344 protein-coding genes, 1 tRNA gene, 1 other RNA gene, 7 pseudogenes, 1 CRISPR repeat array and 1 riboswitch (1 of these 355 only partly in view) are annotated in these 461,373 nt (G+C 69.9%); of the genes and pseudogenes, 140 read left to right on the top strand and 213 right to left on the bottom strand.

The annotated features are described in order from the left end of the window. The 7 genes from NKJ47_RS05500 to ggt all read right to left on the bottom strand — a co-directional run. A protein-coding gene (locus tag NKJ47_RS05500; RefSeq protein ID WP_254460507.1) for a TonB-dependent receptor crosses the window boundary here: on the bottom strand, positions 1-1,869 show its 5' portion. Its footprint begins 987 nt before the window's first position; only the first 1,869 of its 2,856 coding nucleotides appear in the window; it begins with the start codon at positions 1,867-1,869; the stop codon falls past the left edge of the window. Between the two features lie 49 nt (positions 1,870-1,918). After that, complete coding sequence (locus NKJ47_RS05495) at positions 1,919-2,815, bottom strand: helix-turn-helix transcriptional regulator (protein WP_254461350.1); 897 nt, start codon at positions 2,813-2,815, stop codon at positions 1,919-1,921. A gap of 120 nt (positions 2,816-2,935) precedes the next feature. Continuing rightward, entirely contained in the window at positions 2,936-5,260 is a 2,325-nt protein-coding gene (locus NKJ47_RS05490) for a winged helix-turn-helix domain-containing protein (protein ID WP_254460506.1), read from the bottom strand. A 262-nt stretch (positions 5,261-5,522) separates the two neighbouring features. Further along, a complete protein-coding gene (locus NKJ47_RS05485; protein WP_254460505.1) occupies positions 5,523-6,188 on the bottom strand; it encodes an ion channel in 666 nt (221 codons plus the stop codon). Positions 6,189-6,381: 193 nt separating this feature from the next. Then, positions 6,382-8,259 carry a phosphomethylpyrimidine synthase ThiC gene (gene thiC, locus NKJ47_RS05480; protein WP_254460504.1) on the bottom strand — a complete coding sequence of 626 codons (1,878 nt, stop codon included), beginning with the start codon at positions 8,257-8,259 and terminating at the stop codon, positions 6,382-6,384. A 112-nt stretch (positions 8,260-8,371) separates the two neighbouring features. Next, positions 8,372-8,472: riboswitch (TPP riboswitch) on the bottom strand. 216 nt (positions 8,473-8,688) lie between these two features. Further along, complete coding sequence (locus tag NKJ47_RS05475) at positions 8,689-10,545, bottom strand: methyl-accepting chemotaxis protein (protein WP_254460503.1); 1,857 nt, start codon at positions 10,543-10,545, stop codon at positions 8,689-8,691. Positions 10,546-10,774: 229 nt separating this feature from the next. Beyond that, on the bottom strand, positions 10,775-12,496 hold the full coding sequence (ggt, locus tag NKJ47_RS05470) for a gamma-glutamyltransferase (protein WP_429002494.1): 1,722 nt from the start codon (positions 12,494-12,496) through the stop codon (positions 10,775-10,777). A gap of 488 nt (positions 12,497-12,984) precedes the next feature. On the opposite strand from ggt, the gene ilvC reads away from it, so the two are divergent. The 9 genes from ilvC (at position 12,985) to leuB (ending at position 22,152) form a co-directional block, all read left to right on the top strand. After that, positions 12,985-13,992, top strand: coding sequence for a ketol-acid reductoisomerase (ilvC, locus tag NKJ47_RS05465; protein ID WP_254460502.1), 1,008 nt, complete (start codon positions 12,985-12,987; stop codon positions 13,990-13,992). 43 nt (positions 13,993-14,035) lie between these two features. Further along, the gene (gene ilvG / locus NKJ47_RS05460; RefSeq protein WP_254460501.1) at positions 14,036-15,757 is read left to right on the top strand and encodes an acetolactate synthase 2 catalytic subunit; all 1,722 of its coding nucleotides are present in this window, start codon (positions 14,036-14,038) and stop codon (positions 15,755-15,757) included. Continuing rightward, a complete protein-coding gene (locus tag NKJ47_RS05455) occupies positions 15,741-15,989 on the top strand; it encodes an ACT domain-containing protein (RefSeq protein ID WP_254460500.1) in 249 nt (82 codons plus the stop codon). Before ilvG ends, NKJ47_RS05455 begins: the two co-directional genes overlap by 17 nt. Before the next feature lie 195 nt (positions 15,990-16,184). Then, positions 16,185-17,288 (top strand): threonine dehydratase, encoded by a 1,104-nt coding sequence (locus NKJ47_RS05450; RefSeq protein ID WP_254460499.1) that lies wholly within the window; start codon positions 16,185-16,187, stop codon positions 17,286-17,288. Next, positions 17,285-18,844 carry a 2-isopropylmalate synthase gene (locus NKJ47_RS05445; protein ID WP_254460498.1) on the top strand — a complete coding sequence of 520 codons (1,560 nt, stop codon included), beginning with the start codon at positions 17,285-17,287 and terminating at the stop codon, positions 18,842-18,844. The genes NKJ47_RS05450 and NKJ47_RS05445 overlap by 4 nt, the downstream gene beginning before the upstream one ends. A gap of 84 nt (positions 18,845-18,928) precedes the next feature. Further along, on the top strand, positions 18,929-20,344 hold the full coding sequence (gene leuC / locus NKJ47_RS05440; protein WP_254460497.1) for a 3-isopropylmalate dehydratase large subunit: 1,416 nt from the start codon (positions 18,929-18,931) through the stop codon (positions 20,342-20,344). Next, a complete protein-coding gene (locus NKJ47_RS05435) occupies positions 20,344-20,523 on the top strand; it encodes a hypothetical protein (protein WP_254460496.1) in 180 nt (59 codons plus the stop codon). The genes leuC and NKJ47_RS05435 overlap by 1 nt, the downstream gene beginning before the upstream one ends. Further along, positions 20,523-21,101, top strand: a complete 579-nt coding sequence (gene leuD, locus NKJ47_RS05430; RefSeq protein ID WP_017914017.1) for a 3-isopropylmalate dehydratase small subunit — start codon at positions 20,523-20,525, stop codon at positions 21,099-21,101. Before NKJ47_RS05435 ends, leuD begins: the two co-directional genes overlap by 1 nt. Continuing rightward, positions 21,091-22,152, top strand: a complete 1,062-nt coding sequence (leuB, locus tag NKJ47_RS05425) for a 3-isopropylmalate dehydrogenase (protein WP_254460495.1) — start codon at positions 21,091-21,093, stop codon at positions 22,150-22,152. Before leuD ends, leuB begins: the two co-directional genes overlap by 11 nt. 175 nt (positions 22,153-22,327) lie before the next feature. Here leuB and NKJ47_RS05420 read toward each other — a convergent pair whose 3' ends face one another. Then, entirely contained in the window at positions 22,328-25,333 is a 3,006-nt protein-coding gene (locus NKJ47_RS05420) for a two-component regulator propeller domain-containing protein (RefSeq protein ID WP_429002493.1), read from the bottom strand. 246 nt (positions 25,334-25,579) lie between these two features. On the opposite strand from NKJ47_RS05420, the gene NKJ47_RS05415 reads away from it, so the two are divergent. From NKJ47_RS05415 to NKJ47_RS05405, 3 genes are all read left to right on the top strand, one after another. Beyond that, positions 25,580-26,242 carry a TetR/AcrR family transcriptional regulator gene (locus tag NKJ47_RS05415; RefSeq protein ID WP_254460493.1) on the top strand — a complete coding sequence of 221 codons (663 nt, stop codon included), beginning with the start codon at positions 25,580-25,582 and terminating at the stop codon, positions 26,240-26,242. Positions 26,243-26,376: 134 nt separating this feature from the next. After that, on the top strand, positions 26,377-27,036 hold the full coding sequence (locus NKJ47_RS05410) for a protein-L-isoaspartate O-methyltransferase family protein (RefSeq protein WP_254460492.1): 660 nt from the start codon (positions 26,377-26,379) through the stop codon (positions 27,034-27,036). Positions 27,037-27,054: 18 nt separating this feature from the next. Next, positions 27,055-28,422, top strand: a complete 1,368-nt coding sequence (locus NKJ47_RS05405) for a TolC family outer membrane protein (protein ID WP_254460491.1) — start codon at positions 27,055-27,057, stop codon at positions 28,420-28,422. A 516-nt stretch (positions 28,423-28,938) separates the two neighbouring features. Here NKJ47_RS05405 and waaA read toward each other — a convergent pair. Then, complete coding sequence (gene waaA / locus NKJ47_RS05400; protein WP_254460490.1) at positions 28,939-30,258, bottom strand: lipid IV(A) 3-deoxy-D-manno-octulosonic acid transferase; 1,320 nt, start codon at positions 30,256-30,258, stop codon at positions 28,939-28,941. A gap of 105 nt (positions 30,259-30,363) precedes the next feature. On the opposite strand from waaA, the gene NKJ47_RS05395 reads away from it, so the two are divergent. Then, the gene (locus NKJ47_RS05395) at positions 30,364-31,305 is read left to right on the top strand and encodes an LpxL/LpxP family Kdo(2)-lipid IV(A) lauroyl/palmitoleoyl acyltransferase (RefSeq protein ID WP_254460489.1); all 942 of its coding nucleotides are present in this window, start codon (positions 30,364-30,366) and stop codon (positions 31,303-31,305) included. 4 nt (positions 31,306-31,309) lie between these two features. On the opposite strand, the gene NKJ47_RS05390 is transcribed toward NKJ47_RS05395, so the two are convergent. Genes NKJ47_RS05390 through NKJ47_RS05380 form a run of 3 tightly spaced genes read right to left on the bottom strand, consistent with a single transcriptional unit; the run spans position 31,310 to position 33,966 of the window. Further along, positions 31,310-32,665 (bottom strand): O-antigen ligase family protein, encoded by a 1,356-nt coding sequence (locus NKJ47_RS05390; protein ID WP_254460488.1) that lies wholly within the window; start codon positions 32,663-32,665, stop codon positions 31,310-31,312. Then, complete coding sequence (locus tag NKJ47_RS05385) at positions 32,646-33,758, bottom strand: glycosyltransferase (protein ID WP_254460487.1); 1,113 nt, start codon at positions 33,756-33,758, stop codon at positions 32,646-32,648. Before NKJ47_RS05385 ends, NKJ47_RS05390 begins: the two co-directional genes overlap by 20 nt. Before the next feature lie 10 nt (positions 33,759-33,768). Then, positions 33,769-33,966 (bottom strand): zinc-finger domain-containing protein, encoded by a 198-nt coding sequence (locus NKJ47_RS05380; RefSeq protein ID WP_010344507.1) that lies wholly within the window; start codon positions 33,964-33,966, stop codon positions 33,769-33,771. Between the two features lie 192 nt (positions 33,967-34,158). Between NKJ47_RS05380 and NKJ47_RS05375 the strand changes: the two genes are divergently transcribed. Then, complete coding sequence (locus tag NKJ47_RS05375; protein ID WP_307548789.1) at positions 34,159-34,407, top strand: helix-turn-helix domain-containing protein; 249 nt, start codon at positions 34,159-34,161, stop codon at positions 34,405-34,407. 443 nt (positions 34,408-34,850) lie between these two features. On the opposite strand, the gene NKJ47_RS05370 is transcribed toward NKJ47_RS05375, so the two are convergent. Together NKJ47_RS05370 and NKJ47_RS05365 are read right to left on the bottom strand one after the other, a co-directional pair. Next, positions 34,851-37,136 carry an NADP-dependent malic enzyme gene (locus NKJ47_RS05370; protein WP_254460486.1) on the bottom strand — a complete coding sequence of 762 codons (2,286 nt, stop codon included), beginning with the start codon at positions 37,134-37,136 and terminating at the stop codon, positions 34,851-34,853. 149 nt (positions 37,137-37,285) lie between these two features. Then, the gene (locus NKJ47_RS05365; protein ID WP_254460485.1) at positions 37,286-38,620 is read right to left on the bottom strand and encodes a dicarboxylate/amino acid:cation symporter; all 1,335 of its coding nucleotides are present in this window, start codon (positions 38,618-38,620) and stop codon (positions 37,286-37,288) included. A gap of 394 nt (positions 38,621-39,014) precedes the next feature. On the opposite strand from NKJ47_RS05365, the gene NKJ47_RS05360 reads away from it, so the two are divergent. Further along, entirely contained in the window at positions 39,015-40,187 is a 1,173-nt protein-coding gene (locus NKJ47_RS05360; RefSeq protein ID WP_254460484.1) for an OprO/OprP family phosphate-selective porin, read from the top strand. Between the two features lie 293 nt (positions 40,188-40,480). Then, the gene (locus NKJ47_RS05355) at positions 40,481-43,126 is read left to right on the top strand and encodes a hybrid sensor histidine kinase/response regulator (RefSeq protein WP_254460483.1); all 2,646 of its coding nucleotides are present in this window, start codon (positions 40,481-40,483) and stop codon (positions 43,124-43,126) included. A gap of 692 nt (positions 43,127-43,818) precedes the next feature. On the opposite strand, the gene NKJ47_RS05350 is transcribed toward NKJ47_RS05355, so the two are convergent. Continuing rightward, positions 43,819-44,169, bottom strand: coding sequence for a DUF5713 family protein (locus tag NKJ47_RS05350; protein WP_254460482.1), 351 nt, complete (start codon positions 44,167-44,169; stop codon positions 43,819-43,821). A gap of 95 nt (positions 44,170-44,264) precedes the next feature. Next, positions 44,265-44,903: a LuxR C-terminal-related transcriptional regulator gene (locus NKJ47_RS05345; protein ID WP_048490880.1), complete on the bottom strand. Its 639-nt coding sequence runs from the start codon at positions 44,901-44,903 to the stop codon at positions 44,265-44,267. Positions 44,904-45,195: 292 nt separating this feature from the next. Between NKJ47_RS05345 and NKJ47_RS05340 the strand changes: the two genes are divergently transcribed. Next, positions 45,196-48,336: a ligand-binding sensor domain-containing diguanylate cyclase gene (locus NKJ47_RS05340; RefSeq protein ID WP_254460481.1), complete on the top strand. Its 3,141-nt coding sequence runs from the start codon at positions 45,196-45,198 to the stop codon at positions 48,334-48,336. Between the two features lie 16 nt (positions 48,337-48,352). Here NKJ47_RS05340 and NKJ47_RS05335 read toward each other — a convergent pair whose 3' ends face one another. The 3 genes from NKJ47_RS05335 to NKJ47_RS05325 are packed head-to-tail and all read right to left on the bottom strand — an operon-like array spanning position 48,353 to position 51,511. Beyond that, on the bottom strand, positions 48,353-49,432 hold the full coding sequence (locus tag NKJ47_RS05335) for an ABC transporter substrate-binding protein (RefSeq protein ID WP_254460480.1): 1,080 nt from the start codon (positions 49,430-49,432) through the stop codon (positions 48,353-48,355). Further along, positions 49,429-50,817, bottom strand: a complete 1,389-nt coding sequence (locus NKJ47_RS05330; RefSeq protein ID WP_254460479.1) for a sensor histidine kinase — start codon at positions 50,815-50,817, stop codon at positions 49,429-49,431. Before NKJ47_RS05330 ends, NKJ47_RS05335 begins: the two co-directional genes overlap by 4 nt. Further along, positions 50,810-51,511: a response regulator transcription factor gene (locus tag NKJ47_RS05325; protein WP_254460478.1), complete on the bottom strand. Its 702-nt coding sequence runs from the start codon at positions 51,509-51,511 to the stop codon at positions 50,810-50,812. Before NKJ47_RS05325 ends, NKJ47_RS05330 begins: the two co-directional genes overlap by 8 nt. 275 nt (positions 51,512-51,786) lie before the next feature. Between NKJ47_RS05325 and NKJ47_RS05320 the strand changes: the two genes are divergently transcribed. From NKJ47_RS05320 to NKJ47_RS05305, 4 genes are all read left to right on the top strand, one after another. Next, on the top strand, positions 51,787-52,938 hold the full coding sequence (locus NKJ47_RS05320; RefSeq protein ID WP_429002519.1) for an OprO/OprP family phosphate-selective porin: 1,152 nt from the start codon (positions 51,787-51,789) through the stop codon (positions 52,936-52,938). Positions 52,939-53,069: 131 nt separating this feature from the next. Further along, a complete protein-coding gene (locus NKJ47_RS05315) occupies positions 53,070-54,395 on the top strand; it encodes a CitMHS family transporter (RefSeq protein ID WP_254460476.1) in 1,326 nt (441 codons plus the stop codon). A gap of 92 nt (positions 54,396-54,487) precedes the next feature. Further along, positions 54,488-55,228, top strand: a complete 741-nt coding sequence (gene phbB / locus NKJ47_RS05310; protein WP_160961783.1) for an acetoacetyl-CoA reductase — start codon at positions 54,488-54,490, stop codon at positions 55,226-55,228. A gap of 276 nt (positions 55,229-55,504) precedes the next feature. Then, positions 55,505-56,536, top strand: a complete 1,032-nt coding sequence (locus NKJ47_RS05305) for a LacI family DNA-binding transcriptional regulator (protein WP_254460475.1) — start codon at positions 55,505-55,507, stop codon at positions 56,534-56,536. A gap of 159 nt (positions 56,537-56,695) precedes the next feature. On the opposite strand, the gene NKJ47_RS05300 is transcribed toward NKJ47_RS05305, so the two are convergent. After that, positions 56,696-58,030 (bottom strand): MFS transporter, encoded by a 1,335-nt coding sequence (locus tag NKJ47_RS05300; protein ID WP_254461347.1) that lies wholly within the window; start codon positions 58,028-58,030, stop codon positions 56,696-56,698. A 310-nt stretch (positions 58,031-58,340) separates the two neighbouring features. Between NKJ47_RS05300 and NKJ47_RS05295 the strand changes: the two genes are divergently transcribed. Continuing rightward, positions 58,341-60,797, top strand: coding sequence for a TonB-dependent receptor domain-containing protein (locus NKJ47_RS05295; RefSeq protein WP_254460474.1), 2,457 nt, complete (start codon positions 58,341-58,343; stop codon positions 60,795-60,797). Between the two features lie 47 nt (positions 60,798-60,844). Then, positions 60,845-62,764 (top strand): alpha-amylase family glycosyl hydrolase, encoded by a 1,920-nt coding sequence (locus NKJ47_RS05290; protein ID WP_254460473.1) that lies wholly within the window; start codon positions 60,845-60,847, stop codon positions 62,762-62,764. Positions 62,765-63,113: 349 nt separating this feature from the next. On the opposite strand, the gene NKJ47_RS05285 is transcribed toward NKJ47_RS05290, so the two are convergent. The 3 genes from NKJ47_RS05285 to rsgA form a co-directional block, all read right to left on the bottom strand. Then, entirely contained in the window at positions 63,114-63,797 is a 684-nt protein-coding gene (locus NKJ47_RS05285; protein ID WP_254460472.1) for a type 1 glutamine amidotransferase domain-containing protein, read from the bottom strand. Positions 63,798-63,899: 102 nt separating this feature from the next. After that, on the bottom strand, positions 63,900-65,144 hold the full coding sequence (locus NKJ47_RS05280; RefSeq protein ID WP_254460471.1) for a flavohemoglobin expression-modulating QEGLA motif protein: 1,245 nt from the start codon (positions 65,142-65,144) through the stop codon (positions 63,900-63,902). Between the two features lie 8 nt (positions 65,145-65,152). After that, positions 65,153-66,265 carry a ribosome small subunit-dependent GTPase A gene (gene rsgA / locus NKJ47_RS05275; protein ID WP_254460470.1) on the bottom strand — a complete coding sequence of 371 codons (1,113 nt, stop codon included), beginning with the start codon at positions 66,263-66,265 and terminating at the stop codon, positions 65,153-65,155. 324 nt (positions 66,266-66,589) lie between these two features. On the opposite strand from rsgA, the gene NKJ47_RS05270 reads away from it, so the two are divergent. From NKJ47_RS05270 to NKJ47_RS05255, 4 genes are all read left to right on the top strand, one after another. Then, the gene (locus NKJ47_RS05270; protein WP_254460469.1) at positions 66,590-67,867 is read left to right on the top strand and encodes a pyridoxal phosphate-dependent aminotransferase; all 1,278 of its coding nucleotides are present in this window, start codon (positions 66,590-66,592) and stop codon (positions 67,865-67,867) included. An 88-nt stretch (positions 67,868-67,955) separates the two neighbouring features. Beyond that, positions 67,956-68,597 carry an SGNH/GDSL hydrolase family protein gene (locus NKJ47_RS05265; RefSeq protein ID WP_254460468.1) on the top strand — a complete coding sequence of 214 codons (642 nt, stop codon included), beginning with the start codon at positions 67,956-67,958 and terminating at the stop codon, positions 68,595-68,597. 60 nt (positions 68,598-68,657) lie between these two features. Further along, positions 68,658-69,329 carry a methyltransferase domain-containing protein gene (locus NKJ47_RS05260; RefSeq protein ID WP_254461346.1) on the top strand — a complete coding sequence of 224 codons (672 nt, stop codon included), beginning with the start codon at positions 68,658-68,660 and terminating at the stop codon, positions 69,327-69,329. A gap of 67 nt (positions 69,330-69,396) precedes the next feature. After that, positions 69,397-69,735, top strand: a complete 339-nt coding sequence (locus tag NKJ47_RS05255; RefSeq protein WP_254460467.1) for a hypothetical protein — start codon at positions 69,397-69,399, stop codon at positions 69,733-69,735. Positions 69,736-69,817: 82 nt separating this feature from the next. Here NKJ47_RS05255 and NKJ47_RS05250 read toward each other — a convergent pair whose 3' ends face one another. Further along, the gene (locus NKJ47_RS05250) at positions 69,818-70,609 is read right to left on the bottom strand and encodes a polysaccharide deacetylase family protein (protein WP_254460466.1); all 792 of its coding nucleotides are present in this window, start codon (positions 70,607-70,609) and stop codon (positions 69,818-69,820) included. 43 nt (positions 70,610-70,652) lie between these two features. Between NKJ47_RS05250 and grxD the strand changes: the two genes are divergently transcribed. After that, positions 70,653-71,579, top strand: a complete 927-nt coding sequence (gene grxD, locus NKJ47_RS05245) for a Grx4 family monothiol glutaredoxin (RefSeq protein ID WP_254460465.1) — start codon at positions 70,653-70,655, stop codon at positions 71,577-71,579. A 1,058-nt stretch (positions 71,580-72,637) separates the two neighbouring features. Here grxD and NKJ47_RS05240 read toward each other — a convergent pair. Beyond that, positions 72,638-73,183 (bottom strand): DUF924 family protein, encoded by a 546-nt coding sequence (locus NKJ47_RS05240; RefSeq protein ID WP_254460464.1) that lies wholly within the window; start codon positions 73,181-73,183, stop codon positions 72,638-72,640. A 163-nt stretch (positions 73,184-73,346) separates the two neighbouring features. Here NKJ47_RS05240 and NKJ47_RS05235 point away from each other — a divergent pair, with 163 nt between their 5' ends. The 3 genes and pseudogenes from NKJ47_RS05235 (at position 73,347) to NKJ47_RS05225 (ending at position 77,827) form a co-directional block, all read left to right on the top strand. Beyond that, positions 73,347-74,747, top strand: a complete 1,401-nt coding sequence (locus NKJ47_RS05235; protein WP_254460463.1) for an amidohydrolase — start codon at positions 73,347-73,349, stop codon at positions 74,745-74,747. Then, complete coding sequence (locus NKJ47_RS05230) at positions 74,744-76,033, top strand: amidohydrolase family protein (protein WP_254460462.1); 1,290 nt, start codon at positions 74,744-74,746, stop codon at positions 76,031-76,033. Before NKJ47_RS05235 ends, NKJ47_RS05230 begins: the two co-directional genes overlap by 4 nt. A 178-nt stretch (positions 76,034-76,211) precedes the next feature. Further along, positions 76,212-77,827 (top strand): annotated as a pseudogene (locus tag NKJ47_RS05225) (rhamnogalacturonan lyase B N-terminal domain-containing protein). Between the two features lie 205 nt (positions 77,828-78,032). Here NKJ47_RS05225 and NKJ47_RS05220 read toward each other — a convergent pair. Continuing rightward, positions 78,033-78,866, bottom strand: coding sequence for a GH12 family glycosyl hydrolase domain-containing protein (locus NKJ47_RS05220; RefSeq protein ID WP_429002492.1), 834 nt, complete (start codon positions 78,864-78,866; stop codon positions 78,033-78,035). A gap of 317 nt (positions 78,867-79,183) precedes the next feature. Between NKJ47_RS05220 and NKJ47_RS05215 the strand changes: the two genes are divergently transcribed. The 3 genes from NKJ47_RS05215 to NKJ47_RS05205 all read left to right on the top strand — a co-directional run bounded on the left by NKJ47_RS05215 (position 79,184) and on the right by NKJ47_RS05205 (position 81,225). Then, a complete protein-coding gene (locus NKJ47_RS05215) occupies positions 79,184-79,813 on the top strand; it encodes a 2-hydroxychromene-2-carboxylate isomerase (protein WP_254460461.1) in 630 nt (209 codons plus the stop codon). Between the two features lie 47 nt (positions 79,814-79,860). Further along, complete coding sequence (locus NKJ47_RS05210; RefSeq protein WP_254460460.1) at positions 79,861-80,802, top strand: DegV family protein; 942 nt, start codon at positions 79,861-79,863, stop codon at positions 80,800-80,802. A gap of 84 nt (positions 80,803-80,886) precedes the next feature. Continuing rightward, a complete protein-coding gene (locus NKJ47_RS05205) occupies positions 80,887-81,225 on the top strand; it encodes a hypothetical protein (RefSeq protein WP_254460459.1) in 339 nt (112 codons plus the stop codon). A gap of 61 nt (positions 81,226-81,286) precedes the next feature. On the opposite strand, the gene NKJ47_RS05200 is transcribed toward NKJ47_RS05205, so the two are convergent. Both NKJ47_RS05200 and NKJ47_RS05195 read right to left on the bottom strand, forming a co-directional pair. Continuing rightward, a complete protein-coding gene (locus NKJ47_RS05200) occupies positions 81,287-82,198 on the bottom strand; it encodes a DMT family transporter (protein ID WP_254460458.1) in 912 nt (303 codons plus the stop codon). Beyond that, positions 82,195-82,986, bottom strand: coding sequence for a PhzF family phenazine biosynthesis protein (locus NKJ47_RS05195; protein ID WP_254460457.1), 792 nt, complete (start codon positions 82,984-82,986; stop codon positions 82,195-82,197). The genes NKJ47_RS05200 and NKJ47_RS05195 overlap by 4 nt, the downstream gene beginning before the upstream one ends. A 108-nt stretch (positions 82,987-83,094) precedes the next feature. Between NKJ47_RS05195 and NKJ47_RS05190 the strand changes: the two genes are divergently transcribed. Further along, a complete protein-coding gene (locus NKJ47_RS05190; protein WP_254460456.1) occupies positions 83,095-84,504 on the top strand; it encodes a PLP-dependent aminotransferase family protein in 1,410 nt (469 codons plus the stop codon). A 235-nt stretch (positions 84,505-84,739) separates the two neighbouring features. Here NKJ47_RS05190 and NKJ47_RS20700 read toward each other — a convergent pair whose 3' ends face one another. The 5 genes from NKJ47_RS20700 to NKJ47_RS05170 form a co-directional block, all read right to left on the bottom strand. Beyond that, a complete protein-coding gene (locus tag NKJ47_RS20700; protein WP_263392407.1) occupies positions 84,740-84,868 on the bottom strand; it encodes a hypothetical protein in 129 nt (42 codons plus the stop codon). A 316-nt stretch (positions 84,869-85,184) separates the two neighbouring features. Then, a complete protein-coding gene (fghA, locus tag NKJ47_RS05185; RefSeq protein WP_254460455.1) occupies positions 85,185-86,015 on the bottom strand; it encodes an S-formylglutathione hydrolase in 831 nt (276 codons plus the stop codon). An 88-nt stretch (positions 86,016-86,103) separates the two neighbouring features. Further along, positions 86,104-86,676, bottom strand: a complete 573-nt coding sequence (gene gfa / locus NKJ47_RS05180) for an S-(hydroxymethyl)glutathione synthase (protein ID WP_254460454.1) — start codon at positions 86,674-86,676, stop codon at positions 86,104-86,106. Positions 86,677-86,748: 72 nt separating this feature from the next. Continuing rightward, positions 86,749-87,858 carry an S-(hydroxymethyl)glutathione dehydrogenase/class III alcohol dehydrogenase gene (locus NKJ47_RS05175; protein ID WP_254460453.1) on the bottom strand — a complete coding sequence of 370 codons (1,110 nt, stop codon included), beginning with the start codon at positions 87,856-87,858 and terminating at the stop codon, positions 86,749-86,751. A 39-nt stretch (positions 87,859-87,897) separates the two neighbouring features. After that, entirely contained in the window at positions 87,898-88,173 is a 276-nt protein-coding gene (locus NKJ47_RS05170) for a metal/formaldehyde-sensitive transcriptional repressor (protein ID WP_048490915.1), read from the bottom strand. A 323-nt stretch (positions 88,174-88,496) separates the two neighbouring features. Here NKJ47_RS05170 and NKJ47_RS05165 point away from each other — a divergent pair, with 323 nt between their 5' ends. Both NKJ47_RS05165 and NKJ47_RS05160 read left to right on the top strand, forming a co-directional pair. Then, positions 88,497-89,207 (top strand): response regulator, encoded by a 711-nt coding sequence (locus tag NKJ47_RS05165; RefSeq protein WP_429002491.1) that lies wholly within the window; start codon positions 88,497-88,499, stop codon positions 89,205-89,207. Beyond that, entirely contained in the window at positions 89,204-90,715 is a 1,512-nt protein-coding gene (locus tag NKJ47_RS05160; protein ID WP_254460452.1) for an ATP-binding protein, read from the top strand. The genes NKJ47_RS05165 and NKJ47_RS05160 overlap by 4 nt, the downstream gene beginning before the upstream one ends. A 37-nt stretch (positions 90,716-90,752) precedes the next feature. Here NKJ47_RS05160 and NKJ47_RS05155 read toward each other — a convergent pair whose 3' ends face one another. From NKJ47_RS05155 to NKJ47_RS05135, 5 genes are all read right to left on the bottom strand, one after another. Then, the gene (locus tag NKJ47_RS05155; RefSeq protein ID WP_254460451.1) at positions 90,753-91,136 is read right to left on the bottom strand and encodes a YbjQ family protein; all 384 of its coding nucleotides are present in this window, start codon (positions 91,134-91,136) and stop codon (positions 90,753-90,755) included. Positions 91,137-91,210: 74 nt separating this feature from the next. Further along, positions 91,211-91,705 carry a hypothetical protein gene (locus tag NKJ47_RS05150; RefSeq protein ID WP_254460450.1) on the bottom strand — a complete coding sequence of 165 codons (495 nt, stop codon included), beginning with the start codon at positions 91,703-91,705 and terminating at the stop codon, positions 91,211-91,213. A 126-nt stretch (positions 91,706-91,831) separates the two neighbouring features. Then, positions 91,832-92,413, bottom strand: coding sequence for a hypothetical protein (locus NKJ47_RS05145; RefSeq protein ID WP_254460449.1), 582 nt, complete (start codon positions 92,411-92,413; stop codon positions 91,832-91,834). Positions 92,414-92,784: 371 nt separating this feature from the next. Next, a complete protein-coding gene (locus NKJ47_RS05140; RefSeq protein WP_254460448.1) occupies positions 92,785-93,171 on the bottom strand; it encodes a hypothetical protein in 387 nt (128 codons plus the stop codon). A gap of 34 nt (positions 93,172-93,205) precedes the next feature. Further along, positions 93,206-94,570, bottom strand: coding sequence for a glutamate--cysteine ligase (locus NKJ47_RS05135; RefSeq protein WP_254460447.1), 1,365 nt, complete (start codon positions 94,568-94,570; stop codon positions 93,206-93,208). Between the two features lie 224 nt (positions 94,571-94,794). Here NKJ47_RS05135 and NKJ47_RS05130 point away from each other — a divergent pair, with 224 nt between their 5' ends. The 5 genes from NKJ47_RS05130 to NKJ47_RS05110 all read left to right on the top strand — a co-directional run bounded on the left by NKJ47_RS05130 (position 94,795) and on the right by NKJ47_RS05110 (position 98,412). Further along, a complete protein-coding gene (locus NKJ47_RS05130; RefSeq protein WP_254460446.1) occupies positions 94,795-95,490 on the top strand; it encodes a VIT1/CCC1 transporter family protein in 696 nt (231 codons plus the stop codon). A 232-nt stretch (positions 95,491-95,722) separates the two neighbouring features. Then, positions 95,723-96,181, top strand: a complete 459-nt coding sequence (locus NKJ47_RS05125; protein ID WP_254461343.1) for a VOC family protein — start codon at positions 95,723-95,725, stop codon at positions 96,179-96,181. Between the two features lie 61 nt (positions 96,182-96,242). After that, positions 96,243-96,318: non-coding RNA, sX9 sRNA (locus NKJ47_RS05120), on the top strand. 166 nt (positions 96,319-96,484) lie between these two features. Beyond that, positions 96,485-97,315 carry a helix-turn-helix transcriptional regulator gene (locus NKJ47_RS05115; protein ID WP_254460445.1) on the top strand — a complete coding sequence of 277 codons (831 nt, stop codon included), beginning with the start codon at positions 96,485-96,487 and terminating at the stop codon, positions 97,313-97,315. A 107-nt stretch (positions 97,316-97,422) separates the two neighbouring features. Further along, on the top strand, positions 97,423-98,412 hold the full coding sequence (locus NKJ47_RS05110) for an MBL fold metallo-hydrolase (protein WP_254460444.1): 990 nt from the start codon (positions 97,423-97,425) through the stop codon (positions 98,410-98,412). A gap of 416 nt (positions 98,413-98,828) precedes the next feature. Here the strand turns inward: NKJ47_RS05110 and yihA are convergent, their stop codons facing one another. Next, entirely contained in the window at positions 98,829-99,449 is a 621-nt protein-coding gene (gene yihA, locus NKJ47_RS05105) for a ribosome biogenesis GTP-binding protein YihA/YsxC (RefSeq protein ID WP_254460443.1), read from the bottom strand. Between the two features lie 129 nt (positions 99,450-99,578). Here yihA and NKJ47_RS05100 point away from each other — a divergent pair, with 129 nt between their 5' ends. The 4 genes from NKJ47_RS05100 to NKJ47_RS05085 all read left to right on the top strand — a co-directional run bounded on the left by NKJ47_RS05100 (position 99,579) and on the right by NKJ47_RS05085 (position 102,888). Next, positions 99,579-100,400 carry a c-type cytochrome gene (locus NKJ47_RS05100; protein ID WP_254460442.1) on the top strand — a complete coding sequence of 274 codons (822 nt, stop codon included), beginning with the start codon at positions 99,579-99,581 and terminating at the stop codon, positions 100,398-100,400. 88 nt (positions 100,401-100,488) lie between these two features. Then, the gene (locus NKJ47_RS05095) at positions 100,489-101,130 is read left to right on the top strand and encodes a thiol:disulfide interchange protein DsbA/DsbL (RefSeq protein WP_254460441.1); all 642 of its coding nucleotides are present in this window, start codon (positions 100,489-100,491) and stop codon (positions 101,128-101,130) included. Between the two features lie 104 nt (positions 101,131-101,234). Then, entirely contained in the window at positions 101,235-102,095 is an 861-nt protein-coding gene (locus tag NKJ47_RS05090; RefSeq protein WP_254460440.1) for a thiol:disulfide interchange protein DsbA/DsbL, read from the top strand. A gap of 25 nt (positions 102,096-102,120) precedes the next feature. Further along, the gene (locus NKJ47_RS05085; RefSeq protein WP_254460439.1) at positions 102,121-102,888 is read left to right on the top strand and encodes an endonuclease/exonuclease/phosphatase family protein; all 768 of its coding nucleotides are present in this window, start codon (positions 102,121-102,123) and stop codon (positions 102,886-102,888) included. 330 nt (positions 102,889-103,218) lie between these two features. On the opposite strand, the gene NKJ47_RS05080 is transcribed toward NKJ47_RS05085, so the two are convergent. After that, positions 103,219-106,065: a TonB-dependent receptor gene (locus tag NKJ47_RS05080; RefSeq protein WP_254461342.1), complete on the bottom strand. Its 2,847-nt coding sequence runs from the start codon at positions 106,063-106,065 to the stop codon at positions 103,219-103,221. Positions 106,066-106,824: 759 nt separating this feature from the next. On the opposite strand from NKJ47_RS05080, the gene NKJ47_RS05075 reads away from it, so the two are divergent. Continuing rightward, entirely contained in the window at positions 106,825-108,792 is a 1,968-nt protein-coding gene (locus NKJ47_RS05075) for a transglycosylase SLT domain-containing protein (protein WP_254460438.1), read from the top strand. A 131-nt stretch (positions 108,793-108,923) separates the two neighbouring features. Beyond that, entirely contained in the window at positions 108,924-110,168 is a 1,245-nt protein-coding gene (locus NKJ47_RS05070) for a multifunctional CCA addition/repair protein (protein WP_254460437.1), read from the top strand. 354 nt (positions 110,169-110,522) lie between these two features. Here NKJ47_RS05070 and NKJ47_RS05065 read toward each other — a convergent pair whose 3' ends face one another. The 11 genes from NKJ47_RS05065 to NKJ47_RS05015 all read right to left on the bottom strand — a co-directional run bounded on the left by NKJ47_RS05065 (position 110,523) and on the right by NKJ47_RS05015 (position 128,004). Then, positions 110,523-112,631 (bottom strand): hypothetical protein, encoded by a 2,109-nt coding sequence (locus tag NKJ47_RS05065; protein ID WP_254460436.1) that lies wholly within the window; start codon positions 112,629-112,631, stop codon positions 110,523-110,525. A gap of 144 nt (positions 112,632-112,775) precedes the next feature. Beyond that, a complete protein-coding gene (locus NKJ47_RS05060; protein WP_254460435.1) occupies positions 112,776-113,198 on the bottom strand; it encodes a hypothetical protein in 423 nt (140 codons plus the stop codon). Positions 113,199-113,356: 158 nt separating this feature from the next. Further along, complete coding sequence (gene nagA, locus NKJ47_RS05055; RefSeq protein ID WP_254460434.1) at positions 113,357-114,502, bottom strand: N-acetylglucosamine-6-phosphate deacetylase; 1,146 nt, start codon at positions 114,500-114,502, stop codon at positions 113,357-113,359. Then, the gene (locus tag NKJ47_RS05050) at positions 114,502-115,530 is read right to left on the bottom strand and encodes an SIS domain-containing protein (RefSeq protein WP_254461341.1); all 1,029 of its coding nucleotides are present in this window, start codon (positions 115,528-115,530) and stop codon (positions 114,502-114,504) included. The genes nagA and NKJ47_RS05050 overlap by 1 nt, the downstream gene beginning before the upstream one ends. 8 nt (positions 115,531-115,538) lie before the next feature. Next, on the bottom strand, positions 115,539-116,618 hold the full coding sequence (locus NKJ47_RS05045; protein ID WP_254460433.1) for a LacI family DNA-binding transcriptional regulator: 1,080 nt from the start codon (positions 116,616-116,618) through the stop codon (positions 115,539-115,541). 42 nt (positions 116,619-116,660) lie between these two features. Further along, positions 116,661-117,938, bottom strand: a complete 1,278-nt coding sequence (locus NKJ47_RS05040; protein WP_254460432.1) for a sugar MFS transporter — start codon at positions 117,936-117,938, stop codon at positions 116,661-116,663. 37 nt (positions 117,939-117,975) lie between these two features. Next, positions 117,976-118,731: a GntR family transcriptional regulator gene (locus tag NKJ47_RS05035; RefSeq protein ID WP_254460431.1), complete on the bottom strand. Its 756-nt coding sequence runs from the start codon at positions 118,729-118,731 to the stop codon at positions 117,976-117,978. A 71-nt stretch (positions 118,732-118,802) separates the two neighbouring features. Then, positions 118,803-119,957: an acyltransferase family protein gene (locus NKJ47_RS05030; RefSeq protein ID WP_254460430.1), complete on the bottom strand. Its 1,155-nt coding sequence runs from the start codon at positions 119,955-119,957 to the stop codon at positions 118,803-118,805. Further along, positions 119,954-122,311, bottom strand: a complete 2,358-nt coding sequence (locus NKJ47_RS05025; RefSeq protein ID WP_254460429.1) for an alpha-N-acetylglucosaminidase — start codon at positions 122,309-122,311, stop codon at positions 119,954-119,956. The genes NKJ47_RS05030 and NKJ47_RS05025 overlap by 4 nt, the downstream gene beginning before the upstream one ends. Positions 122,312-122,315: 4 nt before the next feature. Beyond that, positions 122,316-125,219, bottom strand: a complete 2,904-nt coding sequence (gene galA, locus NKJ47_RS05020; protein WP_254460428.1) for a beta-galactosidase GalA — start codon at positions 125,217-125,219, stop codon at positions 122,316-122,318. Between the two features lie 85 nt (positions 125,220-125,304). Then, positions 125,305-128,004: a TonB-dependent receptor gene (locus tag NKJ47_RS05015; protein ID WP_254460427.1), complete on the bottom strand. Its 2,700-nt coding sequence runs from the start codon at positions 128,002-128,004 to the stop codon at positions 125,305-125,307. A gap of 1,161 nt (positions 128,005-129,165) precedes the next feature. Here NKJ47_RS05015 and NKJ47_RS05010 point away from each other — a divergent pair. After that, on the top strand, positions 129,166-131,799 hold the full coding sequence (locus tag NKJ47_RS05010; RefSeq protein WP_254460426.1) for a TonB-dependent receptor: 2,634 nt from the start codon (positions 129,166-129,168) through the stop codon (positions 131,797-131,799). A gap of 108 nt (positions 131,800-131,907) precedes the next feature. Here the strand turns inward: NKJ47_RS05010 and NKJ47_RS05005 are convergent. The 3 genes and pseudogenes from NKJ47_RS05005 to NKJ47_RS04995 form a co-directional block, all read right to left on the bottom strand. Beyond that, a pseudogene (locus NKJ47_RS05005) lies at positions 131,908-132,510 on the bottom strand (expansin EXLX1 family cellulose-binding protein); the annotation flags it as partial. A 302-nt stretch (positions 132,511-132,812) separates the two neighbouring features. After that, positions 132,813-133,220 carry a VanZ family protein gene (locus tag NKJ47_RS05000; RefSeq protein ID WP_254460424.1) on the bottom strand — a complete coding sequence of 136 codons (408 nt, stop codon included), beginning with the start codon at positions 133,218-133,220 and terminating at the stop codon, positions 132,813-132,815. After that, positions 133,220-134,404: a class I SAM-dependent methyltransferase gene (locus tag NKJ47_RS04995; protein ID WP_254460423.1), complete on the bottom strand. Its 1,185-nt coding sequence runs from the start codon at positions 134,402-134,404 to the stop codon at positions 133,220-133,222. The genes NKJ47_RS05000 and NKJ47_RS04995 overlap by 1 nt, the downstream gene beginning before the upstream one ends. Before the next feature lie 54 nt (positions 134,405-134,458). On the opposite strand from NKJ47_RS04995, the gene NKJ47_RS04990 reads away from it, so the two are divergent. After that, on the top strand, positions 134,459-135,193 hold the full coding sequence (locus NKJ47_RS04990; protein WP_254460422.1) for a pteridine reductase: 735 nt from the start codon (positions 134,459-134,461) through the stop codon (positions 135,191-135,193). A 450-nt stretch (positions 135,194-135,643) separates the two neighbouring features. On the opposite strand, the gene folK is transcribed toward NKJ47_RS04990, so the two are convergent. Then, positions 135,644-136,132 (bottom strand): 2-amino-4-hydroxy-6-hydroxymethyldihydropteridine diphosphokinase, encoded by a 489-nt coding sequence (gene folK, locus NKJ47_RS04985; protein WP_254460421.1) that lies wholly within the window; start codon positions 136,130-136,132, stop codon positions 135,644-135,646. A gap of 96 nt (positions 136,133-136,228) precedes the next feature. Here folK and NKJ47_RS04980 point away from each other — a divergent pair, with 96 nt between their 5' ends. Further along, entirely contained in the window at positions 136,229-137,068 is an 840-nt protein-coding gene (locus NKJ47_RS04980) for a 20S proteasome subunit A/B (RefSeq protein ID WP_254460420.1), read from the top strand. Between the two features lie 314 nt (positions 137,069-137,382). On the opposite strand, the gene NKJ47_RS04975 is transcribed toward NKJ47_RS04980, so the two are convergent. The 5 genes from NKJ47_RS04975 to NKJ47_RS04955 form a co-directional block, all read right to left on the bottom strand. Beyond that, complete coding sequence (locus NKJ47_RS04975; RefSeq protein ID WP_254460419.1) at positions 137,383-138,897, bottom strand: ATP-binding response regulator; 1,515 nt, start codon at positions 138,895-138,897, stop codon at positions 137,383-137,385. A 6-nt stretch (positions 138,898-138,903) separates the two neighbouring features. Continuing rightward, positions 138,904-139,344, bottom strand: a complete 441-nt coding sequence (locus NKJ47_RS04970; RefSeq protein ID WP_254460418.1) for a response regulator — start codon at positions 139,342-139,344, stop codon at positions 138,904-138,906. Next, positions 139,341-141,152 (bottom strand): sensor histidine kinase, encoded by a 1,812-nt coding sequence (locus tag NKJ47_RS04965; protein WP_254460417.1) that lies wholly within the window; start codon positions 141,150-141,152, stop codon positions 139,341-139,343. The genes NKJ47_RS04970 and NKJ47_RS04965 overlap by 4 nt, the downstream gene beginning before the upstream one ends. A gap of 199 nt (positions 141,153-141,351) precedes the next feature. Next, complete coding sequence (locus NKJ47_RS04960; protein WP_254460416.1) at positions 141,352-141,696, bottom strand: hypothetical protein; 345 nt, start codon at positions 141,694-141,696, stop codon at positions 141,352-141,354. 191 nt (positions 141,697-141,887) lie between these two features. After that, on the bottom strand, positions 141,888-142,304 hold the full coding sequence (locus NKJ47_RS04955; protein WP_254460415.1) for a BON domain-containing protein: 417 nt from the start codon (positions 142,302-142,304) through the stop codon (positions 141,888-141,890). A gap of 144 nt (positions 142,305-142,448) precedes the next feature. Between NKJ47_RS04955 and NKJ47_RS04950 the strand changes: the two genes are divergently transcribed. Beyond that, positions 142,449-143,489, top strand: a complete 1,041-nt coding sequence (locus NKJ47_RS04950; protein WP_254460414.1) for an oxidoreductase — start codon at positions 142,449-142,451, stop codon at positions 143,487-143,489. Positions 143,490-143,499: 10 nt separating this feature from the next. On the opposite strand, the gene gnd is transcribed toward NKJ47_RS04950, so the two are convergent. After that, positions 143,500-144,444 carry a phosphogluconate dehydrogenase (NAD(+)-dependent, decarboxylating) gene (gene gnd, locus NKJ47_RS04945; protein ID WP_254460413.1) on the bottom strand — a complete coding sequence of 315 codons (945 nt, stop codon included), beginning with the start codon at positions 144,442-144,444 and terminating at the stop codon, positions 143,500-143,502. Between the two features lie 69 nt (positions 144,445-144,513). Continuing rightward, entirely contained in the window at positions 144,514-145,824 is a 1,311-nt protein-coding gene (locus NKJ47_RS04940; protein ID WP_254460412.1) for a hypothetical protein, read from the bottom strand. 186 nt (positions 145,825-146,010) lie between these two features. Between NKJ47_RS04940 and NKJ47_RS04935 the strand changes: the two genes are divergently transcribed. Continuing rightward, positions 146,011-146,901: a TIGR01777 family oxidoreductase gene (locus NKJ47_RS04935; protein WP_254460411.1), complete on the top strand. Its 891-nt coding sequence runs from the start codon at positions 146,011-146,013 to the stop codon at positions 146,899-146,901. Between the two features lie 139 nt (positions 146,902-147,040). Here the strand turns inward: NKJ47_RS04935 and NKJ47_RS04930 are convergent, their stop codons facing one another. The 6 genes from NKJ47_RS04930 to NKJ47_RS04905 form a co-directional block, all read right to left on the bottom strand. Next, the gene (locus NKJ47_RS04930) at positions 147,041-147,409 is read right to left on the bottom strand and encodes a glycine zipper 2TM domain-containing protein (RefSeq protein WP_048492391.1); all 369 of its coding nucleotides are present in this window, start codon (positions 147,407-147,409) and stop codon (positions 147,041-147,043) included. 133 nt (positions 147,410-147,542) lie between these two features. Then, positions 147,543-148,283: a DUF2242 domain-containing protein gene (locus NKJ47_RS04925; protein WP_254460410.1), complete on the bottom strand. Its 741-nt coding sequence runs from the start codon at positions 148,281-148,283 to the stop codon at positions 147,543-147,545. A gap of 124 nt (positions 148,284-148,407) precedes the next feature. Further along, positions 148,408-149,454: a DNA methyltransferase gene (locus tag NKJ47_RS04920; protein ID WP_254460409.1), complete on the bottom strand. Its 1,047-nt coding sequence runs from the start codon at positions 149,452-149,454 to the stop codon at positions 148,408-148,410. Next, positions 149,447-150,553 (bottom strand): hypothetical protein, encoded by a 1,107-nt coding sequence (locus tag NKJ47_RS04915; RefSeq protein WP_254460408.1) that lies wholly within the window; start codon positions 150,551-150,553, stop codon positions 149,447-149,449. The genes NKJ47_RS04920 and NKJ47_RS04915 overlap by 8 nt, the downstream gene beginning before the upstream one ends. Before the next feature lie 10 nt (positions 150,554-150,563). Beyond that, positions 150,564-151,988 carry a nicotinate phosphoribosyltransferase gene (locus NKJ47_RS04910; RefSeq protein ID WP_254460407.1) on the bottom strand — a complete coding sequence of 475 codons (1,425 nt, stop codon included), beginning with the start codon at positions 151,986-151,988 and terminating at the stop codon, positions 150,564-150,566. Positions 151,989-152,048: 60 nt separating this feature from the next. Continuing rightward, positions 152,049-153,104, bottom strand: coding sequence for a bifunctional nicotinamide-nucleotide adenylyltransferase/Nudix hydroxylase (locus tag NKJ47_RS04905; protein ID WP_254460406.1), 1,056 nt, complete (start codon positions 153,102-153,104; stop codon positions 152,049-152,051). Positions 153,105-153,388: 284 nt separating this feature from the next. Between NKJ47_RS04905 and NKJ47_RS04900 the strand changes: the two genes are divergently transcribed. Together NKJ47_RS04900 and NKJ47_RS04895 are read left to right on the top strand one after the other, a co-directional pair. Continuing rightward, positions 153,389-154,387: a glycosyl hydrolase 53 family protein gene (locus tag NKJ47_RS04900; RefSeq protein ID WP_254460405.1), complete on the top strand. Its 999-nt coding sequence runs from the start codon at positions 153,389-153,391 to the stop codon at positions 154,385-154,387. Positions 154,388-154,473: 86 nt separating this feature from the next. Beyond that, positions 154,474-155,355 carry an endonuclease/exonuclease/phosphatase family protein gene (locus tag NKJ47_RS04895; RefSeq protein WP_254460404.1) on the top strand — a complete coding sequence of 294 codons (882 nt, stop codon included), beginning with the start codon at positions 154,474-154,476 and terminating at the stop codon, positions 155,353-155,355. 264 nt (positions 155,356-155,619) lie between these two features. On the opposite strand, the gene NKJ47_RS04890 is transcribed toward NKJ47_RS04895, so the two are convergent. Then, a complete protein-coding gene (locus NKJ47_RS04890) occupies positions 155,620-156,528 on the bottom strand; it encodes a LysR substrate-binding domain-containing protein (RefSeq protein ID WP_254460403.1) in 909 nt (302 codons plus the stop codon). Positions 156,529-156,614: 86 nt separating this feature from the next. Between NKJ47_RS04890 and NKJ47_RS04885 the strand changes: the two genes are divergently transcribed. Further along, entirely contained in the window at positions 156,615-157,358 is a 744-nt protein-coding gene (locus NKJ47_RS04885; protein WP_254460402.1) for a sulfite exporter TauE/SafE family protein, read from the top strand. Between the two features lie 405 nt (positions 157,359-157,763). Here NKJ47_RS04885 and NKJ47_RS04880 read toward each other — a convergent pair whose 3' ends face one another. The 4 genes from NKJ47_RS04880 to NKJ47_RS04865 all read right to left on the bottom strand — a co-directional run bounded on the left by NKJ47_RS04880 (position 157,764) and on the right by NKJ47_RS04865 (position 162,168). Next, positions 157,764-159,941 (bottom strand): carboxy terminal-processing peptidase, encoded by a 2,178-nt coding sequence (locus NKJ47_RS04880; RefSeq protein WP_254460401.1) that lies wholly within the window; start codon positions 159,939-159,941, stop codon positions 157,764-157,766. 220 nt (positions 159,942-160,161) lie between these two features. Next, positions 160,162-161,172 (bottom strand): lipoyl synthase, encoded by a 1,011-nt coding sequence (gene lipA / locus NKJ47_RS04875; RefSeq protein WP_254460400.1) that lies wholly within the window; start codon positions 161,170-161,172, stop codon positions 160,162-160,164. A 22-nt stretch (positions 161,173-161,194) separates the two neighbouring features. Beyond that, positions 161,195-161,902: a lipoyl(octanoyl) transferase LipB gene (gene lipB, locus NKJ47_RS04870; RefSeq protein ID WP_254460399.1), complete on the bottom strand. Its 708-nt coding sequence runs from the start codon at positions 161,900-161,902 to the stop codon at positions 161,195-161,197. Next, positions 161,890-162,168 carry a YbeD family protein gene (locus tag NKJ47_RS04865; RefSeq protein WP_254460398.1) on the bottom strand — a complete coding sequence of 93 codons (279 nt, stop codon included), beginning with the start codon at positions 162,166-162,168 and terminating at the stop codon, positions 161,890-161,892. Before NKJ47_RS04865 ends, lipB begins: the two co-directional genes overlap by 13 nt. 342 nt (positions 162,169-162,510) lie before the next feature. Between NKJ47_RS04865 and NKJ47_RS04860 the strand changes: the two genes are divergently transcribed. Next, a complete protein-coding gene (locus NKJ47_RS04860; protein WP_254460397.1) occupies positions 162,511-163,566 on the top strand; it encodes a lipid A deacylase LpxR family protein in 1,056 nt (351 codons plus the stop codon). 289 nt (positions 163,567-163,855) lie between these two features. Here the strand turns inward: NKJ47_RS04860 and NKJ47_RS04855 are convergent, their stop codons facing one another. The 14 genes from NKJ47_RS04855 to NKJ47_RS04790 all read right to left on the bottom strand — a co-directional run bounded on the left by NKJ47_RS04855 (position 163,856) and on the right by NKJ47_RS04790 (position 181,652). Beyond that, positions 163,856-165,061 (bottom strand): D-alanyl-D-alanine carboxypeptidase family protein, encoded by a 1,206-nt coding sequence (locus NKJ47_RS04855; RefSeq protein WP_254460396.1) that lies wholly within the window; start codon positions 165,059-165,061, stop codon positions 163,856-163,858. A 140-nt stretch (positions 165,062-165,201) separates the two neighbouring features. Then, a complete protein-coding gene (locus NKJ47_RS04850; protein ID WP_254460395.1) occupies positions 165,202-166,686 on the bottom strand; it encodes a septal ring lytic transglycosylase RlpA family protein in 1,485 nt (494 codons plus the stop codon). After that, positions 166,683-167,816, bottom strand: coding sequence for a lytic murein transglycosylase B (gene mltB / locus NKJ47_RS04845; RefSeq protein WP_254460394.1), 1,134 nt, complete (start codon positions 167,814-167,816; stop codon positions 166,683-166,685). Before mltB ends, NKJ47_RS04850 begins: the two co-directional genes overlap by 4 nt. A 197-nt stretch (positions 167,817-168,013) precedes the next feature. After that, positions 168,014-169,405, bottom strand: a complete 1,392-nt coding sequence (locus NKJ47_RS04840) for an NAD-dependent succinate-semialdehyde dehydrogenase (protein WP_254460393.1) — start codon at positions 169,403-169,405, stop codon at positions 168,014-168,016. A 65-nt stretch (positions 169,406-169,470) separates the two neighbouring features. Further along, complete coding sequence (locus NKJ47_RS04835) at positions 169,471-170,877, bottom strand: NAD(P)(+) transhydrogenase (Re/Si-specific) subunit beta (RefSeq protein WP_254460392.1); 1,407 nt, start codon at positions 170,875-170,877, stop codon at positions 169,471-169,473. Between the two features lie 4 nt (positions 170,878-170,881). Beyond that, entirely contained in the window at positions 170,882-171,196 is a 315-nt protein-coding gene (locus NKJ47_RS04830) for an NAD(P) transhydrogenase subunit alpha (protein ID WP_254460391.1), read from the bottom strand. Between the two features lie 3 nt (positions 171,197-171,199). Then, on the bottom strand, positions 171,200-172,339 hold the full coding sequence (locus NKJ47_RS04825; RefSeq protein ID WP_254460390.1) for an NAD(P) transhydrogenase subunit alpha: 1,140 nt from the start codon (positions 172,337-172,339) through the stop codon (positions 171,200-171,202). Positions 172,340-172,608: 269 nt separating this feature from the next. Further along, positions 172,609-174,039, bottom strand: a complete 1,431-nt coding sequence (locus tag NKJ47_RS04820) for a glycoside hydrolase family 28 protein (protein ID WP_254460389.1) — start codon at positions 174,037-174,039, stop codon at positions 172,609-172,611. Further along, the gene (locus NKJ47_RS04815; RefSeq protein WP_254460388.1) at positions 174,036-175,352 is read right to left on the bottom strand and encodes a virulence factor family protein; all 1,317 of its coding nucleotides are present in this window, start codon (positions 175,350-175,352) and stop codon (positions 174,036-174,038) included. The genes NKJ47_RS04820 and NKJ47_RS04815 overlap by 4 nt, the downstream gene beginning before the upstream one ends. Positions 175,353-175,680: 328 nt before the next feature. Then, on the bottom strand, positions 175,681-176,787 hold the full coding sequence (gene rodA / locus NKJ47_RS04810; protein WP_254460387.1) for a rod shape-determining protein RodA: 1,107 nt from the start codon (positions 176,785-176,787) through the stop codon (positions 175,681-175,683). Further along, positions 176,784-178,844: a penicillin-binding protein 2 gene (gene mrdA, locus NKJ47_RS04805; protein ID WP_254460386.1), complete on the bottom strand. Its 2,061-nt coding sequence runs from the start codon at positions 178,842-178,844 to the stop codon at positions 176,784-176,786. The genes rodA and mrdA overlap by 4 nt, the downstream gene beginning before the upstream one ends. 2 nt (positions 178,845-178,846) lie before the next feature. After that, complete coding sequence (gene mreD / locus NKJ47_RS04800) at positions 178,847-179,332, bottom strand: rod shape-determining protein MreD (protein WP_254460385.1); 486 nt, start codon at positions 179,330-179,332, stop codon at positions 178,847-178,849. Further along, on the bottom strand, positions 179,329-180,435 hold the full coding sequence (gene mreC / locus NKJ47_RS04795; protein ID WP_254460384.1) for a rod shape-determining protein MreC: 1,107 nt from the start codon (positions 180,433-180,435) through the stop codon (positions 179,329-179,331). The genes mreD and mreC overlap by 4 nt, the downstream gene beginning before the upstream one ends. A 170-nt stretch (positions 180,436-180,605) precedes the next feature. Further along, positions 180,606-181,652 (bottom strand): rod shape-determining protein, encoded by a 1,047-nt coding sequence (locus tag NKJ47_RS04790; protein WP_010343692.1) that lies wholly within the window; start codon positions 181,650-181,652, stop codon positions 180,606-180,608. 259 nt (positions 181,653-181,911) lie between these two features. On the opposite strand from NKJ47_RS04790, the gene NKJ47_RS04785 reads away from it, so the two are divergent. The 4 genes from NKJ47_RS04785 to NKJ47_RS04770 all read left to right on the top strand — a co-directional run bounded on the left by NKJ47_RS04785 (position 181,912) and on the right by NKJ47_RS04770 (position 187,953). Then, positions 181,912-182,844, top strand: a complete 933-nt coding sequence (locus NKJ47_RS04785; protein ID WP_254460383.1) for a carbohydrate kinase family protein — start codon at positions 181,912-181,914, stop codon at positions 182,842-182,844. Between the two features lie 516 nt (positions 182,845-183,360). Then, positions 183,361-183,873 carry a hypothetical protein gene (locus NKJ47_RS04780; protein WP_254461340.1) on the top strand — a complete coding sequence of 171 codons (513 nt, stop codon included), beginning with the start codon at positions 183,361-183,363 and terminating at the stop codon, positions 183,871-183,873. 43 nt (positions 183,874-183,916) lie between these two features. Continuing rightward, the gene (locus NKJ47_RS04775) at positions 183,917-185,662 is read left to right on the top strand and encodes an XVIPCD domain-containing protein (protein ID WP_254460382.1); all 1,746 of its coding nucleotides are present in this window, start codon (positions 183,917-183,919) and stop codon (positions 185,660-185,662) included. Between the two features lie 308 nt (positions 185,663-185,970). Further along, positions 185,971-187,953 carry a sigma-54-dependent Fis family transcriptional regulator gene (locus tag NKJ47_RS04770; RefSeq protein ID WP_254460381.1) on the top strand — a complete coding sequence of 661 codons (1,983 nt, stop codon included), beginning with the start codon at positions 185,971-185,973 and terminating at the stop codon, positions 187,951-187,953. A gap of 728 nt (positions 187,954-188,681) precedes the next feature. Here NKJ47_RS04770 and NKJ47_RS04765 read toward each other — a convergent pair. The 14 genes and pseudogenes from NKJ47_RS04765 to ubiE all read right to left on the bottom strand — a co-directional run bounded on the left by NKJ47_RS04765 (position 188,682) and on the right by ubiE (position 204,957). Then, a complete protein-coding gene (locus tag NKJ47_RS04765) occupies positions 188,682-191,078 on the bottom strand; it encodes a TonB-dependent receptor (protein ID WP_254460380.1) in 2,397 nt (798 codons plus the stop codon). A gap of 16 nt (positions 191,079-191,094) precedes the next feature. After that, the gene (locus tag NKJ47_RS04760; RefSeq protein WP_254460379.1) at positions 191,095-192,204 is read right to left on the bottom strand and encodes an S-(hydroxymethyl)glutathione dehydrogenase/class III alcohol dehydrogenase; all 1,110 of its coding nucleotides are present in this window, start codon (positions 192,202-192,204) and stop codon (positions 191,095-191,097) included. A 53-nt stretch (positions 192,205-192,257) separates the two neighbouring features. After that, positions 192,258-193,277 carry a beta-propeller fold lactonase family protein gene (locus tag NKJ47_RS04755; RefSeq protein ID WP_254460378.1) on the bottom strand — a complete coding sequence of 340 codons (1,020 nt, stop codon included), beginning with the start codon at positions 193,275-193,277 and terminating at the stop codon, positions 192,258-192,260. Continuing rightward, the gene (locus NKJ47_RS04750) at positions 193,274-193,867 is read right to left on the bottom strand and encodes a c-type cytochrome (RefSeq protein WP_254460377.1); all 594 of its coding nucleotides are present in this window, start codon (positions 193,865-193,867) and stop codon (positions 193,274-193,276) included. Before NKJ47_RS04750 ends, NKJ47_RS04755 begins: the two co-directional genes overlap by 4 nt. 77 nt (positions 193,868-193,944) lie before the next feature. Next, positions 193,945-195,693 (bottom strand): quinoprotein dehydrogenase-associated putative ABC transporter substrate-binding protein, encoded by a 1,749-nt coding sequence (locus NKJ47_RS04745; protein ID WP_429002490.1) that lies wholly within the window; start codon positions 195,691-195,693, stop codon positions 193,945-193,947. Then, positions 195,690-197,702 (bottom strand): methanol/ethanol family PQQ-dependent dehydrogenase, encoded by a 2,013-nt coding sequence (locus tag NKJ47_RS04740; RefSeq protein WP_254460375.1) that lies wholly within the window; start codon positions 197,700-197,702, stop codon positions 195,690-195,692. The genes NKJ47_RS04745 and NKJ47_RS04740 overlap by 4 nt, the downstream gene beginning before the upstream one ends. 410 nt (positions 197,703-198,112) lie before the next feature. Continuing rightward, positions 198,113-198,751, bottom strand: coding sequence for an HAD family hydrolase (locus NKJ47_RS04735; RefSeq protein ID WP_254460374.1), 639 nt, complete (start codon positions 198,749-198,751; stop codon positions 198,113-198,115). Between the two features lie 5 nt (positions 198,752-198,756). Further along, the gene (locus NKJ47_RS04730; protein WP_160945460.1) at positions 198,757-199,476 is read right to left on the bottom strand and encodes a hypothetical protein; all 720 of its coding nucleotides are present in this window, start codon (positions 199,474-199,476) and stop codon (positions 198,757-198,759) included. Beyond that, positions 199,473-200,441 carry an alpha/beta fold hydrolase gene (locus NKJ47_RS04725; RefSeq protein ID WP_254460373.1) on the bottom strand — a complete coding sequence of 323 codons (969 nt, stop codon included), beginning with the start codon at positions 200,439-200,441 and terminating at the stop codon, positions 199,473-199,475. The genes NKJ47_RS04730 and NKJ47_RS04725 overlap by 4 nt, the downstream gene beginning before the upstream one ends. Positions 200,442-200,495: 54 nt before the next feature. Next, positions 200,496-200,846: a cupin domain-containing protein gene (locus NKJ47_RS04720; protein ID WP_254460372.1), complete on the bottom strand. Its 351-nt coding sequence runs from the start codon at positions 200,844-200,846 to the stop codon at positions 200,496-200,498. Between the two features lie 419 nt (positions 200,847-201,265). Beyond that, entirely contained in the window at positions 201,266-203,206 is a 1,941-nt protein-coding gene (locus NKJ47_RS04715) for a M1 family metallopeptidase (protein ID WP_254460371.1), read from the bottom strand. 169 nt (positions 203,207-203,375) lie between these two features. Continuing rightward, positions 203,376-203,531: pseudogene (locus NKJ47_RS04710) on the bottom strand (class I SAM-dependent methyltransferase); the annotation flags it as partial. 128 nt (positions 203,532-203,659) lie between these two features. Beyond that, a pseudogene (locus tag NKJ47_RS04705) lies at positions 203,660-203,776 on the bottom strand (class I SAM-dependent methyltransferase); the annotation flags it as partial. 419 nt (positions 203,777-204,195) lie between these two features. Then, positions 204,196-204,957, bottom strand: a complete 762-nt coding sequence (ubiE, locus tag NKJ47_RS04700; protein WP_254460370.1) for a bifunctional demethylmenaquinone methyltransferase/2-methoxy-6-polyprenyl-1,4-benzoquinol methylase UbiE — start codon at positions 204,955-204,957, stop codon at positions 204,196-204,198. 113 nt (positions 204,958-205,070) lie between these two features. Between ubiE and NKJ47_RS04695 the strand changes: the two genes are divergently transcribed. The 3 genes from NKJ47_RS04695 to NKJ47_RS04685 all read left to right on the top strand — a co-directional run bounded on the left by NKJ47_RS04695 (position 205,071) and on the right by NKJ47_RS04685 (position 208,459). Beyond that, a complete protein-coding gene (locus NKJ47_RS04695; protein ID WP_010341927.1) occupies positions 205,071-205,526 on the top strand; it encodes a nucleoside deaminase in 456 nt (151 codons plus the stop codon). Positions 205,527-205,755: 229 nt separating this feature from the next. Beyond that, on the top strand, positions 205,756-206,955 hold the full coding sequence (locus NKJ47_RS04690) for a DUF1624 domain-containing protein (protein WP_254460369.1): 1,200 nt from the start codon (positions 205,756-205,758) through the stop codon (positions 206,953-206,955). Positions 206,956-207,094: 139 nt separating this feature from the next. Next, positions 207,095-208,459: a DUF2252 domain-containing protein gene (locus NKJ47_RS04685; protein WP_254460368.1), complete on the top strand. Its 1,365-nt coding sequence runs from the start codon at positions 207,095-207,097 to the stop codon at positions 208,457-208,459. Between the two features lie 406 nt (positions 208,460-208,865). On the opposite strand, the gene hslU is transcribed toward NKJ47_RS04685, so the two are convergent. From hslU to NKJ47_RS04640, 9 genes are all read right to left on the bottom strand, one after another. Continuing rightward, positions 208,866-210,230, bottom strand: a complete 1,365-nt coding sequence (gene hslU / locus NKJ47_RS04680; protein ID WP_254460367.1) for an ATP-dependent protease ATPase subunit HslU — start codon at positions 210,228-210,230, stop codon at positions 208,866-208,868. A 114-nt stretch (positions 210,231-210,344) separates the two neighbouring features. Continuing rightward, positions 210,345-210,896, bottom strand: coding sequence for an ATP-dependent protease subunit HslV (gene hslV / locus NKJ47_RS04675; RefSeq protein WP_010341232.1), 552 nt, complete (start codon positions 210,894-210,896; stop codon positions 210,345-210,347). Between the two features lie 73 nt (positions 210,897-210,969). Beyond that, a complete protein-coding gene (locus NKJ47_RS04670; protein ID WP_254460366.1) occupies positions 210,970-211,212 on the bottom strand; it encodes a DUF3079 domain-containing protein in 243 nt (80 codons plus the stop codon). A gap of 71 nt (positions 211,213-211,283) precedes the next feature. After that, positions 211,284-212,294: a tyrosine recombinase XerC gene (xerC, locus tag NKJ47_RS04665; RefSeq protein WP_429002489.1), complete on the bottom strand. Its 1,011-nt coding sequence runs from the start codon at positions 212,292-212,294 to the stop codon at positions 211,284-211,286. Then, on the bottom strand, positions 212,291-212,956 hold the full coding sequence (locus NKJ47_RS04660; RefSeq protein ID WP_254460364.1) for a DUF484 family protein: 666 nt from the start codon (positions 212,954-212,956) through the stop codon (positions 212,291-212,293). Before NKJ47_RS04660 ends, xerC begins: the two co-directional genes overlap by 4 nt. Further along, positions 212,953-213,810 carry a diaminopimelate epimerase gene (gene dapF, locus NKJ47_RS04655; RefSeq protein WP_254460363.1) on the bottom strand — a complete coding sequence of 286 codons (858 nt, stop codon included), beginning with the start codon at positions 213,808-213,810 and terminating at the stop codon, positions 212,953-212,955. The genes NKJ47_RS04660 and dapF overlap by 4 nt, the downstream gene beginning before the upstream one ends. Continuing rightward, the gene (lptM, locus tag NKJ47_RS04650; protein WP_254460362.1) at positions 213,803-214,051 is read right to left on the bottom strand and encodes an LPS translocon maturation chaperone LptM; all 249 of its coding nucleotides are present in this window, start codon (positions 214,049-214,051) and stop codon (positions 213,803-213,805) included. Before lptM ends, dapF begins: the two co-directional genes overlap by 8 nt. 61 nt (positions 214,052-214,112) lie before the next feature. Next, complete coding sequence (locus NKJ47_RS04645; RefSeq protein ID WP_254460361.1) at positions 214,113-214,493, bottom strand: YbaN family protein; 381 nt, start codon at positions 214,491-214,493, stop codon at positions 214,113-214,115. Positions 214,494-215,167: 674 nt separating this feature from the next. Further along, entirely contained in the window at positions 215,168-217,258 is a 2,091-nt protein-coding gene (locus NKJ47_RS04640) for a S9 family peptidase (protein ID WP_254460360.1), read from the bottom strand. Positions 217,259-217,711: 453 nt separating this feature from the next. Between NKJ47_RS04640 and NKJ47_RS04635 the strand changes: the two genes are divergently transcribed. Beyond that, a complete protein-coding gene (locus NKJ47_RS04635; protein ID WP_254460359.1) occupies positions 217,712-218,923 on the top strand; it encodes a pyridoxal phosphate-dependent aminotransferase in 1,212 nt (403 codons plus the stop codon). A 25-nt stretch (positions 218,924-218,948) separates the two neighbouring features. Further along, positions 218,949-219,443, top strand: a complete 495-nt coding sequence (locus NKJ47_RS04630) for a GNAT family N-acetyltransferase (RefSeq protein WP_254460358.1) — start codon at positions 218,949-218,951, stop codon at positions 219,441-219,443. Between the two features lie 135 nt (positions 219,444-219,578). Here the strand turns inward: NKJ47_RS04630 and NKJ47_RS04625 are convergent, their stop codons facing one another. Together NKJ47_RS04625 and NKJ47_RS04620 are read right to left on the bottom strand one after the other, a co-directional pair. Then, complete coding sequence (locus NKJ47_RS04625; RefSeq protein ID WP_254460357.1) at positions 219,579-221,684, bottom strand: prolyl oligopeptidase family serine peptidase; 2,106 nt, start codon at positions 221,682-221,684, stop codon at positions 219,579-219,581. A gap of 68 nt (positions 221,685-221,752) precedes the next feature. After that, entirely contained in the window at positions 221,753-222,052 is a 300-nt protein-coding gene (locus NKJ47_RS04620) for a hypothetical protein (protein WP_254460356.1), read from the bottom strand. Positions 222,053-222,179: 127 nt separating this feature from the next. Here NKJ47_RS04620 and NKJ47_RS04615 point away from each other — a divergent pair, with 127 nt between their 5' ends. The 3 genes from NKJ47_RS04615 to NKJ47_RS04605 all read left to right on the top strand — a co-directional run bounded on the left by NKJ47_RS04615 (position 222,180) and on the right by NKJ47_RS04605 (position 224,204). Next, a complete protein-coding gene (locus tag NKJ47_RS04615; RefSeq protein WP_429002488.1) occupies positions 222,180-222,767 on the top strand; it encodes a lipocalin family protein in 588 nt (195 codons plus the stop codon). 47 nt (positions 222,768-222,814) lie between these two features. After that, entirely contained in the window at positions 222,815-223,516 is a 702-nt protein-coding gene (locus NKJ47_RS04610; protein ID WP_254460355.1) for a hypothetical protein, read from the top strand. A 262-nt stretch (positions 223,517-223,778) separates the two neighbouring features. After that, entirely contained in the window at positions 223,779-224,204 is a 426-nt protein-coding gene (locus tag NKJ47_RS04605; RefSeq protein ID WP_254460354.1) for a winged helix-turn-helix transcriptional regulator, read from the top strand. Positions 224,205-224,521: 317 nt separating this feature from the next. On the opposite strand, the gene NKJ47_RS04600 is transcribed toward NKJ47_RS04605, so the two are convergent. Next, positions 224,522-225,493: a helix-turn-helix transcriptional regulator gene (locus NKJ47_RS04600; protein WP_010341069.1), complete on the bottom strand. Its 972-nt coding sequence runs from the start codon at positions 225,491-225,493 to the stop codon at positions 224,522-224,524. A gap of 182 nt (positions 225,494-225,675) precedes the next feature. On the opposite strand from NKJ47_RS04600, the gene NKJ47_RS04595 reads away from it, so the two are divergent. Both NKJ47_RS04595 and NKJ47_RS04590 read left to right on the top strand, forming a co-directional pair. Further along, positions 225,676-226,470, top strand: coding sequence for a DUF481 domain-containing protein (locus tag NKJ47_RS04595; protein ID WP_254460353.1), 795 nt, complete (start codon positions 225,676-225,678; stop codon positions 226,468-226,470). A gap of 388 nt (positions 226,471-226,858) precedes the next feature. Further along, entirely contained in the window at positions 226,859-227,272 is a 414-nt protein-coding gene (locus NKJ47_RS04590) for an ester cyclase (protein WP_254460352.1), read from the top strand. Between the two features lie 114 nt (positions 227,273-227,386). On the opposite strand, the gene hemC is transcribed toward NKJ47_RS04590, so the two are convergent. The 4 genes from hemC to mdoH all read right to left on the bottom strand — a co-directional run bounded on the left by hemC (position 227,387) and on the right by mdoH (position 231,857). Beyond that, positions 227,387-228,310: a hydroxymethylbilane synthase gene (gene hemC, locus NKJ47_RS04585; protein ID WP_254460351.1), complete on the bottom strand. Its 924-nt coding sequence runs from the start codon at positions 228,308-228,310 to the stop codon at positions 227,387-227,389. 58 nt (positions 228,311-228,368) lie between these two features. Next, positions 228,369-229,100: a LytR/AlgR family response regulator transcription factor gene (locus NKJ47_RS04580; protein ID WP_254460350.1), complete on the bottom strand. Its 732-nt coding sequence runs from the start codon at positions 229,098-229,100 to the stop codon at positions 228,369-228,371. A 102-nt stretch (positions 229,101-229,202) separates the two neighbouring features. Continuing rightward, on the bottom strand, positions 229,203-229,868 hold the full coding sequence (locus NKJ47_RS04575; protein WP_254460349.1) for an alpha/beta hydrolase: 666 nt from the start codon (positions 229,866-229,868) through the stop codon (positions 229,203-229,205). 39 nt (positions 229,869-229,907) lie between these two features. Then, on the bottom strand, positions 229,908-231,857 hold the full coding sequence (mdoH, locus tag NKJ47_RS04570) for a glucans biosynthesis glucosyltransferase MdoH (protein WP_307548549.1): 1,950 nt from the start codon (positions 231,855-231,857) through the stop codon (positions 229,908-229,910). Between the two features lie 298 nt (positions 231,858-232,155). On the opposite strand from mdoH, the gene NKJ47_RS04565 reads away from it, so the two are divergent. Continuing rightward, positions 232,156-232,776, top strand: a complete 621-nt coding sequence (locus NKJ47_RS04565; protein WP_254460348.1) for a cysteine hydrolase family protein — start codon at positions 232,156-232,158, stop codon at positions 232,774-232,776. A gap of 6 nt (positions 232,777-232,782) precedes the next feature. On the opposite strand, the gene NKJ47_RS04560 is transcribed toward NKJ47_RS04565, so the two are convergent. Beyond that, positions 232,783-234,090, bottom strand: a complete 1,308-nt coding sequence (locus NKJ47_RS04560) for a two-component system sensor histidine kinase NtrB (RefSeq protein WP_254460347.1) — start codon at positions 234,088-234,090, stop codon at positions 232,783-232,785. Between the two features lie 114 nt (positions 234,091-234,204). On the opposite strand from NKJ47_RS04560, the gene NKJ47_RS04555 reads away from it, so the two are divergent. After that, positions 234,205-234,579 carry a response regulator gene (locus tag NKJ47_RS04555; protein ID WP_254460346.1) on the top strand — a complete coding sequence of 125 codons (375 nt, stop codon included), beginning with the start codon at positions 234,205-234,207 and terminating at the stop codon, positions 234,577-234,579. Between the two features lie 64 nt (positions 234,580-234,643). Here the strand turns inward: NKJ47_RS04555 and NKJ47_RS04550 are convergent, their stop codons facing one another. Further along, entirely contained in the window at positions 234,644-234,889 is a 246-nt protein-coding gene (locus NKJ47_RS04550; RefSeq protein WP_254460345.1) for a hypothetical protein, read from the bottom strand. 379 nt (positions 234,890-235,268) lie between these two features. Between NKJ47_RS04550 and glgA the strand changes: the two genes are divergently transcribed. The 7 genes from glgA to glgX all read left to right on the top strand — a co-directional run bounded on the left by glgA (position 235,269) and on the right by glgX (position 248,063). Continuing rightward, positions 235,269-236,900 carry a glycogen synthase GlgA gene (glgA, locus tag NKJ47_RS04545; protein ID WP_254460344.1) on the top strand — a complete coding sequence of 544 codons (1,632 nt, stop codon included), beginning with the start codon at positions 235,269-235,271 and terminating at the stop codon, positions 236,898-236,900. Further along, positions 236,897-239,146 carry a 1,4-alpha-glucan branching protein GlgB gene (glgB, locus tag NKJ47_RS04540; protein ID WP_254460343.1) on the top strand — a complete coding sequence of 750 codons (2,250 nt, stop codon included), beginning with the start codon at positions 236,897-236,899 and terminating at the stop codon, positions 239,144-239,146. Before glgA ends, glgB (NKJ47_RS04540) begins: the two co-directional genes overlap by 4 nt. Before the next feature lie 2 nt (positions 239,147-239,148). Next, positions 239,149-240,936, top strand: a complete 1,788-nt coding sequence (gene treZ, locus NKJ47_RS04535; protein ID WP_254460342.1) for a malto-oligosyltrehalose trehalohydrolase — start codon at positions 239,149-239,151, stop codon at positions 240,934-240,936. A 151-nt stretch (positions 240,937-241,087) separates the two neighbouring features. Further along, positions 241,088-243,055 (top strand): 4-alpha-glucanotransferase, encoded by a 1,968-nt coding sequence (gene malQ / locus NKJ47_RS04530; RefSeq protein WP_254460341.1) that lies wholly within the window; start codon positions 241,088-241,090, stop codon positions 243,053-243,055. Then, positions 243,052-245,667: a malto-oligosyltrehalose synthase gene (treY, locus tag NKJ47_RS04525; RefSeq protein ID WP_254461337.1), complete on the top strand. Its 2,616-nt coding sequence runs from the start codon at positions 243,052-243,054 to the stop codon at positions 245,665-245,667. The genes malQ and treY overlap by 4 nt, the downstream gene beginning before the upstream one ends. Positions 245,668-245,681: 14 nt before the next feature. Further along, positions 245,682-245,888 carry a DUF2934 domain-containing protein gene (locus tag NKJ47_RS04520; protein WP_254460340.1) on the top strand — a complete coding sequence of 69 codons (207 nt, stop codon included), beginning with the start codon at positions 245,682-245,684 and terminating at the stop codon, positions 245,886-245,888. A gap of 9 nt (positions 245,889-245,897) precedes the next feature. Further along, positions 245,898-248,063 carry a glycogen debranching protein GlgX gene (gene glgX / locus NKJ47_RS04515; RefSeq protein ID WP_254460339.1) on the top strand — a complete coding sequence of 722 codons (2,166 nt, stop codon included), beginning with the start codon at positions 245,898-245,900 and terminating at the stop codon, positions 248,061-248,063. Positions 248,064-248,300: 237 nt separating this feature from the next. Here glgX and NKJ47_RS04510 read toward each other — a convergent pair whose 3' ends face one another. The 4 genes from NKJ47_RS04510 to NKJ47_RS04495 form a co-directional block, all read right to left on the bottom strand. After that, entirely contained in the window at positions 248,301-249,281 is a 981-nt protein-coding gene (locus NKJ47_RS04510) for a DUF6896 domain-containing protein (RefSeq protein ID WP_254460338.1), read from the bottom strand. Between the two features lie 112 nt (positions 249,282-249,393). Further along, positions 249,394-251,286, bottom strand: coding sequence for a PEP/pyruvate-binding domain-containing protein (locus tag NKJ47_RS04505; RefSeq protein ID WP_254460337.1), 1,893 nt, complete (start codon positions 251,284-251,286; stop codon positions 249,394-249,396). Between the two features lie 259 nt (positions 251,287-251,545). Continuing rightward, positions 251,546-251,983 carry a GNAT family N-acetyltransferase gene (locus NKJ47_RS04500; RefSeq protein ID WP_254460336.1) on the bottom strand — a complete coding sequence of 146 codons (438 nt, stop codon included), beginning with the start codon at positions 251,981-251,983 and terminating at the stop codon, positions 251,546-251,548. A 39-nt stretch (positions 251,984-252,022) separates the two neighbouring features. Further along, the gene (locus tag NKJ47_RS04495; protein WP_254460335.1) at positions 252,023-252,295 is read right to left on the bottom strand and encodes a DUF1778 domain-containing protein; all 273 of its coding nucleotides are present in this window, start codon (positions 252,293-252,295) and stop codon (positions 252,023-252,025) included. Positions 252,296-252,658: 363 nt separating this feature from the next. On the opposite strand from NKJ47_RS04495, the gene NKJ47_RS04490 reads away from it, so the two are divergent. Continuing rightward, positions 252,659-253,642 carry an NAD(P)-dependent oxidoreductase gene (locus tag NKJ47_RS04490; RefSeq protein WP_254460334.1) on the top strand — a complete coding sequence of 328 codons (984 nt, stop codon included), beginning with the start codon at positions 252,659-252,661 and terminating at the stop codon, positions 253,640-253,642. Positions 253,643-253,645: 3 nt separating this feature from the next. On the opposite strand, the gene NKJ47_RS04485 is transcribed toward NKJ47_RS04490, so the two are convergent. The 6 genes from NKJ47_RS04485 to poxB all read right to left on the bottom strand — a co-directional run bounded on the left by NKJ47_RS04485 (position 253,646) and on the right by poxB (position 261,592). Then, positions 253,646-254,905, bottom strand: a complete 1,260-nt coding sequence (locus NKJ47_RS04485; protein ID WP_254460333.1) for an MFS transporter — start codon at positions 254,903-254,905, stop codon at positions 253,646-253,648. Between the two features lie 149 nt (positions 254,906-255,054). Then, entirely contained in the window at positions 255,055-255,744 is a 690-nt protein-coding gene (locus tag NKJ47_RS04480) for a hypothetical protein (protein ID WP_254460332.1), read from the bottom strand. A 99-nt stretch (positions 255,745-255,843) separates the two neighbouring features. After that, positions 255,844-256,641: a hypothetical protein gene (locus tag NKJ47_RS04475; RefSeq protein ID WP_254460331.1), complete on the bottom strand. Its 798-nt coding sequence runs from the start codon at positions 256,639-256,641 to the stop codon at positions 255,844-255,846. A 285-nt stretch (positions 256,642-256,926) separates the two neighbouring features. After that, a complete protein-coding gene (locus NKJ47_RS04470) occupies positions 256,927-258,267 on the bottom strand; it encodes a sigma-54-dependent transcriptional regulator (RefSeq protein ID WP_254460330.1) in 1,341 nt (446 codons plus the stop codon). Next, positions 258,252-259,688 carry a sensor histidine kinase gene (locus NKJ47_RS04465; protein ID WP_254460329.1) on the bottom strand — a complete coding sequence of 479 codons (1,437 nt, stop codon included), beginning with the start codon at positions 259,686-259,688 and terminating at the stop codon, positions 258,252-258,254. The genes NKJ47_RS04470 and NKJ47_RS04465 overlap by 16 nt, the downstream gene beginning before the upstream one ends. Before the next feature lie 194 nt (positions 259,689-259,882). After that, positions 259,883-261,592, bottom strand: coding sequence for a ubiquinone-dependent pyruvate dehydrogenase (gene poxB / locus NKJ47_RS04460; protein ID WP_254461336.1), 1,710 nt, complete (start codon positions 261,590-261,592; stop codon positions 259,883-259,885). A 241-nt stretch (positions 261,593-261,833) separates the two neighbouring features. Between poxB and NKJ47_RS04455 the strand changes: the two genes are divergently transcribed. Continuing rightward, entirely contained in the window at positions 261,834-262,061 is a 228-nt protein-coding gene (locus NKJ47_RS04455) for a hypothetical protein (RefSeq protein ID WP_254460328.1), read from the top strand. Positions 262,062-262,137: 76 nt separating this feature from the next. Here the strand turns inward: NKJ47_RS04455 and NKJ47_RS04450 are convergent, their stop codons facing one another. The 3 genes from NKJ47_RS04450 to NKJ47_RS04440 all read right to left on the bottom strand — a co-directional run bounded on the left by NKJ47_RS04450 (position 262,138) and on the right by NKJ47_RS04440 (position 264,947). Continuing rightward, positions 262,138-262,569 carry a low affinity iron permease family protein gene (locus tag NKJ47_RS04450; protein WP_254460327.1) on the bottom strand — a complete coding sequence of 144 codons (432 nt, stop codon included), beginning with the start codon at positions 262,567-262,569 and terminating at the stop codon, positions 262,138-262,140. Between the two features lie 165 nt (positions 262,570-262,734). Beyond that, entirely contained in the window at positions 262,735-263,859 is a 1,125-nt protein-coding gene (locus NKJ47_RS04445; RefSeq protein ID WP_254460326.1) for a fatty acid desaturase family protein, read from the bottom strand. Between the two features lie 11 nt (positions 263,860-263,870). Then, the gene (locus NKJ47_RS04440) at positions 263,871-264,947 is read right to left on the bottom strand and encodes a ferredoxin reductase (RefSeq protein WP_254460325.1); all 1,077 of its coding nucleotides are present in this window, start codon (positions 264,945-264,947) and stop codon (positions 263,871-263,873) included. A gap of 93 nt (positions 264,948-265,040) precedes the next feature. Here NKJ47_RS04440 and fabR point away from each other — a divergent pair, with 93 nt between their 5' ends. From fabR to NKJ47_RS04425, 3 genes are all read left to right on the top strand, one after another. Next, positions 265,041-265,685, top strand: coding sequence for an HTH-type transcriptional repressor FabR (gene fabR / locus NKJ47_RS04435; RefSeq protein ID WP_254460324.1), 645 nt, complete (start codon positions 265,041-265,043; stop codon positions 265,683-265,685). Between the two features lie 148 nt (positions 265,686-265,833). Continuing rightward, positions 265,834-266,700, top strand: coding sequence for an SDR family oxidoreductase (locus NKJ47_RS04430; protein ID WP_254460323.1), 867 nt, complete (start codon positions 265,834-265,836; stop codon positions 266,698-266,700). Between the two features lie 483 nt (positions 266,701-267,183). Next, entirely contained in the window at positions 267,184-267,696 is a 513-nt protein-coding gene (locus NKJ47_RS04425) for a ferritin-like domain-containing protein (protein ID WP_254460322.1), read from the top strand. Between the two features lie 553 nt (positions 267,697-268,249). On the opposite strand, the gene NKJ47_RS04420 is transcribed toward NKJ47_RS04425, so the two are convergent. From NKJ47_RS04420 to NKJ47_RS04410, 3 genes are all read right to left on the bottom strand, one after another. Beyond that, positions 268,250-270,514: a methyl-accepting chemotaxis protein gene (locus tag NKJ47_RS04420; protein WP_254461335.1), complete on the bottom strand. Its 2,265-nt coding sequence runs from the start codon at positions 270,512-270,514 to the stop codon at positions 268,250-268,252. 135 nt (positions 270,515-270,649) lie between these two features. Next, positions 270,650-271,453: a YiiX/YebB-like N1pC/P60 family cysteine hydrolase gene (locus NKJ47_RS04415; protein WP_254460321.1), complete on the bottom strand. Its 804-nt coding sequence runs from the start codon at positions 271,451-271,453 to the stop codon at positions 270,650-270,652. A gap of 161 nt (positions 271,454-271,614) precedes the next feature. Further along, positions 271,615-271,992: a hypothetical protein gene (locus tag NKJ47_RS04410; protein WP_254460320.1), complete on the bottom strand. Its 378-nt coding sequence runs from the start codon at positions 271,990-271,992 to the stop codon at positions 271,615-271,617. Positions 271,993-272,359: 367 nt separating this feature from the next. Between NKJ47_RS04410 and NKJ47_RS04405 the strand changes: the two genes are divergently transcribed. From NKJ47_RS04405 to NKJ47_RS04390, 4 genes are all read left to right on the top strand, one after another. Continuing rightward, positions 272,360-273,070, top strand: coding sequence for a TetR/AcrR family transcriptional regulator (locus NKJ47_RS04405; protein ID WP_254460319.1), 711 nt, complete (start codon positions 272,360-272,362; stop codon positions 273,068-273,070). Further along, positions 273,067-276,240 (top strand): bifunctional cytochrome P450/NADPH--P450 reductase, encoded by a 3,174-nt coding sequence (locus NKJ47_RS04400; protein ID WP_254460318.1) that lies wholly within the window; start codon positions 273,067-273,069, stop codon positions 276,238-276,240. The genes NKJ47_RS04405 and NKJ47_RS04400 overlap by 4 nt, the downstream gene beginning before the upstream one ends. A 206-nt stretch (positions 276,241-276,446) precedes the next feature. Further along, positions 276,447-277,436 carry an MBL fold metallo-hydrolase gene (locus NKJ47_RS04395; protein ID WP_254460317.1) on the top strand — a complete coding sequence of 330 codons (990 nt, stop codon included), beginning with the start codon at positions 276,447-276,449 and terminating at the stop codon, positions 277,434-277,436. A 265-nt stretch (positions 277,437-277,701) separates the two neighbouring features. Beyond that, positions 277,702-277,941, top strand: coding sequence for a DUF1653 domain-containing protein (locus NKJ47_RS04390; RefSeq protein ID WP_254460316.1), 240 nt, complete (start codon positions 277,702-277,704; stop codon positions 277,939-277,941). A gap of 34 nt (positions 277,942-277,975) precedes the next feature. On the opposite strand, the gene NKJ47_RS04385 is transcribed toward NKJ47_RS04390, so the two are convergent. The 3 genes from NKJ47_RS04385 to NKJ47_RS04375 all read right to left on the bottom strand — a co-directional run bounded on the left by NKJ47_RS04385 (position 277,976) and on the right by NKJ47_RS04375 (position 280,288). After that, positions 277,976-278,131 carry a hypothetical protein gene (locus tag NKJ47_RS04385; RefSeq protein WP_254460315.1) on the bottom strand — a complete coding sequence of 52 codons (156 nt, stop codon included), beginning with the start codon at positions 278,129-278,131 and terminating at the stop codon, positions 277,976-277,978. Between the two features lie 322 nt (positions 278,132-278,453). Further along, on the bottom strand, positions 278,454-279,560 hold the full coding sequence (locus tag NKJ47_RS04380) for an ATP-binding protein (RefSeq protein WP_254460314.1): 1,107 nt from the start codon (positions 279,558-279,560) through the stop codon (positions 278,454-278,456). Continuing rightward, positions 279,557-280,288 carry a response regulator gene (locus tag NKJ47_RS04375; RefSeq protein ID WP_254460313.1) on the bottom strand — a complete coding sequence of 244 codons (732 nt, stop codon included), beginning with the start codon at positions 280,286-280,288 and terminating at the stop codon, positions 279,557-279,559. The genes NKJ47_RS04380 and NKJ47_RS04375 overlap by 4 nt, the downstream gene beginning before the upstream one ends. Positions 280,289-280,441: 153 nt before the next feature. Between NKJ47_RS04375 and NKJ47_RS04370 the strand changes: the two genes are divergently transcribed. Together NKJ47_RS04370 and NKJ47_RS04365 are read left to right on the top strand one after the other, a co-directional pair. Beyond that, positions 280,442-281,590 carry an efflux RND transporter periplasmic adaptor subunit gene (locus NKJ47_RS04370; protein ID WP_254460312.1) on the top strand — a complete coding sequence of 383 codons (1,149 nt, stop codon included), beginning with the start codon at positions 280,442-280,444 and terminating at the stop codon, positions 281,588-281,590. Between the two features lie 15 nt (positions 281,591-281,605). Beyond that, positions 281,606-284,734, top strand: coding sequence for a multidrug efflux RND transporter permease subunit (locus tag NKJ47_RS04365; RefSeq protein ID WP_254460311.1), 3,129 nt, complete (start codon positions 281,606-281,608; stop codon positions 284,732-284,734). 109 nt (positions 284,735-284,843) lie between these two features. On the opposite strand, the gene NKJ47_RS04360 is transcribed toward NKJ47_RS04365, so the two are convergent. The 6 genes from NKJ47_RS04360 to NKJ47_RS04335 all read right to left on the bottom strand — a co-directional run bounded on the left by NKJ47_RS04360 (position 284,844) and on the right by NKJ47_RS04335 (position 297,380). Continuing rightward, positions 284,844-286,148 carry a PQQ-dependent sugar dehydrogenase gene (locus NKJ47_RS04360; RefSeq protein WP_254460310.1) on the bottom strand — a complete coding sequence of 435 codons (1,305 nt, stop codon included), beginning with the start codon at positions 286,146-286,148 and terminating at the stop codon, positions 284,844-284,846. After that, positions 286,141-286,584 (bottom strand): DUF2231 domain-containing protein, encoded by a 444-nt coding sequence (locus NKJ47_RS04355; protein ID WP_254460309.1) that lies wholly within the window; start codon positions 286,582-286,584, stop codon positions 286,141-286,143. The genes NKJ47_RS04360 and NKJ47_RS04355 overlap by 8 nt, the downstream gene beginning before the upstream one ends. Positions 286,585-286,769: 185 nt before the next feature. Beyond that, positions 286,770-287,939, bottom strand: coding sequence for a LacI family DNA-binding transcriptional regulator (locus NKJ47_RS04350; protein WP_254460308.1), 1,170 nt, complete (start codon positions 287,937-287,939; stop codon positions 286,770-286,772). A gap of 75 nt (positions 287,940-288,014) precedes the next feature. Continuing rightward, a complete protein-coding gene (locus NKJ47_RS04345; RefSeq protein ID WP_254460307.1) occupies positions 288,015-290,459 on the bottom strand; it encodes a GH92 family glycosyl hydrolase in 2,445 nt (814 codons plus the stop codon). 137 nt (positions 290,460-290,596) lie between these two features. Beyond that, positions 290,597-293,758: a TonB-dependent receptor gene (locus NKJ47_RS04340; RefSeq protein WP_429002518.1), complete on the bottom strand. Its 3,162-nt coding sequence runs from the start codon at positions 293,756-293,758 to the stop codon at positions 290,597-290,599. 235 nt (positions 293,759-293,993) lie between these two features. Then, positions 293,994-297,380: a GH92 family glycosyl hydrolase gene (locus NKJ47_RS04335; protein WP_254460305.1), complete on the bottom strand. Its 3,387-nt coding sequence runs from the start codon at positions 297,378-297,380 to the stop codon at positions 293,994-293,996. A gap of 492 nt (positions 297,381-297,872) precedes the next feature. On the opposite strand from NKJ47_RS04335, the gene NKJ47_RS04330 reads away from it, so the two are divergent. Then, positions 297,873-298,280, top strand: coding sequence for a hypothetical protein (locus NKJ47_RS04330; RefSeq protein WP_254460304.1), 408 nt, complete (start codon positions 297,873-297,875; stop codon positions 298,278-298,280). Positions 298,281-298,646: 366 nt separating this feature from the next. Further along, entirely contained in the window at positions 298,647-299,063 is a 417-nt protein-coding gene (locus tag NKJ47_RS04325) for a hypothetical protein (protein ID WP_254460303.1), read from the top strand. A 1,230-nt stretch (positions 299,064-300,293) separates the two neighbouring features. On the opposite strand, the gene NKJ47_RS04320 is transcribed toward NKJ47_RS04325, so the two are convergent. From NKJ47_RS04320 to NKJ47_RS04230, 19 genes and pseudogenes are all read right to left on the bottom strand, one after another. Beyond that, entirely contained in the window at positions 300,294-301,406 is a 1,113-nt protein-coding gene (locus NKJ47_RS04320) for a hypothetical protein (RefSeq protein WP_254460302.1), read from the bottom strand. 147 nt (positions 301,407-301,553) lie between these two features. Further along, a tRNA-Ile gene (locus NKJ47_RS04315) sits at positions 301,554-301,630 on the bottom strand. A gap of 112 nt (positions 301,631-301,742) precedes the next feature. Further along, positions 301,743-302,090 carry a hypothetical protein gene (locus NKJ47_RS04310; RefSeq protein WP_254460301.1) on the bottom strand — a complete coding sequence of 116 codons (348 nt, stop codon included), beginning with the start codon at positions 302,088-302,090 and terminating at the stop codon, positions 301,743-301,745. A gap of 49 nt (positions 302,091-302,139) precedes the next feature. Next, positions 302,140-302,679, bottom strand: a pseudogene (locus NKJ47_RS04305) (DUF6792 domain-containing protein); the annotation flags it as partial. After that, positions 302,663-303,271 (bottom strand): annotated as a pseudogene (locus tag NKJ47_RS04300) (hypothetical protein). The pseudogenes NKJ47_RS04305 and NKJ47_RS04300, both read right to left, overlap by 17 nt. 56 nt (positions 303,272-303,327) lie before the next feature. Further along, positions 303,328-303,789, bottom strand: coding sequence for a hypothetical protein (locus NKJ47_RS04295; protein ID WP_254460300.1), 462 nt, complete (start codon positions 303,787-303,789; stop codon positions 303,328-303,330). A gap of 234 nt (positions 303,790-304,023) precedes the next feature. Beyond that, complete coding sequence (locus NKJ47_RS04290) at positions 304,024-304,350, bottom strand: DUF4189 domain-containing protein (RefSeq protein WP_254460299.1); 327 nt, start codon at positions 304,348-304,350, stop codon at positions 304,024-304,026. Between the two features lie 288 nt (positions 304,351-304,638). Then, positions 304,639-305,178 carry a DUF4189 domain-containing protein gene (locus NKJ47_RS04285; protein WP_254460298.1) on the bottom strand — a complete coding sequence of 180 codons (540 nt, stop codon included), beginning with the start codon at positions 305,176-305,178 and terminating at the stop codon, positions 304,639-304,641. 27 nt (positions 305,179-305,205) lie between these two features. Beyond that, complete coding sequence (locus NKJ47_RS04280) at positions 305,206-306,339, bottom strand: type IV secretion system protein (RefSeq protein WP_254460297.1); 1,134 nt, start codon at positions 306,337-306,339, stop codon at positions 305,206-305,208. Positions 306,340-306,386: 47 nt separating this feature from the next. Continuing rightward, complete coding sequence (locus NKJ47_RS04275; protein ID WP_254461334.1) at positions 306,387-307,028, bottom strand: hypothetical protein; 642 nt, start codon at positions 307,026-307,028, stop codon at positions 306,387-306,389. Positions 307,029-308,092: 1,064 nt separating this feature from the next. Further along, a complete protein-coding gene (locus tag NKJ47_RS04270) occupies positions 308,093-308,413 on the bottom strand; it encodes a hypothetical protein (protein WP_254460296.1) in 321 nt (106 codons plus the stop codon). 839 nt (positions 308,414-309,252) lie between these two features. Then, entirely contained in the window at positions 309,253-309,597 is a 345-nt protein-coding gene (locus NKJ47_RS04265) for a JAB domain-containing protein (protein ID WP_429002487.1), read from the bottom strand. Between the two features lie 45 nt (positions 309,598-309,642). Beyond that, positions 309,643-309,936: a hypothetical protein gene (locus NKJ47_RS04260; RefSeq protein ID WP_254460295.1), complete on the bottom strand. Its 294-nt coding sequence runs from the start codon at positions 309,934-309,936 to the stop codon at positions 309,643-309,645. Positions 309,937-309,949: 13 nt separating this feature from the next. Further along, positions 309,950-310,501 (bottom strand): hypothetical protein, encoded by a 552-nt coding sequence (locus NKJ47_RS04255; RefSeq protein ID WP_254460294.1) that lies wholly within the window; start codon positions 310,499-310,501, stop codon positions 309,950-309,952. 9 nt (positions 310,502-310,510) lie between these two features. Next, positions 310,511-310,747, bottom strand: a complete 237-nt coding sequence (locus NKJ47_RS04250; protein WP_254460293.1) for a hypothetical protein — start codon at positions 310,745-310,747, stop codon at positions 310,511-310,513. Positions 310,748-311,476: 729 nt separating this feature from the next. Beyond that, positions 311,477-313,660 (bottom strand): 1,4-alpha-glucan branching protein GlgB, encoded by a 2,184-nt coding sequence (gene glgB / locus NKJ47_RS04245; protein ID WP_254460292.1) that lies wholly within the window; start codon positions 313,658-313,660, stop codon positions 311,477-311,479. Then, the gene (treS, locus tag NKJ47_RS04240) at positions 313,657-317,010 is read right to left on the bottom strand and encodes a maltose alpha-D-glucosyltransferase (protein WP_254460291.1); all 3,354 of its coding nucleotides are present in this window, start codon (positions 317,008-317,010) and stop codon (positions 313,657-313,659) included. The genes glgB (NKJ47_RS04245) and treS overlap by 4 nt, the downstream gene beginning before the upstream one ends. Further along, on the bottom strand, positions 317,007-320,168 hold the full coding sequence (locus NKJ47_RS04235) for a maltotransferase domain-containing protein (RefSeq protein WP_254460290.1): 3,162 nt from the start codon (positions 320,166-320,168) through the stop codon (positions 317,007-317,009). The genes treS and NKJ47_RS04235 overlap by 4 nt, the downstream gene beginning before the upstream one ends. Before the next feature lie 1,410 nt (positions 320,169-321,578). Next, complete coding sequence (locus tag NKJ47_RS04230) at positions 321,579-323,933, bottom strand: GH92 family glycosyl hydrolase (RefSeq protein ID WP_254460289.1); 2,355 nt, start codon at positions 323,931-323,933, stop codon at positions 321,579-321,581. 131 nt (positions 323,934-324,064) lie between these two features. Between NKJ47_RS04230 and NKJ47_RS04225 the strand changes: the two genes are divergently transcribed. The 3 genes from NKJ47_RS04225 to NKJ47_RS04215 all read left to right on the top strand — a co-directional run bounded on the left by NKJ47_RS04225 (position 324,065) and on the right by NKJ47_RS04215 (position 327,795). Further along, positions 324,065-325,114, top strand: a complete 1,050-nt coding sequence (locus tag NKJ47_RS04225; RefSeq protein ID WP_254460288.1) for a LacI family DNA-binding transcriptional regulator — start codon at positions 324,065-324,067, stop codon at positions 325,112-325,114. Then, positions 325,111-326,415 carry a sugar MFS transporter gene (locus NKJ47_RS04220; RefSeq protein ID WP_254460287.1) on the top strand — a complete coding sequence of 435 codons (1,305 nt, stop codon included), beginning with the start codon at positions 325,111-325,113 and terminating at the stop codon, positions 326,413-326,415. The genes NKJ47_RS04225 and NKJ47_RS04220 overlap by 4 nt, the downstream gene beginning before the upstream one ends. Positions 326,416-326,508: 93 nt before the next feature. Further along, positions 326,509-327,795 (top strand): AGE family epimerase/isomerase, encoded by a 1,287-nt coding sequence (locus NKJ47_RS04215; RefSeq protein ID WP_254460286.1) that lies wholly within the window; start codon positions 326,509-326,511, stop codon positions 327,793-327,795. Between the two features lie 148 nt (positions 327,796-327,943). Here the strand turns inward: NKJ47_RS04215 and NKJ47_RS04210 are convergent, their stop codons facing one another. From NKJ47_RS04210 to NKJ47_RS04160, 11 genes are all read right to left on the bottom strand, one after another. Further along, a complete protein-coding gene (locus NKJ47_RS04210; protein WP_254460285.1) occupies positions 327,944-333,619 on the bottom strand; it encodes an SdrD B-like domain-containing protein in 5,676 nt (1,891 codons plus the stop codon). Positions 333,620-333,726: 107 nt separating this feature from the next. Continuing rightward, entirely contained in the window at positions 333,727-334,767 is a 1,041-nt protein-coding gene (locus NKJ47_RS04205; protein ID WP_254460284.1) for an OmpA family protein, read from the bottom strand. A gap of 56 nt (positions 334,768-334,823) precedes the next feature. Beyond that, positions 334,824-338,087: a hypothetical protein gene (locus NKJ47_RS04200; protein WP_254460283.1), complete on the bottom strand. Its 3,264-nt coding sequence runs from the start codon at positions 338,085-338,087 to the stop codon at positions 334,824-334,826. A 607-nt stretch (positions 338,088-338,694) separates the two neighbouring features. Beyond that, positions 338,695-339,396: an aquaporin Z gene (gene aqpZ, locus NKJ47_RS04195; protein WP_254460282.1), complete on the bottom strand. Its 702-nt coding sequence runs from the start codon at positions 339,394-339,396 to the stop codon at positions 338,695-338,697. Positions 339,397-339,708: 312 nt separating this feature from the next. Next, positions 339,709-339,993 carry a hypothetical protein gene (locus NKJ47_RS04190; RefSeq protein ID WP_254460281.1) on the bottom strand — a complete coding sequence of 95 codons (285 nt, stop codon included), beginning with the start codon at positions 339,991-339,993 and terminating at the stop codon, positions 339,709-339,711. A 26-nt stretch (positions 339,994-340,019) separates the two neighbouring features. Beyond that, positions 340,020-340,901 (bottom strand): LysR family transcriptional regulator, encoded by an 882-nt coding sequence (locus tag NKJ47_RS04185; protein ID WP_254460280.1) that lies wholly within the window; start codon positions 340,899-340,901, stop codon positions 340,020-340,022. Next, entirely contained in the window at positions 340,898-342,358 is a 1,461-nt protein-coding gene (locus NKJ47_RS04180; protein ID WP_254460279.1) for a sensor histidine kinase, read from the bottom strand. Before NKJ47_RS04180 ends, NKJ47_RS04185 begins: the two co-directional genes overlap by 4 nt. After that, on the bottom strand, positions 342,355-342,855 hold the full coding sequence (locus tag NKJ47_RS04175) for a Rab family GTPase (protein WP_254460278.1): 501 nt from the start codon (positions 342,853-342,855) through the stop codon (positions 342,355-342,357). Before NKJ47_RS04175 ends, NKJ47_RS04180 begins: the two co-directional genes overlap by 4 nt. 5 nt (positions 342,856-342,860) lie before the next feature. Continuing rightward, positions 342,861-344,543 (bottom strand): hypothetical protein, encoded by a 1,683-nt coding sequence (locus NKJ47_RS04170; protein WP_254460277.1) that lies wholly within the window; start codon positions 344,541-344,543, stop codon positions 342,861-342,863. A 9-nt stretch (positions 344,544-344,552) separates the two neighbouring features. Continuing rightward, positions 344,553-345,056: a hypothetical protein gene (locus tag NKJ47_RS04165; RefSeq protein WP_254460276.1), complete on the bottom strand. Its 504-nt coding sequence runs from the start codon at positions 345,054-345,056 to the stop codon at positions 344,553-344,555. Positions 345,057-345,228: 172 nt separating this feature from the next. Next, entirely contained in the window at positions 345,229-345,651 is a 423-nt protein-coding gene (locus tag NKJ47_RS04160; protein WP_254460275.1) for a transposase, read from the bottom strand. Between the two features lie 362 nt (positions 345,652-346,013). Between NKJ47_RS04160 and NKJ47_RS04155 the strand changes: the two genes are divergently transcribed. Both NKJ47_RS04155 and NKJ47_RS04150 read left to right on the top strand, forming a co-directional pair. Further along, complete coding sequence (locus tag NKJ47_RS04155; RefSeq protein WP_254460274.1) at positions 346,014-346,625, top strand: ECF-type sigma factor; 612 nt, start codon at positions 346,014-346,016, stop codon at positions 346,623-346,625. Then, entirely contained in the window at positions 346,618-349,434 is a 2,817-nt protein-coding gene (locus NKJ47_RS04150) for a serine/threonine-protein kinase (protein WP_254460273.1), read from the top strand. The genes NKJ47_RS04155 and NKJ47_RS04150 overlap by 8 nt, the downstream gene beginning before the upstream one ends. A gap of 199 nt (positions 349,435-349,633) precedes the next feature. Here NKJ47_RS04150 and rpoD read toward each other — a convergent pair whose 3' ends face one another. Further along, entirely contained in the window at positions 349,634-351,490 is a 1,857-nt protein-coding gene (gene rpoD, locus NKJ47_RS04145; RefSeq protein WP_254460272.1) for an RNA polymerase sigma factor RpoD, read from the bottom strand. 114 nt (positions 351,491-351,604) lie between these two features. Continuing rightward, a complete protein-coding gene (gene dtd / locus NKJ47_RS04140; RefSeq protein ID WP_254460271.1) occupies positions 351,605-352,045 on the bottom strand; it encodes a D-aminoacyl-tRNA deacylase in 441 nt (146 codons plus the stop codon). Positions 352,046-352,225: 180 nt separating this feature from the next. On the opposite strand from dtd, the gene NKJ47_RS04135 reads away from it, so the two are divergent. Further along, the gene (locus NKJ47_RS04135) at positions 352,226-353,140 is read left to right on the top strand and encodes a lauroyl acyltransferase (RefSeq protein WP_254460270.1); all 915 of its coding nucleotides are present in this window, start codon (positions 352,226-352,228) and stop codon (positions 353,138-353,140) included. Between the two features lie 24 nt (positions 353,141-353,164). Here the strand turns inward: NKJ47_RS04135 and NKJ47_RS04130 are convergent, their stop codons facing one another. Further along, positions 353,165-353,686, bottom strand: a complete 522-nt coding sequence (locus tag NKJ47_RS04130; protein ID WP_254460269.1) for a GNAT family N-acetyltransferase — start codon at positions 353,684-353,686, stop codon at positions 353,165-353,167. Between the two features lie 290 nt (positions 353,687-353,976). On the opposite strand from NKJ47_RS04130, the gene ribA reads away from it, so the two are divergent. The 3 genes from ribA (at position 353,977) to NKJ47_RS04115 (ending at position 357,324) form a co-directional block, all read left to right on the top strand. Next, positions 353,977-355,101, top strand: a complete 1,125-nt coding sequence (ribA, locus tag NKJ47_RS04125; protein ID WP_254460268.1) for a GTP cyclohydrolase II RibA — start codon at positions 353,977-353,979, stop codon at positions 355,099-355,101. Positions 355,102-355,258: 157 nt separating this feature from the next. Then, the gene (locus NKJ47_RS04120; RefSeq protein WP_254460267.1) at positions 355,259-355,792 is read left to right on the top strand and encodes a PH domain-containing protein; all 534 of its coding nucleotides are present in this window, start codon (positions 355,259-355,261) and stop codon (positions 355,790-355,792) included. Further along, positions 355,789-357,324 (top strand): PH domain-containing protein, encoded by a 1,536-nt coding sequence (locus tag NKJ47_RS04115; protein ID WP_254460266.1) that lies wholly within the window; start codon positions 355,789-355,791, stop codon positions 357,322-357,324. The genes NKJ47_RS04120 and NKJ47_RS04115 overlap by 4 nt, the downstream gene beginning before the upstream one ends. A 7-nt stretch (positions 357,325-357,331) precedes the next feature. Here the strand turns inward: NKJ47_RS04115 and NKJ47_RS04110 are convergent, their stop codons facing one another. The 8 genes from NKJ47_RS04110 to def form a co-directional block, all read right to left on the bottom strand. Beyond that, on the bottom strand, positions 357,332-358,369 hold the full coding sequence (locus NKJ47_RS04110) for a CDP-glycerol glycerophosphotransferase family protein (RefSeq protein ID WP_254460265.1): 1,038 nt from the start codon (positions 358,367-358,369) through the stop codon (positions 357,332-357,334). After that, positions 358,369-359,202, bottom strand: coding sequence for a glycosyltransferase family 2 protein (locus NKJ47_RS04105; RefSeq protein WP_254460264.1), 834 nt, complete (start codon positions 359,200-359,202; stop codon positions 358,369-358,371). Before NKJ47_RS04105 ends, NKJ47_RS04110 begins: the two co-directional genes overlap by 1 nt. Before the next feature lie 82 nt (positions 359,203-359,284). Beyond that, positions 359,285-360,559, bottom strand: coding sequence for an O-antigen ligase family protein (locus NKJ47_RS04100; protein ID WP_254460263.1), 1,275 nt, complete (start codon positions 360,557-360,559; stop codon positions 359,285-359,287). Between the two features lie 54 nt (positions 360,560-360,613). After that, the gene (locus NKJ47_RS04095; protein ID WP_429002517.1) at positions 360,614-361,636 is read right to left on the bottom strand and encodes a glycosyltransferase; all 1,023 of its coding nucleotides are present in this window, start codon (positions 361,634-361,636) and stop codon (positions 360,614-360,616) included. 85 nt (positions 361,637-361,721) lie between these two features. Continuing rightward, a complete protein-coding gene (locus NKJ47_RS04090) occupies positions 361,722-363,437 on the bottom strand; it encodes an ArnT family glycosyltransferase (protein ID WP_254460261.1) in 1,716 nt (571 codons plus the stop codon). A 25-nt stretch (positions 363,438-363,462) separates the two neighbouring features. Next, positions 363,463-364,782: a 16S rRNA (cytosine(967)-C(5))-methyltransferase RsmB gene (gene rsmB, locus NKJ47_RS04085; RefSeq protein ID WP_254460260.1), complete on the bottom strand. Its 1,320-nt coding sequence runs from the start codon at positions 364,780-364,782 to the stop codon at positions 363,463-363,465. Between the two features lie 175 nt (positions 364,783-364,957). Beyond that, a complete protein-coding gene (gene fmt, locus NKJ47_RS04080; RefSeq protein WP_254460259.1) occupies positions 364,958-365,881 on the bottom strand; it encodes a methionyl-tRNA formyltransferase in 924 nt (307 codons plus the stop codon). Positions 365,882-365,990: 109 nt separating this feature from the next. Next, entirely contained in the window at positions 365,991-366,503 is a 513-nt protein-coding gene (gene def / locus NKJ47_RS04075) for a peptide deformylase (RefSeq protein WP_254460258.1), read from the bottom strand. A gap of 138 nt (positions 366,504-366,641) precedes the next feature. On the opposite strand from def, the gene NKJ47_RS04070 reads away from it, so the two are divergent. The 9 genes from NKJ47_RS04070 (at position 366,642) to NKJ47_RS04030 (ending at position 376,543) form a co-directional block, all read left to right on the top strand. Continuing rightward, on the top strand, positions 366,642-367,775 hold the full coding sequence (locus NKJ47_RS04070) for a LysM peptidoglycan-binding domain-containing protein (RefSeq protein WP_254460257.1): 1,134 nt from the start codon (positions 366,642-366,644) through the stop codon (positions 367,773-367,775). Positions 367,776-367,856: 81 nt separating this feature from the next. Next, positions 367,857-369,011: a DNA-processing protein DprA gene (gene dprA / locus NKJ47_RS04065; RefSeq protein WP_254460256.1), complete on the top strand. Its 1,155-nt coding sequence runs from the start codon at positions 367,857-367,859 to the stop codon at positions 369,009-369,011. Positions 369,012-369,054: 43 nt separating this feature from the next. Next, positions 369,055-369,528 (top strand): DUF494 family protein, encoded by a 474-nt coding sequence (locus NKJ47_RS04060; RefSeq protein ID WP_010340686.1) that lies wholly within the window; start codon positions 369,055-369,057, stop codon positions 369,526-369,528. 21 nt (positions 369,529-369,549) lie between these two features. Further along, positions 369,550-370,272, top strand: coding sequence for a pilin (locus tag NKJ47_RS04055; RefSeq protein ID WP_254460255.1), 723 nt, complete (start codon positions 369,550-369,552; stop codon positions 370,270-370,272). A 38-nt stretch (positions 370,273-370,310) separates the two neighbouring features. After that, positions 370,311-371,258 carry an RDD family protein gene (locus NKJ47_RS04050; RefSeq protein ID WP_254460254.1) on the top strand — a complete coding sequence of 316 codons (948 nt, stop codon included), beginning with the start codon at positions 370,311-370,313 and terminating at the stop codon, positions 371,256-371,258. A gap of 238 nt (positions 371,259-371,496) precedes the next feature. Continuing rightward, on the top strand, positions 371,497-373,983 hold the full coding sequence (locus NKJ47_RS04045; protein WP_254460253.1) for a DNA topoisomerase I: 2,487 nt from the start codon (positions 371,497-371,499) through the stop codon (positions 373,981-373,983). Positions 373,984-374,285: 302 nt separating this feature from the next. Continuing rightward, positions 374,286-374,846 carry a Sua5/YciO/YrdC/YwlC family protein gene (locus tag NKJ47_RS04040; RefSeq protein ID WP_254460252.1) on the top strand — a complete coding sequence of 187 codons (561 nt, stop codon included), beginning with the start codon at positions 374,286-374,288 and terminating at the stop codon, positions 374,844-374,846. 294 nt (positions 374,847-375,140) lie between these two features. Continuing rightward, positions 375,141-375,896, top strand: a complete 756-nt coding sequence (locus NKJ47_RS04035) for a DUF4124 domain-containing protein (RefSeq protein WP_254460251.1) — start codon at positions 375,141-375,143, stop codon at positions 375,894-375,896. Then, the gene (locus tag NKJ47_RS04030; protein WP_254460250.1) at positions 375,896-376,543 is read left to right on the top strand and encodes a DUF4124 domain-containing protein; all 648 of its coding nucleotides are present in this window, start codon (positions 375,896-375,898) and stop codon (positions 376,541-376,543) included. Before NKJ47_RS04035 ends, NKJ47_RS04030 begins: the two co-directional genes overlap by 1 nt. Before the next feature lie 1,190 nt (positions 376,544-377,733). On the opposite strand, the gene NKJ47_RS04025 is transcribed toward NKJ47_RS04030, so the two are convergent. Next, positions 377,734-378,507: an SDR family oxidoreductase gene (locus tag NKJ47_RS04025; protein ID WP_254460249.1), complete on the bottom strand. Its 774-nt coding sequence runs from the start codon at positions 378,505-378,507 to the stop codon at positions 377,734-377,736. A gap of 66 nt (positions 378,508-378,573) precedes the next feature. On the opposite strand from NKJ47_RS04025, the gene NKJ47_RS04020 reads away from it, so the two are divergent. Next, on the top strand, positions 378,574-378,801 hold the full coding sequence (locus NKJ47_RS04020) for a hypothetical protein (RefSeq protein ID WP_429002486.1): 228 nt from the start codon (positions 378,574-378,576) through the stop codon (positions 378,799-378,801). An 82-nt stretch (positions 378,802-378,883) separates the two neighbouring features. Here NKJ47_RS04020 and sppA read toward each other — a convergent pair whose 3' ends face one another. The 3 genes from sppA to NKJ47_RS04005 form a co-directional block, all read right to left on the bottom strand. Continuing rightward, positions 378,884-380,782, bottom strand: coding sequence for a signal peptide peptidase SppA (sppA, locus tag NKJ47_RS04015; protein ID WP_254460248.1), 1,899 nt, complete (start codon positions 380,780-380,782; stop codon positions 378,884-378,886). 76 nt (positions 380,783-380,858) lie between these two features. Continuing rightward, positions 380,859-382,229, bottom strand: a complete 1,371-nt coding sequence (locus tag NKJ47_RS04010; RefSeq protein ID WP_254460247.1) for an MATE family efflux transporter — start codon at positions 382,227-382,229, stop codon at positions 380,859-380,861. Positions 382,230-382,389: 160 nt separating this feature from the next. Beyond that, positions 382,390-383,850 carry a hypothetical protein gene (locus NKJ47_RS04005; RefSeq protein WP_254460246.1) on the bottom strand — a complete coding sequence of 487 codons (1,461 nt, stop codon included), beginning with the start codon at positions 383,848-383,850 and terminating at the stop codon, positions 382,390-382,392. A gap of 430 nt (positions 383,851-384,280) precedes the next feature. Between NKJ47_RS04005 and NKJ47_RS04000 the strand changes: the two genes are divergently transcribed. Then, a complete protein-coding gene (locus NKJ47_RS04000) occupies positions 384,281-386,470 on the top strand; it encodes a primosomal protein N' (protein WP_254460245.1) in 2,190 nt (729 codons plus the stop codon). Positions 386,471-386,813: 343 nt separating this feature from the next. On the opposite strand, the gene NKJ47_RS03995 is transcribed toward NKJ47_RS04000, so the two are convergent. Beyond that, positions 386,814-388,547: a VanW family protein gene (locus NKJ47_RS03995; RefSeq protein ID WP_254460244.1), complete on the bottom strand. Its 1,734-nt coding sequence runs from the start codon at positions 388,545-388,547 to the stop codon at positions 386,814-386,816. 197 nt (positions 388,548-388,744) lie between these two features. Here NKJ47_RS03995 and NKJ47_RS03990 point away from each other — a divergent pair, with 197 nt between their 5' ends. Both NKJ47_RS03990 and NKJ47_RS03985 read left to right on the top strand, forming a co-directional pair. Further along, the gene (locus NKJ47_RS03990) at positions 388,745-390,040 is read left to right on the top strand and encodes an NAD(P)/FAD-dependent oxidoreductase (protein WP_254460243.1); all 1,296 of its coding nucleotides are present in this window, start codon (positions 388,745-388,747) and stop codon (positions 390,038-390,040) included. 3 nt (positions 390,041-390,043) lie between these two features. Beyond that, positions 390,044-390,298 (top strand): annotated as a pseudogene (locus NKJ47_RS03985) (TRIC cation channel family protein); the annotation flags it as partial. A 293-nt stretch (positions 390,299-390,591) separates the two neighbouring features. On the opposite strand, the gene rpoH reads toward NKJ47_RS03985, so the two are convergent. From rpoH to rhlB, 6 genes are all read right to left on the bottom strand, one after another. Further along, entirely contained in the window at positions 390,592-391,470 is an 879-nt protein-coding gene (gene rpoH, locus NKJ47_RS03980; protein ID WP_254460242.1) for an RNA polymerase sigma factor RpoH, read from the bottom strand. A gap of 217 nt (positions 391,471-391,687) precedes the next feature. Beyond that, positions 391,688-392,419, bottom strand: coding sequence for a uracil-DNA glycosylase (gene ung / locus NKJ47_RS03975; protein WP_254460241.1), 732 nt, complete (start codon positions 392,417-392,419; stop codon positions 391,688-391,690). Positions 392,420-392,444: 25 nt separating this feature from the next. Continuing rightward, positions 392,445-393,287: a response regulator gene (locus NKJ47_RS03970; RefSeq protein ID WP_254460240.1), complete on the bottom strand. Its 843-nt coding sequence runs from the start codon at positions 393,285-393,287 to the stop codon at positions 392,445-392,447. A gap of 7 nt (positions 393,288-393,294) precedes the next feature. Then, the gene (gene ftsX, locus NKJ47_RS03965) at positions 393,295-394,239 is read right to left on the bottom strand and encodes a permease-like cell division protein FtsX (protein ID WP_254460239.1); all 945 of its coding nucleotides are present in this window, start codon (positions 394,237-394,239) and stop codon (positions 393,295-393,297) included. Next, positions 394,236-394,922: a cell division ATP-binding protein FtsE gene (gene ftsE, locus NKJ47_RS03960; protein WP_242159999.1), complete on the bottom strand. Its 687-nt coding sequence runs from the start codon at positions 394,920-394,922 to the stop codon at positions 394,236-394,238. The genes ftsX and ftsE overlap by 4 nt, the downstream gene beginning before the upstream one ends. 73 nt (positions 394,923-394,995) lie before the next feature. Beyond that, positions 394,996-396,759 (bottom strand): ATP-dependent RNA helicase RhlB, encoded by a 1,764-nt coding sequence (rhlB, locus tag NKJ47_RS03955; RefSeq protein WP_254460238.1) that lies wholly within the window; start codon positions 396,757-396,759, stop codon positions 394,996-394,998. Between the two features lie 202 nt (positions 396,760-396,961). Here rhlB and trxA point away from each other — a divergent pair, with 202 nt between their 5' ends. The 3 genes from trxA to NKJ47_RS03940 all read left to right on the top strand — a co-directional run bounded on the left by trxA (position 396,962) and on the right by NKJ47_RS03940 (position 400,263). Next, the gene (gene trxA, locus NKJ47_RS03950; protein WP_254460237.1) at positions 396,962-397,303 is read left to right on the top strand and encodes a thioredoxin TrxA; all 342 of its coding nucleotides are present in this window, start codon (positions 396,962-396,964) and stop codon (positions 397,301-397,303) included. Positions 397,304-397,545: 242 nt separating this feature from the next. Next, positions 397,546-399,336: a transcription termination factor Rho gene (gene rho / locus NKJ47_RS03945; protein WP_254460236.1), complete on the top strand. Its 1,791-nt coding sequence runs from the start codon at positions 397,546-397,548 to the stop codon at positions 399,334-399,336. A gap of 126 nt (positions 399,337-399,462) precedes the next feature. Beyond that, positions 399,463-400,263, top strand: coding sequence for a COG4705 family protein (locus tag NKJ47_RS03940; protein WP_254460235.1), 801 nt, complete (start codon positions 399,463-399,465; stop codon positions 400,261-400,263). 49 nt (positions 400,264-400,312) lie between these two features. Here NKJ47_RS03940 and NKJ47_RS03935 read toward each other — a convergent pair whose 3' ends face one another. The 4 genes from NKJ47_RS03935 to NKJ47_RS03920 all read right to left on the bottom strand — a co-directional run bounded on the left by NKJ47_RS03935 (position 400,313) and on the right by NKJ47_RS03920 (position 406,623). Continuing rightward, on the bottom strand, positions 400,313-401,164 hold the full coding sequence (locus NKJ47_RS03935; protein ID WP_429002516.1) for an energy transducer TonB: 852 nt from the start codon (positions 401,162-401,164) through the stop codon (positions 400,313-400,315). A gap of 103 nt (positions 401,165-401,267) precedes the next feature. Beyond that, positions 401,268-403,007, bottom strand: coding sequence for a bifunctional isocitrate dehydrogenase kinase/phosphatase (gene aceK, locus NKJ47_RS03930; RefSeq protein WP_254460233.1), 1,740 nt, complete (start codon positions 403,005-403,007; stop codon positions 401,268-401,270). Between the two features lie 65 nt (positions 403,008-403,072). Further along, entirely contained in the window at positions 403,073-403,993 is a 921-nt protein-coding gene (locus NKJ47_RS03925; RefSeq protein WP_254460232.1) for a LysR substrate-binding domain-containing protein, read from the bottom strand. A 395-nt stretch (positions 403,994-404,388) separates the two neighbouring features. Next, positions 404,389-406,623, bottom strand: a complete 2,235-nt coding sequence (locus tag NKJ47_RS03920; RefSeq protein WP_254460231.1) for an NADP-dependent isocitrate dehydrogenase — start codon at positions 406,621-406,623, stop codon at positions 404,389-404,391. Positions 406,624-407,085: 462 nt separating this feature from the next. Between NKJ47_RS03920 and NKJ47_RS03915 the strand changes: the two genes are divergently transcribed. The 7 genes from NKJ47_RS03915 to cas2 all read left to right on the top strand — a co-directional run bounded on the left by NKJ47_RS03915 (position 407,086) and on the right by cas2 (position 415,121). Continuing rightward, positions 407,086-409,368 (top strand): CRISPR-associated endonuclease Cas3'', encoded by a 2,283-nt coding sequence (locus NKJ47_RS03915; protein ID WP_254460230.1) that lies wholly within the window; start codon positions 407,086-407,088, stop codon positions 409,366-409,368. Between the two features lie 381 nt (positions 409,369-409,749). Further along, positions 409,750-410,424 carry a type I-C CRISPR-associated protein Cas5c gene (gene cas5c, locus NKJ47_RS03910; protein ID WP_302329807.1) on the top strand — a complete coding sequence of 225 codons (675 nt, stop codon included), beginning with the start codon at positions 409,750-409,752 and terminating at the stop codon, positions 410,422-410,424. After that, positions 410,421-412,262: a type I-C CRISPR-associated protein Cas8c/Csd1 gene (cas8c, locus tag NKJ47_RS03905; RefSeq protein ID WP_254460229.1), complete on the top strand. Its 1,842-nt coding sequence runs from the start codon at positions 410,421-410,423 to the stop codon at positions 412,260-412,262. Before cas5c ends, cas8c begins: the two co-directional genes overlap by 4 nt. Further along, positions 412,259-413,125, top strand: a complete 867-nt coding sequence (gene cas7c / locus NKJ47_RS03900) for a type I-C CRISPR-associated protein Cas7/Csd2 (protein WP_254460228.1) — start codon at positions 412,259-412,261, stop codon at positions 413,123-413,125. The genes cas8c and cas7c overlap by 4 nt, the downstream gene beginning before the upstream one ends. A 19-nt stretch (positions 413,126-413,144) precedes the next feature. Then, positions 413,145-413,777 carry a CRISPR-associated protein Cas4 gene (cas4, locus tag NKJ47_RS03895; protein ID WP_254460227.1) on the top strand — a complete coding sequence of 211 codons (633 nt, stop codon included), beginning with the start codon at positions 413,145-413,147 and terminating at the stop codon, positions 413,775-413,777. Positions 413,778-413,779: 2 nt separating this feature from the next. Beyond that, positions 413,780-414,814 (top strand): type I-C CRISPR-associated endonuclease Cas1c, encoded by a 1,035-nt coding sequence (gene cas1c / locus NKJ47_RS03890; protein ID WP_254461331.1) that lies wholly within the window; start codon positions 413,780-413,782, stop codon positions 414,812-414,814. Positions 414,815-414,830: 16 nt separating this feature from the next. Further along, on the top strand, positions 414,831-415,121 hold the full coding sequence (gene cas2 / locus NKJ47_RS03885; RefSeq protein WP_254460226.1) for a CRISPR-associated endonuclease Cas2: 291 nt from the start codon (positions 414,831-414,833) through the stop codon (positions 415,119-415,121). A 188-nt stretch (positions 415,122-415,309) separates the two neighbouring features. Continuing rightward, a CRISPR array of direct repeats spans positions 415,310-419,558; the repeat unit is 31 nt; unit sequence GTCGCACCCTCGCGGGTGCGTGGATTGAAAC. Positions 419,559-419,741: 183 nt separating this feature from the next. Here cas2 and NKJ47_RS03880 read toward each other — a convergent pair. Both NKJ47_RS03880 and NKJ47_RS03875 read right to left on the bottom strand, forming a co-directional pair. Continuing rightward, entirely contained in the window at positions 419,742-422,717 is a 2,976-nt protein-coding gene (locus NKJ47_RS03880) for a TonB-dependent receptor domain-containing protein (protein WP_254460225.1), read from the bottom strand. 119 nt (positions 422,718-422,836) lie between these two features. Next, positions 422,837-426,199, bottom strand: a complete 3,363-nt coding sequence (locus NKJ47_RS03875; protein ID WP_254460224.1) for a TIM-barrel domain-containing protein — start codon at positions 426,197-426,199, stop codon at positions 422,837-422,839. A gap of 321 nt (positions 426,200-426,520) precedes the next feature. On the opposite strand from NKJ47_RS03875, the gene NKJ47_RS03870 reads away from it, so the two are divergent. Genes NKJ47_RS03870 through NKJ47_RS03850 form a run of 5 tightly spaced genes read left to right on the top strand, consistent with a single transcriptional unit; the run spans position 426,521 to position 431,887 of the window. Beyond that, positions 426,521-427,675 carry an SIS domain-containing protein gene (locus NKJ47_RS03870; protein WP_254460223.1) on the top strand — a complete coding sequence of 385 codons (1,155 nt, stop codon included), beginning with the start codon at positions 426,521-426,523 and terminating at the stop codon, positions 427,673-427,675. Continuing rightward, positions 427,668-428,606, top strand: a complete 939-nt coding sequence (locus NKJ47_RS03865) for an ROK family protein (protein ID WP_254460222.1) — start codon at positions 427,668-427,670, stop codon at positions 428,604-428,606. Before NKJ47_RS03870 ends, NKJ47_RS03865 begins: the two co-directional genes overlap by 8 nt. A gap of 15 nt (positions 428,607-428,621) precedes the next feature. Continuing rightward, positions 428,622-429,956, top strand: coding sequence for a D-tagatose-bisphosphate aldolase, class II, non-catalytic subunit (locus NKJ47_RS03860; RefSeq protein ID WP_254460221.1), 1,335 nt, complete (start codon positions 428,622-428,624; stop codon positions 429,954-429,956). Positions 429,957-429,989: 33 nt separating this feature from the next. Beyond that, a complete protein-coding gene (locus NKJ47_RS03855) occupies positions 429,990-430,766 on the top strand; it encodes a DeoR family transcriptional regulator (protein ID WP_254460220.1) in 777 nt (258 codons plus the stop codon). Next, positions 430,763-431,887, top strand: a complete 1,125-nt coding sequence (locus NKJ47_RS03850; protein ID WP_254460219.1) for an N-acetylglucosamine-6-phosphate deacetylase — start codon at positions 430,763-430,765, stop codon at positions 431,885-431,887. The genes NKJ47_RS03855 and NKJ47_RS03850 overlap by 4 nt, the downstream gene beginning before the upstream one ends. 437 nt (positions 431,888-432,324) lie before the next feature. On the opposite strand, the gene NKJ47_RS03845 is transcribed toward NKJ47_RS03850, so the two are convergent. From NKJ47_RS03845 to NKJ47_RS03830, 4 genes are all read right to left on the bottom strand, one after another. Further along, complete coding sequence (locus tag NKJ47_RS03845) at positions 432,325-432,840, bottom strand: hypothetical protein (RefSeq protein ID WP_254460218.1); 516 nt, start codon at positions 432,838-432,840, stop codon at positions 432,325-432,327. A gap of 51 nt (positions 432,841-432,891) precedes the next feature. Next, the gene (locus tag NKJ47_RS03840) at positions 432,892-433,185 is read right to left on the bottom strand and encodes a LysM peptidoglycan-binding domain-containing protein (protein WP_254460217.1); all 294 of its coding nucleotides are present in this window, start codon (positions 433,183-433,185) and stop codon (positions 432,892-432,894) included. A gap of 230 nt (positions 433,186-433,415) precedes the next feature. Continuing rightward, complete coding sequence (gene queF, locus NKJ47_RS03835) at positions 433,416-434,234, bottom strand: NADPH-dependent 7-cyano-7-deazaguanine reductase QueF (RefSeq protein WP_254460216.1); 819 nt, start codon at positions 434,232-434,234, stop codon at positions 433,416-433,418. A 329-nt stretch (positions 434,235-434,563) separates the two neighbouring features. Continuing rightward, complete coding sequence (locus tag NKJ47_RS03830) at positions 434,564-435,880, bottom strand: M20 family metallopeptidase (protein ID WP_254460215.1); 1,317 nt, start codon at positions 435,878-435,880, stop codon at positions 434,564-434,566. 286 nt (positions 435,881-436,166) lie between these two features. On the opposite strand from NKJ47_RS03830, the gene NKJ47_RS03825 reads away from it, so the two are divergent. The 3 genes from NKJ47_RS03825 (at position 436,167) to NKJ47_RS03815 (ending at position 444,071) form a co-directional block, all read left to right on the top strand. Next, a complete protein-coding gene (locus NKJ47_RS03825; protein ID WP_254460214.1) occupies positions 436,167-437,393 on the top strand; it encodes an efflux RND transporter periplasmic adaptor subunit in 1,227 nt (408 codons plus the stop codon). 185 nt (positions 437,394-437,578) lie between these two features. Then, positions 437,579-440,812 (top strand): efflux RND transporter permease subunit, encoded by a 3,234-nt coding sequence (locus NKJ47_RS03820; RefSeq protein WP_254460213.1) that lies wholly within the window; start codon positions 437,579-437,581, stop codon positions 440,810-440,812. 148 nt (positions 440,813-440,960) lie between these two features. Next, positions 440,961-444,071, top strand: a complete 3,111-nt coding sequence (locus NKJ47_RS03815; protein WP_254460212.1) for an efflux RND transporter permease subunit — start codon at positions 440,961-440,963, stop codon at positions 444,069-444,071. Positions 444,072-444,228: 157 nt separating this feature from the next. Here NKJ47_RS03815 and NKJ47_RS03810 read toward each other — a convergent pair whose 3' ends face one another. Beyond that, the gene (locus NKJ47_RS03810) at positions 444,229-444,909 is read right to left on the bottom strand and encodes a lectin (RefSeq protein WP_254460211.1); all 681 of its coding nucleotides are present in this window, start codon (positions 444,907-444,909) and stop codon (positions 444,229-444,231) included. Positions 444,910-445,143: 234 nt separating this feature from the next. Here NKJ47_RS03810 and NKJ47_RS03805 point away from each other — a divergent pair, with 234 nt between their 5' ends. Further along, the gene (locus tag NKJ47_RS03805) at positions 445,144-445,647 is read left to right on the top strand and encodes a hypothetical protein (protein WP_254460210.1); all 504 of its coding nucleotides are present in this window, start codon (positions 445,144-445,146) and stop codon (positions 445,645-445,647) included. 72 nt (positions 445,648-445,719) lie between these two features. Here the strand turns inward: NKJ47_RS03805 and hmgA are convergent, their stop codons facing one another. From hmgA to hppD, 3 genes are all read right to left on the bottom strand, one after another. Beyond that, complete coding sequence (hmgA, locus tag NKJ47_RS03800) at positions 445,720-447,021, bottom strand: homogentisate 1,2-dioxygenase (RefSeq protein WP_254460209.1); 1,302 nt, start codon at positions 447,019-447,021, stop codon at positions 445,720-445,722. Further along, the gene (locus tag NKJ47_RS03795) at positions 447,018-447,431 is read right to left on the bottom strand and encodes an endonuclease domain-containing protein (protein WP_254460208.1); all 414 of its coding nucleotides are present in this window, start codon (positions 447,429-447,431) and stop codon (positions 447,018-447,020) included. The genes hmgA and NKJ47_RS03795 overlap by 4 nt, the downstream gene beginning before the upstream one ends. 147 nt (positions 447,432-447,578) lie before the next feature. Beyond that, entirely contained in the window at positions 447,579-448,691 is a 1,113-nt protein-coding gene (hppD, locus tag NKJ47_RS03790; protein ID WP_429002485.1) for a 4-hydroxyphenylpyruvate dioxygenase, read from the bottom strand. A 136-nt stretch (positions 448,692-448,827) separates the two neighbouring features. Between hppD and NKJ47_RS03785 the strand changes: the two genes are divergently transcribed. Continuing rightward, positions 448,828-449,310 carry a MarR family winged helix-turn-helix transcriptional regulator gene (locus NKJ47_RS03785; RefSeq protein ID WP_254460207.1) on the top strand — a complete coding sequence of 161 codons (483 nt, stop codon included), beginning with the start codon at positions 448,828-448,830 and terminating at the stop codon, positions 449,308-449,310. Positions 449,311-449,436: 126 nt separating this feature from the next. On the opposite strand, the gene NKJ47_RS03780 is transcribed toward NKJ47_RS03785, so the two are convergent. The 3 genes from NKJ47_RS03780 to NKJ47_RS03770 all read right to left on the bottom strand — a co-directional run bounded on the left by NKJ47_RS03780 (position 449,437) and on the right by NKJ47_RS03770 (position 452,784). Further along, positions 449,437-450,036 carry a thioredoxin family protein gene (locus NKJ47_RS03780; protein ID WP_254460206.1) on the bottom strand — a complete coding sequence of 200 codons (600 nt, stop codon included), beginning with the start codon at positions 450,034-450,036 and terminating at the stop codon, positions 449,437-449,439. 15 nt (positions 450,037-450,051) lie between these two features. Further along, the gene (locus tag NKJ47_RS03775) at positions 450,052-451,575 is read right to left on the bottom strand and encodes a peptide MFS transporter (protein ID WP_254460205.1); all 1,524 of its coding nucleotides are present in this window, start codon (positions 451,573-451,575) and stop codon (positions 450,052-450,054) included. Positions 451,576-451,869: 294 nt separating this feature from the next. Further along, the gene (locus tag NKJ47_RS03770; RefSeq protein WP_254460204.1) at positions 451,870-452,784 is read right to left on the bottom strand and encodes a tryptophan 2,3-dioxygenase; all 915 of its coding nucleotides are present in this window, start codon (positions 452,782-452,784) and stop codon (positions 451,870-451,872) included. 164 nt (positions 452,785-452,948) lie between these two features. Between NKJ47_RS03770 and NKJ47_RS03765 the strand changes: the two genes are divergently transcribed. From NKJ47_RS03765 to NKJ47_RS03745, 5 genes are all read left to right on the top strand, one after another. Further along, complete coding sequence (locus NKJ47_RS03765; RefSeq protein ID WP_254460203.1) at positions 452,949-456,530, top strand: lamin tail domain-containing protein; 3,582 nt, start codon at positions 452,949-452,951, stop codon at positions 456,528-456,530. Between the two features lie 622 nt (positions 456,531-457,152). Next, on the top strand, positions 457,153-458,241 hold the full coding sequence (gene pdhA, locus NKJ47_RS03760) for a pyruvate dehydrogenase (acetyl-transferring) E1 component subunit alpha (protein WP_254460202.1): 1,089 nt from the start codon (positions 457,153-457,155) through the stop codon (positions 458,239-458,241). Then, positions 458,234-459,313, top strand: a complete 1,080-nt coding sequence (locus NKJ47_RS03755) for an alpha-ketoacid dehydrogenase subunit beta (protein ID WP_254460201.1) — start codon at positions 458,234-458,236, stop codon at positions 459,311-459,313. Before pdhA ends, NKJ47_RS03755 begins: the two co-directional genes overlap by 8 nt. 1 nt (position 459,314) lies before the next feature. Further along, positions 459,315-459,665, top strand: coding sequence for an SH3 domain-containing protein (locus NKJ47_RS03750; RefSeq protein ID WP_254460200.1), 351 nt, complete (start codon positions 459,315-459,317; stop codon positions 459,663-459,665). Then, positions 459,662-461,080, top strand: coding sequence for a dihydrolipoamide acetyltransferase family protein (locus NKJ47_RS03745; RefSeq protein ID WP_254460199.1), 1,419 nt, complete (start codon positions 459,662-459,664; stop codon positions 461,078-461,080). Before NKJ47_RS03750 ends, NKJ47_RS03745 begins: the two co-directional genes overlap by 4 nt. The last annotated feature ends 293 nt before the right edge of the window (positions 461,081-461,373 follow it).

The following is a 461,373-nucleotide window of genomic DNA, read 5'->3' as shown; positions in this document are numbered from 1 at the left end:
CGTCGGCGCGCGGAAGCCCTCGGCGTAGGTGCCGCGGACCAGCAGCTCGTCGATCGGCTTCCAGGTGAAGCCGAACTTGGAGTTCACCGTGTCGCCGAAGTTGCTGTAATCCGAGTAGCGGCTGGCCAGGTTCAGGGTCAGCTGCTTGGCGAACGGCATGTCGGCCAGGATCGGCACGTTCAACTCGAGGTAGAACTCGTCCAGATCGTAGCTGCCGGAGGTGGTCTTGGCGCCCAGGCCGGTGCTCTCACCCGACTGCGCGAAGGCGTCCGGCGAGAAGCGGCCTTCTTCCTTGCGGTGCTCGTAGCCGACCGCGATGCCGAGGTCGCCCGCCGGTAGCGTCGCCAGCGTGCCGCTCAGGTTGGCGGTGTAGCTGGTGGTCTTGGTCAGGCCGGTGTCGGTGAAGTACGGGAACAGGAAGGCCTGGGTGTCCGGATCGGCCAGCGAACCGGGGCCGGCCACGCCGTACGGCAGCAGCGGGTTCCACGGACGGCAGGTGCTCAGCGACACCGGCGCAGCGGCGGTGCCGCACTGGGCGACGCCGTTGGCGTTGATGAAGGACGAACCCAGCGCCTGGCGCGCCGCGATCAGGCTCATGTCGCCGTGACCGGTCTTGGTGCTCTCGTTACGGTTCCACAGCGCACCGACGTCCCAGTCCCAGGTCTTGTCGGCGAAGTCGAAGGAGCCGCTGATGGTCGGCGCGAAGCGCGTGGTCTTCAGCTTGCTCTCGGTGGTGCGCGGCACTTCCCACAGGCGGCGGCGGAAATCGATGTCCTGGCCGATCGGGTTGAACGCGCTGTCGCCGGCCAGCGGGGTGCCGAACGCGGCGGACTGGTACGGATAGCCGGCGATCTGCTGATCGGTGGTGCGCTCGTTGTAGAGCACGTCGGCGTTGAAGACGATCGAGTCGGTCAGGTCGTAGTTGGCGTTGGCGAACACCGACTTACGCTCGATGCCGGTCTGCACCATCATCTGCTGGTTGGCGTTGGCGCGCTCGGCCGCCGTCAGCGGGTGGTAGTCGGCCGGGTTGTTCGGGTTGCCGCCCTGGTTCAGGGTCTGCCACACCGCCACGTTCGGATCCGAGCAGTCCACGGTCAGCGGGTTGCACCAGCTGCCGTTCTGGCTGATCGGGCTCCAGCTGCCCGGGGTGGAGTTCGGGCCGCGGCTGCCGTCGCGGCTGAACCAACGGTTCTTGGCGAACACCGGATCCTGCTTGGAGTACTCGGCGGTCAGCGCCACGCCACCGCGCTCGCCCTGCGAGCCGATGGTGAAGGAGTACTGCGAGGTCTTGCCGTCGCCTTCGCCGAACTGGCCGAACTCGGCCGAGGCCTCGGCGCCGTCGAAGCGCTTGCGGGTGATGATGTTGACCACGCCGGCGATCGCGTCGGAGCCGTAGATCGACGAAGCGCCGTCCTTCAGCACTTCGATGCGCTCGATCGCCGCCATCGGGACCTGGCTCAGGTCCTGCAGGCCGGAGGTGGACGCGCCCAGGCGCTTGCCGTTCAGCAGCACCAGCGTACGTTCGGCACCGAGGTTGCGCAGGTCGACGTAGTAACCGCCGACGTTCTCGCCGGAAGCCAGCGCGTCGGCACGCGAGATCGCCGGGGAACCGGCCGAGGTCAGGTTCTGCAGCACGTCGGCGACCGAGGTGTAGCCCTGGCGCTCCAGTGCCTGGCGGTCCAGGGTCAGGATCGGCTGCTGGGTCTCGACGTCGGCGCTGCGGATGCGCGAACCGGTGATTTCGATCCGGTCCAGCGTGGTGGTGGACGAGGCGGCAGCTTCTTGCGCGCCGGCAATCGCCGGCGTCAACGCGATCGCGATGCTGGCGGGCAGCAAGCCCAGCCGCACTGCGGGAGTGCGAAGGTTCATCAATCTCTCCAGGGTAACGTTAGGGGCGTGTTAAGACGCCCTCGGCACGTTACGTTCCGGTGAGCGCGGCTGCTTTGCCGCTGTCGCCCGCAGACTTTGCCGATTCTGGCGGCACCATGGCCGCATGCCGATATTGCGAGGCGGAGACGCCGAAGCGTGCGCGGAAGGCCCGGGCGAAACTGCAGCAGTTGTCGAATCCGCTGGCGGCGGCGACCTCGCCGATCATCATCGTGGTGTCGCGCAGCAGGTCCGCCGCACGTTCCAGGCGCAGGCGCGCCGACAGTGCCTGCGGACTTTCCTCGTACAGGCTCTGGAACGTCTTGGACAGGTACCAACCGGAGAAGTTGGTCAGTTCGGCCAGTTCGCTGATCCGCACCACGCGGTCGCGATGGCCGTCCAGGTACAGCCGCGCGCGCTGCATGCGCCCGAACACCTGCCGCTTGCGCATCCGCGAGCGCCCGGGACAGCGCTGCACGCGGCGCGACAACTCGCCCTGCATGGAGGCCAGATGCAGCAGCACCGGCCGCATCGCCAACGCATCGCCGGGCCGCGCCGCCGCCTGCCGCCACAGCCGCAAGGCGGTGCGCGTCTCGCGCAGCGACAGCTCGCCGCGCCCGGTATACAAGGTCTCGTCGGCCATCCGCCCCAGGGCCTTCAGCGCCTCGCCGTCCAGGCTCAGGCCGATGCACAGGCCGTCGCGGTCGGTCTGCAGCAGCGGCCGCGAATCGCGTTCGAAGGCCAGCCACTGGCCGCGGCGCAGGGCGAAACGCCCCTCCTTGGCTTCGATCCAGGCGCTGCCGCGCAACTGCAGCCAGACCGTGAAGGCGTGTGCCGACGCCTGTACGCTGGCCAGGCGCGCCGCGCCCAGACAGGCCGGCCCCGCTGGCACGTCGTCGGCGTCCAGCACGAGTTGTTGTCCATGATCGACCAGGAAAGATTGCCGCATCCGAGCACCCGTTTGACGTAAACCGGTACGCAGTGTTTGCCGAATGTGGCGACAGGTCAGGAAGCCTTGGCGATATTTGTCCGAAATCGCCACGATGCCATTACGAACGACTTACGAAACTCATTTTTCTCGCCCGATCAACCACTTATGCGAGACCGTCGAGAACCATTCCGGCTGCTCGTGCATGCGAATGAAACCGATCTCGCTGCCGTCCTCGATCGCCAGGGCGACATAGACGTCGCCGCTGCGCGGGTCGATGCTGAAACCGTTGATGGCGCTGAAATGCTCGCGGTCCAGGCACACACTGGCATCGAGGCCGTCGTCGATCCGCGCCAGCCGGCTGGCGCACTCGCCGGTCTGGAACAGGTAATACACCGCGCCGCCGGGCCCCAGTGCCCAACTGCGGTAGCGCCACAGCGACGGCAGGCTGTCGTCCACGGCGCGCACGCTACCCAGGTCCAGGCTGGCATCGGCGCGCCACAGGCCGCTGCGCGCAAGCCGGGTGAACAGGATCTGCCCGTTGGCCGGATCGGTCCGGACCTGGGACACGTCCGGCAACGCGGCCAAGGGCCGCCAGGGCACCGCGCGCCGATCGTACAACTGCAGCCGGGTCCGCCCGTTCTCGCCCAGCAGGACCAGCAACTGGCCGGGGTCGGCGGTGTACAGCGCCTGCAGCGGCTCGCCGGCCGGCACCGGCAACGCCGCCACGCTGCCGGACTGCGGCCGGACCTCGTAGATCGCCGAGCGCCCCTGCGCATCGCGGCCGCTGACCAGCAGGGCCTGGCTGTCGGCCGACCAGAGCAGCGGCTGCCGGGTCTCCGGGCGCACGCCATCGATCAGCCGCAGCGAGGCAGGCTGGGTCACGTCGCCCCACCACAGCCCATAGCTGCCGTCGCGATCGGAGGTGAAGGCGAGCTGGCGCCCATCGGGCGCGATGCTCGGCTGTCCGTCGCGCCCGGTGGACGCGAACAGCCGCTGGCGCTCGCGCGGCGCGTCCACCGCCCGCATCGGGATGCGGTGCACGGCGAACTGCGGGCGCCGGTGCACGAAGGCCAGGCTGCCGCCGTCGTGGGCCAGGCGCGGTGCCTGCGCGTCGCTGATCCCCAGGTCGCGCAGGCGCCGGGTCTGGGTGTCCAGGCGGTACAGCCGGGTCTCGCCATCGACCCGGCGCCCGAACACGATGCCCTGCCCGTCGTGCACCCAGTCCCAGCCGCGGATCTCGGCGAATTCATGGGTCAGCGGCTCGGCGATGCCGCCTTCGGCCGGCACCCGCCACAGCCCGCCCATTTGCGGATTGCGCACGAAGGCGATCCATTTGCCGTCCGGCGAGTAGCGCGGCGCATAGTCGAAATCGCCGGCGGCGACCGGGTAATCCAATGCCCTCCAGCGTCCGCTGTCCAGATCCAGCACGCGGATGCCGCGTGCCGGCTGGCGCCCGTTCATGCTGCCGAACACCAGGCCATGTCCGTCCGGCGTCCAGTCGAAGCTGAGCAGTTCGCTGCCGTCGCAGCGCGCGACCTCGCGCGCGGGCGCGCGTCCGTCGGCCTGGACCAGCATGACCCGGCACTGCCGGTCGGCCCCGAGGCGGGCGAAGGCGATGCGCGTGCCGTCGGGCGACCAGGCCGGCAGACGGTCGGACTCGCCGCGGGCCGGGACGCCCAGCGAGCGCGGGGGCGTACTGCCGGCGGCACCGCTGGTCGGCTGCACCAGCAACTGCGTGCCGTCGCTGCCGGCGGGGCGGGCGGCATAGGCCACCTGCGTGCCGTCCGGAGACAGCGCCGGCTCGAGCTTGAACCCGGACATGGCGGTGATCAGCCGATAGGGCCGCTTGGGGCTGCCCAACACCCGCTCCTGTTCGGCGCTGTCGGCCGGCACCGCCGGATCGCGCGCGAACCACCACCAGACGGCCAGCGCCAGCACCAGCATCGCGGCTGCACCGGCCGCGGCCGCCAGCCACGGCGGCAGGCGCCGCCGCACCGCGGACACGGCGGCGGCCGGCGCACTGGCCGCGGCCGTGTCCGCGGGGGCGTGCGTGTCTACCGGGGAAGCCGACGCCGCGCCCGCCTCGGCCTCGACCTCGACATCGGGCAAGGCCTGCACCGGCGCCACCAGGCGGTAGCCGGACTTGGCCAGGGTCTCGATGTACACCGGCGCCTCGCCGCGCACGCCGGCGGCGAAGGCCTTGCGCAACTGGGTGATGGCCTGGGTCACCACATCGTTGGTCGGCTGCGTGTCCGGCCAGACCTGCGCCAGCAGGGTCTCGCGTTCCACCACCTGGCCCGGCTGCGCCAGCAACACGCGCAGCACGCCCATCACCTTGGGCGTGAGCCGTTGCGGCCGGCGCGCGCGCGGCGCGTGCACTTCCCGCAAGGACAGCAGCACCAGGCAATCGCCCACCTGCATCCGTTGCGGAAGCGTCGGTGGGGTGAACGATGAGGAAACCATGTTGGACAACGAAGAACGCCGTGAAAAAAGTGCCGCGGATGCGGCGGCGACGCGGCCACGCGTGGCAACGCTGCGGGAGCCAACGAGCAAACTCGGCAAAATGAGGCAGCGGATGCCGCCAAGCGCGGCTTGTCATCGGATTCTACTCTAGTCATCGCCGCCGCAAATCGCGACGACGCATTCAGGCTCTCTCTCCGCCGACGAAATTCACATAATCGCCTCATGACTGCGCGCCCCTGGGCGCGCTTTTTTTATCCCACGTTCACACTTTCATCTGCCGTGTGACGCTGAGTCCAATCAATCGCGACACCACCAAGGCGATATACATCACGCCGGCGAACTGTTCGATCATCACCAGCGCACGCGCGAACGGCTGCACCGGCACCACGTCGCTCAGGCCCACGCCCGAGAGCACGCTGAAGCTCAGATAAAGCAATTCCATCCAAGTCCGCGGCGAGGCCGCGTCCACTGCCGCGGTAAAACTGCCCGGCAGCCATTGCTGACAGACCGCGAAGACGAACGCGAATGCCCAGGCCAGCAGCGTGAAGGTGGCGCCGGCGGCATAGAGTTCGTCGCGGGTGACCACGTGATCCTGCAGCATGTAGGCGATCAGGCTGCCGGCGGTATAGAAGTACAGCAGGCTTTCCAGCAGTTGCGCCCAGGCGGCCATCGCCGGATTGCCCAGCAGGGCCGCGGCGATCGACAGCGCCACCGACGGCAACGCCAGGCAGCAGGCGATCCACAGCGCCGAGGGACCGCGGTTGACCACCCACAGGGCCAGCGCTAGCACCACGATGCCGAAGGCGCCGAACAGCGCGCGCCCGGCCGCGGTGTCCTCCATCCACGGATACAGCAGCACGCCGAGCAACTGCACGCCGAGCAGCAGCGCGGACGGATGGCGACGCAGCGCGAACGCATAGCGCAGCATGAGACATTCCCTGTGGCGACCAGCGCGCATCATAGACGCGTGCACGCAGGACGCGGTCGTCATGACCGCGGACGCGGGCTGCCATCGCCGTGCGCGCGTCGCACGGCAGGCGTGGCATCGTACAGGCGCGCACGGCCACCGCGACCGCCGTATCGGCGGTCGGCGCACAGCAGCGCCGACCGACCGCCGCAGGTCACTCGGCGCGGTACACCTGCGCACCGGTGGCGAGGAACTGCGCCGATTTCTCCGCCATGCCGGCCTGCAGGGCCGCCTCCGCGTCGACGCCGTGCTCGGCGGCGTAGTCGCGCACGTCCTGGGTGATCTTCATCGAACAGAAGTGTGGCCCGCACATCGAACAGAAGTGCGCCAGCTTGTGCGCGTCCTTGGGCAGGGTCTCGTCGTGGAACTCGCGCGCCTTCTCCGGGTCCAGGCCGAGATGGAACTGGTCGTCCCAGCGGAACTCGAAGCGCGCCTTGGACAAGGCGTTGTCGCGCACCTGCGCACCGGGGTGGCCCTTGGCCAGGTCCGCGGCGTGCGCGGCGATCTTGTAGGCCATGATGCCGTCGCGCACGTCGGCGCGGTTGGGCAGGCCCAGATGCTCCTTCGGCGTGACGTAGCACAGCATCGCGGTGCCGAACCAGCCGATCATCGCCGCGCCGATCGCCGAAGTGATGTGGTCGTAGCCCGGCGCGATGTCGGTGGTCAGCGGCCCCAGCGTGTAGAACGGCGCCTCGCCGCATTCGCGCAACTGCTTGTCCATGTTCTCCTTGATCAACTGCATCGGCACGTGGCCGGGGCCTTCGATCATGGTCTGCACGTCGTGCTTCCAGGCGATCCTGGTCAGCTCGCCCAGCGTCTCCAGTTCGCCGAACTGGGCGGCGTCGTTGGCGTCGGCGATGCAGCCGGGGCGCAGGCCGTCGCCGAGCGAGAAGGCCACGTCGTAGGCCTTCATGATTTCGCAGATGTCCTCGAAGTGGGTGTAGAGGAAATTCTCGCGATGATGCGCCAGGCACCACTTGGCCAGGATCGAGCCGCCGCGCGAGACGATGCCGGTGACGCGTTTTGCCGTCAGCGGCACGTAGCGCAGCAGCACCCCGGCATGGATGGTGAAGTAGTCCACGCCCTGCTCGGCCTGCTCGATCAGGGTGTCGCGGAAGATCTCCCAGGTCAGTTCCTCGGCGCGGCCGTCCACCTTCTCCAGCGCCTGGTAGATCGGCACGGTGCCGATCGGCACCGGCGAATTGCGCACGATCCATTCGCGGGTCTCGTGGATGTGCTTGCCGGTGGACAGGTCCATCACCGTGTCCCCGCCCCAGCGGATCGCCCACACCAGTTTCTCCACTTCCTCGGCGATGCCAGAACTGACCGCGCTGTTGCCGATGTTGGCGTTGATCTTGGTCAGGAAGTTGCGGCCGATGATCATCGGCTCGCTTTCCGGGTGGTTGATGTTGCACGGCAGGATGGCGCGGCCGCGGGCGATCTCGGCGCGCACGAACTCGGGCGTGATCTGCTGCGGGATGGCGGCGCCGAACGCCTCGCCGGGATGCTGCGCGCGCAGTTGCGCATCGCGCACCTCCTGCAGGCGCTGGTTCTCGCGGATCGCCACGAACTCCATCTCCGGGGTGACGATGCCGCGCCGCGCGTAGTGCATCTGGGTGACGTTGGCGCCGTCGCGGGCGCGCCGCGGCAGGCGCCGCGCGGGGAAGCGCACCGCCTGCAGGCGCGCGTCGTCCTCGCGCGCGCGGCCGAACTGCGAACTCAGCCCGGCCAGCGCCACGCTGTCGCCGCGCTCGGCGATCCAGGCCGCGCGCAGCGGCGCCAGGCCGGCGCCGAGATCGATCCGCGCCTGCGGGTCGGTATACGGCCCGGAGGTGTCGTAGACGGTGACCGGCGCGTTCTCCTCGCCGCCGAACACGGTGGGCGTGCGGGTCAGCGCGATCTCGCGCATCGGCACCTGCAGGTCGGCGCGGGAGCCCTGCACGAAGATCTTGCGCGAGCCGGGAATCGGGCGGGTCACCGCCGCGGACAAGGTGTCGGTCTGCTGTTGCAGCGGGTTGGGTACGGCGTTCATCGGCATTCGTCCTGGTTCGGGTGACCCGCGGGAAGCGCGGGACGGCTGCGAGCGGACTCGCATCTCGGACGAAGCGGCGGCGCGGGCCCGCCACGGACACGCACGCGCGCCACAGCGGACTTGCGAAGCTTCCCTACGCCGGTATTAACCGGATCAGGTTCGAAGGGACTGTCTCAACCGCGGCCTGCGCCGACGGTACCCCCGCTTCTGCGGCTATTAGACCCGTTTCCGCCGCAGGGCGCCAATCGGCGCGAGCTGAATGCCGGCACAGCCGCGGTGCGCATGTGTCAGCACCGCCACACGCCGCGCCGCCGGCGACAAACCGCGGCCACGTCGCCGGCCTAGGCTGCGCGGACAAGAATCAGGGCTCTCTCTCTCATCGCCGTCGGCCCTGCCGGCGGCATTTTTTTTGCAAGCGCGTGCGCAGGCTCATTCCAGCACGTAGGCCACGCGCACCCCGCCCCAGTGGCGCCTGCGCACATGCACCGGCACCGACAGGTCGAACAGGATCTGCCCGGTGTCGCGCCGGTACACCTGCAGCAGGTACGGCTCGGTGTGGCGGCCGACGTTGCGGCCGACCCGGTCGGCGAAGATGCGCTTGGTGCGGTTGCCGACCAGGTCGCGTGCGCGGTCGCCGCTGAGCGGCTGGCTGAAACGCAGGTTGTGGGTCGGCACGTAGCCGTCGACGTTCGCGCTGATCGCGAACACGATCCACGGATGCGCGGCCAGCAGTGGCTCCTGCAACGGCGGCAACAGCTCGTCGCACAGCGCGTCGAAGGCGGTGCGGTACTTGGGCGGGTCGATGCCGGGGATCGGGACATAGTCGGTGGAGAACAGCGCGTCCTCGCCGATGCGCCCGCGCGCGAGCGCCGTCTCGAACGCCTGGCCGATGCTGGCCGCGGCGGCCTGGGCCAGGTCGCGCACGCGCGCATGCCGCGGCTGGCGCATCGGATCGGCGGGCAGGCGGAACAGGTTCACGCAGTCGTGCAGGGTCTCGCTGCCGGCCGCCAGGTCGGCGCTGCGCTGCACCACCCGCGCGGCATGTTCCAGGTTGCTGCGGCTGAGCCCGACCGCGTGCTCGACGGCGCGGTCGATGCCGCCGATCTCCCCGCTCTGCGTGGCGATGCGACCGGCCACCGCGTCCATCGCCGCGCTGGCGCGGCCGAGCAGCTCGCCGATGCCGCCCAGCACCTGCTCGGTGCGCTGCGCCGAGGCGGCGCTGTCCTGCAGCGCGGCGCCGGTCTCGCCGATGATGCCGCGCACGTCGCGCGCCGCGGTGGCGGCACGGTCGGCCAGTTGCCGGATCTCGGTGGCCACCACCGCGAAGCCGCGTCCGGCCGGGCCGGCGTGCACCGCTTCGATGCTGGCGTTGATCGAGAGGATATTGGTCTGGAACGCGACCGCATCGATCACCTCGATCACCTGGTTGGCGCGTGCCGAACGCCGCGCCACCTCCTGCATCGCCTGGCCCAGGCTGCGCGCCGCTTCCACGCCCTGGCGCGCGCTGTCGTCGGCGCTGGCCGCCACCGCGATCACCGCGCGCAGGTCGCGGTCCATCTCGTGCAGGCCCTGCAGCAATTGCCGGGTGCTGGCGAGCACCGTCTGCAGCGCGTCCAACTGGGTCTGCGATTGCCGCGCCAGTTCGTCGTTCTCGGCGACCACGTGCGGTACGTCGGCGGCGATCTGCAGCGACAGCGCCACCGCCTGGCGGATGGCCTCGGCCAGGTTGCCGAAACCGGCCGACAGGCGCCGGCCCGGCATCGCCTCGGTTTCCTGCGCCGACAGCGGCGTCTGCAGTCCCAGGTCCAGATCGCAGCCGGTCAGCCGCTCGCCGACCCGATCCAGCAGCGCCTGCGCCGCCGCGCCCTCCTGGATCCGCTGCGCCAGCGCCTGCAGCGCGGGGCTGATCGCGCCCTGCGCCTGGCCGGCGCCGAGCAGGGCGACGTCGCGCAACAGCGCCGCGGTTTCCGGGTGCGGCAGCGACAGCAACCAGCCCTGGCCGCCATGATCGCGGTCGCGCTGGTAACGCACGCGACGCGTGGGGTCGGTACCCGGTGCCTGCCAACTGCCCTCGGCCTCGACCAGGGCGGCCAGCGGCAGGCCCCAGATCGCCTCGCTGGCGGCGCCGAGCAGGGTCTCGGCCGGCACGCCCAGCAGGTCCAGGGCGGCCCGGTTGGCGGCGCTCACGCGGCCACCGGGGTCCAACCGCAACAAGGCGATCGGGGCATCCGGCAAACCGGCCGCAGGCGCGGTATCGGCATCGGGACTGCGTGAGAACAAGGCCATCGGCGTCTCCCTCGTTGCTGCGGGCATGGTATCGGCTTGCCCCCTGCCGTCGCAGCCATCGCGCCCGCAACCGGGATCGCCGTCATGGGCCGGCCCCGACGCACCGCGCCGAGGCGACCCTGCGGTGCACGATCGGGGTCCGGATCGCGCGCACCGGCCGCATCACGTCGCTGCTGGCGCCCTGCTGTTCCGGGTCCAGGGCACCCGGCCCTGGGATCCGGCGTTTTCCTCAGTAGCCAGCCGCCTGCCCATCCTTGCGGCTTTCCGAGGCCCCGTAGTACACGCCGCTGTCCGGGTCGCGGGCGATCGCCTGGTAGCCGCCGTAGGGGCCGTCGGCGAAGATCACCCGGTGGCCCTTGCGCATCAGTTCGCGGATGGTGTCATAGGAGAAGCCGGTCTCCAGGTTCAGCTCGCCGCCGTCGCGCATCGCCGTGGCCTGCCCGGTCGGCTCGGTGGAGCCGTCGTGCTGGATCCGCGGCGCGTCGCCGGCCTCCTGCAGGTTCATGTGGAAATCGATCAGGTTCATCAGGATCTGCACGTGACCCTGCGGCTGCATCGCCCCGCCCATCACCCCGAAGCTCAGCCACGGCTTGCCGTCCTTGGTCACGAACGCGGGGATGATGGTCTGGAACGGACGCTTGCCCGGCGCGTAGCCGTTGGGATGGTCCTTCTGCAGCACGAACATCTCGCCACGGTCCTGCAGGATGAAGCCCAGCCCCGGCGGCGCCATGCCGCTGCCCATGCCGCGGTAGTTGGACTGGATCAGCGACACCATCATGCCGTCGGCGTCGGCCACGGTCAGGTAGATGGTGTCGCCCTCCTCCAGTTGCTTCGGGGTGCCCGGCTGCACTTCCTTGAGCGCGCGGTCCATCGAGATCAGCGCGCGCCGCTGCGCGGCATAGTCCTTGGAGATCAGCCGCGCCAGCGGCGCCGGCTGGAACGCCGGATCGGCGTAGAACCGCGCGCGGTCGGCGAAGGCCAGCTTCTTGGCCTCGGTGAACAGGTGCACGTGCTCGGCCGAGCCGAACGGGATCTTCGAGAAATCGTAGCCTTCCAGGATGTTGAGCATCTGCAGCGCGGCGATGCCCTGGCTGTTGGGCGGCAGTTCCCACACGTCGTAGCCGCGGTAGTTGGTGGACACCGGCTCGACCCATTCGCCGTGGTGGCTTGCCAGGTCCTCATAGCGCAGGAACCCGCCATTGGCCTTGAAGTAGGCGTCGATGGTGCGCGCGATCGGCCCCTTGTAGAACGCGTCGCGGCCGCCATCGGCGACTTGCTGCAAAGTGTTGGCGAGGTTCGGGTTCTTCCACAGCTCGCCCTTGCGCGGGGCGCGGCCGTCGATGGTGAACTGCTCCTTGAAGCCGGGGTACTGCGACAGGCGCGGCACCGAACGGTCCCAGTAGTAGGCGATGGTCTCGGCGACCGGATGGCCGTCGCGGGCGTAGCGGATCGCCGGCGCCAGGTTCTGCGCCATGCTGCGGCGGCCGAAGCGGTCGTGCAGCGCGAACCAGCCGTCGACCGCACCCGGCACCGACACCGGCAGCGGGCCGGTCGGCGGAATCTCCTTCAGCCCGCGGCGCTGGAACTCGGCCAGGGTCAGCGCCTTCGGCGAGCGCCCGGAGCCGTTGTAGCCATAGAGTTTCTGCGTCTTCGGGTCCCAGACGATGGCGAACAGGTCGCCGCCGACGCCGTTGCCGGTCGGCTCCATCAGCCCCAGCGCGGCATTGGCGGCGATCGCCGCATCCACCGCCGAGCCGCCGTCGCGCAGGGTGTCCAGCGCGATCTGCGTGGCCAGCGGCTGCGAGGTGGCGGCCATGGCGTGCGGGGCGATCACTTCCGAGCGGGTCGCGAACGGCTGGCCGGTGATGCGGTCAGCGGCCTGCGCCGGCACGGCCGCCGCCAGGGCCAGCGCGAGCGCCAGGCGCGCCATGGAAGGAAGCGAAACGGACATGCGCGGCTCTCCGGGAACGGGGACGCCCACCGTACCCGAGTACGGCCGACGGCGCCGCGCACGCGTGCACATCGCGGCATCGGCCATGACCGGATTTCCGCGCAATCGAGCGTTCACGCCGCCTGCGCCGCCTCCGTTTCATGCGTAACCATGCAGCGCTGGCGCGGCTTTCGGCACATTCGCCCACGTCGGCCCGCAACACAGTTGACAGTCGCGCAAAGCCCATGTTTATCTCGCTGCATGTTGCAGCGCCACACCCGCCCGAAGTCGACCCGCCAGCCCGCCGCCTTGCGCGCGGACGCTGCTGCGTCGCTCCTCGTACTCGTGCTTATTACCTCGCCCACAAGTGCGGGACGAACCGGCGTGTAAGCGACAGGCAGCCAGGATTCGATCAGACCCCGCACCGGCAACGGCGCGGGGTTTTTCGTTTCAGTGACCGCGAAGTCAAAAACCCCCTCACTCCAACACCGCTCAAGGACATCCGCCCCATGACCAGTTCCGCCCAGCCCACCACCAAGATCGCCATCGTCGGTTATGGCAGCCAGGGCCGCGCGCACGCGCTGAACCTGCGCGAGTCCGGCTTCGACGTCACCATCGGCCTGCGCGCCGGCGGCCCGACCGAAGCCAAGGCGCAGGCCGACGGCTTCGTGGTGAAGAGCCCCGCCGAAGCGGTCAAGGACGCCGACCTGGTCGCGGTGCTGACCCCGGACATGGTGCAGAAGAAGCTGTACGACGAAGTGCTGGCGCCGAACATGAAGCAGGGCGCCTGCCTGCTGTTCGCGCACGGCCTGAACGTGCACTTCGACATGATCAAGCCGCGCGAGGACCTGGACGTGGTGCTGGTCGCGCCGAAGGGCCCGGGCGCGCTGGTGCGCCGCGAGTACGAGATCGGCCGCGGCGTGCCGTGCATCTGGGCGGTGTACCAGGACAAGAGCGGCAAGGCCGAGCAGTTCGCGCTGGAATACGCCGCCGGCCTGGGCGGCGCGCGCGCCAACCTGATCAAGACCACCTTCAAGGAAGAGACCGAGACCGACCTGTTCGGCGAGCAGGCGGTGCTGTGCGGCGGCGCCTCGTCGCTGGTGCAGGCCGGCTTCGAAGTGCTGGTGGAAGCCGGTTACCAGCCGGAAATCGCCTACTACGAAGTGCTGCACGAACTGAAGCTGATCGTCGACCTGTTCTACGAAGGCGGCATCACCCGCATGCTCGAGTTCGTCTCCGAGACCGCGCAGTACGGCGACTACGTCAGCGGCCCGCGGGTGATCGACGCGGCGACCAAGGAGCGCATGCGCGACGTGCTGACCGACATCCAGAACGGCACCTTCACCAAGAACTGGGTGGCCGAGTACAACGCCGGCCTGCCGAACTACAAGAAGTTCAAGCAGGCCGACCTGGACCACCCCATCGAAACGGTCGGCAAGCAGCTGCGCGCCAAGATGGTGTGGCTCAACGGCGAGGCCGCTGCCGCGCCCGCCGCCGGCGGCTCCAAGGCCGCGTAACCCGCGGCTCCCCTACCCGCTTCCACCGAAAGGTCGCCACCGTATGAACTCCTCCGCTCACGGCACGCCCCGCAACGGCGCGCGCTGGCTGACGCAGGCCCTGGAAGCCGAAGGCGTGGACACGCTGTTCGGCTATCCGGGCGGCACCATCATGCCGTTCTACGACGCGCTGGTAGACAGCCAGCTCAAGCACATCCTGGTCCGCCACGAACAGGGCGCGGCGCTGGCCGCCAACGGCTACGCCCGCGCCAGCGGCCGGGTCGGGGTGTGCGTCGCCACGTCCGGCCCGGGCGCGTCCAACCTGGTCACCGGCATCGCCGATGCGATGCTCGACTCGGTGCCGATGATCTGCCTGACCGGGCAGGTCGCCACGCCGCTGCTGGGCACCGACGCATTCCAGGAACTGGACGTGTTCGGGCTGACCCTGCCGATCGTCAAGCACAGCTTCCTGGTGCGGCACGTGGACGACCTGCCGCAGGTGCTGCGCGACGCGTTCCGCATCGCCCGCGAAGGGCGGCCGGGCCCGGTGCTGATCGACCTGCCCAAGGACGTGCAACTGGCCGATGCCGCGCATCTGCCGGCGCATGTGCCGGCGGCGGTGCCGACCCCGCCGGCGCCGCAGGATGCGGTGCTGGCCGAGGCGCTGGCGGCGATCGCCGGCGCCGAGAAGCCGGTGATCTACGGCGGCGGCGGCATCGCCCTGGGCGATGCGGTGGACGCGTTCCGCCAGTTCGTCGACGCCACCCGCATCCCCACCGTGCTGACCCTGCGCGGCCTGGGCGCGCTGCCGCACGCCCACCCGCATTACCTGGGCATGCTGGGCATGCACGGCACCCGCGCCGCCAACATGGCGGTACAGGAGTCGGACCTGCTGATCGTGGTCGGCGCCCGCTTCGACGACCGCGCCACCGGCAAGCTGGCCGAGTTCGCGCCGTTCGCGCGGGTCATCCACCTGGACGCCGACGCCTGCGAGATCTCCAAGCTGCGCCAGGCCGACATCGCCGTGCCCGGCGACGTGGCGCAGGCGCTGCGCGCACTGGCCGCGGCGACCAGCACCTGCGAGGCCTGGCACGCGCGCTGCGTCGGCCACCGCGAGAAGTTCGGCGCGCGCTACGACGCGCCCGGGCAGGACATCTACGCGCCCGGCCTGCTGAAGCGGCTGAGCGAACTGGCCCCGGCCGACACGGTGATCGCCTGCGACGTCGGCCAGCACCAGATGTGGGTGGCGCAGCACTGCCGTTTCAACCATCCGCGCAACCACCTGACCAGCGGCGCGCTGGGCACCATGGGCTTCGGCCTGCCGGCGGCGATGGGCGCGCAGTTCGCCTGCCCCGACCGCACCGTGGTGCTGGTCAGCGGCGACGGCAGCTTCATGATGAACGTGCAGGAGCTGGTCACCATCGCCCGCTGCAAGCTGCCGGTGAAGATCGTGCTGCTGGACAACAGTTCGCTGGGCATGGTGCGGCAATGGCAGGAACTGTTCTTCGCCGAGCGCTACAGCGAGATCGACCTGTCCGACAACCCGGATTTCGCCGCGCTGGCGCAGGTGTTCGGCATCCCGGCCAAGCGCATCACCGCGCGCGGCCAGGTCGAGGACGCGCTGGCCGAGCTGTTGGCGCAGCCGGGCCCGGCGCTGCTGCACGTGGCCATCGACGCGCGCGCCAACGTGTGGCCGCTGGTGCCGCCCAACACCGCCAACAGCACCATGCTGGAAAGCAATCCCGCCGCCCAGCGCCAGGAGACGACACATGCGTTACCAGCTTGACCTGGTGCTGAAACCGATCGACGGCGCACTGCTGCGCGCGATCGGCATGGCCGAACGCCGCGGCTTCGCGCCGATCTCGATCAGCGGCGCGCCGGTGGCCGAGGACGCCGGCCGCTGGCACCTGCAGTTGGTGGTGGACGGCACCCGCCCGGGCGAGACCCTGCGCCTGCAGATGGAAAAGGTCTACGACTGCGAGTCGGTGCGCGTGACCGCGCTGGATGGGGTGGCGTGATGGGGCCGGGAGTCGGGAGTCGGGACTTGGGATTGGGCGCGCATCCCGACCTGTCGGCGTGCGTGGCAGCCCTGCCGCGCCAGCGCCGTGCAGCCATGCGGAGGCACCTTCTTCAACGGAGGTCGCTTCTTCGCGTTCGCGCCCCGGATTCCGGCTGCGAATCCCCCCTCCCGAATCCCGAATCCCGGCATCTCCATGTCTGATGCCGCCGCGCCTGCCCAGGAACCCGACGTACCCCACGTCGCCGTCAGCGTGGCCGACGTGCTGGCCGCGCAGGCGCGGCTGCGCCGCTATCTGTCGCCGACGCCGGTGCATTACGCCGAGCGCTTCGGCGTGTGGCTGAAGCTGGAAAACCTGCAGCGCACCGGCTCCTACAAGGTCCGCGGCGCGCTCAATGCGCTGCTGGCCGGACTGGAACGCGGCGACGAGCGCGCGGTGATCTGCGCCTCGGCCGGCAATCACGCCCAGGGCGTGGCCTGGGCCGCGCACCGCCTGGGCGTGCAGGCGATCACGGTGATGCCGCACGGCGCGCCGCAGACCAAGATCGCCGGCGTCGCGCACTGGGGCGCCACCGTGCGCCAGCACGGCAACAGCTACGACGAGGCCTTCGCCTTCGCCCGCGACCTGGCCGACCAGAACGGCTACCGCTTCCTGTCCGCCTTCGACGACCCGGACGTGATCGCCGGCCAGGGCACCGTCGGCATCGAACTGGCCGCGCACGCCCCGGACGTGGTGATCGTGCCGATCGGCGGCGGCGGCCTGGCCTCCGGCGTGGCCCTGGCGCTGCGCTCGCAGGGCGTACGCGTGGTCGGCGCCCAGGTCGAAGGCGTGGATTCGATGGCGCGGGCGATCCGCGGCGACGTCCGCGCCGTGGACCCGGTGCCCACCCTGGCCGACGGCGTCAAGGTTAAAATCCCCGGGTTCATCACCCGCCGGCTGTGCGCCAGCCTGCTCGACGACGTGGTGATCGTGCGCGAGGCGGAACTGCGCGAGACGCTGGTCCGCCTGGCGCTGGAGGAGCACGTCATCGCCGAGGGCGCCGGCGCGCTGGCCCTGGCGGCCGGGCGCCGCGTCGCCGGCAAGCGCAAGTGCGCGGTGGTGTCCGGTGGCAACATCGACGCCGGCGTGCTGGCGACGCTGCTGTCGGAGGTGCGCCCGCGCCCGCCGCGCAAGCCGCGCCGCCGCGCCGCCGAGCGACTTCGCAGCCAACGTCCCGCCCCGCCCGCTCCCGCCCGCATCGCGTCGTCCCCGCATCCCAATCCGCCAGCCACCGCCGCCGTAGAGGAACCCATCTGGTGAACACTTCTGCTTCTTCCCAGACCCCCCGCATCCGTATTTTCGACACCACCCTGCGCGACGGCGAGCAATCCCCCGGCTGCAGCATGACCCCGCCGCAGAAGCTGGTGATGGCGCGCGCCCTGGCCGAGCTGGGCGTGGACATCATCGAGACCGGCTTCCCGGCCAGCTCGCAGTCCGACCGCGAGGCGATGGCGCTGATCGGCCGCGAACTGCGCACGCCGACCCTGGCGGTGCTGTCGCGCTGCCTGGCCGCCGACATCGAGACCTCGGCACGGGCGCTGGAAGCGGCGGCCAATCCGCGCCTGCACGTGTTCCTGTCCACCAGCCCGCTGCACCGCGAGCACAAGCTGCGGATGAGCCGCGAGCAGGTGCTGGAGTCGGTACGCAAGCATGTCGCGCTGGCGCGCCAGTACGTGGACGACGTGGAGTTCTCGGCCGAGGACGCCACCCGCACCGAGGAGGATTTCCTGGCCGAGGTCGCCAGCGTGGCGATCGCCGCCGGCGCCACCACCATCAACCTGCCCGACACCGTCGGCTTCACCACCCCGGAAGAGATCCGCGGCATGTTCGCGCGGATCATCGCCAACGTCCCCGGCGCCGACCGGGTGGTGTTCAGCACCCACTGCCACAACGACCTGGGCCTGGCCGTGGCCAACTCGCTGGCCGCGGTGGAAGGCGGCGCGCGGCAGGTGGAATGCACCATCAACGGCATCGGCGAGCGCGCCGGCAACTGCGCGCTGGAAGAAATCACCATGGCGCTGAAGGTACGCAACGCCTTCTACGAACTGGACACCGCGATCCACACCCCGCGCATCGTCGCCACCTCGCAGTTGCTGCAGCGCCTGGTCGGCATGCCGGTGCAGCGCAACAAGGCGATCGTCGGCGGCAACGCCTTCGCCCACGAGTCGGGCATCCACCAGCACGGCATGCTGCGCCACCGCGGCACCTACGAGATCATGCGCCCGGAAGACGTGGGCTGGGAGTCCTCGCAGATGGTGCTGGGCCGCCACAGCGGCCGCGCCGCGGTCGAGCAGCGCCTGCGCGCGCTCGGCTACGTGCTGGACGAGGCCGAACTGAACATCGCCTTCGAGGCGTTCAAGGCGCTGTGCGAACAGCAGCGCGTGGTCAACGACGCCGACCTGCAGGCGATGATGCAGGACGCGCCGGAAAGCCAGGGCTACCGGCTGTCGTCGATGACCGTCAGCGACCGCGGCCAGCGCGCCAGCGCGCAGGTCGAGCTGTCCGACCCGGACGGCCAGCGGGTCAGCGAGCACGCCGAGGGCGACGGCCCGGTGGACGCGCTGTTCGCCGCGCTGTCGGCCGCCACCGGCGTGCAGCTGGTGCTGGACAGCTACCAGGTGCACAGCGTCGGCATCGGCGCCGACGCGCGCGGCGAGGCCAACCTCAGCGTGCGCCACGGCGAGGTCGAGTACGACGGCACCGGCACCAGCCGCGACATCATCGAGGCCAGCGCGCTGGCCTGGCTGGACGTGGCCAACCGCGTGCTGCGCCAGCGCCAGGTCGCGCCGGCCGGCGCCGCCGACGCGCTGGCCTGAGCGGCCACAGCGCGGTCATCGTCGTCGTGCACGCTCACGTTCGCTCGCCCTCCCCGCCCAGCTTTCCTGCCAGGTAGTACCGCAATGTCCGCCACTCCCCGCACCCTGTACGACAAACTGTGGGACGCGCACGTCGTCGTCCCCGAAAGCGCCGCCGCGCCGGCGGTGCTGTACATCGATCTGCACCTGATCCACGAAGTGACCTCGCCGCAGGCGTTCACCGAGCTCAAGGCGCGCGGCCTGAACCCGCGCCGGCCCGACCGCACCAAGGCGACCATGGACCACTCCACGCCGACCCTGCCGCGCGGCGCCGACGGCAAGCTGCCGTACTACACCCAAGCCTCCGAGGCGCAGGTGGACATGCTCGCGCGCAACTGCGCCGACTACGGCATCGAACTGTTCGACATGGGCTCGGACAACCGCGGCATCGTCCACGTGATCGCGCCGGAACAGGGCTTCACCCAACCCGGCATGACCATCGTCTGCGGCGACAGCCACACCTCCACGCATGGCGCGTTCGGCGCGCTGGCGTTCGGCATCGGCACCAGCGAGGTCGGCCACGTGCTGGCCACGCAGTGCCTGCTGCAGCGCAAGGCCAGGACCATGGCGATCACCGTCGACGGGCCGCTGGCGCCGGGCGTCGGCGCCAAGGACGTGATCCTGCACATCATCGGCGTGATCGGGGTCAACGGCGGCACCGGCCACGTGCTGGAGTACCGCGGTTCCACCATCGAAGCGATGGACATGGAACAGCGCATGACCCTGTGCAACATGTCGATCGAAGCCGGCGCGCGCGCCGGCATGGTCGCGCCGGACCAGGTCACCTTCGACTGGGTCGCCAAGACCCCGCGCGGCCCCAAGGGCGCCGACTTCGAGGCCGCCGTGCAGCGCTGGTCGCAGCTGCGCAGCGATCCCGGCGCGCGCTTCGACGCCGAGGTGCGGATCGACGCGCGCGACATCCGCCCGACCCTGACCTGGGGCACCCACCCCGGCACCGCGATCGCGGTGGACGTGCCGATCCCGGCCGCGCAGGATCCGGCGGCGCAGAAGGGCCTGAACTACATGCACCTGGAAGCCGGGCATGCGCTGATCGGCACACCGGTGGACGTGGTGTTCGTCGGCTCCTGCACCAATGGCCGGCTCAGCGACATGCGCGACGTGGCGCAGGTGCTGCGCGGACGCAAGGTGGCGCCGCACGTGCGCATGCTGGTGGTGCCGGGCTCGGAGATCGTCAAGCGCCAGGCCGAGGCCGAAGGCATCCACGAGGTGGTGCGCGCGGCCGGTGCGGAATGGCGCGAGTCCGGCTGCTCGATGTGCATCGCCATGAACGGCGACCTGGTGGCGCCGGGACAACTGGCGGTGAGCACCAGCAACCGCAACTTCGAAGGCCGCCAGGGCCCGGGCTCGCGCACCCTGCTGGCCTCGCCGCTGACCGCGGCCTGGGCGGCGGTGAACGGCAAGGTCAGCGATCCGCGCGCGCTGTTCGCGGAGGTCGCGTGATGGCACCGCACATCGCCGCGTTCGCGGCCACGCTGACCTTCGTCGCCGCCACCACCCGCGCCTTCGCGCACCGCCACACGCCGCTGCTGCCGCCGTACGCGCCGCCCGCGGCGCTGCCGCCGGCGGCCGATGCCGAGGCGCCCGCCCCCGACTCCGTCGCTTCCCAGGAGACCCCGTGATGGCCGGCTTCGCCACCCTCACCTCGCGCAGCGTGGTGCTGCGCCAGACCAACATCGACACCGACCAGATCATCCCGGCGCGGTTCCTGTCCACCACCGAGCGCGCCGGTCTCGGCCGCCACGCCTTCAACGACTGGCGCTGGCAGGCCGACGGCACGCCGAACCCGGAGTTCGCCTTCAACCAGGCGCACAACGCCGGCCGCCAGATCCTGCTGGCCGGGCGCAACTTCGGCTGCGGCTCCTCGCGCGAGCATGCGCCGTGGGCGCTGACCGACCTGGGCCTGCGCGCCATCGTCAGCAGCGAGATCGCCGACATCTTCCGCAACAACAGTCTCAAGAACGGCCTGCTGCCGATCGTGCTGGCCGAGGACGACGTGCAGACGCTGATGCAGCGCCCGGACGATGAACTGACCGTGGACGTGGCCGCGCGCGAACTGCGCACGCCCGACGGCCGCGTCTATGCGTTCCCGCTGGACGCGTTCTCGCAGACCTGCCTGCTCGAGGGCGTGGACGAGATGGGCTACCTGTTGCTGCGCCAACCCGACATCGAACGCTACGAGGCCACCCATGCACGCTGACATCGTCGTCCTGCCCGGCGACGGCATCGGTCCGGAAGTCGCCGCCGCCGCGGTCGCGGTGCTGCGCGCCGTGGCCGCGCGCCACGGCCACGACTTCCAGTTCCAGGAACACGACATCGGCGGCATCGCCATCGACCGCCACGGCGAGCCGCTGCCGGCGGCGACGCTGAGCGCCTGCCAGCGCGCCGACGCGGTGCTGCTGGGCGCGGTCGGCGGACCGAAGTGGTCCGACCCCAACGCCAAGGTGCGCCCCGAGCAGGGCCTGCTGGCGATCCGCCGCGGCCTGGGCCTGTTCGCCAACCTGCGCCCGGTCAAGCCGCACCCGGCGGCGCTGGACGCCTCGCCGATCAAGCCGCACCTGCTGCAGGGCGTGGACATCGTGGTGGTGCGCGAACTCACCGGCGGCATCTATTTCGGCGACAAGACCCGCAGCCCCAGCGACGCCAGCGACCTGTGCCGCTACACCGTCGCGGAGATCGAACGGGTGCTGCGCAGCGCGTTCCGCCTGGCGCAGCAGCGCCGCAACCACGTCGTCTCGGTGGACAAGGCCAACGTGCTGGAGACCTCGCGGCTATGGCGCGACGTGGCCGCGCGGATCGGCCGCGAGGAATTCCCGGACGTGCGCCTGGAGCACCAACTGGTCGATTCGATGGCCATGCACCTGCTGGCCAAGCCGCGCGAGTACGACGTGATCGTCACCGAGAACATGTTCGGCGACATCCTCACCGACGAGGCCTCGATGCTGGCCGGCTCGCTGGGGCTGCTGCCGTCGGCCTCGCTGGGCGACGGCCGCATCGGCCTGTACGAGCCCATCCACGGCTCGGCGCCGGACATCGCCGGCAAGGGCATCGCCAATCCCTACGCGACCATCCTCAGCGCGGCGTTGCTGCTGCGCCACTCGCTGGGCCTGGAAGCCGAAGCCGCGGCGATCGAGCAGGCCGTCGGTGCCGCGCTCGACGCGCAGGCGTTCACCGCCGATCTCGCCGCGCCCGGCCAGGGCATCTCCACCGAGGCCGCCACGCAGGCGGTGCTGCAGCGCCTGCACGGCTGATCCGCGGCGGCGCCGCCGGCGCCGGCCGTCTCCCGCCCGCCGCGCCACGCGGCGGTGCGGGCCACCTACCTCGCCGCGCTGCGCGTGCATGCCGCAGCCGCGGCGGCAATCATTCCGAGACCAAGCCCGTCGCGGCCGCGCGAACGCGGCGCCGCGTCCGCGCGGCCGCGGCGGCCTAGCCGACCACCCGGTCGCGACCTTCGCGCTTGGCCTGGTACAGGTGCTTGTCGGCCTTCATCAGCAGGTCGCGGCGGGTGCGCAGGGTCGGCGACACGCAGGCAAAGCCGATGCTGGCGGTGAAGCGCACCGCGCGTCCGTCGTCGTCGTACAGCACCAGGCCGGCCATGCGCAGGCGCAGCGCGTCCAGACGCGCGCGTGCCGGCTCCTGGTCCAGGCCGGGCAGCACCAGCAGGAACTCCTCGCCGCCATGGCGCGCGGCGAAGGCCTGCTCGCCGAGGATGGCGCGCAGCGCCTCGCCGACCCGGCGCAGCACCTCATCGCCGATCTCGTGGCCGTACGCGTCGTTGATCTTCTTGAAGTGGTCGATGTCCAGCAACGCCACGCACAACGGCATGCGCGTGGTCAGCGCCCGCTCCAGCGCCGTGTTGAGGTACGGATCGCCGGTGCGCCGGTTGGGCAGGCCGGTCAGCGCGTCGTGCCCGGCTTGGTAGGCGAGCTTGCGCACCAGGTCCTCGCGTTCGAGATTGGCCAGCTTCAGCGCCAGGTTCTTGGCTTTCAGCTCGTGGGTGCGCTCGGCGATGATGGTGTTGAGCCGGCGCTGGCGGCGCCGGTAGCGGCGGCTGCGGCCGCGGTACCACCACAGGATCAGGCCGGTCACGCACAGCGCCACCAGCATCACGAACGGCCAGCGCTCCCAGAACGGCGGCACCAGTTGCAGGCGCAGCGAGGCGCTGCCGATGCGTTCGCTGCGCGACCAGTCCAGCGGGCTGGTCATCGCCTGTATCTCCAGCCGGTAGCTGCCCGAGGGCAAGTTGGTGTAGACGGCTTCCTCGCTGCTGCCGGCGTCGACCCACTGCCGGTCGAATCCCTGCAGGCGGTAGCGATAGCGCACCTTGTCCGGCGAGCGGAAGCTCAGCCCGGCATAGCCGATCGCGAGCCGGGCGACGCCGCCTTGCAGGCGGTAGTCGCTGCGCAGCGGCTGCGCCACGCCATCCACCTGCACCCGCGAGATCAGCAGCGACGGCGCACGCACGTTGCGCCGGCCCGGCAGCGCCGGATCGATCAGCGCCAGCCCGGCCGAGGTCGGGATCAGCAGCACGCCGTCGCGGCTGCGCCAGCCGGCCGGCGCGCTGCTGCCGTTGCTCTGCCCGCTGGGCATGCCGTCGCTGCGGTCGACCACGTCCACCGCCAGGGTGCTGCGCTGGCCAGCGTCCAGTTCCGCCAGGCGCGCACGTGCGATGCGCAGCAGGCCGCGGTTGCTGCTCGCCCACAGGTTGCCGTTGCCGTCGTCGAGCAGCCGGAACAGCTTGTCGCGCGGCAGGCCGACGCGATGGTCGTAGATGCGCCACTGCCCGCCGCGCAGCCGCAGCAGGCCGCGGTCGCTGGCGACCCACAGCGTGCCGTCGGCGTCTTCGAGGAAGTCGAAGGCGTTCTGCGCCGGGAAGCCGCGGCCGCTCGGCCGCGGCTGCAGCGTGCCGTCGCCCGCGAGCGTGGCGATGCCCTGGTTGGTGCCGATCCACAGCGTACCGGCGCGGTCGCGGTACAGCGCCTGCACCTGCCGCCCGGGCAGGCCGTCGGCGGTGCCGTAGGCGCGCGTGCGCTCGCCCTTGCGGTACTGCAGCCCCTCGTTGCCGCCGATCCACAGGCCGCCGTCGGCATCGGCCAGCAGCGCGCGCACCATGGTCCGCGGCACGCCCGCGGCCTCGCCCAGGCGCTGCCGGATGCTGCCGTCGGCCGACAGCAGCAGCACGCCCTGGTCGTAGGTGCCGACCCACATGCCGCCGTCGCGGGCGGCGGCCAGCGCCAGCACCGACGGATCGCGGCCAGCGCGCTCGCTCAGCCGCACTGGGCGGATGCGGCCACCCTGCCAGCGGTCCAGGCCGGCGGCATGGCCGATCCAGATCGCGCCGTCGGCGTTCTGCTGGACCACGCGCACGTAGTCGCTGCCGAGTCCGTCCTGGCGAGTCAGGCCAGCGGCGTCGCCCTTGGCGACGCGGAACAGGCCGTCGGTGCTGCCGACCCATACCAGGCCCTCGCGGTCCTCGATCAGCGCCGGGCTGACCACGCCGGAGATCGACAGCACCTCCTCGCTGGCGCCGTTGGCCGCGTGCCGCAACAGTTGCCCGCTGGACAGGCTCATCCACAGCTGGCCGTCCTGGTCCTGCAGCGCGGCATCGACGCGCTGGCCACGCCGCAGCCATTGCAGGCCGCCGTCGGCGCCGAGCCAGAACACGCCCTCGTCGCTGGCCACCAGCAGGCCGCCGTGGCGGTCGAGGGTCAGGCGCCGGATCGACGCCGTGCGCATCGCCGCCGCGCCCCAGCGCTGCGCCTGCGTGCCGTGCGCGGTCATCCGGAACAGCCCCTGCGGCGTGCCCACCAGCACCGTATCGCGGTAGCGCAGCAGCGCGGCGATGCGGGTGTTGCGCAGCCCCGCGGCGGCGCCGACGTCGACCAGGCGACCATCGGCCTCGATCCGGAACAGGCCGTCCTCGCTGCCGACCCACAGCCCGCCGTCGGCGTCGCGCAGCATCGCGGTTACCCGCAGCCGCTGCGCGCGCGCATCGCCCAGATGCTCCCAGCGCCCGGCGGCATAGCGGAACACGCCGTCGTAGGCAGTGCCGACCAGCATGCCGCCGTCGGCTTCGGCGAGCAGCGCGAACACCCCCGACAACTCCATGCCCGGGGTGTTCTGGCGATCGAAGACGGTGAAGCGGCGGCCGTCGAAGCGCGCCACGCCCTCCCAGGTGCCGACCCAGATCATGCCGTCGCGGTCCTGCGCGAGCGCATGCACCAGGTTGTGCGGCAGCCCCTCTTCCATGGTCCAGTGCGCGATCACCGGACGTTCGAGCACCGCGCGTTCGCTCAGCGGCGCGGCCGCTTCGGCGCGCGCGGCGGCACTCGCGCAGCACAGCGCTAGCAATAGGCACAGACTCACGCCCAAGCGGCGACACAGCGCATGCGCGCCGTCGCGAATATCGTGACGCCGATCCCCGTGCTCCATCGCTTTCCGAACTACACCGACAACGGCGCGCGGCAACCCCCTGTGGGCAGATGGCTAATCTATCACCGCCTGTTCGCCGCCGATGTCAGGGAGTTCCTGACGCCCCAGGTGACCGCACCGCCCCTTCGCGATTTCCGGCTCGCCGCTCCTCGGACGCGAAGGAAGACGCAAGCCGAACGCAGCGTCACAATAATGAACCAACGGGTCTAGTATAAATATCGAACCGACTGGTCTAGTATTGCCACCATGGTCAGCAAATCGCCCGCCGCCTCCGCCAAATCCTCCTCGCGCCCCGCCGGGCCCGGCCGCCCCAAGGACATGGGCAAACGCGCCGCCATTCTGGAGGCGGCACGGGAGATGTTCACCGAACTCGGCTTCGGCGGGGTCAGCATGGACGGCATCGCCGCCCGCGCCGGCGTTTCCAAGCTCACCGTCTACAGCCACTACGGCGACAAGGAGACCCTGTTCGCCGAGGCCGTGCGCGCGCAATGCCAGGCGCTGCTGCCGGACGATCTGTTCGGGCACGCGCTGAAGGGGCCGCTGCGCACCCAGTTGGTGGAGATCGGCCAGGCCTTCTTCGCCATGATCAGCAGCGAGGCGGCGATGGCCACCCACCGCATGATGCTGACCCCCGGCACCGGCGACGACCACGTCCGCGAGATGTTCTGGAATGCCGGACCCAAGCGCACCCAGCAACACCTGGCGCAGTTGCTGCAGGCCCACGTCGCCGCCGGCGCGCTGGACATCGCCGACCTGGACCTGGCCGCCTCGCAGTTCTTCTGCCTGGTCAAGGGCGAGCTGTATTCGCTGATGATGTGCGGCCTGTGTCGCGACGCCGGCCAGGACCGGATCCGCGCCCACGTCGAGGCCAGCATCGACTTCTTCCTGCGTGCCTATGCGGTGCGCTAGCCCGGCCGCGGGGCCGTCCGCGCTGGCCGATGACTTCCGGCACTGCGCGCCGGACCGTCCGGCGGCGATGCTGCGGCATACGCCCGGCCTCCGTGCCGGCTAAAATGCCCGGCCCTCCGCGTTGGATGCCCGAAATGACGATCGACTACTCCCAAGCCCGCGAAAAGATGGTGGAACAGCAGGTCCGTCCCTGGGACGTGCTCGACCTGCGCGTGCTCGACGTGCTGTCGCGGCTGCCGCGCGAGACCTTCGTGCCGCCGGCCCATCGCGCCGTGGCCTACGCCGACCTGGAGATTCCGCTGGGCCACGGCCAGTACATGATGAAGCCGGTCATCGAAGGCCGCATGCTGCAGGCCCTGGACCTGCAGCCGGGCGAGGACGTGCTGGAGATCGGCACCGGCAGCGGCTTCGTCAGCGCCTGCCTGGGCGAACTCGGCCGCGAAGTGGTCAGCCTGGAGATCGAGCCGGCGCTGGCCGCCACCGCGCGCGCCAACCTGGACGCCGCCGGCCTGGGCAGCAACGTCCGCATCGAGACCGCCGACGCCTTCGCCTGGAACAGCGAGCGCCGCTTCGACGTGGTCTGCGTCACCGCCGCGGTCACCGAGATCCCGGCCCAGTTCCTGGCCTGGCTGCGCCCCGGCGGACGCCTGTTCGCGATCCGCGGCCGCGCGCCGGTCATGGAAGCGGTACTGGTGCATGCCGAGGCCGGCGCGCCGCGCACCGAATCGCTCTTCGAAACCGACCTGGCGTACTACCTGCGAGGCGCCGCGCCAGTCCCCCAGTTCACATTCTGATCCATCAAGGAAGCCGCAATGATCCGCCGATCCCTCGTCCTGGCGCTGGCCGCCGCGCTGTTTCCGCTGGCCGCCAACGCCACGGACCTGCTGCAAGTCTACGAAATGGCCCGCAACAGCGACCCGCAGTTGGCCTCCGCGGAATCGACCCGGCTGTACGACAAGGAAGGCGAGGTGCAGGCGCGCGCCGCGCTGCTGCCGCAGATCAACGGCAGCGCCTCGCTGCAGCGCAGCCATAGCGAGGTCGAGCGCGGCGGCGGCGAACTGGCCGGCACCAGCAAGAGCCGCAGCTACGCCGTGCAGGGCCAGCAGACCCTGGTCAACTTCGCGCAGTTTTCCAACCTGCGCGCGCAGAAGGCGCGCAGCCTGGCCGCCGACTACACCCTGGATTCGGCCAACGACGACCTGATCGTGCGCACCTCGGCGGCCTACTTCAACGTGCTGGTGGCGATCGAGTCGCTGGTCGCCGCCGAGACCAACGAAGCCGCCGCCAAGAAGCAGTTCGACTACGCCGACAAGCGCCTGGAAGTGGGCCTGGCGCCGATCACCGACGTGCACGAAGCCCGCGCCGAGTACGACCAGGCCCGCGCCGACACGATCACCGCGCGCAACTCGCTGCAGGACCTGTACCAGGCGCTGACCGAGATCACCGGCCAGCCGGTGCGCGACCTGCGCGGCCTGCCGGAGGATTTCCGTCCGCAGCTGCCGGCCACCGGCGGCGACATCGACAGCCTGATCGCCTCGGCGCTGGACAAGAACCCGTCGCTGCGTTCCTACCAGTACCAGGTGCAGGCGGCCGAGGCCAGCGTGTCGGCGGCACGCGCCGGACACCTGCCGACGCTGAACCTGTCGGCCAGCGCCGGCCGCGACGCGAACTGGGGCGACAGCGTCTCCGGCAGCGGCAGCACCCCGCGCGCCGACAGCAACACCATCGGCCTGACCTTGAACATCCCGATCTTCGCCGGCGGCGCCACCCAGTCGGCCGTGCGCCAGGCCCTGGCGCAGCGCGACATCGCCCAGGACACCTACGAACAGCAGAAGCGCGCGCTCGACCGCAACACCCGCAACGCCTACCAGACGGTGGTGGCCGGGATCAGCGAGATCGAGGCGCGGCGCCTGGCGGTGGTCTCGGCGCAGGCCGCGTTCGACGCCTCGCAGGTCGGCCTGGAAGTGGGTACCCGCACCGTGCTGGACGTGGTGCAGAACCAGCGCACCCTGTACCAGGCGCAGCTGGCCTATGCGCAGGCGCGCTACAACTTCCTGCAGAACCGCCTGCTGCTGAGCCAGGCGCTCGGCTCGCTGGACGTGGCCGAGGTGCAGTCGATCAACGCGCTGCTGACCCAGAGCGCCGAATCCAAGCTCAACTCCGCCAACAGCACGCAGTAAGCGCACGCACACGCGCTTGCCACCAGAACGGCGGGCCTTCGGGTCCGCCGTTGTTGTTTTGGGTCAGGCTTCGCGGAAGCCCCCTGTGGGAGGGACTTCAGTCCCGACGCGCTGCGCGATGGATGAGAGGGACGGCGCTTGCCGTGCGTCGCGACTTGGACGGCACCTCGAGGAACGACGAATGTCATTCGTAGATCGGCTTCAGCCGCGACGAAGCGCTACCGATAACGCCTCGTCGCGGCTGAAGCCGCTCCTACACGTGTGCACATCGCACACCATGTGGCGTGCGGTGTCGGACCAAACCATATGACGCAGCGAACGCCATCCTCTGCAATGGCGCAGTGATCCGGAAGCTCCCCGTGGGAGGGACTTCAGTCCCGACGCGCTGCGCGATGGAATGGACGGAATGGGTGCACGGAGAGTGTCATGCGTCGCGACTGAAGTCGCTCCCACGCGGGGGCTTCTGCACGTCGGCAGGCGTCCCTCCAGGCGCGTAACTCTCGACGCGCCGGCGCGCTACTCCTCCACGCTCGCGCCATCCGCCAATGGCGGCAGATGCGGGGCGATCAGTTGCAAGGTCCGCTGCAGCGCGCCGCGGCCGTTCGCGACCAGGGCGCAGCCGGCCTCGGCCATGCGCTTGCGCGCCGCGGCGTCGGCCAACAGGGTCTGCAGCGCCGCGCACACGGCGCCGGCATCCTCGCAGATGGCCACCGCGCCGGCCTCGCGCATGCGCCGCGAGATTTCGGAGAAGTTGTGCAGGTGCGGGCCGGTGACCGACGGCGTGCCGACCGCGGCCGGCTCCAGCAGGTTGTGGCCGCCGATCGGCTGCAGGCTGCCGCCGACGAAGGCCACCTGCGCGCAGGCGTAGAACCCCATCAGCTCGCCCAGCGTATCGATCACGAACACCGCATCGTCGCTGTCGGGCCACTCCTGCTGGCGACGCGTGGCCACGCGCCAGCCCTGGTCGCGCGCCAGCGCCTCGACCTTGGCGAAGCGTTCCGGATGCCGCGGCGCCCACAACAGCAGCAGGTCCGGCCACTGACGGCGCAGTTGCCGGTGCATCTCGATCACCGCCGCTTCCTCGCCGTCGTGGGTGCTGGCGGCGATCCAGACCGGACGCGCCGCCGGCACGCGCGCGCGGAACGCGGCGACCACCTCCGGCAGATGCGCGGGCGCGGCGATGTCGAACTTCAGGTTGCCCAGCGCGCGCACCTGGTCGGCGCGCGCGCCCAGTGCGACGAAGCGCTCGGCATCCTCCTGCGACTGCGCCGCCACGCAGGTGACGGTGCGCAGCGCGCGCCCGATCAACGGCCGCAGCACCCGGTAGCCGCGCAGCGAGCGCGCCGACAGCCGCGCATTGAGCACGTACACCGGAATGCCGCGGTCGCGGCAGCCGAACAGCATGTTCGGCCACAACTCGGTCTCCAGGATCAGCGCCAGGCTGGGGCGGAAATGCTGCAGAAAGCGGCCGACGCTGCCGGGCACGTCGTAGGGCAGATACACATGGTCCAGGGCGTCGCCCCACAGCGCGCGCACCCGCTCCGAGCCGGTCGGGGTGATGGTGGTGATCACCCAGCGGATGTCCGGGCGCTGCGCGCGCAGCGCATTGACCACCGGCGCGGCGACGTTGACCTCGCCCACCGAGACCGCGTGCAGCCACACCCGCGGGCGGCCGCGCGCCTGCGAGTACGAGGCATAGCGCTCGTCCCAGCGCTGGAAGTACTGGCGCACGCGGAAGCCGCGCCAGACCAGGTGATAGACGGTGACCGGCAGCAGCAGATAGAGCACGGCCGAGTACAGGCCGCGCAGCAGCCGCTCGATGAAATCGTTGCGCATCCGGACAGCATAGCCGGTTGCACGCGGCCGGCGGCAGACGATCGCCAGGCACGCCACGGCGTGCGCGCCGACGCGGTCGTGCGCGTGCCCGGCTAAACTTGCGGCATGTCTTCTGCCCCCACTCCGCCCGCGTCCGCCACCCAGGCCGCACCGCCGCCCCGCTCGCCCCGCCACTGGCCCACCTGGCTGTTGCTCGGCCTGGCGGTGATCGCCGCACGCCTGCCCTGGCTGTTGCAGCGCGCACTGGGCCGCGGCATCGGCTGGCTGGCGCTGCGCCTGGCGCGCACCCGCCGCCACGCCGCCGAGGTGAACCTGGCGCTGTGCTTCCCGGAGCAGAGCCCGGCATGGCGCGCGCGCCTGCTGCGCGACAGCTTCGATGCGCTGGGCGTGGGCGTGTTCGAGTTCGCCCGCGCCTGGTGGGGCGGCATCGGCGCGATTCGCCGGCGGACCCGCATCGAGGGCCTGGAACACCTGCAGGCGCTGCAGGCGCAAGGCCGCGGCGTGCTGCTGGTGTCGGGCCACTTCATGACCCTGGAGATCTGCGGCCGCCTGCTGTGCCAGCACGTGCCGCTGGCCGGCATGTACCGGCGCCACCGCAATCCGGTGTTCGAATGGGCGGTCAAGCGCGGCCGCCTGCGCTACGCCAGCGCCATGTTCGCCAACGAGGACTTGCGCGGCAGCGTGCGCCACCTCAAGCGCGGCGGGTTCCTGTGGTACGCCCCGGACCAGGACATGCGCGGCAAGGACACGGTGTTCGTGCCGTTCTTCGGCATGCCCGCGGCCACCATCACCGCCACCCACCAGTTGGCGCGGCTGACCGGCTGCGCGGTGGTGCCGTACTTCCACCGCCGCGAAGGCGCCGACTACATCCTGCGCATCGCGCCGCCGCTGGAGGACTTCCCGTCGGAGGACATGGTCGCCGACACCGCGCGGGTCAACGCCGCCATCGAGGCGATGGTGCGCGAGGCGCCGGCGCAGTATCTGTGGATCCACCGCCGCTTCAAGCGCCAGCCCGGCGGCCGCAGCGACTTCTACGAGCGCGGCTGAGCGCTCAGACCGGCGCCGCGGCGTCGGCGCGCTCGCCCGGCTCGCTGTCGTTCGCCAGCAGGGCGCCGGCATACAGGCCGAGCAGCAGCATGGTCAGTCCGCCCCAGAACGACGAATAGAACGCCAGGTGGGTGTTGAACGGGAACACCGTGATCAGCAGCGCCTGCATCGCCGGCCGCGCGCGTTCGCGCGCCTGCGCCGACGCGTAGCGCCAGGCGCGCCACGCCTGCGCCGCCCCGGCCAGCCACAGCAGCAGGCCGATCACGCCGGTTTCGGCGAGCACCTCGAGCACGATCTGGTGGGCGTGGAAGGCCGGCTCGCGGCCCCACTCCCCGGCATGGGTCGGGTCCGGGTCGCAACTGATGTAGGCCTCGCGGAAGCCGCGCACGCCGACGCCGTTGATCGGATGCTGGCGGATCATGCACCAGGCCGCGGTCCAGATCTGCGCGCGCCCGGTCAGCGCCGCGTTGAGGTCGGCCGGATGCCCGCTGAGCGCGCGCGCGGTGCGTTCGAAGCGGTCGTGCACCTGCGGCGACACCACCCCCAGCCCCGCGGCCACCAGCAGCCCCACCAGGCCCAGCCCCAGCAGCTTGCGCGCACCAAGCAGGCGCCAGCCCGACAGCACCAGCAACACCGCGTAGGTCACCCATGAGGCGCGCGATCCCGCCAGCACCAGCACCACGCCCACCGCGCCGGCCGCGAACAGCCAGCCCCAGGCGCCGCCACGGCGCGCGGCCACCCACAGCAGGAACGGCGACACGCTGGCCAGCACCTGGCCGAACTTCAGGTTGCAGGGGCCGAACACGCCGCTCAGGCGATCGGCCAGGGCGATCTCCTGCGGCGTGCACAGGCCATGGTGGCTGATCGCCCACTTCAACTGGTCCATCGACCAGAACAGCGGGCTGGTGCCGCACAGCGCCTGCGCCAGCGCGTCCGCGGTCCAGAGCGCGGCGATCGCCGCCAGGCCGTTGAAGGTGATGCGACGCCCGCGCGGCGTCGCCACCGCCATCGCCACCAGCCACAGGAACGGCAGGAAGCGCAGGTCCACCGCCGATTCGCGCAGGGCCAGCGGCACGTCCACCGCGCCCAGCGCCGACAGCGGCTGCGGCAGCCAGTAGGCCAGGAACAGCAGCGTGGTCAGCGCCCAGGCCGGGCCGCTGAGCAGGCGCGCGCCGCCGCGGAAGCGGCTGTGCAGCAAGCGCGCCAGGGTGACCAGCGCGCCCAGCGCCAGCACCCCGGCGGCCAGGCCCGGCGCCGGCCACAGCGCGACGAACAGCAGCACCCAGACCGGCGCCCAGCGCTCGCGGACCTCGGGCGGGGCAGAAGCGGACAGGGAACCGTCAGGGGTGGAGTTCGTCATAGATCGCCAGGGTGCTGCGCTGCATCGCCTGCAGCGTATAGGGAAGCGTCGCCGGCGGCGCCGGCGGTTGCGCCAGCAGCGCGCGTGCGGCCGCCAGCAGGGCCACGGCATCGAAGGGCGCCACGGCGCCGGCCGGCTGCAGTTGCGCCAGCAGTTCGCCGACCCCGCCATGCGCCCAGCCCAGGACCGGCCGGCCGACCGCCAGCGCCTCGACCACGGTGCGGCCGAACGCCTCGGGCTTGCGCGAGAGCTGCAGCACCAGATCGCTGGCGGCGTAGGCCTCGGCGATGCGCGCGGTCGGCGGGGTGAACGCCACCGCGTCGGCCACGCCAAGCGCGGCCGCCTCGGTCTCCAGTTCGCGCACGTAGGCCTCGCGCCCGGCCTCGCGCGCGCCCGGCAGCCACAGCCGCGCGTCGTGGCCCTCGCCGCGCAGCGCCGCCAACAGGCGCAGCGCGTCGGCGTGGCCCTTCAGGCGGGTGCCGCGCCCGGGCAGCAACAGCAGCGGCCCACTCCCGGCCAGCGCCGGCGCCTGGCCGGCAGCCCAGGCCCGCGCCGCCGGATCGGGCCAGGCACGGCGCGGGAACTGCGCCGGATCGATGCCGCGCGGCACCACCCGCAGGCGCGCCGGATCGGTCTGCGGATAGTGCTGCAGCACGTAGGCGCGCACCGTGTCGGACACGCAGATCACCCGCTCGCCGCGGGTCATCACCGCGCTGTAGCGGCTGGGCGAATTGAGCCCGTGCACGGTGGTCACCAGGCGCGGCCGCTGGCCAGCCGGCATGCCCTGCAGGGCGCGCCAACCCAACCAGGCCGGCAGCCGCGAGCGTGCGTGCACGATGTCGGCGCGCTCGCGCGCGAACAGGCGCCGCAGCGCCGGCACGTGGCGCAGGGTCAGCAAGGATTTGCGGCCGATGTCCAGGGCGATGTGCTCGGCACCGGTGGCGGCCAGCGCCGGCAACAGCCGGCCGCCGGCCGAGACCACCACGGCGCGATGCCCGGCGTCGACCAGGGCCTGAGCGATTTCCAGCGTGGAGCGCTCGACGCCGCCGGACTCCAGCGCCGGCAGCAGCTGCACCACGGTCAGGCGGTGCATCGAACCCGGATCAGTCGACCAGCACGAAGACCGCGCCGCAGTACGGGCACTTGGCTTCGAGGCCGGGCTCGTCCTCGATCGGCAGGTAGACCCGCGGATGCGAGTTCCACAGCGCCATCTCCGGCGTCGGGCAGCTCAGCGGCAGGTCGGCGCGGCGCACCTCGTAGCGCGTCTGGGCATTGGCGGGCGCGGTGGCGGTATGGCTCATGGCGGTGGGGACACGGCGAAGGGGACAGGCGATTCTAGCAGCCTGTCCCGGTGCCGGACGCAGTCCCGGCGGCCGCCGCGACGCGCTTCTTTCACACGGCGTTCTTATCCGCTTGATGCAGGGCGAACGCAACACTATGCTGGTGTCACGCGGTGCCAACATGCCGCTTTGAGGTGTCTCGTGGATATAGGTGTGCGTTTGATGCAGGCGCGGCGAAATGCCGGTTTCACACTGCGCGAGCTTGCCGCCTTGCTGGGCGTGGCGCATAGCACTCTCGGTCACTGGGAGAACAACCGTTCGGTTCCCAATGCCCGGCATTTGCTGAAGATCGCCGAACTTACTGGCGTCGATGCCTATGTGCTGCTGACCGGCAAGCCGTCCAAGCTGAACCAGAACGATAGCGACAGCCTGCCGTTGCCGGTGGGCAAGCGCATGGCCTGAACGCGGCGCGGCGCCGCGGGCGCCGTCCTCGTGCCTGGCCTCTCCTCGCGCGGCCTCCGTGCCGGCCGCGCGCGGCATGATGCAAGTGGCACTGCGACACATGCTGTCGCCCGCGCATGAAAGCGTTTTCAGTCACCCCTTTCGCTTTGCCTCCCTGGCCGACCGACCCGGCACGGCCCGGACGCGCGCATAGCGCCGACCATGCCTCTGGCGCCCTGCCGCCCACGCTCCGATCCCGTTGTGCGCGCCGCCGCGGGCGTTTCCGCGCAAGAAATCCCCTGTGATGTGCATGCCTGCCGGCGCTTCGTGCGTCGTCGCACGCGCCATGCTGCCGCCGCGGCGGCGGCAGCGCACATGCACATCGACGCTGGGCGCCATCTGCGCTGCTGCCGGTGCGCGCAGATGCATGCCGGCGCCGCCGTGTGCGGCGCCGACGCGGCGGCTTACTTCTCCGCTTCGCGCTGCTTGCGGATCTGCGCATCGACCGCGGCGATCGCGGTCATGTTCATCACCCGGCGCGAGGTGGCGCTGGTGGTCAGGATGTGCACCGGCTTGGAGATGCCCATCAGGATCGGGCCGATCGCCACGCCGTCGGTGAACACGCGCACCAGGTTGTAGGCGATGTTGGCCGCTTCCAGGTTCGGCAGCACGAACAGGTTGGCGCGGCCCTTCAGCGTGCTGTTGGGCATGATCTGCTTGCGCAGCGCCTCGTCCCACGCGGTGTCGCCCTGCATCTCGCCATCGATGTTGAGCTCGGGCTTGCGCTTGAGCAGCGCCTCGCGCACCTGGCGCATCTTCAGCGCATCGCGCGAATCGTGGCTGCCGAAATTGGAGTGCGACAGCAGCGCGATGTTCGGCTCGATGCCGAACAGCTTCAGGCGATAGGCGGCCTGCAGCGTGGCTTCGACGATCTGCTCCACGCTCGGATCCTCCTGCACGTGGGTGTCGACGAAGAAGAACGCGCCCTGCTGGTTGATCACGCCGGTCATCGCCGAGGTCGAACTGACCCGCGACTCCAGCGGGATCACGCTGCGCGCATAGCCGAGCTTCTTGTGGAAGCGCCCGACCACGCCGGTGAGCAGCGCATCGGCTTCACCACGCGCGACCATCACCGCCGCGATCAGCGTGGGCCGCGAGCGCATCAGCTCCTTGGCGGCGGTGACGGTGACGCCGCGGCGCTCGGTGAGCGCGTGGTAGTACTGCCAGTAGTCGTTGAAGCGCGGGTCGTCGTGGATGTTGGTGATCTCGAAATCCACGCCGGCGGTGATGCGCAGGCCCAGGCGCTGGATGCGCGCCTCGATCACGTCGGGGCGGCCGATCAGGATCGGGAACGCCAGGCCTTCGTCGATCACGCTCTGCACCGCGCGCAGCACCACCTCTTCTTCGCCCTCGGCGTAGACCACGCGCTGCTTGTCGGCGCGGGCGCGGTCGTACACCGGCTTCATCATCAGGCTGGTGCGGTAGACGAACTGGCTGAGCTTGTCGCGGTAGGCCTCCATGTCGGCGATCGGCCGCGTGGCCACGCCCGAGTCCATCGCCGCCTGCGCCACCGCCGAGGACAGTTCGACCAGCAGGCGCGGATCCAGCGGCCGCGGGATCAGGTAGTCGGGGCCGAAACTCGGCGTCTCGCCGCCGTAGGCCGCGCCCAGGTCCGAGGCTTCGCGCCGCGCCATCGCCGCGATCGCCTTGACGCAGGCGACCTTCATCTCCTCGTTGATGCCGGTGGCGCCGACGTCGATGGCGCCGCGGAACAGGTACGGGAAGCACAGCACGTTGTTGATCTGGTTCGGATAGTCCGAACGGCCGGTGCCGATGATCGCGTCCGGGCGCACCGCCTTGGCCGCCTCCGGGGTGATCTCGGGATTGGGATTGGCCAGGGCGAAGATCACCGGCTGCGGCGCCATCGTCGCCACCATCTCCGGCTTGAGGATGCCCGCGGCCGACAGGCCCAGGAAGATGTCCGCGCCCTCGACGATCTCGGCCAGGGTGCGCTTGTCGGTGTCGCGGGCGTAGCGCGCCTTGTCCGGGTCCAGATCGGTGCGGCCGGTGTGGATCACGCCGTCGCGGTCCAGGGCCAGGATGTTCTCCGGCTTCAGGCCCAGCGACACCAGCATGTTGACGCAGGAGATGCCGGCCGCGCCCATGCCGGTGGTGGCCAGCTTGACCTCTTCGATCTTCTTGCCGGTGACCACCAGCGCGTTGAGCACGGCCGCGCCGACGATGATCGCGGTGCCGTGCTGGTCGTCGTGGAACACCGGGATGTTCATGCGCTCGCGCAGCTTGCGCTCGACGATGAAGCACTCCGGCGCCTTGATGTCTTCCAGGTTGATGCCGCCGAAGGTCGGCTCCAGGCTGGCGATGATGTCGACCAGCTTGTCCGGATCGTTCTCGTTGATCTCGATGTCGAACACGTCGATGCCGGCGAACTTCTGGAACAGCACGCCCTTGCCTTCCATCACCGGCTTGGACGCCAGCGGGCCGATGTTGCCCAGGCCCAGCACCGCGGTGCCGTTGCTGATCACCGCCACCAGGTTGCCGCGCGCGGTCAGTTCGCTGGCCTGTTTCGGGTCGGCGACGATGGCCTCGCAGGCGAAGGCCACGCCCGGCGAATAGGCCAGGGAGAGGTCGCGCTGGGTCAGCATCGGCTTGGTCGCGGAGACCTTGATCTTGCCCGGCGGCTGCTGGCGGTGGTAATCGAGAGCGGCCTGTTTGAAATCGTCGTTTGACATCGAGGGCTTCTTTTGTCGAAAGGCGCGGAGGCCCGGAATTCTACCCCCAGGCGCAGGTGCGGTCCTGTCTGGCGGCTGTCGCCACGTCCTTGTACGCCGGGAAAAACGCGATGCGCCGGCACTGCCGGCGCATCGCAAGGGGTAACGGATCAGCGGATCGCGGAGGGTTCCGTGGCCACCACCGGCAGCGGGCTTTCGCCGCCATCGAGCGTCAGGCGCAGGCGATCGCGATCCAGCGCGTTCTCCCAGCGCGAGACCACCACGGTGGCCACCGCGTTGCCGATGAAGTTGGTCAACGAGCGGCATTCGCTCATGAAGCGGTCCACGCCCAGGATCAACGCCATGCCGGCCACCGGCACTTCCGGCACCACTGCCAGCGTCGCCGCCAGGGTGATGAAGCCGGCGCCGGTCACCCCGGCCGCGCCCTTGGAGCTGAGCATCGCCACCAGCAGCAGCGCGATCTGGTGGCCGAGGGTGAGTTCGGTGTTGGTGGCCTGGGCGATGAACAGCGCCGCCAGGGTCATGTAGATGTTGGTGCCGTCGAGGTTGAACGAATAACCGGTGGGCACCACCAGGCCGACCACCGACTTGCTGCAGCCGGCACGCTCCATCTTCTCCATCAGCGACGGCAGCGCCGATTCGGACGACGACGTGCCCAGCACCAGCAGCAGCTCCGCCTTGAGGTAGCGGATCAGCTTGAGGATGGAGAAACCGCACAGACGCGACACCGCGCCCAGGATCACCAGCACGAACAACAGCGAGGTCAGGTAAAACGATCCCACCAGCCAGGCCAGGTTGACCAGCGACTCCACGCCGTACTTGCCGATGGTGAAGGCGATGGCGCCGAACGCGCCTATCGGCGCGGCCTTCATCAGGATGTGCACCAGCTTGAACACCGGCGCCACCAGCGATTCCAGCAGGTTCAGCACCGGCTTGCCGCGCTCGCCGACCATCGCCAGCGACACCCCGAACAGCACCGCCACGAACAGCACCTGCAGGATGTTGTCGCCGACGAACGGGCTGAGCAGCGTCTTCGGGATGATGTCCATCAGGAAGCCGACCAGGGTCAGCTCGTGCGACTTCTCCACGTAGCTGTGCACCGCGCTCTGGTCCAGGTCGGCGGCATTGATGTTCATGCCGGCGCCGGGCTGCACCACGTGCGCGACGATCATGCCGACGACCAGCGCCAGGGTGGAGAAGAACAGGAAGTACACCATCGCCTTGACGAACACCCGGCCCACCGTCTTCAGGTGGGTCATGCCGGCGATGCCGGTGACGATGGTCAGGAAGATCACCGGTGCGATGATCATCTTCACCAGCTTGATGAAGGCGTCGCCCAGCGGCTTGAGCTTCTCGGCGAACGCCGGCTCGAAGTGGCCGAGCACCGCGCCGATGACGATGGCGACGACCACCTGGAAGTACAACTGCCGGTAGAACGGCAAGTGCCGCGGCGCGTGGCCGACCGGGGACGTTGGGATATGCATGGAGAGCTCCGGAACGGTCCGCCCACCCGACGCGGGTCGCGGAATGCTGCCTTTGTACGCGTCGCCGGCGTCTAAGCAGATAACCTATTGGTACTAGGCCCGGTGCCTGGCCGTGTCGACGCGGTTACAGTGTCGCGGTACGCTCACGGACGGGCTGTCACACAGCGCAGCGCGCGTTCTCAGGGGAGACGGCGCTGCAAGAACTGCAACATCGCCGTAAAGAAACGCCGGGCGCGTCCGCTATCGCCTGCGGGGGTATCCGTCCGGCGCCGTGTCCGCACCGCGGCGGCATCGCCGTTCGCGTGGCGGCCCGCCGCCGCACTGCCCGCACCACCGCATCACCTGCGCGGCCGGGGACCGCCGCGCCTTCTTTCCTTATCGAGACGACTCCATCATGCGCCACACCCTTCTCTTCGCTGCGCTCGGCCTGACCGCCGCCGCTCCCGCCGTCGCCGCCAACGGCTTCGACAACTGGCCGACCAAGGTCGCCTTCAACGACGGCACCGAACTGGCCGTGACCGGCAACTACGCCTACGACTGGAACAACTTCTCCAACGACGACGGCCGCCTGGAGGACGACAACGCGTTCCGGCGCAAGGAGTTCGGCGCCACGCTGAAGAAGAAGGGCGTGTACGACGCGATGGTGTACTTCGACTTCCAGTCCAAGCTGTGGCTGGACGTGTTCTTCCGCTTCGAGACCAAGGCGCTGTTCGGCGCCGACTACGGCAAGGTGCGCCTGGGCTACATCAAGGTGCCGGTGGGCCTGGAAGGCGTGACCAGCTCGCGCGCGGACAGCTTCCTGGAAGTGGCGCTGCCGGTGCAGGCGATCTACCAGGGCCGCCGCACCGGCGTGGAGTGGACCTTCGAGCGTCCGCAGTACCTGCTGCAGGCCGGCGCCTACGGCGGCAAGGACCTGCAGGGCGACAACCCCGGCACCACCCAGGCGGTGCGCGGCGTGTGGACCCCGTTCAAGGCCGACGGCGACGTGCTGCACCTGGGCCTGGCGTACTCGCAGGAGAATCCGCGCGGCTACCACAACGGCCTGGACGTCAGCTTCAGCCCGCGCGCGCGCTTCCGCGCGCGTCCGGAAGCCGGCCTGACCGACGTGCGCCTGATCGATTCGGGCACGCTGGTCGACGTCGATCAGGTGCGCCGCACCGGCCTGGAAGCGATCTGGATCAAGGGCCCGTTCTCGATGCAGGGCGAGGCGCTGCGCGCCGACGTGACCCGCGACAACGGCCGCCCCGACTACACCGCCGACGGCCAGTACGTGTTCGCCAGCTACGTGCTGACCGGCGAATCGCGGCCGTACAGCGCCGGCAACGTCGGCAACATCAAGCCGGCCAACGCCTACGGTGCGGTCGAGCTGTTGGCGCGCTACAGCCGCCTGGACCTGGACGACGGCACGGTGCTCGGCGGCCGCCAGCACGACTGGACCTTCGGCGCCAACTGGTACCTGACCAGCCACTTCAAGTTCCAGGTCAACTACGTGCGTGCCGATGCCGAGCGCGCCGGCGTGCACACCAAGCCGAACTCGCTGGACGTGCGCGCCCAGGTCCAGTTCTGAGCCAGCGCCCCCCGGCCGATCCGACACGATCGGCCGGGGGGCGTGCCGCGGCGCCTCGAACCGCGGCGACATCCGGCGACGGCGCCGACAGACAGCGCACGCCCTGACCTTGCCGCCCGCGGCGCGTCCGCGGGTCGGCACCGGCGACGCGCCGCGGCGCGATCGCCGCCCGAGTCCGCCACAGGCCGCTTCCTGCCGTGTAGCGGTCAGCGACACCGGCCAGCGACGCCGCCTGCCGCAAACGGCAGCGCACCCTCTAAGCTGATGCGGCCCCGCCCGCCGCGTTCTTCCGCATGCCCTCGCTCCTGCGCCATCGCCGTCTCGTCCTGCTGCTGACCGTCATCGTCGGCGGCATGGCGCTGGCGATGCTGTCGGCGCAGCGCATCGCCGAACAGCGCGCGCTGCGCGCCGAGAGCGTGCAGTTGCGCCAGCAACTGGAGCTGTACGCGCAGACCCTGCAGCAGCGTATCGACCGCTACCGCACCCTGCCGCAGGTGCTGGCGCTGGATCCGGAACTGCGCGACGCCCTGACCCACCCGTTGGACCCGGCCACGCAGCGGCAGCTGAACCTGAAGCTGGAACGCGCCAACGACGTCACCCGCTCCTCGACCCTGACCCTGATCGACGCCAACGGCGTGGCCCTGGCCGCCAGCAACTGGCGCCTGGCCAGCAGCAACGTCGGCGCCGACTACAGCTTCCGCCCGTACGTGAAGCAGGCCTTGGCGCAGGGCAAGGGCCGTTTCTACGGCATCGGCATGACCACCGGCGTGCCCGGCTACTTCCTTTCGCAGGCGATCCTCGACGCGCGCGGACGCGCGCTCGGGCTGGTCGTGATCAAGATCGAACTGGCCGCGCTGGAGCACGAATGGCTGCGCGTGCCCGACGTGGTGCTGGTCAGCGACCGCCATGGCGTGGTGTTCCTGTCCAGCCGCGACGTCTGGCGCTACCGGCAACTGCAGCCGCTCAGCGCGCACGAGCGCGACGAACTGCTGGCCACCCGCCAGTACGCGCAGCAGACGTTGCTGCCGGCGCAACGGCGGGTGCTGGAGACGCTGGACAACGGTAGCCAGGTGATGCGCATCGACATGCCCGCACAGCCGGCGCCGCTGCTGTGGCAGAGCATGGCGTTGCCGGAAGGCGGCTGGCGCCTGCACCTGCTGCACGATATCGGCGGCAGCCGCGCCGCCGGCCGTGGCGCCGCGCTGGCCGCGGCCGGCATCTGGCTGGCGCTGTCGTTCCTGGGCCTGCTGTTCCAGCAGCGCCAGCGCCTGGCGCGGCTGCGCCAGCGCAGCCGGCGCGAACTGGAGTCGCTGCTGCAGCAGCACGCGCAGGAATTGCGCACCGCGCAGGACGGCATCGTGCAGGCCGCGCAACAGGCCGACACCGGCCTCAGCCGCAGCCTGGAGCACCTGCCGCAGGGCGTGGTGATCATCGACGCGCAGTTGCGCCTGGTGGCGTGGAATTCGCGCTACCTGGAGATCTTCCGCTTCCCCCCGGAGTTGATTCGGGTCGGCCGCCCGATCGAGGACGTGTTCCGCTACAACGCGCGCCGCGGCCTGCTCGGCCCCGGCCCGGTGGAGGCGGCGATCCAGCGCCGCCTGGACCACCTGCGCAGCGGCCGCCCGCACATGCGCGAGAGCGAGAAGGACGACGGCACGGTGCTGGAAATCCGCGGCAATCCGCTGCCCGACGGCGGCTTCGTCACCAGCTACGCGGACATCACCAGCTACAAGAACGCCGCGCGCGAACTGCGCTCGCTGGCCGACGCGCTGGAGCATCGCGTCGCCGAACGCACCCGCGACCTGGCCGAGGCCAAGCGCGAGGCCGAGAACGCCAACCGCTACAAGACCCGCTTCGTGGCCTCGGCGGTACACGATCTGCTGCAGCCGCTCAACGCCGCGCGCATGTTCGTCTCGGCGCTGCGCGGCAAACTGCACGAGGCCGATGCGCGGCAGATCGCCGACCACGTCGACAACGCGCTGGCGGCGCAGGACGCGATCCTCAACAGCCTGCTGGACATCTCGCGGCTGGAGGCCGGCACGCTGAAGACGCAGGTGCAGGACCTGGCGCTGGACCCGCTGCTGCAGACCCTGGCGCGCGAGTTCGGCATCGTCGCCGAGGGCCGCGGCCTGCGCCTGGACTACGTGCCGACCCGCGCCACCATCCGCAGCGACGCGACCCTGCTGCGGCGCATCCTGCAGAACTTTCTGTCCAACGCGGTGCGCTACACCCCGCGCGGGCGCGTGCTGCTGGGCTGCCGGCGCGACGGCACGCAGCTGCGCATCGAGGTCCACGACCAGGGGCCGGGCATCCCCGACGCCCTGCAACAGGAGATCTTCGAGGAGTTCCGCCGGCTCGGCGACGGCGTGGCCAACGACCGCGGCGCCGGCCTTGGCCTGGCGATCGTGGAGCGCATCGGCCGCCTGCTCGGCCATCGCATCGGCCTGCGCTCGCAGCTGGGCCGCGGCAGCGTGTTCTCGGTGCGCGTGCCGCTGGGCGATGCCGCTGCCGCGCAACGCCAGGCGCCGGCGGCGATGGCCAGCGACAACGGCGACGACCCGATCCTGCATGGCTGCCGGGTCTGGTGCATCGACGACGACCCGCGGGTCTGCGAGGCCAGCCGCACCCTGCTCACGCGCTGGGCCTGCCAGGTGGAACTGGCGGCCGGCCCGGAACAGGCGCTGGCCGCGGCGCAACCGGCGCAGGCGCCGGAACTGGTGCTGCTGGACGTGCGCATGGGCGACTGCGACGGCCCGACCCTGTTCGCGCAGCTGTGCGCACGCTGGCAGGCCGAGCCGCGGGCGATTCTGATCACCGCCGAAGCCGATCCGGCGCTGCGCACGCTGGCGCAGGAACGCGGCTGGGGTTTCCTGGCCAAACCGGTACGGCCCCCGGCCCTGCGCGCGTTGATGACGCAGATGCTGCTGCGCCGCGGGTGAGGCGTGTGCTTGTGGATTGGATCTCTGGCCACCGTACCCTCATCCGCCCCTGCGGGGCACCTTCTCCCGGCGGGAGAAGGAAAAGCCGCGCCTTAGCCCCTCTCCCCCCGGGAGAGGGGTTGGGGTGAGGGTCCGGAGCGCGCAGCGCCACGCAAGACCTCATCCGCAGTTGGCGCGCCAACCCCGCCGCTGCCAAGGTCGCGAAGGATCCCTGGCCGCCGTACCCTCCTCCGCCCCTGCGGGGCACCTTCTCCCGAGGGGAGAAGGGAACAGCCGCGCCTTAGCCCCTCTCCCCCCGGGAGAGGGGTTGGGGTGAGGGTCGGGGCGCGCAGCGCCACGCAAGACCTCATCCGCGGTCGGCGCGCCAAGCCCGCCGCTGCCCAGGCCGCGAAGGATCCCTGGCCGCCCTACCCTCATCCGCCCCTGCGGGGCACCTTCTCCCGGGGGGAGAAGGGAACAGCCGCGCTCTAGCCCCTCTCCCCCCGGGAGAGGGGTTGGGGTGAGGGTCGGGGCGCGCAGCGCCACGCAAGACCTCATCCGCGGTCGGCGCGCCAAGCCAGCCGCTGCCCAGGTCGCGAAGGATCCCTGGCCGCCCTACCCTCATCCGCCCCTGCGGGGCACCTTCTCCCGGCGGGAGAAGGGAGCAGCCGCGCTTCCATAGCCCCTCTCTCGCAGGGAGAAGCGGGCCGGCGTCACCACTCGCGTGGGGCGATCAGTGCTTCGACGTCGGCGTCGGCGAAGCCGTAGGCCTTGGCGATGTGCAGGAAATCCATGCCGATGTTCTCGCGCGCGGCGGTCTCGATCTCGCTGTCGTGGGCCTCGAACTCCAGCGCCAGCTTGTTGAATTCCTCGGTGGCTGCATGGGTCAGCCGGTACAGCGCCGGCAGGTCCGCCGGTTCCTGCGCCTCGATCGCCTCGCACAACCGCAGCAGGATCTTCTGCCCCTTGCCGACCAGCGACCGGGGAAAGTAGTCGTCGTCCAGCATCTCCTGCAGGAACGGATAGTGGGCGGTCTGCTCGTTGCGGATGGTCGTGGTGGGCATGGTCCGGTGGTCTCCGCCCGCAGGGGGCGCGGGCATCGGCGCATAGCATCGCGTATCCGGGCGCCGCGGAAAACGCCCCCCGCCCGCGCGCCGGTTCAGGCCTCGCCTTCCGGCTCCAGCGCCTTCACCAGCACCGCGGCCTGGGTGCGGCTGTGGCATTCGAGCTTCTTCAGGATCGCGGTCACGTGGACCTTGACGGTGTTCTCGGCCAGGCCCAGTTCGTAGGCGATCTGCTTGTTGAGCAGGCCGTCGGCCAGGCACAGCAGCACCCGGAACTGCTGCGGGGTCAGTTGCGCCAGGCGCGCGGCCAGTTGCGCGTCGGCCTCCGAGCGCGCCGCGGTCAGCGGCGGGAACCAGGTGCCCCCGTCGAGCACCGCCGCCACCGCGATGCCGATGGTCTCGGCCGGCGAGGACTTGGGAATGAAACCGGCCGCGCCGAACTGTTGCGCGCGGCGGATCACCCGCGGGTGGTCGTTGGAGGAAATCACCACCACCGGCACGTCCGGGCGCTCGCCACGCACGTGCAGCAGGGCCGAGAAGCCGCGCGCGCCGGGCATGGCCAGGTCCAGCAGGATCAGGTCGGCATCGGCCTGCGCGGCCAGCGCGGCGTCCAGGGTGGCGGCGCTGGCCGCCTCCACCACCAGGGCGCGCGGCAAGGCCTGGCGCAAGGCGTGCAGCACGGCGGCACGGAACAGCGGGTGGTCGTCGGCGACCAGGATCGTCGGGGCATCCATGGGCGAGAAAGCGGCTGGCACGAGGCCGCGAGGCCTCGTCGGGTGGGCGCGGACAGCGCGCAGGCCCCGCAGTGTACGTGCGGGGCCGGGCGATGCCGAGCATGCGGGATGCCAGCGGGCGGCGGCGTAGCCGCCGGCTGGCCACGCTCGACGCAGCGCATGCCTGCCCGGGGACGCGCCACGTCGCAGGACGTTCCGCACCGGACGCATACTGCGCGCGCTGCGCAGCCGGCAGCAAAGCCACCGCCCGCCACACATTCAAGGCTGGACCCACCATGGCCGATAACACGGCGTGATCGTCTCGCTCTCCAACCTGCTGGGCCGCCTGCCACTGGCCGCGTCCTGCCTCACCCTGTGCGTCGCGCTGGCCCTGGCCCCGGCCGCGTCCGCGGCCGTGACGGTCGACGACGACGACCTGCCCAGCAGCCTGGAGCACTTCGGCCTGGACGAGGGCTTGTCGCAACTGTCGGTCAACGCCCTGCAGAGCGACGACCAGGGCTTCCTGTGGGTGGGCACGCAAGAAGGCCTGAACCGCTTCGACGGGCATCTGTTCCGTAGCTACCGGCGCGAGCTCGGCGGCGACAGCCCGCAGAGCCTGCTCAGCAGCAGCATCGACAGCATCGGCTTCGAGCCGCGCGGCAACCGCCTGTGGCTGGGCACCAACGACGCCGGCCTGGAAGTGATCGAGCTGGCGACCTGGCAACACCACCGCCTCGGCGCGCAGCAGGGCCTGTCGCACAACCGCATCACCCAGATCCTGATCGATCCGCAGGGCGGCGCCTGGCTGGGCACCGAACGCGGCGTGGACCGGGTCGCGGCCGACCTGCGACAGGCGCGGGCGCTGGGCGGCGATGCACCGGTGGTAGGCCTGACCTGGATGCCGGACGGCACGCAGCCGGTGGCGCTGGACCGGCAATGCCGGCTGTGGCGGCTGAGCCGCGACGCGCGCGAGGAACTGCCGGCGCCGCGCGGCATCGACGAATGCGTAGGGCTGCAGTCCGGGCCGGAAGGGCTGTGGCTGGCCTCGGCGCGCGGCGGCCTGTTCCAGCTCGATGCGCACGGCGCGGTGCTGGCGCACTGGACGCCGGCGCAGCTACTCACCGGCGGCAGCGACCTCAGCGCGCTGATCCGGCTGCACGATGGCCGCGTGCTGGTCGGCACCACCAATGCCACGGTGACGCAACTGGACAGCGCGCGCCATGTGCCGCAGCGGCTGAGCTTCGACATGCCGCCGAACAGCGCCATCATCCGCTTCTACCAGGCGCCCGACGGCACCTGGTGGATCGGCACCTACACCGCCGGGCTGTACCGGGTGCGCCCGTTGTCGGCGGTGATCCGCAACGACGAGGAGCGCGTCGGCGACACCCACGACTGGCCCAGCAGCAGCGTGCGCAGCATCTGGCGCGACGGCGAGCGCATGCTGATCGGCACCGATCAGGGCCTGTTGCTGCGCGACGGCAGCCGTGCCGCCTGGCGCCTGGTGCCCGGACTGAGCAGCCAGGCGATCCGCAGCATCGCCGCCGACCGCGATGGCTGGTGGCTGGGCACGCGCCAGGGCCTGTGGCGCCTGGACCGGAACGGCGCGCTACGGCGCCTGAGCGGGCTGGCCGACGAGCACGTCAACGATCTGCTGCTGGAAGGCGACACGCTGTGGGTGGCCACCCGCCGCGGCCTGACCCGCGTGGTCGGCGGACGCGTGCGCAACGATCCGCGCTGGGCGCCACTGAACGGACACACCCTGACCCGGGTCTACCGCGACAGCGACGACACGCTGTGGATCGGCTGCAACGACTGCGGCCTGTGGCGCATGCGCAGCGGCCGCCCCGCCGAGCCGTACCGCCCGCGCGGCCACGCCCTGTACGCCTCGGTGTGGTCGCTGTACGCACACGACGGCGTGCTGTGGGTCGGCACCTTCTCCGGCGGGCTGTACCGCATCGACCTCAAGCACGACGTGGCGCTGCGCTACAGCGACCGCGAGGGGCTCAGCAGCAACGTCATCTACACCATCCTGCCGGATCCGCAGGGGCGGCTGTGGCTGAGCACCAACAATGGCCTGAGCGTGTTCGATCCACGCACCCGCATCGTGCAGAGCCTGGGCCGCCGCGACGGCCTGCAGAACCAGGAGTACAACAGCGGCCGCGGCTACCGCGACGCGCACGGGCTGCTGTATTTCGGCGGCACCCAGGGCGTGGATGTGATCGACCCCACGCGCCTGCCGCTGCGTAGCCCGCAGGCGCGCGCGGTACTCACCGACCTGCGCATCCTCAATGCCGGCGAGGACCGCGACGGCAGCGAGAACCAGACCGAGAGCGACGTGGTCTACGCGCAGCGCATCGCCCTGGACCATCGCGACAACGTGTTCACCATCGGCATGACCGCGATCGACTTCGCCGCCCCGGGCACCGCGCGCCTGCGCTACCGCGTCGAGGGACTGCAGAAGGGCTGGGTGTACCCGCAGACCGCGCACAGCGACTTCTCGGTCAGCCACCTGCCGCCGGACCGCTACACCCTGGTGGTGGAAGCGGCCGGCCGCGACGGCCAGTTCGGCGCTGCGCGACGGCTGCAGATCGAGGTGCCGCCACCGCCCTGGCGGCATCCGCTGGCCTACGCCGGCTACGTGGTGCTGGGCCTGGCGCTGCTCGGCCTGGCGCTGCACCGGGTGCGGCGCACGGTCAACCGCGAGCGCGACATGGTGGAACTGCTGAACCTGACCGTGGCCGAGCGCACCCGCCAGCTCGAGCGCGCCAACCAGCAGTTGCTGCAGAGCAATGCGCGGCTGCAGGCGGCCACGCGCCTGGATCCGCTGACCCAGGTCGCCAACCGCCGCGAACTGCAGGACTGGCTGGCGCGCGAGTGCCCGGCCCTGCTGGCCGCGCTGGACGAGGGCCGCAGCGCCGATGCGCTGTACTTCTTCATGATCGACGTGGACAACTTCAAGCGCATCAACGACGACTACGGCCACCAGGCCGGCGACGCGGCGCTGGTGCACTGCGCCGCGCGCCTGCGCCGGCTGTGCGGCGAGCGCGACCTGCTGGTGCGCTGGGGCGGCGAGGAGTTCCTGCTGGTCACCCGCCTGCCGCACGAGGACGCCGCCAGCGCCCTGGCCGAAGGCCTGCGCGCGGCGGTGGCGACGCAGCGCTTCGCCCAGGCCGAGCGCGACCTGACGCTGACCTGCTCGATCGGTTTCGCGCCATGGCCGTTCGTGGCCGCGTGGCCGGCGCTGGGCGACTGGGAACAGAGCGTGGGTTTGGCCGACCGCTGTCTCTACGCCGCCAAGGGCGCCGGCAAGGACACCTGGGTCGGACTGGCGCCGGGCGCGGCCCCGGACCGGCCGCGCCTGCACGCGCTGCTGGCCGGCGGCGCGCCGGAGGCGCTGGGCGACAGCGTGCGCGTGCTGTGTTCGCCCGGGCGCCAGCCGCGCTTCGCGCGCTGAGCGCCGCCAGCGCGGCTCAGCGCGGCGGCGCCTGCTGCATGCTGCTGCGCCAGGCGTCGAGGAACTGGCGCCGCTTCAGCGCATCCAGGTACACCAGCAGCCCCGGCCCCAGCGCGATCGGGCGGAACGCCGCGGCGGCGGCCGGCCCACCCGGCGTCGCCCTGCCCGGCTGCGCCAGGATCGGCTGCAGCCGCGCCTCGCGCGACAGCACCTGCTGCCCGCGCGGCGACAGCAGGTAGTCCAGGAAACGCCGCGCCTCGGCCGCATGCGGGCTGTCGCGCGGGATCACCGCGGTGCGCAGCGCGACCAGGGTGTAGTCCTCCGGCTGCACGATCGCCAGCGGCGCGCCGGCATCGATGCGCGCCTGCGCGTACGAGCCCAGCACGTTGTAGGCCAACAGCAGCTCGCCGCGCGCGACCTTGTCCAGCAGCACGCCAGTACGTTCCTCCAGCACCACGTGGTTGTCGCCCATCGCCGCCAGCAGCGCCCCGGCCATGCTGCCGAGCTGGCTGTCCTGGGTCGCGAACAGGTAGCCCACGCCGCTGCGCTCCACGTCGTAGGTGCCGATGCGCCCGCGCAGCGGCAGGCCCGGCGCGCGCAGCAGTTCCAGCAGCCGGCGGCGGGTACGCGGGACATGCGCGGCCGGCAGCCGCGCGGTGTTGTAGACGATCGCCACCGGCTCATAGCTGATACCGAACAGTTCGTGGCGCCATTGCGCCCACGCCGGCAGCGCCTCGGTCTGCGGCGAGCGGTGCGCCAGCGCATGGCCGTCGTTCACCAGCTTGGTCTGCAGGTCCATGCTGGCGCTGATCAGCAGATCGGCGCAGCGCGGACCCGGGCCCGGCTGCAGATAGCGTTGGTAGATGTCCCAGGCGATCGCGTCCTGGTACACCACCTCGGTGTGCGGATGCAGGCGCTGGTAGTCGCCGATCACCGCGGCGAACACCTCGATGTCGGTCGATCCCTGGATGCACAGCTGCGCGGTGGCGGCGCCCTGGGCCGGGAAGCGGCGCACGTCGCCGGGCGCGGCCAGCGCGGTGCCGGCGAGCAGCACGGTCAGCAGCGGCAGGCGGCGCAGCAGCGCGGACAGGCTCATGGATGCAACCTCGGCAGGTGCAGGCTGGCGATCAGGCCGCCGCCCACGCGGTTGGACAGGTCGATACGCCCGCCATGCGCTTCGACCACGCGCTTGACGATCGCCAGGCCCAGACCGGCGCCGCCGGCGGCCGCGCCCTCGCCGCGCACGAAGCGCTCGAACACGCGCTCGGCCTCGGCCGCGGCGATGCCCGGGCCGTGGTCGGCCACGGTCACCACGCAGTCGCGCGCGCTGCAGGTCAGCGCCACCTGCAGCGCGCCGTCGCCGCCGTACTTGCAGGCGTTGTCGATCAGGTTCTTGATCGCTTCGCGCAACAGCAGCGCATCGCCGCGCACCAGCGCCGGTTCGCTGGCGATGGCCAGCTGCACGCGCGGCCGCGGCGCGGCCTGCGGCACGGCCTCGTGCAACGCCTGGTGCAGCACCTCGGCCAGGTCGACGCTGGCATAGCGCTGCAGGTTCGAACGATGGATCACGCTGGCGTCGCTGAGCAACTGGTTGAGCAGGCGGCTCATGTGCGTGGCATTGCGCTCGATCGCTTCCAGGCTGCGGCGCATCTCGTGCGGATCGTCCTCGTCCAGCGCCAGTTGCGCCTGCGCGCGCAGCGCCGCCAGCGGCGTGCGCATCTGGTGCGCGGCCTCGGCCATGAACGCGCGCAGGGTCTCGTTGCTGCCGGCCAGGCGCGCCATGAAGCGGTTCAGCGCCGCCACCATCTGCTGCATTTCCTGCGGCGCGGTCGCCGCCACCGGCTTAAGTTCGGACGGTTCGCGCCGCGACAGCTCGCGTTCGAGCGTGCGCAACGGCCGCAGCGCGCGCGACACGCCCAGCCACACCAGGGCCAGCGCCAGCAACGACAGCAGCCCGATCGCGACCAGCGCGTGCAGCACCACGTCCTGCGCCAACGCCTCGCGGGCGCGACGGGTCTGGCCGACCTGCACCCACACCTGATCCTGCGCCGCCGCCGAGGACACCCGCCGCGACACCACCGCAAAGCGCACCGGCTCGCCGCTGTAGACCGCGTCGAACAGGCGCGGCGGTGCGCTGGCACGCGGCAGCGACGGTGCCGCCGGCAGGTCGTCGTAGCCGGTGATGGTGCGCCCGCGCGCGTCGAACACGCGGTAGAACACCCGGTCCTCCGGCGCCATCGCCAGCAGGTCCAGCGCCGCGTACGGCAGGTCCACCTGCCATTGGCCGCCGGCCAGCGCCACCGAGTCGACGATGGACAGCGCCGAGGACACCAGCAGGTGGTCGTAGGAGCGGTTGGCGGCGCGTTGGCCGTAATCGCGCGCCACGAAGAACAGCGCCACCGCGCCGAGCAGCGACAGCGCACCCAGGTAGCGCAGCAGCGTGCGCCGGATCGACGGCGCCGGCGCAGCGGCCTCAGCCATCGCCGTCCGCTGCCGGATCCGGCGGCATCGCGGCCGCCTCCAGCTTGTAGCCGACGCCGCGCACGGTGACGATGCGCAGCGGCGCGTCGGCCAGCTTCTTGCGCAAGCGGCCGACGTACAGCTCGATCGCGTTCGGCCCGGCCTCGTCGTCGAAGCCGAACAGCCCGTTGCCGATCTCGTCCTTGCCCACCACCTGGCCGAGCCGGCCGATCAGGATCTCCAGCAGGCGGTACTCGCGGTTGGGCAAGTCGATCGGCGCGCCGTCCAGGCTGACGCTGTGCGCGGCGTTGTCGAAGGCGAAGCCGCCGAGCTGCACCACCTCGCTGGCCTGGCCGCGGTTGCGCCGCAGCAATACCCGGCAGCGCGCCTCGAACTCGCGGAAATCGAACGGCTTGCCCAGGTAATCGTCGGCGCCCACGTCCAGCGCCTGCACCCGGTCCTCGATGCCGTCGCGCGCGGTCAGCATCAGCACCGGCGTGGTGTCGCCGCGCTCGCGCAGCCCGGCCAGCACGCGCAAGCCGTCCAGCCCCGGCAGGCCGATATCCAGCACCACCAGATCGAAGCGCTGGTAGCGCAGCACCCCCGCCGCGCTCAGCCCATCGCGCTGCCAATCCACCGCGTGCCCGCTGCGACGCATGCGCCGCACGATCGCATCGGCGAGATCGGCGTTGTCTTCTACCAGGAGCAGGCGCATTGGGGGCTGGGAGTGGGGAATCGGGAATGGGGAATGGCAACAGCAACAGCAGAAGCCTAGCGCATCCGGGAACGTGCTTTTTCGATTCCCCACTCCCGATTCCCCATTCCCGATTCCCCATTCCCGCCCCCCGACAGGTCAATGACAGCTACGCCCAACTAGGCTGCGCCCATGCCGGTCCGCGGCGGGTGCTGCCGGGCCGATCCAATCGCTGCGACACGCACCTGGGAGGGGACGTGGAACTGAAGACTCTGACATTGGGCAGCGCCTGCGCGTTGCTGTGCCTGGCCGGATCGGCGCGTGCCGCCGCGGACGACGACGGCGCGGTGACCGCCGAACTCGGTGGCCGCCTGCACTGGGATTTCGCCCACTTCGACAACGACCGCCGCGGCACGCCCAATCCCGACGACACCGAGATCCGCCGTCTGTGGCTGGACGTGTCCGGCAAGGTGTTCGGCTTCGGCTACAAGGTCGAGGGCGACTTCGCCGGGCTGCAGGACGATTTCAACGGCAAGGGCATCGAGGCCAAGGACGTGTACCTGACCCGCACGTTCGGCGCCGGCATCCTGACCGTGGGCCAGTTCAAGCAGTACTTCACGCTCGACGACCGCACCGGCTCCAACTTCGGCCAGTTCCTGGAGCGCAGCGGCGCGGCCACTACGCTGGCGCCGCTGTACCGCAAGGCGGTGTCGTGGCAGGCCGCAGGCACCGACTACACCTGGGCGGCCAGCGTCTACAGCCTGCAGAGCATCGACGTCTCCAACGTCCGCGGGCATGCGTTCGGCGGTCGCGGCACCTGGGCGCCGGGCGCGCGCGATGGCGACGTGCTGCACCTGGGCCTGTCGCTGGCGCACGAGCACTACGACCATCCCGGCGCCGGCGGCGCGCCGGCGCTGAGCATCCGCCCGCGCCCGGCCGGGCACCTGTCCGACGACAGCCGCATCACCCTGGCACGCTTCGCCGACGGCCGCGACACCGACGTGAACAAGTGGTCGCTGGAATACGCGCAGGTGCGCGGACCGCTGTCGTGGCAGGGCGAGTTCAGCGGCGGTGTGTTCGACGACGGCGCGCAGCGCGCCGACGTGCTGGCGGCGTACGGCTTCGTCAGCTGGTTCGCCACCGGCGAATCGCGCCGCTACGACCGCAAGACCGGGCGCTTCACCCGCATCAAGCAGGTCAACCACCGCTACGGCGCGTTCGAACTGGCACTGCGCTACGACCGCATGTGGGGCGAACAGCACCGCGACGGACAGCCGGATCTGCTCGACGCCTCCACCGCCTCGTGGACGCTGGCCGGCAACTGGTACCTCAAGCCGAACCTGCGGCTGATGCTCGACCTGATCGACAGCCGCAACCGCGACCACCTGGCCGGCGTGACGCTGGACCACACGCGGGCGATCACCGGGCGCTTCCAATATGACTTTTGAGTGCCGGGATTCGGGAGTGGGGATTCGGGATTCGCAACGGCGGGATCGCGCGATGTGACATTTGGTCGGCCTCTTTTCTGATCCCTGATGCGGGGTCCATCTTCTTTCATGCACTGCCCTGAGGAACTTCCATGCTGACCGCGCTCGGTTTCGGAATGGTCATTACCTTCATGTACCTGATCATGAGCAAGCGGCTGTCGCCGCTGGTCGCGCTGATCATCGTGCCGATCGTGTTCGCGCTGGCCGGTGGTTTCGGTACCGGCATCAACGAGATGATGCTCGAGGGGATCAAGAAGATCGCGCCGACCGGCGTCATGCTGATGTTCGCGATCCTGTACTTCGGGGTGATGATCGACGCCGGCCTGTTCGATCCGCTGGTGCGGCGCATCCTGCGCCTGGTCAAGGGCGACCCGATGAAGATCGTGGTCGGCACCGCGGTGCTGGCGCTGCTGATCTCGCTCGACGGCGACGGCTCCACCACCTACATGATCACCGTCTCGGCGATGCTGCCGCTGTACCGCCGGCTGGGCATGAACGCGTTGAACATGACCTGCGTGACCATCCTCGCCGGCGGGGTGATGAACCTGACCCCGTGGGGCGGGCCGACCGCACGCGCCGCCACCGCGCTGCACGTGGACCCGGCCGACGTGTTCGTGCCGCTGGTGCCGGCGATGGCGCTGGCGATCGCCGGCATCCTGCTGCTGGCGTGGTACCTGGGCATGAAGGAGCGGCGCCGCCTCGGCGTGGTCGCGCTGCCCGGCGATGCCTGGCTGGACAGCAGCGTGGCCGACGACGGCGAGGCGCTGCCCACCGTGGAGGACGCCGAGGACATCAAGCGGCCGCGGCTGCTGTGGGTGAACCTGGCGCTGACCCTGGCGCTGATGGCGGCGCTGGTGATCGGCGTGCTGCCGATGCCGGTACTGTTCATGATCGGCTTCGCGCTGGCGCTGCTGATCAACTACCCGAACCTGGCCGAGCAGCGCCGCCGCCTGGTCAACCATGCCGGCAACGTGCTGTCGGTGGTGTCGCTGATCTTCGCCGCCGGCGTGTTCACCGGCATCCTCTCCAACACCGGCATGGTCGAGGCGATGTCGCGCAGCTTCCTGGCGGTGATTCCCGACGCCTGGGGGCCGTACCTGGCGGTGATCACCGCACTGGCCAGCATGCCCTTCACCTTCTTCATGTCCAACGACGCCTTCTACTTCGGCGTGCTGCCGATCCTGTCCGACGCCGCCAGCCACTACGGCATCACCCCGGTGGAGATGGCCCGCGCCTCGCTGGCCGGGCAACCGGTGCACCTGCTCAGCCCGCTGGTGCCGTCCACCTACCTGCTGGTCGGCCTGGCCAAGGTCGACTTCGCCGACCACCAGCGCTTCACGCTGAAGTGGGCGGTGTTGGTGTCGTTGGTGCTGATGGCTGGCAGCCTCCTCTTCGCGCTGTATCCGCTGGCGGCTTGAGCGCTGCCGGGAATGGGGAATCGGGAATCGCAACAGCGGCCTCGCTTCCCACCATTCCCCATTCCCGATTCCCAACTCCGAAGGAGTTCTCCATGACCCTAAGAATCGCCTACGTCACCAGCGGCATGGGCAGCATCGGCACCGCGATCTGCCAGAAGCTGGCGCGCAACGGCCATACCGTGGTCGCCGGCTGCGGTCCCGATTCGCCGCGCAAGTCGGCATGGCTGCGCGAGCAGCGCGAGCTGGGTTTCGACTTCATCGCCTCCGAGGGCAACGCCACCGACTGGGATTCCACCGTGGCCGCATTCGCCAAGGTCAAGGCCGAGGTCGGCGAGATCGACGTGCTGGTCAACAATGCCGGCGGCAGCCGCGACATGCTGTTCCGGCAGATGGGCCGCGAGGACTGGCAGGCGGTGATCGCCAGCAACCTGCACGCGCTGTTCAACATCACCAAGCAGGTGGTGGACGGCATGACCACGCGCGGTTGGGGCCGCATCGTCAACATCGGCGCGGTCAGCGCGCAGAAGGGCCAGATCGGGCAGATCAACTACGCCACCGCCAAGGCGGCGATGCAGGGCTTCAGCCGCGCGCTGGCGCAGGAAGTGGCCTCGCGCGGGGTCACCGTCAACACGGTGTCGCCCGGCTACATCGCCAGCGCGGCGATCAGCGGCTTCCCGCCCGACGTGCTCGACCGCCTGGCCAGTTCGGTACCGCTGCGCCGGCTCGGCAAGCCCGAGGAAGTGGCCGCGCTGTGCGCTTGGCTGGCCTCGGACGAGGCCGCCTACGTCACCGGCGCCGACTATGCGGTCAACGGCGGCCTGCACATGGCCTAGGGTATGCCCTCGCCTCCCGCGCTGTGCGCGCCGCGGTCGCACGTGCGCGCGGCAGGCAAGCGCCATGACATGGACGTGCGCCAGCCGCGGTGACACGCCTGCGCGCCGCACAGGCGCGACCCACCGCCCGGATCTGGCCGGCGCGGCGTAGCGGCGCCCACGCGCGGGACGCGCCGCGGCCCCACGGCGACGATGCGGCCGCGGCGTGCAAAGCGCCGCGCGGCCCGGCTGGCATACACTGCCGATTCCGCTTCGCTGGTCGCGTGTCTTCCCCACATGTCCGACAAACCCGAACCCGCTGCACCCGGCGCGCGCCTGCAGATGGCCGACATCGCGCGCATGGCCGGCGTGTCCGAATCCACGGTGTCGCGCGCCCTGGCCGACAATCCGGTGGTCGCCGAGCGCACCCGCGCCTATATCAAGCAACTCGCCCTCGAGGCCGGCTACCGGGTCGACCCGGTCGCGCGCAGCCTGCGCTCGCGCCGCTCCAACATCGTCTGCGTGGCGGTGCCGCTGATGCACGCGCACGAGCAGCCGCTGTCGGACCCGTTCATGATGACCATGCTGGCGCTGCTCGCCGACGCGCTGACCGCGCGCGGCTACAGCATGCTGCTGTCCAAGCTGGACCAGCACCAGGACCACTGGGTCGAGGACCTGGCGCGCAGCAGCCGCGCCGACGGCGTCATCATGCTCGGCCAGAGCCACGAACACGCCGCGCTCGACGCCGCCGCGCGCGGCGGCCTGCCGATGCTGGTGTGGGGCAGCCGCATCGATGGCCAGGCCTATGCGAGCGTGGGCAGCGACAACCTGCGCGGCGGCGAACTGGCCACCGCACACCTGATCGAACACGGCCGCCGGCGCATCGCCTTCCTCGGCGACGAGCAGTTGCCCGAAGTGGCGCCGCGCTTCGCCGGCTACCGGCGCATGCTCGACGCGCACGGCCTGGCGTTCGATACGCGGCTGCACGCACGCAGCCACTTCCTCAGCGAGGACGCCTACCGCCTGACCCGCGCGATGCTGAAGAAGACCGACCCGCCGGATGCGGTGTTCGCCGCCTCCGACGTGATCGCACTGGGCGCGATCCGCGCCCTGATCGAGGCCGGCCACCGCGTCCCGCAGGACATCGCCCTGGTCGGCTTCGACGACATCCCCCTGGCCGCCTACAGCCAACCGCCGCTGACCACCGTGCGCCAGGACCTGGCCCATGCCGCCACCCTGCTGGTGGACGGCGTGCTGAGCCTGATCGCCGGCACACCGGTGGAGTCGGTGGAGATGCCGGTGAGTCTGGTGGTGCGGGAGTCGGCTTGAAGGCTGGGAGTGGGGAATTGGGAATGGGGAATCGGAAAAGCGCGGCGCCGCGCGCTGAGACGCCGTGCGCTACCCGATCTCAAACTCAAAAATTTGCGCGTAATCCCTTGCGAGGGCGCGCAATTCGACTGCAGCGGCTAAAACACTGTCAGCACGCGGCTAACGCTTTTCCGATTCCCCATTCCCCGTTCCCCATTCCCGGCCCTTCACCAACAGCATCGACACCGCCGCCGCCAGCATCAACCCGCCGGCCAGGCGGATCACGTTGCGCGGGTCGCTCTGCAGCAGACTGTCGTAGTACAGCGGCAGGGTCACGATCTGGATCAGCATCGGCAGCACGATGAACAGGTTGAACAGGCCCATGTACACGCCGGTGCGTTCGGGCGGGATGCTGTTGGCCAGCATCAGGTAGGGATTGCCCATCATGCTGGCCCAGGCCAGGCCGATGCCGATCATCGGCAGCAGCAACAGCCAGCGGTCGTGGATCGACGGCAGCACGTACATGCCGATGCCGGCGGCGACCAGGCAGGCGGCATGGGTGGCCTTGGGGCCGAAGCGGCGCGCCACCGGCACCATCGCGAAGGCGGCCAGGAACGCGACGAAGTTGTAGAAACCGCCGATCTGCCCGTTGACCAGACCGGCCTCGCGGAAGCCGTGCGAGTCGGCCACGGTGGTGCCGAACAGGGTGGTCGACAGCGACAGCACGATGTACTGCCAGTAGCAGAACATCGCATACCACTGGAACAGCATCACCGGCGCCATCTGGCGCATGGTCGGCGGCATCTGCCGCACCGCGTCGACGATCTCGCGCAACGTCGCCAGCGGCCCGGCGGCGGCCCCGCGCAATCGCTGCAGCGCCTCCGGCGGCAATGCCGGCTCGCGCACGCTGCGCGCGGTGAGCAGGATCGACGCGGCGGAAAAGCCCGCACCGATCGCGAATGCGGCGATAGTGACGTAGGGAATGTGGTGGGCGTTGGCCGCGTCCTGGTTCATGCCCAGCCACACCAGCAAGGGCGGGGTGACGTAGGCCAGGGTCTGGCCGAGGCCGGTGAACGCGCTCTGGGTCAGGTAGCCCAGCGGCCGCTGCGGCGGCGCCAGCACATCGCTGACCAGCGCGCGGTACGGCTCCATCGCCACGTTGTTGGCCGCATCCAGCATCCACAGCAGCGCCACCGCCATCCACAACGCGACGCTGAAGGGCATGGTCAGCAGGCACAGGCTGCACACCAGCGCGCCCACCACCATGTACGGCATGCGCCGCCCCCAGCGGGTGACGGTGCGGTCGCTGAGCGCGCCCACCACCGGCTGCAGCACCAAGCCGGTGATCGGCCCGGCCAGCCACAGATACGGCAGGTCGGCGTGGTCGGCGCCCAGGTAGTTGTAGATCGGACTCATGTTGCTCTGCTGCAGCCCGAAGCTGTACTGCACGCCGAAGAACCCGGCGTTGAGCGCCAGCACGCGCGAGAGCGGAAGCAAGGGGCGATCGGAACGCATGAGCATCGGCATCGGCCTGGACGGGGCGGGGACGCGGAGGGCGTCCACCGCGGCGAGCGGAGTGTGGAGGCGCCTGCAATCGTTTGTAACGCTGCGCCGCACCATGCAGAATGCCCGCCGATCTCCCAGCAAAGGTAGGCGAAGACGCTGTAGGCGGGTTTGCTGCACTGCAAATTGCAATCGATTGCACACAGCCGTATCTCTAGGCCGCCGCACCGATCGTCCGCGGCGCGCCGTGCCGGCTCCGGCGCAGGCGCGCGGCGGTCACCGCACCACCTACCGCACACCATTCGCTTTGGGAGAGACAGCGATGCACCACCCTTCGATCCGCCTGCAGACTCTGGCCCTGGCCGTCGCCGCAGCGCTGTCCGCGCCTGCCGCCTTCGCGCAGCAGGCCGCGCCCGCCACCGCCGACGCAGCTGCGGCCAAGCGCGATGTGACCAGCCTGGATTCGGTGTTCGTCACCGGCACCGCCACGCCCAAGAGCAAGCTGAAGTCCAGCGTCGCGGTCAGCACCGTCGGCGCCGAGGCGATCGAACAGTCGGCACCGCGCAGCACCGCCGAGATCTTCCGCAACATCCCCGGCATCCGCTCCGAATCCAGCGGCGGCGAAGGCAACGCCAACATCGCCGTGCGCGGCCTGCCGGTCGCCTCCGGCGGCGCCAAGTTCCTGCAGTTGCAGGAAGACGGCCTGCCGGTGCTGGAGTTCGGCGACATCGCCTTCGGCAACGCCGATATCTTCGTGCGCGCGGACTACAGCCTGGAACGCATCGAGGCGATCCGCGGCGGCTCGGCCTCCACCTTCGCCAGCAATTCGCCCGGCGGCATCATCAACTTCATCAGTAAGACCGGCGACACCGCCGGCGGCAGCGTCGGCCTCACCCGCGGCCTGGGCGGCTACGACAACACCCGCCTGGACTTCGACTACGGCGCGCCGTTCGCCGAGCACTGGCAATTCAACGTCGGCGGCTTCTATCGCCGTGGCGATGGCGTGCGCGACGCCGGCTACACCACCGACAAGGGCGGCCAGCTCAAGGCCAACCTGACCCGGCTGTTCGACAACGGCTACGTACGCGTCTACGCCAAGTACCTCAACGACCGCGCCGCCGGTTACCTGCCGGTGCCGACCCGGGTCAGCGGCAGCGACGGCGCGCCGCACTTCGGCAGCATCGACGGCTTCGATCCGGGCACCGACACGCTGTACAGCCCGTACTTCCGCAGCAGTGCCACCCTCGATGGCGGCAATAAGCCCTCGCGCGTGGAACTGAGCGACGGCATGCATCCGCTGTCGCGCGCGTTCGGCGCCGAAGCGCAGTTCGAGATCGGCGGCTGGACCCTGACCGACAAGTTCCGCATCGCCGACACCTCCGGCCGCTTCGTCTCGCCGTTCCCGGCACAGGTCGCCGACGCCGCCGCGCTGGCCGCCAGCATCGGCGGCGCCGGCGCCAGCCTGCGCTACGTCGACGGCCCGAACGCCGGCCAGGCCTACACCGGGCTGGCGCTGCGCACGCATCTGTTCAACGTGCACCTCAACGACCTGGGCAACGCGGTCAACGACCTCAGCCTGGCCCGCGGCTTCGCCAACAACGACGGCGGCAACCTCAACCTCAAGGCCGGCTGGTACACCTCGCGGCAGACCATCGACGTGGACTGGACCTGGAACTCCTACGTGCAGTCGCTGGCGCACCGCCCGCGGCTGCTGGACGTGGTCGCCGCCGACGGCAGCCTGCGCTCGCAGGACGGCCTGTACGCCTACGGCGTGCCGTACTGGGGCCTGGACATCACCCGCCACTACGACGTGCGCTACGACATCAACGCGCCGTACCTGGCGCTGAGCTGGGACCAGGGTCCGCTGAGCCTGGACGGCAGCCTGCGCTACGACATGGGCCGCGCGCGCGGCACCACCGCCGGCGGCCTGCTGGCCAGCAACGTCGATGTGAACGGGGACGGCGTGATCGAGGCGCCGGAGCGCAGCGTGGCGACCATCGACTACGGCAACCCCAAGCCGGTGCGCTACGACTGGAACTACCTGTCGTACTCGTTCGGCGGCAACTACATGCTCACCGACGACCTGGCCGCGTTCGCGCGCTACAGCCGCGGCGCGCGCGCCAATGCCGACCGCCTGCTGTTCGGCGTGGTCCGCGACGACGGCTCGGTGTCCTCCAACGAGGCGGTGAACGTGGTCAAGCAACTGGAAGGCGGCCTGAAGTGGCGCAGCGGCGGCCTGAGCCTGTTCGCCACCGCCTTCGCCGCACGCACCCAGGAGCAGAACTACGAGGCCACCACCCAGCGCTTCTTCGACCGCACCTACAAGGCGCACGGCCTGGAGCTGGAAGCGGCGTACCGCGCGGGCGGCTTCAACCTCAACGGCGGGCTGACCTGGACCGACGCCACCATCGACAAGGACCAGATCACCCCGGCCAACGCCGGCAACACCCCGCGCCGCCAGGCCCGCTTCGTCTGGCAGCTGACGCCGAGCTATCGCGGCGAGCGCTACCAGGTCGGGGTCAACGCGATCGGCACCAGCTCGGCCTATACCCAGGACAGCAACCAGCTGAAGATGCCCGGCTACACCCAGGTCAACCTGTTCGGCGACTACCGCATCACCGATGCGCTGACCGTCTCGCTCAACGTCAACAACCTGTTCAACACCTTCGGCCTGACCGAAGCGGAGGAAGCGTCGATCGCCGACGCGGCCTCCGGCGTGATCCGCGCGCGCTCGATCCCGGGCCGCACCTCCAGCATCAGCCTGCGCTACGACTTCTGACGAGGACCGCACATCCGCGCCCCGCCCGGGGCGCGGCCAAGCCCCCCATGACCGCACCCGCTCCTTCCGCACTGTCCTCGCTCGCCCGCACCCTGTGGCAGGCGCATCTGCCCCGGGACACCGCCGACGCACTGCTGCCGCGCCTGCAGCGCCATGGCGAACGCCTGCTGACGCCATTGCACGCGCTGTACGGCGCGCATCCGGCGTTCGCGCAATGGCTGCCGCAGTGGCTGACGCAGCTGGCCGCCGCGGCCAACGCGCGGCCGCCGGCACTGCGCCAGCTCGATGCCGAGCGCGCGCCCGACTGGTTCGCCACGCCGACGATGCTCGGCTACAGCGCCTACGTCGACCGCTTCGCCGGCACCCTGCGCGGCGTCGGCGAACGCGTGCCGTACCTGCAGGAACTGGGCGTGCGCTACCTGCACCTGCTGCCGTTCCTGCGTGCGCGCGACGGCGACAACGACGGCGGCTTCGCGGTCAGCGACTACGGCCAGGTCGAACCGCGGCTCGGCGACACCGCCGACCTGGCGGCGCTGACCGCACGCCTGCGCGAGGCGGGGATCAGCCTGTGCGCCGACTTCGTGCTCAACCACACCGCCGACGACCACCCGTGGGCGCTGGCGGCCAAGCGTGGCGATACGCGCCACCTGGACTACTACCACCACTTCCCCGACCGCAGCGCGCCGGACGCCTACGAGCGCACCCTGGGGCAGGTGTTCCCGCACACCGCGCCCGGCAACTTCACCTGGGTGGAGGAGGCCGACGCCTGGCTGTGGACCACGTTCTATCCCTACCAGTGGGACCTGGACTGGAGCAATCCGGCGGTATTCGGCGAGATGGCGCTGGCGCTGCTGCACCTGGCCAACCTGGGCGTGGAAGTGTTCCGCCTGGATTCCACCGCCTACCTGTGGAAACGCCCGGGCACCGACTGCATGAACCAGCCGGAGGCGCACACCATCCTGCAGGCGCTGCGCGCGCTCACCGACATCCTGGCCCCGGCGGTGCTGCTGAAGGCCGAGGCGATCGTGCCGATGGCGCAATTGCCGCCCTACTTCGGCACCGGCGCCGCCCGCGGCCACGAATGCCACCTGGCCTACCACAGCACGCTGATGGCGGCCGGCTGGGTGGCGCTGGCCGAGCAGCGCGGCGACATCGTGCAGGCGGCGATCGCGCACACCCCACCGCTGCCGCCGGCCTGCGGCTGGCTCAGCTACGTGCGCTGCCACGACGACATCGGCTGGAACGTGCTGCAGCGCGAAGCCGCCGGCGGCGACGGCGTGGCCCCGTTCGCGCTGGCCCGCACCGCACAGTTCTATGCCGGCCGCACCGCCGACAGCTACGCGCGCGGCGAAGCGTTCCAGAGCAGCGGCGACGGCGTGCACGGCAGCAACGGCATGAGCGCCGCACTGACCGGCATCGCCGCGGCGCTGGCCGCCGGCGATGCCGACGCGCTGGAGCTGGGCGTGCGCCGACTGCTGCTGCTGTACGCGGTGGCGCTAGCGATGCCGGGCATCCCGCTGCTGTACATGGGCGACGAACTGGCTCTGGGCAACGACGAGGACTATCGCCACGACCCGCTGCGCCGCCACGAAGGCCGCTGGCTGCATCGCCCGGCCATGGACTGGACGCGCGCCGCGCAGCGCCACGATGGCGACAGCCTGCCCGGCCAGGTCTACGCCCGCCTGCGCGGACTGATCGCCGCGCGCTCGGCGACCGCGGCGCTGGCCGCCGACCAGCCGCTGCGCGCGGTGCCGCTGGGCAACCCCGCCCTGCTCGGCCTGGCCCGCGGCGAGGCGTTCGTGGCGGTCTACAACTTCAGCGCGCAGCCGATCGCGGTGGATGTCGCCACCACGCTGGGCGACGGCGACTGGCAGGCCATCGCCGATGGCGGCAGCGATCCGGCAGCACTGTCGAACTGGAACGGCATCCTGCCCGCGTACGGCCTGCGCTGGTGGCGGCGCGGATGAGTCGATAACAGCAGCGGCGCCTGTGCGCGCCGCTGCTGCATACCCGCGCACGCTTCTGCGTGTCTGCACTCGGGACTGAAGTCCCTCCCACAGGGCGCTGCCTGCCTGGCACGCGGCGGCGCATGTGTACATCGCAGGAGCGGCTTCAGCCGCGACCAGCGTCAATGGGAAAGCCTGTCGCGGCTGAAGCCGCTCCTACGGAAGGCAGAGCGAAATTGGGTCCAGCGGGGCGCTAAAAAAGCGGTTACCAACGGTGCGCTTCAACCGCTGCGCCAGCGCCCCGCCAGAAAACGACGCCCTCTCGTACCGAGACGACGGTCGCCTTGCCATCATCGCGATCGGGACGTGCTCATTTCCCGCGCAGCAACCCCAGCAACGCCTCGGCCGCGGCTTCGGACGAGGCCGGATTCTGCCCGGTCACCAGGCGACCATCCTCGACCACGTGCACGCCCCAGTCGGCGACCTTGCTGTACTGGCCACCCAGGCGCTTCAATTCGTCCTCGACCAGGAACGGCACCACCTCGGTCAGGCCCACCGCGGCCTCCTCGCTGTTGGTGAAGCCAGTGACGCGGCGGCCCTTGACCAGGGGCGCGCCGTCGGCCGCGGTCACCCGGCGCAGCACGCCCGGCGCATGGCAGACGAAGCCGATCGGCTTGCCGGCGCGCGCGAACGCTTCGATCAGGGCGATGGAATCGCGATCCTCGGCCAGGTCCCACAGCGGGCCATGGCCGCCCGGATAGAACAGCGCGTCGTAGTCGTCCATGCGCACCGACGCCAGCGTCCGCGTGCTCGCCAGTTGCTGCTGCGCCGCCGGATCGTCCTTGAAGCGATGGGTCGCCTCTGTCTGCGCGTCCGGCGCATCGCTCTTCGGGTCCAGCGGCGGCTGCCCGCCCTTGGGCGAGGCCAGGGTCAGCGTGGCGCCGGCGTCCTGGAACGTGTAGTACGGCGCGGCGAATTCTTCCAGCCAGAAGCCGGTCTTGTGGCCGGTGTCGCCGAGGCGGTCGTGCGACGTCAGCACCATCAGGATCTTCATGCGGAACTCCTCGTGAGGGGAAGCGGCCATGCGGGGGCATGGCCGGGCGCCGCAGTATCGGCAGCCGCGCATTCGCGACGGGTGAGCGCGGCGTGGCCCCGTTCAGTCCACCTGGTCCATGCGGATGCGGTTGGCGAACAGCGAGAACGCCAGCATCCCGGCCAGGCCGCTGGCGCGCGCCACCCACGTCGGCAGCCAGCGCGGCGGCGCCAGCACCCCGGCTTCGAACAGCGGCGCGAATGCGGTCACGTCTTCCAGCGCCATCTTGCCGGCGAACAGCCAGCGGCACAGCGGCAGGCGATCGCGCTGCAGCGCCTGGCGGAAGAAGGTGTGCACCGAGACCAGCCCGCGCAGGTACACGGTGTCCTTGGTGAAGGCGGTGCCGCCGGTGGTCGGCACGCCGCGGAACACGCGCTGCGCCGAGGAGAAACTCTCCGCCGGCGCCTGCCCGGCCGCGTCGAAATAGCGGAACACCTCGATGAAGTCGGCACCGTCGCGGGCCAGCGCGATCGCCTCGATGCGCAGGCTGATCCGCTTCATCCGCGCGATGTCGATGCTGCCGGTGATCTGCTCGGCGAAGGTCGCCAGGCCTTCCTGGGTGGCGGTGGTGCGCGGCGAGGACAGCGCCAGGCTCGGCAACTGCGCCTGTTGCCGGCCGTTGAGCGCGGTCAGCGAATGCACCAGCGCCTCGTGGTGGAACAGCTGCGCGCGGTCGTAGTCGCTGAAGTGCGCGCCGGAACGCAGGCGGATGCGCTGCGCGCCGGCGGCGGCCTTGGCCAGCAGGTCCGGATCCAGCTCCACCGTGATGACCCGCGCGCCGAAGAACTCGTCCAGGTCGCGCTGCAGCAGCAGGCGCAAGGCGGTGGCCGAGACCGGCACCTGCTCTTCGGCCGAGAACAGTTCGCGGTCCAGTTCCTGGGCGATGCGGATGAAATGGCCGGCGGCCTCGCGGGTGGTGGGACCGTGGCCGGGCATCGGATCGTCCGGCACCCCGAACAACTGCGCCGAATAGGTGCCCACCGCCGGCGTGCCGAGCGCTTCGAGCAGGGCGGCGGCCAGGTCCCAGCTGTGCACCGAGGCCTGCAGGTAGGCGCCGAGCGGATGCGCCGGGTCGGCGGCGTGTGCGATCGCCGCCAGCTCACGGCGGGTGTCGGCGAAATCCAGCTTGGGGTATTGCACCTGCGGCAGCTGCGGCTGCCCGCGCGCCACGCTCTCCAGGAACGGCGCCTGCAGCGCCACCGGCCAGCTGGCCAGCGCCAGCAGGCGGATGCCGCGCACCGCCTTGACCAGCCGCGCATCGAGCGCGGCGTGATGGCGGATCTCGGCCGACAACGCGCGCTTGGCCACGGCCGGCGTCAGCGGCGGCTGTTGCGCGGCGGCGGGCGCTTGCCGCCCGGCTTGCCGCCGCCGGGCTTGCCGCTGCGGCCGGCGGCCGCGTTCTGCGCCTGGCGCTGCGCCAGCTTGCCGGCCGCGCCGGCCACTTCCTCGCGCAACTTCAGGTAGTTGGCCAGGCGCGCGGCCTCGATCTCGCCGCGTTCGATCGCCGCCTGCACCGCACAGCCCGGTTCGGCCAGGTGCGCGCAGTCGTTGAAGCGGCACTGCGCGGCCAGCGCCTCGATGTCGGCGAAGGCGCCCTCGGCCAGGTCTTCCTCGCCGGTGGGCTTGAGTTCGCGCATGCCGGGGGTGTCGATCAGGCAGGCGCCGGACAGCAGCGGCAACAGTGCGCGGTGGGTGGTGGTGTGGCGGCCGCGCGAGTCGGTGGCGCGTACCGCCGCGGTGCGCATCTTCTGCACGCCCAGCAAGGTGTTGGTGAGGGTGGACTTGCCGGCGCCGGACGAGCCGACCAGCACCGCGGTCTGCCCCGGCCCCAGCCACGGCCGCAGCGCGGCGACGCTGTCGGCCTGCCGCGCGTTGACGGTCAGCAGCGGGATCGATTGCGCCGCCAGTTCTTCCAGCACCGCCAGCGCGTCGTCGGCGTACTCGGTGAGGTCGGCCTTGGTCAGCACCACCACCGGCGCCGCACCGCCGCCGCCCACCAGCAGCAGATAGCGCTCGATCCGGCGCGGATTGAAGTCCGCATCCAGGCCGCAGACGATGAACACCGTGTCGATGTTGGCCGCGATCACCTGCTGGTGATAGTGCTCGCCGGCGGCGCCGCGCTTGATCGCGGTGCGCCGCGGCAGCAACGCGACGATGCGCGTGTCCTCCAGCAGCACCCAGTCGCCGACCGCGGCGCGTTCGTGGCTGGGAAAGCGCGGGCGCTGCCAGTCCGGCAGCGATTCGACCTTGAACCCGGTGTCCACCGCATCGGCGACCACGTAGCCGGTGCGGTGCTGCTCCACCACCCGCGCCGGCCGCGCCTGCGGATGCGCGTCGAACAAGGCGCGCCAGGCCGGCTCCTCGGGCAATCCGGGCCAGGGCCAGCCGATGGGGCGCAACGCGTCGAAGTCGATCGGGGAAGAGGTCATGGGCGAATTCTAGAGGGTGTGCCAGGCGCCGAGGTGAGCGGGAGGCGGCCACTTGGAGATACGCACCGGCCGCGCGACGCGGCGCAGACGGGCCAGCCGCGGCGGCGACGGCGCGCCACCGGGTGGTTTCCCACGGAGTCGTCGGAAGCGGCGCCAGCCCACGCCGCCCCCATCGGCGCCGCGGCCAGCGGATGCCATCAGCGGGCCGCGCCCCGAGGCCGAGGCCCGCCGCCGTAGACGGTCGCGCCGCGGCGCCGCCCCCGGCCGGCCGCCATGTCACATTTCCGCTACCATGCAACTCCCACGCCCCCACCGGCCAATGCGATGCCCACCCTGCCGATCAAGCCGCTCGCGATCCGCGAACGCCTGTCCGAAGTCCGCTACGAGATCCGCGGCGAACTGGCACGGCGAGCCCGCGAGTTGGAGGCCCAGGGGCGCAAGCTGATCAAGCTCAACATCGGCAATCCCGGCGCGTTCGGTTTCCGTGCCCCGGAACATCTGCAGCGCGCGATCGCCGACGACATGGGCCGCACGGATCCCTACACCCACCAGCAGGGCCTGCCGGAGGCGCGCGAGGCGATCGCCGCGGCCTACGCCCGGCGCCAGCATCCGGACGCGCACCCGGACCGCATCTTCGTCGGCAACGGCGTCAGCGAGCTGATCGACCTGTCGCTGCGCGCGCTGCTCAACCCGGGCGACGAGGTGCTGGTGCCGTCGCCGGACTATCCGCTGTGGTCGGCCGCCACCATCCTCAACGACGGCCGCCCGGTGTACTACCGCTGCGCGCCGGAGAACGGCTTCCAGCCCGACCCGGTGGAGATCGAGACGCTGGTGTCCTCGCGCACCCGCGCCATCGTGCTGATCAACCCGAACAACCCCAGCGGCGCCAGCTACTCGCGCGCGCTGCTGGAGAAGATCGTGGCCATCGCGGTCAAGCACAACCTGCTGCTGATGGTCGACGAGATCTACGACCAGGTGCTGTACGACGACGCGGCATTCGTCTCCGTTGCCCCGCTGGCCGGCGCGCATCCGTGCATCAGCTTCGGCGGCCTGAGCAAGGTGCACCGCGCCTGCGGCTGGCGTGTGGGCTGGGCGCTGCTGTCCGGCGACGCCGAGCGCGTCGGCGATTTCCGCAACGCCATGGACCTGCTCGGCGCGCTGCGCCTGTGCGCCAACGTGCCCGGCCAGTTCGCGATCGATGCCGCGGTCAACGGCCCGGACACGATCTCGCCGCTGTGCGCGCCCGGCGGCCGCCTGTACGAGACCCGCCGCGCGGTGATCGAGGCCTGCGCGGCCAGCGAGCACCTGTCGCTGGTGCAGCCGGCCGGCGCGCTGTACGCGTTCCCGGCCGTGGTCGGCGCCGCCGCGCGCGGGTTCGACGACCACGCCTTCGCCCTGGAGCTGATGGAGCAGGAAGGCGTGCTGGTGGTGCCCGGCTCCAGCTTCAACGTGCCCTACCGGCATCATTTCCGCGTCACCCTGCTGCCGGAAGCGGCGACGATGCGCGAGGTGTTCGCGCGCATCGACCGGGTGCTGGCGCGCCGCGCCGAGGACGCCACCAAGGTGGTGCCGCTGAAGCCGCGGGCGGCTGTGGGGCGGTGAATCGGGAATGGGGAATCGGGAATGGGCAAAGCGTGCCGGTCGGCGCGGCTGAGCGCATGAGCGGCCACGTTTCCACGGTCGCGGCGCGATGAGCGAATCCATTTCGGCCCCCCAGCACCACGCACCCTTGCGCTACCTGGCGCTGGGCGACTCCTACAGCATCGGCGAAGGCGTGGACGCCGACGGACGCTGGCCGCTGCAACTGGCCGCGGCGCTGCGCCGCGACGGCATCGCCCTGGACGATCCGCAGATCGTCGCCACCACCGGCTGGACCACCGACGAATTGGACGCCGGCATCGACGCGGCGGCCCCGCAGGGCCCGTTCGACCTGGTGACGCTGCTGATCGGCGTCAACAACCAGTACCGCGACTATCCGCTCGCCGACTACCGCGCGCAGTTCGACGCGCTGCTGCAGCGCGCGATCGGCTTCGCCGGCGAGCGGCCGCAGCGGGTCGTGGCGGTGTCGATCCCGGACTGGGGCGTGACCGCGTTCGCGCAGCCGCCCGCACACGACCCGGCGCGCATCGCCGCGCAGATCGACGCCTTCAACGCCGCCGCGCAGGCCTGCTGCGCCGCGCGCGCGGTGCGCTTCGTCGACATCACCGGCTGCAGCCGCGACGGCGGCGGCGATCCGGCGATGCTGGCCGCCGACGGGCTGCATCCGTCGGCGGCGATGTACGCGCGCTGGACCGCGGTGCTGTTGCCGACGGTCCGCGATGCGTTAGCCTAGCTGGCATACGACGCCCGCTGCCAAGGACCGACATTGCGCGACGCCAGCACCACCCAGCCCATGACCCGCCCGCAGGCCCTGGCCATCGCCCGCGCCTTCCTGCCCACGCACCCGCTGGGCAACCGCTACGACTACTACTACACGCGCACCAAGCTGCGCACCGATCCGCTGTATCCCGGCGTGCTCGCCGCGCTGCGCGGCACCGACGCGCCGGTGCTGGACCTGGGCTGCGGGCTGGGCCTGCTGGCGCACGCGCTGCGCGCCGACGGCCAGCGCCAGCGCTACCACGGCGTGGACATCGATGCGGCCAAGATCCGCCGCGCCGCGGCGATCGCCGCGCGCAACGGACTGCAGGACACGCGCTTCGAGGTGGTCGACCTGGGCCAGTCCTGGCCCGAGCACCATGGCAGCGTCGCGATCCTGGACGTGCTGCAGTACCTGGACCGCGACATGCAGTCCAACCTGATCCGCAGCGTGGCGCGGATGCTCACCCCGGGCGCCAAGCTGGTGATCCGCAGCGGCCTGGGCGATGCCAGCGGCCGCGGCCGCACCAGCCGCATCACCGACGTGCTGGCGCACCTGGCCGGCTGGATGCAGGAACTGCCCAAGGCCTACCCCACCCGCGACAGCCTGCAGGCCCAGCTCGACGCCGCCGGCCTGCGCGCCAGCTTCGCGCCGCTGTACGGCAACACCCCGTTCAACAACTGGCTGATCGTGGCGGAGCCGCGTTGACGCGGGCGCGACACCGCGCAGGCCGCGACCGCACCGACTTGGCCGCCTCGCACCCGGGTTGCCACGCATGACTGCGCCCGTGCCACGACCGCGCTCGGGTTTGGGCATCGCGGCCCTGGCGACCAGCCTGATCGCCGCGGTCGTGCTGCTCGCGGCGCTGTTGCTCAGCACCTTCGTCGTCGTCCCCACGTTCGCCGCTGGCCCGGACACGCCGATGTCGCTGCTGCTCGGCCTGCTCGCGTTGTTCACCGCCATCGCCCAGGTCTGCGCGATCGCGCTGGGCATCGGCAACTGCCTGCAGCCTGGTCGCAGCAAGCATTACGGCATTCTCGGCCTGTTGTGCGCCCTGCTGACCCTTGGCGCAATGGCGATGCTGATCGCCCACGGCCTGGCCCAGCCGGGCTGATTGCAGCGCCCGCGCGCCTGACCCCAAGCGGCAGGGTCCAGGCCGCATGACGACGCAGGCGGCACCCCGATGGACGCCCGGCTCAGTCCGGGCGCGTCGCCTGCAGCCCACGCGCCTGCAGCGCCTGCAACACGCCCTCCACGATCGCCGGGTTGTGTCCGTGCGCCGCGCCCTCGTGCAGCAGCACGATGGCGCCGGGCCGCAGGTCGCGGGCGATGCGCGCGACGGTGACGGCCGGGTCGCAGCGCACGCCGTCGAAGCCGCGCGCGCTCCACGCCACCCGGGTCAGCCCATGCCGGCGCAGCGGCGCGGCGACGAAGGGATTGGTCATGCCCACCACCGAGCGATACCAATGCGGCGCGGTGCCGGCGATCGCGGCCAGCGTCTGCTGCGCCTGGCCGATCTCCTGGGCCATGCGCCGCGGCCCCAACGCCCAGAACCAGGCCTGCGGATGGTGCTGGCTGTGGTTGCCGATGCCGTGGCCGCGGCGCAGGATCTCGCGCACCAGCTGCGGGCGCGCGGCGGCGCGGGCGCCGACCAGGAAGAAGGTGGCCTTGGCCTGGTGGCGGTCGAGCAGGTCCAGGATCGCCGCGGTGTCGTCGGAGGGGCCGTCGTCGATGGTCAGCCACACCCGCGGCGCGGCGCCGGGCAGGCGCTCCAGCACCGGCGCGTACAGCCGCGCCCGCGGCAGGAACACCGGCAGCACCAGCGCCGCGTGCGACAGCAGCAGCGCCGGCAGCCCGACCCGCCACCCGTAGGCCCACCACAGCGCCGCCACCAGCGCCTGCGAGGCCAGCGCCCAGGGCAGCCAGCGGTAGGGGTGGCGCGGGATGCGATGCAGCGTTTCCGGAACTGTCATGCCCCATGATGCCATGCGGCGTAGAATGGCCGGTCCGACTCCGCGACGACTGCCTGCCATGTCCCTCGACCCCGCCCTGCGCTCCCGTATCGAAACGCTGCTCAGTTCCAACCGCGTCGTGCTGTTCATGAAAGGCCAGCCGGGCATGCCGCAGTGCGGCTTCTCCGCCAAGGCGGTGGGCGCGCTGAACGAGCTCGGCGTCGACTTCGCCCACGTCAACGTGCTGGCCGACCAGGACATCCGCGAGGGCATCAAGGTCTACGGCGACTGGCCGACCATCCCGCAGCTGTACGTGGACGGCGAGCTGATCGGCGGCAGCGACATCATCCTGCAGATGGCCGGCAGCGGCGAACTTAGCGAACTGCTCGGCGTGCCGGCGCCGGACCGCACGCCGCCGTCGATCACCATCACCGATGCCGCCGCCGAGATGCTGCGCGGCGCGCTGGCCGACGCCCCGGGCGCGAGTCTGGCGCTGGCGATCGACGCGCAGTTCCAGCCGAACTTCCAGCTGGCGCCGACCGATCCCAACGCCATCGCCGCCGAGTCCAATGGCCTGCGCGTGCAGTTCGACCTGGCCAGCGCGCGCCGCGCCGACGGCATCACCATCGACTGGGTGGACGACATCCGCGGCCGCGGCCTGGCGATCGACAATCCCAACGCGCCCAAGCCGGTGCAGGACCTCAGCCCGCGCGACGCCGACGACCGGGTACGCGCCGGCGGCCTGATCCTGGTGGACGTGCGCCCGCCGGAAGAGCGTGCGGTGGCGGCGGTCAACGTGCCGTTCCGCACCCTCGACGGCGAGCAGCGCGCGCAACTGGAAGCGCTGCCCAAAGACACCGCCCTGGCCTTCCTGTGCCACCGCGGCGGCCGCAGCGCGCAGGCGGCCGAGCACTTCCGTTCGCTCGGCTTCAGCAACGTGCACAACGTGGTCGGCGGCATCGACGCCTGGACCGACCAGGTCGACGGCAGCGTGCCGAAGTACTGAACCACGCAACTCGTCGTTCGCGCCCAGCGCGGACGCAGCGAAGGGGGCGATCGAAAGATCGCCCTTTTTTTGTGCCCAAGACCCGCAGCCCGCGCGCGATATCGCCCCACAACACGAACATCCCGTAGGAGCGGCTTCCCTGGTCTCCTTCGCGAGTACTGGGCGAATGCCGACGGCTGCGCCAGCCGCCCGGTGACTCCCTGTGGGAGGGACTTCAGTCCCGACTGCATGAGGTCCGATGCACCAGCAGCTTCGCTCGTCGCGACTGAAGTCGCTCCCACAAGAAGCGGATTCCCTGGTCTCCTGCGCGAGTACTGGGCGAATGCCGACGGCTACGCCAGCCGCCTGGTGACTCCCTGTGGGAGGGATTTCAGTCCCGACTGCATGAGGTCCGATGCGCCAGTGGTTTCGCTCGTCGCGACTGAAGTCGCTCCCAAAAGAAGCGGATTCCCTGGTCTCCTGCGCGACTGCTGGCCGAATGCTCACGGCTACGCCAGCCGCCCGGTGACTCCCTGTGGGAGGGACTTCAGTCCCGACTGCAATGAGGTCCGATGCACCAGCAGCTTCGCTCGTCGCGACTGAAGTCGCTCCCACAAGGAGCGGACTCCCTTGTCTCCTGCGCGACTGCGGCCGAATGCTGACGGCTGTGCCAGCCGCCCGGTGACTCCCTGTGGGAGGGACTTCAGTCCCGACTGCAATGAGGTCCGATGCACCAGCAGCTTCGCTCGTCGCGACTGAAGTCGCTCCCACAAGGAGCGGATTCCCTGGTTTCCTGCGCGACTGCTGGCCGAATGCTGACGGCTGCGCCAGCCGCCCGGTGACTCCCTGTGGGAGGGACTTCAGTCCCGACTGCATGAGGTCCGATGCGCCAGTGGTTTCGCTCGTCGCGACTGAAGTCGCTCCCACAACACGCCCGATGCCCTCCGCCGTCATGGGCGCACTCCGACGCAACGCACGCAGATCATCGGCGCCACGACACAGATCCGCCGATGTTCGACAGGAGCGCGGCGTATGCGGCGGCGAACGTGTAGGCACCGCCTCTCTCAACCAGACATCCCTCAACCAGCGAACCCACCCGCATCCAGGAACGCCTGCTCTTCCGCCGTGGTCGTGCGCCCCAGCGCCGGATTGCGGTGCGGGAAGCGGCCGAAGCGCTGGATCACGTCTTCGTGCACCACCGCCCACTGCAGCGACTCGGCGTCGCCGAGCGCGCTGAACAACTCCACCGCCTGGCGCTGCCGCGCGGCATCCTCGGCATGCGTGTAGGGCAGATAGAAGAACATCCGCAACTCCACGTCGGTGGCCTGGTCGAAGCCGGCCGCCAGCGCCTGGTCGGCGTAGCGGCGGGCCAGGCCGTCGGTGGCGAAGGCATGCGCGCTGCCGCGGAACACGTTGCGCGGCACCTGGTCGAGCAACAGCAGCAGCGCCAGCGCGCCCTCGGCATCGGCCAGCCAGTCGCCGCGTTCGCCGCGCGCGGCGGCATGGTGCGCCTCCAGCAGGTGCAGGCGGACGTTGGCGTCGAAGGAGTCGTTGGCGGCGAACCAGCGCTCGCGGCCGGCGCTGCGCCAGAAGTCCACGACGGCGTGCGCAGGGGTGTCGGTCATCGCAATGTCCATGGTCGGCAATCGGCCTGGATAGCAGATCCGGCGTCGCGGCGCGGTGCAGCCGGGCGCGCCGATGCGGCGCCCGCACTTGGCAAGCGCGCCGGCTCGGGCTAGCGTGCGGGCACGGCCGCAAGGGCCGCGTCCATCTTCCGGGGAAAATCCGATGCGTCATCTGTTGCTCGCCTGCCTGGGCGTGGCGTTGTGCGGTCCGGCCGCCGCCGCCTCGCGTTTCGTCGACGATCCCTATCCCAGCACCTACCGCGCGCTGCCGTCGGTGCCGGTGCTGATCGAACACGCCACCGTGCTCACCGGCACCGGCGAGCGCCTGGACGACGCCGACGTGCTGCTGCAGGACGGCCGCGTGCAGGCGGTCGGCCGCGCGCTGGCCGCGCCGGCCAACGCCACCCGCGTCGACGGCCACGGCAAGTGGGTCACGCCCGGCATCATCGACGTGCACTCGCACCTGGGCGTGTATCCCAGCCCGGGCGTCAGCGCGCACAGCGACGGCAACGAGGCGACCGCGCCGGTGACCCCGAACGTGTGGGCCGAGCATTCGATCTGGCCGCAGGATCCCGGCTTCGGCACCGCGCTGGCCGGCGGCGTCACCGCACTGCAGGTGCTGCCCGGCTCGGCCAACCTGGTCGGCGGGCGCGGCGTCACGTTGAAAAACGTGCCGGCCACCACCTACCAGGCGATGAAGTTCCCCGGCGCGCCGTGGGGCCTGAAGATGGCCTGCGGCGAGAACCCCAAGCGGGTGTACGGCGAGAAGGGCGGCCCGTCCACGCGCATGGGCAACGTCGCCGGCTACCGCGCCGCCTTCATCGACGCCAGCGAATACCTGCGCAAGAACGCGCCGAAGCAGAAGAGCCCGCCCAAGCGCCACTGGTGGAGCCGCGGCGGCGGCGACAACGACAGCAGCGGCGACAGCGGCGGCAAGCGCGACCTGAAGCTGGACACCCTGGCCGGCGCGATCAACGGCGACATCCGCGTGCACATCCACTGCTACCGCGCCGACGAGATGAGCACCATGCTCGACCTGGCCAAGGAGTTCGGCTTCAAGATCGCCGCCTTCCACCATGGCGTGGAGGCCTACAAGATCGCCGACCGCCTGGCCCAGGAGAACGTCTGCGGCGCGCTGTGGGCCGACTGGTGGGGCTTCAAGATGGAGGCCTTCGACGGCATCCAGGAGAACATCGCCCTGGTCGACCGCCCGGCCAACGGCTGCGCGATCGTGCACTCGGACTCGGAGGAAGGCATCCAGCGGCTCAACCAGGAAGCGGCCAAGGCGATGGCCGCCGGCCGCCGCGCCGGCATGGACATCCCGCCCGAACGGGCGATCCGCTGGCTGACCAGCAACCCGGCCAAGGCGCTGGGCATCGACAAGCAGACCGGCTCGCTGGAGCCGGGCAAGATGGCCGACGTGGTGCTGTGGAACGGCAATCCCTTCAGCTCCTACGCCCTGGCCGACAAGGTCTACATCGACGGCGCGCAGGTCTACGACCGCACCGACCGCCGCCTGCAACCCACCTCCGATTTCATGCTCGGCCAGGAGGCCGCCCGATGAGCCGCGCCATGTCCTCGCCCCTCCGCCTGGCGCAGCGCCTGGCCCTGGCCGCCTGCCTGCTGCTGGGCAGCGCGCCCGGCTCCGCCCAGGACGTGCTGATCCGCGGTGCCACCGTGCATACCGCCAGCGCCCGCGGCACCCTCGCCAATGCCGACGTGCTGGTCCAGGGCGGGGTGATCCGCGCGGTCGGCCCCGGCCTGGCCGCGCCGGCCGGCGTCGCCGTGGTCGAGGCCAAGGGCCGGCCGCTGACCCCGGCGCTGTTCGGCGGGATCACCGAGATCGGCATCGAGGAGGTCTCCGGCGAGGCCTCCACCGTCGACAGCACGCTGACCCTGCCGCACGACCAGCCGATGCGCCCGGAGTTCGACGTGACCCTGGCCTACAACCCCGAGTCGGTGCTGATCCCGGTGGCGCGGGTCGAAGGCATCGGCTTCACCGCGCTCGGCGCCAACAGCGGCGGCGCCTTCGTCGCCGGCCAGGGCGCGGTGATGCGCCTGGACGGCGGCGCCGACCCGATCGGCCCGCGTGCGCTGTACCTGCACCTGGGCAGCGATGCGCTGGAGCTGAGCGGCAAGTCGCGCGCGGCGCAGTGGATGCTGCTCGACCAGTTGGTGGCCGAAGCGCGTGGGCGCATGCCCGCCGATTCGCCGCACGCGCTGCTGACCCCGGCCGGACGCGCGGTGCTGGCACGCTATCTGGCCGGCCAGGGCCGCATCGTGGTGACGGTGAACCGGGCGGCCGACATCCGCCAGCTGCTGCGCTGGGCGCAGCGCGAGAAGGTGCGCATCGCCATCGCCGGCGGCGACGAGGCCTGGAAGCTGGCGCCGCAACTGGCAGCGGCGCAGGTGCCGGTGTTCGTCAACGCGCTGGACGACCTGCCGGCCAGCTTCGACCAGATCGGCGCCACCCTGGAGAACGCCGCGCGCCTCAACGCGGCCGGCGTGGCGGTGAGCTTCACCCAGGGCGGCGACGGGGCACACAACGCGCGCAAGCAGCGGCAGCTGGCCGGCAATGCGGTGGCCCACGGGCTGCCGTGGGACGCCGCCCTGGCCGGCCTGACCCGGGTCCCGGCCGAGGCCTTTGGGGTCGGCGATCGCCTGGGCAGCATCGCCCCGGGCAAGCTCGCCGACCTGGTGCTGTGGGAAGGCGATCCGCTGGACGTGGCGCACTACGCCGAGCAGGTCTGGCTGGGTGGCCGCGCCATCCCGATGCGCTCGCGGCAGACCGAGTTGCGCGACCGCTACATGCAGCAGGGCGGCGCACTCCCGAAGGCCTACACCCACTAGCCTCGCCGAGGCAGCGGCGACGGCGGCGGGCAGACGCTGCCGTGCCCCGGTGGCAGCGCCGTCGCCTCGCGCTGCCGCCGCGCGCCTGAGCGCCGCCCCACCGGCACGCGGAGGCGACATCCCGCGCCGCACCCGCGCGCCGTAGGCTGTGCGCCCTGTTGCCCTCGCGCGTCCTGCCATGCCCCGCCTGCCCTGCCTGCTGCTGTGCCTGTTCGCGCTGACCAGCGCGGCGCCCGCACGCGCCGACGCCGGCCACTTCGGCGTCGCCAGGATCGGCGACCGCTTCGTCGTCGACAGCGGCGCCGACCTGGTGTTCAGCGTGGACGCGCGCACCGGCGACGTGATCTCCATGCGCTATCGCGGCAGCGAACTGGAGAGCCCGGAAGCCAAGCACTCGCAGATCGCTTCAGGCCTGGGCCGCGCCAGCGTCGCCGCGCGCACCGTCGGCGACACCATCGTGGTCTCGGCCAGCGCCGGCGACCTGGTGCAGTACTACATGGCGCGCAAGGGACGCGACGCGATCTACCTGGCCACCTATGCGCCGACCCTGCTGCCGGTGGCGAACTGCGCTTCATCGCCCGGCTCGACGCGGCCAAGCTGCCCGACGCCGAACGCGCGCCGGATTCCAATGTCGGCACCGCGATCGAAGGCCAGGACGTCTTCCTGCTGCCCGACGGCCGCACCAGCTCCAAGTTTTACTCGGCGCGGCGCGCGATCGACGACACTGTGCATGGCGTCAGCGGCCCCGGCGTGGCGGTGCGGCTGTGGATGGGCGATCGCGAACACAGCGCCGGCGGGCCGTTCTTCAAGGACATCGCCACGCAGAAGACCGCGCGCACCCACGAGCTGTACAACTACATGTTCTCCCAGCACACCCAGACCGAGCCGTACCGCGGCGGCCTGCACGGGGTGTACGTGCTGCAGTTCAGCCAGGGTGGCGCGGCGGCGCAGGTACCGCCGGACCTGCGCTTCGTCGACGCGTCGCTGGGCTTGCAGGGCTTTCTGGGCGCGGCGGGGCGCGGCGCGGTGGCCGGCCAGGTCTTCGGCGTCGCCGCGGGGCAGCCGGCGGTGATCGCCCTGCGCAATGCGCAGGCGCAGTACTGGGCCAGGGCCGATGCCGACGGCCGCTTCCGCATCGCCGGCATCCGCCCCGGCGCGTACCGCATCGCGCTGTACCAGCACGAGCTGGAGGTGGCCCACGCCACCGTGCAGGTCGCGGCCGCGACCACCGCGCAGGCCGACCTGCACGCGGTGCCGCTGCCGGGCCAGGTGATCTGGCAGATCGGCGATCCGGATGGCACGCCCGCCGGCTTCCGCAATGCCGCGCTGCTGGCGAGCGCGCATCCCTCCGACCGGCGCATGGCGCCGTGGGGGCCGCTGACCTATCGCGTGGGCCGCGACGGCCTCGACGCGTTCCCGGCGGCGCAATGGCGCGGCGTCAACACGCCCACGCGCATCGCCTTCTTGCTCGGGCCTGACCAGGTCCACGCCTACCGCCTGCGGCTGTTCGTTACCCTGACCCAGGCCGGCGGCCGTCCGCAGCTGCGGGTGAACGATCGCTGGAGCGGGCCGGTGCCGCCGCGCCCGGAGCAGCCGGACAGCCGCGGCATCACCCGCGGCACCTATCGCGGCAACAACACCGTGTATCTGGTCGATATCCCCGCCAGCGCCGTGCAGGCCGGCCGCAACACGCTGGACATCGAGGTCGCGTCCGGTACGCCGGACAACGGCTTCCTCGGCCCGGGCCTCGTCTTCGACAGCGTGCAGTTGCTCGCACCGCAGGCGACGCCGTGAGGATCTGGAGGACGGCCGATCGCCTGCGCATGCCGGCACCGGTGCCGGATAGCCCACCCGCGATGCCGAGCACGTGCGCAACGTTCTGCCGCCCAGCCGCGCCGAGGCGTCCTGACGGTTGCCCGCGACGCCTCGCACAACCCGCCGCTGCGAGGCACCGCCGGTGAAGCGGGCGCGGTGGCACCGGCATGGCCATGGCCCCGTCTCAGTTGGCGCCGATGTTGGCCTGGATCCACGCCCAGCCGTTGCCGCGCACCACCTCGAAGCCGGCCTCGACCACGTGCAGGTACATCGCGTTGCTGAAGCGTCCGTCCTGCGCGCGGTGATCGTGCAGCCAGGTCAGGAACGGCTTGATGTCGATGTTGAGATTGCCGTTGCTGGGCAGGGTCGACTGGCCGGCGGTGTTGTGCGGGATGAAGGTGTAGACGTAGTAGCCGGCGGCGCTGTTCATGCCTTCCCACAGATCGAAGGTGTAGCCGCCGGCGCTGATGACGTTGCTGGCGGTGAGCGTGCCGATCGGATACGAGTTGTGGCCGCCCCAGATCATCACTTCGGCCTGCGGGATCGCGCTGGATGAAGTGTTGCTGTCCCAGCGGAAGAACAGGTCGTAGGCGAAGTCGCCGGCCAGGTTGCTGCCGCCGGACGAGTACGCGAAGCTGGCCGGCAACGCCCGCAAGGCCGAGACCTGCCGCGGAAAGGTGCGGTCGGCGGTGGGATTGAAGCCGTAGTGCGAGCCGCGCAGGATCGCCGGATAGCCGTACAGGCTGGTGTTGGGGAAATTGAAGGTCACGGTCATGCTCGGCGTGCTGCCGCTGTGGAACGTGCCCTGGATGACGTTGTTGGGATCGTTGAAGTTGTTCACCCAGGCGTACTGGTTGCCGTACACCTGGTAGGGACCGGCCAGCGCCATCGGTGCGGCGGCGAACAGGGCCGTGGCCGACAGCGCGCGCAGGGATCGCATCCAGTCGCGCGGCGGCCGGGCGAGCGTGGCGGGACGGCGCTGCGGAGCAGCGGCGGAAACGGGAGCGGAAGCGTGCATGTCGGTCTCTCCTGAGCGTGCAGCGGCAGCGAAGGTGCTGCCGCGATGGACGCTAGCAAGGCGCACACGCGGCGAGCTATGACAAGACGCGCGCGCGCCATGCGCCAGTGCAATAGCGCTACCGCGATCCAGGCCGCGGACGCGCGGCGCTTCACAGATATCGCGTGCGGGCGAGATTGTCGCGATGGCATCGTCTACGTATCGCGGTCACCGCGGGAGCGGGCGGCACCGGCCTCTCGCGCTGCACCATGCGCAGGCCGCGAGTCGCGGCGCGCGCGGCGCCGCGATAAGCTGTCGAGTCCTTGCGGAGAAGCACGATGAAGCTGCGCTGGTATTTCGATTTCATCTCGCCCTTTTCCTATCTGCACTGGCAGCAGTTGAAAACGCTTCCGGAGTTCGAGCGGATCCAGCCGCTGCCGATCGTGTTCGGCGCGGTGCTGGCGCAGCTGCAGACGCGCGGGCCGGCCGAGGTCCCGCACAAACGCGAGTTCACCTACCGCTTCGTGCAATGGCAGGCGCAGCAGCAGGGCGTACCGCTGCGCTTCCCGCCGGCGCATCCGTTCAACCCACTGACCGCGCTGCGCCTGTGCATCGCCGCCGGCACCACGCCGCAGGCCATCGATGCCATCTTCGACTGGCTATGGCGCGACGGCCATGCCGGCGACGACGCCGCGGCGTTGGCGCAGGTCGGCCAGGCGCTGGGCATCGCCGACGTGGCCGCGGCCACCGCGCAGGCGCAGGTCAAGGCGCAACTGCGCGCCAACACCGAGCAGGCGCTGGCCGCGGGCGTGTTCGGCGTACCGACCCTGCAGATCGACGACACCCTGCTGTGGGGCAACGATGCGCACCCGCTGATGCGGGCGGTGCTGGCCGACCCGCAGCTGCTGCAACGCGGCGAGATGGCGCGCCTGGGCAGCCTGCCGGCCGCCGTGCAACGCGGCGCCTGAGCGGCCTCCATGCCTCTCGACACGTCCCACTCCAGGAGAACCAGCGGATGCGCATCGGCCTCGTCATAGATTCCGCCTGCGATCTGCCGCAGGACTACATCGCACACCACGGCCTGGTGGTGTTGCCGATCAGCGTGCGCATCGGCGACACGATGCTGGCCGATCGCCGCGACGAGCAGGCCACGCTGGAGTTCCTGCACAGCCAGGTCGGCGCGCACGGCGCCGAAGCCGAAACTGTGCCCTTCAGCGTGGCGCAGATCCGCGCGCTGTTCCTGGACCGGCTGGTCATCGACTACGACCACGTGTTCTGCCTGACCATCGCCAAGACCCGCAGCCCGATCCACGACCACGCGCAGCAGGCCGGCTTCGCCATCCTCAACGACTACAAGCCGATCCGCCAGGCCGCCGGCCACGCCTCGCCGTTCGCGCTGCGGGTCATCGACACCCAGAACCTGTTCGCCGCACAGGCGGTGGTCGCCGCCGAGGCGGTGCGGTTGCGCGCCGGCGGCGCCGGCGTGCAGGCCATCCGCGAACAGCTGGAAACGCTGGCCGAGCACACCCATGGCTACATGGTCGCGCGCGACCTGTACTACCTGCGCAGCCGCGCGCGCAGCAAGGGCGACCGCAGCGTCGGCCTGCTCAGCGCCGCGCTCGGCTCGGCCCTGGACATCAAGCCGGTGCTGCACTGCCACCGCGGCGAGACCGCGCCGGTGGCCAAGCTCAAGGGCTTCGACCATGCCGTGCAGACGCTGTTCGGCCTGGCCGCCGAGCGGGTGGCCGCCGGGCTGATGACGCCCACGCTGTGCCTGAGCTATGGCGGCGCGCTGGCCGAACTGCGCGCCCTGCCCGGCTACGCGGCGCTGCGGCAGGCCTGCGACGCGCATGGCGTGGAGTTGCTGGAAAGCGTGATGAGCCTGACCGGCATGGTCAACGTCGGCAAGGGCGCGCTGGTGCTGGGCTTGGCCGGCGACCGGCTGCACTTCGGCTGATGCGCCCGCCGCGGCGGCGTCGACGGCGAGGCGCCGCCGGCTCTGCTAGGCTGCGCGGCTTCGTACCGCCCACAAGAGATGCCCATGGCCGTTACCTACTCGATCAGCCTGCCCGATCCCGCCCGTGCCCGCGGCAGCCACCCGACGCTGAGCTTCAGCGCGCACGGCGCCGACGCCTTCGCCGAACAACTGCAGGCCGCCCTGAGCGATCCGGCCTGGTTCGAACGCTGGCGCGCGCTGCAACCGGAGCCGGACGAGGTCGATCCGGCCCTGGGCGTGACCGATCCGGCGGCGCGGGTGACCGGCCGCCAGGACGATCTGCGCATCGACCTGTCCGCCACCACCAGCGTCCCCGGCGACATCCTCAAGCAGCGCATGCGCCTGCTTGCCGGCAGCGGCTGGGAACTGCGCGACGTGCGCTGAGCCGAACGCCCCGGCCACCGCGCTGCGGTGGCCGACCCGCGCACGCGGTGCCGCGCCGCACCTAGGACGCGGCCACCGCCCGGCGCGGCCAGGACCAGCGCAGGTTGACCCCCAGCGTCCCCAGCACGATCAGCGCCAGGCCCAGCCACTGCACCGGCACCAGCCGGTGGCCGTACAGCAGGTAGTCCAGCAGCAGCGTCACCAGCGGATAGACGAAGGCGACCACCGCGATCACCGCCACGTGCAGGTGCCGGTAGGCGCTGTAGAACAGCACGTACACCACGCCGCTGTGGATCACCCCCAGCCCGACCAGCCAGAACCAGTGGTCGCCGGAATGCAGCGCGGCGCTGCTGGAAAAGCCGGCCAGCATCGCCGCACCGACCCAGCACTGCACCGTCACCACCGCCAGCGGCCGCTCGCGGCTGATCCGCCGCGACATCAGCAACGACGCCCCGCACAGCAGCGCGCCCAGCAGGGTCAGCGCGATCCCGCCCAGGTAGCCGCGGTCGGCGCTGGACCACAGCCGCAGCGGGTCGGCCGAACAGGCCACGCCGACGAAGGCCAGCAGGGTCCAGCCCAGGTCGGCGCGGCGGCTGCGCTCGCCCTGCAGCAGCGCCGCCAGCAGCAGCATCACGAACGGGAACACGTGGTAGACCATCGTCGCCACGCCGATCGACGAACGCGCCATGCCGGCGAACAGCGCCACCCAGTTGAGCACCAGCAGCACGCCGCTGAACGCGGCGTCGCGCAGCAGTGCGCGCTCGCGCCACAGCCCGCGCAACTGCCCGCCGAGCAGGCCGCACACGGTCAGGAACAGCGCGCCGAACAGGCAGCGGTAGAACACCGCGGTCACCGGGTCCTGGCCGCTCTCGTGCACGAACACGCCGACCGAGCCGATCAGCACCTCGGCCAGCAGCAACTGCCACAGGGCGCGCCGCGCGGTGCCCGCCGATGTCGCGACGGCCGCGCTCACAGCGCGATGCTCCCGTGCAGGTACTGCACGGCCGCGCCGCGCACCTGCACGTGGTCCGGCAGCACCCGGCAATCGAGTTCGCCGCCGCGCGCCGAGGCCTGCAGCGCGCGCAAGTCGCGCTTGCCCAGGCGCTGCGCCCACAACGGCGCCAGCGCGGCGTGGATGGAGCCGGTCACCGGGTCCTCGGTGCCGCCATTGGCCGGCCAGAAATAGCGCGACACGAAATCATGGTCGCGGCCGGGTGCGGTGACCGCGACATCGCGCGGCGCCAGCGCCAGCATCCGCACCAGGTCCGGCACCACCGCGCGCACCTGGCCTTCGTCCGCGTACACGGCGATGTAGGCCTGGGCGTTGCGGTACGCCGCCTGCGGCGCGATCGACAGCGCCTGCGCGAGGGCCTGCGGCACCGTCGCCAACGCGGTCGGCGCCAGGTTCGGAAAGCGCAGGACGAAGCGTCCGTCGGCCTCGCGGTCCACCGCCAGTTCGCCGACGCCCGCAGCGCGGAACCGCAACGGCAGCGGCGCCAGGCCCTGGGTGACGACGACGAAGGCGCTGGCCAGGGTGGCATGGCCGCAGAACGTCACTTCGCGCAGCGGCGAGAACCAGCGGATCGCGAACGCGCCGTCGGCCTCGCGCACGAAGAACGCGGTCTCCGAGAGATTGTTCTCGCTGGCGATGGCCTGCATCAGCGCATCCGGCAACCACGCCTGCAGCGGCACCACCGCGGCCGGATTGCCGCGGAACCGCACCGTGGTGAACGCATCGACGATGAACAGCGGCACCTGCACGCGCGGCCTCGCGGGAATCGGAAAGGACGCGGCCAGTGTGCGCCGGGGTGGGCGACCAGCACAGAGTCAGATACGCTGCAAATCGACCGATACAGATGAGGCCGCCGCATGCGCCTGTACGAAGCGCTCGCCAGCCAGCTGCGCGACCAGATTGCACAGGGCACCCTGCGCGCCGGCGAGCGCCTGCCGTCGATCCGGCAACTGGCCGCCGGCCACGGCATCAGCACCGCCACCGCGGTGCAGGCCTGCCTGCAGCTGGAACGCGAAGGCCGGGTGCAGGCGCGCCCGCGCTCGGGTTACTTCGTGCGCGCCGCGGCGACGCCGCTGCCGGCCGGCGCCACCCCGTCGCGACGGCGCGCGCCGGGCGCGGTCGCCAATCCGGCGCTGCAGGGCGTGCTGGACATGCTCGCGCGCTCGGACCTGGTGCCGCTGCACACCGCCACGCCGGCGGCGGCGCTGCTGCCCGGCGCGCAGCTGGCCAGCGCGCTGGCGCGGCAGTTGCGGCGCCAGCGCAGCGCCGCGCTCGACTACGCGCCGCCGCAGGGCCATGCCGCGCTGCGCCGGCAGATCGCGCAGCGCTACGCGCACTGCGCCACCGCGGTGGACGTCGACGAGGTGGTGGTGACCGCCGGCGCGATGGAGGCGATCAGCCTGGCGCTGCGCACCCTCGCCGCGCCCGGCGACGTGGTGCTGGTCGAGACCCCGACCTACCACGGCATCCTGCAGGCGGTGGCGGCGCTGCGGCTGAAGGTGCTGGAGGTGCCCAACCGGCCCGGCCAGGGCATCGACGCCGTGCGCCTGGACGCGCTGCTGCAGCGCACGCCGGCGCGCGCCGCGGTGCTGGTGCCGAACTTCAACAATCCGCTCGGCAGCCTCACCCCCGATGCCGCCAAGCGCGCCCTGCTGGACAGTTGCGCGCGCCACGGCACGGTGGTGATCGAGGACGACATCTACGGCGAACTCGACTGGTCGGGGCAGCGCCCACGGCCGCTGCGCCATTTCGACACGCATGGCAACGTGATCACCTGCGGCGCCTTCTCCAAGGTGCTCGCGCCCGGCCTGCGCGTGGGCTGGCTGCTCGGCGGCGGCTGGACCGACACGCTGGTGCGCGCCAAGTACTTCTCCACCATCGGCGGCGCCAGCCTGCCGCAACTGGCCCTGGCCGACTACCTGGAGCGGCACGACCTGGAGCGCCACCTGCGCAAGCTGCGCCGCACCCTCGCCGACAACGGCCAGCGCCTGCGCGAGGCGGTGCTGCGGCACTGGCCGGCCGGCACCCGCATCGGCGACCCGGCCGGCGGCCTGTCGCTGTGGCTGCAACTGGCCGACACCGGCAGCGGCCAGGCCTTGTTCGAGGCCGCGCTCGCCGAGGGCATCGGCACCTCGCCCGGGCACCTGTTCTCCAGCCGCGGCGACTACGCCGACCACCTGCGGTTGAGCTGCGGCCAGCCGTGGACGCCCGCGCTGGAACAGGCCATGCGCCGGCTCGGCACGCTGGCCGCGCGGTTGCCGCGCTGACCGCGGCGTCCAGCGCTGCGCCGCGGTCCCGACCCGAGGCGCGCGCGGCCGGTGCCGGCCTCCCTGGCGACCGCCAGGCATGCTGGCCGCGCCGCCCGAGCGGCGGCGATGCATCTGGGAATCCATACAAGCACCGGCCGCTCGCGGCGGTCGCCGCCGCGGTGCGACACCGCGGCGCTGGCAGCGTCCGCCGCGAGCGCGTGGACGCGATCACCGGCACCCAGGGGCGGTGGCGCTATGGCGTCGCCGCGCCGATCGCCAGCGCCACGCAGGCGCCGAACAGAGTGCAGGCGAGCATCGCCACGGGGCTGAGCGGGCTGCGCCAGCGCTGCCAGGGGAGCTGCAGGGTGCGACGGCAAGACATGGCGCGGCTCCGATCCAGGGACGTGGCGATGGCGAACCCTGCGGAATCTAGCCAGCGCCGGTCTCAGCAGACGCGAACGCGATCGCACAACCGCATGGCGGACGGCGCCGCCCCCTGTTTGTTTACGAGACCGGCCACTTGCCGCCCGTCGCGGTCACCGGTCTGTCATGTGCGCGGCCGGCAAGGGGCGCCGCTCGCCTGAGGCCCGCATGGGCAGCACGGCCGGGGAGACCGCTGGAATGTGGCACCGCCGGCACCGCGACGTGCGGCACCTGTCCGGCGGTCCGCAGCGCGCGCGGCCGCCGGCGGAGCGCGCTCAGCCCTGCAGCGCGCGCGCGTGGAAGGCGATGTGCTCGCCGATGAAGCTGCCGATGAAGTAGTAGCTGTGGTCGTAGCCGGGCTGCACGCGCAGGGTCAGCGGGTAGCCGGCGGCCTCGGCGGCGGCCTGCAGCAACTGCGGGCGCAACTGCGTGTCCAGGAACTCGTCGCCGCCGCCCTGGTCGATCAGCAGCGGCAGGCGCTCGCTGGCGCGGCCGATCAGCACGCTGGCGTCGTATGCCTGCCATTGCGCGCGGTCCTCGCCCAGGTAGGCGGTGAAAGCCTTCTCGCCCCACGGCACCTGGCTTGGCGCGACGATCGGCGAGAACGCCGACACGCTGCGGTAGCGCCCGGGATTCTTCAGCGCCACCACCAGCGCACCGTGGCCGCCCATCGAATGGCCGCTGATCGCGCGGCGGCCGTTGTGCGGGAACTGCGCCTCGATCAGCGCCGGCAGTTCCTGCACCACGTAGTCGTACATGCGGTAGTGCTCGGCCCACGGCGCCTGGGTGGCGTTGACGTAGAAGCCGGCGCCCTTGCCCAGGTCGTAGCCCTCGGCGTCGGCGACGTGCTCGCCGCGCGGGCTGGTGTCGGGCGCGACCAGGATCACCCCATGCTCGGCCGCATAGCGCTGCGCGCCGGCCTTGGTGATGAAGTTCTGCTCGGTGCAGGTCAGGCCGCTGAGCCAGTACAGCACCGGCAGTGTGGCGTGCTCGGCCTGCGGCGGCAGGTACACGGCCACCTGCATGGGGCAGCCGAGCACGGCCGAGTCGTGGCGATAGACGTCCTGCCAGCCGCCGCAGCAGGCGTGGTGTTCGATGCGTTCCATGGACAGTTCCGAAAAGAGGGCCTGCGGCCGCGACCGGCCGCAGGCGGGATGCCGCGACGCGTCGCACAGCGACGCGCGGCGGCGGGCTTCAGTGCAGCACGCCGTTCTTGCGCGCCACGTGGGTGGAGATCGCGTCCATCAGCGGCGGCGACAGGCAATCGTACGGTTCCAGCTGCAGTTCGCGCAGGCGGTTGCGCACCCCGTCCATCGCTTCCGGCCGCGTGCCGCTCTCGATGATCGAGGACACGAACGCGGCGAAGCCCGGCGCCGACCAGCCCTGCTGCGGCGACAGTTCCGTGTGCACGAAATCCAGGCCGTAGAACGGATGCTCGGTGTTCTCGATGCGGCCGTACATGTGCACGCCGCAGCCGGTACAGGCGTGACGGCGGATCGTCGCGCTCTCGTCCACCACCTTCAGCTTCTCCGCGTGCGCGGTCACCTTGACCTTGTCGCGCGCCACCACCGCCACCACCGAGAAGGTCGCGCCCTTCGGCTTCCAGCACTTGGTACAGCCGCAGGCATGGTTGTGCGCGGTCTGCGCCGCCACTTCCACCACCACCTTGTCGCTGGCGCAGTGGCATTCCAGGGTGCCGCCCTGGAACTGCTCCGCGCCGGCACGCACGCCGGCATCCACCGACGGATGAATCGTCACAGTACTCATCTTGCCCCCTCCCGGGTTCATTGCGTCGCTGCAATGCGCGGAAACGGCCGCGCGCCGACCTGACCTGCGGGGTCAGAAGTGGATGACGGTGCGGATCGACTTGCCCTCGTGCATCAGGTGGAAGGCTTCGTTGATCTCGTCCAGCGGCAGGGTGTGGGTGATGAACGGATCGAGGTCGATCTCGCCGTGCATCGCCTGCTCCACCATGCCCGGCAGCTGGGTGCGGCCCTTGACCCCACCGAACGCGCTGCCGCGCCAGACCCGGCCGGTGACCAGCTGGAACGGGCGCGTGCTGATTTCCTGGCCGGCACCGGCCACGCCGATGATCACGCTCTCGCCCCAGCCCTTGTGGCAGCACTCCAGCGCCGAGCGCATCACGTGCACGTTGCCGATGCACTCGAAGCTGAAGTCCACGCCGCCGTCGGTCAGTTCGACGATGACCTCCTGGATCGGCTTGTCGTAGTCCTTCGGGTTGATGCAGTCGGTGGCGCCCATGCTGCGCGCCAGCTCGAACTTGCCCGGATTGGTGTCGATGGCCAGGATGCGCCCGGCCTTGGCCTGCACCGCGCCCTGGATCACCGCCAGGCCGATGCCGCCCAGGCCGAACACCGCGACGGTGTTGCCCTCCTGCACCTTCGCCGTGTTGTGCACTGCGCCGATGCCGGTGGTGACGCCGCAGCCGAGCAGGCACACCTTCTCCAGCGGGGCTTCGGGATTGACCACGGCCAGCGAGATCTCCGGCACCACCGTGTACTCGCTGAAGGTGCTGCAGCCCATGTAGTGGTAGATCGGCTGGCCGTTGTAGGAGAAGCGGGTGGTGCCGTCGGGCATCAGCCCCTTGCCCTGGGTGGCGCGCACCGCCTGGCACAGGTTGGTCTTGCCGGACAGACAGAACTTGCACTTGCGACACTCGGCCGTGTACAGCGGGATCACGTGGTCGCCGACCTTGACGCTGGTCACGCCCTCACCCACCGCCTCAACGATGCCGCCGCCCTCATGGCCAAGCACCGCCGGGAAAATGCCTTCCGGGTCGTCGCCGGACAGCGTGAACGCGTCGGTATGGCACACGCCGGTGTGGGTGATGCGCACCAGCACCTCGCCCTGGCGCGGCGGCTCGACGTCGATCTCCACGATCTGCAGCGGCTGGCCGGCTTCGAAGGCAACGGCGGCTCGGGATTTCATGTTCTTTCTCCTGGCTGAGGAAATGGGTGGGGGTGGGGATCACTTGAGATAGGAGCGGACCAGCATGCCCATCTCGCGCACGCGCGCGGCGCGCTGCGCGTCGGAGCTGGCGGGCTGGCCGAATTCTTCGCGGACGTGGGCTTCCATCACCTCCGACATCAGCCCGTTGACCGCACCGCGGATGGCGGCGATCTGCTGCAGCACCGCAGCGCACTCGGCGCCGCCTTCCAGCGCGCGCTCCAACGCTTCGGTCTGGCCGCGCAGGCGGCGGATGCGGGCCAGGACGCGCTTCTTCTCGTGGGGGGTGTGCGGCATGCGATGGGAACCCGGAAACTATACTGGGGGATAGTATACAGACGACCCCAAAAAGGAAACGCCTACGCACGCTGCGGACCCGCCAAACCTGGCCCGACCGCCCCCGCGCGCCCCGCCAGCGCAGGTGCCGGCGCATGCCAACGCATGTCGACACAGGACACAAAACGGCCATGTTCGCGCTGCCGGTGCTGCCTATGATGGCGAGGCGTTCATGCGCGGGCCCCGCTCCGGCCGACCCGACCGTGCCCGCCCCCAGTTCCAGGCAGCCGCGGCCACGTCTAGACTGGGCGACTCCCGTGTGGCCGCCCTTCAAGATCGTGGACATGAAATCCTTCATTCTGGTCGTCGACGACGATCCGGATCTGCGCCGACTCATCAGCGAGTTCCTGAGCGACCACGGCTATCAGGTGGATACCGCCGAGACCGTGGCGGAGATGCGCCTGCGGATGGCCGAGCGCCAGCCGGACCTGGTGGTTCTGGACGTGATGATGCCCGGCGAGGACGGCCTCAGCGCCGCCCGCCAGCTCGCCAGCGAGCGCGGCGCACCGGCAGTGATCATGCTCAGCGCGCTGGGCAGCGACACCGACCGCATCATCGGCCTGGAAGTCGGCGCCGACGACTACCTGGCCAAGCCGTGCAATCCGCGCGAACTGCTGGCGCGGGTGCGCGCCCTGCTGCGGCGCAGCCAGGCGACCACGCTGCCGCCGGAAGCGCGCGGCAACGTCTACGAGTTCGCCGGCTGGCGGCTGGACGTGATCCGCCGCGACCTGCGCGACCCCACCGGCATCTTCATCAACCTCTCCGACGGCGAGTTCGCGCTGCTGCGCACCTTCGTCGAGCATCCGCAGCGCGTGCTCAGCCGCGACCAGCTGCTCGACTACGCGCGCGGCCGCGACACCGAGGTCTACGACCGCGCCATCGACAGCCAGATCAGCCGCCTGCGCCGCAAGATCAACGAACGCGTGCAGACTGAACTGATCCGCACCGTGCGCAACGAAGGCTACATGCTGCTGCCGAGCGTCGCCCGCCTGTGAGCGGACCCACGCGCGCCCGCCGCGGCGTGCCGATCTTCGCCCGCGCCTTCCTGCTGCTGGTGGTGGCGTTGCTCACCGCACAGCTGATCGGCATCGCCCTGGTGCTGCGCACCCCGGTCTACGAGATGCCGGTACATCCGCCGGAGGTGATCGCGCTGCTCAGCACGCGCATGCCGGCCGGCACCCAGACCCTGAAGGTGCAGGACACCGCGCATGCGCCGCTGCCGGCACGCGACCAGGTGCGCGACCGCAACGCCGAACGGGTGATGGCGCACTGGCTGGAGGTGGAGCCGGACCAGGTGCGCTTCTACCGCAACAGCGACGGCCGCCTGGAACGCCTGCGCCTGCGCCTGGGCGAACGCCCGCCGCCGCCACCGCATGCCGTCGCCGCCGACGACGACACGCCCGCGCACGACGCGATGCTGGCCCCGCCCAGCGCGCCGCAACCGCCTCCGATGCAGCCGCCGCCCGCCCCGGGCGAGCCACCGCGTACTGGCGCCTTCGGCGCGACCATGCGCGCGGTGGACTGGCGCGAGCGCGGCTTCGCCCCGGCGGTGCCGCTGCTGGATGGCTTCACTGCCGCCCTGCGCCAGCCCGACGGGCACTGGCGCAGCGTGATGTCGCCGCCGCGCCGTTTCTCCAACGCCTTCAAGACCCAGGTGGTCATGCTGTTCCTGGTCGGCATGCTGGCCATGCTGCCGCTGGCCTGGTGGTTCTCGCGGGCGCTGTCGGCGCCGATCCGGCGCTTCGCCGAGGCCGCCGACCAGCTGGGCCGCAATCCCGATGCGCAGCCGCTGCGGCGCAGCGGCCCCAGCGAGATCGTGCAGGCGGCCGATTCGTTCAACGCCATGCAGGCGCGCCTGAACCGGCTGATCAACGAGCGCACGCACATGGTCGCGGCGATCGCCCACGACCTGCGCACGCCGCTGGCGCGGCTGGCGTTCCGCCTGGAGACCCTGCAGCCGCCGTTGCGCGAGAAGACCATGGCCGACATCGACGAGATGAAGGCGATGATCTCCGCGGCGCTGGACTTCATCCACAACGACAGCCGCCGCGGCACGCGCTCGCCGCTGGATTTCCGCCTGCTGGTGGAAAGCGTGGTCGACGACGCCAGCGACACCGGTGCCGACGTCGTCCTGCTGCTCGGCGATGCCATCACCCTCGACGGCGACCCGCTGTCGTTGCGGCGCATGGTGATGAACCTGGTGGAGAACGCGCTGAAGTACGGCAAGCGCGCGCGCCTGCAGTTGCGGCACGAGGCCGGCGAGTGCGTGCTGTGGATCGACGACGACGGCCCCGGCATCGATCCCGCGCAACGCGAAAAGCTGTTCCTGCCGTTCTTCCGCGGCGAGAACTCGCGCAACCGCGACACCGGCGGCATCGGCCTGGGCCTGTCGGTGGCGCACAGCATCGTGCTGGCGCATGGCGGCCAGATCGCGCTGGACAACCGCCCCGAAGGCGGCCTGCGGGTCAGCGTGCGGCTGCCGTGCCAGGCGCTCGGCGGCTGAGCCGGGCGCGCCACCGCACGGCCGCGCGCCGCTCGCTTCAGCGATGCTGCGGCTCGACCACCACCGCCGTGCCGTAGCACAGCACCTCGGTCAGGCCGGCCATCAGCTCGGTGGCGTCGTAGCGCACTGCGACGATGGCATTGCCGCCCATCTGCCGCGCGTGCTGCAGCATGTCCCGGTAGGTCTCCAGGCGCGCCTGCTCGCACAGCTGGGTATAGATGGTGATATTGCCGCCGAACAGCGTCTGCAGCCCGCCGAGGAAATTGCCGACGATGGAGCGCGAGCGCACGGTGATGCCGCGCACGATGCCCAGATTGCGCACGATCCGGTAGCCGGGAAGCTCCAGCGCGGTGGTCACCATCGCATCGTTCAACTGAGAGGTCGTCGCGCGCGGCGGCGAAGAATTGTATGGATCGCTCATCGATGTCCCCTGCTGGCGTGGCCCGTGCCTCCGCGGACCGCGGACCCGGCGCGCACGCACCGAGGCCGGCAGTGTTAGCACCGCAGGAAGAACCACGCAATCGCCAGGCCCAGGCTGCCACTCCACAGCAGCAGCATCGCCACGCCGCCGGCCAGAACGACCGCCACGCGCCGCCATCTGCGCAGCCCGCGCGAGCGCCGCACCACGTGCACGCACAGCCAGCCGCCCAGCAGCACGCCGCTGGCGACCACCGCCCATCCGAGCAGATCGATGCGCGGATCCTTGGGACCGAACTCGGGGGGGCATCGGCTCATCGCATGCGCGGACGTCATGCATCCGAGCAACGCAGCCAGAACGCCGGCCAATCCTCCCCGATGGCGCCGAGAACCGCTGCTGCGAGTCTCGCACACCGGCAGTGCGCCCCATGCGCCACTCCGTTCGCCCACATAGCGATCCTTCCAATGCAGGATCGGAATGATGAAGAGCCAGAGCATAAGCGGCACCGCCAGGAGCCCTCCGACAGCGACGATCACCTCATGCTCCGTGCTCGATCCAACGACGATGAGCACGCCCCCAATCCGGCGGCGCCCCCGAATCGCTTGAGCCACCGCCATTTCGACTCGAACCAATCCGCACGCGCCATGCCCCCTCCGCGCCCGAAGCAACGTTGACTGAAAAACGCGGAAAACTGCAGATCAGCGCATCGGCGGCGTGCCGCTGCCGGCCCCGGTCGGCAATGGACGCCGGAACTCGGCAGCGACAGGCGACGAAAGCAGGCGCGCGATGATCCAGCCGTGCAGTACGACGAACATAGCGGCAAAGACCATGCCCATCACCGCCATGGCCCACACCATTGGCTGCATGTCCGGCACGCCGTGCATCTGCGCAACAGCGAGCTGCTTCTGCATGAACGAGATCATCTGCACCTGCAGGACCGCACCGACCAAGTTCCACGTGATCGCCAGCAGCATGAGGCCGATGAAGCACCACCGCGCCCAGCCCCGACGTTTCAAGAGGCCGATCGAGCTCGCAAGGGCCGATGCGGAGAGCAGCAATGTCCCCAGGGATAGCCAACGAAAGTTGGAAAACAAGAACACCGCGACCGGCGGCATCTCCGGAGGAAGCGCACGGATCGTCTCGGCAAAACCGGCCTGGTCGAACACTGCGAAAAAGACCACGGCCTGCATGATGCCGACCAACGTCCCGGAGCCGGACAGTACGATGAAGATCCAGGCCAGTATCGTGACGAAGCTGGATCGCGACGGCGCTTGGCGCATGACGTCCCCCTGAAGACCACTACCGCATTGTCGCCTGCCTCATGGCCGCCGTCATCACCATTCAGGCGCATCAATGGCCAAGACGCGAGGCCGCACGCCAGGCCAGCCGGCCAATGCAACCCACGATCGACGTTGCGCCATCCGCATGCGCCGGAGCGGCAAGCCGTTTGCCCGAACGCACCGATATCAAGAAGGCGGCAAGCATTCCCAACGTGGTGAACAACACCGCGGCTGGCGCCGGTCCACGTGCGAGCGGAATGCCGCACGAAACGAACAGAGATGCGAAGCCGAAGAAATTTGCAGCAATCCGTCAGCCCGCCGCTGCCCGACCTGGGGCACGACCAGCGCGCGAATGGGCTGTGGCAAGGCACCTAGCGCGAGCGGAATATCCGTCGCCACCATGACTGCGCCTGCGGCGTTGCGGCGCCCGCGTGCCGCTGCGCCAGAGCCGCCGCATGGCGCGCCAGCAACAGCGGCATGGCGGTCCCCCGCCAGAACACCAGGCTGACGTATCCCGAGGACATGCCGCCATGGCTGAGCCGCGGCACGAACACCGATTCCACCGCGGCGTCCAGCGCCGTGCCGACCAGGCGCGCGAAGGTGTCGGCGAGCAACGCCTCGCACTGCGCCGCCGTCGCCGGCAGCGGCACGCCGGCGAAGGTCGACGCCATCTCCTGCCACAGATACGGGTCGCCGCGTCCGCCCCATGTGGGCGGCTCGTCCTGGAACAGGCCCGCCATGTCCTCGATCGCGGTCATCGTCCTGCGGGCTTACGCGCGTACGGCACTGCGCTCAGTATGCGAACTCGCGGAACACGTGGTCGATGTCGCCCTGCCAGGCGCCGTGGTACAGCGCCAGCTTGCGCTCGGCCGCGGTCTCGCCGCCATGCAGGATCTCCACCAGCGGCTCCAGGAAGCGCGATTCGTCCTGGCCGTCGCGGTTCAGGCGCGCGCGCCGGCGCAGGCCGGACAGGGAAATCTTCACCGCCTCGGCGGCCAGGTCCTGCACGGTGCCGTTGCGGAACGGCAGCTTCAGCGCCAGCTTCGGCACGCCGTCGCGCAGCGCGTGGCGTTCGACCAGGCTGAAATCCTTGACCAGGTCCCAGGCCGCATCCAGTGCGGCATCGTCGTACAGCAGGCCCACCCAGAACGCGGACAGCGCGCACAGCCGGCCCCACGGACCGGCGTCGGCGCCGCGCATTTCCAGGTACTTCTTCAGGCGTACTTCCGGGAACGCGGTGGTCATGTGGTCGGACCAGTCGCGCAGCGTCGGCAGCGCGCCCGGCAGGGCCGGCAACTTGCCCTGCATGAAATCGCGGAAGCTCTGCCCGCTGGCGTCCACGTAGGTGCCGTCGCGGTAGGAGAAGTACATCGGCACGTCGAGCAGGTAGTCGACGTAGCGCTCGTAGCCGAAGCCGTCCTCGAACACGAAGTCGAGCATACCGGTGCGGTCGGCGTCGGTGTCGGTCCAGATGTGCGAGCGATAGCTGAGGTAGCCGTTGGGCTTGCCCTCGGCGAACGGCGAATCGGCGAACAGCGCGGTGGCGATCGGCTGCAGCGCCAGCGACACGCGGAACTTGCGCACCATGTCCGCTTCGCTGGCGTAGTCCAGGTTGACCTGCACGGTGCAGGTGCGGGTCATCATATCCAGGCCCAGCGCACCGACCTTGGGCATGTACGCCTGCATGATCTTGTAGCGGCCCTTGGGCATCCACGGCATCTCGTCGCGACGCCACTTCGGCTGGAAGCCCATGCCGAGGAAGCCCAGGCCCAATTCGTCGGCGACCTGCTTGACCTCGTTGAGGTGACTGCCCACTTCCACGCAGGTGTCGTGGATGGTCGGCAGCGGCGCGCCGGACAGTTCAAGTTGCCCTGCCGGCTCCAACGTCACCGAGGCGCCGTCGCGCAGCAGGGCGATGGTGTGCCCGGCTTCCTGCACAGGCTCCCAGCCGAAGCGGGTCAGGCCCAACAGCAGGGCTTCGATGCCGCGCTCGCCCTCGAAGGTCGGCGGCCGCAGGTCGTCCAGCCGGAAGCCGAACTTCTCGTGTTCGGTGCCGATGCGCCACTGCGCCTCGGGTTTTTCTCCGGAGGCCAACACCTGGACCAGTTCGGCACGGTCGGTGATCGGCGTCTCGGCAACGTGGCTGGGGCTCGACAAGGGCAGGACTCGCACGGCGGGTGGAGCGATGTGGGGACCATTCCCCGCCACCGCAAGGCCCGCACTATAGCGTGCCGGGAGCGAGGCCCGTGTCGCTACCGGCGGTACTGCAGCATTCCACGGCCGCGCCGCCGCTGGCGTCGAGAGTGAGACGCAGCAAGCGTTCGCGGCACCGGCTCGGCTAGGCTGCGGTCTCCCCCACCCGTTTCGTCACAGGCAGTGCCATGCGCCCTCCCCACTCCGAACGCCATCGCACCGACCGCGCCGGCTGGCTGCGCGCGGCCGTGCTCGGCGCCAACGACGGCATCCTGTCCGTGGCCGGCCTGGTGGTCGGCGTCGCCAGCAGCGGCGCGGCGGCGGCGACGGTGCTGACCACCGGCATCGCCGGCCTGGTCGCCGGTGCGATGTCGATGGCCGCCGGCGAATACGTGTCGGTGCAATCCCAAGCCGACACCGAACACGCCGACCTGGCGCTGGAGCGCCGCGAACTGCACGAGGATCCGCAGAGCGAACTGGACGAACTCACCGCGATCTATCGCCAGCGTGGACTCGATCCCGGTCTTGCCCGCCAGGTCGCCGAGCAGCTGACCGCGCACGATGCGCTGGGCGCGCACGCGCGCGACGAGCTCGGCATCACCGAGAGCCTGCGCGCGCGTCCGCTGCAGGCGGCCGCCGCGTCGGCGGCGGCGTTCTGCAGCGGCGCGGCGCTGCCGATCGTGGCCGCGTGGCTGGCGCCGGACGGCCGGCAACTGTGGGTCACCGGCACAGCGACCCTGATCGGCCTGTCGCTGACCGGCGCGCTGGCCGCGCGCGCCGGCGGCGCCTCGGGCCTGCGCGGCGCGGTGCGGGTGGTGTTCTGGGGCGCGGCGGCGATGCTCGCCAGCGGCGCCATCGGCCATGCGTTCGGCGTGCATGTGTGAGTGCGCGCAGCGCCCTGCGGTAGCATCCCCATCCATGGCCGCCAGCGGCTCTCACCCCACCTTGCCGCAGGCGTGCCTGGCCGCCTGCGCTGGCGTTTGGAATCGCACTGTGTTGCCGTAATACTGCTGGTGGCTGCGATGGCGACGACAGGCACGTCCGACCCAGCCAGACGCAAAGGGCAGACGGCAAGGCCAGCGCCCCCATCCCTGGAAACAGCACAGAAGTGGAGTCCTGAAAATCAACACCGGTACCGTCGCCGTCGACCACACGGGATTTTCCGTTTCATCGCTGGATGAGGCGATCAAGTTCTGGACGCAGGCCATGGGCTTCGAACTCGTTCGCACCGGCGAAATGGGCGGCGAGTTCCTGCGAGAGGTCACGGGTGTCGACGATCCGCGTTGCCGCATGGCGCTGGTGGTCTCGCCTGCCGGGTTTCCCATCGAACTTCTGGAGTACTCGACCGCCAGCCGCTTGGGCAAGGCCCCCGAGAGTGCTGGCGCGATCGGCGCGGCGCATCTTGCGGTCACCGTGGCGGATATCGAGCTGACAGTCGCCAGGATCCAGGCGCACGGATGGCACCTGAAAGGATCTGCGCGGCCGATCCAGGCCGGTCCACGCGCCGGAACCGTGGTTGCCTACGTCAGCGGTCCCGACGGGATCACCATCGAGCTGATGCAACCTCCCAGGTAAGAGCAGCCAACAAAGCGGCTACGCCGCCGCCGGACGGGCGCGGACGGTACTCGGAATCCCCAAGTACCACTGTTGCACTGCGGCTGCTGTGCGCCGTCCACGCCCACCTGGCGACTGCTCGCGACGTTTTGTTAGCCGCTCTACGTCGCATCCGGTGTGGGGGCGGGCGCTGCGGGACGGCGCAGCGGCGCGGTGCGGCTGGTGTTCCGTGGCGCGGCGGCGATGCTCGTCAGCGGCGCCATCGACCGCGCGTTCGACGTGCCTGGCCGAGCGCGTGCAGCGCCCTGAGGTAGCATCGCGGCCATGGCCGACACCACTTCTTCCGACGCCTTGCTGCTGGCGCGCCTGGCCAGCCTGGCCGACTGCGCGCAGGCCGAGGGCTACGCCTGCATCAGCGCGCGCCGCGAACACGGCGCGCGCTCGGTGGAGATCCCGCGGCCGCAGCTGGCGATCCTGCTGCAGGGGCGCAAGCAGGTGCGCACCGCCACACAGGCCCTGGAGTTCGTGCCGGGCGACCTGTTCCTGGTGACGCGGCGCTGCCGCATCGATGTGGTCAACATCCCGGATCCGCATAGCGGCCTGTATCTGAGCGTGCTGGTGCCGCTGTGCGAGGAAGCGCTGAGCGCCGCCCGCGTGCTGTGGAACGAACCGCTGCCCGCCGCCGGCGCGGAACTGGCGCGCCTGCGCGCCGAGGAGGTCGGCAGCACCCTGCTGCAATGGCGGCAGGCACTGCAGGACGGCCGTTACACCGATGCGCGGCTGGCACTGGCGGCCCTGGTAGTGGCGCTGTGCCGGCGCGGCCACGGCGGCCTGTTGTTGCCGCCGGCGCCGAGCGTGGCCGCGCAGGTGCGCGACCTGATCGCCGCGCAGCCGCAACGCGCCTGGCGTTCGCGCGACATCGAGGAGAGTCTGGGCCTGAGCGGCGCGACCCTGCGCCGGCACCTGGCCAGTGAAGGCACCTCGTTGCGCGAACTGCTCGCCGATGCGCGCCTGGCGCATGCGATGCAGCTGCTGTACACCACGCGCTGGCCGCTGAAGACGGTCGCCGCGCACGCCGGCTATCGCTCGGTGCGCAGCTTCAGCCAACGCTTCCAGCAACGCTACGGCCTGGACCCGTCCAGCATCGGCAACTGAGCCGCGTCGGCGCTGAGCGCCGCGCGCAGCGGAATGAGCGAATCACGCAGCGACGCGAGCGCAGCATGCCGGTACCGCGGCGCCTGCCGCCCTACCGGGAAATCCCCATGTCCGTGTTTCCGTTGCGCGCGCTGTGCGCGCTGGCCCTGAGCGCCGGCGCGGCGCTGACGCTGCCGTCCCCCGCCCATGCCGCCGCGCCGGCTCCCCAAACGCAGGTGCCCGGCGTGTATCGCCAGGCGATCGGCCGGTTGCGCGTCACCGCCCTGTTCGACGGCACCGTGGCGCTGCCGCGCGCGCAACTGGCGAACATCCCCCCGCAGGCGATCGCGCGCCTGCTCGACCACCGCTACGTGCCGGAGAACGACAAGGGCCTGCAGACCGCGGTCAACGCCTATCTGATCCAGGACGGCACCCACCTGACCCTGGTCGACACCGGCACCGCCACCTGCTTCGGCCCCGGGCTCGGCCAGGTGCTGGCCAACCTGCGCGCGGCCGGCTACGCGCCCGAGCAGGTCGACGACGTGCTGCTCACCCACGCGCATCCCGACCACCTGTGCGGCTTGCTCGACACGCAGGGCCAGCCCGCCTATCCCAACGCGACGGTGTGGCTGAGCGCCGCCGACGCCGCGTACTGGCTCGATCCGGCCAGCGAGGCCGGCGCACCGCAGATGCTGCGCTTCGCCTTCCCGCTGGCGCGTGCGGCGGTGGCGCCGTACCAGGCCACGCAGCGGCTGCGCCGGTTCCGCCCCGGCGATGCGCTGCCCGGCGGCGCGGTAGCACTGGATACCCACGGGCATACGCCCGGGCACGTGTCGTACCGCTTCGATGGCGGCGCGGGGCAGCAGTTGCTGGTGTGGGGCGACCTGGTGCACTACCACGCGGTGCAGTTCGCGCAACCGCAGGCGGCGTACGAGGCCGACAGCGACCGCGACGCGGCGATCGCCGCGCGCAAGCGCATGCTGGCGCAGGCCGCGGACCACGGCTGGTGGGTGGCGGGCGCGCACCTGCCGTTCCCGGGGCTGGGCCATGTGCGCCGCGAGGGCGAGGCGTTCGCCTGGGTGCCGGCCGAATTCTCGCCGTTGCCGGTCGCGCCTTGAGGATGGTCTTCTCCCTGCGGGAGTAAGGAGTTAGGTACTGGCCCCTCTCTCGCGGGAGAGGGATTTGGGTGAGGGTCCGGCGCGAAGCGTCTCGCGGAGTTCGGGCGCACGAGGCTGCGCCCGTACCCTCATCCGCCCCTTCGGGGCACCTTCTCCCGACGGGAGAAGGGAAAGCGCTAGCCCCTCTCCCCCGGGAGAGGGGTTGGGGCGAGGGTCCGGCGCGAAGCGTCTCGCGGGGTTCGGGCGCACGGGCTGCGCCCGTACCCTCATCCGCCCCTTCGGGGCACCTTCTCCCGACGGGAGAAGGGAAAGCGCTAGCCCCTCTCCCACCGGGAGAGGGGTTGGGGGGAGGGTCCGGCGCGAAGCGTCTCGCGGAGTTCGGGCGCACGAGGCTTCGCCCAGTACCGCCGCACTGACTACGCGGCGCTCGGCTCCGTCTCCAGTCCCAGCCATCTACCGACGATGCCACGCGCCTCGTCCACGCCCTGGCGGCTCTCGCCGGAGAAGGCCTGCACGCTGACCGTGTCGCCGAACGCACTGGCCAGTTCCTTGCGCACCTGCTGCAGCGCCTGCGCCTGCTGGCCGCGGCCGAGCTTGTCGGCCTTGGTCAGCAGCGCATGCGCCGGCAGGCCGCGCTGCACCGCGTAACCGAGCATCTGCCGGTCGTAGTCCTTGAGCGGATGGCGGATGTCCATCACCACCACCAGCCCGCGCAGGGCCTCGCGGGTGCGGAAATACGTGTCGATGAACTTCTGCCAGTGCGCCTGCAACTCCAGCGGCACCTTGGCGTAGCCGTAGCCGGGCAGGTCCACCAGGTAGCGCTCGGGCTGGACCTGGAAGAACACCAGCTGCTGGGTGCGGCCGGGCGTCTTGGAGACGCGGGCCAGGGCGTTCTGCCGGGTCAGCGCGTTCAGCGCGCTGGACTTGCCGGCGTTGGAGCGGCCGGCGAACGCCACTTCCCAGCCACCGTCCTCCGGCAACTGGCGGGCATTGTGGGCGGAAAGCAGGTAGTGGGCACGTTCGAGGATCAGCGACATTCCCCTAGGATCGCACGTCCGCGGCCCCGGGCGGGCTTCGTTGACCGCCGGGGCGCGGCATGCCGATAATCGCGCGAGTGCGGTCGCCGGCCTGGCAGCCGCGGGGTCGGGTCATACGGAGCTTCAGCAATGCGCCACGCTCGCGTTCTTGCCTTTGCCGGTCTAGCCGTTTCCGTCGCCGCCGCGGTCGCGTTCGCGCAGACCTCGGTGGTGCCCATTCCCGACAACGCTCCGGTGCGCACCACGCCGCTGGAGGGCGACGTCGGCAAGGCCGCCTGGGGCGACCCCAAGGCCGGCCAGGCCAAGGCCGCGGCCTGCGCCGCGTGCCATGGCCCGGACGGCAATCCCGCCATCGCCATGTATCCGCGCATCGCCGGCCAGATGGAGCGCTACAGCGCGCGGCAGATGGCGCTGATCGCCCACGGCGAGCGCACCAGCGGCGCGGTCGCGGCGATGGTGCCGTTCGTGCAGCCGCTGAGCGCGCAGGACATGCGCGATATCGGCGCCTACTTCGCCACGCAGAAGGCCGGCGCCGGCATCGCCGACGATGCGGTGATCGCCGACGGTCCGTACGCGGGCATGAAGTTCTACGAGGTCGGCCAGCAGCTGTACCGCGGCGGCGATGCGAACCGCGGCATTCCCGCGTGCATGGCCTGCCACGGCCCGGCCGGCGCCGGCAACCCCGGCCCGGCGTATCCGCACCTGGGCGGCCAGCACGCCGATTACGTGGCGCGGCGCCTGCAGGAATACCAGGCCGGCACCACCCAGGAACGCGATCCGACCCTGTTCAAGATCATGGCGCAGGTGGCCAAGCCGCTGACCGACCAGGAGATCAAGGCGCTGGGCAGCTATCTGCAGGGCCTGCACGACCGCGCCGACGATGCGGCCGCCGCGCAGGTGGCGCCTGCGGCGGCAACGCCACAGCAGCCGGCGCCCGCGCAACAATCCTGACCGTGCGCCGCCGCGGCGGCGCCGGCCCCCGTTTCCCCTTCGCGCCGGTCCCGACGACCGGCGCGCGTTTTTTGCCATTGGAGATTGCATGAACCGACTGCCCAGCCTGCTGTTGTGCCTGCTCGCCCTGCTGCCATTGAGCGCGTGCGCGCAACCCAAGTCCGCCACCGCGGTGGAGGGCGAGAACTACACGCTGATCGCCGATCCCAAGCCGTTCGCGCCGCTGGCCGGCAAGATCGAGGTGGCGGAAGTGTTTGGCTACCCCTGCCCGCATTGCGCGCATTTCGAGCCGCTGCTGGAGGAATGGGCCGGCAAGCAGGGCAAGGACGTGCGCCTGACCCTGGTGCCGGCGGCGTTCGGCGGCTACTGGGACAGCTTCGCCGCCGCCTTCTTTGCCGCGCAGCAACTGGGCGTGCAGAGCCGCAGCCACCGCGCCATGTTCGAGGCCATCCACGACAAGCACAGCGTGCCGGTGCAGAACGTGGCGCCGGAGGAACTGGCCACCTTCTACGCCGACTTCGGGGTCAAGCCGCAGGCCTTCATCGCCGCCTACCAGAGCCCGCAGGTCGCCGCGCAGGTGAAGGCCGCGCGCGATTTCGCCGTGCGCGCCGACATCCCCGGCACCCCGGCGCTGATCGTGAACGGCAAGTACCTGGTCAAGGGCAAGAACTTCGAGGACATGCTGCGCATCACCGACGCGCTGATCGCCCGCGAGCGCGCTGGCAAGTAATCGGCGCACGGCGCTTCATCCACGCCATGGCATCATGACGGGGTAGCCGGACCGCGCTTGCGGCGCGTCCGGCATTTCCCCCCATCCTGCTGGAGATGTCGCCGATGAAGACCCGCTTCGCCCTGACCCTGATGGCCCTGCTGCCGATCCTGGTCGCATGCAAGGCCCAGGACGGCACTGCCGACACCGTCGCCCCGGCCTCCGGCACCACCGCGGCGCCGGCCGCGCCCGCCGCCGGCAACGACGCCTCCGCCACGCCCGCCGCGCCCGCCGAAACGCCGGCCGCCCCCGCGGCCACCACCGCCGATGCCGCCGCGCAGCCCGCCGCCGCCGAAGGCGACAGCACCGCCCCGGCCAAGCCGGTCGCCGCCAGGACCCCGAACGGCCCGGAGCCGGTGGCCGGTACCGACTATGTCGACATCCCGGGCGGCCAGCCGTTCCAGCCGACCAACGGCAAGATCGAGGTCGCCGAAATCTTCGGCTACGTCTGCCCGGCCTGCGCGCGCTTCCAGCCGCTGATCGGTCCGTGGAAGGCCGGCCTGCCGTCCGACGTGCGCTTCGTGTACGTACCGGCGATGTTCGGCGGCACCTGGGACGACTACGCCCGCGCGTTCTACGCCGCCGAGGCGCTGGGCGTGCAGGAAAAGACCCACGATGCGCTGTACAAGGCCATCCACGTCGACGAGACCCTGAAGGGCGAGCGCGGCCGCGACTCGGTGCAGGACATCGCCAACTTCTACGCCAAGTACGGCGTGGACCCGAAGCAGTTCGCCGATACCATGGGCAGCTTCGCGGTGGCCACCAAGACCAACCGCGCCAAGCAGTTCGCCACCCGCAGCGGCATCACCGGCACGCCGTCGCTGATCATCAACGGCAAGTACCTGGTCAAGGGCAAGAGCTACGACGACATGCTGCGCATCGCCGATCACCTGATCGCGCGCGAACGCGCGGCGATGGCCAAGTAAGCACCGTTCGCCGGGCCGCACCGCCGTGACCGCTCCCGCCACCCGCACGCTGCGCGTGCTGACCGCCAACATCCAGGCCGGTTCCAGCACGCGCCGCTACAGCGACTACGTGACCCGCAGCTGGTCGCATGCGCTGCCGGCCGGGCGCAAGCGCAGCAGCCTGGACGCGATCGCGCAGCTGGCCAGCGACCACGACATCGTCGGCCTGCAGGAGGCCGACCCCGGCAGCCTGCGCTCGGGCTTCACCAACCAGACCCACTACCTGGCCGAACGCGGCGGCTTCAACTACTGGAGCCACCAGCCGAACCGGCGCGTCGGCGGCGTGGCCTCCAGCGCCAACGGCCTGCTCAGCCGGCTGGAGCCGGTGGAAGTGCAGGACCACGCCCTGCCCGGTCGGCTCGGCGGGCGCGGCGTGCTGCTGGCCAAATTCGGCAACGGCGCCGAAGGCCTGGCGGTGGCGGTGGCGCACCTGTCGCTGGGCGCGAACTCGCGCGCATCGCAACTGGCGTTCATCGCCGAACTGCTGTCCGATCATCCCAACGTGGTGCTGATGGGCGACTTCAACTGCGTCGCCGACCGCCCGGAAATGCAGCTCCTCTACCAGCGCACCCGGCTGCAACCGCCGGGCTGCGTGGTGCCGACCTTCCCCAGCTGGCGCCCGCAGCGCGCCATCGACCACATTCTGGTCAGCGACGGCCTGCGCTGCAACGCACAGCGCGCCGTGCCCGCCGCCTTCTCCGACCACCTCGCCGTGGCCACCGAGATCGAAGTGCCGCAGCACTTGCTGCGCTGAAGCGCACCATCGCCCAGGCGTTCTCATGGGGGAGAGCGCCCCCAGGTGGGAGGGGCTTCCAGCCCCGACCCGACGCGCCCGACTTGCACGGCAGACCCCGCGCCCCGGGATGTTCGGGAGCCTTTCCCCGACAAGACGCAAGCTGCTTATGGGCACGCCGGGACGCATCCTGCAGGAGCGGCTTCAGCCGCGACGGGCTTACCGGGAATGCCTGTCGCGGCTGAAGCCGCTCCTACGGCATCCCCAGGCGTCGCCCCCCCTCCAGCGCATCCGCAGTGTCCTGCGGGAGCGCACACATGCTCCCGCAAGGCGCCATCGCGCGGGCAGCGACTAGAACTTCAGATCCGCGCGCACGTACAGGTAGCGGCCGCCGGGGATGCCGTAGGTGGAGGCGTCGTAGCCGTTGAGCGAGCACGACAGGCAGATCGGCGGGTCCTTGTCGAAGACGTTGTTGACGCCGCCGCTGAGGGTCAGGCCCTTGAGCCAGTCGAAGCGGTAGCCGACCTGCAGGTCGTGGTAGGTGATCGCATCCAGCGTGTTGGTGCCGGCGACCGGGTCGCTGCACACCGGGAACGCGACCGCGTCGCCGCACTGCTCGGTCAGCTCGGAGATGTGCCGCAGCGTCCACGACGCATTCCAGCGGCCAAGCGACCAGTCCAGGCTGAGGTTGCTGGTCCACTCGGGAATGGAACTGTCCACCACTTCCACGCCCGGGCGTTGCGGCTGCACCTGGCCGGCGGCGCCGGTGGCGACGTAGCGGGTGACGAAGGTGTTCTGCCAGGCGATCTTGAAGCGGCCGGCGGCGGTTTCCGGCGAGTTCCAGAACAGGTCCACGTCCCAGCCGTCGGTCTTGATCGAGCCGAGGTTGGTCAGGCGGTTGTTGAAGCCGTTGATGCCGCCGGTGGAGGCGCGGGTGATGCCGTCGCAGTAGGTCGGCGACAGCGTATCCACGCACAGGTCGAGCTGGGTCTGCGCATTGATCGCCTGGATCGCGCCGTCGATGTCGTGGCGGTAGAAGGTCACCTCCACGTCGAAGCGGTCCGACCACGGCACGTTGCTGGCGAACCACGGGCTCCAGACGAAGCCGGCACTGAAGCTGCGCGCCTTCTCCGGCTCCAGCGCGCGGTTGCCGCCGGTGGTCACCGAGATCTGCGAGTTGGCCTGTTGGTAGCCGGCTGGCACGCCAAGCGCGGCGCAGTTGCTGGCGCTGCCGCGCGGCGCGGTGCCGCCCAGGCCGATCGAGCACGGGTCGGACAGGGTCAGGTCGGCGCGCGCGGCCGAGCCGTACAGTTCGCCGATGCTGGGGGCGCGGAAGCCTTCGGCATAGCTCGCGCGCAGCACGAAGTCCGGCGCCACCTGCCAGCGCAGGCCGTACTTCGGGGTGAACTTGCCGCCGAAGGTGGAGTAGTCGGAGTAGCGCCCGGCCAGGCTCAGGTCCAGTTTGTCGCCCAGCGGCGAGTCGGCGAAGATCGGCACGCTCAGTTCGAGGTAGGCCTCCTTGACGTCGTAGCTGCCCTGCGTCGGCAGCGACGGCACGCCGTTGTAGTGGCCGATCACGGTCAGCGGATCGGGGCGGTAGAAGCCCTCGTACTTGCGGTACTCCACGCCGGTGGCGAAGGACACCGCGCCGGCCGGTAGCCGGAACAGGTCGCTGCTGAGGTTGGCGGTGAACTGGGTCAGTTCGTTCTGGCTGCGGTCGTGCACCACCGGCTGGATCCAGCGCAGCATGTCCGGGGTGATGCTGCCGGCGCCGCCGAAGATGTTCAGCGGCACGCAGCCGGCCACCGCCGCGCACGCCGCCGGATCGCCCAGCGCCAGGTTGATGTTGTAGATGTTGTAGCTGCCGTAGTTGGTCTGCTCGGCCTTGTTCTTGCTGTAGGCGCCGTTGACGTCCCAGAACCAGGTGCGGTCTGCGCTCTCGAAGCTGCCGATGAAGCCGGTACCGACGTACTGGGTGTCCACGCGCTGCTCGAACACGCGCGGGCCGCCTTCCACCGGGCGGCGCCCGATCATGATCAGGTTGCTGGCCGAATCCAGCGCGAAGCCGAACGGGTTGTACGGGTTGGCGGCGGAGATGACGATGTTGTCGGCCAGCGGATTGCCGGTGCCGGCGTCGGGCCCGAGGAAGATCGGCTCCGGCGCGGCCTGGTTGGTCGATTCGCGGCGGTTGCCGAGCAGCTTCAGGTACCACTGCACGTCGTCGTTGAAGAAGAAGCGGAACTGGCCGAACACACCCTTGCGCTCGGACGGCGTCAGCAGCAGGTTGGACGCGGCGAAGTTGTAGCGGTCGGCGGTGGTGAAGCAGTGGTAGTCGTCGCTGCGGGTACAGCCGCCGGCGCCGTCGTAGCGCGGCGCGCCGACGCCGCTGTTCGGCGTCAGGTTCTGCTCGGCGCCGGTGTTGGGATCGACGAAGATGAAGCGCCCGTCCGGCGTGGCCGAACTGCCGAAGGTCAGGCCGGTGCCGGGGATCGGATACAGCGACTGCGCACGGTCGCGGGCGTAGATCGGATCCTGCTTGGTGTAGCTGGCGCCGAGGAACAGGCTGGTGCGCGCGGTGCTGTGGCCCCAGGCCAGGTCCACGCCCTTGTTGGCGCCGTCGCCCTTGTCGTACTCGCCGTAGTTCAGCGTGACCTGGCCACCTTCGAAATTGCGCCGGGTGATGATGTTGACCACGCCGGCGATGGCGTCCGAGCCGTACAGCGACGAGGCGCCGTCCTCCAGCACCTCGACGCGTTCGACGATCGCCAGCGGAATGGTATTGAGGTCGGTGGCCGCGCCCACGCCCGAGGCGGAGGACTCGTTGACCCAGCGCATGCCGTCGACCAGCACCAGCACGCGCTTGGCGCCCAGATGGCGCAGATCCACCTGCGCCGAACCGGCGCCGACGCCGCTGCCGTCGGGCGGGAAACCGAAATTGCCGGAGGAATTGAACTTGGCGTTCAAGGCCGAACCGGAGGCGGTGAGTTCCTGCAGCACATCGCCGATGGAGGTCAGGCCGGTGCGTTCGATGTCGGCGCGGCTCAGGGTCTGCACCGGCACCTGGCCCTCCACTTCGGCGCGGCGGATGCGGGTGCCGGTGACCTGGACGCTGTCGAGGGTGGTGGCACTGCCGGGGGCAGCCGGGGGCGTCTGTTGCTGGGCCCCGGCGGTGGCGGAGACGCCGCCGAGCAGCGTCATGGAGACCGCGAAGACCAAAGGATGGCGGTGCAGGAAATTCATCCGTCTCTCTCTCCAGAAAGGATGTGGGTCGGCCGCTGCGACCCCCTGCACCGCGACGGCGTGGCATTCCTTGTAAACAAATTGTAAACGCCGTGCAAGCATCCGGCGGGCAAAGCGCGGGCCGTCGCGACGACTGGTCGATCTGGTAGACACGGGGTCGCGAGCCCCCGTCAAACGGCGACGCAATGCCGAAGCCCCTCTCCCCCGGGAGAGGGGTTGAGGTGAAGGTACGGCGCGAAGCGCCTCGCAATGCCTGGCTGCGTTAGCTGTCGTTGTCCACAGCGGCGCTCGTACCCTCATCCGCCCCTGCGGGGCACCTTCTCCCGGTGGGAGAAGGGAAGTGCGGTCTCGATGGCTTACGCGGCGCCCCGCACGCTCAAACCCCTCTCCCCCCGGGAGAGGGGTTGGGGTGAGGGTACGGCGCGAAGCATCCCGCAGCGCTCAAGCGCACGAAGTTGCCTCCGCGCCTCACCCGCCCGTGCCGGGGCAGCGGACGGCCCGGCGCGCGATGCCGATCTGCAAACGCTGCAGGGCATCGCACTGACACCACGTGCCGTGGCTCCGTCGGTCGCCACGATGACCTCGATGCCTCCAGCGCACTCGCCGGCCCACCTGGGCGACGCGGCCCCCCATCGTCGCAGCCGTGCTGGCGGATGCGACAGTATCGCCATCGCCAGTTGAAACGGCGATTCATCGGCGTTCGGTATAGTCCCGCGCATGATCCTGCGCACGTCTCTCCTGCTGTTCGTCGCCGCGGTGTGCGGCCCGGTTTCCGCCCTCGCCCAGTCCCTGGACGCGCAACGCCCGGCGATCCGCTCGGCGATCGACGACGCCGAGCAAGGCCGTTTCGATCCGGTCCGCGCGGCCGCGTTCAAGCAGCATCCGCTGTACGGCTGGCTGGAGTACGCCAACCTGCGCCGCAACATCGACAAGGTGTCCGATGCGCAGGCACAGGACTTCCTCAAGCGCTACGCCGGGCAGCCGGTGGCCGAAAGCTTCCGCGCGCTGTGGCTGCCGGCGCTGGCGCGGCGCGAGGACTGGCCGGCGCTGCTGGCGAACTGGAAACCCACCGAGAACCTGGGCCTGCGCTGCGCCCAGCTCAACGCGCGCCAGGCCACCGGTCGCGCCGACGCGCAATGGGTGGACGAAGCGCAGGCGCTGTGGCGCAACGCCGGCAAGTCGCTGCCCGACGCCTGCGATCCGGTGTTTGCGGTGCTGCAGGCGCGCGGCGGCATGACCGATGCGCTGCGCTGGGCGCGCGTGGAAGCCGCCGCGGACGCGCAGCAGCCGGCGGTGATGCGTGCCGCCGCGCGCGGCCTGCCCGCCGCCGAGCTGGCCCTGGCCAACGACTACGCCGCGTTCCTGGACGCGGTGCATCCGCGTGCGCTGGGCTGGCCCAAGACCGAGCGCAGCCGCAAGGTGGCGGTGGACGGGCTGGAGAAACTGGGCAAGGCCGACCCGGACGCGGCCGAGCGGCAACTGCCGCAGTTCGCCCAGGCCCTGCAGTTCAGCGAGGCGCAGCGTGGCGCGGTGCTGTACCAGATCGCGCTGTGGACGGTGGCCTCGTACGGACCCGATTCGGCGCGCCGGCTCAACGCCGTGCCCGAGTCCGCCTACGACGAGCGCCTGCACGAGTGGCGCGCGCGCGAGGCGATGGCGCGCGGCGACTGGCCGGCGGCGCTGGCCGCGATCCGCAAGATGCCGCCGGCGCAGCGCAGCGATTCGCGCTGGCAGTATTTCGAGGCGCGGCTGGCGGAAAAGACCGGCAACGCCAGCGAGGCGCAGCGGCTGTACCGCGAAGCGGCGAAATCCGCCACCTTCCACGGCTTCCTGGCCGCCGACCGGCTCAAGCAACCGTACGCGCTGTGCCCGTGGGAGCCGAACGACAGCGCGCAGGCGCAGGCGGCGGTGGCGCGCGACCCGGCGCTGATCCGCGCGCTGGAGCTGTTCAAGATCGACCGCGCCGGCTGGGCGGTGGCCGAGTGGAACGATGCGCTGAGCCGCTTCGACGACACCCAGCGGCGCCTGGCGGTGGAAGTGGCCAGCGCCAACGGCTGGTTCGACCGCGCGGTGTTCGGGCTCGGCAAGCGCCCGGAGGAGCAGCGCCTGTACACGCTGCGCTTCCCGCTGCACCACGCCGAGACCATTCGCCGCGAAGCCGGCAGGAACGCGATCGACCCGGCCTGGGTCGCCGCCGAGATCCGCGCCGAGAGCGTGTTCAATCCGAACGCACGCTCGCCGGCCAACGCGATGGGCCTGATGCAGGTGGTGCCGGCCACCGGCGCCAGCATCGCCCGCAACCTCGGCCTGGCCGGCTACGGCGGCGCCGCCAGCCTGTACGACCCGGACACCAACATCGCCATCGGCACCGCCTACCTGCGCCAGTTGCTCAACACCTACGGCCTGCCCTACCTGACCATCGCCGCCTACAACGCCGGCCCCGGACCGGCCTCGCGCTGGCAGACCCAGCGCCCGGGCCACGACCCCGACTTCTGGATCGAGACGGTCAGCTACAAGGAAACCCGCGAGTACGTCGCGCGCATCCTGGCCTTCAGCGTGATCTACGACTGGCGCCTCAACGGCGACGCCCTGCCGGTCACCGAGCGCATGCTCGGCAAGCTGGATGCGCCGCGGAAGAAGTTTGTGTGTGAGGCCGCCGGTGCGGCGGCCGGGAATCGGGAATAGGGAATGGGGAATCGCAACGACACATCGCGTGCGATCGCCCGAGCTGCTGTGCTCGCGCGCCAGCAAGGCATCGGATCTAGTCAACCTGCTTTTACCATTCCCGATTCCCGACTCCCCATTCCCGCCCCCCCATGAAAACCTACCTCGTCGGCGGCGCCGTCCGCGACGCCCTGCTCGGCCAGCCGCCCGGCGACCGCGACTGGGTGGTGGTCGGCGCCACCCCGCAGCAGATGCTGGAGCTGGGCTACAAGCAGGTCGGCCGCGATTTCCCGGTGTTCCTGCATCCGCGCAGCGGCGAGGAGTACGCGCTGGCGCGCACCGAGCGCAAGGCCGGGCGCGGCTACCACGGCTTCGTGGTGCAGGCCGATCCGTCGGTGACGCTGGAGGAAGACCTGCAGCGGCGCGATTTCACCATCAACGCCATCGCCCGCGACGAGGCCGATGGGCGCCTGGTCGATCCCTACGGCGGCGCACGCGATCTCGAGCAGCGGGTGCTGCGCCATGTCGGCCCCGCCTTCGCCGAGGATCCGTTGCGGGTGCTGCGCGCGGCGCGGTTCATGGCGCGGCTGGCGCCGCTGGGGTTCCGCGTCGCCGACGAGACCCTGGCGCTGATGCGCGCAATGGCCGCCAGCGGCGAACTGGAAACGCTGGTGCCCGAACGCGTGTGGCAGGAACTGCGGCGCAGCCTGACCTCGGCCCAGCCCTCGGCGTTCCTGCGCACGCTGCGCGAGGCCGAGGCGCTGCGCTGGGTGCTGCCGGAGCTGGATGCGCTGTACGGGGTGCCGCAACGCGCCGACTACCATCCCGAGATCGACACCGGCCGCCACCAGGAACTGGTCAGCGACATGGCCGCGCGACTGGCGCCGGGCGATGCGCTGGTCGGCTTCGCCGCGCTGACCCACGACCTGGGCAAGGCGCTGACGCCGCCCGAGGAATGGCCGCGCCACCTGATGCACGAGCAACGCGGCCTGGCCCCGCTGCGCGCGCTGTGCGAGCGCTTGAAAGTGCCGCAGGAGCAGCGGCAACTGGCCGAGATCGCCTGCCGCGAGCATCTGAACGTGCATCGCCTGGCCGAGTTGCGCGACCGCACCGTGCACGAACTGCTGCAGCGCTGCGACGGCTTCCGCAAGCCCGAGCGCATCGCGCAACTGGCGCGGGTGTGCGAGGCCGACAAGCGCGGCCGCCTCGGCAGCGAGGACGCCGACTACCCGCAGGGCCGCGACCTGCAGCGCCTGCATGCGGCCGCGCTGGCGGTGAACGCACGCGATCTGGCCGCACAGGGGCTGAGCGGCCCGCAGATCGGCGAGGCGCTGGCCAAGGCGCGGATCGCGGCGATCGCCGCGGCGCGGCGGGAGCTGCAGGCCGACACGCGCTGATCGCTGCCACGCCGCGCTTGCTCAGACACGCCGTAGGCGCGGTTCTTGGCTCCTTCTTGGGAATCAGCCGCGACAGGTTTCCCGGCGATGGCCATCGCGATGGAAGCGAACATCCACTAACGACAAAGCCCCCTGTGCAGGAGAGGCTTCAGCCGCCCCCGTGTCACGGGGAAGTCCCGTCGCGGCTGAAGCCACGCCTACGGGGCATGACGCGCCCGCTTGATCGTGGCAAGGATGGACATCACCAGCGCCGCCACCCGTCACGACGCATCCAGACGAACGATGCAGCGCCCCAACGATGCGGCGCTGGTCGCAGCGCAGCCACCGGCCGTCGCACTGCTCGCCAGGCGCGCGCTACGGCACCTGGATCGCCTCCCCGCTGGCCACGACCACCGTGGCGATCTGCGAGGCGGCATCGCGGCTGTCCACGTCGGCCAGCGTCCCCAACAGCGTGCTGTTTTCCCGCATCTCCAGGGCATCCCGATAGCGCGCGTTGGCCACATCGGCCAGCTGCAGGCCGAGTTCGCTGACGCGCAGCGCCGCCGCGTCCAACACGCCGTCGAGCAATTGCGCACCCTGCAGCGCGATGTGTGCGGCGCGCGCGTTGGCGACCTCGCCCAGGTCGACGACGCCGGCGAATCCGTCGAGCGCGCCCGCCGCGTCGATCACCTCATCCATCAACTCGCCATATACGACCGACACGCGTTGACCCGACGCCGACAGCGCACCGCCCGCGTTGGCACTGCGCCGTACGCGCAGTTCCACGCTGGCATCGCGCGCATCGACCAGGTCCAGCAACTCGTCGACCAGTTCGCCCTCGACGATGTCCAGCGTCTCGACCCGGGCGTTGCCGGCGTCGGCCATGTCCAGGCGCAGGTGCGCACGCGCGAGCGTGCCCTGCAGGTCGACCGCCTCGTCGATCAGTTCGCCATGGACGACGGCCAGCGTGCCGCCGGTGACGTTGCCGCTGTTCGCGAACCCCACGTCGAGCGTGCCGCCGTCGAAGGACGCCGCATCGATCGCCTCGTCGATCAGCTCGCCTTCCTCGATCCGCGCCGTCGCCGCATGCAGATTGCCGGCGTCCTCGAAGCGCACCGCCAAGGTCGCGTCCTGCACCGCACCGGCGTCGATCGCTTCGTCGATCAGTTCCCCGTCCACGATCCGCGCATCGGCCGCGACGGCATTGCCGCTGCGCAGCAGGGTCACCGTGATATCGGACGCAAGCAGATCGGCGGCGTCCAGCGGCTCGTCGATCAGCCCGCCATCGCGAATGCGCAGCGCACCGGCAACGCTGGCATTGCCGGTATCGGCCAGGCGCAGCTCGATCGCCGCCTCCTGCACCTGCCCGGCATCGACCAGTTCGTCGACCAGCACGGCATCCTGGATGTCCAGCGCCCGCGCATCGACATTGGCGGCATTGGCGAGCGCGATCGCGATCTGGCCGCCCAGCCACGGCCCGGCTTGCAGCGCCTCGTCCAGCAACTGGCCGGCGAACAGACGGACTTCGTCCACCACCACATTCGCCACGTCGTCCACCTGCACGGCGACGCGGCCGCCACGCAGCGGATGCGCGATCAGCGCGCCCTGCAGGCGGCCGCCGCCGATCGTCAGCGTTCCCTGGCCACCGCGCACGCGGTCGCTCCGCTCCACGACGACCTCGAGACAGGCGCCATCGGCGGCCGCGACCGCTGCATCGCGCGGCGCGATCAGCCGTTCGCTGAGGCTGCCGCCGCCCAGGTGCAGGCGGCTCTGCGCTGTCTGCAGGCTGACGTTGGCCGCATCGCGCAGATACAGGTCGACGCGCGCACCGGCGCCGATGGGGCCATCGACCAGCGTGCCGATCAGGGCCGCCTGCACCGGCCCCGTGGGTGCGTGCAGCGTGCCGTCGGCGCCGAGCGTGTCCTCGCCCAGGGTCAGGCGCCCGCCCAGGGCGACGTTGGCGCTGTCCTGGACCAGGATCGCCAGCGTGGCGTCGTTGCCGACGCGGTGAACCAGTGTCGGCAGCAACGACGCCAACGCCGGCCAGTGCGCGTCCTGCACGGCCTGGTTGGCCTGCCCGCAGATCGCGATGGCCAGGGTCTGCCCCGCCGGCACATCAAGCGGTGCGGCGAAGGCGTACGGCTGCCACGGACCGGCGTTGCGGGCGATGAAGCGCCCGACCGCGGTCGGGCCGGCGCAGGCCACCGGCAACGCTGGCCGCTGGCAAGATGCCGGCGCCGTGGCCGGCGCCGCAAACGCCGGCCATGCCGCGACCACCAGCAGCAAGGCCGCAGCAGCACGCGCTGCGCCGGCAGCTTGCGATCCGCGCATCCGGCGAAGACACCCCGCGCGTGGGCCGCCCGGCACCTCCACCGCGACACCGCTGCGACGCGCGCAACACCTCGCGATCGCGCGCGACACCGCAATGATCCAGCCTCTGCCGCCACGGCATTGCCGCGGCACGCACGTCCGTCCGATCCGCATGACGATCTCCCCCTGTGGCGATCGGGGACGAGCCTAACGCATGCGCCGATGAAGGCCTTGCGCACAGGGATGGGATCAAGCATCGGAACCGGCCGCGACGGCCGACGGCATTGACGGGGCGCCGCGCCGTCGCGCGAGCGCGCCTCACTCCTCTGCGACGAAGAATTCGAAGAAGTCGCGCTTGTCCTCGGCGAAGGCGCTGACCAGCCTGCCCTCCGGAATGCGCTTGGCGCCGATGCCGCCGACGCAGATGCCGAGGCGGCGAAACAGCGCATAGCGCGGCCCGATCGCGTGGTCGGGGTCGAGCGCCATCAGCCGCGCCAGCGCGTCCGCGGCATAGATCTCGATCCCCTCGACCACCGGGCTCACGTGCTTGTTGAGCGTCACGTAGCGCAGCGTCTTGCGTTCGTAGACCAGTTCGCAGCCCTCCCGCGTCTCGGTCACGATCTTCTGGATGTTGTCGATCACCGTAGTGAAGGGCGCGCCGTGCGTCTTGGCGAGTTGCGCCTGGCTGCAACCGAAGCGGAAACCGTTCACCGCCGTATAGGGTTCGATTTCGTAGATCACCGACGGCCCTTGTGGAGACAGGAGGGCGACGCGACGGCAGCGGCAGCGTTCCATTGCGCACGACGCAGGGACCTAAGCAGAGCAGACCTCGGCCACCGGCACAAGCGCGGCACATGCGGCATCCCGTCACCATGCCGCCGCGCGGCGCCCGCGACGGATTACTCCATCGCGCCGGCGATCCAGGTATGACGGACCTGCAACGCGTCGTCCAGCAACACCAGGTCGGCCTGGTAGCCCGGCGCAATGTGGCCGTAGCGGTGGTCCAGGCCCACGCATTGCGCGGGGTACAGCGAGGCCATGCGTGCGGCCTCCTCCAGCGGCACGCCCAGCCACTGCACGCTGTTGCGCACCGCGCTGGCCATGTCCAGCGCCGAGCCGGCCAGGGCGCCGGCGGCATTGCGCACCACGCCGTCGATGGCGGTGATGGTTTCGCCGTACAGATCGAACGCGGGGCTGTCGGCGCCGACCATCGGCATCGCGTCGGTGACCAGGAACACGGTGCCGCGCGGCTTGGCCGCCAGCGCCACGCGCAGGCTGGCCGGATGCACGTGCACGCCGTCGACGATCACTCCACACCAGGCGTTGCGGTCTTCCAGCGCCGCGCCGACCACGCCGGGATCGCGCCCCTGCAGCGGGGTCATGGCGTTGTACAGATGGGTGAAGCCGCAGATGCCGGCGTCCAGTCCGGCGCGGGTCTCTTCGTAACTGGCGGCGGTGTGGCCGGCGAACACGCGCGCGCCGGCCGCGGCCAGGGTGCGGATGCTGGCCGCCGGCACGCGTTCCGGGGCCAGGGTGATCAGGGTGACGCCGTTGTCCAGCGAGGTGACCAGGGCCAGTTCGTCGGCGTCGGGCACGCGGAACTTGTCGGCGTTGTGGGTGCCCTTGCGCGCCGGCGCCAGGTACGGCCCTTCCAGATGGATGCCGAGCACGCCCGGCACGCCCTCGGCGATGGCCTGGCGGGTCGCGGCGATCGCCGCGCGCATCACCTCCACGTCGTCGCTGATCAGCGTCGGCAGGTAACCGGTGGTGCCGTAGCGGCGATGGCCCTGGCCGATGCGGCGCAGCGCCTCCACGTCGGTGCGGTTGTTGAACAGCACGCCGCCGCCGCCGTTGACCTGCAGGTCGATGAAGCCAGGCAGCAGGCTGCCGCCGCCCAGATCGTGCTGCACCGGTGCCGCCGCCACGCGCGGATCGGCGTCGTCGAGCAGGGCGAGGATGCGCCCGCCCTCCAGCAGCACGCCGACGCCGTCGAGAAACCCGTCCTCGCCGAGCACGCGCGCATTGCGCAGCGCCACCGTGGTCATCAGACGGTCTCCGTCACTTTGTTCAGATGCGGCGGCAGGTCCGGGTTGTAGCCGCGGCGCAGCGCCAGGGCGTTGATCGCGCGGTAGAAGCTCTGGATCGCCAGCAGCGGCGCGCACGCCGGGTGCGGCGCGGCGACCAGCGGCAGGTCGCCGCCGGCACTGGCCAGCCACACCTGCGCGCCGCGGCCGCGGAATTCCTCGGCCAGGCGCCGGGTGCCCTCGCCCGCTTCGTCCGGCTGGTCGAACGCCAGCACCGGGAAGCCCGGGCCGACCAGCGCCATCGGCCCGTGCTTCACTTCCGCCGAGCTGTAGGCCTCGGCGTGCAGGCCGCAGGTTTCCTTGAACTTCAACGCCGCCTCCTGCGCCGCCGCCAGGCCCAGGCCGCGGTCGAGCACGAACAGGTTGTGCGCCTCGACCAGGCCGTCGGTCAGCGAGCGCCAGTCGGCCTGCCAGGCCGCGCGCAGCGCCTGCGGCAGTTCCTGCAGCGCGCCCAGCAGCGCCGGGTCGTTCTTCCAGTGCGCGCCGAGCTGCAGGATCGCCGCCAGCGACGCCAGGTAGCTCTTGGTCGCGGCCACGCTCTTCTCCGGGCCGGCGCCGAGCGGGATCACCGTGTCGGCCAATTGCGCCAGCGGCGAATCCTCGACGTTGACCAGGGCCACCACGCGCGCGCCGGCGTCCTTGGCCGCCTGCGCGTTGCGCAGCAGGTCCGGGCTCTTGCCCGACTGCGAGATCACCAGGTACAGCGCCCCGCGCAAGCGCAGCGGCGCTTCGTACACCGAGCCCACCGACGGCGAGGCCGAGGCGGTGACCACGCCAAGCTGGGTCTCGAACAGGTACTTGGCGTAGGTGGCGGCGTGGTCGGAGCTGCCGCGCGCGCAGGTCACCACGAACGGCGGCGGCTCGGCACGCAGCGCCGCGGCAAGCGCGCTCACCGTGGCGTGGTTGCGTTCGAACTGCGCGGCGACGACCGCGGCGGCTTCCGCGGCTTCGCGGAACATCAGGGTTTCGGTTTCGGAGGGCAGCGCCATGGGCAGGGTCATGTGGGGTCGGGAGAGGAGGAGCGGCGGGGATGCTGCGGGGAATGCGGCTGCATGGGCGCGGTGGAGCCGCGCACCACCAGCTGCGGCACGAAGCCCTGGTTGTGCACCGGCGCCGGATGGTCTTCGTAGGCATCGCTGCGCAGCTGGCTGATCAGCAGCCGCGCGGCGTGGCGGGCGATGTCCTCGGTGGCCTGCTTGGCGGTGGTCAGCGGCGGCCACGACTGGCGCGAGAACGGGCTGTCCTCGAAACCGGCGATGGACAGGTCGTAGGGCACGTTCATGCCCGCCGACTTGGCCGCGGCCAGCACGCCGGCGGCGATCTCGTCGTTGGAACCGAAGATCGCCGTCGGCGGCTCGCGCAGCGCCAGCAGCCGCCGCGCGCCGCGGAAGCCGTCGTCGAAGGTGTAGTCGCCGGGCACCACCAGGTGCTTGTCCAGGGTGATGCCGTAGTCCTTCAGCGCCGCCTCGTAGCCGGCGTAGCGCTCGCCGCTGGAGCGGTGCGAGGTGCCGCCCCACAGGAAGCCGATGCGCTGGTGGCCGAGCTGGATCAGGTGTTCGGTGATCTCGTAGGCGGCGTCGCGGTCGTCGACATAGACGCACGGGCCGTCCTGCGGATCCTCGGTGGCGGCGATGATGCGTACGGTCTTGATCCCGCGCGCGGCCAGCGCCGCGACCAGTTCGGCGCGCTCGGACATCGGCGCGGTCAGCACCAGCCCGGCCAGGCGCGAGCGCTGGGTCCACTCGGCCAGCTCCTCGGCGAGCATCGGCGCGGTGGAATCGCAGGGATGGATCTGCAGCCCGAAGCCGGTCTCGCGGCAGGCGGCGAGCACACCGTTCTGCACGCCGATGATGTGGTACGGGTTGGGGTTGTCGTAGACCAGCCCGATCACGAACGGGGTGCCGCTGCGCAGGTTGCGCGCCGACGGATCGGGCTCGTAGTCCAGCTCGGCGATGGCGTGCAGCACGCGCGAACGCGTGGCCTGCATCACCGACGGTTCGTTGTTGATGACTCGCGAGACGGTCTTCAGCGACACCCGCGCCCGTTCGGCGACGTCTTTGATGGTGGGTCTGCGCATGTGGCGGTCCTGCACGTCGGGAAAGTCACCCATGATGCGCGATCACGCGCGGGCAGCGGCCTGCCCGGCGCGGTGGCCGACCAGGGAATAGAACAGGATGTACAGGTAGCAGGGCACCATCAGCAGGAGGAACACCAACTGGAAATCGATGTGCTGCTTGAGGACGGCGAACAGCTGCGGAATGATGGCGCCGCCGGCGATGCCCATCACCAGCAGGGCCGAGCCGATTTCGGTGAAGCGGCCCAGGCCCTTGATCGCCAGCGGGAAGATCGCCGGCCACATCATCGCGTTGGCGAAGCCCAGCGCGGCGACGAAGCCCACCGACACGTAGCCATGGGTGAGGTAGGCGCCCACCGAGAACAGCACCCCGAGCACCGCCGACACGCTCAGGTAGCGGGCCTGCGAGATCACGTTGGGGATCAGCACCAGCCCGGCCACGTAGCCGACGAGCATCGCGCCGAGGGTGAAGGAGGTGAACAGCTTGGTCTGGTCCAGCGGCAGGTGGAAGCCGTTGCCGTAGGTGCCGATCGCATCGCCGGCCATCACTTCCACGCCCACGTACACGAACAGGCACAGCACGCCCAGCCACAGGTGCGGGAACTGGAAGATGCTGCGCTTCTGCTGCGCGGCGGCGCCGACCGGCGTGGCGTTGACCTCGGCCGCCTGCAGTTCCGGCAGCGGCGAGAACAGCACGCCCAGCGCCACCAGCACCAGCACGCCGGCCATCACCAGGTACGGCGCGTGGATCTTGGCGGCGAAGGCGGCGAGCAGCGCCTCCTTGGTCGCCGGGTCGGCCGCCTGCACCTGCGCAGCGAGGTCGCCGACGCCGTGCAGCACCAGCGTGCCGATCAGGAACGGCGCCAGGATGCCGGCGATCTTGTTGCAGATGCCCATCAGCGCGATGCGCCGCGCGGCGCTCTCGATCGGGCCGAGGATGCTGATGTAGGGATTGATCGCGGTCTGCAGCAGGGCCAGGCCGCTGCCGATCACGAACAGGCCAATCAGCGCGCCCGGGTAGAAGCGCTGGGTCGCGAACTGGCCGAATGCGGCGGCGCCGGCGGCCATCACCACCAGGCTCAGCGCCAGCCCCTTCTTCATGCCGGTGCGCTTGAGGATCCACGACGACGGCAGCGCCAGGAAGAAGTAGGACAGGTAGAACACCATCAGCACCAGGAACGCGTTGACCTCGTTGAGATCGAACGCCAGGCGCACGAAGGTGATCAACGGCCCGTTGATCCAGGTAAAGAAGCCGATGATGAAGAACAGCAGGCCGACGATGGCGATCGAGGCGTAGGGACTGGCGGGCCGTGCAGTGGTCATGGGCGGGCGTGCTCCGGGTGGGCGCGGGGTTCGGCGATCAGCGTCGCAGTTCGGCGACGAAGTCGTAGTAGTCGTTGTGGCAATAGGTGTCGGTCAGTTCGATCGCGCTGCCGTCGCGGGTGTAGCCGACCCGCACCACGTGCAGGATCGCCTCGCCTTCCTTCATGCCGAGATGCCCGGCCAGCCGCGCCGGCAGGTTGATGGCGCGGAAGTACTGCAGCGCGCGCACCACCGGCGTGCCGCGCTCGTCCAGGTAGCTGTAGAGCGAATCGGCGATGGCGTGCGGGTCGGGCACCACGTGCTGCGGCAGCACCGCCTTCTCGTAGGCCATCACCCGGCCGTCGGCGCTGCGCAGGCGGGTCAGCGCCGCCACCGCCGTGTCCGGCGACAGGCCCAGGCGCAGGATCTCCTCGCCGTGGGCCGGGCGCGTGCGCCGCTCCAGCCAGCGCGTGCCCGGCTCCAGCCCCTTCATGCGCAGCGTCTCGCTGAAACTGGCCAGGCCGCTGAGCTGGTGCTGGATGTGCGAGGTGACGAAGGTGCCGGCGCCCTGCCGGCGCGACACCAGGCCTTGCTCGACCAGCGCGTCCACCGCCTGGCGCAGGGTCACCCGCGACACCTGCAGGTATTCGCACAGCTGGCGCTCGGCCGGCAGCGCCTCGCCCGGCTTCCACTGCCCGCCCTTGATCGCCTCCACCAGCTTGCTCGCCAGTTGCAGGTACAGCGGGGTCGGGGCGTCCGGATCCACGGCCAGCGCGTGCAGGCGGGGATCGGCCTGCGGCTTGGGCTTGGTCATGGCGCGCTCTCCAGTCCGCATGGATTCGTTATGTCCAATATAGTACCAATTCGCGGTGCGTGCACGCCGGGCTACAGCCGCAGGTACAGCCGCCGCCGGTCCATCCACCAGCCCACCGCCCAGCACAGCAGGGTGTAGGCCAGCGCGCAGGCCAGGCTGCCCCAGGGTCCGGGCAGCAGCCGCTGGAACACCGCGATCCCCAGCCATTGGTACAGGTCCATGCCGCTGCCCCCGGCCGGGACCATCCGCAGGCTGATCACGAACAGTTCCGAGAACAGGTAGATCGCCAGCGGATTGCGCCCGAGCACGGTGAAGAAGCCGCTGCCGGCCTGCCAGCCGCGCACCTCGATCGCCCACAGCAAAGCGCCCAGCAGCCACAGGTCCAGGCCCACCGTCAGCAGTACGAACGAACCGGTCCACAGTTTCTTGGCCAGCGGGAACCACGGCTGCCAGGCCAGCGCCAGCAGGATCAGCGCGACACCGGCCAGCCACAGCCAGCGCACCGTGCGCGCCTGCTTGCCGACCCGGCGCACGTACAGCCCGGTCAGGTAGCCGGCGATGACGTTGACCGTGGCCGGCAGCGTGCCGAGCAGGCCCTCCGGATCGAACCCGCCGTCCTTGCGGTACAGCTGCGCCGGATCCAGCAGCCACAGGTCCAGGCGCGTGCCGGCATTGCCGAGCTTGCTCAGCTCCGCGCCCGGCTGGCCCCACAGGTACAGCGCGCCCCAGTAGCCAAGCAGCAGCGCCACGCACATGACCAGCAGGCCGCGCGGCGGCAGCCAGCGGCACAGCAGCGCGGCCAGCGCATAGCACAGCGCGATGCGCTGCAGCACGCCCGGCACCCGGGTCTGGTCGATCGCGGTGAAGCTCCAATGGCCGTCGGCGCCCTGGTGCACGAACGGGAACCAGTACATCAGGAAGCCGAGCAGGAAGATCAACGCGCTGCGCTTGCCGACCCGGCGCAGGAACGCGCCGAGCGGCTGGCCGCGGTCCAGCGCGAAGCTCATCGCATTGCCGACCGCGAACAGGAACGACGGGAACACCAGGTCGGCGGCGGTGAAGCCGAACCACGGCGCGTGCCGCAGCTGCACGAACGCGTCGGCCCCGGCGCCCGGCGTGTTGACCAGGATCATCAGGAAGATGGTCAGGCCGCGGAACACGTCCAGCGACAGGAAGCGCTCGCGCGCCGGCGCCACGGCGGCAGGATGCGTGGGCACGGCGCTCATGGGGCATCCACCTGTTGCAGCAGCGTGCGCACCGCGGCGACCGGATCGGCCGGTGCGTGCCGCACGTATGCGGTCTCGCGCGCCACCCAGTCGCGCTCCCAGGCGCGCAGCCGCTGCTGCAGTTGCGCTTCGTCCACGCTGCCGCCGGCGACCGCCGCCTCGCGCAGCATCTGCAGCGCCAGGGTCCAGCGCGGCAGGTAGTAGTCCGCATACATGCCCTGCCAGGCCTTGGACGCGTAGTCGCCGAGATTGCCCTCGCCGCCCCACACGCTGACCTGGGCCTTGGCGTCGCGCCGGTAGTAGGCCGCGTCCTGCGGCGTCTTCGCGTAGCCGGCGGCCGCGTCGAGCCAGCTCGACAGGGTGTCCTGCTGGCCGCCGACCAGGCTGTCGAGTTGGGTTACCTCTTCCCGTACGCGCGCCGTCGCCGCGTCGCCGGCCGCAACGTCGCCGCGCCTGTAGGCGGCCACCGCCTGCTGCAACTGCGCGTCCACGCGGCCGGTGGCGTAGTGGCGGGCGAAATCGACCAGGTCGTAGCGGTACAACGGCGCGTCGGCGTATTCCGGCGCCAGCGCCAGCAGTTGCTGCAGCGCGCGGCGCAGCCGCGGCGGATCGCCGGGCGCGCCCTCGAACTCGCCGATGTCCAGCGTCGGCCGCTTGAACAGCAGGTAGGCGCCGGCGCGACTGCGCCACCAGCGCGGCGTCCAGTAACGGGTCGACAGCACCGAGGCCTGCAGGTCGTCCCAGGCCGCGCGCAAGGCCGGCGAGGTATGCCCGTAGCGGGCGCGGGTGTAGTCGTCGAGCCAGTCCTGCAGCGGACGCTGCTGCGCGCCCCAGGCCAGCGCGTACATGTACTCGTAGACCACCGAGGTGGTGTGCAGCCCTTCCGGGAACGCGCCGAAGCCGACCAGTTTCTGCTTGCCCTTGTCGGCGAGCAGCGTGCGCAGGTCCTCGCGGTAGAACGCCAGGTCGCCGTACACCGGATTGCTGCCGCCGTAGTTGTGCACGTAGCCATAGATCCACTGCTTGCCGTCGAACGCGTCGGACAGCTTCCAGGTGCCGGGGTAGCGGTCGTTGCCGATATCCAGCACCAGCAACTTGTCGTTGGGCACCTCGCGCAGAAATGCGGCGATCGCCTGCGGCGTCCAGAAGTGGCGGTCGGCGCCGAACAGCCAGCCCTGCATCACCCACACCGCATCCGGGTTGGCGCGGTGGATCGAGGCGTACAGCGCGCGGCCGTACTCGGCCAGGCGCTTGTCGCGCTGCGCCGGCGGCACCTCCGGCGGCTTGGTCTTGGCGGTGTTGGCGGTGCTGTCGCCGTAGCTGGCCAGGCGCGCGTCGCTGCCGTCGGCGGCGATCGGCGGCAGCATCTCGTTGAACGCATCGGCCAGGTAGTAGGTGCCCTTGCCGTAGGTGCGGTCGTAGAGCTGGATGAAGCGCTGCGCGATCCGCGCGAACAGCGGATCGGCCGGGTCCAGCCAGTAGGTCTCGTGGAAGCCCTCCCAGGCGCGCATGCGGTAGATCCGCGCCTGCGGATGCGCCTGCGCGAACGCCTTCGGCACGTAGCCGGCGAAGGCCGGCAGCACCGGCTTCATGCCCAGCGCGCGCATGCGCTGCAGGATGCGCAGCTGCAGCGCATGCTTGTCCTCGATCCACTGCTGCGGCAGCGGCGCGTCGTAGCCTTCGATGTTGCCCATGCGCTGCCACGGCGCGAACGCCGGGCCGGAGAAGTACCCCGCAAGGTCCGCATCGGCGACGCCGAACTCGCGCCACAGCGCCTGCCACACGTACTCCTGGCCCTCCATCGCCAGCGGCATGTCGATGCCGTGCAGCGCCATCCAGTCGATCTCGCGTTCCCAGCGCGCCCAGTCCCACCACGGCGTGGTGTAGCCGTAGGTGCAGACGTTGAGATAGGCGCGGTGCGCGAACGGGGTGACCACGCGCGGCCCATGCACATCGGCATAGGCCGTCGGCAGCGCCACGCGGCTGCCTTCCCAGCTCACCGATGCCGCGCCGATCGACTGCAGGTAGCTGTAGGCGCCATGCGCCAGCGCCACCTCCGAGGAACCGGACACGCGCAGGCTGCCGGCATCCGCAGCGACCTGGTACCAGTCGTTGCCGCCGCCGCGCGGCTGCCGCTGCAGGCGCAGCTCGGCCGCGCGTGGCCCGAGCGTGCGCAGCAGCACCTCGCGTGCGGTGCCGCCGGACGTGTCCTGCGCGGGCGCGGCGAACGCGTCCGCTGCCAGCACCGCACAGGCCAGCAGCAACAGCAGCGCATGCGCACGCACGGGCAACGCGGGGATGCGGCGCAGCCTGGCGTGGCCATGCGAGAAAATCTGGCGAAAAGCGCGTTTCATCGGCTCAATACTCCACTGTCGCGACATCGTCGAAACCGAAAGGTGTTCCGGCCTTCACCTGCATCACCACCGCCAGCACCCGTTCGCCGGCCGCGGGCGGAAGCCGCAGGGACACCGGCTGCCCGGCGGCCACGCTGGCGACCGGTCGCCGGTCCAGATAGACCCGCACCGCACCGGTCGCGCGGCCGAGCCGCAAGCGGCCGCCGCGCTGCTGGATCCCGGCCCAGGGCGTGAACGCGGTGCGGTACAGCACGTAGCCGTCGCGCTCGGCGCGCGTCTCCAGATTGCCCGGCTGGCAGAAGCTCCAGCTGTTGTTGTCGTTGGCCGCGCGCGGCAACGCAGGATCCGGCGGCGCGGCGAACGGCAGGGTACGCCGCCAGCCGCCCACCACCATCGCCGCGGCGGCCGGCGGCCACGACAACGGCGGTGCCGCCGCCTCCAGCGCGATGCTTGCCTGCGCCGCGCGCAGGCCCGGCGCGTGCGCCACGATGCGCAGCTGACCGCTGCCGCTGCCGCTGCCGCTGCCGCTGCCGCTGCCGGCCTCGACGATGGCCTGCGCCAGGCCGTTGAACAAGCGCACCTGCGGTACGTTGTCGGGCGCGTGCCGGTTCGGGTCGCCGTTGCCGACGCCGAGCAGGCGCCCGCCTTCGACCTGCAGCGCGATCTGCGCATCGGCGAACGGCACATGGCGGCCTTCTGCGTCCACCGCTTCCAGGGTGATCGGTTGCGCGTCGCGGCCGTCGCCGCGCATGCGCGTGCGGTCCGGGGTCGCCCGCAGCGCGACCGGCGCGCCAACCGTCTGCACCCGCTGCCGCGCCACCTCGCGCCCGTCGCGGTACGCCACCGCTTCCAGCACGCCGGGCGCGTACACGACCTGCCAGGTGTTCATCGCGATCCGGTCCACCGCCTGCCGCCCCTGCGAGCGGCCGTTGAGCCACAGCTCCACCTGCTGCGCGTTGCAGAACGCCATCACCTTGATCGGCGTGCCCTCGCGGCCCGGCCAGTTCCAGTGCGGCAGCAACTGCAGTACCGGCGCCGCGTCGATCCACTGTGCCTGGCGCAGCCAGTAGGCGCCTTTCGGGAAACCGCACAGGTCCATGATGCCGAAGAACGAGGACACCGACGGCCATTCGAACGGGGTCGGCTCGCCGCGATAGTCGAAGCCGGTCCAGACGAAGGTGCCGGCCAGGTAGGGCCGCTCGCTGATCAGCTTCCAGGAGGTGCGATGGGTGTTGCCCCAGGGCGCGGCCACCGAATCGTCCTCGGCGATGACGTGCGCGTCCATGTCGGTGAACCAGGCGCCGCGGGTCTGGAAGGCGCTGGTGTCCTCGCTGGACAGCAGCGGCGTGTGCGGCATCGCCGCATGCACCCGGTCGTAGTTGAACTGGCGGTAGTTGAAGCCGACCACGTCCACCGCCTGGGCCGCATTGCGCTCGGTCAGCATGCCGTCGTTCATCGCCGCGGTGACCGGGCGGCTGTCGTCGAGTTCGCGCACCAGCGCCACCGCGCGGCGCACCATTTCGTAGCCGGCGGCGGTGCCCTGCATCGGCTCTTCGTTGAACACCGACCACAGGAACACGCAGGCGCGGTTACGGTCGCGGCGCACCAGCCAGCGCAGTTGCGCGGCGTAGTCGGGAGCGGGATTGAACACGCGGTTCTCGGCCATCACCAGCATGCCCTGGCGGTCGCACACGTCGAGCAGTTCGCCGGCCACCGCGTGGTGCAGGCGGATCGCATTGCAGCCCAGCGCCTTGAGCCGGCGGATGCGGAAATCGAGCAGGCTGTCCGGCACCCCCACGCCGACCCCGGCATGGTCCTGATGCAGGCAGGCGCCCTTGATCCTGAGCGGCCGCTCGTTGAGGAAGAAGCCGTGCTCGGCGTCGAAACGCAGCGTGCGGAAGCCGATCGCGCACTCGCGGCGATCGCGCTCGCGCCCGTCGCTGCGCAGCACCGCGGCGAGCCGGTACAGATGCGGCGCGGCCACGTCCCAGCGCTGCGGCCGCACCACCTGCAACGCGACCTGCGCCGCCTGCGCCAGCGCGCCGACCTGCAGCGGGGTGCTGCCCTGCGCCACCACCGTGCCCTGCGCGTCGTACAGCGTCGCCTCCAGCAGCGCCGCGTCGGCCTGCTCGCCGACATTGGCGACGGTGACCGTCACCGGCAGCGTCCAGCGCTCGTCGGCCCCGGCGCGCGGCACCGCATGCACGCCGTCGCCGACGATATGCAGCGCATCGCGCACCGCCAGCCAGGTGTGCCGGTAGATCCCGGCGCCTTCGTACCACCAGCCGTCCATCGCCTCGGCGTCCACGCGCACCGCGATGGTGTTGAGGTCCTGGCCATAGCGCGCGACCGCGGTCATGTCGATGGCGATGCCGTCGTAGCCGCTCCAGCTGCGCGCCATCAGCAGGCCGTTGACCCACACCGTGGCACGGCTGGAAATGCCGTCGAACCGCAGCTCCAGCGCCTTGCCGCGCTGCGCCTCGTCCAGCCGCAGGCTGCGCCGGTACCAGGCGATGCCGCGGCGGCGATAGCCCTGCGCCACGTTGGCGCTGGCCTCGATCGGCTGCTCGATGGCGAAATCGTGCGGCAGCCGCAGTTGCCGCCATTGGCTGTCGTCGAAATCGCCGGCGGCCGCGCCCCAGGCCTTGCCGGCCTTGGCATTGTCGTAGCTGGCGTCCTGCCCGCTGATCGGCGGAAACGGGATGTCGCCTGCGTGGAAACGCCAGCCCTCGTCCAGGCAGAACAGGCCCGGATCGGGGGCCAGGGTCACCTGCGGCACGGCCGCCACCGCGGCCGTGCCGGTGTCGGCAATGCCGGTGGACGCGGCGGTGCCGGCCCAGCTCCCGCGCGGCAGCGCCAGCAGCAGGCCGGCGCCGGCGCTGCCGGCCAGGAACGTTCTTCGTTGCATGCGCCTGCCCTCCTCGGATCGGCCGCCCGGCGCCACCGCGGCGCCGGGCCAGGTTCGCGCTAGCCCGCAGCCGCCTGCGCCGCCCTCACAGGATGTCCCACTGCATCGACACGTAGAAGCTGCGGCCGGTGACCCCGGTCATCTGCCAGCGGCTGCTGATGTCCTTGTACGCCTGTTCCTTCTTGTTGGTCAGGTTGAGCGCGCCGAGCTGGAAGCTGAGCGTGTCGGTGGCCTGGTAGCCGAGCACTGCATCGACCTGGGTGCGCGCCTTCATGGTGTGGCCTTCGCGGGCGAAGAAGCTGTCGCTGCTGTCCTGCTCGTACTCGCTGCGGTGGTTCAGCGACAGGCGCGCGGAGAACATCGCGTTCTCCCAGTAGCCGGTGGCGTTCCAGGTCTTCTCCGATAGGTTGCGGATCTTGAAGTCGGTGTCGCGCTGCGGGATCACCCGGGTGAAGTTGGCGGTCAGGCCGAAGCCCTGGATCGGCAGCCAGGCATCGAAGGATTGCGTCCAGCCCAGTTCGTAGCCCTTGATCTTGACCTTGCTCGGATCGTTGCGGGTGGCGGTGATCTCGTAGATGTTGCCGCTGCCGTCCACGCAGTCGCCGGCGCCATTGGTGGACAGCGCCGTGCCGTTGAACGCGGTCGGGCAGACGATGCTGTTGAAGGTGCCGTTCTTGACGTTCTTCCAGAAGCCGGCCAGGGTCAGCCCGCCGCCCTGGCCGTAGTACCACTCCAGGCTCAGGTCGGCCTGGTCGGCGGTCAGCGCCTTCAGGTCGGTCTGGCCCAGCGCCACGTCGTAGGTGGTGGTGCCGCCGGTGTTGCTGCCGGAGGAGATGGTGGTGGCGATGGCAGTGTTGCTGTCCAGGATCGGGCGCACCAGCACCTTGCCGGCGGCAAAGCGCAGCAGCAGGTCCTCGCGCATGTCCAGCACCAGGTTCAGGCTCGGCAGCCAGTTGTGGTAGTCGTACGGCGCGCGCTCGGTGCCCACCACCTCGTTGGCGTCCTCGCTGTACTGCGAGGCGGTGGTCAGGTAGGTATCGGTGGTGCGCTTGGTGTTCTCGTAGCGCACGCCGACGTTGCCGCGCAGGCGCATGCTGCCGAGGTCGGTGTCGATCCTGGCCAGCGCGTAGGCGGAGAAGATGTCGTTGCGGATGTGGTAGCTGGCCTGCGGCGCGAACAGCACCGGCACGGTGATGCCGGAGGCGGCCAGCGCGTCGGCGTAGGCGTATACGTCCGGCGCCACCCAGTCGCTCTGCGAGGCCAGGTCGCCGTCGAGGAAGTTGCGGACGTTGGAACTGGCCGCCGACAGCTCCGGGAACATGCCGTAACCGGACACCGCGCCGGAGTTGATCAGGTACAGGAAGTCGCGACGCCAGACGTTGCGGTCGAAGGTCTCGCGGCGGAACTTGGTGCCGACCTTGACCGCGTCGAGGAAGCCGTTGCCGACGTAACGCTCGGCGTCGAACTGCAGCGACCATTCCTTGTTGCGCAGCGCGTTGATCGCGCCGTTGGGATATTCGTCGCGGACCAGGTTGGCCTTGTTCCAGGCGCTGGCGTCGGTGGCGTCGGCGTCGGTAGTCAGCGAGATCGCGCCGGGGTTGGACATGTCGAACAGCGTCGCGCTCGGCTTGCGGCCGAGGATCACCGCGCGCTCGTCCTCGTCGGTCTTGCCTTCGGTGTAGTTGGCCACGCCGCTGAAGGTCCAGGCGTCGCCCCGCCAGCGGGTGTCCCAGGTCAGCAGTTGCGAGCTCAGGTCGTGGCGCTCGAGCTGGCGGTTGTTCTCCAGCCAGTAGTTGGACGCCGAAACCCGCGTCGCGGTCAGGCCTTCGGTCTGCAGCACGTTCAGGTAATTGCGATCGAACGAGTAGACCAACTGGTTCATGTCGTTGTCGGTCTTGTCCTGCGAATACAGCGCGGTCAGGTTCATCTCCAGCCGGTCGTTGGGTTTCCACTGCAGGCCGGCGGTGAGCATCTTGCGGTCGGTCTCGCGCTCGATCGAGCGGTAGCGCGGACGGCGCGGGATGTACAGGGTGCCGTCGCTGGTGGCCTGGGTGTACCAGCGGTCGATCCACAGGTAGTCGGCGCGGTCCCTCAGCTTCTGGTAGCCGGCGTTGACGAACACGCCCAGTTCGCCGCCGTCGGCCAGATGGAACTGGTCGATGTAGGTCAGTACGCCCTTGGGCGTCGGCGCGCCGCCGGCGAACTGGGAATACTGCTCCTTCGCCGAGAAGATCAGCTTGCGCTCCTTGTAGTCCAGCGGCTTGGTGGTCTCGATGTTGACCGTGCCCGACAGCCCGCCGGCATCCATGTCCGCCGACGGCGACTTGATCACCTCGATCGCCGCGGCCACCTCCGGCTGGATGATGTCGTAGCGGAAGCCGTCGGTGAAATCGGCGCTCTTGATGGTCTGGCCGTTGATGGTGGTGGCCGAGTACTGCGGGCCCAGGCCGCGGATGCTGATGGTCGAGCCGCGGCCGTTGATGGTGGAGATCTGCACGCCGGGAATGCGCTGGATCGCCTCGGCGATGTTCTCGGCCGGGAACTTGCCGATGTCCTCCGACGAGATGCCATCGGTCATGCGCGCATCCGCGCGCTTGTTGTCCAGCGCGGTGATCAGGCTCTTCTGGTAGGAACTGGTGACGGTCACCGTGTCGAGCTGGGAAACCGAAGCGGACGCGGGCGCTTCCTGCGCCTGCGCGGCGGTACCGAGCAGGCCGAACGCGATGGCGCTGGCGAGGACGGACAGGGGACAACAATGCGAGCGGGAGCGGGCGACATGTGGCATTGGGCTATCCTGGTTGATGGCGGATCGGCACGACGACGTCTGACATCCAGGGCGGCGATCGGCAGGCAGCACCCTCCATCGCGCCCGACGCGACGCGCAGGGCGATGCCGTCCGTGCGGACACGGCGTCGATGGAACGTTCTGGCTGTTTCCTGCGCCCCGTGTTGCGGGAGGCGCGTCCCCGTCCCTTCCCCGGAACGGGCGACTGCATGGTGCGACTGGTCGGATCTGGCCCGAATTGGCAAGGACCAATTCCAGGCGCTTCGATTCTTATGGTCTTAGAAAGATCGTGTCAACGCCGTGCCGCACGAAATCGGAGAATGACCCCTGGACTCGGGCGAAAATCTCATAGAAACCCTTATTTATCAGCACCCTGTATCTGAAAAATATTTCATGAGCGGCATTCTTCACGCATCGTTGTCACGATACCTATGACGCACCAATTGTGGCAACGAGACCAATCTTGTGCGTCGCCGCATAAGTGCACCACATTCTCATTTGCGCGCGGTCGCGAGCCGTTCCGGACACTAACGCAAGCCTTTGATAAAAATCAGTTTTCATTCCAGAAAAACGTCCTTTCCGGGATCCGCTGCCGGTTTTTTGCAGCAAAACCAGAACCAGACAAATTGTCTTGCCAACGCTTGACATCGTTGTCATAGCCTCGTAAGAATCGGCGCACACGGGGGTGTAGCCGCGCATGTGCGGCGCGAAAGCGGGCCAAGGGAGGCAAGTGATCGCAATGATCCGGATGCGCGCACCGCGTGTCGCACGCGACACTTCATGGCATGAGCGGACACAGCGGAGCGACCTGCCCGGCACGCAGCCGTTGGCGCATGTGCTGTCGACTCCCCTGCCGCGGCGTCCGCGGCATCCCGTTGCCGGGGTGTGGTCGGATCGGCCGCGACCGGCGGCACCTGCAGCACCTGCCCTCGATGCACATCCCATCGCTCTGCGCGCGCCAGGGCCGGCCGCGCATGCGCGTGCACGCGACACCGCCAGCATTCCCCGCCCTGCGCAGCGCAGGGCGGCTTCCGCGTTCCGCATCACCCGGCGCTGCCGCCGGCATCCGCACCACCGTCAGTAAGGCAACAGGCCACTCCGGCGCGCGGCCCAGCGTCCGCGCAATCGCGTTGATCCATTGAATGATGAGGAGAGGGACATCATGCAATATCGCCATTCCGTCTTGTCCGCGGCCATCGCCGCCAGCGTCCTTGCCTTCGCCGCGCAGGCGCAGCAGGCCGATCCCGCCGCCACCGACCTGGACGCGGTCCAGGTGGTCGGCATCCGCGCCAGCCTGGAGAAATCGCTGGACACCAAGCGCAACAACGTCACCGTGTCCGAGGCGATCACCGCCGAGGACATCGGCAAGTTCCCCAGCACCAACGTCGCCGAGGCCTTCGCGCAGATCCCCGGCGTCACCATCGACCGCCGCTTCGGCCAGGGCGAACGGGTCAGCATCGACGGCACCGATCCCAGCCTCAACCTGTCGTTCCTGGACGGCCACCCGGTGGCGCAGGCGATCTGGCTGTACGGCGAGCAGCCCAATCGCGGCTTCGACTACACCCTGCTGTCGCCGCAGATCCTTGGCCGCGCGGAAATCGTCAAATCCTCCGAGGCGCGGCTGACCGAAGGCAGCCTCGGCGGCACCGTGCTGATGCACAGCCGCCAGCCGCTGGACCTGAAGGCCAACGAGATCGCCGGCTCGGTGGGCTACAGCTACAGCCAGCAGGCCAGCGAGGGCAAGCCGAACGCGTCGCTGCTGTACAGCTGGAAGAATCCGCAGGAGACCTTCGGCGTCGCGGTGTCCGCGCAGCACTACGAGGAACGCGTGGACCGCCAGGGCCTGGAGGTGTTCGGCTACGCCAAGGCCGGCAGCTTCGCCAATGCCGCCGGCGTGCCCGCCGATGCCGACGTGCCGAACTCGATCAACGCCGCCTGGTTCCAGCAGGACCGCAAGCGCGACAGCGCGGTGCTCAACCTGCAGCTCAAGCCCAGCGACGCGCTGGAGTTCAACCTCAGCGGCCTGTACATCAAGGAAGACTTCGACAACTACAACCAGTCGATGTACAGCTTCCTGACCTGGAACCCGGGCACCGTCGCCGCGGTCGACGCGCTGGGCGACGTGCGCAACGGCGTGGTCCGCAGCGGCCATTCCAGCGCCAACGCCAACGCGGACGGCGGCACGGTGATCTACGACAACAACGTGCGCCAGTCGCAGGTGACCACCAAGGGCCTGGACCTGCGCGGCGCCTACCGCGGCGAACGCTGGACCCTGCGTGGCCAGATTGGCCAGAGCAAGTCCGACAACGACCACCTGGCGCAGTACTTCATCGAACCGTTCTACAACGGCGGCTTCCGCTGGGACCTGGACCGCGGCATCCGCTTCGACGATCCGGCGGCCGCGCGCGATCCGGCCAACTGGGGCTCGGCCGGCGGCTGGCTCGGCAACAACGGCGTGTTCTCCACCCAGAGCAAGGACCGCTACGGCCAGCTCGATCTGGACCTGCAGTTCGACGGCGTGTTCAACCAGTTGCTGGTCGGCGTGCGCCAGGGCAAGCACAACGAGGACTTCGCGCTGAACGTGTACGGTGGGGTGACCCCGGCCACGCTCGCCGATGTCGGCACCATCGGCCTGACCGACATCCGCGGCTTCTACCCCGACCAGGGCCAGCACGTGCAGGCCGGGCGCGGCAACGTGATCGACTGGATCCGCAACAGCCCGCTCGACTACGCCAATCCGGATCCCTCCAGCTACCTCAACAACACCTGGGCGCTGCAGCAGACCAACAACGCCGCCTACGTGCAGCTGAACTTCTCCAACGCCGGCCTGCGCGGCAACCTCGGCCTGCGCTACGTCGATTCCAAGACCGAAGGCAGCGGCTTCGTCTACAGCGGCACACCGACGCTGCAGGACCTGGACAGCAAGTGGCAGACCCGCACGAAGACCGAGCACTTCCTGCTGCCGTCGCTGAACCTGGCCTACGACACCGACAACGACTGGGTGTTCCGCTTCGGCGCCGGCAAGGTGATCGCCTGGGCGCCGTACAACCAGATGGTCAACAACACCTTCCTCAACGACACCACGCTCACCGGCAGCGGCGGCAATGCCGAGCTGTCGCCGTACGAATCGTGGAACTTCAACCTCTCGGCCGAGTACTACTTCGCGCCGCAGGCGGTAGTGGCCTGGTCGGTCTTCTACAAGAAGATCGACAACTACATCGACACCTCGGCCACCATCGAACGCCAGTACAACGCGATCCGCGACACCTCGCCGCAGACCTGGGCGCAGATGCTCGGCAGCAACGGCTGCACCGCCGACGGCTATTGCGACTACAGCATCCAGCGCCCGCGCAACGCCGGCGACGGCAAGGTCAAGGGCTTCACCCTGGCCTACCAGCAGCCGTTCGGCGACAGCGGCTTCGGCCTGTCCGCCAACTACACCTACGCCAGCGGCGAGAACAACAGCGGCAACCCGCTGCCCTACCAGTCGCGCAACAGCGTCGCCTTCAGCCCGTACTACGAGAAGGGGCCGTGGAACGCGCGGATCAGCCTGAACTGGCGCGACAGCTACCTGGCCGGCGGCTACGTCGCCGGCGCCGCCCCGGCCAGCGTCGACGACTACACCGACCTGGGCGCGAGCGTGGGCTACGCGTTCAATACGCAGTGGTCGCTGCAATTGGACGCGCAGAACCTGCTGGACGAGGAGTACCTGCAGTACCTGGGCGACAAGGACCACCCGGCCGGGCGTTATCACAACGGCCGCCGCTACATGGCGACGCTGCACTTCAAGTTCTGAGCGCGCGGCCGCGCCTGCGCCGCGGAGGCACCGCCACGGCGCAGGCACGCGAACCCGGGTATCGACAGCGCCGGCATACGCCAGTGCCGGCGCTGTCGCGAGCGCGCCTCAGCGCGGGAACTGCACGTGCCCGTCGGCGAAGTACACGCCCTTGTCGCCTTGGCTGGGCAGCGCGCCGAGGGTGTCGGTGACCACCTGGCCACGCACGTCGGTCAGGCGGATCTCCAGCAGTTGCGCGCCCATCTGCTCGCCGACGAAATGGTTGTACGCGGTCTTCGGCAGGCTGATCCAGTCGCCGTTCTTCTTGTACTCGAACTTCACTACCGGATAGCGGTGGTTGCGCACCTGGATCGCCGCCCAGTACTGCGAGCTGCCCTCCTTGATCCGGTACACCACGTTGCCGCTGACCGGGGCCGCCACCAGCGTCCAGCGGATCGGGATGCGCCCGGCACCGGTGTCGCCGATCGCGGCGAAAGCATTCGGCGACAGATCCAGCCCGCAGTCGGCGCCGTCCGGATACAGGTCGGTGACGTAGACGGTGACCGTGCCGCGCGGCCCCTGCACCTGCAGATAGGCGCCGGCCAGCGCCGCCTGGATTCCGCCGTAGTTGAGTTGCGTCGGATTGAGCGCGGTGATCAACGCATCGGGGGCGATCGGATCCAGCAGCAGCGCGCCGCCGGAATAGCCCGAACTGGTGTAGGTGGCGGTACCACTGCAGACATCGTTCCAGGCGGCGCGGGCCGGTGCGGCGCTGACGGCCAGGCACAGCGCGGCGCACAGGCCGGCGCCGCGCGCGGCACGGGTGGAATGACGTGCTTGCATGCGTGTTCTCCTGCACAGGCGCGCGGAGCCGCCGCGCGGCGACCGGGCAGCGTGCCCGGCGCCGGCACTCTAGGACGCGGCGCGCATGCCACGCCTTGCGCGCGGCCAGGAAATCCGGCGTTTGGCCGACGGCGTAGACCGCATGGCCACATCGCTGCGCATGCTGCACATGCGGGTCGTGCAGAAACGGCTCAGCGACGGCGGCCGCGCTCCAGCCGCCACAGCAGATCGCGCCACGGCGTGGCTGCGGTGGCCATGCCGGCCGCCACGCCCAAGGCATCGGCCAGGGCATCCAGCGGATCGGCCGAGCGCGTGGTGGTCCAGGCGCCCTGCGCGAACTCGATGCCCACGCCCAGCGCCAGCAGACCCAGCGCGGCCCAGGCCCAGGCGCGCGGCCCGGCGTAGACCTGCACCGCCGCGGCGGCCAGCAGCAGGTAGGCGAGGAAGTGCTCGGCCTTGTCGCTGTCGGGCAGGTCCGACAGCTGCGGCGGGTGCGGCATCATGCACACGTAGATCAGCACCGCGATGCCCAGCCACCACAGCCCCAGCCACAGCCAGGGCCAGCGGAAGGCGCGCACCGCCGCCATCACAGCCACCATCACAGCCGCCAGGTCAGGTCGCCGGACAGGAACGCCGGCGCCAGCGAGACGTCGCGCTCGAAGCCCATCACCTGGAAGCGCTCGCCCATCTCGCTGGGCAGAGTCAGTTGCTTCACCTGCTGGCGCAGGCGCAGCCGCGTGGTCTCGTCGCCGCGCGCCTCGGCCTCGGCCAGCAGCGCGTCCAGGCCGTTGCCGAGCAGGAAGCTGGCCTGGTTGCAGTAGCCGGCCAGGTCGAAGCCCGCGCCCGTCCCCGCCTCGGCCAGCGCGGTGAAGTCCACCGACGCGGTCAGGTCCTGCAGGCCCGGCCAGCGGTACGGATCGGCATGCGTGCGGTGCCGGTAGAACACGCGCAAGGTGCCGTCGTCGCGCTCGGGCAGATAGAACTCGCGGCGCGGATAGCCGTAGTCCACGAACAGCATCGCGCCGCTGCGCAGGCCGCCGGCCACCGCCTGGATCCAGTACGGCAACTGCGGCAGCAGTTCGGAGCGGTAGCCATCGGCGAAGGGCGCCTGCAGATAGCGCTCGAGGTGGCGCACCGCCGCCGCCAGCAGCGGATCGGCCGGCTGTTCGCCGCGGCGGAAGCGGCCCTCGCCGTCCAGGGTCACCGTCTCCTCGAACACCTCGCCGTCGCGCAGCGCGAAGCGCGGTGTCGGCAAGGCGTCGATCACCTCGTTGGCGAACAGCACGCCGTTCCAGTCGTCGTCGAACGGGCGGTCCAGCCACTCCACCAGATCGAACACCGGCGGGATCAGCGTACGCGCCAAGCGCTCGCGCTGGCGTTCGCGCAGATCGGCACTGGGCTCCAGGATCGCATAGCGCTCGGGCAGCGCATCCAGCGCCAGCAGGCGCTTGAGCATCACCTCGGCGAAGGCGCCGCTGCCGCCGCCCACTTCCAGCATGCGCGCCTGCGGCCCCAGTTGCTGCAACACCGGCGCCAGCGCATTGGACACGGTGGCCGCGAACAGCGGCCCCAGTTCCGGCGCGGTGACGAAATCGCCCTCTTCGCCGAACTTGCTGCTGCCGGCGCTGTAGTAGCCCAGGCCGGGCGCGTACAGCGCCAGCTCCATGAAACGCGAGAATGGAATGGCCCCGCCGGCGGCGGCGATCTCGGCGCGCATATGCGCGGCCAGGCGCTCGCTGTGGGCCAATGCGATGGCATCGGGCGAAGGAAGGTCGGTGGGCATGCGGTGCGCGATTGCGTGGACAATGCACAGCATAGCCGAGCATGGAACCCGTACATGACCCAGACCAAAGTCGCCCTGATCACCGGCAGCGCGCGGCGCATCGGTGCCGGCATCGCCCGGCGCCTGCACGCCGCCGGCTACGACCTCGCCCTGCATGCGCATACCTCGCAGGCCGAGTTGCAGGCGCTGGCGCAGGACCTGGAGGCGGTGCGCGCCGGCAGCACGCTGACCCTGCAGGCCGACCTGCGCGACACCGCGCGGCTGCCCGCGCTGGTGGCGCAGTGCGTGGCGCGCTTCGGCCGGCTCGATGCGCTGGTCAACAACGCCTCCAACTTCTATCCCACGCCGCTGCACGAGGCCACGCCGGCGCAATGGGACGACCTGTTCGCGGTCAACGCGCGCGCGCCGCTGTTCCTGGCGCAGGCCGCGGCCACGCAGCTGCGCCAGCATGGCGGCGCGATCGTCAACCTCACCGACCTGCACGCCGAACAGCCGCTGCGCGCGCATCCGCTGTACAGCGCGGCCAAGGCCGCCCTGGCGATGCTGACCCGCTCGCTGGCGCTGGAACTGGCGCCGCAGGTGCGGGTCAACGCCATCGCCCCCGGCGCGATCCTGTGGCCCGACGCCGGCAAGGACGCCGCCGCGCAGCAGGCCCTGCTGGCACGCACGCCGCTGGCGCGCACCGGCCAGGTCGAGGAAATCGCCGAGGCCGTGCGCTGGCTGCTCGACGACGCCGGCTTCGTCACCGGGCAGACCTTGCGGGTGGATGGCGGGCGCGGGCTGACGTGAGGAGCCGGGATTGGGGATTGGGGATTGGGGATTGGGGATTCGGGATTCGGGATTCGGGATTCGGGATTCGGGTTGCAGCATGCGTTCCGCACCGCCGCTGTCTGGCGTTTGGCCACAGCGGCGCGAACAACTCGACGCAACGCACGCCTCGGAACGCCCGCATCGCCAATGTGGGAGGGGCTTCAGCCCCGACGCGACACTGGTGCAAGCATCGGGGCCGAAGCCTCTCCCACCCCGATTCCGCCAGCCGCGCCGGCACGGCACCGCCCGCTCGCATCCCAGACATCTGCACCGCTCGCCTGAAAGACACGCACGTCTGTAGGAGCGGCTTCAGCCGCGACGGGCGCCACCGGATCCCATGTCGCGGCTGAAGCCGCTCCTACGCGAGCAAACGGCCGGCCCGACAGCGCATCCGCCACCCCATCCCCACTCCCGACTCCCCAATCCCCGCTACTCAACCAGCTCGACCGCCTCGAACGTCGTCCCATGCTCCGCATGCGCCTGCCACAGCGCGCCCAGGCGTTGGCCGCTGACCGGGTCGACGAAGTCGGCGGCGATGTCGGCCAGCGGCTTGAGCACGAAGGCGTGGCGCAACTCCGGGCGCGGGATACGCAGATGGCCGGGGCCTTCGACGATGCGGTCGCCGTAGAACACCACGTCGATGTCCAGGGTGCGGTCGCTGAAACGCGGGCCGCTGCGGTCGCGGCCATGCGCGTCCTCCAGCGCATGCAGCCAGGCATCCAGCGGCGCCAGCTCCCAGTCGGTCTGCAGCGCCACCGCGTTGTTCAGGAAGGCTGGGCCATCGAACCCGACCGCCGCGGTGCGATAGGTCGGCGACACCGCGATCGCGCCGAACTGCCGGCGCAGCGCCGCGATCGCCGCGGCCAGGTGGTGATGCGGGCGCAGATTGCTGCCCAGGCTCAGAAGCACGGTGGTCATGCGCTATTCGCGCATGCCGCGGCCGCGAGCGTCAACGGCTAGCCAAGCCCTCACCACCCCGCATAGAATCCAGTTGCACCCGGTTTCGGCATCGCCATGACTTATTGCGTCGGCATCGAAGTGGACGAAGGCCTGGTCTTCGCCGCTGACACCCGCACCAACGCCTCGCTGGACGACGTCCGCGTTCACCGCAAGCTGCACGTGTTCGAGTATCCGGGACAGGCGGTGTTCGCGCTGATGTCGGCCGGCAACCTGGCGACCACGCAGCTGACCCTCTCGCGCCTGCAGCGCGACGCCGACGATCCGGACGCGCCGCGCAGCCTGCGCACCTTCCGGCACCTGTTCGAGGTCGCCGAGTACGTCGGCGAGGTGCTGGCCTCCAGCCAGGTCAAGCTCTCCGAGCAATCCCAGCACAGCGGCATCAACGTGCAATCGACGCTGATCCTGGGCGGGCAGATCGCCGGCGAACGGCCCGGCCTGTACATGATCTATCCGCTCGGCAACGCCATCGCCACCTCGCCGGAGACGCCATACCTGCAGATCGGCGAATCCAAGTACGGCAAGCCGATCCTGGACCGCATCATCCGCTCGGAGATGCAACTGGAAGACGCCGCGCGCACCGCGCTGGTGTCGCTGGACTCGACCATCCGTTCCAACCTGTCGGTGGGCATGCCGATCGATGTGGCGCTGATCCGCCGCAACGACCTGCGGGTGACCGAGCGCATGCGCCTGGAAGCCGACACCCCGCTGTACGCCGAGATCCACGACACCTGGTCGCGCAAGCTGGAGAACGCCGTGCGCACCCTGCCGCGCTTCCCCTGGGAACCGGAACTGGCCGAAGACCCCGACGACGCCGCGCGCAATGCCTTGCCGCCGCTGCCGCCGCGCCGCGCCCCGGCCCGGCGCGACCCGGAAGACCAGTCGGCGCAGCAGTGAGAAGCCGGGAGTGGGGAATCGGGAGTGGGGAATCGTAAAAGCGGAGTGCGATGCCTCCGTTTCGATGTACGGGACGTGTCGGCGCTCGCGTCATTGCAGGATGCAATGCAGCGCTGCTGCCTTTTCGACCGTGGTTATCAGCGTCTCAGCGATGAATAGGGCATCGCAGCGCTAGTCCCGACTCCTGAAGCGTGCGCTTGAGCATGCCCACCGCCGAGGCGGCAGTCGTTTTGCTGCCGCCTTCCTATTGCCAGCCTCTCAGCGAAAGCCGATCGCTGTTGCTGTTGCCTTTCCCATTCCCCATTCCCAGCACTTCAGCCGCTTTCAAGGGCATGCGCCACAGCGCGGAACACGCGCTGCATCTCCAGCGGCTTGCGCAGGACGTGCACGGCGATGTCGGCGGGGAAGTGGTCGCGCTCCAGGGTGGTGCCGGTGTCCTCGAGCACGATCGCCGGGCCCTGGTAGCCCAGGTCCTGCAGGGCCAGCAGCAGGCGCACCGCCGACAGCAGGATGATGTCGCTGTCGACGATCACCAGGTCCGGCAGGCCGTGCTCCTCGACGTCGCGCAGCGCGGCGGCGCCGTCGGACGCCAGCTGCGGGCGGTAGCCCTGGCTGGACAGCGCATTGCCGAGCAGCGACAGGCGCGTGGCCTCGCCGTCGACCAGCAGCACGCGCTGGCCCTTGCCCATCGGCAGCGACGGCTCCGGCTCGAACGACGGCAGCGGCGCGCGCAGCGGCATCAGCAGTTCGAAACAGGTGCCCTCGCCCGGCGTGCTGTCCACGCCGATGCGGCCACCGTAGCTCTCGACGATGCGCTTGCACGAGATCAGGCCCAAACCGGTACCGTCCGGCTTGGTGGTGAAGAACGGGCTGAACAGCCGCGCCTGGGTGTCCGCGTCCATGCCCATGCCGGTGTCGCGGACCAGGATGCGCACCTGCTCGCTGCCGTTGCCGCCGATCGCCGGCGCCGCCGAGAAGCTCAGATGGCCGCCGTCGGGCATCGCCTGGATCGCGTTGAGGCCGAGGTTGAGCAGGCACTGCTGCAATTCGGTGTAGTTGGCTTCGATCGACAGCGCCGCATCGGCCACGTCGACCTGCAGCGTCACCCGCTCCGGCAGGCTGCTCTTGAGCAGCATCTGCACCGCCTGGAACAGCTCGGCGAGCCGCACCGGCTCGCTCGGCGTGCGCGAGCCGCGCACGAACGACAGCATCGACTCGGCCATCTCGTGGCCGCGCCGGCCGCATTCGGCGATGACGTCGGCCAGGTGCCGCAGTTGCGGATCGTCGCTGCGTCCGACCAGCAGTTCCGGCACGATCAGCAGCGGCTGCAGGATGTTGCGCAGGTCGTGGCTGAGGCCGGCGGCGAGCAGAGCCAGGCTCTCCAGGCGCTGCGCGCGCATCAGCTCGCGCTCGACCCGCTGCCGCTCGCGCTCGGTGCGGGCCTCGCGGATCGCGCGCGCCACCGCCGACGGCAGGCGCGTGGGGTTGTGCTTGATGATGTAGTCGTTGGCGCCGTCGCGCAGCGCCTCCACCGCGGTCTCCTCGCCGATGGTGCCGGAGACGAAGATGAAGGGCACCGCATTGCCGTCCTCGCGCACCACCCGCAAGGCCTCGTGCCCGGAGAAACCGGGCATGCTCAGGTCCGACAGCACGATATCCGGCGCGAACTCGCCCAGCGCGTCGCGCAGCGCCGGCTCGCTTTCCACGCGGCGGAACGTCGCCTCCAGGCCGGCGTCCAGCAACTGGTCGGACAGCAGCTCGGCGTCCTCCGGCGAATCCTCCACCATGAGGATCCGGATCGGGCCAAGCCTGGGGCCGGTGGTGGGCATGCGCGCTTACTCTTTGTCCGGCGCCTGGTTGATCAGCGCCCAGAAGGTCCCCAGCGTCTTCACCGCGGTGAAGAACTGGTCCACGTCCACCGGCTTGACCACGTAGGCGTTGACGCCCAGGTCCCAGCTGCGCGCCAGGTCGCTTTCCTCGCGCGAGGACGACAGGATCACCACCGGCAGGCGCTTGAGCGACTCGTCGCTGCGCACCAGCTTGAGCACTTCCAGGCCGTCCATGCGCGGCATCTTGATGTCCAGCAGCAGCACCGCCGGCAGGCCTTCCTCGCGGTCGGCGTAGGCGCCGCGGCGCAGCAGGTAGTCCATCGCCTCCACGCCGTCCTCGACGTGCACGATGGGATTGGCCAGACGCGCGTCGCGCAACGCATCCACCGCCATTTCGGCATCGGCGGAGCTGTCTTCGGCAAGCAGGATGGTGCGGATGGCGGTCATGCGATGAACTCGGTAGGGGACGCTTCGGGCGCCGGGGGCAGAACGAAATGGAAGGTGGCGCCCTGGTCGGGGGCGGATTCGGCCCAGATCTGGCCGCCATGGCGGGTCAGCACGCGGCGCACGCTGGCCAGGCCGATGCCGGTGCCGGAGTACTCGCTGGCCTTGTGCAGGCGCTGGAACACGCCGAACAGCTTGGCCGCGTAGGTCATGTCGAAACCGGCGCCGTTGTCGCGCACGCTGAAATGGTGGCTGCCGTCCGGCTGCACCTGGTAGCCGACCTCGATCTGCGCGACCTCGCGCTTGGCGCTGTACTTGACCGCGTTGCCGAGCAGGTTCAGCCACAGCTGCCGCATCATGTTCTCGTCGGCGACCAGGATCGGCAACGGCGCGATGCTCCACTCGATGCGGTGGCCGCTGCCGCCCTGGTCGGACTGGTAGTTGGCGTCCAGCACCGAGCGCGTCTCCGCCACCAGCGACTGCATGTCCACCGCCTGCAGGCGCAACGCGCTGCGGCCCAGGCGCGAGTAGACCAGCAGGTCGTCGATCAGCGAGGCCATGCGCCGCGCCGAGGTGCCGATCACCTCCAGGTAATGCCGGCTCTTCTCGTCGGCGCCGTCGCCCAGATGACGGGCCAGCTTGTCGGCGAAGCCGGCGACGTGGCGCAGCGGCGCGCGCAGGTCGTGCGAGACCGAGTAGCTGAACGCCTCCAGTTCGCGATTGACTTCCGACACCTGCTCGATCTTGCCCTCCAGTTGCCGGTTCAGCTCCTGGATGCGCTGCTGCGCGGTTTTCTGCAGGGTGATATCGCTGACCGTCATCAACACCACTTCATCCTCGCTGTCCGGCAGCGGCATGCGCCGCGCATTCAGCAACATGGTCCTTGGTACGCCATCGGCGCCGAGTTGTTCGTGCTCGAAATCCCACAATTCGCGTCCGCGTAACATCACGTCGGCCAGGCGCTGGACGATGAGCGGATCGCGCCAGACGCCATCGCCGACATCGGCCAGCATCTTCGGCGGATCGGCCAGGTCCATGCCATACAGTTCGGCGAAGGCGGTGTTGTGCATCATCATCCGCTGCGTGCCGTCGAGCAGCACGATCGGCTCGCGCACGGTCTGCAGCACCGCCGCGGCGCGGCTGTTGGCGCGCAGCATGTGGCGCTCGGCGTCCAGGCGCCGGCCGATCTGCCGCTGCAGCAGCCAGATCACCAGGCCCAGCAGCAGCAACTGCACCAGCAGCGAGGTCCAGCTCATCATCGAGGCGAGCATGCGGCGCTGATCGGCGTCGGCGGTGCGCTCGCGCAGTAGTTCGTCCTCGCGCCGCTGCAGTTCGGCGATCAGGCCGCGGACCGGGTTGTCGGCGGTCATGTCCTGGATCAGGGCGCGGACCCGCTCCGGATCGCGCGTCTGCGCGATCCGCTCGGCGATCAGCCCGCGCCGCTCCAACGTACTCTGCAGGCGCCCGACGCGGACCTGCTGATCGGGGTTGTCGCGGGTCAGTTCGGCCAGGTGGGCCATGGTCGGCGGCAACGACGCGCGCGCCTCTTTCAACCGCGCGTCCAGGATCGGCGACTGCACGCCGTGCGACATCGCCATCGCCGCCGACTCCATGTCGCGCATGTCCGCCTCCATCGCGTTCAGGGTGGCGGTCACTTCCTGGCTATGGCCGACCCAGTCGGCCGCGCGCAAGGTGCTGGCATTCATCTGCCGCAGCAGCAGCGAGGGCAGGATGACGATCAGGACGACAGCCAATGCCAGCAGCGGCAGGCGCCAGCGGTCCCAAGCATCGTGTTTGGCGATGGTCTGCATAGCGGGTGCGTAAAAAGAAGGAACGGCTGCGGCCATCGCGGGCGCGCATTGTCGCCCATCTTCCCCGGCAGCAGATGAATTATTCAGCGGAAGCGCGACACCCCGATCGCGAGAGATGCGCGGACTCTATCCCAGCCCGCACGCACGACGAAACGGGCGGCACGTGGCCGCCCCCGGGAGCGCCACGCGCGGGCCGCGCTCAGGGCCGGCGCACCGGGGCGGGGACGCAACCGGCGGTGGGGCCGACCAGGGTCCACGCCGGCATGCCTGCGCGGACCAGCAGGAAATCGGCATGGCTGCGCAGGCGCTGGCGCTCGGACTGGCTCAGGGCCTGGTCCAGCTCCTGCATCACTGCGGAGAACGCCGGCCAGAAACCGGCATCGTCGTGAAAGGTGGTCAACAGCATGCTCAACTGCGCTTCGAGCCCGCGCACCGCCGTCAGCAGCGGCGACGGCCGCGCGCCGGGGCCGGACAGCGCGGCGCCCAACGCTTCGGCGGCCGCGGCCGCGTGCCCCGCGGCCGGGTGGGGTTGGGTGTCCAACATCGCGCGTGATCCGTTGACGAACATGAAGGGATGATGTCCGAGCAGATGTCAAAACCACGCGAAATGCGATGGCCGTCGCGGATTTTCCGCGCCTCCCAATAAAAAACGCACCCCGCAGGGTGCGTCGCAGGCCGGCTGTCGCGGGTGGGGCGCCTCGTCGCATCCCCACCCGCGGCTGCGGATCGCAAAACTTACTTCTTGGCGGTGGCGCTGACCTTCAGGCCGGACGCATCCACCTTCTTGACGCCGTCGATCATCTTGGCGACCGACACCGCCTTGTCCTTCTCCGCCTTGGTCGCGACCGCGCCCGACAGCTTCACCGTGCCGTTGACGGTCTCGACCTTGATCTCGGTGCCGCTGACGTCCTTGGTCGCCAGCAGGTCGGCCTTGACCTTGGTGGTGATCCAGGTGTCGGTGACCGGCTCCTTGGAGTCGTGGCGGCTGGCGTCGTGGGCCGTGGTGTCGTGCTGCATGGTGTCCTGCTGGCCCATGCTGCCGTGGTCCTTGGCGCCGGTGGTCTGGCCGGCCGCGAACGCCTGGCCGGCGCCGAACGCGAAACCGGCCACCAGGGTGGCGCCGAGCAGGGTGCGTGCATTGATCGTCTTCATCGTGTTTTCCTCCGCTGAAAGTGTGCGCAGTCTCCACCACGCCGTCGTACAGGCGGCGTGACCGCACAATCGCCGCAGCGTGAATGCGCAACCTGCCGCCCCGGGCCGGGCGATACTGTGGTTCCGCCGCTTGCGCCCACACCCATGTCCGACGTCAATCTCGCCCTGCTCGGCTTCGGCTATGTCGGCCGCACCTTCCATGCGCCGCTGATCGCGCACACGCCAGGCCTGCGCCTGCATACCGTGGTCTCGCGCCAAGCCGAGGACGCCAGCGCGGCCTGGCCGCAGGCGCGCGTGGTCGCCGATGCCGCACAGGCCTTCGCCGACCCGCAGGTCGACGCGGTGGTGATCGCCACGCCCAACCAGACCCACGCGCCGCTGGCGCTGGCCGCCCTGGCGCAGGGCAAGCACGTGCTGGTGGACAAGCCGTTCACCCTGGACGTGGCCGAAGCGCAGCAGGTGCTCGAACAGGCGCAGCGCGTCGGCCGCATCGTCAGCGTGTTCCAGAACCGGCGCTGGGACGGCGACTTCCTGGGCGTGCGCGCCCTGCTGGAGGCGGGCACGCTGGGCGAGATCGCCGAGTTCCACTCGCACTTCGATCGCTACCGTCCGCAGGTCGGCGACCGCTGGCGCGAGCACGCGCTGCCCGGCTCCGGGCTGTGGTTCGACCTGGGGCCGCACCTGCTCGACCAGGCGCTGCAACTGTTCGGGCCCCCGCACTCGGTGCAGGCCGACCTGGCGCTGCAGCGCACCGGCGCGCAGGCGGTGGACTACGTGCATGCGGTGCTGCGCTATCCGCGGCTGCGGGTGGTGCTGCATGCCGGCTCGCTGGTCGCCGCGAACGGGCTGCGCTTCGCGGTCCACGGCACCGGCGGCAGCTACCTCAAGCACGGCCTGGACACGCAGGAAGCGCAGTTGCGCGCCGGCGTCGTCCCGGGCGCGCCGGACTGGGGCGAAGATCCCCTGCCCGGCCAGTTGCACCTGGTCGGCGCCGACGGCACCCACACCGTCCAGCCCGTGCCCGCGCATCGCGGCGATTACCGCGACTGCTACGCGGCCTTTCGCGAGGCAGTGGCCGGGCGCGCGCCGGCGCCGGTGGATGCGGCGCAGGCGCTGGCGGTGATGCGCCTGCTCGAGGCGGGCGTGCGCAGCGCCGCCACTGGCTGCAGCGTGGCGCTGGACTGAGCCGCGCGCGTCAGGCCGGACGCGTGCCGCCCGGCGCGGGCGCGTCGCCGCCCTCGTGCTTGATCGCGTGACCGCCGAACTGGTTGCGCATCGCCGCCAGCAGCTTGTCGGCGAACGAATCGTCCTCGCGCGAGCGCAGCCGCTCCAGCAGCGAGAGGGTGATCACCGGCGCCGGCACGTCCAGGTCGATCGCCTCGGCCACGGTCCAGCGGCCTTCGCCGGAGTCCTGGACGAACGGCGCGATCCCGGACAGGGTCGGATTGGCGCCCAGTGCATCCGCGCACAGGTCCAGCAGCCAGGACCGCACCACGCTGCCCTGGCGCCAGACCTCGGCCACCTGGTGCAGATCCAGCGCGAACTCCTGCTTGCGCCCCATCAGCGCGAAGCCCTCGGCATAGGCCTGCATCAACCCATACTCGATGCCGTTGTGGACCATCTTGGTGAAGTGGCCGGCGCCGCTGGGGCCGACATGTCCCCAGCCGGCATTGGCTGCCGGCGCCAGCGTCGCGAACACGTCGTGCAGGCGCTGCACCGCCGCGGTGTCGCCACCAATCATCAGGCTATAGCCCTCCTGCAGGCCCCACACGCCGCCGCTGGTGCCGCAGTCGACGTAGGCGATGCCGTGCGCGGCCAGTTCGCCGGCGCGGCGCATCGAATCCTTGTAATAGGAATTGCCGCCGTCGATCACCACATCGCCCTTGCCCAGCAGCGGCAGCAGCGCGGCCAGGGTGTCGTCGACCACCTTTCCGGCGGGCACCATCAGCCACACCGCGCGCGGCGCCGGCAGCGCCGCGACCAGCGCGGCCATGCTGTCGACCGCTTCCACCCCGCGCTGCTGCGCGGCGCTGCGCGCGGCCTCGCCCAGGTCGAAACCGACCACGCGGTGCCCGCCGCGCACCAGCCGCTCGGCCATGTTCGCGCCCATCCGGCCCAAGCCTACAAGTCCCAGTTCCATGCGTCGTTCCCGGTTCGAAAAAAGGAGGGTTAGGGTCTCACGAAGCGGCGCCGCCGACGTGACGCGCAGCTAAGGCGCCGGTGCCGCGGCGGACGCCGGCGGCGGCATCCGGGCGCAGTCGCGCAGCTGCAGGTCGCGCCAGCGCTGGTACAGCGTGGTGTGCAGATTGTGCAGGGTCAGCTCGATCGCGAACGGCGTGCGCGGGTTGCGGTCCAGCAGGCGCGCCACGTGGTAGCCGATCGGCTTGACGCCCTTGGGATGCACGTAGACCTGAAAGCCGCGGTAGAACGGATCGCCGAGCAGGGCGTCGAGCTGCGCGAGCACCGCCCGCTGCGCCGGGTCCAGGCCTGCGCGCAGCGCCGGGTCGCGCGCGTACAGCAGCCGCTCGAAGCGCTCGCGTCCCGGACCGCGCAGCGCCTGCGCCAGCTCCCAGATGCGCCGGTTCTGGCCGTCGTAGTACGCGAAGCCGCCGTGCGCGCGCAGCGCCGCCGCGGCCTCGGCGCTGACCGCGGCGACCACGAAGTTCTCCGCCTGGTTGTTGATGTCGTCCAGGTAGCGGCGCTCGAACACGTGCACGATGTAGCCGGGCGCGCCGAGGAAGGCGGCGCGGCCGCGTTGCGCGGTCCTGGCCGCCTCGCCGTCGGCGAAGAACGCGCCGGCGTGCGCGCCGAGCAGGATGCTGTCGGTGTCGTGCAGGGTCAGGAAGGTGCCGATCGCCAGTTCGTCGGCGCTGAACGCACGATCGAACGCGGCATCGCCATACAGCTCGCGCTGCGTGGCCAATTGCGCGATCTGCCGGCCCACGCCGCATTCCGAACGCACGTGGCCGCTGTAGAACGCCTCGATCGCCTGCGCATTGCCGCCGGCCGGGCGGTAGCCACGGCCGAAGCTGCGGAAGCGCTCCCAGCCCTGCGCCTGCGCGCCGCGCAGGCCGAACCCGATCCAGCCCAGTTGCAGCGCCGAGAAGCGATAGCCGGGATTGTCCTGCAGGCGCGCGACCGCGCGCGCGGTGGCCGCGCCCAGTTGCAGGAAGTAGCCGCACTGCGTCGCCGGGGTATCCAGCAAGGCGCGCAGCGCCTGCTGCCGTTGCGCGTTGTTCCAGGCCGCGGGCAAGGCCGCCTGCAGGTCGCCATGCGCCTGCGCCTCGGCCAAGGAACCGCGCTCGCACGGCGCGCCCGCCGCGATCTGCGGCTGCGCCGCGGCGGTGCTGCCGATGCGCCAGCCCAGCCGCTGCAGCAGCGCCGCCAGGCAATCCGCGCTGGCCTGGTCGGCCGGCGCCGGTGCGGCATCGGCCGCGGCGCTGGCCAGCAGCACGGCCAGCAGCAGGCCGACGCCGCGACGCAGACGTGCAACGCGAGCGAATCTCGGCAGTCGGATCATGGAGCGGGCATCGCGAGCGGCGGTTTCCGTTGGCCGCGCGGCAGGCGGGGCCTGCGCAGCCTGCCGCGCGCCGCGTGCAGACGTCGCGAAATCGCCTGCCGCGCCGACGCCCGCCGCGGCATTCACTCTTCCGCCATGCCCGGCGCCCCTACACTGCGGCTCTCTTGGCGCAAGCGATCCCCCTGCATGCACGTGCTCGTCACCGGAGGCACCGGATTCATCGGCCGCGCGCTCTGCCCCGCCCTGCTCGACGCCGGGCACCGGGTCAGCGTGCTCACCCGCGACCCCGCACGCGCGGCGCGGCTGTTGCCGGCGGTGCAGGTGCTGGACGACCTGCAGCGCGCGGCACCGGCCGATGCGGTGATCAACCTGGCCGGCGAACCGCTGGGCGAGGGCCGCTGGAACGCCACCCGCAAGCGCCGTTTCCGCACCTCGCGGATCGGCACCACCCGCGCCCTGATCGAGTGGATGCGCCAGCTCGATCCTGCGCAGCGCCCTGGCTGCCTGATCTCCGGTTCGGCGATCGGCTACTACGGCAATCGCGGCGACGAGGTGCTGGACGAAGACAGCACGCCGGGCGACGACTTCTCCGCCCAGCTGTGCCGCGACTGGGAGGCCGAGGCGCTGCACGCGCAGGCGCTGGGGGTGCGCACCAGCCTGGTCCGCACCGGCGTGGTGCTGGGCCGCGACGGCGGCGCGCTGGCGCGGATGCTGCTGCCGTTCCGGTTCGGGATGGGCGGGCGCATGGGCGACGGCCGCCAGTGGATGAGCTGGATCCACCGCGACGACCAGGTCGGCCTGCTGCTGTGGCTGCTGCAGCATGGCGGCGAAGGCGCCTACGACGCCACCGCGCCGGCGCCGGCGACCAACGCCGCGTTCGCCCAGCAGCTCGCCGCGACCCTGCACCGTCCCGCGCTGGTGCCGATGCCGGCCGCCGCGCTGCGCCTGGCCTTCGGCGAGATGGCCGACCTGTTGCTCGGCAGCCAGCGCGTGCTGCCGGCACGCGCGCAGCGCGAAGGCTATCTGTTCCGCTATCCGGAGCTGGAGACGGCGCTGCGCGCCCTGCTCGCCGACTGAGCCGGTGCGGCGGCCGAGCGCGCAGCGCCGCCGCACTCACCGAAACGCAAACGCCCCGGCGGAGGCCTCCGCCGGGGCGTGTTGCATCAGGTCGCTGCGCCGGCGCGAGACGCCGGGGGACAGCGTCCGTGCGCGCGACTCAGTAGCGCTTGCAGACGGTCTCGACCACGCGATTGCCGTTGGCCTGCTGGCGCTGGCCCTGGATGTAGCGGCCGGTCGCGCCACCGGCGACCGCGCCGCCGACCGTGGCCAGCTTGCGGCCATCGCCCTTGCCGATCTGGTTGCCGAGCAGGCCGCCGATCGCCGCACCCGCCAGGGTGCCGCCGATGCGGTCGGGGTCGGTGCTGTTCTTGCGCACCGCGACCTTCTTGCAGTGCACGCGGGTGCCGTCGCTGAAGCGGCGGCCGTTGTCCTCCGGGCCATAGTGGCGCTGCGCCTCGGCCAGCGGCGCGGCGGCCGTGGCGATGGCGAGCACGGAAAGACACAAGGCGGACTTGAGAGTGTTCATGCTGATGGCTCCTGGGTGGCGGAGCTGATGCGCACACGCATCGCGCTCTCGACGGGCGCCACCTTCGCATCGACTTCGCGAATGGTTCGTGAAGCGAAATCGCGCGGATTCAGCTTCCGCAGCCGCGCCTGAATCAGTCGGCGCCGCCGGGTTCGCCGCTCTGCGGGGCCGTCACGGCAGGCGGCTGCGCCGCAGTGGCGGGGGCAGGTGCCGGCGGCGGCGCGGGCACCGCCGCAGACATCGGCGTCGGCACGGCGGACGGCGCGGGTGCAGGTGCAGGTGCAGGCGCTGCCGGCGCAGTCACGGCCGCGGCGGCAGGCGGATGCGCCGGCGGCTCCGGCGCCGGCTTGTTCTTCGGCAGGTATTCGCTCATCAGCTGGAAGAAGCGCTTGTAGAAGTCGCTGTCCTGCACGGTGCTGCTGGCCACCCGCACCATCGAGTCGTCGCTGCTGCCGATCGGCAGCGACACCGAGCCGAGCACGCCGACGCCGACGCTGGCCGAAGTCGGGCTCTTCTTCAGCGCATACCGGTCCTGCAACGCGCTGACGAAGACCCAGGATTCGTCCTGTCCATGCCCCACGCAGGACACGCGCAGTTCCAACTGCTCGTGCAGATCGTCGTTGGGCTGGAAGTTCTTGGTGCCTTCCACCGCATCGGCGGTGGCCTTGGACACCACGTAGCCCTGGCTGAGCAGCGCGCGGCGCGCCGATTCGCAGGCCTGTGCCGGCTGCACCGGGTAGTTGCGCGAATAGGTGTTGTCGGAATTGAAGGTCTCTTTCACCAGCCCGTCCTGCTTGCGGGCGAAACAGCCGCTCAGGCCGATCGCGATCAGCGCGAGCGCGGGAATGGCGAGAACCTTGGAGGGAGCGGACATAGGCCGTTGACCGGAGAGAGGGAACCGCGGCAAAGGATAGCCGCAAGCGCGTCGGCGCGGCCTTGACGACGCCGCGGCCGCTCATCCCGCGGTTAGCGAGGCGTGCGGCCCGACCGCCGCCGCGTCAGGCGGCGGGTTCCAGCGCCAGGTCCACGCGCAGCAGGCGGCCATCGCGGTCGCGGCGTTCGCCGCGCAGGTAGTGATGGGCGTCGAGCAACTCCAGGGTCGGCGCTGCGGCCAGCGGCTCGCCCCACAGGCTCAGCAGGAAGCCACGCGCGCGCAGCCAGTCGAGCAACCGCAGCAGCCTGTCCAGGTCGCGCGGCAGCAGCAGGTCGACGTCGCCGGGCAGGCGCGGCGCCGCCGCCGGATCGTCCAGCCAGCGCGGATAGCTGCCGTACAGCGCAAAGGCGAAGCCGTCGGCGCGCAGGGCCGCCAGCAACTGCGCCGTGCCGGGCAGGTCGATCGGCTGGCGCCGGTGCTGGAACACCAGCGCGTACTCGTGGCTGCGATCGCTGCGGGTGTCGCCGGGCGCCAGCGGCTGCGCCGTCTCGCGCGGGTAGCACAGCACCCGCTCGGCGCAGGGCGCGAACAGGCTGCCGAGGATCCGCGCCAGGTCCCAGGCCTGCGGCACCGTGGTCTCGCCGAGCTGGACGTTCTCCACCATCGCGACGCAGAAGCCGTCCTCGCGCAGGTGGCGGCGCACCCCATGGAACACCGCGCGCAGACCGTGCAGATAGGCGGCGTAGTCGGCACTGGCGTAGAGCTGGCCGGGCGCCGCCGCGGCCGGCCAGGCGCAGCCGAAGTACGGCACGTTGGTCAGGCACAGGTCCACCGGCGCGGCCGGCGCGCAGTGCGGCAAGCCGCCGTCCAGCACCTCGGCCTGCAGGCCGAGTCGCTGCAGCCGTTCGCGCGCCAGCGCCGCGCGCGCCGCGTCGATCTCCAGGCCGATGCCGTGGCGACCTTCCAGGGCGGCCGCCAGCAAGGTGCTGCCGAAGCCGCAGAACGGATCCAGCACGCGTGCGCCGGGGGCGCTGAAGTGGCGGACGAACGGCCGCATCTGCCCGACCCAACCGCAGTCGCGCGCGCCCAGCGGATCGCGCCGGCGCAGGTCCTCCGGCAGCCGATGTTCCGGCGGATCCGGTAGCGGCGTCCACCAGCTGCGGCTATCCATGCGACGCCCGCCACAGCAGATCGCGGTCCGGCTGCCAGCCGGCACACAGCCGGCCGTCGGCGAAGAACACCAGCTTGTAGATGTCGCCGCTGTCGTGGCGCGCCTGCATCGCGGCGTAGTCGGACGTCTCGAACACCACCTCCATGCCGTCGGCGGTGGCCAGGCGCACATTCCAGAAGTAGTAGCCCTCGGTGATCTGCAGCGGCTGCAGGTCGCGCCACCATGGCGCCGCCATGCAGTCACCCAGCACCTGCTCCACCGCGACCCGCGCCTGCGCCAGATAGCGCGCGGTGCCGCCGTCGCGGTAGCCGTCGCCGAGCCGGGAGAACTCGCGGAAGATCACCGTGCGCGCCCCGCATTGGCGCGCCCACCGCAGGTAGGCGGCGACGCCGGCGGCGTCGGCGATGCCGCCGTGCTGCAGGATGCACACCAGGCGCAGCGGCAGCGCCGCGGCGATGCGCTGCGCGGTGGCGACGAAGACGTCCGCATCGGCGATCGCCTCGCCAGGGCGGAAACGCATGATCGCGTCGTTGCGCGCCTGCTGCGGATGGTGCCGCGACAGTTCGATCCACGACAGGCCGAAACGCTGCAGCGCCTGCAGCAGCGCCTCGCCCTGGCCGCGGGCGAAACCGGCGCCGTTGCTGTACAGCACCCGCTGTTCGACCAGCAGGCCCTCGCGCTCGGCCGCGCCCAGGGTCTGCAGCAGTTCCACGAACCAGTCTTCGTCGTCGGTCATCTCCAGCCCCGACAGCGAGTGCGACAGCGGCAGCCCGCGCAACTGCGCCAGCGCCTGGCGCAACTGCGCGAAGTAATCCGGCGGCGGCCGCAAGCTGGCCGCGGCGGTGCCGCCGCCCTGCGGCCGCAGGGTTTCCGAGCAGAAGCGGCAGCGCGCCGAACACGGTCGCACCGACGCATAGGGAGTGAAGGTCACCGGCTGCGCGACGCGGTAGTCGCGCGCACCGATGCGCTGCCGTCGCCAGCGCGACGCATCGGCGGCGGCCGGCACCCGCCATTCCAGGTGCGGGGTGCTGGCGCGCAGGGCGGCGAACAGCGGCGAGCCGCCGCTCAACGGCGGCGCACTCGGCAGGGACGCGTGCATGGCCGCCTCCTTACAGGCGCGCGGCGTTCGCGCGCGCGCGCACCTCGGCGAAGGTCCAGTCGTGCAGCAGGCGGCCGTTCTCCCACACGGTGACCATCGCATCGTCGTAGCCGGCCGGGCCGGCGACCGACTCGGCCGAGACCGCATCGGCCGCCACCGGCTCGGTGCGATAGCTGCCGTACTCGCGGTGCCGCAGCAGGCGCATGCGGCCGCGCTTGCTGAGCTTGCCCTTGTCGGTGACCGGATCCTTGTAGACGTCGATCCAGCGGCCATCGACGCGCGCGGCCGAGCACTTCAGCGCGAACTTCTGGGTGTCGCGGTCGAGCCGCTGCAGCAGTGCGCCGCCCATGCCGAAGGCCAGGTTGTCGGTGGCGTAGCCGGCGCTGGTGATGCGCTCCAGGATCGCGCGGATGCTGGTCGGGTTGACCCCGTCGCCCTGGATCACCCGCACGTGGTTGAGCACCTTGTAGCCCTTGCCGTTGACGCTGTGGCCGAAGGCCTCGTCGAGCAGTTCCAGGCACTGGTGCACCACCGCCACCGGATCGCCGGAGTCGGGGCGGATCACCACGGTGGCGCCGGAGGCGATCACCTGCTCGCGCAGGGTGCGGCCCCAGTGCTCGCGGATCGCGTGGAAGATGTCATAGCTGTCCGAGACCACCGCGACCACGCCGCCGGGCTTGCCGAACTGCGCGAGCATGTTGCGGTAGGCCTCGACCTCGCGCTCGCGGCCCCAGCTGGTGATGGTGCTGTGCTCGGCGGCGGGGATCGAATAGCCGGCCATCGGCTCGTGGTAATGCGCGCGCGCCAGCAGCAGCCCGGACACGGTGTCGGTGCCGAGGAAGTTGACCAGGTGCGACGCGCCGCCGATCGCCGCCGATTCCAGGCTGGACACGCCGCGCGCGCCGAAGTCGTGCAGCTTGAACGGCAACTGCCCGTCCGGATCGTCGCTGGTGCGCTCCAGGAACTGGCGCAGGGTCTGCTTGGCGTGCCAGCTCACCGTGGCCACCGTCACCGGGTACCAGATGCGCAGCAGCAGCGTCTCCAGGTACGACGGCACCCAGTAGGCCTGCGCGTCGGTGGATTCGATGGTCATCAGCGCGTTGTGGGTCGGCACCACGCTGCCCTCGGGCACGGCGCGGATGCGGATCGGCAACTGGCCGCCGAGGCGGTCGACGATGTCGCGCCAGCCGGCCTCGTTGAACGGCTCGCCGTGCGCGGCGAACAGGTCGCGCGCCTCGTCGATGTCGGCATGGGTGACAGGGCGGCCCAGCGCCTCCTTGAGGATCGACTGCAGGCCGAAGAAGACCGTGCGATCGTAGACGCCGCCGCGCGATTCCACGTAGAAGAACGTGGCGTCGGTGCCGGGCGGGTATTGCAGCCAGTGGCTGGCCTTGTAGCTGTCGGTGTTGAGCAGCAGGTTGTTCAGGCATTGCATGACGGAAGCTCCTTCGCGTCGGGGAAAGCCGGCGGTCTGTCCGCTGGCCGGGAGGCCGCGTCAACCGCGGCCCAGGAAGAATTCGAGCAGGTGCAGATGGTCTTCGAACAGTTTCGGGCCCATGCCCAGCACTTCGCTGACCGGCACCCAGCGCGCCTTGTCGGCGTCGTCGCCGCCACGCACCTCGGGCAGCTCGCCGAACACGAACTCGAAGTGGAAGGCATGGGTGATGGTGCGTCCGCGCAGGCTGCGCTCGGGGTGATCGAACACGTGGCGGTTCTTCAACGAGCCCTTGAGCACCGGCACCGGGATCTTCAGCCGGGTCTCCTCGCGCAGTTCGCGCAGGCAGGCATCGAGGATGCTCTCGTGCTGGCCGACGAAGCCGCCCGGCAGCGCCCACAGGCCCTTGCCCGGGGCCGCGCGGCGGCGCACCAGCAGCACGTGCCCGGAATGCACCACCACCGCGTCGGCGGTGACGAAGGTCGGCGGATACGGCGCCTCCTTCCAGGCCGCGCGGTACTGTTCGATGAACTGGTACTCGGCGAGCAGTTCGGCATACGACGGCGAGTTCTTGCGGAACGCCTCGAGCATGTCGAACACCGGCGCCGGCACATTGCCGCGCAGCATCAGCAGCGCGCCATGGAAATCGATGCTGCCGGCCTCGAACAGGTAACGGCGCAGTTCGGTCGCCGACAGCGTCTCGGTGTGCTGCACGTCGACCAGCGGCCACTGCGGGAACTCGCGCAGGTAATAGCTGCTGGCGTCCTTGTCCATGCCGATCAGGCCGATCCGCGCCTCGGCGCTGCCGCCATCGCTGCACACCGCCTCGGCCACCGTCGCCTGCACCGCGGCGATCCACTGGCTTTCGTTGTACAGGTGATCGCGCAGCGGACGCAGGATCAGCCGCTCGCCGGCGCCCTCGAGCGCGGCCTGGATCATCACGCTGCGCTCTGCAACGGTCCACGGATTGCGGATGGTGCGGGGGGTTTCGGCCGAGCCGATCAGGAAGATGAGTTTCCGGCCACGCGCCAGGGCGTGGCGGGCAACGGCGGCGTGGCCGTTGTGGAAGGGCTCGAAGCGCCCGATGAACACAAGATAGTCGAACTCCATGAGCATCCCTCACGGTTGGTGGATCGCCGCGGGTCTATCCCTTGGCGTAGGCGAAATGCTACGCCGATGCCGCATCGCGTCAAGTGACGCATCGCGCAGATTCATCGGCCATCCAGACGGCGCCTGCGGAGGCCGCGCCGGCACCGCTGCAGTGCAGCGCGCGTCGCCGCGGCGATCGCGCTAGCCTCGTGCGCGCCGCGGCCAAGGGGACAGCCCGGCACGTCCGCCCGGCCGCCGTTCGAGGCCGCGCGACGCCCCTGCTTCCCTCCTCCCATCACTGCGAGAATCGCATGAACCGATCGAGCAAGCGCGTGTCCGCCTGGCTGCTGGTGTTGTTGCTCGCCTGCCTGTGCGCGCCGGCCATGGCGCAGACCTTCGCCAAGGGCGCCGATGTCAGTTGGATCGACCAGCAGGAAAGCAGCGGCCACGTGTTCCGCAACGCCTCCGGCGCCACCACCGATTTCTTCTCGCTGCTCAAGGGCACCGGGGTCAACGCGATCCGGCTGCGCGTGTGGGTCAATCCGCAGGGCGGCTGGAACGACGGCGCCGACACACTGAACATGGCCAAGCGGGCCAAGGCGCAGGGCATGCGCATCATGATCGACTTCCACTACAGCGACAGTTGGGCCGATCCCGGCAAGCAGACCAAGCCGGCGGCCTGGAACGACCACGACTTCGCCACGCTGGTGAAGGACGTGTACTCGCACACCAGCGGCATCCTGTCCTATCTCAAGTCCAACGGCATCGACGTGAGCTGGGTGCAGGTGGGCAACGAGATCAACAGCGGCATGCTGTGGCCGGACGGCAAGACGCCCAACTTCGGCAACCTGGCGCAACTGGTCAACAGCGGCTACAACGCCAGCAAGTCGGTCTATCCCAACGCCAAGGTGATCGTGCACCTGGCCAACGGCTACGACAACGCGACCTTCCGCTGGTTCTTCGACGGCCTGAAGTCGGCCGGCGGCAAGTGGGACGTGGTCGGCATGTCGCACTACCCTTCACCCAACGCCTGGCAGAACGCCAACACGCAGATCGCCAGCAACATGCAGGACATGGTGGCGCGCTACGGCTCGGACGTGATCGTCAGCGAGGTCGGCATGGACTGGCAGCAGGCCGCCACCACCCGCGCGATGTTGGCCGATCTGCTCAACAAGACCCGCGCGCTCGGCAGCCGCGGCCTGGGCGTGTTCTATTGGGAACCCGACGCCTACCCGGGCTGGCAGGGCTACACGATGGGGGCGGTCAACAACAACGGCCAGCTGACCCAGGCGCTGTCGGCGTTCAACTGATCGCCGCTCGGCAGGCGCGCCGCGCGGTGGTCACCGACACCGCCGCCGTGCCACCATCGCGCGCTCCGCTCCTGTCGAGATCTGCCATGTCGCTGTCGCTGCCGTTCACGCGCAAGCTCGCGCTTCCTCTGCTGCTGGTGCTGGGCGTGTGCATCGCACCGGCGCAGGCGCGCACGCCGGCGCCGCCTGCCGCGCCGGCGCCGCTCAAGGTGATGAGCTTCAACGTGCGCGTGCCGGTCGACACCGACGGCGACAAGCGCTGGGAGGTGCGCCGCAGCGCGATGGCCGCGCTGATCCGCGCGCAGCATCCGGACGTGTTCGGCACCCAGGAGCTGGTCGAGCGCCAGGCCGACTACCTGGCCGCGCAACTGCCCGAGTACCGCTGGTTCGGCCGCAGCCGCGACGGCAAGGACGACGGCGAGCGCATGGGCGTGTTCTACGACAGCCGCAAGTTGAAGCTGGTTGAATCGGGCGACTTCTGGCTGTCGGACACGCCCGACGTGGTCGGCAGCATCAGTTGGGGCCATCCGCTGCCGCGCATGGTCAACTGGGGGCTGTTCGAGCGCATCGGCGATGGCCGCCGCTTCTACCTGTTCGACACCCACCTGCCCTATCGCGACGAAGACGAAGCGGCGCGCGCCAAGGGCGCGGCGCTGATCGTGAAGCGCCTGCAGGCGCTGCCGGCGGACGTGCCGGTGGTGCTGACCGGCGACTTCAACACGGTGCCGGACTCGCCGACCTATCGCACCCTCACCGCCAGCCTCGCCGACGCGCGCGCCCAGGTCGCGCAGCCGCAGGGGCCGGAAGCGACCTTCCACGACTTCACCGGCCACCCGGACCGGCGCATCGACTGGATCCTCTCGCGCGGACTGCAGGCCACCCACTACGCCACGCTCGATGCGCGGCCGCAGGGCCATTGGCCGTCGGACCATTTCCCGGTGATCGCCACGTTCGCCTGGCCGCAGTGACCGAGGTCCCCGAGCAACGACCGCAGGCGCATCGGCAGGCGCGGGAGCCTGTGCCTTTGCCGGTCTAGCCGCCGCATTGCAGCCGGACAACGTCCGGCTAAGGCCGCCTACCGTAGGAGCGGCTTCAGCCGCGACGGGCTTCACCAGCAAAGCCCGTCGTGGCTGGAGCCGTTCCCGCAAGGCACGCCGCCACCCGCCGAGCCGCGATAACGCACGTCAACGCACGTCATCGTCGGCGTCCACGCGGCGCCGGCGTATCACCGCTCACGTTGACGGCGCGACAGCGTCGGCATGCGCACACAACCAGTCCAACACCTGCTGCACCGGCGGTGACGGCACCGGTGTCGGCCGCCAGACGATCGACAATTGGCGCAGCGCCCACGGCTCCTGCAGCGGCACCGCGACCAGCTGCGCGCGTACGCTGACCCGCTGCAGCGCCGCCTGCGGCAGGATCGCCACGCCGGCGCCGCGCGCCAGCATCCGGCACAGCGGTTCGATGCCGTGCACCTGCGCGCGGATGCGCAACTGCCCGCCGGCGCGCGCCGCCTGCGTGCGCAGGTGTTGCTGCAGGGCGCTGTCCTCGGCCAGGCCGAGGAACTGCGCCTGCCACACCTCCGAGAGCCGCAACTGCGGCGCCTGTGCCAGCGGGTGCGCGGCCGCCGCCACCAGCACCAGCCGATCCTGCCGGAACGGGTGCGCCTGCAGGCCCTGCAGATCGGCATGGTCGGCGATCACCGCCAGATCGGCGCGTTGCTCGCGCAGCGCATCGGCCGCGGCGACGCTGCCCTGCTCGCGCAGCGCCAGGTCGACGCGCGGATGCGCCACCAGGAACTCGGCCAGCACCTCCGGCAACCATTCCGACAGTGCCGCAGTATTGGCCAGCAGGCGCACGCTGACCGGGTGACCGCCGGCGTAGTCGCCCAGTTCGCTGCGCATCGCCTCGGCCTGGCGCAGCAATTGCCGCGCGTGCCGCAGCAGCGCGGTGCCGGCCGCGGTGAGGCCGACGCCGCGCGGACCGCGCTCGAACAGGGCGACGCCGAGCTGCGTCTCCAGCGCGCGGATGCGGGCGCTGGCGGCGGCCAGCGACAGCGCCGCGCGCTCGGCACCGGCGGTGATGCTGCCGGCCTCGGCCACCGCCAGGAACAGCCGCAGATCGGTGAAATCCAGATGCATCGGCGCTCCCGCCTTCGTCGTTGCCGAAGTCTGCCTGAAGCATTCGCGCATTGTCCGGCCGCCGCGCCACACCGATGCTGGAGGCCATGGACACCCTCGCACCGCACCTGCTGTCGATCGCCCTGGTCTTCCTGCTCGCCGGCGGCGTCAAGGGCATGGCCGGGATGGGCCTGCCGACGGTGGCGATGGGCCTGCTCGGGCTGTGGCTGACGCCGACCGAGGCGGCGGCGCTGCTGGCGCTGCCATCCCTGCTGACCAACCTGCAACAGGCCTGGGGCGCCGGCACCGGCGCGCTGCTGCGGCGGCTGTGGCCGCTGCTGGCATGCATCGTCGCCGGCACCTGGTGCAGCGCCGGCATCCTGGCCGGCGCCGACCCGCGGCTGGCGCGCGCCGGCCTGGGCGCGTTGCTGGCGCTGTACGCCGTGCTCGGCCTGCGCCGTTGGCAGCCGCGACTGTCGCCATCGCAGGCACGCTGGGCAGGGCCGCCGGTGGGCCTGGCGACCGGCCTGCTGACCGGCGCCACCGGCGTGTTCGTGTTGCCGGTCCTGCCCTACCTGGTGGCGCTGGACCTGCCGCGGGACACGCTGCTGCGCGCCCTGGGCAGTTGCTTTGCCGCGGCCACCCTGGCGCTGGCCGCGGCACTGGTCGCGCACGGCGCCTTCCCCACCCAGGCGCTGGGTCCCTCGCTGCTGGCGCTGCTGCCCACCGCCGTCGGCATGTGGCTGGGTGCGCGGCTGCGCCGGCGCATCTCCGCCAGTGCGTTCCACCGCGTGTTCTTCGTGACCTTGCTGGGACTGGGGTTGCATCAGTTGTGGCAGGCGCTGGGCTAGGGCCTCGCCGGTCGCGACGATGCGGGGATGGACCTGATCGCGACGGGCCCCTCATCTGTAGGGGCGGCTGCAGCCGCTCCTACCAGGCAATGGTGCGTCCCGCCGGGACACGGCCAAGCGCGCAATGCGAGGTGGTCTTCCGTCGCGACAGGCGGGGTCGGTCACGCCGTCGCGACGGATAGGCACCTCGAACAACGACGGCCGTGTCGTGTAGGCGCGGCTTCACCCGGCAGGCTTTATCGGGAACGCCCGTCGCGGCTGAAGCCGCTCCTACCGGGTGATCTGAATGCGGCGTGCGTGTGGCGGAAACGAGTTGCCGGAGGTGCCTGATGTCGCTCCCACAAAAAAACGCGCCACCGCTGGGCGATGGCGCGTTCCGTTTGCGCGCGGCGGTGGAGCGCGGGCTCAGTCGGCCCAGCGCCCCGGGCCGGTGGACTGCGGCAGCACCTGCGCCGACAGCGGGCGGTCCTTCTCCAGCAGGTTCACCGCGTCGGCCAGGATCGAGGCCGATTCGCGCAGCAGCGGGTCCGGGCGCTTGTCGACCAGCTTCTCGCGCGCGGCGTCCTTGACGATGTCGCGCTCGTTGCCGGTCAGGCCGTCGTCGCTGCTGTCGTCGGCCAGCGGATCCAGCGGCAGGCCAAGCTGCTTGCGGATCTCCTGGCGCTGCTTGCGCTGCGCATCCTGCTTCTCACGCTCGGCGCGGCGCTCGGCCTCGTTGAGCACCACGTACTTCTTCGCCGCCTCGGTGCGGAACTGGCGCACGTCCTCTTCCCACCACTGGAACTCCTTGTCGTTGGCGATGCGCGTGGTGTGCAGCGCCTCCAGCTTGGGCAGCAGCGGCGCGAAATTGCCGTACTGGGTGTGCGGCACCGCGGCGATGCGGCTCCACGGCAGGGCGTTGTCGTAGGTGCTCTCGCCGAACTCGGTGGCATCGACGCTGGCCGGGAAGGCGATGTCCGGCACCACGCCCTTGTGCTGGGTGCTGCTGCCGCTGACGCGGAAGAACTGGGCGATGGTCAGCTTGACCTGGCCGAAGCGGTCGGTCTCGTTGGCCGGCCAGCGGTCCAGGTCGACGATGTTCTGCACGGTGCCCTTGCCGAAGCTGGTCTCGCCGATGACCAGGCCGCGGCCGTAGTCCTGGATGGCGCCGGCGAAGATCTCCGAGGCCGAGGCCGAGCCGCGATTGATCAGCACCGCCAGCGGGCCGTCCCAGGCCACACCCGGGTTCTGGTCGCTGTTGACGGTGACGCGGCCGCCGGATTCGCGCACCTGCACCACCGGGCCCTGTTCGATGAAAAGGCCGGTCAGCTCGATCGCCTCGTCCAGCGAACCGCCGCCGTTATTGCGCAGGTCCAGCACCACGCCGTCGACCTTGTCGGTCTTGAACCCGGCCAGCAGCTTGGCCACGTCGCGGGTCGCCGAGGCATAGTCCTTGGCGTTGCGGCGGCGGCCTTCGAAGTCCTGGTAGAACGCCGGCAGCTTGATCACGCCGATGCGCCGCGCCGGTTCGCCGTCCTTCGCCGGCAGGTCGATGGTCTCGCCCTTGGCGGCCTGTTCGGCCAGGCGCACCTTCTGCCGGGTCAGCAGCACCTGGCGGTGCTTGCCGTCCACGCCGGCCTCGGCCGGGATGTATTCCAAGCGCACCTGGGTGTCCTTGTCGCCGCGGATCTTGGCGACCACGTCGTCGATGCGCCAGCCGATCACGTCCTCGACCGGACCGCTCTTGCCCTGGCCGACGCCGACGATGCGGTCGCCCGGCTTGAGCGTGCCGTCCAACGCGGCCGGACCGCCCGGGATCACCTCGCGGATCACCACCAGGTCGTCCTGCTTCTGCAGCTGCGCGCCGATGCCTTCCAGCGACAGCGACATCTGCTGGTTGAAGTTCTCGGCGGTGCGCGGGGTGAAGTAGTCGGTGTGCGGATCGACCGTGTTGGTGTAGGCATTCATGAAGAACTGGAACACGTCCTCGCTCTTCAGCTCCTTCACCGAATCGTCGAGATTGGCGTAGCGCTTGTCCAGGGTCTTGCGGATGTCCTCCGGCTTCTTGCCGGCCAGCTTGAGCCGCAGCCAGTCGTTCATCACCGACTTGCGCCACAGCGCATCCAGTTCCTGGTCGTCCTTGGCCCACGGCGCGTTCTTGCGGTCGTACTCGAACTTCTCGTCGCCGTCGAAGTTGAAGTCCTGCTTGAGCAGCTTGCGCGCGTAGGCGATGCGCTCGTCCACCCGCTGCCGGTACACGGCGAAGATCTGGAACGCCGGTTCCAGCTGGCCGGAGGCGATGTCGGCGCCCAAGTTGTTCTGGAACCCGGCGAACTTGTCGACGTCGGCCTGGGTGAAGAACTGCTTGCTGCCGTCCAGGGTCTCCAGATACTTCTTGAAGACCTCCTTCGAAGTCGCCTCGTCGAGGGCGCGCGGCCGGTAGGCGTAGCGGCTGTCGGAGAGCAGGCCGTACACCAGCTTGGCGGTGGTGGCCTGATCGGCGGTGGCAGCGGCCGGCAACGCGGGCGCATCGGTCCGGGCGAACAGCGCCAGCGGTGCGGTCAGCGCAAACGCCAGCAGGAAGGCGGAAGCTTTGAATTTCATCTGGGGACTCTCGGCACCAAGCCGTCAGGGGGGCAGCACATCGCGTGAGACAACACGACAGTGACGCAAGTTGCAGGCCGTGTCACCTGTTCATGAAGCAGACTAGCTGCCGGCTTACGCAGAAATGTGAACGCTGCCGGTGCGGGCCGCGCGGACGGTCGTCCCGCGGCGACGAACGCGCGTCGCCGCGACGGCAGGGCGCGATGCGCGCAGCGGCGGCTCAGGCGGCGACGCCGGCGCCGGCGGCCTGGCGATCGGCGTGGTAGGAGGAACGCACCATCGGGCCGGAGGCGACATGGCTGAAGCCCAGCGCGTTGCCGTACTCCTCCAGCGCCTTGTACTCGTCCGGCGTCCAGTAGCGCATCACCGGGTGGTGATGCGCGGTGGGCTGCAGGTACTGGCCGATGGTGACCATGTCCACGTCGTGCGCGCGCAGGTCGCGCAGGGTCGCCTGCACCTGCTCCAGGGTCTCGCCCAGGCCGAGCATGATGCCGGACTTGGTGGCGATGGCCGGATGCTGCGCCTTGAACTTCTTGAGCAGGGTCAGCGACCACTGGTAGTCGGCGCCCGGACGCACGTTGGGATACAGGTCCGGCACCGTCTCGATGTTGTGGTTGAACACATCCGGCGGATTGGTCGCCAGGATCTCCAGCGCGCGATCCATGCGGCCCTTGCCGCGGAAGTCCGGGGTCAGGATCTCGATGCGGGTGGCCGGCGCGGCGACGCGGATCGCGCCGATGCAGTCGGCGAAATGCTGGGCGCCGCCGTCGCGCAGGTCGTCGCGGTCGACGCTGGTCACCACCACGTACTTCAGGCCCATGTCGGCCACGGTCTGCGCCAGGCTGGCCGGTTCGCCGGCATCCGGCGGCTTGGGCCGGCCGTGCGCGACATCGCAGAACGAGCAGCGCCGGGTGCAGACCTCGCCCAGGATCATGAAGGTGGCGGTGCCATGGCCGAAGCACTCGTGGATGTTCGGGCAGCTGGCCTCTTCGCAGACGGTGACCAGGCGGTTCTCGCGCAGCTTGGCCTTCAGATTCTGCACCGCATTGCCGGAAGGAATGCGCACGCGGATCCACGACGGCTTGCGCAACACCGGCGCATCGGCGAACTGCACCGGCGAGCGCGCGATCTTGTCGCCGCCCAACTGCTTGACGCCGGTCTGCAGCGGCGCGGGCGCGCTGTCGCCGGAAAGGACCTGCAAGGGAATGGAGCGTGCGCTGGGCTGGGTCATGGCGTGGTCGGCGGGCAGGCGGTCAGGCCGCGTGCGTGAGCGAAAGATCGGGCAGGGCGTCGAGCGGCTGCAGGGTCAGCCCGAACTGGCGCGCCAGTTGGGCCAGCAGGACCGGCGTGACCGCCTGCATGCCGGAGGGACCACCCAAGTCTAGCACCGCGGTCACCTGCAGGCCCTGGTAGCCGCAGGGATTGATCCGATGGAACGGCTCCAGGTCCATCGCCACGTTGAACGACAGGCCGTGGAAGGTGCAGCCGCGGCGCACGCGGATGCCCAACGCGGCGACCTTGGCGCCGCCGACGTAGACACCCGGCGCGCCGTCGCGGCGCTGGCCGAGGATGTTCCACTCGTCGAGGGTGTCGATGATCGCCTGCTCGATCCGGCACACGTAGTCGCGCACGCCGATGTGCAGCCGGCGCAGGTCCAGCAGCGGGTACACCACCAGCTGGCCGGGGCCGTGGTAGGTGACCTGGCCGCCGCGATCGACCTGCAGCACCGGGATGTCGCCGGGCGCCAGCACGTGTTCCGGCTTGCCGGCCTGGCCGAGGGTGAACACCGGTTCGTGTTCGACCACCCACAGCTCGTCGGGCGTGTCCGCGTCGCGCGCGTCGGTGAAACGCTGCATCGCCCGCCACACCGGCTCATAGGGCTGGCGGCCGAGCTGGCGGACCCGGCACGGCGGCAGCGCGCGCGCCGGCGCCAGCGGCGCGTCCTCGGCTACAGCGTCCACTTCACTTCCGGATGTTCGCGCAGCGCCTGGTGCGCAGCGTCGTACTGGGCGCGGTCGACGGCGCGGAAGGCGATGCGCACCGACACATATTTGCCGTTGGACGAGTGCTTCCAGCTGATGCGCTCCTCCACCACCTCCACGCCGGCGGCGACGAGCAGGCGCGGCAGCTCGGACTCCAGGCCGGTGTTGGCGGTGCCCATGGCGCTGAGTTCGAAGATGCCGGGGAACTGGAAACCGTGATCGGGGTTGTCGGAAGTGATGTCCATATCCGCATTATCGGGCCGGCGCCGGGCAAACCCAAGGCCGCGCATGCGCGGACGGGCAGCGCCTGGGGACCGTGGCACCGCGCCGGACGGAGCACCGACTTGCCAGGTGCGGGCGTCGCCGTTGCCCCGTCGGCATGACTATCTGCTCCGCCCATCGCACGGCCGCCTTCACACGGCAAGCGGGCAAATGGGACGGACAAACCCAAACGGACGAATTTGTCCGCTACAGCGCATTTGCCTATCCTTGTCGCACGGGCTGCGTTCATGGTCCCTGCTGTTCACCCCTGCCGCTGGCGGCGGGCGGGCGGCGCCGCCCCCCTCTTCCGAACAGAGACGCCATTCATGCCGTCATCGCACCCGCTTCTTCCGGTTGCTGCCGCCCTCGCCCTGGCCGCCGCGCCCGCAGCTGCCACCGAGCAATGCCCGCGCGACACACTGGAAGCGACCGCACCCACGGTCAACTTCCGCGTCGACAACGACCTGTTCGGCGGCGCCGGCCAGGACCAGGGCTATACCAATGGTTTCGGCCTGATCATCGTCTCGCCGAATCTGCGCGACTACACCGACGACCCCTGCCTGCCACGGCTGGCGCGGGCGGTGAACCGCGCTCTGACCTGGCTGCAGCCGAGCAGCGACTTCACCCAGCGCAACATGACCTTCGCGGTCGGCCAGGCGCTGTTCACCCCCACCGACAAGACCCGCCGCGACCTGATCGAGGACGACCGCCCCTACGCCGGCCTGTTGCTGATGAACATCGGCTACAACGCGCGCCAGGACGAGCGCCTGCGCACCACGCAACTCACCCTGGGCCTGATCGGCCCCTCGGCGCAGGGCAAGCAGGTGCAGGACGTGGTGCACGAGCTGCTCGGCGACGCCAAGTTCCAGGGCTGGGACAACCAGTTGCACGACGAACCGGTGTTCCGCGTGCTGCACGAACGCCTGCGTCGCTGGTCCGGCGACGGCAGCCGCGACGGCTGGGGCTGGGACGCGATCAGCCACTGGGGCGGCGCGCTGGGCACGCTCGACACTCACGCCAATGCGGGCATGGAACTGCGCCTGGGCTGGAAGCTGCCGGACGATTTCGGCAGTTCGCCGCTGCGCCCTGCCGGCGAGAACGTCGCGCCGCCGGCCAGCAGCCTCGGCAGCGGCTGGTCGGCGCACCTGTTCGTGACCAGCGACGGCCGCTGGGTGCTGCGCGACATCACCCTGGACGGCAACACCTTCCGCGACAGCCACAGCGTGAAGAAGCGCCCCTTCGTGGGCGACGCCGGCGTCGGCCTGGCGGTAATGCGCGGCAAATGGAAGTTCGCGCTCGCCCGCTACTGGCGCACGCGCGAGTTCGACCTGCAGCGGCAGACGCCGGTGTTTGGGAGTTTCACGATCAGCTATCGGCTTTGAGGCGGGGACTCGGGGCAGCGGCATGCTGTCCCGAGCGACATCGCTGCCAAACAATCCGGCGAAGAAACATAGAGGGTTCTTTGTGGGAGGGGCTTCAGCCCCGACGGGCTTTCCCGGGAAAGCCCGTCGGGGCTGAAGCCCCTCCCACAGTGCAATCGCAAAATCCCCAAACCCCGACGTTGTAGGAGCAAGGAGGCAGCACGCACGCGCTGTAGCCACCACTCCCGAATCCCCACTCCCGAATCCCCAAGAAAAAAGCCGGCGTCAGCCGGCTTTTTTCGAGAGAACCTTATTCCGATTCCCACCACATCCAGAAGCTGTCCCACAGACGCTTGAAGAACCCGGCCTCGTCGACCGCCTTCAGCGCCACCAGCGGGGCCTGCGCCACCACCTTGCCGTCCAGGGTCACCTTGACCATGCCGATCGCCTGGCCCTGCTTGATCGGCGCCTCCAGGGTCTTGGGCACTTCGATCGACGGCTTCAGTTCGTTGTAGCGGCCGCGCGGCACGCTGACCAGCAGCGGCTGCGCCACGCCCAGCAGCACCTGCTTCTCGGTGCCCTTCCACACGCGCTGCTGCGCGACCTGCTTGCCCGGCTCGTACAGGCTGTGGGTCTCGAAGAAGCGGAAACCCCAGTTCAGCAGCGCCAGGCTGTCCTCGGCGCGCTGCTTCTCGGAGCTGTCGCCCATCACCACCGCGATCAGGCGCTGGTCGCCGCGCTTGGCCGAGCTGAGCAGGCAGTAGCCGGCCTCGGAGGTGTGGCCGGTCTTGATGCCGTCCACGCTGGGGTCGCGCCACAGCAGCAGGTTGCGGTTCGGCTGGGTGATGTCGCCGACGCGGAATTCCTTGATCTTGTTGTAGGCGTAGGTTTCCGGGTAGTCGCGCACCATCGCCCGGCCCAGCAGCGCCAGATCGTAGGCGGTGGTGTAGTGGCCTTCGGCCGACAGGCCGTGGGCGTTGACGAAGTGCGAGCCGGTCATGCCGATCTTCTTCGCGTACTCGTTCATCAGCGACGCGAAGGCTTCCTCGCTGCCGGCGGTATGTTCGGCCAGCGCGATCGCCGCGTCGTTGCCGGACTGGATCGCCATGCCCTTTTCCATGTCTTCCAGGCGCGCGGTCTTGTTGACCGGGAACCCGCTGTAGCTGCCGTCGGTGCCGGCACCGCCCTCGCGCCAGGCGCGCTCGCTGAGCATGACCTGGTCGTCGCGGGTGATCTTGCCCTGCTTCAGTTCGGCCGCGATCACGTACGAGGTCATCACCTTGGTGATGCTGGCCGGGGCCACGCGTGCGTGTTCGTTCTCGCCGGCCAGCACCTGGCCGGTGGCGTAATCCATCAGCACCCAGGACTTGGACACGGCCGGCTTCGGCGCGGGCGGGATCGCCACGGCGGCCGGAGCGGCGGCAGCCGGCGGCGCGGGAACCGGACCGGGCGTCTGCGCGGAAACCAGGCCGACGGCGAAGGTGGCCACGGCAGCGACGGCGAAGCGGAATTTCATCTAAAACGACTCCTGCTGGGCCCGAAGGCCGATGGAAAACGCGACATTGTAGGCCGAGCCGGCGCCCGGGCAGGCGCACGCGCGCTGCCGCCACGCACCGGCGTTAAGCCATCGGCCATGGCGAGCCGTCGGGACGGGCCTCAGTCCTTGACGATCTGCGGCCGGCCGAAGCCGAGACCGGCGATGCGGGTGGCCAGCTCGGCGGCGCGACCATGGTCCTCGGCCGCCACCCGCAGCCGCCACAGGGTGCGGCCCCCGGAAACGATATCGCTGATGCTGGCGCCGACGATGCCGGCCGAGGCCAACTGCGACAGCGCGCGGTTGGCGTTCTCGCGGCTGGCGAAGCTGGCCACCTGCAGCAGGATGCCGAGCGGTCCGCGCGCGTTGTCGGCCTCGGCGCGCGGCGCGGTGCTGGCCACCGGTGCGGGCGCGGCGGCCGGAGTCGCCACGGCGACGGTCGGCGCGGTCGCGGCGGCCGCAGGTGCGGCGGCAGGCGCGGCGGTCGCGGTGCGGCGGGATCCGCGCAGCGGGGCGCTCGCCGCGGCCACGCTGGGCGCCGACGTGGCCGACGTGGCCGGCTTGCCGGTGGCCACGCGCACGCCGCGCGACTTCATCCAGGCGTCGAAGCGGTCGCCATCGCCGACCCGGCCCGGCGCGTCCTGCACGCGATAGCGCCAGCGCTCGCCTTCCGGCAGCGCCGCGGCCGTGGCCGTGGCCGCCGCAGCGGTGGGCGCCGCGACCGCGGCCGGGACGGCGCGCGCCGGCACGCTCGCGGCGGCGGCCACCGTACCGCCGGCCGACTTCGCCGGCAGCGTCTTCACCAGGTCGTCCATCTCCGCCGCGCGCCGCACCGCCGCGGGGTCGCGGGTGGCGGCATCGCTGCGCGCGCTGGCCAGCAGCGTCGCCGGCGCGCGGCCGGTGCGGCGCCGCGCCAGCAGGTCGCCGTTGTCGGCCGGGGTCAGTCCGCGCACTTCCACGCGGCCGGTGCCCTTGCCGGTGATGCCGAGCTTGACCGCGGCCGCGTAGCTCAGGTCGATCAACCGGTCGTCATGGAAGGGACCGCGGTCGTTGATCCGCACCACCACCGACTCGCCGTTGTCCAGGTTGGTGACCAGGGCGAAGCTGGGCAGCGGCAGGGTCTTGTGCGCGGCGGTGAACGCGTACATGTCGTAGACCTCGCGGTTGGAGGTCAGCCGGCCATGGAACTTGCTGCCGTAGTAGGAGGCGGTGCCGCGCTCGACGTAGCTGTGCGGATCGTCGATGACCACGTACTCGCGGCCCAGCACCATGTACGGCGAGCGGTTGCCGATCGCCGAGCGCGGCTCGTCGGTGACCAGCGGCTCGGGAATGCAGGCGACGTTGGGCACGTAGTCCGGCGTGCTGTCGCGCACCCCGGGCGCGTACAGCCCGCCGGCGGTGTAGTTGCCGCGCTTGGACGGGTCTTCCTTGGCCGGCGCGTAGGGCGAGGTCGACGGGCAGCCGGTGGCGACATGCGCCGGCCCCTTGCCTTCGACCCGGATGCCGGGCCCGGCGCCGCCGGCGGTCTTCTTCGGAGTGCTGCTGCAGGCGGCCAGCGCCAGCACAGCGACGACGGGAGCGATCCGGAGCAGCGCGTTCGGGTTCATGCCGGGGGTAACTCCTTGCCGGCGATGGCCTGGGACAATTGATACACGGCCATCGCGTACATCTTGGAAATGTTGTAGCGGGTGATCGCGTAGTAGTTCTGGAAGCCCAGCCAGTACTGCTTGCCGGCGCTGCCGTCGAGCGCGATCGGCGTGGCGGTGGCGCCGGCCGGCACCGGCACGTTCGGCGTGTAGCCGCGCGCGGCCAGGTCGGCCAGGGTGTAGGTCGGCGTCCAGTCGGTCGGATTGAATTCCTCGGCGCCGGGACGCAACGTGGCCGGCACCGCGACCAGGCCGCCGCGCACCCAGCCGCCCTTCTTGACGAAGTAGTTGGCGATGGACGAGAACGCGTCGTCGTAGTCGGTGAACAGGTTGCGCTTGCCGTCGCCATCGCCGTCGACCGCGAACTGCCGGTAGCTGGACGGCATGAACTGGCCCAGGCCCATCGCGCCGGCGTAGCTGCCGATCAGGGTGGTGACGTCCAGGTTTTCCTCGCGGCCCAGCGCGAACAGCTGGCCCAGCTCGTCGCGGAAGAACAGTTCGCGGCGCACCTCGCGCTCGAGCTTGGCCGGGTCGCCGCTGCGCGGATAGCGGAACGCCAGTGTGTACAGCGCGTCCAGCACGCGGTAGGAGCCGGCGTTCTTGCCGTAGCTGGTCTCCACGCCGATGATCGCCACGATGATCTCGGCCGGCACGCCGGTACGCGCCTGCACGCGCTGCAATTCGTCGCGGTGCGCGGCCAGGAAGGCGCGGCCGCCGTCGATGCGCGCCTGGCTGATGAACATCGGCCGGTACTCGCTCCACGGCTTGACCCGCTCGGCCGGCCGCGACATCGCCGCCACGATCGCATCCTTGAACTGCGCCTGCGCCAGGGTCGCCTCGATCTGCGCCGGATCCAGGCCGTACCGGGCCGCGGTGTCGCGGACGAAATTGGCGCGGGCGACCTCGAACGGGACCGGGGTCAGGTCCACCGGGGGCGCCTGCACCGCCTCGGGCGCGGCCTCCACCGGCGATGCCGGGCGCGGGGCCGGCGGCGGCGCGCTGGCCTGCGGCGGCGAAGACGGCGCCTTGGGCTGGGTCGCGCATGCGACCAGGCCAAGCGTGAGCAGGCAAATCAGCGAGCGTCGGATCATGCCGGCAGATTAACAGAGTCAAGATGAATTTCTACCAATAACGCCATGAAACAAAAGAACTTTGCTACAGGTCAAGTGCGCCTGCAGCATGAGCTGCCGGCGAGCGCCGGGCGCGTGCGGCGCCCCTGGCCGCGCCGGTGGCACAAAAAAGCCGTCGGAGTCGCCCCCGACGGCCCGGCTTTCACACGCTGGCCCGCTCAGAACGGCGCGTCGATCTCGACCACGTCGATCAACTTGTGATTGACGAATTCCTTGATGCCCAGCCCGATCAGTTCGCGCCCGTAGCCGGAACGGCGCAGCCCGCCGAACGGCAGGTCGGCCTTGACCATGGTCGGATGGTTGACGAACACCATGCCGGTGGAGATGCGCCTGGCCACCGCCACGCCGCGCGCATCGTCGCCGGTGAATACCGAACCGCCGAGGCCGAACGGCGAATCGTTGGCGATGCGCACCGCGTCGTCCTCGTCCTTGGCGCGGAACACCATGGACACCGGGCCGAAGAATTCCTGGTGGTAGGCGGGGTTGTCCGGGGCGACGGCGGTGAGGATGGTCGGCTGCACGAACGCGCCATGCACCGGCACCGGCGGGCCGACCTCGGTCGCGGTGGCGCCATGCCTGACCGCCTCGGCGATCTGCCGCTTCAGGTCGTCGGCCGCGCCCTGCGAGGACAGCGGCGCCAGCGTGGTCGCCGGATCCATCGGGTCGCCGGCACGCAAGGCCGCCACGCCGGCGCGGTAGCGCTGCAGGAACGGCTCGTACACCTCCTGCACCACGATCATGCGCTTGGACGACACGCAGACCTGGCCGCCGTTCCAGTGGCGGCCGAACACCGCCCACTTCACCGTCTTCTCCAGCGGCGCATCGTCCAGCACCACGAAAGCGTCGGCACCGCCCAGCTCCATGGTCGACTTCTTCAGCGCCTTGGCCGCCTGTGCGGCGACGATGGCACCGGCGCCTTCCGACCCGGTGAGCGCCACGCCGTGCACGCGCGGGTCGTTGAGGATGGTCTCGACCTGGCCGCGGGTGGCGTACAGATTGACGAAGGCTCCCGCCGGCAGCCCTGCCTCGGCCATCAGCGCCTCGAACTTGGCCGCGCACTGCGGCACGTTGGAGGCATGCTTGAGCAGCACGGTGTTACCGGCCGACAGTTGCGGGGCGATGATCCGCGCGATCTGGTAGTACGGAAAGTTCCACGGCTCGATCGCCAGCAGCACGCCCAGCGGTTCGTGCACCACCATCGCCCTGCCCTCGGCCGGATCGGCCACCGGCAGATGCTCCGGCGCCAGCAGGCGTTCGGCGTTGACCGCGTAGTAGGTGAAGATGTCCGCCGACAGCCGCACCTCGGCTTCGGCCTCGCCGATCAGCTTGCCCATCTCCAGCGTCAGCAATTGGGCGTACTCGCGCGTGTTGTCGCGCAGCAGCTGCGCTGCCGCATGCATCACCCTGGCGCGTTCGGCGAAGGAGGTCTGCTTCCATTGCCGGAAGGCGACGTCGGCGGCGTCGATCGCGTCCAGCACCTGCGCATCGGTGACGTCGGGAAAGCTGGCGAGCAGTTCGCCGGTATAGGGATTGCGGGTCGCATACGTCATGGTCGTGTCCTCGGGGAAGGTCGGAGAGCGCCGGGCGCCTGGCGCCGGCAAGGGAATCGGTGGGCTCAGGCGGCCAGTTCCTTGACCGCCTGCACCATGCGGTTGAGCACCGCGGCGGCGTCGCCGTAGACCATGTCGCAGTTGTCGCCGTAGAACAGCAGGTTCTCCACGCCGGCGTAGCCCTTGCCCTGGCCGCGCTTGATCACGTAGACCTGGTGCGCCTGGTCGGCGTTGAGGATCGGCATGCCGTAGATCGGCGAGGCCTTGTCGGTGCGCGCGGCCGGATTGACCACGTCGTTGGCGCCGATCACCAGCGCCACGTCGGTGCTGGCGAAGCTGTCGTTGATGTCCTCCATGTCGTAGATCAGGTCGTAGGGCACGCCGGCTTCGGCCAGCAGCACGTTCATGTGCCCGGGCATGCGCCCGGCGACCGGATGGATGGCGAACTTCACGTCGACCCCGGCGGCCTGCAGCAGCTTCACCAGTTCGTAGAGCCGCCCCTGCGCCTGCGCCACGGCCAGGCCGTAGCCGGGCACGATGATCACGCTGGAGGCATAGCGCATCGACGTCGCCGCATCGCCCGGATCGACCGCGGTCATGCGGCCCTGCACGTCGCCCTGCGCGACCGCGGCGCCGTCGCCGAAATTGCTGAACAGCACGTTGCTCAGCGAGCGGTTCATCGCCTTGGCCATCAGCACGGTCAGCAAGGTGCCGGCCGAGCCGACCACCATGCCGGCGATCATCAGTGCCGGGTTCTGCAGGGCGAAGCCTTCCAGGCCCACCGCCAGGCCGGTGAACGCGTTGTTCAGCGAGATCACCACCGGCATGTCGGCGCCGCCGATCGGCAGCGTCATCAGCACGCCGAAGCACAGCGCGGCGGCGAAGAACGTCGGCGCCACCCAGCCGCCGCCCGTGTGCGTGACCACCAGCGCGCCGAGCGCCAGGGCGGCCAGGAACACCGCGGCGTTGCACGCGCTCTGTCCCTTGAACCGCCAGGCGGTGTTGAGGCGGCCATCGAGCTTGGCCCAGGCGATCACCGAACCGGACAGCGAGATCGCGCCGATCAGCGCGCCCAGCACGGTCACCGCCAGGTGCAGGCCGCCCTGCGGCGGCTGCCGTGCGGTCAACGCGACGCCGGCCACCGCCGCCGCCGCACCGCCGCCCATGCCGTTGTACAGCGCCACCATCTGCGGCATCGCGGTCACCGCGACGCGGCGGCCGCTGCGCCAGGCCCAGGCAGCGCCCAGCGCCAGCGCCAGCAGCGCCAGCGCCAGGTTGGTCGCCGCATGCCCACGCGCAGCGGGCTGCAGGTCGGCGAGATAGCCGAAGGCGGCGGCCACCGCGATCAGCATGCCGATCCCGGCCAGGACGATGCCGCGCAGCGCGGTCACCGGCGAGGACATGCGCTTGAGGCCGAGGATGAACAGCAATGCGGCGGCGAATCCGCTCAGTTCCACCAGGAGCGCGAGCATGGCCCTACTCCTTCGCGGTTGGCGTGGCGCTGGGCTTGAACATCGCCAGCATGCGGTCGGTGACCACGTAGCCGCCGGCGGCGTTGCCGGCGCCCAGCAACACGCCGACGAAACCGATCGCCTGCCCGGCGACGGTGTCGGCGTTGAACAGCGCATGCATCGCGCCGACCACGACGATGCCGTGGACGAAGTTGGAACCGGACATCAACGGCGTGTGCAGGATCGACGGCACCTTGCCGATCACTTCGTAGCCGGTGAACGCGGCCAGCATGAACACGTACAACGCGATCAGCCAGCTCATCGACAGATCCAGGGACATGACTCAGGACTCCTTGACGGAAACGGATGCGGCGGCCTGCAGCGGCGGATGGCAGAGGCGGCCGTCGTGGGTGAGCGCGGTACCGGCGACGACCGCATCGTCGAAATCCGGCGCCAGTGCTCCGTCGCGCACCAGCAGGTCGAGCAGGCCCAGCAGGTTCTTGGCGTACAGCTCGCTGGCGTGCTGGGCCAGCGCCGAGGGCACGTTGCGCGGGGCGACGATGGTGGCGGGGCCCACTTCCACGGTCTGCCCCGGCACGCTGCCTTCGCAGTTGCCGCCGCTGTCGGCGGCCAGATCCACGATCACCGCACCGGGCTTCATGCCGGCGATCTGCTGGCGGTCGATCAGGATCGGCGCGGTGCGCCCGGGCACGTTGGCGGTGGTGACGATCAGGTCGGCCTGCTGGATGTGCTGGGTCAGCACCGCTGCGGCCTTGGCCCGCTCCTCGGCGCTGAGTTCGCGCGCATAGCCGCCCTCGCCGCGCGCGTCGATGCCGGTGTCGACGAAGCGCGCACCGACCGACTGCGCCTGCTCGCGGGTTTCCGGACGCACGTCGTAGCCTTCGGTGATCGCGCCGAGCCGGTGCGCGGTGGCCAGCGCCTGCAGGCCGGCCACGCCCAGGCCCATCACCAGCACGCGCGCGGCGCGCAGCGACCCGACCGCGGTGGTCATCATCGGCAGGATCCGCGGCAGGTGCACGGCGCCGAGCAGCGGCGCGTAATAGCCGGCCAGCGCGGCCTGGCTGGACAGCACGTCCAGCGCCTGCGCGCGACTGATGCGCGGCACGGTCTCCATCGCGAAGGCGGTGATGCGGCGTTCGCACAGCAGCTCCAGCAGCCCGGGCGCCTTGGCCGGGTACAGCATCGCGATCAGCATGCTGCCCGGGCGCAGCGCCGCCAGCGTGCGCAGCGATGGCGCCTGCACCGCCAGCAGCAGGTCCGCGCCGGCCACCACCTGCTGCGCATCCTCGAGCACGGTAGCGCCGGCATAGGCCGCATCCGGCAGCCGCGACCCGCTGCCGGCGCCGGCCTGCAGCCGCAGTTGCGCGCCCAGCTTGGCCAGCTTCGGCAGCACCGCGGGCACCAGCGCCACGCGGCGCTCATCGGCCTGTTCTTCCCTCAGCACTGCAACAGTGAACGCCATGATCGCGGCTCGCTCGGAGGACGCATGCACTGTGCGCGCCGGCGTGCGCGCGGGCATTGATCCAGATCAAGCGCGCTGCGCGCAAGCGTGCGCAGACGTAACCGAACGGCCTTGCGGCGGCTGCAGGCATGGCTGCGGACCATGCGGTGCGCGCGATCAGCGGCGGCGCCGCACGCAGGGCTTCAACGCGTGGCGGTGCATGCCGATGCCTGGCGCCGACAGCTCGGCGACGCAGACGACCGCGCCGGGAGCTTCGCCAGCGTTGCGCGTTACAGCGCCGGAAACACCGGCGCGTGGGTGCAGGCCGGGACCGACCCGGCGAGCGTGGTCGCGTAGGTGGAGGCGGCGCTGCTGTCCTGGCTCAGCTGCAGGTTGGACTGGTCCACGCCGATGCGCGCATTGCGGGCATACAAGGTGGTGACGTCGGCGGACACGTGCGCCAGCACCAGGTCCAGCGGCGTCGCCGCGCTGTAGCCCTGCACGGTGCTGCCCTTGCCGGCGGGCGTGTCCTGCGCGCGCAGGCCATCGACCACGATCCCGGCGAAGGTGGGCACGCTGCCGCTGCGGCTGTCGCCGTGGTCGTGGCCGTACAGCGGCGTGATCAGCAGCGGCCTGGCCACGCCGAACAGGCAGGTGTTGCGGTAGAGCACGTCGCGCACCGGGCCGCCCTTGGCCAGGCCGGTCTTGATGCGCAGGCCGTTGTTGTCGGTGGCGAGAGTGCCGTCGGCGTCGTGGCCGACCAGACGGTTGCCGTCCACCAGCACGTTGCCGACGCCGTACATCACCTCGCTGCCGATGGAGATGCCGTGCGTGCCGTAGAAGCGCGAGTCGCGCACGGTGATGTCGGCCGAGCGCGCGGCGCTGGTCTTGATCGCGATGCCGTCGTCGCCGGCCATCACGTCGTTGTCGGCCAGGGTCGCGTTGCGCACGCTGTCCAGATCCAGGCCGTCGGTGTTGGGGCTGTTGGCCGGCGCCCTGACCCGCACGCCCCACACGGTGACGCCGTCACCACCATGCACGAACAGGTGGAAGTACGGCGCGTCGATCAGGTTGACGTGGTAGAGCTGCAGATCGGCGACGTCCTGGGCGCGGATCAGGTCGGGCGCGTTCTGGGTCAGGCCGGCGGCCTTGGCGCTGCGCGCGAACTGCCACCAGCTGTCGTCGCCGCCGAGCATCGGCAGGTCGCCGCGGCCGTCGATGCTGCCCTGGTGGCCGGCGGCGTCGCGCACGCCCATCACCCCCAGGGCGCGCCCCTGCAGGGTGATCAGCGCGCGGCAGCCACCACTGCGGGCCGCGGCCTGGCCGCAGGCGTTGCGGCCGGGCACCTGGTAGTCGGCGGGCTGGCGCGAGGCGAACAGGGTCGCGCCACTGTCGATCACCAGCGTGGTGTTGCTGCGGATCGTCAACGGTCCGCTGAGGAAGGCATCGCCGCTGCCGGCGCGCAGCAGCACCGCGCCGTGCGCACCGGCGGCGCAGCGGTCGAGCGCGGCCTGGATGCGCGCGGTGTCCGGCGGGCGGCGCTCCTGCGCGTCGGCGAAGCGGCGCTGCGGCGCCTGCAAGGTGGCGTCCAGCGCCATGCACACCGGCGGCAGGTGCGGTTCGACGACGCGACGGGTATCGCCGGTCGCGGCGGCGCTGGCGAACGCAGCGGCGGCGAGCACGCCGCCGAGCACCAGCGCGACGCGTCCCCGCACGCTCATTGGCGGAGCGTGGCGTGCGACGGCGGCAGCGTGGCCGCGGGCGCCGCCTGCAGCTCGGCGACGGGCGGGCGCGCGTCGGCGGACAGCTGCTGCCAACGATCGTCGACGATCGTGGCCAGCCCGGCCGGGTGCTGGTCGAAATGATGACCGCCGTGCAACATCACCACCTCCGCTCCGCGCGCGCGCAATTGCGGGCAAAGCGTATCGGTTTCCTTGTCGCCATACACGCACAGCAGTTGCGCCGGGGCGATGCGCGCCAGTTCCGGCTGCACCGGCAGCGCGTCGTCGGCGTCGCCGAGATTGAACCAGCCGCGCACGCGGATCTGGAAATCGGCCTTGTGCTCCAACCCCAGCAAGGCCACCAGGCCGACCTGCTCGCGCTGCGCCGGCGGCAGCCGGTTGACCATGAACGGCAGCGTGGTGGCGCCGAAGGAATAACCGACCAGCAGGATCTTCTGCGGATGCCAGCGCTGCTGGTAGTAGGCGATGACCCGGCTCAGGTCGGCACTGGCCCGCGCCGGCGGCTTGGCCCGCCAGAAGTAGCGCAGGCTGTCCCAGCCGACCACGGCGATGCCGCGGCGCTGCAGGGCCTCGGCCATGCCCTTGTCGATGTCGCGCCAGCCGCCGTCGCCGGACAGCACGATGGCCAGCGGCGCGCCCGGGGTGTCCGACGGCAGTTCGGTCAGCGGCAGGTCGTCCAACGCGCCGCCGCGGCCGCGCGCATGCAGATGCGCGGCGACGCGTGCGGCCAGCGTGGCGTCCACGCCGCCAGCGCCCGGTGCCGCCACGGTGTCGACGAAGCCTTGCGCCGGCGTGGCGGCGGCGGTGCCGGCGCAGACCTCGGTCGGCGCCGGCGCCACGCCGATGGCGCCGCCCAGGGTGGCGGTGGGCGCGGCACCGACGATGCGCTCGGCCAGGGTCGCGGCAGTGCCGGTGCCGGCCAGCACCGGCAGGTAGTAGCTGTCGCCGTGCAACTGCCGCTGCAGCCGCCGGCTCAATTGCTCGGCGTCGTGCCAGGCCTTGTCGCAACCGTGGCCGCCACGGCGCAGATGCCTCAGATAGCGCTGGCCGTCGACCACCGCGACCAGTGCGCCGCTGGCGGCGATGCGCCGCGCCGCGTCCTGCCGCTGCGCCGGGCTGCCGCTGGCCAGCAGGATCACCAGTCCCTGCGGCGCGCCCCGCGGATGCACCAGGGTCGTACGGCCGTAGCCGCGGGCGTGCAACGCCCCCGGCGGAAAGTAGTAGCGCAGCAGTGCGTAGCCGCTCAGGCCCAGCACCACGCTCGTCAACAGCAACACACGCAGGAATTTCATCGACACGCATCCATCTCGGCCAGCGCCGAGCATCGGGACAACCACAAGGAACGGCGAGGGAGCGGCGGACGACGTGGACGGACCGGCTACAGCCCGGATCGGCGGATGCGCTGCGTGGGGAGCCTCGGCGATGTGGGCGGGGATGGATGCGTGGGGTCGCACCGGCCTGCCCGGAAAGTTCCTGCGAACGTGTGGACCGGGGGGAGCGGTGCGCGCCACGTGGCATCGGCACGCATTGTGCGCAAGCGCGACACGCGCTGCAATCATTCGGTCATCTGCCTGCAAGGGCACGGTTAAGCCAGCGTGCGCCGGCCGCGCCGCGGCGCGCTCAGTAGCCGTGCACCGGACGGTGCGCCTTCACCGCCATCACCAGACCCAGCCCGGCCAGCAGCGACACCGCCGAGGTGCCGCCGTAGCTCATCAGCGGCATCGGCACGCCGACCACCGGCAGCAACCCGGAGATCATGCCGCCGTTGACCAGCACGTAGACGAAGAACGCCAGGCCGGTGGCGCCGGCCAGCAGCCGCGAGAAGGTGTCGCGCGCCTGCGAGGCGATCCACAGACAGCGCCCGATCACCACCAGATACAGGGTCAGCACCGTGGCCACGCCGATCCAGCCGAACTCCTCGCTGAGCACGGAGAAGGCGAAGTCGGTGGTCTGCTCGGGGATGAAGTTCAGGTGCGACTGCGAACCCAGGCCCCAGCCCTTGCCGTGCAGGCCGCCGGAGCCGATCGCGATCTTGGACTGGATGATGTTCCAACCCGCGCCGAGCGCGTCGTTCTCCGGGTTGAGGAACATCATGATGCGGTCCTTTTGGTAGGGCCGCAGCAGCCACAGCCAGGCCACCGGCGCAGCCGCGGCGACGCCGCCGACGGCGATGCCCACCCACCACCACGGCAGGCCGGCCAGCAGCAGCACGAAGCCGCCGCTGGCGGCGATCAGCACGCCGGTGCCGAAGTCCGGCTGCAGCATGATCAAGGCGGTGGGAATGCCGATGATGACCGCGCTGACCAGCACCGTGGGGATGCGCGGCGGCAGCGGCATGCGGTGCAGGTACCAGGCCACCATCATCGGCATGCTGATCTTCAGCAGCTCGGCCGGCTGCAGGTAGAACACCTTCAGGTCCAGCCACTGCCGCCCGTACTTGCCGGTGCCCAGCACGAACACCGCCAGCAGCGGCAGCATCGACAGCGCGTAGATCAGCGGGGTCCAGGCGCGCAGGCGCAGCGCCGAGACCCGCGACAGGCTCCACATCGCCGCCGCGCCGATGGCGAAGCGCGCGCCCTGTGCCATCACCAGGTGCATGCCACCGGCGCTCTTGAGCACCGCCAGCCCCATCGCCATCAGCGCGCCCAGCGCCAGGCACAGCGGCCAGTCCAGGGTGCGGGTGAAGCGGCCGCCGATCTCGACCAGCCAGCGCAGGAAATCCTTCATCGCTCGTCCGGAATCTCGTCGGGGATCGGCGGCGGCGCGGCCGGCAGCGGCACCGCCGCGGCATCGACCTCGGCCTGGCCGATCAGCACCGGGCGTTCGCCGGCGGCCAGCGCCACCGCATCGGCGGCGGCGCGCGAGCCCGGGTCCTCGGCGTAGTACAGATGGCTGCCGAAGGCGGTGGCGCCGCGCAGGCTGTCCAGCGGCTCGACCCCGGGCGGCAGCCGGCCGAGCAGCCAGGCATCGAAGATCTTGCGCGCGATCGGCGCGGCGGTGCTGGCGCCGTAGCCGCCGCCTTCCACGGCGATCGCCAGGGCGATGGTCGGCCGCTCGGCCGGCGCGAAGCCCTCGAACAGCGAACGGTGGCGCAGGTGCATCGGCAAGCTACGCGGATCGACCGCGGCCAGGCCCTTGCGGCTGACCACCTGCGCGGTACCGGTCTTGCCGGCCATCTGGTACGGCGCGCCGACGGTGATGGAGTAACCGCTGCCGCCCGGGCGCATGGTGTCCATCATGCCTTCGCGCACCGCCTGCAGATTGCCGGGATTGTCGCTGATCGGCTTGCTCGTGCCCGGCTGCACCGGCGCCCACGGCTGGTCGAAGGCCTGGCGCGTGGCCATCACCAGGTGCGGCGTGCGCAGTTGCCCGTCGGCGATGCCGGCGACCCCGCGCACCAATTGCAGTGGCGTCACCTTCCAGTCGCCCTGGCCGATGGCGATGTTGACCGTGTCGCCGGGGTACCAGGCTTCCTTGCGGCTCTTGGCCTTGTAGGCCGGCGACGGCACGATGCCGCCGGTCTCGCCGACCAGGTCGATGCCGGTGGGCACGCCGAAGCCGTAGCGGGTCATGTACTGGTCGACCTTGGTGATGCCCATGTCGATGGCCAGCTTGTAGTAGTAGGTGTTCACCGACTGCGCGATCGACTTGCGCAGGTCGGTCCAGCCGTGGCCGCCGCGGTGCGAGTCGCCCCAGCCGCGGCTGACCCCGGGCAGGTAGAACATGCCGGTGGAGAGGATCTTGTCCTCCGGGCGGCGGGTGCCGCTGTCCAGGCCGGCCAGGCCCATGAACGGCTTGATGGTGGAGCCGGGCGCCACGCCGCCCAGCACCAGGCGGTTGAACTGCGGCCGCGACGGGTCGCTGTTGAGCGCCTGGAAATCGGCGTGGGAGATGCCGTTGACGAACAGATTGGGGTCGTAGGACGGCAGGCTGACCATCGCCAGGATCTCGCCGGTGCGCGGATCGATGGCGATGGCCGAGCCCTGGTAGTCGCCGAACGCGGCGACCATGGCGCGCTGCAGGTCGGCGTCGATGGACAGGCGCAGGTCGGCGCCGGACTGCGCCGGCACCCGGCCGACGGTGCGGATCGCGCGGCCCTGCACGTTGGTTTCCACCTGTTCGTAGCCGACCTTGCCGCGCAGCGCTTCCTCGTAATAGCGCTCCAGCCCGGACTTGCCGATGTGGGTCAGCGCGGCGTTGCCCTCGCCCAGCGCCTCCAGGTCCTTCTCGTCGATGCGGCCGACGTAGCCGATGACGTGCGCGAACAGGTCGCCGTAGGGGTAGTGCCGGGTCAGGTAGGGTTCCAGCTCCACGCCCGGGAAGCGCCAGCGGTCCACCGCGAAGCGCGCCCGCTCCTCCTCGCTGACGCGCAGCTTCAGGGTGATCGGGCGGAAGCTGCGGCTGGCCTTGCGCGCGGCCTGGAAGCGTTCGAGGTCCTCCGGCGACAGCGCGATGACCTTGCCCAGCTCGGCCAGCAGCGCGTCCATGTCGGCGACCTTGTCCGGGGTCACGTCGAGCCGGAACGCGGGCACGTTCTCGGCCAGCAGGCGGCCGTTGCGGTCGTAGATCATGCCGCGCCCGGGCACCACCGGCCGCGGCTTGATGCGGTTGGCGTCCGAGCGGGTGGCATAGACGTCGTGATCCAGCACCTGCAGCTTGAAGTACCAGGCGCCCAGGCCCAGCAGCGCCAGCAGCACGCACAGGAAGCCCAGCGCCGCGCGGCGCCGGAACTGCTCGGCCTCGGCGTGCGGGTTCTTCTGCGCGCGGCGCGGATGCAGGGCCATTGCTACTTGCTCCGCCGGCCCAGCCGCAGCGCGTCCAGCAACACGAACAGCGGCGGCCACAGCGCCATGCCCAACAACGGCGCCCACCAGTAGCTCCACGGCAGCGTTGGCTCGCCGACCGCCAGGTGCACCGCCGCGGCGACGATGCGGTCGTTGACCAGCAGGCCGCCGATCGCCAGCGCCTGCTGCGACATCGGGAAGAAGCGGATGCGCGCGCGGAAGCGCTGCAGGATGAAACTCAGGATCACCAGCCGCAGCGCCTGCTCGCCCAGCACCCCGCCGTACAGCAGATCGGCCAGCACCCCGACCGCGAAGGCGAAGCCCAACCCGACCTTGTCCGGGGTTTCGATCACCCAGTACGCCACCACCAGCGCCAGCCAGTACGGCCGCAACGGCTGCACCACCAGCGGCAACGGCATCAGCCCCAGCAACAGCGCCACGATCACGCTGACCGGGAGCACCCAGCCTTTGCTGCGCAGGCGGCTCATTGGCCCGTCTCCTTTGGAGCCGGGCGGGAATCGGGAATGGGGAGTCGGGAATCGGTGGTCGCGCGTGCCTGCTTGGTCGGCTGCGGGGCGGTCGCGGTGCCGGACGGGTGCACGTTTGGCGATGTCGGAGCGGCGGCTCCGCTTGCGGGGGCCTGGGTCACGCCCTGCGCTGGCTTGGCGTCACCGCTTTGTGCTGCTCCAGCCACGGGCGAGGCTCCTTCCGCTGCCGCGGACGCCGGCGTCGGCAATTCCCGATTCCCGATTCCCCATTCCCGGCTCTTCAGCAACAACACATCCCGCCCCCGGTCCAGCTTCGCCGCCGGCTTCAGTTCGCCGACCAGGAAGGCGTGGGTGTCGTCCGGGCGCAGGGCGGAGATGGTGCCGACCGGGAAGCCGGCCGGGAAGCGGCCGCCCAGGCCGGAGGTGACGATCTCGTCGCCCACCTCGACCCCGGCGCTGAGCGGGATGTCGCGCAGTTCCAGGCTGCCGCCGCGGCCGTAGACGATCAGGCGCACGCCGTTGCGCGCCACCGTCACCGGCACCGCATGGTCGGGGTCGGTCAGCAGCAGCACGGTGGAGTGCAGCGGGGTCACCGCGATCACCTGGCCCATCAGGCCGCCGGCGTCGATCACCGCCTGGCCGACGTGCACGCCGTCGCGGCTGCCGGCGTCGAGCACCAGCCGCTGCCGGGTCGGGTCCAGGTCGATGTCCAGGATCGGCGCCAACTGCACGTCCAGGCCGCGGCGCTCGGCCACGCCCAGCAGTTCGCGCAGCTGCGCGTTATCCAGCGCCGCGGTCTGCAGCCGGGTCAGGCGCGCCTTGGCGATCAGCAGTTCGTTGCGCAGCGCGCGGTTTTCCTTGACCAGCTGGGCGTGACTGGCCGCGTTCTCCTGCACCTGGCTGCCCAGCCGCCCGGGCAGGCCGGCCAACGCCCAGATCGGCTGCACCAGCACCGTGGCCTGGCTGCGCAGGCGGGCCAGCCAGTCGGCCTGCGCGTCGAGCACGATCAGCACCAGCGCCAGCGCCAGGTAGGCCAGCAGGCGCGGCGTGCTGGCGGATTCGCCGGGACGGGCGGTGACGGGAGGACCGGCGTAAGGAGGCACGGGTTAAAGCCGGGAATGGGGAATCGGGAGTGGGGAATCGGAAAGCAACGGCGCGCTCCCGGCGCGATCAGGCCGGGGCGCAAGCAGACGACTGGAGACGGAGCCGGCGCTGCGGAGGCGGTGGGGCCATTCTATTCCCCATTCCCGATTCCCCAGTCCCGGCCTCACACTCACTCCGGCGCGAAGAACTCGTTGCCGTGCATGTCCACCAGTTCCAGCGCACGGCCGCCGCCGCGGGCCACGCAGGTCAGCGGATCGTCGGCGACCTGCACGTGCAGGCCGGTTTCCTCGGAGATCAGCCGGTCCAGGTCGCGCAGCAGCGCGCCGCCGCCGGTCAGCACGATGCCGCGCTCGGCGACGTCGGCGCACAGTTCCGGCGGGGTCTGCTCCAGCGCCAGCTTGACCGCCGAGACGATGCCCGACAGCGGCTCGTGCAGCGCTTCCAGCACTTCGTTGGAGTTGATCTTGATCATCTTCGGCACGCCCTCGGCGAGGTTGCGGCCGGAGATCTCCATCTCCTGCACCACCGCCTGCGGGTAGGCGCAGCCAATCTCCAGCTTGATCCGCTCGGCGGTGGCCTCGCCGATCAGCATGCCGTGGTTGCGGCGCACGTAGTTGGTGATCGACTCGTCGAAGCGGTCGCCGCCGATGCGCACCGACTGCGAATAGACGATGCCGTTCAGCGAAATGACCGCGACCTCGGTGGTGCCGCCGCCGATGTCGATGACCATCGAGCCGCGCGCCTCGGTGACCGGCATGCCGGCGCCGATCGCCGCGGCCATCGGCTCCTCGATCAGGTACACGTCGCGGGCGCCGGCCTCCTCGGCCGATTCCTTGATCGCGCGGCGCTCCACCTGGGTGGAGCCGGCCGGCACGCACACCAGCACGCGCGGGCTGGGGCGCAGGAAGCGCGACTTGTGCACCTTCTTGATGAAATGCTTCAGCATCGCCTCGGTGTAGGTGAAGTCGGCGATGACGCCGTCCTTCATCGGGCGGATGGTGGTGATGTGGCCGGGGGTACGGCCGAGCATCTGCTTGGCCTCGGCGCCGACCGCGGCCACCGAGCGGGTACCGCCGATCGCCCGATCCTGGCGCACCGCCACCACCGACGGTTCGTTCAGCACGATGCCCTGGCCACGCACGTAGATGAGGGTGTTGGCCGTGCCCAGATCGATGGACAGGTCGTTGGAGAACATGCCGCGGAGTTTCTTGAACATCGGGGGATTGGGTCCTGGGGCGCGCGCCGTCGCCAGAATGGCGAAAAAATGGGCAGAAAACGAAGTCCGCTAGCCTAGCAATCCGCCTGGGTGCGGGCAAGGAAAATTCTCGCTAAAACCGCGCCTTGCGCGACATTGCCGGGGCCTGCGCGGATCGCGGTTCTGGCCCTGACAGGCCGCAGCCGTTACCCTTTGCGCCGCGGCAACCCCGCCCTCGCCCGCCTGAATGCGGGTTCACCCTTCCGCCAAGGCTTGCCCGATGTCTGCACTGATCTGTGGTTCTCTCGCTTACGACACCATCATGGTGTTCCCGGACCAGTTCAAGAACCACATCCTGCCAGACAAGGTGCACATCCTGAACGTGTCGTTCCTGGTGCCGCGGATGCGCCGCGAGTTCGGCGGCTGCGCCGGCAACATCGCCTACAACCTGCACCTGCTGGGCGGCGACCCGATCCCGATGGGCACCGTGGGCCAGGACTTCGGCCCGTACCGCGAGCATTTCCAGGCGCTGGGCATCGACCTGTCGCGGGTCAAGGTGATCGAGGAGCTGTTCACCCCGCAGGCGTTCATCACCACCGACCACGACAACAACCAGATCACCGCCTTCCACCCCGGGGCGATGATGCGCAGCTACGAGAACCACGTGAAGGACGTGCCGGGCGTGACCCTGGGCCTGGTCGGCCCGGACGGGCGCGAGGGCATGATCCAGAACGCCGAGGAGTTCAGCGCCGGCGGCGTGCCGTTCATCTTCGACCCCGGCCAGGCCATGCCGCTGTTCAACGGCCCGGAGCTGCGCCAGTTCATCGAACAGGCCGACTACGTGGTGGTCAACGACTACGAGTCCAACCTGCTGCAGGAGCGCACCGGCTGGGACGAGAAGGACATCGTCTCGCGCGTGCAGGCCTACATCACCACCCAGGGCCCGAAGGGCGCGCTGGTGCACACCCCCGAGAAGACCTACGACATCCCGCCGGCGCACGAGCGCCGCGTGGTCGACCCGACCGGCTGCGGCGACGCCTTCCGCGCCGGCCTGATCTTCGGCATCCAGCGCGGCTGCGACTGGCTGACCATCGGGCGGATGGGCAACCTGATGGGCGCGCTGAAGGTCGAGCACCCCGGCACGCAGAACCAGCGCTTCGACTTCGACGAATTCAACGACCAGTTCAAGCAGCAGTTCGGCTACGCGCTGTAAGGCGGGGATCGGGGCCGGCCGGACGACGGCGTTGGCATCCGCTCATCGCGCCCCTCGTCCGCTGTGCCGGTAAAGCACCGCCCCCCGCCCCCGGCGACCACTGGCATCCTGGCTTGTCGCACCGATCCGGGCAGGGCTAGACTCGGCCGCCCGCGTCGACGGAATGATCGGATGGACACCACGCCTCGCTGCATCGACAGGATCCTGTCCGCTGCAACGTCCCTGCGCGGACTCCTGCTGACCGTGTACTGCGCAGCCACCCTCTGCGCCTGCGGCAACGCCGACCAGGCATCCGCGGGTACCGCGCCTTCCACCCGGCCGCTGCCCGCTGCCAGCGGCCCGGCGGCGGCGCAGGTCGATGCGGCGCCTGCCGTGACGAACGGTGCGGCGGCCGTGCAAGTGCTCCCCGGTCACTACGCCACCCAACCCGGCTGGGGCCAGCTGACCGTTCAGTCCGATGCACGTTTCACCCTGGAAACGCAGAATGTCGATGCCGGTTGCAGCTTCAGCGGCACGCTGCACGGCCTCCAGGCCGCGGTCGACGACGGCACCTGCACGCTGCAGATCGCACCCACGGCAAATGGCGTGGCGGTGGCCGCCACGGCCGGTGCCGAGAGCGCATGCCGGGAGTACTGCGGCGGCAACGGCAGCTTCGCAGGCGACTATCTGAAACAGGATGCCGCCTGCACGTCGCAAGCAATGCAGCGCACGCGCAGGGCCTTCCAGTCATCCTACGATCGCAAGGACTACGCGGATGCCGAAGCGGCACTTGCGCCGCTCTACCGCGACTGCTTGGCGGGCCTGAGCTTCAGCGATGCAGGTGCGATCCGCAACGACTACGCGCTGACTCAGCACAAGCTCGGCGACGATGCCGGATGCCGACAGACGCTGGCGCCCTACCGGGACGACGCCAAGCGCAGCGACGAGGCCATCAGCGAAGGCATGACGCCCGCCCTCGTCGAGGATTACCTCCGCGTGATCCACGCCGCACGCACCAACCTCCAGCTCTGCGGAGACGGCAGAGGCTGACGCTAGCGCCCACAGGGACGACACACCATCAGGGAACAGCGACATGTCCGACCCGAACAACGCCCTCACTGCGGCAAGGCCGCAACTCAGCGACGCGCAACTCAGGACCTTGGGCTACTTCGCCATCGGCGTGGCCTCGGAAGGCAGCCTGGGCTCCAAGAATGTCGCCTATAGCCTGTCGTTCGCCGGATCGTTCGAAGGCAACACATTGAAGCCGGTCGCCAACAGCGGCTTCAGCATCGGCACGCTGCAGACCGACCTGGGCGCGCATCCGGACGTGGTCCCGACGCTGGTGGACGCCTACCAGACATGGGCCGCCAGGCAGACCCCAAGTCTGGCACTGTCGGAAAACCAAAGAACCCAGACGATCTCCGATCTGCAGCGCAATGGCGATGCCATCCGTGCGGACCACGGCCGCGCGCCCGATGCAACCGTCCTCAAGAACCTCAACACCTTCCTGGCCTCCGACGCAGGGGTGCAATTCGTGCACGACCGCGACCGCACGCAAATCGAACATCTGATGCGCGAAGGCGACGGCAAGAAGGATCCGGGCGGCGCGCTGCATCAGTTGCGCCAGACCGACCTGTACAAGAATGCAGGCCTGGACGACCAGGCCAAGTACGCCGCCGTGCTCATGAAGCTGGAGAACCAGGCGGGCAAGGGCCAGTATCCGAAGATCCTCAAGGGCATCAACGACGGCAGCCTCGGCAGCGTCGAGGACGTGGTGAACAAGGTGGACGCGCTGCTGCCGAACAAGACCAACAAGAAAGGCGAAGTGGTGCCGGATTACATCGAGAGCGGCGTCCACCACGCGCTCGCCGGCACCGAGGTGTTCAACAAGCTTCGGGCCGCGCAGCCAGGGAATCCGCTGCATGACGCCTTCACTGCGGTCTCGGCCGACCCGTTGCGCAGCCCGGTCGATTTGAAGCGCGACACTGCCCACGCGGATGCGCTGCATCAGTACGACGCGACCAAGACCTTGTTCCTGCAGAACAGGCAATCGCCGAAACTGATCGCCGCGCTCGATCAGGACAGTACGTTCGGCTACAACCTCATCGGCCGGAACGGCAAGACGGTCGCGCAGTCGTCGAACCTGTTCGGCGCGGACAACGATGTTGTGGTCTTCGACGGCAACGGCCATGGCACCGCTTTCGTCGGCGGCAAGTGGAGCGCGGTGCAACGCGACGAGGTCAAGCGTATCGGCAACGCCGATCAGAGCGTCGACCTGCAACTGCGCAAGGACGGCAAGAGCGAAACGCTGCTGCACGTACCGACCCCGGCGCAGTTGCGTGAACGCAGCGAACAACAGCAACCGCAAGCGCCTGTGCCGGATCGCGCTCGGGCGTCGACTCCCAGCCCGAACGACACCCACCACCCGCACCATGCGCTGCTCGAACAGATTCGCGAGGGCGTCAGAAAGATCGACCAAGATCTGGGCAAGCCCTACGATGCGGCCAGTGAACGCCTGAGCCGAGCGGCTCTGGCCGCTTGCCGGGACAATGGCGGCCCTGGCAACGCTCCGCTGGCCTCGAATGCGCTGGAGCGGGCGGACCGCGTGGCGCTCACCGAGAAGGGCCACCTGGTAGTGGTCGAGGGCGAACAGCGCGATCCGGCGCAAAAGCGCGCCAGCGTGGATGTGCAGGTGGCGCTCGCCACCCCGGTGGAACAGTCCGACCAGCGACTGCTGGCCGCCAACCAGGCGATCGACCGCGAACGGCAGCTCGCGCAACAGCAGGAATTGGCGCGCGAGCGGGACGCGCCGAGTCGCAACGGCCCGACGCTGGCGTAAGCCCAGCTTCGGCCGGGCGCAGACAGGAGCGCGCAACACGCTCCATGCCGGGCACGCTGTGCGGCAGGCCATTGATCGGCCTTCCCCGCCGCCGTTACTGCGCACCAGGGCCGGCGCAATGCCACATGGCGCTGCCGGAACGTGGTGCGCCCTGCGTGTCCGCTGACAGTCCTGGCGGTGCGAGGATCCCGATTGGACCGGCGAACCGATGGCGCCAAGGCCATGATTTTGCTGCACTGCGGGTTGAGCGCCGGTCCGGTTTGTGCGTCACTTGTGCAAGGATCCCCTGGGGGGACGAGAGCGCGCCAATGTCCGAGTCGACTGTCGCCAGCCTCGCGCAAGCCAAGGCCGTCGCACCATCCGCCGCCGACGCCGACTGCTCGCGGCTGGTACGCATGCGCCATTTCCGCCAGCTTGAGACCTTGCCGCCGGTGCTGGCGCGCTCCTGGCAGCGCTGCCTCGACGACTACGGCCTGGACCCGGACATCCATCCTTCGCCGATGGTCCACGACAACGGCGAGCTGCGCGAGCGCCAGCAGCGGCTGGAGGCGCTGCTGCGCATCGCCAAGGTGGAGATGGAAAACCTCTACGAGCAGATCGCCGGCGGCAACTACGCGGTGGTGTTCGCCGACACCGAGGCCACCGTGCTGCACAGCGTGCAGGATCCGTCGCTGCTGCGCGCGTTCCGCGAAACCGGGTTGTTCTGCGGCGCCAGCTGGGCCGAACGCTACCAGGGCACCAACGGCATCGGCACCTGCGCGATGGAGGGCAGCGCGCTGAGCGTGCACCGCGGCGAACACTACCTGGAGCGGCACCTGCCGCTGTCGTGCAGCGGCGCGCCGATCCTGGATCCGCAGGGCCACCTGCTGGCGGTGCTGGACGCGTCCACGCCCGACGCGCGCGACACCAGGCTGGTGCAATGCCATACCGGCGCCCTGGTACGCATGTCGGCGGCGCAGATCGCACGCGCGTACTTCCTGGAGCAGTACCGGCATGCGTGGATCCTGCGCTTCCACAGCCGTCCGGAGTTCGCCGGGCTGCTGCACGAGGCGCTGATCGCGGTGGGCGGCGACGGCCGCGTGCTCGCGGTCAACGAGGCGACGCTGGAACAGCTGGGCAAGCCCGACCGCACCCCGCTGATCGGGCGCGACATCGCCCAGGTGATGCAGCTGGATTTCGACACGCTGGAACAGCGCGCGCGCAACGACGCCAGCACGCTGTGGTCGATCCGCTGCGCCTGCCACGGCCGCCGCTTCTTCGCCCTGGCGCAGCCGCCGCGCGCGCGCAGCCCCGCCGGCCGTGCGCGCGCCGCTGGCGCGGACGGGCAACCCGCCCGCGCCAACGACCACGTCGGCTCCGATCCGCGCGTGCTGCACAACCTGGACAATGCGCTGAAGCTGGCCAAGCACCGCGTGTCGATCCTGCTGTGCGGCGCCACCGGCACCGGCAAGGAAGAATTCGCCAAGGCGGTGCACCGCGGCTCGCCCTGGGCCGACCGGCCGTTCGTGGCGGTGAACTGCGCGGCGATCCCGGAAGCGCTGATCGAGAGCGAGCTGTTCGGCTATGCGCGCGGCGCCTTCACCGATGCCGCGCGCGAAGGGCGCCACGGCAAGCTGCTGCAGGCCAGCGGCGGCACCCTGTTCCTGGACGAGATCGGCGACATGCCGCTACCGTTGCAGACGCGCCTGCTGCGGGTACTGGAGGAGCAGAGCGTGACCCCGCTGGGCAGCGACCGCGCGATGCCGCTGGAACTGCACGTAATCAGCGCCAGCCACCGCGACCTGGCGCAGATGGTCGGCACCGGCGGCTTCCGCGAAGACCTGTACTACCGCCTCAACGGCGTGGTGCTGCACCTGCCGCCGCTGCGCGAACGCAGCGACAAGGCCGAACTGATCCGCACCCTGTTGCGCGAGGAGAGCGGCGAACAGCCGGTGCGCATCAGCGAGGACGCCCTGCACAAGCTGCTCAGCTATGCCTGGCCCGGCAACCTGCGGCAACTGCGCAACGTGCTGCGCACCGCCGCGGTGCTGTGTGCCGACGGGGTCATCCGCATCCCCAACCTGCCGCAGGAGATCGTCGACGCCGACAGCGGGCCGTGCCTGCTCGGCGACGATGCGCACGCCGGCGACGGCGTGCCCGGCCGCGTCGCCCTGGACAGCGCCGAGCGCAGCGTGCTGCAGCAGCAGCTCGAGCGTCACCGCTGGAACGTCAGCCGCACCGCCGACGCGCTGGGCATCAGCCGCAATACCTTGTACCGCAAGCTGCGCAAGCACGGCCTGGCGACGGTGTGAGTTGAGGCGGCATCGCGCGTTGCGAATCTTGCCGGGGGTCGCGGCTGACGCCTCGCCTGTCGTGTGTTGCCAGGCGGTGGTGGCGTCAGTGCGGAGGGGAGCTCGCGTCCCAACCGCTGCAGCGGCGGGAGGCTGCCTGGCTCCGACGTCGCGGCTGAAGCCGCTCCTACGACACCCGGTGAGTCGATGAGGCAGTACAGCCTGTGCAAGCGGCTTCTCCAAGTGCTGTCGAAGCTGGAGGCTTTCCCGCTCCGATGTCGCGGCTGAAGCCGCTCCTAAGACAGCAACCGGTGAGTCGATGAGGCCGTATCACCTGTGGGAGGGACTTCAGTCCCGACTCCTGTCGAAGCTGGAGGCTTTTCCCGCTCCTACGACAGCAGTCGGTGAGTCGATGAGACCGTATAACCTGCGGGAGGGACTTCAGTTCCGACTGCTGTCGAAGCCAAAGGTTTTCCCGCTCCTACGACGACAGCCGGCAAGTTGATGAGACCGTATAACCTGTGGGAGGGACTTCAGTCCCGACTGCTGTCGAAGCCAGAGGCTTTGCGGCTGCGAAGGCGTGGCCGCAGCCGCTCCTGGCGAGGATCGCGCTTCGTCACGGGCCCAGCGCTTCCTGTAGTAGGAGCGGCTTCAGCCGCGACCGGCGCCGACGCCGGGCAGCAACCGATCCCGACGACACCGCCGCTGGCATGCGGCCAGCCAGCGCCACGGCTTCAATCGCGCCCCCGCTAGAAACGCCAGCGCAGGCCGATCTGGTACTGCCGCGGGGCGCCCGGCGCGACGAAGCGCGAGGGACCGTCTTCGACCGCGGCGTCCTGCGGACGTGCCAGGGCGCCGCCCGGGAACAGGTCCTCGGCGATCGCCGCGTAGGTCTCGTAGCGGCGGTCGAACACGTTGTTGACCCGCAGGTACAGCGACAGTCCGTCGGCGAGTTCCCAGGTGCCGTGCAGATCCAGCAAGGCGTAGCCGCCGGTGGACAGATCGTGGCGCGCAGGCGCCTCGCCGTCTTCGGGATCCTCGACCAGGCCGTCCTCGTTGCCGCTGGCCACGCGCCGCGACACCGCGCGCAGGTCCGCGCCCAGCGCCAGTTGCGCCAGCGCCTGCCATTCCACGCCCAGCTTCAGCGTGTTGCGCGGCAGCCCGGCGATGCGCGTGCCCGGACGCAGCACCACGGTGCGCTCGCCCGAGAGCAGTTCGCCGGCGCTGCGGTAGGTGGCGTCCAGGTAGCTGTAGCCGGCGAACCAGCGCAGCGCGCCATGGCTGCCGCGGTAGCTGAGGTCGGCGCCCTGGTAGCGGGTGCGGCCGACGTTGTCGAAATAGCCCTGTTGGGAATTGGGCGCGCGCAGGAACAGGATGTCGTCGCGGTTGTCGGCGCGGTACAGCGAGGCATTCATCGCCTGCGCCGGCGACGGGTTCCAGCGCAGCCCGACCTCGTAGGTGCGCGAGACGATCTGCTCCAGCCGCGGATCGGCCTGCAGCCCGGTCGGCAGCCGGCACGGCTGCGCAGGATCGGCGCAGCCGAGTTCGATCGCGGTCGGCGCGCGGCTGTTCTGCGAGGCCGACGCGAACGCGGTGACGCCGCTGCCCAGGCGCTGGGTGATGCCCAGCGACGGATTGGCCTTGGCGAACACGAAGCGCTCGCGCGGCAGCACCCCGTCGTCGCCGGTGGACAGGGTGTTGGCGACGGCGACGCGGTTCCAGCGCAGCGCGCCGCTGACATGGGTGGCCTCGCTCAGTTCCCAGGTATCGGCGACGAACAGGCCCAGGGTGCTGCTGCGGCCGTCGACGCCGGAGAAGAACGCCCGGTCCTCGTCCGGATCGGCGACCACCGAGCGGTCGTCCTGCACGAACGCGTCCTGCTCGTACTGGCGGTAGCGCACGCGGTTGCGGTCGTAGGTCGCGCCGATGCTCAGCGCGTGCGCGCCGGCCTGGCGGCTGAGGTTCAGCGCCACGCCCTCAGCGTGCTGGCGCATCTGCGTGGTGTTGAGCACGCCGCTGTGCAGCGCGTCGGCATCGGCACGCGAGACCGTGCAACCCGCATCCAGCGGCGTGCCGTCGGCGGCGTAGCCATCGGCGCAGTCGTCGACGAACTCCTCGTAGTCGTCGTTGATGTCGCCATTGACGGTGTCGCGCCGCCCCTGCCGGTAGTACGCCAGCAGGTGCAGCGCGGTGCGCTCGTCGAAGCGGTGGTCGAACTGCCCGGTCAGCAGCGTGTTGCGGTTGCGGGTCAGGTCCGGCGAGGTGTAGACCGCGGCGCGGTCGGCTTCGTACAACCCAGGTTCGGTGCCCTCGTCGGTGTAGCGATGGCTGGGCAGCAGGCCATTGCCGACCAGGCGGCTGCGCCCGTGCAGCAGCGACACGTCCCAGTCGGTGCGCTCGCCCTGCCGCCCGACCTTGCCGAACACGGTGCCCAGGCGGCCGGCGGAGGCGTCGCGCCAGCCGTTCTCGTCGAAGCCGGTGGCGGCGACGAAGGCATGCAGGCCGTCGCGGCCGGCGTAGCCGTAGGACGCGTCCAGGCGCTTGCGTGCGCCACTGCCCACCGACAGGTCGGCGCGCAGGCCCGGCGCGGTCAGCCCGGACTGGGTGGTGAAGGCCAGCGCGCCGCCCAGCGTGTTGGGGCCGAACAGCGGGTTGGAGCCCGGCATCAGCGCGACGCTGCGGATCGCCGCCTCCGGCATCATGTCCCAGCTGACGATGTCGGCGAACGGCTCGTTCATGCGCACGCCGTCCAGGTACACCGACACGCCCTGCGAGGCGCCGGGCAATGCCGAGGCGCGGAAGCCGCGGAAGGTCAGATCGGTCTGGAACGGACTGCCCTGCACCTCGTTGGTGTCCACGCCGTTCATCTCGCGCAGCAGGAAGTCGGTGAGGTTGCCGGCCTGGCTGCGCGCGATGTCGTCGGCATTGGCGGTCTGCACCGTGTACGGCAGCAGGTCGGCATCGATCAGCGTGCCGGGAATCGGCGTGGCGGTGACCTCGACCCGGTCCAGCGCGGTGATCTGCGCATCGTCGGCGTTGACCGTGGTCTGTGCGCGCGCCGGCGCGGCGAGCAGGCCGATGGCGGTGGCGACGGCCAGCGCGAGCAGGCTCGCCGGCGGGGTGCTGCATCCTGGAGTGTTGGTCATGCCGGTTCCTTGCAGCTCAGTAGAGGACGATCGATTTGATGCCACGCCCCGCGCGCATCGCCTCGAAGCCGCGGTTGATGTGATCCAGCGGCAGGGTTTCGCTGATGAGTTCGTCGATGCGGATCTCCCCGGCCAGATAGCGCTCGGCATAGGCCGGCAGTTCGCTGCGGCCCTTGACCCCGCCGAACGCGCTGCCGCGCCAGGCGCGCCCGGTGACCAGCTGCAGCGGCCGCGTGCTGATCTCCTGCGCGCTCGGCGCCACGCCGAGGATGATGCTTTCGCCCCAGCCCTTGTGGCAGCACTCCAGCGCCGCGCGCATCGCGCGCACGTCGCCGACGCAGGCGAAGCTGTGGTCGGCGCCGCCGTCGGTGAGATCGACGATGACCTGCTGCACCGGCGCGCCGAAATCCTTCGGGTCCAGGCAGTCGGTGGCGCCCAGCGCGCGCGCCAGGGGAAACTTGTCGCGGTTGATGTCGACCACGATGATGCGCTCGGCGCGCGCCATCACCGCGCCCTGCACCACCGACAGGCCGATGCCGCCGAGCCCGAACACCGCCACGTTCTCGCCCGGACGCACCCGCGCGGTGTTGAGCACCGCGCCGATGCCGGTGGTGACCGTGCAGCCGAGCAGGCAGGCCTTGTCCAGCGGCGCGGAGCGGTGGATCTTGGCCACCGCGATCTCCGGCAGCACCGTGTACTCGGCGAAGGTGCTGGTGCCCATGTAGTGCAGCAGCGGGCGCCCGTGCAGCGAGAAGCGGCTGCTGCCGTCGGGCATCAGCCCGCGGTCCTGGCTGGCGCGGATCGCCTGGCACAGGTTGGTGCGGTTGGAACGGCAGTACTTGCACACGCCGCATTCGGGCATGTACAGCGGGATCACGTGGTCGCCCGGACGCACGCTGCCGACGCCGACGCCGACCTCCTCGACCACGCCGGCGCCTTCCTGGCCCAGGATCACCGGGAACGCCGCCTCGGCATCCATGCCGGACAGGGCGATGTCGTCGCTGTGGCAGATGCCGCTGGCGACCATCCGCACCAGCACCTCGCCGGCCTTGGGCGGCTGCAGATCCACCTCCTCGATGGCCAGCGGCTGGTTCGCCGCCCAGGCCACCGCGGCTCGCGTCTTCATTCCGGCTCTCCCCGCCTCTTGTCGCGGCGCCTGGGGGCGCCGCTCGCCTCACCTCACTGCGCCACGACCACACCCCATGGCATCTCGCCGACCGCGATCTGCTTGATCTCCTTCATTGCCGCCGTGTCGATGACGCTGACGCTGTCGGAACGGCCGTTGGCCACATACAGCTTCTTTCCATCCGCGCTCAGCGCCGGATTCCACGGCCGCTGCCCGACCGGAATCTGCGCCACTGCGCGGCGCGCGACCGGGTCGATCACGCTGACCGTGCCGGCACCGTTGGACGCGTACACGCGGCTGCCGTCGCGGGCGATGGCGATGCCGGCGGTGCGCTGCCCGGCCGGGATGCTGGCCACGCGCGTGCGCGTCGCCAGGTCGATCACATCGACCACGTTGGCCGTCTCCTGCGCCACATAGACGGTCTTGCCGTCGGGCGCGAACGCCATGCCGCGCGGATGCCCGCTGGTGGCGATGACGCCGGTGGACGCGCCGGCCTTCAGGTCGATCACATCCAGGTCGTTGGAACCCTCGTTGCTGGTCAGCAGCAGCGCGCCGTCCGGGGTGTAGACGCAGTGTTCCGGCGCCTGCCCGCGGGTGGCGATGTGCGCGCCGATCGCGAAACTGGCCGGGTCGATCAGCATCACCTGGTTCTGCCCTTCCACGCACACCGCCAGCTGGCGGCCGTCCGGCGCCACGGCGACGCCTTCGGCGTTCTCGCCGATGTCGACACTGCGCAGCACCCGGTCCTGCACGGTATCCAGCTCCAGCAGGCGATGGCCCTGCGCGTCGATGACGTACAGATGCCCGGCCGGCCCCGGCGCCACCTGCTGCAGGCGCTTGCCGAGCTGGCCCTGCGCCGACAGCGTGCGCACCACGCGGTCGCTGCCGGTGTCGATCACCGAGATGGTGCCGCTGCGCTGGTTCGGCACGTAGGCCAGCGCCGCGGCACCGGCCGCGGGTGCCGGCGCAGCCGCCGCGGCGTCGGCCTTCGCCGCGGGCGCTGGCGTGCGCTGGCAGGCCGCGGCGAACAGCGACAGCGCGACGACGGCGCACAGACGCAGCGCGTTGCTCATTGCGTGGCGCCCGCCGTCTTGTTGATGGAATGGATGAAGGCCAGCAACTTCTCGGTATCGCCCGGCTTGAGCACCGGCCCGAACGGCGGCATCTGCCCGACCACCTTCTCGTGGCCGATCCGGGTCTTGCCGTGCGCGGCCATGCCGGCGGTGCCTTCGGTGATCAGCGCGCGCAAGGTGTCGTCGTCGTTGCCGTACACCCAGATGTCGTTGGTCAGCGGCGGGCACATGCCACCGCCGCCGGTGCCGCCGTGGCAGGCGGTGCAGCCGGCGGAGTTGAAGATCGCCTTGCCTTCGGCGACCAGTTCCGGGGTCACTTTGACCGGCGGTCCCTTCGGAATCGGCGTCACCGCCGCAGCGGGGGCCGGCGCGGCGGCGGCGGCGGCGGGAGCGGAAGCGGGAGCGGCGGGCGCCGCCGACGTCGGCGCGGAGGCCGGTGCAGGCGCGGGCGCGGCGGCAGGCGCTGGCGTGGCCGCCGGCGCGGGCGGCGTTTCCTGCTTGCCGCAGGCGGCCAGCAACAGGAACGAGGCGAACAGGAACACGGGCAGCAGCGCGGACACGGCGCGACGATGGACGGGAGCAGGACGCATGGGGACAGAACCTTTGCGGAGTGCACGATGGGAAGAGCAGGCCGCGCGAGCGGCATGGACGGGACGACGGGAAGCGGTCATTGCGTGCGTCGGTGCTGGGCCTCCGTCAGTAGCTGGGCGAGTTCGGCATTGCCGCGTTGCTGGGCCAGCGCCGCCGGGGTCTTGCCGTGGGCATCGCGCGCATCGGCGCTGGCGCCGGCGGCGAGCAGGCGCCGGGCGCTGTCCTCGCGCCCGGCCGCGGCGGCCAGCATCAACGGGGTGACGCCGGCGCGGTTGGCGCGGTCGGCCTCGGCGCCGTGCTTGAGCAGCAGGTCGAGGATCCGCGGATCGTTGCGCGCCACCGCGAACATCACCGGAGTGAAGCCGGCCGGGTTGGCCCGGCGCACGCTGGCGCCGGCGTCGAGCAACGCCTGCACCAGCTCGGCATCGGCGTAGGAGATCGCCAGATCCAGCGGCGTCCAGCCGTCGGCGGACACCGCCTCGACCTTGGCGCGATGCGCCAGCAACTGCGCCGCGCTGTTGCCGTCGTTGGACCAGGCCGCCTTCATCAACGGCGTCCAGCCATTGCTGTCGCGGTTGTCGACCTTGGCGCCGGCGGCCAGCAGTTCGCCGACCAGCAGCGGCGCCTGGTTGCGGATCGCCTGCTGCAACGGCGGCTCGCCGAGCAGGTTGGGGGTGTCGGCGCTGGCGCCATGGCGTAGCAGCCAGGCCACGCGCACGCCATCGCCGGCATCCAGCGCATGCGCCAGCTCCGCGTTGGGATCGGCGCCGCCGGCGATGCGCAGCTGCAATTGCGCCAGCATGTCCGAGGAGGCCTGCGCGCTCGGCGTGTCGTCCTGGTCGGCGGGCGGCGCATAGGGGCCGTGCGAGCGCAGATCGCCGGCGACGATGCAATCGGCGCAGGCCACCAGCGGCACGTGGTAGTCGCGCAGGATCGCGTCGATCTTGCCGGCGCTGCGCTGCAGTGCCGCGTCCAGCGCATCGCGCAGCGGCGCGTTCTTGCGCGACACCGCCCACGCCATCGAGTACTCCAGCACCTCGTTGTCGATGACATTCAACGGCACCACGCCGAGGCCGCCGCGCGCGGCGTAGTAGCCGGCCACCGGTCCCCAGGATTCGGCGGCATCGAGCTTGCCGGCGGCGACCTGCTCGGCGAGCTTGCCGGGATGTTCCTGCGGCGCGCTCGCCGAATCGTAGAACAGGTACTGCACCTCGCCCTGCACGCCGTGGTCGAACAGCGCCTGCCGCGCCGGCGAGCTCTGGAACACGCCGACCTTGAGTTTCTTCAAGGCCGGCTCGTCCAGCGACGCCGGGCGCAGGTCCAGGCCCTTGCGGGTGACCAGCACATAAGTGGAGCGATACAGCGGGCGCGTGACCAGGCCCATCTCGAAATCGCTGTTCATGTCCATCAGCACGTCGCAACGCCCGGCGTTGATCGTGCTGCGCGCCAGGCCGCGCTGGTAGTAGCTGCGCCATTCGTACTCCAGGCGCCGGCCCATCTCCGCGGCCACCACCTGGGCGATCTTGTTCTGGAACCCCGCGCCTGCGCGATCGGACAACGGCATGTTGCCGGGATCGGCGCAGACCCGCAGCACCGGCGCATCGGCCGGCAGCGCGGCGGCGGGCGCGGTGGAGGCCGACGCTGCCGCCGCCGGCGGAGCCGCAGGAGCGCGAGCCGTCGCGGACGACGGCTCGCGCGTGCACCCTGCGGCGACGAGTCCGAGGCTGCACCACAACACCACGGCGCGCGCGCCCGCAGGCAGGCGCCACGCGGCGGGCGCCACCCGGCACCCGCTCGCCCCCCGGACGCGGCGCCGCCGGCTCATCGCACCGTCTTGGCGGCGACTGCCGCGCTGCCGCCGCCGGTGGCCGCGGTGGCGGTCGCAGTGGGGGTGACGGTCTTGCCGGCGCCGTCGATGCGGAAGGTGTGCACCATGCCGCCCAACGGGATCTTGTCGAAGCCGTTGCTGAAGGCCAGGCCGGCGGCACCCAGCGCGCCGTACGGATCGCCCGGATCCAGGCCGGCGGCGACCGGCAGGCCGATCCAGCCGCCGATGCCCGAGAACACCGCCACGTACTGGTGGCCGTTGGCCTTGTAGGCGATCGGGTTGCCGATGATGCCGGACGGCAGCTTGGTCTCCCACAGCTTCTTGCCGGTGTCCTTGTCCACGGCGCGGAACCAGCCGTCCAGCGTGCCGTAGAACACCAGCCCGCCATCGGTGACCAGGGTGCCGCTCCACACCGGGAACTTCTCCTTGATCTCCCACTTGGACTTGCCTTCGACCACGTCGAACGCCTTGACGATGCCCAGCGCGCCGGGCTCGTTCGGCTTCATCAGCACGTTGGCGAACACGTACGGCAGGCCCATCATGGTGTTGCCGCGCTCCTGCGGATCCAGCTCCATGTGCCAGTTGTTGGTACCGCAGAAGAACACCGCGGAATTGGCCGGATCCACCGAACACGGCTGCTGGTCCTTGCCGCCCATCGCCGAGGGGAACGCCTCGACCTTGCGGCCGCGCTCCAGCGGCGAATGCGCCGCGACCTTGACCGGGCGCCCGGTCTTCATGTCGATGCGCTCGGCCCAATTGGCCGGCACGAACTTGTTGGCGCGCAGCAGGGTGCCGTCGCGGCGGTCGAGCACGTAGGCGAAGCCGTTGCGGTCGAACTGCACCACCGACGGCACCTGCTTGCCGTCGATGGTCAGGTCGACCAGGATCGGCTCGTTGATGCCGTCGTAGTCCCACTGGTCGAACGGGGTCTTCTGGTAGCCCCATACCGCTTCGCCGGTGTCGATCTTGCGCGCGAACAGGGTCATCGACCACTTGTTGTCGTACGCGCCGGTATCGCACTCCTTCTGCGTGGTCTTGCCGCAGCGGTACGACGGACTCCACAGGCCGGGATTGCCGGTGCCGTAGTAGAGCAGCTTGAGTTTCGGGTCGTAGCTGTACCACCCCCAGGCCGCGCCGCCACCGCGCTTCCAGCCGTCGTCGGGATAGGTCTTCTGGCCGAGGTCGCCGAGCTGGCCGTGCTGCGGATTGGCCTTGTTGAAGTCCGGACCGAGGCAGATGTCCTTGTCGGTGCCGGTGGCCTCGCAGGACCAGGCCTGCTTGCCGTCGGCCAGCGCGTACGCGGCGACGCGGCCGCGCACGCCGAACTCGTTGCCGCTGATGCCGGCCACGACCTTGCCGTCGGCGATGATCGGCGCCATGGTGATGGTCTCGCCCTTCTCCGGATAGGCGAGCTTCTGCTTCCACACCTCCTTGCCGGTCTTGGCGTCGAGCGCGATCACATCGCCGCTGAGGCTGCCGAACACCACCTTGCCGTCGGCATAGGACGCGCCGCGGTTGACCGTGTCGCAGCAGGCCACCGCCACCGCGCGCTCGTCCTGCTGCGGGGTGTACTTCCACAGCACCTTGCCGTTGTCTTCCTGCGACAGGTCGATCGCGAATACGTTGTTCGGATAGGCGCTGACCATGTACATGGTGCTGCCCACCACCAGCGGCTGGCCTTCGTGGCCGCGGGTGGCGTCGGTCTTCATCTCCCACGACATCTTCAGATTCTTGACGTTGTCGCGGTTGATCTCGGCCAGCGGGCTGTGCCGGGTCAGGCCGAAATCGCGGCCGATGCCGCCCCAGTTGTCGGGATTGGCGGCATTGCTGGCGAACTCGCTGTCGGTATCGGCCACCGCGGCCGGCGCGGCGGCCGGCGGTTGCTGCGCGGCGGCCGGCGCGGCCGGGGCCGCGGCCTCTTCCTGCTTCTTGCAGCCCGCCAGCGCCAACGCAGTGGCCAGCGCGAGCAAGGTACAAGCCTGGGTACGACGTGAATGACTGTGCATCGTTCTACTCCCCTCGTTGAAGAGCCGCGGCAGCTGCACCTGGTCGGCGTGTGCCACGGAACCTGAAGCGTGGGGATCCAAGAGCAACGTCCATGCCATCGCGGCGCTGCGATGCAACATCCGTTGACGCACGGATCACACGACCCGCCATGGCCTTGCGCGAGCGCGCCGCGAGGGCAGAGGACGTCTCGAGAACGTGACACTTTGTGCCACGTCGCTGCATCGCGATTGGCGCAGTGCGGGCACGCGACGCCGTGGCACACCGTGCGCCGTGTGGGGGAAGCCTGCGGCTCCTGCGTGCGCAGGGCGGGCACTCGCCGGGCGTGCGATCGGCGCGCGCGCCGATCCAGCCACGGGAGGATGGGATGGGCGCGCGGCGCCGTCAGCCGCCGCGGCGCCGCGATACAGGGTCAGTGCGGCTGCGGCGTGCCGCTGTCCTGCCACCACGCCAGCAGCGCGGCGCAGTCGGCGAAGTGCAGGTCGGCCAGGGCCGGCCAGGGATTGTCCGGATGCAGCAGCACGGTGGTGGCGCCGGCATGGCGGCCGCACTGCAGGTCGTAGGCGTGGTCGCCGACCATCGCCAGCGCCTGCGGCGCCACGCCCCAGTGCTCGGCCAACTGCAGCAGGCCGCCGGGATGCGGTTTGGGCGGAGCCTCGTCGCGGCCGAGGATGGTCACCTCCTCGAACAGGTCGTCGACCTCGATCTCTTCCAGGGTCAGCTGCGCCAGCTCGCGCGCGTTGCGGGTCAGCACCGCCAGCCGGCAATCGGCCGCGTGCAGGGTGCGCAGCAGCGCCGGCGCGCCGTTGGCCGCGGTGGCCTCCTGCGCCAGCACGCGTTCGTGCTCCAGCAGCCAGGCGTGCTTGCTGGCGCGCTGCGCCTCCGGCAGCGCCGCCAGGTGCTGCAGGATGTCGGCCTGCGGCGGGATCTGCAGTTCGCGGCGGATCAAGGCGAAATCGTGCACGGCGCAGGTCAGGGTCCCATCCATGTCGAACACCCAATGACGTACCTGGCGCAGGGCCTCGGCCGACGGCGGCGTGACCGCGTGCATCGCGCTCAATCCCAGCCCGGCATCTGCGCGCCGTCCAGGCCACCGGTCTCGAACACCGCGGTGCGGGTGCCGCCGGCCTTCACCGGGAAGGTGATCTGCAGCACCGTGGTCTTGCGCGCCAGCTTCCACAGCGCCTTGTCGTCGCTGATGAACATGGCGATGGCCTCGTCGGTCTTGGGACGCCAGGCCGCCGCCGCGCGCGGCGGCGCGTCGTCGGCCTTCAGTTCCACCTTGCAGCCGCCGGCGCAGCGGAAATCGCCGGACTGCAGCACCAGGTAGGCGCTGCGCTTCCATTCCGGATGATCGCGGAACACCAGTTGCACCGGCTTGGGCCCACTGCCGTCCACGTCGACCTTGTCGCGGCTGTACAGCATCGCCGAGCGCTGCACGCCCTTGCCGGCCGGCACCTGCGAGTACTGCCAGGCGGCCTGCATGCGCCGCAGTTCGCGCGCCGCCTCGCCCTTGGCCTTGACCTCGGCGTAGCCGGGCTGGATGCGCTCGGCCGCGTCCGACCCGGGATACTGCTGCAACAGCGCGGCGCCGTGGATCCGCGCCAGGTCCCAGTTGCCCGACTTCACCGCGGCGTCGTACTGCTTGGCCAGGTCGTCGGCCGCCTGCGCCTTGGCCTGCGCTTCGGCCGCGGCCTGCGCCTTGCGCTCGGCCTCGTGATCGCCGCAAGCGGCCAGGGCGACGGCGCACAGCGCGCCGAGCAGGATGCGTTTCATCGTGGGGTTCCTCGTTGGATCAGGGCGTCGATGGCCTGCGCGACCTCGGCCGGCTTCTCGACGATGGACATGTGGCCGCTGCCGTCCAGCAGCACCTGGATCGCCTGCGGCAGGCGTTGCGCGTACAGCGCCAGCGCGCTGGCGTCGATCACCGCGTCCTGCACGCAGTTCAGCAGCAGCGCCGGCTGGCGGATGCGTGCGGCCTCCTCGAACGGCAGGAACGCTTCCTCGCCGCGGCCGATGCGCGCCAGCACCTGCTGCTCGAACGCGGCCTCGCGACGGCGCCAGGCCACCACCGCCGGCACCGCCCAGCGCGGGATGCGCGGCTTGGCGCGCTCGAGCAGGAACACGGTGTCGATGTAGCGCTGCAACGACGCGGCATCGTGCACCGCGAACGGATTGTGCCCGTCCAGCACCGCCTGGCCGAAGGCGTTGTCGGCGAAGCGCACGCCGGCGGCGTTGAACAGGCCGACCCGGTCGAACAGCGCCGGATGCCGCGCCGCGGCCAGCGCGGCGATGCCGCCGCCCATCGAATGCCCGAGCAGCAAGCAGTCGCTGCCCGCGCGGCGCACGCATTGCGCGGCGAACGCGGCCACGCGCTCGGCCTGCGCGACGAAGCCGTAGTCCTGCCCGGCGATGCGCTGGCTCTCCGCCCAGCCGGGCAGATCCGGGATCACCAGGTGATAGCGCGTGCCCAGCGCACGCGCCAGCGGCAGCCAGTTCTCCTTGCTGCCGGTGAAGCCGTGCACCAGCAGCAGGGTCGGCGCGGCCGGATCGGCCGCGGCGCGCACCAGGTAGGTCCAGGTGTGGCCGGCGACCTGCGCCTGGCGTCGCTGCAGGCCGCTGCCGCGGCGCTGGCGCAGGCTTTCCAGGCGCACCAGCAGGAACGGATCGCGCAGCACCAGCAGCACGCCGATCAGCGCCGCCACCCCCAGCAGGGCGGCGGCCAGCAGCAGCCAGGCCATCGTCAGCACCAGCACGGGAACCCCGGGACGTGGAGGCAGGTGCGGGTCATGCGCTCACGCCACCAGGTCGGCTTCGCCGAGATGGAGCGCCAGCCACACGGTCGGCTGCTCGGGATCGGTGAACGTCACCCAATGCGGCGTGTCGGCCGGGATGAACAGATGGTCGCCAGGCGCCAGCGCGACCTCGCGCTCGCACAGCGCCACCCGCGCACTGCCGTGCAGCAGCAGCACCCATTCGTCGTGCGCCTGCAGGTAGGGCGACTGCTGCGGCGTGGTCTGCCCGTGCGAGACGATGCGCTCGACGCGGCAACCGGAGCGGCGGAGCAACTCGGTGAAGATTTCGCCGCCGCGGGCATCGGGCAGCGCGGCCAGCAAGGAGCCGGACAGGGGGTGGGCGTCGGTCATGTCAGCACGTCCTCGGCAGGCGCAGGCGAACCCGCTCGCAGCGGCGTCGGCAGTGCCCTGCCAGGGCGATGGCGCTTGCAGCGAAGATCGGGGCGGCGGTGGCGGACGATGTCATGCGCGCATGGACCGAGGACCATCGGGACTTCCGAGGATATCGCGAATGCGTGGCAGCGGGTCGGCGCGCGTCGGCGGCGGTGCGGGTGGAAGACGTCAAGGCCGCGCTGGAGATGCGCGCGTCGTGGAGGAAACGCATGCGACGCCGCGCATGGCCACCTCACGCAACACGCGCGCGACCAAGCCGCGGCAACGATCGCCTTCGTCCCCCGCGCGGCGCGATCGCCACAACCGCCGGCCGCACAAACGCACACGGCGCCGGGATCGCTCCCGGCGCCGTGTGCGCGGTCTGTGGGAAACGCGCGTCAGTGCGCGGCGCTCCCCGCCTTGGCCTTGTCCAGCATCTCCTGCACCGACACCGTGGTGATCGGGTGGTAGCCGGGCTTGGCCTTGGCGAACACCTCCTCGGCGAAGGCCAGGCCGTCCGGGGTCTTCACCAGTTCGGCGTAGATCGGCAGGATCAGCTTGCGGCGGCCGACGCGGGCGATGAACTCGCCAGCGGCCGGGCGCGCCTCCACGTAGCCGCTGCGGATCGCCAGCGGATACCAGCGCATGGCGATCTCGCCGTTGGCGGTGCCGGTGAAGTGGTAGGCGTCGTCGAGCTGCTTGAGCTGCGCCGGCGTCAGCTTCTCGCCCAGGCCGCTGAGGAAGCGCGTCCACTCCTGGGTGCTCCACGCATCGGTCACCTGCTTGCTGGGCAGCGTGCCGCTGCCGGTCCAGGCGATGCGCGCGGTATCGACCATGGCGAAGTTGCGCGAACGCGCCTTCTGCGCGAACGCCGGAATGCCCGGCTCGTCCAGCCACGCATGCAGCTCCTGCTCGGTCACCGCGTTCGGCTTCTTGGGCAGCAGGTGGGTCTTCAGGTACGCGACGAACTGGTCGGTGTTGGCGCTCTGGAAGGCGTGGTCGTCGAACCAGCCGCGCAGGAACGGATCGAAGGTGTCGCGGCCGAAGCGCTGCTCCAGGAACTGCAGGAACCACGCGCCCTTGACGTAGGCGACCTGGCTCAACGCCTCGTCCGGATCGCGCTCGGTCAGCGCCGGCAGCGCCAGCGCCTGGTCGGCCGGGCTCATGCCCTTCAGCTCGGCCAGCAGGTCGGCCTGGTCGATCTCGCGCTCCATCTCCGCCGCTTCCGGGCCGTACAGCGCCTCGGTGATGCGCGCCTGCACGTAGGTGGTGAAGCCTTCGTTGAGCCAGATGTCCTTCCAACTGGCGTTGGTCACCAGGTTGCCGGACCAGCTATGCGCCAGCTCGTGCGCGATCAGCGACACCAGCGACTTGTCGCCGACGATCACCGTCGGCGTGGCGAAGGTCAGGCGCGGATTCTCCATGCCGCCGAACGGGAACGACGGCGGCAGCACCAGCATGTCGTAGCGGCCCCAGCGGTACGGACCGTACAGGGTCTCGGCGGCCACGATCATCTTCTCGGTGTCCTCGAACTCCTTGGCGGCCTTGTCGACCATCGCCGGTTCGGCCCACACCCCCGAGCGCGCCGAGATCGGCTTGAACACCAGGTCGCCGGCGGCGATCGCCAGCAGGTAGGACGGGATCGGCTGCGGCATCTTGAAGCGGTAGTCGCCGTTGCGCACCGCCTTGGGATCGTTGTCGGCGCTCATCAGCACCATCACGTCCGGGCGCGAGACCACATGCGCGCTGTAGGTGAAGCGCACGCTCGGCGTGTCCTGCAGCGGCACCCACGAGCGCGCGTGGATCGCCTGCGACTGGCTGAACATGAAGGGCAGCTTCTTGCCCTCGGTCATCGACGGCTCCAGCCACTGCAGGCCCGAGGCGGTCGGCGCGGTGTGGTAGGCGATGCTGATCGTCTTCGGCTGGGTCGGCGCCTCGATGGTCAGCTTGCTGCCGTAGATCTTGTCGGCCGGCGCCAGCACGTACTGCAGCGGCGTCACCTGGCCCTTGCCGTCGTCGGCCTGCACCTTCTCGATGGTCAGGTCGCGCGTGTCCAGCACCAGTTGCTTGGCGCTCTTGTCCTTCCAGTCCAGCGTGTAGGTGGCGGTGCCTCCGATCTGCTTGCTGTCGAAATCCAGCTTCAGGTCCAGCGCCAGGTCCTTGATCACGACCTTGGACGGCTCGGCGTAGGAGGTCTCGTCGTGGCTGCGGTCGGCAGGCTTGGCCGCGGCGGGCGCCGGCTTGGCGGCAGCTGCGGCCGCATCGGGCGCGGGCGCTTCGCGGGAACATCCGGACGCGACCATCGCGGCCAGGGACAACAACAGGAACGGGGAGCGCATGGCGGACGGCACCGGTTCGGGGAAACGCGCAGTTTACCGGAAGGCCGGGATTCGGGATTCGGGAGTGGGGATTCGCAACAGCAGTGCGACGCGTGCTGACGAATCCCGAATCCCCAATCGAAGCGGGGATTGGGGATTGGGGATTCGCAGCAGCGAACAGCCGGCGCGCTTACGAATCCCGAATCTTCAGTCCCCAATCCCGCCTCCACTCAGATCTTGTAGCCGAGTGGATCGCCACGATGCCGCCGGTCAGGTTCTTGTAGTGGCTGCGGGCGAAGCCGGCTGCCTCCATCCTTGCCTTCGCGTCTTGCGGTGGATGCTTGCGCCGGCGCCGCCGGACCGCGCGTCGGGACTGAAGTCCCTCCCACAAGGACGGCACCGGCCCCGCGATCGGTCAGCATCCGATCACCCGCTCTTGCGATTCCCGAATCCCGATTCCCCAATCCCGGCCTCTCAGATCTTGTAGCCCGAATGGATCGCCACGATGCCGCCGGCAAGGTTCTTGTAGTGGCTGCGGGCGAAGCCGGCTGCTTCCATCCTTGCCTTCGCGTCTTGCGGTGGATGCTTGCGCCGGCACCGCCGGACCGCGCGTCGGGACTGAAGTCCCTCCCACCAGGACGGCACCGGCCCCGCGATCGGTCAGCATCCGATCACCCGCTCTTGCGATTCCCGAATCCCGACTCCCGAATCCCGGCTTTCTGTGGCGGAGGCTTGCGCCAGCGCCGCCGGACCGCGCGTCGGGACAGAAGTCCCTCCCACAAGGACGGCACAGCACCGCGATCGGTCAGCATCCGATCACCCGCTCTTGCGATTCCCGAATCCCGACTCCCGAATCCCGGCTTTCTGTGGCGGAGGCTTGCGCCGGCACCGCCGGACCGCGCGTCGGGACTGAAGTCCCTCCCACAAAGACGGCACCGGCCCTGCAATCGGTCAGCAACCGATCGCCTGCTCTTGCGATTCCCGAATCCCGATTCCCGAATCCCGGCCTCTCAGATCTTGTAGCCCGAGTGGATCGCCACGATGCCGCCGGTCAGGTTCTTGTAGTGGCTGCGGGCGAAGCCGGCGTCGTCCATCATCGCCTTCAGCGCGTCCTGCGGCGGATGCTTGCGGATGCTCTCGGCCAGGTACTGGTAGCTGTCGGCGTCCTTGGCGAACAGCTTGCCCAGGCGCGGCAGCACCTTGAACGAATGGAAGTCGTACAGCGGCTTGAACCAGTCGGCGGTGACCTCGGAGAACTCCAGCACCCGCGCCTGGCCGCCCACCTTGAGCACGCGGTACATCTCGCGCAGCGCGGCGTCCTTGTCGGTGACGTTGCGCAAGCCGAAGGCGATGGTCACCAGGTCGAAGCTCTGGTCCGGGAACGGCAGCGCCTCGGCGTTGCACTGCACGTAGTCCAGGCCCGCGACCAGGCCGCGGTTGGTGAGGCGGTCGCGCCCCACCGAGAGCATGCCGGCGTTGATGTCGCCCAGCACGATCTCGCCGTCGGCGCCCACGCGTTCCTTCAGCAACGCGGCGATGTCGCCGGTGCCGCCGGCCAGGTCGAGCACGCGGTCGCCCGGCTTGACCTGCGCGGTGGCGACGAAATAACGCTTCCAGACCCGATGGATGCCCATGCTCATCAGGTCGTTCATCAGGTCGTAGTTGCCGGCGACCGAGGTGAAGACCTCGCCGACCAGCTTCTGCTTGTCCTTGGCGGCGACGTCGCGGAAGCCGAAATGGGTGGTGCCGGTCTTGTAGGGGGATTCGCTCATGGCGGGATTATCGCACTGCCGGCCGCTCCGTGCCGGTGAAGCGCCGCGCGGGATGACAGCCGCCGGCCGCCTGCGCCAGACTGCCAGCCGACTCCCTTTCCCCCGGCCATCCCATGCTGACCACGCCCGACTACCGCGCCCTGCTCGACACCGCCATCGCCGAAGCCCGCCAGGGCCTGGCCGAGGGCGGCATCCCGATCGGCGCCGCCCTGTACCACCGCGACGGCCGCCTGCTCGGCTGCGGCCACAACCGCCGCGTGCAGGAAGGCGATCCGTCCGTGCACGGCGAGACCGACGCCTTCCGCAAGGCCGGACGCCAGCGCCGCTACAAGGACACCATCATGGTCACCACCCTGGCGCCGTGCTGGTACTGCAGCGGCCTGGTGCGGCAGTTCAACATCGGCACGGTGGTGGTGGGCGAATCGGTGACCTTCCAGGGCGGCATCGACTGGCTGCGCGAGAGCGGCGTGGAGGTCATCGACCTGCATAGCCAGGAGTGCATCGACCTGCTCGGCGGCTTTATCGCCGCGCATCCGGACGTGTGGAACGAGGACATCGGCGAGGACTGAGCCGCGCGCCGCCGCACCCAGGTCCACGTGCGGCGGATCTCGCGATCTGTGGAGGGCGGCAGCGCTGCCCGCGTCCGCCGCGGGTCGCTCCCCTCGCCCTGACTGCGCGCGCGCCGCCAGTACGACCGGCCATCGCCCTGCGATGACGGCCAGGCCGCCACGGCGCCCGCAGCCGGGTCCTGGCGACCAAGTGTTATATTGTTTCAATATTCGACACCAACCGTCACGCATGCCGTCCGCTGCTTCCGTTTCCGCTGCGCCCGCGTCCCTCGCCCTGCCCGCCACCGCCTCGGCCAGCGCGCGCCTGGCCTCGATCGACCTGCTGCGCGGTACGGTGATGCTGCTGATGCTGCTCGACCACGTGCGCGAGACCTTCTACCTGCACCAGCCGGTCGGCGACCCGATGGACGTGGAACGCACCGCGCCGGCGCTGTTCCTCGCGCGCACCCTGGCGCACCTGTGCGCGCCGGTGTTCGTGTTCCTGACCGGCCTGTCGGCGTGGCTGTACGCGGCGCGGCAAGCCGATGGCCGCGCCGCGGCCGCCAGCTTCCTGCTCAAGCGCGGCCTGTTCCTGATCGTGCTGGAACTGACCCTGGTCAACCTGGCCTGGAGCGGCGCCTTTCCGCCGCAGGCGCTGTATCTGCAGGTGATCTGGGCGATCGGCCTGAGCATGCTCGCGCTGGCCGCGCTGCTGTGGCTGCCGCGGCCGGCACTGGCGCTGCTGGGCGCGGCGCTGGTCGCCGGCCACCACCTGCTGGACGATGTACAGGTGCAGGGCGACGGTCCGCTCGCGGCCGCCTGGGCGGTGCTGCACGATCGGCGCTGGCTGGAACTGGGCGACCTGCGCCTGCGCACCTCCTACCCGGTGCTGCCGTGGATCGGGGTGATCGCGCTCGGCTACGCCGCCGGCCCCTGGTACGCCGCCGACCGCGCGCCGGCGCAGCGCCAGCAGCGCCTGCTGGCCTGGGGCCTGGGCGCGCTGGCTGGCTTCCACCTGCTGCGCTGGCACAACGGCTACGGCGATACGCCCTGGCAGGCCCAGGACGACCTCGCGCACACCGCGATGAGCTTCTTCAACGTCACCAAGTACCCGCCGTCGCTGCAGTTCCTGCTGCTGACGCTGGGCGTGGGCCTGCTGTTGCTGCGCCTGTACGAACATCCCGCGGTGGCACGCGCCCTGGCGCCGCTGGCGGCGATCGGCGCGGCGCCGATGTTCTTCTACCTGCTGCACCTGTACGTGCTCAAGCTGGCCTACCTGGCCGCGCTGGCGCTGTGCGGCGCCAACCACGGCGCCCTGTTCGGCGTGGACAGCGTCGCCGCGCTGTGGGCGATCGCCGCGGTGCTGGGGCTGGCCCTGTACTGGCCCACCGCCGCGTTCGCGCGACTGAAGGCGCGGCGCCGCGACCTGGCCTGGCTGCGCTACTTCTAGGCGCGACCCGCCTCCCCAGGCCGCCACGCCGGGCCTGGCGGAAGCGCACAGGCCGTCCAGCCGGCCGCCGGCGATTCATCCGCGTGCAATGCCGGCGTGGTCGACTGCGACTTCCTTCGTCCGCACCTGGAGACCTGCGATGTCCACCCGCCTGCTGCCGTTGCTGCTGATCGGCCTGACCCTTGCCGCCGGCACCGGATGCGCGGCGGCGGCAAGCAAGCGCGACGCCTGGGTGGTGCAGCAGATCCACGACTACAACCATCCCTACGCCGCGCAACGCGCCGAGCTGGACACCAAGATGGCGACGATGGCCGGCAGCGCCTACGCCTTCTACCGCGGCACCGACCACCTCTTCTACCAGGACATGAAGACCCTGCCGGCGTCGCTGTGGACCTCGCCGCAGACCGGCTATACCTGGCTCGGCGGCGACACCCACCTCGGCAACTTCGATGCGGCGCGCGACAGCAGCGGCAAGGCGGTGTTCAAGGTCGCCGACTTCGACGAGGGCCACCTCGGCCAGTACGTGTGGGACCTGCGCCGGCTGGCCGCGAGCATGGTCCTGGCCGGCCGCGACAACGGCCTGTCCGACAGCGATATCGGCGACGCCATCGACACCATGGTCGGCGCCTACCTGGGCAAGATCGCCGATTTCCGCGGCAGCGACGCCGAAGCGAGCTTCCAGCTGAGCAAGCGCAACACCAGCGGCGCGGTGGCCAAGGCCATCGACAGCGCCGACGGCAAGAGCCGCAGCAGCCTGCTGTCCAAGTACACCGTGGTCAGCGGCGGCAAGCGCCGGTTCCAGGACCTGGACAACCTGGTCGCGGTGGACGCCAGCACCGCCTCGGCGGTGGCCGCGGCGATGGACGGCTACATCGGCTCGATCGCCGCGGGCAAGCGCTATGCGGCCAGCTACTACACCATCAAGGACGTGCACCAGAAGCTGGGCTCGGGCACCGGCAGCCTCGGCCGCCTGCGCCTGTACGTGCTGATCGAAGGCCCGAGCGCATCGACCGGCGACGACGTGATCCTGGAATGGAAACAGGAAGCGGCCAGCGTGGTCGCCGAGGCGGCGCCGTCGCAGATGCCGGCCTCCACCTACGACAACAACGAGGGCGCACGGGTGGCGCGCACCGCCAAGGCGCAGACCATCGACGCCGACGTGCTGGTCGGCTACGCCAGCGTCGCCGGCACGCCGTTCTACGTGCACGAGAAGTCGCCGTTCCAGCAGGACCTGGACCCGACCGCACTGGACAGCGTCGGCAAGCTCGCCACCGCCGCCACCTACCTGGGCCAGGCCCTGGCCTCGGCGCACGCGCTGGCCGACCAGGACTACGACCCGAACGTGGTGCCGTACAGCATCGACAAGCAGATCGACCAGGCGGTCACCAGCAAGAGCGGGCTGAAATCGGAACTGCGCCAGTTCGCGTTCGACTACGCCGCGCAGGTGCAACTGGACTGGCAGTCGTTCGTGGCGGCGTACAAGGCGGGGACGCCGCTGTATTGAGTTCGTGCCGGGTGGGTGCAGGTGACGCATGCCATGCGCTGTTTCGAGAAAGCATGCGCGCCGAAGCGGCTTGCTGTACGACACGGCTTCCTGTGGGAATCAACTGTCATGCAGCCGTGACGCGCGAAGGGGTGTGCTTTCCGATGACGCAATGCGTCGGGACCGAAGTCCCTCCCACAGTGCACCCGGCGGGTTCGCCGCAAGCCCCTGCGGAAGCGGCTCCAGCCGCGACGAAGCGTTACCGGTGCAGCCTCGTCGCAACTGAAGGGCGCCTCTAGAAACCTCAATTCGAAGACGGCGCGCCAAGCAGATCCGTCACTTGTGAATGCTCAGGTGGAGCAGGTCGGAGCCGTGAGAGGGCCCAAGCCGCTCCCACAACAGCGATACGCCTCTCCGGCACGTTGCGTTACAGGATATACCGGCTCAGATCCGGATCCTGCACCAGCTCGCCCAGGTGCGCATCGACATAGGCCGCGTCCACGGAGACGCTCTGCCCATCGCGATCCGGCGCTTCGTAGCTCAGCGTGTCGAGCAGGCGCTCGAGCACGGTGTGCAAGCGCCGCGCGCCGATGTTCTCCTGGCGCTCGTTGACCAGGAACGCGATCTCCGCCAGCCGCGCGATGGCGTCGTCGGTGAAGCGCAGGCTCACGCCCTCGGTCAGCAACAGCGCCTCGTACTGCTTGGTCAGCGCCGCCTTCGGTTCGGTGAGGATGCGGATGAAGTCGTCCTTCGACAGCGCCGACAGTTCCACCCGGATCGGGAAGCGGCCCTGCAGCTCCGGGATCAGGTCGCTGGGCTTGGCCAGGTGGAACGCGCCGGAGGCGATGAACAGGATGTGGTCGGTCTTGACCGTGCCGTACTTGGTGCTGACGTTGGAGCCTTCCACCAGCGGCAGCAGATCGCGCTGCACGCCCTCGCGCGAGACGTCGCCGCCGGTGGCGCCGGCCTCGCTGCGCTTGGCCACCTTGTCGATCTCGTCGATGAACACGATGCCGTGCTGTTCGCAGGCCTCGATCGCGGCGGCGCGGACGTCGTCCTCGTTGACCAGCTTGCCAGCCTCTTCCTCGATCAGCAGCGGCCGCGCCGCCTTGATGGTCAGCTTGCGCGACTGCGACTTGCCGCCGCCCAGGTTGGAGAACATCTGCCGCAGCTGCTGGCCCATTTCCTCCATGCCCGGCGGGGTCATGATGTCCATGCTGACGTTGACCGCGACGTCCAGTTCGATCTCGCGCTCGTCCAGCTCGCCGGCGCGCAGCATGCGCCGGAACTTGCTGCGGGTGTCGCTGTCCTGCGCCGACGGCTCGTGCCGCGCGGCTTCCGGATCGAAGCCGATGCCGGCGCTGCGCCGCGGCAGCAGCGCATCGAGGATGCGGTCCTCGGCACGTTCCTCGGCCTGGGTGCGCACGCGGGCCTTGGCCTGCTCGCGGTACAGCTTGACCGCGGTATCGGCCAGGTCGCGCACGATCTGCTCCACGTCCTTGCCGACGTAGCCGACCTCGGTGAAGCGGGTCGCCTCGACCTTGACGAACGGCGCATTGGCCAGCGTCGCCAGGCGCCGCGCGATCTCGGTCTTGCCGACACCGGTGGGGCCGATCATCAGGATGTTCTTCGGCATCACTTCGTTGCGCAGCGCATCGGGCAGCTGCATGCGCCGCCAGCGGTTGCGCAGCGCGATCGCCACCGCGCGCTTGGCCTCGTGCTGGCCGACGATGTGGCGGTCCAGTTCCTGCACGATCTCGCGCGGGGTCATGGTGCTATGGGTATCGGTCATGGTCGGGAAATCGAAGAGGGAATCGGGAATGGAGAATCGGGAATCGAGAAAGCAGGCGTCATCGGCAACGGAAAGGAGAGCCGCTGTTGCGATTCCCCATTCCCGATTCCCGATTCACAGCTCTTCGACCACCACATTGCGATTGGTGTAGATGCAGATGTCGCCGGCGATGTTCAGCGCTTCGACGGCGATGGTGCGCGCGTCCAGCGTGGTGTGGCCGAGCAGCGCGCGCGCCGCCGACAGGGCGTAGGAGCCGCCGGAGCCGATGGCGATGATGCCGTCCTCCGGCTCGATCACATCGCCGGTGCCGCTGATGATCAGCGAGGTTTCCTTGTCGGCCACCGCCAGCAGCGCCTCGAGCTTGCCGAGGCGGCGCTCGGTGCGCCAATCCTTGGCCAGTTCCACCGCGGCGCGGGTCAACTGGCCGTGCTTTTCCAGCTTGGCCTCGAACAGTTCGAACAGGGTGAACGCGTCGGCGGCGGCGCCGGCGAAGCCGGCCAGCACCTGGCCCTCGCGGCCGAGCCGGCGCACCTTGCGCGCATTGCCCTTCATCACGGTGTGGCCCAGGGTCACCTGGCCGTCGCCGGCCACGGCGACACGGCCATCGCGGCGCACCGACAGGATCGTGGTGGCGTGGAAAACATTGGGGTTCTGACTGGGATCCATGCGGCCTCCGGAACGATGACTCAGGTGTGGGGGCTGGCGGCGCGCGGTTCAAGCGTCGCCGTGAGCGGACGGGTTATCTGCGCGGCGAGCATGCCCCAGCCGCGCCGGATCGACGGCGATGCCCCGGGCGACGTGCCCATCCTCGCCTCGGGGTTTCGATCGGATGCGGGGTGTGGCCGGTGCCGGTGCCGCAGGCCAGATCCTGTGCGGCGCCATTGCCGTCGCAGTCCCGGCACAGCCGTTCGGGGCGGCGTGGTGCCAGCGGAAAGGAGGGCCATCGGTACGCCCTCGCGAGATGGGAGGGCAGTGTCGCCACGCCTGCGCCGGCACGCCTTGATCCAGAACAAGAGCGGGTACCGCAGCGGCCGTGCGGCCGCGATTCGGCGATCAGGACTTGCGCTTGGCGCGCGGGTGCGCCGCGTCGTAGACCTTGGCCAGGTGCTGGAAGTCCAGGTGGGTGTAGATCTGCGTGGTGGCGATGTCGGCATGGCCGAGCAGTTCCTGCACGCCGCGCAGGTCGCCGGAGGATTCCAGGATGTGGCTGGCGAAACTGTGCCGCAGCATGTGCGGGTGCACGTGCTTGAACAGGCCCTGGCGTCCGGCCAGTTGCTTGATCCGGATCTGCACCGCGCGCGCGCCGATCGGCGCCCCGCCGCGCCCCGGAAACACCGGTGCGGCGGGCTCGCCCCGGCTCTCTTCGCGCCACGCCAGCAGCGCGGTGCGCGCATGCGAGCCCACCGGCACCAGCCGCTGCTTGTTGCCCTTGCCCAGCACGCTGACCATGCCGGCGACGAAATCCAGATCGCGCCAGCGCAACGCGCACAGCTCGCTCAGGCGCAGGCCGGAGGAATAGAACAGCTCCAGCAGCGCGCGGTCGCGCAGGCCCAGCGGCGCATCGGTCGGCACTTCGACCAGGCGCACCGCCTCGTCCGCATCGAGCACCTGCGGCAGCTTGCGCGGCGCCTTCGGCGCGCGCAATGCCGCGGCCGGACTGGCGGCGATATGGCCGTGCTTGAGCAGCCAGGCGTAGAAACTGCGGCATGCCGACAGCCGCCGCTGCAGGCTCTTGGGCGACAGTCCGCGGCGGTGTTCGGCGGCGATGAACTGGCGCAGCTGCGCGGCATCGAGTGCGGCCGGCTCGCCGAGCAGGTTGTCCGCAGCCCACGCCGACAAGGCGGCCAGGTCGCGTCGGTATGCGTCCAGGGTATGCGCGGACATGCGCCGCTCGACCTGCAGGTAGGCGAGGAAGCGGGACTCGGGACCCGCGACCTGTGACCCGGGAGAAGCGGCCGCGCTGGCGGTAACAGCAGTGCCCTGCCCAGCCTGACGATCGGCAGCGCCGGGCCCGGCGCTGTCCCGGGCCCCGGGTCCCGGGTCCCGCGTCCCGGCCATGCTCATCGCTGCAACGCCACCGCCAGCGACTCGCCCATCATGCGCAGGAACAAGGTGCCCATGCCGGGATAGAAGCGGTTCGGGTCGCGGCTGCCGACCGCGATCAGGCCCAGGCCGGGCAGCGGCAACAGCGCGGTGGATTGCACCTCGTCCACGCGCTCGCCGTACAGCAGTGCCTGCTTTTCCGGTTGCAGGCGGCCGCAGATCGGCTCGCCGTCCTTCAGGCAATCGCGGAACGGCGCCAGCCGCGGATCGTCGGCCGCCAGCACCTGCAGCCACGGCGCCTGCTCCAGGCCGGACAAGGGCTGCAGCAGCACGATGCTGACCAGGTCGCCCTGGAAATCCTCCTGCAGCGAGGCGGCCATCGCGCGCACGCTGTCGGCGGCGCTGCGCTGGCGCATCAGCGCCAGGGTCAACTGATGGGTGCGCACCGCCAGCCGTTCGTTGGCCTGCGCGTTGGCGGCCAGCTCGCTCAGCCGCCGCGACAGCTCGCGGTTCTTGTCGCGCAGCACTTCCAGCTGGTAGCTGGCCAGCGACGCGGTGGGACCGTCGTCGCGCGGCACCACCAGGGTCAGCGCCAGGTCGGGAAACTGCTTCAGGAAGCCGGGGTGGCGCCGCAGCCACGCCGCCACCTCGTGCGCACCGAGCTTGTCCTGGCTGTCGCTCATCGGATCCATTCTCCATCAAAGACGAACGTCGCCGGGCCGGACATCACCGCCGGTGCGTCGTCGCGCGGCCACTGCACGCGCAGTTCGCCGCCCGGCAGGCTGATGCGCACGTCGCGCTCCACCCGGCCGCGCTGCATCATCACCGCCGCCGCCGCGCAGGCGCCGCTGCCGCAGGCCAGGGTCTCGCCGACGCCGCGCTCGTACACGCGCAGGCGCAGGTGGCCGCGGTCGATCACCTGCACGAAGCCGACGTTGACCGAATCCGGGAACGAGGCGTGCTGCTGCAACAACGGGCCCAGGCGTTCCACCGGCGCCGCATCGACCAGGCCCACTTCCAGCACCGCGTGCGGATTGCCCATCGACACCGCGCCGAAACGCACGCTCCCGCCCTGCAGCGGCAACACGTACTCGTCGCGCGCGCGCGGAAAACCGACCAGCGGCACATCCTCCGGCGCGAAGCGCGGCACGCCCATCGCCACGGCGAATTCGCCCGCGGCGCGGCGCTCGATGCGATGGCTGCCGGCCGGGCTCTCGATCACGAACTCGCCGTCGGCGGGCGCACTGCCGTCGCGCACCAGCCAGGCGGCGATGCAGCGCGCGCCGTTGCCGCATTGCCCGGCGGCGCTGCCGTCGGTGTTCCAGATGCGGTAGCTGGCGACCGCGGCGGGATCGTGCGGCGGCTCGATGGTCAGGATCTGGTCGCAGCCGACGCCGAAGTGGCGGTCGGCCAGGCGCATCGCCAGGGCGGCGTCCGGCGGCGGGGTGCCGTCGCGCAGGTCGAGCACCACGAAATCGTTGCCCGCGCCCTGCATCTTGCTGAAACGCAAGCGCGCGGCGTGGCGGGCCTCACTCATTCCCATCGGTGGGCACGGTGGTGTCGTTGGCCGGCGGACGCTGGCCATCCACCGGCTGCGCCTGCCCGGCGGGATCGGTGGTCGCCGGCGGGGTCGCGTCGGGCGCGGGCGCCGGGGTGGCCTCCACCGGGACCGGCTTCTGCGGCATCACCAGCGGTCCCTTGTTGCCGCAGCCGGCCAGGGCCAGCAGCACAGCGGCGGAAAGAACGAGACGGATCGGAGAAGAGGACGATGTGCTCATGCGCCGAGTATAGCCACACCGGCATGAACCGGCTGTGCCGCCATCGCAGCGTCGCGCGCGCTCATCGGCGCGGCGGTTCCGGGCGCCACCACAGCCATAGCGCCACCGCGCTCATGCAGCCGATCGCCAGCACCTGCACCCACAACCGATGCACGAACAGCAGCAGCACCAGCGCGCACGCGGCCATGGTCAGCGTCGCCATCCACTTGCCGCGCCGGCTGACCGCGCCATGCGCTTCCCAGTCGCGGATGCTGCGGCCGAAGCGCGGATCGCGCAGCAAGCGCCGGCGCAGCCGCGGCGAACCGCGCGCGGCGGCGTAGGCGGCGATCAGCACGAACACCGTGGTCGGCAGCCCCGGCACGAAGATGCCGACGATGCCGGTCGCCAGGCTGGCGTAAGCCAGCAGCCACCAGGCCCAGCGGAAACGGGAGTGCGTGCGCATCGCGCCATCATAAGCCCGCGTTGGCGCGCACTGGCGTCGACCCGCCCACTGCCGCGCCGCCGGGCGCCTGCCGCCGCGGCGGCGGCGGCGACACGCGAAGCCATTGGTGCGTCTGAGTTCACTGCAGTCGGGACTGAAGTCCCTCCCACAGCGAGCTGCCAGACCAACAGCGCCGCTGCCGGCCCTCGCATAGCACACATGCAACCCACCCATGAGAGGAACGGCTTCAGCCGCGACGATCGAAGCCTCCGGCTTATCCGACCTCCGCGCAGTCGGGACTGAAGTCCCTCCCACAAGGAGTGACCAGGCCACCAGCGCGACTGCCTGCTCTCGCGCGGTGATCGAGCGTTCCGCCCGCTGTAGGAGCGGCTTCAGCCGCGACGATCGAAGCCTCCGGCTTATCCGACCTCCGCGCGGTCGGGACTGAAGTCCCTCCCGCAAGGCGTCGCCAAACCGTCCGCGCTGCCGCATGTCATGGCGCATCGGGCCATCGCACCTTCAGCACCGACCCGGCCGCAATGCTCACTGTGGGAGCGGCTTCAGCCGCGACGCGTGAAGCCACAGGCCATCCGCCATCCGCCATCCGCCATCCGACGATTGGGACAAGCAGGCTTCACGCCAGCCTGCCCACCTGCACATCGGCCGGCCTGCAGGCCAGCCGACGCGCACCGCACTCACTTGACCGGTGACTCCACGCCCAGCTGGTCCAGCATGAACGCATAGGACTCGGCCATTTCGCGGTAGCGGCGGAAGCGCCCGGACTTGCCGCCGTGGCCGGCTTCCATGTTGACCCGGAACACGATCGGCTGGCTGCCGGTGTCGTACTCGCGCAGCTTGGCCACCCATTTGGCCGGCTCCCAGTACTGCACCTGCGAGTCCCACAGGCCGGTGCCGATGTACATCGCCGGATAGGCCTGGCGGGCGACGTTGTCGTAGGGCGAGTAGCTGAGCATGTAGTCGTAGTACGCCTTCTGCTCGGGATTGCCCCACTCGTCGTACTCGTTGGTGGTCAGCGGGATGCTCGGGTCGAGCATGGTGGTGACCACGTCCACGAACGGCACCTGCGCCACCAGCACGCGGTAGTCCTTGGGCGCCATGTTCGCCACCGCGCCCATCAGCAGGCCGCCGGCGCTGCCGCCGGCCGCGGCGACCCGGTCCGGGGCGGCGTAGCCCTGCTGCACCAGCCCGCGGGTGACGTCGATGAAGTCGGTGAAGGTGTTCTTCTTGTGCAGCAGCTTGCCCTGGTCGTACCAGTCGCGGCCCATTTCCTGGCCGCCGCGGATGTGCGCGATGGCGTAGACCACGCCGCGGTCGAGCAGGCTCACCACCGGCAGGTTGAACGCCGGATCGGTGGACATGCCGTAGCTGCCGTAGGCGTACTGGTACAGCGCGGCGCTGCCGTCCTTCTTGAAGCCCTTCTTGTAGACCAGCGACACCGGCACCTTGACCCCGTCGCGCGCGGTCACCCACACGCGTTCGGTCTGGTACCGGCTGGCGTCGTAGCCGATCACCGGCTGCTGCTTGAGCAGCTTGCGCTCGCCGGTGCGGGTGTTGAGTTCGTAGGTGGTGGCCGGGGTAGTCAGCGAGGTATAGCTGTAGCGCAGCCACGGCGTATCCGGCTCGGGATTGATCGACAGGCCCATCGAATACGCCGGCTCGTCGGCCTTGACGTACTCCTCCTTGCCGTCGGCGAAATGCAGGCGGATCCGCTCCAGTCCGTCGGAGCGCTCGGCGATGGCGGTGAAGCCGTCGAACAGCTCGAAGCCGTCGATGAACACCTTGTCGTCGTAGGGCAGCCAGCTCTGCCACTGGCTGCGCGCGGTGGCGCCGTCGGGCGCGGTCATCAGCGCGTAGTTCTTGGCCTTCCAGTTGGTGCGGATCACCCAACGGCCGTCGAAGTGGTCGGCTTGGTACTCGACGTCGCGCTCGCGCGGCGCCAGCACGGTGAAGCGCTGCGGATCGGCGGCCGGCGCGTAGCGCTGCTCGGAGGACACCGTGCTCTCCACGCCGATGACGATGTACTTGTCGTCGCGGGTGCGGCCCACGCCCATGTAGAAACTGTCGTCCTTCTCCTCGTAGACCAGCGTGTCCTGCGCCGCCGGGGTGCCCAGCACATGCTTCTTGACCCGCACCGTCAACAGCGTCTCCGGGTCGTTCTCGACGTAGAACAGGGTCTTGTTGTCGTCGGCCCAGACCACGTCCGGCGACACCCCGGGAATGCGGTCGGCGTAGACCTCGCCGGTGTCCAGGTTCTTGAAGCGCACCACGTACTGGCGGCGGCCCACGTCGTCCTCGGTCCAGGCCAGGAGGCGGTTGTCCTGGCTGACCGCCGCGTCGCCGACGCTGAAGTAGCCCTTGCCGGCGGCCATGGCGTTGACGTCGAGCAGGATCTCCTCCGGCGCCTCCATGCTGCCCTTGCGGCGCGCCTGGATCGGGTAGTCCTTGCCGCTCTCGTAGCGGGTGTAGTACCAGTAGCCGCGCTCGCGGTACGGCACGCTGCTGTCGTCCTGCTTGATGCGGCCGACGATCTCCTCGTACAGCCGGTCTTCCAGCGGCTTGAGCGGCTTCAGCACCTGGTCGGCATAGGCGTTCTCGGCATTGAGATAGGCCAGCATCTGCGGGTTCTTGCGCGTGTCGTCGCGCAGCCAGTAGTAGGCGTCCTGGCGAACGGCGCCGAACGGCGCCTTGACCGCATGCGGCTGCTTGGCCGGATGCGGCGGGGTGGCCGCGGCGGCGGAGGCGGAGGAAGCGAAGGAGGCGGTCATGAGCAGGACGAAGCTCGCTAGCAAGGGACGGTGGGGCATCTAATGGGGCTCCGGCGGCGGTAACGCAACGGGACGCCACCCGGGCCGGGCGGCGGCAGCGGGCGGACGCCGCGCAGTGCTGGCCGAGTCTCCCTGCAACGCTGCGCCGTGGCAAGCGCGCCAAGGCTCTCCGGAGCCGGCGATGCATCTCGAAGAGAAGGGCGGTTGCCGTGCGCGGCGCGAAGCCGGCATGGCGGGGGGAGGTCTTCGCCTGCGCGGCGGACAGCGCCTTGGCGCGACCGATAACCGCTCTGGCAGCCGCGCCTCACTCGCCGCGCGGCCGCGCGCAGCGTGATCCACCGCCCACTCAGCCCAAGAGCAAGCGCACACACGGTACCGCCATCGCACAACCGCTTCGTGGTCCACCCGACATCGCTAACACGCGCGAAAGCGCGCTCCTCTATCATCGGCGACATGGCCTCCCTTCCCGGCGACACCCTCAGCGCCTCGCCCACCGCGCCCCGCTACAGCCAGCGCAGCCGCGAGATCGAACCGTTCCACGTCATGGCGCTGCTGGCCCGCGCCAACGACCTGGAGCACGCCGGCCACGACGTGATCCACCTGGAGATCGGCGAGCCGGACTTCACCACCGCCGCACCGATCGTCGCCGCCGGCCAGGCCGCGCTGAACGCCGGCCACACCCGCTACACCGCCGCGCGCGGCCTGCCCGCCCTGCGCCAGGCGTTGGCGGACTATTACCGGCAGCGCCACGACGTCGACCTGGATCCGGCGCGCATCCTGATCACCCCCGGCGGCTCCGGCGCGCTGCTGCTGGCCAGCGCCCTGCTGGTCGATCCCGGCCGCCACTGGCTGATGGCCGACCCCGGCTACCCGTGCAACCGCCACTTCCTGCGCCTGGTCGAAGGCGCCGCGCAACTGGTACCGGTCGGCCCGGACAGCCGCTACCAACTGACCCCGGACCTGCTGCAGCGGCACTGGAACGCGGACAGCGTCGGCGCCCTGGTGGCCTCGCCGGCCAACCCCACCGGCACCGTGCTCGCGCGCGCCGAACTGGCCGCGCTGTCGCAGACGCTGCACGCGCGCGGCGGGCACCTGGTGGTGGACGAGATCTATCACGGCCTCAGCTACGGCATCGACGCGCCCAGCGTACTCGAGGTCGACGACGCGGCCTACGTGCTCAACAGTTTCTCCAAGTACTTCGGCATGACCGGCTGGCGCCTGGGCTGGCTGGTGGCGCCGCGCGCGGCGGTGCCGTCGCTGGAGAAGCTGGCGCAGAACCTGTACATCAGCGCCTCCAGCATCGCCCAGCACGCAGCGCTGGCCTGCTTCCTGCCGGAAACGCGGCAGATCCTGGAAACGCGCCGCGCCGAGTTCGCGCAGCGCCGCGACTACCTGTTGCCGGCACTGCGCGCGCTCGGCTTCCGCATCGAGGTCGAACCGCAGGGCGCGTTCTACCTGTATGCCGACGTGTCCGGGTTCACCGACGATGCGCAGGCGTTCTGCGCGCACTTCCTGGAAACCGAGTACGTTGCGTTCACCCCGGGCGTGGATTTCGGCCGTCACCGCGCCCGCCAGCATGTGCGCATCGCCTACACCCAGAGCCTGCCGCGCCTGCAGGAAGCGGTGGCGCGGATCGCGCGCGGGCTGGCGCGCTGGACGCGCTGAGGCGGCCTGCGGCACCGAAAAGCCCATGGAGCCCTTCATCCCGACCTATCGCGAAGCCATCGACTCCGATCTCGGTGCGATCTGCGCGCTAGGCGAAGAAGTGAATGCGCTCCACCATGAGGCGTTTCCCCACATCTTCGCCGGCGCGGGCGCCGCGGACCGCGACGCGGCCCACTGGCACAGCAGCATCGGCCGGGACGATGCCACCACCATCGTTGCCGAAGCGCAGGGCGTGCTCGTCGGTTTCGTCACGGTCAGCATCGTCACCGAATCGCACTCGCTGCTGCAGCCCATGCGCTTCGGCCGGGTGGGCAGCGTGGGCATCACCCGACGCCATCGGGGCCGGGGCATCGGCCCGGCGCTGATGCAGCGGGCGCACGAGTGGGTGGCGCGACGCGGCGGTGTCGAAATGCGCCTGAACGTCTGGGCCTTCAACACGCATGCGCTGCACGTGTACGAAGCACTTGGCTACGACGTCCGGTCGCTGGTCCTGGTCAAGCCGTTGGCCGGCGGAGCCTGAGCAGCCGCGGCGGCAAGACCAGGACGAGAACGCGGGCAGTGCCGGCGCGCTCGCGACGCACCGCGTTGCGCGCCGGCTCGAGCGTGCACTGACGCACGCTGGGCCAGGTCGCGATCCGCGCCCCGACCGCACGCCTCACTTGGACAAGCGCTCCCACAGGAAGCTGTAGGCCAGCGCCTGCATGTGCGCCGCCTGCGCGTTGTTGGCCGCCCCGCCATGACCGCCTTCGATGTTCTCGTAGTAGGTCACGTCCTTGCCGGCGTCGATCATCTTCGCCGCCATCTTCCGCGCATGGCCCGGGTGCACGCGGTCGTCGCGGGTGGAGGTCAGGAAGATCACCGGCGGATAGGTCTTCTTCGGGTCGAACAGGTGGTACGGCGAGAAGGTCTGGATGAACTTCCAGTCGTCGGTGTCCGGGTTGCCGTACTCGGCCATCCACGAGGCGCCGGCCAGCAGGTGGCTGTAGCGCTTCATGTCCAGCAGCGGCACCTGCACCACCACCGCGCCGAACAACTGCGGGTACTGCATCAGCATGTTGCCGGCCATCAGCCCGCCGTTGCTGCCGCCCTGCACGCCCAGGTGCTTGGCGGAGGTGATCTTGCGCGCGACCAGATCCTGCGCCACCGCCGCCATGTCCTCGTAGGCCTTGTGCCGGTTCTGCTTCAGCGCCGCCTGGTGCCAGCGCGGGCCGTACTCGCCGCCGCCGCGGATGTTGGCCAGCGCGTACACGCCGCCCTGGTCGAGCCAGGCGCGGCCGAGGCTGCCCGAGTAGAACGGGGTCATCGAGATCTCGAAGCCACCGTAGGCGTACAGCAGGGTCGGCGCGCTGCCGTCGGCCTTGAGCTGCTTGGGCCGGACCAGGAAGTACGGGACCTTGGTGCCGTCCTTGGACACGGCGAAGTGCTGCTCGATTTCGTCCTTGGACGCATCGAAGAAGCTCGGCATCGCCTTCAGCGTCTCGATGCTCTGCGGCCCGCGCTGCACGTCGGCCAGCATCAGCGTGGTCGGGGTCAGGAAGTCGGTGGAGGTCAGCCACACCTGGTCGTTCTCGTCGGCATCGACCGCATCGACGCTGGTGCTGCCGAAGGCCAGGTCGCCGACCGGGAACGGCGCGCGCGCCCACGCGCCCTCGCCCGGGGTCAACACCCACAGCCGGCTCTTGACGTCGTCGAGCACGTTCAGCACCAGCCGCGACTTGGTCCAGGCGAAGGACGCCAGCGACGCGGTCTCGGTCGGCGTGAACAGCACCTGGAAGTCGCGCTTGCCGGCCATGAAGTCGTCGAACTTGGTCACCAGCAGCGCGCCGGCCGGGTAGGTCGTGCCACCCACCGTCCACGGATCGCGCAGCTCCAGCGTCAGCCACTGGCGGTGCACGCCCTTGTTGGCCGAGTTGGGCACGTCGATCTTGGTCAGGCGGCCGTCGGCACCGCGCAGGTACATCTCGTCGTTGTAGAAGGCCAGCGTGCGGCTGACGAAGTCGCGCTCGTAGCCGGGCGTGTCGTCGTGCATCGCGGCGATGTACATGTCGTCCGGCTTGCCCTCGTAGACCAGCGTGGCGCTGCTCATCGGGGTGCCGCGCTTCCACTGCTTGACGATGCGCGGGTAGCCGGAGCTGGTCAGCGAGCCGGGGCCGAAGTCGGTGTACAGGTACACGGTGTCGGCATCGATCCAGCTCAGCCCGCCCTTGGCCTCGGGACGGAAGAAGCCGTCCTTGATCCACTGCTTGCTGTCCAGGTCGAACTCGCGGGTGACATCGGCGTCGGCGCCGCCGCGCGACAGCGCGATCAGGCAGCGGCGGTACTCCGGGCGCAGGCAGTTGGCGCCGTGCCACACCCAGTTCTCGCCCTCGGCCTTGTTCAGCGCGTCCAGGTCCAGCACCGTCTCCCACTTCGGCTCGGGCTTGCGGTACTCCTCGAGCGTGGTGCGGCGCCACAGGCCGCGCTCGTGCGCGCGGTCCTTCCACAGGTTGTAGTAGTACGGGCCGATCTTCTGGACGGCCGGGATCTTGGCGTCGGAGTCCAGCACCTCGCGGATGCCGGCCTCGCGGGCCTTGAAGGCGGGGGTATCGGCCAGCCGCGCCTCGGTCTTGGCGTTCTGCGCCTTGACCCAGTCCAGCGCCTTGGCGCCGGTGACGTCTTCGAGCCAGGCATAGGGGTCTTGGGGCATCGCGGTTTCCTTGGCCGCGGCGGTGCCGGCGGTGAGCAGGCCGGCGAGCAGGCAGGCGTGTGCGAGTGGGGACATGGGTCGGATCCGGGAAGGACAGCGCCGCACCCTAGCACGCGCCAATTGCCGGCCTCCCCTGCCGAAGGTCAGGCCGGACGCGCGGAGCGCACTGCGGGTCCGCGTCGCCGCGCCTGCGCCCGTGGCCGGGCCCGCCACTGCCCCCACAGGCGGCGCAGCGGCGGCAGCGGGAAGCGGTGCAAGGCCCACCAGGCGCTCAACGGCATGCCCAGCAGCCACAGCGGCCGCCAGCCCAGCCATTCGCTGTGGCCGCGCGCGGCCGGCCACACCAGGACCAGGGCCAGCCCGGCCAGGATCGCCTGGCGCAGCAGGCGGCGCAGGCCCGGGTGCGGGACGTGGGGACGCGGGGAGGACGGAACGATCGGCATGACGGCGGCTCCTGGAGGTCGAGGCGCGCAGCGTGCCGCCGCGACATCTCAGGGGCTGCGACGCATCATTGACATGGCGCTCGCGCATACTTGACCAGCGTTCGCCCTTCGCCCCGGAACCTTGTCTATGCGCCTGCTTTCCCTGTTCGCCTCCGTGCTGCTGCTGGGCATGGCCGTCCCGTTGCCGACGGCCCGCGCCAAGTCGCTGGACCCCGAACATGAACCGGCGCAGCCGCCGATCGACCTGCAGCGCTTCATGGGCCGCTGGTACGTCATCGCCCATGTGCCCTACTTCGCCGAGCGCGGCCACGTCGCCAGCAGCGACGAGTACACCCTCAAGGACGACGGCAAGATCGCGGTGCGCTACCAGTACCGCGAGGGCTTCGACGAACCGGTCAAGGAGATCACCTCGCGCGCCACGGTCAAGGAAGGCACCGGCAATCGCCGCTGGACCACCTGGTTCTTCGCCGTGGTGCCGACCAAGTACCGCATCCTGGAAGTGGCGCCGGACTATTCCTGGGCGCTGATCGACTACCCCGGCCGCGACCTGGCCTGGGTGTTGGCGCGCTCGCCGAACATGAGCTACAAGCAATACCGCGAACTGGTGGACAAGCTGGACCACCAGTACGGGGTCAATATCGACAAGCTCAAGCGCGTGGCGCAGCGCCGCGACCAGGTCGGCAAGCTCGGCTTCGAAGTGCCGAACAAGCCCTAGGCAACGCCCGGATAGGTTACCTTTAAGAGCAGGGTTCTGAAAAACCAATGATTGCCAACGTCGCTACAGACCTACTCGTAGCGTATTATTCAACTTATTCCAGCCATCTCGTTGAAATTGATCCTCATGTAAGAAACGAGACAAGCGAGACAGAGTGCCTTTGGATTGGAAGTTATTTTGATCTGATCCGCTCACTGCGTAGCAAGCCTAGCGTCATCGTTGATCTCGACGCGAATGTCTTCAAAAGCACCGAATATCCAAGATCCATTTTTGCCGTCCAAGCCGATATCCGCAGCTTGCCTTTCAAAAAAATATTTGGCCGGGTATTGATTCCTGGCTGCGTTACGGCGTACCTGCTGAAGGACCGTGATGTCCTTAGCGCAGCCGAGTCCATTGCGAGCGTTCTCAATGGCAGCCATGAAACCACTTTGTGGTTGGATGCATATGATAATGCAAGCATACTAGATAGCGGCTACTTCAATCAGAAGTGCGAAGTCAGGCTTTTTGAAAACACCTGGTTAGTAGTGTCTCGATATACGAAGCGCAACAACCATCCGTTCTTGTTCGACGTCACCCTATCCTTCCTTCAACGCGGCATCTCAGGTCCGCCCATAACCATAACGTTCCAGCAGCGGGCCTTTACCGTCTGCGAGCTTGATAACATGTTCAGTCAACATGGATTTAAACTTAAGAAACATGAAACCCAGCAAGCACGAGGCCGCCACAGCTTAACGTTTTCTGCCAAATGAGATAATAGATTTCAGGCCTTAGCTGAAAAATTAAGATTAAAAAGACAGGTTTTAATTACAAGGGCGGCTCGCGCTGCGCCAAGCCGGCGCACCCGCCGATACCCAGACGCCGTTCGATCCGCATCGTCGCGCGTCTGCCACCGCCCAGCGCCGCCACGCCATCGCGCGCCGGCGTGGCTGCCACCGACGTCCCGATCATCCTTCGCTCAGCGAACCGCCCGGCGCGGCCCGTATGATCGGGGGCGCCCTCCCCCACAGACAGGTGCACCGCTTGGCCAGCGTCCTCTCCGAACCCCTCGACGAAGCGCCGCGCGGCTGCGCGGACGCGACCCTGCTGCGCGGCCAGGTGTTCGCGCAGAACTGCCCGTCCCGCGCAGTGCTCAGCCATGTCACCAGCCGCTGGGGCGTGCTGGTGCTGGTGGCCCTGCGCAAGGGCACCCACCGCTTCGGCGACCTGCGCCGCAGCCTGGAAGGGGTCAGCGAGAAGATGCTGTCGCAAACCCTGCAGGCGCTGGAGGCGGACGGCCTGGTGCAGCGCACCGCCTACCCGGTGGTGCCGCCGCACGTGGAATACGACCTGACCCCGCTCGGCGAGGAAGCCGCTGCCCACGTGCACGCACTGGTGGACTGGATCGAGCGCAACATCGGCGTGATCCTGGGCGGCGGCGCGCCGCTGGATGCGGCGTAGGCGTCCACATCCAGCAGAATCTGCGACGGGCATGGTGCGGCAATGCGCCGGTCGCGGCTGAAGCCGCTCCTACGACAGCCGTTGCGTCGCACGGGCCAGGGATTGCTGCAGCATCAGGCGATGCACGCCGCGGCGGCGACGCGGTGGCGAACGCGTGGGCCGCTCACTCGTAGGAGCGGCTTCAGCCGCGACGCACGTTACCCGGGAATGCCCGTCGCGGCTGAAACTGCTCCTACAGGTTACCTTCCATCGCTAGAGCTCCCTGAAGCCGCTCCTACGGAAATCGCGTCGCGCGCAGTGGCGTCTCGATCGTCGCTTCAATCGTCGCTGTAGTTGCTCAGCGCCAGCGACAGCAGCGCCTTGGCCTGTTCGCGCAGCGAGCGCGGCTCGACGATCTCCGCGTCCGAGCCGTAGTGCAGCACGTCCATCAGCAGTTCGCGCGAGACGCTGTAGGGCACCTTCAGCTCGTAGCGGCCGTCGGCCAGGAACCGGCCCTGCTGCTTGGAATGCCAGTGCTCGTCGGCGACCCAGCGCGCCGCCTTGGGGCTGAACACGATGGTGGCCCAGCCCTTGGGCGCGCCGGAGAAGATGCCGTAGCTGGCCGCCAGCTGCGAATCCAGTTCGGCGTCGGCCACGTCCTGCGCCGGCTGGTCGAGCAGGCGCGCATGGTTGATGCGGTCCACCGCGAAGCTGCGCACCGCGTCGCGGCCATGGTCCCAGGCGTCCAGGTACCAATTGTCGCGGTAGTGGGTGATGCGCTGCGGCGACACCGTGCGCTTGGTCGATTCGTCGGTGGAGCGGGCCCGGTAGTCGAAGGACAGGCGCTTGCGCTCCAGCACCGCCGAGGCGACGGTGCGGAAACTGGCTTCGTCGAGCTTGCGGCCGCGGTGCGGGATCACCCGCACCCGCTCCACCGGCCAATGGGTCGCCCCGGCCTGGGCCGCGAGCAGGCTCTCGATGCGCTGCTGCAGCGGCGCCAGCACCGAGGACAGGACGCCGCCGCCGGTCCGCGCCAGCAACTGCTGCGAGGCCAGCAGCGCGTGCAGTTCCTCCGAACTCAGCCACAGCCCCGGCAACTCGAAGCGGTCGCTCTCCCCGGACTCGTAGCGGAAGCCGGCCTCGCCGTCGCCCTCGACCGGTGCCATCAGCGCATCGCGCAGGAAGGCCAGATCGCGATAGACGGTGGCGCGGGAGCAGCCCAGTTCGTCCTGCAGCCGCGCCACCGTCACCGGGTAGCGCGCGGACTTGAGCAGGCGGTGCAGTGCGTTGATGCGTTCGTAGCGGTCCATGTCCCCGATTATGTCTGAGTCGCGGGCGGAAAACGCCTGCCCGGCGTGGCCACCTGCGGCGCGCCCGAACCGTCGATGAAGCCGGCGCCGGCGGCCGGCCAGGGTGTCATGTGGATCCGGTATGATGAAATCGTTTCCATTTCGTTAGCCGAAGGCTGCGTCCTCATCCCCGGAGAGAAGCCATGTCCCGCCGCGCCACCCACGTATCCGCCATCGCTTTGCTGCTGCTGAGCACGTCCCCGGCCTGGGCCGCCGACGTCGCGACCTCGCCGGCGGCCACGGACCCGGCCAGTTCGCCGTGGAGCGGATCGGGCGAACTCGGCTTCGCCTCCTCGCACGGCAACAGCACCAACGAAAGCCTCAACGGCCGGCTCAAGGGCCAGTACGTGGACGGCGACTGGATCCACAGCCTGGACCTGCTCGCCCTGCATGCCAGCGCCGAGTACACCGACACCAATCCGGACGGCACCACCACGCGCAAGCGCCAGACCACCTCCAACCGCTACACCGGCAGCGCCGGCAGCGCGCTGCAGCTCGGCGAACACCGCCAGCTGACCGCCTCGCTGCGCTACGAGCGCGACGACTTCGCCACCTACGACCGCCTGGCGACGATCGGCATCGGCTACGGCACCCGGATCATGGACGGCGATCACCGCAGTCTGGACGTGCAGATCGGTCCCGGCGTGCGCCGCGCCCACGATGTGGTCGAGGACCGTACCGAGACCGGCCTGATCGGCCGCGGCCTGGTCGACTTCAAGTACGGCCTGACCAAGAACACCGATCTGGGCAACACCCTGCTGATCGAATCGGGCGCGTACAACACCTTCGCGCAGAACGACCTGGGCATCTCGGTGAGCATGAACGAGCGGCTGGCACTGAAGGCCGGCTGGCAGGCGCGCTACAACAGCGACGTCAGCGACGACAAGAAGAAGACCGATACCTTGACCACGATGAACCTGGTCTACAAGTTCAAGTGAGCCGGGAGTGGGGATTCGGGAGTCGGGATCGGTAAAGGCAGGAATCCCGGGTTTGGCGACATGGCGGTGCCGGTCGCCGTACGGTTTCGCCGCCGTCGCCGCACGCCACCACGTCGCGCTGTGACGCATTCCGCCAGGCACGGCCTCATCGGTGACAGTCGAGCGCCGCGATCCACCCCAGGGCACGCCATGCCTAAGGCGTGACGGTCCCGCTGCTCGAGCTGCCAGCCCTCCTCGGCAAAGAGGCCGATTGTGAACACCCCAGACCGATGGGAGGCGTTCACCGGCCGTATCTTTTGAAGGATGTTCAATCGGGACAGAGGCGCTGCCTCCCCGCGATCTTCAGATGCCCAGTAGGTGTATAGCTGTGCCCGAAACGGAGGCTGTGATGACCGTATCCGATCCAAAGACGGTGGTACGCCGCTTCAACAAAGAGGTGATCGAAGGCGGTGATCGCACCGCGTTCGAGGCGCTGATGGCGCCGGGGTTCGTCAATCGATCCGCCCCGCCCGGCGCTCCTGCAGGAAGCGAGAGCATGTGGAGTACCTTCCATGACATTCTCCGGCCCGCATTGGCCGGATTGACGGTGACGATTCACGACCAGGTCGCCGAGGGTGGCAAGGTGACGACCCGCAAGACCGTGTCGGGCAGGCATACAGGGACGCTGTTCGGGGTGGAACCGACTGGAAAGATGGTCAGCATCGACGTGATCGACATCGTCCGGGTCGAGGACGGTCGCTATGTCGAGCATTGGGGCCTCAACAACCTGCCGACGGTACTCGCTGGCTTGCAGCGCGGTTAGTCGACCCTGCGGTAGCTGCTGTAGGAGCGGCTGCAGCCGCGACGGGCTTTCCCGGGAAGGCTTGTCGCCGCTGAAGCCGCTCCTACGGGATTACACGCCCACTGCCTGCCGCCGTCAGACCGGCAGCTCGACATCCAGCAGCTCGCGCGCGCCGGCGCCGAGCAGGGCCGCGGCCACGGCCTGGCCCAGCGCCTCCGGCTCGCGGGCGCTGCGCTGCAGCTCCGCCCGCACCAGGCGCCCGTCGGCGACGCCGCCGACCAGGCCCTGTAGCAGCAGCTCCTCGCCGCGCCACTGCGCGAAAGCGGCCACCGGCACGTGGCAGCTGCCGTGCAGGGCGCGGTTCATCGCCCGCTCCGCCTCCACGCAGGTGCGGGTCGGCGCGTCGTCGAGCGCGGCGAACAGCGCCCGCGCGGCACCGGCGTCCTCGCGGCATTCCACCGCGATCGCGCCCTGCGCCGGGGCCGGCAGCCAGTCCGGCGCCTGCAGGCGCTGGGTGATGCGTCCGTCCAGGCCCAGCCGTTGCAGGCCGGCGCAGGCCAGCACGATGGCGTCGTAGCCGCCGTTGTCGAGCTTGGCCAGGCGCGTGTTGACGTTGCCGCGCAGGTCCAGCAGTTCCAGGTCCGGGCGCCGCGCGCGCAGTTGCGCCTGCCGCCGCAGCGAGGAGGTGCCGACGCGCGCGCCCAGCGGCAGCGCGTCCAGCGAGGCATAGAGGTTGGAGATCAGCGCATCGGCCGGATCGGCGCGCGGCAGGATCGCCGGCAGCACGAACGGCCGGTCCAGCTCCATCGGCACGTCCTTGAGCGAATGCACCGCGCAATCGGCCTCGCCGCGCAGCATCGCCAGTTCCAGCTCCTTCAGGAACAGGCCCTTGCCGCCGATCGCCGCCAGCGAGCGGTCCAGGACTTCGTCGCCGCGGGTACTCATCGGCACCAGCACCACGTCCAGGTGCGGATGCGCGCGGCGCAGGCAGGCGGCGACATGCTCGCTCTGCCACAGGGCGAGCGGACTCTTGCGGGTAGCGATGCGCAGGATCTTCATGCGCGCATTATCGCGGAAAGCCGCCGTCCGCCGCTGCCGCCGCGTGGCCCGGGCGGGGTCAGCGCTGGTGGATCTCCTTGCGCAACTGCGCCACACAGCGCCGGCTGACCTCCAGCGGCTGCTTGCCATGGCGCAGTACCGCCTGCACCTGGCCCTCGCCGAGCCGGCGCAGCTCCACCAGTTCGTGGCGCGCGACCAGGCAGTTGCGGTGGATGCGCACGAAGCGCTCGGCGAACTCCTCCTCCAGCGCGCGCAGCGATTCCTCGATCAGGTCCTCGCCGCGGGCGTGGTGCACCACCACGTATTTTTCCTCGGCCTGCAGGTAGTGGATGTCGTCGACCGGGATCAGCCGCAGGCTGCCGCGCAGGCGCGCGCACAGGTGGCTGCGGCGCTGCGGCGCCGGCGCGGCGGCCGCGCCGCTGCCGCGCCCGGCCATGAAGGTGCGGGCGCGTTGCAGGGCCGCGGCCAGGCGCTCGGCACGCACCGGCTTCATCAGGTAGTCGATCGCCGCCGCCTCGAACGCGGACAGCGCATGCGCATCGTAGGCGGTGCAGAACACCACGGCCGGGCGCGGTTCGAAGGTGGCCAGGTGGCGGGCGGCCTCCAGCCCGTCGAGACCGGGCATGGCGATGTCCAGCAGCACCAGGTCCGGCTGCGCGGCGGCACAGGCGTGCAGCGCTTCCATGCCGTTGTCGGCTTCGGCCACCACTTCCACCCCGGCATGCGCGGCCAACAGCGTGCGCAGGCGTTCGCGCGCCAGGGGCTCGTCGTCGGCGATCAACACCTTCACCCAGGTCTCCTCGCTCGGCTGGCGTGCGCTGCGGCCGATACTAGCCCCGGTTCCGGGCGCCCGCCATGGGCATCGCACCATGCCGCCACGCGGCCGCCACCCTCAGGCGCCGGCGATGCAGGCGTCCATCCAGTCGCCCAGGTCGGCGATTTCCTCGGCGCAGACCTGGTGCGCCATCGGGTAGCGCCGCCACTGCACCGGCATGCCCAGCGCCTGCAGGGCCTGTGCGGTGCGCTCGGCATAGGGCTGCGGGATCACCGGGTCGGCCTGGCCATGGGCCATGAACAGCGGCTGCGTCAGCGCCGCCGGGACATGCCAGCGGGCGACGCTCTCCAGTTCCGGCAGATAGGTGGACAGGCCGATCAGGCCGGCCAGCGGCCGTTCGCGGCGCAGGCCGGCGGCCAGGGTGATCGCGCCGCCCTGGGAGAAGCCGGCCAGCAGCAGGCGCTCGGGCGGCACGCCGCGCGCGTCCTCGCGCGCGATCAGTTCCTCGACCTGGGCCACCGATTCGGCGACGCCGGCGCTGTCGGCGCGGTTGGAGAAGTCCATGCTGACGATGTCGTACCAGGCGCGCATGCGCACGCCGTTGTTGACCGTCACCGCCCGCACCGGCGCGTGCGGGAAGACGAAGCGCAGGGCCGGCCAGTGCGGCCGCACCAGCTCAGGCACCAGCGGCGCGAAGTCGTGGCCGTCGGCGCCCAGGCCGTGCAGCCACAGGACGGTCCAGCGCGGCGCGGCGCCGGTCTCGTGTTCCACTGTCTCCAGCATGTCGGTTCCCGATGGATGAGGCCGGATAGTATGCCGGCGTCAGCCCTGGGCCTGCGCCTCGGCCTCGGCCCGGCGCGCGGCGGCTTCGCGGCGCAGTTCCGCGGCGCGCAGCAGCACCGCCGGCGCCTGCGACTCCTCGGGAATGGCGAGGATGCGCAACTTGCGCAACCACAGGCCGGCGGCGCGCGAGGAACTGATCGCCACCACCGGCACCGCCAGCGCCATGCCGATCACCACCGGCGCCATCCACGCCGCCAGCGACGGCGACACGGCGTAGGCCATGCCGCCCATCAGCAGGCCGAACGCGCTCAGTCCGCCGTAGCTGCGCAACAGCGCCGACCACGAGATGCGGCCGTCGTCGCGCTGCTGCGCGTCCCAGCCCGAGTCCTTGCCGGCCAGCACCTCGGCGACGCCGCGCGACTGCACGTACATCACCACCGGCGCCATCAGCGCGGCCAGCAGCGTTTCCAGCAGCATGCTCACGAAGGCGCGCAGCCCACCACCGCAGCCGCGGCGTTCGCCGGGCTTGAGCAGCATCGCGAAGTACCCCATCACCTTGGGCGCCAGCAACACGAACATGGTCACCGCGAACACCCAGAACACCCGCGTGGAGTCCTGCTGGTGCCAGTAGCGCGCCGGCGAGAACGGCGAGATCACCGAGGCGACCAGGTCGAAACCGCCGTTCTGCAGCGGAATGGCGATGCCGATCAGCATCAGCATGCCCCACATCGGCGCAGTGAAGTAATGGCCGATGCCGATCAGCATGTGCATGCGGCTGACCCAGTGCAGGCCGCGCGCGCGCACCACCTTGGAGTGCTGCAGGTTGCCCTGGCACCAGCGGCGGTCGCGCACCAGCAGGTCGGTCAGCGTCGGCGGGCCTTCCTCGTAGCTGCCCTGCAGGTACGGCACCATGTGGATGGCCCAGCCGCCGCGGCGCATCAGCGCCGCTTCGACGAAGTCGTGGCTGAGCACGTGGCCGCAGAACGGCTTGCGCCCGGGCAGCGACGGCAGGCCGGCCTGCGCGGCGAAGGCCGCGGTGCGGATCATCGCGTTGTGGCCCCAGTAGTTGCTCTCCGCGCCGTGCCACCAGGCCACGCCGAAGGCGATCACCGGACCGTAGACGCGGCCGCCGAACTGCTGCATGCGCGCGAACAGGGTGTTGCCGTTGACCACTTCCGGCAGGGTCTGGATCAGGCCGACGTCGGGATTGGCTTCCATGCCGGCGGCCAGGCGCACGATGCTGTCGCCGGTCATCAGGCTGTCGGCGTCGAGGATCAGCATCTGCGGATAGGCGCCGCCGAAGCGGCGCACCCAGTCGGCGATGTTGCCGGCCTTGCGCCCGGCATTGCTGGCGCGGCGCCGGTAGAACAGCCGGCCCTGGGCGCCGACGCGCTCCACCAGTTGGGCGTACACCTTCTCTTCTTCCGCGCCGATCGCCGGGCGCGTGGTGTCGCTGAGGATGAAGAAATCGAAACGCTCGATCTGGCCGGTGCCCTCTACCGACTCGTAGATCGCCTGCAGCCCGGCCATCAGCCGGTGCGGATCCTCGTTGTAGGTGGGCATCAGCAGCGCGGTGCGGTTGCGCACCTGCGGCAGCGGCGCATCCGGATCGATGCCGAGCTTGCGGCCCTTGCCGAACACCAGGGTGAAGAAACCGGCCAGCGCGCTGACGAAGGACAAGGCGATCCAGGCGAACAACGGGATGAACAGCACCATCAGGCAGGCTTCGAGCACGCTCACGCCACCGATCAGCAGCACCTTGCCGATCAGCCAGCTGGCGTAGGCGGTCATCGCCGCGGTGGTGCCGAACACGTAGAAGCGCCGCCAGCCGATCCCCGTCGGGGTGCTGGGCAGGCGCTTGTTGCGCAGCTTGCCCTGCTGCAGCGACTGCAGCGGCATGGCCAGCGGCGCTTCGGGCGGCAGGACGGACTGACCGGCATCCAGTGGGGCATCGACGGGCATGGCGGGCGTGGGGGCGACCGCGCTCATGCGATCCGCCGATCGCGTCCGGCGCCGCAGCGCCATCGGGAGGTGCCGCGCGGGGACGGTACGGCGGATGCCGTCGCGGCCACGCGCGCCTGGTTATGTTCGCCAGCTGATACCACGTGCTCTCCTGTCGGCGGGCAAAGACGCCCGTCACTCTAAACCCTAAATAGTAAGCTTTCGAGAAGGCCGCCACCGGCGCCGCCACGGTGGCGCCGGCCGATCCGTTCAGCGATACCGCCTTCACCCGCGTTTCACCCCCGGCGCCGACCACGAGGCCAGTCCGGCAATGGAGGAGCGACGCATGCGCCAGCCCACCCGGCGACGCACCGGCACCCAGCGGCGACAGGCTCGGCAGGCGCGGCAGGCGGTGCCGCACGGACCGCCGACGCTGCCGATCGTGGACATGATCAGCCGTTTCGACTTCCCCGACGGCGCACGGCTGGCCGCTGCGGCGCTGCCGGTGGCCGAGCGCATCGCCCAGCTCCGCGCGCGCGTCCATCGCCACGGCTGGCCGGTGCTGTTCGCCAACGACAACTTCGCCGACTGGCGTACCGATTTCGCAGGCCTGTGGACGCTGTGCGCCGATCCGCCGCAGCGCGGCGCGCGCATCGCCGCCTGCCTGGCGCCACGCCCGCAGGACGACTACGTGCTCAAGCCCAAGCATTCCGCCGTCCTCGGCTCGGCCCTGGCCGTGCTGCTGGCGCGGCTGCAGACCACGCGCCTGCTGGTCACCGGCATCGCCACCGATGCCTGCGTGCTGGCCACCGCGATCGACGCGCGCATGCGCGATTTCCAGGTACAGGTGCCGCCGTCGTGCTGCGCGGCGCTGAATGCCGGACGCCAGCAACGGGCACTGCAGGTGCTGCGCGAGGCATTCGCGGTGCGCATCAGCGACCGGCTGCCGGCGCGCGCAGGCGGATGAACGGCGCTAGTCGGACGCCGGCACCGACATTGTGTCGGCATCCTCGCCCTCGTCGCTCAACGGCCGCGGCACGAACGGAAACGCCAGGGTGATGGTGGTGCCGCGGCCCAGCTCCGATTCGACGTCGACGAAACCGCCGGCCTGGCGCACCAGGCCGTAGACCTGGGCAAGGCCCAGGCCGGTGCCCTTGCCCTCGGGCTTGGTGGTGAAGTACGCCTCGAACAAGCGCGACTTGACCGCGTCGGACATGCCCTCGCCCTGGTCACTGACCGCCAGGGTCGCGTAGCGGCCGGGCTGGCGCATCGCCGCCGCGCGCGACGGCGGCACCTCCAGCGCGCCGCAGCGGATCGTCACCGCATCGCCGGGGCGGCTGGCGTCGCGCGCATTCAAGGCCAGGTTCATCACCGCCTGCTCGACCGCGCTGCGGTCGGCATAGGTCGTCGCCACTTCGGTGCAGGCCGCCAGCTGCAGGCGCATCTCGCCGCCCAGCGCCTGCGCCAGCAACGGCTGCATCTGCGACACCAACGCGTTCAGGTCCAGCCAGGCCGGCTTGACCGGATGCGCGCGGGCGAAGCCCAGCAGCCGCCGGGTCATGCCCGCGCCGTGCTGCAACGCCTCGCCGGCGATGGCGAGCAGCCGGCGCTGGTCCGGCTGCAGCCGCTGCGGATGGTCGGCGACCATGCTCACCGAGGTGATCGCGGTATGCAGCATGTTGTTGAAGTCGTGAACCACGCCGGCGAGCATCTGTCCAATCGCCTCGCCCTTCTGCGCCTGGATCATCGCGCGCTCGGCCACGCGCTGCGCGGCCAGGGCGATGTCCAGTTGCCCGCGCAATTGCGAATGCTCGACCTGCCAGCGGCGCCCCAGCGCTGCGGCATCGGCGGCCCCCATCGCGTCGTCCGCGCTCTCGACCGGGGCGAGGTCGCTCAGCGCGCGCAGGGCCTGCTCGACCTGGCGCTGCTGGGTGACGTCGCGGCTGATCACCAGCACGCTTTCGACCCGGGCCGAGGCATTGGCCAGCGGACTGACCATCACATGCCACCAGCGCTGCCGGCCGTCCAGCGACGCGCGCTGCGCCCAGAATTCGCGCTGCTCGTTGCCCAGCGCCGCGGCGAAGGCGGCCTGGGTCAGTGAGCGCATGTCCTCCGGCCACAGCTCGGCCCAGGGGTGGCCGACGATGTCGGCGGGGTCGGTGACGCCAAGCAGGGCGAGGCCGTGCGGATTGATCGAGCGCACGATGCCGTCGCGGCCGATTTCCTTGATGCAGTCGTGGGAGAGCTCGACGATCTGCCGATAGTGGGCGTGCGTGGTCAAGCTGCGTCTCGCAGTGAATGATGACGAGAATATCGGGATTGTCCGGACGTCACCAGCGCTTCACCGATGAATCGTGAAGCTGACGTGGATTGTCTATAAAGCGATACCAGAATCATGCGCGTCACCTCCGCCTCCACCGCCATTCTTCTGGTGGAGGACGACCAGATGATCCGGGAATTGGCCGCCACCATGCTGGCGGCCGATGGATACCGGGTCCTGTCGGCCGCGAGCGCGCAGGACGCGCTGGAGGTCCTGGAGCGGCACCCGGAGGTGGAGCTGATCTTCAGCGACGTGCAGATGCCCCGCTGCGACGGCCTGACCATGGTGCGCAAATTGCGCCGCCGCGGCATCGTCATTCCCGCCCTGCTGACCTCGGGCACGCACGCGCCGGAACCCTGGATGCTGCCGGAGCGGACCGGCTTCCTGCCCAAGCCGTACCGCCGCACCGACCTGCTGGCGGCATTGGACCGCCTGCAGGCCGGGCCCTGAGCAGCGCGCTGCGCCACCGCGCGTCGCCGTGGCGATCGCGCCCGCTGCGGGTCCGGCCTGCGGATCAGGCGAAGACCAGCTTTCCGTACCGCGCCGAACGGATCGCCGCCAGGCGCTCGGCGACGAAGTAGGCGCCAGCGTGCTCGTCACGGAAATACACCCCATCGAACGCGTGCCGGCCCCGCACCACGCCATCGTCGCCGGTGATCCGGATCTGCGGCTCCAGCACCCCATCCGGGCACGCGCGCAGCAGCCCGTCGAGGACGAAGCCGTCCAGCTCACGGCGCATTTGCGGTTTCAGGACTGTCATGAGCACACTGCACCATAGCCCGCATGAAGCTCGCACAACGGAGGCCGCCGCCACGGCCGCGCAAGGGGCGCAGCACGCGTCGGCGACGGAAGCTAAACCATTCATTGGCGCCTGCGGCGCGCGGCACGCACGCGGCACCTGACCGTTCGCCAAATCCACTATGCGCCGCGCTCGCCATCGCGGTGTAGACAAGCGTGCGCTTCACGCGTTTTTTATCGCGCCATTCGTACTTTGCTCCTGCATTATCGCATTGCAACATCGCTGTTCCGTTTCGACGCTGCTGTGCCTCTTTTCTTGCTTCACGTCGCGCGCCCGCAGGACGCGCGGCGGCAGTCGCTTTCCGAGTGCCCCGTCCTCCCCCTCCCCAGACGGAACCGCCATGTCGCCCCCCACCCCCGCCGACCTGACCGACAGACAACGCGATACCCATCCGGTGCTGCATGCGCCGCGCCGTCGCTACCGCGACGCGCGCGGCCGCTTCGTCCGCAATGCCGAGGTCACCGTCAAGCTGAACCCGGCGCCGCGCCGTACCAGCCTGTTCGTGACCTCCGAGATGGCCGACTTCATCAAGGCCGGCGGGCTCGGCGACGTCGCCGCGGCGCTGCCACGCGCGCTGCGCGGCAGCTGCGACGTCCGCGTGCTGATCCCCGGCTATCCGTCGGTGCTGCGCACCACCGGACCGCTGGAGATTGTCGGCCGCGTCGCCGCGCACGCCGGCCTGCCGGACTGCGCGCTGGGCCGGGCCGAGCGTCCGGACGGCCTGTGCGTGTACGTGCTGCTGTGCCCGCAGTTGTTCGAGCGGCAGGGTTCGCCCTACGTGTGCAGCGAAGGCCGCGACTGGGAAGACAACGCGTTGCGCTTCGCCACCCTGTCCCATGCCGCCGCACGGATCGCCGGCGGCCAGGCCGGGCTGGACTGGACCCCGGAACTGCTGCACCTCAACGACTGGCCGTGCTCGCTGGCCGCCGCCTACGTGCGCTGGTCCGGCGGCCGCACGCCGTGCCTGCTGACCATCCACAACCTGGCCTACCAGGGGCTGTTTCCGTATGCGATGGCCGGCGCCCTGGGCATCCCCGCCGAGGGCCTGCAGGACCTGGAGTTCTACGGGCAGATGTCGTTCCTGCGCGCGGGCATCGTCCACGCCGACCACATCAACACGGTCAGCGTCAGCTACGCGGCGCAGATCACCGGCCCGGCGCAGGGCTGCGGCCTGGACGCGCTGCTGGCACGACGCGCCGCCAGCGGCCGCCTCAGCGGCATCGTCAACGGCATCGACGCCAGTTGGGACCCGCGCACCGACGCGCACCTGCCCGTGCACTTCGGCGTCGGCCAGATCCAGGGCAAGCGCGAGAACGCGGCGCAGGTGCGCCAGGCGTTCGGCCTGCTCGACAGCGACGGTCCGCTGTTCGCGGTGGTCTCCCGGCTGGTGCACCAGAAGGGCCTGGACCTGATCTGCGAAGTGGCGCCGCAGATCGTCGCCGCCGGCGGCCAGATCGTGATCATCGGCGGCGGCGAGCCGCAGATCGAGCAGGCGGTGGCGGCGCTGGCGCGGCGCTACCCCGGCCATGTCGGCGCGCACATCGGCTTCGAGGAGCGGCTGGCGCGGCGCATGTTCGCCGGCTCCGACTTCCTGCTGATGCCCTCGCGCTTCGAGCCCTGCGGGCTCAGCCAGATGTACGCCCAGCGCTTCGGCAGCCTGCCGATCGCCCATGCCACCGGCGGCCTGATCGACACCGTGGACGACGGCGTCACCGGCTTCCTGTTCGAGGAGGCTTCGGCCGACGGCCTGCGCCGCTGCCTGCAGCGGGTGTTCCGCACCTTCCGCCTGCCCGGCCTGCTGCAGGCGATGCGCCGCGCGGCGATGCTGCGGCCCAGCGGCTGGGAACTGGCCGGACGCAAGTACATGGCGCTGTACGAGCGCACCGCGGGGGCGCGGCCGGCAACCGGCGGCGTCCCGCTGGCGTCGACGACCGCTGCAGCGGCCACCGCGAGCGCATTGGCGAGCGCATGAGCGAACAGGAACACGCCGTGGACCCGGCCGCAGGCCGGGACCCGGCGACGGCGGCGGCGGAGGACGACGGCGACGGCCCTGCGTTGCAGGCGCTGGCGCGCGGCGAGGCCGGCGATGCCTTCGCCTGGCTCGGCCCGCATGCGCAGGCCGACGGCACGCTCCGGGTCCGCGTGCTGGCGCCCGGCGCCGAGGCGCTGGGCCTGCTCGATGCGCAGGGCAAGCTGGTGGCGCGGATGCGCGCGCATCCGCAGGCCGCAGGGGTGTTCGAAGGCGAACTGAAGCAGCCCATGCGCTATCGGCTGCGCATCGTGTGGCCGGATGCCGTGCAGGAATGCGACGACCCCTACGCCTTCGGACCGGTGCTGGATCCGGCCTGGCTGCAGGACCTGGCCGATGGCGATGGCGCCGCGCTGCGCACCGCGCTGGGCGCGCACCACGCCCGCGTCGGCGAGGTGGAGGGCGTGCGCTTCGCGGTGTGGGCGCCGCAGGCCAGGCGCGTGGCCCTGGTCGGCGACTTCAATGGCTGGGACGCGCGGCGGCATCCGCTGCGCCTGCATGCCGAGGCCGGGGTCTGGGAACTGTTCGTGCCCGGGCTGCACGGCGGCGAACATTATCAATACGAACTGCAGGCCGCCGACGGCAGCACGCTGCCGCGCAAGGCCGATCCGGTGGGGCGCTGCAGCGCGCCCGCCCCGTCCACCCACTCGGTGGTGCCGTACGCGGACAGCCACGTCTGGAACGATGCCGCCTGGCTGGCGCAGCGCGAGGCCCAGGCCGGCAGCGCGCAGCCGCTGAGCATCTACGAGCTGCATGCCGGCTCCTGGCGCCACGACGGCGATGGCCAGCCGCTGCACTGGGACGCGCTGGCGCAGGACTTGATCCCCTACGTGCAGGGACTGGGCTTCACCCACATCGAGCTGCTGCCGATCGCCGAGTATCCGTTCGGCGGCTCCTGGGGCTACCAGCCGCTGGGTCTGTACGCGCCGACCGCGCGGCACGGCGATGCCGACGGCTTCGCGCGCTTCGTCGACGCCTGCCACCAGGCCGGGATCGGCGTGCTGCTGGACTGGGTCGGCGCGCACTTCCCCGACGACCCGCACGGCCTGCAGCGCTTCGACGGCAGCGCCCTGTACGAACACGCCGACCCGCGCGAAGGCGTGCACCGCGAGTGGAACACGCTGGTCTACAACTACGGGCGCCCGGAAGTGGTGGCCTACCTGATCGGCAGCGCGCTGGAGTGGATCGAGCGCTTCCATGTCGACGGCCTGCGCGTGGATGCGGTGGCGGCGATGCTGTACCGCGACTACGGCCGCCCTGCCGGCGAATGGATCCCCAACGCGCACGGCGGCCGCGAGAACCTGGAGGCGATCGCCTTCCTGCGCCGCCTCAACGACGAGATCGCGCAGCGTTTCCCAGGCGTGCGCACCATCGCCGAGGAATCCACCGCCTGGCCAGGCGCCACCGCGCCCACACCGCAGGGCGGGCTGGGATTCAGCCACAAGTGGAACATGGGCTGGGCGCACGACACCCTGTGCTACCTGCAGCGCGATCCGCTGTACCGGCAGCACCACCACAGCGAGATGACCTTCGGCCTGGTGTATGCGTTCTCCGAGCATTTCGTGCTGCCGCTGTCGCACGACGAGGTGGCGCACGGCAGGGGCTCGCTGCTGGCGCGCCTGCCCGGCGACGCCTGGCAGCGCTTCGCCAACCTGCGTGCCTACCTGGCGTTCATGTGGGCCCATCCCGGGCGCAAGTTGCTGTTCATGGGCTGCGAATTCGGGCAGTGGCAGGACTGGGACCACGAGCGGCCGCTGGACTGGGTGCAGGCGCAGCAGCCCGAACACCGTGGCGTCGCCCGGCTGGTCGCCGATCTCAACCGGCAGTTGCGCGCGTCGCCGGCGCTGTACCGCAGCGACCGCAGCAGCGACGGCTTCGAATGGAGCATCGCCGACGATCACCACAACAGCGTGTTCGCCTTCGTCCGCCACGACCGCGATGACGACACGCCGCCGCTGCTGGCAGTGAGCAATTTCACCCCGAACGTCCACCACGGTTACCACGTGGGCGTGCCGCGGGGCGGACGCTGGCGCGAACGTCTCAACAGCGACAGCAGCTACTACGGCGGTTCCAACCAGGGCAACGGCGGCGCGCTGTCGACCCTGCCGCAGCCGATGCACGGGCATGCGCAATCGTTGGCGCTGACCCTGCCGCCGCTGTCCACCCTTTGGCTGCAACCGGACTTTTGAACATGGCCACGACCGCCGTATCGACCGACTCCCCCGCCGCACCGCGCGCGGCACTGCGCCCCGGCGCCTGGCCCGGCGCCAACGGCGAAGTCGCCTTCGCGCTGTGGGCGCCCGATGCCGAGCGCGTGGACCTGGTGTTCGACGACGATCGGCGGCAGCCGCTGCAGGCGATCGGCGACGGCTACTTCGCCGCCACCCTGGCCTGCGCCCCCGGCACCCGCTACCGCTACGCCATCGACGGCGGCACGCCGGTGCCGGACCCGGCCTCGCGCTGGCAGCCGGACGGCGTGCACGGCGCCAGCGCGGTGCTGGCCACCGACGGCTATGCCTGGCGCCACGGCGACTGGCGCGGCCGGCCCTGGGCCGAGACCGTGTTCTACGAACTGCACGTAGGCACCTGCGGCGGCTACGCCGGGCTGCGCGCGCAGTTGCCGACGCTGGCCGCGCTCGGCGTCACCGCGATCGAACTGATGCCGCTGGCCGAGTTCCCCGGCCGCCACAACTGGGGCTACGACGGCGTGCTGCCGTACGCCCCGGCCTCGGCCTACGGCCATCCCGACGAACTCAAGGCGCTGATCGACGAGGCCCACGGCCTGGGCCTAAGCGTGTTCCTGGACGTGGTCTACAACCACTTCGGCCCGGACGGCAATTACCTGGGCCAGTACGCCTCGTCTTTTTTCCGCAAGGACGCGCCGACGCCGTGGGGCGCGGCGATCGACTTCCGCCTGGCGCCGGTGCAGCGCTACTTCATCGACAACGCGCTGATGTGGCTGCACGAGTACCGCTTCGACGGCCTGCGCCTGGACGCGGTGCACGCGATCGTGCCCAACGCCTTCCTCGACACCCTGCGCGAGGCGATCATGGCCAGCGTCGCCGACGGGCGCCACGTGCACCTGGTGCTGGAGAACGAGGCCAACCAGGCCGATGTGCTGGAGCGCGGCTACAGCGCGCAGTGGGACGACGACTTCCACAATAGCCTGCACGTGTTGCTGACCGGCGAACACGAGGGCTACTACGCCGGCTTCGCCGACGCGCCGGCGCAACACCTGGCACGGGTGCTCGGCGAAGGTTTCGCCTTCCAGGGCCAGGCCGACCACCGCGGGCACGCGCGCGGCGAGCCCAGCGGCCACCTGCCGCCGCACAAGTTCGTGATCTTCGCGCAGAACCACGACCAGATCGGCAACCGCGCCCGCGGCGACCGGCTGATCACCCAGGTGACCGAACCGGCGCTGCGCGCGGCGCTGGCGCTGACCGCGTTGACCCCGATGATCCCGCTGTTCTTCATGGGCGAGCCGTGGGGCAGCCGCGCGCCGTTCCAGTTCTTCACCGATTTCGCGCCGCCGCTGGACGAGGCGGTGCGCGAGGGCCGGCGCCGCGAGTTCGCGCACTTCGCCGCCTTCGCCGATGAACAGCAGCGCGCCACCATCCCCGATCCCAACGCGCCGAGCACCTTCCAGGCCTCCATCGCCGACATCAGCGACGCCACCCACGGCGAGGGTGCGCGCTGGCGCGCCTGGTTCGAGGCGCTGCTGGCGCTGCGTCGGCAGCACCTGGTGCCGGCGCTGGACAAGGCGCAGGCGCTGGGCGCGCGCGTGATCGGGCCCAAGGCGGTGGCCGCCGGCTGGCGCCTGGGCGACGGCGAATGGCACGTGGCGGCCAATTTCGGCGACGCGCCGGTGGCGCTGGACCTGCCGGGCAGCACCGTGCATGCGGAGAACGCCGGCGACGACGTCGCGCAGTTGCCGCCCAACGCCTTCGTCGCGCGCTACCGACCTGCCAGCGCGGCATGAGCCCCCGCTGTCGCGACGCCATCGCGACAGCGCACCCGGCACGCTGGCCGCCTCGTTCGCTGCCCACCGCCGCGCACGCGCCGCCGGCGCGCGCGGGCGGGACCGCGGCGGATTCCCCTTCCTCCGCCCTGCCGCCCTGTTCGCCCCGCCCATGACCGACACTTCCCTGCACACCCTGGCCGACGCCGCCGGCCTGCTGGTCGACTGGATCGACGCCAGCGCCACGCCGCGCACGGTCGGCGACGACACCCTGCGCCACGTGCTCGGCGCGCTGGGCCTGGACGCACGCGACCCCGCCACCTGCCGCGACAGCCTGCGCCGACTGCAGGCCGATGCCGCGCTGCCGCCGCTGCTGACCGCCGATGCCGGCGCACCGGTCGAGGTCGGCGCCGCGCCCGGTGCGGCCTACCGGCTCGACGGCGAGGACGGCAGTACGCTGCACGGCCACTGCGACGCGCAGGGCCGCCTCGTCGCGCCCGACGCCGCCGGTTACTGGACCCTGCAGCACGGCGAGCGCAGCACCACCCTGGCGGTGGCGCCGCCGCGCTGCTACGGCGTCGCCGAGGCGGTGGGCGCGGCGCAGCCGCGACGCTGGGGCCTGTCGCTGCAGGTGTATTCGGCGCCGGGCGCCTACGACGCCGGCATCGGCGACGCCGACGGCACCGCCGCCTGGGCCACGCGCACCGCCGCGGCCGGCGGCGACGCCATCGCCCTGAGCCCGGTGCACGCGGCGCGGCCGATCGGCGCGCACTACAGCCCGTATTCGCCCAGCGACCGCCGCTTCCTCGATCCGTTGCAGGCAGCGCCGGCGCGCGTGCTCGGCGCCGCGGCCGCGCAGCGCGCGCTGGACAGCGCCGGGCTGGCGCAGGCCTTCGCCGAGGCGCAGGCGCGCCCGCTGATCGACTGGCCGGCCTCGGCTGCGCTGAAGTGGCAGTGGCTGCGGCAGCTGCACGCCGACTTCGGCCAGGCTGGCGCGGCGTTGCATGCCGACCTGGCCGCGTTCGAACGCGACGGCGGCAGCGCCCTGCACGCGCATGCCGCGTTCGCGGCGCAGGACTTCGGCGATACCGATCCGGGCCTGCACCGGTTCGCGCAGTGGCTGGCCGCACGCAGTTGGGCCGACGTGCAACGCCAGGCGCATGCCGACGGCATGGGCATCGGCCTGATCGCCGACCTGGCGGTGGGCTTCGACGCGCATGGCGCCGAGGCCGCGGCCTGGCCGCAGGCGGTGCTGCAGGGACTGGAACTGGGCGCGCCGCCGGACGCGTTCAACGGCGACGGCCAGGCCTGGGGCATCTGCGGCTATGCCCCGACGGCGCTGCGCGCCAACGGCTTCGCACCGTTCATCGAGCTGCTGCGCGCGGTGATGCGCGATCGCGGCGGCGTGCGCATCGACCACATCCTCGGCCTGCTGCGGCTGTGGGTGATCCCGCGCGGCGCGCCCTCGTCCACCGGCGTGTACCTGCGCTATCCGCTGCACGACCTGCTGCGCCTGCTGGCGCTGGAATCCTGGCGGCACCGCGCGATCGTGATCGGCGAGGACCTGGGCGTGGTGCCGGACGGCATCCGCGCGGAACTGTCGCGGCGCGGGGTGATGGGCATCGACGTGCTGCTGTTCACCCGCGACCGCGATGGCGCGTTCCTGCCGCCGGCGCAGTGGCGCCCCGACGCCCTCGCCACCACCACCACCCACGACCTGCCGACCCTGCGCGGCTGGCGCCGCGGCGAAGACATCGACTGGCGCCGGCGCCTGCAGTTGAGCGACGCCGCGCAGCAGCGCGCCGACCACCAGGCGCGCAGCGACGATGTCGTGCGCATGGACCAGGCGGTCGCCGCGGCGCTGCCGCCGGCGCAGGCCGCCGATCCGGAATTGGGCGCACTGCGCTTCGTCGCCGCCACGCCCTCGCCGCTGGCGCTGCTGCCGGCCGAGGACGCGCTGGGCCTGGACCAGCAACCCAACCTGCCCGGCACTGTCGACGGCCATCCGAACTGGCGCCGGCGCCTGCCCGCGCCCGATGCAGCCGCGACCGTCGCCACCCTCGCCACGCGTCTGGACGCGTTCGCGCAGACCCGCCAGACCACCGCCACCGCCGCGCAAGGAGCCGACGCATGCGCATGATTCCCCTGCGGGCCACCGCCCGCCTGCAGTTGCATGCCGGTTTCACCCTGCTCGATGCCGCCGCGCAGGTGCCGTACTACGCCGGGCTGGGCATCAGCCACCTGTACCTGTCGCCGATCGGCAGCGCGGTGCCCGGCTCCACCCACGGCTACGACGTCACCGACCCGCGCCAGGTCAATCCCGAACTCGGCGGCGAGCCGGCGCTGCTGCACCTGTCCGAGCGCGCGCGCAGCCACGGCATGGGCCTGATCCTGGACATCGTGCCCAACCACATGGCCACCCACCCGAACAATCCGTGGTGGTGGGACGTGCTCACCCATGGCCGGCGCAGCCGCCATGCCGGCTGGTTCGACATCGACTGGCGCGCGCCCGGGCGCGAGGGCAAGCTGTGGCTGCCGGTACTGGACCGGCCCTACGCGCAGGCGCTGAGCGAGGGCGCGCTGCAGTTGCAGGTGGCCGAGGACGGCGGCGTGGTCCTGCAGCACCACGACCAGCGCTTCCCGATCCGCCTGGACGGCGCCATCGCCCAGGAACCGGCCAGCGCGCGCCCGGCCTGGGCGGCGCGGCTCAACGCCGCCGCGCGGCTGGGCGACGACGCCCTGCACCGGCTGATCGAACGCCAGTGCTACCGCCTGGCCTGGTGGCGGGTCGGCAACGACATGCTCAACTACCGCCGCTTCTTCGACATCACCTCGCTGGCGGCGCTGCGCGTGGAGCAGAACGACGTGTTCGCCGCGGTCCACGAGCTGCCGCTGCGGCTGGTCGCCGAGGGCCATCTCGATGGCGTGCGGGTCGACCACGTCGACGGCCTGGCCGACCCCACCGGCTACGTGCAGCGGCTGCGCACGCAACTGGACCGCGCCGGCCGCCGCCGCGGCATCGCTCCCGGCGGCATCGCGCTGTACCTGGAAAAGATCCTGGCGCCGCACGAGCAGCTGCGCGCCGACTGGCCCTGCGACGGCACCACCGGCTACGACTTCATGGACCAGGTGGCCGCGGTGCTGCACGACCCGGCCGGCGCCGCGCCGCTGACCGCGCTGTGGCGGCGCTGGAGCGGACGCAGCGGCGACTTCGGCCAGGAACAGCGCGCCGCGCGCGACGAGATCCTGCAGGGTTCGCTGCAGGCCGAGTTCGTGCGCACGGTGCAGGCGCTAGGCGCCGCCGCGCACCTGGATCCGCTGACCCGCGAGTTCAGCCCGCAGATGCTGGCGCGCGGGCTGATGGCCTTGCTGCAGCACTTCGAGGTGTACCGCACCTATGCCGGCCCCGACGGCCTGGACGACGCCGACGCGGCGCGCCTGGCCGAAGCCGCGCGCCGGGCGCGCGTGGGCGCGGAGCCGCGAGTGTGCGCGGCGATCGACGCGATCGAACGCTGGAGCCGCGACGGCCGCGGCACCGGCAAGGCGCAGGTGGCGCTGCGGCGGATCGTGCGCCGGCGCCTGGAACAATTGTCGGCGCCGCTCAACGCCAAGTCGGTGGAGGACACCTCGTTCTATCGCCACGGCGTGTTGCTCTCGCGCAACGAGGTGGGCAGCGAGCCGGACGTGTTCGCGCTGGCCCCGGACGCGTTCCATGCGGCCAACGCCACGCGCGCGCGACGCTATCCGCGCGCGCTGCTGGCCACCGCCACCCACGACCACAAGCGTGGCGAGGACGTGCGCATGCGCCTGGCCGCGCTCAGCGCACAGGCGCCGTGGTGGGAGGCGCAGGTGGCGCGCTTCCAGGCGCTGTCGGCCGACCTGCTGCCGGCCGGCAGCGCCGCGCCGCTGCCCGGCGACCTGTTGATGCTGTGGCAGATGCTGGTCGCGGCCTGGCCGCTGGAACTGGCGGTGGACGACAGCGACGGCCTGCGCGACTACGCCGAGCGCATCGGCGCCTGGCAACTCAAGGCCGCGCGCGAAGCCAAGCTGCGCACCCACTGGACCTGGCCGGACGAGGACTACGAGCGCAACGCGCGCGCCCTGCTCGACGCCGCGCTGCTGCAGCCGGCCGGCGCCACGCTGCGCGAGGCGCTGGCGCAGGCGGCCGCGGCGCTGGCCCCGGCCGGCGCGCTCAACAGCCTGGTGCAGACCACCCTGCGCCTGACCCTGCCCGGCGTGCCCGATCTGTACCAGGGCAGCGAAGGCTGGGACCTGTCGCTGGTGGATCCGGACAACCGCCGGCCGGTGGACTACGCGCTGCGCCAGGCCTGGCTGCGCGACGCCACCGCGCCGGACGCGCTGCTGCGGGACTGGCACAGCGGCCACGTCAAGGCCTGGCTGACCGCGCAGCTGCTGCAGCTGCGGCGCGCGCATCCTGCGCTGTTCGCGCATGGCAGCTACCGGCCGCTGCCGGCACAGGGCGCGCAGGCACAACACGTGCTGGGCTTCGTGCGCGAACACCAAGGCGCATCGCTGGTGGTGGCGGTGCCGCGGCTGAGCTCGGCCGCGCGGCCGCTGCGCCCGGACGCGCCGCTGCGGGCGCAGCTGGACTGGCGTGACACGGTTCTGACACTGCCCCAGGCACAGTATCGCCCGGTGCTGGCCAGTGCTACCGTCGACGCGACGTCGGCCCTCCCGGTATCGGCCCTGTTCGCCGAGTTCCCGATCGCCGTGCTGGTCGCCCTTCCCTGATCCCGCAAGAAGCCATGGACGCAGAAACACGCCAACGCCGCATCCGCCAACTCGCACACGAAATCTGGGAAGCCGAAGGGCGACCCGACGGCCACGCCGCCCGCCACTGGGCCATGGCCGAACGCCTGGTGGACGCGGAAGCGGCCGCCGAAGCCGACGCCGACGCGCTGCCGCCGCCGCAAACGCGGCGCAGCGCCGGTAGCGGCAGCACGTCTTCCTAAGGATCCTTCATGCCCGTGCGCAAGCTCACCCGCCGTTCGCGTATCCGCGAGGGCCTGCCGTATCCGCTGGGGGCGAACTGGGATGGCCTGGGGGTGAACTTCGCCCTGTACTCGGCGCACGCCACCAAGGTGGAGCTGTGCCTGTTCGACGATCGCGGCCGCGAGATCGAACGCATCGCGCTGCCCGAGTACACCGACGAGATCTGGCACGGCTACCTGCCCGACGCGCGCCCGGGCCAGCTCTACGGCTACCGCGTGTACGGCCCGTACGCGCCCGACGCCGGGCACCGCTTCAATCCCAACAAGCTGTTGCTCGATCCCTACGCCAAGCAACTGGTCGGCGAACTGAAATGGGCGCCGGCCCTGTTCGGCTACACCATCGGCCACAAGGATGCCGACCTCAGCTTCGACCGCCGCGACAGCGCCGCCTACATGCCCAAGTGCGCGGTGATCGATCCGGCCTTCACCTGGGGCAAGGACCAGCGCCCGCAGACGCCGTGGGACAGCACGGTGATCTACGAGACCCACCTGCGCGGCACCACCATGCGCCACCCCTCGGTGCCCGACGCCTGGCGCGGCACCTTCTCCGGGCTGAAGGTGGACGAGGTGGTCGAGCACATCAAGCGCCTGGGCATGACCGCGGTGGAACTGCTGCCCGTGCACGCCTTCGTCGACGACGAGTACCTGCTCAAGCAGGGCCTGCGCAACTACTGGGGCTACAACACCATCGGCTTCTTCGCCCCGCACCCGCGCTACATGGCCACGCGCACGGTGTCCGAGTTCAAGCAGATGGTGGCGCGGCTGCACAGCGCCGGGCTGGAAGTGATCCTGGACGTGGTCTACAACCACACCGCCGAAGGCAACGAACTGGGGCCGACGCTGTCGTTCAAGGGCATCGACAACGCCAGCTACTACCGCCTGGCTGAGGACCGCCGCTTCTACATCAACGACACCGGCACCGGGAATACCTTCGACCTGACCAATGCCGGCGCGCTGCGCATGGTCAACGACTCCCTGCGCTACTGGGTGTCGGAGATGCACGTGGACGGGTTCCGCTTCGACCTGGCCACCATCCTCGGCCGCGAGCACCACGGCTTCGACCCCAAGGGCGGCTTCCTCGACGCCTGCCGCCAGGACCCGCTGCTGAGCCAGGTCAAGCTGATCGCCGAGCCGTGGGACGTCGGCCCCGGCGGCTACCAGGTCGGCGGTTTCCCGCCGGGCTGGTCGGAGTGGAACGACAAGTTCCGCGACAACGTGCGCGCGTTCTGGCGCGGCGACGAAGGCCAGCTCGCCGAACTGGCCACGCGCCTGACCGGCTCGGCCGACCTGTTCAACCACCGCGGCCGCCGCCCCACCGCCTCGGTCAACTTCGTCACCGCCCACGACGGTTTCACCCTGCACGACCTGGTCAGCTACGCGCACAAGCACAACGAGGCCAACGGCGAGCACAACCGCGACGGCTCGGACAACAACATCTCCGCCAACTACGGCGTGGAAGGCGAGACCGACGACGAGCAGATCAACGCCCTGCGCCTGCGGCAGATGCGCAACATGCTGGCCACCCTGCTGCTGTCGCAGGGCACGCCGATGCTGCTGGCCGGCGACGAGTTCGGCCGCAGCAAGGGCGGCAACAACAACACCTACTGCCAGGACAACGAACTGACCTGGCTGAACTGGGAAGCCGGCCCGCGCGCGCACCAGCTCAGCGCCTTCGTCTCGCGCCTGACCCACCTGCGCGCGCACTACCCGCTGCTGCACCGCGCGCGCTTCTTCGACGGCGTCTACGACGAGGAACTGGGCATCAAGGATGTGACCTGGCTGGCCCCGGACGGCGAGGAAATGACCGAAGCCTCCTGGCACGACCCGCACGCCCGCGCGTTGATGATGCGCCTGGACGGCCGCGCCCCGTCCAGCGGTCTGCGCCAGGCCGCCTCCAACGTGACCCTGCTGATGATCGTCAACGGCGCGGTCGAGGACGTGCCGTTCACCCTGCCGCTGGTCGAAGGCGAACACTGGCGCGTGCTGATCGACACCGCAGAGCGCAATAGCGAACACGGCCTGCCCGGCGGCTCGCAGTGGCACGGCATGGGCCGCTCGCTGACCCTGCTGGCGGCCGAGCGCGACAACAAGTCCGCGCCGGCGCATCACCAGAATGCGGATGCGCCAGCGGTCTGAGGTGGCGGGAGCAGCCGTCGATCTGCACAGTACTTCTAGTCAAGGCTGAAGCGTCTCCTACTTACCGTCTAAGCTTATAAGAGTTACCGAGACCCATAATTTTGAAAATTGCAGCACCATAAAATAGATGCACCGCGGCGACAGTACTAAAAGACAATTCACTGCTTCCGCGAAAAATTTCCTTCCTGCACTTCAGCTTAGCTCTTGAAATTACAAAAAATATTACCTTTGACGAGTTCATTGTCGCCTTTTATGAGGCAGCGACTTTAAAGAAACCTCACCCCTTCGTCCATTTAAAATGTAATGGACTTCGCACTCGACGCGATAATTAGAAAAAAATTCCTTGAACGCTTGATGCAACTCACGCGCCCATGGAATCCTGCCTGCACCAGGAAGGAAAAATTTGCGTATAGCATCTGCATCTTTTCGTAGATGAAAGGTCTTATTTCGCAGTTCCCAAAGAGGTTTTCGATGCTCTTTAATCAGACTCCCTACAGCATCGCTTTTCGTCGTCAACTCCCCGAACGACAAGGGACGCTCATCCCGCAGCAGCCGACGCATTCCGAGACTCTCAAATCCCTCACAAGTCACGGCAAGAAAACCCAACCAAGAACGCAAATATATCCGCGCATCAATTAACCTCTCACCACTCAAATGACCATCCTTATCCCATTTGCGGAGCAGTTTACCGCAATTCAAAAACATTAAATCAGCCACTTGAAAATAATCATCATTAAGCAACAGCACACTATCTAGATTTCGAGGAGGCAGGGTATCCCCTTGCAATCTGGTATCAATGTCAACAGCGAACACATGCACAACATCGCTTATATAGAATAAAACGCCCCTAGAGCAAACCAAGTATCCTTCAGCGACAGACGCTTCAAAACATCTCTCAAGATCATTCTGATCCTTGAATCCATATTCCGAAAAATTTCTCTTGGAAAACATAAAAAGACGCCAAGCATCAAATCCATCAATTTCCCCAAGATCTCCAAAATCAAAATCAACCGCTCCATCGGCAAGATAGACCTTGCATCCAGCACCATGCTTGAAGTAAGCGATACCACCATCCAACAGACCTGCCTGAGGAATATTTAATTCAATCCACCCATCCCTCGAATCAGGCATTGGAATGCCAGACCTATGCATAACCACCAAAGCCTCATGGACCTTCGCTTGATAATCCTGAATCAGGCGAGCCAGTTGCTTTTTCACAGATGTGACGTCCCTTTAATCTTCAAAAATAAGCACAAGCGTCAGTCCATCCAAATCGTGTCCTGCACTGCTACTCCCCAGAGTAGACATCGATTTGTAGCGTGATGCTCACCTAGCGCGCACCTCGATCCACATACGGCCGCGCCTGCAACACCAGCACCTCGTCGCCGACCACAGCCCATTCGATGTCCTGATCCACGCCACCCAGCGCCTGCTTGGTCACCGCGCCGACCTTGGCCAGTCGCGCGATGAGGGCGTCGGTCAGTACCTGGCGGGTGCCGGTGATGGGCACTTCGCGCACGCCGCCAGCGGCGTTGGCCACGAGTTGGGTGTCCTCGGCCGAGCGGCTCAGCACCTGCACCGCCTTGGACCAGCTCGAATACATCACCTGCTCGGCCTGGCGCTTGCCCTCGACCACGCGAATGCCCAGGCCGCGCTTGGCCGAGATGTAGGTGACATGGCGGCGCGCGGCATCGAACGGGTCGCGGGTGATCATCACCCCGGAACTGTCGGACGGCGCCGCCAGTTGCACCAGCACCGCCATGGCCACCGCGTCCTGCGGCAGGCCGGCGGCGGCGCGCGCTTCGTAGGCCTCAAAGTTGTACACCGACGCCCACACCGTCTGCACGGCCTTGGCCAACGCATCGGCACGGGTGACGTTGGGCACGGTGGTGTACAGGCCCGCGCCGCTGAAACCGGGCAGATCCTCGGAGTTGGACGAACTGCGCACGAACACGCCGGCGCCATGCAACTGATCGCGCCACTGCGCCTCCAGCGCGCGCACGAAGGCGGGATCGGGCGCGGCGTCGGCGATCTCGGCGCGCAACGCGGCCAGCGCGGTGCGGCGCACGTCCGCGTCGGTGGCGAAGCCGGGCCGGCGCTGCAGGTCGCGCAGGCGCTGGTCGACCTGCAGGCGTTGCATCGTTGCCTGGTAGAACGCGAACGGAACGCAGAAGCCATCCGGCACGCGCGCGGCCGGCGGCAGCACCGCTTTCAGCGTGCCGAGATTAGCCGCCTTGCTTCCGCAGGCGCGGCTGTCGCGGGCGCGCAGCACCGCCAATGGCTTGAGTACGGCCACGCTCAGGTTCGGACGCGGCAGCATGGGGGCCGCGGTGCGTGGGACGGCGGCGGGTGCGGCCGCCGGCGGACCCGCCAGCGGCGTCACCCGGTAGTCATTGTGGGTGACGTCCAGTCGCACCCAGCGGCCGTCGTACTGGCGCAACGCCGCCTGCGCATCGCGCACGTACACGTTGGGAATGCCCCAGCCCTTGGCCAGCAGGTTGACGTGCGACAACAGCGTAGACGGACGCTGCGTGACCAACCCGGCCACCGGCGCCAGCGCGATCGGCACCTCGTCCAGCACCGGGATATCGCGCGGCGACAGCGTGTGGAACTGCGCCTGCAAGCGCACGATGCGCAACCGCCCCTCGGCACGGCCGGTGTTCAACGGCAGGAAGCGCTGCTCGCGCAGCAGCGCCTCCTGGGTGACGAACGCCAGGCCGGCGCTATGGGCCAGTTGCTCGTGCAGCGTGGAATTGGTCTTGAACCTTAGCGCGTCGTAGAACGAGCCACGCAAAGCCGCATCGGTCTGCTGCAACAAAGGCGCGGTGAGGACGTCGCCCTCCCAGAACTCATAGGTATAGCCCGGCAGATCCTGGTGCCAGCTCAGGGTGCCGAACAGGAAGCGCCGCTGCGGATCGCGGTACTGCGCCTTGAGCGCCGCCTTGCCCATGCCCGGCGCCAGACGCTGGCGCACAAACTGTTCGTGCAACGCGAACCGCAGGGTGTTGAGGTAATAGACGCGCCCGCCCTGCTGCCGGTCGATCACGAACAGCAGATGCGGCAGTTCCAGCGCGGTGCCGGCGTCGTAGACCCGCGCGAACTGCAGGAACTGCGCGCGGCTGTCGAGGCGTGGCAGGGAATCCGGCCCCGTCGCCGGCTGCGCGACGCCATCGCGACCTGGGCGTTGCTCGTAGGCCGAGGGCTTGCGCGCGGTCTGCGCCATGGCGGGCGCCATGCACCACAGCAGCGCGGCAAGAAAAACCCACGCCGACACGCGTGTCCAGTCAAGCGGCGGACGGGCTCGATCCATGATGCCGGTTCGGGAGGGCGAAGAGTGCGGATCATACGCCAGCCGTTTCAGCAGTGGGCTAGCTGTCTTTGCCGTGGCGCGGCGCGGTCAAGTGATGCCGCGACAGTCGACTAGATCATGTAGAAGCAATGCGAAGCACAGTGCCCCGGGAAAAAAGCGCGGGCATCGTGCATCACGCCAACGGCAGCATGACCGTCATGGCATGGATCGGCGAGGCGAAGAAGCCGTGCTTCATATAGAACGCCTTCGCTGCATCGTCGATGGCGTGGCACAGCAACGCGCGGGCACCGATGTGTTCGCCCACCTGCAGCGCGCGTTGCACGGCATCTTTCAGCAAACCGGTGCCGATGCCCTGACCGACCCAATCGGCATGTACGGCCAAGCGCCCAAGGACAATGACTGGAATCGCTTTAGGCATGTTGCGACGAATACGGCCTGGCGCTTCTTCGTGGCTGACTGCACCGGCGGCCAACGCGTAGTAACCCACAACGCGCTCTTCCCGATCGCAGACGACGAAGCACCGTGAGGCGTTGGAGGCCTGGTTCTGCAACGCACGCTCCCGCAACCATTTGCTCAGTTCTGGTGCGCTGCAAGCGAACTCGTCAAGCAAATGCCGTTTCTCAAGCGGACAAGGCGCAGCAAGCAACGCTCAGCGCTCCCAGGGCGCGGGCGTCGCCAACAAGCGGCGGAGCGGCGCATTCTGCTCCAGTGGGGCATCGAGCATCGCATTGAAACGCCGCAGACCCTGTGGGCTCAGCGTAAACCGGGTCTGGTCCAACAGGACCTGACGCGCCTTCTCGCAGGCGGCTTCAAGAATGAACTCGGTCCGGTTCATGCCACTCAGTTGCGCAGCCTGATCGATCAATGCTTGCTTGGCCGCTGGCGCTCGGAAATTGATGATCTTGCTGGCGGCGCTACTCATGGCGTGTTCTCCTGCCCTGGCGTGCCCCCAAGGCGGGACGGCATGGCTCTGATGCAATGGATGTATATACACTGTACATACACCTAAAAGGCAACTCAAGCAGCCTGCCTGGGCGCATTCATCTGCCGCACGAGACTCTAATTTGCGCGCATCCCATCCATCCGGCACCTCCACGGCCGAGACAAGACTGGCGAGGGCGCACGCGGCATCCAGTTCACCTGGCAGCAGTAGCTCCTGGCGCCATCGCCAATCGGCTTTCCGTATCGTTGCTCACCGCGGCCCACACCGCGAACCAGGGGTTGGCGCCACCGGATGGTGGCATGCACCATGACGGCCACGAGCCACCCCAGCCAAGGAACCCACATGCCGCTGTATCCCCTGTTCGCCGACCTGGCCGGACGCCGCGTGCTGGTGGTGGGCGGCGGCGAGGTGGCGATGCGCAAGATCGAGGCGCTGCTGCACGCCGGCGCCGACGTGCTGGTCTACGCGCACGCGCTCAACGCCACGGTGGCGCAGTGGCTGGCGCAGGGCCGGTTGCAGCGCGCCGACGGCGCCTTCGATCCGCAGTGGCTGGACGCCGCCTGGCTGGTGGTGGCGGCCACCGACGACGACGCGTTCAACCGGCAGTTGGCCGAACAGGCCGGGGCGCGGCGCAAGTGGGTCAACGTTGTGGACGACGCCGCGCTGTCGACGTTCCAGGTGCCGGCGATCATCGACCGCGATCCGCTGTTGATCGCGATCTCCTCCAGCGGCGCGGCGCCGATGCTGGCGCGGCGCCTGCGCGAGCGCTGGGAAACCGAACTGGACCATTCCTACGCCGAACTGGCGCAATTGTTCGCGCGCCACCGCGCGGCGATCCGCGTGCGCCTGCCGGACCTGCCGCAGCGCCGGCGCTGGTTCGAGCAGGTGCTGGAAGGGCCGGTGCAGACGCTGCTGCAGAGCGGCCAGCGCGACGCCGCCGAACAGGCCTTCGCCGACAGCCTGCAACACAGCGACGCGGTACCGCGGCAGGGCAGCGTGTGGCTGGTCGGCACCGGCACCGGCGACCCCGGCGCGTTGACGCTGAAGGCGCTGCGCGCGCTCAACCAGGCCGACCTGCTGCTGTGCGGTGCCCAGGTGAGCGCGGCGGTGCTGAGCCTGGCGCGCCGCGATGCCAGCCGCCAGCCATTGCCGGACGATCCGGCCGCGCACCTGGCGCTACTGGTCGAACAGGCGCAGGCCGGGCAGCGCGTGGTCAGCCTGCTGCCGGGCGATGCGTTCCGGCAGCCGCCGCATGCGGCGCTGGCGGCGCAGTTGACCGACGCTGGCATCGCCTGCGAGGTGGTGCCCGGCGTCGCGCCGGGCTGAGAACTAGGCCGGCAGCGGCGGTACCGGTTCGTCGGCTGCGCGGTCGCGCTTCGCCGTCACCAGGTGCTTGCGCATGCCCACCCACAACGCCAGCGACAGCAGCGAGATGCCGCCCAGCAGCAGGAACGCGGCGCGGTAGCCGAACCCCTGTGCGATCCAGCCGCCCAGCGCCGGGCTCAGCGCCGCGCCGACGCCCTGCATCGTCATCACCGCGCCCTGCCCCACGTTGACCCGGCCGGTGCCCTGCAGCAGGTGCGCCACCAGCGCCGGCACCGCCACGCTCTGCAGGCCGGCGCCGACGCCGTCGAGGATCTGCACCGGGAACACGCCCCAGGTGTGGATGACGCTGGCGGCGATCAGCCCGCGCAGCGGCAGCGCCAGGAAGGTCAGCAGCAACACCCACCAGTGCCCGCGCACGCGGATCAGCCGCATCGCCAGCAGCGAGGCCAGCACCATGGTGGCCTGGGCGACGATGATGGTGGTGGCGGTCAGCGCGTTCGGATCGCCCTGGTGCGCGGCCACCACCGCCATGCCGTACAGCGGCAGCATCGCCGCATTGCCGAGGTGGAACAGCGCCAGCGCCGCGGCCAGCACCAGCAACGGCTTGCAGGTCAGCAGCACCGACCAGCCGCTGACGTGCGCAGCGTTGGCGTCGTCCGCGTCGGCCATGCCGCGCGCGGCGCGATGATCGATCGCATCGCGCGGGATCATCAACACCGAGACGATCGCCAGCACGCCGAAGCAGCCGGTCAGCACGAACACCGCGCCGAAACCGAACTTCCAGCCGAGCACGCCGGCCAGCGCCGCGGCCACCACGTTGCCGGCATGGCTGCCGACCTGGTTGCGCGCGATCTGGTGATCGAAGCCGGCCTGCCGCACCAGGCCCAGGGTGATGCCCGACAGCGCCGGCCCCAGCGCCGCGGCGGCGAGCGCGGTCATCACCTGCGCGGCGATGACGCCCGGCAGCGTCGGCGACCACCACAGCAGCGCCGAGGCCAGCAGGATCATGCTGCAGCCGACCACCACGATGCTGCGCTTGCGCTTGGTCGCATCGACCAGCGCGCCGCCCGGGGTGGTGGCGAGCATGCCGACGATGCCGCCGGCGGTCATCACCGAACCGATCGCGCCCAGCGACCAGCCCTTGGATTGCAGGAACACGCTCAGGAACGGGCCGAGCCCGTCCTGCACGTCGGCCATGGTGAAGTTGAGCGCTTCCAGCGCGCGCGTGCCGCGCGGGCGCTGGCGCTTCTCGGCGCCGCTCATGCGCGCACCGCCGGCGACCAGAGCGGCGACAAGGACAGGAGGGCGTGGTGCAGCGCAGGCGGGACGGGCGGCATGACGGAGTCCTGGATGAGCGATGGCAACACACGCGCGGCGGTGGCCAGGGGCACACCGCCGCGACGGCTCGGTACTTAGTGGGGCTTCGGCTTGGGCTTGGGCTTGGGTTTCGGCTTGGGCCCGTCCTTCGGCGCAGCATCATGCGCATGCCCGTGCAACGGCTTGTGATGAGGCTTGGGCGGCTTCGGTTTCGGCGCCAACGGCTGCACCGTCGCCTCGCTCGCACCCAGCGCCTGCGCATGCAGCACCCGGCCATGCGCGGACTCCAGCAGCTCGCCCTGCGCCGCCAACGGCTTGCCTGCGGCCAACCAACGCGCCTGTTCCGGCACCGCGTGCGGCGGGAAGCGCACGATCAGCCCATCCTCCAGCAGCACGCCATGCACCTGCCCGTGCGGGCCGTGCAGCAGGCGCGCGATGGTGCCGGCGTGGCGCACCGCGTCCTGCGCGGGCTTGGGCGTGGCCGGCGGCTTGGGCTTCGGCGCGTGGGGCGCGGCATGCGGACCTTCGTCGACGATGCGCTCGGCCCCGTCCGGATCGACCGCCAGCGCCACCAGCACGTCAGCACGGCGCGGCTTGAGCCCGCGCACGCCGAGGCCGGCGCCCGGACGCAGCGCCTTCAGCAGTTGCGCCGACAGGTGCGGCGGGGTGTGCACTTCGGTGCCATCGTCGAACAGCAGGCCGTCGACGTCGGCCTTGGGGTTGAGCAGGAAGCGCGCAAGTGTGCCGCGGGTTTCCGGCAGGGAATCGGGATCGACCCAATGCATTGCATTCTCCAGACGAACAAGGGGGATGCCGGCGGGGGCCGGCAGCGCCCGCCGCGAACGGCGGGCGCTTGGGTCAGGCGCGATGCGGCAGCGCCTGGATCAACGCGGAGCCGGCGGCGGCGGTGAAGCCGGCGCACCCGGCGCGCCCGGCTGAGCCGGCGGCGGCGGAGCGGCGGGCGGCGCAGGCGGGGCCGGCGGCGCGAACACGGCCTGCAACGAATTGCGATCGCGGCCGATCTGGGTGGCTTCCACCGAGCGGCCAACCTGGGTCAGCACGCCGAAGCCGTTGACGCTCAGACGCGCGCCGGGCCGCAGCAGTTCGCTGTACTGCAGGGCGGCGGGCGGCGGCATGCGCACCACGGTGCCGTCGCTGAGCAGCACGCCGGCGGTGTCGCCGCGCGGGCCATAGACCAACCGCTCGATGCGGCCATCGGCCTGCAGCGGGGTCAGGGCCGGCGGTGCCGGGGGCGCCGGCGGCGGCGTCATCGGGTTCGGCGGGCGGTCGACCACCTGCTTGCCGCTGCGGCGCGCGGTGATGGTGCTGGCCTGCAGCAGCGGCAGGCTGCCCAGGCGATAGCCCTGCACCGACACCGCATCGCCACGGCGCACCGCGGCCTGCAGGTCGGCCGACAGGTGCGGCGGGAAGCTCACCTGGGTGCCGTCCATCAGCCACAGACCATCGACGTCGCCGTTGGGGTTGAGCATGAAGCGCTCGACGGTGCCGTCCACGCGCACCGGCGTGGCCGCAACAAGGGGCGCGGGCGGCGGCGGCGGTGCCGGAACGCTGCCGGGCGCCGGCGGGGCGGGAGGTGCGGGCGGCGCCGGCACCTGCGCGGTGGCAGCGGCAGCGGCGGTGGCCAGCACCAGGGACAGAGCGAGTGCGCTACGACGGATCATGGACGTTCTCCTGAGCGGCAAGGGGGCGCCGCTCGCAGGAGAGAGAATGCAGAGGCCGTGCCAAATTTTAAGTCATTGATTTTTAAATCTATCTTGCGCCGACCTGGCTTCGGTGATGTCTCCTTTCCATCCACACCTGTCCGCTTTGCGGACAGGTGTGGATGGAAAGGGATTGGGGATTTGGGATTGGGGATTCGTAAAAGCGCCTGCCATCAGGCCGCGACACCCGCTTTGACGAATCCCCAATCCCCAATCCCCACCCCCGGCGGCGCGCCAACGCGCCGCCTACAGCCCGTACTCGTCGAGCTTGCGGTACAGCAGCTGGCGATGGATGCCGAGCCGGCGTGCGGCCTCGGCGCGGTTGCCGTGGGCCTGCGACAGCGCCGCCTGGATCATCTGCCGTTCCAGTTGCGCGATCGCCTGCGGCAGGGTCAACGCGTCGGTGTCCAGCGCCGTGGGCGTCTCGGCCGGCGGCGACGCCAGCAATTCGTCCAGGTCCTGCGCCTCGATCACCGGCGCACGCACCAGCACCTGGCAGCGTTGCATGGCATTGCGCAGCTCGCGCACGTTGCCCGGCCAGGCATAGGCGCGCAGGCGCGCCTGCGCGCCCGCCGACAGCGTCTGCGGCGCGCTGGCGCCGGCCTCGAGGAAATGCTGGGCGAGCAACAGGATGTCGTCGCCGCGCTCGCGCAGCGGCGGCAGTTCGATCGGCACCACGTTGAGCCGGTAGCGCAAGTCGCTGCGGAAGCGCCCGGCGTCCACCGCCTGCAGCAGGTCGCGGTGCGTGGCGGCGATCACCCGCACGTCCACCTTCTGCGCCCCGCGCCCGCCCAGCGGCGAGACCTCGCCTTCCTGCAGGAAGCGCAGCAGCTTGGCCTGCATCGGCAAGGGCATGTCGCCGATCTCGTCGAGGAACAGGGTGCCGCCGTCGGCGTCGCGGATCAGGCCGTTGCGATCGGCCACAGCGCCGGAGAACGCGCCCTTGCGGTAGCCGAACAGTTCGCTCTCCATCAGCTCGGCGGGGATCGCGGCGCAATTGATCGCCACGAACGGCTGCGTGGCGCGGGCGCTGGCGCGGTGCAGCGCACGCGCCGCCAGTTCCTTGCCGGTGCCGGTCTCGCCGGTGATCAGCACCGGCAGGTCGGAAGCGGCGGCCAGGCCGATGCGCTTGTGCACGGTGCGCATCGCCGCGCTGTGGCCGAGCAGCGCGTCGTCCTCCTCGGCCGGCATCGCCGGTGCGGCCTCCGGCGCGGCGTCGCCGCGGCTGCGCAGTGCGCGCTCGACCACCTCGGCGATGTCGGCGCGGCCCACCGGCTTGACCAGGTGATCGAAGGCGCCGAGCTTCATCGCCTCGATGGTGTTGCCGCTGGAGGCATGCGCGGTGAGCATCACCAACGGCACGCGCATCGCCTGCGCGTCGTCCTGGCGCGCGCGCATCAGCGCGATGCCGTCCATGCCGGGCATGCGGAAGTCGACGAAGGCCAGGTCGATGCCGCCCTCGCGCAGGCGCGCCAGGCCCTGGCGCGGGTCGGCCATGGCGATCGCCTCGTGGCCGAACGAGCGCAGCGTGGCCTGCAAGGTACTCAGGAACGCCAGGTCGTCGTCGATGATCAGGATGCGCGCCATGGCAGCTCCAGGCTGAACTCGGTGATGCCGTCGCGATGCGTGTAGTGCGCCTCGCCGCCATGGGCGCGGGCGATCTCGCGCACCAGCGCCAGGCCCAGGCCGTTACCGTCGCTGCGGCCGCTGGCGAACGGCTCGAACAGATGCGCGGCCACCGGGGCCGGCACCGGCGCGCCCTGGTTGCGCACGCGCAGGCGCAGCAGGTCGTCCTCGGCCTGCGCCGCCAGGGTCACCTCGGTGCCGGGCGTGGCGTGCTGCAGGGCGTTGCGCAGCAGGTTGTGCAGGGCGCGCGCGGCCTGCTGCGGATCCAGCATCCATTGCGCCGGCGCCGCCTGCAGGCGCAGCGCGATCGGCGGCGTCTGCCCGTCCCAGTCGGCCGGGTCCAGCAGTGCCTGCAGCCATGGCTGCAGGTCCACCGTCTGCCGGTGCAGGCGGATCGGCTGGACCATGCCGAGCAGGCTTTCCACCACCCCGTCCAGGCGCTGGATCTGCGCCAGCATCAGCTGCGCCTGGGCATCGTCGACACCGTCCGCGCGCGCGGCGATCTGGTTTTCCAGCGCCAGGCGCAGGGTCGCGATCGGGTTGCGGATCTCGTGCGCCACGGTCGCGGTCATGCGCCCGAGCGCGGCCAGGCGTTCGTGCCGCGACAGTTCCTCGCCGAGCCGGCGGGTTTCGGCCAGCGCCTGCGCGCTGCGCTGCGCGTAGTCGGTGACCGCGGCGCCGAGCCGGTCCAGTTCCGGCGCGCCGGTGCGCGGGATCTGCGGCACCTCGGCCGGCGTCGCCAGGGCCTGCTGGATGCCCTGCAGGCGCTGGCTCCAGCGCCGCACCACCCACCCCAGCGCCAGCGCCGAGACCACCACCAGCGCCAGGATCAGCGCCAGGCCCAGCGCCAGCGGCAGGCTGGCCGCGGCGTCGCTGGAAGCGACCCGGGTCATGGCCCAGGCCGCGGCGGTGCGGTCCAGCGGGCAGGCCGCGATCAGCAGGCTCTCGCGCTGGCCGTCACGGCGATAGTCCACCGGATGCTGCGCCTCCACCCCGCGCTGCGCGGTGGCGACGATGACGTTGCGCTCGGCCGAGGGCACGTCGGTCTTGTGCTCGCTGCCGTCGTAGGTCGGATAGGCGTAGGCGACGAAGCCGCGCTGGCGGTCCCAGAAGCCGCCTTCCACGCCGGCGGCGTCGGCCAGCACCAACTGCGACACCACCGCGGCCAGGCCGGTGCCGTCGCTGCCGTGGGCCGCGGCGCTGGCGCCGTTGTAGCGCTGCACCATGCGCGTGCACACCTCGCGCAGCCCGGTCTGCGCGCGCTCGCTGCGCACGCCCTCGCTGTGCCGGTACAGCCCGACCAGCACCACCGCCATGCCCACGCAGGCGGCGACGATCACGATCCAGATCAGCAGCAGTTGCCGCAACAGCGAACGGGGCATGGCCTACCTTGGGCGCGACGGAAGAGGCGGAGCGAACCGCGGCGATCGTAACCGGGACGCCGAGGTGTCGCGACTCGGCGTGACTGGCGAAACGGCGCGCGCAGATGCCAGGGAATTCGGACGGCGCGCGGCAACCGCAGTGTACGAGCCGCCCATGCGGATGCCCGGCGGCGCCGCGGTGTCGCTGGCCGCGCTCAGCGCAGGTTGGTCTTGACCAGTTCCAGCACCTCGTCGCCGCGCCCGCTCATCACCGCGCGCAGCAGGTACAGGCCCAGGCCCTTGGCCTGCTCCAGCTTGACCGCCGGCGGGATCGCCAGCTCCTGGCTGGCCACGCGCACGTCCACCAGCGCCGGGCCGGGATGCGCGAACGCTTCGCGCAACGCCAGCTCCAGTTGCGCCGATTCGTCCACGCGCAGGCCCAGGATGCCCATGGCATTGCTCATCGCCGCGAAGTCCGGATTGTTCAGATCGGTGCCGGTGTCCAGGTAACCGGCCGACTTCATCTCCATCGCCACGAAGCCCAGCGAGCCGTTGTTGTAGACCACCACCTTCACCGGCAGGCCCAGTTGCGCCAGGGTGATGAAATCGCCCATCAGCATGGTGAAGCCGCCATCGCCGGACAGCGAGATCACCTGCCGGCGCGGGAACTGCGCCTGCGCGCCCAGCGCCTGCGGCATCGCATTGGCCATCGAGCCGTGGTTGAACGACCCGAGCAGGCGGCGCTGGCCGTTCATGGTCAGGTAGCGCGCCGCCCACACCGTCGGCGTGCCGACGTCGCAGGTGAAGATCGCATCGGCGTCGGCCAGCGCATCGACCATGCGGGTGACGAACTGCGGATGCAGCGGCTCGCCGGGCGCCGAGGCCACCGCCAGGTCGTCCAGGCCCTCGCGCGCCTTGCGGTAGTGGGCCAGCGACTTCTCCAGGAAGCCGCGGTCCTCGCGCCGCTGCAACCGCGGCAGCAGCGCGGCGATGGTTTCGCGCACGTCGGCGGCGATGCCCAGCTGCAGCGGGGTGCGCCGCCCCAGCGCGGCCGGGTCGTTGTCCACCTGCACGATGGTGGCGTCCTTGGGATAGAACTGCCGGTACGGGAAGTCGGTGCCGAGCATCAGCAAGGTGTCGCAGTTGAGCATGGCCTGGTAGCCGGAACTGAAGCCGATCAGGCCGGTCATGCCGACATCGAAGGGGTTGTCCCACTCCACGTGTTCCTTGCCGCGCAGCGCGTGCACGATCGGCGCGCCGAGCGCATCGGCCAGCGCCACCACCTCGTCGTGCGCGCCGGCGCAGCCGCTGCCGCACAGCAAGGTGGTGGCCTTGCTCGCCTGCAGCAGGTCGGCCAGCGTGGCCACGTCGGCGTCGGCCGGCAGGATGCGCGGCGCAGCCAGCGCCGGCCAGGCCGTCGGCGTGCCCTTGGGCATCTCCTGCAGCGCGACGTCGCCGGGGATCACCACCACGGCGACGCCGCGGCGCAGGATCGCCGTGCGCATCGCCCGTTGCAGCACCTCCGGCATCTGCGCCGGATTGGTCACCAGTTCGACGTAGTGGCTGCACTCGCGGAACAGTTCCTGCGGATGCGTCTCCTGGAAATAGCTCAGGCCGATCTCCGAGGACGGGATATGCGCGGCGATGGCCAGCACCGGCTGGTGGCTGCGGTGGCAATCGAACAGCCCGTTGATCAGGTGCAGGTTGCCCGGCCCGCAGCTGCCGGCGCACACCGCCAGCTTGCCGCTGACCGCGGCTTCGGCGCCGGCGGCGAAGGCCGCCACTTCCTCGTGGCGCACGTGCATCCATTCGATGCTGTCCATCTGCCGCAGCGCGTCGGTCAGGCCGTTGAGGCTGTCGCCGGTGACGCCCCAGATCCGCTCCACGCCCGCGCTGTGCAGGGTTTCGGCGAGCAGGCGGGCCATGGTCTGCTTGGACATACGCGCTTATCTCCGGGTGGGGAGCGGCATGGTCGCACCGCGCGCGTTACCGACGCGTGGCGCCGCTGGCGCATGCAGGCACGTACCTCGCCTTCGTTCAGCGCCTGGTGCGGTTGGCGTTGCAACGCATCCCGCCGGCGGCACCACGCCGCACGCACGCGACGTGCACGCCTGCGCCACCCGCGCTGGCCGACGCTGGCGGCTCCTTCCGCACTGGAATCTCGCAATGTCTGGTCTACTCTGGAAACTGGCGCTGGCCGGCACGGCCTTCGCCGCCATCCGCGCCTATCGCCGTCGGAGCCAATCCCCGCTCTCCGACACCGTCTCGTCGATGCCGCCTGCCGAACCCGACAACGGCCGCGCCACGCCGCCGCATGGCGACACCCTGCAGGCCACCGGGCGCGCGTCGACGACCGCCACCACGGACGATCCGGACGGCGCCGTCCCGGCCTGATCCCGGCAATGCGCAGCGGCGTGCCGCGCTCTTCGCCGGCGCGCCGCTCCCCGCATCGGCATCCGCGCGCTAGCGGTCAACCTTTGGGGCGATCGTGCGACTCGCGGCGATCGCCATCTCGGGCGTTGCGCGCGCGCAACGCATCGGCGGCCTTGCTCGCCAACTCTTCGTACTGCCGGCGGATCTCTTCCAGCCGCTTCTCGTCCAGCTCTTCCAGATCCAGCAGCTCGTTGTTGGCCTTGGCACTGACCCGGATCAGCTCGTCGAGCTTGATCTGCATCGCCGCGGTGTCGGCGTTCTGGGTGTGCTGGATCAGGAACACCATCAGGAAGGTGATGATGGTGGTACCGGTGTTGATGACCAGTTGCCAGGTGTCGTTGAAGCCGAACACCGGCCCGCTGAGGCCCCAGATCAGCACGATCGCCACGGCGATGCAGAACGTCCATGGCGTGCCGGCGGCATAGGACGCCTTCTTGGCGACGACATTGAACAGCTTGGCAGGTTTCATCGCAGGCCCTCGCGCAACGGGAGACGCCTGCACCGCCGCCAGCATCCGCAGGCGGCTAAGGATGATCGACAGCCTCCCGTGAGCGAGGCGTGCATATGGCGCCGACGCCGAGCCAACGAAAAAGGCGGGGTCGCCCCCGCCTTTGTGCGTTCCTGCGTGCAGTGCTCAGCCGGCCTGCTGCGTCGCCGCCTGCAGCGCGCGCACCGGGCGCGGCCGGCTCGGGAAGGCGTGGCGCAGGATCCGCCACACCACCTGGCCGAACTGCTTGGGCAGCGAGCCGGTGTTGTAGTGCTGGCCGTAGCGCGCGCAGATCTCGCGCACCTGCACCGCCAGCCCCGCGTAGCGGTTGGCCGGCACGTCCGGGAAGAAGTGGTGCTCGATCTGGTGGCTCAGGTTGCCCGACAGCACGTTCAGCAGCTTGCCGCCGGCCAGGTTGGACGAACCGCGCAGTTGCCGCAGGTACCAGTGCCCGCGCGACTCGTTCTTGATCGAGTCCTTGGGGAAGGTCTCGGCATCGGCGGTGAAGTGACCGCAGAAGATGATCACGAAGGTCCAGATGCTGCGCAGCACGTTGGCGGTCAGGTTGCCGAGCAGCACCGGCAGGAAGAACGGCCCGGCCAGTGCCGGAAACAGGATGTAGTCCTTGAAGATCTGCCGGCCCATCTTGCGCCCGACCGGCAGGAACGACCGCTTCAATTCGCCGCGCTTCATCTTGCCGGCCAGCCAGCGGCCCAGGCGCAGGTCCTGGATCGCCACGCCCCATTCGAACAGCAGCGCGAACACCACCGCGATGAACGGCTGCGCCAGGTAGAACGGGCGCCAGCGCTGCTCGGGGAAGATGCGCAGCAGGCCGTAGCCGATGTCGTCGTCCAAGCCGCGCACGTTGGTGTAGGTGTGGTGCTTGAAGTTGTGCGTCTTGCGCCAGTTGTCGCCGGTGGCGACGATGTCCCACTCGTAGGTGTTACCGTTCAGGTGCGCATCGCCCATCCAGTCGTACTGGCCGTGCATCACGTTGTGGCCCAGCTCCATGTTCTCCAGGATCTTGGACAGGGTCAGCAGCAGCACGCCGGCGATCCACGCCGGCACCAGCACGCTGTGCACGAAGGCGCCCAGGAACAGCAGCGCGCGGCCGGCCACGCCGGTGTAGCGCACCGCGGCGACGATGCGGCGGATGTAGCGCGCATCGCGCGCGCCGAGGTCGGCGAGCGTGCGCGTGCGCAGCGCATCCAGCTCGTCGCCGAAGGCCTGCAGTTCGGCCGGGGTGAGTGCGCGGTTGCGGGGGAGCGCCATGGGGAAATCCTTCAGAGGTCCAGGGTCAGGTCGCTGCTGGCGCTGTTGACGCACAGCTTCAGCGAACCGGGTTCGGCGGCGTGGGCGCCGCTGAGCAGATCGCGGGTGACGCCGGCCTGTTTGCCGCAGGCGCAGCTGTTGCAGATGCCCATGCGGCAGCCGTGCTTGGGCCGCAGGCCTTCGGCTTCCAATGCGGTGAGCAGCGACTGGCCGCGCGGCAGTTGCAGCACGCGGCCGCTGCGCGCCAGGGTCACCGCCACGGTGCCCTGCTCGACATCGGCCGGGGCCGGCGGCGCGCTGAACGCTTCGGCCTGGAAGCGCGCCACGCGATGCTGCAGGCGCGCACGCGCGGACTGCACGAAGCCACCCGGGCCGCAGGCCAGCACCTGCGCCTGCTCCAGATTGCCCAGGGATTCCAGCGGCAGCGTGTCCACGCGCGGCGCCGGCGTTTCGCCTTCGCCGGTGATGGCCAACTGCAGGCGGAAGCGCGGATGCGCCGCGGCCAACGCCTGCAGTTCCTCGCGGAAGCAGACCTGGTCGTGGCGCCGCGCCCAGTACAGCAGGTCGACGTCGGCCGGCATGCCGGCATCGGCCAGTTGCCGCAGCAAGGCGCGCATCGGGGTGATGCCGCTGCCGGCGGCCAGCAACAGCCAGCGGCCGTGCGGCGCGGTCGGCAGCACCATCTCGCCATAGGCCTGGCCGAGTTCGAACACTTCGCCGATACGCGCGGCGCCGGCCAGGTACTGGCTGACCCGGCCGCCGTCGACGGTCTTGACCGTGATCGCCAGGCGCCCGCCCGGCAACGGCGTGGGGCTGTAGCTGCGCAGCAGGCGGCGGCCGTCGATCTCCACGCCCAGTTCCACGTGCTGGCCGGCGCGCAGCCCGCGCCAGTGGCGGTTGGGCTGCAGCACCAGGGTCACCGCGTCGCGGCTGGCGGCCTCGCGCTGCACCAGGCGCGCGCGCGGGCGCTGCCAGGTCCACAGCGGATGCAGGCGGGTGGACCAGAAATCGAACACGTCCGGCTTGACCCAGGCGCGTAAGGCGCGGGTAGCGGGGCGAAGCTTGGCGGGACGGCGGGCAGCGTTCATGGGGTCCACTATACAGGCGCAGATACAAATGTCTATACAGTTGTGCATTCCGCGGAGGCGGTATCATCCGCCATTGCCCGGCCCGGTCTGCCCATGACGTCGCTCTCCCCTTCCCCGTCCGCGGACACGCCCGCTGCCCGCAAAGGCGCGATCTCGCGCGAAGACCTGCTAGCGGCGGCGCTGAAGCTGATCGGGCCGCACCGCAGCGTGTCCACGCTGAGCCTGCGCGAGGTCACCCGCGAGGCCGGCATCGCCCCCAACAGCTTCTATCGCCAGTTCCGCGACATGGACGAGCTGGCAGTGGCGCTGATCGATCTGGCCGGCAGCTCGCTGCGCACCATCATCGGCCAGGCCCGGCAGCGCGCCGCCGGCAACCGCCGCAGCATCATCCTCAGTTCCGTGGAGACTTTCATGGAACAGTTGCGCGCCGACGACAAGTTGCTGCACGTCCTGTTACGCGAGGGCACGGTCGGCTCGGACGCGTTCAAGCACGCGGTGGACCGCGAGCTGAACTATTTCGAGGACGAACTGCGGGTGGACCTGATCCGCCTGGCCGCGCTGGAAGGCGCGCCGCTGCACGAGCCGGCGCTGGTGTCCAAGGCGATCACCCGACTGGTGTTCGCGATGGGCGCCACCGCGATGGACCTGCCGCCGGAAAAGGACCCAGAACTGATCCGGCAGATCACCGCGATGCTGCGCATGATCATCGTCGGTTCGCGCACGCTCGCCGCGAGCTGAGTGCGCGGCGCGACAGCGCCTGCCGCCGCACAACGCCGCCCAGCGCGGGCCTGCGCCGGCGTCGTGACATGCCGCCGACATGGCCTTGGCCCCGGCTTTACCTGCACCTGCCCACCCTCGTTGGACACTCCCCCAACGAGGTACGCACATGGCCGTTCCGAACTATCCCTCGCCGCCGTTCAAGGCGCAGCAGCAGTCCTTCCCCGGCAAGACCGATGCCATGGATCCGAAACCGGATCACGGCGAAGACAGCTATGTCGGCCACGGCCTGTTGCAGGGCAAGCGCACCCTGATCACCGGCGGCGACAGCGGCATCGGCGCGGCGGTGGCGATCGCCTATGCGCGCGAAGGCGCCGACGTCGCCATCGCCTACCTGCCCGACGAGCAGGACGATGCCGAACGCATCGGCAAGCTGGTCGAGGACGCCGGTGCGCGCGCGCTGCTGCATCCTTGCGATATCAGCGACCGCGCGCAGGCCGAGACCTTGATCAAGACCGTGGCCGAGGCCTTCGGCGGCCTCGACGTGCTGGTCAACAATGCCGCCTACCAGCGCTATTTCCACAGTTTCGACGAGATCACCCTCGACGAGTGGGAAAAGACCTTCGCCACCAACGTGCACGCGCCGTTCCACCTGGTGCGGCTGGCGCTGCCGCACATGCCCGAAGGCGGTTCGATCATCAACACCGCCTCGGTGAATTCGAAGAAGCCCACGCCCAACATCCTGCCCTACTCGGCGACCAAGGGCGCGCTGGCCAACCTGACCATCGGCCTGGCTGGCCTGCTCGCCGAGAAGAAGGTCCGGGTCAACGCGGTGCTGCCGGGGCCGATCTGGACGCCCTTCATTCCCGCCGGCATGGACGAGGAGTCGGTGCGGACCTTCGGCGAGCAGACGCCGTTCGGCCGCCCCGGGCAACCGGCGGAACTGGCCTCGGCCTATGTGCTGCTGGCCGCGGACACCTCGAGCTACACCTCGGGCACCTTGCTGACGATTTCGGGCGGAGCAGTGACGCTTTGAAAACGGGGCTACGGGGATCCCCGTAGCCCTGAAGCGCGCGGTGTTTGCACACCACTAGCGCGTTGGCACCGTGTCGCCTTCGCGCAGTCGACGGCGACGCGGTGCAGTCCGGCGAATCCGACTGCAGCGCGTCGGGACTGAAGTCCCTCCCACAACAGGACCGACCTTTACCTCGGGCCACCACGCAAAGCGTCTCTACGGAAAGCATCTCTGTGCGAGGGACTTCAGTCCCGACTGCGCCCACTGGCGGCCACCCAATCCCGCTTAGAAGCGCGGTGACGTCGCCAGGACGTTCATCCGCAAGCGCAATGCATGTCCGCCTCTGATCCTGTGCACGTTCCCTCACGCCGCATCTCGCATGGCATTCACCCTGCGCTGCAACCGCTCTAACGGCGGCAGGTCTAGCGTGGTCGTACAGGGGAAAAACACAGGGACGCGCGACGCGGTGCACCGCGCGTCGCCACAACATCTGGAGCGATATCCATGACCCGAAGCAACACCGAACGCTTGTTGAAGTGGCTGCAGGACGCCTACGCGATGGAGCAGGAAGCCAACACCATGCTCACCGCAACGGCTGCCCGCCTGGAGCACTACCCACAACTGAAGGCGCGCATCGAGCAGCATGTCAACGAAACCCGTGATCAGTCCGAAAAGGTCAAGCGCTGCATCGAGATCCTGGACGGCTCGATCCCGACGATCAAGGGCACGGTGGCCAGCGTGATGGCGTCGGTGCACGCCGCCGGCAACGCGATGATGAGCGACGAAGTGATCAAGAGCCTGGGCGTGAGCTATGCCTTCGAGCACGTGGAGATCGCCAGCTATCGCGCGCTGGTCATCGCCGCCAAGGAAGCCGGGCAGACCGAGATCGCCGATATCTGCGCCGCCATCCTCGACCAGGAAATCGCCATGGCCGAATGGCTGATCGAACACCAGGAAGCTACGATCCTGTCCTTCCTCAAGCGCGAGCGCACCGAAGGCGAGACCGCCAAGCACTGAGCGCCGCCGTCCGCCGTCTCCCATGCGCGCATTCCCGCGCAGCGACGCCCCATCATCGACCGGAGACTCCCTATGCACGCGTGTCGGCATGGAGTCGACGCTCCGCCACACGCCACGATGGCGACGTCCCGTCACTGCGACCATAGGCAGCACCGGGAAAAGAGCAGATGACGAAGCTGGGCGGATACAACCCATCAGGAACACGAGGCCGATTCCCGCAGGAACGGCTTCAGCCGCGACAAGCCGTCGTGGGAAGGCCCGGTCGCGGCTGAAGCCGCTCCTACGACGGCGGCGGTGCGTGTGCCTGCATCAGCGGCGGTGCGTGTGCCTGCATCAGCGGCGGTGTCGGCTACTGCACGCTGCCGAGCGTGAAACGCAGCTTCAAGCGACTGTAGGAGCGGCTTCAGCCGCGACGAAGCGTTCCCGAAACGCCCGTCGCGACTGAAGCCGCTCCTACAAAGCACGTCTCCATCGTAACTAGGGGTGCGCCGACGTCGCTCCCATCGCCATGCCGGTCACGGCGTGGCGACGGACGCCGCCACGCCGCGCGGGGTCAAAACTCTTCCCACTCCGCGCTGTCCGCCGGCACGCCCTGGAGAGGGCGCGGCTTGGCCGCCGGTTGCCGCACGGGCGCCGTCGGCTTGGGCTTGGCGGCGGCAACGACGGTACGCACCGCCGGCCTGGCCGGCTGCGGCTTTGCCGCACGCGCCGGTGCCGCGCTGACGACGGCAACGCCGGCGAGGCGGAACACCGCCACCGCGCGCGCCAGCTCCGCCGCCTGGTCTTCCATGCTCTTGGCCGCCGCGCTGGCCTCTTCCACCAGCGCCGCATTCTGCTGGGTGCTCTCGTCCAGCTGCATCACCGTCTTGCTGACCTGGTCGATGCCCGCGCTCTGTTCGGCGCTGGCCGCGGAGATCTCGGCCATGATGTCGGTGACCCGCTTCACCGAGGCCACCACGTCGGCCATGGTGGTCCCGGCACGGCCGACCAGGGTCGAGCCCTGCTCCACTTCCTGCACCGAGTCGGAGATCAGGGTCTTGATCTCCTTGGCCGCGGCCGCCGAGCGCTGCGCCAGCGAGCGCACTTCCGAGGCCACCACCGCGAAGCCGCGGCCCTGTTCGCCGGCACGCGCCGCTTCCACCGCGGCGTTGAGCGCCAGGATGTTGGTCTGGAACGCGATGCCGTCGATCACGCCGATGATGTCGGCGATGCGCGCCGACGCGGCGCTGATCGAGGCCATGGTCGCCACCACCTCCTCGACCGCGCGGCCGCCGTGCTCGGCCACCTCGCCGGTGCTCAGCACCAGCTGGTTGGCCTGGCGCGCGCTGTCGGCGTTCTGCTTGACCGTGGAGGTCAGTTCCTCCATCGAGGCGGCGGTCTCTTCCAGGCTGGCGGCCTGCTGCTCGGTGCGCACCGACAGGTCGCTGTTGCCGCTGGCGATCTCGCTGGCGGCGGTGTTGATCGAGCCGACCGCGCGCTGGATGCCCTGCACGATGCCGGTCAATTGCTCGGCGGTGCGGTTGGCGGCGTCGGCGAGCTTGCCGAACGCGCCTTCGTAGCGCACGTCCACGCGCTGCGACAGATCGCCATCGGCGATCGCGCCCATGATCCGGCCGACGTCGGCCAGGCCGCTGTCGGCCTGGCGCATCAGCCGGTTCAGCGCTTCCACCATTTCCTTGAACGCGAACTGGTAGCGCGCCTCGTCGCCGCGCGCGCTGAAGTCGCCGCGCGCGGCCGCATCGGCCAGGCGCGCGATGTCGCTGTTGACTGCCGACAGGTTGGCCTTGACCACGTCCAGCGCCTCGTGCAGCGCGGCGCGCTGCCCGGGCAGCCGGCGCATGTCGCGGCGCAGGTCGCCGCGGCCGTACTCGTCCATGATCGCCATCGCCTCGACGATCGCGTCCAGATGCTCGAACAGCGCCATGTTCATGCCATGCGCCAGCGTGCCGTAGTCGCCCGGGAAGTCCTCCGGCATGCGGTGGCTGATGTCCTCGCCCTGCTGCAGCCGCACCAGGGTCTGCATCTCGCCGTTGAAGCGCTGCAGCTGGGTCTGCATCTGCTGCATGCTGGCCATCAGCTGCCCGGTCTCGTCGCGCGACTCCACCTTGATCGGATTGTCGAAGCGACCGGAGGCGATCGCCTCGGCGGTCCGCGTGGCGCCGCGCAGCGGCACGACGATGGCGCCGGCGATCAGCCAGCACAGGCCGACCACCAGCACAACCAGCGCCGCGCCGATCATCGCGAGGACCTTGGTGAAGCCCAACGCCTCGGCCTGGATGTCCTCGGCGTACACGCCCATCACCAGCACCCAGTTCCATTGCGGGTACAGCGCACCGTAGCTGATCTTCGGCAATTGCTCTTTCTTTCCGGGTTTGGGGCCGGTGTAGTAGCTGAAGCCGTCGCCGCTGCGCACCGCGGCCTGGATGTCGCGGTAGACGTACTCGCCGGCATCGCTCTTGTAGCTGCTCATGTCGGTGCCGACCTTGCGCTTGGGATGCATGACGATGCGCATCTGCGGGTCGACGATGAAAAAGTAGTCAACGCCGCCATTGGTCTTCATGTCGGCGAGCGCGCCCTTGGCCGCCGCCTGCGCTTGCGCCTCGGTCATCTCGCCGCGCTTGGCCAGGTCGGCGTAGTGCTGCATCACGCTCAGGCCCATGTCGACCTGGGTCTTCACTGTCTGCTTGCGCGCGGCGATCAGGTCCAGATACTGCAGGCGCGCGGCGGCGACCGCCAGCAAGATCACACCCATGGCGATCAACACACACAGCACGACGAACTTGCGTGCCATGGGCAGATTGGCGATACGACGGCGCAGGAATTGGATGGGGTTCATGGCGTAGGAAGGCAGAGAAACGGAACCATCTATCGGCCAGCGCGCGCGCGAACTTGAACCGCGAGAGGGGCGCTGAATGAAACGCACACCACAGTTCCAGACGCGAGGCGGTTGTGGTCAGACCAATGCGGCATCCATCGGCGCGCTGGCGGGCGACGCGCCAGCGGCTTGCGGCTCCCATACCAGGCGATGGAAATCGAAGCCCTGCTGCAGCCGCGGCTTGACCACGTTGAAGTACGGCGAGACATCGAAGTCGCGCGGCAACGTCAGGCTGTGATGGCGCGGATGCAGGATCTCCGCATCCTCCGCGGCGTCGGCCCCGACCGGCGACGTCCGGTCGATCTCCGGCAGGATCGGATAGCGGATCGCACCGAAGGCCTGCGCGAGCAGGGTCGAACAGATCGCCCGGGTCGGTTCGCCACTGCCCAACTCCAGGAAACGGCGCTTCACCGACGACGGCAGCGGCGGCGTGCGGATCAGGTAGCGCGCCAGATCGAAGATGTTCTTCAGGTCGTAGCTGTTGCCGACCCGCGCGACCATGTAATCCACCACGGTCTCGATCTCCTGCGCGCTCAACCCGACCGGGCGGCAGATGCGCGTGTGCAGGCCGGCGAACTCGCTCAGTCCAACCAAGCGCACACCGACATTGATATCGGCATCGCAGAACAGCGGCGCTTCCTCGCCCGGAGATGCGGCCACGTGGTCGCCGATGTACAGCGCCGCGTGCGACCAGGTGGACTGGCTCAGATACTTGATGGCGGTGGAGAAGCGGCTGTTGCCCTCCACCAGCAGCACATCGCCCTTGCGCAGGGTGGCGTGCAGCAGTTGCGGCGGACTGGTCGGCAGCTGCGAGCCGTGGCGGCGCGGCGTGGACAGGAACTTGGCCAGATGGCGGCCCAGCAGGCGTGGCAAGGACAGCATGCGCGTTCCCCGAGGGACGGCCGCTTCGGCGAAACGGCTTCGCTATCGGCAATGGCGGCCATGCCTGGAAATTCTTGAGCCGGCCAGGCCGGCCGCAACCGTACGGGCCGACGGACTGGCGCCGCGTCCGCAGTGCCGCGGCCGTTACCGACACCACGCGGTCATGGCCGCCGCACGACCGTCAGTTCGATCATCCCGGCCGAGTTTCGATTCAGATAGATCACGTAGCTGCGGTTGCCGGCCGCGCGCACCACTAGGCTGTCGCCAGGCGCGAGCCCGGCTTTGTCGACCGCGGCGCCGCCACGCGGCGTCGCACGCAGATGCGCAGTGGCGCCGTCGGTAGCGCGGGTCAGATTGGACACGGTCAAGGCACCGTCCCAGAGCGCGCGGCTTTCGCCCTGCAGCAACGTCATGAGCGCCGGGGACGCAGCCGCCTCCCGCTTGCAGGCCGCAGCCTTGGCCTCGGCCAACTGCCGCTGCAGCGGCTTGACCTCCACGTACTGCACGAAGCCGTAGGTCGCGCCGATCACCACCAGCACCGCCGACACCTCGGCGGCGGTGCGTTTGAACGAGAGTCCTTGCCACCATCTCTGCGCCGGCGGGGGTGGAGCCTGTCGGGTCGTTCGGGCCATGCATCACGGTATCGACGCTGCCGCGCCGGTGTCTGCCAGCACGGCTGACATCGCCGCGCATGGCCGCGTTCGTCTACCTGGCGCGACAGAAGCGCTGCGGGCCTGGCGCGACAGGGCGCCGTGCCTGCGCAACCAGCGCTGGCGGCCGCGACACCGCCACGCGATCCCACCCAGCGCGGGGGAGCCCCCAGGCGCAGCTGCCCGCTGAACGAAGCCCGCCAGGCCGGCGTGCGGGTTCGTAAATGTACAGCCGGACATTTTTATCGTCGCCCGCATGACGACGACCACGCCCCACCGCCCTCGCCCACGCGGCCGCCCGACCAGGGACCAACCCGACGGCCGCCAGGCGCTGCTGTCGGCCGCGTCCGCCGCCTTTGCCCGGTACGGGTTCGACGGCGCCGACATCCGCACCATCGCGGCCGCCGCAGGGGTGAGCCCGAACCTGGTGCGCGTGCGTTTCGGCAGCAAGGCCGCCCTGTGGGACGCCTGCGTGGACCAGTTCGCGCAGGCCCTGCGGCCGCGGCTTGCGGCGATGGCACAGCTGACCGCCGACCGCGCACGCGCGCTGCCGGCGCGGCTGGCGGACGCGATCCTGCTCATGGCCACCTTCTACGAGACCCATCCGGCGGTGCGCGACTTCGTCGCGCGGGTGGTGTCCGAACGCCCCGAGCGCGCCGCCGTGGTCACCGAGCAGTTGCTGCGCCCGGCCTACGCCGCCGGCCATGCGCTGATCCTCGCCGGGATCCAGGCCGGCATCGTGAAAGCGACGCATCCGGCGCTGTTCTTCGTCCTGCTGAACAGCATGCTGAGCCAGCCACCGGAGTTCCCGCAGATGCTGGCGCGGCTGGCCCCGGAGATCGGCGCCGGCGAGGCGCGGGCGCGGCTGGTCGAGACCGTGCTCGCCACGTTGCTGCATCCCCCACATCCCGGCATCGGTCCCGCACCGATCGTCCCGCCGCATGCTCTCCAGGAAGGCACCCCATGACCCAGGCCATCCCGCAACCGCGCTCTTTGCCACTGCTCGGCAATTTCCACCATCTCGATGCGGATGCACCGGTGCAGAGCCTGATGCGGCTGGCCAAGGTGCATGGCCCGATCTTTCGCCTGCACAGCGGCCCGCTGTCGCTGACGGTGCTGAGCGGGCAGGCGCTGGTAGACGAGGTGTGCGACGAAACCCGCTTCGCGAAGAAGCTGCATAGACCGCTGCAGGCCTTGCGCGACCTCGGCGGCGACGGTCTGTTCACCGCCTACAACGACGAACCCAATTGGGCCAAGGCGCACCGGCTGCTGATGCCCGCGTTCGGTCCGATCGGCGTGCGCGCGATGTTCGGGCGCATGGAGGACATCGCCGAGCAGATGCTGCAGCGCTGGGAGCGGTTCGGCCCGGACGCGGTGATCGACGTGGCCGACAACATGACCCGGCTGACCCTCGACACGATCGCGCTGTGCGCGTTCGACTACCGCTTCAACAGCTTCTACCAGAACGAGATGCACCCCTTCGTCGCGGCGATGGTGGGCGCCTTGGCCGAAGCCGGCGCGCGCGCGCGTCGGCCGGACCTGGCCAATCGCCTGCTGGCGCCCGGCCGGCGCCGCTACGAGGCCGACCTGGCGATGATCCGCGGCATCGCCGAGACCTTGATCGCCGAGCGCAGGGCCGACCCCGCCGCGGCCTCGCGCGAGGACCTGCTCAACCTGATGCTGTACGGACGCGACCAGGCGAGCGGCGAAGCCCTCTCGGACGAGAACATCCGTTACCAGCTGGTGACCTTGCTGATCGCCGGCCACGAGACGACCAGCGGCCTGTTGTCGTTCGCGTTGTATCTGCTGCTACGCCATCCGGCGGCGATGGCGCACGCGCGCCAGGTGGTGGACGCGGCACTGGGCACGCAGCCGCCGCAGGTCGAGGACCTGGCCAAGCTGCGCTACATCGAACAGGTCCTGCAGGAAACCCTGCGGCTGTGGCCGACCGCGCCGGCGTTCGCGGTCGCCGCGCGCGCCGCGACCACGCTGGCCGGCCGCTATGCGGTGACGCCGCAGGACACGCTGCTCGTGCTGATTCCCACCCTGCATCGGGATCCAACGGTGTGGGACGAACCGGAGGCCTTTCGCCCCGAGCGCTTCGCGCCCGACGCGGCCGAACGGCTCCCGCCCAATGCCTGGAAACCGTTCGGCAACGGCGCGCGCGCCTGCATCGGGCGCGGGTTCGCGATGCAGGAAGCGCAGCTGGTGCTGACGATGATCCTGCAACGTTTCGACCTGGACATGGTCGATCCGGACTACCCACTCAAGGTCGCGGAGACCCTGACCCTGAAGCCGGACGGCTTGCGCATCCGCGCGCGCCGCCGCACCGACGTCGCCGTGCGCGCGCGCAGCGTGCTGCCGACGGCGCCGCAGAAACCCCTGGCGCCGGCGGCGACGCCGGTCCCGGCCGGCACCGCGCCGGACACGCCGCTGCTGGTGCTGTACGGCGGCAATGCCGGCTCGTGCGAAGCGTTCGCGCAGCGCATCGGCGGCGATGCGGCCACGCAGGGGTACGCGCCGGTGGTCGCGCCGCTGGACGCGCATGTCGGCCGCCTGCCGCGCGACGGCGCGGTGGTCGTGGTCACCGCCTCCTACGAAGGCCAGCCGCCGGACAACGCACGCCGCTTTGTGGACTGGGTCGACACCCTGGCCGCCGACGAACTGACCGGCGTGCGCTATGCCGTGTTCGGATCCGGCAACCGGCAATGGGCGCGCACCTACCAGGCGATTCCGAAACGGGTCGATGCCGCGCTGGAGGCGGCGGGCGCCACGCGCTTCAAAGCGCGTGGCGAAACCGACGCCGGCGGCGATTTCTTCGGCGGCTTCGATGCCTGGTACGCAGAACTGTGGGCGGAGCTGGGCCAGGCGCTGGGAAAGGCGTCGCTGGAACAGACGGCGCATACGCTGGAGGTGGACATCGTTCCCTCCGCACGGCTCGGCGCGTTGCGGCTGACCGAACTCGACCAGGGACGCATCGTCGCCAATCGCGAACTGGTCGACATGTCCGCCGCGTTCGCGCGCTCCAAGCGCCACATCGAGATCGCCTTGCCCGACGGCATGCGTTACCGCACCGGCGACTATCTCGCGGTGCTGCCGCGCAACCCCGCAGCGCAGGTCGAGCGCGCACTACGGCGCTTCGGTCTCGCCAGCGACACCCAGGTCGTCATCGGCCAGCGCCCGGGTGCCGTCTCCGCCCTGCCCAGCGGCTATCCGGTCCCGCTGGCGCAACTGCTCACCGACTACGTGGAACTGGCGCAACCGGCCACGCGCGCGCAGGTCGCGCAGTTGGCGGCCGCCACGCGCTGCCCGCCCGAACGCGAGGCGCTGGAAACGCTCGCCACCGAGCCGGCCTATACGGACGAGGTACTGGCCAAGAAGACCAGCCTGCTCGATCTGCTGGAACGCTTCCCCGCCTGCGAGCTGGCACTGGGCGCCTTCCTCGGCGCGCTGCCGGCCATGCGCGCGCGGCAATACTCCATTTCCTCCTCGCCGCTGCGCGACCCGGCGCAGTGTTCGTTGACCGTCGCCGTGCTCGACGCCCCGGCGCTGTCGGGCATGGGGCGCCGCCGCGGCGTGGCTTCCACCTACCTGGCCGGCCTGGACGCAGGCGCGCTGGTGTCGGTCGCGGTGCGGCCGTCGCAGGCGAGCTTCCATCCACCGGACGATCCGGCCACGCCGATCATCCTGGTCTGTGCCGGCAGCGGCATCGCGCCGTTCCATGGTTTCCTGCAGGAGCGTGCGATCCAGAAGGCGGGTGGCCGCGACGTCGGCGAGGCCCTGTTGTTTTTCGGCATCGACCATCCCGAGGTCGACTACCTGTACAAGGACGAACTGCGACGCTGGCAGGACATGGGCGTGGTCGATGTGCGCCTGGCCTGCTCGCAGGCGCCGCAGGACGGCATGGCCTATGTCCAGCACCGCATGTGGCAGGACCGCGCACGCGTGTCGGCGCTGTTCCAGCAAGGCGCCACCGTGTACGTCTGCGGCGACGGCGAACACATGGCGCCGGCGGTGCGCGACACCTTCGTGCGCATCTATCGCGACAGCATGGGCGTCAGCGCCGACGCGGCCAACGCCTGGGCCGACCGGATGGAACGCGAACACGGCCGCTACGTGGCGGACATCTTCTCGTGACGGCGAGGCGGCCTGACCGCATCGGGACGCTGCGCGACCCGCGTCGCCGTGCGATGCGCAGCCGCGGGCCGCGCCCTTAGAATCCCCCTTCGCAGATCCGCGTCGGCAGCGTTCGCCTCGCACGGCGTCAGGCACGCATCCGCGCCTGCGCCGCTGGCGCGTCACCGGCTCCTTCCATCCCCTTGCATCGCCTGGACCGTGCCTCAATGGCCAACCCCTACTATCGTGGCCCCGTCAGCGACCATTTCGACGGCGTGCGCTTCTTCAACCCCGGCCAGCCCACCATCGACAACGCGCTGAGCAAGGTGCTGCGCTGGAAAGCCGAAATGGGCGCCGTGCGCTGGCCAGCGCAGGTCCCGGTGACACCCGCCGTGCCCGCCCAGCGGCACGACGGCCTGCGCATCACCATGGTCGGCCACGCCACGCTGCTGATCCAGGCCGCCGGCCTCAACCTGCTCACCGACCCGGTGTGGTCGCAGCGGGCCAGCCCCTCGCAGATCGCCGGGCCCAAGCGGGTGACGGCACCGGGCATCCGCTTCGCGGACCTGCCTCCCATCGATGCGGTCCTGCTGAGCCACAACCACTACGACCACTTCGACCTGGCGACCTTGCGCAGGCTGCACGATGCGCACCAGCCCCTGTTCGTGATGCCGCTGGGCAACGACGCCCTGTTGCGCAAACGCGTTCCCGATGCGCGCATCGCGACCGGCGACTGGCACGACCGGCTGCCGATCGGCGACGCCGCGACGGCGACGCTGACCCGCGCCAACCATTGGTCCAGCCGCGGCATCGCCGACCGCAGGATGGCGCTGTGGTCCGGTTTCTTCATCGAGACCGCGCGGGGATCGGTGTGGTTCGCGGGGGACACCGGCTATGGCGATGGCGCCATCTTCCGCGAGATCCGCGCCCGGCACGGCGCGCCCGACGTGGCGTTGATCCCGATCGGCGCCTACGCGCCACGCTGGTTCATGGCACCGCAGCACATCGACCCCACCGAAGCGGTGCGGATCTTCCAGGACACCGGCGCGCGGCGCGCGCTCGGCATCCACTGGGGCACCTTCCAGCTTACCGACGAAGGCCGTGAGGCGCCGCGCGAGGCGCTGGCCGCCGCCCTGCACCTGGCAGGCGTCGCCGCCGCCGACTTCGTCGCCGCCGAGTCCGGGCAGGCCTTCGACTTCGCCGATCCCGCGCCATAGCGTCAGGGCATGCTGGCGACGATGGACGGGCAGCGCTCGGGCGCTATTTGCCTACAGGTAATCCGTAGGAGCGGCTTCGGCCGCGACAGGCTTTCCCGGTAACGCCCGTCGCGGCTGAAGCCGCTCCTAGGCGATGCGCCCCGTCGTTAGCAAAGAGGCCCCTACGAGGCGACGAACCGCCACGCGCGCGCTTCGTCGCGGCAAAGCAGCGTGCACGCAGGCGCAGACCGCTACACTCGCGCTCCCCGCCCACCAGGACACCGCCATGCGCGACCTCAGCCCACTGCCTTCCATCGCCCTGGGCCGCTACCGCCACTTCAAGGGCGGCGAATACGAGGTGCTGGGGGTGGTCCGCAGCAGCGAGACGCTGGAACCGCTGGTGCTGTACCGGCCGCTGTACGGCACAGGCGAACTATGGGTGCGGCCGTACCCGATGTTCGTCGAGCCAGTGCAGGTCGACGGCGTGTCGCGCCCGCGCTTCGCGCCGCTGGACGCCGTCTCCTGAGACTGCGTCAGGCGGCAGCCATCGGCGCCGCGCCCTAGCGCTTGGCGGCGGTGTCCACATCGCTCTTGGTGGCGGCGTGGTCCTGCGCCGGGCGGTTGCGGTTCTTCTTGGCGCGGGTCACCAGGTACAGCATCGCGGCGATGAGCAGGATGAACAGCCCGGCAACCCAGGGCATCAGCGTGGTGTCCATTCGACACTCCAGTTCGGTTGTGCAGTGGCTACCAGAGCACAGGCGCAGTGAAGGTCTTGGCTAGCGCGCCTCGCGCCGCGATCGCCTGCGCACGCATCACACGCGCGTCACGACCTGTGCCGCCGGCGAACAGGCACCATGCTCGCCGCGGCAACGAGCGCTGGCGCCGTCGATCGCGCGGCACCTAATCGCGGCATCTAGGCGCAGCACCCAAGCACTGCGCCCTCGACGTGCCGCAGGCGTGCACTGCTCCGCGGTCCTCGGCGCAGCCACACTCGAGCACGCGGCGGATCTGCGCAGCGTCCGCACGGCGGGCATGTCCCTACGGCACGGCCGGCACCTGCACCGCACGTGCGACGGCCTCGGTCGAGGACACCAGCGGCCAACGCAGCTCGAAGCGGGTCCCGCTGCCTGCGGGCACGCACAGCGCATCGCCGCCGTGCGCCACGGCGATGGCCTTGACCACCGCCAGACCCAGGCCGCTGCCGCCGCTCTTGCGCGAGCGCGACGGATCGCCGCGGCGGAACGCATCGAACACGCGCGCGGCGATCTCCGGTGCGATGCCGGGGCCGGCGTCTTCCACGAACAGCACACACTGGCCCGCATGCGCCAGCACGCCCACCCGCAGCGGGCCCGGCTCGGCATAGTGCTGCGCGTTCTCCAGCAGGGCCATCAGCGCCTGGCGAATGCGCACCGCATCGCACAGCACCGGCGTGCGCAGCGCCAGCGTGGGTTCCAGCACCAGGCCGCGCGCGTCCAGGCTGGCGCCGAACGCATGCAGCACCGCCGCCACCTCCTGGGCCAGGTCGGCCGGTGCCGGCTGCAGCTCCAGGTGCCCGCTGTCGGTGAGGCTGAGCACGCGCAAGTCCTGGATCAGCCGGTTCAGGCCCTCGACCTGCCGCAGCAGGCTCTCGAACGCCGCCACGTCCGGCGCGAACACGCCCTCGGCCAGGCCCTGCAGGCGTCCCCGCAGGATCGTCACCGGCGTGCGCAGTTCGTGGGCGACGGCGGCATTCCAGAACGCACGCTCGCGGGTCATCGCCTGCAGCCGATCGGCCATGGCGTTGAAGTCGCGCACCAGCTGCGCGGTCTCGCCCAGTGCATGCGCGTCCATGCTCGCGCGCGCATGCAGGTTGCCCTGCGCGACTTCGCGCAGGCTGCGCGCCACCGAGTTCAACGGCGTGAGGATGCGCCGCGACAGCCGCACCGCCACCGCCACCGCGATCGCCACGGCCAGCGCCGCGGTGGCGCCCATCCACATCATCTCGACATGCGACGGCACCCAGGTGTCGGAGATGCTGTCCGGCAGATAGGCCACCGCCACCGCGTAGAACACGTAGGAGCCGACCACCGACAGCAGGATGATCCACAGCGCCAGCGCGCCCAGCGACAGGATGACCTGGCGGCGCAGCCCGGGGGCACGGCTCATGCGCCGGATCCGAAACGGTAGCCGACCCCGCGCACGCAGCCCGGCGTGCCCTGCACGCCCAGCGCCTCCAGCTTCTTGCGCAGCTTGCTGACGTGGCTGTCGATGGTGCGCTCCTGGGTGTCGCCTTCCGGCAGGCAGGCGTCGCGCAGTTCGGCACGGCTGAACACCCGCTTCGGCGCGCGCATCAGCCGCACCAGCAGCTTGAACTCGGTGAGCGTGAGGTCCAGCGTGTGCCGGCGTTCGCCCACGCGCACGCTGGCCTCGTGCTGGTCCAGATCGATGTGGAAGGCACCCACGCGCAGGCTGCGCGCCTCCTCGGCGCCGTTGCCGCGGATGCGCCGCAGCACCGCCTGCACCCGCGCCACCACCTCGGCCGGGTTGAACGGCTTGACCACGTAGTCGTCCGCGCCCAGGCGCAGGCCCATCAGCTTGTCGATGTCCTGGTCCAGCGCGGTGAGCATGATCACCGGCGTCTGCCCGCGGTGGCGCAGTTCGGCCAGCACCTTCCAGCCGTCCACCGCTGGCAGTTGCACGTCCAGCAGGATCAGGTCCGGATCCAGCGCCAGGTGCAAATCCAGTGCGGCGCGGCCGTCGCCGGCATGCGCAGTGCGCAGCCCGCTGCGCGCCAGGTAGGCGGTGAGGATCTCGGCGATCTCGCTCTCGTCTTCGGCGATCAGGACCAGCGGCGCGGACGCGGGCGCGGCAGCGCCCGGAGAGGAAACGGACATGGCGTGGCGGCGAGAGGCGCGTCGGCCCGGACGGGCGGCTCTCCATCATATCTCCACACGGCATCGAACGCCGCGCAACCCGCGGCCGCGACCATAGACGGCTTTGGCGTCCGCCGCATCCGCGGCGGCAGCGACGAGGCACGAGGCATGGGCATGCGGCAACGGGGACGGACTCTGGGAATCGGCGGCGCGCTGGCATTGGCCCTGGCCGGCTGCGGCGGCGGCACGGAGCCGCCGCCCGCGGCCACGCCGGTGCGGGTCACCGCCGTGACCCTGCAACCGGCGCCCATGAGCGTGAGCGTGGACCTGCCCGGGCGCGTGGCCGCGGTGCGCAGCGCGCAGATCCGTCCGCAGGTCGGCGGCATCGTGCAGCGCCGCTTCTTCGAGCAGGGCGCCGACGTCCACCGCGGCGATGCGCTGTTCCAGATCAATCCGGCGCCGTTCCAGGCCGACGTGGACACCGCCGCGGCCGCACTGCACCGCGCCCAGGCCGGGCAGGTCCTGGCCGACGTGCAGCACGCACGGCTGCAGCGGCTGCTGGACTCGGGCATGGTCAGCCGGCAGATGTACGACGACGTCGCCTCGCAGCGCACGCAGGCCGCCGCGGCGGTGGCCGAGGCGCAGGCGACGCTGGCGCGGCGGCGCCTGGACCTGGCCTTCGCCACGGTCGATGCGCCGATCGGCGGCCGCATCGACCAGGCGCTGCTCACCGAGGGCGCGCTGGTCTCGCCCAGCGACAGCGCGCCGATGGCGGTGATCCAGCAGATCGACCAGGTCTACGTCGACGTGCGCCAGTCCGCCGCCGACCTGGACCCGCTGGAGCCGGCCGCGCGCGCCCAGGCCGCCGCCGGCGACGGCCTGCCGGTGCAGATCCTCGACCGCAGCGGCACGCCCTCCGGGCTGAGCGGGCGCGTGCTGTTCTCCGGCACCCACGTCGATGCCGGCACCGGCGGCGTGCTGCTGCGCATCCTGGTCGACAACCCGCAGCGGCGCCTGCTGCCGGGCATGTACGTGCGCGCGCGGGTACCGCGCGCCCAGTACGCGCAGGCGCTGCGCGTACCGCAGCAGGCGGTCACCCACGTCGGCAAGCACGCGCAGGTGTGGGTGCTGGACGCCGACGCGCGCGTACGCAGCGCGACGGTGCAGTTGGGCGAGCTGGTGCAGGGGCACTACCGCGTCGTCGCCGGCCTGCAGGCCGGGCAGCGGGTGGTGGTCGAAGGCATCGACCGGCTCAGCGCCGGCGCCCGGGTGGACGCGCGCGCGTGGCGGCCGCCGGCGGCCGCACCCGCGGCCGCGGACTGAGCCGGGGACACCGCCATGCCGCAATTCTTCATCGAGCGCCCGGTCTTCGCCTGGGTGATCGCCCTGTTCATCGTGCTGTTCGGCAGCCTGGCCATCGGCCGGTTGCCGGTGGCGCGCTATCCGTCGGTGGCGCCGCCTTCGGTGTCGCTGTATGCCGCCTACCCCGGCGCCACGCCGCAGACGCTCAACGATTCGGTGGTGAGCCTGATCGAGCGCGAACTGTCCGGGGTCAAGCACCTGCTGTACTTCGCGTCCTCGGTGGACAGTTCGGGCAACGCGGAGGTCACCGCCACCTTCAAGCCCGGCACCGACCCGGAGCTGGCGCAGGTGGACGTGCAGAACCGGCTCAAGGCGATAGAGCCGCGGCTGCCGCAGGCGGTGCGGCAGAACGGCCTGCAGGTGGAGTCGGCCGCCTCCAGCTTCCTGATGCTGGTCGGCCTGACCTCGCCCGACGGCCGCTACGACGAAGTGGCGCTCAACGACTACCTGGCGCGCAACATCGTGCAGGAGCTGCGGCGCATCGACGGCGTCGGCCGCGTGCAGCTGTTCGGCGCCGAGCAGGCCATGCGCGTATGGGTGGACCCGGACAAGCTCGTCGCCTACGGCCTGACCATGACCGAGCTGGCGCAGGCGATCGAACAGCAGAACGCGCAGATCGCCCCCGGCCGCCTCGGCGACGAACCGGCCGTGCGCGGGCAGCGCCTGAGCGTGCCGCTGACCGTGGCCGGACAACTGACCACGCCGGCGCAGTTCGCCGCCATCGTGCTGCGCGCCGATCGCGGCGGCGCGCGGGTCACCCTGGGCGACGTGGCGCGGGTGGAACTGGGCGCGCAGTCGTATGGTTTTTCCAATCGCGAGAACGGCGCCGCCGCCACCAGCGCGGCGATCCAGCTCTCGCCCGGCGCCAATGCGCTGCGCACCGCGCAGGCGGTGCAGGCGCGGATGGCGGAGCTGGCCGCGAGCATGCCGGCCGGGATGGCCTATTCGATCCCGTTCGATACCGCGCCGTTCGTCAAGCTCTCCATCCAGCAGGTGCTCAAGACCCTGCTCGAAGCGATGGTGCTGGTGTTCCTGGTGATGTACCTGTTCCTGCAGAACGTGCGCTACACGCTGATCCCGGCCATCGTCGCGCCGATCGCGCTGCTGGGCACCTTCGCGGTGATGCTGCTGGCCGGTTTCTCGATCAACGTGCTGACCATGTTCGGCATGGTGCTGGCGATCGGCATCATCGTCGACGACGCCATCGTGGTGGTGGAGAACGTCGAACGGATCATGGCCAGCGAAGGCCTGCCGCCGCGGCAGGCCACGACCAAGGCGATGCGCGAGATCACCGGCGCGGTGGTCGGCATCACCCTGGTGCTGACCGCGGTGTTCATCCCCATGGCCTTCGCCAGCGGCTCGGTAGGGGTGATCTACCAGCAGTTCACCCTGGCGATGGCGGTGTCGATCCTGTTCTCGGCGTTGCTGGCGCTGACCCTGACCCCGGCGCTGTGCGCGACCCTGCTGCGCCCGGTCGCGCCTGGTCATCACGCCAAGCCTGGCGTCTTCGGCGCGTTCAACCGTGGCTTCGAGCGCCTTGCGGGTGGATACGCCACGCGCGTGACCTGGCTGGTGCGACGCGGTGCGCGGGTGATGGCGGTGTTCGCGGCGCTGTGCGTGGCGCTGGTCTTCGCGCTGCGCGTGCTGCCTTCGGCGTTCCTGCCGGAAGAGGACCAGGGCTACTTCATGACCTCGATCCAGTTGCCCACCGGCGCCACCAGCGAGCGCACCCTCGACGTGGTCGAGGCGTTCGAGCGCCATGTCGCCACCCGCCCGGCGCTGGCCTCCAACCTGGTGATCCTGGGTTTCAGCTTCTCCGGCTCGGGCACCAACGCGGCCATGGCCTTCACCATGCTCAAGGACTGGGACCAGCGCGACGGCGCCAGCGCGCGCGACGAAGCCGAGCGCGCGCAGCAGGCGATGGCGACCCTGCCCGAAGGCGCGGTGATGAGCCTGCTGCCGCCGGCCATCGACGAGCTTGGCACGTCCTCCGGCTTCACCCTGTACCTGCAGGACCGCGGCAACCGCGGCGAGGCCGCGCTGCTGGCGGCGCAGGCGCAACTGCTGGACCTGGCCGCGCGCAGCGACGTGGTCAGCGACGTCTATGCCGACGGCCTGCCACCGGGCAAGAGCATCCACCTGGAGATCGACCGCCAGCAGGCCGAGGCCATGGGCCTGTCGTTCGCCGCAGTCAGCAACACGCTGTCGGCGGCGATGGGCTCGCTATACGTCAACGATTTCCCCAACGCCGGGCGCATGCAGCAGGTAATCGTGCAGGCCGACGCCGCGTCGCGCATGCAACTGGACCACGTGCTGGATCTGCGCGTGCGCAGCGACGACGGCGGCATGGTGCCGCTGCGCGAAGTGGTGCGCGCCAGTTGGACCGACACCCCGCAGCAGTTGATGCGCTTCCAGGGCTTCCCGGCCATGCGCATCGCCGGCGGCGCCGCGCCCGGCGTGTCCAGCGGCGCGGCCATGGCCGAGATGGAACGGCTGGCCGCGCAGCTGCCGCCGGGCTTCGCCGTGGCCTGGACCGGGCAATCGCTGCAGGAGCGGCAGTCGGCCGCGCAGGCGCCGCTGCTGATGCTGCTGTCGGCGCTGGTGGTGTTCCTGGTGCTGGCGGCGCTGTACGAGAGCTGGTCGATCCCGCTGTCGGTGATGCTGGTGGTGCCGCTGGGTCTGCTCGGCGCGGTGGCCGCGGTGATGTTGCGTGACCTGCCCAACGACGTGTTCTTCAAGGTCGGGCTGATCACCATCATCGGCCTGTCGGCGAAGAACGCGATCCTGATCGTCGAGTTCGCCCGGCAACTGCACCGCGATGGGCAGGGTCTGCTCGAGGCGGCGACCAACGCCGCGCGCCTGCGCCTGCGCCCGATCCTGATGACCTCGCTGGCCTTCGCCCTGGGCGTGGTGCCGCTGATGCTGGCCAGCGGCGCCAGCGCCGAGACCCAGCACGCCATCGGCACCGGCGTGTTCGGCGGCATGGTCAGCGGCACCGTGCTGGCGATTTTCTTCGTACCGGCGTTCTTCGTCTGCGTGGTGGGGCTGCAGGAGCGCGTGGCGACGTGGCGCGCGCGCCGCAGGGGCGCGTCGTCGGGAAACTAGAAGTGCTGCGGGGGCTGCAGTCCCGGCCGGAGGCCGGCGCCCGCGCGGAGGGCGGCATCGCGTGCAGACGGCGCCGCCCACGTCAAGGTGGGCGGCATCATGCGCTCGGTCAGAAACGCACACGCCAGACGCTGTTGCCGACGTCGTCGGCAATCAGCAGCGCGCCGTCCCTGTCCTGCGCCAGGCCGACCGGGGCACCGAACAGCTGCGACTCGTCCTGCGAGTGGAAGCCGCTGACCACGGTCTGCGGCGGGCCGACCGGCCGGCCCTGCTGGAACGGCACGTACACCACCTGGTAGCCGCTGAGCGGCGAGCGGTTCCAGCTGCCGTGCTCGGCCACGAAGGCACCCTCGCGGTACTTTGCGGGCAGCGTATCGCCGCGGGAGAACCACAGACCGAGCGCGGCCACATGCGAGCCCAGTGCGTAGTCCGGCTTGATCGCCTTGGCCACCAGATCCGGGCGCTGGTCCTTGACCCGCACATCCACGTTCTGTCCGTAGTAGCTGTACGGCCAGCCGTAGAAGCCGCCGTCCTGCACCGAGGTCAGGTAGTCGGGCACCAGGTCGGCGCCGATCTCGTCGCGCTCGTTGGCGATCGCCCACAGTTTGCCGGTGCGCGGCTCCCACTGCAGTCCGGTCGGATTGCGGATGCCCGAGGCGAAGATGCGGCTGCTGGCCGAGGCCACGTCCACTTCCAGGACGGCCGCGCGGCGGTACTCCACGTCCAGCCCGTTCTCGCCGATGTTGCTGTTGGAGCCCACGCCGACGTACAGCTTGCGTCCGTCGGGGCTGGCCAGCAGTGCCTTGGTCCAATGGTGCTCGATCGTGCCGGGCAGATCGGCGAACACGGTGCCGGGCGCGGTGATCTCGGTCTGGCCCGCGACATAGGGGAACTTCATGATGTTGTCGGTGTTGGCGACGTACAGCGCATCGCCGATCAACTGCACCCCGAACGGCGAGTGCAGCCCCTTCAGGAACGCATGCTGCTCCCACCTGCCGTCCGCGGTCCTGCGCAGCAGGGTGATGCGGTTGCCACCCTTGGCGCTCTTGCCGGAGCGGCTCTGGACCAGCCCCGCGATCAGTTGCTTGGGCGTGGTGACAGGCTCCATCCCCGGCGAATTGGCCTCCACCACCAACACGTCGTCGTTGGGCAGCACGTACAACTGGCGCGGATGTTTCAGGCCGCCGGCGATCTTCTCGATCTTCAGGCCTGCCGCCACGGTGGGCGCCTGCCCCTCCTTCCAGCCCACCCCCTCGGGAACCTGCATCGGCGGCAGCAGGAAGTTGCGTGGCTGCGGCAGCGGCGGCGCGTTGCCCGCCTGCTGGGTTGGCTCGAGCGAGGCCTTGCCGCTGCAGGCGGCCAGGGCCACCGCGCAGCTCAGCGCGAAGGCGGACATGCAAAGGCGCTTAGCCATGGGCGTAGCCCTCGCGTGGCGTGGTGCGGATGGCGATGAGCACATGCCCGATCGCCAACAGCGTGACCGTGGCGATCGAGAGCCAGAGCCCTGCCGGGACCACCGCATACGCGTCGCGGCTGTGCACAAAGGAATTGAAGATGGCGGCGACGATGGCGAGCAGGTTCAACCAGAAGTCGAGCCGTTCCACCGGCAGCACGGAGCGCCGCGCGGTGATCCAGACCTGCACCAGATTGATCAGACGCGGCACGATGGCGATGACCAGCCCGATCGCGATCAGCCAGGCCGCCGCCTTGGTCCACAGGATCACCCCGCTGCGGGCGTAGACGATGTCGAAGATCAGTGCAGCCACGAAGCAGCCGAACGGAATGGGATTGAGCAGGCCGTAGAAGGCGTTGGCCACCACGGAACGGCGCGGTGCAGTCTGCAGATGCATGAGACAGCTCTCGACGAAAGGAAGAAGGGGACGAATCGCCCGCTCACCACGCGCCCACGGAACGCGCCGCCGTGGTGAGGGAACCCACTATCTGCCCGTCCCTGTCTAGAGGGCGTCGCGATGGCACTGCGCGCGCGGGCATTCCATCCCGCATCGTCGTTTCGGCCGCAGCCGCGATCGCAGCGCTAGGCGCGCGCGGGCGCGATCGGCGCTCCGCTGCTCTCGCGCACCGACAGACTCACCGGCACGATCGTCCTGCGCGGTGGAGCGGCCGCGTCCAGCCGCTCCAGCACCAGCTGCGCCGCCTGACGGCCACGCGCGCGCGGCTGCGCGGCGAGCGTGGTCAGCGCGGGCGTGCTCACCGCGGCCTCGGGGATGTCGTCGAAACCGGTGACCGCGAAGTCCTGGCCGGGGCGAATGCCACGCGCGAGCAGGCCCAGCATCAGGCCCAACGCGACGGTGTCGTTGTAGCAAACCGCCGCGGTCGGCGGCGCGTCGCGGGCGAACAGTTCGCCGTGGCGCGCGGCCGCTTCCAGGCGATTGGGCGCCGACTCGATCAGCCAGGCCTGGTCGATCGGCAGCCCGGCCTGCCGCATCGCCTGCGCGTGGCCGGCACGACGCTGCCGGCAGGAACTGGAATCGGCATGGCCGCCGTAGAAGGCGATGCGGCGGTGACCGAGCGCGATCAGGTGCTCGGTGGCCAGTTGCGCGCCGCGCTGGTTGTCCAGGCCGAGGAAGCCCCAGTCGTCGGCACCGGCGAGTTCGCGGTTGAACAGCAGCACGTTCGCGCGGGCGTCCAGCACCGTGTGCAATTCGGCCGCGTCGCTGCCCTCGGCCGGCGACAGGATCACCCCGGCCGGGGTGTGTTCCATCAGCGAGCCCAACACCGCTTGCTGCCGCGCGGGCGATTCGCCGGTGCTGCCGAGCAGGGTCACGTAGCCTCGCTCGCCCAGCGCCTCGTCCACGCCGGCAGCGAATTCGGCGAAGAACGGATTGGCCAGGTCGTTGATGACCAGGGCCACGCAGGTCGAGGTGCGCCGGCGCAGATTGGCTGCGCCGCGGTTGTAGACGTAGCGCTGCCGCTTCAGTTCCGCCTCCACCCGCGCGCGCGTGTCGGCATGTACCAACGGGCTGCCGCGCAGCACCAGCGAGACGGTGGCGCGCGAAACGCCGACCGCCTCGGCGATGTCGGTGACGGTCACCACGCGCTGGCGGTCGTGCGCGGCGGCAGCCGGTGGGGCCTTCTTGGCCTTGCCGGCCTGCTCCGCCGCGACCGGCCCCGCCTTGCGCGACACGCCCTTGACGGCCTTGGCAGCGCCTGCGGATCCGGTTCGAGGTGGACGCTTCTGGCGCATCGGATCGATTCCTTTCGGACGAGGCGCCCAGCCTAAACCATCGGCTGCGCGCCCCTGGTGCGGTACGGTGCGAGGTCAGCGCCAGCGCAGGCTGGCAGTGGTGGTCGGCGCCGCGCACGGCGACACCGGCAGGTCCTGCGGCTGCGTGCCCCAGCCCTGCGGTTGCGGCGCATCGCGCAGGTCGAAACGCAGGCGCCCACCCTGGCGCAGCTGCGCCCAGTCCAGCCACACCGGCGCGTGCGCGCGGCCGTCCAGCGACACGCCACCGACGTAGCGCAGCGTGCCGTCGCCGGCCTGCGGCGCGTCGATGCGCAGCGTGCGGCCGGGCCCCACGTCCAGGTCGACGCGCGAGAAGCGCGGCGCGTGCAGCAGGAACTGGCCGGTGCCCGGCACCGCCGGATACAGGCCGATGACGCTGAACAGATACCACGCCGACATCGTGCCCAGGTCGTCGTTGCCGGTGACGCCGTTCGGCGCATTGGTGAACAGCGTCTGCGCCGCATGCAGCACGGTGCTGGTCTTCCACGGCTGGCCGATCAGCGTGTACATCCACGGCGCATGCAGGTCGGGCTCGTTGTTGGGGTTGTAGCGGAACTGGCTGTAGTAGCTGTACGGCCCCACCACCCATTGCTTGCGTGCGGCGCCGGCCGGATCGGCCAGCAGCGCGTCGTAGGCGAAGAACGCGTCCAGGCGCCGCGCGGTCTGCTCGGGCCCGTGCATCGCCTGCACCAGCCCCGGCACGTCCTGCTGCGCCAGCCACTGGTACTGCCAGGCCGTGCCTTCGTGGAAGCCGTGCTGCGAGCGCGGGTCGTAACGGCCGTCCGGCGGCGTGTACCACGCACCGTCCTCGGTACGCGGCCGCGGGAAGCCGGTGAAACCGGTCTGCACATCGCGCACCGACGGATCCCAGATCGAACGCCAGTTGCGCCCGCGTCGGTTCAGCACCGCCGCGTCCTCGGCATGGCCCAGCGCGCCGGCCATGGCCGACAGCGCGCAGTCGGCCAATGCGTACTCCAGCGTCGCCGAGCCGCCATGGTGCGGATCGACGTCCATGCCCTTGGACGGGAACGCGCGGTCGTACTCCACGAAGCCCTGCGCCAGGTAGTTGGCATTACCGGAACGCCCGGCATGCCGCGAGTTCAACGGCGGCATCTCGAAGGCGTTGCGGCGCAGCGCGGCGTAGGCCTCGGCCTCGCGCCCCTGCAGCGCGCCGAAGCGCCACAGGTCGACCAGGAACGGCGTGACCGGATCGCCGGTCATCACGTTGGTCTCGAAGTTGGCGTAGCCCCAGCGCGGCAGCCAGCCGCCTTGTGCATTGATCGCCAGGATCGAGCGGGCGATGTCGGCGGCGCGCTGCGGCCGCAGCAGCGCCAGCAACTGGTTCTGCGAGCGGTAGGTGTCCCACAGCGAGAAATACTCGTGGTAGGTCCAGCCGTCGGCGCGGTGGATGCCGTCGTCGTAGCCACGGTAGCGGCCGTCGGCGTCGCTGCCGGTGAGTGGCTGCAGCAGCGCGTGGTACAGCGCGGTATAGAACACCATGCGGTCGTCGCCACTGCCGCCGTGCACGCGCACGCTGGCCAACTCCTTGTCCCACGCCTGCTGCGCGCGGGCGCGCATGGCATCGAAGCCGAGCAGGCGGCCGTTGGCCATGCCCTCGCTGTGCAGATTGTTGCGCGCGCCCTCGGCATCCACGTGCGAGATCGCCGAGATGGCGGTGACCGAGCGGTCCTTGCCCAGGTCGAAGGTGAGCCACGCGCCGCTGGGCTTGCCCTCGCCCTCCATGCCATGGCGCGATCCCGGCACGCCGCCGGCCTCGCCCCAGGTGCCGAAGGCCTTGAACGGGCGATCGAACTCCAGGCGGAACCAGGTGGTGTACTGGTGGCCGCCGCAGAAGCTCTGCGTCACCAGCTTGCCTTCCACCACGCGGTCGCCCACGACGGTCAGGGTGCTGCCGGTGACCGTGTGGCGGGCGTTGGCCTGGCCGATGTTGACCAGCACATGGCCATCGCCCGATGTGGAAAAGGTATAGCGCTCGGCCGCGGCGCGGGTCAGCGCGGTGGCCTCGGCGTCGATGCCGCCGTAATCGGTCAGCCGCACCTTGTAGTAGCCGGCCTGGCCGCGCTCGCCGTCGTGCTGGTAGCGCGCACCGTAGCGGGTGTGGTCGAAGGACTTCGGATCGCCCGTATCGAACTCGCCGCCGGGACCGATGCGCCCGGTCACCGGCAGCACCGAGACCTGCCCACCCTGTTCCCAGCAACCGGCGCCGGACAGGAAGGAATGGCCGAAGCCGCGGATCTGCGGATCGTCGTAGCGCCAGCCGGCGTAGTGCGCGCCGATCGGGCTGACCTGGATCATCCCGAACGGTGCGGACGCGCCGGGGAAGGTGTTGCCGTCGTCCTTGCTGCCGATGAAGGTGTTGACCTCGGCGCTGAGCCGCGGCGCGGCGGCCAGCGCCGGTGTGGTCAACAGCAGGGACAAGGCGAGCGTGCGCAGCAGGGAAGGCAGCGGGGAAGACGTCATGATGGGTCCTGTGGTGAACGACCGCGACAGGCGCGACGGCGCGGTCGTGGACGGCGAAAACGGTAGCCCGGCCGTCGCCGGACCGTCGTGCCCATGCCGTCCGCCGCGCGGCAGGCATGGGCACGACACGCTGCAGCTTAGAACTTGTAGGTCAGCCCCAGGTACGCCAGCCGCCCGGCGTAGCCGCCGGTGTAGAAGCGCGCCCGGGTGTCGTCGCCCAGGTGCTGGCGCGACTCCTGCTTGGTCAGGTTCAGCACCGACGCGGTGAGGCTCAGCGCCGGGGTGATGTTGTACGCCGCGTTCAGATCGATCTGGTAGTACGGCTCCTCGTACACGTTCAACCCGTTGACCAGGCCCTGCACCAGCTCGCCGCGACGGTTGTACGAGGCGCGCAGCAGCAGGCGGTCGGTCTCGTAGAACACGGTGAGATTGGTCTGGTTCCTGGCGCTGCCGGGCATGGCGGTCTTGCCGACCTCGGTACCGTCCTCCAGCCGCACCGCCGCCTTGCTGGCATCGTTGTAGGTGTAGTTGAACTGCACGCCGAGGCCGGACGGCAGCGTGTGCTGCGCATACAGCTCCACGCCCTGCGACACCGCATCCTGGCCACCGGCCTTGGTGCTGTAGTTTTGCACCGTGACCGCCTGGCCGTTGATCACCATGTTCACGTCGCTGATCACGTCGACCGAGAAGTTCTCCACGTTCTTGCGGAACAGCCCCACGCCCGCCACCGAGCCCGGCTGGAAATACCACTCCAGCCCCAGGTCGAACTGGTTGGCCTTGTACGGCTCCAGTTTCTTGTTGCTGCCCGAGCCGTACCAGCCCTGCTCGCTGGCGCCGCCGGTCAGGCGCCGGTCGGCCACGTATTCGGGGCTGTAGTACTCCAGGCTGCCAGGTGCGGCGATGGCGTTGTAGCTGGGCCGTGCGATCACCTTCGACGCCGCTGCGCGCAGCAGCAGGTTCTCGGTCAGATCGTAGGCCAGGTTGAAGCTGGGCAGCACATCGGTGTAGTTGCGGTCCAGCGCGCTGACCACGAACGACTCGCTGCGCTGCTGGGTGTCCGACAGGCGCCAGTAGCCTTCGGTACCGCAGTAGGTGTCGGCCGGCGCGCCGGCGGGCATGGCGGCGCCCTGCTGGCAGGCCAGCGGGTTGCCGTCGGCGCCGTCGAAGAAGTAGTCGTTGTAGGCGGTCACCTTGTCGGTGGAATCGGCATGCTGGCCGGTGCGCGCCACCCGCACGCCGACATTGCCGCGCAGGCGCTCGGTGTGGAAGTTGAGCTGCAGGTAGGTCGAGTAGATCTTCTCGTCGACGTTGTAGACGAAGTTGTCCTCGTTGCGGGTCTGCATCGCGCCGTAGGTGTTGTTCAAGTAGCCGATGTAGCCCGGGAAGTTGATCGCCGGGAACGCGCTGGACCTGACTCCGCCGGCCAGGTTGTCCAGCGGGAACAGCAACTCCGGCGAGAACTGCGTGGCCAGGGCATTGCAGCGTCCGTTCCAGTAGCGGTTGTTGTAGTCGCTGGGGTCGGTGCCCGGGCACACCCAATAGTTGTTGCCGGTGCTGCGGTGGATGCCGCCATCGCGGCGCTTGAGGCCGAACTGCAGCGAGTCGAAGAAATCGCCGTCGATATGCCAGGTGGTATCGATCTGCGCGTACTGCTGCTGGTTGGTGTTGCGGGTCCAGGACGAACCGGTCGACCCCAGGTCGACCTGCAGGATGCCGTTGCGCAGGTTCTGCATCAGCTCCGGCGAGAAGGTCATGGTCGGCGTGCCGGTCAGGTCCCAGGCGCTGGCGAAATTGCCGTTGCTCCAGCTGCCGTCGGCGTTCTGGCGGCGCGGCTTGATCGGCAGCGAGAACTGCAGTTCCGGCCCGCCCTTGGCCCAGGTGCGGCCGGCCTTGAACGACACGTCCACCTTCTCGCCACGCCATTCGCCGCCCAGGTCCATCGTCTGCGACAGCGACTTCTCGATGTTGTAGCTGCCGGTGATCTGCGGCGTCGGCACCGTGCAGTCGTCCGAGCCCCAGCCGCCCGGCGGCAGGCCGGCCGCGGCGGCCTGGGCCTCGCTGCAGTAGTAGGTCTTGCCCGGATGCAGGCTGTAGGCGGCACCGGTGACGATGGTGCCGCTGGGATCGAACTGCAGCCCGTCGAGCAGTCGGCCGCCGCGCCAGTTGCCGTCGCCGTAGTAGCGCGCGATGTTCCACTCGGGAATCTTGACGGTATTGGTCTGCGAGTTCTGCGACAGGTCGAAGCGGAAATAGTTCGCGGTCAGGGTCAGGTCGTCGGTCGGCTTGAACTGCAAGGTCAGCTGGCCGCCCTTGCGCTCGCGCTGCTCCTGCTTGACGTCCAGGCTGACCGCCGTCGGCATCATGAAGCGGGTGTAGTACCTGCCGTTCTGGTCCCAGAAGCCGGTGCCGCCCCACCAGTTGGCGTTGAAGTCCGAGGGATTGCCGTTCACGTCGACCGCCGGGCCGCCTTCGTCGCGGCCGTACCACTGCCAGCTCTCGGTGCTGGCGTTGAGCGTGCGTGCGGTGCGCTTTTGCTGCGTGTAGCCGACGAACACGCCGAAGCGGTTGTCCTGGTCGTGCCATGAGTACGAGCCGGAGAACTGGCCGTCGGTCTTCTTGCTGGTATCCGACCACACGCCTTCGGCGGAGACGAAGCCGGAATTGGACTCCAGCTCCAGCGGGCGCCGCGTCTGCAGGATCACCGTGCCGCCGATGCCGCCTTCGTCGATGCGCGCTTCCGGCGTCTTGTACAGCTCCGCGCTGCCCAGCAGGTTCGACGGCAGCAGCGTGTAGTTGAACGAGCGCGTCGGGTCGCCGTTGGACTCGGCGGTGGCGATGTAGTTGCCGTTCAATTCGGTCAGCACCAGCTCCGAGGACAGACCGCGCACGCTGACGTTCTTGCCTTCGCCGCCATCGCGGCTGATGACTACGCCCGGCACGCGCTGCAGCGCATCGGCCACGTTCTTGTCGGGGAACTTGCCGACGTCCTCGGCGGTGATCACATCGACCACGGCGTTGGCGTTGCGCTTCTGCTCCAGGCTCTTCTCGATCGCGTAGCGATAGCCGGTCACCGTCACCGCGTCCAGGTCGGTAGCCTGCAATTCGGGCTGGCCCGCGGGGGCCGGCGTCCCGTCGGCCTGCTGCGCGAAGGCGGTGGTGGAGGCGGCGCTCGCGAACAAGGCGATGGCGATGCCGGCGGACAGCGTGCTGCGGTTGCGTGCGAATGGCATGCAGTTCATTTCAATCATCCTCTCCCAAAGATTGATCGGCTGCGCGAGCGCGGCCGCCACCCGATCCAGTGACCGGGCAACAGGCACGCGTCGCTGTAGAAAACACCCGGCGCCATTGCGGCGAGCCGGCCCTACGGTTCCTCCCCCATGTCCCTGCACAAACTGAATTGGATCGTTCTAATGCAGCGGGAAGCTTAAGTACCACAGCCTCCTTCGCAACGCATGTTGCCGCGCAACAGGTCTAGGGCATGGCGTGTCGTCTACAGCGCGCGCAGCAGCGCGCACACGCTGCGGTGCTGCTGACTCACGGCATGGCCTGCCGCGTCACCGGCTGCAAGAGTTCGATTTCGGCCAGCGAAATGCCGTCGCCCGCCTCGATGCGTAGCCGGTACGCGGAGTAGGCGCCCGGGCGCGCAATGCGGAACGGCCGCAGTTGCCGCGCCCAGGCGAAGCGCTGCGCACGCCGCTGGTCCAGCGTGGTCCACGCGCCATCGGCGTTGCGCCCTTCCAGCGTCCACGCCAGGCCGGACAAGGCGCTGTCGGCGCTGGTCAGCGTGTAGTGCGTGGCATGCATCGGCTTGTCGAAGCGCAGGTCGACACTGGCGTCGGCCGGTAGGGGCAACGCCGTCGTCGCGTCGTCGTCGATCAAGGCCGCAGCCCTGGACTGTCCTTGCAGCGACACCGCGACGGCCTGCGAGGCCACATCCTCCAGTCCGCGCGGCGCGCTGCCCGGCGGCGTCAGCGACGGCGGCAATGCGTCGGCGCCACTGCCCCAGCGCGAGGGCGTCGCGCCCATCACGAACTCCAGCGTGGCGCCGTCGGCGATGTCCGCATGGCGCAGCCAGGCCTTGTTCCACGGCTTGCCGTTGAGCGTGAGCGACTGCACGTACACGTTGCGTGCACTGTTGTTGCGGGCGATCACCACCAACTTGTGGCCGTTGCCGAGGTCGACCTCGGCGCGCGGGAACGCCGGCGAACCGATCACGTACTCCGGCGCGCCCATGCGCAGCGGATACAGCCCGAGCATGGCGAACAGGTACCACGCCGACATCTCGCCGTTGTCCTCGTCGCCCGGGTAGCCCTGGCCGATCTCGCTGCCCAGGTAAAGCCGGCGCAGCACCTCGCGGGTGAGACGCTGGGTCTTCCACGGCTGCCCAGCCGCCACGTACATCCACGGCAGATGGTGCGAGGGCTGATTGCTGTGCGCGTACATGCCCATGCGCACGTCGCGCGCCTCGGTCATCTCGTGGATGACGCCGCGGTAGCTGCCGGCAAAGCGTTTGTCCGCGGTCTCGGGCGTGGCGAAGAGTTCGTCCAAGCGGGCGGCCATCGCGTCCTCGCCGCCCAGCAACCCGGCCAGGCCGGCCGCGTCGTGCAGCGTGGTGAAGGCGAAGGTCCAGGCATTGGCCTCGGTGTAGTCGCCGCCCCATACGCGCGGATCGAAGCGCGCCGCCGGCGCATCCCACTCGCCGGCCGGCGTGCGCCCGCGGAAGAAGCGGGTAGCGGGGTCGAACAGCGACACGTATTCGGTGGCGCGCGCCTGGAAGTACTCGGCTTCCTCGCGGTAGCGCTGCGCCTGCTGCGGATCCTGTTCCTGTTCCGCCAGCGCCTGCCCCATCTGCGCAAGGCCGAAATCGTTGAGCGCGCCCTCCAGCGTCCACGACAGCCCTTCGTGCACGTCGTTGGCAGCGTAGCCGCGGTACATCGAGCGCGCTAGGCCCTTGCGGCCGACGTTCGACACCGGCGGAACCACCGTGGCATTGCGCAGCCCCGCCGCATAGGCCTCCTTCGCATCGAAGCCGCGCACGCCCTTCAGCCAGGCATCGGCGAAGGCGACGTCGGAACTGGTGCCGACCATCAGGTCCGCATAGCCCGGCGAGGACCAGCGCGCCACCCAGCCGCCGTCGCGGTACTGCTGCAAGAAGCCCTCGATCATCGCCCCGGCCTGCTCGGGCGCGAACAGCGCATAGGCCGGCCAACTGGTGCGGAAGGTGTCCCAGAAGCCGTTGTTGACGTAGACCTTGCCCGGCAGGATCGGCGCCGAGGTGCGCTCGGCGTCGCCGCCGGCGTTGTCCTTGGACCAACGGTTCTGGTCGGCATGCCGCCAGTCCGGATGCGCCGCGTCGCCGACGTTCTCGTGGGCGATGTTCGGATACAGGAACAGCCGGTACAGATTGGAGTACATCGTGACCCGCTGGTCGTGGCTGGCGCCCTGCACCTGCACCCGCCCCAGCACCGCGTCCCACGCATCCTGCGCACGCGCCTGCACCACCTCGAACCCGGCGTCGCCGATCTCCTGCTGCAGATTGCGCTGCGCCTGCTCCACCGAGATCAGCGAAGTGGCGATCCGCATCACCACCGTGCGGTCCGCACCCGGCGCGAACTTCACGTAGCCGGTGGCGCGACCCGTGGCGATCTTGCCGCTGGCGATCCACGGACGGTCGAAGCGCGCATATACGAACAGGCGCGTGGCGCCGTTGGACAGGCCGCTGCGCGTATCCGAATAGCCGCGCAGCGTCTGCGTCGCAGCATCCAGGGTCAGCCCGCCACGCGCGTCGATGTTGTCGAACAGCAGATTGGCATCGCTGCCCTCGGGAAAGCGGAAGCGGAAGATCGCCGCCCGCTCGCTCGGCGTCAGCTCCGCACGGATGCCGTTGTCGAAATCCACCCGGTACAGATGCGGGCGCGCCTCCTCGTGGTCGTGACTGAACGACAACGCACGCTTCGCGCGGTCCGCCTCCGGCACCCCGCGCGTGGCCGAGGGCATCACCTGGAAGGTCTGGCGATCGCCCATCCACGGGCTGGGTTCATGGCTGATCGACAGCGCCTGCAGCCGCGGCCGGTTGTCGTCGCCGTTCTGCTCGTTCCAGCGGTACAGCCAGCTCAGCGTTCCCGCATCGGTCGCCGGCACCCAGAAATTGAAGCCATGCGGCATCGCCGTGGCCGGAATGTTGTTGCCGCGCGAAAACGTGCCGTTGGACTGCGTCCCGCGCGTGGTCACCACCTCGTCGCTGGGCCGCCGCGCCGCCTGCGGCGCGGGCACGCGCCGCACCGCGACATCATCGATCCAACCCGACGCCACCTTGCCGGCCCCCGGCCGTACCTGCAGCTCGATCGCGCGGATGCGCCTGCCGCGCAGCGCCGTCACGGTGCCCAGCCGCACCTGCTTGAACGCCCACTGCTGCGGATACAGCGTCTTCGACGCCGCCTGCCCCGCCGCACTGACCGGCGCACCGTGCTGATCCTCCATGCCCAACTCGGACAAGCGGCGCCCGTCGTCGAACAGCAGATCCACCGTCACGCCGGTCGAGGCCACCGTATCGCCGTCGACGATCTCCGGCAGCACCATCCACGACAGCACCGTGTCCGTTTCTACTGGGAGATCGACCGCAAACAGCTGCGCGCGCCCGGCCACATTGGCGCGATAGTGCAGCGCATGCAGGCCGGTATAACCCATGCCGGCCTTGGCCGCGTAGGGCTGTTCGGGGCCGTTGCCGATGACGACGCTCACGCCGGTTTTGTCAGACTGCGCCGCCGGTGCAGGTTCGCCGCGCTCGAACGAGGACGCAAAGTCGGTTTCGGCCGCGCATGCCGCGCCGGTGCCCGCGCACAGGAGCGCCGAGGCGACGACCGACGCCAACCATCGGCGTGAGGATTCAGGCAAGTGCGCGAAGCGCGGGCAAATTGACATGACAGGCTCCCCAAACTCTCTCGGTCAGTTGTGCCGCGACGCGTGGCGTCACGCACCCCGGTGGCAACGGCGTGCAGTGAAGGCACGCAACGCGGACCGGATCGACCCGATGGATCGCCGCTCAAGTCGGCATCCAGCACAGCTTCACGACCGCAGCTGCATGCGGACTAGAGAGCAGGCGTCAGCAAACTCGTCGCACGCGATCCCTACCCGCCATCTCCCCCAAGGATGCGCTGCATCAACGGCTTTGGATCGATCCAACCGAGCTAGAAGTAACACGCCTTTCGAAGAGTTGCATGCTGCTGCGCAACAGTTCGCCTGCGGATCGACACGCGATCCAGCGTCTCTGGTTTAGGTCGAATACGAAGAGGCATGACGCTGAAGCGCCACGCGACGGGGAGCGATCGAAGGCGATAGAGCGCCCTGCCTGACTGACGATCAACGGCTACACTGGCAAGCGCTGGATCGCTCCACACACACAGGGGGTTTCAAATGAAAATGGCCACACTCGCAATTTTGGCTGGACTGCTGGCAACGTCGAGCGCACTCGCCGGGACACGCTGCACAACCGACGCGTTCGGCGTGAAGACATGCACCGGCGACGACGGAAACATGACGCGCACTACGACAGACGCCTATGGCACGACCACGACCCGTGACAACCAGGGCAACGAGACGCGCTGCACTACCGATGCTTACGGCACCAAGGCGTGCCAGGGCAGCGACGGAAGCTTGACGCGCACCACGACAGATGCCTACGGCACGACCACGACCCTCGACACCCAGGGCAACCAGACGCGCTGCACCACGGACGCGTTCGGCGTCAAGACGTGCAGCGACGGCAAGGGCAACTCGACGCGCTGCACTACCGATGCCTATCGCGTTGAGACTTGCCGGTAAGCAGCCTAACGCTGCATTCAAGCCGACGCCGCGTTGCGGCGCGGCTTGATCCAGCAACGTCCTTCCGCGCAACGGCAGTCGCGCTGAGCATCTTCTTTTCTCGAGGCTCCGCCGCGGCATACATTGATTATCAGAAGCTTGCGAAAGCTGGGATCAGAAACCATGGGGCACCGTACATCTCCCGCTCCATATGTCTTGGACGTTGCCCCTACGGAAATTGATGCGGCAGATGCACTCTGGCCCAATTTTCCTGGCCGTCATGCGGCAAGAAGCGAATGAAAGGTGATGGCGCCTGCGACCTGCTTGACTATCTATCAGCGGCTACAATCGCTAGCGTCAGATCGCTCCACACACAGGGGGTTTCAAATGAAAATGGCCACACTCGCACTTTTGACTGGACTGCTGGCAACGTCGAGCGCATTTGCCGACACAACGCGCTGCTCGACGGACTCGTACGGCAACAAAACATGCCGCAGCGACGATGGAAGCGTGACGCGCACAAGCTCAGACTCCTATGGCAATACCACAACCCGTGACGACCAGGGCAACACGATTCGCTGCTCTTCGGACTCGTACGGCAACAAAACCTGCCGTGGCGACGACGGAAGCGTGACGCGCAGCAGCACGGACTCCTACGGCAACACCACGACCCGTGACGACCGGGGGAATACGATTCGCTGCTCCACGGACTCGTACGGCAACAAAACCTGCCGCGGCGACGACGGAAGCGTGACGCGCAGCAGCACGGACTCCTACGGCAATACCACGACCCGTAGCGATTAGGGCATCGCGGTTCGCGGCGCGACGGACTCCTTCACCAACATGCCGTATCGCGACGGCAAGGGCGACGCAACGCGCTGCAGCACCAGCAGCTTGGGCGTTACCACTTGCCGGTAAGCGACCTGCACTGCATTCAAGCCGACGCCGCTTTGCGGCGCGGCTTGATCTAGCGATTGCCTTTCGAGTAACGGGTCAGCTGCGCCAAGCGGCTTTCTTCAACAACCCTTCGCGGCGGCTTGCGGTGGCGACTGTCAGAAGGTTGCGGAAGCTGGAGCCAGGCAAACTTGGGGCAGATCACATCTCCCACTACATGGGTTTTAGACGTTACCCGCTGGGAGTTGATGCAAGTAATTGCGCCCTGCCCCCTGTTTTACCCAGCGCAGTGCATACAGCCCGGCCTAGCCCATGTCGGCCTTGGCCCAATAGAGATGTTCGGGGCCATTGCCAATGGCTATCTGAACAACTGTTTTATCAGTCTATGCCGGTAGCGCAGGTGCGGGTTCGCCGCGCTGGAAGGAGGCGAATGGCGCGAGTGCGACCGTGCAACTCGTGCCGGATCGACTCGGCAAATCGCGGCGAGAGCCCACATCAGACGCAGCACACGACGGCGAGCGCATGCGAACCCCAAAGCCCAAACGCCGGTGCACGGACTTCATGCGACTAGTCACGAACAGCAGACCTTGCCAGCTCCGGCAGTGACGCCTACATCCCGGACATCAACATCCAGCCCGGCAGCGCCGGACTCCCAATGAGCCGCCCGGCGGCAGAAGCGATCCCGCTCTGCGCCGTGCTTTGAGTGACGACATTACAGCTTCACGAGGCGTGGCTTAACGAGCGAGCCTTTTTCAACAGCATCACGCTCTGGATGGCGTGCTTGCATTCGATGGACAGCGCTCCGAGTCAAGCTGCATCACACACTGGTGAGGGTGGAGATTTAGAGCTTGGATGCATCGGCGCTGTGCAGCCATGCCGCCATATGCGCATTGGCGTTGCCGAGCGGCACCTTGCGCAACTTGGACACCCCGTTCGAGCACGCACATCGCGACAGATCGGCCGGGCGTGCGCTCACCATGCGGGACGTAGATCGACTGGTGGGCCCACCAGGATTCGAACCTGGAACCAAAGGATTATGAGTGATCCGTCAACTGGAGAATTCCCCTTATGGATCAATCAATTACCAAGAGCTTCCTTCGCCCAGGCTACATCTAGGCTACAGTCTCAGCCCACCGCCACCTACTCGTCAATGCGGACAACACCGATCGCTTCAAAGTAGCTGGCCGGCCCCAGGATGGAGCCGTCGCGCAATAGGCTGAGTGACCCCAACCGATCTGGCACAAACATCGGTTCGAGACGTGTGGGCTGATCTACCCCAGCACGTGCCGCCTGGAGCAGGCTGTGGAACATGCCAGCCTCTAGGCCGAAAAATTGGACGGGAGGAAGCAAAATAAAAGGATTCCCGATCCAGTCGTCATGGTACATCGGCCAGTAACCGCGATGACCTGGGCTGGGGATGATCCCGCCGACGAACTTACGCCCTGCCAATGGGCCTGTCCGACACACCCATAGGCCGCGCTGTTCGTTGCTTGCCTGCTCTTGCAGAGGAAACGCAAATTGAAGGCTGTCCGCGACAACCGGCAACTGCAGTCTTTGGAAGATGGAAACGTAGTGACCAAGTACCATCGATCTCCCGGCGGACTCGGGGTAGCCAGCGTCGCGCATACCCTCGGTCCACGGATCTTCTACCCACAGTTTTGACTTCACTCTGGGCGTCTCTGCTGTGCCCCAGCGAGCTGCACTAATGAAGCCCTTAACTGCCACTTCCCTCCCTGCCGAATCACACAGTCGCGCTCGCGTAAGCTGCTTCCGGAAGCTGTCGAATTCCTTGGTCTTAAACGTCACCGAGCTGTAGCGGCCCTTCGCCTCAAGCAAATGGATACTGCTGGTTTCGTCGGGCCCGCAAACATAATCAGGCAGATCGCCTGGCTCTCGCCGGCTCCAGGTATGTCCAGATCCTGGCCAGCTCATTTCCATTGCAACGTCAAACGGACAGAAATAGGTGTGTCCGAAGTGTGTGTATAGGAACCATCGCGCAAACGTCTTTCCCAACTCATTGGACACATTGCGCTTGGATTCGGTATCGGCCCCAATACCTCCCCCCTTCATGCGCCAATCGGCCCCATCCGTCAGCCGTCCCCAATACTCAAAAACGTCGTCGACGGCGGGTGCTTCCCCATATTTCGTCAAGTAGAAATGGTGGAACAGCTCCTTCTTGGGGACAGTGATTGACGTCACCGGCTTGCCGGCAGCGTCCAGCAGCTTCGCCGGCAGCGAGGGAAAGGCGTTCAAGGCCAGTTCTATAGTCCGCGAAGGATTCACCGCGTCGTCTCTGAGATATGAGGGCTCAAGCGTTTCTGCTAGGAAATCGTTGACGCGGAGCCCTGCGCCAGCAGCAAGCCTGGCCATGCCTTGATTGGATAGCAGCAGCGTGTGGGGTGGTGGGCCCTCCCGGGCTCGAACCGGGGACCAAGCGATTATGAGTCGCGCGCTCTAACCAACTGAGCTAAGGGCCCACATCCGTCTATTCTCGCACACCGCTAACGCCTCAACAAACCGCCAAGGCCTTCATTCGGATCGAAAAACAGCCTTTGCCACTGCGGTACGCTGACGGCCCGCGTTGGGCAATCAGAGAATGGAGCGGTAGGCAGCAAGCGTCTTGATGGTTTGGACCAGACCTTCGCGCAACATGATGTCCAGGTAAGAGTCCACATCGATCGGGGGCGTCTTCAATTGAGCCCGCTGACGCTGCGCCGCAGACACGATAGCAGCGGCATCCAGATCCAGCAGGTTGTCCACGAGCTCATCGGGATGCTGCGACTCGATGCCGTAGGGAGCCGGCAACTCGGCGGAAAAATCCCGCTCGTTGAAGGTCACGATCACGTTGGCGCCGCAGCGAATCGCCGCGGCCAAGACGTGGCGGTTGTCCGGATCGGACAGCGCCAGCCCTGGGATGAGCGAATCGAATCCCTCCACCGACCGTCCGAAATGGCGCGGTCCATCAACTTGGACGTGCGGTCGACCTGCGGCTAGCAGCGCTGACGGGATCTCCCGCCATCACGTGATTGATGACCGAGTTGCCGCCTTCGGGAATACGACGATTTAAGCTGACGGCCCCATAGCCGTTGAAGATTTCGCACTTCAGCCCAAAGCGACGCGCGGTGATTTCCGCGAGACCGCCACCGAGTGAATGGCCAACAACGGTGACGTCATGAACCTCGGTGTACTGGCCAATCTGTTCTGCGGTTTCCAAGGCGTGTCGAGTGAACTCAATGGCATCCGCCGCTTGGGCGTTGTGACGGGCGGCGACCATGCCCCCATCGGCAACCAGGCCATCGCGCCACGGCTCGCGGTCGAACTCGCTGCCGCGGTGTGCGACGATGAGTTCGTTGGCATCCAGCCGTTGATAAAGCATGCCTTGATAGCCGGAAATGCTATCCATATAGCTGAGCCGCTTGTAGGAGACACCTCCTATATCGAGAGGCTTACTTCTTTCCTCCGTCTCGGGCGTTTTTTTATATGCATCATTTGCCAGCGCTGCATATTGGCTAGTCGTCATCCTCATGGAAGCATCTCTCCGATGTCAGCGTCACTTTGAAGATATTAGGTCGTGCATTCTCATTGAAGTCATCAATGGCTGGCACGCTGCTATCCGGGAAGTCATCCATGCCCGCTCTCGGATAGAGTCCTTTCCAGAAGTAAGTGACCTTGGGCGCTGAACTATAAATCTCCTTCTTGAACAGCGCAGGCTCTTATCGCGTTTTTTCATGCTTGCCGGTCGCCTTCAATGCAATACCGACGCCTGTTAGCTCAAAGCGACACACGCCCATGCCGTAATAGTCCGCGTCGACCATGCCGTCGGCATACACCGTCCCCACATAATGTCGCCCGTCGATCTTCTGAAGGTTGACGGGTATTCCCGCTTCTTTCGGCTTGGTTCTCACGCCTTCGAATGGCTCGTTAAGCGGCGCACACTGTTCGTAATTGGCAATGTCATAAAATTCAGTACCTGAGACATACCCAAACGTTCCCGGCGCACCTTCGATGGTCATCGCAATTCGATACGCCTGGGTCAGCTTGGCACCACGCTGATAGACTGGATTTCCATCTGCTGCGGTTTGCGCAACACCGTCGGCTTTTTAAGAGGCGGCATTCATCTGATTGCATCCGGCCAAGAGGGACAGAAGAAACATGGCAGCAACAGTCTGAGCGTTCATAAGGGCGTTAAGGCCACCAAGGTGCTGCGTATCGCCCATTCGGCCTGCGCTAGGGCCTCGGTCAGCCCGCGGCAACTGCGCCTGATAGAAACACCGAGTAGCAAAAGGGCAGCGATCAAAATCACGAACATCATTCCAGCTTCCGGCACGCGCATTACCACCGGCAGAGCGATTGGCAGCGCACTTACCGCCACGCTCATCATTAGCACCTGCACTGCTGCGCCAACGACGCCGAAGATGGACCGGCGCAACGGGCGCCACTGTGCAATGCGCCCGCCGTGTGCCTGAAGGCGCTGCTTGGTAGCTGATGCGCCTATTGCCAGCCTAAATAACATCGCCGCGATGCCAAGGTGAACGAGCGCTCCCATGGCTGCCACGCTTTGCGCCAGCAACAGGATGATGTTCTCTGACGTGCGATAGGCGAGCGCAGTCAGGCTGGCAGTCAGCGAGAGTGTCAAGAGACAAAGGGTCAGCAACGCCCTTACACACTGCACCGACTGCTGCCACCTATCAGCGGATAGTGTTTGCAGCATGAGGCCAGGTCCGACTATGGCGCATCCTCAGTGACTGACTTAGTGAAAATCGCACATGTTATTTTGTGGAACTTCCGGAAGGCATTTCTCGTAAAATTTACTGTTTATTAAGTCGTGCCCCGCCTACACCATTTGCAGCGTCATTGCCGATTGAGGGTTCTAGAAATTTTTAAAGATTGGATCTGAGCAGGCTTTATAAACAACGCCACATTGAGAGCTGCCATTTTCTCTACCACATCCTTCAAGTGCAGCACTCTCTGCGAGCTCTATTGATGACCGCCCAACAGCCACCACACAGCCAACGATGTCACCTCCGGGTGTCCTAGGTTCAGCAAGAGCCGCACATTGATTGAAGTAGGTCAGAATCACTTTACAGCCTATTGCACCACGTTTTGCGCAACGGTCTATTGCGTCTGATTGCGCGTCTGATTTAGAAGTTTTCCCAACAGGAACGCCATAGTGAGGAACGCCATCAATCGCTCCCATTGCAATAGCTCCCCAAGTTTTAATCCATTCGCCCGAAGGGCGTGGCTGAGGTGATTGCTGCTGCTGATAATAACCTTGTGGGATGGGCGTACATGACGCTATATATATTTCCACTTGAGTGTGCTGGGAGTTACCCAGGCGGGCACCCGTTTTCCGCTCGCGCATTACCCACAGCGAAAAGGATCGCAAGGGAGACAGTCAGGGTGAATTTCATATCCATATATCACCACGATGCATCCTACGCACTAGACAATTCCGACCCGATACTATTTATCTTCACGACTTGACCTAGAATCTCTCAAATATTTGCTTAGTGCAGGACTCGTAAATGACTTTGCATTCATTTTCCAGATTGTCTTTTTGGCATGCTAATTTTGCGGCAGCGGCAGCCTCTTCTGGTTTGGCATCTCCAACAATATGAACATATCCGAGCAGATTTGGCTTCCCATTAATCTGAGGTTCTCCCACCGCAACACATTGATTGAAATAAGACAAACCAATCTTGCAATCTTTCTCTCCGTGCTTTGAACAACGCGCCATGGCGTCCTTTTCGGCGTCCTCTTTTGTTAGTTTTCCTGTCGATACGCCATAATTACGCTCAAGCCCTAACGAGCCCATGGCAACCGATCCCCATGTCGGAATCCATTTTCCTGAAGGGCGCGGCGCAGGAGCTGGTTGGTCTTGGTAATAGCCAGGTGGTATAGGACCGCAGGATGCCATGTTGCCATTTGATTGGGCCGGAATCTGCCCAGGCGGACAACCTTGCTCTGCCCAGGCATACCCAGAGGTGACACAAAAAAGAACACATAGAAGTCTCACTGAGTTCATGGCAATCGGAACTCCTCTTCCTTGACTTTAGCTAATATTACTGTCTTTAGAGCCAGCTAAGCCGCGCGCCCCTGCTGGGAGTTGCGCGCTTGCATTTGTACCAACTGTTCTCGCGGCATGTGTATCTCCGCCAATTGCACCACTGGTCGTCCTAGTATCATTATTTGGCAGTTGTTGCGGCACATACGACCCCGGCGGCTGCCCCTGCGGCCCTGGCGTTGACGCTGCACCACCGGAGAACGCCGAGAAGTGCATAAAGGACGCCATGCTGCCCTGCCAGAGCACTGCCGCCATGGGCGGCACGGAAACGATGAGCAAGGTCATGAGCAATCCAATCCCTCCCTGCTGGAGCGCCTGGGAAGACAAACCTTCCGCATTTCCCAGCGGTATGAGTTTCATGGCCCAGTAGGCACCCGCCACCTTGGCGGTGAACTTCAACACCATCGCCGTCGCCACCGACAGCATCGATAACGAGAATAACGTGCCGATCAGGTAGTACAACCACTTTTTGAACAGGTCTTTCGTCTGCTCGAACATCAGGAAGAAGATGAAGATCGGCCCGATGCCCACCAGGAAGGCCAGGGTGAACTTGAACAACAGCAGCATTGCACCGGCGACCATGGGCGGACCGGCCGTGCCGAATCCTGCCAACAAGATCGCTCGGCTCTTTTGATCGATCGACTCGGGATCGTTGGCGTCCACCTTCACGGCATCCAGGGCGGCCATCGCGAGCTGGGTGTACTCCAGATTCTGGTCGATCGCATCGGCTGCGCTGGAATTATCGTCGCCCGTGAACAAGCCGTGGATCTCTTTGTCCAGGTTGTCGGTCATCGTCTTGTGCAACATGGCGCCGTTGGCGCCGACGGTGGACGCGATCATGAGGATCACCGCGACCTTGGCCGCCTTGACGATCGTCGCCATCGCCGATTCGCGCGACTGCCCGGTGGCGATGCGATAGCCCTGGATCAGCACCCAGAACATCGTCGCCGTCAGCGCGATCACACTCACCCAGCGCATCGCCCGCCGCGTCAAATCCAGACCGAAGGTCGCGATTTCGTTGGTGAAGTAGTTGTTGACCAGCCTGAAGAACAGGAAGTCGCCCAGGTTAGCGTCTGCCAGCGGCTGCACCCAGTGCGTCGCAGTGTCGAAAAGTCCGTTCATGCTGCGTGTTTATCCGATGTCCATGGTGGATGTGGGCTGCGACGCGATCAGTTTTGTAGCGCGCCAGCCAGCACGCCGGCCTGCACGACCTGCCCCAGCAGGTTGTCCTTGTTGCCGTTCAGGGCACGCCGGGCCAGGCGCGACTGGTCGTCCTTCAAGGCGACGATGTAGGCGTCGTAAGCCTTCATCTGCGCATTCCAGTAGTCTAGGTCCATGGCGTTCTGCGCCGCGAAGCGGCGGATTTCGTTATCGTTGGCAGCCAGTCCGCCTTGGCTCGACCCGATGCTGTCGCGCTGGGCCTCGATCTGCCGCTTGAACTGCTGGTTGCGATCGATCAATCGCTTGAGCATGCGCACCGTCTCGTTGTACTGCGCGTTTTGCGCCATCACGATGCGCGCGCACACTTTCGTCTGCTCCCCAATCGCATCGCCGCCCATGTTCGGCGCAAGCGCCTTGAACTGGCTCAGCAATCCCGAGAGGCCACTCTGCGCGGCTCCCGGGCAACTGTCTTCCACTCCGTACTCCAGGGGGCGGTCGGCAAAGTTGTCTTGCATGGTGGAATCGCCGAGTTGCAGCCGCTTGAGCTTGATGAGCTGCTGCTGGTAGTGCTCCACCTGCTTCTGGTACTGGCTGATCGTTTCCTGCCAGCGCTTTGCGGTCTCCGCGTATTCCGCCATGGCTTTGGACATCGACGCCGGATCATTGACGATCACCTGTGCGTTGGCTTGGCCGGCGCAGAAACCGCCGGCAAGCAACAGGGCCGCGAACAGCGGCGAGAGCGGGATGAGGGAGCGGCGTTGGCGAAATGCTGTATTCACGGCAGGTCTCGTCGGGTCAGAAGCAAAACCGGTGGAGCGGGACAGGAGGCAGTCCTATGTAGCGAGGACGCCAGCGGGGGGGCGGCTTGGGGGGGGAGAAGCACTGCGTGGCAGCCGCAGGAGCAATTTCTTGCTGACGACTGCGGGTCCGCCCACGACCTGGGCTGGGGGATGAATGCAGGTTCTCTTCCTGCTGCGGCCATGGTCCTTATGCGCAGTTGGGGCAGGTTGGGGCAAACTCTGGCATAGGTATGGGTGAATTTCCACCTCCCCCCATTCAGGCGGGCGTGGCCGGCTTCCCCGAACGCCTTCTATGCTTGGCCCTACAGCGGGACGTAGGAAAAGTCTGACCCCTCAACGCGGCAGTTTCCTACCGCGTTTGCGCAGTCCGTTTTGTCAACACCCGCCTGACCGGATCACGTACCTTGGCCGAGCCCAAGATGCAGGCGACCACCCCGCAGGGGGGAAGGAAACGTGATGCGTGACACATGGCAACTCAGCCGACCATCGTCGGGCAGCATGGTCATCGCCTGCCGCTTTCCAGTGTAAGCGTGAACCAGCCAGATTTCCGTAGACACTCATCTGCGGCTCTGCGCGTAACTCCTTTCAAACTCTACCGGTGGCAGCCCGCCATCCGTGATCTTGGCCGCCTGCATCGGCTATACACCGTGTGCTTGGATGCGGGACACGACGTCCACCACCTTAAAGCCACGCTAGATTACCTGCCTCCCCGCTTTGGCACGGAGCTCATCCGTGCATTGCTTGCTGTTGCCCATAAACACCTCGGTCATTGCCATCAATTATGGCAACTGGATGTCTACGAGAGGCTGGCCGGTCCACGGGCAGTGCGCGATGACCAAGGCGAACAGGGGCATGGCGGTATCCGCAAAAAAGTCCCAGACGCAATCGTTTTCTGGATCAGCGGGCGATACCAGTCAAGGTTCGTAGCCCCACTGCGCGATGATGGTTTCCACGATGTGTTGATTCGGTACGATCGCGCCTGGACATGTCATCAGAAATGTCCGGCGTGCCGCCGCCGTGGCCGGCGGGTTGAACGCCGGGCTCCATACCTGGATGGCATGGAAAGCTGCGATTGGCGCCGCACATTGGGGACTCGGAGTGCCGAACCCAGACACGCTGGCCATGCAAAGAAAGACCGAGCAAGAATCAGGCGCCTGTGCGCGAGCCGGGGCGCTCAGGCCGAGGTCTAAAGCCGCAGCCAGTGCGAGAGTGGCGGAAATGGCGCGTAGTTTCATGATGAACCTCCCTGGTTACTGAAATGACGTGCTTGTTTCTGGGCGACTTACGATAAGCGCGGCTCAACGAGACAGTGCCGGCGCCGCTTCCTGTGGCGGCGGCTGGATTGGGCGATGCGTGATTCTCAGCATGGCGGGTGGCGTTGTAGTCGGCTTGTAGAAGCGGACGGCGAGGTCCGGGAACTGTGGTGAAGTATGTACCAGGTCTTCCGCGCGAAGGTGGGGATAGCGCTTGAGCATGTGCCTAGCTAGCCATCCGTACTCCGGAGTGAGGCGCGCGCCGCGTTACTTTACCGAAACTATGCCTGACCACAACTTCAGGAAACTCCTGAATGCGAGGTTTGGGCCATGCGACTCTGCAACCATCTGAATTTATGGATATTTTCCGGCAATGCCATCGCCACCGCAGCGATTGCTGGCAGACGCTGGTCGCCGTGGACAAAGGTAAGGAGGCCATGCCGTCTCCATGCCTGCTGACGTTGTCAACGACATGCCAGGCAACCATCGGTCTTCGAGGTCGCGTCGCGGCTGCCACTGCGTGGCCTACTCTACGCCCCTGCAGCAGTAGACGCTGGCGGTCAGCACCCCCTGCGCCGCGCTGGTGATCTTCTTCGACCCATCCCTGGAGATTCCTGCATGAGCGTCCGCGCGGAGCTTACAAGAGGCTCCCCAGGCGCCCTGTAGACAGTTGAGCGTTGGGGCGCACCTGGAGGACAGCGCCGGGTGCTGAGCATTGCACCGATGCCCGCTGGCAGCGTCAGCCCTATGCCGCCATCATTGCCAGCGGCTGGCGTGAAGCACCAGCAGGTGTAGCAAAAAGGGGGCCGAAGCCCCCAACGTCAAAGCAAACCGCGCTCTGCGAACGTCATGGCAACGGCGCCTGCGACGATGACGTGATCCAGCGTGCGAATGTCCACCAGCGCCAGCGCCTGGCGAAGCAGCGAAGTCATCGCTTTATCGGCCGCGCTCGGCTCGGCGCCTCCGTTCGGATGGTGGTGGGAAACGATGACCGCGGCCGCATTGAGCCGCAGCGCCTGCTTCATCACCTCGCGCGGATGCACGTCGGCGGCGTCGATCGTGCCGTGGAACATCTCCACGCAGTCGATCACAGGTGTTGGGTAGGCGGTTTGATCGCCGTCTCGTGCTGATGCTGTAATCAGGACGTCGCGCTGACGCTGACGCACAGGTTCATTCTCGCCATAGCGTTCAAGCGGCGACGGCGGCTAAAACTACGGATTCGTCATTGCTGGCGGAAGGCCATACCTGCTCTGACTGGTAAGTGCTTCCAGTAGCTGCTCCCGTGTGGGAGGCGCGTAGGAAAACGTCATCGAGCTGTTGGGCGCGTGCTTCATCAGGTGCGCGATCGTAAACGCATGCACGTTCAGACGCGTCAGCGTGGTGGCAAAGATGCGCCGCAGGTCGTGCATGGACCACAAGTGATCGCATGCTTCCCGAACGAGCTTGATGTGGTACTGCGGTGGACAGGCCACATGACCCGTCTTCGATTTGGCATAGCCGAACACGAAGTCGTTGATCCTAGCCGCATAGCGTCGCTCCAAGATCGTGCGCGCCAGCGGCGCGAGCGGAAAAGGTGTAGGACTGACCATTCCTGGTGTCCCGGAATGTCACCTCGTTCTTCTTGAAATCCACGTCGGTGCTCCACCGTAGTGTCGCGGACTCAACAGAACGGCTAGCCGTGATGAGCGTGAACAGGCTGTAGTCGCCCTCTACTGGCTTCAACGCTTCGCAGGCAAACCACCACTTCACGAAGTAGGGCTTCGTCGTCTCGAGAAATCCGCTGCGCCTGTTCATCCGGTTCCAGCGCCGTGCAGTTCTGAGGATGGCAACTGGATTGGAGAAACCCACACCGGCCAGACGATGCTTGCTGATCGCGTCCTTGTAGGCAGCCTGTAGATACTTGAAGTGCTGATTGATGGTGCGAGTGATGGGTGCCGGCTTGCCGTCGCGCCGATGCTCGGCAAGCATGCGTGAGCCTACATCGAAGCGCACTAGCACATCATCCTGTGTGATCTCCCGGTATGGCCGCTTGAGCCAGTTGGGCAGCACGCCCTTCACGATCTCGACCATCTCATTCGATCAGCCGTCCGGCTTGCTCTTGAACGCCTGCCCCTCATGGCCACCGGAGTGCTTGATGGCTGCGTCAATGCTCTTCTTGGTGCTGGCGCAGTGCGCAACCTCGTCCCGGTACTCCTGGAAGAGTTCTCCGAGTGTGGCGTCGATAGGGCCTCGCTCACGCTCGGCGTAGGGATCTTTGCCTTCCAACAACGGCGCTTTCAACAGCAGAGCTTTTTTGCGCGCCTGATCGACAGTCATGGATGGGGCCGTACTCTCCAAGCTTCCGCTTCGGCACCTTCCTGCCAACGCGGACCTGGAGATAGAACACCTTTTGGGTCGCTGAAACGCGCAGGCCGAAGCCGGTCAATTCGTCGTCCATGTATCGCGTTTGCTCCCCAGCCGCGGCCGGCGGCAGGGACTCTTGGGCATCTTGGACTCCTCTAGGCCACGCGCAGCCAATCCCAGGCTACACATAGGCTACACGCGAGCTACAAGTTGATCGCAGCCCATCCAAGTTCAGTGCGTTGCGACGCACTGAAAAACTATTACAAAACAATTTCTTATCGAAACAATAGCGAGATTCCCAACGCCTGCAAGGGCTTGCGAAATGCCACTTTAGACGCTCATGAGTCCTCTGCTTTAACCGTTGAGCCATAGGCCCGGACGCGTCCGGAGCGGGCGGGCGATGCGTCGCCGCCGGCTTGGCGCCTCTGGCGCGCATGCAGAGGAAGGCGCCGAGGCGGGCGTGAGTTTACCGGTTGGGGCGGTGGGCTGTCTGCCCGGGGCGGTAGACGGGGCCGAGAATTGCTCTCGGCCTGTGGGCGCAGCGAGCTAGGCGCCGAGGACTGCACCTAACGGGTGCGAATCTTCGGCATCTCGTGTGGTTACGGCTCGAGTGCTGACAGTGGATCGGGAAAGCGTCGGGACTGAAGTCCCTCCCACAACAGCCGATTTCGCTCCCACCAACGGACGCCTCCCCCCCACCCCCTACTCCTCAACCCCAAGCACCAGCACCGCCAGCGGCGGCACGGTCAGCACCAATGAAGCAGGATGCCCGTGCGCACCGATGTTCTCGGCCCGCACGCTACCGCCGTTGCCGGTATTGCTGCCGCCGTAGATCTCGCTGTCGGAGTTGAGCAGTTCGCGCCAGCGGCCGGCGCGGGGCACGCCGATGCGGTAGCCGTGGTGCACCTGCGGGGTGAGGTTGGCCACCACCAGTAGCGGGGTGTCGCCGCTGCGGGCCTTGCGCAGGTAGGCGAACAGGCTGTTGCCGGCGTCGTCGCCGATGACCCAGGCGAAGCCCTCGGGTTCGTCGTCGCGGGCGTGCAGTGCGGGGTGCTCGGCGTAGAGGCGGTTGAGGTCGCGGACCAGGCGCTGGATGCCGCGGTGGTTGGGCTGGTCGAGCAGGTGCCAGGGCAGCGCGGCATCGTGGTTCCACTCGGTGGGCTGGGCGATTTCGCAGCCCATGAACAGCAGTTTGCGCCCGGGGTGGGTGTACATGTAGCCGAGGTAGGCGCGCAGATTGGCGAAACGCTGCCAGTCGTCGCCGGGCATGCGGCCAAGCAGGGAGCGCTTGCCGTGCACCACTTCGTCGTGGGAGATGGGCAGCATGAAGCGCTCGGAATACGCGTAGACCATGCTGAAGGTCATCTCGCCGTGGTGGTAGCGGCGGTAGATCGGGTCCAGTTCGATGTAGTGCAGGCTGTCGTGCATCCAGCCCATGTTCCATTTGTAGTTGAAACCCAGGCCGCCGTGGGCGAGATCGGCGGTGACGCCGGGCCAGGCGGTGGATTCCTCGGCGATGGTCATGGCACCGGGGGCCTGCTCGGCCACCACCTGGTTGAGCCGGCGCAGGAAGGCGATGCTCTCGTAGTTCTCGCGGCCGCCGTGGATGTTGGGCACCCACTCGCCGGCGTTGCGGCTGTAGTCGCGGTAGAGCATGGAGGCGACGGCGTCCACGCGCATGCCGTCGACGTGGTAGCGCTGCAGGAACTCCAACGCGCTGGCGATCAGGAAGCCGGAGACTTCGCGACGGCCGTGGTTGTAGATGAGCGTGTTCCAGTCGCGGTGGAAGCCTTCGCGCGGGTCGGCGTGTTCGTACAACGCGGTGCCGTCGAAGTGGGCCAGGCCGTGCGCGTCGGTGGGGAAATGCGCCGGCACCCAGTCGACGATGACGCCGATGTCCTCGCGGTGGCAGCGATCGACGAAGCGGGCGAAGCCGTCCGGGCTGCCGAAGCGCGCGGTCGGGGCGAACAGGCCCAGCGGCTGATAGCCCCAGGAGCCGCCGAACGGATGCTCGGTGACCGGCAGCAGTTCGATGTGGGTGAACCCCATGTCGGCCACGTAGGGAATCAGCCGCTCGGCCAGCGCGTCCCAGTCGAGCAGGCTGCCGTCGTCGGCATGCATCCACGAGCCGGCATGCACTTCGTACACGCTGATCGGCGCCTGCGGGGCGTGGCGGCGCGCGCGGGTGGCCATCCAGGCATCGTCGCGCCACGGGAACGGCGCGGGGTCGGCGACGATGGAGGCGGTGCCGGGCGCCAGTTCGGCCTGGCGCGCGACCGGGTCGGCCTTGGCCGGCAGCTCTTCGCCGCGCGGGCCGCGCAGGGCGAACTTGTAGCGGGCGCCGGGGCCGACGCCGGGCACGAACAGTTCCCACACGCCGGCCTGGTGGCGCAGGCGCATCGGGTGGCGGCGCGCGTCCCAGCTGTTGAAGTCGCCGATCACCGCCACGCGCGAGGCATTGGGCGCCCAGACCGCGAAGCGGGTGCCGCGCTCGCCGTCGACCTCGACCACGTTGGCGCCCAGCGCATCGGCCAGCTGCAGATGATGGCCTTCGCCGATCAGGTGCAGGTCGAAGTCGCTCAGCTGCGGGCCGAACGCGTAGGCGTCGGCGGTGTCCTGCTCGCCGCCGGGCCAGCGGATGCGCAGGCGGTAGCGTCCCTCGCCCGGCAGTTCGGCGTGGAAGAAGCCTTCCGGCCCCTGCTGCAGCGGCACTTCGCTGCCGTCCTCAAGCACCGCCAGCACCGCGTCGGCGCCCGGCTGGTAGCTGCGCAGCACCCGCGCCGCGCCGAGGCGGTGCGCGCCCAGCACGGCGAACGGGTCGCCGTGGCGGGCGGTGGCGAAGGCGCGCTGCGTCGCGTCGTCCCAGACGTGGACGGCATCACTCATCGAATCGACTCCTGGGGCGCGGGAAAGCGGTCGAGTATGCGCAACAGTCCCTGTATGGGCACCATGATCCATGCCGGGCGGTTGGCGGCCTCGTAGCGAATTTCGTAGCAGGCCTTCTCGATCAGGAACAGCAAGGTGGTGGCCTCGAACGCGGCCGGCGCCACCCACGGGTGCGGACTGGCGTCGAGCACGCCGCGATAGGCGGCCAGGAACGCGGCGCTGGCGCGACTGCGGAACGCGGCCAGGAACGCCTCCTGCGCGGTGTCCAGGCCCGCGCCCACACGCGCGGCGGTGCCCTCCTCGCCGCGCGCGGAGACTTCGCTGGCGTAGTCGAGCGAGCGCAGGAAGCCGGCCACGTCGTGCAGCGGGCTGGCCTTGGCGCGGCGTTCGTCCAGCGACTTAGCCGGCTCGCCTTCGAAGTCGATCAGCACCACGTCGTCGAACGCGACCAGGATCTGGCCGAGGTGGAAATCGCCGTGCACGCGCGTCAGCAGCGCGCCGGACAACAGCGACGGCGCCTGCTGCAACCAGGCGTCCAGGCGCGCACGTTCGGCCAGCAGGCTGTCCACCGCCGCATGCTCGGCCGGGTCGTCGTTGGCCGCGCGGTGCGCCAGCAACGTGTCCCACATCGCCTGCACCTCGTGCACCACACCGTCCACCACCTGCTGCGCGGCGGCAGCGTCCACCGCCTGCGGCGCGAAGGCTGGCGCGTCGGCAGGTTGCGCCAGCACCGCGTGCAGTTCCGCCAGGCGCCGCCCGACCAGGGCGGCGAAGGCGTCGTAGCTGGCCACGCTCTCCAGCCGCGCGGCATCGTCCTGGGCGGCATCGTATTCCTCGGCGCCGCGCGCCAGGTGGTCCAGGGTCCAGCGCCAGGCATCGCCCTGGTTGCGCACGAAGCCCTGCAGCAGGGCCAGCGTGGTCTCGCTGCCGTCGGCCTCGACACGGGCGACATGGCCCAGCAGCGGCGCGGCGTTGGCGTAGCCCAGCGCGGTGAGGCGTTCGCCGATCTCGATCTCCGGGTTGATGCCGGCCGACACGCGCCGCAGCAGCTTGAACACCGCCGCATCGCCGACGATCAGCGAGCTGTTGCTCTGCTCGGCCGACAGCCAGCGGATCTCCGGGTCGGCGGGGATGGTGACGCGCTGCAAGGCCGGCGTCGGGCAGAAACGGATGCGCTCGGCGGCGGTCTCGTTGCCGGCGTCGCCGTCCACGCGCAATTCCGCTTTGTCGCGCAGCGCGGCGAGCATGCTCAGGGTGAAGGGCTTCAGCGCGAAGGCGTCGGTCAGGTAGCCGACCTCGCGGCCGTGACGCACCCGCGCCAACGCCAGTTGCTCGGCCAGCACGCTGGGCTGCTCGCGCTCCCAGACGATGCCCAGCGGCAGGATGTAGCGCTCGTGCGCGCCGTCGTCCAGTTCCGCCTCGATTTCCAGCAGGGTCAGGCCGTCGCCGCCGGGCAGCGGCGTGCGTCGGGCGATGCGCACGCTGCGCAGCGCGCGGTCCTTGGCCGCGAACCAGCGCCGCGTGGACAGCCACGCCGGCAGGATGTCGCGCTCCAGCGTCGGCAGGTGCGGCTGCAGGCCGGCACTGTCCACGGTGCTGCGCAGCACCAGGGTCTGGTAATCCGGCAGCGGCACCGGCGCCGGCACGTGCCAGTCCGGCAACGTCGCATTGCCGACCAACTGGAAGGCGTAGAACCCGAACGCCGGCACGGTGAGCAGATAGGTCAGCCGCCCGATCGGCGGGAAGCTGCCGCCGCCGAGGATGTCCACCGGCACCCGGCCCTCGAACTCGGACAGGTCCAGTTCCACCGCCTGCAGCGTGTGCGAGAGGTTGGCCACGCACAGCACGGTCTCGTCCTCGTGGCAGCGCAGGTAGGCGAGCAGGCGGCGGTTGCCCGGATACAGGAAGCGCAGCGTGCCGCGGCCGAACGCGCGGTAGCGCTTGCGCACCGACAGCACGCGGCGGTTCCAGGTCAGCAGCGAGTACTGGTCGCGCTGCTGCGCCTCCACGTTCACCGCCTGGAAGCCGTACAGCGGGTCCATGATCGGCGGCAGCACCAGCGCCGCGGGATCGGCGCGCGAGAAGCCGCCATTGCGGTCGATCGACCATTGCATCGGCGTGCGCACGCCATCGCGGTCGCCCAGATGGATGTTGTCGCCCATGCCGATCTCGTCGCCGTAGTACAGCACGGGCGTGCCGGGCATGGTCAGCAGCAGCGAGGTCATCAGCTCGATGCGGCGGCGGTCGCGCTCCAGCAGCGGTGCCAGGCGCCGGCGGATGCCGAGGTTGATGCGCGCGCGGCGGTCGGCCGCGTAGGTCTGCCACAGGTAGTCGCGCTCGGAGTCGGTGACCATCTCCAGGGTCAGCTCGTCGTGGTTGCGCAGGAAGATCGCCCACTGGCAGCTCTGCGGGATCTCCGGGGTCTGGCGCATGATATCGGTGATCGGGAAGCGGTCCTCGCGCGCGATCGCCATGTACATGCGCGGCATCAGCGGGAAGTGGAACGCCATGTGGCATTCGTCGGCGTTCTCGCCGAAGTACTGCTGGGTGTCCTCCGGCCACATGTTGGCCTCGGCCAGCAGCATGCGGTCCGGGTACTCGGCGTCGAGAGTGGCGCGGATGCGGCGCAGGATGGCATGGGTCTCGGGCAGGTTCTCGTTGGAGGTGCCCTCGCGCTCGATCAGGTACGGCACCGCATCCAGGCGCAGTCCGTCCACACCCAGGTCCAGCCAGAAGCGCATCACTTCCAGCACCGCTTCCATGACCGCCGGGTTGTCGAAGTTCAGGTCCGGCTGGTGCGCGTAGAAGCGGTGCCAGAAGTATTGGCCGGCCTCCGGGTCCCAGGTCCAGTTCGACTTCTCGGTGTCGCAGAAGATGATGCGGGTGCCGGCGTAGTCCTGGTCGCTGTCGGACCACACGTAGAACGCGCGTTCGGGCGAACCGGCCGGGGCGCTGCGGGCGCGCTGGAACCAGGGATGCTGGTCGGAGGTGTGGTTGATGACCAGTTCGGTGACGATGCGGATGCCGCGCGCATGCGCCTGCGCCACGAAGCGCTCGAAGTCGGCGATGCTGCCGTAGTCCGGGTGCACCGCCATGTACTCGGCGATATCGTAGCCGTCGTCGCGGCGCGGGCTGGGGTAGAACGGCAGCAGCCAGATCGTGTCCACGCCCAGGTCGGCGATGTAGTCGAGCTTGGAGATCAGCCCGGGGAAGTCACCGATGCCGTCGTCGTTGGAGTCGAAGAACGACTTGACGTGCACCTGGTAGATGATCGCGTCCTTGTACCAGCGCGCATCGCCGGCCGGTGCGCGCGGCTCGAGTGGCGGGGACGAGGTCAGGGCGACATTCATGCAGGGGCTCCGGCGCGGATGCGCCACAGGGAGAACGGCCGCGACGGATCGAGGCGGATGTATTGGGTCTTGCCGTACCAGGTGAAGTCGTGGCCGTCCCACAGGTCGCGCACGGCGACGCCGGCGTGGTCGGGCAGGCCCAGTTCCCACAGCGGCACTTCGATCTGCGCGTTCTGCGGCGCGTACGGGTCCAGGCTCACCGCCACCAGCACCAGGCTGCGGCCGCGCGCCAGGTGCGCGGCGTCGAGGAACTTGCCGAAGTACAGCACCTGCTCGTTGTGCGCGACGTAGAAGCGCGTGCCCAGGTGCGACTGCAGTTCCGGATGCTGGCGGCGCAGCAGGTTGAGGCGGGTAATCTCCTCGACGATGTCGCCCGGCGCGCGCTCGGGCCACACGCGCAGCTGGTACTTCTCCGAGTCCAGGTATTCCTCCTTGCCCGGCAGTGGCTTGGCTTCGCAGAGTTCGAAGCCCTGGTACATACCCCACAGCCCTGACAACGTGGTCGCCAGCGCCGCGCGGATCAGGTGCCCGCTGCGTCCGCTCTGCTGCAGGAACAGCGGATTGATGTCCGGGGTGTTGACGAAGAAGTGCGGGCGGAAGCACTCGCTGGGCGTGCCGGTATTGAGTTCCTCGATGTAGGCCTGCAGCTCGGCCTTGTGCTGGCGCCAGGTGAAGTAGGTGTAGGACTGCGAGAAGCCCACCTTGGCCAGCCGGTACATCGGCTTGGGCCGGGTGAAGGCCTCGGACAGGAACACCACCTGCGGATGGCGCCCACGCACCTCGGCGATCAGCCATTCCCAGAACGGGAACGGCTTGGTGTGCGGGTTGTCGACGCGGAACAGGGTGACGCCTTCGTTGACCCAGAACAGCACCGCATCGCGCAGCGCGTTCCACAGCGCCGGCACCGCGCCGCTGGCGTAGAAGTCGACGTTGACGATGTCCTGGTACTTCTTCGGCGGGTTCTCCGCGTACGGGATGGACCCGTCGGCGCGCCAGGTGAACCAGTCCGGATGCTCGCGCAGCCAGGGATGGTCCGGCGCGCACTGGATGGCGAAGTCCAAGGCCAGCTCCAGGCCGTGCGCGGCCGCGGCCGCGCGCAGGCGGCGAAAGCCTTCCAGTCCGCCCAGTTGCGGATGCACCTCGGTATGCCCGCCCTCGGCCGAGCCGATCGCATACGGGCTGCCGGGTTCACCCGGCTCGGCGGTCACCGCGTTGTTGCGGCCCTTGCGGTTCTTCTCGCCGATGGGATGGATCGGCGGCATGTACAGCACGTCGAAGCCCATCGCCTGGATGTGCGGCAGCCGCGCGATCACGTCGTCGAAAGTGCCATGGCGCTGCGCATCGCCGCTCTGCGAGCGCGGGAACAGTTCGTACCAACTGGCGAAGTGCGCGGCGTGGCGTTCGGCCTCGACCCGGAAGGTCATCGGGTACTCGGTGCGGAACGGCTTGGCGTCGGCGCGCGCCATCGCCTCGGCGGTGTCCGGTTCGAGCAACAGCTGCGCCTTCTCGGCCAGGTCGTCGGTGCGGGCGATGCGGGTGGCGGTGGCCTTCAGCCGCGTGGCCAGCGCGCCGCGGCTGCGCCCGCGCGCGGCCTCGACCTGGCCCAGCGCTTCCTGCACGTCCACCGGCAGCAGGGTGCCGGCGGCGCGCTTCTTCTCCAGGTCGGCATGGGTGGTGGCGTAGACGTCGCGCCAGGCCTCGATGCGGAACTCGTAGCGGCCCAGGCGCTGCAACGGGAACTCGCCGCGCCAGCGGTCGTTGCCGAGCGCGCGCATCGGCGCGCTCGACCAGGTGCGCGCGTCGGCGGCGCGCCACAGCAGCGCCACGGCGATGCGGTCGTGGCCGTCGCAGAACGCATCGGCCTCCACGCAAACACGGTCGCCGACCGTGCGCTTGACCGGGAAGCGGCCGTCGTCCACCGACGGCGTCACCGCCTCGATGCACACCCGCGCCTCGCCGGCGGCGACCTCGGCCGGCGTGCGCGCACGCGCGGCGGTCAGCACCGGGCGCGCCGGCAGGCTGCGGTAGATACGGACTTCGCCCGCTTCCAGGGTGCCGCCCTGCTCGCCGTGGATCGGTTCGCCATGGTCGCTGAGCAGGCCTTCGCTGTCGCCGAGCAGGCGCAGCAGCGCCGGCCCAGGCACCGGCAGCAGGTGGTCGCGGTCGCTGTTGAGCAGCACCAGCCACGGCGCCGCGTCCAGCGGCTCCACCGCCACCGCGGTCAACGCGCCGTCGCGCAGCAGCGGGCGCAGGCGCAGCGGCGCGGTGGCGTCGGGCAGCGACGCTGCCGGCGTGGACGCGTCGCCCTCGGACATACCGTGCTGCGCAGGCTCGGGGTGCCCATGTTCCGTCAGTATGTCCTGCGCGGCGATCGCCCAGGCGCCGCCGAACGCGGCGGCCAGGCGCTGCCGCTGCGCGCGCGGCAACGGCAACGGCGCATCGCTGGCGGTGTCGGCATCGAGGGTGGCGACCACGCAGCGCGCCAGTGCGCGCAGGGCGCTGTCCTCGTCGAAGAACCAGTCGCCGCGGCCGTCCCACCAGGCCAGCGAGGAGAACGCGGCATCGAAGCCGGCGCCGGCCAGGCCGCGCAAGGCATCCAGGCCCAGCCCCGGCGTCCACGCCAACAGCCGCGCCTGCGGCGCCTGCGCATGGACCCCGTCGATCAGCGTGCGCCACAGCGACGCCGGGACGCGCTGCGGCTGCAGCACGCGGAAGCCGGCCACGCCGCTGTGCAGCCAGTCGAGCAGGCGCGCACTCCACCACTGCGCCAGTCCCGCGCCCTCTTCGGCGGAGGCGAAACGGCCCTGGGCGATGTCCGGCGCGGCGCGTTCGGCGCGCGGGTCCGGCAGCGCCGAACTGCGCGCGCGGAACCAGTGCGGATGTTCCTGCAGCAGGCGGCTGCCGCCGCCGATCTCGTCGATACGCAGGTCCAGCAGCACGCGCAGTCCGTGCTGCTCGGCGCGCTGCAGCCAGCGCTGCAGCTGCGCGTGGCCGGCCGCGTCGTCGTTCGCCGGGTCATGCGGGCGGCCGTCCGCGTCCTGTGCGAACGGGTTGGGCAGCACGACGTGATCGCATCCCTGCGCCTGCGCCGCCGCCAAGGCCGCGTCCAGCGCGGCCGCATCGTGAGTAGGAAAGGGGGACAGCAGGCAGACATGCATTCGGAAAATCCCGTTCGACGAATGAGAAGGACACGTCGCCTCTGCGCGCCGTTGCCGGCAACGCGGATCGCGCCGTCGCATGGCAACGGCACCGGAACCGAATGGGCCTGCACGCTGCCGCGCCTCCAGGATCGCGACGGTGCCGGCGCACCCGGTCCGCGCGATGCGATGCAGCACCGACACGAGACCACGAACGCCGCAAATGGAATGTGTGGATGACATTAAATACGCGTGCATGTGATGCGGCGCGATGTGATGATGTGGGGCGAAGCACATTGCGCGACCAAGCCCAACGCACGTCACACCGAATATTCACGCGATGTTGACGCCCGCTCGAATCGCGCACGAGGCCGTCGTGCAGCGCGGAAGCCTCGGCTGTCATCCAGGCGCAGCCTCATGCCGGTGCAGCTTCAACGCATCTGTGAACCTGCTGCCACCACACTCCAGCCGGATCCCGCTGGCCCTGCGGGAGTCAACTGTCATGCTGCCGCGACGCGCGAAGTGCTGTGCTTTGCGATGGCGCAATGCGTCGGGACTGAAGTCCCTCCCACAGTGCACCCGGCAGGCTCGCCGTAAGCCGCTGTGGGAGCGACTTCAGTCGCGACGAGTGGAGCCATCCAATGACCAATTGCTACGGCAGTCGTGGCTGAAGCCCCTTCCACGGTGCACCCTGCGGGACTCGCCACACCCCCCTGTAGGAGCGGCTAGTGCTGTGCTTTGCGATGGCGCAATGCGGCGGGACTGAAGTCCCTCCCACAGTGCACCCGGCAGGCTCGCCGTAAGCCGCTGTGGGAGCGACTTCAGTCGCGACGAGTGGAGCCATCCAATGACCGATTGCTACGGCAGTCGTGGCTGAAGCCCCTTCCACAGTGCACCCTGCGGGACTCGCCACACACCCCTGTAGGAGCGGCTAGTGCTGTGCTTTGCGATGGCGCAATGTGTCGGGACTGACGTCCCTCCCACAGTGCACCCGGCAGGCTCGCCGTAAGCCGCTGTGGGAGCGACTTCAGTCGCGACGAGTGAAGCCATCCAATGACCGATTGCTACGGCAGTCGTGGCTGCAGCCCCTTCCACAGTGCACCCTGCGGGACTCGCCACACCCCCCTGTAGGAGCGGCTAGTGCTGTGCTTTGCGATGGCGCAATGCGGCGGGACTGAAGTCCCTCCCACAGTGCACCCGGCAGGCTCGCCGTAAGCCGCTGTGGGAGCGACTTCAGTCGCGACGAGTGGAGCCATCCAATGACCGATTGCTACGGCAGTCGTGGCTGAAGCCCCTTCCACAGTGCACCCTGCGGGACTCGCCACACCCCCCTGTAGGAGCGGCTTCAGCCGCGACGGGCTTGGCCGGGAATGCCCCGTCGCAACTGAAGCCGCTCCTACAGGACATCTCCCGGCGTAGCTGGAGTGCCCTTCATTCGCTCATCGAATAGGCGCGCTCGGCGCCAGCCGCCGCCCAGGCGGTGTTGGGCGTGGCCTGCAGGGTGAAGCGCAGTTCGCCGCCGGCCATGAGTTCCTCGTGGCGCAGGAACGCGCGGTGCAGCGGACGCCCGTTGAGGGTGACGCTGCCGACATAGGGATGCGCATCGTCCAGGCCGTCGGCGATCACCGTGAAGCGCTTGCCGTTGGGCAGCGCCAGGGTGGCGCGCGGCAGGAACGGGCGGCCGAGGATGTATTGGTTGCTGGCCGGCGCCACCGGGTAGAAGCCCAGCGCGGTGAACACGTACCAGGCCGACATCTGCCCCAGGTCGTCGTTGCCGGCCAGGCCGTCCGGACGCGCCGCGTACTGGCTGCGCATGATCTGTTGCAGCCGCGCCTGGGTGCGCCACGGCTGCCCGGCGTAGGCATACAGATAGGCGACATGGTGGCTGGGTTCGTTGCCGTGCGCATACCAGCCGATCAGCCCGGTGATGTCCTCCATGTGCGCGAACACCTTGGGATCGACCTTGGCGTCGAACACCTGGTCCAGGCGTGCCAGCAGCCTGTCGTCGCCGCCATGCGCACGGGCCAGGCCGGCCACGTCCTGCGGCACGTACCATGAATACTGCCAGGCGTTGCCCTCGGTGTAGTCGCTGCCGTAGCCGCTGGCGTCCGGATCGAACGGGGTGCGGAAGCTGCCGTCGCGCTTGCGCGCGCGCATGAAGCCGCTGTCCGGGTCGAAGGCGTTGCGCCAGTTGCCGGCGCGCTTGGCGAAGGTGGCGGCGACGTCCGTGCGGCCCATGTCCTGCGCCATCCGCGCGATCGTCCAGTCGTCGAAGGCGTACTCCAGGGTCTTGGAGGCGGCCTCGCCTTCCTCGTCGATCGGCACGTAGCCCAGCTCGCGGTACTGGGCGATGCCGTCGTAGGGGCCGTAGTTGGCGCTGGCCACCATGGCCTTGAGCGCGGCGTCGGTGTCGTAGCCGCGGATCCCCTTCATGTAGGCGTCGGCGATCACCGGCACGGCGTGGTAGCCGATCATGCACCAGGTCTCCAGGCCGTGGAACGCCCATACCGGCAGCACCCCGTAGGGACTTTCGCGCTGGTGCGCGAGCAGCGAGTTGACGATGTCGTTGGTGCGTTGCGGCGGCTGCACGATGGTCAACAGCGGATGCAGCGCGCGGTAGGTGTCCCACAGCGAGAACGTCGAGTAGTGGGTGTAGCCCTGCGCCTGGTGCACGGCGTTGTCCGGTCCGCGGTAGCGGCCGTCGCTGTCCATGAACAGGGTCGGGCCGAGCAGGCTGTGGTACAGCGCGGTGTAGAACTGGGTGCGCTGGGCCGGCGGCGCGTCCACTTCCACCGCGCCCAGCGCCTGCGCCCATTGCGCGCGCGCCGCGCGGCGCACGCCGTCGAAGTCCCAGCCCGGCACCTCGGCGTCGAGATTGGCGATGGCGCTGTCCTCGCTGACCGGCGAGATCGCCACCTTGACCAGCAGCGGCCCGCGCAGGGCATCGCCGAAGTCGAACGATCCGACCAGTTGCCGGCCTTCGATCTGCGCGCGCTGGGTGGGGTCGTTGTCGCCCGGCGGCGGGAAGCCCTTGTAGGGGATGTCCTGCTCGGTGTTGTGGAAGGCGTGGCCGCGCAGCGGCTGCGAGAAGCGCAGGGCGAAGTACAGCTGCCGCCCCGGCGCCCAGCCGCGGGTCTCGCGGAAGCCGGTGACGGTGCCATCGGCGCGCAGGCGCAGCCGCGACCAACTGATCTTGCCCGGGTAGTCGTACAGGCTGGTGCGCAGGTCCAGCAGCACGTGCGCCGGCTGACCGGCCGGGTAGGTGTAGCGGTGCACGCCGACGCGGGCGGTGGCGGTGAGTTCGGCGCGGACCTTGTAGTCGTCCAGGGTCACCGCGTAGTAGCCCGGCTCGGCGCGCTCGTCGTCGTGGCGGAAGCGCGCGCTGTAGCCGCTGCCGGGGGTGTCCGGGTCGCCGCGCTCCAGCCGCACCGCGCCGCTGATCGGCATCAGCAGCACGTCGCCCAGGTCGGAATGGCCGGTGCCGGAGAAGTGGGTGTGCGAGAAGCCGACCAGACTACGGTCGTCGTAGCGGTAGCCGGCGGCCCAGCCGTAGGCGTCCTTGCGCGGCTGGATGCGCGTGTCCGGGCTCAGCTGGACCATGCCGAACGGGACCGTGGCGCCGGGATAGGTATGGCCCTCGCCGCCGGTGCCGATGAAGGGGTCCACCGCCGCCACCGCGCGCTCGCCGGCCGTGGCAGAAGCAGCGGCGGCGACGGCCGGCGCGGTCGGCCACAGCGCGGCCAGCAGCAGTGCGGCGGTGCCGCCCAGCGTCCTCGAGCTGCGCATGGCAGGCTCCCCGTATCGAATCGATCCAAACCGATAGCACAAAGCCCGCTCAATGCCTTGCTGCACTGCAAAATGCGGATCGCAGCACGACGGCGCAGGATGGGCGGCCTTTTGAACCGGTCTAATCCGTCGTGGCGCCGTCTCCCGCCGACAAACGCGTCACCGTGTCCGACATCGCCGCCGCCTGCGGCGTGTCGCGGGCGACCGTGTCGCTGGTGCTGCGCAACAGCCCGCTGGTGCATGCCGACACGCGTGCACGGGTGGCGGCGGAGATCGCCCGCCAGGGCTACGTCTACCACCGTGGCGCGGCCAGTTTGCGCGGGCGCGCGTCCAATGCGGTGGCTCTGGTGGTCAACGACCTGGCCAATCCGTTCTTCGCCGAGTTCGCCGGCGGCGTGGACGCGGCGCTGGCCGAGGCCGGCTACGTGATGCTGATGGGCAGCACCGGCGAGTCGCCGGAGCGCCAGCAGACCGTGCTGGCCTCGCTGATCGAGCACCACCCGGCGGCGCTGATCCTCGCACCCACCGAGAACACCGACGCGGCGCGGCTGCGCCAGTTGCTGGGGCCGCGCCTGCCGGTGCTGCTGTTCAACCGTGCACTGGACGGCGACTGGCCGTTGCTGGCGCTGGACAACCGCCGCGGCGCGCGCCTGGCCACCGAGTACCTGCTGGCGCAGGGCCACCGCGCCATCGCCTTCTTCGGCGGCCACCGCCAGTCCAGCTCCTGCGCCGAGCGCCGCGCCGGCTACCGCGAGGCGCTGGCCGCGGCCGGCATCGCGGTGGACCCGGCATGGCTGATCGAATGCGCACCGACCCGGCTGGACGCCGCGCGCCAGGCCGGCGCGCTGTGCGCGCGCGACCCGCTGCCGACCGCGCTGGTCTGCTACAACGACGTGGTCGCGCTGGGCCTGGCCAGCGGCCTGGCCGAACGCGGCCGCGTGGCCGGCCGCGACTACGCGCTGATCGGCTTCGACGACATTCCCGAAGCCGCCGTCGCCACCCCGCCGCTGTCCACCGTCGCTGTCGCCCCGCGCGAACGCGGCATGCAGGCCGCGCGCCTGGTGCTGGACGCGCTGCGCCACCGCCAGGCCCTGCCTGCGCTTACCATCGCCCCCGCCCGGCTGTGCCTGCGCGCCAGCAGCCGGGTCACCCTCTCGCCCGTTCCCGGAGTCGCTGCATGAGTCGTCGCCCGCTGTCCAACACCGCCGCCATCGCGGTGGTCAGCATGATCTTCTTCACCTGGGGTGGCCTGACCAGCCTCAACGACGTGTTGATCCCGCATCTGAAAGCAGTGTTCCAGATGAACTACGCGCAGTCGATGCTGATCCAGTTCACCTTCTTCGGCGCCTACTTCCTGATGTCGGTGCCGGCCGGCGCGGTGGTGTCGCGGGTCGGCTACAAGGCCAGCATCGTCATCGGCCTGGTGGTGGCGGCGATCGGCGCGGCGATGTTCTACCCGGCCGCGCGCCTGCCCTCCTACCCGCTGTTCCTGACCGCGCTGTTCGTGCTGGCCAGCGGCATCACCCTGCTGCAGGTCGCCGCCAACCCCTACATCAGCCTGATCGGCGCGCCGGAGAAGGCGCCGAGCCGGCTCAACTTCGCGCAGGCGCTGAACTCGCTGGGCACCACCGTGTTCCCGTGGCTGATCGGCCCGCTGATCCTGGCCGGCGCGGTGCTCGGCGCCGACCAGCTGGCGGCAATGAACCCGGAGCAGCTGTCCGCCTACCGCATCGAGCAGGCGCGCTCGGTGGAGATCCCCTACCTGATGCTGGCCGGCGGCCTGCTGTTGCTGGCGGTGTTCGTGCTGGTGATGCGGGTGCCGTCGCTGCGCGAGGACACCGATACCGGCGCCGAGTCGCACCACCGCTTCGCCGACGCGCTGCGCCATCCGCACCTGCTGTGGGGCGTGGTGGCGATCTTCATGTACGTGGGCGCGGAAGTGTCGATCGGCAGTTTCCTGATCAACTACATCTCCGGCCCCACCACCGGCGGCCTGACCGAAGCCGCTGCCAGCCACTATCTGCCGTTCTACTGGCTCGGTGCGATGATCGGCCGCTTCGCCGGCGCGGCGCTGCTGCAGTTCGTCCCGGCGCGCAAGCTGCTGGCGACCTTCGCCGGCATCGCCTCGCTGCTGCTCGTGGTCACCATGCTCAGCACCGGCCATGTGGCGATGTGGAGCGTGATCGCGATCGGCCTGTTCAACTCGATCATGTTCCCGACCATCTTCACCGTGGCCATCGAGCGCCTGGGCGTGCTCACCAGCAAGGCCTCCAGCCTGCTGATCATGGGCATCGTCGGCGGCGCCATCGTGCCGCTGGTGCAGGGCGTGCTGGCCGATGCGATCGGCATCCAGCACGCCTTCGTGATCCCGCTGCTGTGCTACGCCTACATCGTCTGGTACGGCCTGCGCGGCTCGCGCCTGTCGCCGGACCTGGCGGCGGCCGCCCCCACCACCGCGCCGACCGCGCGCGTGATGCACTGATCCGCTGATCCGTTCCCTGTGCGGCGGCGGCCCGAGTGCCGCCGTCGCGCGCAGCTGCCTTCCCCACCCTCACTCCGTTCGCCAATCACCCGCATGAACCTGCCCGCCACGCCCCTGCCCGACTTCGCCGACGCCGCCGTCCTGCGCGCGCACATCGCCGACACCATGGCCTTCTACCACCCGCGCGCGATCGACCCGGCGGGCGGCTTCTTCCACTATTTCCGCGACGACGGCAGCGTGTACGACGCCGGCCATCGCCACCTGGTCAGCAGCACCCGCTTCGTCTTCAACTACGCGATGGCGGCGATCGAGTTCGCCGAGTCGGCGCTGGCCGCCGAATACCTGGACGCCGCGCGCCACGGCCTGCGCTACCTGCGCGAGGTGCACCGCGATACCGCCAGCGGCGGCTACGTGTGGACCCTGCGCGACGGCGTGGCCGAGGACCGCACCCAGCACGCCTACGGCGCCGCCTTCGTGCTGCTGGCCTACGCCACCGCGAAGAAGGCCGGCCTGGACACCGACGCGTGGATGGACGAGACCTGGCAACTGCTGGAAACCCGCTACTGGGACGCCGCCGCCGGCCTATACCGCGACGAGGCCACCCCGGAGTGGACGTTCTCCAGCTACCGCGGGCAGAACGCCAACATGCACCTGTGCGAGGCCCTGATCGCCGCCTACGAGGCCAGCGCCGAACCGCGCTACCTGCAGCGCGCGCTGCTGCTGGCCGACCACATCACCCGCCGCCAGGCGGCGCTGGCCGGTAGCCTGGTGTGGGAGCACTACGACGCCAACTGGCAGGTGGACTGGGACTACAACCGCGACAACCCCAAGCACCTGTTCCGGCCGTGGGGCTTCCAGCCCGGCCACCAGGTCGAATGGTCCAAGCTGCTGGTGCTGCTGCACGGACACCTGCAGGCCGCCGCCGGCACTGCGCCGGACTGGCTGCTGCCGACCGCGCGGCACCTGTTCGACACCGCCCTGGCGCACGGCTGGGACGCGCAGCACGGCGGCATCGTCTACGGTTTCGCTTCCGGCATGGAAGACGCGCCGGTGGTCGGCGTGCCGGACGTGGCCGCGGCGCCGACCTACTTCTGCGACGACGACAAGTACTTCTGGGTGCAGGCCGAAGCGATCGCCGCGGCCTCGCGGCTGCTGGCCGCCACCGGCGATGTCGGCTACCGCGCCGCCTACGACAAGCTCTGGGCGTACTCCTGGGCGCATCTGGTCGACCACCGCTACGGCGCCTGGTTCCGCATCCTCAGCCGCGACAACCGCAGCTACAGCGACGAGAAGAGCCCTGCCGGCAAGACCGACTACCACACCATGGGCGCCTGCCACGACGTGCTGGCGGTGATGCGCGGCAGCCGCGCGTTCGGGTAACGCAGCCCCCTCGGATGTAGCGGCGGCTTCGGCCGCGACGGGGCGTTCCTGGGAACGTCCGCTCGCGGCTGAAGCCGCTCCTCCGCAGGTGGCAGGGTTTTCGGTGCACGCCTCGCCCGAAGCGAGGCGTTTTTCGTTGGCCCCTGTTTCAGTGCACGCCATCCTCCGCCGGCGCGTCCGTGGCCTTGCCCTGCACCTGCGGCCGCTGCCGCACCTGTTCGATCGGCTGGTTGGCCGAATCCGTGCCTTGCTGCAGCGGGTCGCGCTGCGGCGCGGGCTTGCTCTCGAAGGTCAGCGGCGGTTGCCCGGCCTCGGTCTGCACGCTGCTGATCTCGCCCTGCGCGCGCCGTGCCTTGACCTGTTCGATCACCGGATTGCTGCACGAGCCTTCGATGAAGTCGGCGCGTTGCAGCTCGCCGTTCTTCATGTCGACGAAGACGCTGCCGGCATCGGCGGCATTGCGGGGGCTGCTGGTCACCATGCGGCTGCCGCGCGGCAGGGTGCGCGGATCGATCTTGATGACGTGGGTGGTCGGACGCACGCCGCAGTAGCTGTACTTGCCCTCGGCATCGGCGATGAAGTAGGTGCCGTCCTCCATGTACATGCGCGCACCGGGAATGCCCAGTTCCTCGGGGTCCTTCACCGAATTGCCGTTGCAGTCCACGAACACCTGCCCGACCACGCAGCCTTCCTCGCCGAACACGCCGCCGCTGACGTCCACCTTCCAGCGCGACTCGTTGGAGCACACCTGGCCGGGGCCCTGCGCGCGGGCGCGGCACTCGGCCTGCGCGTGGTTGATGCCGTCGCCCTGCATCGCGCCCACGCCCAAGCGCACGCGATAGGCCAGGATCACCTCGGCGCCCGGATCGATGCGGTCCAGCTCCATGCGCAGCACCGGACCGGGTGCGCCCTGCAATGCCAGCAAGGTGGCGCCGCGCACGCGGACGCTGCCCTCGACCAGGCGGAAGCCGGCCGGCAGCCGGTCCACCAGCGTCGGACGCAGGGCGATGCCATCGCCGCTGTTGCGCACGCGCACGGTGTAGCTGACCAGGTCGCCGATCTCGGCCTGGCGCGTCGAGCCGATCTTCTCCACCGACAGCTGGCTGGCCAGCACCGGCTTGGGGGTCTCCACGCAGGCATTGTCCTGCAGCGTTCCCTGCGGCGCGGACAACGTGGCCAGGTTGAACAGGCCGTGCTGGGCGGTACCGGCGACGCAGGCATCGTCGTCCTGGTTGCTGCCGGCGGCGACCTTCAGGTGCACGTCGAGCAGATAGCTCTCGCTGGCGCCGGCGGCCAGCGTGCGCTTGCTGGCCAGGGTCCATCCGCCCGCACCGTCCAGGGGCACCGCGCTTTCGCTGCCGCGAGTGGAGGTGGCGCCGAGGATGCGCGCATCCGGATCGAACTGCGGGTTGTCGCTGAGCGCATACGCGCCGGCACTGCCGCCGATATTGGCCACGTCCAGCCGATAGCGCACGTGGAACTCGTCGGCCGTGCCGGCGACCAGTTGCGGCGTGCCCACCACGCGCTTGGCGACGGTGAAGATGGCGCGGATCGGGTGCTGGGTCTGGCATTGCTCGGGATTGACGCAGGCCGGATTGTCGGGGCCGCTGGGAACCACCGCGTTGCTGACCGCGCCCGTCGCGTCGGCAGCGACCTTGGCGCTGTAGGCGAAGACATAGCGGCCCGCGCTCGTGCCCGCCGCCAGCGTGCAGCTGAGGACCTGCCCCGCCACGCTGCAACTGCCTCCGTTCGGCGCGACGATCGAGGCGGTGTCCAGGTTCAACTTCGCGCTCAGCGTGTCGGTCAGCACCACCGGCGCGGTGGTCGCGGCGCCGGTGACGTTCACCGCCAGGCGGTAGCCGATGCGGTCGTTCGGCGCGACCTCGCTGCCGCTGGCCGGGTCGGCGGACTTGGCGACGGTGATCCGCGCGTCGGGATCGTTGACCAAGTCGCAGACGATTTCCGCCCCACCGACCACCTCCGCGGCCGGAACCGTATAGGTACGCGACGCGCTGTCCAGGCTGCCGACCACGCGGCCACCGACGCTGCAGCGGCTGTCGGCGCTGGACAGGTGCCAGCCGGCCGCCGCGGTTTCGGTGATCGCGATCGCACGCCCCAACGTCGAGACCACGAACGCCTGGACGCCGGCGCTGGCGGTGTCGCCGTCCACCTGCACCGCGCTGTCGCTGGCGCCGGTGGTGACGCTGCCGCTGGCTTGCACGGTGTTGCCGAGGGTGAAGGCGAAACTGCCGGTGCCGCCGCGCGAGGTCTTGCGCAGCACCAGCGTGGCGCGCGTGAGCAGTTCGGCGAAATCGTAGTCCACGCCGGTGCCCTGGCGCGGCACCAGGATGTCGCCGATCGCGCTCGGCAGCGTGCCGACCGCGTTGGCGGTGCCGCCGAGGCTGCCGACGCGGCGCTTGCCGTCGGCATAGCCGGCCGGCTGCGCCTCCACCAGCCGATAGCGGCCGCTGGCGACGTTGGCGAACAGGTAGTCGCCCTGCGCATCGGTGTTGACCACCCGGCTGACCGACACATCGTCGCCCGCGCAGGCGATGGCGCCGCTGGCCGGCACGCTGGCAGTCTGCACGCTGCCGTCGGGGCCGCTGCTGCAGCCTTCCAGCGTGATCTGCACGGCGCCGATGCCGGCATCGCTGCCATCGAACTGGCCATTGTCGTTGTCGTCGCGGAACACCTTGCCCGACAGCGCGCCGGCGACCACGCGCGTGGTCGCCGCCGGTGCCACCACGGCCCGGGTGAACGGGACGTTGCCGCTGACCCCGCGCATGGCGAAGTCGTTGCTGTACACGTCGCCGCCGGCGTTGCCCTGCGGCTGCAGCAGCACCCGCACGCTGCGCAGCTGCCCGTCGAGCTGGCGCACGCCATCGGCGCTGACCACGCGCACCGCGGTGACCTGCGCCGGCGATGCCGGGCACCCGGCGCTGCCGAACTGCGCCTGCGTGCACCAGCGCGTGCTGCCGCCGTTGAGCGCGTTGCTGGGCGCCGCCGGGTCGTGGTCGATGCTGCCCGGCGCCGCGCTGCTGTAGTACACCGTCGACGCAGGGCTGCCATCGCCGCTGATCGCGCCCAGCAGCGCGGCCAGGCCAGTGCTGCCGCTGACCTGGCTGCCGCGCGCATCGCCGGCATACGGCAGTACGTCGATCAGGTCGCTGCTCTGCACGTCGCCGCCGACGCTGATCCAGCGCAGCGTGTAGCCGATCGGCTGATTCGGCTCCACCGTGTCGTTGTCGGCACGCTTGCTGATCTGGAAGCCGCCGGGATTGCTGATGGTGAGGTCGCGGCGCGCGGCGAGGCGGCACAGCGTGCCGGTGACCGCGCCGGTCGCCGAATCGATGCTGTACCCGCTGTTGAGAATGGCGTCGTAGACCCCGCCGGAGTTCTGGCAGGTCCCGGCGTCGAGCGGGCTGCTGACCACGGTGAAGTTGGGCATGACCCGGGCGTTGGCCGACGCCACGTCGACATCGACCTTGAAGCGGATCGGCGCGATGCTCTGGCCGGTGGCGACGCTGGGAAGGTTCCAGACCAACGTGGTGTAGCCGGACTGCGGCGTGTTGGCCTGCACGCTGCTCAGCGCCAGCGACGCCGAGCCGTTGACGTACTGCGCTTCCGGCGGCAGCACGTCGCGCACCTGCAGGCTGGTCGTGGTCTGGGTGGTACCGGACGAACTCAGCACCGGACGCAGTTCGTATTCCACCTGCTGACCGGCGACCACCGCGTTGACGTTGTTGGCCGGGGTCAGCGTGACTTTGCTGATCGAGGCGCGCGCGGCGATCAGGGTCACCACGTCGCCCCAGGCCGTGCTGGTGATGAAGCGGCTGCTGTCGTCGCCGAGACCCACCCAGCGGATGCCCTGCGCGTCGGGCGCACTGCCCTCCGGCACATTGCTGGTGCCGACGGTGCCGTAGTTGTAGACGGCCGTGCCGTTCTCCCACACATGACCGGCGGCGACGCCATAGCCGGCGACCGGGGCGGTCCTGGTCGCCTTCAGCGCCACTTGCAGCAAGATCTGTGCGCTGGCCGGCATCGGCACCAGCACCCGCGCGCGGACCTTGGTGATCCGCGCCGCACCGCCCGGCACCGCAGCGAAGCTGCTGTACCAGGTCGGCGACTGGTCGTTGCCGCAGGTGCCGTTGGCCTGATCGTCGCGGCTGGCCCACCCGTCGCCGACGCCGTTGCGGCCGCCGGTGCCGTATTCGATCACCACGTTGCCGTCGGCCCAGCCCTGCGGGTTGGCGCTGGCGAGCGGCGCCACCGCGCTGGTGAGCTGATACTTGGTGGTGTCCAGCTTCTCGCACAGCACCAGCCCCTGGACCGGGGTGCTGCTGGGATTGAGCGCAACCACCGCCGCGCCGAAGTTGGAGCCGTCCTGCACGGTGCCGTCGGCGGTGTGCCAGCCGCTGCTGCCGATGTCCAGGTACTGCTTGCCGCCTCCGATCGAGGTGGTCTTGGTGAAGTTCAGGCTGGCTGCATTGTTGGCGCTGTCGTCGCCGCTCAGCGACTGTCCACTGATGGTCCGGCCGCGTACACCGCTGTAGCGGTTGGTGATGGTGACGTTGGCCTGATCGATCATCGGATCGAAGCCGCTGGCCGGAATCCAGATGCTGAGCACGCGCGCCGCGACGTAGTTGTCGCCGGGAGCCAGGTCGTTGTACTCGGTGCCCTGCCGCGGGAAATAAGTGCCATCGTCGGCCAGGTAGGTTCCGCTCCAGGGCGCATCCTTGATGGTGACGCTGATCGGCGCACCCGGCCCGGACTGGGTGGCGGTACAGGTGCCGCTGTCGCGCAGCTGGTTGGGCGTGCGGCCGGTGCCGCCGTTGGGCATGCCGAACAGGCCGACGTTGCTGCCCTGGCTGCTGTTGTTGAGGATGCAGTTGCCGCCCGGCCAGCTGTACAGCACGCCCTGGGTGCGGATCGCGTTCTGCAGCGCGGCCGCGCCGTTGGGATCGTTGCTGCTGGTCACCTCGATGTCGCTGAGGTTGTCGCTCCAGGCGACGCCGTCGCCGTCGATCGGTTCCAGACCCTTGATGCCGTTGGGGGCGCGGATGCCGGCGGCATAGCTCATCACCCAGCCATCCTGGCCGTTGAGCTTGGTGTAGACCCAACGGTTGCGGCTGCCGTTGGACTGCGGCTGCTTGACCACGTCGTAGCCGCCGCGCGCGCGGACCGTGACGACCAGCTCGCCGCTGTCGGTGGCCAGATAACTGGTGGTCGGCGGCGTGGAAGTCTGCGGGCTGGTGAAGCTCGTCGTCGGCGGGTTCAGCACCGCACCGTTGGGTGCGTTGCCAAGCACCATGGCCACCGGCAGGATGCTGCGCGCGCCGGCGTCCATCGGACCGTTGATCACGCAGGTCAGGGTCAGGCCGTCGGCGCTGATGCCGCTACCGTTGCCGTTGCACTGCGGCGGCAGCGCCTGCCAGGCGACGATGCGATCGCCGCTGCTGCAGCCGGCGGTGCCGGCGGCGCAGGTCGGCAGCGTCGAGGTGATGCTGACCTGGCTGTCGCCGCCATCGGTGTAGTACTGCAACGCATAGGTCACCGTGTCGTTGCTGCGCACGTCGCCGTTGTTGCCGGCGGCATCCAGGCTGTCGTACGGCGCCGAGCCGGTGGTGGCGGCGCCGGAGCCGGTGCGCACGGTGCCGGCGGTCACCGCCGCCAACGCCGGCAGCGCGTGGAGCAGCACGCTCAACAACAGCAGTTGCCGTGCCGCGGTGCGCACGTAGCCGCTGGCTGCCAGCCAGCGCAGCAGCGCGCGTGGCGCAGGCATGCGGTACGGCGGGGACGAATGGGCGCGTTCGACGGAAGCCATGGCGGTGCTCGTGGTAGGCGGAGGGGCGAGTGCCGGCGCGCGCTGCGTGGCCGCCGCGCGGCACGGCGCCGCACCAGCATCGGGAGGAAGACGACGCGACCGGCGCATCAGCGCGCGTCGCCCTGGCGGCCGACGATCTCGACCGAGACCCGGCGATCGGGCTGCAGGCAACGGGTCAGCGCCGGCGTGGCCCTGGTGCCGACGCACTGCGCGGTGGCCGCGGTCGGCGCGCGCGCGCCGACGCCGTCGGCCTGGATTGGCGCGGCGATGCCGTGCTGCTGCAGGTACTGCTTGACGGTCCACGCGCGCTGTTCCGACAGCCGCTGGTTGTAGGCGGGACGGCCGAGGCGATCGCTGTGGCCGACCAGGCGGATGCGCTCGATCTGCGCGTACTGCGTGTCCAGTCGTTGCACCAACGCGTCGAGCGCCTGCCTGCCCTGCGGCAACAACCCGGCCAGGTCGCCGCGATCGAACGCGAACAGGGCGTCGGCGCTCAGATCGAAGCGCTCGGACTGCGCCGGCGTCTGCGCCGGCACAGCGTTGGGGCAGGCATCCGCCTGCGCCTCGGCCCGGCTGGTCAAGTCTTCGGCGATCTGCAGATAGGGCTTGGCATGGCGCCAGCCGCCGTCGTGGATCTCGTTGCCGGCATGCACCAGTTCCACTTCGGCGCAGGCGGTGGCCTGTGCGGCGCAGCGGAAGCCGGCGCTGCGCTTGAGCGCATCGTAGCGGGCCCACAGATCCGGTCGCAGCTTTTCGGCGCCGTTGACCAACGGCGTGTCCATGCCCGGATCGCGCCCGTTCTCCAGCGCGTCGAGCAATTGCACCGAGGCGTCCAGCGCCGCCTGCGGATAGCCGCCGCGATCGTTGCGGGTGTACTCGTGGAAGCTGGTATCCAGCCAGCACTGCGCCTTGGACAACGCATAGTCGTCCACCCGCAGGCCCTTGTCGTTGAGCGCCTTGATCCGCGTCTGGGTGGCCTGATACGCGTCATGGTCGGCATGGATCGCCTGTGCGCTGATGCGTTGCGGCGACGGCTGCAGCGCGACGGCATCCTCGGCCGCGGCGCAGGGCAATGTCCATGCGCCCAGCACGGCGACGATCAGCACGCTCAGCACGTGATGCGGCAGGGAAATGGATCGAGTCTTCATGGCGGTGCCCGGTTCGGTGCGGCAGCGGAGAGGGGAAAAGCGGCGAGGAAACGGCGTCATCGCGGCAGCGCCGGATTGACGGCCGGGTCCTTGCCGCGGAACAGGTCTTCGTCGAACTTGAAGCGCAGGCGCAGGAAGCCGCCCTGGTTGGTGTACTCGGCGCCGACCATGTCGTCGTCGCGGAAACCACGCCAGTTCCAGCCCGCCGACAGCCACAGGTTGGCGGTGAGCAGATAGCCGACCTCCAGGCCCTGCGCGTGCTGCACGGCGCCGCCCGGGCTCCACATGCGGTAGGCCATCGCGCTGACATCCCAGCGCTCGCTCAACCCGTAGGTGCCGCGTCCGCCGAGCAGGTAGGCGGTATAGCGGTCGCGGCCGCCGTCGATGCGGTCGCTCTGGCGCTTGCCGGCCACACGCGCGGTCCACCACCACACCCGGTTCGGATGCCAGTCGGCGACCACCGCGACCACGTGCTTGTCGTAGCCGCCGCTGGGGGCGAGCAACTGATCCTGCCCGAGCCACTGCGACAGATCCGCGTCGCGGCGGGTCCAGTACTCGTATTTGCCCAGCAGGTTGAAGCGGTTGCGGTCGGTGTCGCGGTAGGCGATGCCGAACTGGAAGCGATCCTCGTCGCTGCTCTGGCGGCTGTCGTCGTAGTCGTTGCGCAGGTAGTAGTTGCGCGCCAGCACGGTCCAGTCGCGGCTGAGCTTGCGCGCCGCGGTCGTGGTCGACAGCCAGCTGTCGTAGCCGCCACCAAGCCAGCCCTGGCTGGGCAGCGTGCTGTCGCTGCGGGTCGGCATGGCCCCGGTCCGACGCCATTCCAGGCGCTGGTTGAGCAACCACAGCTCGTCCGGACGCCACTCCACCGCGAAGGTCGCGGCGGTGGCGCGCTGCACCTGGCCCTGCAGCGCCTCCAGCCGCTCCGCGCCGGTCTGCAAGGTCAGCGTCGGCCCCAGGTGCCACAGGTTGCGCACGCCGCTGGCCCACTGCGCCTGGCGCGCGCCGAAGCTGTCGTACATGCGGTACTCGTTGAAGACGGTGCCGCCTTCCATGTACTGGGTGTCCAAGCCGAACACGAAGGCGTTGCTGTCGTAGGGGCTGGGCCGGCGCTGCCCGGTCGCCGGATCGATCACGCTCTCGCTGGTGGCGACCGTGCTCAAGCCGGTGTTCCACTCGTAGCGCGCATACAGGCGGGTCTGTTCGTGCACCTGGTAGCCGGCGCCCAGCGCCGCGCGCCGGTGCGCGCTGTGCGCCACGTCCTGCTCCACTTCGCCGCTGAGATCGACCCTGGGCAGCGGCCGCCATCGCGTGGCCACACGCAAGGCGGTGTACGCGACCGGCACCCCGGCCAGGCCGTTGCCGACCCAACTGCCGTAGTTGCCGCTCCAGCCCGCACCGGTGTTGTACAGCGTCTGTCCGTTGCCGGGGTTGAGCGCATTGGCCATGCCGCCGGCATAGCCACCACCGATCCCGCCGCCGATGCCCGGCGTCACCAGTCCCACGCCATAGGGCGCGCCCAGATTGCCTGGCAGGCTCAGGCCATTGCCGAGGCCGCCGCTGCCAGCGCGCTCGTCGACGTGATTGGCCCCCATCTCCAGGCTGAAGGTGTCGGCGGGCGCATAGCGCAGCCCTGCCTGCGCCTGGCTGCGCTCGGCCGCGCTGATCCGGTCGGAGATCCAGCTGCCTTTGGCGTACAGCCCCCAGGCGCTGCGCGCGTCGCCGTCGAGGTCACCGCCCAGCGCCAACTGCGCATCGAGTCCGGCCTGGCGACGTCCGCCAAGATAGGAAGACGCCGGGTTGTTGAAATCGGCATCGCTTTGGCCGTACCAGGCCAGCACGTTGCTGCGCCGGTCGCGATGGCCGAACTCGGCGCGCCAGGCATCGCCGGTGACGGTCCTGCCCGCAGCGGCGAACGGATCGATGGTGTAGATGGTGCCGCTGGCCGAGTTCAGCGCGCTTTCGGTCCGCGCGTACTCGCCGCGCAGCCAGGTGCGTTCGCCCAGATGCACGGTGCTGTTGACGCTGGCCAGTTCGAACGGCGCCAGCGGGTTCTGGTCCTTGACGTAGCTGCCGCCGAGTTCCAGCGCCGGCAAGACCTTGTACTGGCCGTTGAGGCCGTACACCCAGTAGTTTTCGCCGCCCTGGTCGACTTCGTAGGTGATGCGCACCGACACCGGATTCAGCGATTCGTCCACCGACGGCACCGGCTTGGTGAACAGGATGCGGCCGCTGAACGGCTCGAAGGTGTAGTCGCTGAAGCGCACCATCGGCGTGGTCTGCAGGATCCGCGACGGCGCGTACCGGTCGCGCACCACGATCTGCACCTGCTCGCTGCCCAGCACCGCGTGGGTGCTGTTGCTGACCGTGTAGGGACCGGACAGACCGCGGCCCGGGAACTCTTCGACCACTTGGCGCAGATGATCGTCGGCAGCGAACGCATCGAGGCTGCCGCGCGCGCCTTCCAGATGGCCGCGCACGCCGGTCAAAGTGCGAGTGTATTGGCCCAGGTCGCGGACCTGGGTGCTCGCCACCTCGCCCTGCCCGGCGCGCTGGCTGAAGCCGTCGCCGGTGGCGATGTCGCCGTACATCAGATAATTGCGCTGCCGGTCCAGGCGCAGATACAGGCGGCTGTTGCTGCGCGCCTCGAAGCCGACCATCGACGCATCGCCGGTGACCGGGAACCAACGCTCCGGATCCAGATCGCGGAACAGCCGCGCGGTCCCGGGCTTGTCGCTGTCGTAGGCCAGGGTCAGCAAGGTGTCGTCGGCGACCTGGCCCTTGAGGAAGAACGCGCTGCGCAGCGCGACGTTGCGCTTGCCGTCGCCGCTGCTGCGCGACCAGCTGTCGATGCGCGCCTCGAATCCATCGTCCGGACGCGCCTGCTGCAGGGAGAACGGATTCTTGCGATCGAAGCTGACGATGCCGTCGACCAGGCCGACCGCGAGCATCTCGCGCAACTCGGGCAGGAACGCGATCCGCCCCTTGGCCACGGCCGCGCCGGCGCTGACCTGCACGTCCACCGACTGCGCCTGCACCGGCGCCAGCAGCCACACCTCGGCCTCGCCCTGGTGCACGGCGACCTGCATGCCCGGCGTTACCCGGTCGGCGTCGCGCGGTGCCAGGCCGGCCTCGTCGCTGTCGGCGCCGGGCAGTTGCAGGCGCCCGGCGGACGCCTCGACGGTGACCATGGTATCGGCCTGCAGCGGCCGGCCTTGCCGGTCGAACACGCGGATCTTCAGCTTCGCCGGAGTCTGCCCGTCGGCCGGCAGGCCATCGCGCTCCACCTCCACGGTGAGGCGATCGACGCCACTGCCGCGCATGTCGAACGGTGCGGGCGGCGGCGACTCCAATGGGAGCGCGCGCGCCGGCGTGCAGGCCGCACCGAGACCGAGCGCTGACGCGATCGCAAGCGTCAGGACCGATGTCTGCCTGCGCGTGCGGAGAGTCGTTGTTGCCATAGTCATGTCGTCCCTGCCTCGCAAACCGCTGCCCGCCGCGCGCTGCGCGACAGGTGACGTCACAGAAAAAGAAAAAGACGCTCGCCCCTAGGCCGACGCAAGCAGATTTCCTGCCGCATGAAGATCGGCCAACGCTCGCATGCCGCTGCGATGCCGCAGCGCACATCGGCGACGGCTGGCGTGTGGTGATTCTTTCGCCTATCGGAGGCAGCGACGTCCGCATTTGCGCAACCACACGTTCTCGATCGCGCAACGCGACCCAACCATGTTTCGTGTTAACCATCCCGCGCCCTGGATCGGACAACGGGTGCTGCGCTCGGCAACAGCACCCGGCCTGGCGCGAGCCCACGCATTTCGGAGAACGAACGTGGCGGCTCGCGTCATCGGTTCGACGCGGCGGACGGTCAACGCATCGCATCGCGCCTGCAGCGCAATGCAACGCCGCCCTGCCTGGATCACGCGCGCGCCGTCACCTCCGCTCGGGCGACGCCTGCACCAGACAGCGCGCGACCAAGCCGCCGAGCACGCCGCCGAGCAACGGCGCCGCCCAGAACAGCCAGAGTTGCCGCAGTGCGCCGTCGCCGGCGAACAGCGCCGTGGCGGTGGAGCGCGCGGGGTTGACCGAGGTATTGGTGACCGGAATGCTGACAAGATGGATCAGCGCAAGGCACAGCCCGATCGCCACCGGGGCTGCCGCTGGCACCGCGCCCGGCCGGGTGGCGCCCATGATCACGCCGACGAATACCGCCGTGAGCACCGTCTCCAGCACGAAGGCAGGCACCATGCCATAGCCGTCCGGCGACAGATCGCCATACCCATTGCTGGCGAACGCAGCGGGGGACGTGGCCTGGAACGCTTCCGCCACCGAGCCATGGTGGACCAGATACAGCAAGGCCGCGGCCAGGACGCCGCCGACCAGTTGCGCCAGCACGTAGGCCGGCACCCGTCGCAATGGGAAGCGCCCGCCCGCCCACAGCCCCAGGCTCACCGCCGGATTGAAATGGCCCCCGGACAGATGCCCAAGCGCATAGAGCCCCGTGAGCACGCTGAAGCCGAATGCCAGCGCAACGCCGACGTTGCCGATGCTGCCGCCAGCCAGTATCGCCGCACCGCAGCCGCCCATTACCAGCCAGAACGTGCCGACCGCTTCGGCGAGGAGTCTCCTGAACATTGCCGTTTCCCAGATGAAGGTGTCATGTCGAATCGCGCGACGCGAGGCGGACGGCGATTGCGCGATCCCGGCCTCGGCACGCGTGCGGACTCCATGGCGTTGCCATCGCCGGCACTCCTTCGCCGACGATGGCAGTGGGCTGCATCCTGCGTCTCCACGCTGCCGTCCTGCGGCGCGTCCCGCGCCACCGGCGGCAGTCGCCTGCGATCTAGGGTCGCCCCGGCAAGGACGTGCGCAAACCGCCAGAACAGCAACCAATGGTTGCCGCTGCGCGCACGCCGCCGCGCCGCGCACGTGCGCTCGGTCGCACCGCTATACCTCGGGAAAATAGGTCTGCAGCACCTGTTCGATGGCCGCACCGGACAGCACTGCCAGGGCTTTCGCCATCGCCGCGCCGTGGCTTTCCACCACCAGGGTGATCCGCCCGTAGGCCGTCGCAACCACATGTTCGGCCCGCGCTGCATGCGACGTCGGATCCAGGCGATCGCCACTCGCGTCCATCGTTTCCTCCTTGCGCCATCGGTCCGCCGCAGCGGCGGACGGGATGACACGCAGCATCCGCGCCGAGACCATCCACAGCCACGGCTTCGGCGACAACCTAGCGTTCGCGCACCCACAACCGGTCACGCGTAAAGCTGCGGAGCGCTCTCGACCAGGAACGCGATGAAACGCTGGATCTTCTGCGAATTCCTGCGGTTGCCCGGATACACCGCAGACAGCGCGAAGGCCGGCAGCGCCGTGTCGTCCAGGACCTGGCGCAAGCGCTGCGCGGCCACCGCATCGGCGACAAGGAAGCGCGGCGCGGCGACGATGCCGAGGCCGGACTCGGCCGCGGCCAGCAGGTGCCGCAGCGAATCGCTGCGCATGCGTTCGTTGACGCGAAACGCATGCCACTTGCCATCGGCAAGGTAGCGCCAGGCACGCGCGTCGCCGCCTTCGATCAGTGCGTCGTGCGCCTCCAGCTCCTGCGGCTGCGTCGGCACGCCGCGTTGCTGCAGGTACTCCGGGCTTGCGTACAGCGCGTAACCGACCTGTGCGATCTGGCGCGCGACCAGGCTCGAATCTTCCAGTTCGCCCAGGCGCAAGGCCACATCGAAATGCGCCTCGTTGCCGGACGGCGTCTCGTACTCCACATGCAGCAGCACATCCGGATACGCCAGGGCAAAGCGACTCAGCAACACGCCGACCCGGCGCTCGTCGAACGTCCGCGGCACGGCCAGGCGCAAACGGCCATTGACCTGGCCCTGCGTGTTGGCGACGAACTCGTTGGCCGCGGTGAACGCCTCCAGCAAGCGCACGCACTTGGCGTAGTACACCGCACCGACCTCGGTGGCGCGGACGCTGCGCGCACTGCGGTCCAGCAACGGCGCGCCGAGCTTGCGCTCGATCTCGCTGATGCGCCGGCTGACCACCGACTTGGCGGTCTGCAGGCGCCGCGCGGCTTCGGTGAAACTGGCCGTTTCCACCACCGCCACCAGCGCGCGCAGGTCGGCGATCTCGATCATGCGCGCTGGTCCAGCATCTCGGCGGCGAGCAGGTCGTCGAGCACGGCGGCGAGGGTGGCATCGCTGGCGTCGGCCCCGAGCTGCACGCAGAACCCGCTGTCGGTGTCGCCCCAGGCGGCATCGCCGATCAGCAACAGGACCGTTTCCGCGCTGATGCCCAGGCGCCCGCGCAGCGCCATCACCGACGCACCGTCGTCGCCGGCAGCGGCGATCGCCAGGGCCAGCGGCCCGTCGCAGGCGCGCTGCCGTTGCAGATCGATCGTGCGCCTGCCGCGTGCGGCCAGCATCGCGTCGATGCGCTCGGCCAACGCGTCCCGCGGCAATGCCACCAGCACATCGCCGGTCACCCCGAGCGGGCTTGGCGACGGCGCCAGCGCCTGGTCGGCCCGCACCGGCATGCGACACCACAGATCGCAACCGCCGTCCTGGCGCCGGACCAGTTCGACCTGCGCACGCAGCTGCCGCAACAACGTCTGGCTCACCGCAAGGCCCAGGCTGCCTTCGGCATGATGCAGCAGCAGGTCGTCGGTGGTGACCAGCGGCCCGAAGTGCTCGGCGGCAAAGCCGTCCGGCTCGCACACCAGTTCCATCTCCAGACAGCGTGCGCTCGCCTTGAGATCCAGCGCCAGCCGCTCGCCGCGCAATCCATCGAGTGCGTGCGCCAACAGGTTGATCAGGATCTGGCGCAGCGCCAGCGGGTCGACCAGCACCGCCTCCGGCCCGCGGCTGACCCGCAGCTGCAACTGCACCCCCGCCTCGCGCGCCTGCAGGGCGAAGGTGTCCTGCAACCACGCCGCCAGTTGCGGCAACCGCACCGCGCCGCGTCCGTCGCTGTCGGCCGACAGCCGGCCCAGCCCGACCAGCGCGTTGCGCGACAACGCATCCAGCTGCACCGCCGCCTGCTGGATGGCCGCCACCGACGCGGATGCGCCCGGCACCGCGTCGAACTGCCGCGCCAGCACCTTGGCATGCGCCGAGAGCGCGGCCAGCGGCGCCCGCATGGCATAGGCGATTCCCGCGAACAGGTTGCCGGTGCGGCGGAACGGTTCGAGCGCGCGCTGGCTGCGCGCATCGCGCGGCGGCGTTCGTCCCAGCATCCGCAGCTGCCGTTCCTGCGCCAGCGCCGCCTCGTTGCCGCGTTGCTGGTACGCGCGCAAGGCCAGCATGCCGTCGCTGTTGCCGAGCAGCACCATGTGCCGCAGCGCATCGCCTTCCTCCACGATGTGCACATCCACGTAGCGGTCGGCGCTCAGTTCCACGCCGGGCAGCGTGACCGGCAACGCATCGCAGCCGACCAGCAGGTCGCGCAGGCGCTGGATGGTCGCCGCCTCCGGCTCGGTATCGCCAAGCAGTTGGGTCAGGTCGCCGACGATGTCCTCGACCTCGCCGCTGGCATCGAAGCTCACCACGACCGGCTGCTGCGCCACCACCGTGGCGGACCGACGGCGCCGCTTCACGGCGAATGCTCGAGTTGCGCGGCGAGCGCGGCGAACGCCTCTTCGACGCCGTCGCCGGAACGGGCGCTGGCGCTGAAGGTCGGCAACTGCTGGGCCAGATGGCGCACGTGCGCCGGCGTCACGTCCCATTGATCGGCCATGTCGCACTTGTTGAGCACCAGCACGGCCGGCAACGACCGGCCCACCGTGCGCTCGGCCTGTTCGCGCAGTTCCAGCACCGTGGCCAGCGTGTGCGCGCGGGTGCCATCGGCAACCAGCAACAGTCCGTGGCTACCGCTCAGGTAGTGGCCACGGAGCTGATCGATCAGGCTCGCCCCGGCGATGTCCCACAGCACCAAGCGCAGCTCGTGCTCCGACGAGCGCACGAGCGTCTTGCTGTCGACCTTGACCCCCACGGTGGTCAGGTAGTGATCCGAGAAGGTGTTACGCACCGCACGCGCCACCAGGCTGGTCTTGCCGACGGCGAAATTGCCCAACAGGCTGATCTTTCTGGACATGGAGATCATGGCGATACCGCAAAGGGAGTGACGATGAGAGAGGTGGCGCGGGCGCTGCCGCGGTGAGGCAGCGTGGCGAGCGCGTCCTCGTCCAGCGCGAGCGTGTTCGGTGGCCGCAGTTCGTGCATCAGGCGCGTCGCCAGCCACTCGGCGCGGCGCCGGCGCAGGTCGCGGTTCTGCGCATAGCCGCCCGGATCGTCGGTAAAGCCGCGCGCCGCCAGATGGAAGCCGATCGCATGCGCGGCTCCCACCTCCTGCAACGCGCGCAGGCACTCGATCAGCGCGCCCAACGCTGCCTGCATGTCGCCGCGCGGCTGCGTCGTTCCGGGTTCGAAGGCGATCTGGATGGCCTGCATCTGCGCGATGAGTGCCGCGATGCGCTCGCGCCCCGGGTAGGTCAGCCGCTCGGTCTCCAGCCGCAGGCCGGGCAACGGCGAGGGCTGCGCGCGCAGCCGCTGCCAATCGGCGAAGCCGACTTCGCCGACCAGGCGCAGGCTGCCGTCGGCGTCCGGGCCATGCACCATGGCCAGCGGCAGCCCCAGGCTACGCGCCATGCGACGGCGCAAGGGCAATGGTTCCAGCGACAGGAACGGCTGCAGCCGCCATTGCGCCGTCACCTGCGGGTGGACACGCGCCAACCACGCGGTGGGATCGTCGGCGAACGGATCCAGCAACCCGGCGATGCGCACCTGCCCGCGCCGCGACGCGTCCCAGCCGGAAAGCGACAGCCCCGGCCAGTGGGCCAGCGCGTCATGCACGCGCTGCTCCCGGGCCGACCAGCGCGCGGCCAGCCCCGCGTGCACGCCGATGGCCAGGACCAGCGCCGCCAGCGTCGCATACACGTAGCGGCGCTGGCGCCGGGCGCGCGGCGACTGCCAGCCCGGGACCCCGGGGTTCAGCGTCGCCAGCGAAACCGACTGCAGATAGCCGGCGCCGGCCTGCCCGGCCTGTGCCGCATCTCCCAGCGCCGCCCCGTGGCGGCGATGCAGTACTTCGCTGATCGCATCCAGGCGCTGGACGAATCCGCTTGGCGGCACGCCGCGCACGAACGCGACCAGCCAGCACCACGGCGACTCGCTGACCGCCAGACGATACTCGCCCACCGTGGCCGAGCCGATGCCGTCGTCGCCGGCGACCGCATCGCGCACGAACTGGTGGATCGCGCTGAACATGCCGGCCACGGCGTCGGCATCCAGCGCGCGGGCGCCGTCGGCGCCCAGATAGCCGAGCAACAGGCCGTTGCCGCGCTGGATCAGGAACAGATGCTCGACCCGATAGTGCGCACTATGGCGCAGGACGATCTGCGCATACGGCACGCCGCCACGCAAGGCCAGCCAGCGCCACCACAGGGTGCGCGGACTCAGCGGAGCGCCCAGCGCCCGATCCAGATCCTCGCCGACCTGGCGCATCGCCTCGACCAGGGCGCGACGGATGGTCGCCCCGATCACCGGATACAAGGCCGCCACCACCGATTGCGGCCGTTGCCGCACCGCCGCGTCGAGCGCCTCGCCACTCAGTGCCGACAGCGCCTCGCGCAGCCGCGATGGCGCGGTCGGCGCAGCCGCATCGCGTTCCAGTTCCTCGGCCAACAGGTCGGCGAGCTGCGCCAGCCGCGTGTCCAGGCGCCGCAAGCGCTCCCACTCGGGCTGCAGCAACAGCTCGCGGAGGCGCTGGTAATCGTCGTGCATATGCCGCACTCAGCCTTCGCCGAGCGCCGCCCCCGGATCGCGCAGGCGCAGCGCCAGTTCGGCGAGCAGGTCGGCAAGATCGTGCCTGGCCAGTTTCTGCGCCTGCAGCGCGCCGTGCGCGTCGGCAAGCGCCTGGCGCACGCCGGCGACCGCCTCGTGCTGGGCCTGGCGCTGGTCGGCCAGCGCCGCCCGGTGCCTGGCATCGGCCGCCTGGGCATCGTGCTCATGCCGCTGCAGTGCCGCGTTGATCTCGGTCCGCTGCGTGCGCGACGCCTGCTGCCAACGCGCCTGTACATCGTCGATCGCGTTGGCGCGGTTGTCGGCCTCCTGGTGCAGTTGCGCCTGCATGCGCTCGGCCTGCTCCAGTACCCGGGCCTCCAGCTCCTGCAATTGCCTGTCGCTGCGCTGCGCCAGTGCGGACAGCTCCTGCTGCACGTAGTGCCGCAGTTCCTGCAGACGCGCATCGAAGTCGCGCACCACGCTGCCGAACATCAACTCGCGCAGCTGCTCCATGCGCGGATCGGCGGAGACGGACGATGGCGGATCAGCGCGTGTGGCCGACGGCGGCGGCAGATCCTCGGCGGAAGCGGCGGGCTCGGCACGATCGGGCATCATGGGTGGCTCTCGGGATGGCGGTAATGGCGGGGGACATCGGAGCGCGGGCAGGACGAACGCGACAGCGCGCTCAGGCCACGCCATGGCGCGGCAACGGATCGCTCGGATCCTGCAGCGCCGGCGCCGCGTCCTCCAGGCGCTGCAACACCTCGCGCCTGCAACGTTCGTCGAGATAGGCGGCAACCAGTGCGGCAAGCGCCGTACGCAACGCCGGATCCTGCAATGCGCCGACCACGTGTCGCCACGCGTCCCGCTGTGCCCAGCGCGCGAACCGCACATAGACGCCATGCCAGGGGCCGAACGCCGCTGCCGGCACGCAGGTCCAGCGCGCGCCGGTCGCGGCGACCCACAACACGGACTCGACGAAACGCCGCGTCTCGGTCGCGTTGCGCGCGCGGCTGCCGAGCCGGCCCGGCAGGCTGGCGGCGATCTGCGTCCACTCCTCGTCTCCCAGACGGCGCGTACAGTCCCATTGCGCGCGCAAGTCGCGCATGTCGCCGGGCGACGCAGTGGCAGTGGCAGTGGTAGACAACGGTGGACAGCGACTCATGTGCCGCGCTCGCCATCCGGAGCAACAACGGCCCCATTTCGCACCGCAGCTTGCCCACCTCCGCCGTGCCTCGGGACAGCAGGACACATGCTGTGCCGCAGGGGTTCGCCGCCGCTGTCCTCGCATACATGTGCTTCATCCATTCGCGTCCTCGCCGACTGCCATGCCTCCAGGCAACCGCCGACACAGCGTCGGATACGGTTGCCTCTTTTCAATGGATTCGTGCTTGATGTCACAATGAGGACATTGCATCGTGTGAATAAATTCACGTTGCTTTAAGTGCAGGCTTCAGGGGGCATCAACACATGCATGCGCGTTCCGCTCACGAGCCACCGGACGACTCGATCACCGACCTCCTGCACGCGGCCCAGGCAGGCCAGGCGCACGCCTGGGACCGGATCTACACGCTGCTCTACCAGGACCTGCGCCGCATCGCGCGGTCGCAGGCGCGGCAGCAACGCGACCTGGGAATGTCGCCGACCTCGCTGGTCAGCGAGACCTGGCTGCGCCTGGTCAACGCCGAGGTGGCCGCGGCGACCCGACCGCATCTGCTGGCGCTGCTGGCCCGCGCCATGCGTTTCGTGCTGGTGGACGAAGCGCGGCGCAAGCTGACCGACAAGCGCGGCCAAGGCGTCGTCCTGGTCCCGCTCGAGGCGCAACACGATGCCGCCGAGGCGGCGCAGTCCGCCGAGTACATGCTTGCGCTGCAGCAGGCGCTGGAAGCGCTGGAAGCGCTCGACCCGCGTCTGGTCAAGGTGGTGGAGTTGCGTTACTTCGGCGGCCTGAGCGAAACCGAGGTCGCCGATCTGCTGCAGCGCAACGTGCGCACGGTACGGCGCGACTGGCGCAAGGCCCGCGCCTTCCTGGCCTGCCAACTGGATGGCCCCGCGGCGACCGGAACCTCCGCCGGTGCATGACCTGCACGCCGAGGCACTGAAGCTGTTCGACACGTTCGTAGCGCTGCCGCCGACACGGCGCGCCACGGCGCTGCAGCGCCTGCGGACCGCGCACCCGGCGCTGGCCGCCGTGCTCGACGGCTTGCTGGACGCCGACGCCGCCAGTTCGCCGCTGGACCTGCCGCTACCGACGGCGCTTGCCGGCGCTGCTGCCGAGATCGAGCCGGATCGACGCCTGCAGACGCACCTCGGCCCGTGGCGCATCGTGCAGGTGCTCGGCGAAGGCGGCATGGGCACTGTCTACGAAGCGAGACGCAGCGATGGTCATTACACGCAGACCGTCGCCCTGAAATGCCTGCGCATCGCCGCGGTCTCGCCGGCGGTGGCCGATGCCTTGCGCCACGAGCGCGACACGGTGGCGCAACTGGACCATCCCGGCATCGCGGCCTTGCTCGATGGCGGCATCGACCGCGACGGCCATCCCTGGTTCGCCATGCAGAAGGTCGACGGGCAACCGATCGACCAGTGGTGCGATGCGCACCGGCTGTCCCCACGCGAGCGAGTACGCCTGCTGTTGCAGGTGTGCGATGCCGTCGCGTATGCGCACCGCCTGGGCATCGTGCACCAGGACATCAAGCCATCGAACCTGCTGGTCGCCGAGGACGGGCGTCCGCGCCTGCTCGATTTCGGTCTGGCGCGCCGCCTGCAATCGGACCGCAAGCTCATCGCCATCAGCCACGGCTACGCCGCTCCGGAAGCGCTGCGCGATGCGCGGCCAGCCCGCACGCTGGATATCTACGCGCTGGGCGTCGTGCTGTACCGACTGCTGTGCGGCAGCGGTCCGCTGCCGCCGGCGCCGCTGGGGGGCGCGGCGCTGGCCGCAGCACCGCAGCCACGCCGTCCCAGCGCCTTGGCCGCCGGCACCGATGCGGCCAGCGCACAGGCCCGCGGCCTGTCCCATCCGCGCGCGCTCGCCGCGGCGATCGGTGCCGATCTCGACGGGATCGCCTTGCGTTGCGTGGCGATCGCGCCCGAACAACGCTATCCCAGCGTCGAAGACCTGCAGGCGGACCTGCAACGCTGGCTGGCACATCGCCCGGTGACAGCCGCGCCCACCAGCCGTCCACACCGCATCCGGCTGTTCCTGCGCAGGAATGCGCTGGCGGCGACCCTGTGCAGCATCGCCGTGGCGGCGCTCTTGATCGGCGGCGGCATGGCGGCCCTGCAGTTGCAGCGCGCACGCCAGGAACTGCGCTCGGTCGCCGCCCTGGACCGCCTGTTCGAACGCACGCTCGGCAGCACCACGCTGTCCGGTCTCGGCGAAACGCCGCTGACCCCGCAACGCCTGCTCGCCGAGACCGAAGGGCGCCTGCGCGATCCGGCATTTCCGCACACCCCCACCAGCCGCGCGCTCGGCCTGGCCGCGCTGGCGCGCAGCTACGACGTCATCGGCAACACGGCGCATGCGGCGAGGCTGGCCGCCGAAGCGGTCGCGCTGCGGCCGGACGATGCGCGCATCGCCGCGATCCTGGCCAGCCTGCAGAACCAGCAGGCCGATTACGCGCGCGCCGAACAGACCGCGCTGCACGGCCTGCAGCAGGTCGACGACACCGTCGAGCAGGATGCCGAGCGCTTGCGCCTGCGCGCCACGCTGATCGCCGCGCGCGCCCGCGCGCGCTGGGGCCAGGCCGACCAGGACCAGGCCACTGCCTTGCTCGAGCAGGCGCTGGCGCAGTTGCCGAACGGCGGCGCCGACAACACCGTGTTGCGCGCCGATTTGCTGACCCTGCGCGGTTACTGGCGTCTGCAGAAGTACCGGATGGCGGAGGCAGAGCAGGATCTGCAGCACGCCATCGCCCTGAGCCAGCCGCTGGCTCCGGCCACCGCCGACGATGCACGGCACTTCCTGGTGCGCACGCTCGGCCTGCTGGACCGGCCCAGCGAAGCGCATGCCCTGGCCGTCACGCTGCTGGCCAGCCGGCGGCGCATGTATGGCGAGAAGCATCCGCAGACCGCGCGCGCGCTGGTGTCCTACGCCGAATCGCTGATCTATCTGTCCGATCTCAAGCAAGCGCTGGTCTACACCGACAAGGCGCGCGCCATCTTCCATGCCAGCGTCGGCGACGACCATCCCGACATGGCCGAGGCATTGCGATTTTCCTCCTACGCACGGACCGGCACCGGCGACCTGGCCGGCGCCATCGGCCAGGCGCGCGAGGCCCTGCGCATCCACCTCCGGGCGCACGGCCCGCACCACGAACTCACGCTCAAGGCCAAGAGCAATCTGGCCGGCGAGTTGATCTACTTCGGGCAGTACGTGCCTGAGCAGCGCAAGGCGTACGACGACGAGGCATTGGCCCTGTTCCGGGAGGTCATCGCCGAAGGCACGCGGCAACGCCTGCCGATGCCGGCCATCCGCCTCACCTACGCGTTCGGCCTGGTGATCAGCGAGCATCCGCAGGAGGCCGAGCAGCAACTGTTGCTGGCCGATCATGAAATCGTGACCTATCTGGGCCGCCAGCACAGCTATCTGTCGCAGACCCAGTATTCGCTCGGCCTGTTGTACGTTCAGCTCAACCGCGACGGCGACGCCGAGCGCGTGTTCCAGGCGCTGGTCGACGGCATGGGCGATCCGGCACAAGCGTCGTACATGCGCACGATGAACGCCTTCGGCGCGCTGGACGGGCTCGGCGACATCGCCCAGCGCGGCGGCCGCACAGGCCAGGCCCGGCGCTACTGGCAGCGCGCGCTAGCGCTGGGATCGCGCATCTACGGCCCCCGCGACAACACCCTGGTCGCGGTGAAGCGGAAACTCGCCGCGGCGGGCTGAGGCGGGCCGGCAACGCCAGGCTGCCGTGCCCCTGCCTGCACGTCACGACGCAATGACGGCGCGCAGGCCGACCGTCGCTATCGGCGATCACACCGCCATCGCGACTGAAGCGGCTCCCACGGATCTCGCGCACACCCCAGCACCCACAAAAAAGCCCCGCACCTGGCGGGGCTTTTCCGTGACCGCGAACCGCGCGCGCTCAGTCGATGTCGAGGAAGCTGCGCAGCTGTTCCGAGCGGCTCGGGTGACGCAGCTTGCGCAACGCCTTGGCCTCTATCTGGCGGATGCGCTCGCGGGTCACGTCGAACTGCTTGCCGACTTCCTCGAGGGTGTGGTCGGTGTTCATGTCGATGCCGAAGCGCATGCGCAGCACCTTGGCTTCCCGCGGGGTCAGCCCGGCGAGCACGTCGCGCACGGTCTCGGACAGGTTGATGTTGGTGGTGTTCTCGATCGGGGACTCCACGTTGGTGTCCTCGATGAAGTCGCCCAGATGCGAATCCTCGTCGTCGCCGATCGGGGTTTCCATCGAGATCGGCTCCTTGGCGATCTTCATCACCTTGCGGATCTTGTCCTCCGGCATGTCCATTTCCTTGGCCAGCTCCTCCGGGGTGGCCTCGCGGCCGTACTGCTGGAGCATCTGCCGGGAAATGCGGTTCAACTTGTTGATCGTCTCGATCATGTGCACCGGGATGCGGATGGTGCGCGCCTGGTCGGCGATCGAGCGGGTGATCGCCTGGCGGATCCACCAGGTGGCGTAGGTCGAGAACTTGTAGCCGCGGCGGTACTCGAACTTGTCCACCGCCTTCATCAGGCCGATGTTGCCTTCCTGGATCAGGTCGAGGAACTGCAGGCCGCGGTTGGTGTACTTCTTGGCGATGGAGATCACCAGGCGCAGGTTGGCCTCGACCATTTCCTTCTTGGCCTTGCGCGCCTTGGCTTCGCCATAGGCCATGGCGCGGCTGATTTCCTTCAGCTCGGCCAGGCTCAGGTAGGTGGCCTGCTCCACCGCGACGGTGGCTTCCTGCTCGGCGATGATCTGGTCCTTGACGTCGCGCAGCGCCGAAGACCACTTCTGCTTGCGCTTGAGCGCGTCGTCGACCCAGGCCACATTGGTCTGGTTGCCTTCCCAGGACCGGATGAAGTCCTTGCGCGGCATGCGCGCCACGTGGGTGGCCAGATGCAGCACGCGGCGCTCGTGGTCCTTGACCTGGGCCATGGTGTCGCGCAGCTTGCGCACCAGCACGTCGGTCAGCGGCAGCGGCAGCTTCAGGGTGACGAACACCTCGGCGATGTCGTTGCGCAGCTTGGTGACCAGCTTGTGCTCGGCGCCGTTCTTGGCGTGGGCCTTCTTGAACTTGGCGTACTCGGTGGCCAGCACTTCCATGCGCCGCGCGACCTCGGCCGGGTCCGGACCGGTCGGGCCGGCGTCCTCTTCGGCGGTGTCGACGTCGTCGTCGTCCTCATCGGCATCGGCATCGCCGGCACCGTCGTCTTCGGCGACCACCACCGGCGCCGGCTCTTCCTCGATCAGGTCGTTGAAGCCGACCACGATCTCGGCCAGGCGCTTCTTGCCTTCCTTGTGCTGTTCGTAATCCTCGAGCAGGGTCTCCACCGCCAGCGGGAACGCGCCCAGCGCGGCCTGCACCTGGCCGAGGCCTTCCTCGATGCGCTTGGCGATGGCGATCTCGCCTTCACGGGTCAGCAGTTCTACTGTGCCCATCTCGCGCATGTACATGCGCACCGGATCGGTGGTGCGGCCACCCTCGGTGTCGAGCGCGGTCAGCGCCGCAGCGGCTTCTTCGGCCGCGGTGTCGTCGACTTCGCGGTTGCCGGTGTTGCCGTCGTTGAGCAACAGGGTTTCGGCATCGGGGGCAACCTCATGGACATCGATGCCCATGCCGTTGATCATGCCGATGATGTCTTCGATCTGTTCGGGATCGACCAGATCGTCGGGAAGGTGGTCGTTGACTTCCGCGTAGGTCAGATAGCCCTGTTCCAGGCCCTTGCTGATCAGTTGCTTGATGTCGGATTGCTGGGCAGGACGTTCGTTGGCCATGAGTGCTCGCGCCACCGGCAGGTAGGTGAATGAGTGAACCTAGCATTATAACAGCCCGGACCGCCGCTTGCCGGACGAGGAGCCTGAACGGCTCCGCCAGGAACGCGCCGGCGTCTACGGCCGGAGCAGAAACGTGACCGGGCCGTCGTTGACCAGGCTGACGACCATATGGGCACCGAAGCGGCCGCTTTCCACCCCCGGCGGGTGCTGCGCACGGCACAGCTCCAGCAATCGGTTGAAGCCGCGTTCAGCCTCGGCCGGCGGTGCGGCGGTGGTGAAGCTGGGCCGCATGCCCGAACAGGTATCGGCGGCCAGGGTGAACTGGCTGACCAGCAGCAGGCCGCCGCCGGTGTCGCGCAGCGAGCGATTCATGCGTCCGTTGTCGTCCGAAAACACCCGGTAGCCGAGCAGGCGCTCGGCCATGCGCCGCAGCTTGGCCTCGTCGTCGCCCGGCTCCACCGCCACCAGCGCCAGCAGGCCGGGGCCGATCCGGCCCACGACCTCGCCGTCGACGCTGACCGAGGCCTGGGTGACGCGTTGGATCAGCGAGAGCATAGGGCGGGGATTGGGGATTGGGGATTGGGGATTGGGGATCGCCCGCGCTTGGCGAACGGCTGCGATCATGCAGGATCATCGCCGAACCGCTTGGATTGGGGAAGCCGGATCGCATGCCGCTGACGGGATCCGCGATGCCCGTCGGGCGGGGCCGACGCGCCGAGCGGATAAACTGGGCCGATGAAACCTGCGACGCTCGCTTCCCTGCTGTACCGCTGCGCCGCCGCCGTGGCGCGCCTGCCGTGGCCGTGGCTGCGCCGCCTGGCCGACGCCCTGGCCGGGCTGTGGCTGCGCCTGGACGCGCGCGAGAGCCGGGTGGTCCGGCGCAACCTGGAGCTGGCCTATCCGGAGCTGCTGCCCAGCGAGCGCATCGCCCTGCAGCGCGATGTGCTGCGCTCGACCGCGCGGCAGGCCTTCGAGACCCTGCTGCTGTGGACCCGGCCGCCGGAACGGAACCTGGCGCGGCTGCGCCTGCGCCACGGCCAGGACCTGTACGACGCGGCGCTGGCCGCCGGCCGCGGGGTGATCGTGGCCGCGCCGCATTTCGGCAACTGGGAGTTGCTCAACCAGTGGCTGGCCTCGCGCGGGGACATCGCCATCGTCTACCGCGCGCCGGACTCGGCGGTCGGCGACGCCTTCCTGCAACGGGTGCGCAGCGGCGAGCGGGTGCGCCAGGTGCGCGCCGAGGGGCCGGCGGTGCGGCAGCTGTTCAAGACGCTCAAGGACGGCGGCGCGGTCGGCATCCTGCCCGACCAGCAGCCCAAGGCCGGCGACGGCGTGTTCGCGCCGTTCTTCGGCGTGCCGGCGCTGACCATGACCCTGGTCAACCGCCTGGCCGAGCGCACCGGCGCGACCGTGCTGTTCGCCTGGTGCGAGCGCGTCGGCAACGACCTGGAGTTCGCCCTGCACGTGCAGCCGGCGCCGCCGGCGATCGCCGATGCGGACCCGCTGCGCGCGGCCACCGCGCTCAACGAGGGCGTGGAGCGGGTAGCGCGGCGCGACCCGGCGCAGTACCAGTGGACCTACAAGCGCTACACCCTGCGCCCGGACCCGGCCGAGCCCAATCCCTACGCCACCGAGCGCCACCCGCACTAGGGCGCTCGCCCGGACAGCCCCGCGCTAATCGTCGTGCGGCTGCGCCGGGCCGGCGAGGATGCGCTGGTAGAACGCCAGGTCCAGCCAGCGCCCGAACTTGAAGCCGGCCTCGCGCACGGTGCCGGCATGCACGAAGCCGAGCTGCTCGTGCAGGGCGATGCTGCCGGCATTGCTGGCGTCGATGCCGCCGACCAGCACGTGCACGCCGCGCGCTTGCGCGGTGTCGATCAGCGCCTGCAGCAGGCGCCGGCCCGCGCCGCGGCCGCGATGGTCGCGGTGCACGTAGACCGAGTGCTCGACGCTGTACTTGAACGCCGGCCAGGCGCGGAAGGTGCCGTAGCTGGCGAAGCCGAGCAGGGTGCCGTCGGCGTCCTCCAGCCCCAGCACCGGGAAGTCACCCGCCCGTTTGGTCGCGAACCAGGCCGCCATGCTCTCCGGCGGGCGCGGCCGGTAGTCGTACAGGGCGGTGGAATGGACGATGGCGTCGTTGAAGATCTCCAGGATCGCCATGGCGTGGCGCGGTTCGGTGCAATCGACGAGCTGCATGCGGGGCGGGGGCCGGAGGGGACGCGATGCGGCACAGTAGCAAGCAACCGGCGGCGCGTGCACGCCCGCGCGTGCCGCTAGCGCTGCCGCCGCCGTCGCATCCGGTTGCATCGGCGGCGCACTGCGACCGGGCACAGTGCGTTCCATCGCCTGCAGGCTGGCGGGGCGGGCAAAGCGCGCGACAATGGCGCCCGGGCGCCGAACGCGCCTGCCGGCGCCGCGCCGGTGCCGCCGCGACCGGACGCGGCAGCCTTGAAGCGGCGCCGCCGATCCCCCATCTGGAGTCGTGCATGACCAGCCCCACCGCCCCTTCCGCGCACGCCTTCGGCGATCCTGCCGCGATCCGCAGCGAACGCGCGGCATCGGAGTTGCGTGCCGGGCGTCCGGTGCTGCTCGAGGATCGCGCCGGCCACGTCCGCGCGGTCATGGCGCTGGACAGCAGCACCGAGCCGTCCTATCGCAGCTTCGCCCAGGCCACCGGGCAGCGGCACTACCTGTTCGTGACCCCGGCGCGCGCGCAGGTGCTGGGCCTGGAGGCGCCGCAGGGCGCACGTATCGCCCTGGCCGGGCAGTCCTACGACGCGCTGGCGGCGCTGGCCTACCTGCGCGACGGCCCGGTACCGGCGCACTGGCAGCCCGGCGACGCGCTCGATGCCGGCGCCGCCGAGATCGCCCGCCTGGGCCTGCTGCTGCCGGCGATGGTCGCCGCCGAGCTGGGCGCGGACAGCAGCGCCTTCCAGGGTTGCCAGGCGCTGCAGTTGGACGACCTGGAGCACGGCTGCGCCCTCGCCGCCTCCGACAGCTACACCCTGGTCACCCGCACCCAGGTGCCGCTGCGCGACCTGGGGCCGGGCGAGTTCGTGGTGTTCCGCGGCGGCGTGGCCCAGCGCGACCAGGTCGCGATCGTGATCGGCCAGCCCGACCTCGGCGCACCGGTACCGGTGCGCGTGCATTCCTCCTGCCTCACCGGCGACCTGTTCGGCTCGCTCAAGTGCGACTGCGGCGACCAGTTGCGGCATGGCCTGGCCAAGCTCAAGGCATTGGGCGGTGGCGTGCTGCTGTACCTGGACCAGGAAGGCCGCGGCACCGGCATCGCCACCAAGATGCGCGCCTACGGCTACCAGCACGACGGCCTGGACACCATCGACGCCGACGCGCAACTGGGCTTCGGCGCCGACGAACGCCGCTACGGCAGCGCCGTGGCGATGCTGCGCGGGCTCGGCATCCGCCGCGTGCGCCTGCTCACCAACAACCCGAACAAGGCCGAGCGCCTGCGCGCGGCCGGCATCGAGGTGACCGAGCGGATCCCGGTCACCGGCACGATCACCGCCGAGAACGAAGGCTACCTGCGCACCAAGGCGGCCCGGGCCGGCCACGCGCTGGACGTGGACGCGCTGCTGCGCGCGGCGCGCTGAGCCGCCGGCGCGGCACGGCGCCCGACGCCACACCTGCGGCTCAGGCGGGAACCGCGCGGCGCACAGCGCACACCCGCCATCGCCGCGTTAGGATCGCAGGCCACGCGGCGCGCCCGCGCACTCGCCCCGAGACCCCGACGTGACCGCACCGCCGCCCATGGACGACGCCCTCGCCGCGCCCAGCGCTCCCGCCGCCGCACCGGCATCCGCGCTGTGGCCGCCGGCGGACTGGCAACCGCTGCCGTTGCGCGGCGCCTGGCTGGCCGCGCTCGGCGGCGGCTGCATGCTCGGGCTCAGCCTGCTGGTCGCCGCCGCCATCGTCGGCCTCAGCCTGCACAGCCTGCAGGCGTTGGCCCTGGGCGCCGCGGCGGCGGCGCTGGGCAGCCTGTGCGGCGCCTGGATCGGGTTCGTCCGCCACCGGCGCATCCGCTGGCGGCTGAACGCGCAGGGCCTGGACGTGTTCCGCGGCCGCCTGTGGCAGAGCGAGACGCACGTGCCGATCTCGCGCGTGCAGCACCTGGACCTGCGCCGCGGCCCGCTGGAACGCGCCCTGCGCCTGGCCACCCTGGTCGTGCACACCGCCGGCACCCGGCATACCGCGGTCGCCGTGCCCGGCCTGGACCAGGCCGACGCCGAGCATCTGCGCGAACGCCTGGCGCACCAGCTCGACCACGACGACGACGCGCTGTGAGCGGCCTGGCCGACGCCGAGCACACCACGCCGGTGCGGCGCCTGCACCCGTGGTCGTGGCTGTTCGTGCTGCTGCAGCACCTCAAGCATTTCCTGCTGCCGTTGCTGGCGCTGCTGGTGTTCGGCAGCCGCGACGGCCACCGCGATCACGCCGATCACTTGGTGATGCTGGCGGTCGGCAGCGCGCTGGTGGCGGTGTCGCTGCTGCGCTACCTCACCTACCAGTACCGCATCGGCCGCGACAGCCTGAGCATCCGCAGCGGCTGGCTGGAACGCAGCCTGCGCGAGATCCCGTTCGCGCGCATCCACAACGTGGTGGTGCACCAGTCGCTGCTGCACCGGCTGTTCGGCGTGGCCGAGGTACGCCTGGAATCGGCCGGCGGCACCAAGCCCGAGGCGCAGATGCGGGTGCTGCGGCTGGACCAGGCGCTGGCGCTGGAACAGCAGATCCGCCACCGCGCACCCACCGCCGAGCCTGCCGACCCCACCGACACCGACGCCGCGCCCGCCGCGCCGGACAGCGAGCTGCTGCTGGCGCTGCCCACCGCCGAGGTGCTGCGCCAGGGGCTGATCTCCAACCGCGGCATGGTGGTGCTGCTCACCGCCTTCGGCGCCACCTACCACCTGTTCCCCGAGCGCATGATCTCCAACGCGATCGAGCACTACGGGCGGCAACTGTTCGGCTACGCCACGCACCTGCAGTTGGGCTGGATGGCCGGCGGGGTGACCTTCGCCCTGATGCTGGCGACGCTGTTGCTGCTGATGCGCGCGTTGTCGATGGGGCTGGCGCTGGTGCAGTACCACGGCTTCCGGCTGAGCGAGAGCGAGCGCCGGCTGACCGTGGAGCGCGGCCTGCTGACGCGGCTGCGCAGCAGCGTGGCGCGGCGCCGGATCCAGGCCTGGACCCTGCACGAGAGCGTGCTGCAGCGGCTGCTGCGGCGGCGCAGCCTGCACATCGACACCGCGGTGATCCAGTCGCACCACGGGCACGGGCACGACCATGCATTGACCGAACTGGTGCCGCTGGCCCCCCCGGCCGCCTGCGATGCGCTGCTGCAGCGGCTGCTGCCGCAGATCGCCTGGCCGCCTACGCGCTGGCACGGTATCGCCGGGCGCTACTGGTGGCGGCTGTCGCTACCGGCGCTGCTGCTGGTGCCGCTGCTGTGCGCCGGATTGTGGCCCTCGCTCGGCGCCTGGGCCGCGCTGGGCCTGCTGTGGTTGCCGTGGTCGGCGTTCAAGTCCTGGCGCCAGGCGCAGCGCATGGGCTACGCGCTGGACGCGCGCTACGTGGCGGTGCGCGGCGGCTGGTGGCGGCGCTGGTGGCGGCTGGCCGAACTGGACAAGCTGCAGGCGCTGCACCTGAGCCGTTCGCCGCTGGACCGCTTGTGCGGCACCGCGACCCTGTGGCTGGACACCGCCGGCGCCCGCCACGGCGAACCGCCGCTGCGCGTGCGGCTGCTGCCGGAGGCGCAGGCGCGAGCGCTGTACCGGCAATTGGGCGAAGCGCTGGCGCAGCGGCGGCTGCGCTGGTGAGCGCGCGTCAGCGCCGCGCGCCGCGCCCCCAGTAGCCGATGCGGCGGCGGATCTTCAGCTTGCGCCACAGGTTCCACGGCTTGCGCCGCGGGTTGCGCGCGCCCTCGGCGACGAACTCGTCGATCGCGCGCAGCACGCGCTCGCTGGACTGGCCATCGCGGTAGGGATGCAGGCCATCGGCAAATTCGCGGATCGCCGCCATCAGCTCCGGCGGCCGCTGCAGCGCGCGGCGGATCGCCGGCTCGAACTGCGCCGGATCGTCGATATCGATCAGCTGCGGGCCCGGACGCCGGTTCTTGAAGGTCACCACCGGCTTGTAGGTGAGCAGGAATTCGTTGAGCGCGGACGAGGTGTCCGAGCACATCATGTCCACCTGCGGGAACAGTTCCAGGATGTTGTCGTTGTCGGCGAAGTGCAGGAACTCGCTCTCCAGCGCGCGGTAGCGGGCAACCATCGCCGGGTCCATCTTCGGATGGAAGGTGACGATCCAGCGCCATTCGCCGCTGCGCGAGAGCCGCGCGACCTCGTCGTAGAGGATGCCGGCCGCGCTCCACGACGGCGAGAACGTGGAGTGGTACAGGATCACCGGCGGCTGCCGCACCGGCGCCAGTTCCGCGCCGATCTCGCGCATGAACGGGTCGATCTTGGGGAAGCCGGTCTCCTTGACCGCGAAGTGGCCGAGCTTGCGCGCCAGCGCGCCGAACGCCGCGGTGTCGCGCGGGCCGGTAGTGCAGTACAGGTCGAAGAAACCGCGCACGTAGATATGCCGCGGCTTGCCGGCGTCGAAGCCATGGAAGGTCTCGACCTTCACCCCCGGGAAGAAATGCGGCACCGCGTTGCTGGAGGTGATCACCGCGTACGGATTCCACGCCAGCACCTCTTCCACCGTGGCCAGATGGCGCTCGTCGGCGGTCAGATCCTCGGCACCGGGGCCGTCGAAGAACCATGCCGCCTCGTCGCCGCGCGCGCGGATCGCCGCCTGCAGCGGACGCAGGATCGCCAGCGCATAACGCTCGGACCCGTACAGCAGATAGTGCTTGCTCATCAGTGCTCCAGATCGTGCCGTTGCAGTTGCGCCCGCGCCTGCTCCACCGAGGCCGGGTTGACCTGCATCTCGTAGTAGCGCATGCGCTTGTACAGCGCATAGCTGGCCGCGGTCTGCGCCACCACGAAGCCGCGCCAGCCGTCGAGGAACGCCAGCCGCAGCAGATAGTCCTTGAGGAAGGCGCCGGCGAACACGAACGGGCTCTGCCACATTCTCACCGGCTTGCGCTTGTCGCGCCAGCCGAGCGCCTTGAGTTCGGCGTAGCGCAGCACCTTCAGTTGCTTGTGCACCAGGGTCGGGTTGTGCAGATGGTTGAACGGCGGCGCGAACGCGGCGCTGGCGCCGTCGAAGCGCAGCGATTCGTGCACCCGCGCATCGCTCCAGCGCGCGCGGCCGCGGTGGTACAGCCGCGCCAGGCGCTCGCCGACCATGGGGGTGTACCAGCGCATCGGCGCGCCCATGTACCAGGTGCTGCGGCGCAGCCACACCGCGTCCACGCGGTCCTCGGCGAGCAACTGCGGCAGCCGCGCCAGGCACTCGGCGCGCAGCGCGTCGGACAGGAACTCGTCCGCGTCCAGCACCAGGATCCAGTCGTGCGCGGCCTGGGTGGAGGCGAAGTTGCGCTGCGGGCCGAAGCCCAGCCAGGCCTGCTCGACCACGCGCGCGCCGTGCGCGCGGGCGATCGCCAAGGTGTCGTCGGTGCTGCCGCAGTCCACCACCAGCTTGTCGGCGGCGAACGGCACGCTGTCCAGGCAGCGCGCGATGTTGGCGGCCTCGTTGTAGGTCATCACCACCAGGCTCAGCGGCAGGGTGGTCGCGGCGGCGTCGGCCATGGCGCGCGGTATCCGGAAGTCAGGCACGGTGCCGGCGGCCGGCGCCAGGCGCCGCGCCGCCCGGCGATGCGGGACCGGCAGTCTACCGGCTTCGCGCGGCGCCTTCAGCGCCCGCTGCCGGCACCGCCTCGCGCGCGGCCAGCCCGATCAACACCCCGACCAGGGCGACGTAGAAGCCGGTGCTCACCTGGTGCGCGAACATCGACTGGGTCATGCCGCACAGCACGTAGGCCGCCACCACCATGATCCCGGCCGCCGCCGCGCCGTGGAAATGCGGCTGCGGCCGGCGCCGGTACAGGCGCAGCAGCAGCCACAGCGGCACGCCGTACACCATCAGGATCAGCACGGTGCCGGGCAGGCCCTGGGTCGCGCTCCACTCGGCCAGGTCGTTGTGCGCGTGGCCCAGGTGGCAGCGCTCGACGAAGCCCTTCCGGCAGTCGGGCAGGCGCAGCATGGCGTTGTCGAAGCGGCCCACGCCGACCCCGGCCACGGGGTGCTCGACGAAGGTCGCCGCCGCCACCTGCAGGCGCTCGATGCGCGCGCCGGCCGAGGAGTCGCTGTCGCCGCGCTCGTAGCGCTGCACGTCGTGGTGCAGCTCGGCCAGGCGGGTCTGCTTGGTCAGCGCCGGCACGCTCAGCACCAGCACCGCCGCCAGCGCGGTGCAGGCGCCCAGGATCATCAGCCGCGTCGCGCTGTCGCGCCAGCGCAGGCACAGGGCGCTGACCACCAGCAGCAACAGCACGCCCAGCCACACGCCGCGGCTGCCGCTGAGCAGGATGACGATGCCGCCGGCCACCAGCGCGGCCACGGCCCACGGCCACTGCCCGCGCGGCCGGCAGAACACCGCCAGCACCATCAGCATCAGCACCACGTCGGCCAGCACGATGGCGTTGGTCCAGCCCTCCGCGCGCGGCTGGCCCTGCAGCACCTGCACGCTGGCCAGCACCAGGGCGGCAAGGATGCCGAGCAGCGCGCCCCACCACAGCAGGCGCTGCGGCGGCCGCAGCGCATAGGTCCACAGCGCCGCCCACGGCAGCACCAGGAAACGGGTACGGTTGTCGATGTCCTTCAGCGGCTGCCCGAAATACAGCACCGAGCACAGCGACAGCCCGATCACCAGCAGCGCCAGGATCCACAGCCAGCGCAGCGACGGCTGCATCGGCGCCACCGCCTGGCGCAGTTGCGGCAGTGCCAGCAGGCTGGTCGCCAGCAGCAGCAGGCCGAACGGCAGCAGGCCGCTGGGCATGCTGATCACCAGCCCCGGCAGGCACAGCAGCGCGAGCGCCGCGCCACGTTCGGCCAGGGACTGGCGGGAGAACGCGGAAACGGCATGGCGTGGCGCAATGGGCTGGGACATCGAGGAGGAATGGCCGTGGCGGTGGGCTGGTCGGCGATGATCCGGGGGACTTCCCTAACCCGGCCTGACCTGCTCGCGATCGACGCCGCGGCTGGCCGGCAGGACCGGCGGCGGCACCTCCCCGAGCAGGTCGGCCACGGCCGCGCGCAGGCGCTCGCCGAACTCGCGCCGGCGCGTCTCGAAGAAGCCGCGCGCGGCGGTGCCCAGCGCATCGCACTGCATCGGCGACAACGCCAGTGCCTGCGCCATCGCCTGTTCGAGGCCCGCGGCCTCGATCCGGTAGCGCACGCCGTAATTGTCCGGGCCCTCGCCGACCGGGTCGATCAGCACGCCGCGCTCGGCGCTCACCAGCTCGTTCATCGGCGCACCGTTGGTGGTGATCACCACCGCGCCGACGCTCAGCGCCTCCATGATGTAGTGGCCGAAGCCCTCCACCTCGGAGGGGCACAGATGGAAGCGGTGCGCGTTCTGCAGCCGCCGCAGTTCCTGCTGGTCCAGGTAGCCGGTCAGGTAGTCGATGTTCTCGGCCTCGATCGGGTGGGACTTCTTCGCGCTCTGCACCACGGTCAGCCGTGGCCACTCGGGGTGCCGCGCCCAGGTCTGCAGCAGCAGCGCCGTGCCCTTGGCCGAACTGCGCCCGGCCACGTGCAGGCAGGCGCGTTCGCGCGGCACCTCAGGACGGTAGCAATCGTCGCTGCAAAAGCCGATGAAGGCGGTCGGCGCCATCGTGGAAAACCGCTGCTCGGCCTGGCGGGTCTTGCACAGCACCTGGGCAAAGCGCGGCAGGCAGCGCAGCCACTTGTGCCGGAACCACTCCGGGTTGGGAATCAAGGCATTGCGCAGGCCGCTGCCCAGGCAGCGCGGATACACCCGCTCCAGGAAGATCTGCAGGTCGGCGCGCCCGAACAGTAGGCTGCGCAGGAACAAGCGCAGTTCGCGCAGGCGATTGATCAAGCGCACGGTGCCGAAGCCCAGCACCTCGATCCGGTACTTGCCGGTGTCGCGCAGCAGGTCGGCGACCACCTGCAGGTCGCGGCTGAGGCCGCCGCCGTTGTCGCGGCTGATGACCCGGATCAGACGCGGCACGCGTGCCCCCCGGCCCGCGCGGCACACTGGCCGCCACCGGCACCCGCGCCACGCCACCGCATTGCGCGGGGGCGGCTCATTCGAAGCGGTCCTTGTCCTGCTCGCGCAGGCGGTCGCGGTCGTCCTCGGTGACCACGCAGTGGCCGTGCACGGCGTTGGCCGGGACCAGCCACCAGTCGCGCCGATTGGACACGCCGGCCAGGGTGCTGGCGCTGCGATCGACGCAGCCCAGCATTGCCGCCTCCTGCACCAGCAGCCAGCGCCGCTGCGGCGCCTGCGCCTGCCAGGCGATGCCGCGGCGCAATTGCTCGTCCCAGGGCACCACGAAACCGAAGGTCGCCGCCGGGGGGTCGGCCATCAGCAGGTTCTGCTCCTTCCAGGCGACCAGGCCGAGCTCGGCGTCCGGGCCGATGCGGCGCCCGACCGCCTCCATCACCCCGCGCGCCGAGCTGGACAGGTTGATCAACGGATACACCAGCAACCCGGCCATCACCCAGATCATGGTCAGGGTCGACACCGTCGCCAGTTCCGGACGGCGCCGCGCGAACGCGGCCAGGCTGGCCACGCCCCACAGCCCGATCGCCAGCAGGATCCAGGCCAGCACCTGCACCGTGACCAGATCGATGCCGCGGTCCTCCATCATCTTCGCGCGGAAGCCATGGCCGAGCAGGATCGCCGCGCCGACGCCGAGCAGCGCCAGCGTCAGCAGCGCGGTGAACGCCAGCAGCAGGCGCTTGACCCCGGTCTTGCGCAACAGCCCCGGGATCAGCGGCCCCATCGCCAGGCACAGCATCGGCAGCGCCGGCAGGATGTAGACGTCGCGCTTGCCGGTCGGGATCGAGAAGAACAGCACCACCAGCGCCCACCAGGCCAGCGGCAGCAGGTAGCGCGCATCGCGGCGGCGCAGGCGCCGCGCCCAGGCCGGGATCGCCCACGGCAGCGCCAGCAGCACCGGCAGCCACATGCTCGGCATCACCCCGAAGAAGTACAGCGGCCCGTGCGCGTGGTCCCAGGACTTGGCGTAGCGCCCGGCGGTCTGCCGGAACAGGATGTCGTTGAGGTAGGCGCGGTACTCGGGCGCGTTGCTCGACAGCGCCGTGGTCACCATCGGCACCAGCCAGATCGACACCGCCGCCAGGAACGCCAGCGGCCCCAGCCAGAAGCGCGCATCGCGCAGGCCGACCCGGACCCCGCGCCAGTGCGCCAGCGACGCCGCCGCGGCCGGCAGCAGCATCAGCAGCGCCAGCACGCCCACGCCCTTGGTGATGGTGCCCAGGCCGGCGGCGAACCAGCCCAGCGCCCACAGCCGCCAGTCCGGCCCGCGCAACAGGTGGCGCAGCAGCGCGTAGTTGCCCAAGGTGATGAAGAACACCACCAGCGGGTCGATCTGCGCCTTCTTCGCCTGGTAGGTGAAGTGGAAGGCGAACAGCAGCGCGTAGGCCGCGTACATGCCGACGCGGCGCGTCCACAGGCGCCGGCCCAGGTCGTAGACGCAGGCCAGCGTGCCCAGACCGGCCAGCAGCGACGGCAGCAGGAACGCCACCCGCCAGTTGCCGAACAGGGTGTAGAAGCTGGCCTGCAGCCACATCAGCATCGGCGGCTTGTCCGAGTACAGCTCGGTGCCGCGGTGCGGGAACAGCCAGTTGCCGCTGTCCACCATCTGCTTGGCGACCAGCGCGAAGCGCGGTTCGTCGGCCGGGTGCGGATCGCGCAGGCCCAGGCCGGCGCCGAGCACCAGCACCGCCAGGACGGCCAACAACCAGAACTCTCGGGACGCGCGGGTCTTCAGCATGGGAAACGATGATACCGGGGCCGGTTCACGCCGTCTTGCGCAACCGCGCGTAGTAGAAACCGTCGCAGTCCTGCTCGCCGGGGAAGCGCTGGCGGCCGCCGCCGGAGGCATGCCCGCAGGCCGCGCCGGGGTCCTCCAGCGCCGCGCCTTGCTGCCGCGCCAGCATTGCCTGCACCTGCCGCGCGTTCTCGTCCTGCAGCAGCGAGCAGGTGGCGTAGACCAGCACCCCACCCGGCCGCAGCACCTGCCAGGCGGCATCGAGCAGGCGCGCCTGCAGCGCCTGCAGCGCCACCACGTCCTCGCGCCGGCGGTGCAGCAACACATCCGGCTGGCGGCGCACGATGCCGGTAGCGGAACACGGCGCGTCGAGCAGCACCGCGTCGAACGACACGCCGTCCCACCAGTCCTGCGGCTGCGCCGCGTCGGCGACCTGCAGCTGCGCCTGCGCGCCGGCGCCGGTGCGCGCGAAGGTCTCGCCGACCCGCGCCAGGCGCCGCGCATCCACATCCAGCGCGGTCAGGCGCAGGCTCGGGTCGCGTTCGAGCAGGTGCGCGGACTTGCCGCCGGGCGCCGCGCACGCGTCGAGCACGCGCGCACCCGGCGCCGGCGCCAGCACGTCGGCGACCTGCTGCGCCGCGCCGTCCTGCACCGAGACGCGGCCGTCGGCGAAGCCCGGCAGCGCGCCCACCGCCAGCGGCGTCTCCAGCCGGATCGCATCGGCCAGCAGCGGCGACGCCTGCGCGGCGATGCCGGCCGCGGCCAGTTCCTGCAGGTAGGCGTCGCGAGTGCCGCGCTGGCGGTTGACCCGCAGCCACAGCGGCGCCGGCTGCTGGCTGGCGGCGAAGATCGCCTCGGCCTGCTGCGGCCAGTCGGCCTGCAGCGCATCGCGCAACCACAGCGGCCAGCCCGCATCGGCGGCGACCGCCGGCAGCCCGTCGCGCAGCGCGCGCCGCAGCAACGCGTTGACCAGCCCGGCCTGGCGCGGCCGGTCCAGCGCGCGCGTCGCCTCCACCGTCGCCGACAGCGCTGCATGCGGTGCAAGGCCCAGCGCATCGAGCTGGGCGAAGCCGGCCAACAGCAGGCCGCGCAGTTCGGCGTCGCGCTGCGGCAACTGCTTCTGCAACCACATCCGCAACGCCGCCTCGTAGGCCGGGCGGCGGCGCAGCACGGCGAAGCAGATCGCCTCGACCAGCGCGCGGTCGCGCGAATCGGGCAGCGTCGGCAACGCCGCCGCCAGTTCCGCCTTGAGCGAGCGGCCACGGTCGATCACCGCCGTCAGCACGCGGGCGGCGACCACCCGCGGGGCCACGCCCGGCGGCCACACGGCAGCGGGGGACGCGGTCATCGGCGCACGCCCCAGGACGGGGCGTTCCCGCGCGCGCATGCTGCGCCGTGGTGGCGCGTGCGCAAGGCGCGGACACGCGGAGCAGTGAACGCCCGCTCACGCCTCAGCGAGGACGCAGCCACAGGCGCGCCTGCCAGGCCCAGCACGGCGTCCGCGATACGCAATGGCACGCGCGTCAGGCCAGCACCGGCAGGTCGCGCCGTGCGTTGAGGTAGTCGGCGGCGGTGATCGCCTTGCCGCCGTCGCGCTGCAGCACGCGCAGGCGCAGCGCGCCCTGGCCGCAGGCGATATCGATGCCCTGCTTGGAGGCGGCCAGTACCGTGCCCGGTTGCTGCCCGTGGGCCAGGTCCAACGCGATCGCGCCGCGCACCCGCACCCGCTCGCCGGCCAGCATTGCCTCGGCGACCGGCCACGGATCGAAGGCGCGCACCTGCCGCGCCAGCTGCGCCGCCGGCTGCTGCCAGTCCAGCCGCGCCTGTGCCTTGTCCAGCTTTTGCGCATAGGTGACGCCGGCCTGCGGCTGCGGCTGTGCCGCCGGGCGCAGGCCGGCGCGCAACAGGCCCAGGCCGTCGGCCAGCACCTGCGCGCCGAGCGCGGCCAGGCGGTCGTGCAACTGCCCGCCGGTCTCCTCGGCGCTGATCGGCGTGCGCTGCGACAGCAGCACCGGGCCGGTGTCCAGCCCGGCCTCCATCTGCATCAGGCACACCCCGGTCTCGGTGTCGCCGGCCTCGATCGCGCGCTGGATCGGCGCGGCGCCGCGCCAGCGCGGCAGCAGCGAGGCATGCACGTTCCAGCAACCATGGGTCGGGATCGCCAGCACCGCCTTGGGCAGGATCAGCCCGTAGGCCACCACCACGATCAGGTCCGGCTGCAGCGCGCGCAGCGCCTGCAGCGTCTCCGGCGAACGCAGCGTCTGCGGCTGCAGCACCGGGATACCGCGCGCCACCGCCTCCAGCTTGACCGGCGACGGGGTCAGCCCGCGCCCGCGCCCGGCCGGCCGGTCCGGCTGGGTGTAGACCGCGACCACTTCATGGCGCTGCGCAGCCGCGCGCAACGACGGCACGGCGAAGTCCGGCGTACCGGCGAAGACGATTTTCATGGAGGCTGGGAACCGGGAATGGGGAAGAGGGAATGGGCAAAGCGCGAACCCGGGAAGGTCACGGGCACCGCACTTACGATTCCCGTTTCTCCATTCCCGGTTCCCCGCTTCAAGCCACGTGCTTGCGCGCCTTGGCCAGCTTCTTGCGCACCATTTCGCGCTTGAGCGGGGACAGGTAGTCGACGAACAGCTTGCCGTCGAGGTGGTCCATCTCGTGCTGCACGCACACCGCCAGCAGGCCGTCGGTGCTCAGTTCCTGCGGCTGGCCCTGGCGGTCCAGGTAGCGCACGGTGATGGCGTCGGCGCGGGCCACGTCGGCGTAGATGCCGGGGACCGACAGGCAGCCTTCCTGGTACACCTGTTCGCCGTCGCGCTGCACGATCTGCGGGTTGATGAACACCTGCGGGGCGTTCTTCTCCTCGCTGACGTCGATGACCATGAAGCGCTTGTGCACGTCCACCTGGCTGGCCGCCAGGCCGATGCCGGGCGCGTCGTACATGGTCTCGAACATGTCGTCGAGCAGGCGTTGGAACGCCGCGGAGGTGACCTCGGCGGACTCGACCGGCACCGCCTTGGTACGCAGGCGCGGATCGGGGAATTCGAGAATGGGGAGCAGGGCCATAGCGATACCCAGGATGGGGGCGCCGGACGATTCGGCAAGGCCTGCGAATTCTACCCGTTTCTGCGCCCGGCGCTTGCGCCCGCACCTGGGTTCTGCACTATAGTGCGCCAACCTGTTGGGGAATCAGGCTCCGCGCTCATGTTCAATCGACTCCGCACGGTCGTCGCCGTGGCGATGCTCACCGTGGCGACCTATGCCGCTTCCGCCAGCATGGCCGCAGAACACCCCGACACCTACGTGGTGCGCAAGGGCGACACGCTGTGGGACATCGCCGGGCGTTTCCTCGGCAAGCCCTGGCTGTGGCCGGAGATCTGGCAGGCCAATCCGCAGGTGCACAACCCGCACCTGATCTACCCCGGCGACGTGCTCAGCCTGGCCTACCTGGACCGGGTGGCGCATGCCGCGGTCAAGCCGGGCCCGCGCCAGGACGCGCCGATCGACGCGATCCCGCTGGCGCAGGTGGAGCCGTTCCTGAAGAACCTGCGCGTGGTCGACCGCATCGACCACCTGCCCTACGTCGTCGGCATCGAAGACAACCGGCTGCGCGCCACCGACGGGCAACTGGTCTACGCGGTCGGCCTCGGCCAGGCCCAGGCCGGGCAGCGCTACGCCGTGGTCCGCCCGACCGTGCGCTACCTGCTGCCCAAGCTCAGCGACGACCTCAACGCCGAAGGCCGCAGCATTCCCGGCAGCGGCAACCTGTGGCAGACCTTCGTGCCGCCGGACAAGCGCCGCGAGACCCTCGGCTACGAACTGGCACAGGTCAACATCGGCACCGTCACCCGGGTCTCCGCCGACGGCCGCCAGGCCACCACCCTGCTGCTGCAGGACAACGCCCGCGAAGTGCGCGCCGGCGACCGCCTGATCCCGGTCGAGGCGCAGCCCTACGACCTGCAGTTCGTGCCGCATCCGCCCTCCGAGCAGGCGCTGGCGGCCGGCCTGCGGGTGCTGGCGGTGGCCGACGCGTTCAGCGTGGCCGGCCCGCGCGACGTGATCGCCATCTCCGGCGGCCGCCGCGAAGGCATCGACAACGGCACCGTGTTCTCCCTGTGGCGCCACGGCACCCGGGTCAACAACCGCGTGCTTCTCCCCGATACCTCGCGTGCCGACGACGGCTTCACCGGCGGCGGCGGCACCGTGGCGCTGCCGGACGAATACGCCGCGCATGCGATGGTGTTCCGCACCTTCGACAAGGTCAGCTACGCGCTGGTGATGGACGGCATCAAGCCGACCCGCATCGGCTACGACGTCAAGCACCCGGACGCACGCTGACCCGCCGCCGCGGCATCCCCCTACAGCGATTGCAGACGGCGCCCGAGGGCGCCGTCTGCGTCTGCGGCCTAGCCTGGGCGCATGTCCCAGCCTGACACCGCCCGCATCGACGCACCCGCCGACCCGGCCCTGCTGGTCCTGTCGCTGGCCGGCGGCGCCAGCGCCCCGCGCCGGCAACTGCTGGAGCAGCATGGCAGCCCGGCCGCGGCACTGGCCGCCGGCCCCGCCGGCTGGCATGCCGCCGGCCTGGACGCGGCGCAGATCGCCGCGCTGCAGCGGCCCGACCGCGCCGCGCTGGAAGCCGCCGAGCACTGGCTGGCGCAACCAGGCCGGCACCTGCTCGGCTGCCACGATGCCGACTACCCCACCCTGCTGCGACGTGCGCCCAACCCGCCGCTGGCGCTGTACGTGGACGGCGACCCCGCGGCGCTGTGGCACCCGGCCGTGGCGGTGGTCGGCAGTCGCGCGCCCAGCGCCGGCGGCCGCGACAACGCCTACGGCTTCGCCCTGGCCCTGGCCGCGGCCGGCTTCGCGGTCACCAGCGGCATGGCCAGCGGCGTGGATGCCGCCGCGCACCGGGCGGCACTGTCGCGCGCCGACGGGCGGACCGTGGCGGTGGTCGGCACCGGCCCCGACCTGGCCTACCCGCGCCAGCATGCCGCCCTGCGCACGCAGATCGCCGAACGCGGCGCGGTGGTCAGCGAGCATCCGCCCGGCACCCTGGCGCGGCCGGGCCACTTCCCGGCGCGCAACCGGATCATCGCCGGGCTGAGCCTGGCGACCCTGGTGATCGAGGCGGCCACCCGCTCCGGCGCACTGATCACCGCGCGGCTGGCCGCCGAGGCCGGGCGCGAGGTGTTCGCCCTGCCCGGCTCGATCCACAACCCGCTGGCGCGCGGCTGCCATCGGCTGATCCGCGACGGCGCCGGACTGGTGGAAAGCGCCGAGGAGGTGCTGGCCGGCGTCGCACCGCTGGCCGCCGAACTCGCCGACGCCTTGCGCGGGCGCCTGAACGCCCCCACACAGGAAGCCAGCACCGCGCGCAGCGCCACGCCGGCCTTTCCCGACCCCCACTACCAGCGCTTGTGGCAGGCGCTGGGTCACGACCCCATCTGTATGGATTCAGTGATCGCACGCAGCGGATTGACGGCCGCAGCGGCGTCCTCCATGCTGCTGGCCATGGAACTGGATGGCTACGTGGCGGTCGAACGCGGTCGTTACACCCGCAAACCCTAGTTTCTTCACCTCCACAGCGTCTCGCGACGCAGGCCGAGGGGCAATGAAAGAGAGCATTCTGGATGTCCTGCTGTACCTGTTCGAACACTATTTCAGCGAAGACGCGGATCCGGTTCGCGATCGCGACTCCCTCCAGAATGGCCTGATCCAGGCCGGTTTCAGCCCCACCGAGATCAGCAAGGCGTTCGACTGGCTCGACGCCCTGGCCGACCAGCGCCCGGCCGTGGCGCAGCCGCGCATCGACGGGCCGATCCGCATCTACCACGGCCCGGAACTGGACAAGCTCGACGTGGAATGCCGCGGTTTCCTGCTGTTCCTGGAGCAGCACGGCATCCTCGACAGCGACCAGCGCGAACTGGTGCTGGACCGGGCCATGGCCCTGGACCAGGACGAGCTGGACCTGGACGACCTGAAATGGGTGGTGCTGATGGTGCTGTTCAACCAGCCCGGCGCCGAGGCGGCATACGCGTGGATGGAAACGCAGATGTTCGTCGACGAGCCGGAACCGGTCCACTGAGCCACTGACGGTCGCGCACGGATGCACGAAGACACCTCTCCATTGGCGGCCTGGTACTACGTCGACGCCGCGCGCGAACGGCACGGCCCGTTGCCGGCGTCGGCCCTGCTGGAACGCCTGCACGACGGCCGCCTGCACCACGAGACCCTGGTCTGGCGCGAAGGCCTGCCGGAGTGGCGGCCGCTGCACGCGGTCGCCGCCGAACTGGGCCTGCCGGACGCGCCCACCCCGCCCCCCTTGCCGCCGCCGCTCCAGGCCGCCGCTCCCGCACGCGCCGCTGCCGCCGTCGCGCCGCGCAACGGCCTGTCCGGCTGCGCGATCACGGCCATCATCGCCGTGGTCGGCGGCGTGCTGCTGGTGGCATTCCTGGGCATCGTCGCCGCGATCGCCCTGCCCGCCTACCAGGACTACCTGGCACGCGCCAAGGTCGCGCAGGCGCTCGGCCCCCTGGCGCCGCTGAAGGACCAGATCGGCGCGTTCGCCGCGCAGGAGCACCGTTGCCCGGTGAACGGCGACACCGGCTTCGGCACCCCGCAGAGCTATGCCGGCGATGCCATCGCGCAGGTGCGGGTCGGCCGTTTCGACAACGGCCACTGCGGGCTGGAAGCCACGCTGCACCTGCCCGACCAAAAGCGCCTGGATGGCAAAGCGCTGTGGCTGGACTACGATGAACGCACGTCCGCCTGGAACTGCAGTTCCGACCTGGACGACCGCGTCCTGCCGGCCCACTGCCGCGGCGGCTGACCGGCACACCGTTTTCGACTGCAACTCCGGGGAACACAATGACTGAGTGGTACTACGCCGATGCGGCGCAGCAGCGCCATGGGCCCATCCCGGCTGCCGAGGTGCAGCACTGCTTCCAGCGTGGCGAGATCGGCCTGTCCACCCTGGTCTGGCGCGAGGGCCTGAGCGAATGGCGCACCCTGGCCGAATTCGTCGACGAACTCGGCCTGACCCAGGCACCGGCGCCGGCGCCTGCACTGGCGCCGTTGGAGGCCGCCGGCGAGGTTCCGCCGCCCGCCCCGGCCGTCCCCGACGCCTGGGCCGCTCCCGCACCCGCGCCGGCCGTGGCGGCCTCGCCCTACGCGGCGCCCGCGGCCGTGCTCGACAGCGGCGCGCACGTGGTCGGCGGCGGCGAGGTGGTGCAGGCCGGCTTCTGGAAGCGCGTGGCCGCCTACCTGATCGACGCGGTCCTGGTCGGCATCGTCGCCAATGTGATCCAGTTCGTGGTGATGCTGGGCTTCTTCGGGATCAACGGCTTCGGCAAGCAGCCCGACTTCGCCACCGCGGCCGGCATCATCATGCTGGTCCTGCTGTACCTGCTGCCGATGGCGATCTCGGCGCTGTACTACGGCCTGTTCCACGCCTCCACCAAGCAGGCCACGCTGGGCAAGATGGCGGTCGGCATCAAGGTGGTGCGCACCGACGGCAGCCGCATCAGCGTGGCCCGCGGCGTGGGCCGCTACTTCGGCTTCATGCTGAGCAGCCTGACCCTGGGCATCGGCCTGCTGATGGCCGCCTTCACCGAACGCAAGCAGGCCCTGCACGACATGCTCTGCGACACGCTGGTGGTGGACAAGTGGGCCTACACCGACCACCCGGAATGGCAACAGCGCAAGCTCGGCACGGTCACCGTGGTGATCCTGACGATTTTCGGCCTGCTGATGGCGGCTGCGGTGCTGCTGGTGGCCCTGGCGATCGGCATCGCCGCCAAGGGCGGCTGGCACTGAGTCCGGCGGGCTCCGCAAGCCGCGCGACCACGTGCGCGGCGGCCGGGCCGGCCGCCGCCGGCTTGACAGCGGACGCCGGACATGCCCACTAATAAATAAGCGCCGTAGCTGAACGCCCGGGGGTTCCATCCCGGGCGTCGGCTTCTCTGCGAGACCGCAACGCTTCACTAACCGGAGCAATTGCGCCACCCTACCGCCCCCAGGGCGTCCGCCCACGCCCATCGAAGCCCGACCCGCCATGTCCAAGCACCTGCTCATCGTCGAATCGCCCGCCAAGGCCAAGACGATCAACAAATACCTCGGCAAGGATTTCCACGTCCTGGCCTCGTATGGGCACGTGCGCGACCTGATCCCGAAGGAAGGCGCGGTGGATCCGGACGACGGCTTCGCGATGCGCTACGCGCTGATCGACAAGAACGAGAAGCACGTCGAAGCCATCGCCAAGGCGGCCAAAGCGGCCGAAGACATCTACCTGGCGACCGACCCGGACCGCGAGGGCGAGGCGATCAGCTGGCACATCGCCGAGATCCTGCAGGAGCGCGGGCTGCTCAAGGGCAAGCCGCTGCACCGGGTGGTGTTCACCGAGATCACCCCGCGCGCGATCAAGGAAGCGATGGCGCAGCCGCGGCAGATCGCCGGCGACCTGGTCGATGCGCAGCAGGCGCGCCGCGCGCTGGACTACCTGGTCGGCTTCAACCTCTCGCCGGTGCTGTGGCGCAAGGTGCAGCGCGGCCTGTCCGCCGGCCGCGTGCAGTCGCCGGCGCTGCGCATGATCGTCGAGCGCGAGGAGGAGATCGAAGCCTTCGTCGCCCGCGAATACTGGTCCATCGCCGCCGACTGCGCGCATCCCTCGCAGCACTTCAACGCCAAGCTGATCAAGCTCGACGGGCAGAAGTTCGAGCAGTTCACCATCACCGACGGCGACACCGCCGAGTCGGCGCGCCTGCGCATCCAGCAGGCCGCGCAGGGTGCGCTGCACGTCACCGACGTGGCAAGCAAGGAGCGCAAGCGCCGCCCGGCGCCGCCGTTCACCACCTCCACGCTGCAGCAGGAAGCCTCGCGCAAGCTCGGCTTCACCACCCGCAAGACCATGCAGGTGGCGCAGAAGCTGTACGAAGGCGTGGCGATCGGCGACGAGGGCACGGTCGGCCTGATCTCGTACATGCGTACCGACTCGGTCAACCTGTCGCAGGAGGCGCTGGCCGAGATCCGCGACGTGATCGCCCGCGACTACGGCATCGCCTCGCTGCCGGACCAGCCCAACACCTACCAGACCAAGTCCAAGAATGCCCAGGAAGCGCACGAAGCGGTGCGTCCGACCTCGGCGCTGCGCACCCCGTCGCAGGTCGCCCGCTTCCTGACCGACGACGAGCGCAAGCTGTACGAGCTGATCTGGAAGCGCGCGGTGGCCTGCCAGATGATCCCGGCCACGCTCAACACCGTCAGCGTCGATCTGTCGGCCGGCAGCGAGCACGTGTTCCGCGCCAGCGGCACCACCGTGGTCGTCGCCGGTTTCCTGGCCGTGTACGAGGAAGGCAAGGACAACAAGAGCGCCGAGGACGAGGACGAAGGCCGCAAGCTGCCGGCGATGAAGCCCGGCGACCGCGTGCCGCTGGAACGCATCCTGGCCGAGCAGCACTTCACCCAGCCGCCGCCGCGCTTCACCGAAGCGGCCCTGGTGAAGGCGCTGGAAGAGTACGGCATCGGCCGCCCCTCGACCTACGCCTCGATCATCCAGACCCTGCTGTTCCGCAAGTACGTGGAGATGGAAGGCCGCAGCTTCCGTCCGTCCGACGTCGGCCGCGCGGTGTCCAAGTTCCTGTCCAGCCATTTCACCCGGTACGTGGACTACGACTTCACCGCCAAGCTCGAGGACGAGCTGGACGCGGTCTCGCGCGGCGAGGAGGACTGGATCCCGCTGATGTCGCGTTTCTGGGAACCGTTCAAGGAACTGGTCGAGGACAAGAAGGAATCGGTCGACCGTGCCGAAGCCAGCGGCGCGCGCGAACTCGGCACCGACCCCAAGACCGGCAAGCCGGTGAGCGTGCGCCTGGGCCGCTTCGGGCCGTACGCGGCGATCGGCAGCACCGCCGAGGATGCCGAGGACAAGCCCAAGTTCGCCTCGCTGCGTCCCGGCCAGAGCATGCACACCATCACCCTGGAGGAGGCGCTGGAGCTGTTCCTGATGCCGCGCAGCCTCGGCCAGGACAAGGGCGAGGACGTCAGCGTCGGCATCGGCCGCTTCGGTCCGTTCGCCAAGCGCGGCAGCGTCTATGCCTCGCTGAAGAAGGAAGACGATCCCTACACCATCGACCTGGCCCGCGCGGTGTTCCTGATCGAGGAGAAGGAAGAGATCGCGCGCAACCGCATCATCAAGCAATTCCCCGGCAGCGACATCCAGGTGCTCAACGGCCGCTTCGGCCCGTACATCAGCGACGGCAAGCTCAACGGCAAGATCCCCAAGGATCGCGAGCCGGCCACGCTGAGCCTGGACGAAGTGCAGAAGCTGCTGGAGGAAACCGGCAAGCCGGTGCGCAAGGGCTTCGGCGCCAAGAAGGCCGCCGCCAAGAAGGAAGCCGCGCCGAAGAAGAGCGCAGCGAAGAAGGCCGCCGCCGACGCCCCGGCCAAGCCGGCAGCGAAGAAGGCGGTCAAGAAGGCCGCGAAGAAAACCGCCAAGAAAGCGGTGAAGAAGGCGGCCAAGAAGACGGTGGCCAAGGGCGGCTGAGCCGCCCTTGTCGGGCTGCCGTTCGCGGCGGCCTTCAACTTTGGGGGCGCGGCCGAGCACGGCGCATGGCGCGCGCCGCCATCAGCACCCGCTCGCCTCATCGCTCCACCGCCTGCCCTCGACCTTGCTGGCGCACATCGCTTAGGCAGCGCACCCTCGCACGCCCCGCTGCTGCGGGCACCGCGCTTGCCCATGTCGTGGGTTCGGCCACGAGGCCCGGCCCAGCGCGCCCTGCGCTGATCCGCCCTGCTCCGCAATGACCCTCATTGTCCTTAGACAAGGACGTGCCGCATGATGCGCGCATGACCGACCTGTCGCTGAGCCATGCCGTCGCCGTCCTGCGCCAGGGCGGCGTGATCGCCTACCCCACGGAAGCCGTGTGGGGGCTGGGCTGCGATCCGCACGACGAGAATGCCGTGACTCGCCTGCTGCGGATCAAGCAGCGGCCGGTGGACAAGGGCCTGATCGTGGTCGCCGCCGAACTGGATCCGCTGCGCCCGCTGCTCGACCTGTCGGCGTTGCCGCCGGGACGGCTGGCCGCGGTGCTGGCCAGTTGGCCGGGACCGCACACCTGGATCCTGCCCGCCGCCGCGCATGCGCCGCCCTGGATCACCGGCGCGCACCAGGGCATCGCCGTGCGGATCAGCGCGCATCCGCTGGTGGCCGCCCTGTGCCGGGCCTGGGGCGGCGCCCTGGTGTCGACCAGCGCCAACCGCGGCGGCGAGCCGCCGGCGCGGCAGCGCAGCGAACTGGATCCGCTGCTGCTGGACGCCCTCGACGGCCTGATCGACGGCGAGACCGGCGGCCTGGCCCAACCCACCCCGATCCGCGACGCCGCCAGCGACCAGATCCTGCGCGCCTGAGGCGCCGGCCTCGCGCACGGCACGCCGCGCTTCCGCTGCGTTGACGCTTGGCGACAAGGGCGCGATGGCACAACGTGGGCGCTTCGCGCTCCGGACCCTCACCCCAACCCCTCTCCCGGGGGGAGAGGGGCTTTGTTCCTCCCCTCAGAAAGAGGTGCCCCGCAGGGGCGGATGAGGGTCGGGCGAAGCCTCGCAGCGATGGATCAACGCGCCGGCCTGCCGCGACACCGTCGCGCCCTCAATCCCGGCGCGCACGCCCTTTCCCTGGCCGCCCGAGGCGCGCAAGATGCGCGCATGCGCCGCCTTCTCCGCCCGTTGCTGCTGCTGAGCCTGTCGCCCTGGAGCGGCGCCGGCTGGGCGCAACAGACGCAGACCATTAGCAGCGACGGCAGCAACGCGTCGGTGCGCATCTACCGCTGCATCGCCGCCTCCGGCGCGGTCAGCCTGCAGAACGCCCCCTGCGAGAACGCGCGCCAGCAGCAGGTGCTGGACATGCAGCGACCGCGCGATCCGCCACCGCGGCCGACCACCACCCTGAGCACCGATCCGGCGCGCGGGGCGGCCTCGCCGGCGCCGCTGCCGCAGCGCGAACTGCGCATCGTCACCGTGCAGCCAGCGCAGCCGATGTACGAGTGCGTGACCCCGGAAGGCACGCGCTACACCAGCGACGACAATGCCGGCAACCCGCGCTGGGTGCCGCTGTGGGCCTACGGCTACGCCGAAGGTCCCTACGCGCGGCCGTCAGAGCGCGGCCCCGATGGCCGCCCGCACCGCCCGCCGGGACCGCCCCCGCCGGGTGCGCCGCGCCCACCCGGGCCACCGCCGCCGGTGATGACCGCCGGCGCCGGCGTGATCGTGCCCGCCGGCAGCACCCTGATCCGCGACACCTGCACGGCGCTGCCCGAGCAGGAGGTCTGCGCGCGCCTGAGCGACCGCCGCTGGGAGCTGATCCGTCGCTACAACAGCGCGCTGCAGAGCGAGCGCCGCGCGCTGGAGACCGAACAGCGCGGCATCGACGCGCGCCTGGCGCGCGACTGCGGCGGCAGCTGATGCACCGTCTACTCTGTCTGGCCGCCGTGCTGGCCTGCGCCGGCGTCGCGCGCGCCGAACCGGTGGTGTTCTATCGCTGTACCGACGCGCAGGACAACCTGACCATCCAGAACAAGCCTTGCCCCAAGGGCATGCGCCAGCAGAAGAAGGTCATGCAGGGCGTCGGCAGCGCCGCGCTGCCGACCGTGCCCGCAGCCCCGCCCGCCCCATCGCCGCCACCGGCCAGCGCGACGAACGCCGCCACGCCTGCGGACGCGCCCACCCCGCCCGCCCCCGCGGCCGCTGCACCGCCCCCGGCGCCAGCGCTGCCGCCACCGCCGCTGTACACCTGCACCACCCGCGAGCAGGCGTCCTATATCGGCGAAGTCGCCGAACCGCCGCCGCGCTGCGTGCCGCTGAGCACGACGGACCTGGACGGTGGCCCCAACCAGGCCGGCGGCAGCGCCTGCGAAGTGCTGCGCGACCAGTGCCAGCCGCTGCCCGCCGAGCAGTTGTGCGAGGCCTGGAAGAGCTATGTGGCCGAAGCCGAAACGCATTGGCGCTTCGCCGTGCCCGAGCATGCCGAAGCGCTGCACACCGAGTTCGAACGCCGCGACCACCTGCTTGAGGCCAGCAACTGCGGTGCGCAGGAGCGGCCTGTGCCGTGACCCGTCCCGCTCGCGCATGGTTGTGCGCCTGGTTTACGAGGAGCGGCTTCAGCCACGACGGAGCCTTACCGGGAATGCCCGGTCGCGGTTGAAGCCGCTCCTACGGATGGCGATGCGCGCGGTTGCCGCGCTTGCAACACGCCTGCCCATGGCGCAAAAACCGCCGTCGACCGCGATGCGCAGGTGATGTAGCAGGCCGCCGACAGCCACAGGCACCCGACCGCCGCCGCCACGTCATGGCGCTCGTCGCCGCAGCCGGTCTACCAGGGTGAGCAGGCCCCCTTGTGGGAGGGACTTCAGTCCCGACGACGTAGCGCCCGAGACGTACCTAAGCTGCGCCTTTAGGCTGGTGCCCTGCACGCACGGCCGCCGTGCAGGGGCTGAACCGCTAGAACCCGTAGCGCAAAAAGCCGCCGTCCACCGCGATGCTTCGCCGGCAAGGTAGCTGGCCGCCAGCAGGCAAAGGAGCCGATCCACCGCGGTGAGCGCCCGCGCCTTTGTGGGAGGGACTTCAGTCCCGACGACGTAGCGCCCGAGACGCACCTAAGCTGCGCCTTTCGGCTGGCGCCCTGCACGTACGGCCGCCGTGCAGGGGCTGAACCGCTAGAACCCGTAGCGCAAGAAGCCGCCGTCCACCGCGATGCTTCGCCGGCAAGGTAGCTGGCCGCCGGCAGGCAAAGGAGCCGATCAACCGCGGTGAGCGCCGGCGCCATTGTGGGAGGGACTTCAGTCCCGACGACGTAGCGCCCGAAACGCACCTACGCCATGCCTTTCAGCTGGTGCCCTGCACGCGCAGCCGCCATGCAGGAGCTGAACCGCTAAAACCCGTAACGCAAAAAGCCACCGTCCACCGCGATGCTTCGCCAGCAAGGTAGCTGGCCGCCGGCAGGCAAAGGAGCCGATCCACCGCGGTGAGCACCCGCGCTTTGTGGGAGGGACTTCAGTCCCGACGACGTAGCGCCCGAGACGTACCTAAGCTGCGCCTTTCGGCTGGTGCCCTGCACGCACGGCCGCCGTGCAGGGGCTGACCGCTAGAACCCATAACGCAAAAAGCCACCGTCCACCGCGGTGAGCGCCCGCGCCTTTGTGGGAGGGACTTCAGTCCCGACGACGTAGCGCCCGAGACGTACCTAAGCTGCGCCTTTCGGCTGGTGCCCTGCACGCACGGCCGCCGTGCAGGGGCTGAACCGCTAGAACCCGTAGCGCAAGAAGCCGCCATCCACCGCGATGCACTCGCCGGTGATGTAGCTGGCCGCCGGCAGGCACAGGAAGCCGACCGCCGCCGCCACTTCCTCCGGCTCGCCGATGCGGCGCATCGGCGTGCGCTCGATCACCTGCTCGTAGTAGTCAGGATCCGACAGCGGCCCGGAGGTGCGGCGGGTGCGGATGTACCACGGCGCCACCGCATTCACCCGGATGCCGTCCTCGGCCCATTCGGCGGCGAGGTTGCGGGTCAGTTGGTGCAGCGCCGCCTTGGTCATGCCGTAGGGCGCGCCGCTGCGCACGTGGGTCAGCCCGGACACGCTGCCGACGTTGACGATCGCCGAGGCCGCATGCTGCGCCAGCAGCGGGTACGCGTAGCGCGACAGCTCGAACGCGGAGAACAGGTTGGTCTCGAAGATGCCGCGCCATTCGTCCTCGGTGTAGTCCACCGCGGCCTTGCTGACGTTGCCGCCGGCGTTGTTGATCAGCAGGTGCAGGCCGTCGGCATGGTCCTCGACCCAGTCCAGGATCTCGCGGCGGTCCTCGTCGTCGGCGACGTCCGCGGCCAGCGCCAGGATGCGGCGCTCGGGGAAGGCGTCGCGCAGTTCGTCGCGCGCGGCCTCCAGCGCATCGAGGTCGCGTGCCACCAGCAGCAGGTCGGCGCCGAACCCGAGCAACTCGCGCGCGATCGCCAGGCCGATGCCGGCGCTGGCGCCGGTGATCAACGCGGTCTGTCCGTCCAGCCGCCAACGGTGCTGCATGCGCGTGCCTGTCTGCTCACGGGGGAGGCGTAGGATGATACCTCCACCCTCGAGGAGGTCGCCGCCATGTCCGCACCACTGCGCAGGATGACGCTGGCATTGCCGTTGCTCGCCCTGCTGGCCGCATGCAAGCCGGAACCGCCGCAACCGCCCGATGCGCCGCCGGCGCCGAAGGCCGGCGCGATGCGTGCCGCCATCGCCCAGCCGCTGGACCGGGCCAGGCAGGCCCAGGCCACGCTCGACCACGCCGCGGCCACGCAGAACGCCGCGCTCGACGCCGCCACCGCACAATGAAAAACGCCGGCCGCAAGGGCCGGCGTTGCAGTGAAGATGCGACGCGCCCACGAGGGCGCGCCGCCGCCGACTCAGCGCCGGCTCACAGCCCGCAGAAGCAGTAGGCCAGCGCCTTCACCGGCGCGCCAGGACGGGTGTCGGCCGCGTCCTTGACGAAGCGCAGCTGCGTGTCCAGCTCCGGCAGGCTGCGCGCCAGCAGGGCGTGGCCCAGCGCCGAGTCGCTCAGCATCCACACGCCCAGGCGGCTGCCGGCGAACCCGCTGACGAACTGCGCGAACGGCGTGGCCGGCTTCTCGATGTAGCGCACCCGGTACTTGTCCTGGCCACCCAGCTTGGCGCGTGCGGCGGCATCGGCCACCGCGTCCTTGAAGCCGCCGAACGCGTCCACCAGCCCGCGCTCCTTGGCCTGCGCACCGCTCCACACGCGGCCGCGCGCGACCTGGTCGATGGCCTCGACCGACTTGCCGCGCGCCTGCGCGACCTTGCCGGTGAAGTCGGCATAACCCTTATCGATCACCGACTGGATCAGCTGGCCCACCGCCGGATCCATCGGCCGGGTGATGTCGAACGCGCCGGCGAAACGGGTGGTGCCGACGCCGTCGGTGTGCACGCCGATCTTGTCCAGGGTGCGGGTGATGTTGGGGATCATGCCGAAGATGCCGATCGAGCCGGTGATCGTCGACGGGTCGGCGTAGATGCGATCGGCGTTCATGCTGATCCAGTAGCCGCCCGACGCGGCCAGGTCGCCCATCGACACCACCACCGGCTTGCCGGCGGCCTTCAGCGCCACCACCTCGCGGCGGATCTGCTCGGAGGCGAACACTTCGCCGCCGGGCGAATCCACGCGCAGCACCACCGCCTTCACCGCCTCGTCGTCGCGCGCCTGGCGCAGCAGCGCCGCGGTCGACTCGCCGCCGATGCGGCCGGCCGGCTGTTCGCCGCCGCTGATCTCGCCCGCGGCCACCACCACCGCCACCTGCGGCCGCGAATCCACCGGCGAGCGGCGCAGGTCCAACTGCTGCAGGTAGCCGTCCAGGTCGATGTTGCGATAGCCGGTGTCGGCATCGTCGTCGGCCACGCCGCGCTTGGCCAGCAGTTGCTCGACGTCCTCGCGGGTCTTCAGGCCGTCCACCAGTTTCTGCTGCAGGGCGAACTTGGCCAGGTCGCCGCCGGCGGCGGCCACGCCCTCGGGCATGGTGTCGATGCCGGCGCTGATCTGCTCCGGCGCCAGCTTGCGCGCCTTGGCGATGTCGGCCACGTAGCGCTGCCACACGTCGTTCATCCAGAACAGGTCGGCTTCCTTGGACGCCGGCGAGGCCGCGTCGAGCACGTAGGGCTCGGCGGCGGACTTGTACTCGCCGACCTTGAACAGGTGCACGTCCACGCCGAGCTTGTCCTGCAGGCCCTCGCGGAAGTACTGGCGGTAGCGGCCGAGGCCTTCCAGGGTCATCGAGCCCATCGGATCCAGGTAGACCTCGTTGGCCTGCGCGGCCAGCAGGTACTGCCACTGGTTCAGATTGTCGCTGTAGGCGACGATCTGCTTGCCGGAGCCGCGCAGGTCCTGCAGCGCCTTCTCCACCTCGCGCATCGAGGCGAAGCCGCTGGGCTGCAGCTTGTCCAGGCGCAGCGCCACGCGCTCGATCTTCGGATCGGTCTTGGCCGCCTCGATCGCGCGTATCAGGTCGCGCAACTGGATCTCCTGCGCGCCCTTGTCGTTCATCGCCTTGGCCAGCGCGCGGCTGACCGGGTCGGCGCTGAACTGCTCGACCAGCTTGCCTTCCGGCGCGATCAGCAGCGTGGTGCGGTCGCGCAGGGCCTTGGCGCCGTCGCCGCGCGCCATGGCGAACACCATCACCAGCAGGACCAGCAACAGGAAGCCGAAGAACACCAGGTTGAGGATCAACCGGCGGGTGAAGTTCATCACATCCCACAGGCCGACGAAGAAGTTGGCGATGGGGCTGCGACGCACGGGTTGGTTCATGGAAAGCTCCGAAAGGAAGGCGTCTTGCGCCCGCGCAGCATACCGGCTGCGTCAGGCGCCGCACATGCGTCTGAAGTCAGGGTGCCGCCGGCGCGGCCAGCAGGCGCGCGCTGCTCCAGCGGAAGCGCGCGCCCATCATCACCGCGGCCGCGGTCAGGCCCAGGATCAGGCCGATCCACATGCCCTGCGGTCCCCAGCCCAGCCACAGGCCGAGGCCGGCGCCCAGCGGCATGCCCAGGCCCCAGTAGGAGCACAGGGCCAGCAGCATCGGCACGCGGGTGTCCTTGAGGCCGCGCAGCGCGCCGGCCGACAGCACCTGCACGCCGTCGGGGAACTGGAACGTGGCCGCGTACAGCAGCAGCGTGGAGGCCAACGCCGCCACCGCCAGGTCGCTGGTGTAGATGCCGACGATGGCGTCGTGGCCGAACAGCAGCACCAGCGCCGACAGCGCCTGGGTGCCGAGCACGATCGCATAGCCGGCCCAGGCCGCGCCGCGCACGCCCACCGCGTCGCCGGCGCCGGCGGCGCGACCGACCCGCACCGTGGTCGCCTCGGCCACGCCCATCGGCACCATGAAGCACAGCTGCGCCACGTTGATCGCGATCTGGTGCGCCGCCGCCGGCACCTCGCCGAGCCGCGCGATCAGCAGCGCGGTGACGATGAACAGGCCGCCTTCCATCAGGATGGTCACGCCGATCGGCAAGCCGGTCTTCAGCAGCCCGGCGATCGCGCGCAGGTCCGGCGCCTCGAACTGCGCGAACAGGCGCAGCGACGCGAAGCGCCTGGAACGCGCCAGGTAGACGGCGAAGCACAGCGCCTGCGCCCACATCGTGATCGCCGAGGCCATGCCCAGGCCGCCGGCGCCGTGTTCGCGCAGGCCCCACAGGCCGAAGGTCAGCGCATAGCCGAGCGGGGCCAGCAGCAGCAGGCCACCGAAGCCCAGCAGCATGGTCGGCAGCGTCCAGTGCATGCCTTCGCTGAGATAGCGCATGCAGAAATACAGCACCAGCGCCGGCACGCCCCAGCGGATCGCGTGCAGGAAGTCGCGCGCGCCGGGCACGATCTCCGGGGCGATGCCCAGTTGCGGCAGCGCCATCGGCATCACGCTCAGGAACGCGAACATCAGCAGGCCCAGGCCCAGCGACAGCCACAGCGCCTGCCGGAACAGCGGCCCGATCTGCGCCTGGCGGCGGGCGCCGTCGAGCTGCGACACCGAGGCGGTCAGGGCGATCAGGGTGCCGATCGGGACCATCATCGGCAGCCACAGCAGGGCCGTGCCGACCGTCACCGAGGCCAGCGTGCGGGTGCCGTGGTGGCCGGCGATCACGTTGTCGACGAAGCTGATCAGCCCGGTGGAGACGTGCCCCAGGACCAGCGGCAGGGCGAGTTGCGCGGTGGTGCGCAGTTCGCGGCCCCGGACCGAGGCCGGGGTGGAGGACGAAACCATTGCAAGACTCTGGCGATCCCGCCGACTGCGGCCGCGCAGACAGCGCCGGCACCGGGTGGCGGAGGCCGCGCATTCTACCCGCTGCGGCGGACGACTGCTGGAAGGCGGTCGCCGCAGCCGGTTGCGGCGACCCGAGAAAGCCAGGCGCCGCGCGCGCGACTCAGCGCGCGGCGCGCTGCTTCAACCACGCGCCGCGGCTGTCGGCGCCTTGCGCCAGCAGGTCGCGGCGCAACGCGGCGCGGTCCTGCGGCGGGGTGCGTTGCGACAGCAGCGCCAGATGTTCGCGCTGCTCCGCCGGCAGGCTGCGCAGCAGGCCCAGCAACGCCTGCCGCTGCGCCGCGGGCACATAGCCCAGCAGCGGCTGCAGCGCCCAGAACTCCGCACCCAGTTCCGGACCGAGCAGCCAGCCGTGGCGCTCCAGCGCGTCCATCTCGGCGAACTGCGCATGCAGGCTGTGCTGCTGCTCGATCGGCAGGCCGGCGAAGGCCGTGGCGACCTGGCGCAGGCGCGCCTGCGCCGCCGCCGGCAGTGCGTCCCAGGCCGCCTGGCGCGCGCGCAGTTGCGCCGGGGTCAGCGCCGGCGGCGTGCTCGCCGCCGCGGGCGCGGCCGCCGGAACCGCGGCGGCGGCCGGCGGCGCTGCGGCGGCCTCGGCCAGGTCGGCGGCGCTGGGGGCGCTGCGCTCGATCCGCGGCGGCGGCGCGCCGGCCGCATACCACGCGTAGAAATCCAGGTCGTAGATCGCCGGCTCCGGCAGCGGCGCCGGCGGTTCGGCCGGCAGCGGCGGCGCGCTGGCGGTGTCCGATTCCGGCGGCAGCACTTCCACCTGCACCGGGCCGGTGTCGCCCAGCGCCAGGCTCGCATCGTTGCCGCCGGCCGCGGCGGCGTGGGAGCGGCGCCACGGCAGACGGTCCCACCACAGGGTCCCGACCAGGGCCAGGACCACGACCGCGATCACCGCCCCGGCCAGGCGCGTGCGCAGGGCCGCCCGCGCGCCGCGCCGGCGCGGGCGCGCGGCGGCGTCGGCCGTTGCGGATGTTGCCGGGGCCGTCGGCGCAGCGGCCGCGGCGGGGCCGCCGGCAACCGCCGCATCGCGCAACTGCGCCAGCGCCTGCAGCCGCGCCGGCGGCAGGTCGCGCAGGCACTGTTGCGCCGCATCGGCCAACGCCCGCCAGCCCGCCGCGTCCGGATGCCCGCCGGCGTCGCGCGGGCAGGCCCGCGCCAGCGCCTGCTGGTAGTCCTCGGTGGACAGCTGCAGCACCTGCGCGGCGAGCGGCTCGTCCAGCCCGGCGACGATGCGCAGCAGCAGCGCCAGGCGGTCGGCCGGCTGCAGGGTGCGCAGATGCGCCAGCGGCGCCGGCCATGCGCCGTCGGCGGCATCGGCCTGGCGCAGGGTCGGTACCGCGCCGAGCAGTTTCCAGAAGCGCAGCGGCCAGTCGGCCATCGGCAGTGCCGCGGCGTGGCTGCGGAACGCCCGCATCGCCGCCGCCAGGGCCGGCATGCCGCGCTCGGGGCGGCCGCTCTGCAGGTCGGCCAGGACCGCCGCACGGCGTTCGATCCCGCGCAGGAACGCGGCCAGGGCGGGCGGTGCGGCCACGCCGTCGAAGGGGGACGTGGCGGTCATCGGAACTCCATCATCGGCGCGATGATAGCGAGGCAGCCGCCACATCGCGCGCTTGACAGCAGCGCCCCGATCGGCTCTTCCGCGGCCGCCGCGACGGCGGGTTGTGCACAGCGCCAGGAATTGGCCGGAGACAGGTCTTGTCAAGCCCCCGCGAAACCATGTTGCATCTGTGTTTCACGGCCAAGTGATTGTTCTAAAAGGAATAAATGCGATTGGCGCTTTTTTGTCCAACTCGTGGCAGAGGCTTGTGATTCCGTCTTCACGGCGTGGAGCATGCCCGTCATGCACAGCTTTATCCACAGCAGATGTGGATAAATTCGATTCTCCAAGCGGGGCGGCTATTTACGACCGGTTTATCACTTTGCGGGCAGCAATCGCATGCAACTCCCGGCAGCCCGGACCGGCTTGCGGCGGCCGCTAGACTAGGCGGATGCCTTCGCCCGCCGCCACGCTCCGCGTCGCCCTGCCCGTGCCGCTGCCGCAGCTGTTCGACTACCTGCCGCCGCCCGGCGGCACGGTCGCCGACGGCGACGTCGGCCGCCGCGTGCAAGTGCCGTTCGGCAACCGCGAACTGAGCGGCGTGGTGGCGGCGATCGGCCAGGTCGAGGACGCCGACGGCCTGCGCGCGGCGCTGGCCTGGCTGGACCCGGCGCCGCTGCTGCACGGCGAACTGGCCGAGTCGCTGCGCTGGCTGGCGCGCTACAGCCACGCACCGCTGGGCGAGGTGCTGGCCACGGCGCTGCCGGTGCCATTGCGCCGCGGCGAACCACTGCCCGACACCCACGCCTGGGCCTGGCGCCTGACCGAGGCCGGCGCCAGCCACCGCGCCCGGCCCGGCACCCGCCCGCACCGCTTCGCCGCGCTGCTGGCGGACGGCGCCATGGACGAGGACCGGCTGGACCAGGCGATGGACGACTGGCGCAGCGCCGCCCGCGCGCTGGCCAAGCGTGGCCACGCCGAGCGCATCGCAGTGCCGGCCAGCGCCACGGCGCCGCAGCCGCAGCCCGGACCGATCCCCAACGCCGAGCAGCAGGCCGCGATCGACGCGGTGGTCGCCGCCGCCGGGTTCGCCCCGTTCCTGCTCGACGGCGTCACCGGCAGCGGCAAGACCGAGGTCTACCTGCAGGCGATCGCCGCGTGCCTGGCGCGCGGCCGCCAGGCGCTGGTGCTGGTGCCGGAGATCGGCCTGACCCCGCAGACCCTGGCGCGCTTCCGCGCGCGGCTCGGCGTGCCGGTGCATGCGCTGCATTCCGGGCTCAACGACAACGAACGCGCGCGGGTCTGGGCCGCGGCCTGGCGCGGCGAGGCGCAGGTGGTGGTCGGCACCCGCTCGGCGGTGTTCGTGCCGCTGCCGCGGGCGGGACTGATCGTGGTCGACGAGGAACACGACGGCAGCTACAAGCAGCAGGACGGCATCCGCTACCACGCCCGCGATTTCGCCCTGGTCCGCGGCAAGGCGCTGGACGTGCCGGTGCTGCTGGGCAGCGCCACGCCCTCGCTGGAGAGCCTGCACAACGCCGCCGGCGGCCGCTACGCGCACCTGCGCCTGACCCGCCGCGCCGGCGACGCCAAACCGCCGACGGTGCGCGTACTCGACGTGCGCAAGCGCCCGCTGCAGGACGGGCTGTCGCCCGAGGTGCTGGCCGGGATCGGTACTGCGCTGGCCGAAGGCGGCCAGGTCCTCGTATTCAAGAACCGCCGCGGCTACGCGCCGGTGCTGTTGTGCCACGACTGCGGCTGGACCGCGCCATGCCAGCGCTGCAGCACCCCGCTGCACGCCACGCCGATGACCGTGCATGCCGGCGGCCGGCGCCTGCAATGCCACCACTGCGGCGCGCGGCAGCCGGCGCCGCTGGCCTGCCCGGATTGCGGCAGCCTGGCGCTGCAGCCGCAGGGCATCGGCACCGAACGCTTGGAGGAACGCCTGGTGCAGGCGTTCCCGGACGTCCCGGTGCTGCGCATCGACCGCGGCACCACCCAGCGCCGCGATGCGCTGGAAACCCAACTGGCCACGCTCGGCAGCGCGCCCGGCATCCTGGTCGGCACGCAGATCCTGGCCAAGGGCCACGACCTGCCGCAGTTGAGCCGGGTGGTGGTGGTGGGCATCGACGAAGGCCTGTTCTCGGCCGATTTCCGCGCCAGCGAGAAGCTGGCGCAGCAGTTGATCCAGGTCGCCGGGCGCGCCGGCCGCGCCGCGCGTCCGGGCGAGGTCTGGCTGCAGACCCACCACCCCGGGCATCCGCTGCTGCAGACCCTGGTCCACGGCGGCTACCACGCCTTCGCCGCGGCGGAACTGGAGCAGCGCGAGGCCGCCGGCTTCCCGCCGTTCGCGCACCTGGCGCTGCTGCGCGCCGAGGCCAAGCAGGTCGAGCACGCCAACACGTTCCTGGCCGCGGTGCGCGCGCTGCTGCCGGCGCAGGACGAGGTGCAGCGCTTCGGCCCGATGCCGGCGCCGATGCCGCGCCGCGCCGGCTTCCAGCGCACCCAGTTGCTGCTGTCGGCCAGCACCCGGCGCGCGTTGCATGCGTTGCTGGACGCGGCGGTGCCGGCGATCCACGCACTGCCGCAGGCGCGGCGGGTGCGCTGGTCGCTGGATGTGGATCCGCAGGATCTTTACTGAGGCGGCGGCGCATCACCGGCAAGACAACTGCTAGAGCACCGGCACGCGTCGCCGAGCACGTGATGTGCCTGCCGCGCACGGATCGAGCCGCAGGTCGCCACAATCCACTACGCGCTCCGATGCCGCGCGATCCGATGCCGCAGGAGCGGCTTCAGCCGCGACAGGCTTTCCCAGTAACGCCGCGTCGCGGCTGAAGCCGCTCCTAGGAGCTAATGGCGTGGATTGCCAGCCCGCCGCAGGGGTTGCTTCAAGGTTGTCTGAAAGCCGCTTTGAACGAACAGCGCGGCGACGTGGCGAAGCAGAGGCTGGTCCTGCAGGCGACCGCAATGCCCTCGGGTTTCGCTCAACCCGCCAGGCCCAATGCGTCGACCAACTGTGCGCGCAGCGTGGCGCTGTCGCCGGCCTCCACACAGCGCCACGCGCCAGCGTCCGCGGCCAGGCCGCAGGCGGCGGTGGCGATCACCGGCTTGCCCCACGCCAGGGCCAACAACAGCCCGCGCGGCTGCTGTTCGATCCAGGCCGGCAGCAGCACCAGCGTGGCCGCGCGCACGCCTTCCGCCATCGAGGCGACCCGCTGCACCTCGACACCGCTCCAGAAGTCCGGCGTTTCCTGCGCGCCGGGCGGCAGCAGCAACAGCACCGGCAGGCCGCGCAGTGCCTCGCGCAGTTCGTAGGCGCCCTTGCGCGCCAGCGCCGAGGCGGCCAACAGCACCCGCGGCACGGTATCCGTGGTGGCGGCCGCAGGCTCCGCCGCGACCGCCGGGAGCGCCGGCCGTTGCCATTCCAGGGCGAGACCGCGACCGCCGGCCAGTGCCAGCAGTTCGCGGTGCGGCGTGATCCAGTGCCGCGCCTGCGCCAGCGCCGCGCGCTCGGCCTCGACCAGCACCGGATCGGCACGGAAATCGCGCAGGGTGGGACTGTGCGGATGCCGCTGCGCGGCCACGTCCAGGCGCGCCTGCAGCAGGTGCATCGGCAAGGCGGTCATGCACACGTCCCAATGCCGGCCCTGCAGTTCGCCCGCCAGCCACAGCTCCGGCAACAGGCTCTGCGGCACCACCAGGTCGACGTCGCGCGCACCCAGCCGGCGGCGCAGCGCCTGCAGGCGGATGCGCTGCGCGCGCTGGCGCGCCTGCGGCAGCGGCATGCCGCGCCACAGCCACCAGCGCCGCATCAGCGCCGCATGCAAGGCCGCGACGCTGGTGCGCGGCAGCGCCAGCACGCGATCGCCGGACTGCTGCCGGCGCCGGCGGTCCTCGGCGAACTCCGGCCAGTCCTCGTCGACCAGCCAGGTGCGGTGCAGGCCGTCGGGCACCGCCGGCACATGGCGATGGCAGGCGCTGCGGCCGCAGCGGGTGCAGTCGTTGGCGGTGTCGACGCCGGCCGGCGCCGTGCGTCGCTGCGGCGGCGGCAACGGCAACGCTGCCGGCACCGCGCTGCCGCCGCGGATGCGCACGTGCAGCGCCTCGCCGTCCAGCCACACCTCCAGCCGCCACGGCGCAGCCGCGCGCAGGCGCAGGTCCACGTAGTTCCAGAACACCACCGCGTCGCGGTCGCGTTCGGCCAGCGAGCCGGGAATCACCTGGCTGTGGCGATGCCGCTCGACGATCTCCAGGCCCTGCCGCAGCGCCGCGTCGTAGATCGCATTGGACAACTGGCACAGGCCGCCGCCGATCGACGGCACCAGGCAGCCTTCGCGCAGTTCGCGGCCGACGACGAAACCGCGGCGACGGGTGGCGCGGCCGAGCTGGCGCCAGAAACCGAAGGTCGCCCCGGCCGGCACCTCCACGCCGTGCAGCGCACGCGCGGCCAGGCGCAGGTTGTGGATCTTGCCGGCCACCAACTGTGGCGCGGTCTCCTCGCTGGCGGGCCACAGCGCGGTGACTGATTCGGCGCACGCGCCATCGACGATCGCCAGGCCGCCATCGCGGCGATGCCGGCGTGGTCCATCGCGCAGATCGCGCAGCGCGCGGCGCAACTGCAGCGCGCGGGTCTTGGCCCAGAACAGCAGGCTGCGCCAACGCGACGGCAGCGGCGCCTGCGGCGACGCCGACGCGCGCGGCTTCACTGTCGCTGGCATGACGGTGCGTCCTCCGTGTCGCTGTCCGCGCTTGGCATCGCGCTACTATACGGACATGCAGGTCCGGCCCTCGACGATCGCGCAGCGCCTCGCTGGCAGCGCGCGTTCCGGCGAATCGGTGCGCCGCGCGACCGCGACGCGACCGCCGCCACGCCGATACCGGACGCCTCCTCTCCCCTCCCCCTCTGGAGTCCTGCATGGACAACACGCGCGTGCCGCACCTGATCGTGGTCGGCGGCGGCTTCGCCGGCTTGTGGGCCACCCGCGCCCTGGCCAAGACGCCGTTGCGCATCACCCTGATCGACCGCCGCAACCATCACCTGTTCCAGCCGCTGCTGTACCAGGTCGCCACCGCGGGCTTGTCGGCGCCGGACATCGCCGCGCCGCTGCGGCAGATCCTGCGCCGCCAGGACAACGTCGAGGTGCGCCTGGGCGAAGTCGTCCACGTCGACAAGCAGGCCCGGCAGGTACGCCTGGCCGACGGCCACGTCCTGGACTACGACTACCTGCTGATCGCCACCGGCGCCACCCACGCGTATTTCGGCCACGACGACTGGGCCGCGCACGCGCCGGGGCTGAAGACCCTGGACGATGCCTTGCAGTTGCGCCGGCACCTGCTGCTGGCGTTCGAGCGCGCCGAAGCCGAAACCGATCCGGCCGCACGCGCGGCCTGGCTCAGCTTCGCCATCGTCGGCGGCGGCCCCACCGGCGTCGAACTGGCCGGCACCCTGGCCGAGATCGCCCGGCACACGCTCAAGCACGAGTTCCGCCGCATCGACCCGGCCGAGGCGCGGGTGCGGCTGATCGAGGCCGGCCCGCGGGTGCTGTCCTCGTTCCCCGAACGCCTCTCGGCCAAGGCGCAGCAGCAGTTGGAAAAGCTCGGCGTGGAAGTGCTGACCGGGGTGCCGGTCGCCGACATCGACGCCAGCGGCTACCGCCTCGGCAGCACCTTCGTGCCGGCACGCACCGTCGTCTGGGCCGCCGGCGTCGCCGCCTCGCCGTTGGCGAAGACGCTGCAGACGCCGCTGGACCGCAGCGGCCGCGTGCAGGTACAGCCGGACCTGAGCGTGCCCGGCCATCCGGAGCTGTTCGTCGCCGGCGATCTGGCCGCGGTGCAGCAGGCCGACGGCCGCCCGGTCCCCGGCGTGGCACCGGCCGCCAAGCAGATGGGCCGGCATGTCGCCGAGACCCTGCGCCGGCGGCTGCGCGGCGACAGCGCCAGCGTGCCGTTCCGCTATGCCGACTACGGCAACCTGGCCACCATCGGGCGCATGGCCGCGATCGTGCACCTGGGCCGGCTGCAGCTCTCCGGCGTGCTGGCCTGGTGGTTCTGGCTGGCCGCGCACGTGTTCTTCCTGATCGGCTTCCGCAACCGTGTGGTGGTGCTGCTCAACTGGGCCTGGGCGTACTGGAGCTATCAGCGCGCCGCGCGGATCATCCTCGGCGACGCGCCCGCCACGGAGGAGCACCCGGCGCCAGCCGCGGACGGGTGACACTGCATGGCCGGGCTGCCGGCCTTCGACCGCCAGCACACGGTCGAGCGCCTGCGCGATCCGCTGCGGATCTTCGACGCGATGGGCCTGGCGCTGTTCGCGGTCTACGGCACCGGCAAGGCGCTGGCATTCGGCCTGGGACCGGTCAACGCGCCCCTGCTGGGCAGGCTCGGCGGCATTGGCGGCGGCATCGTCCGCAACCTGCTGCTGACGCGCATGCCGGTGGTGCTGCAGGCCGAGCTGTACACGGCGGCGGCACGAGTCAGCCGGCAGCGTGGCCGGCCAACCGCCTTCGCGACTGCCACGCGCCATCCCGGCCGATGCGCGGGACGCCTGTGCGCCTCAACCGTAATTGAGTTCGCCGGCATAGCGCATCACCAGATGAACCGCATGATGGGCTGCGGCATGCCGATGACCATGATGTGCGGCACCATGCCGATGATGGTCTGCATGCACTGACCCTGGATCGCGCCGCCCCAAAAAAAACGGCCCATGCGGGCCGTTTTTTTGTCTCCCGGCACGATCGTCCGGGCGCTTGCGGGGAACGGGCATCACGCCACGAACAACGCCTTCATCTTCTTCAGCGCATTGGCCTCGATCTGGCGGATGCGCTCGGCCGACACGCCGTACTCGTCCGCCAGTTCCTGCAGGGTGATCTTGCTGTCGGCATCCAGCCAGCGACGCTTGATGATGTCGCGCGAGCGCGCATCCAGTTCCGCCAGGCCTTCGCGCAGCAGCTGCAACTGGTTGTCCTCGCTGTCGGCGCGCTCGTAGGCCTGCGAGGGATCTTCCTCGTTGGCCATCAGATACGCGGCCGGCGACGGCGGCGCGTGGTCGTCGTCCTCGTCGGACGGCGCGTCGAAGCCGATGTCGCGGCCGGACAGGCGCGACTCCATCTCCAGCACCTCGCGCTCGGACACGTTGAGGTCCTTGGCCACCGCGGTGACCTCGGCCGCGTTCATCCAGCCCAGGCGGGTCTTGGACTTGCGCAGGTTGAAGAACAGCTTGCGCTGCGCCTTGGTCGTGGCGACCTTGACGATGCGCCAGTTCTTCAGGATGTACTCGTGCATCTCGGCACGGATCCAGTGCACCGCGAAGCTGACCAGGCGCACGCCCATGTCCGGGTCGAAGCGCTTGACCGCCTTCATCAGACCGATGTTGCCTTCCTGAATCAGGTCGCCCAGCGGCAGGCCGTAGCCGTTGTAGCCGCGGGCCACGTGCACCACGAAGCGCAGGTGGGAATGGACCAGTTCGCGTGCCGCGTCCAGGTCTGCCTGGTCGCGATACCGCACCGCCAGTGCGTGTTCCTCGTCGGACGTCAGCACCGGGATCTGGTGCACGGCGCCGATGTAGGCATCCAGCGAACCGAGCGGACTGGGGATCGGGAGGTTGTTGGCAACCAATGCGTTGGAAGTGAGAGTCTGGCTCATAGGGCTCATCTTAGCAGTCTACTAATTGGACTGCTGGGTACAGTAAAAAGTTCCTGTGTTCTGTTTATGCAACATTCGAATCAGGAATGACACTGCATCACAAGCCATCGGAACAATCAGGATCCGCAGCGATCCCGAGATTTGACCCCCAACATAGCACCCGGTTCGCCAAAATGGCGTCCATGCCGGGTGACACCGCCGCCCATCCAACCGGCGTTCAGGCGCCGCGCAGCGCCGCCTCCAGCTCCGCGCGCGGCGGCAGGCTCCAGTCGATCGGGGTGGCGCCGCGCCGCCGCAGGTACTCGTTGGCCGCGGAGAAATGCTTGCAGCCGAGGAAACCGCGGTGCGCCGACAGCGGCGAGGGGTGCGGGGCCTTGAGCACGCGGTGGCGGCGGGTGTCGATGACCTTGCCCTTGGCCTGGGCGTAGCTGCCCCAGAGCAGGAACACCAGGCCCTCGCGCTCGCGGTTGAGGGTCTCCACGACGTGGTCGGTGAAGCCCTCCCAGCCCTTGCCCTGGTGCGCGCCGGCGCGGCCTTCCTCCACCGTCAGCACCGCGTTGAGCAGCAGCACCCCGCGCTGCGCCCACGGCAGCAGGCAGCCGTGGTCGGGACGGCGGATGCCCAGGTCGTCCTCGATCTCCTTGTAGATGTTCAGCAGCGACGGCGGCACCGGCACCCCGGGCAGCACCGAGAAGCACAGCCCGTGCGCCTGGCCGTAGCCGTGGTACGGGTCCTGGCCGAGGATCACCACCTCCACCCGTTCGAACGGGGTGGCATCGAAGGCGGCGAAGATCTGCCGCCCAGGCGGGAACACGCGGGCGCCGGCGGCCTTGCGCTGGCGCAGGAACGCCGCCAGCTCGCGCATCTCCGGGCGCAGCAGCCAGTCGCCGACCCGCGCCTTCCACGACGGCTCCAGCTGGATCCGGTTCTCTTCTTCGTTGTTGCTCATTGCGTCCAGGCTCGGTGCATCGGGTTCAGAAGGTCACGGCGATCTCGTCGAGCCGGGCCAGGCGCAACTGGAACAGCACCTTGGTGACCAGCAGGCGCTCTTCGATCGGTTTCTGCACCAGATCGTTGGCGCCGGCGCGCAGCAGCTCGGACTGGGTGTGCGGGTTGCTGTCGCCGGTCATCACCAGCACCGGCATGCGCCGCTTGCCGTAGGCGAAGTCCACGCGGATGCGCTGGACCACGTCGCGGCCGTTGAGTTCGCCCTTGAGGGTGACGTCGGTCAGCACCAGGTCGATGCGGCGGGTGGTGCGGCCCAGCGACTCAGCGGTGAGCAGGGCGAACGCGTCCTCGGCGCTGAGCACGTGCACCACGTGCAGCTGCTGGCGTTCGAGCATGCGCTTGGTCGCCTCGGCCACCACCCGGCTGTCCTCGACGTAGAGCACGGTGGCGCCGGCCACCGGCTGCGGCTGCACGTAGCCGCGGATGAACGTGGCCAGCGCCTCGTGGCCGAGCGCCTTGTCGAAGTAGTCGGTGACGTACTCGGTGAAACGGCGCTCGACCAGGTGCTGCTGGGCGTCGCCGGAAACCACGATCACCGGCACATAGGCCTGGCCAACGGCGTCGCGCACGCTGCGCGCCAGGGTCAGGCCGTCGCCGTCCGGCAGCCCCAGCGAGGTGGTGACCAGGTCGACCGGGCCGGCCTCCAGCGCGGCGCGCGCCTCGGCGATGCTGGCACAGCCGACCACGGTCACGTCGGGCAGTTCGCGGTGCAGCACGTCGGCGATCAGCTTGCGCACCAGCTTGGAGCCATCGACCACCATCACCCGCGGGGCGGCGCTGATCAGATGCTTGAGCTCGTGCCCGGCCATGCGCGCCTCAGGTGTCGGTGGGCCGCGTCTGGCGCAGGAAGTGGCCGGTCACCAGCCAGGCGCCGAGCCAGCCCAGCAGCAGGGTGCCGAGCAGCACCAGCCCCGCGTGCAGCGCGTCCAGCCCGTGCAGCACGAAATGGCTGCCGTAGCTGTCGGCCAGCGCCGCCAGCGGCTGGCCCAGGGCCATCCCGGAGGCGGCGAGCAGGCCCAGCGCCAGCACCCCGGCGCCGAAGCCGTACCAGGCGCCCAGGTACAGGAATGGGCGGCGGATGAAGCCGTCGCTGGCGCCGAGCAACTGCAGCACGCCGATCTCCTCGCGCCGCGACTGGATGTCCAGGCGCACGGTGTTGCCGACCACCAGCACCGCACCGGCGCCGAGCAGCAGCGACAGCACCTGCACCAGGCGTTCGCCGAAATGCAGCCAGCCGTCCAGGCGCTTGCGCCACAGCGCGTCGTGCTGGACCAGGTCGGCCTGCGGCAGCGCGGTCAGCGCGGTCGCCAGCGGGGTGTCGTCGGCCGCGGCCGGGGTGACGATCAGCAGCGTCGGCAGCGGGTTGTCCTGCAGCGCATCCAGCGCCTCGCCGAGGCCGGCGCTGTCGCGCAGCTCGGCCATGCCCTCGGCGGGCGTGCGCAACGTCACCGCGGCCACGTCGCCACGGCCGCGCAGGGTCTGCGCCAGCGCCTGCGCCGCGGCGGCGTCGACGTCGGTCTTCAGGAACACGTTGATGTCGCGCGACTGCTGCACGCTGCCGGCGAACTGCTTGAGGTTGTCCAGGGCGATCGACAGGCCCAGCGGCAGGGTCAGCGCCAGCGCCATCACCGCCATGGTCAGCAGCGTCGCCCACGGCTTGCGCATGGCGCGGCCGAGGCTGTAGACGATGCTGTGCAGGTGGTGGTCCCACCACACGCCCAGCCGCGAGGGCGCCGCGGCGCCGGCATTGCGCGCGCTCATTCGGCCAGGTCCTGCGGCGAGATGTCGTCGACCAGGCGGCCGTGGTCCAGGATCAGCACGCGCTTGCGCATCTGCTTGAGCAGCGCCAGGTCGTGGCTGACCACCAGCACGCTGGTGCCGCGCGCCGGCAGTTCGGCGAACAGTTGCATGATCTCGGCGGCCAGGGTCGGGTCGAGGTTGCCGGTGGGTTCGTCGGCGACCAGCAGCCGCGGCTCGCCGACCATCGCCCGGGCGATGCCGACGCGCTGCTGCTCGCCGGCCGACAGCTGCGAGGGCAATGCCTTCTCGCGGTGGCCCAGGCCCATGCGCTCGAGCACCGAGCGCACGCGCTTGCCGATCTCGGCACGGCGGGTGCCGCGCAGGATCAGCGGCAACGCCACGTTCTCGGCGATGCTGCGGTCGGTGAGCAGGCGGTGGTCCTGGTAGACCACGCCGACCTCGCGCCGGTGCAGCGGCACGCGGCGGCCGCGCACCTTCAGCAGGTTGCGCTCGCCGAACAGCACAGCGCCGCGCGAGGGCCGCTCGCTCAGGTGGATCAGCTTGAGCAGGGTGCTCTTGCCGGCACCGGAGTGGCCGGTGACGAACAGCATCTCGCCCTCCTCGACCTCGAAGCTGACGTCCACCAGCGCCGCGTGGCCACCGGCGTACTGTTTGCTGACATTGTCGAACCGCAGAACGCTCATCCGGCGATTATGCCGGAGCGGCCCGGGTATTCGTCCACCGCATGCGGCGCACGCGGCGGACGACGGGCCCGGATCAGGAGCTGGAGACCAGCGAGCGCAGCTTGCGGCCCAGGCGGGTCAGGAACGAATCGTTCTTCGCCGCCGCGCCGCGCTCGGCCTGGCGCGCGGCCTTGACCGGGGTGGCCACGACCTGCACCGGCCGGGCCGGGGCCGCGGTCGCCGGCGCGGCGCTGCCGTTGCCGGCCTGCGCGCCATCGGCGCCTTCCAGCGGGCGCCCGCCGCGACGGCGGCGGCGCTTGCGCGGCGCACGCTCGCCCTCGACCGCAGGCGCGGCGCCCTCGGCCGGCGCAGCACGCGGCGGCTTGGGCGCCGGCGCCGGCGCCGGCGCAGCGGCGGCCGGCGCGGTGCCGTCCGCGGCAACAGCCGCGGCGTCGGCCGGGCGCGGCGCGCGCGGACGCCGCGGCTTGCCGTCGGCGCTGCGCGACTCGCCACGGCCGCCCGGGCCGCTGCGACCGCCGCCCGGCTTGCCGCGGCCACCGCCGCGACGCTGCTCGTCGGCCTCGCGCTGGGCGCGGGCCTCGCGGAAGATCTCGCCGATGCTCTCCTCGCCGTCGGCCTCGGCGGCCTCGCCCTCCACCGCCGCGCGCGGGGTGCGCGGCAACGCCACCAGCAATTCGGCGGTGACCGGCTCGACCGGGATCTTCTGTTCGATGTAGGCCTCGATGTCCGGCAGGCTCATCGCGTAGCGCTCGCAGGCGAAGCTGATCGCGTCGCCCTCCTCGCCCAGCCGCGCGGTGCGGCCGATGCGGTGCACGTAGTCCTCGGCGTCGAACGGCAGGTCGTAGTTGTAGACGTACTTGACCCCGTCGATGTGCAGGCCGCGCGCGGCCACGTCGGTGGCCACCAGGATCTCCAGCTGGCCCTTCTGGAAGCGGTTGAGCAGGGTCTCGCGCTTCTTCTGCGGCACGTCGCCGGACAGCACGCCGACCCGGTAGCCGTTGCGCTCCAGCGCCCGCGCCACCCGCTCGACGAATGCCTTGGTGTTGACGAACACCATGGTGCGCGCGCCCTCGCTGCGCGAGAGCAGGCCCAGCAGCAGGGTCAGCTTCTCCTCGTCGGAGGGGAAGTAGATGCGCTGGCGCACGCGCGCGGCGGTGATGCTCTCGGTCTCGACCACGAGCTTTTCCGGCTCGTTCATGTGCTCGTACGCCAGCTCCAGCACGCGGTGGCTGAGGGTGGCCGAGAACAGCAGGGTCTGCCGGGTGCCGCGCTCGGGCATGCGCCGCAGCAGGAAGCGGATGTCCTTGATGAAGCCCAGGTCGAACATGCGGTCGGCTTCGTCGAGCACGCAGATCTCGCAGGCGTGCAGCGACACCACCTTGTGCTGCTTGACGTAGTCGATCAGGCGGCCGGGGGTGGCGATGATCACGTCCACGCCCTGCTGCAGCAGTTCGCGCTGCTTGTCGTAGTCCACGCCGCCGTAGACCAGGGCGAAGCGCAGGCCCAGCTCGGAGCCGAACTTGACCGCGTCCTTGTGGATCTGGATCGCCAGTTCGCGGGTCGGCGCCAGGATCAGCGCGCGCGGATCCTCCGGCTTGCGGTCGGCCAGCGCCGGGCGGCTGAGCAGGCGGTTCATCACCGCCACCAGGAACGCCAGGGTCTTGCCGGTGCCGGTCTGGGCCTGGCCGGCCACGTCGCGGCCCGGCAGGGCCACCGGTAGGGTCAGCGCCTGGATCGGGGTGCAGCGGGTGAAGCCGGCGCCCTCGAGCCCTGCGAGCAGCGCAGGATGCAGGTCGAACGCGGAAAAAGTCACATCGGTCAGCGGTTTGTCGCTCATCATTCCATCTTCGTGAGGCCACCCCGCCCGAAGCGTAAGGTCGCGGCTTGCATCGGTCCCGGCAGCGTCGCACACTGGCGTCTTCCATACCGGGTCGCGCGACAGGGGGAATCCCTTGAGTTCGCCGCGCAATGCCCCAGTTTACCGCAATGCGGCGGCCACCCGGTCCGGTCGGTCGCATTGGCCCAGGAGAACCCCCAAAGTGAGCGACAAGGTGCTTTACGTCGGCGACGCCGATTTCGATGCCACGGTGCTGCAGTCCGACGAGCCGGTCCTGGTGGACTTCTGGGCCGAGTGGTGCGGCCCGTGCAAGATGATCGCGCCGGTGCTGGACGACCTCGCCGACACCTACGACGGCCGCCTCAAGGTCGCCAAGGTCAACGTGGACGAGAACCGCGCCACCGCGATCAAGTACCACGTGCGCTCGATCCCGATGCTGCTGCTGTTCAAGAACGGCAAGATCCAGGCCACCCAGATCGGCGCGGTCGGCAAGGGCCAGCTGACCCAGATGATCGACAAGACCCTGGGCGGCAGCGCCGCCTGACGTCCGCTGCCGGCGCCCGCTCCGCAACCGGAGCGGCGCCGCGGCATCCCGGCCGGGCTTGCGCCGCCGCCGGCTGAATCGCCCGCAAACGCCCGCTTGCCGTGCTTGCGTGGCGGTGATAGTGTCGATGCATCCGGTGGCATTCGCGCACCGCACCCCCTCTGGAAGATTCTCTCCCAGACCTCCTCCCAACCCCGTATGCCCCCACGCTGGGCGCTCGCACTCTTAGCGAGGAACACCACTTGTCCGATCACACCATGTCCGAACCCGGGAGCGCCGACGCCCCCGCCGAGAAGCGCGTGCGCAAGCCGCGCGTCAGCAAGGCCGCGAGCGGCGCGGAGGGCGCCGCCGAGCACGGCGCGCCGGCGCAGCCGACCCTGCCGCTGAATCCCGCGCCCGTCCAGGCCGAGGCGCCCCGCGCCGCGGCGCCGGACGCGCCCCCGGCCCCGGCCGCGAACGGCGGCCAGAGCCACGGCGGCGGCGACGCGCCGGCCCATCAGGGCGGCGGCGGCCAGGCGTCCGACGGCGGCGAGCCGCGCGAAGGCCGCGAGCCGCGCGACGGCGGCAACCGCTTCAACAACCAGAATCAGAACCAGAACAACCAGAACAACCAGCAGGGCAACCGCCGCGATCGCTTCCGCAATCGCCGCGACCGCGACCGCAACCAGCGCGGCGGCGACCGCTTCCAGGACAGCGGCCTGCCCAGCGACAACGGCGGCAACGAGCCGTTCGTGCCGCGCCCGCACGCCAGCGTGCCGGAAGGCTTCCCGATCTACTCGCTGAGCGACCTGAAGAAGATGCCGGCGCAGAAGCTGCTGGACATCGCCGAGCAGCTCAACATCCAGGACGGCGTGGCCCGCGCGCGCAAGCAGGACGTGATCTTCGCCCTGCTGAAGGTGCTGACCCGCCACGGCGAAGGCGTCGCCGCCGACGGCGTGCTGGAAATCCTGCCGGACGGCTTCGGCTTCCTGCGCGCGGCCGAGGCCAGCTACCTGGCCGGCCCGGACGACACCTATATCTCGCCCAGCCAGATCCGCCGCTTCAACCTGCGCACCGGCGACCACCTGTCCGGGCGCATCCGCTTCCCGAAGGACGGCGAGCGCTACTTCGCGCTGTCGATCGTCGACACCATCAACGGCGAGCCGCTGGAAGCGAGCAAGAACAAGGTCCTGTTCGAGAACCTGACCGCGCTGTTCCCGCGCAAGCGCTTCACCCTGGAGCGCGGGAACGGTTCCTCGGAAGACATCTCCGGCCGCATCCTCGACCTGATGGCGCCGCAGGGCAAGGGCCAGCGCGCGCTGATCGTGTCCCCGCCCAAGGCCGGCAAGACCATGCTGATGCAGCAGGTGGCCACGGCGATCACCACCAACCACCCGGACGTGCACCTGATCGTGCTGCTGATCGATGAGCGCCCGGAAGAAGTGACCGAAATGCAGCGCACCGTGCGCGGCGAGGTCATCTCCTCGACCTTCGACGAGCCGGCCGCGCGCCACGTGCAGGTCGCCGAGATGGTGATCGAGCGCGCCAAGCGCCTGGTCGAACACAAGAAGGACGTGGTGATCCTGCTCGACTCGATCACCCGCCTGGCCCGCGCCTACAACAACGTGGTGCCGTCCTCCGGCAAGGTGCTCAGCGGCGGCGTCGACGCCAACGCCCTGCACCGCCCGAAGCGCTTCTTCGGCGCGGCGCGCAACGTCGAGGAAGGCGGCTCGCTGACCATCATCGCCACCGCGCTGGTGGAGACCGGCAGCAAGATGGACGAGGTGATCTACGAAGAGTTCAAGGGCACCGGCAACAGCGAAGTGCACCTGAACCGCCGTATCGCCGAGAAGCGCGTGTACCCGGCGATCGACATCAACCGCTCCGGCACCCGCCGCGAGGACCTGCTGATCGAGCCGGAACTGCTGCAGAAGATCTGGATCCTGCGCAAGCTGCTGCACCCGATGGACGAGATCGCGGCGATGGAGTTCCTGCTGGACAAGATGAAGAACACCAAGTCCAACGACGAGTTCTTCGGTTCGATGAAGCGCTGAGTCCAGCGCAGGTTCGACCGCAACGCCCCGCTTCGGCGGGGCGTTCGCGTTTTTGGCGGCCGCGCTGCGCTACCTCGCGCCTGCATGGCGCCGGTCCGACGGTCTTTCGACGTGGGCGCGGGTGAGATGTGCGCCATTCGCCCCGCCGCGTCCGCCGCCATGCCCGCCTCCACCAACACCACCGTCAGCAAGGTCGCCCCGGTCACCCTCGGCTTCTGGGTGATGAAGATCTGCGCCACCACCCTCGGCGAGACCGGCGGCGACCTGCTGTCGATGACCCTGGACGTCGGCTATGCGCTGAGCAGCGTGCTGCTGCTCGCGGTGTTCCTGGTCTCGCTGTGGGCGCAACTGCGCGCACGGCAGTTCCAGCCGTGGCGGTACTGGTGGGTGATCCTGACCACCAGCACCGCCGGCACCACGCTGTCGGACTACATGGACCGCAGCCTGGGCCTGGGCTACGCGCAGGGCGCGCTGCTGCTGGTCAGCCTGCTGGTCGCGGTACTGGCGAGTTGGTGGCTGTGCGAACGCAGCCTGTCGGTCGAACGGATCGGCAGCGGCCGCGCCGAGGTCTTCTACTGGCTGGCGATCCTGGTCTCCAACACGCTGGGCACCGCGCTGGGCGATTACCTGGCCGACAGTTCGGGACTGGGCTTCGCCGGCGGTGCGCTGCTGATCGCGGCGCTGCTGGCGGCGATCGCCCTGGCCTATGCATTCACCCGCGTCTCGCGCACGGCGCTGTTCTGGGCGGCGTTCGTGCTGACCCGACCGTTCGGCGCCACCCTCGGCGACCTGCTGAGCAAGCCGGCCGGCAAGGGCGGCCTGGACCTGGGCACGGTCGGTGCGTCGCTGCTGCTGGCCGGGGTGTTGCTGGCGGTGCTGGTGGTCTCGCCCCGTCGCCGCGACGGCGAGCGCCGCGCGGCGCGCTAGGTCGGCCGGTCGCCGACGCGGGCGGTCCAGCCCTGCATGCCCTCGGCGCTCAGCCGCCCTGCAGCGGCGTCAGCAGGCGCGGGCCGGCGCCGTCGGCCATGTACACGCCGCCGGCCGGCAGCAGGTCCGGCGAGAAGCCGGTCGCGTCTTCGCCGGTGATCCACGGCGCCCGCTGGCGCGGGCCGGGGATGTAGCTCGTCCAGCGGCCATAGGAGGACGGCGCGCCCTGGGGAATGTCGTCGCGCAGCGCGTAGTCGACCGGCACGCGCACGGTCCAGTAAGGCGCCTCCACGTCCTTGCCTTCGCTCGGCGGGCGGAAGGTCCATTTGCGCGCCGCGCCCAGCGCGCTCTTGCCCAGCACGTCGCGCAGTTGCTGCATCTGCCGCTCGGACGCCACCACGCGCAGGTTGACCTGCTCCACCGCGGCATCGGCGACGTGGCCATCGCGGCCCACCTTGAGCACCAGGTACGCCGACCCCGCGGCACCGACGCTGTAGGCCGCTTCCGGATAGGCCGGCGGCTTCATCTGGATCGCGGTCACCACGCTGCGGTCGTTGGGATCGTAGTGGCTGAAATCGGCGCCGCGGATCCCGACCTGGTAGTCGTCGCCCTGCTGGCGCTTGGCGACCAGGCGCAGGGTCATCGGCGCGCGCGCCGGCACGGGTTTGCCATCGCGCATGCCCGGCGCGAACGTCCACTGCATCACGCTGTTGCGGACGAAGTCGACCACGCCCTTGGGCAGGCGCTCCTGCTGGTCCAGCGCCAGCGCCGACACCTTGCCGCTGGGTTCGATGTCGATCGTGCCGGACACCAGCATGCTGCTTTCGATCTGCTTGCGCACCGCGCCGGGGCCGACCCCGTCGGCAGCGACGGCGGCGCACGCCAGCAGCAGCGACATCATGGCGCTCCAGCGCCACCACGAACGGACGGATCGACGGTGCATCGCGCATTCCTTTGCCTGAGATGAGGCGCCGATTACACCGCAGTGGCGCCTGGCCGGCAACTCAGGCCAGGCGCAGCGCGTCAGGATAGGGCGGCGCGTCCGGGTAGTCGTCCTCGCGCAGCCGCGCCTGCAGGTCGCGCCACCACTGCGGGTCGAACAGTTCGCCGTGCGCATGCCGCACCGCTTCCAGCGAGGCGGCGGGCAGGCCCATGAACAGCGCGAAGCGCTCCGGGAACACGTCGCGCGGGGCGACGTGGAACCACGGCTCGGCGGCCATCGCCTCTTCCTCGTTGCGCGGCTGCGGCCAGTCGCGGAAGTTGCAGTCGGTGACCAGGCACAGTTCGTCGTAGTCGTAGAACACCGCCCGGCCCTGCCGCGACACGCCGAAGTTCTTCAGCAGCATGTCGCCGGGGAAGATGTTGTTGCGGGCCATGTCCTTGATCGCCTGCGCATAGTCCAGCGCGGCCTCGCGCGCGGCCTCGGCGCCCTGCTCGCGCAGGTACAGGTTCAACGGGCGCAGGCGCCGTTGCACGTAGCACAGCTCGACGATCAGGTCGTCGCCGTCCTCGCGCAGGCTGCGCGCACAGCCCTCCATCAACTCTTTCAGCAGCCCCGGCGCGAAGCGCGCGCGCGGGAAACGCAGCGAGCGGTACGGCTGCGCGTCGAGCAGGCGGCCGACGCGATCGAGGTTGAACACCAGTGCGTACTTCTCTTCCACTTCCTCGCGGCTCATCGTCTTCGGATAGGCGAAGCGGTCGCGGATCAGCTTGAACACCAGCGGGTAGCTGGGCAGGGTGAACACCGCCATGACCATGCCCGGCGTGCCCTCGGCATGCACCAGTTGTTCGTTGGGATGCGCCTGGAAATGCCGGAAGAAGGTGCGGAAGCGCTCGGTCTTGCCCTGCTTGGCGCGGCCGAGCATGGTGTACAGCTCGTCGATCGGCTTGTGCGGCAGCAGGCTGCGCAGGAACACCACCGCATCGCCGACGGTGGGCAGGTCGGCCTGGAAGTAGCTGCGCGAGATGCCGAACAGCTGCGCCACGTCGTTGCGCTTGGTCAGTACCGCCTCGGCGCGCAGGCCCTGTTCGTCGTTGACCAGGGCGATCACGCACGGCGAGAAACGGTGTTCGCCGAACACGCGGCCGACCAGGTAGGCGCGGCGCTCGCGGTAGAACACCGTCTCCAGCAGCTCGATGCCGCGCACCGGGTTCTCACCCCAGTGCGCCAGATCGTCCTGCAACCGCACCGCGATGGCCGCCGCGCAGCGCGTGCGGTGCGCGTACGGCACGTCGAACGGATAGTCGCCGAGCACGCGCACGAACGCGTCCACCGGCCGCGTCTCGGACACCACGTAGTTGTGCCGCGCCACCGGATGGGTGATGGCATCGGTGGGTTCGATGTCCAGCGCCACGAATTCGATCTGCGCATCCACGCCCTGGGTGCGGAAGAAGCGCCGGGTCAGGGTGTTGTAGAAGGTCTTGTACAGCTCCTGGTCGATCAGCGCGGCGATCAATTCGGCGTAGTGGTCGCGCGCGCGGATCCACAAGGCACGGTCGTGCGCCTGGCCGAGCAGCACCGCGCGCAGGCGCAGCATGCACTCGGCGATGCACTGGTCGTACAGGGCGATGCGTTCGATCGCGTCCTCGCGCGCGGCGCTCCAGTCGCGCGCCTCGAAACGCTGGCGCGCGCGCGCGGAGATCTGCGCGAAGCGCGCGTGGTAGTCCTCGAACGCCTCGAAGACGATGCGGCCGATGACCTGGGCACGGCGTTCGGACGGCAGCGGCAGCGGCGTGGAGGGCATGCCCGCAGTGTAGAGCGCGCGATGCGGGTTGAGGCGGTGCGACGCCCCGATATACCCGCTACGCCCTAGCCCTGCGCGCGGCGGCGCTTGAGGGCGGCCGGCGCGGCCATGGGCTGCAGGTGCTCGTCGGCCTGCCTGCGCAGCCAGTCGCGGAACGCCAGGAACCCGTCGTGGGCGGCCGAGCGCGGCGGATACACCAGGTAGTGCGACCAGCTCGCCTTGACCCGGTGCGGCGACAGCGGCACCAACTGGCCGGCGTCGAGCAGCAGCCGCGTGCGGGTCACACGGCCCAGGGCGACGCCGACACCGTCGAGCGCGGCGCGGTGCTGCGACTCGGAATCGTCGAACACCGCCACGTAGCGCGCCGGCGCTTCTTCGCCGGCGGCCGCGAACCAGCGGTCCCATTCTCCGTCCGGGTCGCCGATCAGCGGCCACTGCGCCAGCGGCGCTGGTCGCGCGCCCATCCGCGCGATCAGCGCCGGGCTGGCCATCGGCACCAGCCATTCGTCGAACAGCATCTCGACCGCCAGGCCCGGCCACTGTCCATTGCCGATGCGCAACCCGGCATCGACCTGCGACTGACGCTCGAAGTCGACCAGATGCTTGTCGGACAGCAGATTGATCTCGATCTGCGGGTGCCGTGCGAGGAAATCGCCCAGGCGCGGCACCAGCCAGGCCGAGGCCATCGACGGGGTCAGGCTGATCGTCAGCACATGGTCGCGGCGCGCGGCGAACGGTTGCAGCGCCTCGCCGATCGCATCCAGGTGCGGGCCGATGCGCTCGAGCAGGCGCCGCCCGTCCGCGGTCAGGGTCACGCCGCGCGGGTGCCGGTCGAACAAGCGATGGCCCAGACGCTCTTCCAGCGCATGCATCTGGTGACTCAGCGCGCTGACGGTGAGATGCATTGCAGCCGCCGCACGCGACAGGTTGCCGAGTCGGGCGACGCTGACGAAGCCCTGCAAGGCATGCAGCGGCGGACGCGCCATATTGAATCCTATTCAAGTCTGTCTCGCGGAATGCGAGATTTTTCCAGCTCCAGCTTGCGCCTATTGTGGATTCCACTCAAGCCAGGAGCACGACGATGGGCATCTACAGCGATCTGTTGTTCCACCACGGGCATATCGCCAAGGTCGCGCTGGCACGGTCGCTGGCCGCCCCCGGGAAGGCGCCGCCAGCATCGGCCGATGCGCGACCCGAGGCACCTGAGGCCACGGCGCCGCGCACGGGCAGCGGACAGCGACCGTCCCCCGCCTGCGCCGCGGCGCCCCTCGAGAACGCCTATCACCCTTCCGCTGAGGCGCCGGCCGGGACACGCGCATAAAAAAACCCGGCCAGCGCATGCGCGCCGGCCGGGTTCGGTTGCGAGCACCGCGGCAGCGGACTACTGCGCGTTCAACGTCGCCAGGGCGTCGTTGAGCGTCTTGCTCGGCCGCATCGCCTTGCCGACCAGCTCCAGGTTCGGACGGTAGTAGCCCTGGATGTCGACCGGCTGGCCCTGCACGCCGTTGAGCTCGGCGACGATGGTCGCTTCCTGCTCGGCCAGCTGCTTGGCCAGCGGGGCGAAGCGCGCCTTCAGCGCGGCGTCCTCGTCCTGCGCGGCCAGCGCCTGCGCCCAGTACAGGGCCAGGTAGAAGTGGCTGCCGCGGTTGTCCAGGCCGCCGACCTTGCGCGAGGGGGACTTGTCGTTGTCCAGGAACTGGCCGTTGGCCTGGTCCAGGGTGCGCGCCAGCACGCCGATGGCGGCATCGTGGTGGCGCTGGCCCAGATGCTCCAGCGACGCGGCCAGGGCCAGGAACTCGCCCAGCGAATCCCAGCGCAGGTAGTTCTCCTCGACGAACTGCTGCACGTGCTTGGGCGCCGAACCGCCGGCGCCGGTCTCGAACAGGCCGCCGCCGGCCATCAGCGGCACGATCGACAGCATCTTGGCGCTGGTGCCCAGCTCCATGATCGGGAACAGGTCGGTGAGGTAGTCGCGCAGCACGTTGCCGGTGACCGAGATGGTGTCCTCGCCCTTGCGGATGCGCTGCAGCGAGAACGCGGTGGCCTCCACCGGCGGCAGGATGCGGATGTCCAGGCCGTTGAGATCGTGGTCCTGCAGGTAGCGCTCCACCTTCTGGATCATCAGCGCGTCGTGTGCGCGCTGCGGATCCAGCCAGAACACCGCCGGGGTGGCGCTCAGGCGCGCGCGCTCGACCGCCAGCTTGACCCAATCCTGGATCGGCGCGTCCTTGGTCTGGCACATGCGCCAGATGTCGCCGGCCTCCACCGCGTGCTCCAGCAGCACCGCGCCGCCGGCGTCGGTGACGCGCACCGTGCCGTCGACCGGGATCTGGAAGGTCTTGTCGTGGGAACCGTATTCTTCGGCCTTCTGCGCCATCAGGCCGACGTTGGGCACGCTGCCCATGGTCGCCGGGTCGAACGCGCCGTGCCGCTTGCAGTCCTCGATTACCGCCTGGTACACGCCGGCGTAGCAGCGGTCCGGGATCACCGCCTTGGTGTCCTGCAGCTTGCCTTCGGCGTTCCACATTTTGCCGGAGTCGCGGATCATCGCCGGCATCGACGCATCGACGATCACGTCGCTGGGCACGTGCAGGTTGGTGATGCCCTTGTCGGAGTTGACCATCGCCAGGGCCGGACGCTGCGCGTACAGCGCCTGCAGATCGGCCTCGATCGGCGCGCGCTGCGCCTCCGGCAGGCTGGCGATGCGCGCGTACAGGTCGCCGATGCCGTTGTTGGGGTCGAAGCCCACCTGCTTGAGGGTGGCGGCGTGCTTGTCCAGCACGTCGCGGTAGAACGCCTCGACCACCACGCCGAACATGATCGGGTCGGAGACCTTCATCATCGTCGCCTTCAGGTGCAGCGAGAACAGCACGCCCTGCTGCTTGGCATCGGCGATCTGCGCCTGCACGAAGGCGGCCAGGGCGCGCTTGCTCATCACCGCCGCGTCGATCAGCTCGCCGGCCTGCACCGCGGTCTTTTCCTTCAGCACCGTCACCGCGCCGTCCTTGCCGACCAGCTCGATCTTGACGCTACCGGCCTGCTCGATCAGCGCCGAGCGCTCGCTGCCGTAGAAATCGCCGGCGTCCATGTGCGCCACGTGCGACTTGGAATCGGCGCTCCACGCGCCCATGCGATGCGGGTGCTTGCGTGCGTAGTTCTTCACCGACGCCGGCGCGCGGCGGTCGGAATTGCCCTCGCGCAGCACCGGATTGACCGCGCTGCCCTTGACCTTGTCGTAGCGCGCCTTGGCGTCCTTCTCTTTTTCGTCCTTCGGCTCGTCCACGTAGTCCGGCAGCGCATAGCCCTGCTGCTGCAGTTCCTTGATCGCGGCCTTGAGCTGCGGCACCGAGGCGCTGATGTTGGGCAGCTTGATGATGTTGGCTTCCGGCGTGGTCGCCAGCTGGCCCAGCTCGGCCAGGTCGTCGGCGATGCGCTGGTCCTCGCGCAGGTACTCGGGGAACTGCGAGATCAGGCGGCCGGCCAGCGAAATGTCGCGGGTCTCCACGGCGATGCCGGCGGTGCCGGCGAACGCGGCGACGATCGGCAGCAGCGACTGCGTCGCCAGGTACGGGGCTTCATCGGTGAGCGTGTACAGGATCTTGGGCGTATTCGACATGACGCGACGGATGACCTCTGGCAGGGGAAATAAAGCAGCACCGACAGTACGGCGGCGTATGTTTTCTTGTAGGTTTCGCGATGCCGCCAACTGCCGGACATCGGCCGTCCATTGTCGCGTGTCTGCCGGCCGGGGGCAAAGCGCGGGGTGCCGCATGCGATTGAGCGTCTGCGCCGCAGCGCAGACGCGACCTGCGAAGCGCGACGGGTTCGGCGCACATCACCGCGGTAGGCGCTGCCGTCACTCGCTCGCCACATCGCAAGCGCCAAGCCCCGCGGTCCATGCCGGCATCTCGTCGGCACGCGCGAGGACGAGCCCCTGCAGCGTGCGAAGCCCCTCCGCCGCACAGTCAAGACCAGCACTGCACTTGTCTCCCCGTCCCGCGCGCTGGCGGCGTATCCTCGGCCGCGGCACCGGCGGCATCGGTGCGTGTTCCATAGGGAATGGAGACAGGGGGACAACGTGGATTTCTACGCGCACTCGACCCAGCGTCGGGATCGTAGCGATTGGCAGAGCCTGCCCGAACATCTGAACGGCGTCGCCGAGCGCGCCGCGGGCAACGCAGAGGCATTCGGCGGCCAGGCGATGGCGCACGTGGCCGGGCAACTGCACGACCTGGGCAAGTACACGGTGCCGTTCCAGGCGCGCCTGGACGGCGACCCGACCAAGGTGGACCACGCGACGTGGGGCGCGCGCATCGCCTGCGCACGCTATGGCGAGACCGGCAGGTTGCTGGCCTACGGCATCGCCGGGCATCACGTGGGGCTGGCGGACGGTCACCGCGACGATCTGTCTTCCCGCTCGTCGTTGCACGAACGGCTATCGGAAGACTACCGCCTGCGCGAGCTGCCACCGCTTGCACCGGACTGGGAGCGAGAAGTCCTGCTACCGGCCAAGCTGGCGTTGCCGAAGAGCTTCAAGGTTCATCCCCGCGCCGAGCGCCGCGCGTTCCAGATGACGGTGCTGGCACGGATGATCTTCTCCTGCCTGGTCGATGCCGATTTCGTCGATACCGACGCGTTCTACCGGCGCATCGAGGGCCGCGGGACGCGTGCGGAAGACCTCGGCGAGCGGCCGACCCTGGAGGCGCTGCGCGAACGGCTGGACAGGCACCTGGCCGGCTTTCCCACCGAAGGTGGCATCAACCCGATCCGAGCGAGGATCCTGCGCGATGTGCGAGCCAAGGCACATCGGCGCACCGGTGCGTTCTCGCTGACCGTGCCAACGGGCGGTGGCAAGACCCTGGCCTCGCTGGCGTTCGCATTGGATCACGCCATCGCGCACAGCTTGCGCCGGGTGATCTACGTGATTCCTTTCACCAGCATCGTCGACCAGACCGCTGCGGTCTTCCGCAAGGCGCTCGACGTGCAGGATCGCGAGGACGTGGTGCTCGAGCACCACAGCGCGCTCTTCGACGACCCCAACAAGGCGCGACAGGCGATCGAGAAGCGCAAGCTGGCGATGGAGAACTGGGACGCGCCGATCGTCGTCACGACCTCAGTACAGTTCTTCGAGAGCCTGTTCGCCGACCGCCCCGCGCGCTGCCGCAAACTGCACAACATCGCCGGCAGTGTGGTGATCCTCGACGAAGCACAGACGCTGCCGCCGCACCTATTGCGCCCTTGCGTGGCACTGCTGGACGAATTGGCGCGCAGCTACCGGGTCAGCCCGGTGTTGTGCACCGCCACACAGCCAGCGCTGCGTCAAGACCAGGGATTTCCCGGCGGATTCGAAGACGTTGAGGAACTGGTGGATGCACCGGAGACACTGTACGCGCAACTGCGCCGGGTGCGCGTGCGCCATGCCGGGACACTGGACGATGCCGCGCTGGCTGAGCGATTGCGGCAACGCGAGCAAGTGCTGTGCATCGTCAACAACCGCCGTCACGCCCAGGCCCTGTTCAACGCGACCGCCGAGCAGCCGGGCGCGCGCCACCTGACCACGTTGATGCATGCGCGACATCGCAGTGCGGTGTTGGCGCAGGTGCGGGACGACCTGAGAGCGGGCCAGCCATGCAGATTGATCGCGACCAGCTTGATCGAGGCGGGCGTGGACGTGGACTTTCCGAGCGTCCTGCGCGCGGAAGCGGGGCTGGATTCGGTCGCGCAAGCCGCCGGCCGCTGCAACCGTGAAGGCCGGCGCCAGCCGGATGCCAGCGAAGTGTTGGTCTTCGCGCCGGTAGACTGGCTACCGCCACAGGAAATGAAACTGTTCACCGAGGTCTTCCGCGACATCGAGCGCACCCATCGCGACGACCTGTTGGCGCTGGAGGCCATCCATGCCTACTTCCAGGGACTGTACCGGCGCCTCGGCGACAACAGCCTGGACAAGAAGGCGATCCTGACGCTGTTGCGCGATGCCATGATCGACGACCTTCCCTTCGACACGCTGGCACGGACGTTCAAGATGATCGAGACCGCCATGCGGCCGGTGATCGTGCCCTACGCGCCCTACGCACTCGACCCGGATGAAGAAGTGTCCGAAGTCGCCGACGTGCTGCGCCAACTGGAACACGCCGAACACGTCGGCGTGGCCGGAGCCGCCCGCCGTCTGCAACCATGGCTGGTACAGATTCCCGAAAAGGCATACCGCGCACTGTGGCAGGCGCACGCCATCGCCCCCATCGCGCCCGATCGCTACGGAGAACAGTTCATGCGCCTGTGCAACCCGCGGCTTTACGACGCACGGTTCGGGGTGCACTGGGAGGATCCTCAATTCTTGGAGGCACAGGGCAACGTATGGTGAAAATGGAATAAAAATCCAACAACCCAGAATATCCCGTTGCTTCGCATTAAAACCCATCATAGCGTCAAGCCACCCAATGCCGAACAGAGGGTCCGGCGATGCATCAGCATTCGAAAGACGAAAACGACTCCAGTTACTCCATCCGTCTGCGACTGCGCATCGAGGGTCGAGAAAAACCGTCCGTATGGCCCGTGTGGCCTTGGGCACTTGTCGCTCTCTTTGCAGTTGCCCTGGGTAACCCTTGGCTTCGAGGCCTATTCAAGCAACTGTTCTGAAAGAACGTGGATTGAAATTAATGTGATGCAACGGGAGTAAACCATGCCCCTCCCCTCGGGAAGGGGCATTCCGTGGAAACACGCTCTTGCGAGCGGGAGAACAAGGATGCGCTACGGAGTCAGGCTCCATGTCTGGGGCGAGCGGGCGTTGTTCACACGCCCGGAAATGAAGGTGGAGCGGGTGTCCTACGACATAATCACGCCATCGGCTGCACGCGGTATTCTCGAAGCGATCCACTGGAAACCGGCGATCCGCTGGGTGGTGGACAGCATCCAGGTGCTCAAGCCGATCCGCTTCGAGTCGATCCGCCGCAACGAAGTCGGCAGCAAGCTGTCTGCCGCCAGCGTCGGCAAGGCGATCAAGGCCGGGCGCACCGACGAACTGGTCAGTTACGTCGAAGAGGACCGGCAGCAGCGCGCCGCCACCCTGCTGCGCGACGTCGGCTACGTCATCGCCGCGCACTTCGAGATGACCAACAAAGCCGGTCCGGACGACAACCCGGGCAAGCATATGGATATCTTCAAACGCCGCGCGCAGCGTGGACAGTGCTTCCACGCGCCCTGCCTGGGCACCCGCGAGTTCCCCGCCAGCTTCGCCCTACTCGACGACGACGATGCCTCACCACCCAGCGATCCGGCACTGTCGGGAAAACGCGACCTGGGCTGGATGCTGCACGACATCGACTTCGCCGACGGCATGACCCCGCGCTTCTTCCGCGCGCAGATGGTCGACGGGCTGATCGCGGTGCCGCCGCCGCAGGATAGCGGGGTACACGCATGATCCTGTCCGCCCTCGCCGACTACTACCAGCGATTACTGGACGATCCCGAATCCGACATCGCCGCGCCCGGCTACAGCCAGCAGAACATCGGTTACACCGTGGTGCTGGCCGTCGACGGCAGCGTCGTTTCGGTCCACGACGAACACCGTGTCGAAGGCAAGAAGCGTCTCGCCAAGGCCATGCGCGTCCCGCAACCGGAAAAGCGCACCGCGGGCATCAAGTCGAACTTTCTGTGGGACAAGAGCAGTTACGTCCTGGGCGTCAGCGCCAGCAGCAAGCGCAGCGAGCAGGAGCATGCCGCGTTCAAGGCATTGCACCAGCAGGCGCTGGCCGACAGCGAAGATCCCGGGCTAAAGGCGCTGCTGGCGTTCTTAGCGACATGGTCGCCCGAGCGATACGCCGATCATCCAGCGTTCGCCCCACATGGCGAAACACTGCTGGATGCCAACCTCGCCTTCAAGCTGGAGAGCGACCCTGGACATCTGCACGAGCGTCCCGCCGCACGCGCGGCCTGGGACCGGCAACAAGGCCAGGACGCCGGTGGCGTCAGCGGCCTGTGTCTGGTCAGTGGCACGATGGCACCGCTGGCGCGACTGCATCCGGCGATTAAGGGCGTGAAAGATGCGCAGAGCTCCGGCGCCTCTATCGTCTCCTTTAATCTCGAAGCCTTCACCTCATACGGCAAGCAGCAAGGCGAGAACGCCCCTATCTCCCAACAAGCGGCATTCGCCTACACCACCGCCGCCAACCATCTGCTCCGCCGCGATGCGCACAACCGCCAACGGGTGCAGATCGGCGATACCACCGTGGTGTTCTGGGCGGAGGCCAGGACGGTGGCGCAGGCTCAGAACGCCGAGGACGTGGTGGCCGCCCTGATGTGCGGCGGCGACAGCGAAGACACCGGCATTGCCGACGGTCGGGCAACACGACGCTTGGAGAGGGTGCTGAAGCAAGTCCGGCAGGCGCTGCCGTTGCGCGACCTCGACGACGGATTGGACGACGCAGCCCGCATCTTTGTGCTGGGTCTGGCGCCGAACGCCTCGCGCCTGTCGATCCGCTTCTGGGAGACACAGACGCTGGCCGGATTCGCCAAACGCCTGGCCGACCACTACGACGACCTCACCTTGCTGCCGCCGGCCTGGAAGCGTGCGCCGACGCCGGCCTACCTCGCCCTGCAGACCGCCCCGATCTATGGCGAGCATGGCAAGCCCAAGGCCGAAGACGTCTCGCCGCTGCTGGCAGGCGAGCTGAGCCGTGCCGTACTCGCCGGCACGCGCTATCCGCAGAGCCTGCTCGGCAGCATCGTGATGCGCTTCCGTGCCGACGGGCAACTCACTCCATTGCGCATCGCGCTGTGCCGAGCCGTCCTGGCACGCGATGCGCGCTTGAAAAAGCAACAAGGACTGTCCACCGATCACAAGGAACCACCCATGAGTCTCGACACCGGCAATACCGACCCTGGCTATCTGCTGGGGCGGCTGTTCGCGTCACTGGAAAACCTGCAGCGCGCGGCACTGGGCGATCGCATCAACGCCACCATCCGCGACCGCTACTACGGCGCCGCGTCGGCGACGCCGGCCAGCATCTTCCCGGTACTGCTGCGCAGTGCGCAGAACCACTTCGGCAAGCTGCGCAAGGAAAAGGCCGGCCTAGCGGTGAATCTGGAAAAAGAGATTGGCCAGATCGTCGATGCGCTGCCGCCCAGCTTCCCCCGCAGCCTGCCGATCCAGGAACAAGGCCGCTTCGCGATCGGCTACTACCACCAGACCCAGGCGCGCTTCGCCCGCAACGATGGCCAGGACGCCCCAGACACCGCTTCCGAAGGAGAGACCGCATGAGCGCCATCGCCAACCGCTACGAGTTCGTCTACCTGTTCGACGTCACCAACGGCAACCCCAACGGCGACCCAGACGCCGGCAACCTGCCGCGCCTGGACCCGGAAACCAACCGCGGCCTGGTCACCGACGTGGCGCTCAAGCGCAAGATCCGCAATTACGTGGCGCTGGAGCGGGAGGGGCAGCCCGGCTACGCGATCTATATGCAGGAGAAGTCCGTGCTGAACAATCAGCACAAGCAGGCCTACGCCGCGCTGGGCATCGAACACGAAGCCAAGAAGCTGCCCAAGGACGAAGCAAAGGCGCGCGATCTGACGTCGTGGATGTGCAAGAACTTCTTCGACGTGCGCACCTTCGGCGCGGTGATGACCACCGAGGTCAATTCCGGACAGGTCCGTGGACCGGTGCAACTGGCCTTCGCCAGCTCGATCGAGCCGGTGCTGCCGCTGGAAGTGTCGATCACCCGTGTGGCGGTAACCAACGAGAAGGACCTGGAAAAGGAACGCACCATGGGCCGCAAGCACATCCTGCCCTACGGTCTGTACCGCGCACATGGTTTCATTTCCGCCAAGCTGGCCGAGCGCACCGGCTTCTCCGAGGACGACCTGCAACTGCTGTGGCGCGCGCTGACCAACCTGTTCGAGCACGACCGTTCCGCCGCACGCGGCGAGATGTCGGCGCGCAAGCTGATCGTGTTCAAGCACGAGCACCCGATGGGCAACGCGCCGGCGCACGTGCTGTTTGACAAGGTGAAGGTCGACCGCGTTACCGAAACCGACGCCGGCCCTGCGCGCAGCTTCGCCGACTACCGGGTCACGATCGACCGCGACCTGCCGAGCGGCGTCAGCGTCGACGAACTGTTCTGAAGCAAGCGGAGAGCGGGACATGGACGACGCCGACCTGATCCCGCTCTCCGCCCTGCAGCACTACCTGTACTGCCCACGTCAATGCGCACTGATCCATGTGGAGCAGCAGTGGGCCGAGAACCGGCAGACCGCCGAAGGGCGCCTGCTGCATCAACGTGCCGACGCGCCGCAGGCCGAACGCCGGCGCGGCGTGCGTACCGTGACCGCGATGCCGCTGCTCGCACTGGAGCTGGGCATCACCGGCAAGGCCGACGTGGTGGAGTTTCACCCAGGCAGCGACGCTGAAGTCGCCTTTCCCGTGGAATACAAGCGCGGCCGGCCCAAGGCGCATCGGGCCGACGAGGTACAGCTGTGCGCACAGGCCTTATGCCTGGAACACATGCTCGGACGCGCAGTGCCCGCCGGCGCGCTGTTCTACGGACAGACTCGCCGGCGTAAGGAAGTGAGCTTCGACGCAACACTGCGCGACCTCACCCTGCACACCATCGCCGCGACCCGCACGATGTTGCGCGCCGGCCTGACCCCTTCGGCACGCTACGAGGCCAAGCGCTGCGATGCCTGCTCCCTGATCGACCTGTGCCAGCCGCGCCTGCTCGACCGCGGCAGCGTCGCGCACTGGATGCGCGACCAACTCGACGCCGACGAGGACTGACCATGCGCCGCCAACTCAATACGCTGTACGCCACCACCGACGGCGCCTGGCTACGCAAGGACGGCGCCAACGTCGTCCTGGAGGTCGAGCGGCAGGAACGCGCCCGCTTACCCGTGCACATGTTGGAGAGCCTGGTCTGCATCGGCCGCGTCGCCGTGTCTCCGCAATTGTTGGGTTTCTGCGCCGAACAGGGCATCAGCATCTGCTACCTGACGCCGCAAGGCCGATTCCTGGCGCGGGTCGAAGGGCCGGTCTCCGGCAACGTGCTGCTGCGCCGCGCGCAGTACCGACGCAGCGACGATCCCAGCGGTTGTGCCGCCATCGTCCGCCACCTGCTGGCGGGCAAGATCCACAACCAGCGCGCAGTGCTGGCGCGCGGCTGGCGCGACCACGGCGACCGGTTGCCCGACGCTGCGGCGTTCCAGCACGCACTGAAGCGGCTCAAGCGTATTCCGCAACGCATCCTCATCGAGACCGACGTGGACGTCTTGCGCGGCCTGGAGGGCGAGGCGGCACAAGCGTATTTCGGCGTATTCGGCCAACTCGTGCGCGCCGAACAACCGCTGCTGCGCTTCGGCGGCCGCAACCGGCGTCCACCGCGCGACGCCTTCAACGCCCTGCTCTCGTTTCTCTACACCTTGCTCACCCACGACTGCCGCTCGGCTCTGGAAACCGTGGGTCTGGATCCGGCGGTGGGTTTCCTGCACCGCGACCGCCCCGGCCGTCCCAGCCTGGCCCTGGACCTGGCAGAAGAGTTCCGCCCGCTACTGGGCGAACGCCTGGCGCTGTCGCTGATCAACCGACGGCAGTTGCATGCACGCGACTTCCAGCTCTTCGACAACGGCGCGGTCCTGCTCAAGGACGATGCCCGCAAGACCGTGCTGGTGGCGTACCAGGAACGCAAGCGCGAACAACTGCAGCACGCCTTTCTGGGCGAGAAGGTCGATATCGGCCTGCTGCCATTCGTGCAGGCGCAGTTGCTGGCCCGGCACTTGCGCGGAGACCTGGACGGCTACCCCGCCTTTTTCTGGAAATGAAAAGGAAACGCGCCGCATGATGGTCTTGGTCAGCTACGATGTCAGCACCAGTTCCCCTGGCGGCGAGAAGCGCCTGCGCAAGGTCGCCAAGGCCTGCAGGGACCGTGGCCAGCGTGTCCAGTTCTCGGTCTTCGAGATCGAAGTCGACCCGGCGCAGTGGACGGACCTTCGGCAACGCCTGTGCGAGCTGATCGACCCCAGCATCGACAGCTTGCGCTTCTACCATCTCGGCGCGAAGTGGGAAGCCCGCGTCGAACACGTCGGCGCCAAGCCCAGCCTGGATCTCAAGGGTCCGCTGATCTTCTGACGCGAACCGCAAGCGACCGGCAAATCCCCGGAAGGTTCGCGCACTCCGCAAGCCATTGATGAAAAAGGAAAACGCTCGCCATTCGTGCCAGACGCCGGCAACAGCACGGTCGTAGCGGCGCGTCCTCCGAGCGGGTTCGCGCAAATGCCGCTTTTCCTCCAACGCGTATCTGCACTTATGCTGACGCAGTCGCACCCTCGCGGGTGCGTGGATTGAAACCACACGTACAGGTCGCCGCCGATCAGCCATGCGTTGGTCGCACCCTCGCGGGTGCGTGGATTGAAACACCGACCTGGCCGAGCGCCAGAAGGAACTGCTGGGTCGCACCCTCGCGGGTGCGTGGATTGAAACCAGTACCTGGCCATCGCCCTGTTGGTGGCTGCGGTCGTCGCACCCTCGCGGGTGCGTGGATTGAAACGTGTCGATGAACTCGCCGCGCGAGTCGTTGCGGTCCGTCGCACCCTCGCGGGTGCGTGGATTGAAACGCGATCGCGTTGAGCACTACTGCAGCGCCAGCGAGTCGCACCCTCGCGGGTGCGTGGATTGAAACGTGTAGCCCAGGGCCAAGGCCGCTCTGCGCGCGCGGGTCGCACCCTCGCGGGTGCGTGGATTGAAACTTGCCAGTGCCTTGCGGGCCATGGATCACGATCGTGTCGCACCCTCGCGGGTGCGTGGATTGAAACGCCTTCGACGCTGACCAAACCACCGATGAGCGCAACGTCGCACCCTCGCGGGTGCGTGGATTGAAACGGGTCGTGGATCACCGTGTATTTCCGCCCCGGCATGGTCGCACCCTCGCGGGTGCGTGGATTGAAACTCGCGCTTGGACAAGCGGAACACCGCCACATCCATGTCGCACCCTCGCGGGTGCGTGGATTGAAACGGCTTGCGCGGCTCCCACCGGCAACCGCTGCAAGTCGCACCCTCGCGGGTGCGTGGATTGAAACAGGCGCTGCGCGGCGTCGGGTGCACGCCGGGTCACCAGGTCGCACCCTCGCGGGTGCGTGGATTGAAACAACGCCGCGCGGCTGGACTTATACGCGCAACTGGTCGCACCCTCGCGGGTGCGTGGATTGAAACATGGAGCCGCGAAATGCTCCAGTGGTACAACTCGGGAGGTCGCACCCTCGCGGGTGCGTGGATTGAAACACCAGTACTGGTTGCCGAACGCGGTGAACAGCAGGTCGCACCCTCGCGGGTGCGTGGATTGAAACACTCGCCTCAACGACGGCCTGTACAAGGCCGTCGCGTCGCACCCTCGCGGGTGCGTGGATTGAAACGGGTAAGGCTGGGCGTCCAGGCGCTGCAGAAGACCGTCGCACCCTCGCGGGTGCGTGGATTGAAACCTCAACCCGGCCGGAACGGTTGCAATCGTCGAGAGTCGCACCCTCGCGGGTGCGTGGATTGAAACTCTACGAACAATGGGGAATCCCGTTTGTTGGGCATGTCGCACCCTCGCGGGTGCGTGGATTGAAACATCGCGGCCGACATGCCGCAATCGCGCGCGCTGGTGGTCGCACCCTCGCGGGTGCGTGGATTGAAACTGATGATTGTTCGACTCATCGACGGCCGCGAGGTGTCGCACCCTCGCGGGTGCGTGGATTGAAACGGACTTCTTGCCGCCGACATAGAAGGTCTTGCCGTGTCGCACCCTCGCGGGTGCGTGGATTGAAACGTGACCATCGAGAAGTTCCACGAACTGACCGGCGTCGCACCCTCGCGGGTGCGTGGATTGAAACCCACTGCTCGGACCAGAGCAGGCCGTCAAGAACGGTCGCACCCTCGCGGGTGCGTGGATTGAAACGCAGCACGCTGTCGTAGGGCGTGAGCAATGGGCCGTCGCACCCTCGCGGGTGCGTGGATTGAAACTCAGTAGGCGGCGCCCAGCGGCCAATGAAGCCTCGTCGCACCCTCGCGGGTGCGTGGATTGAAACGCCGTCTTGCCCATGGATGGGCGCGCGGCCAGGAGTCGCACCCTCGCGGGTGCGTGGATTGAAACAGCGTGCCGTCCGGGTACTGCCGGCTGTGGTATGTCGCACCCTCGCGGGTGCGTGGATTGAAACGTCCATCTTCATGACCGTCCACATGCGGCGCTGCCGTCGCACCCTCGCGGGTGCGTGGATTGAAACACGGCCTCCAGGTGTGCGCGCTCGGCGGGCGTCAACGTCGCACCCTCGCGGGTGCGTGGATTGAAACACGGCATGCGAGGCGCGATGCCGCGTCAAGTCATCGGTCGCACCCTCGCGGGTGCGTGGATTGAAACAGCCTTGCGCGCTGCAGCGGCCTCGGCATCGGTCGTCGCACCCTCGCGGGTGCGTGGATTGAAACTCGCTAGGGGATCTTGGCGGCAAGCAAGAGGTAAGCCAGTCGCACCCTCGCGGGTGCGTGGATTGAAACCTGACGTATTGGAGGGCACTGGCGCGGTCGCGGACCCGTCGCACCCTCGCGGGTGCGTGGATTGAAACTTTCCGAATGTCTCGTACTCGAACATGGCTTTCAGCGGTCGCACCCTCGCGGGTGCGTGGATTGAAACGCGAGCATTGCGATTAGCGCGTCATGCGCCTCTTGTCGCACCCTCGCGGGTGCGTGGATTGAAACTTCGGCGCCGGCGCAATGCTTTGGTCGATGTCGGTGGTCGCACCCTCGCGGGTGCGTGGATTGAAACTCCCAGCTGCACGGCGCCATCGCGCTGCTGAGCGGCGTCGCACCCTCGCGGGTGCGTGGATTGAAACAGCAGCAGCGGCCAGAACCTGCACATCGAGTCGAGGTCGCACCCTCGCGGGTGCGTGGATTGAAACGATGCGCGTCGGCTTCGGCCTGACCCGAGGCTAAGTCGCACCCTCGCGGGTGCGTGGATTGAAACATCGGGCAGAACCCTGACGCCGCGAAGGTGGCGTCGGTCGCACCCTCGCGGGTGCGTGGATTGAAACACAGCGCACCCCCGAAGATGGCCGACGCGATGCTGTCGCACCCTCGCGGGTGCGTGGATTGAAACTTCCCTCTTTCACTAGGCGTCAAGATCCCGACTGTCGCACCCTCGCGGGTGCGTGGATTGAAACGCAGAATGGGCCTCGCTGATCGAGCTAGCTGCGTGTCGCACCCTCGCGGGTGCGTGGATTGAAACTGAGACAAGCCGATGAGGGTCTGGCCCTGGATGGGTCGCACCCTCGCGGGTGCGTGGATTGAAACGCGACCTACTGGTACACCCGATGAGCCGCCTGACCGGTCGCACCCTCGCGGGTGCGTGGATTGAAACGCGTAGACAGGGCGTAGAGCGCGGCACCGGCAGCCGTCGCACCCTCGCGGGTGCGTGGATTGAAACGCGACGCCGCGACCCCTCGCGTCCACCGATGCCGGGTCGCACCCTCGCGGGTGCGTGGATTGAAACCTGTTCGATTGCCTGGTCGGTCATGGTCTGCTCGTCGCACCCTCGCGGGTGCGTGGATTGGAACCAACACCCCAACCAGTGGTGGATTGATACGAAAGTCGTCGCACCCTCGCGGGTGCGTGGATTGAAACATCTACCACGACGAGGTCTACCACCGCGGCAGCCGCGTCGCACCCTCGCGGGTGCGTGGATTGAAACAGCCAGTCGGTGCCAGACCTGAAGGTGCTGCGCGGTCGCACCCTCGCGGGTGCGTGGATTGAAACTGGTCGTGCCTGCTGGCCATTGCGATGTGCTGGGCGTCGCACCCTCGCGGGTGCGTGGATTGAAACTGGTCGTGCCTGCTGGCCATTGCGATGTGCTGGGCGTCGCACCCTCGCGGGTGCGTGGATTGAAACATTTTCGGCCGGACAATCGCCTGGAAGTTAATAGTCGCACCCTCGCGGGTGCGTGGATTGAAACTGGCAATCCCGCATGACCACCGGCGGCAAGGTTGTCGCACCCTCGCGGGTGCGTGGATTGAAACACGCACCAGGTGTTCCAGAACACGTTCCGGAACGCGTCGCACCCTCGCGGGTGCGTGGATTGAAACTCTGCGACCGCGGCCGAGCCCGTGGCACCCTGCAGGTCGCACCCTCACGGGTGCGTGGATTGAAACGCATCCAGGTCGGCGCGGGCTTCACGCACGGCAGCGGTCGCACCCTCGCGGGTGCGTGGATTGAAACAACGGACCTCCTACGATCAAGCGAGAATGGTCGTGTCGCACCCTCGCGGGTGCGTGGATTGAAACAGCTCACTATCCGAAGCTGTGAACTCATACGTGTGTCGCACCCTCGCGGGTGCGTGGATTGAAACCACGTGGAGCGCCTGGTGCTGTACACCGCCATGGCGTCGCACCCTCGCGGGTGCGTGGATTGAAACCTACACGAAGTCCTACGCATCGGAGCCTGTCACGCTGTCGCACCCTCGCGGGTGCGTGGATTGAAACTCGATCTGCAGGTCCATCCACACGCCGCGGGCCGTCGCATCCTCGAGGGTGCGTGGATTGGAACAACCACAGCAGTGCAATTATCCACGCGGTTCTGGTCGCACCCTCACGGATACACGGCTCAAACCTTCGGCCATGTCCTGCCAGTCCTCACCGCAGCGGCAAGAAAGCCCCGCCGTTTCATAGCATGCCTTCTCCCGCAGCGTGCGTGCCAGCAGCTACTGGCACGCATGCTGCCGCGGAGCGATCACTTGAACCGGTAGCCGATGGTCACGCTGTAGCCGCGGCCGAAGATGGTGGCGTAGTCGCTGGAATCGCCCAGGAAGCTGTTGGGGTCGTAGAACGGCAGGCGGTCGAACAGGTTCTTGACGGTGAAGCCCAGGTTCCAGGCATCATCCGGACGCCAGGTGACGCTGAGGTTGGCGGTCCACCACGACGGCGCGCCGTCGCACTTGCTCGGCTGCAGCTTGAGGTAGCCGGCGGTGCAGGTCTGCTTGTTGTTGTCCTCGGCGTCGATCCGGTCGGTGGCCCACTTGGTGCCGCCGACATAGTTGACGAACACGCTGGTGGTGACCTGCCGGTAGGTCCAGTCGGCGTTGAGCGTGGCGCGCAGGCGCGGGTTGTTGTAGTAGCCGACCACGTCGCCGTAGTACCAGCCGCTGTCCTGGTCCATGTAGAAGCGGTTGCGGTTGGCGATGGTCGCGGCCAGGCCGATGTTCAGCCCGCCCCACTGGCCGAGCGAGAAGCGGCTGCGCGCGTCGATGTCGAAGCCGTCGACCAGGGTCTTGCCGCGGTTGCGGTACTGGCCGACCACGCTGGCGACATTGCCGACGCTGTAGCCGGGCAACGTGCCCGGGCAGGCCACGCCGCTGGCGGGGTCGGCGCACATCGCGGCGAGTTGGGCGAGGTTGGCGCGGTCGCTGTCGGTGATCGGCGAACGGGTCATGGCGGTGATGTCGCCGGCGCGGCGGTAGTCGGGGGCGACGATCTCGTTGTCGCGGTAGATGAACCAGTAGTCGGCCGACACCGACAGCCAGTTGGCCGGCTCGTAGACGAAGCCGAGCGTGGCAATCTTGGCCTTCTCCGGCTTCAGGTCCGGGTTCGGCTGGGTCATGCGCGCCACGGTGCGGCTGCAGTCGGCATTGAGCAGGCTCTTGCCCAGGTCCACGTCGCCGCTGCGGCGCGATTGCAGCAGCAGGTTGGCGATGGCGTTGGTCTCGGCGCAGCGCACTTCGTCGCGGTAGCCGCCCAGCTGCGCGTAGACGCCGCCGCTGCCGGACTCGGCCAGGCTCGGCGCACGGAAGCCTGTGGAATAGGTGCCGCGCAGCAGCAGTTGCTCGAAGGCCTGGTACTTGAAGCCGACCTTGGGCGCCAGGTTGGTGCTGAAGTTCGGGTACTTGTCGGCGCGCAGCGCGGCATCGAGTTCCAGCTTGTCGGTGATCGGCGCGACGGTCTCGGCGAACAGCGCATAGGTGTTGCGCTTGCCGTCGAACCAGGAGCCGCCCTGCTGGGTGATCAGGCCGTTGGCCGCGTCCGGGTTGCCGGGGGTGTAGAAGGTCTCGCGGCTGGCGTTGAAGCCGAAGGCGGCGCGCATCTCGCCGGCCGGCAGTTGCAACAGCGGACCTTCGATCTTGCCGTCGAGGGTGTGCAGGCGCGTCCACGATTCGATGTCGAAGGTCGGGAACGCCTCGCGGATCAGCGCGGCGTTGGCGGCGCTGATCTCGCCGAACCTGTACGCGGGGTGGTCGGAGATGATCACCCGGCCGGTGCCCGGGTCGATGCTGAACGGACCGAACGCCTTCTCGAAGCCCTTCACGTTGACGTTGACGGTCTGGTAGGTGACCGAGTGGGTGCCGGCGGTGGCGAAGGCGGTTTCCCAGTTCCAGTCGCCGAGGCTGCCGCGCGCGCCGCCGAGCACGCGGTAGCTCTTGTCGGTGTTGCGCTGGCCGAAGTAGTCGGGGCCGGCGTCCTGCAGCAGGTACTGCAGGCCGACCACGCCGCCCATCATCGCCCTCAGCTGCGGACTGGCGTGGTTGTACTCGTTGTTCGGCCCGAGGAACGGATACAGGAACTGGTTGACGGTGTTGCCGGTGTTGCGCGAGAACCAGCTGGTCGGATTGCCGGTGGTGGTGTTGAACGCGCGCGGGGTGCCGCCGTTGGCGCGCAGGTCGATATCGGTGTAGGTGGCCTCGGCGAACAGTTCGGTGCTGGCGCCGACCAGGAACGTGCCGTTGAGGTAGGCGGTGTTGCGCTCGGACTTGGCGCCGGCGTCGATCTCGTTGTTCAACCACGTCTCCCACACGCAGCGCGGGCCGGCGGCTTCGCTGGTCAGCACGTTCTGGCAGCCCGGCGCGGCTTCCTGCACGCGGCGCCCGGTGGCCGGGTCGAAGGCGAAGTAGCTGCCCGGATTGAACTGGCCCGGCTTGCTGCCCACGCCCAGGCGCAGGTTGCTCAGGTAGTTCGGGTTGTTGACGTAGTACTGCGCCGGCCGCTTGTCGTAGAAGTCGCGCAGCGGGATCGCGTCGCGGCGGTACACGTTGACCGCGCCGTAGACGTTGAAGCGGTTCTCGGCGAGGTCGCCGAAGCCGGCGGTGATGCTGGCCTGGTGTTCGCCGTAGGCGTCGATGCGGGTGGAGGTGTCGTTGCTGAAGTTGATCTCCGCGCCCTGGAAGTTGCGCTTGGTGATCACGTTGATGACGCCGGCCACCGCGTCGGTGCCGTACACCGCCGAGGCGCCGTCGGTCAGCACTTCCATGCGCTCGATCGCCGCGGCCGGGATCGCGTCGATGTTGACGAACTGGGTCTGGAAGCCGGCCGGCGCGCCGTAGTACGACAGGCGGCGACCGTTCAGCAGCACCAGCGTGCCCTGCGCGCCGAGGCCGCGCAGATTGGCCTGCGAGGCGCCGTCGGAGCCGGTGAACAGCGAGCGCGCGTCCTGTTGCGCCGGCCGCGCCGCCGGCAGGTTGTCGAGCACCTGCAGCAGGGTACGCGCGCCCATCGCCTGGATGTCCTGCTTGCTGATCACCTGCACCGGCGAGGCGGTCTCCACGTCGGTGCGGCGGATGTTGGAGCCGGTGACTTCGACCCGGGCCAGGTCGGTGGCGGCGGCCTGGCTGTCCTGGGCGGCGGCGGGCTGCAGGGCGGCGAGCAGGACACCGGCGATGGCCAGGGTCAGCGGAGCGAGCGGGCGACAGCGGGGATGGCGGTGACGGGCGGGCAACATCGGGGGTCTCTCCTGGCAGGGGGCGGCGCGAACGCGGAATCGGCGGGCAAAGCGCTCCCGGGCCGCGGCCAGGCGGCCGCAGTCGGGAAAGGCGGGGAAAGCGCGGTGTTACGGGGCGGTCATGGGGCGACGAAGCTGGCGGTGTCGCCCTCCTGGCCGATCAGCACGGGGTTGGCCCAGTTGGCGCAGACCTGGGCGGGATGCGGGCCCTGCGCGCCCAGCGTGCGCAGGCTCAGGGTGGACAGGCCGCGGATGTCCAGCTCCGGCTTGACCACGGCCGGCGCGCTGACCAGGCCGCTGTCGTAGAGCAGGCGGCCGTCGCCCCAGACCTGGAACTGCAGGCCGCCGGCGCTGCGGCAGGCATCGTCGATGCCCAGGTCGGCGCGCAGCAGGCGCCAGTCGCCGTGCAGGCGCAGGTCGAGGCGGCTGTCGGCGCCCACGCCCAGGCCGCGGCGGAACTGCAGGCCGTTCATGCGCATGCCGGCATCGCCGCGGAAGGCACGGTCGGCGCGCACGCGGCCGTCCAGCGCGGCGGGCAGCGCCAGTTCGGACAGGACGCGCTGCTGCGGCGGCCGCTCCGGCGCCGGGTGCTCGAGGATGTGGAAGGTGGACAGCGCGATCGGGCCAACGTCGCGCGGCTGCAGCGCGTCGAAGGCGCGCGGCCGGCGCTGCGCGGCGATGACCATCGGGTCGTTGCTGTCGGCGCCGTCGCCGTCGGGGTTCTGCACGCTCAGCACGCGGAAGCGCAGCAGGCGGCCGGCGTGCGCCGGGAAGTCGATGCGCTGCACGCCCTCCTGCAGGCGCAGCTGGCCGCGCGCCACCGGCGCGCCCCACTCGCCGTTGCTGTCGCCCAGGTAGACCTCGTAGTCGCGCACCTGGCCGTGCTTCCAGTTCTTGTCGTTGCGCGGCGCCAGCTCGATGCCGTCGATCATCTTGCGCTCGCCGAAGCCGATCACCCATTCGTGCGCGCCGGTGCGCACGGCCTGGTTGCGCACGCTGCGGAACCAAGTGGTCGGGTCGTCGTCGAAGGCGTTCTCCAGCGGGTGCCCCGGCTCCTCGGCCGGGCGGTTGACCACCAGCAGGCTGTCGGCCGGCAGCGCGCGGCCCAGCACCGGCGCGGCCGGATAGGCATCGTCGGCCGCGGCGGCGGCCACCGCGAAGTCCAGTTGCAAGTGCAGCGGCTGGCGGATGTCCTGCACGGCGGTGCGCACGTGCAGGGTGCCGCGGCGCTCCTTGGCGTCGAAGTACCAGCCTTCGCCGGCGCTGGCGAAGGCGGTGGCGTCGGCCAGCACCGGCAGCGCGCGGTCGCCTGCCTGCACCGACCGCGGCGCCTGCCGCGCGAGCACGCGCAGCGCGTAGCGGCGCTGCGGCAACTGTCCTTCGTAGCGGCCCTGCACCGGGTCGATCCACACCTGCACCGGGCCGCTGCCCTGCGCCGGCGCCTGCACGCGCACGACCTGCGTGCTGGACTCGCCCTGCTGGTAGCGGCGGGTGTTGCCGTCGTCCTCGTACAGCGTGTACTGCGAGACGCCCTGCGGATACAGGTCGAAGGTGACCTCGTCCAGCGGCTTCTCGCCGTCGAACAGCATCGCCGGGTACATCGGCAGGATCGCGCCGGCGCGCACGAACACCGGCAGCGTGGCCAGGTCGACCTGGCGGTCGAGTTGTCGGCCCTGCGCACCGGCCTGCACGCGGCGGCCGTCCCAGTAGTCGATCCAGCCGCCGGCCGGCAGGTGGATGTCGCGGCGCCAGCCGCGGCTGGCGGCCTGGCTGCGGTACACCGGCGCCACCAGCAGGTCGCGGCCGAGCAGGAACTGGGTCTTGTAGGTCTCGTCCTGCGCGTGCGGATCCTGCGGGTCTTCCCACATCAATCCGCGCACCGGCGGCGCGCCGGTCTGGGCGGCGTCGTGCACCAGGCCGTACATGTACGGGGTCAGGCGCATCTTCAACTTCAGGTAGTCGCGGTTGATGCTGCGGTACGGCTCGTCGTACCACCACGGATGCTTGCGCGCGTTCGACGACCAGCCGCTCATGCCCATCAGCACCGGGGTGAAGGCCTTCCACTGCAGGTCGCGGGTGAAGGTCTCGGCGCTGCCGCCGAAGATCGCATCGACATCGCCGGCGGCATAGGCCATGCCCGACAGGCCGGAGCCGATCAGGGTCGGCACATGCCAGCGGATGTAGTCCCAGCTGCTGCTCTGGTCGCCGGTCCAGGCCACCGCGTAGCGCTGGATGCCGGCCCAGCCCATCACCGTCCACAGGAACGGGCGCGCATCGGAATTGTCGAGGATGCCGTCGTAGGCCTGGTGGTTGGCGTCCATCGCGAACTGGTAGCCCTTGCCGGTCCAGGCCACGTCCAGCTTCTGCACGCGGCTGCCGGCCTTGCCGACTTCCCAGGCGATCTTGTCCACGCCGTCCTCGGTCCACAGGCCGGTGCGGAAACCGTACCGGGCCAGGCCCTGCACGGTCTCCGGCAAGCGCGTGTAGCCGCAGCCGTAGCCGTCGTTGGGCAGGATCCAGCCGCCGGGCATGTCGTAGGCGCGGTACTGCCTGGCCACGCTGTCGACCACGTCCGGGGTGGTCCCGGTGGGGCCGTCGTGCCAGCCCTCGGGTACGGTGCCGGGCTTCTTCGCGTTGTCGCCGTCGTTGTAGCAATCGGCATCGCCGTAGGACAGCGACCAGCGCGCCAGCATGGTCGGACGGCCGGTCAGCCGGGTGTAGCGCTCGATCAGCGCCGGCAGGTCGGCGCCGACGAAGTAGTAGGCGTCGAAGCGGTCTTCGCGATGCAGCAGCGTGGCCTGGTCGGGCTGGCGCAGGTCGTAACTGCCGTCGCTCCAGGTGTTGCGCAGCATGCCCCAGCCGCGGCTGCTGAGCAGCATCGGCGCCGGGCTCGGGCGATCGCCCTCTTCCCAGCCGCCGGAATACGACACCTCCAGTTCGCGGCCCTTGAACTGGTAGCGGCCGTTCTGCTGGCCGCCGCCGTAATAGGCTTCGTCGGCCTGCGAGGACAGCACCTGCACGCTCTGCGCGGCATCCAGGTCCAGCGGCTGCAGTTCCTGCCACAGCGCGATCGCGCGGCCCTGCTCCACGCGCTCCAGGCGCAGCCGCAGCGGCTGCCGCTGCACGTGCAGCAGCAGCGCGTCGGTGCGCACGCGCAGCTCCTGCGCGTCCTCTTCCAACTGCGCCTGCACCTGGGCCTTGGGCTGCGGCAGCACGATCGGGGTGGCCTTGTCGCCGGCGCCGGTCAGCGTGCCGCGCCGGCCCGCCTGCACGCGGACGATGTCGGCCGCCGGCAGTTCGATGCGCAGGCGCGCGCCGGTGTCGGTCTGCAGGTCCCAGCCGCGCACGCCGTCGCGGCTGTCGCTGGCGGCGACCGCGCGCAGGTTGCCGATCGGCTCGGCAGCGGCAGTGACGGCCGCCAGCAGCAAGGCCGGCAGGGCGGCCGCCGGCAGCAGCGGCGAGCGACGAACGCGATGCTCCACACGACCCCCAAACCCGTTTCCCCGGGCGTTTCGAAAGCGTTGCACCGACTCTAGGCCAGGGATTTGAAAGATGTCAATAAATTGAAAGCAAAAAACAAGATTTATTTTATAGAAACGAAAGATCTGGCATCGTATCGCTTTGGTTTTCGCTTCCAAGGCCAGCGAATTCCGCTTGCGACAGCTTGCTCTTGCCGCATATTTCGTTTCGTTCGCGCCATCAGCGGAAAACGAACACCTGGATAATTTCTTTCTTTTTTCTTTCGATGTTTGACATTTCGAAAGAAAAGTCGGATGGTGCGCTGGCCCAACAGGAACCGCCGCATGGACCTCCTTCCGCTTTCCGCTGCATCCGCCTGGCAACGCCTGGGCGGCGCCGACACCGCCCGCGAGATCGCCCAGCAGCCGATGCTGTGGCAGACCCTGGCGCAGGACCTGGCGCGGGCCGGCGAGCGCCTGCAGGCCTTCCTCGGCGACCGCCTCGACGATCCGAACCAGCGCGTGCTGTTCACCGGCGCCGGCAGTTCCGGCTTCATCGCCGAGATGGTGGCCGATGCGATCAATGCGCAGTGGCCGGCCGAGGCGCGCGCGGTGCATACCACCAGCCTGCTGACCCACCCGGCGCTGTACCTGCAGCGCACGCGGCCGACCCTGCTGGTGTCGTTCGGGCGCAGCGGCTCCAGCCCGGAAAGCGTGGCCGCGGTGGAGCGCGTGCGCAGCGACGTGGACCAGGCGCGCTTCCTCGACATCACCTGCAACGCCGACGGCGAACTGGCCCGCCGCGGCGCCGGCCGCGCCGACACCTGCACCCTGCTGATGCCGGCGGCCAGCTGCGACCGCGCCTTCGCCATGACCAGCAGCCTGACCTGCATGCTGCTGGCGGCGCTGAGCGTGTTCGACCGCGCGCTATGGGAAGCGCGCAGCGCGCGTTTGCAGCGGCTGGCCGAGCTGGCCGGCCGCGGCCTGGCGCAGTGGGACGCACCGGTGGCGGCGCTGGCGCAGCGGCCGTTCGCGCGGGTGATCTATCTCGGCAGCGGCCCGTTGGAAGCGCTGGCGCGCGAGGCCGCGCTGAAGGTGCTGGAACTCACCGCCGGCCGCGTGCTGGCGCTGGCCAATACGCCGCTGGGCTTCCGCCACGGCCCCAAGTCCACGCTCGACCGCAGCACCCTGGTGGTGATGCTGCGCAGCGTGCAGCCGCTGGCGCGCCGCTACGAACAGGACCTGCTGGACGAACTGCGCCGCGACGGCGTGGCCGGCCAGGTGCTGGCGATCGGCCCGCATGCGGACATCGGCGCCGGCGACGACCACACCCTCGCCGTCGCCGGCCTGGACGATCCGTGGCTGGCGCCGCTGTGGCTGGGCTTTGCGCAGTTGTTCGCGCTGCAGCGTTCGGCCGCGCTCGGCCTGACGCCGGACAATCCGTTCCCCGACGGCACCGTCAACCGCGTGGTCCAGGGCGTCACCATCCACCATGGCTGAGCCGGGCGCGCCCACCTGCTACGGCCTCGACGTCGGCGGCACCAAGATCGAACTGGTGGCCTGCGACGCCGCGCTGCAGGTGGTGTGGCGGCGCCGCGTGGCCACGCCGCAGGGCGACTACGCCGGTTTCCTGCAGGCGGTGGTGGCGCTGGTGGCCGAGGCCGATGCCGCGCTCGGCCGCCGCGACAGCGCCCTCGGCATCGCCCTGCCCGGGGTGCGCGAGCGCCGCAGCGGCCGCCAGCTGAGCGCGAACGTGCCGGCGCTGACCGGCCAGTGCGTGGCGCAGGACCTGCAGGCGCGGCTGTCGCGCCCGCTGCATATCGGCAACGACCTGCAATGCTTCGCGCTGTCCGAGGCGCACGGCGGCGCCGCCGACGACTATCCCAGCATGTTCGGCGCCATCCTCGGCACCGGCGCCGGCGGCGGCTTCTGCGTGCAGGGCCGCCTGCTCGCCGGCTGCAACGGCATCGCCGGCGAATGGGGCCACTGGAGCGTGCCCGGGCACCTGCTGCAACGCCATCGCCTGCCGCTGCTGGACTGCGGCTGTGGCCTGCAGGGCTGCGTGGAGCGCTACGTGTCCGGCAGCGGCGTGGCGGCGATCGCGCGCCATCTCGGCAGCGACGCCGCCGACGCCAGCGCGGTGATCGCCCAGGCCGAAGCCGGCGACGCGCGTGCGCGGCAGGCGCTGGACATCCACCGCGACCTGCTCGGCCACAGCCTGGCCGCAGTGGTGCTGGCGCTGGACCCGCACGTGATCGTGCTCGGCGGCGGGCTGTCGCAATACCCGCCGCTGTACCGGCAGCTGCCCGACGCCATCGCCGCGCACCTGTTCGCCGGCGTGCAGGTGCCGCCGATCGTGCCGCCGCGCTTCGGCGATGCCGGCGGCGCCCGCGGCGCCGCGCTGCTGGCCTGCCATCCCGCCTATTCCTGAGCCGCCGGAGTTTCCATGTCGCCCTTGCAGACCCTGCTCGCCTCCCACCGCGCCGGCGCCAACGTCGGCCTGTACAGCGTCTGCTGCAGCAACGCGCAGGTGCTGCGCGCGGCGATGCAGGTGGCGCTGGCCCACGACACGCTGCTGCTGGTGGAAGCCACCTCCAACCAGGTCGACCAGTTCGGCGGCTACACCGGCATGACCCCGGCGCAGTACCGCGACTACGTCGGCGCCCTGGCCGAGGCCGAAGGCGTTCCGCGCGCGCGGCTGATCCTGGGCGGCGACCACCTCGGCCCCAATGCCTGGCAGAAGGGGCCGGCCGCCGAGGCCATGGCGCATGCGCGCGTGCTGATCGCGGACTACGTCGCTGCGGGGTTCCACAAGATCCACCTGGACTGCAGCATGGCCTGCGCCGACGACCCGGTGCCGCTGCCCGATGCCATCGTCGCCGCGCGCTCGGCCGAGCTGGCCGAGATCGCCGAGCGCACCGCCGCCGCACACGGCCTGCCGCCGCCGGTGTACGTGATCGGCACCGAAGTGCCGGTGCCCGGCGGCGAAGCCTCGCTGGCCGGCGGCCTGCAGGTGACCACGCCGGCCGCGGCCGCGCAGACCCTGGCGATCCACCGGCAGGCGTTCGACACGCCGGCGCTGCGCGCGGCCTGGCAGCGGGTGATCGCGCTGGTGGTGCAGCCGGGCGTGGATTTCGACCACAGCGCCGTGCACGACTACGACCCGGCCGCCGCCGCCGCGCTGGCCGATTTCCTCGAGCGGCAGCCGCGCATCGTGTTCGAGGCGCACTCCACCGACTACCAGCGCGAGGACGCGCTGCACGCGCTGGTGCGCGACCACTTCGCCATCCTCAAGGTCGGCCCGGCCGCCACCTTCGCCTACCGCGAGGCGCTGTACGCGCTGGCGGCGATCGAGGCCGAACTGCTGCCGGCCGCGCAGTGCTCGTGGCTGCCGCAGGCGCTGGACGCGGCGATGCTGGCGCAACCGGGGGCATGGCAACCCTACTATCCGGGCGACGCGAGCGAGCAGCGCCTGCTGCGCCGCTACTCCTACAGCGACCGCTGCCGCTACTACTGGGGTGAGCCGGCGGTGCGCGAGGCGGTGGACAGCTTGTTCGCCAACCTGGAACGGCACCCGCCGCCGCTGGTGCTGCTCAGCCAGTTCCTGCCCGAGCAGTACCGTGCGGTGCGCGCCGGCCGCCTCGCCAACACCCCGGCCGCGCTGGTCCAGCACCGCATCGGCCAGTGCCTGGGCGAATACGCCCGCGCCTGCAGCGCCAACCGTGCCGGCGCGCGCCGGCCGCATACGGATGCGGCTGCAGGCGTCGCGGCGAACGGCTAATCTTCCCGGTCGCCCGCGAATCCGAGAATGGCCATGCGCAACACCCGCTCCCGCCGCCAGCAGATCCTGCAGTCGCTGCTCGAACACGGCGCGGTGCAGGTCGCCGACCTGGTCGAACGCTTCGGCGTGTCGGCGGTGACCATCCGCGCCGACCTCAACCAGTTCGAGGCGCAGGGCCTGGCCACGCGCACCCACGGCGGCGCCACGCTGATGCGCACGCCGCCGCAGGAACAGGACATCCACGAGAAGGACGCGCTGAACCTGCCGCTGAAGGACTCCATCGGCGCCTGCGCCGCGCGCATGGTGCAGCCCGGCGCCAACATCATCATCGACTCCGGCTCGACCACGATGACGCTGGCCCGGCACCTGCGCGGGCACCGCGACGTCACGGTGATGACCAACGGCCTCAACATCGCCTGGGAACTGGCCAACGCGCCGGGCATCAACGTGCTGCTCACCGGCGGCCAGCTGCGCCAGCAATCGCTGTCGCTGCAGGGCAGCCAGGCCGAGGCCAGCCTCAACGCCTACGGGTTCGACACGCTGTTCCTGGGCGTGGACGGGCTGGACCTGCAGTTCGGCCTGACCACCCACGACGAGGCCGAGGCGCGCCTCAACCACCGCATGGTCGAGCGCGCGCGGCGCATCGTGGTGCTGACCGACGCCTCCAAGTTCGGCCGGGTCAGCCTGCACCGCATCGCCCGCCTGGACCAGATCCACGCCATCATCACCGACGCCGGCATCGACGAGGCCACCCGCGAGGGGCTGCAGCGGCTGGGCATCGAGGTGATCATCGCCGAGCCATCGCCATGACCGACACCCGCTCCCTGCACGGGCGCCTGCTGACCCCCCTGGGCTGGCGTCGCGGCCACGTCCACTTCGACAGCCACGTGCGCCGGCTGCAGGTGGACGACCACAGCGGCGGCGACGATCCGCAGCTGCCGCTGATCCTGCCCGGCTTCGTCGACCTGCACGTGCACGGCGCCGCCGGCGTGGACCTGATGCAGGGCGGCGAGGCGGCGCGGCGCATCGCTCGCGCCCACCTGCGCTTCGGCACCACCACCCTGCTGGCGACCACCATGACCGCCGGCGTCGACGAGATCGCGCACGCGCTGCGTGGCGTCGCCGCGACCATGGCCGCGCCCGACGCCGACGCGGCCTGCATCGCCGGCGTGCACCTGGAAGGCCCCTTCATCAGCCCGCAGCGGCTCGGCGCGCAGCCCGACCGCACGGTCGAGGCCAGCCTTGCCCTGGTCCAGCAGTGGCACGCGCTGGCGCCGATCCGGGTGCTGACCCTGGCCCCGGAGATCGGCGCGCACACCGCACTGATTCCGGCACTGACCGCGCTGGGCATCCGCGTGCAGCTCGGCCACAGCGCCGGCAGCTACGAGGACGGGGTGGCCGCGCTGCAGGCCGGCGCGGCCGGCTTCACCCACCTGTTCAACGGCATGACCGGCGTGGACCACTACCGGCCCGGCATCGCCGCCGCGGCGCTGGCGCATGCGCAGTACGCCGAACTCATTCCCGACCTGCAGCACGTCCACCCCGGGGTGATCCGCCTGGCCGCGCGCGCGATTCCGCGCCTGTACGCGGTCACCGACGCCACCGCCGCCACCGGCATGCCCGACGGCGAGTACGCGCTCGGCGAGCAGCGCGTGCACAAGTGCGGCGGCTGCGTGCGCCTGGCCAGCGGCTCGCTAGCCGGCAGCGCGCTGACCATGGACCAGGCGCTGCGCAACCTGGTGCAGGCCGGCCTGGACCTGGCCGATGCCGCGCAGCGCGTGTCGACCTTCCCGGCCGACTACCTGGGCCTGGGCGACCGCGGCCGCATCGCGCCCGAGGCCCGCGCCGATCTGGTGGTGCTGGACAGCGCCCTGCGCCTGCAGCAAGTGGTGATGGGTGGGCGCGTGCTGGATCTGCACGCGCCGCACTGATCGCCGGGCGCCATTCGCCACGCCACAACGCACGCAGGCGTCGCTGGCCGACGGTGTTGCGCGCGGCCCGCGCCGCAGACCGGTGCATTGGCAGGCCTCGGCTACGAGGTGCGTCGGGACTGCAGGGCACCTGCAATCGCCTGCCTTCGCAATCAAGCCGGATGCAGCGTGCACCGTCGCAGGTCGTATAGGAGCGGCTGCAGCCGCGACGGGGCATTGCCGGTAAAGTCCGTCCCGGCTGAAGCCGCTCCTACGGGACGCGTTGCGCCGTAGTGGAAGCGCCCTGAACGCCGTCGTGAGCGACCACGCCGGGCATGCTGCCGACGCCATCGGATCGCGCATAAAAAAGGCGCAGCCTCGCGGCTGCGCCAGCGTTCCGTCCCTGCCGGGAGAGAGACGGCAGGGGCGGCCCGTGATCGGGCGACGTGCGCCCCGGATCACTTCACCTCGAACTCCTGCGGCGTGCCCGCGGGCTGCCCATTGACGGTGACTTCGGCCTTGTACTTGCCGGCCGGCCAGCCCTTGGGGTTGGTGAACTGGAAATTGGTGGTCTCGGCGCCACTGGTGTTCAGCGCCTGGCTGAGATCGCCGGCGGTCTGTCCGTCCTGGAACAGCAGCTTGGCGCCGACATTGGCGTTGGTGGCCGAGCCCTCGGTCTTCACCGACACGATGATCGTGTCCTTGCTGCCCAGCGTGGTCAGCGGCGCGACCGACTTGTCGGCGGCGGCGGTGTTGCCGACCGCGATCGCGGCGACGGTCACCACCGTGGCGGCCGGCGCCGAGGGCTCGGGGGCGGTCGCGGCCGGGCCCGGCATCTGCTCGGTGGGCGCGGACGAGGTGGGGTCTGGCGAGACCTGCTGTTCCTGGTCCTGCTTCTTGCAACCGGCCAGCGCCAGGGTGCCGACCATGGCGATCAGCAGCGGCGAAAACGGGGACATCGAACGGGTTTTCATTGGAACGGGACTCCTGTCGGGGTGGCGAAGGAAATGCAGGGCGGACGAACGTCAGGTGCCGGCGGGCAGCTTGAGCGTCTGTCCCGGATAGATCTTGTCGGGGTCGGCGAGGACATCGCGGTTGGCCTCGAAGATGCGGGTCCAGGCATTGCCGTCGCCGTAGTGCAGCTTGGCGATCTTGGACAACGAATCGCCGGGCTTGACCACGTAAACCTGCTGCACCTGCTCGGCGGTGCTGTCGACCGTGCCCTGCACGGCGGAGAAGTCCGCCTTCTGCACGACGTCGGCGGTGGTGTCCACCTTGGCGGTGACCGCCGAGAAATCGGCGCGCTTGTCACTGTTCATCGCGTAGCTCCATGCGGGATGGGACGGTGCCACGGTGTCACAGCGTTTGTTAAAAAAGGATCGCGCGGCCGTGAATCGCAGGGACGCGGTTCAGGCGTGGCGCGACGTCGCGGACGTCGTCGCGCCTGGGCTTTGTCCGCTACAGCGCGATAGAGGCCGACCGCACGCCTGCAGCGGCGCGTGGCTCGTGACATGTTGGCATCGGCGCACCGCGCGCACCGCGGCAACGGCTACTGGCGCAGATCGCGCAGGAAGCTCAGCGGCTCGGCCACGTCCGCGGTGGCCCGCCAGGGATTGATGTCCAGGCCGCCGCGGCGGGTATAGCGTGCCTCCACCTGCAGCGACTGCGGGCGGCAGCGCGTCATCAGGTCGTGGAAGATGCGCTCCACGCACTGCTCGTGGAAGCCGGCATGCTCGCGGAAGCTGATCAGGTAGCGCAGCAGCCCTTCGCGGTCGATGCGACCGCCGCGATAGCGCACATGCAGCGAAGCCCAGTCCGGCTGGCCGGTGACCGGGCAGTTGGACTTGAGCAATTCGCTGGTCAGGGTTTCCTCGACCACGTCGCCCTCGGCGGCGGAGAGGAAGTCCGGGCGAGGCGGGCCGTAGCAGTCGATGGCGATGTCCAGCACGTCCAGCGATTCGCCCTCGCCCAGCGTGTCGATCGGCGGCAGGCCGAACTCCATCGCCACGTCGGCGCCGGCGCGCGTGGACAGATCGGTGACGATGCAACTGCGCAGCGCCTCGGCGCTGTTGAAGCGCATCGCGTTGAGCGAGTTGAGATAGAGCTTGAGCGACTTGGATTCGATCAGGTTCGGCGAGGCGCACGGCACCTGCAAGGTCGCGGTGGCGACGCAGGGCTTGCCCTGCGCATCGAGCCAGCTCAGTTCGTAGGCGTGCCAGCGATCCACGCCGAAGAACGGCAACGCTCCCGCATCGAGGCCGATCTCGGTCCGCGCGGCAGCGCGCGGGATGGGAAACAGCAGTGCCGGATCGTACTGCGACGGGTAAGCGACCTCGCGACCGAGGCTGGAATCCTGGGGGGTGTTCATGCGGGGCAGTGTAGCGGGCGCGTTCTGGCTGGCAGGTGTATGAGTGGGGATTAGCGAGTGGGGATTCGGGATTGGCAAAAGCGAAGCGGCGCGTGCTTGCGTCGAGGTGCTTGCGTCGCGTCGAGGCGTCATGCGTCGCGACTGAAGTCGCTTCCACAGGAGGCGATCCAGTGCCGCTGGCAGGAGCGGCTTCGGCCGCGACAGCCTTCCCGGTAATGCCCGTCGCGGCTGAAGCCGCTCCTACGGATCCACTCGCGCCACGCTCACGGCACTGCAGCACCGCCGCTTCTACGAATCCCCACCCCCGACTCCCCAATCCCAGCCGCCCATCAGGCCTGCGGCTTCGCCCCCAGATAATCCAACGACACCTGCAGCAAGGCGCGCAGGCCGACGTCCAGGGCAGTTTCGTCGAGCAGGAACTGCGGCGAGTGGTTGCTGGGCGCGGTCGCCGGGTCGATGCCGGGGCCGGTGGCGCCGACGAAGAAGAACATCGCCGGCGCCTGCTGCGCGTAGTACGAGAAATCCTCCGCTCCCATCTGCAGCGGCGGTTCGTAGACGTTGCCGGCGCCGACCACGGCCTGCAGGCTGGGCAGCATGCGCGCGGTCAGCGCCGGGTCGTTGACCGTGGCCGGGTTGCCGTCCTGGTCGGGCACGTGCGCCTCGGCCTTGGCGCCGTGCGCGGCGGCGGTGTGCTCGGCCACGGTCTTGAGGTCGGCGAAGATCTGCTGGCGCATGCCCTCGTCGAAGGTGCGGATGGTGCCGACCATCTCCACGTCGTCGGGAATGATGTTGTAGCGGATGCCGCCCTTGATCGCGCCGAAGCTGAGCACCGCCGGCTGCTTGGACAGGTTGGCGCGGCGGCTGATCACGCTCTGCGCGGCGCCGATCAGGTCGGCGCTGGCGACGATCGGGTCGATGCCGTTCCACGGCGCCGAGCCGTGGGTCTGGCGGCCGATCACCTTGATGCTGAAGCGGTCCGACGCGGCCATCAGCGGGCCGCCGCGCACGGCGATCTTGCCGGCCTGGACGCTGGAGAACACGTGCAGTCCGAACACCGCCTGCGGCTTGAAGTCGCGGAACAGGCCTTCCTTGAGCATCAGCGAAGCGCCGCCCTCCTCGTTGCCCGGCGCGCCCTCCTCCGACGGCTGGAACACCAGCATGACCTCGCCCGGCAACTGCGCGCGCATCGCCACCAGGGCCTCGGCCACGCCGAGCAGGATGGCGGTGTGGGCGTCGTGGCCGCAGGCGTGCATCACCCCCACGGTCTCGCCGCGGTACTCGCCGGTGGCCTTGGAGGCGAACGGCAGGCCGGTCTGCTCGGTCACCGGCAGCGCGTCCATGTCCGCGCGCAGGGCGATCCTCGGCCCCGGCAGCGCGCCTTTGACGATCGCCACCACGCCGTGGTGGGCGATGCCGGTCTGCGGTTCCAGGCCCAGCGCGCGCAGCCGCTCGGCGACCTTGGCGGCGGTGCGCTCCTCGCGGTTGGACAGCTCCGGGTGCTGGTGGAAGTCGCGCCGCCACTCCACCACCTTGGCCTGCAACTTGGCCGCGGCAGCCGTCACCTCCGGGCGCTCGGCGTTCTGCGCACAGGCCAGGGCGGGGACGGCGAACAGCATCGCGGACAGCAGGCGGGACAGGCGCGGCATGACAGGACTCCAGGTGGGGACGGAACGGGCGTTCAGTCAATGTAGTGCATCGGCGGCCGGCCCGGGGCGGCCGTGGATCCCGCTGCGGGGAAAAAACCCTTGCGAATCCGTGTCAACCGATGCGCCACGGGTGCGTTGCCAGAGCGGACGACCGGCCCTGCCCGCCCGCGGGGTCTGTCCCTTCAGTCATGGTCCAATCGCAACGCGCCGGCGATATGCTTCCTCGCTCGTCACCAGCCACTGCGGGAGGGCCCTCCACCCCGCCTCGCCACAGGAGTTTCCCCGGATGTCGCGTTTCTGGAAGATTGCACTGCTGATCCTCGCAGCGGTGGCCGTGGTGGTGGTGGGGATGCGCGTCATGCGCGGCGGCGGCCACAGGGGCGCCGGCACGGGCGAGGACGGCGATGCCACCCCGGTCCCGGTGACGGTGGTGGCCGCGAGCAGCCAGACCGTGCCGATCTACGCCACCGCCACCGGCACGGCGACCGCGCTGAACACCGTCACCGTCAGCCCGCAGGTCGGCGGCCAGCTGATGAGCCTGAACTTCCGCGAGGGCCAGGAAGTGAAGAAGGGCGAGCTGCTGGCGCAGATCGATCCGCGTTCGCTGCAGGCCAGCTACGACCAGGCCGCGGCGAGCAAGCGCCAGAACCAGGCGCTGCTGGCCACCGCGCGCTCCACCTTCCAGCGCTCCGACTCGCCGGCCTACCGCCAGTACGTGGCCAAGACCGACCTGGATACCCAGCGCAACCAGGTGGCGCAGTACGAAGCGGCGGTCGCCGCCAACGACGCGCAGATGCGTGCGGCGCAGGTGCAGCTGCAGTACACCCGCATCCTCGCCCCCAACGACGGCATCGCCGGCATCCGCGGGGTGGACGTGGGCAACATCGTCAGCACCAGCACCACCATCGTCACCATCACCCAGGTGCACCCGATCTACGTGACCTTCAACCTGCCCGAGATCCAGCTGCAGGACGTGCGCCAGGCGCAGGCGGCGGCGCCGCTGCCGGTGGCGGCGCTGGACCGCACCGATGCGCATCCGATCGCCAGCGACGGCCAGGTCGACGTGATCGACAACCAGATCAGCGCCGACTCCGGCACCTTCAAGGTCCGCGCGGTGTTCCCGAACGGCGACCGCGCGCTGTGGCCGGGCCAGTTCGTCAACGTGCGCCTGACCCTGCGCACCGTGCCCGACGGGGTGGTGGTACCGACCCAGGCGGTGCAGCGCGGCCCCGACGGCGACTACGTGTACGTGGTGCAGGCCGACAACACGGTCAAGATGCAGACGGTGAAGCAGGGCGCGGAAGTGGGCGACAGCCATGTGCAGCTGACCGAGGGCCTGAAGGCCGGCGAGCGGGTGGTCACCGAAGGCCAGTTCCGGCTCAAGCCCGGCATCAAGGTGACCCCGCTGAAGCCGGGCGAGGCGCCGCCGGAGCCGACCGAGGCCGAGCTGAAGGCGGCCGAGGGCAAGCAGCAGCGCGGCGGCGGACGCCGCGGCGGCGGCGGGCCGCGCTGAGCGCGCCGCGCACGCCGGCGACGGCCGTGCCGCGCCCGCGCGGCCGGCACTCGCCGGGTTGCCCGCAAGCGGCGTTCCCGTCCGGCGCCGCGATCGCGGCGCCGGGCCACGGCCGCCGCTGATTCCGCCGTAACTCCCGGCGCCGGCGCGGCCGCGCCGGACTCTCACCAGCAAGGATCCTCCCCGTGGGCTTTTCGACGATCTTCATCCGCCGCCCGATCGCCACCACCTTGCTGATGGCAGGCGTGCTGCTGCTCGGCATCCTCGGCTACCGGCAGTTGCCGGTGTCGGCGCTGCCGGAAATCGACGCGCCCAGCCTGGTGGTGACCACGCAGTACCCCGGCGCCAACGCCAGCACCATGGCCTCGCTGGTGACCACGCCGCTGGAACGCCAGCTCGGGCAGATCTCCGGGCTGCAGATGATGACCTCCGACTCGTCGGCCGGCCTGTCCACGATCGTGCTGCAGTTCGCGATGGACCGCGACATCGACATCGCCGCGCAGGACGTGCAGGCGGCGATCCGCCAGTCCACCCTGCCCTCCTCGCTGCCCTACCAGCCGGTCTACAACCGGGTGAACCCGGCCGACGCGGCGATCCTCACCCTCAAGCTCAGCTCCGACACGCTGCCGCTGCGCGAGGTCAACAACTACGCCGACTCGATCCTGGCCCAGCGCCTGTCGCAGGTACCGGGCGTGGGCCTGGTGTCGATCGCCGGCAACGTGCGCCCGGCGGTGCGCATCCAGGTCAATCCGGCGCAGCTGTCGAACATGGGCCTGACCCTGGAGGCGCTGCGCAGCGCGCTGACCCAGACCAACGTCAACGCGCCGAAGGGCTCGCTGAACGGCAAGACCCAGTCCTACAGCATCGGCACCAACGACCAACTGTCCAGCGCCGCCGAGTACCGCGACACCGTCATCAGCTACAGGAACGGCGCGCCGGTGCGGCTGTCGGACGTGGCCAAGGTGGTGGACGGGGTGGAGAACGACCAGCTCGCCGCCTGGGCCGACGGCAAGCCGGCGGTGCTGCTGGAAGTGCGCCGCCAGCCCGGCGCCAACATCGTGCAGACCGTGGAGCAGATCCGCGCGATCCTGCCGCAGCTGCAAGGGGTGCTGCCGGCCGGCGTGCACCTGGACGTGTTCTCCGACCGCACCGAGACCATCCGCGCCTCGGTGCACGAGGTCAAGTTCACCCTGATCCTGACCATCGGCCTGGTGGTGGCGGTGATCTTCGTGTTCCTGCGCCGGCTGTGGGCCACGGTGATCCCGTCGGTGGCGGTGCCGCTGTCGCTGGCCGGCACCTTCGCGGTGATGGCCTTCGCCGGCATGTCGCTGGACAACCTGTCGCTGATGGCGCTGGTGGTGGCCACCGGCTTCGTGGTCGACGATGCGATCGTGATGATCGAGAACATCGTGCGCTACATCGAACAGGGCAAGAGCGGCCGCGAGGCCGCGGAGATCGGCGCGCGCCAGATCGGCTTCACCGTGCTGTCGCTGACCGTGTCGCTGGTGGCGGTGTTCCTGCCGCTGATCCTGATGCCCGGCGTCACCGGCCGCCTGTTCCACGAGTTCGCCTGGGTGCTGAGCATCGCGGTGGTGATCTCGATGCTGGTGTCGCTGACGCTCACGCCGATGATGTGCGCCTACCTGCTCAAGCCCGACGCCCTGCCCGAGGGCGAGGACGCGCACGAGCGCGCAGCGGCGGCCGGCAAGACCACGCTGTGGTCGCGCACCGTGGGGCTGTACGAGCGCAGCCTGGACTGGGTGCTGGGGCACCAGAAGCTGACCTTGCTGGTGGCGCTGGCGACCATGGTGCTGACCGTGCTGCTGTACGTGGTGATCCCCAAGGGCCTGCTGCCCGAGCAGGACACCGGGCTGATCACCGGCGTGGTCCAGGCCGACCAGAACGTGGCGTTCCCGCAGATGGAGCAGCGCACCCAGGCGGTGGCCGAAGCGCTGCGGCGCGACCCGGCGGTGACCGGCGTGGCCGCCTTCATCGGCGCCGGCTCGATGAACCCGACGCTCAACCAGGGCCAGCTCAGCATCGTGCTGAAGCCGCGCAGCGACCGCGACAGCCTGGAAGACCTGCTGCCGCGGCTGCAGAAGGCGGTGGCCGGGCTGCCCGGCGTGGCGCTGTACCTGAAGCCGGTGCAGGACGTGACCCTGGACACCCGCGTGGCCGCCACCGAGTACCAGTACTCGCTGTCGGACGTGGACAGCACCGAACTGGCGACCCAGGCCACGCGCCTGACCGAGGCGCTGCGCAAGCGCCCGGAACTGGCCGACGTGGACAACAACCTGGCCAACCAGGGCCGCGCGCTGGAACTGCACGTGGACCGCGACAAGGCCAGCACCCTGGGCGTGCCGATGCAGACCATCGACGACACCCTGTACGACGCCTTCGGCCAGCGCCAGATCTCCACCATCTTCACCCAGCTCAACCAGTACCGCGTGGTGCTGGAAGTGGCGCCGGAGTTCCGCACCAGCACCGCGCTGCTGAACCAGCTGGCGGTGGCCAGCAACGGCAGCGGCGCGCTGACCGCCAGCAACGCCACCAGCTTCGGCCAGACCACCTCCAGCAACTCCTCCACCGCCACCGGCATCGGCGCGCAGAACACCGGTATCACCGTCGGCAGCGGCGGCACCGTGCCGCTGGCGGCGGTGGCCGAGGCCAAGCAGTCGACCACGCCGCTGGTGGTCAGCCACCAGCAGCAGCTGCCGGCGGTGACCGTCTCGTTCAACCTGGCGCCGGGCTACTCGCTGTCGCAGGCGGTGGCGGCGATCGAACAGACCCGCGCGCAGTTGCAGCTGCCGCCGCAACTGCATGCCGAGTTCATCGGCAAAGCCGCCGAGTTCACCGGCAGCCAGACCGACGTGGTGTGGCTGTTGCTGGCCTCGGTGGTGCTGATCTACATCGTGCTGGGCGTGCTCTACGAGAGCTACATCCACCCGCTGACGATCATCTCCACGCTGCCGCCGGCCGGCGTCGGCGCGCTGCTGGCGCTGATGCTGTGCGGGCTGAGCCTGTCGGTGGACGGCATCGTCGGCATCGTGCTGCTGATCGGCATCGTCAAGAAGAACGCGATCATGATGATCGACTTCGCGATCGACGCGCGCCGCGAAGGCGCCAGCGCCCACGATGCGATCCGCCGCGCCTGCCTGCTGCGCTTCCGCCCGATCATGATGACCACCGCCGCGGCGATGCTCGGCGCGCTGCCGCTGGCGCTGGGCGACGGCATCGGTTCGGAACTGCGCCGGCCGCTGGGCATCGCCATCGTCGGCGGCCTGCTGCTGTCGCAGCTGGTCACCCTGTACACCACGCCGGTGATCTACCTGTACATGGAACGCGTCTCCGAGCGCGTGCGCGCCTGGCGCGAGCGCCACGCGGCGCGGCATGCGACGGCGGCGGAGGGGCGGGCGTGAGGCGCCGGGAATGGGGAGTCGGGAATCGGGAATCGGAAAGCGGCGTGTCCGCGCGCTGCCGGCTCGTTCACTCCCTGCCGGATCCTCGGAAGACTGACGCCGGGCGCGTACTGCGATTCCCGATTCCCCATTCCCCATTCCCGGTCTCATGAACATCTCCGCGCCCTTCATCCGCCGCCCCATCGGCACCGCGCTGCTGGCCATCGGCCTGTTCGTGATCGGCATGATGTGCTACCTGCGCCTGGGCGTGGCGGCGCTGCCGAACATCTCGATCCCGGTGATCTTCGTGCAGGCCAGCCAGGCCGGCGCCGACGCCGCGACCATGGCCGCCACGGTCACCGCGCCGCTGGAACGGCACCTGGGCCAGGTGCCCGGCATCGACACCATGCGGTCCTCCAGTTCGGAGGGGAACAGCCAGGTGTTCATGGTGTTCCAGAGCAACCGCAACATCGACTCGGCGGCGCAGGACGTGGAGAGCGCGATCAACGCCGCGCAGGCCGACCTGCCCTCCGGCCTGGCCACGCCGCGCTACCAGAAGGCCAATCCCAACGACGACCCGGTCATCGCCATCGCCCTGACCTCGGACACGCAGTCGGCCGACGAGCTGTACAACGTCGCCGATTCTCTGCTGGCGCAGCGCCTGCGCCAGATCAGCGGCGTGTCCTCGGTGGACATCGGCGGCGCCTCCACGCCGGCGGTGCGGGTGGACGTGAACCTGCGCGCGCTCAACGCCATGGGCCTGACCCCGGACGACCTGCGCAACGCGGTGCGCGCGGCCAACGTCACCTCGCCCACCGGTTTCCTCAGCGACGGCGCCACCACCACCGCCATCGTCGCCAACGACGCGGTGGCCAAGGCCGCCGACTTCGGCCAGGTGGTGATCAGCCAGCAGCAGGGCCGCGCGGTGCGCCTGCGCGACATCGCCAACGTCTACGACGGCCAGCAGGACGCCTACCAGGCGGCCTGGTTCGACGGCAAGCCGGCGGTGGTGATGTACGTGTTCACCCGCGCCGGCGCCAACATCGTGGAGACGGTGGACCGGGTCAAGGCCGAGATCCCGATGCTGCGCACCTACCTGCAGCCGGGCACCAAGATGACGGCGTACTTCGACCGCACCCCGACCATCCGCGCCTCGCTCAACGAGGTGCAGGCCACGCTGATGATCAGCCTGGCGATGGTGGTGCTGACCATGGCGCTGTTCCTGCGCCGCCTGGCGCCGACCCTGATCGCCGCGGCCACCGTGCCGCTGTCGCTGGCCGGCGCGGCGCTGGCGATGTACGTCATGGGCTTCACCCTCAACAACCTGAGCCTGCTGGCGCTGGTGATCGCGATCGGCTTCGTGGTCGACGATGCGATCGTGGTGATCGAGAACATCATGCGCCACCTCGACGAGGGCATGTCGCGGCTGGAGGCGGCGCTGGCCGGCGCGCGCGAGATCGGTTTCACCATCGTCTCGATCACCGCCTCGCTGGTGGCGGTGTTCATCCCGATCCTGTTCGCCAGCGGCATGATCGGGGTGTTCTTCCGCGAGTTCACCGTCACCCTGGTCGCGGCGATCTGCGTCTCGGCGGTGGTGTCGCTGACGCTCACCCCGGCGCTGTGCAGCCGCTTCCTGTCCGCGCACGCCGAGCCGGAACAGCCCGGCCGCGTCGGCGCCTGGCTGGAACGCATGCACGAACGCATGCTGCGCGTGTACACCGTGGCCCTGGACTTCGCGCTGCGCCACGCGCTGCTGCTGGCGCTGACCCCGCTGCTGCTGATCGTGGCCACGGTATTCCTGGCCGGCGCGGTCAAGAAGGGTTCGTTCCCGGCGCAGGACACCGGCCTGATCTGGGGCCGCGCCACCTCCAGCGCCACCGTGTCCTTCGCCGACATGGTCAACCGCCAGCGCCGCATCACCGACATGCTGATGTCCGACCCGGCGGTGAAGATCGTCGGCGCGCGCCTGGGCAGCAGCCGGCAGGGCTCCAGCGCCAGCTTCAACATCGAACTCAAGCGCCGCGACGAAGGCCGTACCGAGACCACCGCCGAGGTGCTGGCGCGGCTCAGCGCCAAGGCCGACCGCTACCCGGACCTGCAGCTGCGCCTGCGCGCGATCCAGGACCTGCCCAGCGACGGCGGCGGCGGCACCAGCCAGGGCGCGCAGTACCGCGTCTCGCTGCAGGGCAACGACAACGCCCAGTTGCAGGAGTGGTTGCCCAAGCTGCAGGCCGCGCTGAAGAAGAACCCCAAGCTGCGCGATGTCGGCACCGACGTGGACAACGCCGGCCTGCGCCAGAACATCGTCATCGACCGTGCCCTGGCCGCGCGCCTGGGCGTGTCGATCGGCGCCATCGACGGCGCGCTGTACGGCGCGTTCGGCCAGCGCCAGATCTCCACCATCTACTCCGACCTCAACCAGTACAGCGTGGTGGTCAACGCGCTGCCGGACCAGACCGCCACGCCGGCGGCACTGAACCGCATCTACGTGCCCACCCGCAACGGCACGATGATCCCGCTGACCGCGGTGGCGCACCAGGTACCCGGCCTGGCGCCGTCGCAGATCACCCACATGAACCAGTACACGACCATGGACCTGAGCTACAACCTGGCCCCAGGCGTGAGCACCGGCGAGGGCGATGCGATCATCGCCGCCACCGTGGCCGGGCTGCGCATGCCCGGCGACATCCGCATCGCCGACGGCGGCGGCTTCGGCGTGCAACTGCAGCCGAACTCGATGCTGGTGCTGGTGCTGGCCGCGATCGTGGTGGTCTACATCGTGCTGGGCATGCTCTACGAGAGCCTGGTGCACCCGGTGACCATCCTCTCCACCCTGCCGGCCGCCGGCATGGGCGCGCTGCTGGCGCTGTGGGCGACCGGCACCGAGCTGTCGGTGATCTCGATGATCGCGCTGGTGCTGCTGATCGGCATCGTCAAGAAGAACGCGATCATGATGATCGACTTCGCCCTGGTCGCCGAGCGCGAGCACGGCAAGACTCCGCTGGAGGCCGCGCGCGAGGCCTGCATCGTGCGCTTCCGCCCGATCATGATGACCACGATGGTGGCGATCCTGGCCGCGGTGCCGCTGGCGGTGGGCCTGGGCGAAGGCTCGGAACTGCGCCGCCCGCTCGGCATCGCGATGATCGGCGGCCTGCTGATCTCGCAGAGCCTGACCCTGCTCAGCACCCCGGCGCTGTATGTGATCTTCTCCTGCCTGCGCGAACGCTGGTACGCGCGCCGTGCGCGGCGGCGCGAGCGCCGGCAATTGCGGACGGCCTGAAGGCCGGGAATCGGGAATTGGGAATGGGGAATCGGAAAAGCGAGGAGCAAAGAGCGCTCATGCGCCACTGAGGTGACACGTTCGGGCCGAGGCACCTCAATCACTCAACGTGCATGCTTTTCCCATTCCCCATTCTCGATTCACCATTCCCGGCCCTTCAGCCACAACCCTCCACATAATCCACCTGCGGCGGCAGGCCCACGCGCCAGGCGACGGCCTTTCCGGCCGCGTCGGTCTCGAACACCAGCACCCCACGCTGGCCGGCATCGCCGCGCACGCGCAGCACCTTGGCGCCTTCGACGTACTTGTGCGGCTGCTCTTCCAGGCGGCCGGCGTACAGCGCGCGCAGCTGCGCCAGGTCCATGCCGACCTTGCCGCCGCCCGGCGCGGTTTCCTTGGCGGTGCGCACGTCGTAGCGCACCAGCGTGTCGTCTTCGACCATCAGGCCGAACTGGTGGTTGCCCTTGGCCCAGCGCGGACGCAGCACGTAGCAGTTGCTGCCGGCGCTGGGCTGGCCGTCGAGTTCGCCACCCCAGGCCGCACGTGCCTGCGCCGCGGGCATGCCCAGGCGCAGGTCGCCATAGCCGTCGATACGCGCCAGTTGCCGATCGCCCGCGGCCAGCTCCGGCGGCAGCGCCGAGGCCGGCGCCTGTGCCGGCGGCACGTCGCCGTCGGGCTGGTCGATCTCCGGCGGCGGCAAGGCGCCGTCGTCGGCCGCGGCGGGTGCGGGAGCCGGCGCGGACGGTGCTGGAGGCGCGGGGGGCGGCGCTGGCGGCTGCCGGTCGCAGGCCGCGAGCGCGAGCAGCAACACCGCCACGCCTGGTTGAATCGGCTTCATCGCAGTTCCTCGCTGGACCAGCGCATAGGCTAGCGTGCATGCCCTCGCCCTGCACGGCACGGCGGCGGCGGCGACACGCTGCCGAACAAGCGCGGCGGCGCACAGCGCCCCGGACCAGGGGGTCGACCATGCCGATGGCAGTGCGGCTGCCGACACCGACATGCCAGCGCATCGCACCTGTCATCGGCATTTCACCGCGCTGCGCCACGCTGCGCGCCTACCGACGCCGCCGCCATGCATCCGCGCAAGACCGCCCTCGCCCTTGCGGCACTGCAATCGCACGATGCGCCGCTGGACATGCGCCAGCGACGCGTGCTGATCCTGGCCGACGGCCAGCGCAGCGTCGAGGAACTGACCACGCTGGGCGGCCGCGGCGCCGAGGCGATCGTGCAGGGACTGCTGCAGCAGGGCTACCTGGACGACGGCCGCGCCAGCGCCGCCGCGGCGACGGTGGCGGCCGCCCCGGCACCGGCGGACCCGCGGCGCGCGCTGCTCAATGCGCGCATGTATCTGCTGGACCTGCTGCAACTGCAGCGGCATCCGGCTTCGCCGGCGCTGCAGCAGCAGTTGCGCGCCGCGCGCGAGGAACAGGACACCCTGCGCGCGATCGCGCTGGCGCTGCGCGCGATGCCGGAGATGACCTCCGAGCGCTACGCGCAGCGCATCCGCGAGCGCGTGCTGGAAGTGCTGCCGGCGCCGCTGCACGCCGCCCTGGCGGCCGCGGCGGAGGCCGCCTGAACCCAGCGACCGCATCCGCGGCAGCGGCAGCCTCGGCGGTGGCCTGAGCAGCGCGGCCGCGCCTGCGCGCGCTCAGGGCGCGCGGAAGTGCCGGCGCAGGCCCTGCCAGCACTGCTGGTAGTCGCGCTGGCGATGCGCGGCGTCCAGCGCCTGTGCGGTCGGGCGCAGCACCGCGCGGGTCTCGAACATGAAGGCCATGGTGTCGGCGACGACGTCCGGCCGCGACAGATCGGCCTGCGAGGCCTTGTCGAAGGTGGCCGCGTCCGGGCCGTGCCCGCTCATGCAGTTGTGCAGCGATGCCCCGCCCGGGGCGAAGCCGTCGGCCTTGGCATCGTAGACGCCATGCACCAGGCCCATGAACTCGCTGGCCACGTTGCGGTGGAACCACGGCGGCCGGAAGGTGTGCTGCGCCACCAGCCAGCGCGGCGGGAAGATCGCCAAATCCATGTTGGCGGTGCCGGGCGTGTCGCTGGGCGCGGTCAGCACGGTGAAGATGCTCGGGTCCGGATGGTCGAAGCTGATCGAGCCGATGGTGTTGAAGCGGCGCAGGTCGTACTTGTACGGGGCGTAGTTGCCGTGCCAGGCGACCACGTCCAGCGGCGAATGCCCGATCGGCGCGCGCCACAGATGGCCCTGGAACTTGGCGATCAGGTCGAACGCGCCCTCGTCCTCCTCGTAGGCGGCCACCGGGGTGAGGAAGTCGCGCGGATTGGCCAGGCCGTTGGCGCCGATCGGCCCCAGGTCCGGCAGCCGCAGCAGGCCGCCGAAGTTCTCGCACACGTAGCCGCGCGCGGGGCCGTCGGGCAGCTCCACGCGGAAGCGCACGCCGCGCGGGATCACCGCGATCTCCTGCGGCGCTAGCTCCAGCGTGCCCAGCTCGGTACACAGGCGCAGCCGGCCGAGCTGCGGCACGATCAGCAACTCCGCGTCCGCATCGTAGAAATAGCGGCCCTGCATCGAGGCGTTGGCCGCGTACAGATGCACCGCCACGCCATGCTGGGCCTCGGCCGAGCCGTTGCCGGCCATGGTGTACAGGCCATCGACGAAGTCCACCGGCGTTTCCGGCAGCGGCAACGGGCTCCAGCGCAATTGGTCCGGCGGCACCGGGCCGCGCTGGAAGTCGTTGTGGAACGCCGCGGCACCGGCGTAGGCGGCGAAGCCGCCATGCAGTACCGCCGGGCGGATGCGATAGAGCCAGCTGCGCCGGTTGACGCCGCGCGGGGCGGTGAACGCGGTGCCGGACAATTGCTCGGCATACAGGCCATGGGCCACGCGCTGCGGCGAGTTCTGCCCGACCGGCAAGGCGCCGGGGACTGCCTCGGTGGCGAACTCGTTGCCGAAGCCGGACATGTAGCCATTGGGTTGGATGTTCATGGCGAGGGCTCTTCTGCTTGAAGCCCCTCTCCCACCGGGAGAGGGGTTGGGGTGAGGGTAAGACCGCCGGCGACCGCGACGATATGCGCAAGTACCGCATCCAGCCTTTGCAGCACATCGTTGTTCCAGAAACGCAGCACCCGCATCCCTTGGGATTGCAGATAACGGGTACGCATCGCATCGATTGCGAGCGTGTGCTGAGAACCATCCAGTTCGATGACCATCGCTCTCGCGTCGCAATAGAAGTCCACTACATACGGCGGCAGCGGATGCTGCCTGCGGAATTTCAGCCCCAGCAAACGCCCGCTGCGCAGGTGGTACCAGAGCAGGCGCTCCGCATCGGTCATGCCGGTGCGCAGATCACGCGCGTACTCGAGTGTCGTGGTGGGTAAGGGTGGCTTTGGCGTCATTGCAGCAGCCTACCCTCACCCCAACCCCTCTCCCGGTGGGAGAGGGGCTACACCGGCTGTCGGAACTCTCCGCGATGGGCTGTCAGCGTCCGCTGGTTGTGAGCGTGCGCTGGCTGTCAGCCCGCACACGCCGCCCGCGCGCCGCCGTCAGAGCACGCCGCGCTTCATCTGGTCGCGCTCGATGCTCTCGAACAGCGCCTGGAAGTTGCCTTCGCCGAAGCCCTCGTTGCCCTTGCGCTGGATGATCTCGAAGAAGATCGGGCCGATGCAGTTCTGGGTGAAGATCTGCAGCAGCTTGCGCTGCTTGGTCTCCGGGTCGGCGTCGATCAGGATCTTGTTGCGCGCCAGCCGCGCCACGTCCTCGCCGTGATTGGGAATGCGCCGGTCGATCACCTCGAAATAGGTCTCCGGCGTGTCCAGGAACGCGACGCCGGCCGCGCGCATGCGCTCGACCGTTTCGTAGATGTCGTCGGTGAAGCAGGCGATGTGCTGGATGCCTTCGCCGCGATACGCGTCCAGGTACTCGTTGATCTGGCTCTTCGGGTCCGACGACTCGTTGAGCGGGATGCGCACCACGCCGTCCGGCGCGGTCATCGCCTTGGACACCAGCCCGGTCTTGGCGCCCTTGATGTCGAAGTAACGGATCTCGCGGAAGTTGAACAGGCGCTCGTAGTAGTCAGACCAGCGCTGCATGTTGCCGAAGTACAGGTTGTGGGTCAGGTGGTCGATGAAGGTCAGGCCGAAGCCGGCCGGATGCTGGTCGGCGCCGGGCACCGGCTCGAACTCGGTGTACACCGAGCCCTTCTCGCCGTACTGGTCGACCAGGTACAGCATGCAGTCGCCGATGCCCTTGACCACCGGCGCCGGCACCGCGCGGGTATCGGCCTTGTCGGCGATGGCTTCGCCGCCGTTCTCCAGCACCTTGGCGAAGACCTCGTCGGCCGGGTGCCGGAAGCGGATCGCGAAGCCGCAGGCGCAAGGACCGTGCGCGGCAGCGAAATCGGCGGCGAAGGACTTCGGTTCCTCGTTGACCAGGAAGTTGACCCCGCCCTGGCGGTACACGGTGATGGCGCGCTGGCGATGGCGCAGCACCGCGGTGAAGCCCATGCTGCGGAAGTACGCGTGCAACTGCTCGCCCTGCCCGGCTGGCGCGGCGAATTCCACGAACTCGAAACCGTCGATGCCCATCGGGTTCTCGAAGGTGGTGACCTGCATGCCGAGGTTGGCCGGCTGCGACGGATGTTGCGGTTGTGCACTCATGACGCGTCTCCTGGAGGACGGGGTCGCGGCGGCCGGGCCGAAATTTCGGGTGCGGACGGACGCCAGACTCGCGAGAATGGCCGTAGTATCCTCCGTTGTAGTTACAAGTGAAACCACCAGCAAGGTGCAATGCAGCATGACGATCGCCACGCCCGCCCCGACGCCCGACCCGCCCTCCCTGGATCTGGAACGGTTCCTGCCGTACCGGATCAGCGTGCTGTCCAACCGGATCAGCAGCAACATCGCCCGCGTCTACGGCGAGCGCTACGGCATGGCGGTGACCGAGTGGCGGGTGATGGCGGTGCTGGCGCTGTATCCGGGGCTGTCGGCCGGCGAGGTGTCCGAGCGCACCGCGATGGACAAGGTGGCAGTGAGCCGGGCGGTGGCGCGGCTGCTGGAGCGCGGCTTCATCCAGCGCGAGACCCATGGCGACGACCGCCGCCGCTCGGTGCTGCACCTGACCCCGGCCGGGGTGGAGGTGTACCAGGTGGTGGCGCCAATGGTGCTGGAGTGCGAACGGCGCCTGCTGGCCCCGTTCAGCGAGGACGAGCAGCGGCTGCTGAACCGGCTGATCGACCGCCTGGCGGCCGAGGGTTTGCCGAGCATGATCGGGCGCTGAGGCGCCAGTGCCCGCGCACTGCGGGTCTTGAACGTCGTAGGAGCGGCTTCAGCCGCGACCGGGCATTACGGGTAATGCCCGGTCGCGGCTGAAGCCGCTCCTACGAGAATTGCGCTTCGCGACCGCTCAGGCCTTGGGCGGCGCCCATTCCTTAAGGAAGTCCGAGAACTTCCTGCGATCGTAGTCCTTGCCCTTCTGCAGGTCGCCGACCACCTGCGAGTGCAGCAGCTTGCCGTCGGCGTCGAGCACCAGCAGGTGCGGGAAGTCGACGATCTTCGGGTACCGCGCCATGAACGCCTCGTTCTTGTTGGCGTCGCTGACGTTGACCTTGACCCACACGAAGTTGGCATCGCGGAAGCTGCGCAGTTCCGCATCGCCCTCGATGAAGGTGTCCAGGGTATGGCACCAGTCGCAGGCCTCGTTGCCGACGTCGAGCAGGATGCGCTTGCCGCCGCGCTTGGCCTCGACCATGGCGGTCTCCAGGTCGTCGGCCGGGTTGCGCTGCGGATCGAACTGCGCACCCAGCGCCTTGGCCGCGGCGATGTCGGCGGCGGCCGGGGTATTGCCCGAGGCCACCGGCTGGTTGGGGTCGGCCACCGGCGGCTTCTGCACCGAGGTGTCCAGCGGCTTGGCCGGCGCCTGATCGTCGGGCGGCGGCGTCTGGCTGCAGCCAGCCAGGGCCAGGATCGCCGCCAGGGCAGCGCAGATCGTCTTGTTCATCGTCATTGCTTGGTCCTCATGTCACTTGACGCCATGCATCAATCGATTGATCAGCGGCGCGATCAGGAACAGCAGCACACCCGAGCCGAGCAAAGCCCAGAAGCCGAACGTGTAGCCCTTCAGCGCCGAGTCTACGGTCATGCCGCTCTTGCCGCTGACGCCCGCGGCGAAGATGCCGGACAGGTTGTTGCCAATGGCAGTAGACAGGAACCACCCGCCCATGGCGAAACCCACCACCTTGGTCGGCGCCAGCTTGGTCGTCATCGACAGACCGATCGGCGACAGGCACAACTCACCGACGGTCTGGATCACGTAGACCATGAACAAGGTCCAGAAGGGAATCTTGCCGCTTCCGTCGACCAACGAAGACAGGGCGTACATCAGCAATGCGAACGCCAGACCGTTGAAAATCAGGCCCAGGCCGAACTTGCGCGGGATCGAGGGATTGGCCGACTTCAGCGCCACCCACAACCACACGAATACCGGCCCCAGTACCAGGATCGCCAGCGTGTTGACGGACTGGAACCAGCCGACCGGGAACATCCAGCCGCCCAGGTCGCGCTCGACGATGTTCTGCGCCAGGAAGTTGAACGAACTGCCCGCCTGCTCGAAGAACATGAAGAACATGACGTTGAACACGAAGACGATCAGCATCGCGATCGAGCGGTCGCGCGGCACCCGGCCCTCGCGGATACCTTCGATCAGGATCATGGCGCACAGCGCCACGAACAAGGTGGTCAGAATCCAGCCGAGGATGCCGGCATCGATCAGTAGCAGGCCGTAAGCCAGCGGGATCACCAACAGCGTGGCAACCAGCACCCCGATGGTGCGTCCGATGCCTTCGCCGCCCACCGGCGGCCTGCCGACAGGGCCGAGCTGGCGCCGCCCCACCCAAAACCACACCAGGCTGATCAGCATGCCGATGCCGGAGGCGATGAAGACGTACTTGTAGGCCGGCATCGCCTCGCTACCGAACAACTTGTCCGCCAGGAACCCCGTCAGGATGGGCGCCAGGAAACCGCCGGCGTTGATACCCATGTAGAAGATGGTGAAGCCCGAATCGCGCCGCGGGTCGGAGAGCGGATACAGCTTGCCGACCATGGTGGACACGTTCGGTTTGAACAGGCCATTGCCGGCGATGATCGTAGCCAATCCGATCTTGAACACTTCCTCGCTCGGCACGGCGATCAGGAACAGACCGACCGACATCACGATCGCCCCGATCAGCAGCGAGCGCTGATAGCCGATCAACCGATCGGCAACGAAGCCGCCGAACAGCGCCGAGGCGTAGACGAGCGCCAGATAGGCGCCATAGAGCTTGTTGGCAGGCGCTTCGCCAGCGCCGGAGCCATGATAAAACTCCGACACGATGTACAACGTCAGCGCCCAGCGGATGCCGTAGAACGCGAAGCGCTCCCAGAACTCGGTCATGAACAGCATCCACAGGGGACGCGGATGACCCAGCAGGGTCTTGAATTCGGGCGGTTGCGCTGACGGCGGCTGCGGTGAGGCGGGGTGGTTCGACGCGACGACGTCAACGCTCATGCGGTGTTCCCTTGCGTATTCAGGATGGGCTGGGGCGGTGCGTCCGGCCAGGCCGGGCAACGCGCGAGGATCACCGAGCGACGGCGTGGCGTCAAATGCCGGACGGCCCGCGCGCCGCGATTTCCGGGCCTGCCCCCCGCAAAACCGCGGTCTTGGCGCGGCGCCGCGACGGCCGCGCACGCGCGTCTTGCTGCACGCGAACATGGCCGGGCGACACCTGGATCGGTGCCGGTTTGGTCCGTCCCCGCACGGCGCCGCGTGCGCCCATGCGCCTCTCGGTGCGTGCTTGGCACGCTACTGCGAAGACGAGCCCTGCCCGGCCGCAGTCACCTCGCCGGCCTCCAGGCCGCGGCTTTCCAGCCCCACCGACGTCCGCACCTCGAACAATTCCGGAAAGAAGGTCAGTGCCAGCGCCTGCTGCAGGAAGCCGACGCCGCTGGAGCCGCCGGTGCCGCGCTTGAAGCCGATCACCCGCATCACCGTGCGCATGTGGCGGAAGCGCCACAGCTGGAACTGGGTCTCCAGGTCCACCAGGTCCTCGCACAGCGCGTACTCGCGCCAGTAGCGGTCGGTGTTCTCGTAGATGCGCTCGAACACCGGGCGCAGCAGCGGGTCGCTGACGTGCGGCTGGCGCCAGTCGCGGGCGTGGTACGGCGCCGGCACCGCATGGCCGAAGCGGGCCAGGTAGCGCAGGAACTCCTCGTACAGGCTGGGCGCCTCCAGCACCGCCTGCAGCGCCGCCTGGCCCTGCGGGTCGTGGTCGAACACCGGCAGCATCTGCGCGTTCTTGTTGCCGAGCATGAACTCGATGGTGCGGTACTGCAGCGACTGGAAGCCGGAGGACGGGCCGAGCACGTCGCGAAAGCCCATGTACTCGGACGGGGTCAGGGTCTCCAGCACCGACCACTGCTCGGTCAGCAGGCGCAGCACCTGCTTGCTGCGCGCCAGCACCTTGCGGCACTGCCACACCGCGTCGCGCTGCAGGTGCGCGATCGCCGCGCCCAGTTCGTGCGCCAGCAGCTTCAGCCACAGCTCGGAGGTCTGGTGCTGGACGATGAACAGCAGTTCGTCGTGGTGCGGCGGGTTCGACAGCGGCTGCTGCGCCGACAGCAGCCGGTCCAGGCGCAGGTAGCCGCCGTAGGTCAGGCGGCCTTCCAGGTCGGTATGGATGCCGGCTTCGAGCGGGCGCTGGTTCTGTTCGACGGGCATGGGCGGCAGGGGCGTTCCGGGCTGGCAAGGGTACCGCAGCGATGGATGTCACACATTGGTCAGCACGCGCTGACAAACTCCGGCACAATCGTCGGCGGCGCCGGGGGGCGCCGTCGGTTCATCTGCGTTAGTCCACGTCTTCAAGGATTGGGGAGATCTTGTTCATGCGAACCATGCTGCTTCGAGCTGCAGTGTTGTCGTGCGCGCTGGGCGGTGCCGGGTACGCCCAGGCCCAGGTGGTCATCAGCCAGGTCTATGGCGGTGGCGGCAACAGCGGCGCCACCTACAAGAGCGATTTCGTCGAATTGCACAACAACGGCAGCGAGGCGGTGAGCCTGGCCGGCTGGTCGGTGCAGTACGCCTCGGCCGCCGGCAGCAGCTGGCAGGTCACCCCGCTGAGCGGCAGCATCGCGCCGGGCGGCTACTACCTGGTCAAGCAGGCCGACGGCAACGGCGGCAGCACGGCGCTGCCCACGCCCGACGCCACCGGCACCATCGCCATGAGCGGCAGCGCCGGCAAGATCGCGCTGAGCAAGGCCAGCGCCGCGCTGAGCGGCGCCTGCCCGGCCGGCAACGCCGACTTCGTCGGCTACGGCAGCAGCGCCAGCTGCGCCGAAGGCAGCGCCCCGACCGCCGCGCCCAGCAACACCCTGGCGGTGCTGCGCGGCAACGGCGGCTGCACCGACAGCGACAACAACAACGCCGACTTCGCCACCGGCGCGCCGACCCCGCGCAACAGCGCCGCGCCGGTCAGCCTGTGCGGCGGCGGCAACCTGCCGGTGGCCAGCGTGGCCAACGTCAGCCGCGCCGAGGGCGACAGCGGCAGCAGCGCGTTCGTGTTCACGGTGACGCTGAGCCAGCCGGCCGGCAGCGCCGGCGTCAGCTTCACCGTCGCCACCCGCGACGGCACCGCCAGCGCCGGCAGCGACTACCAGGCGCTGGCCGCGACCCAGGTGACCATCCCGGCCGGCGAAAGCAGCGCCGAGGTGCGCGTGCTGGTCAACGGCGACACCAGCAACGAACCCGACGAGACCTTCTACCTGGACATCAGCGGGGTCAGCGGCGCGTTGCCGTCCACGCTGACCGCCAGCGGCGTGATCCTCAACGACGACTTCAACCTGGTGCCGATCCACAGCATCCAGGGCAGCGGCGCGCGCTCGCCGCTGGTCGGCCAGGTGGTCGCCACCAGCGGCATCGTCACCGCGCGGCGCAGCGCCGGCTTCTTCCTGCAGACGCCCGACGCCCAGGCCGATGCCGACCCGCTCACCTCCGAGGGCATCTACGTCTACACCGGCAGCGCGCCGCCGGCCGAGGCCGCGGTGGGCAATGCGGTGCGGGTGCAGGCCACGGTGGTCGAATACGTGCCCAGCACCGACCCCAGCCAGCCGCCGCTGACCGAACTGACCTCGCCGACGGTACTGCTGCAGTCCACCGGCAATGCGCTGCCGGCGGCGGTCGAGCTGACCACCCGCTTCCCCGACCCGAACGGCGCCTACGACCAGCTCGAGCGCCTGGAAGGCATGCGCGTCACCGTGCCCAGCCTGACCGTCAACACACCGACCCTGGGCAACGTCAACGAGACCAATGCCAGCGCGACCAGCAACGGCGTGTTCCATGCGGTGGTCACCGGCCTGCCGCGCGCCTGGCGCACCGCCGGCGTGCAGCAGCCCGACGCGCTGCCGGCCGGCTCGCCGAGCGATGTGCCGCGCTGGAACACCAGCCCGCAGGTGATCGCGGTCGGCAGCGCCGGCCTCGGCGGCGAGCGCATCGACGTGGCCGCCGGCTGCACCGTGCTCGGCGTCAGCGGCCCGCTGGACTACAGCTTCCGCCGCTACACGATCTACCCGGAAACCGCGCCCACCGTGCAGTGCGACGGCGCCGACCAGCCCAAGCCGGCCCCGGCGCCGCAGGCCGACGACGTCAACATCGCCACCTACAACATGGAGCGCTTCTTCGACGACCAGAACGATCCGGCGATCGGCGAACCGGTGCTGACCGCGGCCGCCTACCAGGCGCGCCTCAACAAGGCCTCGCTGGCGATCCGCAACTACCTCAATACCCCCGACATCCTCGGCACGGTGGAGATCGAGAACCTGAGCGTGCTGCAGACCCTGGCCGACCGCGTCAACCGCGACGCGGTGGCCGCCGGCCAGCCCGATCCGCAGTACGTGGCCTACCTGCAGGAAGGCAACGACGTCGGCGGCATCGATGTCGGCTTCCTGGTCAAGACCGCGCAGGTCGGCGCCGGCATCGCCCGCGTCGAGGTGGTCTCGGTGAGCCAGGAAGGCAAGGCCGCCACCTGGACCGAGCCCAGCGGCACCGTCAGCCTGCTCAACGACCGCCCGCCGCTGTTGCTGAAGGCGGTGGTGCATTTCGCCGACGGCCGCGCGCTGCCGCTGACCGTGGTCGAGGTGCACCAGCGTTCGCTCAACGGCGCCGAGACCGACGACGCCAGCGGCCAGCGCATCCGCGCCAAGCGCCAGGCGCAGGCCGAGTTCCTGGCCAACCTGCTGCAAGCCCGTCAGGTCGCCGATCCCACCGAGCAGCTGCTGGTGATGGGCGACTTCAACGCCTTCGAGTTCAACGACGGCTACGTCGATGCGATGGGCACCATCACCGGCCTGCCGGCGCCCGACGCGCAGACCGTGGTCGCCGGCGACGGCGCCACCCTGGTCGATCCGGCGCTATACAACCTGACCCTGCTGTCGACGCCGGACCAGAGCTACTCCTACGCCTACGACGGCAACATACAGTCGCTGGATCACATCCTGGCCAACCGCGCGCTGATGCGCTCGGCGCAGATCGCCGGGCTCAGCGAAGCGCATGCGCGGCTCAACGCCGACTTCCCGGCCGTGGCCCGCAACGACGCCAACTCGCCGGCGCGGCTGTCCGATCACGACCCGGCGGTGGTGCTGATCAAGCTCAAGCCGCTGGAGCGCGCCGACCTGAGCCTGCGCGTGAGCGCCGCCAACGCCGCGGTCTATGCCGGCGACACCATCCGCTACAGCGTGGAACTGGCCAATGCCGGTCCGGATGCGGCGCGCGCGGCCGCGGTCGCCTTCGCCCTGGACGCGGCGGTGGCCCCGAGCGTGACCGCCGCCCCCGGCTGGGAGTGCGCCGCGCCGGACGTCGCCGCACAGACCGTGGTCACCTGCAGCACGGCGCAGTTCGCCGCCGGCGCCACGCCGCGCTTCGAACTGGCGGTGCCGGCCGGCGCCGCCCTGGTCGGGCACAGCCTGACCCTGGCCGCGTCGGTGGCCTCGCAGACCGAGGAAACCAACCCCGGCGACAACGGCGGCAGCGCCACGGTGGCGGTGCAGGCGCGTCCGGCCGGCGACCTGGCAGTGTCGATCGACGGCCCGGCCACCCTGCCGTTCCTGGCCTTCTTCGCCGACTACCGCATCGACGTGCGCAACCACGGCAATGCGCCGGTGCAGGGCGCCAGCCTGGAGATCGACGGCAGCACCCTGTCGGCGCTGACCGCGCTGGTGCCGCCGCGTGGCTGGCAGTGCGTGCGGCAGAGCCACGGCCTGCGCAGCGCGCGCTTCCAGTGCCGCAGCGGCACCGACCTGGCGCCGGGCGCCAGCGCCGCATTCGGCCTGCGCCTGGCGACGCGGCCGCTGCCGGCCGACCGCCAGATCGTGATCGGCGCCAGCGCCGCATCCACCTCGGCCGATGCCGACCCCAGCGACAACAGCGCGCGCTTGAGCACGCGTGTGGAGGGGCTGCGCCTGTTCGGCCGCTGATCGCGGCGACCGGCGCAACCGGAAGGGCGTGGCCGCGAGGCCACGCCCTTTTTGCTTGGGGCATGCCAGCCCAGCACTGATCGCTGGTCCTTGCCGAGGCTCAGCCGCCCCGTCGCCCTCGCGTAAGAGCGGCTTCAGCCGCGACCGGCCCAGCCTGGAAAGCTCGCCGCAGCCACAGGGCACCGCTGCTACTCCGGGAGGTGTCCTGCGGGAGGGGCTTCAGCCGCGACGGGCGTTACCGGGAATGCCCTGTCGCGGCGGAAGCCGCTCCTACGGACAGCGTCCATGCGGCTTGATGGTGGCGTCGCAGGAAACGCCCTCGCGCCGCCCCTGCACGTGCGCGCCCTCCGTCCTTGTCCGAGGCTCCCGCCCTCCGACACGCGCACCGCACCGCCGGCATCGGCCGCCGTCACCGGTGGACACCCACGCGCACATGAACGGCCGGCATCGCGGTGCAACATCGCTGGCACCCAACGCCATCAATCCGCAACGCCGGGCGACCAGGCTTTTCTTGTGCGGTACGGCATCGGCACGTGCTGCGGTGCAGGACGGCTTTTGTACACGGCTTCCTTAACATGCCGACTCATATCATTTGAAACTTGTTGTCGAGAGTGCCGTCGCCATGAGCATCGCCGCCCAGTTTGAAATTGAGTTCCTGCAGTACCTCGACGCGGGCGGCCAGCCGGTCCGCGACGCGCTTCCGGCCGATTCGGCCAACCCACAGACGCTGCTGGCGCTGTTCAAGCAGATGCTGTACGTGCGCACCTTCGACAGCAAGGCGGTGGCGCTGCAGCGCACCGGCAAGCTGGGCACCTATGCGTCCTGCCTGGGCCACGAGGCCACCCACATCGGCATCGGCGCGTCGATGCGCCGCGGCGACGTGCTGGCGCCCAGCTACCGCGAGTACGGCGCCATGTTCATGCGCGGCGTGCGCCCGCGCGAGGTGCTGCTGTACTGGGGCGGCGACGAGCGCGGCAGCGATTTCCAGCGCGATTCCGACGCCGCCCGCGACTTCCCGATCTGCGTGCCGATCTCCACCCAGTGCCTGCACGCCGCCGGCGCCGCGCTGGCGTTCAAGCTGCGCGGCGAACCCCAGGTGGCGGTGGCCACCTGCGGCGACGGCGGCTCGTCCAAGACCGACTTCTACGCCGCGCTCAACTCCGCCGGCGCCTACCAGTTGCCGCTGATCCTGTGCGTGATCAACAACGGCTGGGCGATCTCGGTGCCGCGCAACGCCCAGACCGGCGCGCAGACCCTGGCGCAGAAAGGCCTGGCCGGCGGCCTGCACTGCCTGCAGGTGGACGGCAACGACCTGATCGCGGTGCTGGAGGCGATGCGCCAGGCGCGCGAGCGCGCGCTGGCCGGCCACGGCGGCACGGTGATCGAGTTCATGACCTACCGTCTGTCCGACCACACCACCGCCGACGACGCGCGCCGCTACCGCGACGACGCCGAGGTCAAGCAGGCCTGGGAGCGCGAGCCGCTGCTGCGCCTGCGCGCCTGGCTGAGCGCGCAGGGGCTGTGGAGCGAGGACGAGGAAGCGGCGTGGAAGCAGGAATGCGCACGCCTGGCCGACATCGAACTCAACGCCTACCTGGAGACCCCGGTGCAGCCGGTGGAAGCCATGTTCGATTACCTGTACGCCGACCCGCCGCCGGACCTGCTCGCGCAGCGTGCCGAGGCCATCGCCCTGGAGCAGCGCCATGGATGAGCTCAGCCCTCGCCTCGCCGACCACGCGGCCGCCTCTGCGGCCGGCACCGCCCACAGCGCGGCGACGTCGCGCGGAGACAGCCCGATGACCAGCACGCCCATTACCCTGATCGAAGCGGTGACCCAGGCGCTGGCCTGGGAACTGCAGCACGACCCCTCGGTGCTGGTGCTGGGCGAAGACGTGGGCGTCAACGGCGGCGTGTTCCGCGCCACCGCCGGCCTGCAGCAGCGCTTCGGCGCGCAGCGCGTGCTCGACACCCCGCTGGACGAGACCACCATCGCCGGGCTCAGCGTCGGCCTCGCCGCGCAGGGCATGAAGCCGGTGGCCGAGGCGCAGTTCGACGGCTTCGTCTACCCGATGGTCGACCACCTGATCTGCCACGCCGCGCGCCTGCGCACCCGCACCCGCGGCCGCCTGCACTGCCCGATGGTGCTGCGGGTGCCGTGGGGCGGCGGCATCCGCGCGCCGGAGCACCACAGCGAAGCCAACGAGGCGATCTTCACCAACGTGCCGGGCCTGCGCGTGGTGCTGCCGTCCTCGCCGCAGCGCGCCTACGGCCTGTTGCTGGCGGCGATCCGCGAGCCGGATCCGGTGATCTACATGGAGCCCAAGCGCATCTACCGGCAGTACAAGGAAGTAGTGGCCGACGACGGCGAGGCGCTGCCGCTGGACGTGTGCTTCGTGCTGCGCGACGGCACCGACGTGACCCTGGTCGCCTGGGGCGCGCAGGTCAAGGAAGCGCTGGAGGCCGCCGACCGGCTCGCCGCCGACGGCATCAGCGCCGAGGTCATCGACGTGGCCACGCTGCGCCCGCTGGACTTCGCCACCATCGCCGAATCGGTGGCGCGCACCGGCCGCTGCGTGATCGTGCAGGAGGCCCCGCGCAGCGCCGGCTTCGGCGCCGAGATCGCCGCGCGCCTGGCCGAGCAATCGATGTACGACCTGGTCGCACCGGTGCAGCGCGTGACCGGCTACGACACCCACATCCCGCTGTTCCGGCTGGAGATGAAATACCTGCCGAGCACCGACAAGATCGTCGCGGCGGCCAAGCGGGCGATGGCCGCGGGTTGACATGCACGCACGTCTGATCAGCGATTACCGCGCCGCCTATCCGCATCCGATCCGCATCGCCACCGGCGAGCGGGTCGTGCTGGGCGTGCGCGACGAAGAGTGGCCGGCATTCGTCTGGATCACCGGCGCCGCCGGCAGCGCCGGCTGGGCGCCGCTGACGTGGCTGCAGCCGACCGGCGACGGCCATGCTGTGGCGCTGCGCGACTACGATGCGCGCGAACTCGATGCCGCGCAGGGCGACACTGTCGTCCTGCATCACGAATACGGCGACTGGTGGTGGGCCGAGCGCGCCGACGGCACGCAGGGCTGGCTGCCGGCACGCGACCTGGAACTGCTGGAAGAGACCACATGAGCGAAACCAAGAGCTTCAACCTGCCCGACCTGGGCGAAGGACTGCCCGACGCCACCATCGTCGAGTGGTTCGTCAAGGAAGGCGACACCATCCGGCTGGACGAGCCGCTGGTGGCGATGGAGACCGCCAAGGCGGTGGTCGAAGTGCCCTCGCCGGTGTCCGGCAAGGTGCTGAAGCTGGCCGGCGCACCGGGCGACATCGTCGTCACCGGCAGCATGCTGGCGCAGTTCGCGCCCGACCCCAACCTGCCGCAGCGCGCCGAAGGCCAGGACACCGGCCATCACCACGGCGGCGCGGCGCCGGCCGCGTCCGGCAAGAGCGCCGGCAGCGGCACCACGGCGGCCGAGGACGGCGGCGCACGGCACGACGCCGACAACGCGCAGGCCGCGGGCGAACGCGACGATGCCGGCACCGTGGTCGGCGCGATGCAGAGCTCCAACACCGTGCACAGCGAGCGAGCCGTGTCGGTCGGCGGCGTGCGCGCGATGCCGGCGGTGCGCGCCCTGGCCAGGAAGCTGGGCGTGGACCTCAGCCGCGTGCGCGCCAGCGGCGCCGATGGCGCGGTGACCCTGGCCGACGTCAAGCAGGCCGCGGCCGATGGCTCGGCGAAGGCGGGCACGACTGCAGGAGCGGCTGCAGCCGCGCCCCCACGCAGTCCCGCCGTCGCGGCTGAAGCCGCGCCTACGAGCCCCCCCACGCCACCTGCCACGTCCGCGCGCACCCCGCTCTCCGCCGCCGGCAAGCCGATGCGCACGCAGCCGCCGGGCGTGGTCGTGCAGGGCCAGCCCGAGCCGCTGAAGGGCGTGCGCCGCAACATGGCGCGGGTGATGGCCGAGGCGCAGCGCCAGGTGGTGCTGACCACGCTCAACGACGATGCCGACCTGCACGCGTGGACGCCGGGCAACGACACCACCGGGCGCCTGGTGCGCGCGATCGTCGCCGCCTGCCAGGCGGTGCCGGCGCTCAATGCCTGGTTCGACGGCGAGGCGCTGACCCGCACCCTGCACGCGCACGTGGACATCGGCATCGCCGTGGACACCGACGACGGCCTGTTCGTGCCCGCGCTGCGCAATGCCGACATGCTCGATGCGCGCGGCGTGCGCGAAGGCATCAACCGCCTGCGCCAGCAGGTGGAGGCGCGCAGCATTCCGGCCTCGGAACTGAGCGGCTACACCATTTCGCTGTCCAACTTCGGCATGTTCGCCGGCCGCTACGCCACCCCGATCGTGGTGCCGCCCTGCGTGGCCATTGTCGCCGCCGGCCGCGCCCGCCACCAGCTGGTGCCGGTGATGGGCGGCGTGGAAACGCACAAGGTCCTGCCGCTGTCGCTGAGCTTCGACCACCGCGCCTGCACCGGCGGCGAAGCGGCACGCTTCCTGCGCGCAATGATCGACGACCTGGCACTGCCGGCCTGAGTGCCGGCCGCCTTGCGTAGCCGCCGACCTGCCTGACACCAGGCGGTGCGTCTGTGTGCATCTGCTGCGCCCGACGCAGCCGATGCACCGCCATTGTGGGAGGGACTTCAGTCCCGACGCGACGAACAAAAAAGGCGTCGGGGCTCACGCCCTTCCGCAGCGGATGCCTCGGAGGCGACGTAAAGGCGCGTGTGTTTTCTGCGGTCTTCTCCACATCGCGGGATGCTCCCCAAGCAAGTCCGGCACAGCGCGTCGGGGCTGAAGCCCCTCCCACAGTGCAATGGCCAAACGCT

Origin of the sequence: Xanthomonas sacchari (genome assembly GCF_024266585.1) — a bacterium.
In the GTDB taxonomy this organism is placed as follows: Bacteria; Pseudomonadota; Gammaproteobacteria; order Xanthomonadales; family Xanthomonadaceae; genus Xanthomonas_A; species Xanthomonas_A sacchari_C.
Note: the sequence above shows the minus strand (reverse complement) of the source record. Positions and strands in the feature narration are given on the sequence as shown.

What these genes read in the sequence shown, in the direction of transcription:
- ung (WP_254460241.1), bottom strand. Translation starts at nt 392,419, where the DNA reads ATGAGCAACAACGAAGAAGAGAACCGGATCCAGCTGGAGCCGTCGTGG.
- NKJ47_RS05355 (WP_254460483.1), top strand. Translation starts at nt 40,481, where the DNA reads ATGCCCTCGCTCCTGCGCCATCGCCGTCTCGTCCTGCTGCTGACCGTC.
- NKJ47_RS04365 (WP_254460311.1), top strand. Translation starts at nt 281,606, where the DNA reads ATGCCGCAATTCTTCATCGAGCGCCCGGTCTTCGCCTGGGTGATCGCC.
- dapF (WP_254460363.1), bottom strand. Translation starts at nt 213,810, where the DNA reads ATGAGTGAGGCCCGCCACGCCGCGCGCTTGCGTTTCAGCAAGATGCAG.
- NKJ47_RS04930 (WP_048492391.1), bottom strand. Translation starts at nt 147,409, where the DNA reads ATGAACACTCTCAAGTCCGCCTTGTGTCTTTCCGTGCTCGCCATCGCC.
- glgB (WP_254460343.1), top strand. Translation starts at nt 236,897, where the DNA reads ATGAGCGAACAGGAACACGCCGTGGACCCGGCCGCAGGCCGGGACCCG.
- NKJ47_RS04275 (WP_254461334.1), bottom strand. Translation starts at nt 307,028, where the DNA reads ATGTCCAAAGCCATGGCGGAATACGCGGAGACCGCAAAGCGCTGGCAG.
- NKJ47_RS04040 (WP_254460252.1), top strand. Translation starts at nt 374,286, where the DNA reads ATGACCGACCTGTCGCTGAGCCATGCCGTCGCCGTCCTGCGCCAGGGC.
- NKJ47_RS03845 (WP_254460218.1), bottom strand. Translation starts at nt 432,840, where the DNA reads ATGAAAACCCGTTCGATGTCCCCGTTTTCGCCGCTGCTGATCGCCATG.
- hmgA (WP_254460209.1), bottom strand. Translation starts at nt 447,021, where the DNA reads ATGAACATCCAACCCAATGGCTACATGTCCGGCTTCGGCAACGAGTTC.
- NKJ47_RS04660 (WP_254460364.1), bottom strand. Translation starts at nt 212,956, where the DNA reads ATGAGCGACAGCCAGGACAAGCTCGGTGCGCACGAGGTGGCGGCGTGG.
- NKJ47_RS04250 (WP_254460293.1), bottom strand. Translation starts at nt 310,747, where the DNA reads ATGACTGTCGATCAGGCGCGCAAAAAAGCTCTGCTGTTGAAAGCGCCG.
- NKJ47_RS04785 (WP_254460383.1), top strand. Translation starts at nt 181,912, where the DNA reads ATGTCTGCACTGATCTGTGGTTCTCTCGCTTACGACACCATCATGGTG.
- NKJ47_RS04475 (WP_254460331.1), bottom strand. Translation starts at nt 256,641, where the DNA reads ATGATCCGTCGTAGCGCACTCGCTCTGTCCCTGGTGCTGGCCACCGCC.
- mreD (WP_254460385.1), bottom strand. Translation starts at nt 179,332, where the DNA reads ATGAGCCGCCTGCGCAGCAAAGGCTGGGTGCTCCCGGTCAGCGTGATC.
- NKJ47_RS05205 (WP_254460459.1), top strand. Translation starts at nt 80,887, where the DNA reads ATGGCCGTTACCTACTCGATCAGCCTGCCCGATCCCGCCCGTGCCCGC.
- glgB (WP_254460292.1), bottom strand. Translation starts at nt 313,660, where the DNA reads ATGAGTGATGCCGTCCACGTCTGGGACGACGCGACGCAGCGCGCCTTC.
- NKJ47_RS04595 (WP_254460353.1), top strand. Translation starts at nt 225,676, where the DNA reads ATGTCCCGCCGCGCCACCCACGTATCCGCCATCGCTTTGCTGCTGCTG.
- NKJ47_RS03920 (WP_254460231.1), bottom strand. Translation starts at nt 406,623, where the DNA reads ATGTCGAATACGCCCAAGATCCTGTACACGCTCACCGATGAAGCCCCG.
- NKJ47_RS04165 (WP_254460276.1), bottom strand. Translation starts at nt 345,056, where the DNA reads ATGGAGCAGCTGCGCGAGTTGATGTTCGGCAGCGTGGTGCGCGACTTC.
- NKJ47_RS05255 (WP_254460467.1), top strand. Translation starts at nt 69,397, where the DNA reads ATGACTGCGCCCGTGCCACGACCGCGCTCGGGTTTGGGCATCGCGGCC.
- NKJ47_RS03990 (WP_254460243.1), top strand. Translation starts at nt 388,745, where the DNA reads ATGGACAACACGCGCGTGCCGCACCTGATCGTGGTCGGCGGCGGCTTC.
- NKJ47_RS04630 (WP_254460358.1), top strand. Translation starts at nt 218,949, where the DNA reads ATGGAGCCCTTCATCCCGACCTATCGCGAAGCCATCGACTCCGATCTC.
- cas2 (WP_254460226.1), top strand. Translation starts at nt 414,831, where the DNA reads ATGATGGTCTTGGTCAGCTACGATGTCAGCACCAGTTCCCCTGGCGGC.
- NKJ47_RS05350 (WP_254460482.1), bottom strand. Translation starts at nt 44,169, where the DNA reads ATGCCCACCACGACCATCCGCAACGAGCAGACCGCCCACTATCCGTTC.
- NKJ47_RS05170 (WP_048490915.1), bottom strand. Translation starts at nt 88,173, where the DNA reads ATGCCGCACACCCCCCACGAGAAGAAGCGCGTCCTGGCCCGCATCCGC.
- NKJ47_RS04715 (WP_254460371.1), bottom strand. Translation starts at nt 203,206, where the DNA reads ATGCGCTCCCCGTTCCTGTTGTTGTCCCTGGCCGCGATGGTCGCGTCC.
- nagA (WP_254460434.1), bottom strand. Translation starts at nt 114,502, where the DNA reads ATGACCACGGTGGCGCTGCGCAATGCGCGCGTGCTCGGCGAGGACGGG.
- NKJ47_RS04505 (WP_254460337.1), bottom strand. Translation starts at nt 251,286, where the DNA reads ATGGCGCAGACCGCGCGCAAGCCCTCGGCCTACGAGCAACGCCCAGGT.
- NKJ47_RS05385 (WP_254460487.1), bottom strand. Translation starts at nt 33,758, where the DNA reads ATGCACCGCCTGACCGTGGTGCAGCTGCTGCCGGCGCTGGAGTCCGGC.
- hslV (WP_010341232.1), bottom strand. Translation starts at nt 210,896, where the DNA reads ATGGATCCCAGTCAGAACCCCAATGTTTTCCACGCCACCACGATCCTG.
- NKJ47_RS05415 (WP_254460493.1), top strand. Translation starts at nt 25,580, where the DNA reads ATGGTCAGCAAATCGCCCGCCGCCTCCGCCAAATCCTCCTCGCGCCCC.
- NKJ47_RS05365 (WP_254460485.1), bottom strand. Translation starts at nt 38,620, where the DNA reads ATGCATATCCCAACGTCCCCGGTCGGCCACGCGCCGCGGCACTTGCCG.
- NKJ47_RS04830 (WP_254460391.1), bottom strand. Translation starts at nt 171,196, where the DNA reads ATGTCCCTGGATCTGTCGATGAGCTGGCTGATCGCGTTGTACGTGTTC.
- NKJ47_RS04360 (WP_254460310.1), bottom strand. Translation starts at nt 286,148, where the DNA reads ATGGCTAAGCGCCTTTGCATGTCCGCCTTCGCGCTGAGCTGCGCGGTG.
- NKJ47_RS04355 (WP_254460309.1), bottom strand. Translation starts at nt 286,584, where the DNA reads ATGCATCTGCAGACTGCACCGCGCCGTTCCGTGGTGGCCAACGCCTTC.
- NKJ47_RS04790 (WP_010343692.1), bottom strand. Translation starts at nt 181,652, where the DNA reads ATGTTCAAGAAACTCCGCGGCATGTTCTCCAACGACCTGTCCATCGAT.
- NKJ47_RS03770 (WP_254460204.1), bottom strand. Translation starts at nt 452,784, where the DNA reads ATGCCCGTCGAACAGAACCAGCGCCCGCTCGAAGCCGGCATCCATACC.
- mdoH (WP_307548549.1), bottom strand. Translation starts at nt 231,857, where the DNA reads ATGAGCGCGGTCGCCCCCACGCCCGCCATGCCCGTCGATGCCCCACTG.
- rodA (WP_254460387.1), bottom strand. Translation starts at nt 176,787, where the DNA reads ATGAAGGATTTCCTGCGCTGGCTGGTCGAGATCGGCGGCCGCTTCACC.
- NKJ47_RS03880 (WP_254460225.1), bottom strand. Translation starts at nt 422,717, where the DNA reads ATGTTGCCCGCCCGTCACCGCCATCCCCGCTGTCGCCCGCTCGCTCCG.
- NKJ47_RS05455 (WP_254460500.1), top strand. Translation starts at nt 15,741, where the DNA reads ATGCGTTACCAGCTTGACCTGGTGCTGAAACCGATCGACGGCGCACTG.
- rsmB (WP_254460260.1), bottom strand. Translation starts at nt 364,782, where the DNA reads ATGACCGCGTCCCCCGCTGCCGTGTGGCCGCCGGGCGTGGCCCCGCGG.
- NKJ47_RS05345 (WP_048490880.1), bottom strand. Translation starts at nt 44,903, where the DNA reads ATGGATGCCCCGACGATCCTGGTCGCCGACGACCACCCGCTGTTCCGT.
- NKJ47_RS05045 (WP_254460433.1), bottom strand. Translation starts at nt 116,618, where the DNA reads ATGCGCAGACCCACCATCAAAGACGTCGCCGAACGGGCGCGGGTGTCG.
- NKJ47_RS04445 (WP_254460326.1), bottom strand. Translation starts at nt 263,859, where the DNA reads ATGGCGCTCCCCCGCAACCGCGCACTCACCCCGGCCGAACTGCAGGCC.
- NKJ47_RS03935 (WP_429002516.1), bottom strand. Translation starts at nt 401,164, where the DNA reads ATGATGTCGCTGCTGCTGGCGTGCGCCGCCGTCGCTGCCGACGGGGTC.
- ftsX (WP_254460239.1), bottom strand. Translation starts at nt 394,239, where the DNA reads ATGAGCGCGCGCAATGCCGGCGCCGCGGCGCCCTCGCGGCTGGGCGTG.
- treZ (WP_254460342.1), top strand. Translation starts at nt 239,149, where the DNA reads ATGGCCACGACCGCCGTATCGACCGACTCCCCCGCCGCACCGCGCGCG.
- NKJ47_RS04455 (WP_254460328.1), top strand. Translation starts at nt 261,834, where the DNA reads ATGTCTGGTCTACTCTGGAAACTGGCGCTGGCCGGCACGGCCTTCGCC.
- NKJ47_RS04390 (WP_254460316.1), top strand. Translation starts at nt 277,702, where the DNA reads ATGCGCGACCTCAGCCCACTGCCTTCCATCGCCCTGGGCCGCTACCGC.
- waaA (WP_254460490.1), bottom strand. Translation starts at nt 30,258, where the DNA reads ATGCGCAACGATTTCATCGAGCGGCTGCTGCGCGGCCTGTACTCGGCC.
- NKJ47_RS05315 (WP_254460476.1), top strand. Translation starts at nt 53,070, where the DNA reads ATGCTGACCGCGCTCGGTTTCGGAATGGTCATTACCTTCATGTACCTG.
- NKJ47_RS04640 (WP_254460360.1), bottom strand. Translation starts at nt 217,258, where the DNA reads ATGACCGCCTCCTTCGCTTCCTCCGCCTCCGCCGCCGCGGCCACCCCG.
- NKJ47_RS05230 (WP_254460462.1), top strand. Translation starts at nt 74,744, where the DNA reads ATGAGCCGCGCCATGTCCTCGCCCCTCCGCCTGGCGCAGCGCCTGGCC.
- fmt (WP_254460259.1), bottom strand. Translation starts at nt 365,881, where the DNA reads ATGAAAATCGTCTTCGCCGGTACGCCGGACTTCGCCGTGCCGTCGTTG.
- NKJ47_RS04695 (WP_010341927.1), top strand. Translation starts at nt 205,071, where the DNA reads ATGCTGACCACGCCCGACTACCGCGCCCTGCTCGACACCGCCATCGCC.
- NKJ47_RS04175 (WP_254460278.1), bottom strand. Translation starts at nt 342,855, where the DNA reads ATGTCCAGAAAGATCAGCCTGTTGGGCAATTTCGCCGTCGGCAAGACC.
- NKJ47_RS04210 (WP_254460285.1), bottom strand. Translation starts at nt 333,619, where the DNA reads ATGGCTTCCGTCGAACGCGCCCATTCGTCCCCGCCGTACCGCATGCCT.
- NKJ47_RS03870 (WP_254460223.1), top strand. Translation starts at nt 426,521, where the DNA reads ATGGACCTCCTTCCGCTTTCCGCTGCATCCGCCTGGCAACGCCTGGGC.
- NKJ47_RS04430 (WP_254460323.1), top strand. Translation starts at nt 265,834, where the DNA reads ATGGCCGTTCCGAACTATCCCTCGCCGCCGTTCAAGGCGCAGCAGCAG.
- NKJ47_RS03755 (WP_254460201.1), top strand. Translation starts at nt 458,234, where the DNA reads ATGGATGAGCTCAGCCCTCGCCTCGCCGACCACGCGGCCGCCTCTGCG.
- NKJ47_RS04940 (WP_254460412.1), bottom strand. Translation starts at nt 145,824, where the DNA reads ATGATCCGACTGCCGAGATTCGCTCGCGTTGCACGTCTGCGTCGCGGC.
- NKJ47_RS03860 (WP_254460221.1), top strand. Translation starts at nt 428,622, where the DNA reads ATGTCGCCCTTGCAGACCCTGCTCGCCTCCCACCGCGCCGGCGCCAAC.
- NKJ47_RS04770 (WP_254460381.1), top strand. Translation starts at nt 185,971, where the DNA reads ATGTCCGAGTCGACTGTCGCCAGCCTCGCGCAAGCCAAGGCCGTCGCA.
- def (WP_254460258.1), bottom strand. Translation starts at nt 366,503, where the DNA reads ATGGCCCTGCTCCCCATTCTCGAATTCCCCGATCCGCGCCTGCGTACC.
- NKJ47_RS05475 (WP_254460503.1), bottom strand. Translation starts at nt 10,545, where the DNA reads ATGGCCTTGTTCTCACGCAGTCCCGATGCCGATACCGCGCCTGCGGCC.
- cas8c (WP_254460229.1), top strand. Translation starts at nt 410,421, where the DNA reads ATGATCCTGTCCGCCCTCGCCGACTACTACCAGCGATTACTGGACGAT.
- NKJ47_RS04100 (WP_254460263.1), bottom strand. Translation starts at nt 360,559, where the DNA reads ATGTCCCAGCCCATTGCGCCACGCCATGCCGTTTCCGCGTTCTCCCGC.
- NKJ47_RS03830 (WP_254460215.1), bottom strand. Translation starts at nt 435,880, where the DNA reads ATGCCGCGCCTGTCCCGCCTGCTGTCCGCGATGCTGTTCGCCGTCCCC.
- fabR (WP_254460324.1), top strand. Translation starts at nt 265,041, where the DNA reads ATGACGTCGCTCTCCCCTTCCCCGTCCGCGGACACGCCCGCTGCCCGC.
- cas7c (WP_254460228.1), top strand. Translation starts at nt 412,259, where the DNA reads ATGAGCGCCATCGCCAACCGCTACGAGTTCGTCTACCTGTTCGACGTC.
- NKJ47_RS04970 (WP_254460418.1), bottom strand. Translation starts at nt 139,344, where the DNA reads ATGACCGCCATCCGCACCATCCTGCTTGCCGAAGACAGCTCCGCCGAT.
- NKJ47_RS04895 (WP_254460404.1), top strand. Translation starts at nt 154,474, where the DNA reads ATGTCGCTGTCGCTGCCGTTCACGCGCAAGCTCGCGCTTCCTCTGCTG.
- NKJ47_RS05190 (WP_254460456.1), top strand. Translation starts at nt 83,095, where the DNA reads ATGCGCCTGTACGAAGCGCTCGCCAGCCAGCTGCGCGACCAGATTGCA.
- NKJ47_RS04375 (WP_254460313.1), bottom strand. Translation starts at nt 280,288, where the DNA reads ATGTCCGTTTCCTCTCCGGGCGCTGCCGCGCCCGCGTCCGCGCCGCTG.
- dtd (WP_254460271.1), bottom strand. Translation starts at nt 352,045, where the DNA reads ATGCTCTCGCTGATCCAACGCGTCACCCAGGCCTCGGTCAGCGTCGAC.
- NKJ47_RS04280 (WP_254460297.1), bottom strand. Translation starts at nt 306,339, where the DNA reads ATGAACGGACTTTTCGACACTGCGACGCACTGGGTGCAGCCGCTGGCA.
- NKJ47_RS05360 (WP_254460484.1), top strand. Translation starts at nt 39,015, where the DNA reads ATGCGCCACACCCTTCTCTTCGCTGCGCTCGGCCTGACCGCCGCCGCT.
- NKJ47_RS03805 (WP_254460210.1), top strand. Translation starts at nt 445,144, where the DNA reads ATGCATCCGCGCAAGACCGCCCTCGCCCTTGCGGCACTGCAATCGCAC.
- NKJ47_RS04965 (WP_254460417.1), bottom strand. Translation starts at nt 141,152, where the DNA reads ATGCAGACCATCGCCAAACACGATGCTTGGGACCGCTGGCGCCTGCCG.
- NKJ47_RS04625 (WP_254460357.1), bottom strand. Translation starts at nt 221,684, where the DNA reads ATGTCCCCACTCGCACACGCCTGCCTGCTCGCCGGCCTGCTCACCGCC.
- NKJ47_RS04555 (WP_254460346.1), top strand. Translation starts at nt 234,205, where the DNA reads ATGCGCGTCACCTCCGCCTCCACCGCCATTCTTCTGGTGGAGGACGAC.
- NKJ47_RS04070 (WP_254460257.1), top strand. Translation starts at nt 366,642, where the DNA reads ATGTTCAATCGACTCCGCACGGTCGTCGCCGTGGCGATGCTCACCGTG.
- NKJ47_RS04030 (WP_254460250.1), top strand. Translation starts at nt 375,896, where the DNA reads ATGCACCGTCTACTCTGTCTGGCCGCCGTGCTGGCCTGCGCCGGCGTC.
- NKJ47_RS04550 (WP_254460345.1), bottom strand. Translation starts at nt 234,889, where the DNA reads ATGACAGTCCTGAAACCGCAAATGCGCCGTGAGCTGGACGGCTTCGTC.
- NKJ47_RS20700 (WP_263392407.1), bottom strand. Translation starts at nt 84,868, where the DNA reads ATGTCTTGCCGTCGCACCCTGCAGCTCCCCTGGCAGCGCTGGCGCAGC.
- NKJ47_RS04395 (WP_254460317.1), top strand. Translation starts at nt 276,447, where the DNA reads ATGGCCAACCCCTACTATCGTGGCCCCGTCAGCGACCATTTCGACGGC.
- NKJ47_RS04235 (WP_254460290.1), bottom strand. Translation starts at nt 320,168, where the DNA reads ATGCATGTCTGCCTGCTGTCCCCCTTTCCTACTCACGATGCGGCCGCG.
- NKJ47_RS03940 (WP_254460235.1), top strand. Translation starts at nt 399,463, where the DNA reads ATGTGCGCCATTCGCCCCGCCGCGTCCGCCGCCATGCCCGCCTCCACC.
- folK (WP_254460421.1), bottom strand. Translation starts at nt 136,132, where the DNA reads ATGACCACCGTGCTTCTGAGCCTGGGCAGCAATCTGCGCCCGCATCAC.
- sppA (WP_254460248.1), bottom strand. Translation starts at nt 380,782, where the DNA reads ATGAACCAACCCGTGCGTCGCAGCCCCATCGCCAACTTCTTCGTCGGC.
- NKJ47_RS05370 (WP_254460486.1), bottom strand. Translation starts at nt 37,136, where the DNA reads ATGTCAAACGACGATTTCAAACAGGCCGCTCTCGATTACCACCGCCAG.
- hslU (WP_254460367.1), bottom strand. Translation starts at nt 210,230, where the DNA reads ATGACCGATACCCATAGCACCATGACCCCGCGCGAGATCGTGCAGGAA.
- ubiE (WP_254460370.1), bottom strand. Translation starts at nt 204,957, where the DNA reads ATGAGCGAATCCCCCTACAAGACCGGCACCACCCATTTCGGCTTCCGC.
- NKJ47_RS04885 (WP_254460402.1), top strand. Translation starts at nt 156,615, where the DNA reads ATGGACACCCTCGCACCGCACCTGCTGTCGATCGCCCTGGTCTTCCTG.
- NKJ47_RS03785 (WP_254460207.1), top strand. Translation starts at nt 448,828, where the DNA reads ATGACGATCGCCACGCCCGCCCCGACGCCCGACCCGCCCTCCCTGGAT.
- NKJ47_RS05265 (WP_254460468.1), top strand. Translation starts at nt 67,956, where the DNA reads ATGAGCGAATCCATTTCGGCCCCCCAGCACCACGCACCCTTGCGCTAC.
- NKJ47_RS04645 (WP_254460361.1), bottom strand. Translation starts at nt 214,493, where the DNA reads ATGCGCACGCACTCCCGTTTCCGCTGGGCCTGGTGGCTGCTGGCTTAC.
- NKJ47_RS05175 (WP_254460453.1), bottom strand. Translation starts at nt 87,858, where the DNA reads ATGAAATCCCGAGCCGCCGTTGCCTTCGAAGCCGGCCAGCCGCTGCAG.
- NKJ47_RS04615 (WP_429002488.1), top strand. Translation starts at nt 222,180, where the DNA reads ATGCGCCTGCTTTCCCTGTTCGCCTCCGTGCTGCTGCTGGGCATGGCC.
- NKJ47_RS04285 (WP_254460298.1), bottom strand. Translation starts at nt 305,178, where the DNA reads ATGAACTCAGTGAGACTTCTATGTGTTCTTTTTTGTGTCACCTCTGGG.
- rpoH (WP_254460242.1), bottom strand. Translation starts at nt 391,470, where the DNA reads ATGAGCCAGACTCTCACTTCCAACGCATTGGTTGCCAACAACCTCCCG.
- NKJ47_RS03765 (WP_254460203.1), top strand. Translation starts at nt 452,949, where the DNA reads ATGCGAACCATGCTGCTTCGAGCTGCAGTGTTGTCGTGCGCGCTGGGC.
- NKJ47_RS04635 (WP_254460359.1), top strand. Translation starts at nt 217,712, where the DNA reads ATGGCCTCCCTTCCCGGCGACACCCTCAGCGCCTCGCCCACCGCGCCC.
- cas5c (WP_302329807.1), top strand. Translation starts at nt 409,750, where the DNA reads ATGCGCTACGGAGTCAGGCTCCATGTCTGGGGCGAGCGGGCGTTGTTC.
- hppD (WP_429002485.1), bottom strand. Translation starts at nt 448,691, where the DNA reads ATGAGTGCACAACCGCAACATCCGTCGCAGCCGGCCAACCTCGGCATG.
- NKJ47_RS03815 (WP_254460212.1), top strand. Translation starts at nt 440,961, where the DNA reads ATGAACATCTCCGCGCCCTTCATCCGCCGCCCCATCGGCACCGCGCTG.
- NKJ47_RS05285 (WP_254460472.1), bottom strand. Translation starts at nt 63,797, where the DNA reads ATGAAGATCCTGATGGTGCTGACGTCGCACGACCGCCTCGGCGACACC.
- NKJ47_RS05040 (WP_254460432.1), bottom strand. Translation starts at nt 117,938, where the DNA reads ATGACCACTGCACGGCCCGCCAGTCCCTACGCCTCGATCGCCATCGTC.
- NKJ47_RS04850 (WP_254460395.1), bottom strand. Translation starts at nt 166,686, where the DNA reads ATGAACCCGAACGCGCTGCTCCGGATCGCTCCCGTCGTCGCTGTGCTG.
- NKJ47_RS04035 (WP_254460251.1), top strand. Translation starts at nt 375,141, where the DNA reads ATGCGCCGCCTTCTCCGCCCGTTGCTGCTGCTGAGCCTGTCGCCCTGG.
- NKJ47_RS04775 (WP_254460382.1), top strand. Translation starts at nt 183,917, where the DNA reads ATGTCCGACCCGAACAACGCCCTCACTGCGGCAAGGCCGCAACTCAGC.
- NKJ47_RS05100 (WP_254460442.1), top strand. Translation starts at nt 99,579, where the DNA reads ATGCGCCACGCTCGCGTTCTTGCCTTTGCCGGTCTAGCCGTTTCCGTC.
- NKJ47_RS04215 (WP_254460286.1), top strand. Translation starts at nt 326,509, where the DNA reads ATGAACCTGCCCGCCACGCCCCTGCCCGACTTCGCCGACGCCGCCGTC.
- NKJ47_RS05250 (WP_254460466.1), bottom strand. Translation starts at nt 70,609, where the DNA reads ATGGCATCATGGGGCATGACAGTTCCGGAAACGCTGCATCGCATCCCG.
- NKJ47_RS04915 (WP_254460408.1), bottom strand. Translation starts at nt 150,553, where the DNA reads ATGCACGCGTCCCTGCCGAGTGCGCCGCCGTTGAGCGGCGGCTCGCCG.
- NKJ47_RS05260 (WP_254461346.1), top strand. Translation starts at nt 68,658, where the DNA reads ATGACCCGCCCGCAGGCCCTGGCCATCGCCCGCGCCTTCCTGCCCACG.
- fghA (WP_254460455.1), bottom strand. Translation starts at nt 86,015, where the DNA reads ATGGAACGCATCGAACACCACGCCTGCTGCGGCGGCTGGCAGGACGTC.
- NKJ47_RS05115 (WP_254460445.1), top strand. Translation starts at nt 96,485, where the DNA reads ATGGCCGACACCACTTCTTCCGACGCCTTGCTGCTGGCGCGCCTGGCC.
- NKJ47_RS04330 (WP_254460304.1), top strand. Translation starts at nt 297,873, where the DNA reads ATGAAAATGGCCACACTCGCAATTTTGGCTGGACTGCTGGCAACGTCG.
- NKJ47_RS05050 (WP_254461341.1), bottom strand. Translation starts at nt 115,530, where the DNA reads ATGGCGCTGCCCTCCGAAACCGAAACCCTGATGTTCCGCGAAGCCGCG.
- NKJ47_RS04520 (WP_254460340.1), top strand. Translation starts at nt 245,682, where the DNA reads ATGGACGCAGAAACACGCCAACGCCGCATCCGCCAACTCGCACACGAA.
- dprA (WP_254460256.1), top strand. Translation starts at nt 367,857, where the DNA reads ATGTCCCAGCCTGACACCGCCCGCATCGACGCACCCGCCGACCCGGCC.
- glgX (WP_254460339.1), top strand. Translation starts at nt 245,898, where the DNA reads ATGCCCGTGCGCAAGCTCACCCGCCGTTCGCGTATCCGCGAGGGCCTG.
- NKJ47_RS04815 (WP_254460388.1), bottom strand. Translation starts at nt 175,352, where the DNA reads ATGAAATTCCTGCGTGTGTTGCTGTTGACGAGCGTGGTGCTGGGCCTG.
- NKJ47_RS04750 (WP_254460377.1), bottom strand. Translation starts at nt 193,867, where the DNA reads ATGCGTCCTGCTCCCGTCCATCGTCGCGCCGTGTCCGCGCTGCTGCCC.
- NKJ47_RS05215 (WP_254460461.1), top strand. Translation starts at nt 79,184, where the DNA reads ATGAAGCTGCGCTGGTATTTCGATTTCATCTCGCCCTTTTCCTATCTG.
- NKJ47_RS04025 (WP_254460249.1), bottom strand. Translation starts at nt 378,507, where the DNA reads ATGCAGCACCGTTGGCGGCTGGACGGACAGACCGCGTTGATCACCGGC.
- NKJ47_RS04405 (WP_254460319.1), top strand. Translation starts at nt 272,360, where the DNA reads ATGACGACGACCACGCCCCACCGCCCTCGCCCACGCGGCCGCCCGACC.
- NKJ47_RS04045 (WP_254460253.1), top strand. Translation starts at nt 371,497, where the DNA reads ATGTCCAAGCACCTGCTCATCGTCGAATCGCCCGCCAAGGCCAAGACG.
- NKJ47_RS03995 (WP_254460244.1), bottom strand. Translation starts at nt 388,547, where the DNA reads ATGCCAGCGACAGTGAAGCCGCGCGCGTCGGCGTCGCCGCAGGCGCCG.
- NKJ47_RS04090 (WP_254460261.1), bottom strand. Translation starts at nt 363,437, where the DNA reads ATGCTGAAGACCCGCGCGTCCCGAGAGTTCTGGTTGTTGGCCGTCCTG.
- malQ (WP_254460341.1), top strand. Translation starts at nt 241,088, where the DNA reads ATGACCGACACTTCCCTGCACACCCTGGCCGACGCCGCCGGCCTGCTG.
- NKJ47_RS03925 (WP_254460232.1), bottom strand. Translation starts at nt 403,993, where the DNA reads ATGGCGCGTCCGCCGCTGCATGCCTTGCAGGGCTTCGTCAGCGTCGCC.
- phbB (WP_160961783.1), top strand. Translation starts at nt 54,488, where the DNA reads ATGACCCTAAGAATCGCCTACGTCACCAGCGGCATGGGCAGCATCGGC.
- NKJ47_RS05270 (WP_254460469.1), top strand. Translation starts at nt 66,590, where the DNA reads ATGCCCACCCTGCCGATCAAGCCGCTCGCGATCCGCGAACGCCTGTCC.
- NKJ47_RS05095 (WP_254460441.1), top strand. Translation starts at nt 100,489, where the DNA reads ATGAACCGACTGCCCAGCCTGCTGTTGTGCCTGCTCGCCCTGCTGCCA.
- NKJ47_RS05420 (WP_429002493.1), bottom strand. Translation starts at nt 25,333, where the DNA reads ATGGAGCACGGGGATCGGCGTCACGATATTCGCGACGGCGCGCATGCG.
- ribA (WP_254460268.1), top strand. Translation starts at nt 353,977, where the DNA reads ATGACCAGCCCCACCGCCCCTTCCGCGCACGCCTTCGGCGATCCTGCC.
- NKJ47_RS04230 (WP_254460289.1), bottom strand. Translation starts at nt 323,933, where the DNA reads ATGCGCAGCTCGAGGACGCTGGGCGGCACCGCCGCACTGCTGCTGGCC.
- NKJ47_RS05065 (WP_254460436.1), bottom strand. Translation starts at nt 112,631, where the DNA reads ATGCGGATCGGACGGACGTGCGTGCCGCGGCAATGCCGTGGCGGCAGA.
- NKJ47_RS04685 (WP_254460368.1), top strand. Translation starts at nt 207,095, where the DNA reads ATGTCCACCCGCCTGCTGCCGTTGCTGCTGATCGGCCTGACCCTTGCC.
- NKJ47_RS05165 (WP_429002491.1), top strand. Translation starts at nt 88,497, where the DNA reads ATGAAATCCTTCATTCTGGTCGTCGACGACGATCCGGATCTGCGCCGA.
- NKJ47_RS05030 (WP_254460430.1), bottom strand. Translation starts at nt 119,957, where the DNA reads ATGAGCGCCGTGCCCACGCATCCTGCCGCCGTGGCGCCGGCGCGCGAG.
- NKJ47_RS04020 (WP_429002486.1), top strand. Translation starts at nt 378,574, where the DNA reads ATGTCCGCACCACTGCGCAGGATGACGCTGGCATTGCCGTTGCTCGCC.
- yihA (WP_254460443.1), bottom strand. Translation starts at nt 99,449, where the DNA reads ATGTCGCTGATCCTCGAACGTGCCCACTACCTGCTTTCCGCCCACAAT.
- NKJ47_RS04010 (WP_254460247.1), bottom strand. Translation starts at nt 382,229, where the DNA reads ATGGTTTCGTCCTCCACCCCGGCCTCGGTCCGGGGCCGCGAACTGCGC.
- NKJ47_RS05140 (WP_254460448.1), bottom strand. Translation starts at nt 93,171, where the DNA reads ATGACCGCGATCGAGGACATGGCGGGCCTGTTCCAGGACGAGCCGCCC.
- gnd (WP_254460413.1), bottom strand. Translation starts at nt 144,444, where the DNA reads ATGGAACTGGGACTTGTAGGCTTGGGCCGGATGGGCGCGAACATGGCC.
- NKJ47_RS03855 (WP_254460220.1), top strand. Translation starts at nt 429,990, where the DNA reads ATGCGCAACACCCGCTCCCGCCGCCAGCAGATCCTGCAGTCGCTGCTC.
- NKJ47_RS04000 (WP_254460245.1), top strand. Translation starts at nt 384,281, where the DNA reads ATGCCTTCGCCCGCCGCCACGCTCCGCGTCGCCCTGCCCGTGCCGCTG.
- NKJ47_RS04380 (WP_254460314.1), bottom strand. Translation starts at nt 279,560, where the DNA reads ATGAGCCGTGCCCCCGGGCTGCGCCGCCAGGTCATCCTGTCGCTGGGC.
- galA (WP_254460428.1), bottom strand. Translation starts at nt 125,219, where the DNA reads ATGCAACGAAGAACGTTCCTGGCCGGCAGCGCCGGCGCCGGCCTGCTG.
- NKJ47_RS05235 (WP_254460463.1), top strand. Translation starts at nt 73,347, where the DNA reads ATGCGTCATCTGTTGCTCGCCTGCCTGGGCGTGGCGTTGTGCGGTCCG.
- NKJ47_RS05490 (WP_254460506.1), bottom strand. Translation starts at nt 5,260, where the DNA reads ATGGTTTCCTCATCGTTCACCCCACCGACGCTTCCGCAACGGATGCAG.
- NKJ47_RS04155 (WP_254460274.1), top strand. Translation starts at nt 346,014, where the DNA reads ATGCATGCGCGTTCCGCTCACGAGCCACCGGACGACTCGATCACCGAC.
- treS (WP_254460291.1), bottom strand. Translation starts at nt 317,010, where the DNA reads ATGAATGTCGCCCTGACCTCGTCCCCGCCACTCGAGCCGCGCGCACCG.
- NKJ47_RS04690 (WP_254460369.1), top strand. Translation starts at nt 205,756, where the DNA reads ATGCCGTCCGCTGCTTCCGTTTCCGCTGCGCCCGCGTCCCTCGCCCTG.
- NKJ47_RS04725 (WP_254460373.1), bottom strand. Translation starts at nt 200,441, where the DNA reads ATGGCCTGGCTGCTGCTGGCCGCCGCCCTGCTGGGGGTGGCGGCGCTG.
- rsgA (WP_254460470.1), bottom strand. Translation starts at nt 66,265, where the DNA reads ATGACCTCTTCCCCGATCGACTTCGACGCGTTGCGCCCCATCGGCTGG.
- NKJ47_RS04955 (WP_254460415.1), bottom strand. Translation starts at nt 142,304, where the DNA reads ATGAAGACGATCAATGCACGCACCCTGCTCGGCGCCACCCTGGTGGCC.
- NKJ47_RS05145 (WP_254460449.1), bottom strand. Translation starts at nt 92,413, where the DNA reads ATGCGCCAAGCGCCGTCGCGATCCAGCTTCGTCACGATACTGGCCTGG.
- NKJ47_RS04370 (WP_254460312.1), top strand. Translation starts at nt 280,442, where the DNA reads ATGCGGCAACGGGGACGGACTCTGGGAATCGGCGGCGCGCTGGCATTG.
- leuB (WP_254460495.1), top strand. Translation starts at nt 21,091, where the DNA reads ATGCACGCTGACATCGTCGTCCTGCCCGGCGACGGCATCGGTCCGGAA.
- NKJ47_RS05025 (WP_254460429.1), bottom strand. Translation starts at nt 122,311, where the DNA reads ATGAAACGCGCTTTTCGCCAGATTTTCTCGCATGGCCACGCCAGGCTG.
- NKJ47_RS04425 (WP_254460322.1), top strand. Translation starts at nt 267,184, where the DNA reads ATGACCCGAAGCAACACCGAACGCTTGTTGAAGTGGCTGCAGGACGCC.
- NKJ47_RS03970 (WP_254460240.1), bottom strand. Translation starts at nt 393,287, where the DNA reads ATGGCCGGGCACGAGCTCAAGCATCTGATCAGCGCCGCCCCGCGGGTG.
- lptM (WP_254460362.1), bottom strand. Translation starts at nt 214,051, where the DNA reads ATGAGCACATCGTCCTCTTCTCCGATCCGTCTCGTTCTTTCCGCCGCT.
- NKJ47_RS04975 (WP_254460419.1), bottom strand. Translation starts at nt 138,897, where the DNA reads ATGCCCACCACCGGCCCCAGGCTTGGCCCGATCCGGATCCTCATGGTG.
- xerC (WP_429002489.1), bottom strand. Translation starts at nt 212,294, where the DNA reads ATGAGCATGGCCGGGACGCGGGACCCGGGACCCGGGGCCCGGGACAGC.
- NKJ47_RS04880 (WP_254460401.1), bottom strand. Translation starts at nt 159,941, where the DNA reads ATGAAATTCAAAGCTTCCGCCTTCCTGCTGGCGTTTGCGCTGACCGCA.
- rhlB (WP_254460238.1), bottom strand. Translation starts at nt 396,759, where the DNA reads ATGAGCGACAAACCGCTGACCGATGTGACTTTTTCCGCGTTCGACCTG.
- NKJ47_RS04345 (WP_254460307.1), bottom strand. Translation starts at nt 290,459, where the DNA reads ATGACGTCTTCCCCGCTGCCTTCCCTGCTGCGCACGCTCGCCTTGTCC.
- aqpZ (WP_254460282.1), bottom strand. Translation starts at nt 339,396, where the DNA reads ATGTTCAGGAGACTCCTCGCCGAAGCGGTCGGCACGTTCTGGCTGGTA.
- NKJ47_RS05330 (WP_254460479.1), bottom strand. Translation starts at nt 50,817, where the DNA reads ATGGCTGAGGCCGCTGCGCCGGCGCCGTCGATCCGGCGCACGCTGCTG.
- NKJ47_RS04575 (WP_254460349.1), bottom strand. Translation starts at nt 229,868, where the DNA reads ATGCTGGAGACAGTGGAACACGAGACCGGCGCCGCGCCGCGCTGGACC.
- ilvC (WP_254460502.1), top strand. Translation starts at nt 12,985, where the DNA reads ATGACCAGTTCCGCCCAGCCCACCACCAAGATCGCCATCGTCGGTTAT.
- NKJ47_RS04910 (WP_254460407.1), bottom strand. Translation starts at nt 151,988, where the DNA reads ATGCAATGCCTGAACAACCTGCTGCTCAACACCGACAGCTACAAGGCC.
- NKJ47_RS05075 (WP_254460438.1), top strand. Translation starts at nt 106,825, where the DNA reads ATGATCCTGCGCACGTCTCTCCTGCTGTTCGTCGCCGCGGTGTGCGGC.
- lipA (WP_254460400.1), bottom strand. Translation starts at nt 161,172, where the DNA reads ATGACCCAGCCCAGCGCACGCTCCATTCCCTTGCAGGTCCTTTCCGGC.
- NKJ47_RS04160 (WP_254460275.1), bottom strand. Translation starts at nt 345,651, where the DNA reads ATGCGCGACTTGCGCGCGCAATGGGACTGTACGCGCCGTCTGGGAGAC.
- NKJ47_RS05335 (WP_254460480.1), bottom strand. Translation starts at nt 49,432, where the DNA reads ATGAGCCTGTCCGCGCTGCTGCGCCGCCTGCCGCTGCTGACCGTGCTG.
- NKJ47_RS03745 (WP_254460199.1), top strand. Translation starts at nt 459,662, where the DNA reads ATGAGCGAAACCAAGAGCTTCAACCTGCCCGACCTGGGCGAAGGACTG.
- NKJ47_RS04130 (WP_254460269.1), bottom strand. Translation starts at nt 353,686, where the DNA reads ATGCAGCTCGTCGATTGCACCGAACCGCGCCACGCCATGGCGATCCTG.
- NKJ47_RS04120 (WP_254460267.1), top strand. Translation starts at nt 355,259, where the DNA reads ATGGACGACGCCCTCGCCGCGCCCAGCGCTCCCGCCGCCGCACCGGCA.
- NKJ47_RS04350 (WP_254460308.1), bottom strand. Translation starts at nt 287,939, where the DNA reads ATGCGCCAGAAGCGTCCACCTCGAACCGGATCCGCAGGCGCTGCCAAG.
- treY (WP_254461337.1), top strand. Translation starts at nt 243,052, where the DNA reads ATGATTCCCCTGCGGGCCACCGCCCGCCTGCAGTTGCATGCCGGTTTC.
- NKJ47_RS04205 (WP_254460284.1), bottom strand. Translation starts at nt 334,767, where the DNA reads ATGAAGACTCGATCCATTTCCCTGCCGCATCACGTGCTGAGCGTGCTG.
- NKJ47_RS05390 (WP_254460488.1), bottom strand. Translation starts at nt 32,665, where the DNA reads ATGACGAACTCCACCCCTGACGGTTCCCTGTCCGCTTCTGCCCCGCCC.
- NKJ47_RS05395 (WP_254460489.1), top strand. Translation starts at nt 30,364, where the DNA reads ATGTCTTCTGCCCCCACTCCGCCCGCGTCCGCCACCCAGGCCGCACCG.
- NKJ47_RS05000 (WP_254460424.1), bottom strand. Translation starts at nt 133,220, where the DNA reads ATGGTGGCTGTGATGGCGGCGGTGCGCGCCTTCCGCTGGCCCTGGCTG.
- NKJ47_RS05220 (WP_429002492.1), bottom strand. Translation starts at nt 78,866, where the DNA reads ATGCACGCTTCCGCTCCCGTTTCCGCCGCTGCTCCGCAGCGCCGTCCC.
- NKJ47_RS04990 (WP_254460422.1), top strand. Translation starts at nt 134,459, where the DNA reads ATGACCCAGACCAAAGTCGCCCTGATCACCGGCAGCGCGCGGCGCATC.
- leuD (WP_017914017.1), top strand. Translation starts at nt 20,523, where the DNA reads ATGGCCGGCTTCGCCACCCTCACCTCGCGCAGCGTGGTGCTGCGCCAG.
- NKJ47_RS05410 (WP_254460492.1), top strand. Translation starts at nt 26,377, where the DNA reads ATGACGATCGACTACTCCCAAGCCCGCGAAAAGATGGTGGAACAGCAG.
- NKJ47_RS04730 (WP_160945460.1), bottom strand. Translation starts at nt 199,476, where the DNA reads ATGAAACGCATCCTGCTCGGCGCGCTGTGCGCCGTCGCCCTGGCCGCT.
- NKJ47_RS04170 (WP_254460277.1), bottom strand. Translation starts at nt 344,543, where the DNA reads ATGCACGACGATTACCAGCGCCTCCGCGAGCTGTTGCTGCAGCCCGAG.
- NKJ47_RS04565 (WP_254460348.1), top strand. Translation starts at nt 232,156, where the DNA reads ATGCGCCAGCCCACCCGGCGACGCACCGGCACCCAGCGGCGACAGGCT.
- NKJ47_RS05300 (WP_254461347.1), bottom strand. Translation starts at nt 58,030, where the DNA reads ATGCGTTCCGATCGCCCCTTGCTTCCGCTCTCGCGCGTGCTGGCGCTC.
- NKJ47_RS04590 (WP_254460352.1), top strand. Translation starts at nt 226,859, where the DNA reads ATGACCGTATCCGATCCAAAGACGGTGGTACGCCGCTTCAACAAAGAG.
- NKJ47_RS05325 (WP_254460478.1), bottom strand. Translation starts at nt 51,511, where the DNA reads ATGCGCCTGCTCCTGGTAGAAGACAACGCCGATCTCGCCGATGCGATC.
- hemC (WP_254460351.1), bottom strand. Translation starts at nt 228,310, where the DNA reads ATGAAGATCCTGCGCATCGCTACCCGCAAGAGTCCGCTCGCCCTGTGG.
- NKJ47_RS05435 (WP_254460496.1), top strand. Translation starts at nt 20,344, where the DNA reads ATGGCACCGCACATCGCCGCGTTCGCGGCCACGCTGACCTTCGTCGCC.
- cas1c (WP_254461331.1), top strand. Translation starts at nt 413,780, where the DNA reads ATGCGCCGCCAACTCAATACGCTGTACGCCACCACCGACGGCGCCTGG.
- NKJ47_RS05495 (WP_254461350.1), bottom strand. Translation starts at nt 2,815, where the DNA reads ATGCGGCAATCTTTCCTGGTCGATCATGGACAACAACTCGTGCTGGAC.
- NKJ47_RS04890 (WP_254460403.1), bottom strand. Translation starts at nt 156,528, where the DNA reads ATGCATCTGGATTTCACCGATCTGCGGCTGTTCCTGGCGGTGGCCGAG.
- NKJ47_RS04995 (WP_254460423.1), bottom strand. Translation starts at nt 134,404, where the DNA reads ATGCCCACCGACCTTCCTTCGCCCGATGCCATCGCATTGGCCCACAGC.
- NKJ47_RS04600 (WP_010341069.1), bottom strand. Translation starts at nt 225,493, where the DNA reads ATGGACCGCTACGAACGCATCAACGCACTGCACCGCCTGCTCAAGTCC.
- NKJ47_RS04720 (WP_254460372.1), bottom strand. Translation starts at nt 200,846, where the DNA reads ATGACCGACGCCCACCCCCTGTCCGGCTCCTTGCTGGCCGCGCTGCCC.
- NKJ47_RS05010 (WP_254460426.1), top strand. Translation starts at nt 129,166, where the DNA reads ATGCAATATCGCCATTCCGTCTTGTCCGCGGCCATCGCCGCCAGCGTC.
- NKJ47_RS05240 (WP_254460464.1), bottom strand. Translation starts at nt 73,183, where the DNA reads ATGACCGACACCCCTGCGCACGCCGTCGTGGACTTCTGGCGCAGCGCC.
- NKJ47_RS04335 (WP_254460305.1), bottom strand. Translation starts at nt 297,380, where the DNA reads ATGTCAATTTGCCCGCGCTTCGCGCACTTGCCTGAATCCTCACGCCGA.
- NKJ47_RS04490 (WP_254460334.1), top strand. Translation starts at nt 252,659, where the DNA reads ATGCCGCTGTATCCCCTGTTCGCCGACCTGGCCGGACGCCGCGTGCTG.
- NKJ47_RS04825 (WP_254460390.1), bottom strand. Translation starts at nt 172,339, where the DNA reads ATGGCGTTCACTGTTGCAGTGCTGAGGGAAGAACAGGCCGATGAGCGC.
- NKJ47_RS05035 (WP_254460431.1), bottom strand. Translation starts at nt 118,731, where the DNA reads ATGACCAAGCCCAAGCCGCAGGCCGATCCCCGCCTGCACGCGCTGGCC.
- NKJ47_RS04105 (WP_254460264.1), bottom strand. Translation starts at nt 359,202, where the DNA reads ATGGCCGACGCCGCCGCGACCACCCTGCCGCTGAGCCTGGTGGTGATG.
- NKJ47_RS03795 (WP_254460208.1), bottom strand. Translation starts at nt 447,431, where the DNA reads ATGACGCCAAAGCCACCCTTACCCACCACGACACTCGAGTACGCGCGT.
- NKJ47_RS04270 (WP_254460296.1), bottom strand. Translation starts at nt 308,413, where the DNA reads ATGAAACTACGCGCCATTTCCGCCACTCTCGCACTGGCTGCGGCTTTA.
- NKJ47_RS05380 (WP_010344507.1), bottom strand. Translation starts at nt 33,966, where the DNA reads ATGAGCCATACCGCCACCGCGCCCGCCAATGCCCAGACGCGCTACGAG.
- NKJ47_RS05405 (WP_254460491.1), top strand. Translation starts at nt 27,055, where the DNA reads ATGATCCGCCGATCCCTCGTCCTGGCGCTGGCCGCCGCGCTGTTTCCG.
- NKJ47_RS05130 (WP_254460446.1), top strand. Translation starts at nt 94,795, where the DNA reads ATGCGCCCTCCCCACTCCGAACGCCATCGCACCGACCGCGCCGGCTGG.
- NKJ47_RS04485 (WP_254460333.1), bottom strand. Translation starts at nt 254,905, where the DNA reads ATGAGCGGCGCCGAGAAGCGCCAGCGCCCGCGCGGCACGCGCGCGCTG.
- NKJ47_RS04400 (WP_254460318.1), top strand. Translation starts at nt 273,067, where the DNA reads ATGACCCAGGCCATCCCGCAACCGCGCTCTTTGCCACTGCTCGGCAAT.
- pdhA (WP_254460202.1), top strand. Translation starts at nt 457,153, where the DNA reads ATGAGCATCGCCGCCCAGTTTGAAATTGAGTTCCTGCAGTACCTCGAC.
- NKJ47_RS04110 (WP_254460265.1), bottom strand. Translation starts at nt 358,369, where the DNA reads ATGAGCAAGCACTATCTGCTGTACGGGTCCGAGCGTTATGCGCTGGCG.
- NKJ47_RS05210 (WP_254460460.1), top strand. Translation starts at nt 79,861, where the DNA reads ATGCGCATCGGCCTCGTCATAGATTCCGCCTGCGATCTGCCGCAGGAC.
- NKJ47_RS04905 (WP_254460406.1), bottom strand. Translation starts at nt 153,104, where the DNA reads ATGCTCATGGAGTTCGACTATCTTGTGTTCATCGGGCGCTTCGAGCCC.
- NKJ47_RS04900 (WP_254460405.1), top strand. Translation starts at nt 153,389, where the DNA reads ATGAACCGATCGAGCAAGCGCGTGTCCGCCTGGCTGCTGGTGTTGTTG.
- mltB (WP_254460394.1), bottom strand. Translation starts at nt 167,816, where the DNA reads ATGATCCGACGCTCGCTGATTTGCCTGCTCACGCTTGGCCTGGTCGCA.
- NKJ47_RS04935 (WP_254460411.1), top strand. Translation starts at nt 146,011, where the DNA reads ATGCACGTGCTCGTCACCGGAGGCACCGGATTCATCGGCCGCGCGCTC.
- NKJ47_RS04480 (WP_254460332.1), bottom strand. Translation starts at nt 255,744, where the DNA reads ATGCATTGGGTCGATCCCGATTCCCTGCCGGAAACCCGCGGCACACTT.
- NKJ47_RS03750 (WP_254460200.1), top strand. Translation starts at nt 459,315, where the DNA reads ATGCACGCACGTCTGATCAGCGATTACCGCGCCGCCTATCCGCATCCG.
- NKJ47_RS04860 (WP_254460397.1), top strand. Translation starts at nt 162,511, where the DNA reads ATGCCGTCATCGCACCCGCTTCTTCCGGTTGCTGCCGCCCTCGCCCTG.
- NKJ47_RS04050 (WP_254460254.1), top strand. Translation starts at nt 370,311, where the DNA reads ATGACTGAGTGGTACTACGCCGATGCGGCGCAGCAGCGCCATGGGCCC.
- NKJ47_RS04415 (WP_254460321.1), bottom strand. Translation starts at nt 271,453, where the DNA reads ATGCTGTCCTTGCCACGCCTGCTGGGCCGCCATCTGGCCAAGTTCCTG.
- NKJ47_RS04220 (WP_254460287.1), top strand. Translation starts at nt 325,111, where the DNA reads ATGAGTCGTCGCCCGCTGTCCAACACCGCCGCCATCGCGGTGGTCAGC.
- NKJ47_RS04610 (WP_254460355.1), top strand. Translation starts at nt 222,815, where the DNA reads ATGATTGCCAACGTCGCTACAGACCTACTCGTAGCGTATTATTCAACT.
- NKJ47_RS05295 (WP_254460474.1), top strand. Translation starts at nt 58,341, where the DNA reads ATGCACCACCCTTCGATCCGCCTGCAGACTCTGGCCCTGGCCGTCGCC.
- NKJ47_RS03810 (WP_254460211.1), bottom strand. Translation starts at nt 444,909, where the DNA reads ATGAAGCCGATTCAACCAGGCGTGGCGGTGTTGCTGCTCGCGCTCGCG.
- NKJ47_RS04060 (WP_010340686.1), top strand. Translation starts at nt 369,055, where the DNA reads ATGAAAGAGAGCATTCTGGATGTCCTGCTGTACCTGTTCGAACACTAT.
- NKJ47_RS03825 (WP_254460214.1), top strand. Translation starts at nt 436,167, where the DNA reads ATGTCGCGTTTCTGGAAGATTGCACTGCTGATCCTCGCAGCGGTGGCC.
- NKJ47_RS04765 (WP_254460380.1), bottom strand. Translation starts at nt 191,078, where the DNA reads ATGACCAACACTCCAGGATGCAGCACCCCGCCGGCGAGCCTGCTCGCG.
- NKJ47_RS04735 (WP_254460374.1), bottom strand. Translation starts at nt 198,751, where the DNA reads ATGCACGCGGTCACGCCGCCGTCGGCCGAGGCCCTGCGCCAGGTACGT.
- NKJ47_RS05015 (WP_254460427.1), bottom strand. Translation starts at nt 128,004, where the DNA reads ATGCCACATGTCGCCCGCTCCCGCTCGCATTGTTGTCCCCTGTCCGTC.
- NKJ47_RS03775 (WP_254460205.1), bottom strand. Translation starts at nt 451,575, where the DNA reads ATGAGCGTTGACGTCGTCGCGTCGAACCACCCCGCCTCACCGCAGCCG.
- NKJ47_RS04740 (WP_254460375.1), bottom strand. Translation starts at nt 197,702, where the DNA reads ATGCACAGTCATTCACGTCGTACCCAGGCTTGTACCTTGCTCGCGCTG.
- NKJ47_RS04055 (WP_254460255.1), top strand. Translation starts at nt 369,550, where the DNA reads ATGCACGAAGACACCTCTCCATTGGCGGCCTGGTACTACGTCGACGCC.
- NKJ47_RS04325 (WP_254460303.1), top strand. Translation starts at nt 298,647, where the DNA reads ATGAAAATGGCCACACTCGCACTTTTGACTGGACTGCTGGCAACGTCG.
- aceK (WP_254460233.1), bottom strand. Translation starts at nt 403,007, where the DNA reads ATGCCCTCCACGCCGCTGCCGCTGCCGTCCGAACGCCGTGCCCAGGTC.
- glgA (WP_254460344.1), top strand. Translation starts at nt 235,269, where the DNA reads ATGTCGCCCCCCACCCCCGCCGACCTGACCGACAGACAACGCGATACC.
- NKJ47_RS04255 (WP_254460294.1), bottom strand. Translation starts at nt 310,501, where the DNA reads ATGGTCGAGATCGTGAAGGGCGTGCTGCCCAACTGGCTCAAGCGGCCA.
- NKJ47_RS04980 (WP_254460420.1), top strand. Translation starts at nt 136,229, where the DNA reads ATGACTTATTGCGTCGGCATCGAAGTGGACGAAGGCCTGGTCTTCGCC.
- NKJ47_RS05080 (WP_254461342.1), bottom strand. Translation starts at nt 106,065, where the DNA reads ATGACGCTGCTCGGCGGCGTCTCCGCCACCGCCGGGGCCCAGCAACAG.
- NKJ47_RS04755 (WP_254460378.1), bottom strand. Translation starts at nt 193,277, where the DNA reads ATGAGCAACGCGCTGCGTCTGTGCGCCGTCGTCGCGCTGTCGCTGTTC.
- rpoD (WP_254460272.1), bottom strand. Translation starts at nt 351,490, where the DNA reads ATGGCCAACGAACGTCCTGCCCAGCAATCCGACATCAAGCAACTGATC.
- NKJ47_RS04440 (WP_254460325.1), bottom strand. Translation starts at nt 264,947, where the DNA reads ATGAACGCTGCCCGCCGTCCCGCCAAGCTTCGCCCCGCTACCCGCGCC.
- NKJ47_RS04745 (WP_429002490.1), bottom strand. Translation starts at nt 195,693, where the DNA reads ATGAGCCGGCGGCGCCGCGTCCGGGGGGCGAGCGGGTGCCGGGTGGCG.
- NKJ47_RS04950 (WP_254460414.1), top strand. Translation starts at nt 142,449, where the DNA reads ATGTCCGACGTCAATCTCGCCCTGCTCGGCTTCGGCTATGTCGGCCGC.
- poxB (WP_254461336.1), bottom strand. Translation starts at nt 261,592, where the DNA reads ATGGCCCGCCTGCTCGCCGAAACCCTGCACAGCGCGGGCGTGGAGCGG.
- NKJ47_RS04920 (WP_254460409.1), bottom strand. Translation starts at nt 149,454, where the DNA reads ATGGATAGCCGCAGCTGGTGGACGCCGCTACCGGATCCGCCGGAACAT.
- NKJ47_RS05450 (WP_254460499.1), top strand. Translation starts at nt 16,185, where the DNA reads ATGTCTGATGCCGCCGCGCCTGCCCAGGAACCCGACGTACCCCACGTC.
- NKJ47_RS04495 (WP_254460335.1), bottom strand. Translation starts at nt 252,295, where the DNA reads ATGAGTAGCGCCGCCAGCAAGATCATCAATTTCCGAGCGCCAGCGGCC.
- NKJ47_RS04620 (WP_254460356.1), bottom strand. Translation starts at nt 222,052, where the DNA reads ATGCCGATCGTTCCGTCCTCCCCGCGTCCCCACGTCCCGCACCCGGGC.
- leuC (WP_254460497.1), top strand. Translation starts at nt 18,929, where the DNA reads ATGTCCGCCACTCCCCGCACCCTGTACGACAAACTGTGGGACGCGCAC.
- NKJ47_RS05485 (WP_254460505.1), bottom strand. Translation starts at nt 6,188, where the DNA reads ATGCTGCGCTATGCGTTCGCGCTGCGTCGCCATCCGTCCGCGCTGCTG.
- NKJ47_RS04185 (WP_254460280.1), bottom strand. Translation starts at nt 340,901, where the DNA reads ATGATCGAGATCGCCGACCTGCGCGCGCTGGTGGCGGTGGTGGAAACG.
- NKJ47_RS04865 (WP_254460398.1), bottom strand. Translation starts at nt 162,168, where the DNA reads ATGGACATCACTTCCGACAACCCCGATCACGGTTTCCAGTTCCCCGGC.
- NKJ47_RS04385 (WP_254460315.1), bottom strand. Translation starts at nt 278,131, where the DNA reads ATGGACACCACGCTGATGCCCTGGGTTGCCGGGCTGTTCATCCTGCTC.
- thiC (WP_254460504.1), bottom strand. Translation starts at nt 8,259, where the DNA reads ATGAACGCCGTACCCAACCCGCTGCAACAGCAGACCGACACCTTGTCC.
- cas4 (WP_254460227.1), top strand. Translation starts at nt 413,145, where the DNA reads ATGGACGACGCCGACCTGATCCCGCTCTCCGCCCTGCAGCACTACCTG.
- NKJ47_RS03865 (WP_254460222.1), top strand. Translation starts at nt 427,668, where the DNA reads ATGGCTGAGCCGGGCGCGCCCACCTGCTACGGCCTCGACGTCGGCGGC.
- NKJ47_RS04135 (WP_254460270.1), top strand. Translation starts at nt 352,226, where the DNA reads ATGAAACCTGCGACGCTCGCTTCCCTGCTGTACCGCTGCGCCGCCGCC.
- NKJ47_RS04450 (WP_254460327.1), bottom strand. Translation starts at nt 262,569, where the DNA reads ATGAAACCTGCCAAGCTGTTCAATGTCGTCGCCAAGAAGGCGTCCTAT.
- queF (WP_254460216.1), bottom strand. Translation starts at nt 434,234, where the DNA reads ATGAACACCCCCCAGGATTCCAGCCTCGGTCGCGAGGTCGCTTACCCG.
- grxD (WP_254460465.1), top strand. Translation starts at nt 70,653, where the DNA reads ATGTCCCTCGACCCCGCCCTGCGCTCCCGTATCGAAACGCTGCTCAGT.
- NKJ47_RS04465 (WP_254460329.1), bottom strand. Translation starts at nt 259,688, where the DNA reads ATGCCCCGTTCGCTGTTGCGGCAACTGCTGCTGATCTGGATCGTGATC.
- NKJ47_RS05290 (WP_254460473.1), top strand. Translation starts at nt 60,845, where the DNA reads ATGACCGCACCCGCTCCTTCCGCACTGTCCTCGCTCGCCCGCACCCTG.
- NKJ47_RS03780 (WP_254460206.1), bottom strand. Translation starts at nt 450,036, where the DNA reads ATGACGATGAACAAGACGATCTGCGCTGCCCTGGCGGCGATCCTGGCC.
- NKJ47_RS05305 (WP_254460475.1), top strand. Translation starts at nt 55,505, where the DNA reads ATGTCCGACAAACCCGAACCCGCTGCACCCGGCGCGCGCCTGCAGATG.
- mrdA (WP_254460386.1), bottom strand. Translation starts at nt 178,844, where the DNA reads ATGGCCCTGCATCCGCGCCGCGCGCAGAAGAACCCGCACGCCGAGGCC.
- NKJ47_RS04760 (WP_254460379.1), bottom strand. Translation starts at nt 192,204, where the DNA reads ATGAAGACGCGAGCCGCGGTGGCCTGGGCGGCGAACCAGCCGCTGGCC.
- NKJ47_RS04200 (WP_254460283.1), bottom strand. Translation starts at nt 338,087, where the DNA reads ATGCGCGGCAGTGGCGTCGATCGCCTCACCGTGGAGGTGGAGCGCGAT.
- NKJ47_RS04855 (WP_254460396.1), bottom strand. Translation starts at nt 165,061, where the DNA reads ATGAAATTCCGCTTCGCCGTCGCTGCCGTGGCCACCTTCGCCGTCGGC.
- NKJ47_RS04925 (WP_254460410.1), bottom strand. Translation starts at nt 148,283, where the DNA reads ATGTCCGCTCCCTCCAAGGTTCTCGCCATTCCCGCGCTCGCGCTGATC.
- ftsE (WP_242159999.1), bottom strand. Translation starts at nt 394,922, where the DNA reads ATGAGCGTTCTGCGGTTCGACAATGTCAGCAAACAGTACGCCGGTGGC.
- NKJ47_RS05110 (WP_254460444.1), top strand. Translation starts at nt 97,423, where the DNA reads ATGTCCGTGTTTCCGTTGCGCGCGCTGTGCGCGCTGGCCCTGAGCGCC.
- ggt (WP_429002494.1), bottom strand. Translation starts at nt 12,496, where the DNA reads ATGTCCGTTTCGCTTCCTTCCATGGCGCGCCTGGCGCTCGCGCTGGCC.
- NKJ47_RS04005 (WP_254460246.1), bottom strand. Translation starts at nt 383,850, where the DNA reads ATGACCGCCACGTCCCCCTTCGACGGCGTGGCCGCACCGCCCGCCCTG.
- NKJ47_RS05070 (WP_254460437.1), top strand. Translation starts at nt 108,924, where the DNA reads ATGAAAACCTACCTCGTCGGCGGCGCCGTCCGCGACGCCCTGCTCGGC.
- ilvG (WP_254460501.1), top strand. Translation starts at nt 14,036, where the DNA reads ATGAACTCCTCCGCTCACGGCACGCCCCGCAACGGCGCGCGCTGGCTG.
- NKJ47_RS05090 (WP_254460440.1), top strand. Translation starts at nt 101,235, where the DNA reads ATGAAGACCCGCTTCGCCCTGACCCTGATGGCCCTGCTGCCGATCCTG.
- NKJ47_RS05155 (WP_254460451.1), bottom strand. Translation starts at nt 91,136, where the DNA reads ATGAGCGATCCATACAATTCTTCGCCGCCGCGCGCGACGACCTCTCAG.
- NKJ47_RS04820 (WP_254460389.1), bottom strand. Translation starts at nt 174,039, where the DNA reads ATGAGCGTGCGGGGACGCGTCGCGCTGGTGCTCGGCGGCGTGCTCGCC.
- NKJ47_RS03850 (WP_254460219.1), top strand. Translation starts at nt 430,763, where the DNA reads ATGACCGACACCCGCTCCCTGCACGGGCGCCTGCTGACCCCCCTGGGC.
- NKJ47_RS04840 (WP_254460393.1), bottom strand. Translation starts at nt 169,405, where the DNA reads ATGACGTATGCGACCCGCAATCCCTATACCGGCGAACTGCTCGCCAGC.
- NKJ47_RS04835 (WP_254460392.1), bottom strand. Translation starts at nt 170,877, where the DNA reads ATGCTCGCGCTCCTGGTGGAACTGAGCGGATTCGCCGCCGCATTGCTG.
- gfa (WP_254460454.1), bottom strand. Translation starts at nt 86,676, where the DNA reads ATGAGTACTGTGACGATTCATCCGTCGGTGGATGCCGGCGTGCGTGCC.
- NKJ47_RS04960 (WP_254460416.1), bottom strand. Translation starts at nt 141,696, where the DNA reads ATGTTGGACACCCAACCCCACCCGGCCGCGGGGCACGCGGCCGCGGCC.
- NKJ47_RS03840 (WP_254460217.1), bottom strand. Translation starts at nt 433,185, where the DNA reads ATGAACAGTGACAAGCGCGCCGATTTCTCGGCGGTCACCGCCAAGGTG.
- NKJ47_RS04470 (WP_254460330.1), bottom strand. Translation starts at nt 258,267, where the DNA reads ATGGCGCGCATCCTGATCATCGACGACGACCTGGCGTTCCTGAGTACC.
- NKJ47_RS04290 (WP_254460299.1), bottom strand. Translation starts at nt 304,350, where the DNA reads ATGGGAGCGATTGATGGCGTTCCTCACTATGGCGTTCCTGTTGGGAAA.